The following is a 368667-nucleotide window of genomic DNA, read 5'->3' on the forward strand; positions in this document are numbered from 1 at the left end:
ACCTGAAGAGCCAACAGAACCTGAAGAGCCCAACAACCCAACTGACCCCAGTCAGCCTGAGCCAAGTAATCCAAACTTCAATCTGGGAGAGCGCTACCACACGGGCACTTCTGACGCTTCAGCAGCGATTGCCGTGGGTGAGGGTTTCATGCTGGTGGCGGATGACGAAGACCAAGTGTTACGCCTCTATGAGCGCGATACTGACGGCGCCCCTCTGGCGGAAATTAACCTAAATACTGCTCTGGGTTTGAATGACACCCAAGAGGTGGACTTGGAAGCGGTGGCGACTTATCAAGGCACCCACTACTGGCTAGGCTCCCACGAGAGCAGCCAGCGCTCGATGATTTTCGCCACTGAAGTGACGGGTGATAACGCTGAGAGTTTGAGCATCGAGGTGACGGGGCAGTTTACCGATTTAGCCAGCCAGCTTAACGACTGGGATGCCCAAAATGGCCATGGGCTTGGTGAAAATGCGCTGAGCCTCTCGTTAGGGATCAATATTGAAGGCGCTGTGTTTATCGGTGACTCCCTTTATCTCGGCCTACGCTCGCCGCAGGATGATGGCTTCGCACAATTAGTACCGGTAGAAAACGTGATTGACCTCGTCTCTGGTGAGGCTAACGAAGCTTCCTTTGGCGATCCCCTGCGTTTAGACCTGGATGGCCGCGCGGTGCGCTCTATTGAGCCTGCTGGCGATGAAGGTTATCTGATCCTGGCGGGCCCGGTTAACGATGACGACGACGTCGGTTTTGGTCTTTACCTATGGGATGGTGATTATGCCGTTCGTGAAATAGACGGCCCGGATCTCAATACCCTACCGGACGCACTGACGGCGAAGCCGGAATCACTTTTCGATGTTTCCATCACCGAGTCGGGCGTTACTGCGAGCGTGCTGTTTGATAGCGGCACGGTGGATTGGTTAGAGGATGGTCAAGAGTCTAAGGATCTACCCGCCGAACAGCAGCGCTTTGTAAGCACAGACATTGAATTCAACCTGCCTGATTTTGCACCTCAAGCCGGTGACATTGCGATTACTGCGGTCAGTGGCAGCGAAAAATCCTTCCAGTTCGTAGCATTGAAGGGTATCAGCGAAGGTGCGGAAATTACCTTTACTGACTCAGGCTGGGCAGGCGATGGCTTCCGTGCCAGCGAAGGCGCCGTTAAGTGGACGGCGCCTGAAGGCGGCGTACCTGCAGGCACGGTTGTTACTTACACTGCGGATTCTCCGCAATTCACTACTGCTAACAGCAGCGAGGTGGGTAATAACGGGTTTAATCTTTCGGTCAGCGGTGACCAAGTACTTGCTTTCGTCGGCGAGGCTAGCGACCCAACATTTATCTACGCGGCTCAAACCAACAGCGATGCGTGGCAGGAAACTGCAGACTCCTCTAATAATTCTGCCCTGCCGCCTGGCCTTGAAGAGGGTGTCACAGCGGTTGCCGTTGGCAGCGCACGCAACGCCGCCTTTACCGGTAATGGCTTCGGCACGGCGGAGGAGCTATTGAGCGCCGTTGGCAACCCTGACAATTGGTCATTTGAGTACGGTGAACTACCCACCAATGCCACCACTGACTTTCATGTGGGCACGATGGAAGCTCCTTATGTGCCGGGCGAGCGCGATATTGGTTTAGCCATCACTGAGATATGGTCGGGCCAAAGCGGTTCTGACGTCACCGCTGATTGGTTTGAAGTAACCAACCGTTCGTCTGAAGCGCTTGATTTCAGCACTATGCCGCTTTACTACGATGATGACAGTGCCGATCCCGTAGATGCTATAGAAATTAAGGGGCTAAGTTCGCTGGCTCCTGGTGAATCAGCGATTGTTATGGTCGATGGCGATGCCGAATCAGTTGCGGAATTCCGTTCAGCGTGGAGCAACCTGGATAATATCGATGCCTTGAAAATTGGTTATGCCGAAAATGCTTCTGGCCTGGGCGGTGGCGGCGATGCCGTAACGCTGTGGCAAGGCGACCCACGTGTTGATGGCAACCAGGTGGCAATGGAAGCCTACCCAGATACCGACGGGTTTGACGCCGCTTCCTGGGATGTGGATTTAGGCAAATTCACCACCACTGATACTGAGGGGGCGATTAGCTCTGATGCACTGGGCGGTGATGGTAGTGATGTACCCGCCGTAGCGTCACCTAGTCTTGCTAATCAGCCCCAGGTAGATATTACACTGATTTCTGCAGTACAGGGTGACTCAAGCAGCAGCACTTTAGAGGGTGAAAACGTTACGCTTGAAGCCATCGTCACTATGGTAGCGCCTGGCTTGGATGGCTTCTTCCTGCAAGAGGAAGATAGCGATAACGACAATAATGCCGAGACGTCAGAAGGTATTTTTGTGTACGCGGGTAGCGGTAGTGGCGATTGGCTGGAGCAGCTCACTGCCGGTGATCAAATTCGCATTAGCGGCGAGGTCTCAGAGTATTTCGAGAAAACGCAGTTAACTGCCGAACGCAACAGCCTTGAGGTGCTGGCTAACGATGTGCCTTTGCCTGAAAGCCAGCGAATCATCATGCCGTTTACCGACAAACAAGGCCTGGAAGCCTTTGAAGGTATGCGCGTAGCCATTGAAGCGCTGGACGGTGAGCCGTTGGTGGTCACTGAGCTTTACGAGCTGGGCCGTTACGGCGAAGTTACGCTTGCATCAGGAGGCCGCTTAGAGCAGTTCACGGAAGTCAACGAGCCTGATGTGGCAGGCTATAGCGCTTGGCTTGACGACGCCGAGGCACGCACCATTAAAATCGATGATGCGAATTCGACACAAAACGCTGATCCGATTATTTATGGTCGTAACGGTGAGGAGCTTTCTGGTTCTAACCCGCTGCGCGGTGGAGATGAGCTTCAGACTCTCGAAGGCGTGCTTGATTACAACTTCGAAGAGTGGAAAGTCCAAAACGTCGAAGGCCTGGACTTTACCGGCACTGAGCGTCCGGCAACACCTGATACAGATGCTCTGGGTGATGCCGATATTACAGTGGCCTCTTTCAATGTATTGAACTACTTCACTACACTGGATGAAAACGGCAACAAAACAGAGACCTTAAATGGCACTCTGCATGATCCACGCGGCGCCAATAATGCTGAAGAGTTTGCCCGTCAGGAAGCCAAAATCGTTGAGGCAATTAATACCAGCGGTGCTGATGTGGTGGGGCTCATGGAAATCGAGAACAACGGTTATGGTGACGATAGCGCCATTGCAACGTTGGTTGATGCGCTGAATGCAGATGTGCAGGATAAAAACATTCAGGACGTCACTTGGGCTTACAGCGTCCCCGAAGATGGGAATGGCAACACCACTAGCCCTGGGGATGATGCCATTGCGGTTGGGGTCATCTACAATAGTCAGGCGGTGACACCTACTGGCGCTGCAGCCACTAAAACCGATGGAGCTTTCGCCACTGCAAACCGTGCACCGGTGATGCAAACCTTTGAAGATAGTAATGGTGAAACCTTTTCGGTGGTGGTTAACCACTTTAAATCCAAAGGCAGTGTCGTCAATGGTGAAGACGCTATCGGCGACGGACAGGCCAACAACAACCCCACACGGGTCGAGGCCGCGGAGGAATTGCTTGAATGGCTATCCACCAACCCCACCGGTAGCAATGACAGCGACGTGCTGATTCTTGGTGACTTGAACTCTTATGCCATGGAAGACCCCATCATGACCCTGACCGATGCGGGCTATACCCTTCAGGACGATGATTACAGCTATGTCTTTGATGGATTCTGGGGTTCGTTGGATCATGCGTTAGCCAGTGAAACGCTCGCAACACAGGTCACGGGCACCACGACTTGGCATATCAATGCGGATGAAGCATCGGCATTGGATTACAACACCGACTTCACTAATGATCGTCAGGATGACAACCTATACGCCGATGATGCGTTCCGTAGTTCAGACCACGATCCTATCTTAGTAGGCCTGAACTTAGGCCTAGCTGAAGCTTAATTAAACGTACTACCTTTTGAGATGGCCTCCGCTTGCGGGGGCCATTTTTTGTCTTACTAGCCATTACCCCTGATCGCTTCAGCGCTCAAAGCGCCCCGTAGCGCTTCCCGCCTAGGGTGTTAAACTCACCGCAAGCACTTTTTTCAGGAGAAATACATTGAGTTCAGTACGTTCCACTACTGCTATTATTCATGACAGCGGCATTGCTTTTGGTACCAGCGGCGCACGAGGGCTGGTTGAACAGTTTACCGATGAAGTATGTGCAGCTTTCACCGTGGCATTTATTACCGCCATGCGGGACTCTTTTCCAGTAGAACGTATTGCGCTAGGTATGGATCGCCGCCCCAGCAGCCCGGCGATGGCAGCCGCCTGTACCAGTGCGGCCCATACGCTAGGAGTGAAGGTCAATGACTATGGCGTACTGCCTACGCCTGCCCTGGCGTTAAAGACAATGGCGGATGGCATACCTTGCATCATGATTACCGGCAGCCATATACCGTTTAACCGTAACGGTATCAAGTTTTACCGCCCTGATGGCGAGATTACCAAAGCTGATGAAACCGCTATTCTTAATGCTGAGGCGGCTATGCCTACCCTACCCGCGCCAGTGCGCGGGGAGGTTTCTGAAGCCGCTAATCAGGTCTACTCAGAGCGCTTCACCACCTGGTTTCCAGGTGAGCCATTGAAAGGTTGGCGGGTAGGCTTGTACCAACACTCGGCCGCAGGGCGCGATTTGAATGCGCATATTTTGAGCGAGTTAGGTGCGGATGTAGTGGTACTAGGCCGCAGCGAAGCCTTTGTGCCTGTAGATACCGAGGCCGTTAGCGACGAGGATCAGGCTCAAGGGCGTGCCTGGGCAAACCAACACCAACTACAAGCCCTGTTTTCTACCGATGGCGATGGAGATCGACCGTTGCTTGGAGATGAAACGGGTACGTGGCAGCGTGGTGATATTGTCGGGTTACTCTGCGCCCGTGCATTGGGAATCGAAGCGCTGGCTGTGCCGGTAAGCTGCAATACAGCGATAGAAGCCTGCGGTGCCTTCCAGCTAGTTGAGCGCACGCGCATTGGTTCACCGTATGTATTGGACAGTATGGCTAAGCTCAGTAAGCGGTTTACGCGAGTGGCTGGGTTTGAAGCCAACGGTGGTTTTCTATTGGGAAGCAGATTGGAGAGTGATGGCCGTCAATTAGCCGCCCTACCCACCCGAGATGCGCTGCTCCCCGCCCTTACTTTGATGGTGATGGCCGCCCAACGCGGGATTAACCTCTCGCAGCTAATCGCTGACTTACCTGCCCGCTATACGGCAAGCGACCGACTCAAGGATTTCGCCACGGAGAAAAGCCATGCGTTGCTGACCGAATGGCAAACCTCACCTGAACTGATGCAGCAAACATTAGGTTTACAAGCTGGCATTTCAGCAGTCAATAGCACTGATGGCTTGAGAGCCACGCTTGAAAATGGCGATATCGTGCACCTTCGCCCCTCTGGCAATGCACCGGAGCTGCGCTGCTATAGCGAATCTGCTTCACAAGCAGACGCATCGGCACTGGTAAAACAGAGCTTGGCCGCTCTCGAAAAGCTGAACTAGGGGCCTTACTCTTAGCAAAGAACAGAGCACTAACAAAGAACGGGCGACCCTAATGGGCCGCCCGTTCTTTGTGGCTATCCTTCGCCAAGGAGAATGGTTACAGCTGCTTATTTATAAACCGGAAGCCGCGCACAAACCTCGGCCACTTTATCCAGCACCTGGGCTTCGATGGCGCTGGTGTCATCGCCCTTGGCCAGTACGTCCAGAATATCGCAGATCCAGCCTGCCAACGTACTACACTCTTGTTCACTGAAACCGCGCGTGGTCACCGCTGGGGTGCCAATACGCAGGCCAGAGGTGACAAATGGGCTTTGCGGGTCGTTTGGAACGGCGTTCTTGTTCACAGTGATGTGGGCACGACCCAAAGCAGCATCGGCATCTTTGCCCGTTACGCCCTGCTTGATCAGCGAAAGCAGGAAGAGGTGGTCTTCGGTACCACCAGAGACGATGTCGTAACCGCGATCAATAAACACCTTGGCCATTGCCTGAGCGTTCTTAACTACCTGCTGCTGATAGGTTTTGAACTCGGGTTCCATAGCCTCTTTGAAACAGATCGCTTTGGCGGCGATTACGTGCATCAAGGGGCCACCCTGGCCGCCGGGGAAAACCGCTGATTGCAGCTTTTTCTCGATATCAGCGTCGTTTTCCGCTGAGAGAATCACGCCACTACGTGGGCCGCGTAGGGTTTTGTGGGTAGTGGAGGTGACCACGTGGGCATGGGGCAAGGGGCTAGGGTAAACGCCCGCCGCAACCAGACCAGAGACGTGGGCCATATCAACGAGTAAGTAAGCGCCTACTTCATCGGCGATTTCACGGAACTTGGCCCAATCAACAATTTGTGAATAGGCTGAGAAGCCGGCGATGATCATTTTGGGCTTGTGCTCGCGAGCAAGCTGGGCCACTTGAGCGTAATCAATTAACCCCTGCTCATCCAGACCGTACTGAATGGCGTTGTAGTGCTTGCCGGAAAAATTAGGCTTGGCACCATGGGTCAGGTGGCCGCCCGCATCCAGGCTCATGCCTAAAATGGTATCGCCTGGCTTAACCAGCGCTTGGAACACCGCGCTGTTGGCTTGCGAGCCTGAGTGGGGCTGAACATTAACGTAGGTGGCGCCGAACAGCTCTTTGGCGTAATCAATGGCCAGGTTTTCAGCGATATCGACGAACTCACAGCCGCCGTAGTAGCGCTTACCGGGGTAGCCCTCAGCGTATTTATTGGTCAGCTGGCTGCCCTGAGCTTCGAGTACGCGGGGGCTGGCGTAGTTTTCGGAAGCGATCAGTTCGATGTGGGCCTCTTGGCGCTCCACTTCTTTCTGCATGGCATCAAACAGCACATCATCAAATCCGGCAATTGTCATATCGCGGCTGAACATCGGCGGGAACCTCGTAACGAGAAAGGGTCATCATGGAAGAAGCGAGGGCGCTATCATAACGCAGCCTGACGCGACTTTCATCGCATCCTCGTCAGGTCTTGCATGAGCGTGATTCATGTAATGACAGAGGGAGTATCATCGCGAACACCGTGAAGCGATCTCAGGGGGCGTCAATTTGCGTTTTCCTTCTCCATGCAAAATACTGTATATTTATACAATATTTTAAGCACCAGGATGCCGACGATGCCGGGCCAGTCTTCTCACTTTACCCCTGCCTTGCCGTTAACCTCTCAGCCGCAGCCTTGTGGCCGCGCTGGTTTTAGTGGCTTTCCTTCGCCAGCCCAGGATTACGAGCCATGCACGCTGGATCTCAACACACGGCTGGTTAAAAACCCTACTGAGACGTTTTATGTCACCGCCACCGGCGACAGCATGGAGGGTTGGGGAATTTTTGAGGGTGATTTGCTGGTGGTTGATCGCAGTATTGAACCGCAACTGGGACATATTCTGGTCGCTATGCTAGAGGGCGAGGCCCTAATTAAACGCTATGCGCTCTATCGGGGAACGCCGCACCTGTGCTCAACACATCCTAACTATCCGCCACTGCCACTTGAAGGCAGCGACTGCCAGCTATGGGGGGTAGTGCGCGCCGTCGTGCACGAGTACTTGCGATGATCGGTCTAGTCGATGCCAACAACTTCTACGTCAGCTGCGAGCGGGTTTTTCAGCCCAAGCTGGAAGGTAGGCCCGTGGGGGTAATGTCGAACAACGACGGCTGTGTCATCGCCCGCTCCGCCGAGTTAAAAGCGCTGGGTATCCCTATGGGTGCGCCAGCCTTCAAGCTTGAAGAAATGCGTCAGCGCGGCGAGATCCACCTGCTGTCGTCTAACTATGAACTCTACGGAGATATGTCGGCACGGCTGACCCAACTACTACGCGATGCCTGCCCTGCAATTGCGCCCTACTCAATAGATGAAATGTTCGTCTACCTGGAAGGATTAACCACAGAGCAGTGTGAGAGGCTGGGGCGAGAATTGCACCATCGTATTCGCCGCCATTTAGGGTTACCGGTGTGTGTTGGGCTGGCACCCACCCACACGCTCGCCAAATTAGCCAATCACCTTGCCAAGCAAGACCCACATTACCAAGGCGTTTGCCTGCTTAATGGACAAGATCACACGACGCAGGCGCTGCTCAAACGTACGCCGGTGGGCAGCGTGTGGGGCGTCGGCCATCGGCTTGCCGGGCGCTTAGCGATTGGCGGCGTGACCACCGCTTGGGACTTGCGTCAAAGCGACGACAAGCAGTTGCGCAAGCGCTTCTCTGTGGTGCTGGCGCGCACCGCGCTCGAGCTGCGTGGCACGCCTTGTATGGAGATGAACGCCCTGGATCAACCGCGCCAACGCATTATGACCTCGCGCTCTTTCGGCCAGCCCACCGGCGTTTTTGCAGAAGTACATAATGCACTGCGGCGCCACGCCCAGCGCAGCGCTGAAAAACTTCGCGAGCAACGTAGCTTAGCTCGTGCGGTGATGGTATTTCTCAACACTAACCGTCATCGCCGCGATCAGTTGCAATACTTCCCGCAGGCGCTGATCGCCCTGCCCTCACCCAGCGACGATACCCGGGTGATCCTTGATGCCGTACGCCAAGGCCTTGAGCAGATTCATCGCCCCCGCTACCAGTTCATGAAAGCTGGCGTGATGCTGCTGGATTTAGTGGATGCAGAGCAGCACCAGCTTTCGCTGCTGCATCCGCCAGTCCGTGATCGCCATCCGTTTTTAATGGCAACCGTGGATCAGATCAACCAGCGCATGGGGCAAGGCACTATCAGCTTTGGTATGACGGATGCCCCTGCTGCTTGGCAACTGCGCTGCGCCCACCGCTCAGACCGCTATACCACGCGCTGGGACGAGTTGATGAAAGTGGGCACTCACCCCGGCGCAGTCGCCGCCGCCGAGGCAAAGCAGAAAGAGAAGCAGAAAAAACAGCAGGCGTTAACCAGCCCTAAGCGCAGTACGCAGCCGCGGGCTTAAGGTTTCTCCAAGCGCGACCATGGCAAACAGAATCCCCAGCAACCAGGGCCAGTGAGCCGCAAACGAGACCTGATAAACGCCCAGCGCGTCGACAAAAATCACCACAATGCCCAGCGGGCTAACGTAGCGCACCATGGTCAGCCACAGCGCATAAGGCAAGGGGGCAAGCCCCAACTCGTCGCGGAAAGTATCGTTTTTCAGCACAAACCCCGCTACCACTACCGTGCCCAGGCCACCCAACGGCATCATCCAGCGCGAGGTTAAATAATCCAGCCAGTCAAAGAAGTTCTTACCGGCCAGTGTCCAATCCGCGCCCAGGTTAAACGACAGCATCGCCAGTGTGCTAATCAACCACAGCACAATACCGGTGCCCCAGGCGGCTGCCGAACGCGAGATACCTTTGTTGTCGCACAGCCAGGAAACCGTGGCTTCGACCATAGAGATCGAAGAGGTCAGCGCTGCCATAGAGAGCATCAGGAAGAAGAGAATGCCAAACAGGGTGCCCAGCGGCATCGCCTGGAAGGCCAACGGCAGGCTCATAAAAATTAGCCCAGGGCCTTCGCCGGGGTTCATGCCATTGGCGAAAATAACCGGGAAGATCGCAAGCCCCGCCATCAAGGCAACAACGGTATCCGCCACCGCCACACTCACCGTGGTGCGGCCAATAGAAGCGTCTTTAGGCAAGTAGCTGCCATAGGTCAGAATCGCCCCAGAGGCCAGCGAGAGGGTGAAAAACGCATGACCCAGCGCTGCCAGAAGGCCTTCGCTAGAGAGGCTGCCCGCATTGAAGGAGAACAGAAAGTTAACCGCAGCGCCAAAGCCACCGGAAAACATACCAAAGCCAATCAACACCACCAGCATGATCACCAGCCCCGGCATCATCCAGCTAACGCTCTTCTCGATTCCCTGCTGCACGCCTTTACCCACGATCAACATGGTGGCCAGCGTAACCAGGGTGCTCCAGAAACCGAGGTTCAGCGGATTGGCGTTATTGGCCCCGAACACAGCGGCCATCTCATCAACGCTGCTGCCCGCGAGCCCCCCGGTCAGCATCTTCCACAGATACGAGAACGACCAGCCCGCCACCACCACGTAAAACGACAGGATCATAAAGCCGCAGAGCATGGCCATCCAACCAATCAACGACCAAGCCGATGAACGGCCAGACTCATTGACCACGCGCCGTATGGCATCCACCGGGCTACCACGCCCCCGCCGACCAAACGCGATTTCGACCATCATCACCGGCACACCCACGGCAAAGATGCACGTTAGATAGACCAGCACGAAGGCGCCGCCGCCAAACTCCCCAGTCATGTAGGGGAATTTCCAGATATTGCCTAGCCCCACCGCCGAACCGGTGGCCGCCAACATAAACCCCCAGCGGCCTAGCCATTGGGTGCGAGGTTGCCTAGAAGAGGTCATTTGCCCATATCCCGTAGAAAAAGGCGCTCATCCTAAAGGATTTCGAGGGTAATGCCCACTAGGCCCCAGTTCCTAGGCGTACACCATGGCTTTTGCGGCGGCATCCAGGCGTTGAGCGGTTTGATCGACCCGGCGCAAACAGGCCAGCAGCACCGCGCCAAGCGTTACAAAACCGCCCGCCAACCACAGCCCAACACCATAGTGGCCAGAGGTTTCAGCCAACATACCGGTTAATGCCGGGGCGCATATCTGGGCGGCGCCGTATGCCAGAGTCATCTGCCCCATTAGCCGCGCGGGGCTGGAAGGATAGAGCCTACCTGCCATGGTCAGCACAAGGCTGACGCAACCAAGGAAGGTACCGCCATAGAGCACCGCACTGAGCAGTACCACTGTTGAGTTCGCGGTAATCGCAGGCAGTACGATCCCCACTACCTGAATCCCCATGGCGAGAATCAGCGCCCCTAAATAGCCCACTCGACGGGCGACCAGATCCCACAGCATCACCGCTGGGGCGGCGGCTAAACCGGCCAGAGCGAACGTCCAGTTGCCCATCCCCGCCAGCAGCGGCTCACGCTCAACGATGGCAACTAAGAAGGTAGCGCTGATCACATAGCCATAACCGGCGCAAAAGTAGGCGGCGAGCATCCAGCGCATAAAAGTACGTGTTGGCGGCGTAGCGGTTCGGCTACTCGCCACGTGAGCCCCCTCTAGCGGCCTTTCCGGCCGCGGCAGCCAGCGCCAGGCAGGCACCAGCAGCACGGCACCCAGCAGGCTAAAGCCCCACCATTGGGTCTGCCAGCTAAAGGAAAACTGGAGCATCATCTCCACTGCCACCGCCGCGACAATCATGCCTAGCCCCAAACCGGCAAAATGAATTCCCAGCTCGCCGCGCTGGCGATGTTGGATTAACCAGTGAAGAATCAGCCCTGACGCTAATAGCATTGCAGCGCTGCTTGAAAGACCCGCCAGAAAACGCAACCCCGCCCAAACCCAGAAGTGATCGGTAAGCGCCATACCCGCAGTCGTGATTACCGCCAGGATTAACCCGCAGCGAAATAGCGTGTCTTTGATATAAATACTGTGAATAGAGGCGGCCAGCACGGCCCCCAGCATATAGCCCGCGTAGTTAACCGCAGCCAGCCAGCCGCCATCGGCATCACCCATCCAGGTCTGCTGCTGCATCACCGGTAGCAATGGGGTATAGGCAAAGCGCGCGATGCCAACACATAATATTTGGCTAAAAACGCCCGCCAACAGCACTTTGAAGCGCTGGGCACCTAGCGTTGCGACGGTCATGGGGCTACTCCTGAACGGCTCTTTAACGACGACTGAGCGGACGTTATGTTAATTAGCGTGCGTATTTTATCGTCATAGTAAGGCCTTTCAGGCAGCGGGTCATGACCACCTAAGTCGAGGAGCGAGGTTAAAAAGGCCTAGCTCGCGTCAACCTCCATGCTTAACAGCAAAAACGATAGCGTCTTGCCATGCCCATCCAAGTTGAGCGCGCCATTAACGCCGCCCTGCAGCACGTCATCGATCACGAAGTTCATGCCCGCCAAATTAGGCAAAGGGTAACGCCGCACTCGGCTGGCACCACGATGAGCAAACAGCGCCAGCACACGCTCCTCGGTTACCTGCTCCAGCAGGGTGGTGTAATGGTCTGGGTCATAGGCAAACAGTGCCACGTTTAGCCGTTCCCCCTTATCACCTGCGCGGGCATGGGCGAGTTGATGAAGAGCGACTGAGGTATCCGGGCGCACCGTTGTTTGCGTGTGGTCAGCTTGCAGCATAACGTTCACTCCTACGTTCGCCGAGCGGCGACGATTCAAACAGGCTGGCATGAGCATTAACGTCGCTACGTTTGACCAAATAAGAGGAGGTAAACACTCGCCTTTGAAATTGGCGCCGCACGCCACCGCCACCCGCGGGCCCGGCACAATAAAGCGCCAATAGCTCCTGGGTGGCGCGGGCTACCCAGCGCCGCTCGCTGTGCTCGGCCGCCAGTCGCAGCCGATAATCGCCGCTGGCAGACGCTGAAACGCTACGCTGCAGCTCACCGCTATCGCTATCGAATACGCTGGCCAAGCCAATGATATCCAAGCGGGTACGCAGCTCCGCAGGGGCTCGAAACACCAATCGTTCACGCAGTACCTGCGCTGCAAGCTGGGCTCGTGCCAAGGCGTTCGGGCCGGCATAGGAGATTTCCGCCTCGCCCTGCCAACCGCCTTCATAGCACACGGTGGTTTTTAGCCGCTCAGGCGCAGGCTTGCCGCGAATTCCTGTCACCGCCACGCGATTGGGTGACAACTGACGCACCTCTGCGTGGGAAAGATCCACCGTGACATCCGGAGTCAGATAATTCGCCGGGTCATGCACTTCGTAAAGCAGCTGTTCTTTCACCGTTTGCTCGGTAACACAGCCGCCGGTATTGGCAGGCTTGGAAATAATAAGGCTGCCATCCTGCTCCACTTCAATAATCGGATAGCCCACCGTGGCGAGCCCGGGCACGTCTTTAAAGCCAGGATCGGCAAAGTAGCCGCCGCTTACCTGGGCGCCACACTCAGCCAAATGCCCCGCCATCATGCCGCAAGCTAGGCGATCCCAGTCGTCCCAACGCCAATCGAAGTGGTGCATCAGCGGCGCTAAAAACAGCGCCGGGTCGGCAACACGGCCTGTAACCACCACATCCGCCTGCATGGCCAACGCCTCAGCCAGCGCCTTGGCTCCCAGGTAGACATTGGCTGAAATCAGGGCGTCATCGCCAGGCATATCCAGCCGCTCGGCCTCCCAGCGCTGTAAGTCCAAGCTATGCAACTGCTGGCGGATATCATCACCGTGCACCTGGGCAATGCGCACATCCCCGCGCCCAAGCTGTGTCGCCAAGTCAGCAATTACCTGACAAGCACCACGGGGGTTCGCCGCACCAAAGTTGCCTAAAATCTTAATGTCGTGATCCAGGCAGTCGCGCAGCACTGGCGCCAGCAGCTCGTCTAACAGCGGTTCAAACCCGCTTTCGGGATCATCACGCATCGCGCGGTGAGCTGCCGCTAATGTCCGTTCACCCAGGGTTTCAAATACTAAAGCGGAGGGCTGCTGTCGCTTGATCAACTCTGCCACCACCGCCACGGCCGCATCGGTACGGTCGCCAGAAAAACCCGCACCACTGCCTAATAAAAAGCTCATAGCTGTGTCTCCTTGGCCTGAAGAGAGTGGTGGTCGCCCGCGACGGCCCCCTGCTCGTCTCTCAGCAGCGAGCGGCGGCGTATAAATAGCCCAATGATCAGGGCTAGCGCCGCCAGCGTGGTCAGCCAGCCGGGTGTCAGCGCCAGTCCAATGACCGCGATCAGCCCCACGACATCGATCACGCGCTTACCCGTCATGGCTACCCGGGACATCAGCGCGGCGAAGGCCATCACAAACACGACCCCTTGGCAGCTGGCCAAGACGATCTCCAGGGCAGAACCAAACCCTGCCAGGGCTGGGTAGATCAGCAGCAGGAAGGGAATGACGTAGATAGCCGCCGCCAAGCGCACTGATTCAACCGCCGCAGGCAGCCAGTTGGTGTCGGCAATGCCTGAGGCCACAAAGACCGCAATACAGACAGGCGGTGTAATCACCGACAGGGTGGCGAAGTAGAAAACGAATAGGTGGGCAATCAGCGGCTCAACACCGATGGTGGTGAGCGCAGGCGCCAGCACTGATGCCACCAGAACATACGCTGCCGTGGTCGGGATCCCCATGCCCAAAATCAGACACACGCCGCCGACGATAAAGGCGACCAGGAACAGCGATTCGCCGCCTACCGTGACGATCAAGCTGGCTAATGTCACACCGATGCCGGTCATACCGATCATCGCCACCAGTATCTGCGCCCCGGCCAGCAGCACGCCAATAATGACCATGCCCTTGCCTGCATCGACTAAGCCTGCCACCAGCTTGCCGAGGATCTCGCGCAGCGGCATCTTAGCCATGAGCGCAAAAGGCACGAACGTTAGCACGGTCATCAAGATGCCATAGAACGCCGACATTTGGATCGAACGACCACTGAGCACGCCGTAAAACAGCCCGCCTAATGCAGCCAGAATGGGAATAATTCGTTCAGGGCGTATCACGTCTGACCAGCTTGGTAGCTCATCATCGGGCACTACCTGCAGTTGGCGGCGCTTGGCGACGAGGTGAATGGTGACAAACACCCCGAGATAGAAAAGAATCGCTGGCAACAAGGCCGCTAAGGCGATACGCAGGTAACTTTCGCCTAGAATTTCCGCCATGATAAATGCCGCAGCACCCAGGATTGGCGGTGCGATTTGGCCGCCGGTAGAGGCCACGGCCTCAACTCCAGCTGCGAACGGGCGTGGGTAGTTCAAGCGCTTCATCATGGGAATGGTGAAGTTGCCCGTGGTGGCCACATTGGCCACCGCACTGCCGCTGACCATGCCGAATAGCCCGGAGGCCACCGTGGCCACTTTGGCAGCACCGCCTGGCGAGCGGCCGCTAATACGCAGCGCCAGATCCATAAAGGTATTACCGCCTCCGGTATGTAGCAGCAAACAGCCGAACAACACGAAAGCAGCGATAGTGGTGGCGGCGACGCCCACCAGCATGCCCCACACGCCTAAATCGCCGAGGTAGATGGTTTCGGTCATGTAATACAGATCAAAACCACGGTGACCGAGCGGCCCTGGAATGGCTGCTCCAAACCACGCATAGGCCAATCCCACTAACACCAACAGTGGAAAGATCACGCCGATGGCACGGCGTGACAGTTCCAAAATAGCCACTAGCAGTACGCCGGTCAGCAACATATCCCGAGGCGTTGCCCAGGGTAGTTCGACCAGAATTTGTTCGTAGTTAAGCGCCACATAGCTGCAGGCAACTACCACACCCACTGCCAACACCACATCAATAGCGATACCCAGCGGGCGCCAGCGCTTGCCTGCGCCTAACGGATAAACGGCAAGCCCTAGCAAAATGACCAGCGCGAGAAAGATACTCCGCTGAATCAAACTCTCGAACGGCCCAGTGGCGGAGGTATACAGGATTAGCCCGCCCAGCAGGAGCGCCAAGCCTTTGGTGACTGTCTCGCGCATGATCATCTTCTCCGAATGGCCTTACTGGACTGGCTGCAAGGTATCGGGGATGTCATGCCCCTGCTCTTCGAAATAGCGCGCAGCACCGGCATGCAGTGGCACGGTGCCAACCTCCAGGGTCATCTTCGCCATATCCGCATCCTGCATGGCCGCAAAGGCGTTAACCTGCGGTTCTGGGTTTTCCATCACCGCTTTGACGATTTGATAAGCGGTTTCTTCATCCATATCCGGATGGGCGTGCACGGCAACCCCAAAGGCCCAAGTGGTGTAAGCGGGAATACCCTCTGCAGCCCCTTCAGGTACATCGACAATCGCCACGTCGGGCATTTCGTTGCGCAGTGCGTCGGCCTGCTCTTGGTCAAGCGACAGCACGCTTATCGGTGTGAAAGTGGCGATATCCATAGAGGAGCCATCCAGGCGTTCTCCGACACCCGACTTAACGGATCCCATCACCCGGCCATCTTTCATAGCGTCGACCATATCGGTCGTTGAACCACGCACATAGTCAGGCTCAATACCTAGCGTGCGCATTACCGCTTCGGTGGTTTTCTCGGTGGCTGACCCCGTAATGCCTGGATTGAAGCGCACACCGTTTAAATCAGCGAAGGTTTCCACCCCTGCATCCTGGCGCATCACGGCATTCTGCGGTGCCACGGTGTAGACCCAGAGCAGGCGGTTATCGACGGGGCGGCCTTCAAAATCCTCCTCACCGGCGTAGGCGTGATAACCCGTATTGGTGGTCACCAGGCCCATATCGATTTGGTTGCGGCCTAAACGGCGCAGGTTATCCACAGTGGCACCGGTTTCGGCAACCGAAGAACTGATCCCTTCGACTTGATTATTAATAATCTGATTGACTGCCACAAAGTAGCTGTAGTGGCTGGAGGAGCTTGAGGTAGAGCCAATCAACAGGCGCTCATCAGCGTGAGTAGCAGCAGCGGCCAGCACCGTGGCACTGGCCACCATGGCAGTAAGTAGCGTTTTCATTGTGTCTCCGAAGCTCGCAAAGCGAGCTATTGTTATTGTAGAGCGGCTTTTTATGTAAAACGGTGATCGCGACGCTGTTTGCATGCGATACAGCAAGCATGATCTGCCAGTTTAATTTTGTATATTGAATAGTTTTTAATTTATGTTTTACTTTCTAAATGAATCCAAGCATCCAGCAGTTGCGTGTTTTTGTTGCCGTCGCCCACTCGCGCAGCCTTGCAGAGGCCAGCGAGCGCGTGCACCTTTCCCAACCGGCGATTTCGATCGCCCTGCGTAAACTTGAGGAGAACGTCGGTGGTGCACTGTTTGCCCGTACCACGCGGCAGCTCGCGTTAACACCGGAAGGCGAAGCCTTTCTGCCCGTTGCCGTGCGGCTCCTGAATGATTGGAACGAAGCCTTTGAGGATCTCAACGACCAATTTTCCAAACAGCGCGGAAAGATAACCGTGGCCGCCCTGCCTACTCTGGCGGCAGGACTATTCCCGCGGGTCATTAAGCTTTTTCACGAGGCTTACCCACGTATTAACCTCAGCCTGCACGATGTGCTGGCCGATCAAATCAATCAAATGGTGCGCGAAGGTCGCGCCGACCTGGGTCTTTCCGTGCCGCCAAGCGACGCAGACGACTTGACGTTTGACCCCGTCCTCGAAGACAGCTATGTGGTCGTTTGCCCCTGCGGGCATCCATTGCTGGCGCAATCAGCCGTCGCCTGGAGCCAACTCGCGGCTTATCCGTTTATTGGTATCAATCGCCTTTCCAGCTCGCGCCAGGATATTGACCGCATTATGCAGAGCGTAGGAGAACGGCTGGATATCTTGTGCGATGCGCGCCAGATCGCCACGGTAGGCCGCATGGTAGCTGCGGGATTAGGTATTAGCGTGCTGCCCTCGCTCAGTTTTCGGCAAATTGCCGCCGATGGTATTGAGTACCGCCCGCTGGTGGAGCCGACCATTCGCCGTGAGCTGGGCATTATATTGAGCCGCCGTCACCCTCCATCCGCCGCCACCAGCGCCCTGCGCGAGCTAATTCATCACCATGAATAAGCGTCTTTCTCTACACACAGTGCGGGAATCTGGCAGACTAGAGGTGATTAACATCCACCTAAAAATGAGTGAGCGACAACGATGAGCGATAGTGCAAAACCCTGGACACAACCAATGCCCGACGCGCAGTTCAAACTAATGCGCGATATTCTTGCCGCCCCCAGCCCCGTAGGCCTGGAAGCTGCCATGACCTACGGCGTGCTCAAGCCGCATTTTGAGAGCTTCGCGCCTAAAAGCTGGCACCTTCACCAGTTTAAGGGCAACGCGGGCGTTGTGCTGGACACTCACCCCGGCCGCGACGACATGTTCAAGGTCATGCTGATCGGCCATGCGGATAAAATCCGCATGCAGGTGCGCTCGATTGGCGAAGACGGCAAGATCTGGATCAACACCGACTCCTTTCTGCCCACCGTGCTTATCGGCCATGAAGTGAAGTTGTTCAGCGAAGACCCCGACGCCCCCGGTAGCTACCGCTGCATTGAAGGTGGCACGGTCGAGGCACTGGGCGCGATTCACTTCTCCGATCCTGCTCAGCGCGATGGCAGCAAAGGCCTGAAAAAAGAGCAGATCTACCTGGATCTACAGATCCACGGCGAGAATAAAAAGCAACAGGTGCTGAACCTGGGCGTACGGCCCGGCGATTCGATTATTTTCGACCGCCCTATCCGCCCCGGCTTTAGTCCCAATACCTTCTACGGCGCTTACCTGGATAACGGCCTAGGCTGCTTTGTGACCGCCGAAGTGGCGCGTTTGATCGCCGAAGCAGGTGGCACCCAAAATGTGCGCGTGCTGTTTGCGATTGCCAGCTACGAAGAGATTGGCCGTTTCGGCAGCCGCGTGATGGCGGGCGAAATGAAGCCAGATGCCTTAATTGGCGTCGATGTAAACCACGACTATGTGGCTGCGCCCGGTATTGGCGACAAGCGCATGCAGCCACTGGAGATGGGCAAAGGCTTCACCATGGCGGTGGGCTCGATTGCCAGTGAACAGCTCAACCGCATTATCGCCACGGCCGCGAAAGAGCAGGACATTCCGCTGCAGCGCGATATTGTCGGTGTGGATACGGGTACCGATGGCATGGCAGGCGTATTGGCGTCTATCGATAGTGCCGCTACCTCAATTGGCTTCCCTATTCGCAACATGCACACCATCTCAGAAACAGGCCATACCCAGGACGTGCTGGCGGCCATCCATGCCCTCACCCATACCCTGCAAGCCCTGGATGCCATGCCTGACCTACAGCGTGAATTCCTGGATAACCACCCGCGCTTAGACCAAGCGAGCCCGCTCACCCATCAAGGCGGCGACAAGCCTGACAGTGAGAAGGGTGACAGCAAAGACGAGAGCAGCGAAGGCAAAACAGTTAGCCAAGGCAACGACAGTAAGAAAAGTAAGAAAAAAGCGAAGAAATAAAACAAGCGTATAAAAAAGAAGCCCCGGCCACTCCCTGGCTGGGGCTTTATCAAACCTTCCTTGATTCGTCTTCACAAACATCCTGTTTGTGCATCCATGAGCGTAAGCTTCCCTAGCTTTATCTTCCCTGTTGCCACTTCCTTATGCTGTGTACTCACAGTGAACCTTAAAACACTCTATTTATCTAACCTATGTTATTAAACCGGAAAAAATTTATCTTTTTTTATTCAGATTAACTGCACCTATTTAAAGCACGCTTTTTTATATGGCACATATGCCTTGCAGCGCTATACTATTAAAAGTATCGGCAACGATGCTACTCTACACGAACGTTACCACGCCTGAACCATCATCTAACCTAATGGTAGGAGGTCAGCGTGCGAGACATTATTATTAGCAGCAAAGTCAACGGGCTGGATGTCATCTGTCGCCATTGTGGCAACAATGAGTCACCCAAAAACCCGTTTTTGAACCGCTTCCGTTTAGAAGGCACCGGTAAAAACAGTACCACCGTACGCTGCCTGAACTGTCAAACAGCGGTTGAAATACCCTTGAGTGAATTAAGCTCGCTTTATTATCACTATGCTTGTTAAAACAATCGCTTACCAACTTAAGCGGTTATTATAAAAAAGGCTTATCTTTGTGACCGCTGCCTTTTTACTATCAATAGCAATACATTATTAACGAAAGCGTCATAAGAGCTTAATTAAATTTTTATTTATTTCAGGGTAAAAAAAACCCGGCCACTCCTTGGCCGGGTTTTCATCTGTTCTTCCCTGATCTTGCACCACAAACATCCTGTTTGTGCATCCTTGTGCTACACAAGCAATCCTTGCTTGTTCTTCCCTGTCGCGAGTTCCCTTCGCTGTGCACACACAGTGCGCTTTATAACAGCAGGTTTATCTAACCTGTGATATGTAGCGGCAAATAAATTGTTTTTTAACGGATTTTTGGATTTTAAACAGCATTTTAGCCAAGCAAGTTTTTGACGACGATTGTTATAGCAACATTTTCAGCGGCATCCATAGTCCCATCAGCACCATGGCGATATTTTCTGTCAGCGATACAAACCCTAGTGGCACATTGCTGCTTCCGCCAACGCAGGCGCATTTCAGCTCACGCTTATCCACATACACGGCTTTAAAGACCGACACCGCACCTACCGTGCCAATAAACAGTGCCAGCGGTGCTGCCAGCCAAAGCATGGCACCGGCCAGCATTAGTACCCCTGCCAGGGTCTCTGCGTAGGGGTACACATAACTGTAAGGGACATAGCGCTGAGCCAGTAAGTCGTAGTTAAGGAACATCGAGCTAAAGCTCTCTACATCCTGCAGCTTCTGCAAACCCAGCAGCACCATGGCCGTGGCCACCGCATATTCGGGCATTCGTGCCGCCACTAAGGTGCCATTGGCAACCCAGCTAATCGCCAGACCGATGAGCAAGGCGGTCACAAAAATCGCGATCACCGGCCGATAGGAAGTCTCTTTTGCACTCGGCACGCTCATGCCTAAATGCTCACGCACCTCTTCATAGCCGCCAATACGTTTATCACCTATATAGGTTTGCGGGGTGGTATCGACATTCTCCTGGGCCTTGAACTCTTCAATTTCATCTCGGGATGTAAGCGGATGGTCATCAACCTGATAGCCTTTCCGCTTTAACAAATCGACCGTTTTCATACCGAATGGGCAGAGATGTTCCGCGGTTTTCATCCGATAGACGCGTGCTGTCTCCATGTTAGTCGCCTCCTTGTTGCGCTGCTGAGAACTGCGCTGTTGAGAACATAGCTACTTAAAAATAAATAACCTATCTCCCTATAAGCATAGTCAGAATCTAATCGGCACCCAAAAATACAAACGGCGAGGAGAGCCTCGCCGTCGTCACCAAACCCGGTATTAATACCGGCGGGTTATTTCGTCAGCCACGCCATTAGCGTTTCAGCCGTGAGCGCTGAGGAAGGAGGGTTTTGCCCTGTGATTAGTTGGCCATCCTCACGTACGTAAGGAGTGAAATCATCCGCTTTGCTATAAATCCCGCCACACTTTTGCAAGGCATCTTCAACGAGATGCGGCACGATATTGGTCAAGCCAACGGCCTCTTCTTCGCCGTTAGTAAAGCCCGTTACTTGGCGGCCTTTTACTAGCGGTTCACCAGCGCTGTCTTTAGCATTTACCAACACTATCGGCGCGTGACAAACCGTGGCAACCGGCTTGCCTTGGGCGATAAAGGTTTCGATCAAGCGAATCGAGTCCGCGTTGTCAACGAGATCCCATAGCGGGCCATGGCCCCCAGGGTAGAATACCGCATCGAAATCATCAGCCTTCATGTCGCTCAAGCGATGGGTAGCGGCAAGTTCCGCGTTCGCTTTTTCATCTTGCTTAAAGCGGCGCGTTTCATCGGTTTGGCTATCGTCTGCGTCACTTTTTGGATCAAGCGGCGGCTGCCCACCCTTGGGCGATGCCAACGTTACTTCAGCACCCGCGTCTTTAAAGACATAATAAGGGGCTGCCAGCTCTTCGAGCCAAAAACCGGTTTTATTACCGGTATCACCCAACTGATCGTGAGACGTCAGTACCACTAAAATACGCTTGCTCATATCTCTCTCCTGGCGGTGGAAAATGAGGCAATTAAAATGCGTTACGGTTAGTTAGTGGGGGTCTGGATGGCGGAATGCAAGGAGAAACGACAAGTGAGCATCGAAGCGCGGGATTTTTATCGCAGTGGTCCTGACCATCGCCAGGGGCAAGCCAGCAGCTTTGCCCTGATCCGGCGTCAGTTTGATTTTCGCTCCATTGAGATTGGACGCTGGGTAACCAACGCTGAGCGCGACCGTGCCGCCGAGCTGTTTCATGATGCACTGTGCGATCTTATGTTGATTTTACAGGGAACAGAGGCGTTGATTTCCCTACGCGGCTCAATCGCGCTGCAGTACGGCAGCGGTGGTCGACCGGGTGTTTCTGCCCACTATGACCCCAGCCAACGCAGTTTTGCGCTGGCTAAAAACGCTGGCCCCGGCAGCATTGCCCACGAGTGGTTTCATGCTTTTGATCACTACATCGTCAGCAAGTGTTTTCGTGGCATCCCCAACGGCATGTTCGCCTCTACCGCGTGGCTGGCTGATGCGACGCCCATTCCCCACCCGCTTAATCAATTATTGATGGACTGTTTCAAAGCTATTCTGCTGCAGCCAGCAGGCGATCAGCCTAGCGAGCTGTTTCAGCATTCGGTGCAAGTGGATAAAAAACTTGGACAGCTCTATTACAGTAAACCCGAAGAGCTCTGCGCACGCGCCTTTGAAGGGTTTGTGCAAGATGCGGCCATCACCAATCACTTCCTGGTCAAAGGCACCAAGGCCTCTCCTGAAGCGGAAAGAGGTCTTTACCCACGGGGCGCACAGCGGGAACAGATCAATGCAGCGTTCAGCGACTACTTTGGCAGTCTGGGGAAAGCGTTGCGGAATGCAGAGTAAGCATGACGGCGCTCGACAGGCTCTGCTGCCGAACGCCGTGGGTGTATAAAACAGCTTCACCTAGGTAGAGCACTTCGTAATATCTGCGCGTTTCGTGGTGTGCAGCACCGCCATCAGATAGCACAATGCAAGCACTAGAAAGCCCAGCAGGTCACTGATCCATTCGGGGTAGATCATCAGCGCGGCAGGTATCAGCAGCGCACAACGCATGCGCACTCCCACCAAACCTATTCGATAAAGGTATCCTTCCATCGCCGCTGCCACCAACCAGATCGCGGTCATGGCTGTAAAAGCGGAGGCCATCACGCTCAACAGGGGGCCCTGCAAAATCAGCGATGGGTTGAGCACAAACAGGAACGGCAGTACGAACAGCACGGCTCCCAACCGCACGGCATGCAGGCTCGTTCGGGTACTGTTGGCGCCCGCAACACCGGCCGCAGTAATGGCGGCCAGCGCCACGGGTGGCGTGATATAGGAGAGCATTCCCCAGTAAAGAATGAACAGATGGCTGGCAAGAGGATTGAGACCAGCACCCACCAGCGCTGGCGCAAGCAGGATCGACAGGAATATGTAGCATGCGCTGACCGTCATTCCCATCCCGAGGATAAAGCTGGTAATCGCACCCGCCGCCAGCATCAGGGGAATGCTGTCACCTGCATACAACAGCAGTTCGCGAGAGAAAGCTCCTGCAACCCCCGTATAGGAAAGCCCACCGACCACCAAACCGATACCGGCCAAAACGGCGACCAGACTCCCCACCCCGTGTGCCAACTGATAGAAAAAATCCAGCAGTTGGCTGATACGCAGCCGCTGCTGACGGCGTACCAGTGCAATCGCCAGCAATATCAGGGTGGCATAGTAAGGCGCCTGGCTTTCCAGACGCATGACAAGCAGCATGTAGATCAGCACGCCCAAACTGAGTAGGTACGGCCATCCAGAGAGCAGCGTGTCACGCACCCTGGGAATATCCTTGGCGGGCATGCCCATGAGGCCTTTGCGGGCAGCATAGTTATCTACCTGAAGCAGCAGGGCCAGGTAGAAGAGCACCGCAGGCAGCAACGCCGCCAGCATTACCTCACCGTAACTGACGCCTAGGAAGGAAGCCATGATGAAGGCAACGGCCCCCATAACGGGCGGCATCAAGGTTCCGCCCGTGGAGGCGCACGCCTCTACGGCAGCGGCATATTCGCGTGAATAGCCACTGCGCTTCATGGCAGGAATGGTAATCGTCCCTGTGGTCAGGATATTGGATACCGCACTACCGGATAAGCTGCCCATGAAGGCACTGGAAACGACGGCCACCTTGGCGGGCCCGCCGCGGCTTCGGCCCATCAATGCAGTGGCGAAATTCATAAAGAACTCACCGCCACCGGTGATGGTTAGCGCAATCCCAAATACGACGAAGCCGATAATCAGGTTGGCGACGACCTGCATCGGCACGCCCACAATGCTTTCCGCCCCCATGACATGGGCTCGGATGGTTTCCCCCCATCCAAAACCATTACTCCACAGGAAACCAGGCATGTGGCCTGCATAGAGCGGATAGAGCCCAAATAGCAGTGCCACGGCAAAAATCGCCCAGCCACCACAGCGGCGAACGCCCTCCAGCACCAGTAGCAGCATCATCGTTGCCACCAGCGTGGCTTCGAGCGGGGCGAAATACTCCCACCCTTGCTGGGTCATGCGCAGGCCATTAAGGCCGAGGTAGATGGCGCCACCAAGAGCAGCCCCCGCCAGCACCCAGTCATACCAGGGAAGGCGTTCGGTATCAGCCTTGCGAGCCGGAAAGATCAGTAGTGCCGCCGATAGGAACAGCCCTATCAGATAGTAGATAAAGGCATTACCGATCGGATAGAACCCCAACAGATTGAGGGCAAAGGTTTGGTTGATCGTCATCAACAGACCGACGGCTCCCAGCCCCATCACTATCCACCTTGCCGAACCTTCCAATCGCTCTTGACTTGAATTGCTCATGATGTCGCTCCCAGTGACATATCCACCCGTGGTCAAAGCGCGCCAATCACTTCTTGCCGGCGAGCCTCCCAACGTTCGGCAAGCGCATCCCCTTCGAGGTCTGGCTCCTCGTTCAGCAGGCTATCCCAAGCTTGTTTCAGTGCTTCCAGGCGGGCGAGGCGGTTATCGTTCCATGTCTGCATCTCCTCGCTCCATAGCCCTTTCTCTTCCATATAGCGGATAGCCCCAGGGTGGAAAGGTATATCGATAGGTGGCACGCCGGAGTCCTCGATTGCCCAGCGGTGAATGGCAGCGGTCGCGTCACGATAAAGGTCATAACTCTCATCCAGGCTCTTGATGAACTGGTAGACCTCTTCTTCGTCACGATCAGCCATGGCTACGATGATCGGGTAACGGTAAGCAAGCATGTTGGCGGGAGATTCTTCGTTTAGCCCAGCGCCAATGGTTTCACGGAATGACTGGAAGACAGGGGCCACCTGGTTCATGCGCGCCCAGCCCTCTTCGTCATCGGCAGGAATATCTATCCAGCGAATACCACGAGAAGACTCCTCCAGCTCATAAAGCTGGCTGGCGGTGGTGGTCGTGCAGGTGGCATCGGCCCGATCCTCGACCAGCGAACTCATGGCGGCGCCGTGAGTCGGGAACATCACCGCCTCCACATCGTCGCGCCCCAGCCCTGCAAAGGCCAAGATCGCATCACATTTCACATTGACCGAAGGGTTGCCTGCCACGTAGGCAACCCGCTGCCCCCGCAAGTCTTCGAGCGTATGGATATTAGCGTCGGCTGCCGATGGCACACCAAAGGTAGATGGTCTTCCAGCAACGGCTCTGAGGTCTTGCGGCCCCCAGCGGCGCTCGCTGAAGTCGTAAACTCCTTCCGTTGCAAAGAAGGATTCCGTGGCTAGGAAGGCATAATCAGCTCGGCCGCTAACCAAAGGCTGCATTCGCCCAATGGCCGATCCCGCAGGCTGAATACGTATGCGGGTGTTGTAGCCCTTGCCAAAGGCATCGGCGATGGCGGAGGCCTCCGAGTGTCCTTGCGAGCCCACATCATAGGCGGTCCATGTCATGGTGCTGGGAAGCTCTGCGGCCGAGGCCGTATTGGCTAGAACGGCAAAAACGGTGGAGATAAGGCCAGTGGTCAGGTGCGTGCGTTTCATGGTTTTGCTCTCATGTTGTGTTGTTATTGGCGTAACGTTAATTGTGCTTATTTTTCAGCCCTTAGGATTGGGCAATGGAGTACATCGTGTTGTGCAAAAGGCTTCATGCCACCGGCACATCCGGCAGCACGCCTTTCGCTCTAAGGTGTTCTATTTGTTGCACGGTCAATCCTGCTTCATGAAGGATTGCGTCGGTATGTTCGGCAAAGCGTGGCGGTGGCGTTTCATAGCGTGAGGGCGTACGGGCTAGCTTGATCGGCGAGCCTGTGCCCTTGTAATGGCCGATATTGACGATCATATCGCGGTGCTGGGTATGCGGATGCGCCAGCGCTTGCGTGGTATCGAGTACGGGCCCGCAGGGAACGCCGATGCGCATCAACCGGTCGGCGAGCTTATCCCCTTCCCACCTGGCCATGGCACTCTCCAGCACATTACGCAGTGCATCGCGGTTACCCAGGCGGGCACCATTGGTTGCAAAGCGTTCATCCTGGCTAACGTCGTGGCATTCGAGCAACTCGCATAAGCGCGCGAACTGCACATTATTGCCAACCGCCAGAAAAATCGGCTGTGTCGCCGTCCGGTAGACCTCATAAGGGGCAATATTGGGATGTTCATTTCCCGTGCGGCGCGGCGGCGGCCCACCGTAGAATACGTTGGGAAAGTGGGGATGCATCAAGGAGAGCCCGGAGTCGAACAGTGCTGTTTCGACAAACTGTCCAAGCCCGCTGCGCGTACGCTCATGGAGAGCCAAGGTGATACCGATGACGGCATTCAGGCCGGTCACGATATCGACAATGGGTAGCCCCACTCGCAGTGGCTCCCCCTGTTTCTCACCGTTGACACTCATCAGTCCCGCCATTGCCTGGATGATGGCGTCATAGCCAGGCAAACCGCCCATCGGACCATCAGCACCAAACCCACTGATTCGGCATTGGATCAGACGAGGAAAGCGCGCGCTGAGAATGTCATAGCTCAGTCCCCACTTTTCCAGGGTTCCCGGCTTGAAGTTTTCCACCAGCACATCGGCGCCCTCCAGCAGTTGTAGTAGCAGAGCCTTGCCGTCAGGATGGCGAAGATCCAGCGCCATCCCGCGCTTGCTGCGGTTCAAGCCGTGGAAATAGGAAGCTGCATCACCTTCGAAAGGAGGCCCCCAGCCGCGGGTTTCATCCCCCCCGGGAGGCTCGATCTTGATCACATCCGCACCGTAGTCACCCAGCACCTGGGTACAGTACGGGCCTCCCAGCACACGGCTAAGATCAATCACCCTGATTCCGCTCAGTGCGCCATTGGGTTTAACCATGACCCACCTCCAGCCCGTGGGAACGCGCCAGTGCTTGAGTATTTACCACCGCAGAGACCTGTTCGTCGGTCATCGGCGTTTCGCTGAGCAGCATCGCCAGCGCTTCCGGCGACGCTCGACTGACCGATAGCGGATCGGGAGGGAGTAGCTTGTGGCGTACCACCAGCCAGGCGAGTGCCAATCGCCGCCTGTCTCCCGTGATCCGGGACGCCTCCCAGGCCATAAGAATGGCGGAGGTAATGTGGTAGAGACTGCTGGCGATCCGCCGCGCGTCGTGCTCGCAGGCAGGATCCTCTGCCAGTGCATTCGCGCTCTCTACTGCCTTGTCGAGGAGCACCTGCAACAGGTGGCGCTCGTGATTCTCAATGGCGGACGCATGCAACTGTTGGTGCAAGTAGTCAGCCAGTACCGGCAAGGTCTGTTCACGCCGAATCGCCCGAAAAACATCCAGGGCAACGATATTGCTGGTGCCTTCCCATATTGAGCCAAGGTGGGCATCACGCAGCACGCGGGCATCCGACCACTCCTCGATGTAGCCACATCCACCACGTACTTCCATGCCATCCCCAGCCACCTTGCGTGCATCCCGCGTGGTGCGGAACTTGATCATGGGTGTCAGGATGCGCAAGAGCTTGGCTGACTGGGTATCCCCCGCATCGGCACGCCGCAGGCACTCTGCCGTGTGGAAGACCATCGTGCGCCCCTGCTCGGCAGTGAGCATCATCTTGCTGAGCTGACGCTGCATAAGCGGCAGCTCGATGAGCTGGCTACCGAACGCCTGCCGATGGCGGGCAATGAAAAGCGCCTCGTTGAGTGAGCGACGCATTAGCCCCGCCGACCGCACCCCGTTCGAGAGACGAGACATGTTGATCATGTCCGTCATCTGCTTGAAGCCCTGCCCCGGCTCTCCCACCACATAAGCTTCGGCGCCTTCGAGCAGGATCTCACCGCTCGCCATGGAGCGAGTACCCAGCTTGTCTTTCAGGCGTACGATGCGGTAATGGTTAAGATCACCATTTTCCAGATACCGGGGCAGCAGGAACAGCGTGAGACCGCGAGTGCCCCGCTCCCCCTGCTCGGGGCGCGCCAATACCATCGCCAGCGCGGCATCAGGGTTAGAGCAAAACCATTTGTCGCCATAAAGGCGCCACTTGCCCTCTTCCTGCCTCGCTTCCGTGGTAATCGCTCCAACATCAGAGCCTGCATCCTGCTCGGTCATGAACATGGCTCCCTGATAGGCCAGATCCATATCCTGTGAGGTCAACGCTTCCAGGTAGCGGTTCACCAACGCTTCGTCGCCAAACTTGCGCAACGTGCGAGTCAGTGCATCGGTCATGCTAAGCGGGCAGCAAAGGCCAAACTCTGCCTGCACGAACAGGTACGTCAGCGCGTACTTCACTACCGGTGGCATGGGTTCCGACCAGTCAAGCACTCCACCGCGGTGCGACATGGCCGCCAGCCCGAACTGCCCATAGGCATACGCTTCCAGGCGTTGATAGGCTGGATGTTTGAGGATCTGCTGACGCTCGGTGCCATTTCGGCTGCGCAGGGCAAGTTCAGGCGGGTGCTTGTCAGCCTCGATGGCCAGCGCTTCCAGTTCACCGCCAGCAAGGGCTCCCATCTCGTTGAAGTGGTGTTCCAAGTGCTGACGTAGCGCCGTCGGCAAATAGATATCCAAAAGCTGGGAAAGGGTGGGATCGTTATGGTAACTGTTCTGCCCCCAGGAATCGGGGATATTGCGGTGTATCATTTCATTCACAACGGCGTACCTCTTGGACTTATTATATGTTTTATCGTCACATTAGGCGGGTACGGAGACCGTCTCCAATACTGTTTTAGGATCCATTGATTCAGTTTTATGTATGATTGAAGAACAAGAAACGATAAGGAACGAAGCCAATGGCGCTGACATTTCGACAGCTGCGTTACTTTCTGGTGCTCTCGGAGGAACTACATTTCGGCAAAGCAGCGCAGCGCCTGCATATTTCTCAACCACCACTAAGTGCCAGCCTGCGTCAACTGGAAGAGGAGCTAAAGGTCAAGCTGCTGCTGCGCAATAGCAAACGCGTTACCCTCACGCCCGCCGGAGAAGCCTTCCAGCGCCAGGCACGCCGGATTCTCGAGCAGCTAGAAGACTCGCAAACGCTGGTGCAGCGCATTGCCTCAAGCGCCACCGGCCTGGTGCGTGTTGGGTTTACGCCCGCCATGCTCTTTCGCGGCCTTCCGGAACTGCTCAAACGCCTGCAATCCCGCTATCCCGGCATCGAAATACAATTGATCGAACGCAACTCGGCAGATCAAGTAGAAGCAGTGATGCAGGAGCAGCTCGATATCGGCTTCATCCATTCGATGCCGTTACCCGAGGGAATCGAGTCGGTCATCCTGTCGGACGAACCCTTCCTGTGCTGCTTGCCAGCGCATCACCATCTGGCAGGCCGACGCGAGTTGGCAGTCAAGGAATTAGCCAATGAGCCTATCATCCTGTTTGGTCGCGACCTTGCCCCTCACTATTACGACAGGATCATCGGCCTGTTTCACCACGCAGATGTTAAACCCCATATCTGCCACGAAGTCTCCCACTGGTTGACCATTCTTGCTCTAGTAGCTAATGCGATGGGGGTTGCTTTAGTTCCCAAATCACTTGCCAAAGCCGGTTTTTCCAATGTGAGCTTTCTCCCTCTGACCGATTCAACGACACGACATCAGTCGCACTGCATATGGCGCAGCGATTCGGAGGAACATGAAGAAATCCGTCAGTTGCTGCTTAACTGCCTAAAAGAACAACAGCAAGTCAGGTAAGCACGGCGCCAAGCCCAGCAGCCCCCTACCTGCCCTACTCCCGCTGACGCATGCTGGTTCCCTCATTCCGTCGTGAGGAAACCGCAGTGCAGTCGTTGTCGCCTACGTGCGAAATAGCGCTTTCGCGACTACGCTATAGCAACGCTCACTACTCAAAGGAAGAGAATATGTCTACTACCACTATCGTCGTTATCGTTGTGGTTATCGTTGCCGTGCTGGGTATTGGCTTCGGAGGAGTGCTGCCTTTTTAAACAGCTTTCTTTATTTTTCCCAAGACAACCCCTGAGAGCCAAAAACAAAAAAGGCCGTCGAGCTAATTGCTTGACGGCCTTAAAAATTCTGTGGCGGTTAGGTAATATCTCTCAACTCCACATCCAACGCAGCCGCAATGCGGGTCAGCACACTCAACGAGCCGCTCTTTTTTCCTGACTCTATTTCGGAGAGGTACCCCTGGCTAATCCCTGCTTTTTCCGCCAGTTCACCTGCGCGTAGGCCACGGTATTCACGGTACACCTTCACGGGTGCCACGCCGTCCAGCAGCGCATCCACAACCGCCGCGGGAAATGACTCTTCACCACGCGCCACAACCGCGTTGGCAGCGTCGATATCGTCCTGGTCTTCCAACCGCGCAAGCAATGCGTGGTACTCCTGCTCGGGCAGTACCACCAGCCGCTCGCCAGTGGGCGTTTGAATAATCTGAGGTGCACTCATGCCGCCTCCTGTTAATTGCCGGGTGCATTATTGATGCTTTATTGATAAATAGCACCACGGGCACCGATGTTAATGATGTCCAACACATCGCCACGCTCGTCGATGATCACCCGCCAGTCGCCTACCCGCAGGCGAATATAATCGCTCCCCTTCAACGCCTTCACATTATTGCGTTGGCTTTCCGGGTCTTCCGCGTAGGCCTTGATTTTACCTTGTATGCGCTTCGACTCAGGCCGCGGCATTCGCTGCAGCACCTTTAGTGCACTTTTACGGTAAGTGATCGTCTTCATTACTAGCATTATAGCTAATAGAGAATAAATATAGAAATTTTTTAGCTGTAAGCTAACAAACACCACAGAAGGTCAATATCGCCATGGTGACCAGTTGGGCTAACTCACCCTTCTACGAGAACGCTATCCGTGAGCGCTTCTGGAAAACCCACCTAAAAAACGCCGGCGTTCGCTACCGCGGCCCCAACCAGTGCCGGCACACGTTCATAAGCCAGCTGCTCTCATTGGGAGTGGTGCCGCTGCACTGGATCTCCAACCACGTTGGCCACGCCACGATCACAATGATCCAGCGCCGCTACGGCAAGTGGATTCGCAGCGACGGCCCTGACATTCCAGCGCTCATCGAGAAGCAGTTAGACCTGTAGTATTCCCAGGATTGTTCCCAAAACCGCTCCCAAAGGCCAGAAACGAAAAAGGGAATCAAGCTAAATACTTGATTCCCTTTAAAATTCTGTGGCGGAGGGGGAGGGATTCGAACCCTCGAAGCCTTGCGGCTTACACACTTTCCAGGCGTGCTCCTTCGACCACTCGGACACCCCTCCGCGTTTTGGCGCTGTTGAAAGGCTGAACCTTTCGCGACAGAACGGCGCATATACTATTGGCTAAGCCTCGAAATAGCAAGCCTTTTCCGGCTGACGAACCTTTAGGTTAGTGGCATACCCCGGTTATCGTTCAGACAATACAGCGTAGCTGCCGTTGGCTTCCAGGCAGAGCGTCTCGCCACAATAGAGCTGCTGGGTTAGCGCTAAGCGGCCTTTTCCTCGCTCAGCGAGCTTGTTGGCAAGCTGAGTAGGGCCTTCTGGCACTGCTGGCGTGCATATCAGGCGGTAGTCACTGGTTACCGGCGCCAGAAAACGCTGGCTAGCCTCGGCAACCACGACATCCCGCGCAATGCCCCGCTCACGTAGCCATAGCGTTACCCAGCACCAGCCTTGTAGCGTCGTCTGCGCCGTCAGTGCGCCACCAAAGCCCGTGCCCTTATCGTTAAGGTTGGGCTCCAGCGCTAACTGCCAGGCTAGTGAATCACCCTGACGCGTCATTTCGCTAATACCTAACGCGCCCACCATGGGTATGGCATCGCTCAGCCACTGCTGAAAAACGGCCAGATTTTCCGGCTGGCCTTTTGGCAATGGCAATCGTGGATGAGGGATGCCTGGCTGACGAGGGAGACTCATCGCTAGTCCCAACGCTCCACGAAGTCAGCAACATCATGCTGTGGTACCGGTTTATGGCGCCCCCCCAGGGTGCCCAGGTAGATAAACGCGACGACTTCGTCATCTTCATCCAGATTCAGCCCTTTGCGAACTACGGGGTCGAAAGCGTACTTGCCGCTGCGCCACATTGCTCCCAACCCTAGGGCGTGGGCGGCTAGCAGTATGCCGTGGGCGGCGCACCCGGCGGAGATCACCTGCTCCATTTTGGGTACTTTTTCAAGTTTGGGCGTGACCTTGGCGATCACGGCGATAATCATCGGCGCCCGCAGCGGCTTTTTGCGCGCCGAGTTGAGCGTTTCGTCATCGGCGCTAGGATCTTCCTGAAACTCCGCCTCGGCGAATAGCTCGCCCAAGCGTTCTCGCCCTTCCCCGCTAAACTCGATAAAGCGCCAGGGGCGCAGCTCTTTATGATCCGGGGCACGTAGCGCGGCCTGATAAATGGCGCTGAGCTGTTCGCCGCTGGGCGCTGGCTCCATCAGCTTGCCCATTGAGCTACGCTCGTGAAGCAGCGTGAGTGCGTCCATTGATGACTCCAAGTCCAATTGTGTGAGGCTACTTTAGCACCGTCATTTATAGCATTGTCATTTATAACATTGCCGCTTACTGCCTTGCTAGGCGCAGTGGCGTGGGGGGCGTTAACCCTGGGGTTGCGCGCCAGGGACTGATATCCAACCCGCCGCGCCGCACATAGCGCGCCAGTACCAGCAGCTGCGTAGGCTTTGCCTGGGCCATTAAATCGCAGAAGATATGCTCAACGCAGTGCTCGTGAAAATCCTGGTGCTGGCGAAATCCAATCAGGTAACGCAGCAGCCCTTCGCGGTCTATTTTCGGGCCTTTATAACGAATCAGCACGCTGCCCCAGTCTGGCTGACCGGTAACGGGGCAGTTGGATTTCAGCAGATGGGAGTAGAGTGTCTCCTCGACAATCTCTTCCCCTACCGACAGGTGATCACTGCTAGGCGTATAGTCGCTTACTGCGATATCTAAATCGTCCAAGCATTCGCCCGGTAAGTGCTGTGGCGAAAGCTCTGGCGCATCCACATCAAACAGCTCGACACTCACTTCAGCCCCCGCCGCTAAGGAGAGGTCATTGGCCAGCGTTTCCATCACTTCCTGACGACTATAGAAACGGGTTTGGTTGAAGCTATTGAGGTAGAGCTTCCAGGATTTGGACTCAATCAGATTGGGTGAGGCTGCTGGCAAGCGAAAGCGCGCCACGGCCACAATAGGCTTACCGCGGCTGTTCAGCCAGGAGACTTCAAAGGCGTGCCACTCATCTTCCCCCACAAACGGCAGAGTTCCCTCTTCAATCCCCAGCGGCTCTCGATTAGCCACGCGGGGAATAGGATATAACAGCCCCGCGTCATACTGCTCAGGGTAAGCGGAATCGCGGCCTAACGGCGCGTGCGCTAAAGTGTCTGGGCGGTGTGCCATTGTATAAAAGCTCTCTCTTCTCAATCGGATTGATGCGTCTAGCTGCGAATACCTTTGCCGCGTTCCAGCATCGCCAGTGCAATGCCAAACAGCATAATGATAAAGGCAAAAATGGCAGCGAGCGCCCAGCCAACGGGAATATCCGAAACACCTAAGAAGCCATAACGGAAAACGTTGACCATGTACAAAATTGGATTGAGCATGGAAACGCCCTGCCAGAAGTCAGGCAACATTGAGATAGAGTAAAACACTCCGCCCAAATAGGTCAGCGGCGTAAGGATAAACGTCGGCACGATAGAAATATCGTCGAACTTATTGGCCAGTAACGCATTAATAAATCCGCCAATAGAGAACAGCGCAGACGTCAGCACTACGACCAATACCGTGAGCAGCGGATGCTCCATGGTTAGACGGGTAAAGAACAGCGAAACGATTGTGACAATTAACCCCACGCCCAGGCCTCGCGCCATTCCGCCTAAAATAAAGCCAGCCAGTATCACCCAATTGGGCATGGGCGAGACCATCATCTCTTCGATCGAACGCTGAAACTTATTGGAGAAAAAACTCGACGCCACGTTGGAGTAGCTGTTGGTAATCACCGACATCATGATCAGCCCCGGGACAATAAAGTCCATGTAGCTGAAGCCGTCCATGTCACCAATCCGCGAACCGATTAGGTTGCCGAAGATAATAAAGTACATCGCCATGGTGATAGAGGGAGGCAGCAGCGTTTGTGGCCAAATGCGGGTGAAACGTTTGATCTCTTTTAGCACCAGCGTCCACAGGGCAATCAATGTTTGCGTAGCATTCATACGCGTTCCTCCGTCTTCTCAACGCGCTGGTCTATCGCCCCTAGCCCACTGCCTTCCACCATCGACACAAACATCTCCTCTAAGCGGTTGGCACGATTACGCATGGAAACCACCTGGATGCCCTGCTCACTCAATGCCTTGAAGACATCGTTTAAACGTTGCCCGCGATGCACCACGAGTGATAGCTGAGTAGACTCCAGCTGTTTTATCTCAAACCCGTCTATCTTGGGTATGTCTGTAATGGCTTCGGAGGTATCAATTAGGAAGGTCTCGGTATTCAGCTCAGCCAGCAGGCCTCGCACGCTAGTGTTCCGCACAATGTCGCCATTATTGATAATCGCCACATTACGGCACAGGCTCTCAGCCTCTTCCAGGTAGTGCGTCGTCAGGATGATGGTGGTGCCTTCGTCTTGGTTAATTCGTCGCATGTACTCCCACATACTGCGCCGCAGTTCGATATCCACCCCGGCGGTTGGCTCATCCAGAATCAGCAGCTTGGGGCGATGCATCAGCGCTCGAGCGATCATCAGGCGGCGCTTCATGCCACCTGACAGCATGCGCGCGCTGCCGTTGCGCTTCTCCCATAGGCCCAGATCGGTCAGCAGCTGTTTAGCGCGGGGCAAAGCCTCGCGACTGGTCATGCCGTAGTAACCTGCCTGGGCCAGTACGATATCGAGCACTTTCTCAAATTGATTGAAGTTGAACTCTTGAGGCACTACGCCTAGCTGGTACTTGGCTTTAGCGAAGTCTTTATCCACATCAATGCCGAATATGGAGACCTTGCCCGCCGTCTTTTGCACCAGCGAGCAGACCACCCCCAAGGTGGTGGATTTACCGGCGCCATTGGGACCCAACAAAGCAAAAAAATCGCCCTGCTGGACGTCGAGATCAATACCTTTGAGCGCCTGAAAGCCGTTGCCATACACTTTGGTAAGGCCACGGATCGACAATGCCGGTTCGGCCATGAACATGTCCTGTCAGCAAAATAAGAAGAGAAGGAGAAACATTAGGGCGCAAACGACTTTTTTCAAGGTGATTAAGAACACCAACCGTCAGGCACGCAAAGAATGACGCCCAGCAAGTAGCTAGCGCATCAGGAATAAAGAGAGATAACCAAATGAAAACTAGGAAGCGCTTGGAGCGGGAAGGAGATTCGACCGGGCTGGCGTTCCAGCTCCCGACCCTTACCTACCGTCTTGTGACTGTCTACATGGAGCGGGAAAGGAGATTCGAACTCCCGACCCTCGCCTTGGCAAGGCGATGCTCTACCACTGAGCTATTCCCGCAACGCAAACAACATACTAGATGGCGTCCCATAGGGGGTTCGAACCCCTGTTACCGCCGTGAAAGGGCGGTGTCCTAGACCACTAGACGAATGGGACGTTGCATTGCCTCGTCGAGGTGGCGCGTATGTTACTCAGACCTTATTGAGCTGTCAAGCACCCTGCCTTCACCAAACTAACTGACCCGCTTTCAATCACCTACCCTCTACGTCCAACTTTTGCGAAGTCAGTATGCACACCGAGGGTGCCCTGGGCACTCATTAGGCGCCATAACGGTGCAAATGTTTATTTTTCTTATACTTAACCTTTTCATTAGAGACCGACAAAACCCTTAAAAATCTTTTATTTAAAATAAAATCGATTTTTATGGCACACCCCTTGCTACCTCATTGTGTTCCCAGGCTGACCAATTCCACCATTAATGAGGTGTGCTATGTCCTTATCCCGTCGCAAGTTTCTCACCACAGCTGCCGTCTCCTCCACGGCAGGCCTTGTATTGGGCGCCCCGTCTATCGCCCGTGCGCAGTCCGCTGAGAGCTTCAACTGGCGTATGACCAATGCTTACCCGCCCGGCTCGCCCTTTTACGTGGAAGGCCCTGGCAGCCCCACTGACGTGATCGCCAAAATCAACGCCATGTCCGGCGGACGACTCAATATTCAGCATTTTTCATCCGGCGAGCTGATCCCAGCCTTTGAAGGCTTTGAAGCCGTTCAAAGCGGCACCATCGAGATGAATGCCGCCAATAGTTACTTCTGGTCAGGCACCACCTTTGCCGCTCAGTACTTCACTACTGTTCCATTTGGTATGAGCTTTATGGGCCATATGGCGTGGCTTTACCACGGCGGCGGCTTGGAGCTTTGGCACGAAGTGTATGAGCCCTACGGCATGGTCGCCTTCCCGCTGAACAATACCGGCGTGCAAATGACCGGCTGGTTCCGCGAACCGATCGAGGATATTAGCCAGCTCAACGGGCTGCGCATGCGCGTTCCTGGCTTGGCGGGCCAGGTTTACTCTTCGCTTGGCGTGGATGCCCGTGTACTGCCCGGTGGTGAAATCTTCCCCGCGCTGGAGCGTGGCGTGATTGATGCAGCTGAATTCGTAGGCCCCTTCCAAGACCGTCGCATGGGCCTGCATAACGCCGCCAAGTTCTACCACACTACAGGCTGGCACGAACCCTCGACCACGGGCGAACTGCTTATCTCGAAAACCCACTGGGATAGTCTGCCAGAAGATCTGCAGATGATTGTCAAAACCGCCTGTATGGCCGCCTGCTTGGAGAGTGTGACTTGGTCTGAAGCGGTCAATGGCGAAGCCATGACAGATCTAGTGGAGAACGAGGGCGTCACTGCCAGCATGCTTCCCGCACCCGTTATCGATGCGCTGCACGAAGCCACTCAAGATACCCTGGCAACAGAGGCCAACGCCGACCCTCTGGTACGCAAAGTGCACGATAGCTACATGGCGTTTAAAGCCAATCATGACCGCTGGGCGGGCGCCAGTGAGCGTGCCTGGTTAAACGACATTATCGGAGTCTGATATGCGCGCCGTGGCATTTTTTGTCCACGGAGTTGAGGCGGTGGTTCGGCTATTTGGCTGGATCGCCGCCTGGACCTGCGTGGTTTTAGTCGGACTCGTCGCTGGCGACGTATTGATGCGCTATGTGTTCAGCATTGGCGCGATATGGCTGCAGGAGCTGCAGTGGCACTTGATCTCACCTATTGCACTGTTTGGCATGTCGTATTTGCTATTGATGGGCGAGCAGGTGCGCGTCGATGTTTTCTACGAGCGCTTCCCTGTAGGCCTGCAACGGGTGATTGAAGTGATCGGCGGACTCTTGCTGCTGGTGATGGGGCTGTATATCGCCTGGCTGACGCTGCCCTGGATCGCCCAGTCGTTCGCCCGCGGCGAGGCGTCGCCCAACCCCGGCGGCCTGCCTCTGCGCTGGCTTCTCAAATCTCTGATCCCATTCGGTTTTCTCCTTCTCGCGCTGCAAGGGCTGGCCCACGCGCTGCGTCAGGCTTTCGCCCTACCCACACGAGGTGAATAACGCATGTCTCCCAATGAATGGCTCGCGATCGGCATGATCGTGGCTTTTTTTGTGTTCCTGCTGATAGGTATTCCGGTAGGCATCAGTATCGCGGCGACGGCCTTTTTCTTTGGCTACGTTGGCTTTGGGCCAATGCTGTTTAATCTGCTGCCATCACGTATTTACGGCGTAGTGACCAATTACACCTTTATGGCCATACCGCTATTTGTGTTTATGGGGGTGATGCTGGAGAAGTCGAAGCTGGCAGAGGAGTTGATCGATGTCATCGGCCACTTGTTCGGCGGCATTTCAGGCGGCATGGGCGTGGCGATCATCCTCGTGGGCGTGCTGTTAGGCGCCGCCACCGGCATCGTGGGCGCCACTATCGTTACCCTTGGCCTGCTCACGCTACCGACGCTGCTACGCCGCGGCTACCCTAAAACCCTGGCCACCGGAATGATCTGCGCATCCGGCACCTTGGGGCAGATTATTCCGCCCAGCCTGGTGCTGATTCTGCTCGCGGAAATTCTGGGCGAATCGGTCGGTACGATGTTCGCCGCCGCCATGGTGCCGGGACTGACTCTCGCGGCGGTGTATATTATTGCCATTCTGGTGATCGCCAAGCTCTACCCCAACTTAATGCCGCCTATTCCTGCCAAGGAGCGAGCAGAAATGGGCCGGGGTCAGCTGATACGCAAGGTGATTACCGTGGTGGGCCCGCCAGTGGGGTTGGTGTTTGCGGTATTAGGGTCGATTATTGGCGGCATTGCCGCGCCTACTGAAGCAGCCTCAATGGGTGCGCTAGGAGCATTGCTAATTGTGACCTGCTCGGGGCGGTTAACCTTTGCGCTACTCAAAGAAGTTGCCAAGGCCACGCTGGTGATCTCAGCTATGGTGTTCTTTATTTTGATCAGCGCCCAGGTATTTGGCCTGGCATTTCGCGGATTGGGCGGCGAGCACTTGGTGGCCCGTATGTTCGACTGGGTGCCCGGTGGCGAATTAGGCGCGATGCTGTTTATGCTGCTGCTGATGTTTGTACTGGGTTTCTTCCTGGAGTGGATTGAGATCAGCTATATTGCCCTACCGCTATTTTTACCTTTCTTTGTGCAGATGGGCGTCGATATGGTGTGGCTGGGCATTCTGGTGGGGCTAGTGCTACAAACATCGTTTCTTACCCCACCCTTTGGCTGGTCGCTGTTTTTCCTCAAGGGTGTAGCGCCTAAAGAAGTCTCGACGCTGGATATTTATAAAGGCGCCCTACCGTTTATCGGCTTACAGTTTGTCGCCGTCGCGCTGGTATTTATCTTTCCCAGCATTGCTACCTGGTTGCCCGAAGCAATTGGCTGGTAACGTCTTGCTCTAGCATTTATTTAACAACTATTTACTTAATAATTATTTACTTAAAAACAAGGATTCAAAGATGCTCCACACCCAACGTGGTTACGGCGGCAGCTGCGTCGCTCCTCATCACCTAGCTGCCAGTGCCGGGCGCGATGTGCTTAAACAGGGTGGTAACGCGGTGGAAGCCATGGTCGCAGCCGCCGCTGCCATTGCGGTGGTCTACCCGCATATGAACGCCCTGGGTGGCGATGGCTTCTGGCTCATTCATGAGCCGGGCAAAGCGCCCATTGCCATTGACGCCTGCGGCCCTGCGGCGGGGCTTGCCAGCGCAGACTTCTACGCCGGTGAAACGCAGATTCCCGAGCGCGGCCCCAAAGCCGCCCTCACCATGGCCGGTACCATTGGCGGCTGGCATGAAGCGCTGAACGTGGCGTCAGCATGGGGTAAGCAGTTGCCTCTCACCACGCTACTGGCTGACGCCATTCATCATGCTGAGGGGGGTATTGCGGTCTCCCAGAGCCAGGAAGCGCTTACCGCCAAACACCTTGAGCGTTTAACCCAAAGCCCAGGCTTTAGTGACACCCTGCTGCTTAACGGTCAAGTACCGCGTGAGGGTGAGCGGCTGCGCCAGCCGCGCTTGGCTGCGACACTTAAGCGCTTGGCGGAAGCGGGGTTAGATGACTTCTACCGCGGCGATCTGGCCGCCAGCATGGCGCAAGATTTAGAGGCAGTGGGCAGCCCACTGCGCCTGACAGACTTTCACGCCTATCGCGCCCAGCAAGTCACGCCACTGGAAGTAACGCTCCAGGATGCCACGCTATATAACCTGCCTGCACCGACCCAAGGCATGGCCTCGTTAATGATTTTAGGTATCTACGAGCGCCTAAAAGCCGCCGAGCCCAATGGTTTTGGCCACCTGCATGGCCTGATTGAAGCCACCAAACGCGCCTTTATCCTGCGCGACCAAAACATCACTGACCCCGGCCGTGCGCCAACACCGCTGCAAGATTTGCTCAGTGAAGAGAACATTGGCTTAGAAGCGGCTCAGATCGACCCGCAGCACGCCCTACCCTGGCCCCACGAACCAGCGCCAGGCGATACCATTTGGATGGGCACCGTGGATAGCGAAGGACGTTCGGTGAGCTTTATTCAGAGCATCTACTGGGAGTTTGGTAGTGGCGTGGTGCTGCCAGAAAGCGGCGTGCTATGGCAAAACCGCGGTATCAGCTTTTCGCTTAATCCCGACGACCTGCGCGGCTTAGCCCCTGGACGTAAACCTTTCCACACTCTTAACCCGGCGCTTGCCAAGTTTAACGATGGCCGCACTATGGTTTACGGCACCATGGGCGGTGAAGGCCAGCCGCAAACCCAGGCAGCGGTATTTTCGCGCTATGCGCTGCACGGCATGCCGCTACAGCAGGCGATCACGGCTCCCCGCTGGCTGCTGGGGCGCACCTGGGGCGAAACCAGCACTAACTTGAAACTCGAAGCGCGTTTTGACGACACCCTAGTCACCGCTCTGGCAACGGCAGGCCACGATGTGGAAGTGCTGCCCGAGGCGTTCAGTGACACCATGGGCCATGCAGGCGGTATTGTGTACCACCCGGATGGGTTGATAGAGAGCGCCCACGACCCGCGCAGTAACGGCGGCGCGGCTAGCGTATAGCGCTTACACTGGCACAGCGATGTATAATCGCCCATGCTGAAACTCATGATGATCAAGTGGTGTCACTAGGCTAGTGAGTCCAAACAACACTTGGCCTCAGCGATGTAAGCGCAATGCATAAGGGAGAGGAACAGAGCATGGCGAAAATAGAAAAATCCCCTGACGAGTGGCAACAGCAGCTAACCCCAGAGCAGTACCGCGTAGCACGTGAGAAAGGCACAGAACGCCCATTCACTGGCGATTATCAGGTGCGTGATGCGCAGGGTATTTACCACTGCGTCTGCTGTCATGCGCCACTGTTTGAGAATGAGCACAAATTCGATGCTGGCTGCGGTTGGCCAAGCTTTGATCGGCCACTGGGTAGCCGCTGCGTTGAGGAGCATACGGATACCACTCACGGCATGCAGCGCACGGAGGTAGTTTGTTCCCACTGCGATGCTCATCTGGGCCATGTGTTCCCCGACGGCCCACCGGAGACTACTGGGTTGCGCTACTGCATTAACTCAGTGTCGTTGGAATTTCACCCCGACGAGTAATCGCTGATAAATCCTCTCAAGGAAACCCAGCAAGGCGGGCGCCATCTGCTAGAATGGCAGCCCGCTTTTTTGTGCCGCTATTTTGTACTTGCAGGAGAAACCCATGCTCGGCTGGTTCCCCGGACATATGAACAAGGCCCGCCGCCAGATTAAGGAGGTGCTGCCTGAAATTGACGTAGTCATCGAGGTACTCGATGCGCGTCTGCCCTACTCCAGCGCCAACCCAATGCTGGCCGAGCTAACCCGCCATAAGCCGGTGCTGAAAATTCTCTCCCGAGCAGATCTCGCTGACCCGGAGCGAACGGCCGAATGGGTGGCTTATTTCGATGCCCAAGAGAATATGCGTGCCTTGGCAGTCACGACGACCAACACCCGCGAGCTAAAGAAAATTCCCAAGCTGTGCCATGAGCTGGCCGGTGCCGTTCGTGCTGACCGGGATGTGCGCGTGATGGTGATGGGTATTCCCAACGTGGGAAAATCCACGCTGATTAACGGCCTGGCCGGGCGAAAAATCGCTAAAACCGGCAACGAGCCAGCAGTCACCAAGCGCCAGCAAAAGGTGCGTATCGATGGGCGTGTGGCACTCACCGACACCCCGGGAGTGCTGTGGCCGAAGATTGAGGACCAGGCCAGCGCCTATCGGCTTGCCGCCACCGGCGCCATTCGCGATACCGCTATCGAGTACGCCGATGTAGCCATTGTTACCAGCGCAGAGCTGGCCAAACGCTACCCCGAAGCGCTCACCGAGCGTTATAAGCTCAAAGAGCTGCCCTCTTACACCGCGCCGGATATCCCCCATGACATTGATGCGGATGGCCCGAAAAAGCCCGACTTTCTCGCTATTGCTGGCTTCGACGGTAACGCCATCTTAAAAGATATCGCTGCCCGCCGAGGCGGCCTGCGTCCCGGCGGCGCCGTTGATCTGCACCGCGGCGCGGAAGTGCTGCTTCACGAACTGCGTGATGGCAAGCTGGGCAGGCTAACGCTTGAAACCCCGGCAGACATTCCTCCGCCGCCCGTGCAAAACGACGAAGACAATCAAGCACTTTCCGACGCATAATGGCCTAATAGCTCTATAGCCGACGATGGCTTGTGGACGCTGTTTTTAGTCACTCATGCTTTTTGGACACTTTTGGGCCTCTAGCTACTTTTGGACAGACACCTCATGGATACCCCGCAGTCGCACGAATCACAACCGTTAAAGAAATCTCATAAGCTGCACAATGTCTGCTACGACATTCGCGGCCCGGTACTCGACCACGCCAAGCGCTTGGAAGAGGAAGGTCAACGAATTCTCAAACTAAACATTGGCAACCCTGCGCCCTTTGGTTTTGAGGCGCCGGAAGAGATTCTCCAGGATGTGATGCGCAACCTGCCCACGGCCCAGGGCTACTGCGACTCCAAAGGCCTCTACTCTGCCCGTAAAGCGATTATGCAGGAGTGCCAGCGCAAACAGATTCCCGGCGTAGGTATCGAAGATATCTTCATCGGCAACGGCGTCTCTGAGCTGATCGTGATGACCATGCAGGCACTGCTCAACGACGGCGATGAAGTACTCATTCCCGCGCCGGACTACCCGCTCTGGACCGCCGCCGCCCACCTTTCCGGTGGTCACGCGGTGCACTACCTATGCGACGAGCAGGCGGACTGGACGCCTGACACAGCGGATATTCGCGCCAAGATCACCAGCCACACACGTGCCATTGTGCTGATCAACCCCAACAACCCCACCGGCGCGGTGTATCCACCCGCCGTGGTGAAAGAGGTATTGGCGATCGCCAAACAGCACAACCTGGTGGTGTTCTCAGACGAAATCTACGACAAGATCCTTTATGACGGCGTCGAACATACTGCCACGGGCGCACTAGCGGACGATGACCAACTGGTCATCACCATGAACGGTCTCTCCAAAAGCTATCGCTGTGCAGGCTTTCGCTCGGGCTGGATGACTATCTCCGGCACCTTGGCCAAGCTAAACGCTCAGGACTATATCCAGGGGCTGAATATGCTGGCCTCTATGCGACTGTGTGCCAACGTACCCGCCCAGCACGCGATTCAAACCGCGCTGGGGGGCTACCAGTCGATCAATGATTTAATCCTGCCCGGCGGGCGGCTGTTGGCCCAGCGAGACATCACGGTGGAGAAACTGAACGCAATCCCCGGCGTCTCCTGCGTAAAACCTAAAGGCGCGCTGTACGCCTTTCCACGGCTCGACCCCAAGGTCTTCAATATCAAAGACGACCAGCAGATGGTGCTGGATCTGCTGCTACAGGAAAAAATCTTACTGGTACAAGGCACGGCCTTTAACTGGCCAGAGCCGGATCATGTGCGCATCGTCACGCTGCCCTGGGCCGACCAATTAGGCGATGCACTCGACCGTTTTGCCAACTTCTTGTCACGCTATCGGCAGTAGCTTTTATAGCCATGACTTGAAACTGCCATGAACAGCACGTATCTAAGCCATTAATCTAGTAATGCTTCGATGAACTTTAGGGGAGAACCTGCACCATGATGCGAATTCTGCTGTTTTTAGGCACCAATATAGCGGTCTTGCTGGTCGCCAGCATTACCCTGCGCCTGCTAGGCGTAGAGGGTTACCTGCGCGGCCAGGGCATCAACTTCACCAGCCTGCTGATTTTCTGCTTTATTTTCGGTATGGCGGGCTCCATTATCTCGCTGTTTATCTCCAAATGGATGGCTAAACGCAGCACCGGCACGGTGATTATCGAAACGCCCTCCAACTCTACCGAACAGTGGCTGTTGGACACAGTGGCTGAGCTCTCCCGCGAGGCGGGTATCAAAACCCCGGAAGTGGGTATTTTCCCGGCTCAGCAGTCAAACGCCTTTGCCACGGGTTGGAACAAAGACGATGCGCTGGTAGCCGTCTCGGCAGGCTTAATGAATCGCATGCGTCCAGAAGAGGTGCGTGCAGTACTGGCTCACGAAATTGGTCACGTCGCTAACGGCGATATGGTAACGCTGGCGCTGATTCAGGGCGTGGTGAACACCTTTGTGATGTTCTTTGCCCGGGTCGTGGCGCATCTAGTCGATAACTTCCTGCGCAGCCGCAGCGATGGCGAAGGCGGCCTGGGCTTTATGGGCTACTTTGCGGTGGTCATGGTCGCTGAAATTGTGTTTGGTATTCTGGCCTCGGCTATCGTCGCCTGGTTCTCGCGCTACCGCGAATACCGCGCCGACGAAGCCGGTGCGCGCTTAGCGGGCACCAACGCGATGGTCAGCGCCCTGGCACGCTTGAAAACCGAAACCGAACTGCCCGACCAAATGCCGGATACGCTGCGCGCCATGGCGATCACCAAAGGCCAAACACGCTCGCTGGTGGAAAAGCTATTTGCCAGCCACCCGCCGCTGGATGAGCGCATCCGGGCGTTAAAAGAAGCCGCTTATCGTCAGTAAGTTTTCTCTGCTGTTTATACATTTAAGGCCCGCATCTGCGGGCCTTACTGTTTTTCACTACTTTTTTTCACTACTTAGCTAGTGTTACTACAAACCCTGCCCCACGCAGCATGCCCTCTAGCGCTACCGCCTCCCCTGATAACTGCACATTGAGCGTGGCGAATTCACGCCGCAGCGGGTAGTTGGCGCGGCAGTCATCAAAGCCTTTACGCATTCCATAATTCAGCGTTTGGCGCTGGAGAGCATCGTGGTCACGACGCACGTCATATACCGCTCTCATACAGAGCCGCAGGGCGTCTTCCGGGGGAAGTGCGTGCTGCAGATGCAGGGACGCCAGCGCAGGCGGCGGGCAAATATCAGCAAACGTGAGATCGCTTGACTGGCCGCAGTAGCGGGCTAGCGCCTGCTCAATCATCCAGGTACCGCGCAGCTTGCCATCTAGGCTATGCCCGGCAATATGCGGCGTTGCCAGAGAGACCAAATCACGCAAGCCAGCGTCAATATCGGGCTCTTCCTCCCACACATCCAGTATGGCACTGATATCGCCCTTGCCCGCAAGACGACTACGCAGCGCTAAACCATCCACACAGTCCCCACGCCCCGCATTCAGCACTACGCTACCTGGCGCCAGCTCATCGATACGCTGGGCGTTGAGTAGCTGATAAGTCGCGTGCGGGCCTTCACGGGTTAGTGGTGTATGCAGGCAGAGCACGTCACAGCGCTCGATCAGGGCGCCCAAGGAGTGAAAGCCTTGCTCAGGCTCCTCTTCTGCCCTCTCTACAGCTGCCTTGGGCGGGTCACAGGCCAGTGTTGCCACGCCCATGGCGGTTAGCCGCGCCTGCAGCCGGCTGCCGACATTGCCCGCCCCCACAATACCCACGGTACGCTCGCTAAGTACCCAGCCATCGCGTTCCGCCAGCGTTAGCAGGCCGCTTAGTACGTAATCAACCACCGCTTCAGCGTTGCAGCCTGGCGCACTGGCGAAGGCAATATCGCGCTGAGCGAGCGCTGCCTGATCGATATGATCGGTGCCGATGGTGCAAGTACCAACAAAGCGCACGGGGCTATCGGCAAGCAACTGATCGTTGACCTGGGTAATGGAGCGCACGATGAGCGCATCGGCGTCCTGAAGGTGGGCGGCGTTTATCTCCCGCCCTGGCACGCGGATGAGCTTACCGAAATGGCCGAAACAGCGTTCGGCAGCGGGGATATTGGCGTCGACGACAAGTTTCATAGGCGTTTGGGTATCCGGGCTTTACAATACGCCCGCGACGGCTGGATGGGCAGGCGTGTTTAAAGGCTATCTTTTAAAGGCTAAGTAAGGAGAGTGTTGTGATCGTACGCTGGGAAACCAACCATGACTATGTGTTGGTTCATATTCACCAGGATATGTTTGGTGACTGGATTTTCAGCCGCGCCTGGGGCCAAATCGGCACTCAGTTTGGCGGTCTGAAACATCAGCTAGCCGATACGCTGGATCAAGCCCATATGTGGCTGGAGGACGAGACCACTATCCAGTCCTCACGAGGCTTTCGCAAGGTGCTGGAAGTGGCCGACCATACCCCCGAAGGCCAAGAAGCCATGCGTCAACTATCGCTACTGGACGTGATGTAAACCACTCGAACCCAGCCATGCACTTGTTAACCACGCACTTGTTAACCTAAGAAACGCCGCCCATGACGCTTATGGGCGCCTTTCGGCGGCGTAGTGTCTGGCGGTACTGTGAACCCCGCCAGCGCGTCTTCATCCAGCCAGCCGCGCTCGCGCAACCATGCACTTAATCGCTCCAGCTCAAAGCCACGATCCAGCTCATTGCCGTCACCATCCACCAGCACCGGTATCCGCAGGCCGTAGCGCTCAACCAGGGCGTCGTCGTCGCTAATCTCGATGTGGTGCAGCCACACCTTTTGATTCGCTAGTGCCGCCACCAAAGCCTCTAACTGGCTGCATAGGTGGCAGCCCATCGTTGTGTAAAGCGATAGCTGAATCATGCAAAAGCTCTCTTATGACGCCTTATGACGAAGTAAAAACACGTGGTGCAGGTTGGTGCGCCGCTGGAAATCGGGGTCGAAGCTACGCCCGGTGATATCCTCAACAGCGTAATGCTCGCTAAGCGCTTCATCGAGTTTAAAGCGCCGCTGGTTATTAGAAAACACCAAGGTTCCACCGGGTGCCAAGCGCGCCATGGCGAGCTCCACAAGCCGCGGATGATCACGCTGCACGTCGAGGGTATCACGCATTTTCTTCGAGTTAGAGAACGTCGGCGGATCCATAAAGATCAGGTCAAACTCAGCATTGGCGGTTTCCAGCCAGCGGAAACAGTCGTCGCGCACCACTCGGTGCAGTCGTGTATCGAGCTTATTCAGCGCAAAGTTGTCCTTGGCCCACTCCAGGTAGGTGTTGGACATATCCACGCTCACACTGTCGCTGGCGCCGCCTAAGGCGGCCTGCACCGTTGCTGTGGCGGTGTAACAGAACAGGTTTAAAAAGCGCTTGCCGCTGGCCATTTCGCCCAGCATCCGACGTACCGGGCGGTGGTCAAGGAATAACCCGGTATCCAGGTAGTCGCGCAGATTGATCCAGAGCCGTGCCTTGCCCTCTTGCACCTCAAAACGCTCGCCACTAGCGGCACGCTTCTGATACTGGGCGCTGCCGGTTTGGCGCTCGCGGCGCTTGATATAGATTTTACTGGCGTCAACGTTAAGCGCCTCGGGCATGACTTCCAAGGCATCGTACAAACGCTTCTGCGCTTGAGCCGGATTGATCGAACTGGGCGCCGCGTACTCTTGCACGTGCACGCGGTCACCGTAGCGATCTACCGCTAGTGCATACTCGGGCATATCGGCATCATACACACGATAGCTGGTCTCACCACTCTGCTTCAGCCATTTCTTCAAGCGCTTCTGATTTTTGATCAGCCGATTGGCAAACATCTGGGCATTGTCTTGGTTTTTGTGAACAGCTTGCTCTTCGCTAGCCTCTTCACTAGGCGTCGCTACTGCACTGTTCTCGTTCTGAACGGGCTTTGTATCGCTCGCGGCAGGCGGATGCTCGGCGCCACCAATCTCCATAAGCAACAGCTTGGCCTCCAGGGCACCGTTTTTGAGTGCGTACTGTTTGTGCGCACGCATACCCAGCCGGTGGCCTAAATCCGGGTTGCCAGTAAACACCGCCAGGGTCCAGCCGGGAAACAGCGCTTTGGCTTTATCACCTAGCTGGGCGTAGAGACGCACCAGTTCGGGCAGCTCGCCCAGCCGCTCGCCGTAAGGGGGATTGGTGATCAGCAGGCCGCTCTCAGCAGTCAGTGTTTCGGGACGCGTCAACTGGGCAAGGCTCTGCCCATGCAGGGTAATCAAGGCTGGGATGCCTGCCCGCATAGCATTGGACTTCGCCGCCGTAAGCGCCGCGGGACTCTGGTCGAAACCTAATAGCTGGGCTTTGCAGCGCTTGCGACCAATCGACGCGCGCGCTTCGGCTTCACGCTTCTGTTCCCGCCACGCTTCGTCATCGTGCCCTGCCCAGCCGTGAAAGCCGAACCGCTCGCGGTTCAGGTTAGGTGCTTGATCAGCGGCCATCATGGCGGCTTCGATCAGTAACGTGCCTGCACCACAAAGCGGATCAATCAGCGGTTCACCGGCTTTGAGGCGCTCAGGCCAGCCTGCGCGCACCAGCAGCGCGGCGGCCAGATTCTCTTTTAGCGGCGCATGGCCTACATCCCGGCGATAACCGCGACGGTGCAGGCTTTCACCAGAGAGATCCAACCCAATAGTCAGGTTCATCCGGTGGAGGTGGGCGTATATGCGCAAATGTGGGGTTTTAGTATCAACGTTGGGACGTTCCTGCCCTGCCAGTTGAAGGGCATCAACTACGCCGTCCTTAACGGTCTGGGCACCAAAACGGGTGTGGCGAATATGTTCGCTGCGGCCGTGGAAATCGACCGCCAAGGTGTTACCCGGCGCCAGGTGCTGCATCCAGGCAATACGGGCAACCACATCGCGCACTTGCTCAGCGGTATCGATCATCGATTCGCGTACCAGGGTCAAAATGACCCGGTTAGCTAACCGCGACCACAGGCAGACACGATAAGCGATCGCTTGGCTGGCAGTGAAATAGACGCCCGCCACAGTGGTTTTACCCGGCGTGGCGCCCAATGCCACTAGTTCATCGTGAAGCAAGCCTTCAATGCCTTTCGGGCAAGTGGCTAGCAGACTCAAGGGGGCGTTTTGATTCAACTCGGTCATGATAATAACGGCGCGTAAAGGCGCAATATTCCTGTATATAACAAATGAGTTTACGTTTTATGACAAATTGGTAGTCGACAGATGACCCCATCATGGTCTAACAATAAGAGAGTAGCTACTGAAAAACGCATGCGTTTCTTGTCAGGGTCGGTTCAAGACCAGACCTATGGCGTATAAGTGTTCTTTGTAAGAGATTGCCGCTCGGCTCGTTCCGCCCGTGAGTGCCAAACAACAGGGCTGAAGCGGCGTCTCGCTCTTGAAGCAAGCTCTCGGAATAGTGGTTGTTGTTGATAACATAAGTCGATAACACCCTATTTCTTATCAAAGGCTTTCGTGAAAAGAGGTTAGCCAATGAAACGGCAAAAACGTGATCGCTTCCAGCGGGCTTATGTCCACGGCTACAAAGCGGGTGTATCGGGTCGTTCTCGTGACGACTGCCCCAGTCAAGATATCAATTTACGCGAATACTGGATGAGCGGTTGGCGTGAAGGTCGCGGCGACCAGTGGGATGGGATGACCGGCATCTCGGGCATCCACAAAAATCCCTTAGTCATGGCCTAACGTTTTATTTTTCAAGGTTTTAAAAGAAAAATTTTAAGCGAGAGGTTTTCAATGAGCCCACTTTTTCAAGTGGGCTTTTTAGTGCCCCTTTATGCCCACACTGCTTCGCTAATCATCTTCGCGCTCAACCTTTAGCTTTCAGTGCCCTCGCGCATTCACCGACCAGTTTAGGACCTTGATAGATCAACCCCGAGTAGAGTTGCACTAAATCAGCTCCCGCCGCGATTTTGGCCTGAGCAGCAGCAGCACTATCGATCCCACCAACACCTATGATAGGTAACGATGGTAGATGCTCACGCAGTTGGCGAATGACGCGATTGGATGCCTCGAAGACCGGTTTCCCAGAGAGCCCTCCAGCCTCCTCCGCTTGTGAGTCACCCTCTACACCCGCGCGGGAAACCGTTGTATTGGTGGCAATCACGCCATCAAGTGCATTGCGCTGAATACTTTCTGCCATCAAGGCTACTTCTTCAGCGCTCATATCCGGGGCTATCTTAATCAGCAATGGTACGTTGCGGCCCGTTTGGTCATTGAGCTCTGAGGCTCGTGCTCGAATCGGCCCCAACAGCGCATCCAGCTGTTCGCCGAACTGTAGGCTGCGCAGCCCAGGGGTATTCGGTGAAGAGACGTTAACGGCAATGTAATCCGCATAAGAGTGCACCGCGTCTAAGCATACCAAGTAGTCATCCAGCGCGTGTTCTACTGACGTCGTCAGGTTTTTACCAATATTAATGCCCACAATGCCGCCGTAGTGGCGCTGTTTGACCTGCTGGATCAGGTGCTCAACCCCTTTGTTGTTAAAGCCAAAGCGGTTGATGATCGCCTCATGCTGCGCTAAGCGAAATAGCCGAGGCTTAGGATTGCCTGGCTGCGGCTTAGGCGTGACGGTACCCACTTCGACAAACCCAAACCCCAACGCGCCAAGGGCATCCAGGTGGTCGGCGTTCTTGTCCAACCCAGCGGCAAGACCCACCCGATTGGCAAATCGCAGCCCCATCAGCTCGATAGGATCATTCACCTGCTGACCAAACAGGCGTGCTACCCCACCCACCCGATGCAGTGCATCCAGAGCGCTCAAGGCCATCCCGTGAGAGGTCTCTGGGTCAACGCGAAAAAACAGCGAGCGAGCGAGGTTGTACATAGCGGATCTCTTGAAGCGGAGGCTGAAAACGGGCATCAGTATAACGCAATAAAGCGCGCCCTGGTGGAGAACCAGGGCGCGCTTTTTTAAGTGGATTAGGGTACGTCTACGCTTCGCTATCGCTCTCGGCAAGATCTACCAGCTCGCGTACCGCCACGGCGAAGAGCGCAAAGCCTCCTTCACTGCCACCGCGCACCTCTTCAATAAGGCGGCACCAGCGGCGATGCAGATCGGCGTGCTGATCCAACCACTGCGCAACCCGCTCTTGGGTATCGCGGCTGCCGGCGTCGAGCTTCAACACGCTGGTGGTCAGTGCCAGCTGCTGACGCTCAATGTCGTCGCGGAAAGTCTCACGAGCCTGAGCCTGCCAGGCGTCGCGCACTTCCAGCTGGGTTACCTGCTGAATCATCCACGGTAGCTCCAGGCGGCTGCCAATTTCGTACAGCACTTCCGCCACCCGCTGGGGTTTTTCATTGGTCAGGCGCGCCGCCTGGATAATACCCAGCCCCGCATAAAGGCTTGATGACGCCGCCACGCTGGATGCCAGTGCATCTGGCACACCCGCCTCCAACAACTCGTCACGACGCGAGTTCCAGGCGCCAAGCTCTTCACCACTGAGTAGCTCACCAATACCTTCCTGCAACTGCGCCAAGCGAGGAGCGAAGTACTCAATGGTATCTTGTGTCGAAAGCCCTAAGTGCTGACGCACAAACCAGCGCGTGGCACGGCGGATCAAGCGCATCAGGTCAAGCATCATCGAGTACTGAATGCGGTTGGGCACCTGATTATCGAGGGCTTCAATTTGCGCCCATAGACTGGGCAAGTTAAAGCTATCACGGGCCACGATGTAGGCTCGCGCAATATCGGCACGTCCCGCTCCAGTGGAGTCCATCAGGCGGCGTACAAAGACGACCCCCATATGATCGACCAAGTCGTTGGCGACCTGTGTCGCAACGATTTCACGCTTCAGACGGTGCTCGTACATTTCGTCTTTAAAGCGCTCGACCAGCACTGATGGGAACAGCCGCTCCAGGTGGCGGTGAATATATTGATCGTCCGGTACGTCAGAGGTGATCAAGTCGCCTTTCAGGGTGCTCTTGGCGTAGGAGATCAGTACCGACAGCTCCGGCAGGCGCATCCCTTGATTGTTGCTGGCCCGCTCTTTGAGCACATCATCGGTAGGCAGGAATTCCAGCTCGCGGTCAATCTGTCCGGCGGCCTCCAGCTCGCTGATAAAACGGCGGTAAGGGCCCATTGACTGGTCGGAAAGGGTAGCCGATAGATCCAGCGCCTGACTTTGGCGGTAATTATCCAGGATCACCAGATCCGCCACCTCATTGGTCATTTCCGCCAACAGCTGATTGCGCTGTTTCTCGGTCATGTCGCCGCGCTTGACCACTTCATCGATCAAAATCTTGATATTGACCTCGTGGTCGGAGCAGTTCACCCCACCGGCGTTGTCAATAAAGTCAGTGTAAACGCGCACGCCTTTGGCGGCGGCTTCCATTCGTCCGCGCTGGGTCAAGCCGAGATTACCGCCCTCGCCGACCACACGGCAATTCAGGTCATTGCCGTTGATGCGCAGGGTGTCGTTGGCTTTGTCGCCCACATCGGCATCGGTTTCGTCAGAACCCTTCACGTAGGTACCGATACCGCCGTTCCAGATCAAGTCCACCTTGGATTTGAGCATGGCGCGGATCAGTTCATTAGGCGACAGGCGCTCTTCCTTGATACCAAATACCTGCTGCATCTCCGGCGTGATGCTAATCGACTTGGCGCTACGGCTAAAGATGCCGCCCCCAGCGGAGATCAGCTCCTGGCTGTAGTCTTCCCAGCTGGAGCGTGGCAGAGCGAACAATCGCTTGCGCTCGGCAAAGGACGCCTCGGCGTCCGGGTTGGGGTCTACAAAGATATGCAGGTGGTTGAAGGCACCCACCAGTTGGATCTTGTCGGAAAGCAGCATGCCGTTGCCAAAGACATCTCCGGCCATATCGCCGATTCCCACCACGCTAAACAGGTCGCGCTGGGTGTCGAGATCCAGATTTTTGAAGTGGCGCTTAACTGATTCCCAGGCACCGCGAGCGGTGATGCCCATTTTCTTGTGGTCGTAGCCGTTAGCACCGCCAGAGGCAAAGGCATCACCCAGCCAGTGGCCATACTCAATGGAAATTTCGTTGGCGATATCTGAGAAGGTAGCGGTGCCTTTGTCGGCAGCTACCACGAGATAAGCGTCGTTCTCATCGTGGCGGACAACATTTTCCGGCGGCACAACATCGCCGCCCACCAGGTTATCAGTGACATCCAGCAGCGCACGGATAAAGATTTGGTAACAGGCAATGCCCTCTTTCTGGGCGACATCGCGACTGGCATTTTCCGGCATGCGTTTACAGACAAAACCGCCTTTAGCACCAACCGGTACGATAACGGCGTTCTTAACCTGCTGCGCTTTCACCAGCCCCAACACTTCGGTACGGTAATCTTCAAAGCGATCCGACCAGCGCAGGCCACCGCGGGCCACTTTGCCGCCACGCAGGTGAACACCTTCCACCCGCGGCGAGCAGACAAAAATTTCAAACATTGGTCGCGGCTTGGGCATGCCGGTAACCTTGGAAGGCTCCAACTTATAGGCGATGTAATCTTTAAAGCGCCCACCCTCAGCCAGTTGGTAGTAGTTGGTGCGTAGGGTGGCGAGGATCAGCTCCATAAAGCGGCGCAGTAGCTGGTCATCGTTAAGGCTGGCAACTCCTTCCAAGCGCTCATTTAAGCTCGCGATGCACTCGTCGGTGGCGTGGCTCTGCTGCTCAGGATCAAAACGCAGGCGGAATAATTCAACCAACTCACGGGTAATGGCAGGATAGTTGGCCAGCGTAGCAGCGATGTAATCCTGGGACATGCCGAAGCGGATCTGTTTGAGGTAGCGGGCGTAGCCGCGCAGCATGGCCACTTCGCGCCAATCCAGCCCAGCGCCGATAATCAGGCGGTTAAACGCATCGTTATCGGCCTCGCCGGTCCAGATGCGCTTGAAGGCTTCCGTGAATACATCACGCATATCGCCCAGGCTGACATCCGCACCGCTGTGCTCAAGCTCAAAATCGTGAATCCAGTAGCGCTGTTCAGGGGCGTTAATATCGTAGGGGCGTTCACCAATTACGCGCAGGCCAAGGTTTTCCATCATCGGCAGCACGTCAGAGAGCGGAATCTGCGATTCACGGTGGAACAGTTTCAGGTTAACGCCACCACCCTGCTCTTCTAGTGGCCGATAGAGCGACAGCGAGAGGTCGTTCTCGCTATCCAGTGTCAGCAGGTGCTGAACATCAAACACCGCGGTGCGCGCAGAGAAGTCTTCACGGTAGCTGGCCGAGAACGCCTCGCGGAACCGATCCATCAGGTTGTTGGCGCGCTCTTCACCGAAGCCTTCGATCATGGCGTTCTGCAGCTCGTCACGCCAGCTGCGCGCCAGCCGTGACACTTTGCTTTCCAAACGCTTGAGGTCATAGTCGCTGGGCGCGTCGCCATTAAAGCGTAAAATCAATTGAATACGCGCCAGCACCGACTCAGATAAATAGGTATTGAAGTCGCCAAAGTGGGCGTCTAACTCGTCGCACAACACGTTTTGAATCCGCTGACGCAGATCCGTGGAGAACACGTCCCGGGGGACAAACACCAGGCAAGAGTAGAACTTGCCGCTGATATCGGCGCGGATAAACAGCCGCACCTGGCGGCGCTCGCGAATATTGAGGATGCCCAGCGCAGTGCTGGCCAGTGACTCGGTATCGATCTGAAAAAGATCATCCCGGGGGTAAACTTCCAGCACCTGGAGCAATTGCTTGCCGTTGTGACCCTGGGGATTGAATCCGGCAATATCCATCACCGCTTTTAGCTTACGGCGCAGCAGCGGGATATTGCGTGGCGATTCGTTATACACCGTAGAGGTAAACAAACCAAAGAAGCGCCGCTCACCAATTACATTGCCGTCGTCGTCGTAGCGATCAACGGTAATGTAGTCAGGGTAGGTAGGACGGTGCACCCGAGAGTGATGGGCGCTTTTGGCAAACGATAGTAGCTGCGGCACCAGCACATAATCATTGTGCTCATCCACCCCCTCTTCGGTGCGAATACGCTCGCAGTAGCGCGGCTGATCCAGGCGGAAGACGCCCAGCACGCTATCTGCGTCGCGCTTTAACTCGCTGCCTTCCAGCAGGTACTCGTCGTAGCCCAGGAAAGTAAAGTTATCTTTGAGCATCCACTCTAAAAAGGCAATCGCCTCTTCGTGGTCGTCAGGATCGATCTGCGGCGGGCAGTTTTTCTCGAGTTCTTGAATCGAGGCGGTGATTTGCGAACACATGGCGTCGAAATCGCCCACAGCGGTACGTACATCGCGAAGCACGTCATTTAGGTTGCTTTCGATTTTCTCAAGCAACGCTACGTCGGTGTGCCGGTCTACTTCGATGACAATTAGCGACTCGCGCGCTTCTGGCGCGTTTTCTGCCCTGGGCGAGGCCAGCGCCTGCAACTGATGGCGCTCATCACGGGCGACCGCCAGCACGGCGTTTTGAATGGCGTGCACCGTCAAGCCGCGGCGGTTGAGCTCGATACGTACCGAGTCGACCAAAAACGGCATATCTTCATGGAGAACGGCGACAAAAGTATGCGTCGACTGCCATCCGTGCTCTTCAAAATCAGGGTTAAATACTCTTACCTTGGGACTTTGCGGGTCGTGATGCTGCAAAAACTGCCAGACCGACAGCGTTGCGCCATACAGATCGTCCAGGCGACGATCCACTAGGTCTTCCACCGGCACGGTGGCATAAAAGTGCCGAGCAAAAGCGTCCACAGTGGCGGCGCGAGCGGGGTCTAACCGCGCGTATAGCCGCTCCTGGAGCTGCTTCAAAAGATCTTGCCGACTCTCTTCAATCGCAACGTAGTGCATCCATCACCTCGACTGCCTAGGCCATTAAACGGCCAAAAAACGAAGGACAATAGGCCTTTAGGCCAACATAACGGCTAGCTTACGCTACCTATCGTCGCGTCCCTAATCACTTGACGTGTTGTTCATGGCACATACCGTTTACGCATTAGGTCGTATGCTTACTCGCCTGTCCGCCGCTTCAACAGCACTCCACACTCACAGTGGTCGGTAAACGGAAACTGGTCAAATAGCGCAAAGCGTTCTATCCGATGAGTGTTGGTCAGTATGGTCAAGTTTTCAGCTAACGTGGCTGGGTTGCATGAAATATAGACGATTTGAGCGTACTCGCTGAGTTGCTCACAGCTCTGCTCGTCTAAACCAGCACGGGGCGGGTCGACCAGCACGGTGGAAAAATCGTACTCTCCCAGCGCCATTTCCGCCACGCGACGCCCGGCTTTTTCGCCCTTCAGCGCCAGCGAAAACTCCTCCGCTGACATACGACCAATCTGCGCATTCGTTACCCCATTGGCTTCCAGGTTTACGTTGGCGCTAGCCACTGACGTGCGGGAAATCTCTGTGGCCAGCACGCGGCGGAAGTTATCCGCCAGGGCAATGGTAAAATTGCCGTTACCGCAATAGAGTTCGACCAGGTCTTTCTTCGCATTACTCTCCTGCTGGCCAGCGGTGACTTCTCGCGCCCAGCTAAGCATTTTCTGGCAGATATGCGCATTGGGTTGGGTAAAGCTGTTTTCGACCTGCTGGTAGTGCAGCGTGCGGCCATCCACCTCTAGCCGCTCCCATACGTGGTCTCGGGTAAGTACGATACGCTGCTTGCGGGAGCGGCCAATAATCATAATACCCAGCTCAGCCTCCAGAGCGCGGGCTTCGCGCTCCCACTCATCGCCTAACGGGCGGTGGTAAATCAGCGTTATCAGCGCCTCACCTGACAGCGTGGTTAGAAACTCTACCTGGAACAGCCGCCGACGCAGCTCATCACAGCGAAGGCAAGCTTCGCGTAGCTGCGGCATTAGCTGATTGATTCGCTCACTAGCGACTGCGTACTGATCTAACCGAATCACCCGCTTGTTCTTCGGATTCTCAGGGTCTACCTCGAACATGGCGTAGAAGAGGTCGTCCTCTTCGTGCCATATGCGAAACTCGCAGCGCTGACGGTAATAGCCTGGCGGCGATTCAAACACTTCTAATGCCGGTGGTTGAAAAGCGGCAAAGGTACTTTCCAGATAGTCGCGTTTGGCGGCTAGCTGCTCAGCGTAGCGTTCAGGTTCTACAACGGGGATAGCCAAGGCTGCTCCTTTGAATAATTCGATCAGCAATAGTAGTAAATAGTGCTCAGTCGCCCACATTAAGCAATTGGGACGCCTTAAACCCATAGCGGGCTAGACCAGCGGTCAGATTGGCAGCAGGGGCAGTGGTAAAGCAGCGGCCATCCTGCTGATCACTGTTTAGCTCAGAAACGACTTGCGAAACCCGTCGGGCTATCGCATCGCCGGAGTCGACCCAATGTAGCGGCACGGGGGCCAGCTGCGTCAGCCAGGGCTTTAGCAGCGGGAAATGAGTGCAGCCCAGTACCACTGTATCTAGCTCTGGGGTATCCAGCGCCTGATGAGCAGACGATAAACAATGCGCAGACGATGGAGGTGCAACGGCGTGCCATAACGGTGCCAGCGCCGCCTGCATGCGATCAATATTGGGGATGACACCAGCCAGGTATGCTTCCGCCTCGACCACCAAGGCATCGGCGGCGACGCGAGTAATCACACAGTCACTGGCAAAACTATTAATCAAGCGCTGGGTGTAGGGCCGCCCTACCGTGGCCTTGGTGGCTAACAGCCCAATATGGCGTGTCTGGCTAATCGCTGCGGCAGGTTTGATAGCAGGTACGGTGCCCACGACAGGGATCGCTAACTGCTCGCGCAAGTTTTCCAGCGCCAGAGTGCTCGCGGTATTGCAGGCGACAACCAAAACACTCGGCTGGCACGCTTCCACAGCGGAACGACATACCGCCACAATGCGGTCGGTCAGGGCTGCATCTTCGCGCAGCCCATAGGGCAACCAAGCGTTGTCGCAGGCATAGCACAGGGCAGCATCAGGGTAGTGTTGGCGCAGCGACTGCGCCACCGACAGGCCGCCGACACCGGAATCAAAAATTAACACGGGGCCTTTCCTGACTCTGCCTATCATGGCTCTGCCTAAAAAAAACGGAGCCGCTATTTTAGCATGCTCCGTCATTTTATTGATGCCCCGTAGCGGCCACTTGTCCGCTAGCGCTATACCACAGGCACGTCAGCACCACGCAGTTCAGCATAGAGCTCGGGATAAGCGTCCTGTAGGCGCTCTAGCTCTTTCTCTGCGCCTTCGGGGAGCGCCTGACGCAGCTCGTCCATATCTTCCTCGCTAAAGTGCTCGTCAATCAGCGGGAACAGCCCCTCGCGTTCGTGACGCAAATAGGCACGATGCGCTTCCAAATAATCTTTCAGGTCGTCGGCAAAACGATCCATCGGAATGATGTTATCCATTAACACCATGTCAATGTCGTTGGAGAGGCGCTGTAAGCGCGGCTTTAACTCACGATAGTCATTCGCCATCTGTTCGGTCAGGGCAACGTGCTCTGGGGCCTGGGTTTGCAATCGCTCCACGCAGACGCGTTCCAGAGGGGCTGCAAAACCATCCATATAGGACAAAATATAGTCGACGACCTCGCGCATAAGCTGGAAGTTGGGCCGCTCACCTTGGGCAAGGGTTTTCTGCTTAAGCTGCAGCACATGGAGTAATCTCGCCATGTTGGCATGATCTAGACGCAGTTGGTTTAACATCGAACTGTCTCCTTTATTGTGTCATGCCTACCGTCGAGCCTTCGTGATTGACGGCATGCGATAATAAGCGCGAGGTAACAAACATGTTGTGTCGCTAAAACATATCGTAACCTGAGCGTGTCGTAACTAACGGGGGTTATCAACAACAGTTATCATGAACAATGCCCCTCTCAAGCTATCCTCGCAAGTGTATCTTTCTGATAGGTTACGTCTAAGGTAGTTCTCTAAGACGCAGTTTACCACCTATACTTGTTGGCAATTTGTTGCTCAACGTACTGATTTATAACGGAAGCTTACATGGATCTTTTTGATAGCGCTCAGGCGACACCGGCTGACGATGCTCCGTTAGCCTTTCGTATGCGGCCACGCCAACTGGACGATTACGTGGGCCAGCAAGCGCTGGTGGGGCCAGATAAACCCCTACGTCGCATGGCGGAGTCAGGCATTGTGCGCTCAATGATTTTATGGGGGCCGCCAGGGGTTGGCAAAACCACGCTGGCAGAGCTGTTGGCCCGAGCCTCCCAGGCCCATCTGGAGCACCTCAGCGCGGTGATGGCCGGAGTAAAAGAGATTCGCGCTGTGGTGGAGCGGGCCCAACAGATGTCCTCCACGGTTATCCTCTTTTTAGATGAGATTCATCGCCTCAACAAGAGCCAGCAGGACGCATTATTGCCCCACGTGGAGTCGGGCCTGTTAACGTTGATTGGTGCCACCACCGAAAACCCCTCCTTCGAAGTCAACTCGGCGTTGCTATCCCGTGCGCGGGTATATGTGCTGAAATCGCTTACCCATGAGGAACTGATCACGGTGATGCGCCAGGCACTCAGCGACGTAGAGCGAGGGCTGGGCAAGCGTGACATTCAGGTTGATGACGAAGTATTAACTGCTCTGGCCCACGCTAGCGCTGGCGACGCACGACGGGCGCTGGGATTACTGGAAACCGCTTGCGATTTCGCTACTCAGGAAGCAAACGGCGAAGTACTGCATAAAGAGGTACTCGCCGATGTGATCGGCCATCAGGCCAGCGCCTTCGATAAGCAGGGGGACGCTTATTATGATCTACTTTCGGCCATTCATAAGTCGATACGCTCTTCACGCCCTAACGCAGCATTGCTGTATATGGCCCGCTTTATGCAGGGCGGCGGTGACCCGTTGGACGTAGTGCGCAGACTGACCGCGATTGCCTCAGAAGACGTCGGCAATGCTGACCCTCGCGCGCTACCGCTGGTGATTGCCGCCTGGGATGCTTATTTACGCCTGGGCGATTACGAAGGCCAGCGGGCAATTGCCCACGCGGCAATTCATTTAGCAGTGGCGCCCAAGAGTAACCGCATTGACCGCGCCTGGAGTGAAGCCAAGCAGTACGTACGCCAGCAGCCCCAGGTTGAGGTACCGACGTACCTGCGCAACGCGCCCACTAAGCTGATGGAGCAGTTGGGTCATGGCGAAGGCTATCGCTATGCGCATAACGAACCAGACGGCTACCCGGCGGGAAGCGCCCACGACTGCTGGCCTGAAGAGCTGCCTAAAGCCACCTTCTTCAAGCCAAGTGCCTTTGGTCAGGAGAAGCGCTTTGGGGAAATCATGGCATGGCGGGAAAATCTTGACCAGGAAACAGATCAGGCGCCCTAAGGCGCCTGATGGTTAAACCAGTGGCAGGTTTAACTGCCACTGGTTTAACTGCCACTCTCCAGCAATTACTTATCTTTAACGACTGACTCCTCACACCTTACCATTCACGCTTCACCCTTAAAGCTCTTCACGAATAACATCGGTGCCTTCGGGAATTTCGAAATCAAACATGTCCTCAGCAATCTCGCCATTGAGGGTAATATTGCTAAAGGTGATGGCGGTGCGCTGGCCGGTACTGTCCATCATCCACAGCTCGGTTAGCGTATCGGCATCGAACACCATGCTTAGCTCTTCGAACAGCGTATCGGCCGAGATAGGCACTAGGGTAAAGACATCTTCTCCCCCGTCCTGCTCGTAGAACACCTCATAGCTTTCGGTTAAATCGTCCACGCTTCCCGACAGCAGTAACGCAGGGGTATGGGTTACTCGATCGTCCATCTCTTGAACGGTGACTTGTTCAAGGTCGGGATCGTACATATACACATCATCGCCGTCAGAGACCACGGTTTGAGAGTAAGGCGCTTCCACTTCCCAACGCAGCATACCGGGGCGAGACAGCCACATCTCACCACGCGCGCTTTGGAGGCGTTCCCCGCTGCCATCAAGAATTTGCTGCTCAAAATCCGCTTGATAACGCTCAAGCGGATCCAGCCGTTCAGTCAAACGCTCGGCAGCATCGTCTGCCCAAGCGGGAGCACCAAAGGTTAAACCCAAGGCACTTGCCGCAAATGCCAGTGGCGAAGCGCCCATTGCTGAAGTGCGTTTTGTTTGCGTATCGCGCATATAATCTCCCTAGGCAACCGTTGCCCGGTAACTGTTGCTCAAAACTGTTGCTTAAAAATCAAGCAGTGAGGTCGGCTTAACCGGCCATGGCTAACTCAAAAACGTAACAATCAGACGAGAAAAACGCCGCAGGGTTTCACCCGCGGCGCTACTTTCACGCTTATTGCATAATTGTGGCTTTCATCAAGCGGTTAATGGCCCACCGGAGGCGGGGCAAGCACTTCCCGAGCACCGTTAGAGCCCATAGAGGTCACCACACCGGCGCCCTCCATTGCCTCAACTAAGCGAGCGGCCCGGTTATAGCCAATTTTAAAGCGACGCTGCACGGCGGAAATCGAGGCTTTGCGCGTTTCAGTGACAAACTGCACGGCTTCATCGTAGAGCGCATCCTGCTCCGCATCGTCGCCATCCCCCCCCTCAGCCTCAAGACCCGTTAAGGCATCGGCGGATACGCCACCAGAAAGGATCTCTTCGATATACTCGGGTGCTCCACGGCGCTTCCAGTCATCGACCACGCGGTGTACTTCGTCATCGTCCACAAAGGCACCGTGGATGCGGTTAGGTGGTCCGGAACCTGCAGGCAGATAGAGCATGTCACCATGCCCCAACAGACTTTCAGCGCCGCCCTGATCCAGAATGGTGCGCGAATCAATTCTGGATGAGACCTGAAACGCCATCCGCGAAGGAATGTTGGCTTTGATCAAGCCAGTCACAACATCCACCGAGGGGCGCTGGGTAGCCAGAATCAAATGGATACCTGCGGCGCGTGCCTTTTGCGCCAAGCGCGCAATCAGCTCTTCGACTTTTTTGCCGACGATCATAAACATATCGGCAAACTCGTCGATCACCACGACGATGTAGGGCAGTTTCTCCAGCACTGGATGCGGCTGATGCACTTCCCAGGGCTGCGGTTCCCAGAGCGGGTCTGCCACTTGGGCACCGGCGCGCTCCGCTTCATCCAAACGGCCATTGAAGCCCGCGATGTTGCGCACACCCATGGCCGCCATGAGCTTGTAGCGGCGCTCCATCTCGGCCACGCACCAGCGCAGGCTGTTGGCCGCTTCTTTCATATCGGTGACCACGGGCGCCAGCAGATGGGGAATGCCGTCATATACCGACAGCTCCAACATTTTCGGGTCGACCATGATCAGCTTTAGCTCACTAGGCTTCGCTTTAAGCAGCATTGAGATCAGCATGGCGTTAACGCCCACCGACTTACCCGACCCGGTGGTACCGGCTACTAGCAAGTGGGGCATCTTGCCCAGGTTGGCGACCACAGGGCTGCCACCAATATCTTGGCCTAACGCCATGGTGAGTGGTGACGTCTCCTGCTGGTAACGGTCGGAGTCGATAACTTCGCGCAGGCGGATCATGGCCCGGTTGGGATTAGGTATTTCAATCCCCACCGTGGGACGCCCTGGAATAACCTCGACCACTCGCACACTTTTCACCATCAGGGAGCGCGCCAGGTCTTTGGCAAGGTTACTGATTTTAGACACTTTGACGCCCGCGGCGGGCTTGATCTCAAAGCGGGTAATCACCGGCCCAGGCCAGGTATCCACCACTTCCGCTTTCACACCGTATTCGCGCAGCCGCACTTCAAGCAGCTCAGCCATATCAGCCAACTGCTCGTCACTATAATTGGGTTGATACGGCTCTGCAGGTGTCAACAGCTGCAAGCTCGGCACGTCGCCCTCAGGTTCGTCCAGAGTTTCAAAAGCAGGCCGCTGGCTCTGCAAATGCTCCACGGTCCACAGGGCGGGGCCTTCATCCGCCTCTGGCGTGCTCTCTTCGGGCGCGAAGCTGGGTTCTTGGCGAGCTGCTGGGGTGGGCGTGGACGGAGGAGTAGTCGTTGAGTGCGCTCCTCCATCGCGGCCTTGGGCATACAGCTCATCATCCATCTCTTCATCGTCCCACACCGGCTCAGGCACTACTTCCGCTACACGTTCAGGTTTACGTGCAGGCTCAGGCGCGGTGACGCGCTCAGGGCTCCAGGCAGCATCAGTGTCACCAATATGTGGCTCACCAACACGTGGTTCAGCTTGGCTGCTGCTGGGATCAGCGGTGAGTGATGGCTCACTGCGACGCTCAACGGGCGCGGCATGAACAGTCTCTTTCTCGGCGGGAGCCTCATCGCTGGCAAAGAAGTTACTCCTGGCAGGCGCCGGAGGCTCTTCTTGACGAGTAGCACGCAGCGGGAAGGAAGTCTCGGCTTCTTTGGGTTCATCACCGGGCGCAGGTGCTTGAGTCTCAGGCGCTGCTGACGTTACCTCAGCCTGGACAAAGGCATTTTCCCGCGGCGCTGAGGGTGCCGCTGCTCCCTCCTCTTCTGCCGTTTTAGTCGCTGGCGTCACTGACGGGGCTGCCCCAGGCGCTGAAACCGTCGGCTCCGCGGTAGGTGTCGAAGAGATAGGCGCGGGTGTTTTAGCAGGCACATGCTTATTACTTGAAAACGCTGCGGCCTCCCAGGGAATCGAAGTATCCGTGGTTTCGTTGCTATTTGAAGGACTCGCTTCTGACGCATTGCTCTCTGAAGAGCTGTTCGCCTCACGACTGGAAAGTGGTACAGAGAAGCCTGGCTCACGGCGTTCGCGGCCACTGGGGCTTTTGCCTACTGGCTCTGCCGCAGGCTTTATCTCAGCGGGTGCAGCTTCAGGTTTAGCTTCTTGAGACTGCGCTTCAGGCGCTGCTTGAGGCTTGGCCGCAGTTTTGGCAGTTTTAGCAGCCGCTCGCTGAGCAGCGCGCATACGACGCGCTTGGCGACGTGCCGATAACCAGCTACCCAGCCGACATATACGCTTGCCGAGCTCATCAGCCACTTGCAGCCACGACATACCACTAAACAGCGGAAAGCCGCTTAAAATTAACGCCGCAGCGATTAAACCAACGCCACCACTTCCCACTAAAGGCCTTAACGCACCGACCAAACCTTCGCCCAAAATACCGCCTGAGGCATAGGGCAGCATGCTATCAGGGTGATAAAAGTGCAGCGCCCCCAACATGGTAGTACCGAAAATAAGTAGCACTAAGCCACCCGCATGGACAGCAATTGCCACGGGGTCGAGTTCAAAACGTACCTGGCGTGAGCGAATCAGCCACCAAGCGGCAAAGCCGAACATACCCGGCCACCACAAAGCGCTGGCGCCAAGCAGTGAGTAGAGAACATCGGCCAGCCAAGCGCCAACCTGCCCCATCCAGTTACCCACATCTGTCTCAGGGCCCTGATAAGACCAGCCTGGGTCAGAGGGTTGGTAACTAAATAGCGCTAATAATAAGAAAACACACAGCGCCAGCAGGATCACCACTACGCCTTCGCGCACGGAGCCTTGTAAGCGCAGGCCAAAACGACGAGCCTTATCCTTTGCGGCGTTAACGCGCGCAGCTGAAGCCGATGATGGTGTTTGACGCGCGCTACGCTGCGTTCGCTTGTTTACTGCTTTATTCACTTTCAAGCGACTCTCCCTTTACACCTCAATGGCGTCTTTAATCCACTTGCGAGTTTGCATGATACCGAGCATCCTTCCGCCGTCACAGAGGCTATCGTAAAGCGCTCAGTACAAGAACGTCGTAACAGGAGCAAGTAATGCTACCTTGGCTTTCCTCGCCACATCCTAATTTTCCAACTACCTCCCAAGCGCTGGCCTCCCCCAATGGCCTGCTGGCCGCCGGAGGGGAGCTCTCGCCCGCTTGGCTGGTAGAAGCCTATCGGCAGGGCATATTTCCCTGGTTCAGCGACGACGACCCCATTTTGTGGTGGAGTCCAGACCCGCGCATGATACTCCTACCTGAGCAATTTAAGCAGCGTCGTAGCCTCACCAAACGATTACGCCATGGTGGCTTTCATATCACCCTGGATCAACACTTCGATCAGGTGATTCAGGCCTGCGCCGCCCCGCGTGGTGAAGAGGCGGGCACCTGGATTACAGACGAAATGCGCGAGGCCTACGGGCTGCTGCATGCTCTAGGTATTGCTCATAGCATCGAAGTCCATCAACACGGCCAATTGGTGGGCGGGCTGTATGGCATCGCCATGGGGCCGGTGTTTTTTGGCGAGTCGATGTTCTCCCACGCCCCGGATGCTTCGAAGGTAGCGCTGGCCCATCTCGCCAGGGCCATGCGCGAACATGGCGGAAAACTCATCGACTGCCAAATGCACACGCCTCATCTGGCAAGCCTGGGCGCTATTACAGTCGCTCGCGAGGCATTCATCAACTATCTTAAAAACTGGTTACCCGATAAGGCATTTACGTTTACCACGTCACCCACTGAAACACCCACTGTTCCTGCATCGCTCTGGCTTAAGGCGATTGCCACCGAGGGTAATGCGTAGTGATGAACCATCGTGACGAACTTATTCTGTTCCAACCATTTTTTTACAATGAGGAGGCAGGCCGTGAGTAGTAACACTCCGCGTCGGCCGGTGCGGGATTTGCGCTTTTTCCTTACCGTGCCGCATGCCTGTAGCTATTTACCCGGCAAGGAAGCGACAACGCTGTTTCTCGACCCGCAGGAATCGCCCGTTCCAGGTGTCTATGACTCGCTGGCGCTGCTAGGGTTTCGTCGCAGTGGGCGCCATCTTTACCGCCCTCACTGTGAGGGCTGCAACGCCTGCCGCTCGGTGCGTATTCCGGTTGACCAGTTTGCGGCTAACCGCACACAACGAAAAATTTGGCGCCGCAATGCCGATATAAACGTCCGCATTGTACCTGCTCACTTTGCGTCTACCCACTACTCGCTTTACGCGAATTACATTCGTCAGCGCCATGCTGACGGCGATATGTTCCCGCCCAGCCGCGAGCAGTACCGCACCTTCCTTACCCTTGATGAGTCCTATGCCCATCTGATGGAGATGTACCTCGACGAAGAGCTGGTTGGTGTGGCTGCATTCGACCAGTTGGAGCATGGGCTCTCGGCAATCTACACCTTCTTTGCCGTTAGCGAGACTCTGGATAAGCGCTCACTAGGCACTTTTGCCATTCTTCAGCTCATCGAGCTCAGCCGCGAAAAAGCGCTGCCGCACCTTTATTTAGGGTATTGGATCGAAGAGTGCCGTAAGATGCGCTACAAGCAGGCTTTCGCGCCATTGGAAATACTCGATGGACGCCATTGGCGGCCGCTGATTCGCTAAAAATGCCAGCTTTTTTGCCTTGACGACGGGCTTACGGCACAATATAGCGCTGTTTCTTGAGTGCCCACCTAGCGGCACTCAAATTCTGACCGATAATGACATTACTAACTCATCAGTGAGGACATGCCTATATGGCACGCGAAGATCATATTGAAATGGAAGGCGTTATCGTCGATACCCTTCCGAATACCATGTTTCGGGTTGAGCTGGAAAACGGTCACGTTGTTACCGCTCATATCTCCGGCAAAATGCGCAAAAACTATATCCGCATTCTGACCGGTGACAAGGTAAAAGTTGAGCTGACACCTTACGACCTGTCTAAAGGCCGTATCGTTTACCGCTCGCGCTAAGTCGTTACACCATTAACGCGCTCGGCTGACTTTAACTGTGCCAGCTAGACTGTCCTTTAACGACAGCGCCGATTAGCGTCAATGGCGGTTCACTAAAAACGACAACGCCCCGTCGATGACAGGGCGCTGCGTTTTTATGCATATAGCATGAGTATTAGAAAGATAGCTTTTAGCACGGCTTAGCGCCCTTTTCAGGGCGCATCTGCCATCTCAGTCTCTGTGGAAAGGTGTAACTCGCCCTCCTCCAGGCTAACGTGGACAATACCGCCCTGATCAGCCAGCTCTCCGAACAGAATCATTTCGGCTAATGGCTTCTTCAGCTTCTCTTGTATGAGGCGCGCCATTGGACGTGCACCCATGTCAGGATCGTAGCCTTTATCGGCCAGCCAATCCCGCGCCATGTCGTCTACATCCAACTGAACACGCTTCTCATCCAACTGCGCCTGTAGTTCGATCAAGAACTTGTCGACCACATTGCGCACCACCGAGACCGGCAGCGAGTGGAACTGAATAATACCGTCCAGGCGGTTGCGGAACTCCGGTGAGAAGGTACGGCGGATCACTTCCATGGCATCGGTGGAGTGATCCTGGTGCTGGAAGCCAATGGAGCGACGCGACGCCTGCTCCGCACCAGCGTTAGAGGTCATAATCACGATAACGTGACGGAAGTCCGCTTCACGCCCGTTGTTGTCCGTTAAGCGGCCATGATCCATGACCTGCAGCAGTAGGTTAAAGACTTCCGGGTGCGCTTTCTCAATCTCATCCAACAACAACACGCAGTGCGGCTGTTTGGTCACCGCTTCAGTCAGTAGACCACCCTGGTCGTAACCGACATAGCCTGGAGGCGCACCAATCAGGCGCGATACGGTATGGCGCTCCATATACTCGGACATATCAAAGCGCACCAGTTCAATGCCCATGATATGCGCCAGCTGTTTGGCCACTTCGGTTTTACCCACACCGGTGGGACCTGCAAACAGGAAGCTACCAACGGGCTTATCGGGAGATTTAAGCCCGGCCCGGGACAGCTTAATAGCCGCAGAGAGACTATCAATCGCCTCATCCTGACCGAACACCAGCATCTTCAGGTCACGATCCAGCTTCTCGAGCAGCTTGCGGTCGGAGCTTGAAACACTCTTCGGTGGGATACGTGCAATGGACGCTACCACGGCTTCCACTTGCTCGACATCGATCGTCTTGGCGCGCACTTCTGGCGGCAATAGACGCTGGTGAGCCCCTGCCTCGTCAATCACGTCAATCGCTTTGTCGGGCAGGAAGCGGTCATTGATGTAGCGATCCGCTAAGCGCGCTGCGCTTTCAAGCGCACCATCGGTGTACTTAAGTTCGTGGTGCTCTTCAAAACGTGAACGCAACCCTTTGAGGATTTTGATGGTGTCTTCCACCGACGGTGCCATCACATCCACCTTCTGGAAGCGCCGTGCCAGAGCACGATCTTTCTCAAAGATGCCGCGGAACTCCTGGAACGTAGTCGAACCAATGCAGCGCAATTCGCCCGAAGAGAGCAGCGGCTTGAGCAGATTGGACGCATCCATCACGCCACCAGAGGCGGCACCTGCACCAATCACCGTGTGAATCTCATCAATGAATAGCACAGCGTTAGGCTGCTTGCGTAGTTCGCTCAGCAGGCTTTTGAGGCGTTTTTCAAAATCACCACGGTACTTGGTACCGGCCAGTAGCGCGCCCATGTCCAGCGAGTAGACCACCGCATCGGCAATAACATCGGGAACGTCTTCTTCGACGATACGCTTGGCAAGGCCTTCGGCCACGGCGGTTTTACCTACACCCGCCTCACCGACTAACAACGGGTTGTTTTTGCGCCGACGGGCCAGAATTTGCACCACGCGCTCAAGCTCGTGGTCGCGGCCAATCAGCGGATCAATTTTACCCAGCCGTGCCTGTTCATTGAGATTGGTAGCGTAGCCAGTGAGCGGATGCGCAGCGCCCTCACTGCCACCCTCCTCCGCGTCTTCACTCTCAGGTGAAGAAGGCGAGGGAGACGGCCCGTGACCGGCCACTTTGGAGATACCATGGGCGATGTAGTTGACTGCATCGACCCGCGCAACGTTCTGCTGCTTAAGGAAGTATACCGCCTGACTCTCCTGCTCGGAAAAGATCGCCACCAACACATTGGCACCGGACACTTCGCTTTTGCCAGATGACTGAACGTGGAAGACCGCCCGTTGTAAAACACGCTGAAAACCAAGCGTGGGCTGGGTCTCACGATCACCCTGGCCTTCTGGAATCAGTGGCGTAGTCGAGTTAATAAAATCCTGCAGATCGGACCGCAGCTTGTCGAGGTTAGCCCCGCAGGCCTTCAGTACGTCTACCGCTGAGGCATTATCTAGCAACGCTAGCAGCAGGTGCTCAACGGTCATAAACTCATGGCGCTTTGAACGCGCCACGGTGAAGGCCGTGTTCAGGGTCATTTCAAGTTCTTTGCTCAGCATGGCAGTCCCCTTTTCGCTACTACCTAGGGCGTGTCGCCACCTAGGGCTTGCGTCGGATCAATTTAGTCGACCGGCACTCTCAACATCGGGTACAAATGGCACGGTTGCAAGCCTCACCACCAATTATTTCTCAACGCTTTTAATTGGCGGCCTCAATATCACTTATCAACGGGTGCTCACACTCACGGGCATATTCATTTACCTGATAGCTTTTTGTTTCGGCTATATCGCGCGTAAACACGCCACAAGTGCCCTTTCCTTGGGTATGTACGGCGAGCATGACCTGAACGGCCGTCTCGCTGTCCATGTTAAAAAAATCTTGCAGCACTTCAATGACAAATTCCATCGGCGTGTAATCGTCGTTGTGAAGCACTACCTTATAAAGCGGTGGTTGCGCCAGCGCCGGTTCTGCTGACTGTACCGCTATATCACCATCTTCATCGGGCATATCTGGCCGCGTCATCCCCGCTTTTACGGGTAACACGGTCAAGTATGAACTATCTTGGTTGGGCATAAGCTGCACGGTTGGTTGTCTCGACACTGACCGATGGAAGCGTTTATCAGACCTCACATCGCCAATTCACTAGTGTAGTTTCTTAACTGTAGCCTCTTAACTACTATAATTTCTTAACTACTATAGCTTATTAGCCTAAACGTAAGACGCTTTCGATCAGCAAGGGTTCATGGAAAACTTAAAATATTACAGAGCGCAATAGCGAGTGCAATGCAAAACCCCCGCCCGCCAAGCGGACGGGGGTCATTCAGCCTAATCACAGGCGGTCTCTATTAGCCTTTTGCGACCATGGCAAGCGTTTCGTTGAGAGTCTGGCTGGGGCGCATCACCTTAGCCGTCAGCTCGTGATCCGGGTGGAAGTAGCCACCAATATCCGCAGGCTGGCCCTGAACGCTGTTCAATTCATCGACAATGGTCGCTTCTTTGGCCGTTAGCGCGTCAGCCAGGCGTCCGAACAGCGTCTGCATTTCGCTATCTTCGCTCTGCTCTGCCAACGCTTCAGCCCAGTATAGCGCCAAATAAAAGTGGCTGCCGCGATTGTCCAGCTCACCCACTTTGCGCGACGGCGACTTGTTGCTATCCAGGAACTTGCCGTTCGCCTGATCGAGCGCTTTGGCCAGCATTTTTGCCCGAGCGTTATCGAAGGTGCTGCCCAGGTGTTCAAGGGATGCCGCCAGGGCCAAAAACTCGCCCAGCGAGTCCCAGCGCAGATGGTTCTCTTCCAGCAACTGCTGAACGTGCTTGGGAGCAGAGCCGCCAGCGCCGGTCTCAAACAAGCCACCGCCATTCATCAATGGTACGATTGAGAGCATCTTGGCGCTGGTGCCGAGCTCCATAATCGGGAACAGGTCAGTCAGATAGTCGCGCAGTACGTTACCAGTGACGGAGATAGTGTCTTCGCCCTTGCGGATACGCTCCAGAGAGAAGCGCATGGCCTCTTCTGGCGTCATGATACGAATATCCAGGCCAGTGGTATCGTGCTCTTTTAAGTAGCTCTCGACTTTCTTGATCAGTTGAGCATCGTGGGCGCGCTGGGCGTCCAGCCAGAAGATAGCCGGCGTTCCGCTTTCGCGGGCACGATTAACCGCCAACTTCACCCAATCGCGAACCGGGGCATCCTTGGTCTGGCACATCCGCCAAATGTCGCCCTGCTCAACGCTGTGCTCAAGCACTACATTGCCGCTGGCATCGGTGACGCGTACGGTACCGTCGGTAGGAATCTGGAAGGTCTTATCGTGGGAGCCGTATTCTTCGGCTTTCTGGGCCATCAAGCCTACGTTGGGTACGCTGCCCATAGTCGTCGGATCAAAGGCACCGTGCTGTTTGCAATCATCGATGACCGTTTGATAGATACCGGCGTAGCAACGATCAGGAATGACGGCTTTGACGTCGTGCAGTTGGTCGTCGGCGCCCCACATTTTACCGGAATCGCGGATCATCGCCGGCATGGAAGCATCGATAATCACATCGCTGGGCACGTGCAGGTTGGTGATCCCTTTATGGGAGTTCACCATCGCCAAACGCGGGCGCTCGGCATAAAGTGCTTGAATCTCATCCTCAATCTGGGTCTGACGCTCTTCCGGCAGTGACTTAATGGCCGAATAGAGATCGCCGATACCGTTATTGGGGTCGAAGCCCGCCTGCTGGAGGTCATCTGCGTGCTTACTCAGCACGTCCTGATAAAACTCGCTGACCACCATACCGAACATAATCGGGTCAGAGACCTTCATCATGGTCGCTTTAAGGTGCAGCGAGAACAGCACGTCTTTGGCTTTTGCGTCAGCGACTTCGTCGGCCACAAAACGACGCAGCGCGTTACGGCTCATGACCGCAGCGTCGACGACTTCGCCTTCCAGTACCGAGGTTTTCTGCTTGAGCACCGTGGTGCTGCCGTCTTTAGCGACCAGCTCGATCTTGAGATCGGTGGCTTTTTCAATCAGCGCGGACTTCTCGCTGCCGTAGAAATCGCCTCCACTCATATGCGCCACATGGGACTTGGAGTCGCTGCTCCACTCACCCATGCGGTGGGGATATTTACGGGCGTAATTCTTGACCGACAGCGGAGCGCGGCGATCCGAGTTACCTTCACGCAACACCGGGTTAACGGCGCTGCCTTTAGTTTTGTCGTAGCGCGCCTGAATGTCTTTCTCTTCATCGCTTTGGGGCGCTTCAGGGTAGTCAGGAAGTTTGTAACCCTGCTGCTGCAACTCTTTAATCACCGCCTTTAGCTGAGGCAGAGAGGCGCTAATGTTGGGCAATTTGATAATATTAGCTTCTGGGGTCTTGGTCAGTTCGCCAAGCTCCGCCAGGTGATCGCCGATCCGTTGCTCTTCGCTCAGATAGTCAGGGAACTGAGCAATGATGCGAGCGGCCAGGGAAATATCGCGGGTCTCTACCTGAATGCCGGCAGAATCGGTAAAGGCATCGATAATCGGCAGTAGGGAGTGCGTCGCGAGCGCGGGCGCTTCGTCAGTGAGCGTATAGATGATCTTCGGCGTTTTGGTCATTTTTGCGTTAACCTCTCTCTTTTCGCTGCGATGGCAAGAAATCTTGAGCGGAGCGCGAGCTCAACGATGGGCGCCCCATCAGGTAGCCGGAGTATACCAGCGCTGCCCGCCGTGCGCATTGTCGACATACCTATTCCTGAGAGCGAATAGAAAGTAAAAGGGGCAACGAGAAGTCATGAGCAACCTTTATTTACTGCATAAGCCTTTCCAGGTACTGAGCCAATTCAGCGACCGTGAGGGGCGGCAAACCCTGGCGCATTATGTCGATGTGAAAGATATTTACCCCGCAGGACGGCTTGACTACGACTCTGAAGGCCTACTGCTGCTCAGCGATGATGGCGAGCTGATTCACCGCATTTCTCATCCGCGCCATAAGCAGCCCAAAACCTACTGGGCCCAGGTGGAAGGGCAAATCGATGACACGGCATTGAAGGCATTGCGCCAAGGCATTGCGCTGAAGGATGGCCCAACGCAGCCAGCCAAGGCGCACAGAATAGATCCGCCTACGACCGCACCACGCCACCCTCCCATCGACCCCAAACGCCACCCCTCGACTAGCTGGCTGGAGCTAACCATAAGCGAAGGCCGTAACCGCCAGATTCGCCGTATGACGGCCCATGTCGGTTACCCCACCCTGCGCTTGATTCGCGTAGCGATCGGCCCCTGGCGGCTGGATGGTTTGGCGCCCGGCGAATGGCGCAAAGAAACCCTACACGCGCCCAGACCGACGAATACGCCTCCAAGTCAGCGACGAATAGCTCCGCGAAAAGATCAGCGTAGGCGGCCCACCACAAAACGCAGGAACCCCTGATGAGCCTTATTCGCAGCACGGCTGCCTGCGTCATCCAGCAGGGCGAGCGCTTTTTGATGGTAGAAGAGCAGCGTGGCGGCCCGCAGAGTGTGTTTAACCAGCCCGCTGGGCATATTGAACCCGGCGAAGGCCCCATAGCAGCCATTCTGCGCGAGGTACTGGAAGAGACTGCTTGGCAGGTATCGCTCACCGGATATCTGGGTTTATACGTATTTCATACCGACGAAGAGCAAACGTTTCACAGCCACGGCTTTATTGCCGCACCGCTTCATCAACTCGACCTCCCCCTCGACCCGGATATCTTCGCCACCCACTGGCTTACCATTGAGCAAATACGGTCGTTAGATCAGCAGGCGCGCCTACGCAGCCCGCTGGTACTCAAACGTATCGAGGATGCACTCAGCGAGCCTGGCTATCCCCTGTCGGTGATTCGCGAGTGAAGCACTCGAAGCCATTACCCCCCATCGTGTATAATCCTCGCCCAACTGCACACTGCTTATTTGCACCCTACTTCAACTGAGGATGCCCATGTCATCCACTGAACCAACTACGCCAGGCTCATCCACCACTGAGTCATCCGCCACAGCCGCTAATGGCAAAGTGATTGTCGGTATGTCCGGCGGCGTCGACTCGTCCGTTTCGGCCCTTCTCCTCATGCAACAAGGCTATGAGGTCGAAGGCCTGTTTATGAAAAACTGGGATGAAGACGACGGAACCGAATATTGCACGGCCAAAGAGGATCTCGCCGACGCCGAGGCGGTCTGCGCCAAACTGGGCATTAAACTGCACACCGCTAACTTTGCCGCCGAGTATTGGGATAATGTATTCGAGCACTTTTTAGCCGAATACAAAGCGGGCCGCACGCCCAACCCGGATATTCTGTGTAACCGGGAGATCAAATTTAAGGTCTTCCTTGAGTACGCTGAAATGCTCGGAGCCGACAAAATCGCCACCGGGCACTATGTTCGTAAAGGGCATGTTAGCCAAGGCGATGGCGATGTTCGCCCGCGCCTGCTGAAAGGCCTGGATAGCAATAAAGATCAAAGCTACTTCCTGCATGCAGTGCCAGAAGCCGCCATTGCCCGTACTCTGTTCCCCGTAGGTGAGCTGGAAAAGCCCGCCGTACGCGCGCTTGCAGAACAGCACGATTTGATCACCGCTAAGAAAAAAGACTCCACCGGCATCTGCTTTATCGGCGAGCGCCGGTTTCGCGATTTCCTCCAGCAGTACCTGCCCGCCCAGCCCGGTACCATTGAAACGCCGGATGGCGATGTCATCGGCAAACATATGGGGCTGATGTACTACACCCTGGGCCAGCGCCAGGGTCTAGGCATTGGCGGGCTTGCCAACTACTCCGAAGACCCTTGGTACGTGGCGGCAAAAGATCTTGATCGCAATGTACTGATCGCGGTGCAGGGTAAGCATGACCAGTTGCTCTACTCCGATACCTTGGTCACAGAGGCCATGGATTGGGTGGCGGGTGAGCCGCCGGTTCAGCAGGGGCGCTTTACCGCCAAGACGCGCTATCGGCAAAGCGACTGCGGCTGTGAAATGCGCGCGCTGCCCGACGGTGGCGTTGAGGTCACGTTTGACGACCCGCAGTGGGCGGTCACCCCTGGCCAGTCGTTGGTGCTTTACGATGGCGACATATGCTTGGGCGGCGGCGTTATTCGCGCTACCTGGAAGAAAGCCGCGGAGGCTGCTGCATGAATCCTACCCCGATTCATCGCGCCCCCGATTCTCCGGCAGTCCGCCAAGCACTTGCCCTTGCTGGCGTCTTTCAAGCCGCCAGCCTGGTCGATGAGCTGGCTCGCACCGGGCAGGTCGACACCCGCGCCTGGGAAACGCTGATTGAGGCCACTGTGGATACTAGCCCGGAAAGCTTCGAGGCGATTTATGGCGGGCACCCCAATAATCTGCGCCGCGGCCTGGATACCTTAGAAGCCCTGGTGGGGCGTAAGCAGGCGAACCCGGTGGTGTTGCGCTACGGTTTTTCGCTGCTGATGCTAATGAATAAGCTGCGTACCAATAACGACATGATGGATTCACTGGGCCAAAAATTAACCCGCATTCAGGGTCAAGCCGAGCACTTTGGCACTACCCATGAAAACGTGGTGGCCAGTCTTGGGGAAGCGTACCAAGAGACGATATCCACCTTTAAAACCCGCATTGTGGTGCAAGGGGATCCATCACTGCTGCAGAGCCGCATGATGCCTGAGCGTGTACGCGCTTGCTTAATGGCGGGGATTCGCTTTGGATTATTGTGGCACCAGCAAGGCGGGCGCCGCTGGAAACTGGTATTCCAGCGTAAAGCGCTACGCCGGGCACTGGATAGCCTCGACTAGACGGCTACTCTGTTCTCGATCGACGTCTTTTCAATTAACTTGCTCTCGACTAATTTTCTTTCGAACCTCCTGGAAACGATGCCATGCAACTCTCCGCTTTGACCGCCCTCTCCCCCGTCGACGGCCGCTACGCCTCTAAAGCCGCCGCCCTGCGCGAACACTTCAGTGAATTCGGCCTTATTCGCGCCCGTGTGATTGTGGAGGTTCGCTGGCTACAGCGCCTGGCTGAGCATGCTCAGATTACCGAGGTACCGCGCTTATCTGCTGAGGCTACCGCGTTCCTTGAGCAATTGATTCGTGAGTTTTCTATCGGGGATGCCGAACGCATCAAAGAGATCGAGCGCACCACCAATCACGACGTCAAAGCGGTTGAGTACTTCCTAAAAGAGAAGATTGCAGGCCAAACCGAGCTGCATGCGGTCACCGAATTTATTCACTTTGCCTGCACCAGCGAAGATATCAACAACCTCTCTTACGGCGTAATGCTCAGCGACGGCCTGAACGCCATGCTGCCCACCATGCACGAGGTTGCCGATGACATTGCCAAGCTAGCCATTGCCCACGCCGCCCAGCCGATGCTGTCGCGTACTCACGGTCAAACCGCCACCCCGACCACGCTGGGCAAAGAGATGGCCAACGTGGCGTACCGCCTTAAGCGTCAGCTGAAGCAGATCGAAGCGGTGGAAGTGCTCGGCAAAATCAATGGCGCTGTGGGCAACTATAACGCCCACCTGACCACCTACCCGGAGATCGATTGGGAAGCCAATGCCCGCACCTTTGTGGAAGGCTTAGGGCTGACTTTTAACCCTTACACTACCCAGATCGAGCCCCACGACTATATCGCCGAACTGTTTGACGCCATTTGCCGCTTCAATACGATCCTGATCGACTTCGATCGCGACGTTTGGGGCTATATCTCACTGGGCTACTTTAAGCAGCGCACGGTTGAGGGCGAAATTGGCTCCTCGACCATGCCACATAAAGTTAACCCGATTGATTTTGAAAACTCCGAGGGCAACCTGGGCCTGGCCAACGCTGTGCTTAGCCACCTTGCGCAAAAGCTGCCGATCTCCCGCTGGCAGCGCGACCTGACTGACTCCACCGTGCTGCGTAACCTTGGCGTAGGCTTGGCATATGGGTTGATTGCTTACCACGCCAGCCTCAAAGGCATCAGCAAGCTTGAAGCCAACCCTGAGCGTTTAGATGCTGATCTGGATAACAGCTGGGAAGTGCTCGCCGAGCCGATTCAAACGGTGATGCGCCGTTACGGTATTGAAAAGCCCTATGAAAAACTCAAGCAACTGACTCGTGGCAAACGTATTGACCAAGCAGGCTTTGCGGCGTTTATTGATACCCTTGAACTGCCCAGCGAGGTCAAAACCGAATTGAAGGCGCTCTCACCGGCCAACTATATTGGTAATGCCCAGGCGCAAGCCGAAGCACTGACACATCAGCTAAACTCTCTGTAACCCATTTGTTGTGACCAACTTGCTGTGACCAACGTTGCTGCGACCACTACACCAGGACACGCCATGAACCATCACGATAAGCCGCTAACACTGCTGGGCGATCTTACCGCTGCAGACTTTCTGGCCAATTATTGGCAGCAAAAGCCGCTGCTGATTCGTGGCGCCATGCCCGACTTCATCAGCCCGATTGAAGCCGATGAACTGGCTGGACTCGCCTGCGAGCCTGGCGTAGAAGCGCGTTTGGTTGAAGAGGAGGGCCCGGATGGCCCTTGGCAGGTCTCCCACGGCCCCTTCGATGAAGCCACTTTTGAACGGCTCCCGGAAAAAAACTGGAGCCTTCTGGTGCAAGCGGTTGACCACTATGTTCCATCGGTGGCTGCGCTAATGAATGAGTTTGACTTCCTACCTCGTTGGCGGCTCGATGACGTGATGATCAGCTACGCACCTCCTGGCGGAAATGTGGGTGCGCACATCGATCAGTACGATGTCTTTTTACTCCAGGCCAGCGGCCACCGCCGCTGGCAGCTGGGCGGCAAGCTCACGGAAGATGCGCCGATCATCCAAGGTATCGATCTCCGCATCCTGAAAGAATTCACCGTAGAGCCCGACTCCGACTGGGTGCTTGACCCCGGCGACATGCTTTATCTCCCTCCCGGCTGGGCGCATCACGGCGTTAGCCAAAGCGATGACTGCATGACCATTTCAGTTGGCTTTCGCGCTCCTTCGGCCGATGAGGCGATCACCTCCTACGCCGACTATTTGGGTGAGCAGTTGCCTGCCTCTCAGCGTTACAGCGATGCGGGCATGGCGCCTGCTCAGCAGGTCGGTGAACTGGACGACGCAGCCGTTGAGCGTATGCGTCAGCTGATTATGTCGACGCTGGATAACCCTACTCAGATTGCCCAGTGGTTTGGCCGGGTGATGACTCAGCCAAAATATGTCGATCAAGTGGTACCGCTTGAAACACCGTTGGACGAAGAGGCGCTTGTTGCTCAACTACAAGAGGGGGAGCCGCTCTACCATATGCCTGGCTCACGCTTTGCCTGGCGTCGCGATGCCAGCGGTACCACGCTATTTGTGGATGGTGACGGCCACGCCTGTTCAACTGAATTAGCCAAACGCCTAGCCGACACCACCCCTCTCTACGCCGAAGACCTTGAGCTTGACGGCGCAACTGCGCTCATCACCCAGTTGGTCAATACCGGCAGCCTCGGCTTTATGAGTGATGAAGGTGATGATGACGAGGAGTACTAAGGAACCTCTTATTAACGTGATGAGCGCAGGCCAGACAAGGCAAAAATCAACGAAAAAACGGAGTTTACGGGGTGTAAATGAGTATTTTGAGGCGATTTTTAACGCAGTATGGCCAAGCGCAATAGTTAATCGGAGGTTTCCTAATGGCGATTACCCACATTAGCACTGGCAGTTGGGAAACGCTGGGCCCAACGGCCAGCGAGATCCGCCGCAAGGTATTTATTGAAGAGCAGAGCGTGCCCCAGGATGAGGAGTGGGATGGCCTGGATCCGGCGTGCCAGCACTTTCTCGCCATGCTTGATCAGCAGCCGGTAGGCACCGCACGACTGCTGCCCGACGGGCATATAGGCCGCGTCGCCGTACTCGCTAATGCCCGCGGCACCGGTATTGGTGTACTGCTGATGCAGGCCGCGATTGAAGCGGCACGCCATGCGGGCCACGCCCAAGTGGCCCTGAGTGCCCAGGTACACGCACTGGCGTTCTATGAGCGTCTAGGCTTTATCGCCCATGGCGATGAGTTTCTGGATGCAGGCATCCCTCATCGAGAAATGACGCTTTCGCTCGATTAACAAGCCCTCTTGATTGATCTCTAGCACTGCCTCGGCAGTGCTTTTTTATGCGCTCTTGCCGCCATCTTGACGAAAAACGACTACACAAACCCTCCCTTCCTCTACCTCCCTGTCGTCGGGTTACAACGGCCTCTGCCCCCAAGTGTCAATTGTTGAAGGCGCCATCCTCGTGGATAGTTATTGCATTGCAGCGTTAAGCGGATTGGGTCAATCCATCAAGCTCAACGCTGTAGCTGAGGTCTCTAGCGTTACTGCTTCCAGCTTTCAAGACGTTTGCATGAGAGACGATTGACCTAGAGACACAATCACGAAAATCAATAATGCTAAATACAACTTCGCAGGTGCAGCATAAGCAAAAGCTGATTTGCGAAACACTATCCAGCCCGAAGAGGATAAGCTCATGACAGGACTGCTCGACGATATCAAAGCCATGGCCCAACTACGCGAAGCTCAAGGCGGCAAGTGGGAAACCATCAAACCTGAGTATGCCGCTCGCATGCGTGCACAGAACCGCTTTCACACTGGCCTGGATATTGCGCGTTACACCGCCAAGATCATGCGCGAAGATATGGCCGCCTATGATGCCGATACCGCCCAGTACACCCAGTCGCTAGGCTGCTGGCACGGCTTCATTGGTCAACAGAAGCTAATCTCGATCAAGAAGCACTTTGGCACCACCAAACGTAGCTACCTCTACCTTTCCGGCTGGATGGTTGCCGCGCTGCGCTCCGAGTTCGGCCCGCTGCCCGACCAGTCGATGCACGAAAAAACCTCCGTCGCGAACCTGATCGAAGAGCTCTATACCTTTCTAAAACAAGCCGATGCCTGGGAGCTTAACCACTTGTTCCGCGCCCTCGATGAAGCCAAAGAGGCTGGCGACAAATCAAAAGAGCAGGAACTGATCGGTAAAATCGATAACTACGAAACTCATATCGTACCGATTATTGCTGATATCGACGCTGGCTTTGGTAATGCAGAAGCCACCTACCTGTTAGCCAAAAAGTTTATTCAAGCGGGCGCCTGCTGCATCCAGTTGGAAAACCAGGTCTCTGATGAGAAGCAGTGTGGTCACCAGGACGGTAAAGTTACTGTGCCCCACGAGGACTTCCTGGCCAAAATCAACGCCGTGCGTTACGCCTTTTTGGAACTCGGCATTGAAGATGGCGTTATCGTTGCGCGTACCGACTCACTCGGCGCGGGCTTGACGCAGAAAATTGCCGTTACCAACGAGCCAGGCGATCTCGGCGACCAGTACAACAGCTTTTTGGACGGCGATGTGATTGAAAACGCCGCCGATATCAACAACGGCGATGTGGTCATCAAGCAGAACGGCAAACTGGTTAAACCCAAGCGCCTCGCTTCGGGCCTCTACCAGTTTAAACCCGGCACCGGCGAAGACCGCGTTATACTGGACTGCATCACCAGCTTGCAAAACGGCGCCGACCTACTGTGGATCGAAACCGAGAAGCCCCACGTTGGCCAGATCGCCAGCATGGTCAACCGCATTCGCCAGGTCGTGCCGGATGCCAAACTGGTCTATAACAACTCTCCGTCGTTCAACTGGACGCTGAACTTCCGCCAGCAGGTGTTCGATGCATGGCAGGAAGAGGGTAAAGACGTTTCGGCTTACCAGCGTGACAAGCTGATGAGCGCAGAGTACGACGATACCGAGCTTGGCCAGCTGGCCGATGAGTGGACACGCAATTTCCAGCGCGACTCGTCTCGCGAAGCGGGCATCTTCCACCACCTGATCACGCTGCCAACTTACCACACGGCTGCCCTGTCCACCGACAACTTAGCGAAAGGCTACTTCGGCGATGAAGGTATGCTGGCTTACGTGAAAGGCGTACAGCGTCAGGAAATTCGCCAAGGGATTGCAACCGTTCGCCACCAGGATATGGCAGGCTCCAATATCGGTGATGACCATAAAGAGTTCTTCCACGGCGATGCCGCGCTCAAAGCCGGTGGCAAAGACAACACCATGAACCAGTTTGGCTAATTTAGCAGGTTTCAACGCCATAGATCACTATGTACCCCTGCAACAGGAGGCCTTCGGGTCTCCTGTTTTTGCTTGGTTATACGTATTTGCACACTGTTTTCTTAATACACTGTTAAACTCTCGGTTAAGCTTTTTTTGGCGACTGCTCTACCAACTTTGATCTTTTTTCATGAACGCTGGTCAAAGCCGTTAGCATCGGCTATCTTTAACGAACACTGTTCTATAACTACATCTACTCTGTGCCTGCCCAGTTATGAGCGCTATATGGATAACAGGCCAATGGATGACAGTTATAAAAATAGACACTCTGGAGGTTTTAATGAAACGTCTTCTTCTACCTGTTGTCGCACTGAGCATTCTCACGCTGGCAGGCTGTGCCAATACGTCTGGTTACTCTGGTGATGTCTATCGCGGCAGCCAAGCCAAAACCGGTCAAAGTGTTACTTACGGCACTATCGTGGCGGTTCGCCCGGTGCAGATCCAAGCGGAAAGCCGTGCCGGCGGCCTTTTAGGTAGCGGCGGTGGCGCGGTTATCGGCGGTCTTCTGGGTAGCCAGGTCGGCGGTGGCTCTGGTCGTCAGTTGGCGACTGTGGCAGGCGCCCTGGGCGGCGCTGTGGCAGGTACGGCCGCTGAAGATGCGACTAACCGCGTTAATGCGCTGGAGATGGAAATTCGTCGCGATGACGGTACCGACGTGGTTGTCGTTCAGCGTGCGGATCGCCAGTTCCAAGCCGGCCAGCGTGTGCGTTTGATTGGCAATGGCGCCAACATGAGCGTGGCACCCTATTAATCGAGAGCGTTAATCTAGCGCTTAAGTATCAAAAAAGCCCGGCCATCAAATGAGAGGATCGGGCTTTTTAGTTTATCGCGAACAGCTTAGTGATGGGTTTTATTCCCAGCCCATTTAGCCAGCGCCATGATTGCCCAGCCAATCAGGGCAAGCAGGATAACGACCAGCAGCATTTCAACCGGTTGCACCAGGGTGGTGGCCCCCAACACTGCCAGCGTAATCACCCATAGATAGCGATTGTCGCCATGGCTTTTCAAAAAATCGGGCAACACCTTATCTAACCCCTCGCTAACGCCGCTATTCCAGCGCTGATAGACAAAATAAGCAATCAGGCAAAAAGCGATAAGCCAAATAATCAAGATCGTCATTACATGCTCCAAAAATGATAGGGCAAAGGAAAAAATGATGGTTGTAGGGTATCCCTGGTCACCCTGACGCGCAATACCGCCGAAAGTGGTGAGTAGGAAAAAGCGTCGCTACCCCCTGACAAGCCAGCGCACACGCGTTACCATATTGGGACATGCACTCACCGAAAGGTTATTCCATGCAAATTGCGCAAAACTCGGTTGTCGCTTTTCACTACACCCTGACCAACGATGCAGGTGAAGTGCTAGACAGTTCCGAAGGCCGTGAGCCGCTTACCTACCTCCACGGCGCTGGTAACATTATTCCGGGTCTTGAAAAAGAGCTGGAAGGTCGTGCAGCAGGCGAGAAGCTGAACGTTGCCGTATCCCCTGAAGAGGGTTATGGCGAGCTGCAAGAGCAGCTGATGCAAGAAGTACCCCGCGACGCGTTCCAGGGCGTTGAAAGCATTGAGCCGGGTATGCAGTTCCAAGCCCAGACTCAAGGCGGTCCTCTGATGGTGACCGTCAAGAAAGTCGAAGGCGATACGGTCGTTGTCGATGGCAACCACCCGCTGGCCGGCCAGCAGCTCAACTTTGATGTTGAGATCGCTGAAGTACGTGAAGCGAGTGCTGAAGAAGTTGAGCACGGCCACGTGCACGGCGAAGGCGGCGTTGAGCACTAAGACGCTCGCGTAACCGCTGCAAAAAGGGCGACCCTATCGGGTTGCCCTTTTTTTATGCTTAAAAAGAAGGTTCTTCGTCAGGTATTAGCACCAACTGGCCATGACGAACGCTGCGCGACGAAGTGACTTCAGCAGCAAATTGTTTGAGCGCCCGCCCCTGACCTTTGAGCAGCGCCACTTCCAGGCAACTGTCATGGTTGATATGTACATGCAGAGTCGAAAGCGTCAGGTCATGATGGTCATGGGAGTGACGCGTTAAACGCTTGGACAGCTCCCGAGCGGCATGATCATAGACATACACCAGCGCGCCCATGCAGGGCGAGTCAGGTGCAGCCTCTTCTCTCGCCTGTTTTAAGCCGCTGCGGGTCAAATCGCGAATCGCCTCTGAGCGGTTTTGATAGCCGCGCTCGCGCATCAACGCATCCACTTCTGCCACCAGCTCCTCATCAAGCGTTACCGTTACACGCTGCATTCACGCCCCCTGTACTGATTAACTTTGCATGCGCTGCCACCACCGGTAGTATGATGTTATTGTAAAAACATCATACTAGTGACGCTAACAGCATAAAGGATAAAGCGATGACTAAACCAACTCGGCCCATCTTACTGGGTATTGCGCTAAGTTGTTTAGTCGTAGCCTCCACTGTGCAGGCAAAAGAACAGCTGGTACTTGCCATTGGCGGCGAACCCGAACAGGGTTTCGACCCACTGCTGGGCTGGGGGCAGTATGGCAATCCACTGTTTCAGTCGACGCTACTTTCACGGGGCAAGGATCTTGCGCCGCAGCCAGAGCTGGCCACTGAGTGGCGGCTTTCTGAAGACCGCCTGACCTGGACACTCACACTCCGCGAGGACGCCCGCTTTGCCGACGGCACGCCGCTGACCGCTGAAGATGTGGCTTATACTTTTAATGCGGCGGCCCAGGCGGGCGGGCGAGCGGATCTTAGCGCGCTTGATGTAGCCACAGCGCTTGATGAGCACACTGTTTCGCTCCGCCTGAAAGCCCCGCGCATTACCTTTATCGACCAGTTGCTGACACTAGGCATTGTGCCCCACGCCGAACGTGACAACGGCTATAGCGAGCAGTATGGCCGCCATCCTCTAGGTTCTGGGCCCTATCAGTTGGTCGAGTGGCAGGAAGGCGAGCAGCTCATTGTGGAACGTAATCCTTACTTCTACGGCCCTACACCTGCTTTTGGACGGCTGGTATTTCTCTTTACCGGTGAAGACACCACACTAAGTGCCGCCCATGCCGGCCAAGTGGATATCGCATCAATTCCTCCTGCCCTGGCGGCCAATGTGCCAGCACATATGCAGCGGGTGATTATGGAGAGTGTCGATAATCGCGGCATTCTGTTTCCCATGCAGCCTGCCAATGGCGAACACGCCGCCTCCGGCGCGCCGATTGGTAACAATGTGACGGCAGATATTGCTATCCGTCAGGCGATCAACCTTGCGGTTGACCGCGATACGCTGGTGGAAGTGGCACTGCACGGTTATGGGCGCTCCGCCTTTGGCCCGGCGGACGGCCTCCCCTGGAGCGATAGCGATGAGCGCCTTGCCGCGCCCGACCTTGACCGGGCGGAGGAGATACTCGACGCCGCAGGCTGGCAGCTACGCGATGATGGCCTGCGCTATAAAGGTGGCCTGCCCGCTAGCTTTCGACTTACCTACCCTTCCAGCGATACCACCCGACAGCTGCTTGCGGAAGTCAGTGCCGAGATGGTTCGTCCACTGGGAATTGAGATACAACCCACCGGCCGTCACTGGGACGAAATCCAGCGCGAAGCACTGCACCAGGATGCCATTATGTTCGGTTTTGGCAGCCATAGCCCCCAGGAAGTTTACTACCTCTTCCACAGTCAGCATGCGGGCAACGGTTTCTACAACAGCGGTTTCTACGCTAATCCAGAGGTCGACGCTCACTTGGACGCCGCCCAGGCGGCGCCTAGCCTTGAGCAAGCCAACCGCGAGTGGCAGGCAGCGCAGTGGGACGGCACCACCGGCTACGGAGTACGCGGCGATAGTAGCTGGGCATGGCTGGTCAATCTTGAGCATGTCTATTTTACCAATACCTGCTTAGATGTCGGAGATCTAGGTGTAGCGCCCCACGGCCATGGCTGGCCGATCACCGCCAACCTGCTTGAGTGGCGCTGGACGTGCGACTAATTGCACCTATCGCCAAGCGCTTGGCTCGCCTGGCGCTGGTATTAATCTGCGTCGCCCTGGTGTCGTATGGGCTTATGATGGCCTCCCCCATTGACCCCGTTGATGCCTACCTAGGCCCACAAATGGCCCAAGTGAGCCCAGAGCAGCGCGCACTGATTGCCCAACGCTGGGGGTTTGATGAGTCAGCTGCCGTTCAGTTTGGCCACTGGCTGCGCCAGTTAGTAAGTGGTGACTTAGGCTGGAGCCACGTATACAACCAGCCGGTCAGTGAGGTAATCGCTCAGCGCTTTCAGCGCTCCATTGCGCTACTCGGCAGTGCCTGGCTGCTCTCTGCGCTGGTGGGGTTTAGCCTCGGTGTTGTGGCGGGTGCCAAAGAGGGCTCCAAGCTGGATAGCATCATCAGCACCTACGCCTTTATTACCGCCTCCACGCCCGCCTTTTGGCTGGCGATACTTGCGGTGCTGCTATTTTCGGTAACCCTGGGGTGGACACCCACCTGCTGCGCAGGCCCCGCCGGGGCGTTAAACCAGGAAGTCACCCTCGCCACACGGTTGCACCATTTACTGCTGCCAGTGGCTACCCTGGCACTGCTGGGCATCGCCAGTATCACCCTGCACACCCGCACCCGCATGCTTGAACTAATGCGCTCAGACGTTGCTACCCACGCCTTTGCTCAGGGCGCCAGCCGTCTTGATGTGGCTTGGCGCCACGGTCTTCGCCACGCCAGTGTACCGGCGATTACGCTAGCGTTTGCCTCACTGGGCGAACTGTTTGGCGGCTCCATTTTAATCGAGCAGGTATTTGCCTACCCCGGCTTAGGTCAAGCCACAGTGGCGGCGGGCCTGCGCAGTGACGTCCCACTGCTGCTGGGCATCGCACTCTTTACCGCCCTGTTTGTCAGCGTCGGCAATATGATCGCCGATAGCCTGTATGGCGTTATTGACCCGCGCATTAAGGCAAGTGGTTTATGAGTCAGGCTCAACCGCGCCTTCGTGCCGCCTTCAGCCTGGGTGTCACCGCCCTGCTGGTCATGGGACTAGTCGCTAGCCAGTGGCTGCTGGGTGATTCACCGCAACAGATGCAGTTTGACGCCCGCCTGGCACCGCCCAGCGTTGACCACTGGTTGGGCACCGACGCGCTGGGCCGTGAACTCTGGGCGCGCACTCTGGCGGGGCTGGCACTAAGCTTCTGGGTGGGCTGCTTGGCGGCGCTACTGAGCACGCTGATTGCCTTGAGCCTGGCAGCGATAGCCACGCTGTCAGCGCGGCTGGATGCGCTGGTGAGTCTGCTGATTGATACGCTGCTTAGCGTGCCTCATTTGATTTTATTAATGCTGATCGCTTTTGCCCTGGGTGGCGGTACCCAGGCAGTGATTATTGCCGTTGCGGTGACCCACTGGCCAAGCCTAGCCCGAGTGTTGCGCGCCGAACTATGGCAGTTACGGCAGGCGCCCTATGTGCGCATCTCCCGCGCTCTAGGTAAATCGCGCTGGTTTGTGCTCCACGGCCACCTGCTCCCCCATCTTATTCCCCACTGCCTGGTCGGCGCGTTACTGCTGTTTCCCCACGCCATTCTCCACGAAGCCGCATTGACCTTTTTGGGCTTTGGCTTAAGCCCCAGCCAGCCCGCTATTGGCGTGTTACTGGCCGACGCCATGCGCTACTTAAGCGGCGGTTACTGGTGGCTGGGAGTATTTCCCGGCTTGGGGCTGTTACTGATGGTACTGGGTTTCGAGCGCCTCTCAAGCCACCTACGCCGTGCGCTTTAGCGCTTTTCAGAAAAATTGGCTGTAAAAACCACTGGCTGTAAAACTATTGATGGGAGGCCTGCCGTGTTAACAATTGATCAATTATCGCTACAGCTACCTCTGTATGCCTCCTGGTGGAAGCGCGACTGGGCAACCTGCCTGGATGAATTTTCACTCACGGTGTTCCCTGGTGAGGTTCATGCGGTGGTAGGCGCCTCCGGTGCCGGAAAAAGCCTATTGGCTTATGCCATTATGGGTTTACTGCCAACACCTGCACGCTTAAACGGCCAGCTTTACTATCAAGGCAAACCGCTTAACGCGTCACGCCAACGCCAGCTTCGCGGCCGTGAGCTGGCACTGATCCCCCAATCGCTAAGCGCCTTAGATCCGCTGGTGCGTACTCAGCGCCAGGTGACCTGGGCAGCCCAGCGCGCAGGCCAGCCATCAGCACATGCTTGGCACGTCTCCCAACAAGCCCTTGATCACTATCAGCTAGATGCCCGTGCACAGCAGGCCTATGCCCATGAGCTATCCGGCGGCATGGCCCGGCGCGTGTTGACGGCCATGGCCCATGTCAGCCAAGCCAAGCTGGTGATTGCCGATGAACCCAGCGTAGGCCTTGACCCCCACCAGCGTCAGCGGGTGCTGGATGCGCTGCGCGAACTGGCCAACCAGGGCAAAAGCGTGATTCTGATTACCCACGACCTGCGCCATGCGCTGCCAATCGCCGACCGCGTCACCATTATGCGTGACGGCAAGCTGGTCGAAACTGCGCCCGCCTGCGCCTTTCAAGGCAGCGGCGCTTCGCTTACCAACGCTTATTCACAGGCATTGTGGCTGGCGCTGCCGGACAACGCTTTTGCAACGACTGCCATAAGCTGGCGTGAACAGGAGGCGCACGTTGCTTAAAGCACGCCAGCTGAGTTTTCACTTTGCCCCCAAGGTACCGCTACTTCAGGACATTTCGCTAACGCTGTGCGCGGGTCAGTGGCTAGGGTTAAGCGGCGACTCGGGGGCGGGTAAATCGACGCTAGGCCAACTGCTGGCGGGCTACTTAGCGCCCCAGGCAGGTGATATCACCCTGGATGGCGAGGCGCTACCGAAAAGCGGTGTGCAGCCTGTGCAATGGCTACCGCAATCGCCGGAGCTAGCGGTGAATCCACGCTGGCGGGTAGGTAAGATACTGCGCGAAGCCTGGACGCCTTCTGACACCCAGTGCCAAGCGTTTGGCGTGAAAGCAAAATGGCTGACGCGCTTCCCTCAGTCGTTATCGGGGGGAGAGCTGCAGCGGGTATGCGTGTTGCGAGCGCTCGCGCCGGGAGTACGCTTTCTCGTCGCCGATGAGATCTCCACCATGCTCGACCCCATTACCCAGGTTGAGCTTTGGCAGGCATTAAAACGAGAGGCCGAACAACGCCAGCTTGGCGTGCTGGTGATTAGCCACGACACCGCCCTACTGGAACGGCTTTGCCCACAGCGCTTGCACTTAAGCGAAGGGCAGCTGAAGCCATGGTAGTTGATGCCAGGGCAGGTTGAAGCGAGGGTCTTTCGACATGGCCGGAAAAATATTCCCGACCATTCCGGCATTTCCGCCATCCCTGGCGGTCAGATGTCGAAAGTAGCGCCCAGGGAGGGGTTCACAGCGCCCTCGCGGAAACCTGCGCTCGGCATCAATGCGTGCAACTGGTGAAGGTTAGCCAACCGCTTGGCGACGCTCAAAGCGCCATAGTCCGAAAGCAATTAGCAGCGTGATACTCAGCAGCAACCACGAACCGACGCTCACGCCCGACCACCCGGCCCAGCGCCAGAACGGCTCCAGCCAGAAGCCGCCCAAACTGGCTCCCACGTAATAAAACACCAGGTAGAGCGCCGAAGCGCTGCCCCGCGCGCCCTGGGCATAGCGCCCTACCCAGCTGGAGGCCAACGAATGGGCCAGGAAAAAGCCAAAGGCATTAACGGTTAAACCGACGATAATCAGCAGCAGCGAATCCGCTAAGGTAATCGCTGTGCCCAGCATTAAAATCATGACCCCCACCATCATGCATGCCGCGGGAGAAAACCGCCCGGCCAGATGCCCGGAAATCATCGAACCGAAGGTGCCGCCGAGATAGGTCAAAAAAATCAGCCCCAGACCACTGGCGGCTAATTGATACGGCGCTGCCGCCAACCGAAAGGTGATATAGCTGTATTGATTGATAAAAATCAGGAAGTTGATACCCCCCAGGCAATAAGCAGCGAGTAGCACCGGGTTACGCAAATGATTGACTAAATCGCTTGCCGCTTTGCGCAGCTCAAAGCGCTGGGGAGTAAAGGCGCGACTATTGGGCAACAGGCGCCAAAACACTCCACAGCCAATTAGCGTCATAATGCCGACCGCTAGAAATGCCGCCGTGGGGCCGCCAATTTCAGCGGCGCCGCCACCGACGATACGCCCACTGATTCCGCCAAGTGAATTAGCGCCAATATAGAGTCCTACAGCGCTTAACAGCGCAGGCTTCTCAAACTCATCGCCCATCCAGGCGATCGCCACCGCTGGCAGCCCGCCCAGCACAAAGCCCTGCACCAGGCGCAAAAACAGCAAGCTTTCAAAGGTGGGGGCGAATGCCAAGGCAATAGAACAGCCGCCTGCAAGCAGCAGAGTAATGCGCATTATGCCTTCGCGACCAATGGCATCCGAGAGTGGCCCAAAGACCAACAGCGCAATGGCTAAGGAGAGAGTTGACACCGACATGAGCAGGCTGACACCTAAGGTCGAGACCTGATAGGTCTCCTTTAACCCCGGCAGCAGCGGCTGTGGTGCGTATAAATTGATAAAAACAAGAAATGAGCCGAGGCAAAGCGCCAAGGTGGCGCGCCACCAGGCGCGCGATTTGGCTTCAATCATGCCGTTCCTAAAACGTGTTCGATCTGGCTACTGGAAAACGCTGCCACCCAGCTGGGCCAGATGCGTTGGCTCCAGCGCGCGACGTGACTGCCAGTAGTAGCGCTGCCAGTAACTATTATTCAGGCTGGAGATAATGACCCCTTTTGAGGTCGAGGCGTGGAGAAAATACCCATCGCCCACGTAGATACCCACATGGTTATAACGACCCGGCGGTCGGAAGAACACCAGATCGCCCGCCTGCAGCTCTTGGCGGTCGATCGGGCGTCCCTCGTGTACTTGACCACGGGTGGAGCGCGGAAGCTCTAAATTAAAGGTGTCACGGTAAACATTGCGAACCAAGGCCGAACAGTCGATGCCTCTTTCTGAGGTGCCGCCAATTCGGTAAGGCGTTCCTGCCCAGCGCTGGTGTTGCGCCATCAGCGCCTCGCGAACCACTGTTGGCGGCGGTACTTGCAAGCTGCGCAAATGCGCATCGATGGGATCAACCGGGGACATTTGCGGGTTCGCCCCCATTCCCGGCAACGTCATTGAAAAGTAATTCTCGGGGGCCTGAATATTGTTTTGTCGCGCTGAACCTGCACAGCCAGCGAACAATGTAACTAAAAAACAGACACTTACGACACGGACAGCGGTCACAGCGGGGCGTGGCGACGCAACCATGCGATTAACCTCGTGACATTAATAAGAGGGCGGTATGACAAAACTCATTTTTTCTAAGCACGACTATAAGCTAATTATCATATGTTTGGCGAGCATCAATGTAATGTGCGCTGATCGCCCGGTAAGGTATCAATATGCAGTGGCGCAAAATGGCGTGGTTTATTGCCTGGAAAATCCAAGCTCACCCATGGGCCAGCCAAAACCGGCGCACCGCATATCCAGGCCACCAGCGCCTGACGAAAACCAGCTAAAAAGCTTTCTCGCTCCGGGGTTTCGCCCATAAAAAACGAGAAGCCTGCGTACATCCCCATGGCGTACTCCTGCCATCCGGCATAGTGATCTGCCGCCAGTTGGTAAGCACGATCCAACACCTTAGCGAAAGCAGCGCTATCCAGCCAGTTTAACTGCCGCGCGGCAATGGCCAAATCGACCAGCTGGGCAATATCCCAGGCCGCCATATCCACCTCATTACAACCATCTTCGTTGTCGCGCACACGACGTAAGCGAAGCAGGTGGTGGCGTTCATCTTCAGCACAGTCGCCGGATTCAAGAATGGCGATCTCAGCGCTTAAGCGCTCAGTATTGAGGGTATAGGGCGCGTAGTTAATCTGATACTCCTGGCGATCCCCCGATTCGAGCATGTAGGTCAAAAACTCCTGCATATCGCCTGCGTTGCTCAAGTGGTAGTGGCTCTCCACCCACTCGCGAATCTCGGCACACTCACGGGCACTCTCAGGCTGGGGCTCACTCCATACCGCACTGTTCAACGGGCCCACCAGCGACATTGCGGTGAAGTGACTTAAGGTGGGGCGGCTACCCGGTTCGCGCCAGGCGTCGTGACGCCAATCCAACCAGTGAAACAGACTGCCAGGATCTTCAATGTGCCAAATAATTTCATTCACCAGCGAGGCGTGCTCAGGCTCGGGCAGACAGCTCTCCCAAGCGAACCAGGCTTCTAACAACCGTTTGGCATTGGGATAAAAACGGCACAGGCAGCTTCGCAGTGCGCTGGCATACTCCATTAACGGCGCGCGATCGAATAAGCCGCTGTCGAGGGACATATGCAGATAGAAGGCGAATTTTTCGGCCATATGGATCGTCGCCGCATGGCGGCTTACCCCTTTAACCGCGTTGCGCTGCTTAAGCTCTTCCGGGGTCGGCTGACCAAACCAGCTTTGCGAGGGGGGCAAAACGCCATGCACGGCGTCGGCCGCCAACTGATTAAGATGGTGCGCCTGAGCGGGTAACCAGTAGCGCGCCAGTGCATGAGCGCCTTCATCGGCATGTAAGCCAAGTGACTCCTGCAAATAGAGCGCCGCATCGGCACGCTGCTCTTCCGGCAGCGCCGCGGAGGGGGCTATCTGGCGCAGCATGGCATCCGGTTCGCGTACGCTGGCCAGCGCCAACAACCAGTGATGGGGCGTATTGCGCCACTGCCGAATGCGCGCTTGGGATGCCTTGCGCGTAGGTTCATCCAATAACTCCCCTGGGAGACATTTCCAGGGGCTATTCCAAGGGCTATGGGCGCTGTGCAGCAATAACTGATGCCGCTCGCTGGGTGTTTTACCCCGCCGGTCAATGCCGTCAAACAGGCTCTGCCCGCGCCCGTACGCATTCAGCACGGCATACCAGTCGTGGTAGCGCCGACTGAGTAAATCAGCGGCGTGCCCCGCTAAGTCATCAGCCTCTTCCTGGCTCAGCAAGCCACAGCAGGCGCCAGCCCAGGCAAGTTCCACAATCCGCAGCCAATCCCAAGCTGCCCACTCCAGGGGCTCGCCTTGAGTGACGAACTTATTCAGCACCGGCGCATAGGGCGAATCTTCCACAACGCTACGCTGCCACTCCATGCGTTGGGCGTTGTCCATACTGAGCAATTCGCGTGCTTCGATATCCCAGCGCTGGCGCTCGCCTTGAGCACCTAGCCAAAGCATCACGCCTATTAGCGCGTCACGGTCATGGACATCCCACACGTGGGCCAGCCACTCGGTGGCCTCGGGCCAGTCGGCTTGTCTGGCGGGATAGACAATAACCGGCCGGAACAGCGCGCATAGCCGCCAGCTCTGCGCTTCAGGTTGCTGGGGCCATAGCGAAGCGGGAGCCGGAAGTTCAGCCAGGGCATTTTCAAGCGTATCCCAGGTAACCCCTTCGCCATCGGTTTCAAGCTTGGCCAGCGCTTGGCAAGCGTCAATAAAACGGTCATCGGCCCCCACTTCCCAGCCCCGCGCGCCTAACGCACGGCGCAGGTCTGCCAGCCAGGCACGTAGGTCGCTGTAATCACTGGTGATGCGGCGAGTTAGGTGATGCGCCCAATGACGGGCTTGATCAGCCTCTAACCAGCCAGCCGCTCCCGCCAACGCGGCCCATTCCAAAGCGCCTAGCAAACGGTCAGCGCTACCTGCGGGAGCCCCCAGCCCGTGGAAGAGCTGTTCGGCCAGCTCGCCTCGATTGGTAATGCCCAGTTGTAGCAGGCGCTGCTCTGCCGCTCCTGCATCGACCGCCAGCGGATGAGGAGTAAACGCCCAATCACACAGCACCAGCTGTTGGGCCCACCAGGCATTTAACACGTCGATCAAGAGGCACCTCGAAAAAGCACAATAACACCAGCAAATAGCCGGAAGTAAAGCTGCCTAGTGTAACGGAAAGTGGTGCGAACACCGATAGCCTTAGGCCTCGGTATGCATAAAACGACACCGCCCGGCAAAAGGCCGGGCGGTGACATACAGGTAGCAACTCAATCGCTACGCTTTTTTAACCTTACTGATTACCCAAAGAAGCACCACGGCACCCACGATCGCGGTGACCAGCGAACCGATAAAGCCACCGGACGAGAGGCCCAGAAGGCTAAACAAAAAACCACCTATAACCGCACCAACGATACCGACACCGATGTTACCCAGGATGCCAAAACCGCCGCCGCGCATGATGTTGCCAGCAATCCAACCAGCCAGGCCACCAATGATTAACCATGCAATAAAGCCCATATAGTCTCCTTACTATCTCGATTACGGGTTGCAGTTACGCGTTTTACCTTAGAGTCACGCTTGTTCTACCATAGCACACAGCGTTAGTGTTCGGCGCCTATTCGGTATCGATGCTTGGCAACTCTTAAAGGAAAATTCATGATCCCCGACTCGCTCAATCAACTGATTAAAAGCACTCAAGGACAGCAAACGACACAGTGGGAAGGCCGCGACGTGGTGCTTTTCAATATGCCTTGGGGCGAGTTGGTGGTTAGTCTCCAGGGCGCTCAAGTGCTGCACTTCTGCCCTGCTGGTGATACCGGCTGGTTATGGCTGACGCCTACGCCCCAGGCGCTGCCAGGCGCTATCCGGGGTGGTATTCCGCTCTGCTGGCCGTGGTTTGCCGACGAGCGCTATTCCGATGAGAGCCCCAACCACAACGGCCCTTTCCATGGCCTTGCACGCCATGCTGAGTGGCGTCTAGACGCTGTTGATGAGCACGCCGAGGGAATTGAGCTCCACCTCTCTCCAGCACAGCCCCTACATACACTGCTTACCGCGCGCCTGGTGGTACAAGCCAACGCCCAGCGCTTGAACGTTGAGCTGATTAGCGAAAACATCGGCGAAACGCCGATTAAAACCAGCGGTGCGCTGCATACCTATTTAGCCGTTGCCGATACCCACCAGTGTCGTCTGGAAGGCCTTTCCGGCGCGCGCTATCTTGACAAACTGCGCGACTTTGCGGAGAGCGAACAGCAAGGCACGTTGGCCGTTCAAGGCGCCGTTGACCGCATTTATCACACCAATGAAGCTGTGCTGCTCAACGATGGTGAGCGCAGCCTGCGCATCGGCAAGCAGTCCAGCGACTCCACGGTAGTGTGGCACCCCAACAACGACCTTCCCAGCGACACGCCCGTCGACGTAGCACGACATTTTATCTGCGTTGAAGCCGCCAATACACGCCTAGACCCAGTCTGGCTAGTGCCTGGCGCCCAGCACCTGTTAGGCACCACCCTCAGCCGCAGTTAATCTTCGGTTCATCAATGCTTTGCTATCATGTGCTCAATGGCATTAGAGCTAGGGAGATCCAATGGATCCGCAACAATGGCTAGAAGCCGCCACGCTGGCGTTTAATTTAATCGGTATGGTGGTGTGCTTAGTGGGCCTAACCTTGGCGCAGAAGATGACCCGGCGCTGGCCAGGCTACACACTGGCGGGGGTTGGCTTTTTGATCGCCACCCTACCGATGCTTTCGCAACTGGTATTAATGTTTAGCCAGTAAAGGCTAAGAGAGCCTGCCTGGCTTGGCCGATCGTCGCGAGAAGCGCGGATTTTGAGCCAAATTTATCGATCGATTGAGGCGAATAGCGTGCTATTTAACGAAATCGATCGAATAAAGTTGGCCAAAATACCGGGATTCGCAGTAGATCAGTGTTAAGTCAGACAGGCTCCTACAAAGGGATCGAAAGGATGCGCCAGCCGTTAAGTCGCGAACTGAGCAATTTATTAGAGCGTGGGCGAGATCGCCAGCTGCGCTTGGCGGTCACCGGCCTTTCCCAAGCGGGGAAAACCGCGTTTTTGACGTCGTTGGTCAATCAACTGCGTCATGCGGGCGTTGAGGCGCAGCTCGATTTGCTACCCGCTGCCCGGGAAGGCCGCTTGCTGGGTGCCCAGCGGCTTAACCAGCCCGACTTAGGCGTGCCACGGTTTCCCTACGACCCCGGCATGGCTGCACTACGCGATACGCCGCCGCGCTGGCCGGAGCCCACCCGCGGCATCAGCGAGTTACGCTTACAGCTGCGCTACCGCCCTGCCCGCAGCGGCTGGCTAACCCCTGAAATCGCCCACCTTACCCTGGATCTATTCGACTACCCCGGCGAGTGGCTGCTCGATTTGCCGCTGCTGCAGCACGACTTTTATAGCTGGAGCCAGGCCCAGGCGTTACACGAGGGCGAACAGCGCCGCAGCCTGTTTAGCGAATGGCTTGCCGCAGTAGAACAGCTCGACCCCGCTGGCGAAGCGGATGAAGCCCAGCTTGCTGCTCTTGCCGAGGAGTACGCTCAAGGCCTTCGCCGCGCCAAAAAGGCCGGTTTTTCCGACCTGCAGCCAGGGCGTTTTTTACTGCCCGGCGAACTGGAAGGTGCGCCGGTGCTGCAGTTTTTTCCGCTACCGCAGCTCGACGCCTCTCAACTCAACACCTCTAGAGAAACGCTGGAGGCACTGCCTGCCAATAGCCTTTACGCTACCCTGGCGGCGCGCTTTCGCTACTACCAGCAGCAAGTGGTCAAGCCCTTTTATCGCGATCACTTCCGCCGCTTTGACCGCCAGATTGTACTGGTGGACGTGCTGGGCGCGCTCAATGCCGGGCCAGAACGCTTTGAAGACCTTTCCAGCGCGCTACGCCAGTTAATGCACAGCTTCGATTATGGCCAACGCAGCCTACTTACGCGCCTCTTCGCACCTAGAATTGACCGCCTGGCGATTGCCGCCACCAAAGCCGATCACGTCACTCCCGATCAACACGGCCACTTGGTACAGCTGTTGGAGGCCCTGCTGGCAGAGCCTCTCAAAGACCTTCGCTTTGCCAACGTGCCGGTTAAAGCGCTCTCGCTGGCGGCCATTCGTGCCACTGAAGCCCGTGAGGTAACCCATGAGGGTAAGCGTTCACCTGCACTGCGAGGCACCACACTAGAGGGCGAAGAGGTGCTGGTTTACCCCGGCGATGTGCCCGCCCGGCTGCCCGCTGCCAATTTCTGGCAGCAGCAGGGCTTCGACTTCCCCGCCTTTCGCCCGATGCCAACCAGCTCAGAAGCGTTGGATCATATCCGCATGGACGCCGCCATCGACTGGCTGATTGGAGATAAACTGACATGACCACCCCACAGCCACGCCGCCACTTCACGCTGGATGACCAGCCTGAAAAGGCCGCTGATGCAGATACAGTCCTACGTCAGCGCGAAGCCTTTGCTGGCGCCAGCGAGCATCATCCATTGGCGCCCTTGCCAGAAGATAAAGCGCTGCCTGCCGCCAGTTTAGGTGCGCCGCGTAAACGCCGCTGGGGGCTGCTATTTGCCCTGGTGGGTGGTGCCGGGCTAGGCACGGCAGAACTGGTCACCGGCATTCCTGATGCGATGGCTCAGTCGCAGTGGCTAGCCATGGCCTGGCAGCTGTTCGGGGTCAGCCTGATTGGCTTGGGCGGCTTCTCCCTGCTCAAAGAGGTGGGCCGTTTGCGCCGTCTCAAGCGCCACGACAAACTGCGCGGCGATCTGGCCGAGCTGCCGCTACGCTCGCCCAAGCAGGCCCGGGCGATGGCCGAGCAGTTGAGGCGCCAACTTAAGCTCGCCGACGATGACCCGCACTGGCTAGCCTTTCAGCGCGCCAGCCAACCCCACCATAGTGGTGAGGAGATCCAGACGCTGTTGCGTTACCACCTGCTAGCGCCGCGTGATCGCGAGGCCCAGCGCCTGATTACGCGTATGTCCGGCGAAACCGCCATCATGGTCGCCATCAGCCCCCTAACGCTGGTGGATATGGCGCTGGTGGCTTGGCGCAGCCTGGCGATGGTGGATCGACTCTGCCGCCTTTATGGGCTTGAGCTGGGCTACGCCAGCCGCCTGCGGCTGTTTCGTAACGTGCTGCACAACATGGCTTTTGCCGGTGCCAGCGAACTGGCCACCGACGCCAGTATGGATATGCTCTCGCTGGATTTAGCCAGCCGCCTTTCCGCCCGTGCGGGTCAAGGCCTCGCCACCGGGCTGCTTAGCGCGCGCCTTGGGTTACGCGCCCAGCGGCTCTGTCGTCCGGTGCCCTTCACTGCCGATGAGCAGCCCAAAATCGCCGATCTACGCCAAGACCTGTGGCGGCAAATCAAACGGCTCGATAAAGAAAAGGTGCCGCAGAATCGCTAAAGGGTTAAACGGCGGCACCCCTCCTTTTCGGCCACAAAATGGGATTCAACGCTGTTTATCCTCATGATGGGGGTTTGACATGGCATCTTCCACTGAGGAGACGTAGTGTATGAACCATCCCAATGATCCTGAGTCGCCTTCGGTAACGAGCGACATGCAGACCGACTATGTCGTCGGCCAGGACAATATCAAGGGGCAGCTTGGCCCCATCGGTTTCGACATCCACAACCGCGTTTTTGTGGTATCCGCGCTTGCTTCCGCTATCTTCATCGTCCTCACCCTGCTGTTTCCAGAGCGAGCGGGGAGCACTTTTCAGTCCATTGTTGCCTTCTCGACGGGAACGTTGGACTGGTATTTCATGATTCTGGTCGACTTCTTTATTCTGTTCTGCTTAGCGCTGGTGGTTCTGCCTTATGGCTCAGTCAGGCTGGGCGGGGCCGATGCGCGACCGGATCACAGCTATCTCTCCTGGTTCGCCATGCTGTTCACCGCGGGAATCGGCATCGGCCTGCTGTTCTTCGGCGTACTAGAACCGGTTTATCACGCCAATGTCTCGCTGCCTCTGGGCATCGCATCCCCCTTCGGCGCCGATGGGGCGCTGAATCCAGCCGCTGTTGATAACGCCAGCGCCATGGGCCTGGCGGGTACCTATCTCCATTGGGGTATCCATGGCTGGGCGGTGTATATAGTCATGGCGCTGGCGCTGGGTCTGTTTACCTATAACAAAGGCTTGCCGTTCTCGATTCGCTCGGCGTTTTTTCCCATTCTCGGTGAGCGCGTCTGGGGCTGGTGGGGCCATGTGATCGATATCCTGGCGGTGTTTTCCACCCTCTTCGGGCTGGCAACGTCCCTTGGGCTTGGGGCACAGCAGGCTAATGCGGGGATGAACTTTGTCTTCGGCCTGGAAGTAAGCACCTTGACCCAGGTCATCGTCATCATTCTGGTGACGGCGGTGGCGCTGGTGTCGGTTTGGCGCGGTCTTGAGGGCGGCTTGAAGAAGCTCTCAGAGATCAACATGATCCTGGCCGTTCTGTTCTTCTTTTTTGTGCTTTTCGCTGGCCCTACTCTGCTGGCCATGGCGGGTTTCTGGTCGGGACTTACCACCTATGTCACGGACTTTATTCCTCTGTCCGCGCCCTTTGGTCGTGAGGATGATGCCTACCGCCAGTCCTGGACGATTTTCTACTGGGCTTGGTGGATTAGCTGGGCACCTTTTGTGGGGATGTTTATCGCTCGGGTATCCCGGGGCCGCACGGTGCGTGAGTTTATACTCTGCGTGTTGCTGGTTCCCAGTCTGTTTATCTTTATCTGGATGGGCGTCTTTGGCTCAACCGCCCTTGAACAGCTCTATGCTGACCCGGTGGGCAGCCTGGTTAAAGAGTATGTAATCGACAACTACAGACCCGAGCTTTCGCTGTTCGGCATGCTGAACGAACTACCGTTGACGGGCCTGATGTCGACCCTGGGTATCGTCCTGGCGCTGATCTTCTTTGTCACCTCCTCGGATTCCGGCTCCCTGGTCATCGATACCATCACCGCCGGTGGTAAAATCGATGCTCCGCGGCCACAGCGTATGTTCTGGGCAGTCGTCGAGGGCCTCATCGCGATTGTGCTGCTTATCGGTGGTGGTCTGACCGCCCTTCAGGCCGGTGTTACCGCCACCGCTATTCCGTTCTCGATTGTGATGCTGCTGATGTGCTACTCGATCATCAAGGCGCTCAATGGCGAGCTACGGCTTATTCGTAAGTAATACCTGCAGTTGAAACCTTTAGGTAACTACAAAAGAGGCCCCCTGCTGAAACCAGCAGGGGGCCTACTATTTCACAACAGGTTCAAGTCAAACCGCTTACGCAATACGCTGCTCGGTCTCGGCATCAAATAGAATCGCTCTGCCCATATCAACACGTAGCGATAAGCGCTCCCCTGCAACCACTGCGCATTTAGGCCCAACACGGGCGGTAACTTCCTGTTCGCCCAGGGGTAAACGCAGCAAGATATCCGCCCCGGTAGGTTCTACCACCGCCACACTGGCGCTCAGCAGCGTTCCTTCGGCTTGGGACGTTAACCGCTCATCCTCTTCGCTGAAGTGCTCCGGACGCAGGCCAAGAATCACCGGCTGATTCAACCGCTCGGCCATATCTGGTGCGATGCGCTCCTCCGGCCAGGGTAGCACCAGCTCATCCTCACCTGGCGTGGCAATCCTCAGTTGATACCCACCGTTATCGTCCTCCAGTGTGGCGCGAATGAAGTTCATCGACGGCGAGCCCATAAAGCCAGCCACAAACATATCCACCGGGTTGTTGTAGACCTCATCCGGCGAGCCGAGCTGCAGAATATGGCCGTCGCGCATCACCGCAATGCAGTCGGCCAGGGTCATGGCTTCGACCTGGTCGTGGGTGACGTAAACAATGGTGGTGCCCAGGCGCTGGTGGAGCTTTTTGATCTCGGTGCGCATATCCACGCGCAGTTTGGCATCCAGATTAGAGAGCGGTTCGTCAAACAGGTACACCTTTGGCTCCCGAGCCAACGCACGTCCCATGGCTACACGCTGACGCTGCCCGCCGGAGAGCTGTGCAGGCTTGCGTTCCAGCAGGTGGGTAATTTGCAGTAGATCGGCTACCCGCTCCACCGCGGCTTCCCGCTCGGCTTTGGGCACCTTGCGCATCTCCAGCCCGAAGCTGATGTTCTGGCGTACAGTCATGCTGGGGTAAAGCGCGTAGGACTGAAATACCATGGCGATATCCCGATCCGCGGGGGTGCGCCAGGTTACGTCTTCACCATCGATATAAATATTGCCGGACGTCACTGGCTCAAGCCCGGCAATGGCGTTCATCAGCGTGGACTTACCGCAGCCTGACGGCCCAACCAGAATCAAAAACTCGCCGGAATCGATGGAGATACTAACGTCTTTGAGCACCCGCTCGCTGCCAAACTCTTTACGCACGTTGTGGATTTCTAACGCTGCCATAATGAAAATCCTATTCTAAAGCGACTGACAAACTCCATTCATCTGGGTTGGCCAGAAGCAGCCCTCCGCGGGGGCGCTGTGAACCCATCCCTGGGCGCTACTTTCGCCATCCCTGGCGAAAGACCCCCGCTACGGGCTGCTTCTGACCTTCTAGAAATGGTTGCCACTCACCTAGTTGTTATTAGCCTTTAACGGAACCGGCTGTCAGCCCGCGTACGAAGTATTTTCCCGCCAGCACGTACACCACCAGAGTGGGCAGCGCGGCAATCATCGCCGCCGCCATATCCACGTTGTACTCGCGAACGCCGGTGGAGGTATTCACTAGGTTGTTTAGCGCCACGGTAACGGGCTGGGTGTTGTGGGCTGAAAACGCCACGCCAAACAGGAAGTCGTTCCAGATTTGGGTGAACTGCCAAATCACTGAGACGACAATAATCGGAGCCGAAACCGGTAGTAGAATGCGCCAGAAGATGCGGAAAAAGCCCGCGCCATCCAACTTCGCCGCCGATACCAGCTCGTTGGGGATACCCACGTAGAAGTTGCGGAAAAACAGCGTGGTGAAAGCGATGCCAAAGACCACGTGAACCAGAATCAACCCGGCGCGGGAGCTGGAGATCCCCAGCCAGCCGAGGGTTTGCGCCATGGGCAACAGCACCACCTGGAAAGGAATAAAACAGCCAAACAGCATTAGCGCGAAGACTAATTCAGAGCCTTTGAAGCGCCATTTGGTCAGCGCATAGCCGTTAAGGGCTCCGATAGTGGTTGAGATCAGCACCGCTGGAATCACAATCGCAAAGGAGTTCCAGAAGTAGCCGCCAACGCCATCGCAGCGCATGCCGGTACAGGCTTCACCCCAGGCTTTTGTCCACGGCGCGAAAGTGGGATTTTGCGGAAACGAGAGCAGCGACCCGGCACTGATTTCGCTCAGCGGCTTCACCGAGGTCATCAGCATGACCACCAGCGGTAGAATATAGAACAGCGCGGCGAGTATCAGCACGCCATAGAGCAGGCCACGGCCCAGCCGCGCAGCGGGCGTCTGACGACGAATCACATTAGCCATGCTTGCGGCTCCTTAATTCGGAGTAGAGATAAGGAATCAAAATCGCCAACACGCCGCCCAACATCAGCATGGCGCTGGCAGAGCCCAAACCTATCTGCGCCCGGGTAAAGGCGTGGGCGTACATAAAGGTGGCGGGTAAATCGGTGGCATAGCCAGGCCCACCGCCGGTGAGCGCAACGACCAGGTCAAAGCTCTTAATGGCAATATGGGCCAAAATCATCACCGCGCTAAACACGACTGGGCGCAGGCAGGGCATCACTACGCGCCAATAAATGCGCGGCAGGCTAGCGCCATCTAGTTGCGCCGCTTTGATAATGCTGTCATCGATACCCCGTAAGCCAGCTAAAAACAGCGCCATCACAAAGCCTGACGCCTGCCATACGGCGGCAATCACCAGGGTATAAATCGCCATATCAGGATCGACAATCCAGTCAAAGCGAAACGACTCAAAGCCCCAGCCTTGAACCATCGCTTGAATGCCCAGCTGCGGGTTGAGTAGCCACTTCCACACTACCCCGGTAACAATAAATGACAGCGCCATGGGGTAAAGATAGATCGTACGCAGCGCGCCCTCTTGGCGAATTTTCTGATCAAGCAGTATCGCCAGCAGCGAGCCAATCGCCAGGCAAATCACCACGAACAGCACGCCAAAAATCATCAGGTTGGTCGAGGCGACCCACCAGCGCTCATTGGCCATCAGGCGTGCGTACTGACCAAAGCCGACAAAGTCATAGCTGGGCAGCATGCGCGAGCTGGTTAGCGAGAGTACGAACGTCCACAGCATGAAGCCGTAAACAAAGAACAGCGAAATTGCCACCGACGGTGCCAGCACCAGGCGAGGCAGCCACGCCTGCAAACCGCCGGATGGCGTCGACCGCTTAGCGCCAGCCCCTAAAGGCGTCGCAGAGGTATTTTTCATGGGGAGGGAATCTCTCATGGAGAAGTATCCTTGCCAAGCAACGAAGGCGCCGCCGTTGCAGCGGCGCCTGAAGAACGCTAACGCTAGAAAAGCCTAGAAAGAGGCCGCTTCGGCAGCGCTCACCATACGTTCTGCCGCTTCTTCAGCAGGCATATCGGCGTCGTTGAAGTAGTTGGTAACCACATCAAAAATGGCACCCTGTATATCCGCACGTACGGCCATACCGTGAGCCATACTGGGCACTAGGCCACCCTCTTCAGCGGTGCGCTGGAAATCAGCCAACGACTGCTGGGCACAGCTATCGAATTCGCTCATGTCCAGATCAGGCCGCGCAGGAATCGAGCCTTTGGCAAGGTTAAACGCTTCCTGGAAAGTAGGCTCAAGCACCAGGCGGGCTAACGCTTGCTGCGCTTCGCGCTCCTCGTCGTCGCTGACCCGGAACATGGCCAGACTATCGATATTGAAGGTGAACGCATCTTCGGTGCCCGGCGCTGCGGCACAGAGGTAATCTTCCCCGGCGGTCAGTCCGGCCGCAGTGAACTCCCCTTTGGCCCAATCGCCCATCAGCTGAAACCCAGCCACTCCTTCAATCACCATTGCCGTGGCAACATTCCAGTCACGCCCGGGCATGCCTTCATCCATCAGCTCGCGGGTACGCTTGAAGTCCTCAAGGGCATCGATCATTTGTTCGCCGCCCAGGGCTTCAGGGTCTAGTTCTACCAATGCCTGCTGATAAAACTCGCTACCCTGACCACCTAACAGTACGCTTTCGAAGACCGTAGCGTCCTGCCAGGATTGGCCGCCATGAGCCAGCGGTACGAAGCCCGCTTCTCGGATAGCCTCACCTGCCTCGAATAGTTCATCCAGCGTGGTGGGCATCTCTACCCCTGCCGCTTCGAGCACTTCGGGGTTGGCCCACAGCCAGTTTACCCGGTGCACGTTGACGGGTACCGCCACGTATTTGCCGTCGTGACGCATGATATCGGCCACGACTTCCGGCAGCAGTTCATCCCAACCTTCCGCATCGGCAACGCCGTTCAGGTCACCGAGCAAGCCAAGCTCACCCCACTCCTGAATTTCGGGGCCTTTGATTTGAGCTGCAGAGGGTGGGTTGCCCGACATGGCACGAGATTTAAGCACCGTCATGGCGGTTTCACCGCCGCCGCCTGCCACTGCAAAGTCCTGCCAACCGTAGCCTTCAGCTTCCATTAACTCTTTAAGCACGTTGGCAGCGCGAGCTTCACCACCGGAAGTCCACCAGTGCAGCACTTCAACTTCATTCGCTTGAGCGGTGGTGGCTAGCGTGGCACCTGCCAGAGCAAGCGCGAGGGTCGTCTTCTTAAGCGTCGACATGGAGTAACTCCTTATATTGTTATTGTCCTCTCGGACGTTCGACATCCAAGAGGTTACGCCAAGGCAAGCGTCAACGGGAGTTACCGAGTACTGCATAGTGTTGGGGTTTTATTACAAACCTGTAATAGTTTCCTGGCGGGGTAGCGAGAGAGTCACCACCAGCCCACCATCAGCATGGTTGGCGAGCGTGATATCGCCGCCATGGGCACGGGCAATATGCCGGGCAATGCCCAGCCCGAGGCCGCTACCACCCGTGTGTCGACTGCGTGAGGGCTCCAGGCGCACAAAGGGCGAAAACACCCGCCCCAATTGCTCTTCAGGTATACCTGGGCCGTGGTCACGAATACGCATGGTGACCGCGTTACCGTGATCTATTAGCTGCACATCGGCCTGCTTGCCATAGAACACCGCGTTCTCAAGCAGGTTTGCCAGGCAGCGTTTAAGCGCTACCGGTTTGACAATCAGCGGCGCGATAAGAGAACCACTTTTAATCTCGATAGTGACCTTACCACCCTGAAGGCTAAGCTCTTCGGCCAGCTCTTCGAGCAGGTGCGTTAGATCAACGGGCGCGGGTTCCTCATGCAGGTCTAAGCCTTTTACCGAGGCCAAGGCACCTTTAACCAAGCTATCCAGCTCATCCAATGAGGCGCAAAAACGCTCGCGCTGATAGTCGTCATCGAGCATCTCAGCGCGCAGGCGCATGCGGGTTAAGGGGGTCTTTAAATCATGGGAAATCGCTGAAAACAGCCGTTCGCGCTCCTCAATCTGCTCACGAATACGCCGCTGCATACGATTGAACGCCGCGGCGGTGGCGGCCACTTCTTTGGGGCCACTCTCCCGTAGTGGCGGCATATCCAAATCATCGCCCAACTGATTCGCTGCCCGTGAAAGCCGCGCCAGTGGCCGGGTCACGCTGGTAATACCCAATAGAGAAAGCGCCAGCACACTCAGCAGCACCAGTAACCCGACCAGCAAACGCTCTTCAGAAAGCCAGCGATAACCGCTGAAAATATCGGGTACGCCCAGCAGCGTGGCAACATAGAGCCAGGTGCCTGGGGCAAGCTCCAGTTGGACCACTAAAATCGGCGGCGAGAGTGGCTCCATCAGCAGGCTGTGCTGCCCCCAGCGGGGCGGTAGGTCGTAAAGCAGTACTTCGTTATTGAGCACACGCAGGTTTTCCGGGCGGGAGAACTCGACAATCACGTCGTCGATATTGAGCTGCTGGGTGAGCACCGAGCGCACATTGTTCACCACCACCTGTTTTTCCGGCCCGGAGCCGATATCGTCGATGGCCAGCCTGCGTTCGTTGACGCTAACAAAAAAGCGCGTGCCACCCATATTACGCAGCTGATCGAGCACAATATGGCGGTAATCAACGGGCAGTGAGCGGAAAAACTTCATGGTGGAGGCGATGCTAAACGCCATATTGGTGGACAGCTCATCAAGCTGTGCCAAGTGGCTGGAGCGCACCTGGGAAGTCCAGATGGCGTAGCTGGCCCCTTGGGCGACAAGCACTCCGGCGATCATGATGATCACGAAGCGCCCGCGCAGCGACGCCGGCAGCCAGCGGGCAGCTCGTCGGGATAAGCGTCGACGAATGGTTGCCCACTCCACGCGTCTCACGTTAATGCATCTACTTGGGCGGTTAACACATAGCCTGCCCCGCGCACCGTTCGAATCAACTGCGAGTGCTGGGCATCTTCACCCAGCCGTTGGCGCAGGCGGCAAACGTGGACATCAATGGAGCGATCAAGCGGCGGCGCGTCCCGCCCACGGGTAAGCGCGTATAGATCATCCCGAGTGAGCACCTTCGCCGGATGCTCTAAAAACACCTGCAATAGCTGAAAATCAGCCCCTGAAAGCGCGGCGCGCTCGCCCTGCAGGTCAATCAACTCGCGGGTCATGCGGTCGAGTTGCCAATTACCAAAACTGACCCAGCGCGCCTGCCCCGCAGGCAACTCTGGTGGAGCACTGCGGGTGCGTCGCAATACCGCTTTGACGCGCGCCAGCAATTCGCGGGGATTAAACGGCTTGCCCAAGTAGTCATCAGCACCCAGCTCCAGACCAAGAATGCGGTCGGTCTCATCGGCACTGGCGGTAAGCATGATTATCGGCACATCGCTGTGCTTTCGGACGTCACGGCAGATGGTAAAGCCGTCGTCACCGGGGAGCATTAAATCGACAATCAGCAAGTCGGGGGCGTGTTCTGCACGCAACGAATGCAGCGCTTGGGCACCGTCCGCTGTGAATACCCGATAGCCATGGCGCCCCAGGTAGTCCGCGAGCAGTTCACAAATCTCTGGGTCATCGTCGACCACAATCAAAGTAGCAGGGGTTGTCGTCATCTCAGCGGGTTCAGCCCTACGCTATTGTCGTTATTGGGCCTTGATGATGGTCGAGGAAACTGTGCACCTCAAGCCCCCTTCGACTAATGATGAAATCACCTGTGGCTACGCTATTTCTGTGTATTAATAAGAATGCTAACAAAAAAATACAATATTTACTTAATGCTTTTGTTTGCTTAGCCGATTAATAATGTAGATATAGAGCAATAACCAGCGCTTTCGTCACTATCATCGGCCACATATTGATAGCGATTAAGCAAAGCCACAAGGAGGTATTGCAATGACAATCGGTATCGGGCCATCCACTCCGGTAACCTCTCAATCTACATCGGGTAGCCGCACTCAGGGCGTATTAACAACAGGAACCGAAAAAGGCGAAAGCACGACATCGTCCTCTGGTTCATCGAAGCCATCAAGCCAACTTTCCACTTTGGCTCAGCAGTTAAGCGATAGTGCCCTGCGTGCCGAAGAGCGTGATGCCAGCCTGGATCGTAAAGCGTTAGGGCAAAAAGCCGATGCACTGCTCCAGCCAATAACTCGGGACTTTCATCTTCACCGTGCAAAATATGACGCTGAAGTACCTAACACCGATGATCCCGAGCTATTAGATAGAGCAAAACAAGCCACCTCCTTTGTCAGCGGAAGGGGCAGCAACCCCTTTAGCGGCCTGTCGCAAGATCAGCTTGCACTGATTATTTATGATGATAGCGGCACGTTTACGGCTAATGAGCGAAAAGCCGCCTGGAAAGAAGAGTATGACCAGGAAACAGCAAGGAGATTAGCGGTTATAGCTCGAGGTAAATTGGAGTATGAACAAACCGGCAAGATGACAGAATTCTTCAAAGAAGTGCTGGGTAATTACAACGAGCTGCCCCCTATCATGCAGGCACAATATCCCGACTTCTATGCCCCACGCCTTGAGCACCTGATCGAGATGGACTTCAACTTTATAACCCACCGCGCCGAAGGCAAAGGGGCACCTGAAGATATTTTTGACATACTGATGTCAAGTGACGACTTCGCCAACCTTGGTAAACGCTTTGCTAACTCAACGGTTAGTTGAAAAGAGATAATAGTAAATGCGAAGCAATTCTAGCGCTGAGGAAGATATTTCACGCGAAGCGCTCATGGCCGACGCCAAAGCTCTCCCTCAACAGCTTAATCAAAGTCTGCTTGAGGCTTTTATTGGCAAGAACGATGAAAAACCCACTGAACGTAGCTTTATAATGAAATTGTTTGATTGGCTGAAACCACCAGCGAATAAATAAAGCGTAACGTCAGTTTTTGAACAGCTCATCAAGGGAGTTGGCGGTCAAGATCGCTCCAGACCACTCATCCAACTGCGCAGGCGTTGCTTGCTCCAGCCGCTGTTCTGCCCAAACAGGCAGCTCGCCAAATTTTAGGCCAAGCTGTTGAGCTGCTTCAGATTGACCTCAGCCCCAAGTCGCTGCAAGTGACGAAATTAAGAGCCACTAATTAATACGTAACCCTACAGCCCAAAGCGCTTTTTCAGCCATTGGGCAACGGCGGCTTCGCCATGGTGACCGATACGCTCAGCCCCGGTGACACGGTCAAATAGTGCCGGGTGAGCATTGCCCATTACCTGGGCCTCCCCGGCTAAATCGAGCATTTCGGTGTCGTTAAGATTATCGCCAAACGCTAGGCAATCGGCGGGCGTTAATCCTAACCGTTCCAGCAGTGATGACAGCGCCACGCCTTTGTTGACCCCACCGGCCATGATTTCCAGAGAATCAATCGTGGAGTAGGTGATATGAAACCCGTCGCCGTGGGCGTCTTGCGCCTGGGCTTCTAGCTGTTTTAGCGCATTTGGGTCGCCTAGATAGAGCACTTTGCCTACACCGTTAGTGTCCATTTGCGCGGGCGGCACAACTTCATAGCCAAAACCGGTAGAAGCGTGAAGTGATAATAAGTGCGGGGCCTCTGAATCAATATGCCAGCCGCTTTCGCGATAAAGGTTAAGCCGTACTTGAGGCGGGCGCGGCAGATTGATCAGCGTCTTTGCATGTTCAGGCTCAAGGTGATTAGCCGCCAGCAGAGTATCTTCGGGGTCATGAACATAGGCGCCGTTGGTGCTGATCAAGTGCGCAGGAATGTCCAACTGATCACGAAAGACCTTCATATCGTGGTAGTGGCGACCCGAGGCGAGCGCGACATGATGACCTTGCTTCACCAATGCTCTTAGCACCTCGATGGTGCTCTCGTGCAGGGTGTGGTCGCTTCCTAATAGGGTTCCATCCAGGTCAGAAACAATTAAGCGAGGTGTCATAGCGCGCTCCGTGAGTATGAATATTCAGCTTAACCGATTCCCTTGAGCGCATGTAAGCCTTTGACTCGCCATTACCAAAGCCAACATCAGGGCCAACATCGCATAGCGACAATTGGCGCAGCCTGCGGGAATCCGTATAGTGGCACCCTAACTCTCGCCAACTGATTGAGCTCATGCTTCAGAACAACGCCATGCTTGCCCAGCTCAAGCAACAGATTCGTCAAACCACCCCCCGCGCTGAAGGGGTGATCAAAGCTACTGACAAAGGTTTCGGGTTTCTCGAAACCGACGACGGTGAATCCTATTTCGTGCCGCCGCCCGCCATGAAGCAGGTGATCCACGGTGATCGCGTGGAAGGCGTGATTCACGAGAACGGTGACAAAAAGTCCATTGAGCCGGAAAAGCTGATTGAAGCGGGTCTTGATCGGTTTGTCGCCCGCGTGCAGAAGCGCGAAGGCCGCCTGTCCGTCGTACCCGACCATCCGTCGATTAAAAATGTGATCAAGGCACGGATTAAGAACAGCCTTGATGAGGACACCATTGCTGACGGCGACTGGGTCGTTGCCCGCTTGGTACGCCATCCGCTAAAAGCCGATGACCGCGCTTTCTTTGCCCAGATTGATGAGCTGGTCGCCAAAAGCGACGACCCAGCGGTGCCGTGGCGCGTCACACTTGCACGCCATGCGTTGGAGCAAGAGTGCCCCGATGCGGGCACCGACTGGCCGCTGATCGATGAAGGCCTGACTCGCGAAGATTTAACGTCCACGCCCTTCTTCACCATTGATGGTGAGAAGACCCGCGATATGGATGATGCGCTGCACGTGGCTACCCGTGCGGAAGGCGGCTGGCGGTTGAGCGTAGCGATTGCCGACCCCACCGCTTATGTGGAAGAGGGCCATGCGGCTGATTTAGAAGCCCGCACTCGCGCCTTTACCGTTTACCTGCCCGGCCAAAACGTCACTATGCTGCCAGAGCAGCTAGCAGATGATCTCTGCTCGTTGTGGGAAGGCAAGGAGCGCCCCGCGCTGGCCTGTACGCTGGATATTAATGCTGACGGCAGCATGGGCGATTACCGCTTTTTTGCGGCGAACGTTAAATCTCACGCCAAGCTCGTTTACGACAACGTCTCCGACTGGATCGAAGGTCAAGGCGACTGGGCACCCGCGGATGAGATCGCCGAACAGCTTACTGCGCTGCGTGATTTGACCGAAGCGCGTACCGCTTGGCGCAATGAACACGCGCTGGTGTTTAAAGACCGCCCCGACTACGTGTTTGATCTCGATCCCGCCGGTAACGTATTGGCGGTGCGCACCGAAGAGCGCCGCATTGCCAACCGCATGATCGAAGAGTCGATGATTGTGGCCAACGCCTGCTGCGCGGACTTCCTGGCCCAGCATATCGGCCACGGTATCTTTAACGTGCACCGTGCTTTCGAGCCGGAAAAAGCCGAAGCCGCCCAGGAGTTCCTGGCAGGTCAGGAGATCGTGGTTGAGCGCGAAGCGCTCACCGAGCTTGCCCGCTACACCGAGCTTAAGCGTGCGCTGGAAAGCCGCGATGACGCCTGGCTGGATGCGCGCCTGCGGCGCTTCCAGGGTTTTACCAGCATGTCGGCCCAGCCCGGCCCTCACTTTGGCCTGGGCCTAGCCGCCTACGCTACCTGGACGTCGCCAATTCGTAAGTATGGCGATATGGTCAACCACCGCCTGATCAAACGCGTGTTGAAAGGCGAACAGGCCCCCGCCGAAGCGACCCAGCAGCTCACCGAGCAGTTGACGGAACGCCGCCGCTTGAACCGTATGGCCGAGCGCGACGTGAAAGACTGGCTCTACGTGCGTTACCTAACGCCCGCTGCGCAGAACCAGGATACGTTTGAGGCCGAAATCATGGCCATCAACCGTGGCGGCATGCGCGTTCGTCTGGTGGAAAACGGCGCAACGGCGTTTGTACCCGCGCCCTTGATGCACAGTGACCGTAGCAAAGTGGTCATTGACGATAAAGAGGGCCGTATCCAGATCGAGGGCGAAGAGCGTTACAAGCTTGGTGATCCGTTACGCGTAGTGCTCACCGAAGCGCGTGAAGAGACCCGCTCGCTGGTGGCAAAGCCCACTGATTGATGGGTCATCACTAGCTAGATATTACCTAAAGGGGCAGCAATCACGCTGCCCCTTTTTTAGTGTGTTTGATATCTGGATTCGCTACTAGCTATTGGCAAGTGGTCAAAAAAGCACTTCGTTTCGCTCACTGATTAAGGGCCAGCTAGCGTCTTTTTCAGACACCACCGTGGGTGGAATCGGCCACTCAATCGCGAGACGTTCATCGTTATAGCGCAAACCACTTTCAGCCTCGGGATGATAGGCAGCCGAGACCAGATAGCTGACTTCAACATCGTCGGTCAGCGTCTGAAAGGAGTGCGCAAAGCCTGGCGGTACATACAGCTGGTGCCGGTTTGCATCGGTTAATTCAAATAACTGATGGTGCAAGTAGGTTTCCGAGTTTTTACGGATATCCACGATAATATCGACAATCGCGCCTCGAATGCAGCGCACCAGTTTAGCTTCGGCATGGGGCTGCCGCTGATAATGCAACCCCCTTAAGGTGCCTCGCTGAGCAGAAAAGGAGGTATTCTGCTGCACAAAATCACTCAGCAGGCCATGGTGCTCAAACTCCGCATGGCACATGGTACGGGCAAAAAAACCGCGCTCATCACCATGTGGTTCAAGTTCTATCAGGCGGGCATCCTTGAGGTTCGTTTGATGAAAATGCATGTCTTACTCCGTGAAAGTAGCAGCGACACCAGACGTCAATTCCAGGGCAAACATGGCTTCCTGTTCGGCATAAAGACGGTCGATCAGCCGCCCTGGCGGTATACGCACATCATCAAAGGTCAGCGCCGCATCCTTTTCCACATGGCCCACCACCTGACAGCCCAGCGCTAGCCCGATAGGCAACAGCCGTTCCCTGCGTATTACCTCAATGTTTTCCGCCACACCATAGACTTCAAAACCGCCGAGTTCTTCTATTGTTCCCCCCTCTCGCAACGCTTTTTTGGCTATGGCGATAACGCCCACCCTCGGGCCCTCTAAGGGGGATAACACTGGATCACGGAAAAGCACGGCACGGGCAACGGACGTGGGCACTTCGAAATGGCAAAGGTGGTAGGGCGTTGTGAAGCAGTAATATGGCCCCTCGCCCAACTTGTAGAGTTCGAGATAGTGGCGCTGGCGGGGGCTATCAATCGTCCCGAGCACAAATACGCCCGGCCCTGGCTGCGCTCCAACAACATAATCAACCAAACCCGGTTCCTCTGGGTTCAAGTAGGGCTCAAATGCCGACACCGCCTGTTCGATGGGCAGTAAAGGGCCACCGGCTACGCCACCGGAGAAATCAGGGCCCAACATACCGCGTTGCGCCACTTGCATACCGGTGCCGTTGGCGACGATCGCCTGTTCGAACGATATCTTGGTGCCATCAGCAAAAGAGGCCACCATTGCCGGCTTTTGCCCCCAGCGTTTAGCAAAGCTCTCCTGGGTAGCCGGATTGCGATATGGGTCATGCAAGCCTTTAATGTTGCCACACAGTACCGGCTTAATGCCTAGCCCGGCGACGAACCGATAGAGATTCATCTGTACACCAGGCTGGTCGCCATCAGCAAAGCTGTAGACAACCCCTGCCGCATCGGCTTTCACTTTCAAGATGGGGCCGATCGTGCCGTCGAGTTCCGCGTTCATTTGAATGACGTCTTTACCACTTTCCAGCGCCGCCAGGACGGCATGCGCCGCGAACTCCAACGAGCCAGTGACTTCAATAATTGCATCCAATCCCTCTGCGCGTGCCAGTGCCACGGCATCCTCGATGACTGCCGGTCGCCCAGCCGCAATCGCCGCTTCAAGTTCCTGCTGAGTCTCGCAGGCGACTGGCTCAATCCCGGTTTGCTGGAAGACTTTGATCGCTGCATCCAAATGACGATTGGCAATCGCACAAAGGCGCATCCCGGGCGTAGCGGTCATAATCTGCAGACCGATACCGCCCGCTTGGAACCCCGCCCCGACCATCCCCACTCGAATGGGATTACCCTGCGCCTCTCGTTGGGCAAGCGCCGTATCAACAATAATCATTGATGGTTCATTCCTTCCAGAGCTTCCAGGGGGCGCCTTCTGCCCAGGCGGTCTCGAGTACCATTCTGTCTCTCAGCGTATCCATGCTTTGCCAGTACCCGTTATGATGGAAGTAGCCCAATTTCCCCAGCTCGATCATCCGGTTCATGGGCTCGTTTTCCCATACGGTCTGGCTATCGTCGATCGTCTCGAACACTTCTGGATTACAGACGAAGAAGCCGCCATTGATCAGCCCTCCATCTATTTCGCCCTTTTCACGAAAGCCCTCTACCTGGCTGTTGCCCTCTTTCAAACGCAGGGCACCGTAGCGGCCCGGCTGCGTTACTGCCGTCAGGGTGCACCAATTTTTCGAGGCCAGATGTGAGTCGATCAAGGCATTGATATTCAGATCACTCAACCCATCGCCATAGGTCAAACAGAAAGGCTCATCTGCCAGGAGGGACATTGCCTTCTTGAGACGCCCTCCGGTCATGGCATCGGCGCCTGTATCCAGCACAGTGATTTTCCAATCATCATTAACGCTCTGAAGCCAGTCGACGTTACCTGTCTTCAGATCGATGGTGTAATCGGTTCGATTGCCGCGATAATTGAGGAAATAGTCACGGATGTACTCCACCTTATAGCCACCCAGGACGATAAACTCCTTTAAGCCATGATGGGCGTACATCTTCATGATATGCCAAAGGATCGGCCGACCACCCACTTCCACCATGGGCTTGGGGCGAATGGCTGTTTCTTCACTTAAGCGCGTTCCGAACCCTCCCGCGAAAATTGCGACTTTCATAGTCTAGCCTCCGTTTCAGGCCTCAAGGTTAATGTGGGTAGCAGCAGACAAAGCACTCGGGGTGACTGCATCACACATTTGCCAGCGCAGGTTTTCAGATAGACGGTGCGCAGTGATATGTGCCTGCAGCGCATGCAGACGCATATAGCGCGAGGCTCGGAACTGGGTATCGGAAAACTCCATGCTTTTGAGCCCATTGATCAATCCCATGATCGAATCTATTAGCGTCATTTGTGGTTGGTGCTCAGGTGCCAACTTGGCAAACAGGCTGAAATCCACTTGGTAGGAGCGACTGTCCGCCGGGGCTTGGGTATTGATACTCAGCGTGGTGCCGGGAACGGCTTTGGCCACTGCAGTGGCTAAGTCTCGCACTTGATGATTGCGTTCGTTCGATCCGGTATTGATATTGAGTATGCGCCCGCCGTTTTCAGGCTTGCGCTGTACTGCCCAATCGACAGCTCTGGCCATATCGGAGACGTCGATCAAGGGCCGCCAGGGAGACCCATCGCTAAGCACGGTAATATGCTGCTGACTTAGGGCACAGGCAACGAAATCATTGAGCACCAGATCCAGCCGTAAACGCTCTGACATTCCGCAAGCAGTCGCAAAGCGTAAACTGGTAATCACCATGTCGCCCCCAATGCCGGCTAACGCTTCTTCAGCTGCTATTTTCGAGCAGGCATAGGCGGTAACGGGAGCCACGGGATCCAACTCACTGCGCGGAGCCCCTAAAGCGATGCCATAAATGCTGCAACTTGAGGCAAAAACGAAGTTTTCCACCCCCGCCTGAGCCGCTGCCTTGGCAATCTCAACCGTCGCCTGCTGATTGACCTCAGCTGTCACTGCGGCGAAACGGTCTCCCATGGGGTCATTGGAAATCGCCGCCAGTTGAACTACAGCCGTATAACCTTCAAAAAAATCAGCCGGAATATCTCGCACATCCCCCATAAACTGCTGGTCGAGATAGCGCTCAGGAAGAAGTTCGGCATTCGTCAAACAGTGTGCGAAGTAGGCAGTGTCATACCCATGAAGAGTGGCGGATGGGTGACGTAAGGCTAGCTCCCGCACCACAACGGAGCCAACATAGCCCATGTTCCCTATGACCAAGATTTTCAAAATACCACCTCGCCATTATCGTCAATTAAACGAGTTTCCCTACGCTCTTATTTTCAAGCTTATTTAATTCCGATGTTTTTATTCATGCCTACTTGTTGCATTGCATATTTCTGGACTAAAAAGTGTATAGCAGGTAACACAAGGATACTTTAAAGCAATAAAAAAATTGCCACTTCCCAATCAGAAACACTTAAGCCGGACAATGTGACTACTGCTTATATAAGTAAAAATCACATGTAAACTAACAACACTACACTCCAGCACTAGATTTTTAATGTATTAAAAAATCAATGTATTATGATCTTTATAATTAAATTTCTTCCGGTAGCCCTCATGAAAAGCCACACATCCACACATATTACAATAAGAAACATAAAAATTACCAAAGATTACATTTTAAAGATAAGTGACACCGCTTTTACTGTCAAGAATAGAGGCGGGTTAAAAATCTAGTCTGCAGTACTATTTTTTTTCATGTAATAAAGCAAAAAAAAGAGTGCTTTTTTCAAACATTGCTTTTTATTTCTCTATATACTTTTTATAAAATCTGCCATCAATCAGTCTTACTAGCAGCTCACCCAGCCTATGATAAAGCCTCGGCGTTGATGCCAGTGGTGTTTGTTCCCATTGACTACGGCAGAGGAGTGATTGATGACAAAAAAGAGCGTACCCAGACCGAAGAATTAGAGTGTTATACGCTTGTCAGTTCGCTGCGCGAAGAGGACCACTTCCTGATGGCACAACCTAGTGAAAAACTTTATTAGCCCATTAAAAAGCAGCAGCGCCTTTGAGGCGCCACTGTTGTTATCAGATTATTAGAACTCTGCTTGTCTTGCAGCCGAGGATAAGGCCATTGCAGGCTTGTACTCTGTTGCTTTTTTCACAACAGCTTCATCTATTTGAAAGGCAGCTACCAGCTCGCGAAGTCGCCCAGCCTGATCTTCCAGGGAAAATGCTGCATTAGTCGACTGCTGAACCAAGGTGCTGTTTTGCTGAGTGGTAGAATCCATTTCAGTAATAGCAGTATTGATCTGCTCAATACCACTGCTTTGCTCCCGAGTGGCAGAGGAGACCTCGACCATCAGCATAGCGAGGCGCTGGATCACCGCTTCCGTCTCACCTATGGTCGCAGCGCCTCGCTCCGCTTGGTCAGAACATAGCTTTATTTTGCTACGCGTATCGTCGAGCATACTACGAATCTCACCTGCTGAAGCGGCACTGCGGCTTGCTAGCGCACGAACTTCTGTAGCGACCACTGCAAATCCACGGCCTTTATCACCAGCACGCGCCGCTTCAACGGAGGCGTTTAAAGCCAGGATATTGGTTTGAAATGCAATCGTATCGATGGCCTCAACGATCTTATCCATGCTTAGCGATGCGGCTGTCACTTCGCGCATTAATTCCACACTTCGGGAAACTTCTTCACCACTGCTTTGCATCTGTTGCGAAGCATTATGGGCCAGCGTATCAGCCTCTTTGGTTGAATCACTATTCTGGCGAACCGTTGCCGTCATCTCCTCCATACTTGAAGCCGTCTCCTGCAAGGCAGCTGCTTGCTGCTCAGTACGAGCGGCGAGCTCCTGCCCACCTTGGGCAATCTCATTGGCTCCGTTCAAGACATTCTCGCTAGAGTCACGTAGTGATGCGACCAAGGTAGTGAGCTCTTTACTCATTTCGGCCATGGAGGTTAATAACTGAGCCGTTTCATCACGTCCTGTGGTTACGATATCGTGTCGCAAATCTCCTTCCGCAACGCGCCTAGCAACCTCAACCGCTCTCCGCAAAGGCAATACAATGCTACGCGTAATAGCAATTGCCAGCGCCAGCGCCATCAACAACGCCACCCCCGCGAAAATACAAAGCTGCCAAATAGCCAAACGATACTCGGCATTTATCGCCTCGTTAGCCGTCTTGACCCCTTCAGCAGCCACTAGGCTAATTTCATCAGCCAACTCCTCAAGCTGGTAGATACTCTCTTTATGCTCACCGAAAGCCAGATTGGCTTGAGAGGTTTCGGTAATACTGCCTAGTTCAATTTGGCGATAGACTGACAAAAAACCCTCTTCATACCCCTGGAGGGCTCTTCCTGCCTGTTGGTACAAAGCATCGAGGCTATCCTTATCGGCAATTTGGCTACCCGCCTGGAAGGCGGCCTGTATTGCTTCGATGGTCGCCGTCCAACTTTGCTGGTAAGCCGCTACCCGATCACTATTGTCGATATTGATGAAGATATCTTTTTCAAAACGCCGCGCTTGCAATGCCAGCCGCTGAATTTCTGCGGCATTGCTTGCGAGTGCTACGTCCGTGTCCAAGGTTTTTTGGGCAGTATCCTTGGTGAAGGTGATGCCCATAATTCCCGCTATTAAAGTGCCCAAAAGAAATAGCGAGACCAAGCCAAAAGCCAGTGCGAGCCGTGTACCGATCTTGAACCGTGAAAGCATTGCCAAATCCTAACAAGTGAAAGAGCTAGGATTTTAGGCAACAAGAATGAAAACTGTAACTCAACCTTTGCAAACTATTGTCAACTTTTATACATAATCAAAGAGTATCTACTATACCAGCGCGTCTCACCTGCGCTAACTTACTGACAGACTAGACATAACCTGAGCAGATATCGGCCAGTTCTATGACACTATCTGCCGATGCTGACAGAAGAACCGCAGCATTTCCCGGGCAGCGTCAGGGCCTTGAGGGTCGGTATAGCTGCCCTTTTTGCTACCTCCTGACCAAGCCATGCCCCCATGGATACGCCACTGCTCTAAGCATGGCTTACCCGAAGCATCACGGTGGGTGGTACAGGTGTAGCCGCGGCCCTTGGAACGTTGCCTTGCACTACCGTCGCTCCTGCTTGACGCGATGTGCTGTACTGGGCGGCCACGCGATCCGCGTTGCGGGGGAGCACGGTGGTGTCGCGGTCGCCATGAAACATAATCGCTGGCACATCCGACGCCCACCCGGCTCCTTTTGCTTTGTTACCGCCAGCGAGGGGCCCTGTGCCTCCCTGCATGACCCCCAAGGCATCGGGGAAACTCTTGACCACGCCGTGGAGCAGCCCAGAGTGCACGCCTACCGCCGCAAAGATATCGGGGTAGATCATCGCCAGAGTGGTCGCCATGGTGGCGCCTGCCGAGAGCCCTGCCACATAGACACAAACGGGCTCCGTTGTCTCTGAACTGACTTATTTCTCCTTTATGGTGAAACGATGACACTCTTTGGGGTTGGAGGTTAGCTTGCACATTGCCGATGTGACGATGTTTCATGCCCCCGCCAGCGGCGGTGTGCGTACCTATTTGCAGGCCAAACACCGTGTTTTCTCGCGTATTCCACAGCTGCGCACCAGCCTGCTGGTGCCGGGGGCGGAGCGGGATAGTCTTGGCGACCACCACACGCTACCGGCGTTACACCTTCCTTTGGGGCAAGGTTACCGCTTTCCGCTACGCGGTTCTCCGTGGCGTGATGCACTGATTGATCTGAAGCCCGATCTGATAGAGGCTGGCGACCCCTATGTAACGGCCTGGGCGGCGCTCGATGCGGGGCAACGCCTCGGCGTGCCTGTGGTGGGCTTTTATCACTCTGATCTTCCGCGCCTGATGGGTGATCGCTTTGGGCGCTACGTTGAGAAACGCTTAACCCACTATGTCACGACGCTTTATAGCCAGTTTGATAGCGTGCTGGCACCCTGTAACGCCATGGCGAATCGACTGAATGACTGGGGCGTCAATAACGTTCGCGTTCAGCCATTGGGCGTCGATTTGGCGCAATTCAATCCCCAGCAGTGTGACTCTGCGTTTCGCCAAACCATGGGTATACCCAGCGACAAAAAGCTGCTGATCTTTGTGGGCCGCAATTCCCGCGAGAAAAATATTGATGTGCTGCTTACGACGATGCGTCAGCTAGGCAGCGATTACCATTTGCTGCTGATGGGGCCCGGCATGCCACATCACGTACCCAGTAATGTCACCATCGTTGATCGCTGTTGTGGCGCCCACGAGGTCGCGAAGGCGCTAGCCAGTAGCGATGCGCTGTTACATGCGGGCACCCGAGAAACCTTCGGCTTAATTGCTCAGGAAGCGATGGCAAGCGGCATTCCAGTAATAGCAGCGAACGCAGGGGCGCTGGCAGAAAACGTGCCGCTGGGGGCGGGTATTTTATGCAAACCGCTCGACCCCGTTGCCATGGCGGAGGCGTGTGTGGCACTGTTCAGTAATGATGTCGCCGCCAGTGGGCGCTATGCGCGCCGCCATGTAGAGCGCCATTTCAACTGGGATGGTGTCATGCATTCCCTGCTGGAGCACTATCAGCAGCTTTGCCACGGCAGCCAACCGTATGCACTCCACCAACACCACTAGTCGCCGTCAGCTACTGAAGTGGCGACCCATCCATGGTGTGATGATTGCCTTAGCGCTGATTGCACCGCTAGTGCTCACTGCTTGGTTGGGTGGCGCTGAAGCACTGCAGCGCGTCAAACACTTCCCACTTGGGCTGCTGTTATTGATGCTGGTGATGGCCTTTCTGTGCTGGAACCTGAATGCAGCAAGGCTACGTTTGATGCTGGGTGGCCGTGCGGGCAGGCTCGGCCAGCGCGGCGCGCTGGGTATCGAGCTGGCGTCCAAGTTTGCCCTGTGCGCCACCCCAGGCGGCAGCGGTGGCCCAGCAACCCTGTTGTTGTTGCTTGCGCGGCGCGGTTTCCCGCCTGCCAAGGGCGCGGCGGTGTTCCTGATTGATCAAGGCTGCGATTTACTGTTCTTCCTGGCCATGCTGAGCGGCCTGGTGCTCTTTTCAATGCTAAGCGACACCCAATGGCCACATCAGTCGCTCGTGCAGTGGGCACTGGTAGGATTAGCGTTCATGGCAGCGCTGGTGATTGTCGTAATGCGTTATCTACCCAGCCTATTGCGTTCACCCGGCGTGAACACGCCATGGCCAAGCCGATATCAGCGACGCTGGCTCGTACGGCGCCTCTTGCGCTGTCGGCATGCGTTAAAGGTCACCCTTAAGCTCCCGCGCAGTATATTGATCACCATGCTAGCGCTGACGACGGCGCACTGGCTCATGCGCTACAGCTTGCTCTATTTGGCAGTACTGGGAGTAGGTGGCCATGCGGACTGGATGTGGACATTCTTGACCCAGATGCTGGCGATGGCAGCCAGCCAATTTAGTTTTCTGCCCGGCGGCGCGGGTGCTGCGGAGGTGGGCGTAGGAAGCCTGTTGTTACCGTTGATGGAGCGCGAGCAGGCCGCAGCAGCGGTACTGGTGTGGCGGTTGGTCAGCTACCATTTATATTTGGCGGCAGGCGCGCCGCTCTTTGTACTGTATAGCTATCGCATGCTGCGTCGCTCACCGACGCCATAGCAACATTAGCCAGAACAACATTAAATGTGCAGAAATGAATAAGGGCGCCCCGAGGGGCGCCCTTATAACGTGCAGCTAAACGTCAATGGCTTACCAGCCAGTCACTTCTTTCAGCGCATCACCGATTTCAGCCAAAGAGCGCACGGTTTTAACACCAGCGTCTTCTAGAGCAGCAAACTTCTCGTCAGCGGTGCCTTTACCGCCAGAGATGATCGCGCCCGCGTGGCCCATACGCTTGCCAGGAGGTGCAGTAACACCGGCAATGTAGGAAACCACGGGCTTGGAAACGTTAGCTTTGATGTAAGCCGCCGCTTCTTCTTCAGCCGTGCCACCGATTTCGCCGATCATGACGATAGCTTCGGTTTTCGGGTCTTTCTCGAACATCTCAAGAATGTCGATGAAGTTAGAGCCCGGAATCGGGTCGCCGCCGATGCCCACACAGGTAGACTGACCAAAACCGTGATCAGTGGTCTGCTTGACGGCTTCATAGGTCAAGGTACCAGAACGAGATACGATACCTACGCGGCCCGGCTGGTGAATGTGACCCGGCATGATGCCGATTTTGCATTCGCCGGGGGTGATAACACCTGGGCAGTTCGGGCCAATCAGACGTACACCCAGCTCGTCGCACTTCACTTTGGCTTCGAGCATGTCTAGCGTGGCGATGCCTTCAGTGATGCACACAATCAGCTTGATACCAGCATTCGCCGCTTCAAGGATCGAGTCTTTACAGAACGGCGCCGGTACGTAGATAACGCTGGCTTCCGCGCCGGTTTTCGCTACCGCTTCTTTCACGGTGTTGAAAACGGGCAGACCGAGGTGCTCCTGGCCGCCTTTACCCGGCGTAACACCACCGACCATTTGCGTACCGTAGGCAATCGCCTGCTCGGAGTGGAACGTGCCTTGGCCACCGGTAAAGCCCTGGCAGATGACCTTGGTGTTCTTATCGATCAGGATGCTCATTACTTGCCCTCCGCCGCTTTAACGACCTGCTGAGCCGCGTCGGTCAGACTGGTAGCCGCGATGATGTTCAAACCGCTAGATGCTAGTTTTTCAGCACCCAGCTCGGCGTTGTTACCTTCCAGACGTACGACAACCGGTACGTTGACACCCACTTGCTCAACGGCACCGATAATGCCTTCAGCAATCATGTCACAACGAACGATACCGCCGAAAATGTTAACCAGTACGGCTTTAACATTGTCGTCAGAGAGGATGATTTTGAACGCTTCTGCCACGCGCTCCTTGGTGGCGCCGCCACCAACGTCCAAGAAGTTAGCGGGCTTGCCGCCGCTCAGGTTGACGATGTCCATGGTGCCCATGGCCAAACCTGCGCCGTTAACCATGCAGCCGATGTTGCCATCAAGCGCGACATAGTTAAGTTCCCACTTCGCCGCATCGGCTTCACGCTGATCTTCTTGCGAAGGGTCACGCATGGCCTGCAGGTCAGGGTGACGGTATAGAGCGTTGCTATCCAGACCCAGTTTGGCGTCGAGGCAGTGCAGATTGCCTTCTTCAGTGACGACCAGCGGGTTAATTTCCAACAGCGCCAGGTCTTTGTCGTGGAACAACTGAGACAGACCCAGGAAAATCTTGGTGAACTGCTTGATCTGGTCGCCCTTCAGGCCCAGCTCAAAGGCTAGCTCACGCGCTTGGTACGGCTGCGCGCCGACCAGCGGATCGATTTCGGCTTTGAGAATCTTTTCCGGCGTCTCTTCTGCAACCGTCTCGATCTCGACACCACCTTCGGTGGAGGCCATGAAGACCACACGACGGGTAGTACGGTCAACCACGGCACCGAGATACAGCTCATCGGCGATGTCAGTGCAGGTCTCAACCAAAATCTTGGCAACAGGCTGACCTTTTTCGTCAGTCTGGAAGGTTACCAGGTTTTTACCCAGCCACTGCTCTGCAAATGTTTTGGCTTCAGCCGGGTCTTTAATCAGCTTAACGCCACCCGCTTTACCACGGCCACCGGCGTGAACCTGGGCTTTAACCACCCACATGTCACCACCGATTTTTTTGCAAGCCTCTTCCGCTTCTTCGGGCGTGTCGACTGCAAAGCCTTTAGACACTGGTAGACCATAGTCGGCAAACAGCTGTTTACCTTGATACTCGTGAAGATTCATCGATTCATGCCATTGGTTGCATGTGACTCGAACGATGATCAGTTTCTAAAAAACTGGCCATCCCCGTTCTTTCGATCTTTGTAGATTAAGACAAAGCCGAAAGTTTGCGCCACCCTTAAAAGGTGGCGCTTCGTTGTTTAACTAAATTACTTACGCTTCTTGCGATTGGCCATATGAATCGCGTGACCATCTACCGCAAGCGCTGCTTCATGAATTGCTTCAGCAGTCGTTGGGTGCGCATAACACGTCAATGCCAAATCCTCAGCGCTGGAGCCGAACTCCATGGCAATCACACCCTGGGCAATCAATTCGCCAGCGTGTTGACCCACAATGTGCATACCGAGAATGCGGTCAGTTTCCGCATCAGCGATGATCTTAGCCATGCCATCTGAAGCGTTGTTGGCGAGCGCCCTACCGTTAGCTGCAAACGGGAAAGAACCCGTTTTAATCTCAATTCCAGCAGCCTTGGCTTCCTGCTCGTTAATACCGACCCAAGCCACTTCTGGTGCGGTATAGATCACGCTAGGAATAGCGTCATAATTCATCTCAGCCTTATGGCCAGCGATAATATCGGCCACCATAACGCCTTCTTCAGAGGCTTTATGCGCCAGCATCGGGCCGCGTACACAGTCGCCGATAGCATAAATGCCCGGGACGTTGGTACGGCACTGGTCATCGACAAAGATAAAGCCACGCTCATCCAACTCAACGCTAACGCCTTCGTCAATTACGCCTTTGGTGTAGGGGCGACGGCCAACACAAACGATGAGCTTGTCAAAGGTCATCTCTTGTTCGCCGTTGGCATCGCTGTACTTCACAACGACTTCTTCGCCTTTGACTTCCGAACCGGTCACACGAGCGCCGAGTTTGATATCCAGGCCCTGCTTCTTGAGTAGCTTCTGGGTCTCCTTGGCGATGGCGGTATCCACCATCGGCAGGAAGGTGTCCATGGCTTCAAGCATAGTGACTTCACTGCCCAGGCGACTCCACACACTGCCCAGTTCGAGACCGATGACGCCAGCCCCAATCACACCCAGACGCTTAGGTGCCTCGGTAAATTCAAGTGCACCACTAGAGTCAACGATCAAGCCTTCGGTCATCGGGGTCGGTGGAATCTCAACCGGCACAGAGCCCGCTGCGATAACAATGTTGTCAGCGTCATAGGTGGCTTTTTCACCATCATGGCCAGTAACTTCGACCTGCTTAGACGCGACTACTTTGCCGGTGCCTTCAAGGGCGGTAACACCATTGGCTTTGAACAACGCGCTAATACCGCCGACGTTCTTGGCGATGACCTGATCCTTGAACTCAAGCATCTTGGCAATGTTCGTTGACACATCGCTGATTTCAATACCAATCTCGGCGTAATGGTCACGGGCCTCAACAAACTTGTGCGAGGTTTCCAGCAAGGCCTTCGAGGGAATACAGCCCACGTTTAGGCAAGTGCCGCCGTGAACTGTTTTACCTTCCTTGTTAACCCATTTTTCGACACAGGCCGTTTTTAGGCCCATCTGTGCGGCACGAATGGCGGCGACGTAACCGCCAGGGCCGGCACCAATAACGATCACATCAAACTTATCAGCCATGTTGGCTCCTCTAGCTTGCTGGCCTTCCGCCCGCTTTAACTCGAACCGGGCGGAAGGCTGTGTACGATTGCAGATATATCCTGGTTAAGCAGAAGCGTACTAAATCAATATGACGCTTATGCTTTTTTAGATATCCAGCAGTAGACGTGCCGGGTCTTCCAGCAATTCTTTCAAGGTGACCAAGAATTGAACGGCGTCTTTGCCGTCGATCATACGGTGGTCATAAGAGAGCGCCAGATACATCATCGGGCGAATCTCGACCTTGCCGTTGATGGCCATCGGACGATCCTGGATTTTGTGCATGCCCAGAATGGCAGTTTGCGGCGGGTTGATGATCGGGGTGGACATCAACGAGCCAAAGGTACCGCCGTTGGTGATGGTAAAGGTGCCGCCGATCATGTCGTCCATGCCCAGCTTACCGTCACGACCACGCTTGCCGAAGTCGACAATCTTGCGCTCGACGTCAGCGATTTTCATGCTGTCGGTGTCACGCAGTACCGGTACAACCAAACCACGGTCAGTGGATACCGCAACGCCGATATCCTGATAACCGTGATAAACGATGTCGGTGCCGTCGATAGAGGCGTTAACGTCCGGGAACCGCTTGAGCGCTTCTGAAGCCGCTTTTACAAAGAAGCCCATAAAGCCTAGCTTAATGTCGTGAGCTTTTAAGAACGTCTCTTTGTACTGCGCACGGAGGGCCATGATCTCGGTCATGTCCACTTCGTTGTAGGTAGTCAGCATCGCCGCGGTTTGCTGCGCCTGAACCAGGCGCTTGGCGATGGTCTGACGCAGACGGCTCATCGGTACGCGCTTCTCGATGCGCTCACCTTCGGCAGTTGGTGCCGCGGCAGCTTTCGCTGGTGCAGACGATTTTGCTGCTTTCTTGGCAGAACCGTCTTTGACCGCTTTCTGAACGTCTTCTTTCAAGATGCGGCCACCTTTGCCGGTGCCTTCAATCTTGGCAACGTCCAGGTCATGCTCGGCAACCATTTTACGTGCGGCCGGAGCGAGGATTTTGTCACCGACTTTCTCGTCGGCGCCATCGCCATCGCTGCTGTCTGCTTTAGCGGACGCTGAATCGCCACCGCTTTCGCTTCCACTGTCGCCACCGGCCCCTTCGGTGAAGGTCGCAAGAATCGCTTCAGATTCAACCTGGCTACCCTCTTCGGCTTTAATTTCAGCCAGGGCGCCATCGGCCGGAGCGACCACCTCCAGAACAACCTTATCGGTTTCGATGTCGGCCAGCACGTCATCGCGCTTGACCGCTTCACCGACCTTTTTGTGCCAGGTCGCCACGGTGCCTTCCTGGATCGACTCAGGGAAGCTGGGGGCTTTTACGTCGTGTTGCTTGCCGCCACCGCTGGCTTTTTTCTCTTCTTTCTTACCTTCAGATTTCTCTTCGGATTTTTCAGCGCTGTCATCGCCAGAAGATTTCTCTTCTTTTTGGCTGCCAGACGCGCTGCCTTCACCGATTTTGCCTAGCACCTGCTCTGACTGAACGGTATCGCCCTCTTCGGCCATTACGTCCGTCAGGGTACCCGCTTCCGGTGCGACGACTTCCAGCACCACTTTGTCGGTTTCGATCTCAACAATCAGCTCGTCACGCTCAACGCTGTCACCCGGCTTTTTATGCCACGCCGCCACTGTGCCTTCGGCAACGGATTCCGGAAAGGTTGGCGCTTTGATCTCAGTAGCCATGTCGTTTCCCTTATATGTTCTCTAAATCCGGTGGTCGCTTATAAATTAAAAGCGTCTTCCACCAGCTGGCGCTGCTGTTCAGTGTGGACGGACATATAGCCAGCTGCTGGAGCAGCAGAGGCAGGACGTCCTGCAAATTTCAACTCGCGACCAAGGCCATCTTTCAGCATGTCGGCCACTGCACGCATATTGTGCTGGCTGGAGTACCAAGCGCCCTGATTAAGCGGCTCTTCCTGGCACCACACAATATCTTCTACGTTGGTATAGTCTTGCAGCGCTTCCAGAAGCTCTTCTTTCGGGAAGGGGTATAGCTGCTCAATACGCACAACTGCCGTGTCATGACGCTCATTCTCAGCGCGCCAAGCGGCTAAGTCGTAGTAGACCTTGCCAGCACATAGCACAACGCGTGTGACCTTCTTCGGCGCCAGATCTGCCTGGTCGGCGAGTACCATGTGGAACTTACCGTGAGCGAGATCTTCAAGGCTCGAAATCGCTTCTTTATGACGCAGCAGCGATTTAGGTGTCATCACCACCAGCGGTTTGCGCAGCGGACGAATCACCTGACGACGCAGTAGATGATAAATCTGTGCGGGCGTGGTGGGTACGCAGACCTGCATATTGTGCTCAGCACACATTTGCAGGAAGCGCTCCAAACGCGCCGAAGAGTGCTCCGGGCCCTGGCCTTCGTAGCCGTGTGGCAACAGCATGGTTAAACCACACACCCGGCCCCACTTCGTTTCACCCGACGAGATGAACTGATCCACGACCACCTGGGCGCCGTTAAAGAAGTCACCAAACTGAGCTTCCCAGATCACCAAGTCATTCGGCGCAGTGGTTGAGTAGCCGTACTCAAATGCCAACACCGCTTCTTCCGAAAGGAAGGAGTCATGAATGGTGAAACGCGGCTGACCATCGGCCATATTCTGCAGCGGAACATAGGTAGTGCCATCTTTCTGATTATGCACCACCGCATGACGGTGGGAGAAAGTACCGCGCCCAACGTCTTGCCCGGTAATCCGGATCGGATGCCCCTGCTCTAGCAACGTGGCGTAGGCTAGTGTTTCCGCAAAACCCCAGTTAAGTGCCAAACCACCAGCCTGCATTTTACGCCGGTCTTCATAAATCTTGGCCACCTGACGCTGCACTTCGACGCCGTCCGGCACTTCACACATGCGAGCCGCTAACTGCTGCAGACGCTTCATATCAAACGTCGTGTCGGCATCACCAGACCATTCGTGACCCAGGTAAGGCGCCCAGTCAACGAATAGAGAAGCGTTGGGCTCTTGCACCAGTGCATTGGCAACGTGGTTGCCTGCCACGAGGTCATCACGATAGGTTTCGATCATCGCTTTAGCGGACTCTTCAGAGAGCACGCCCTGATCAACCAAGCGCTTGGCGTACAGCGAGCGCGCAGAAGGGTGATCTTTGATCTTGGAATACATCATCGGCTGCGTGCCTGACGGCTCGTCAGCTTCGTTGTGGCCACGGCGACGGTAGCAAACGAGATCGATCACCACATCTTTTTTGAACTGCTGGCGATAGTCGAGAGCGACTTGGGTGGCGTGCAGCACTGCGTCCGGGTCATCGCCATTGACATGAAAAATAGGCGCTTGAACCATCTTGGCAATATCAGTGCAGTATTCGGTAGAGCGTGCATCCAGCGGATGCGAGGTGGTGAAGCCCACTTGGTTGTTAATCACAATATGGACGGTGCCACCGGTTTTATAAGCACGGGTCTGAGACATCTGGAATGTCTCCATCACCACGCCTTGACCGGCAAACGCCGCATCACCGTGGACGTTGATCGGCAGTACTTTACTGCCCTCTTCGTCGTTACGGCGATCTTGGCGGGCACGCACCGAACCCTCTACGACAGGCGCGACAATTTCCAGGTGCGACGGGTTAAACGACATCGCCAAATGGACTTCGCCGCCCGGGGACATGACGTTCGAACTGAAACCCTGGTGGTACTTCACATCACCTGAGCCACGTTCGATGACTTTCTTGCCGTCGAACTCATCAATCAAGTCAGCAGGGTTTTTACCCAGAATATTGACTAGCAGATTGAGTCGACCACGGTGCGCCATACCGATGACCACTTCCTTGGTGCCATAACCGCCAGCACGCTGGATAAGCTCGTCCATCATCGGCACAAACGATTCGCCGCCTTCAAGACCGAAACGCTTGGTACCTGGATACTTGGATGCCAGGTAATTCTCCAAGCCTTCGGCGGCCGTCAAACGCTCCAGCACGTGCTTGCGCACGTCGGCACTGAAATCAGGCGCACTGCGTACCGACTCAAAACGCCGTTGTAGCCAGCGTTTCTCTTCCGTATCGACGATATGCATGATCTCGCAGCCGATGGAGCGGCAGTAAGTACGCTCCAACGCATCTACGATGTCACGCAGTGGCGCTTTGTCGATACCTAAAAAGAAAGAACCGGTTTGGAACTCGGTATCCAGATCAGCTTTTGAAAGCTGATGAAAGGACAGATCGAGATCGGGGACGGGGGTGGGATTACGCAGCCCTAGCGGGTCGATATTGGCCTTTTGATGGCCACGGAAGCGGTAAGCGTTGATCAGTTGCAGGACTTTTACCTGCTTTTTGTTTTCACCGCTATCGGCAGCGGCGACTACCCGGCCCGGGCGACTTTCGCGCCCCAACTGGTAGAACTGATCACGCACGGGGCTAAGTGGAACATCGTGGGAGGCACTGCCCTCGGGGCGCGGCAACTCATCAAAATAGCTGCGCCATTCGTCAGGGACAGACTCAGGATCGGCGAGGTACTGCTCGTAAAGCGCTTCCACGTAGTGAACATTGCCGCCACTAACGTGAGAGGAACGCCACATCAACTCCATTATGCCTTGTTGCATCTCTCGGTCACCCTGCACTGATGGGGTGGTATCGGTATCGTCGCAAACATGCGGCGACATCGCTATTGCCCTGCCGGCGGGGCGGGACATTTGCCGGCGGCGCCGGCCAACGGCCGGAAACCCTGTTCGTCTAGCTATTCTTCATCTCACACTTTATGTCGCATCTAGCGGTCATACTGTGTTTCTAGCGGTCATACGATGTTTCGTCTTCAGTTCATGCTCGAAAGCCGGTACCCCAGGCACCGGCTTTCAAACTTGTCTGATCAGCAGTGCGACGTGACGCCGCACCGCCTGACAAACCCTATGATAACAAGCGAAGCGCCATGATTTAAGTGGCATTATCACCCAACTTAAGTGGCAGGCGCTTTTTTACTAAGATGTCATAGGCTTAGGTAGCATCAGCGAGTAACATTTCGCGAATTTTACCAATTGCCCGGGTAGGGTTGAGCCCTTTTGGGCACACCGCTACACAGTTCATGATGCCACGGCAACGGAACACCGAGAACGGATCTTCCAGGTTGCTCAACCGTTCGCTGGTAGCCGTGTCACGTGAATCGGCCAGGAAGCGGTAAGACTGCAGCAAACCGGCCGGGCCGACAAACTTCTCGGGGTTCCACCAGAACGACGGGCAAGACGTTGAACAGCATGCACATAGAATACACTCATACAAGCCATCTAGCTTGTCGCGCTCTTCTGGCGACTGCAGACGCTCAATGGCCGGTGCAGGCGTATCGTTCTGCAGGTACGGCTGAATACGCTCGTACTGCTTATAGAACAGCCCCATATCCACGACCATATCGCGAATAACCGGCAGGCCCGGCAGCGGGCGCAGGGTCAGCTTGTTGTTTTTGACAACGTCTGACAGCGGCGTGATACATGCCAAGCCGTTTTTGCCGTTCATGTTCATGCCGTCTGAACCGCAGACGCCTTCACGGCAGCTGCGACGAAACGCCAAACCGCTGTCTTGCTCCTTCATCATATGAAGAACATCCAGCACCATCACATCGCGGCCTTTAGTATCGACCTGAAACTCCTGCATGTAAGGTGCGGAGTCGGTTTCCGGATTGTAGCGGTATACGGATACCTGAAGATTGGACATAGTGACTCCCTCTCGTCTATGCGGCGTTTAGTAGGTACGAACCTTAGGCTCGAACGTATCAACGGTTTTCGGCTTGAAGTTAACGTCGCGTTTTTTCAGCTCTTTCGTCGCTGGGAAGAAGAGCGAGTGCTTCAGCCAGTTGACGTCATCACGGTCTGGATAGTCGTAACGCGAGTGGGCGCCGCGGCTCTCTTTACGCTCTAGGGCAGCGATCGCCGTCGCTTCAGCCACTTCCATCAAGTTATCAAGTTCCAGTGCTTCTACACGAGCAGTGTTGAAGGCATTGGACTTGTCAGGCAAGTAGGCATTGGCGATGCGCTCGCGCAGTAGCGCTAGCTTGTCGACGCCTTCCAGCATGTTTTTCTCTTCGCGGAATACGCCGAAGGAGGTCTGCATGATTTCCTGAAGCTCAGCTTTCAGCTCAGGAATACTTTCACCACCCTCAGACTCATTCCAGCGCGTGATCCGCTTCATGGCCGACTCAATGTCAGACTCGGAAGCGTCCAGGTACTCAATGCCTTCGTTCAGCGCGCCTTCAATAAACATGCCTGCAGCACGACCGAAGACCACTAGATCAAGTAGCGAGTTACCGCCCAAGCGGTTAGCACCGTGAACAGAAACACACGCTGCTTCACCACAGGCAAACAGGCCGTTAACGATATGATCGTTACCGCTTTCGTCCATGGTAATCGCCTGACCATGAATATTGGTCGGAATACCGCCCATCATGTAATGGCAGGTCGGTACGACCGGGATCGGGTCTTTTGCCGGATCGATGTGAGCAAACGTCTTGGAGAGCTCAACGATACCGGGTAGGCGCTTACCAAGTACTTCTTCACCCAGGTGATCAAGCTTCAAGAAGACGTGATCGCCCTTCTCGCCACAGCCACGACCTTCCAGAATTTCCATGACCATCGAACGGGCTACAACGTCACGGCCCGCCAAATCTTTGGCATTCGGTGCATAACGCTCCATAAAGCGCTCGCCGTCTTTGTTGATCAGGTAGCCACCCTCACCGCGGCAGCCTTCTGTGACCAGCGTGCCCGCACCGTAAATACCGGTCGGGTGGAACTGCCACATTTCCATGTCCTGCATCGGGAAGCCCGCACGCAGCGCCATGCCAATGCCGTCACCGGTGTTGATCAACGCATTGGTTGTGGAAGCATAAATACGGCCTGCACCACCAGTGGCTAATACCGTGGCCTTGGACTTAATGTGAACCACTTCGCCCGTCTCAATACACATGGCGATACAGCCGACCACATCACCGCTGGCATTCTTGACCAAATCCACCGCGTACCACTCATTGAGGAACACGGTATTGTTCTTCAAATTATTCTGGTAAAGGGTGTGCAACAGCGCGTGGCCGGTACGGTCAGCAGCGGCACAGGTACGAGCCGCCTGGCCACCTTCACCGAAGTTCTTCGACTGACCGCCAAACGGGCGCTGATAAATGCGACCGTTATCTAAGCGCGAGAACGGCAGGCCCATATGCTCGAGCTCGAATACCGCTTTCGGACCTTCAGAACACATATACTCCGCCGCGTCCTGGTCAGCGATATAATCGCCGCCTTTAACGGTGTCGTACATATGCCAGCGCCAGTCATCATTCGGGTCATCGGACGCAATCGCGCAGGTAATACCACCCTGGGCAGAAACGGTGTGAGAACGGGTCGGGAAAACTTTCGATAACACGGCCGTCTTTTTGCCGGACTTCGCCAGCTCTAGAGCGGCTCGCAGGCCAGAGCCACCGCCACCAATGATAATGGCGTCAAACGTCAGGCTACGCAGATTAGACATGTAATCAAGCTCCCCACAGAATTTGAATGCCCCACACCAAGTACACGAAAATGCCCAAGATGATGACAGCTTGGACACCCACGCGCAGGCGAGTGGACTTGAGATAGTCGGTGGTGACGGTCCACAGACCAATCCAGGCGTGTGCGGCTAAGGCGACAAACGCCAGTAGCGAGAAAATCCGCATCCACGTCTGGCTGAACAGACCGCTCCACGTGTAGTAATCAAGGTTCGGATTAAACAGCAGAAAGGCAACGATAAAGACCGTGTAGAGGGCCAAAATAACAGCAGAAACGCGCTGCATCAGCCAGTCAGAAAGCCCACTACGGCCAAAACTTGTAATGTTAGTTACCATACCCAAACTCCTGCCAGAATAATCAGAACAGCGCTGACCACGACGGTGATCTGCGCTTTTTTAACGCCACCCTCAAGGGTTACCCCAATATCGGCATCCATCAGCAGGTGCTTGATACCTGCTACAAAGTGGAATGCCAGTGCGGATAACAACCCCCAAGCAATCAACTTAGCCAAAAAATTATTGGCCAGTGCATCGCTAACGGCGTCGAAACCCGCAGGAGATGACAAGGACTTGCCCAGCGCCCAAAAAGCGAAAATCAGGCCAACGAACAGGATGACACCCGTGATGCGGTGTGTGATCGACGTCAGCGCCGGCAGTGGGAAATGTATCGTAGTAAGGTCTAGGTTTACGGGTCGTTTGCTATTCACGGCTTTGTACACACTCTCTTGGCCCGCTCTGCGACAGGTCGGGCATGGCCCGAGCGGGCGGTGGTTGCTGGAAGGGGCTCGGCCGTTGCCAAGTCGGGCACGACCACCTACCTGCCGGTCGCGCGCCGTGGATTATAAGAACCTTCGCCCTCGCTTACAAACCGAACTCAGCCCTAACTCGACTATGGTGCAAGAAAATTGTCCGCATCCTGAGTCGATTTTGCGCTGCAGCATGGTTATAGTGACAGTAGATTAGCAATTTGATAAGCCTGTTAACATATCATGTTAGCCTATCGTCAATCTTCTGACGCTTCGCCATAATGTAGGCTTTTTCATCGTATACAAAAACTATTCAAAGCAACAACATTTGTACAACCTGCAGCTAGCGCTTAGGCTAATTGACAAAATGTCGCACACTTCTATAGTGGGCAAGCCTTTTCGCCGGCGCGGTATGCGCAGCAATGACTTTACGTCCCAACCCGAATTCGAAAGGAGGCCAGCATGGCTGACAGGAAAGCGACATTGACGGTAGACGGTCTGGATAAACCGATCGAGCTACCCATGTATTCCGGCACACTTGGCCCCGACGTCATCGACGTACGCGGTTTAGGCGCTGAAGGCCTGTTCACCTACGACCCCGGCTTTATGGCCACCTCTTCCTGCCAGTCTGCCATCACTTATATTGATGGCGGCAAGGGCGTGCTGCTACACCGCGGCTACCCGATTGATCAACTGGCCAAAGAGTCCAATTTCGTAGAAGTGTGCTACACCCTGCTGTTTGGTGAGTTACCCAACGACGAGCAGTACGCGGATTTTGAATCGCGCATTCGTAACCACACCATGGTTCACGATCAGATCAACAACTTCTTTAAAGGGTTCCGCCGCGATGCCCACCCGATGTCTATTTTGTGCGGTGTAGTGGGCGGCTTAGCGGCCTTCTACCACGACCACATGGACATCACTCAAGAGGAAGATCGCGTGATCAGCGCGATCCGCCTGATCGCCAAGATGCCTACCCTGGCGGCAATGTCCCATAAGTATAATGTGGGTCAGCCCTTTAACTACCCGCGCAACGATCTGACCTATGCAGAGAACTTCCTCTACATGATGTTCAGCAACCCTTGCGAAGAGTACAAAATCAACCCGGTATACGCGAAAGCCATGGATCGCATCTTCATGCTGCATGCGGATCACGAGCAGAACGCCTCTACCTCGACTGTACGCTTGGCAGGCTCCACGGGGGCCAACCCATTCGCTTGTATTAGCGCAGGTATCGCGGCACTTTGGGGCCCCGCTCACGGCGGCGCCAACGAAGCCGTGCTGGCTATGCTCGACGAAATCGGTGAAGACTCCGAAGAGAACATCCAGCGCTTTGTTGATAAAGCCAAGGATAAGGACGACCCGTTCAAGCTAATGGGCTTTGGTCACCGCGTGTATCGCAACTTTGACCCGCGCGCCAAGGTAATGAAAGAGACCTGCGACGAAGTACTTGCAGAGCTCGGCATGGCCGACGACCCTCAGCTTAAAATCGCCAAGCGTCTTGAGCAAATTGCCCTAGAAGACGAGTACTTCATCGAGCGGAAGCTGTACCCGAACGTTGATTTCTACTCAGGCATCATTTTGAAAGCCATGGGTATCCCCACCAATATGTTCACCGTGATCTTCGCGGTATCGCGCACTATTGGCTGGATCTCGCATTGGCACGAAATGCTCAGCGAAAGCTACAAAATCGGTCGTCCGCGCCAGCTCTATATTGGCCACGACCAGCGTGACTATCCGAAAAAATAAACCATCCCCGCTTGACAGTACGATCAAAGGCCACCTTCGGGTGGCCTTTTGCGTATGGGCTGATTAACGCTCTGGTTCATAGACCACCAACGCACCACCACATGCGCTCGCGACCATTCACTAACCTACCAGGTGCCTTAAGCAAGCTCTCCCCTTAGAGACCCCCCTTGCCCCTTCTGAGCCTAGGACGCTGCGATAGCCGGATGCAACATTGAAGGACTTCAAAAACGCCTAATTCGACTCCATTATCGCTTGACTTTTTTGCTTCTGGATCCTGCTCAAGGTTTTCCACACTATCTGTGGATAACCCTGTTCACAACCACTTCAAAACGTCCCGAAATCGCCATGGGCAGTGGGCCAGCCTTAAATTGGTTATTTTTTAACCTCCTTTAAGTCATTGTTTTTTAAAGACTTAAGTTCTGTTAAAGATTTTTTGCGTCAACAACAAGGGGTTGTGCACAACCTTTAAGCCAGAATCGCAAAAGTGGACAAGTCAAGCACAAAATCGTCCAAAAATTGTCGATTTGTAGCTCTTTTGTGAACAGCGGGAATACAAAAAGCCAGCAAATGAGAAGACTCATTGCCAGAGAAATAAACGATTAGGAGGGATACTGAATTAGTGGCGTCCCATAGGGGGTTCGAACCCCTGTTACCGCCGTGAAAGGGCGGTGTCCTAGACCACTAGACGAATGGGACGTATATCGAGCTGCTTCGCGAAAGGTACTGATAACAAGTACTACTAATTGGTGGAGCCTAGCGGGATCGAACCGCTGACCTCAACACTGCCAGTGTTGCGCTCTCCCAGCTGAGCTAAGGCCCCACATGTCGCGAAGACGGAGCGTATAATACTGATTCCGCTGGCCTTCGTCAACAGAAAAAACGCCAATTTCCTAAGGATGAGAAATTGGCGCTAGCGCTATCTCATGCGCGGTTAGCTGATTTTACTAAACTATTTCACGAAGCGATCTCACGAAATTCTTTTTCAAAGCGCTTGGCCTGCTTTTTCGAGACGCCGCCCAATACCTCTATCGCACTACGCAGGCGTGCCCGGGTAACGTCTGAACCCAGAATCGCCATGGCGTCCATCACTGAGGTGCTGGACGCGCTGCCGGTAATGGCAATAAACACCGGCGCCAGAAAGGCTTTCATTTTCAAGTCAAAGTGCTCAGCCAGCGTTTTCACCTCGTTCAACAGCGCCTCTTTATGCCAAGCCGAAACGCCCTCGAATCGCCAAACAAGGAACTGAAGCAGTTTGACCAGCTCCTCTTCCTCGAGCTTCACGCTATCAAACGACGCTTTTGTTAGCGCCGGAAGACCAGAGAAGAAGTGCCCTGCCAACGGCATTACCTGGGAGAGCGTCTCTACCCGTGGTCGCACCTGCGGCAGTATCTGCTTAACGTAAGCTTCATTGAAAGCCCAGTCACGCAGTGCGCTCAACAGTGCATCATCATCCAGGTCTTCACGGATATACACACCGTTTAACCAGGTCAGTTTCTCCAGATCAAATACAGGGCCACCTAACGAGACACGCTGAACGTCAAACTCCGCCATCATCTCTTGTAGACTGAATTTCTCGCGCTCATCAGGCATCGACCACCCCATCCGCCCCAAGTAGTTGGTAACGGCCTGGGGTAAAAAACCCATCCGACGATAATAATTGATGGAGGTCGGGTTTTTGCGCTTAGAGAGTTTGGATTTATCGGGGTTGCGCAGCAACGGCATGTGACAAAGTTGCGGCATTTGCCAACCAAAATACTCATACAGCAGTTGGTGCTTTGGTGCGGAGTTAATCCACTCTTCCCCACGCAGCACATGGGTGATCGCCATTAGATGATCGTCGACCACATTGGCGAGGTGATAAGTGGGCATGCCGTCTGATTTAAGCAGAATTTGCGCGTCCACCTGCGCCCACTCCACTTCAATCGTACCGCGCAGCATATCGTTGACCACACAAACGCCTTCGGCAGGCACCTTCATGCGCACTACATAAGGCCAGCCTTCCTGTTCACGGCGTGCTTGCTCCTGGCTCTCCAATGCTAAGTCAGCAGGCTTCAATGCCAGGTGCAAGCCCGCTGCCTTGCGGGTTTCACGCAGTTCATCAAGCTCTTCACTGGTGCGGTAACACTTAAATGCATGCCCGGCATCCAACAACTGCTGGGCGTATTGAGCATATATATCGCCACGCTCGCTTTGCCGATAAGGGCCGTGGGGGCCGCCAACATCCGGGCCTTCATCCCACTCAAGACCCAGCCAGCGCAGTGAATCGAGAATCATCTGCTCCGACTCAGGAGTAGAGCGCACCCGATCAGTGTCTTCAATACGAAGAATGAATTGGCCGCCGTGCTGACGCGCAAAACATAGGTTAAAAAGCGCGATGTAGGCCGTGCCAACGTGGGGGTCTCCTGTGGGAGAAGGTGCAATGCGAGTACGTACGGTCATGAAAACGTCCTATTGGCAAAAATGCATGGCGATATTATACGCACCTTAGGCGCAACCAACAGCGTCGCGCAGGGAACGACTAGCGCAAGAAAGCGTCAGAGAAATTAACTCAACGTTATTTGTCCACTAATGCGCGCTAAAGCACAATCGCTTAGTATGGCACTGCAGCAACATCTTGGGTGCATACCCCAAGCTTGAGATAGACCAATAAAGTATGTTCATAGCTCCACTATCTATATTAGAGAAATTTATAGTGGAAGACATTCAACGAGCTTGTTAGCTCATCATCAGGAAGACGAAATGGAATCGCTAGGCTCACGTATCAAGCAACTGCGGCTTAGGGCCAAGCTCAACAAAGCTGCTCTCGCACGCAAAGTTGGCGTGTCAGATGTCACCATTTCTTATTGGGAATCTGGGGCGATCAAACAGATCGGTCACGAACGCCTTGTGGCGCTCGCTGATGCACTCGACTGCTCCCTGGCAACTCTATTGGAAGGTGATAGCGCCCCCGAGCTATTAACGTTGACCCATACTGGTCCCCTCCCCTGGGAACAGGTACAGGCAACGACCATTAAAGTGCCCAGTCATCTGCCGCTGCACATCGACTGGAAAGCACCGTGCGTGATGGCAACACCCGGCCAAGATACAGATTTTTCACCCGTTAATGCTGGTGACCTTCTGCTGCTTGGGCCAACACATGTGTTTCACAAAGCGGGCCACTATGTAGTGCAACGCGACGATCGTTTCGTCATTGAGCACTTCGCCAAAGCCCCAAGCGACACATCGATTCATGCAGTACTGTTAGCCCATTGGCATCCTGCCTAAAGCGTCTACCTCCCCGGACTCTCTAGCACCTCCACCTGGTCACGCGTTTGTCTTGGCTCACTCCCCACCAAGAAGCGACGTGAGTAGGTGGCCACTTGGCCCAGCCCATGGCGGGATTGGCTTACCAGCTCTCCCGCCAGGTGCTGGCCCTCGTGGCCTATACGTGCCTGAACGGCCTCCGGCTGCACACTGCCTTCGGAAACCTCAACCCGTACTATATAGCCACCGTCAGGTAAGCCGCTGCCAGGGCCAAATGGCCCCGCTGCAAACACGCCATCCTCTATACGTGTCCGCTCGCGCCAACGCACGCTGCTAATCTCTCGCTCGACAATAATCTGCACCAGCGTTTCGTCAGGTAAGTTGCTTTCACCTTCCACCATTAAACGCCGATCGCTGCGCAGCGATACATGCGCAGACATCTCGACGACAAGTGGCGCCACTTCTTCCGCTTCAACAACTTCTATCTCGGCAACTGTCGGTTCAGGAACTGACGTTTGCTCTACGGTTGACGCTGACTCACTCGGCTCGTCTGTTCCGCCACAGCCTGCCAGTAGCGCAGCGGATATCATCAACACGCCAACACTGCTTAATACATTGCGCATACGCACTCCAAAATATTGCCCTGGAGCCTGTCAGGCTTGACCGATCATTGCGAAAAGCACGGACTTGCAGTAGATCAACGTTAAGTCTGACAGGCTCCTAGCAGCTTACCACTGCATAGCCGCTACCACAGTGGAATAGTTGTTTTTGGCCCCGCTACAGGCACCGCTTCCGGTACAATGTGCTTATCATGCTAACAAGACACTTTTAGGAGCAGCGGCTTTGGACATCATTTGGTGGTTGGCCTATGTAGCACTGGGCGGTTTTGTAGGTTTGATGGCAGGTTTATTGGGGATTGGCGGCGGCGGCATTATGGTGCCGATTCTAACGTCTCTTTTTGTACTCCAAGGCGTACCCCACGAGCACCTTGCCCACTTGGCCTTAGGCACCGCCATGGCGGCCATTATTCCCGCCTCTACCGCTAGCTTGCTCTCCCACCATCGGCACGGGGCCGTTCGCTGGGACATCGTGCGCTTTATTACCCCAGGCATATTAGTCGGCACCTTTTTGGCGACCTTTATAGCTGCGCTGCTCCCCACCCGCGGCCTTGCCATCTTTTTCGCCTGTTTTATGGTGCTAATGTCGCTCCAGATGCTAGCAAACATCAAGCCCAAACCGAGCCGCAGCTTACCCGGCCCTATCGGCGTAAGCGGTGTGGGCCTAGGCATCGGCGGTATTTCAGCGCTCGTCGCCATTGGCGGTGGCTCACTAACAGTGCCCTTCCTCACCTGGTGCAACGTCAAACTACCCCGCGCAATTGGCACCTCCGCAGCCGTAGGACTACCGATTGCCGTTGCCGGGGCACTGGGCTACATCATCAATGGCTGGTCTACTCAAGGCCTGCCCAGTGCGGCGCTCGGCTATGTTTATCTGCCCGCGCTACTGCTAATGGCACCCTTCAGTATCTTAACGGCTCCCATCGGGGCAAAGTTAGCTCATAGGCTACCCGTCAAACTCCTCAAACGAGTATTCGCTTTTATGCTGATGGGGCTGGCACTGCAGATGGTGTATGCGGTGTTTACTGCTTAAACCCAGGCTTTAGCGTATGGCCCTTTTTCGGAATGCTAAAATGGGCAGTATATGAGAAACTGCCGCCCCTTTTTGGACGCTTCACGATCGTCGCCATCACTGCCTCGAAATGTGATAAATGAAAGTGCCACGAAGTGCCAAATTTGTGACACCAATTAGCTAAAAACGTGGCTAAACCACTGTAAATATGAACAGTTATGAATGATACCACAACCGCGCAAACCCGCATGAAGTCTGGCATTGCCCGCCCGGAGCTGGATAGAACTTTCTCCGTCGCGCCTATGATGGACTGGACGACCCGCGATTACAGAGCATTTGCACGCACGTTAACTAGGCGTGCACTGCTGTATACCGAGATGGTCACTACCGGTGCTATTTTGCACGGGACGCCTCGTGAGCGCTTTTTGGGCTATAGCGAGGTGGAGCACCCGCTTGCGTTGCAGTTAGGCGGTAGCGATGCCGGTGAGCTGGCGGAGTGCGCGGCTATTGCAGAGGCGTGGGGCTATGATGAGGTCAACCTGAACGTAGGCTGTCCGAGCGACCGCGTGCAGAACAATATGATTGGCGCGTGCTTGATGGGTTACCCCGAAAAGGTAGCCGAGGCAGTGCGGGCGATGCAGGCAGAGGTTTCTATTCCGGTCACGGTGAAGTGCCGTATTGGTATCGATGACCAGGATGAAGATGCCGACCTTGAGCGGTTTATCTCTATCGTTGCTGACGCAGGCTGCGAGGTGTTTACCGTTCACGCCCGTAAGGCGTGGCTGCAGGGGCTGTCGCCTAAGCAGAATCGCGATGTGCCGCCGCTTAACTACCCCCGCGTTCATCGTTTAAAGCAGAGCCGACCTGAATTGCATATTGGCATTAACGGTGGAATTAAAACGCTGGCGGAGTGCCAAGCGCAGCTTACCCATGTGGATAGCGTGATGGTGGGGCGTGAGGCGTATCAAAACCCGTGGCTGCTCGCGGGCGTCGATGAGCAGCTGTTTGGAGAGCAAGGCCCGGCGGCAAGCCGCTTGGATGCCGCAATTGCATTCCGGCCGTATATTCAGCAGCGCCTGGATGAAGGCGCGAAGCTGAATCATATTACCCGCCACCTGCTTGGCTTGTTTCAGGGTTGCCCTGGTGGCAGGCGTTTTCGGCGTCATTTGTCAGAACATGCGCATAAAGAAGGCGCAGGATTGCGCCTATTTGATGACGCGCTTAGCTTGGTGAACGAACCCGAGTGCGTTGTATAAAAAAACCCGCTACGCAAGCGTAGCGGGTTCGTTTTTCTAATAGCGTAAGCTTACTGACCGTTTTCCCGACGGTTCGCCATTACGCCCTGCTCGACACGCTCGCCGATCGTTTGGTCGACGTTCTTCCAGTACTCAAATACCCGTGATAGCACCGGCTCTTCAACACCGTCGGAAACGTGGCCAACAATGTTGTTTACCAATCTGTCGCGGGCAGCATCATCCATTACCTTATTGACCAGGTCATTGGCTTGGTTAAAGTCGCCATCACCCGGGCGCAGCGTGTAGGCGGCGCGAACCAACTCGCCGTCAGTCTCCCATACCGCATCCTCAGGGTACTTTTCAGGGTTGGCGTGCGCGCCCCCTTTGCTATTAGGTGCGTACACCGGGTCGGTGGAGTGGTTAATACGCATCTGACCACCCTGACTGTAGCTGTTAACCGGGACCTTGGGCGCGTTAACGGGGATATGTTGGTAGTTCACCCCTAAACGCGCGCGGTGCGCATCAGCGTAGGATATGACCCGCGCCAACAGCATTTTATCTGGCGAGAAACCTGTGCCCGGTACAGAGTTGCTGGGCTGAAACGCTGCCTGTTCGATTTGGCTGTGGAAATCGACGGGGTTACGATCCAACGTCATCTTACCGACTTCTTGCAGCGGGTAGTCGCCGTGCGGCCACACCTTGGTCAAATCGAAGGGGTTGATGTGGTAGGTCTTGGCATCTTCAAACGGCATGATCTGAACTTGCAGCGTCCAGGTTGGATAATCTCCACGTTTGATAGCATCGAACAGGTCGCGGCGATGGTAGTCGGCATCCGCGCCCGCCATCTTATCAGCCTGTTCCTGGGTCATGCACTTAATGCCCTGATCAGTCTTGAAGTGGTACTTCACCCAGAAGCGCTCGCCTGCAGCGTTGACCCACATATAGGTATGGCTTGAATAGCCATTCATGTGGCGCCAACTGGCAGGGATGCCACGATCGCCCATTAGCCAGGTTACCTGGTGGGCAGATTGCGGAGAAAGCGTCCAGAAGTCCCACTGCATATCGTGGTCACGCAAGCCGTTATCCGCTCGACGCTTTTGTGAGTGGATAAAGTGCTGGAATTTAAGCGGATCGCGAACGAAGAACACAGGGGTATTATTACCCACCATGTCGAAGTTGCCCTCTTCGGTGTAGAACTTTAGCGAGAAGCCACGAGGATCGCGCCAAGTGTCCGGACTACCCGCCTCACCGGCCACCGTCGAGAAACGAGCCAACATCTCGGTTTTCTTGCCCGGCTGGAGAAAGTCAGCTTTGGTGTATTGGCTAACATCGTGAGTTACTTGGAAGTGACCAAAGGCGCCACTCCCTTTTGCGTGGGGCTGACGATTCGGAATCATTTCCCGGTTAAAGGCAGCCATCTGCTCCATCAAATAGTGATCATGCAGAACAATCGGCCCATCAGGGCCTACTGAGAGTGAGTGCTCATCACTGGTAACCGGTATACCCGCATCCGTTGTGGTGTGTTTTGGTTTATCGCTCGTCATCGCTTTTCCTCCATGTCACGGCAGACGTGGCGTATGATCGCCACTCGTTCTAGTACGATGAAAGCTTGGCTATTTATCCTCATTGTTGTCATTTTCATAGCCGCTAACAAAGCCCATAATAGGTATAGTCAACGAGTCACTAACTTGCCATTCGTGAAGGCTATCGCTTGCCTATCAGCTCAATAGTTTTTATTTATGAATAAGCACTTAAGAGAACGAATCAGTGGGCGGCACTAAGCTGGAATTAAAGCTTTCAACGGCGGTTTCGGCCTCTTCAATTTCATCAAAACGGGCAATATGAAACAGCGCTTCGCCTTCGTTGGCCAATGGCAAGCGGCTCATCCCAATCACGATGCCATCCGCCACAGCACGCACTTCGCCCTCGTCGTTACCAAAGGGGTCAGCCACTTTGCCCAGCACTTCGCCTTTGGCAACGCGGGCGCCCAGGCGCACCTTGGGGCGCAAAATGCCGTCAATCGGCGCGCGCGCCCAGCTTGACCCATTGGCCAATTCAGCGGGTGCTGGCGTGCGGCGGCGCTGCTCGCCGGTCAGCATGCCTAGGCGCCGCATTACCCGCAGCACACCGCGCACGCCGGGGGCAATCGCCCACTCGTCAAAACGCAGCGCTTCACCTGCTTCATAGGTCAATACCGGAATGCCGCGAGTCTGGGCGTAATGGCGAAGGCTGCCTTCACGCAGTTCCGCATTGAGTACCACGGGCGCACCGAAGGCATCGGCCATACGCTCGGTTTCACTGCCTGGGCGCAATTGAGCGCGGATTTGTGGCAGGTTAGTGCGATGAATGGCGCCTGTGTGTAGATCAATAATATGGGTGGCGTGATCGACGATTTGTTCGCGGAACAGCGCGGCAATGCGCCCGCCTAGCGAACCCGATTCACTGCCTGGAAAGCAGCGATTAAGATCGCGCCGATCAGGCAGGTAACGTGTTTGCTGTAAGAAACCAAACACATTCACCACCGGCACAGCGATTAAAGTGCCGCGAATGCTATTGATCGCTTTTGCGCGTAGCACCCGGCGAACAATTTCCACCCCGTTGATTTCATCACCGTGAATACCACCACACACCAACAGCACGGGGCCATCCTTACGGCCGTGAACCACTTCCACAGGGATATGCAGCGGCGTATGGGTATATAAACGCGCCACCGGCACATCCACTTGTAAGCGTTGGCCGGGCATAATGGTATGTTCGCCCAACTGAAAAGGAGCTCGCGCCATGCTTTATGTCCTGTTTTTAATCGGTTATTTTCGCGATGTTAGTAAGATTCAAAGCTAGTAACATTGCCTGTTTATACGCTTTCACTGGCAAAATGACGAATTTGTTAACTTACGTTATGCGTTGAGTCAATTATCCATACAGTTTTGAATGTAAAAACTCACTCGCTTAGGTTAAAATATGACCATACAGAGTTGATAACGAGGTTCCGTTTCCATGGCAAGAAAGACCAAAGCTGAAGCTGCTGCTACTCGCGAAGCGCTGCTTGAAGCTGCAGAAGAGGTATTTTTTGCCAAAGGCGTGGCACGCACATCGCTTGAGCAAATTGCTCGCCATGCGGGCCTCACCCGCGGTGCCGTCTATTGGCATTTCAAGAATAAAGGCGACCTGTTCATGGCATTGGTTGAACAGGTACGCATGCCCTTCCAGTCGTTAATGGATGAAGTCGACAAAACGGACACTGCCCTATCACCGTTAGAAGCGATACGTCTTGCCTGCCATGCGGGCTTAGTGCGCCTCGAACAACCGTCGTACCAACGGATACTGTCGATTTTACTGCACCGCTGCGAGTTCTTCAGCGATATTAACCCGCTTGATATGCAAGAAGAGATCGGTAACGAGTGTTATCAGGAAATGCTGGCGGTATTTGTACAGGCTAAAGAGCAGCAACTACTGCGCGAAGATTTAAGCCCGGAAATAGCAACACGGCTAATGCAATCCATGTTGGGTGGTCTTTTCCATGACTGGTTGCGTAATCCTGACGCTTTTGCAATACGTGAACGCGGCGGCGAGCTGATCGATACCTCTATTCGTATGATGCAGCGTTAAACACCTCCCCCATCCCTCGCTGCAATGCAGCAAATATGCTACTACTGGCGCTATGTCTAGCCGTGTGAGCATTCTATGGATACCCTGGAGTTTGTTCGCGTACGCGAATTAGAAGTTGCCGTACGCATTTGGAACCCTTCCGCCCCCCGCACGCTTATCGCCTGGCATGGACTTGCTCGCCACGGCGGTGACTTTAGTGCACTGGCGCGTGAGCTGGGCAGCGAATGGCGTATTCTTGCACCCGATACACCAGGCCGTGGGTTATCAAGCTGGTCGTTATTTCCGGCTCACGACTACCTTTATAGCCATTACGTGACGGTCGCCATCGCTCTATTAGATCACTTTAAACTTGATCACGTTGATTGGCTGGGCACATCGATGGGTGGCCTGTTAGGCATGCTGATCGCTGCTGATTCAGAACACAGCGCACGTATTTCTCGGCTAATCCTGAACGATGTAGGGCCTGAACTGAACAAACAGGGGCTGATTGCCCTTTCCAGCTACTTTGGCGTTACCCACCGTTTTTCTAGCTTTAGCGAGCTCCATCAAGAACTCACCCAGCACTACGCAAGTTTCGGTATCACTAAGGAGTCTGCTTGGCGTGAACTAGCGCTTAACAGTGCCCGTCGGTTGCCAGATGGTAGCTGGACGTATCACTTTGACCCACGCATCGGCGAGCAGTTTGTGCACGATACACCGCGCGACACCTGGGCCGACTGGGCGAGTATTCGCTGCCCGGTGATGGTTATTCGCGGCGAAGAATCAACCTTGTTAGATGCCGAAACGCTGCCCCGCATGGCCGAAGCACAGCCCACACTTGTCACCCTGACCGTACCGAACTGCGGCCACGCCCCCATGTTGGATCAATCTGCACAGGTCGATCCCATTCGCCGCTTTTTAAACCACCCCGTACCACACCCAATTCCAGGCAAGTCATCGCAACCCGGCACTGGCTGGCATTACATCTGGCAGCACCCAGTGCAGTGGTTGGCGCATCAGTGGCGGCGGTGGTGGAAATAAACCGGGATGCCCAAGCCTTGGGCATCCCGGCGGCGACCCTCAATGCGCGTGATAACTCAGTGAGAGGCCGAGTAATGGCTAGCAGGGTGATGTTTTTTGCTTAACCGCAGTTTATTCAAACGAACACGTGTCTCCAGATACTCTTGCTCAGTGACACTGCGGTAAGCCCCCTCTTTAGGCAGGTACTTCACCAATACCCGGCGCTCGCCCTGTACAGGTAAGGCGTCGCGTTTGCTGAGCAGCTTTACTGTGCTGTTAGGCTCATCATCAATTACCGCAAACGCCTGTTCGCCCTCCCCCTGGCGCTCGGTCACCACTACCGTTTGGCCAAGCAAACACCGCCGGGTAAAGGGGCGGTAGCGATGCAGCACGCGGTGTAACGCATTACAAAGCGCAGCCGCCACGGGCGAGGCAACCACCAACGTGGCCCAGAGCACCACCACGCCGACCGGAATACGTATTAAACCGAGCGGCAGCCAGCGCAACACTAGTAGCTCGATCGCGACGGTGAGTGCCGCCGCAATGGTTAGAATGACCGTTAATGCCAGCGTCGCTGGTACGCCCGCAAAGCCTAAAGAGACTAACGTGCTAGCCAAATGATCCTCTTTTAAGCTATCGCGCTCAAAGAGATCTAAGGGGGCTAAACGGATAATCACTAATAGCCAGTAGAGCGCTAATAACCCAAGTAGAAACGTAAATACAATGCTCGGGAATTGCGTCGCTGCGTGCAGTAGCTCGTTCATGGCGTCCTCCTCCCCCGGTACTTAGCCAGGGATGTATTGTACTTTCAGCTTAGTCGACATTAGCTTTCCAGCGCCACTTTTACTTTGACTTAGGTCATCACGACAAAAAAAGGGTGCCACCCGAAGGTGGCACCCATCTCTTTACACATTGGTTTATCCGCTAGGGGCTAAAACTTAGTGGTCATGCTCCAGCGCTGGCTGATTGGAAGCATGCTTTTTCCCCTTCATTTTGCGACCCAACCAATCAGAGGCTGTCGCAATCATGGCGTAGAAAGTGGGGATAAACAGGCTACCCAGAGTAGCAACGGCAAGCATGCCCACAGCGACCGTGGTACCGATATGGTGGCTGCTCACATCGCTGGCACCAGTGGCTAACGCCAGCGGCAAGGTACCGAAGATAAATGCTAACGACGTCATCACAATCGGGCGGAAACGCAGCTCAGCCGACGAAATCGCCGCCTCACGGATGGTTTTACCCTGCTCTTTGCGCTGCAGTTCGGCGAATTCAACAATCAGAATAGCGTTCTTCGCCGCAAGGCCAATGACCACCAACATACCGATCTGCACATACACGCTGGTGTCCAAGCCGCGCAATGCAATCCCGCCGATAGCACCCAGGAAAGCAAAGGGTGTCGCGGTCAATACCGCCAGCGGTAACGACCAACTTTCATACTGAGCAGCCAGAATCAAGAAGACCATTAACAACCCGAAGACGATAGCCAACGTTGCCGCATTGCCCTGGTTTGCTTCCTGGTAAGCCGTCCCGGTCCAGCCCATACCCCAATTAGCGCCTAGTGTCTCTTGAACGATTTCCTCCATCGCCTCAATCGCCTGAACAGAGCTATAGCCGGTGGCAGGACCACCCTGGAACTGGGCACCAGCATACACGCCGAAACGCGATACCACGGCTGCTCCCGTTTGACGCTCAAGCTCGACAAACTCCGACAGCGGGATGCGCTCACCATTACCGCCGCGCACATAAACACTGCTGAGATCCTCGGGCGTTTTGCGGAACTCATCTTCGTTTTGCAGATAGACCTGGAAGTTACGGTTTTGGTAGCTGAAGTAGTTCACAAAGCCGTTACCAAAGGTATTAGCAAGCGTCGACGTAATGTTCTCCAGCGCCACGCCGTAACTTAATGCTTTCTGCTGATCAATGTTCGCGCGGTAAGACGGCACGTTAACGTTGAAGGTTGAAAATACTTGGTTCAAGGCAGGATGCTGATTAGCCTTCTGCATAATTTGCAGCGAAGCCTCGTACAGCTCACGTGTGGTTGCGCCATCAAAGGACTGCAAGTAGCCGGTAAAGCCGCCTGTCGTCGAAAGCCCCATAATGGGCGGCACGTTAAACGCCATCGCTGAGCCACCATCAATGCTGGCGCCCAGCCCCATAATCTGCCTAACAAGACCATCCGCCGTCAGGTCACGCTCCTCCCAAGGGCGCATGTTGATAAACATAACACCACGCGCCGTATTCACAGCCCCCGAAAGAATGTCGTAACCCGCCACAGCAGAGGAGTATTCGACACCGGGGATTTTTTCAACCTCAGCACTGAGTTTCGCCATGTAGCGCTGGGTGCGGTCAAGCGATGCGGCGTCTGGCAGCGATACGCTCACCAACACGACACCCTGGTCGGTTTCCGGCACCAGCGTTGAAGGCGTATTGGCATACAGCCAGTAGGAGCCAACGCCTGTCGCCACCGTCAGCGCAAGCGCCAGCACCCAAAAACGCACCAGACCTTTTACCAGCCACATATAAACGGCGGTAATACCGGCAAACATACGATCAAATAGGCGCAGCGGCGTATTCACCGCACGCTTGAACTTAGATTGACCGGCACCGGCAATTTTATGTTTAATAAAAATAGCTGACAGGGCTGGCGTAAAGGTCAACGCCATTACCGCCGAAAGCCCAACAGAGAGTGCTATGGTAAGTGCAAACTGCTGGTAAATTTGCCCTGTAAAACCACCCAAAAAGGCCACGGGTACAAACACGGCCGCCATGATTAACGACGTTGCGATAACCGGTCCGCCAACTTCCTTCATTGCCCGGATGGTGGCATCGCGTACGCTGATATCATCTTCTTCACTCAGCACGCGTTCGACGTTCTCCACCACCAGAATGGCATCGTCGACCACTATCCCTATCGATAGCACCAGCGCAAACAGCGTTAACAGGTTGATCGAGAAACCGAACAGATAGAAAAATGCGAACGTACCTATGACCGATACCGGCACCACTGACATGGCAATCACGGTAAAGCGCCAGTTCTGTAGGAAAATAAACAGAATGACGATAACAATCAGGAAGGCTTCGACAAACACTTTTACGACGGTACTAACTGAGGCATCAATGAATAGCGTCGTGTCGTAGGGGGTAACATATTCAAGCCCGGGTGGGAATCGCCCCTGCAGTTCATCCATGGTCGCGCGCACGGCATCTGCGGTGGCTAAAGCGTTTGCACCAGGCTGCTGATTGATAATAATCGGCGTCATGGTCGAGCCGTTCAAACGCGCGTCGATACCATAAAAAGAAGCGCCAAGTTCAATGCGTGCCACATCTTCTAAGCGCAGCGATGACCCATCAGGATTAGTGCGTAGGTAAATGTTGCGGAAGTCGTCGACATTATTCAGACGCCCGCCAGCGGTAATCGTATAGGTGTAAGCCCGTGGATCGCTCTGGGGTGTAGCAGCCAGACTACCCGCAGGGATTTCAGTATTTTGCACTCTAATCGCACTCGCCACTTCGCTAGGCGTCAAGTCGTACTGGGCCAATTTATCGGGGTCCATCCAGACCCGCATGGCAAATTCACCACCGCCCAACACTTCTGCGTTACCCACCCCAGGCACCTGACGCAGTTCGTCAAGAATATTCAAAGTGGCGTAGTTCTGCATATAGACGTTATTGTAGTCACCGTTAGGTGAGGTTAACGCTAACAGCATCAAAATAGAGTCTGAACGCAGTTCAACGGTCACACCTTGAGACTGCACGGCCTCAGGGAGCTGTGAAAGCGCTCCTTGAACACGGTTGTTAACGTTGATGGTATTAATATCGCCATCGGTGCCGATGTTGAAGGCCACGCTCAGGCTCATAACGCCGTTATCAGAACTGTTGGAGGTCATGTAGAGCATGTCCTCAACGCCGTTAATGGCTTCTGCAAGCGGTGCCGCGACCGTTTGCGCCACGGTTTCAGCATCCGCGCCGGGGAACTGCGCTTGAACGGATACCGTTGGGGGAACCACGCTGGGATACTGTTCAATGGGCAGTATGCGCATCGACATAACGCCCACCAACGTCACGATAATGGCCAGCACCGTGGCAAATATCGGGCGGCTGATGAAGAAGTTAGAGAAGTTCATTATTGCGCACCCTCTTCTCCTTCAGCGGGCTGACCATCGGCTGCCCCCGCTTCCATCTCTTGCGCCGCTTCGGCCTGTTGCTGCGCCTCTTCTTGCTCGGCTTCTTCGACCACTGCCTCCGCATCACCACTAAACGGTTGAGGGTCAATCGCCATGCCTGGCTCTAAACCAGCAGGGTCGCCGACCACCACACGATCCCCCGGCTCTAGACCCTCACGAATCAACTGCCACGGGCCAGCCACTTCACCCAATGAAACAGTCCTTTCACGGGCTTTGTCCTCGTCATCCAGTACAAACACCTGCGGGCCCATTAGCCCTTGGGTAACGGCTATCTCTGGCACTGCCATCACGTCAAAACGCTTCAAGCCCTCAATACGTACACGTACAAACTGGCCGGGCAATATGGTCGCATCGGGGTTTTCAAACGTTGCGGACGCTTGCACGGTGCTAGTGCCGCTATCCACCCGTGACCCCAGGAAGTCTAAATGACCTTCCAGTTCAGAATCGCTACCCCCACTCACGCCTGGGATGCTTAAACGAGCACGAATATCAGACGTATCACCACCCTCACTCAATTGGCGGCGAAGCTCAAAGGCGTCACGCTGAGGAAGCTGAAAACGCACTTCTAGTGGATCCAGAGGGGTGATTGTCGCCAGTTCGGTACCGGAGGTAACCAGATTGCCCACGTTAATTTGGCTCAAACCAATCATACCCGAGACAGGGGCCGTCACCCGGGAATAGCCTAAATCCAGATTGGCGCTGGTCAAGGCAGCCTCTGCTTGCGCAACACTCGCCTGGGCGACCCGCTGGTCAGCCAATGCCTGGTCATACTGCTGACGACTCACCGAGTTTTGGCTTAACAGCTGCTCGAAGCGCTGGGCATCACGCTGAGCGCGGGCAAGCTCCGCCCGGGCGCTCTGTAAATCGGCCTCACGCTGATTGACCGTTGCCTGGTAAAGATCCGGCTCGATGGTGTAAAGACGATCGCCCTCTTCCACCAACTGGCCGGGTTCAAAGTGGCGCTCCTCCAGAAACCCATTTACACGGGCAACCAAAGTGACTTCATCATCACTGCGCAGCAGTGAGGGATAAGACTTATCCAGCGGTATATCTTGACGCGCCATTTCGGCCACTTCGACCTTATGGGGCGGGGCTTCTTGCTGGGCACCCTGTTGAGGTGCCTCGGTTTGTTCTTGACCACAGGCTGAAAGTGCCAGCGCAGCTACTAGCGTCACCAGACTCGCTCGGCGTGAGTGAATCATCTTCTTCATACGTTAAATTCCCATATATCTTTTTAAGGTGACCGATAGCACGTGCACACCTGAATCACTTCCAACCGACGGGCAATTACATGCCAGGCTGGGGCGGTGCACCGATGTTGAGCGCGGGCTCATAGCGGTCGTTGCCGCCGCTCTCTGGCAAGGTAAAGTTCACCTCATCACCGGTTAACCAAGCATTGACTTCCTCAATGGCATCCACATCCAGGCGCCCAGCCTGCTGACGCAGCGAAAGCAGATTGACGACATAGTCGTAGCGAGCCTCGGCGTAGTTGGCGATGGCGTTATACAGATTTTGCTCGGCGTTCAAAACATCCACGATGTTACGGGTGCCCACCTCATACCCGGCGCGAGTGGCTTCAAGTGCGCTGCGGTTAGAGACGATCGCCTGCTCGCGGGCTTCGACAGTCTCCACATCATTACTGACTTGGGTATATAGCGAGCGAACCTGCTGGATCGACGAACGACGCTGGGACTCGAAATCATACTGGCTACTTTCCAGTTGATAAGTCCCCTGGCGGATGCTGGCGCTGGTACTGCCGCCGGTGTAGACGGGTAAATTAGCGCGTATGCCCACCTGGCTAGAGGAGTCATTCCCGGTGGTGTTATCAATATCACTGTCGCCATACTGATAGTTGCCAAAGGCTTGAAGGGTGGGCAACCGTCCCGCACGGGCAATTTCCACACCGCTACGTGATACCTCAATACCTGCCTGTTGCGCCAAGACTTGAGGGTTAAGCTCAAGGGCTTGCTCTACCCAGTAGTCACGACTGCTGGGCTCAGGAAGTGCAATCGGCATGCTGTCGCCCAGCGCTTCAATGCTGGCGTAACGCTGGCCAGTTAACTGCTCTAATGCCTCAAAAGCCACCTGCAGGTTGCTCTCTGCGGCAATGCGATCAGCCCGGGACTGGTCGAAGGTGGCGCGGGCTTCCTCAACTTCGGTAATCGCAATCAAACCGACCTCAAACTGCTCACCCGCCTGCTCAAGCTGACGGCCAATGGCCCGCTCTTGGGCAAAACGCGCTTCTAGGACTTCGTAAGCACGCAGAATGTCGAAATAGGCGCTAGCTGTATCGATTAGCAACTGCTGTTCAGTGGCTGCCAGCAGGTATACCTGCTGGTCAATCTGGCGCTCGGCCTGGGTGACTTGTCGGCGGGTCACTTCATCATAGAGCGCTTGGGTGGCTTCCAGGGTGAGCGATACGGTGTTGTAACGGTCATCACCGGCACTCGCGCCCCCCGTGCCAGTACCTATTCCTGTTCCCGCTTGGGTCGAACCCTGGCTTTCATACTGCTCATTATGCGCCACAGTGCCCGACGCGTTGATTTGGGGAAGTAAGCCACCTCGAGCAATATCTCTACCTGCTTCAACGCCCAAATATTCTGAGCGTGCCGAGGCAAGTGCAGCGTTATTGTCTAACGCATCACGGGTAATCGTGATGAGGTCGGCAGCTTGAGCAGGCAATACAAAAGAAGCGGTGAATACCGCTAATAGTAAGGGTCGTAAAGGGGCATTGACTGCCCAGTGTGCCAGTCGCATGGGATTGCCTCTAGATATCAGCGTCAGGTTGGCGAACGCACTAAATCACTCAGCGCACTTATTCAATCAAAGCACGGTGCCACTCAAAGTACGGTGCCACTCAGAAAGATGAGCATTATAGTTACATTCATGTATGTATGCTAGCCTTGAACAATCGAAAAATGTGTGAACAGCCTATTGTCAAGTCGCTTCCAGCTTACCTTAGTCCAAAGCATGATGCGTTGGCGATTAATGCGGCGCTCTTTTACGAAATTCCCGTGTGTCGATGCCCCATTTATTTAGCCGTGAAGCAAGCGTCGTGGGCTTTATGCCAAGCAGTTCCGCCGCTCCACCTGCCCCTGAAACTTTACCTCCCGCCTGCTCCAGAGCGGCAATCGTGCTCTCCCGCTGGCGCTGACTCAGCGCATGTTCGGTAAGCAGCGCTACTTCACGTCGCTCCCCGCTGGCTTGGGTCGCCGTAGACATCAGGTTAGTAAGGCCTGTCGTAGGCAGCGGCTCCCCTAGCAACAGGTCGTCAAACATCAAACGTCGATCCTGGGTCACGATGACCTGGCGCTCGATGATGTTCTCCAGTTCACGAATATTGCCCGGCCAGGGGTAGCGCTGCAGAATTTCCAACTGGGCCGGGGGAATGCGCACTCCCGGCTTATTAAATTTCAGGCAGGCACGCTGTAAAAAGTGCCGTGCCAGTAGTGGCACATCTTCTATTCGTTTGCGTAACGGTACCGAATCGATTGGGAACACGTTGAGGCGAAAATAGAGATCTTCGCGAAAATGGCCAGCGTCAATCATGTCACGCAGCTCGCGGTTGGTGGCGGCAATCACTCGCACATCGACTTCTCGGGTACGGTTGTCGCCGACGCGCTCAAACTGCTGATCCTGCAACACCCGCAGCAGCTTACTCTGTAGCTCCAGGGGTATTTCACCGACCTCATCCAAAAACAGCGTGCCGCCGTGGGCAAGCTCAAAACGCCCTGGACGATCCTGTACCGCGCCAGTGAACGCCCCTTTTACATGACCAAAAAACTCGCTCTCAAACAGGTCTCTCGGAATAGCCGCACAGTTGACGCGGATCAACGGCCGATCACTGCGCGTGCTACCCGCATGAATGGCGCGGGCAATCAGTTCTTTGCCGGTGCCCGACTCGCCGCTGATAAGTACGTTGGCACTTGTGGGGGCAACCAGCTCAATCTGCTGGATCAGCTTTGCCACCGCCGGGCTGTTGCCGACAATATCGCGGTGGTTAAGCTCCGCTTTTATCTCTTCTTGAAGGTACTCATTCTCTAGCTCCAAACGCTGCTTGAGTGACTCTACCTCAGCGAGGGCATCACGCAGCTGCTGCTCAGCGCGCTTGCGCTCGCGAATATCGCGAAATAGCACCACCGCCCCGACCAAACGACCCATCTCGAAAATCGGCGTGCTGGTGTACTCAACAGGAATCGCTTCACCATTTTTATGCCAGAACACTTCGTTATCAACGTGATGCACCTGGCCGTCGCTAAACGAAGCATGAATAGGGCACTGCTGCACTGGAAAGTGGCTGCCGTCAGCGTGGGTATGGTGGAACATGAGGTGCGCGTCATGACCCACCATATCCTCAGTACTCCAGCCCAGAATGCGCTCAGCGGCGGGGTTAACAAAGGTGGTTTTGCCCTCGGCATCCAAACCGTAAATGCCCTCGCCTGCTGCGCCCAGAATTAGCTGGTTCTGCTTCTCAATCTGCTCGAAAACTTGCTCGACACGCTGCCAGCCCACCTCGCCCTGGCGGTGCTGGCGTCCTAACTCTGCTTTTGCACGCCGCTGCTCGGCTTTATTGCGATCAATCAGTGTAAATAACAGCTGCGAAGAGCCTTCGATATGCTGGGCGTAGACTTCTACCCGGTAAGGCTGGCGCAGCATGTCTAGCATCACCAGGTCATCCGACCAGGCCGTTTTTTGCACCAGTGTCTCATCGGTAAAACTCACCCATAGCGGCAGTGAAGCACTCAAACGATGGCTAAACGGTGACGTTAAGGAAAGTGCACTTTCAATACACAACAATTCGCAGGCAGCGGGATTAGCCGCTAGCAGCTGATCTGCAATCGGGTCGACAACAATCATTGCAAGCGGTGAATACTCACCCATAAGTGCTGAAGCTTCGGTCTGCGCAGCCACTCGCCCTACCATTGGCTATTACCTCAATGTTTAGAGATGATCCTTCTCTTTAGCTTTCAATTCCCGCGCCACTTACGAGTTTTCGTTAAATAAACAACGAAATATCGTTATTTACGATTTTTCGTGCCTTTTAAAGGCCCCCTCTCAAAGTTTTAAAAATTAAAATAATAAATTAATAAACAAACACTTAAAGATAATAAGCCCTAACTGGCACGCAATTCGCAATGCCTTTGTTAGCGCCGCATGCTTAAACCATTACGCACCAAGACGGCGCAGCCATCTGTTTTTTTGCTCCTGTGAGGTGAACGTCCATGAAAGACAACAACGACCACAGCAGTCTCGGCAACCCGTTCGACCACCGTCAATCTCTCATTCATGGGCGGCACTGTGATTGTCACGACTGCCAGCCTTCAGGTAACACCACCATTACGCCTGTCCAGGCAGGTCCCTCTTCAGCGCCCACCGATACTGAAGCAATGATGGATCGTATGGTGGAGAGTGCCTTGGTTCGCGGTATGTTCGGCCACAGCGACATGCATCGTCGTCAATTTATGAAGTTGATTGGCGGCGGCACGGCCGCAGCAGCATTAGCAAGTTTGCTTCCCATGGATGCCATTAAAGCAGCGATTAAAGAAAATTTAGGCCCCCTGGAGAAAACCCAGCTTAATATCGGATTTGTCCCCATCACCTGCGCCACACCAATCATCATGGCGCACCCCATGGGCTTCTACGAGCGCTATGGCTTGGATGTATCCGTTATCAAGACCGCTGGCTGGGCCGTGGCTCGAGACAAGTCGCTGAACCGCGAATACGATGCGGCGCACATGCTTACCCCAATGCCACTGGCTATGACCCTTGGTGCTGGCTCCAACCCCGAACACTTCATCATGCCTGCCGTTGAGAACATCAATGGGCAAGCCATCGTGCTGCACAACGACCATCAAGATAAACGCGACCCTCAGCAATGGAAAGGCTTTACCTTCGGCGTACCTTTTGAGTACTCCATGCATAATTTCTTACTACGCTACTACGTGGCTGAGCATGGCCTTGACCCTGATCAGGACATTCAAATCCGAGTCATTCCACCGCCGGAGATGGTGGCCAACCTTCGGGCGGGCAATATCGACGGCTTCTTGTCACCTGACCCCTTTAATCAGCGGGCGGTATTTGAACGCATCGGCTTTATCCATCTTCTGACCAAGGATATTTGGGACGGACACCCCTGCTGCGCCTTTGCCACTAGCGCACAATTTGCGCGTGAAAACCCTAATACCTACGGCGCCCTCTTGAGGGCGATTATCGACGCTACCCAGTACTCATCAGACCCAGCCAACCGTTCTGAGATCGCCGAGGCGATTGCGCCCACTAACTACCTCAACCAACCGGTAACCGTTATCGAACAGGTGCTGACCGGCACCTTTGCCGATGGCCTGGGTGAGGTTCAACGAGTGCCTGACCGCATCGATTTCGACCCCTTCCCCTGGGAGTCAATGGCGGTATGGATCCTTACCCAAATGAAGCGCTGGGGCTACATCGAAGGGGACGTGGATTATCAGCAGGTAGCAAGAGACGTCTACCTCGCCACTGATGCCCGAGAAGTAATGCGCGAGCTGGGCTACGACGCCCCCGAACAGAACGCGCGTAATTACCAAATCATGGGTAAAACCTTTGACTACACGCAACCCGAAGCCTACCTCGAGAGCTTTGCAATCGGGAGGAGCTAACATGGATCGCACAACTACTGAGTGGAATTTCAGTCTCAACGTACGCGCCAGTGTGCTCGCTGTGGTGCTTTTGGTTCTAGGCCTGGGTATATGGGAAGGCCTTAATCATGTTCCCCTTCTGACCGGTGGAGCTGGTGAGCTAAGCGAGTACGAACAGCTAATGGCCGGTGCTAATGAAACCGCCAAGGTTCCCCCTCCTTCTGAAGTTTTGGTTCGTGCCTGGGAAGAGTTATCCAACCCTTTTTATGATGCGGGCCCTAACGATAAGGGGATTGGTATTCAGCTTGGCTACTCTCTGTATCGTGTGCTTACGGGGTACCTGCTGGCAGCAGCCATTGCGATTCCACTCGGCTTTCTGATTGGCATGTCGCCACTGATGTATAAGGCGCTCAATCCCTATATTCAGGTATTGCGCCCTATTTCGCCGCTGGCATGGATGCCATTGGCGTTATTCATCATCCAGGATTCCGAAGCCTCAGCGATTTTCGTCATCTTCATTTGCTCTATATGGCCCATGCTTCTCAATACGGCATTCGGGGTCGCCGGGGTGAGAGAAGATTGGGTCAACGTCGCCCGTACCCATGAACTCTCGTCGCTGAAAACCGCGTTCAAAGTCATTCTGCCCGCCGCGGCGCCAACCATTCTAACCGGTATGCGGATCTCCATCGGTATTGCTTGGCTGGTGATAGTGGCCGCTGAAATGCTCGTTGGCGGCACCGGCATTGGCTACTACGTGTGGAATGAGTGGAACAACTTGGATCTCACCAGTGTGATCTTCTCCATCTTAATGATCGGTGTCGTCGGCATGCTGCTGGACATGTCCCTGGCCTATGTGACGCGCTTTGTGACCTACGCCGAATAGAGTAAGAGAGCGAACACAAAGAGCAACCGAGAGGAGTTAACTATGAGTCACGCTTTTGTTGAAGTGCAGCAGGCCGCCAAGCGCTTTCCTGGCGCTACAAAAACAGCACCACCACTAACGGTATTTGAGAACGTTAGCTTTCAACTGCAAAAGGGTGAGTTCGTCTGCATCATTGGCCACTCAGGCTGCGGTAAGTCGACCATTATGAATGCCCTGGCAGGCCTGGATCAGTTCTCCGATGGCTCCATGGTAATGGAAGGCAAAGAGATTAATGGCCCAGGACTTGAGCGCGGCGTGGTATTCCAGAACTACAGCCTGCTGCCCTGGCTCACCACCTTGGAAAACGTGCGCTTTGGGGTTCGTGCCCGCTGGAAAAACTGGAGCGAGCGCGAAGTCACCGAGCACAGCATGAAGTACCTGGAGCTGGTGGGGTTGAAAGAAGTCGTTGATCGCAAGCCTTCCCAGCTTTCCGGCGGCATGCGCCAGCGGGTGAGTATTGCCCGCGCCTTTGCCACCAAGCCAAAGCTGCTGCTACTGGATGAACCGTTTGGGGCGTTAGACGCGCTCACCCGAGGCGTTATTCAGGACGAGCTGGTCAAAATCTGGACTCAAGACCAGCAAACGGTGTTCATGATTACCCACGATGTGGATGAAGCGATCCTGTTGGCAGACCGTATCTTCTTAATGACCAACGGCCCAGAGGCACGTATTGCAGAGGCGGTGGAGATCGACCTGCCTCGGCCGCGTAACCGCGCCGAGATCATTAAGCATCCCCACTTCTATACCATCCGCAATTATTTGGTCGACTTTCTGGTTAACCGATCAGGCGACCTTCGCGTTCAGGAAAATGAACCCCAAGGCATGCGGTACCCACCATCGATTAACCCAGTCAACCTGGACGCAGCGGTTGATGCGCCCACTCACCCACCAGAGGCAACCCCAGCCGCTGGTCATGAAGAAAAACTAGTGAAGTTTACCCCTAAGGAGATTCGTCATGGATAAGCTCGAAATGCGTCATACCCTGCTCGCCGCTAAAGCGCGTAAAAAAATGAGCTGGGACGATATTGGTAAAGCCGTGGGTATGTCACCGGTTTGGGTGGCCTCCGCCTGCTACGGCATGAACAGCGCCAGCCCAGATGTAGCACATAAACTCTGCGATACCTTGGGCGTAGAGAGCAATGTCGCCGATGCTTTGGTAGCTTTCCCCACCAAAGCCTGGGATGAAGCGATTCCCCAAGACCCGTTCATCTACCGCCTGTATGAAGTCGTTGGTGTTTACGGCGAGACCCTGAAAGACGTAGTGCAAGAAAAATTTGGTGACGGCATCATGAGCGCCATCGACTTCACTATGGAGGTCGACAAAATCGAAGACCCCAAAGGCGACCGGGTACTGCTCACCATGAACGGCAAGTTTTTGCCCTATAAGTCTTGGTAAGACTCAAGTGAAAGACTCGACCCTCGCTACGCTGCGCTCAACCGCCGAACGGTAACCGGCACCGAACAGCAGCAGGTGGTTTAATAGCGGGTAAAGCTGAAACAACGCTTCACGCCTCGGCCAGTCGGCCGGGGCGTCGCCGTTCCAGTAGGCGTTAAAAAAGGCCTCCCCTGGAGAGCCAAATAGCGTCAGCATCGCCACATCCACTTCCGGGTAGTGGCGATATACTGCTGGGTCGATAATTGCCGGCCCTTTGGAAGTGAAAAGCACATTCCCTGACCACAAATCTCCGTGCAGCAAGCTGGGCGGTGCATCGGGCAACCAACTCTCCAAATCGTGGGCCAAGCGCTCGATACGACTGCGCAGCTCGCCGTTCAATAGCCCCCGCTGGAGGCACGCTTCACAAAGGGGGAGTAAGCGGCGCTCGCGCTGAAAGGCTCGGCCATCGCTGAGCGAGGCGTTCGGCTGGGGCGTAAGCCCGCAGGCGTTATCCTGATGCCAGCCGTGGGCATCACCAATTACGCTATGCAAACCGCGCAGCCCTTCGCCAAGCGCGGCTTCGCTCTTCGGCCCACCGGGCACGGTGTCCAATGACTCAATGACCAGCCAGCCTTCTGCCAAACCTAACACCTCTGGCACTACCAGCGATGAACAGGCGCCACGCAACGCACGCAGGCCTGCGGCTTCACCGCGCAACCGCGCTGCGTCGTCGTGCTTAATCACCACCGGCCCCTGCCGGGTCTCCAGGCGATAAACGGCAGCAATGTCACCCCCACTAAGCGACTGCAAATCGCCGACGGGGGTTAATTCGATAGATTCCAACAGTTGGCTCAGGGTGGCATCCATACGACTTTCTCCCTGTACCCGATTGTGTCACGGCGTCAGGGTTAGGGCGCACCCTAACCCTGACGCGCTTAAGCTATGAACTCGCTTATTTCTCAGCCTAACCGCTTATCGATCAGGCTTTCCAGCTCCAGCTGGTCATCATGGAAGCGGCGGATGCCATCGGCCAGCTTGTCGTTGGCCATGGCGTCTTGATTATGGCCCCAGCGGAAGGCGGCTTCGCTGAGCGGCTCGGTAGGCTTGCCGCTGCCTTCGCCGGCTTGAATTTGCGCAGCAACGCTGCCTTCAGTGGCATCCAGCTCTTCCAGTAATGCAGGCGAAATGGTCAACCGCGGGCAGCCTGCCAGGGCAAGTACCTGCCCGGTATTACGGAAGCTTGCGCCCATTACCACAGTGTTGTAACCGCCCTGATTGGCACGCTGGCAAACGCCTTGCACAAACTTAACGCCAGGGTCATTTTCCGGCGTGTAATCGTTGCCGGTCTCTTTTTTGTACCAATCGGTCACGCGGCCTACGAAGGGTGAGATCAGAAACACCCCGGCATCAAAGCACGCCTGGGCCTGGGCATCGCTGAACAGCAGCGTCAGGTTGCACTGAATACCTTCGCGTTCGAGCACCTCGGCGGCACGAATGCCTTCCCAGGTAGACGCCAGTTTGATCAGCACGCGGTCGCGGGACACGCCGCGGGCATCGTACAGCTCGATTAACTCGTGGGCCTTGGCAATGCTGGCCTGGGTATCAAACGACAAACGAGCCGCCACTTCGGTGGAAACACGCCCCGGCACAACGGCGGAAATCTCGCTGCCCATGGCCACCGCCAGGCGGTCAACGGCATGTTTGACCTGCTCTTCACGGTTGCCGCCAGAGGCTTTTACGCTGCTCAGCTCTTCGTCGATTAGCGCTTGGTAACCGGACAAGCTAAACGCCTTGAGCAACAGTGAGGGGTTGGTCGTGGCATCCTGCGGCTGATAGCGACGGATAGCCTCAAGATCACCGGTATCGGCGACGACAAGCGAATGTTGCTTTAACTGTTGCAGCTGGCTGGTCATAAAATCTCCTTGATATGCTTTTAAGCGCCGCCATGGCGTTGTTCAAGTGCTGCGCAATATCGCGCATAAATCGGTTGGTAGGCGGCCACATTTTCTGGTTGTGGGTTGGCCAACGACTTGGCATCCAAATGGACGAGCCGCTCACACAGAGCCTCCAGAGTTACGCCCTCTGAACGCTGGTCACACCAAGCCGCTTGTATGGCCGCGCCAAGCGCCGCTGCATCGGTTATCTCGGGGCAAATCACTTGGGTACCGGTAATATCCGCTACCATCTGCCGCCATACGGGGCTGTTAGCGCCGCCACCGATCAAACGAATCTGGCTGGCTCCAGCGGTTAAATCACCCAACAATTCCAGCCCATAGCGTAGCCCGAAAGTGGCCCCCTCCACCACGGCCCGACACAAATTAGCCTGGGTGGTATTCAGGCTGGTCAGGCCAAGGAAGTCCGCGGAGGCGTCGGGCAGCATCGGCACCCGCTCGCCGTTGAAGAACGGTAATACGGTAACGCCTTCGGCGCCTATCGGCGCACTGGCCACTTTCTCGCCAAACGCGGCCAGATCCAAGCCAAACAGCTCGCGTACCCGCGTGGTGGCCGAAGTGACGTTCATAGTGCAGATCAGCGGCAGCCAGCCGCCAGTGCTGGAACAGAAGTTGGCGACCATGGCGCTATCGCACTCAACAGGCATCGCCGAGTAAGCACAAACGGTGCCGGAGGTGCCTAAACTCAGCGTGATGAGCCCCGGGGTAATATTGCCGGTGCCAATGGCGCCCAACATATTGTCACCACCGCCGGAGGAGACAACCACTTGATCACCCAACCCAAGTTCGCGGGCCACCGCCGGGCGCACAACGCCTACTGACTCATGGGCTTCCAGCACGCGAGGAAGTACCCGATGAGGGTCTAACTCAGGAGCAATTTCAGCAAAAACATCGAGCTGCCAGCAACGCTTGCGGGTATCGAAATAGCCAGTACCGGAGGCGTCACCCGCCTCGGTGAGGCGCTCGCCAGTAAGCCAGAAGTTGAGGTAGTCGTGTGGCAGTAGCAGGCTCTCGATGCGCCGATACGCATCCGGCTGATGCTCGCGCAGCCAAGCGACTTTAGACGCGGTATAGCCGGTTTGCAGCACCAACCCCAGCTTCTCTAAGCAGCCTGCCTCGCCACCCAGTCGAGCAACTAAATCAGCGTTCTGGGCGCTGGTCTCGGTATCGCACCACAGCTTTGCGGGATAGACCGGCACGCCTTCGCCATCGAGCGCGACCATGCCATGCTGCTGACCAGAGACACCAATGCCGCGCACTTGGCTAGCCGATACAGCAGCTTTATCCAACGCGGCAAAAAACGCCGCCTTCAAGGCAGCTAACCACTCTGCGGGTGCCTGCTCTCGGCGACCATTTTCGCCCTCGTCCAGGTGATGAGGGCGGCTTGCTTCAGCCAGAATCTTGCCCCGCTCAACGTCTACCACCACTACCTTGGTACTCTGGGTACCGCAATCTACCCCGATATACATCACACTGTTCCTTTGGACGACGCCAGACCCTCTAGCGTAGCGCGTGCGCCACGTTCGTGCAGTGAACTTAGCGCAGTTAAATAGGCTTCCACAAAACGGGTGCTGTCGATTAAGTCGCCAAACAGCTCGCGGTTTTCGATAAAAGCCGCTGGCCGCTGGCGGTTCTCCGCAGCAATCGCCATGAGCGGCGCTTTCAAGCGATCAACAATTTCGATGGGCTCGCCCTGCTCGTCCACCCCTTCAGCGTAGCGTGCCCAGCTGGCCACTACGGCGGCGCTGCGCTCTATTTCACCACCTTGTGCTAACTGTTGGCGAATCACCGGCACTAGCCATTTAGGAATGCGGTCAGAGCTCTCGGCGCAGAGCCGTGCCAGGGTATCTTTGATTTGTGGGTTGGCGAAGCGCTCAATCAGCGTTAGGCGGTAGGTTTCCAAATCAACCCCCGGCACCGGCGCCAGGGTCGGCGTGCCCTCTTCGCGCATATAGCCCAATAAAAAATCAACGAATAGCGGATCTTGGCACACCTCATGGGCGTAGCGGTATCCGGCTAAATAGCCAAAATAGGTCAGCGCCTGGTGGCTGGCATTGAGCAGCCGCAGCTTCATCAATTCGTAAGGTTCAACGTCCTCGACGACCTGAACGCCTACCTTTTCAAACGCCGGGCGGCCAAGGGGGAAGTGGTCTTCCAATACCCACTGAGTGAAGGGTTCGCAGACTACCGGCCAGGCGTCCTCTACTCCAAAGCGCTGACTCAGTTCATCAATATCCGTGGTCGACGTTACCGGGGTAATACGATCCACCATGGCGTTGGGAAACGCCACTTCGCTTGCAACCCAGGCGCCTAGCTCGGCGTCCCGCGCCTGGGCATAGGCGCCGAACATACGTTTAGCGACATCGCCGTTACCTTGAATATTATCACAGGACATCACGGTGAACGGCGCAATGCCCCGCGCACGGCGGCGGACAAGCGCTTCCACTACCAGCCCGAAGCTGGTAGTGGGCTGGGTGGGGTTAGCAAGATCGGCGCGCACCTGGGGATTATTGAGATCGAACTCGCCGCTCACCGGGTGAAAATTGTAGCCGCCTTCGGTCACCGTCAGCGAAACAATGCGAATCGCCGGATCAGCCATCTGCTCAATCACTGCCTCGGTATCTTCCGGTGCAAACAGGTAATTCACCATGCTGCCAATGACCCGCGGCTCATACTGGCCATCAGGGTGTTTCACCACCAGGGTGTAGAGGTAATCCTGCGCTGCCAGCGCCTGCTGCATGCGTTTGTCGCCAGGCATCACTCCTACGCCGACAATGCCCCAATTCAGCGCCTCGCCCTGGTTCATCAGTGCATCCAAATACATTGCTTGATGGGCGCGGTGAAAGCCCCCAACCCCAATATGTACGATACCGGGTGTGAGCGTTTGGCGGTCATACTGAGGTTTGGCAACATCGTCGGTTAGCTTGCCCAGGTTGTGATTATTAAGACGGGTCATGGGACTCTCCAGCCAAGGCCTTCTTGGCGCGATGGGGTGAATAAAGGCAGGTAACAAATGACGCTATCAATGGGCTAAAACAAATGTTCTAAAACAAAGGGGCTAACACAAAGTACTAGCGCCAGCGCTGATCAGGCGGCAAACAGCAACTCTTCACTAATTGAGCGTTAAGCATGTCTTTGTGGTGGGTGCGCTGCAGCGCACCAGTGCGATCCTGGCCCATCTCAAGCCAGCGATTGATCAATCGATCGACTAGCACGACATCATCGACGTCTAGAAATAGCGTCCAATCGAACAGCGGTCGCAGTTCGCGCCAGGGGGAGCGGTCAAGCAGCAGGTAGTTGCCCTCGACAATGACGATACGCTGTTCAAGGGTGATCAGTCGTCCACCGGCACGGGCGAGATCCAACGGGCGGTCAAAAACCGGTACCGCTACCGGATGAGCCGCTTGGCGGATGCGTTCAAGGTCGCAGCGCAGCCCCTCTATATCGAAGGTATGGGGCGCGCCTTTTACCGGCACCTGCTGCTCGCCCAGCACAGCGTTATCGAAGTGGTAGCCGTCCATGGGCACCAGTCCGGCCTGGCCCGGCAGGTGCTGATTAATCGCATCGCAGAGCTGGGCGCTGCGATAGGATTTCCCCGCACCCGGCGGCCCTGCCAGCGCGACCAGGTAGCGCGTGGCACCTTCGGCGGCATGAATAATCTGTTGTGCTAAGGCATCAAGATCAGGGGTCATGGCCACCTCAGCTCATCCAGTTGCCGCCATCGACATTGAGTGTCTGGGCGACCACGTAATCACTGTCGTGACTGGCCAAAAACACCGCCGCGCCGGTGTGATCTTCCGGCAGGCCCATTCGCCCAAACGGCACCGCCTCGCCCACTAAGCGCTTCTTCTCGCCAAGCGGGCGATTTTCAAAACGGGCAAACAGCGCGTCGACCTCTTCCCACATTGGCGTATCCACCACGCCAGGGGCGATGCCGTTAACGTTGATGCGGTGTTTGATGAGATCCAAACCACTGGATTGGGTAAGGCTGATGACAGCCGCTTTGCTGGCGCAGTAAACGCTTACCAGGGCTTCACCGCGGCGACCTGCCTGGGAGGCCATATTGATAATTTTGCCCCCCTGACCACGGGCCACCATCGAACGGGCAACCGCCTGCAGGGTAAAAAACATGCCTTTGGTATTGACCGCAAACTGCTTATCGAAGCTCTCCTCGGTCACCTCAAGCACCGGCGCCATATCAAAGATGGCAGCGTTATTGACCAAAATATCGATGCCGCCAAAACGCTCTATTACCGCTTTAACCATGGCATCAATCGAGGCCTGATCGCAGACATTCAGCTCGACCCCCATCACTTTTTCGGCAGGCGCCTGCTGCTGCAGCGTCGCTAAAGCATCATCAATAGCGGCCCGATCAATATCGGCCACTACTACGCTGGCGCCTTCACTTAAATAACGCTGAGCAATAGCCAAGCCGATACCCCGCGCGCCGCCGGTAATCACCGCGATTTTGTTGTTTAGTTTCATCGTCATGCTCTCGTTAAGGCGAAAAGCTGGAAGCCTTGGCTTGCCACTCGTTCACCAGGGCTTCCAGGCCGTGCATATGCTCTAAAATACGCCAGGCGCCGACTTGAGTAAGGCGCGCCGCTTGATCAACATCCACATGACTGGCGCCGACAAACCCAATCACGCACATTCCCGCGGCACGGGCGGCCGTCACCCCGGCCACGCTATCTTCTACCACTAGACAGTCCCGCGGCATTTGGCCTAAGTGAGAGGCCGCCAATCGGTAGAGTGCGGGGTCGGGCTTGGGGTGTGCTACCTGATCAGCGGTAAAAATGGGCACCTCGCCAAACGCATCGGCCAACCCTGTGCTTGCCAGTGATGCCAATACGCGACTGCGTCGACTGTTGGAAACCACCGCCTTTTCCAAGGTAATGCCACGAACCGCCTTGTCGGCGCCGTCTATAGCTTTAAGCTCCTGCGCCAAACGGGCCTCGATAGCAGTATCCACCTGCTCGGTGGCATCAGACGGCAGCGTGTGGGCGCTTAACGCTTCAAGATGAGCAAGAATAGCCGCCGTGGTCATCCCCAGCGCTTGGCCTAGTTCCTGGTCGATATTCAGATCGGGCAGCCAGCGGGAGAGGTACTCCACCAGCGTACCTTCAGCCAGCGCCTCGCTGTCGACCAGCACGCCATCGCAGTCAAAGATGAGTGTCCTCATGCAGGCTCCTCAGAAGGCGAACCGGGCGCGCGGTTATCGTGTCGGGTTAGCCCTGCCAAGGGATGCTGTTGCAAGCTGGGCAAGGCCAGGCCGCCAGCGTCAAACAGGTGGGCGCGCTCAGGGGCAAAGCCGAAATGCACCGTATCGTTGACCCGATAGGCCACGTCGCCATCGGCCATAATCGTGATGAGTTCGTCGTCCATCTGGACATAAAGCGAGGTTTGGCCACCTAGCCGCTCCAGCACTTTGATCTCGCCACTCAGGGGCCCCTGCTCTTCGAGCACTAAGTGTTCCGGGCGAACACCCAGCTCAAGGGGGGCGTTGGCCTCCAGGTGCTGACCGTCCACCGGCACGCTGCGTTCACCGCCGCCGGGCATACGAATCCCTACGCCTTCAGGCGAAACGCTGGTCAGCGTTACCGGCAGAAAGTTCATTTTCGGCGAGCCGATAAAACCTGCTACAAAGCGATTGCGCGGATGATGGTAGAGCGCCATGGGCGAGCCCACCTGCTCGACCACGCCGTCGTGGAGCACAACGATTTTATCCGCCATGGTCATCGCTTCGATCTGGTCGTGGGTGACGTAGATCATGGTGGCGTCCAGCTCATCGTGCAGACGCGCCAGCTCAATACGCATCTGCACTCGCAGCGCGGCATCCAGGTTGGAGAGCGGCTCGTCAAACAGGAAGATGCTGGGGTTACGCACAATCGCACGGCCAATAGCCACCCGCTGGCGCTGACCGCCGGAGAGCGCTTTGGGCTTGCGGTCTAACAGCGGCTCTAGCTGTAGAATCTTGGCCGCCTCCAGCACCTTGGCGCGACGCTCCTCCTTGGGCACTCCGGCCAAGCGCATGCTGAAGCCCATATTGCCCTCTACCGTCATGTGCGGGTAAAGCGCATAGCTTTGAAACACCATGGCGAGGCCACGGTCTGCAGGGCCAACGTCATTGATACGCTGACCGTCGATCAAGATATCGCCATCCGTCGCGCTTTCCAGCCCGGCGATCATGCGCATCAGGGTCGATTTACCGCAGCCGGAGGGGCCAACGAAGACCACAAATTCTCGGTCATTAACCTCAAGGTCGATACCCTTGATGACCTCGGTGTCGCCGAAACGCTTGGTAATATTGTTCAGTTGTAGTGTTGCCATGAGGAAGATCCTTTACTTGACGGCACCAAAGGTCAGGCCACGCACCATCTGTTTTTGTGTCATCCAACCGAGTATCAAAATCGGCGCAATGGCCATGGTGGAAGCGGCAGACAGCTTGGCCCAGAACAGCCCCTCAGGGCTTGAGAATGAGGCGATATAGGCGGTTAACGGCGCAGCACTTGAGGTCGTTAGGTTGAGACTCCAGAACGCTTCGTTCCAACTCAAAATGACCGATAGCAGGCCCGTTGAGGCGATACCCGGCAGCGTGAGTGGCAGCAGCAGAAAGAACACTTCCTGGAGGGTGGAGGCGCCGTCCATACGCCCTGCTTCAAGAATGTCTTTGGGCATATCTTTGAAGAAGGTGTAGAGCATCCACACCACAATCGGCAGGTTCATCAGGGTATAGATGATGATTAGCCCGGTGCGGGTGTCGAGCAGACCAACGTCGCGGAAAATGAGATAAATCGGCACCAGCACGCCCACTGAGGGCAGCATTTTGGTTGAGAGCATCCACAGCAGCGTGCCTTTGGTGCGTTTAGTGGGCAAAAAGGCCATGGCATAGGCTGAAGGAATCGCAATCAGCAGCGCGAAGAACGTTGAGCCAAATGCCACCGCAACGCTGTTGAGCGCAAAGCGTGCATAGCCGGAACGCGCGTGCACATCCTGGTAGCTCTCTAAGGTGGGCGAAAAAATCAGCGAGGGGTCGGCAATCGCCGCTGTTTCTGTTTTAAAGCCAGTCAGGATCATCCAGAAAATCGGAAAGAAGATCACCAGCGCCACCGACCACCCCAAAAGTGTCAGCAAGATGCGCTTGCTTTGCGCCGACCGCCACCCTGACACCGAGCGTGGCGCTGCGGTTTTGGAACTTAATGTTGTCATCGAAGTACTCCCAAGACACAAGTGCCGGTCTAATCTTCCAGGTTCTTGGCTACCATACGAACCAGGAAGATCGCCACGATATTGGCGAGAATGATCGCAATCACCCCACCGGCGGAGGCAGTGCCTACGTCAAAATCCAGCAACGCACGAATGTAAATCAGGTAAGCCAGATTGGTCGTCGCCAAGCCAGGCCCACCGGAGGTGGTGACGAAAATTTCGGCAAAGATGGTCAGCAGGAAGATCATCTCAATCATGATCACCACGCTGATGGCACGCTTTAGATGCGGCAGAGTGATAAAGAAGAAAATCGCCACCGGCCCTGCGCCGTCCATCCGCGCCGCTTCCACCTGATCCTCATCCAGCGATTGCATGGCAGTAAGCAGAATCAGCAGTGCAAATGGCAGCCACTGCCATGCAACGATGATCACAATCGACGTCAGCGGTAGCGAGGAGAACCAATCGACAGCGGGCAGGCCAATGGACTCAGACAACCACGCCAGCACCCCGTTAGAGGGATGCATCATCATGTTTTTCCACACTAGGGCACTCACGGTGGGCATTACAAAAAACGGTGAGATCGCCAGCACACGAGCGATCCCGCGTCCCGCAAACTCCTGCTGAAACAGCACCGCCAGCAGGGTACCGCCCACCACGGTAATCGCCAGTACCCATCCCACCAGCAACAGCGTGTTGCCCATAGCGGCCCATAGGGCAGGGTCGGTGAGAAGGTATTCATAGTTTTCCAACCCGGCAAAGCCAGTCATACCGGGCATTAGCAGGTTATAACGCTGGAAGGAGAACCATAGCGTCATACCCAGTGGCACAATCATCCAAAGCAATAGCAACGTTACAGCAGGCGCTTGAAGCGAAAGCGTCCGTAGCCCGCCGACCGTCCGGCCAGAAGCACGTGTTTTATTCATGGAAATACCTGCAGAAACAGTGTGGGGGCAATGCCTGCCGGGTTAGCCAAGGCAGGCACTGCGGGTCACATCAGTCTAGATAACCGGCACGCTGCATGGTGCGTTCGGTGGCACGCTGAGCACTGTCTAGCGCCTGCTCCACCGTGGTGTCACCGGTCAACGCCGCGGCAATGGTTTGGCCTACCTGAGTGCCGATCGACTGGAACTCTGGAATGCCCACAAACTGCACGCCCACATAGGGATTGGGCTCCAGGGTGGAGTCGGTAGGATCGGCGTCTTGAATAGCCTTCAGCACGAAGTCTGCAAAGGGGGCTGCTTCGGTGTACTGCTCATTGGCGTAGGTCGACTCACGGGTGCCTGGGGGTACGCTGGTCCAGCCTTCGGTTTCACCGACCAGCTCAATGTACTCTTGTGAGGTCGCCCAGGTAATAAACTCAAGCGCCGCTTCCTGATTCTCTGAAGAGGCTGGGATAGCTAGCGCCCAGGACCACAACCAGTGTGAGCCTTTGGGTGTTTCTGCCACGGGTGCTGGGGCAAAGCCTAAGCTGTCCGCCACATCGGACTCATTGCCGTCATACAGCTTGCCCGCTGCCGAGGTGGCATCTACCCACATCGCGCAATTACCGCGGGAGAACAGCGCCAGGTTTTCGTTAAAGCCGTTGGAACTAGCGCCTGGCGGGCCATAGTCGTTGAGCAGATCGACATAAAACTGGATAGCGTTGACCCAGGCTTCAGAGTTGAGTTCAGGGTTCCACTCTTCGTCAAACCAGCGACCGCCGTAGGTATTCACCAGTGTGGAAACAAAGGCCATGTTTTCGCCCCAACCTGGTTTACCACGCAGGCAGATCCCTGCTACACCCTCTTCACTGCCGTGCAGCTCGCCCGCCCACTCACGCACCTCTTCCCAGGTGGGCTGATCGCTCATTTCAATACCCGCTTTCTCAAACAGATCCTGACGGTAGTACATCATTGAGCTTTCGGCGTAGAAAGGCAGCGCATGCAACGTGCCATCCAAGCTCAAACCATCGCGCACTGAGGTCAGTAGATCGTCTTCGTTATAGTCGTCGGGCAGATTATCCAGGGGGGACAGCCAGCCGCGCTCTGCCCAGATAGGCACTTCGTAAGTGCCGATGGTCATCACGTCGAACTGGCCGCCATCGGTGGCAATATCGGTGGTCATCCGCTGACGTAGCACGTTCTCCTCGAGCACCACCCAGTCCAGGGTGATATCGGGGTGAGCTTCTTCGAAAGCCTCGGTGAGGCTCTGCATGATCACCATATCGTTATTATTGACCGTAGCCACGGTAATTTCGGTTTGCGCCTGGGCATGGCCCGACATGGCAATGGCGGCCGCTAGCGTGGTAACGGGCAAGTGACGTGCGAGTCGCATAAAGCACTCCTATGGGCTGGTATTGGCATTGTTGTCGCCTTGATCTTATTGATCATCTATCGAACAAATGATCGTACGTAAGCCCAAAAAAAGCAAAGCCGATTAGCTTAGACTTTACGCTAATTCATTACCCCTAGCGCATGTTGCAGTGCACCCACTTAGGTTTTAAAGACCTAGAGCGGTTTGAAAGCCCTAGAGTGCTTCAACGATCTGCCGAGCAGCCACTTCGTCAGTCACCAAGCCCTTCAGCCAGCCGCCGCGCAACGCGGCGTGAATCGCCGGGGCTTTTTCGCGGCCACCGGCAATCGCCACCATATGATGCTTACCAAAACGTTCCAGGGGAAGGCTGGTAACTCGCCGCGTAATCGAACAGTCGATCACCTCGCCGTCACGGTTCAGCGGCCAGCCTAGCAACTCCCCTACCGCTTTCAGTCCCAGCAGTTCATCCAGCTCGCTTTCGCTAATAAAATGGTCTTGAAACAGCGTGGCCTGGCGGTCGATGCGCCCAACGCCGATAAAGGCAGCTTCTGACTGCCGCGCCACATCGGCAATCGCCGTAAAGAGACGCTGGGCCAGCATTGCCTCTTTTTCAGCCAGCGACTCTGCCACCACCGGCGCGGGCAGTAAAAAGCGCTCACCACCGGTTTTATCCGCCATCACCATTACTGCATCGTAGCGGTTGGCCGAACCATCTCGGGCGACATTACCCACCAGCGACACAAAGCGATGCTGGGGCCGCTCAACACGACTAAGTGCTTCCACCGCTGCCCGCACCGAACGCCCGGTGCCTAGCGACAGAGTCAACGGTTCGCTGCGTTCAACCAGCTGCGCAATGCGCTCGGCAGCGGCGACTGCCAGGTAGGAGGCGGCGCCGTCGGCTGCGTGACTATCGGCAGGTACCACTTCACAGAAGGTCAAGCCAAAGTGATCACGCAGCGTGCTGCCCAGCGCCATACAGTTAGAGATAGGATGATCAATATGTACTTTGACTAACCCCTCCTGGCGAGCCAACGCCAATAAACGCTGCACACCGGGTCTTGAGACACCCAGTTGGCTGGCGATCTCATCCTGAGTCATTCCACCTACATAGGACATCCACGCGGCTCTGGCCGCCTGATCCAGCTTTACCTCAAATTTATCCATAGGATGGCTCATCTAACAGTCGTGGGTAAACGTCATAAAAGCATCATCATACAAAGCCAAGCCCGCGACCAGTAGTCGCCTATCCGCTAACATAGCCAGAGTTCAACGTTTCACACTGGATTGATCGTTTGGAGGTACAGTATGTATAAGCTCGCATTTTTTGTCCCCGTAGAAGATGCCGAAAGCGTTAAGCAGGCGGTATTCGAAGCCGGAGCCGGGCGTATAGGGGCGTACGAACACGCCTGTTTTCAAACCCGAGGCACGGGGCAGTTTCGCCCAACGGAAGGCGCCCACCCGCACATCGGCTCGGTGGGCAGTTTGGAAAAGGTCGAAGAGTTCAAAGTCGAACTGCTCTGCGATGAAGCGCACATTCACGGCGCCATCGCGGCCTTGAAGCTTGCCCACCCCTACGAAGAAGTCGCTTATGATGTGTGGCAACTCGCCGACCTATAACCAGACTTTTAAATAAAGTATTACGCACTGCCAAAGTAACGCTCACGATCTTCTGGCGTTACCATGCTGATATGCAGCGGAAATTCATTGCGGGGGCGGTCGGCGTAAAAATGCTTGAGGGTGCGTTCAATCGTCATGAAGGCCAGCTCATCCCAAGGGATTTCATGCTCTTCGAACAGCGCGACTTCAAGGCTTTCCGGCCCGGCGCTGAAGCCGCCGACTAGCTCGGCACGAAAAATCATATAAACCTGATTGATATGCGGCAGGTCAATCAGGGTGTAGAGGTTGGCCAGTTCGACCTCGGCACAGGCCTCTTCACGGGTCTCTCTGGAAGCTGCCTGCTGGGTTGATTCGGCATTTTCCATATAGCCGGCGGGCAGTGTCCAGTAGCCTTTGCGCGGTGAAATCGCCCGCTTACAGAGCAGTACTTTACTACCGCTGACGGGCAGCGTGCCGGCCACGATGCGAGGGTTCTGGTAGTGAATCGTGCCGCAGGCATCGCACAAGTAGCGAGGCCGGTCATCGCCTTCCGGGACGGCAAAACGTACTTTATCACCACACTGGCTGCAAAAGTTCATCGCGTATTCTCAACGGCTAGTGAATAGAAGCCTCGACGCGCTTGACGCCAATGACCGCTGCTGGGTAAAAGAGAACAAAGTAACGGGATACCCCATGTTAGAGAAACTGCGTAAACAGCTGCAACAGCTGACTCCTCAACGCTTGGATCACATCGTGATGCCCGAGGCCGCCGTCCTGTTGCCGATTGTCGAGCGCCCAGCGCCTACCTTGCTGTTTACCCGGCGGGCCAGCCATTTGAGCACCCATAGCGGCCAAGTGGCGTTCCCAGGCGGCAAGCGCGAGCCCTTTGATAGCGACCTTTACGCCACGGCACTGCGCGAGGCAGAAGAGGAGATTGCCCTCGACCCCGCTCTGGTGCAACCCCTGGGGCGGCTGTCGGACGTTATTTCGCTGCACGGTATTCGCGTTACCCCCTGGGTGGGCATTATTCCGCCGGATTTACCGCTGATTGCCGACCCCGGCGAGCTAGACGCTATTTTTGAAGTGCCGCTAAGTCACTTTCTAGACGATCACCGCACCCATACCGACGTGATTACCGTGGATGGCGTTGCCCACTACGTGCCCAGCTATCATGTGGACGGCCATGTGATCTGGGGATTATCTGCCATGATGCTGGTCGAGTTACTGGCCGAGGGCTTCGGTATGCCAATTGATTTATATCAGCGCCCCCAGGGGCCGCTGCGCCACCACCCTGAGCGCAAAAACCGCCTATCGACACCCTCGACAACCGTTTCCAGTTCGGCGCCATCGAGATCCAACCAATGACACCCAGTGTTGCTACATCTTCACCTGCGCTTCAGCCCACGACGCAGGTCGCTCTTGTGGATGCGCTGGTTGAACAGGGCTGGTATGTGGGCCGCGGGGTTATTGACCTGGAGCTATGCGGCGCGCTGAATAATGAGCTTCTACACCGGGCGGCCTATAACGGACTGGATGAAGCGGGCATTGGCCGCGGTCAACAGCACCTGCTGCGTAAAGATATCCGCGGTGACGCTATTCACTGGCTTGATCGAGAAAGCGCTGCCCAGCGGCGTTACTTAGACGCCATGAGCGAGCTACAGCAGGCGCTTAACCACGCGCTGTTTTTGGGCTTATTTGAGTACGAAGCCCACTTTGCCCACTACCCGCCGGGGGCTTTTTATCAGCGCCACCTGGATAGCTTTCGTGGTCGCGCTAACCGCGTGATATCCACGGTCGGCTATTTGACGCCGGACTGGCCCAGCGACGGTGGCGGTGAGATGGTGATCTACCATCCGGACGACCCCAGCCAAGAGGTCGCCCGGGTGGTACCCGAAGCGGGTACCTTCGCCTGCTTCTTGTCTGAGACCATTCCCCACGAAGTACTGCCTACTCGCTGCCCGCGTACCAGCATCGCGGGCTGGTTTCGGCGCAATGCATCGCTGGGTGGGGTGTTGGATCCAGCACGCTAGCGCTGCACGATCGTTTAGCTAATCGGCACAATCTGGCCATTCGCTCGCTCTAATATTTCACTTACCTGCTCGTAGTTGGCGCTGGAGGCACCAATACCGTCATGCTTTTCAATTAAGCCAACAACGTTTAACAGCGTTTCCATACCAAATACTTGCTCATCCGTCGCAGTGAAGGCTTGTATGTAACGCTTCCCCCCTTCACCCCAGCCGACTTTGATTGGTGAATCGATAATATTGACCTGGGTGCCTACCGGTACCCGCCAGAAGACCGACTCAATATCTTCCGGGTGCATTCGTATACAGCCACGGCTGGCACGCATACCAATGCCATCTGGCTGGTTAGTGCCATGGATCAGGTAACCGGGAATATCCAGCAAAATAGCGTATTCACCCAAGGGATTATCGGCGCCAGGGGGAACCACCGCTGGGGCTGGCTCGCCCCGCTCGGCGGCTTCACGACGAATCGACTCAGGTGGATACCAGGCCGGGTTTTCAAGCCGCATGGTGGTTTCGGTAATTCCCAGCGGGGTGTTATAAGCATCCCGCCCGATACCAATAGGGTATGTTTCGACCCGCGGCGTCTCGCCCTCTGCTACCTCGGGGTAGTAGTAAAGGCGTAGCTCTGCCACGTTAATCACAATGCCGCTACGCGTCTCATCGGGAAGAATATACTGCCCGGGGATCGTCACCTCGGTGCCTTCTCCCGGTACCCATAGGCTGGTATCCGGGTTGGCCATACGAATTTCTTCGTAGCCCACGTTGTGTGCCCGGGCAATATCCAGCAGCGTATCCTCTTCGGTCGCCGTGACGGTATACACCTGGCCCACCATATTGCCCTCTACAGGCAGCAGAAAATGCCCTTTAGGCAGCTCGCTGCTATCGGCCACTGCGCTTGAGGCTAATAGCCAAGCGCCTAGCGCAACGCTACTGACGCAGAGCTGCTTAATAATCTGCAAAGGGTGGGAAGTCATGGTCAGGATTCTCCTTTTTATGTGACCTCACTTTTATCAAACCAAGGATAAAAAGCGAGCCATTTGGAGACGAATATGAACACTGAGCGAAGGCGGGTCAACTCGACAGACTGCCGCACGAGGCGCGGTGTAGGCCCATGAGGGCGGAACAGCAGCGGTTATGTTACTTAAAAGTTTCACTTGAAAGGTTGTATTTTTGAACACAGCGACTAACCTGATAGTCGTCTTGGCGCAGTGAAGCGCAAGATAGCGTCAATTATCCTAGTGCATTAAATAACCAGGGTAATTAACACACTTAGGAATAATAGTATCGGCGTTGCTATCGCTTATTTTAGACGAAGCCAATACCGCCACTATTGATTTATTCGGGTTGTTACGCGGAGTCGTTAAGCCCAATAAAATCGCAAGGAGCAAGCAAAATGAAAACGATCAAACCCGCTATTCTAGGTACACTCATGGTTCCGGCCTTTATGTTTGCCGCTGGCAGTGTAAATGCTGAAGAGAGTACCACCACCATGGAAGCAACTTACCTGACGGAAACGCCAGAAAACACTTTCCATGCTGACGCTTTAACCGGCAACCAAGTCAAAAGCAGCGTCGAAGATGACGAAGATATCGGCACCATCACTGATCTGGTAATCGGTGAAGACGGCCAGATCAATGCTGTTGTTGTTGGCGTTGGTGGCTTCTTAGGTATGGGCGAGAAAAACGTCGCTATTAAATGGGACTCGCTTGAGCTGACCAAAAACGAAGATGACGATGATTATGTCATCACCGTTAATGCGTCAGAAGATGCGCTAGAAGCAGCTGAAGAGTACAATCGCAACGAAGACGAAGACAACAAATAAGCACCAGTCAGTAAATAAAAGCCTTGGCAATTGCCAAGGCTTTTTTAATGCCTATAACTTAAAAAAACACCTAAGAGGCTAAAATTAGTTTAGTCAACAAAATGGCTCGCGCACACTGTTTATACGCGAGCCATCTCTATTAAAAAACTATCTTCTTATAAGCAAATCACAGTCTAAAAAATTTAGGACTTCAGTTTAGCCGTCATGCTAATATCCGCATTAAGTACTTTGGAAACTGGGCAATTCGCTTTAGCCGTTTCCGCTGCTTCCTGGAATGCGGCGTCGTCAGCGCCACTGATCTCAGCCTCCACGTCCAGGTGAATTTTCGAGATACTGAACCCAGCATCGCTTTGGGAAAGAGTCACTTTGGCGCTGGTTTCGATGGCGTCAGCGGTATAGCCTTTCTCGCCCAAAATCATTGAGAGCGCCATTGAGAAACAGCTGGCGTGCGCTGCGCCAATCAGCTCTTCGGGGTTGGTACCTTTTTCATCTTCAAAGCGCTTGCTGAAGGAGTACTTGGCATCTAAAACGCCACTTTCGGTTGAAACGGTGCCTTTACCATCCTTGAGACCACCTTCCCAACGTGCGCTAGCTTTACGATCCATGAACAACTCCTTGTGTGTGCGATTATGCATAGACATGTTATCAGACAAGGCCTAACGGCAGTTGCCGCTCGACCACCTAACCAGCGTAGCTGATTTTCTCCTGTTCTGCCGAACCCGTGCTTCAATCACTTCCATCCCCTTCTATTCGGCCTTAAGCTAGTTAGCTACCTAACTGGATCACCTCTTGAACGTTAAGGACTTGCCATGTCGTCGGCTGATGCGCTGCGCTTGATACTGCTCTCTTCGCTATGGGGCCTGTCATTTATCTTTATGCGCGTGGCCGCCCCCGAATTCGGTGCAGTGCCTTTAGTGCTGGTGCGCATGGGCATTGGCGCGCTGCTATTGATGCCGCTGCTGATCAGCCTGCACTACCTGAGACTCATCTGGCAGCATAAGGGGCCGCTGCTGTTTTTAGGGGTAGTCAATCACGTACTGCCTTTTTCACTGCTGGCACTTGCCACCACGCGCCTTGAAGCGGGCTTTACCTCGCTGATTAATGCCACCACGCCGATTTTCACTGCACTAATTGGTGCGCTATTCTTCGCTACCGCGATACAGCGCCAGCAGTACCTAGGACTTGCCTTGGCACTCCTGGGTGTTTATGTGCTCTCTGCCGATCGGCTCGATTTTGCCCTGGGCGGCGACGGCTGGTTCATTTTGGCCGTTTTAGGCGCCACGTTTTGCTACGGTATTGCGGGCAACTACTCAAAAACACGCCTTGGCCATCTACCAACCCGTGTGCTGGCCGCAGGCAGCAGCGCCATGTCGGCGCTGGTGCTGATGATTCCCGGCATATTGCTGTGGCCAAGCGAACCCATTAGCCCACTGGCGTGGGGCAATGCCTTGGCCTTGGCTGCGCTTAGCACCACGCTGGCTTTTCTGCTCTACTTTGGCTTACTCGCCAGCGCGGGCGCTACTGCCACCTCAACGGTCACTTTTCTGGTGCCGGTGAGCGCGCTGATATGGGGCTATCTGCTGCTTGGCGAAACGCTCAACCTTCAGATTATCGCCGGTATGGTGATAACCCTTATCGGCACGGCGATTGCCACTAAGCTGCTGCGCATTAAGCGTCGCGAGTCGCCGCCGCCAGTCTATCCCCCACACGAATAACGCTGCCTGCGCCTTCAAGCAGCGTGGCATTTTGGCCAAAATGCGCGCCTTTAAGGTTGGGTTGCGTATTGAGTTCAATCAAGGTTTTTAGCGGTTCAGCAGGGGCAGGCACTGCCGCCGTATGCTGATCGATGGTGGTGATTTTGCAGCGCTTACAGGGCTTACGTAACGCTAGCTGAAAGGTGCCATTTTGCTCAGTCAACGTTGCCCAGCGATCTTCCGCCCACGCCTCGTCACTCTCTACGACGATATTGGGCCGAAAGCGGTTCATGGGCACAGGAGCATGCCCGCCTGCCACTAACGCTTGATTTAGAGCGTCTAACGACCCCGTAGTGGCAACCAAAAAAGGGTAACCGTCGGAAAAGTAGGTATGCGCCGCCCCGCCATCAAGGAAATCCTCTTCAACGGCACGGGTAAACTCGGTAGCAAAGCGCACCATGCTAAACCCCTGAACCTGCTCGCCTAGGGCGGCGACCAACCAGCGCGATACTTCATCGCTCTCCGGCAGAGCTTTGCAGTGGTCATTCCACACGCTGACCAGGCGCAAATTTCCCTCTGGCTCGGCCAGCGGTACGCTCATAGGCTCGACGTTAGGATGCGACAGCACCAAGTGCTCATCGGTCAGCGCGACCTCAACGGTGGCAAGCGCCGGGAGTTGGCGCTGGGTCACAAAACGCTGCTGCGCGTCTACCAGCATCCAGCGGCGATCCCAGGCTAGCCCGTGCTCTTGCAGCTCGCTTTGAGTCACGCTGATGCCTTTTAGCGATTTGACGGGGTAAATATTGAGTTGAGTAATCTGCACGACGGCCTCGCGACAAAAGTAAAAGGCTACTTTAGTCATTTACGCCGCTAACGGCTACTTGATAACGCGCTTTATAAGGTCATCCCCACTTCAATACGATAGCCCAAATCAACCACTTTTTGGGTCTGCTTCTCACCGCGAAGCCGCGCTAATAGCTCCCCCGCAGCCGCTTCACCGATGGCCTGACGGGGGGTGACCACACTGGCTAGGCGTGGTGTCATTACATGGCCTACATCGTGGCCGTGGAAGCCCGCCAGCGCCATCTGCCCTGGTACGTCAATGCCCCGCCGCTGACACTCGAAATAGGCCCCAACCGCGACGTCATCGTTGGTGCAGAACAGACCATCCGCCGTGGAGTAGTCAGTGATCACCTGTTGCAGCAGCGCCGCTCCCACACTGTAAGAGGAGCGCTGGGCGCTCTGCAGGGTAACGGGCGTCAAGCCGTGCTCTTCCATGGCGCGGCGATAGCCCTGTTCGCGCTGGCGAGTACGCTCATCCAAGCGTACCGCCAGATATATCACCTGGCGTCGACCCCGTAAGATCATCTCGCTGACCATGTCGTAGGCAGCTTGAACGTTGTCGTAGCCCACCGCCTGCTGTAGCGGAGGGCGGTGGGTGTCCATGATTTCTACAATCGGAATACCGGCGGTTTCCAGCATTCGCAGGCTGCGCGAAGTGTGGTCACGATCTGACAGAATGATGCCGTCGACATTATAGGAGAGCAGCGATGCCAGGCTGCGCTCTTCAAGCTCTGGGCTATAGCCATAGTGAGAAAGCATCAGGTGATACCCCGCCGGCTCCGTCAGCGTTTCGATACCGAGGATAACATCGGCGAATACCTGGTTGGTAAGCGATGGTACCAGCACCCCGATAGAGTGGCTGGTCGATCTGGAAAGCAGATCCGGCGCACGGTTGGGAATATAACCAATCTGTTCGGCAATCGAGAAGATGCGTTCGCGCAGGCCTTCCGAGACCGTTTCAGGGTCACGCAGGCAGCGGCTTACCGTCATTTTGGTAGCCCCTACGTGGTCGGCAATATCCTGCAGGGTGGGACGTTTTTTCTTCAAAAAGTAACTGCCTTATTCAAGGTGTAAGCATTGAGGTCTTCCCTAAAGCTGACCCCAATGCTTATTTTTCCTTTAACTTACTTCCTTTAAATGGGCGAGCGGCTGGGCGTCGGTAGCGTGGCAGCAAATTGCGTAATGATCGCTTGGGGCGATAAGGCAATCGAGGCATTGAAGGCCTCCTCTTCACTGGGCGGTTCCAGGTCGGCCAGTTGACTGGCCAACATGGTATCGCCTTTGAAGAAGTGTCCAGCCCGGGTTTCAAGCCGTTCAAGCAGTAGCTCCCGGCTGCCCTCTAAATAGAGAATCTGCAGCGCTGGGTCGCCTTGCCGCAGCCGATCACGGTAGCGCTTTTTTAATCCGGAGCAGGCAATCACCAGTGACTCCCCCCTTGCCCGATACTCGGCAAACAGCGCCGCCAAGGTGTCCAACCACTCACTCCGATCATCGTCGTTGAGCGGCTTGCCACTGGCCATTTTGGCCACATTGGCGGGTGAGTGATAGTCATCGCCATCGATAAACGTGGCACCCAGAGTCAACGCCAACTGGTGACCAATGTGCGACTTTCCGGAGCCGGACACGCCCATCACCAAAATACGATGCGAGTGGGTCTTCACTGCGGCTCTCCTATTCATTACCAAGAACCTTAATTGCCGCGCACGGCGGTAAGATCAGGCAGCCAAGTCACGATGCCAGGGAAAGCGATCAGAATTACCAGCACGACTAAGAGCGCCACATAGTAAGGCAGCATGGCTTTGACTAACGACTCCATGGAGACTTTACCCACACCACAACCTACGTAAAGGCAGGTACCTACCGGCGGGGTTAGCAGCCCAATGCCCAATACAAACGCCATCAGTACGCCAAAGTAAGCGGCATCAACACCTACCGAAGTCACGATCGGTGCCAGCATGGGCGCCATGATGACCATGGCCGGCGTTAAGTCCATTACGAAACCTACCAACAGCAGCAAAGTCGCCACAATCAGCAGCAGCATAAACGGATCTTGAGTTATCGCTTGCACTTGGCTGACCAGGGTTTGTGGCACCATATTGATGGTAAGGAACCAAGCAATAACCGTCGCAAACGCTAGCAGCATCATCACCATGCCGGTCAAACGAGCAGTGCGAATCAGCATACCGCCGAGCTCTTTGATCTTGAACTCACGGTAAACCACCAGCGAAATAGCCAGCGCATAAAGCAGTGCCGCCACGGCCGCTTCGGTGGCGGTAAATACGCCGCCAATAATACCGCCAATCACGATGACCGGCAGAACAAGTGCAAGCCAAGCATCTTTGAAGGCTTTCCAGAGACGATCCCAGCGGAACTGCTGCACGCCGCCGCCATCCTTTTTGGCAAGAATATAGGTGGTCACCATCAGCGCAAAGCCAATCAACAGCCCTGGAATGATACCGGCTATAAACAGGCGGCTAATCGAGGTTTCAGTGACGATGCCGTACAGAATCAGCGGGATGGAGGGCGGAATAATAATTCCGATCACCGACGACACGGTATTGATTGCGGTAGCATTAGCTGCGGTGTAGCCCTGCTCTTTCATAGAGGGAATCATCATCGCACCAGTAGCGGCCGTATCGGCCACCGCTGACCCACTGATGCCGCCAAAGAACATCGAACCGGTAATGGCAACCTGCCCTAGCCCGCCGCGCATAAAGCCGACCATAGCGCCAGCCAGTTCCATCAAGCGACGAGCAATACCGCCATTACTCATCACCTCACCGACTAAAATAAAGAACGGAATGGCGAGCAGCGGAAAGCTGTTCACCCCACGAATCGACTGCTCGATCATAATCGACAGCGGAATATCTGAGAGTACCGCCATGACCAGCGCCGCCACGCCTAAACCAAAGGCAATGGGCAGCCCAATAACGATAGAGACCAATAAAATGGCCAGGAAAATCCATAGCATGATTAGCGCTCCCGCTCAGAGTGGCGAATAACGTTAAGGCTGACCCACATTCGCCACACCGCTACCACCGCAATAAAGATGACACACAGCACCAGAGAAAGGCTGATAAAACTCAATGGCACATCCATAATCGCTGAGCGCCCGCTTGAACGCGACAGCACTTGGTAGCCACCCCAAATCATTACCACCATTAGGCCGGTAATAATTAGGTGCTGCAGTAAATAGAGCATGTGTGCCAAGCGCAGCGGCAAGCGCCGTACTAAGGCATCAACGGCAATGTGCTCGTAACGGGAAAACGCCGCAGCGGCCCCGATAAACACCAGCCATATAAACAGCATGCGCGCCAGCTCATCGGCCCAGGGCAGTGAGTAATTAAACAGCGCGCGCCCTACCACGTTGCAAGAAACGGACACAATCAACGCCACTAAAATAACGCCGATAAGATACTCCATACCTAAGGTTAGCCAGCGGAACAGTGCAGGGCCTTGGCGGGTATCGGTATCGATTTCCAGCAACTTGCGATTGGGGTCATCCAGATACACCGATGGATCTTCAATCGGCGTGGGGGTATTTGGGGGTGTAGAGGAGAGTGACATAGGAGCTCCAGAAGCACTGACACGTTGGGCAGGCTCGATGGCCTGCCCAACGGTGCGCTAAACGTAAGGTTTAGTTGCTGCTCTCTTCAACGATCTTTTGAATGTCGGCGATCAGGTCTTCGCCAATACGCGGCGCCCACTCTTCATAAACCGGTTGAACGGCATCTTGGAACGCGGCTAACTGCTCGTCGTCCAGGCGAGTAATTTCCATTCCTCGCTCTGCTAGCTGATCCCGAGACCAGTCATCATACTCAGCAGACAGCTGAATTTCATATTCAGCGGACTGGCGAGCGGCTTCCAGCACCAACTCTTGATACTCAGGCGCCATGCGATCCCAAGTACGCTCGGAAAGCATCATGATAAAGGGAGTATAGACGTGGCGTGTTTCAGTGCCATAGTCCTGCACTTCGTTGAAGTTAGAGGTCAGGATGGTGCTCCAGGGGTTTTCCTGACCATCAACCACGCCCTGTTCCATGGCGGAGAACAGCTCACCAAAGGCCATTGGCGTGGGGTTGGCACCTAAGGCTTCCCAAATCGCTAGGTGTACCGGGTTTTCCATGGTACGAACGCTTAAACCGCGCACATCTAGACCTGCAACGTCATCAGGACTAGCCACCGGTCGAGCGCTGTTCGAAAGCTGACGATAGCCATTTTCAGAGAAAGCGAGTGCTTTCAGACCGGTGCCTTCAAAGGCGTCCAGCATGTCCTGGGCAACATCGCTCTGCATGACCGCTACAGCGGCTTCACGACTAGGTAGCAGGAAGGGCAGATCAAAAGCGGCCAGTTCTTCAACGTAACCAGTGGTCGCCGAGCTAGAGGGATAGGTCATATCCAGCGTACCGGTTTGCAGCATTTCCATCATTTGAACGTCGTCGCCTAACTGACTGTTAGGGAAAACGTTAACCGTAATGCGGCCGTCGGTGCGCTGCTCCAGAATCTCACCAAAGTATTGGCTGGATAGGTACTGCGGAGAGCTTTCCGCCAGGCCGATCCCCATGCGCAAAGTATGCGAGCCGTGGTCGCCGACTACCTCGCCTTCAATTTCAGGCGGATCAGAGAGCTCCGGGCTTTGGGCATGGGCCATACCAAATGTCAGGGTGGTCGCGCCGACTAAGGTCAGCGTGTTGCGCCAAATAGAGGTCATAGCGTTGTCTCCAAATACTCATTGTTGTTAATGACTGGGTTGTTAATAGCTGAGTCGTTAATAGCGATGTTGTTAATGGCCGATTCAATGAACGGCAATTTGTTACCGGTAACATTGAGTATGCGAAGGCTAGCTACCCGCCTTGTGCGTGTCAAAACAAAACTGCCAACTTACGACCAACGTCTAGGGATAGCCACTAACTGCTTCCCGCGCTACATTAGGCGATGTATTTCGGATCGGAACCATACTTGTGCAACCATCTTGTAGCGAATTAGAGCTCGATCACCAACTTTGCTTTGCGCTCTATTCAACCTCGTTGATGATGACCAAAGTTTATAAACCCTTGCTCAAAAAGCTGGGACTTACTTACCCGCAATACCTGGCGATGCTAGTGCTGTGGCAAAACGATGGCATCACGGTAGGCACAATGAGTAAGCGCCTACTAACCGATCCTGGCTCACTGACGCCACTGCTCAAGCGCCTTGAAGCCGATCAGTTGTTGAATCGCAAACGCAGCCACGAAGACGAACGCGTGGTCGAGCTTTATCTCACTGAAAAAGGCAAAGCGTTGCGCGAACAGGCGTGCCATATTCCAAGCTGTGTGGTGCATGCCAGCGAGCAATCGATCGAGGCACTGACCACGCTGAAAGAGGACTTAGTGCGGCTGCGTGATAGCCTGCAAAAGAACCAATAGCCTTCGCTTTCTAGCGCAGGGCATAGAGATTTATTTACCATTTATATTGCGCGCAAAATAAAGCTGCGCTAAGTTAATAGCGCAGATTCATAATGAAAACACCGACAGGAGATACAGAATGACGACCACTATTGAAAACGTTGTTTATCGTGCCCACGCCACTGCTACTGGCGGCCGTGAAGGCCAGGCCAAATCGTCCGATGGCGCGCTGGATGTTAAACTCAGCACGCCCAAAGAGCTGGGCGGCGCAGGCGGTGATGGCACCAATCCTGAGCAGCTATTTGCTGCTGGCTACTCGGCCTGCTTTTTAGGTGCGCTTAAGCATGTCGCTGGCCAGGAGAAAGTAAAGCTTCCTCAGGATACGAAAATTGATGGCCACGTAGGTATCGGCGCCATTCCTACCGGCTTTGGCATCGAAGTCGAGCTAAAAATCAGTCTGCCCGGCCTTGAGCAAGACGTTGCCCAGCAGTTGGTCGAGAAAGCCCATGTTGTCTGCCCCTATTCCAATGCCACCCGTGGCAATATTAATGTCACCCTGACACTGGTCTAAGCGTCGTTACCTAGATTAATCATTTAGTGCCCACGCCACCGCTCTCTGGGCATGCAGAGCGGTGGTGTCGTAAAGAGGTACTGTGGTATCACGCTGGTTCACCAGCATAGCGATTTCAGTACAGCCTAAAATCACCGCCTGGGCTCCTTGGGCATGCAGGGAATCAATGATGGCCAGGTAGCGCTGCCGCGATACATCTTCTACTCGACCCTGGCAGAGTTCATCAAAGATCACCCGATGAATAGTGTCGCGCTCAGACTGATCGGGCACCACGACCTCAATACCGAACTGCTTTTCCAAGCGGCCGATATAAAAGTCCTGCTCCATGGTAAAGCGCGTTCCCAATAGGCCGACACGAGTGATTCCGTCAGCGGTAAGCTGTTCAGCGGTGGCATCAGCAATATGCAGTAGCGGAATCGTAATCGCCTGCTCAATAGCGGGCGCCACTTTATGCATGGTATTGGTGGCAATCAGCAGGCAGTCGGCGCCCGCGCGCTCAACACTTTGGGCAGCGTTGCCCAGTTGTTCACCAGCGGCGTGCCAATCGCCCTGCTGTTGCAGCGCTTCAATGTCGGCAAAGTCGACGCTAACCAGCACGATCTTAGCCGAATGAAATCCGCCCAGCGCTGCTTTTACGCCCTCGTTTAGGGCTCGGTAATAGCCTTGGGTCGACTCCCAGCTCATACCGCCCAACACACCAATAACACGCATCCGTCACCTCTGAAGAAAATGAGCTACTTTATTATCAGGCTAATCACCCTCTGCCACGAATAATAGCCGCAGCATTATCGATAAACCATTTATAGCGAGGAAACGAATGAGCGACAATACCTATACACCCCCGCGTGTTTGGAAGTGGGAACCTGGCAACGGCGGTAAATTTGCCAATATCAATCGCCCAATTGCAGGCCCTACCCATGACAAAGCGCTGCCGGTAGGCAAACACCCTCTTCAGCTCTACTCCCTGGCCACGCCTAACGGTGTCAAAGTCACCGTGATGCTTGAAGAGCTGTTGGAGAAAGGCGTAGCTGGTGCCGAATACGACGCTTACCTGATCCAAATTGGCGAAGGCGATCAGTTCAGCAGTGGCTTCGTCGAGGTGAATCCCAACTCCAAAATTCCCGCCCTAATGGATCACTCTACCAATCCCCCCCAGCGGGTGTTTGAGTCTGGCGCAATCCTGCTCTATTTGGCTGAAAAATTTGGCGAGTTCTTACCCAGCGACCCGGCGAAACGCACCGAGTGTCTCTCCTGGCTGTTCTGGCAAATGGGCAGCGCACCGATGTTAGGCGGTGGCTTTGGCCACTTTTACGCTTACGCACCGGAAAAGTATCAGTACCCGATTGACCGCTACACCATGGAAGTAAAACGCCAGCTTGATGTGCTTGACCGCCACTTGGCGGAAAACCGCTTTATGGCGGGTGATGAGTACACCATTGCCGATATGGCGATTCACCCTTGGTATGGCGCACTAGTGAAAAATCGCGTTTACGAAGCGGCTGAATTCTTGGAAGCCCATACCTACAAGAACGTTCTGCGCTGGACTGAAGAGATTGATGAACGTCCCGCCGTTAAACGTGGCCGTATGGTCAACCGCTCTTTTGGCGAGCCGCACGAGCAGTTGCATGAACGTCATGATGCCAGCGACTTTGAGCTTCGCACACAAGATAAGCTGGCTGATAGCGAGTAATTAGTCACCCAAAAAAGGGCCTACGCTTGAACTCTCAGCGTAGGCCCCGGTGCAGCATCAATACTCCAAGCCGAGTTCTGTTTAACGAGAAAAACTAAACTGACTCAATCCGCGAGTTATTCAACGCGTAATTCCAAACTCGATAGAAGTAGAAAATATACCCTAAACCAAAGGTGACCAGCGAAATCAACATCCATAGGATGATATGGCCGATATTGCTGAACAGGTTGATATCGCAAACCATTTTTCGCTCGACGCCAGTGCTGGCATCAACTAGCGATGTGCGATTGATGACAAACCGCGCAAACGAATAGGGAAAGAAAAATAACGCTATGCCAAACGTGATAATACTCAACACCACCCAGACAAGTAGATGGCCAATGATATCTAAAATGGAGAGGTCTGCTTTGATCTTCACAGGTTGCCCTTAGTATGCGTGGAAAGCGGCAGAGCGTAACACCGCAAGCCCCAACCGTGAATTATAAATTAATATAAATTAGGGGAGCTGCCGTTTACTCTCCCACCACTCGGCATAGGAACTGTTATGGGGCGCCAAACCGCCTTCATCGGGGGCGTCATCATCCCACCATACCGGGCCACGCTCGCCGAGGGCTTCTTTAGCGCTTTGCACCGCGTTGCGGGCTTGGCGCAGCGCGTCTTCATCGTCTTGCTGCTGGGCTGTTCTGACCGCCCTGCGGGCTTTCATCAATGCTTTGATATGGGTTCGCTTTTCGTCTTCATCTAAACGCGGGTCAGTGCAGCGCCAAAGCCGATTTTTGGCGACAAAATAGCGTCCATCGGGAGTGTGAGGATACTTGTTAGCCATAAGCAATACTCCTTTCCCGTTGGGCGCTTCTACTCACCTCATTTCACCTAACCGTTTAGAAGCGCTTAGATAGCGTGATAGAGCCGAATTTATCCTGCTCTTCCTGGCCGTCAAATTCACGTGAGCGCTGAACTGCCGCGTAAGTGACTTGCCAATCTTCCCAGGCCAGCGCCAGCCCTGCTGATACGTCGCCTACCCACTCTTTGCGATCAACCGAGTGGCTATTTCTAAACGTATTGCCGTCAAGCGTCAGGTTTTGCGCCATGTAGTAACCGTCTACGCTGGCAAACAGGTACCACTGCCACCCCTCTTTACCGGTCATGTGGTAGCGGCTACCAGGGCTTGGCGTTAGCGTAGGAATGCTAGGCGCCTCATCACCCCAGCGAACGCTATACCCGGCGCTTGCATAGGTGTAAAGGTTGCCCAAAGCGGCGCTAACGCTGGGGCCATGGGCAAACTGCTTACCCATCAAAGGGGAGCTATACCACCACTGGCGACGCATGGCGACGTTGACGATGGCTTCATCGCCAAGCTGGTTATCCCAACCGCTGGGGCGGTCGCTTTCGGTGATGCGGTGCACTTCGCGTTGAATGCTATCGGCAAGCGACGAAGGCCCTACCAAACCAATATCCAGGTGCAGGTCAGTCGCTTGGCGCCAATTGCCCATGGGCACGTCTTCGTAAAGTGAGATACCGCCGTAAACAATCCCGGCGTAGGGGCGATCATCTTCAATCAGTCCACGCTGCTCAATATTGTTTGGCGTATAAATCTGATGCACCAAACGAAAAGCTGCCATATCAGCGCTGCCAATAAGGCTATCGGGTAAAGCGGTGGCCAAGCGTTGCGTCCAGCTTTGTGCTTCAGGCTGAAACGTCCAATTAATCTCAAAGCCACTGGTAAAGTGGCCATCATCGCTGCTGGCCATGCCATCATTTGCGTGCTTAATCGAGAGGACACTATCGTCGGCTTGTGCCAGCGTTGACAGCAGGGTTACTACAGCCACTAGCGGTAGCAGCTGCCATCGTAGAGGGGAGGTACCTTTCATTGCTCGTTCCTTGAGATTGTCCTGGGGAGTGTTTTTTTGAGGCCACTTTTGAAGAACATCAACAAACATTGTTGATTGTATGTAATTGTGCAAAAAGATAGCAAGCATACTTTTACAGTCTTCTACAGAAAAGAGCTAAGTCACTAACATCAAAGGGTGGCTCGTAGGCCACCCCTTCTGCTGTCATTTGTTTAGATTTATTAGCGTAGTCGACTAGACGAAAGTTGGTAGGCCAATGACTTAGTTGAATCACTATCTGTCGCGCAGCAGCCACTGCGGAGTGATTTCATGTTGGCCGTTTTCATCAGTAATAAACAACGATCCTTCGCTGATCATTACTGCCCAGTTAATCGCCCGAGGCAGGTCTTTAGCGATAATCGCTAGGGCCTCTTGTGGCAGCCCCGCCACATGCACATTTTTCAGTGATGCCACGCTGGGCAACACTTTACTCTCCCATTGCTCTACCCGGCCGTAAGCAAGTAGCGACACGCGCTCTGCCCTACGTGAGCACCAGGTAATCCGCTCGGCATCGGGCAAACCCACTTCGATCCAGTGCAGTAGGCGACCGTCTAGGCTTTTCTCCCACAGTGCCGGTTCATCTACATCTGAAAGCCCACGCCCGAAGGCCAGCGTCTCGCTGTACCACAACACATAAGCAAGCAAGCGCGCGGTCATGCGCTCTTCGGTCTCTGACGGATGGCGAGCCACGGTAAAGCGCAGCGTTTCATACACCCCGCGATCCAGATCGGTCAGATTGATATCAACTTTGTAGGGCGTTGCACTAAGAGCCATGAAAATGTCCAAACGAAATTTGCGTCAGTGTACCCGATGCCGGGTGTCTCTGGTGAATAGTCTGACAGGTTAAGCTTTGCGGTGATCGTCCGTGACTGTGCCATTTTTCAGCGTATCGGCCTCGTGCATGGGCTCATGCCATGGCTCTTCGAGCGCGGCTTGATACCAAGTTTGCATTGCTGGCAGCGCTAGCAAGCGCTCGACATATGCCTGGGATTTCTCATGGATCGGCAGGTTGAATGTCTGCACGCGAAACGCCACAGGCGCATAAAACGCATCTACTGCTGAGAAGTGCTCACCCGCTAAAAACGGCCCGCCAAAGCGCTCAATCCCCTGCTGCCATAGCGCATCCAAGCGTGCCACATCGGCCTTAAGATTGGCCGATAAGCTATTCAATTCCACCCGCATACCGCAGTTCATTGGACACTCGTCGCGCAGGGCGCTAAAGCCGCTGTGCATCTCTGCTGTGGCTGAGCGCGCCCAGGCGCGGGCGGTTTTATCACTCGGCCAAACATTAGCGTGCTGCTCGGCCAGATACTCGATAATCGCCAGGGAGTCCCACACCGCCAGCTCGCCTTCATCCGTCACATCCACCAAGCAGGGCACCAAACCTGAAGGTGAGAAGCGAATGAAGGTGGCATGGCTTGCACCCAAACCACCCTCGAACGGCATCAGGTGTTCGTTAAACGGAATCTCCAGCGCTTTCATCAGCACCCAAGGGCGCAGCGACCAAGAAGAGTAATTCTTGTTGGCAATATAGAGATCAAACATGCAGCGCTCCTTATGTGGGAAATCGAATTAGCCGATCAATTAGGCAGCCACCTTAACGTGCTGCCTGAGCCAGTGTATTACCGCCTAATCCCATTAATACGCCACCGCCAATGCGCTGAATGAGCCGAGAGGAGCCATGGGATTTTTGTAACCACTCACGCAACGGGCTGGCCAGCAGCACCACCACAACATCCGCTGATGAGAACAGCACATTAGTGGCGATACCTAGCCAGAGCAGTTGCCACGCTACCGGCATAGCGCTCTCGGGCTGCACGAATTGAGGCAGAAACGCGACAAAGAAAAGCGCGGTTTTAGGGTTGAGCACCTCCACCAAAAAACTGTCGCGAAGCACGCGTTTAGTGGTTGCCAGCGGCACCTCATCATTATGGGCACGAATGCCCTGCTGCCATAGCCTCAGTCCCATCCAGAGTAAATAAAGCCCACCGATGATTTTCATGGCGATATAAGCAGGCGGAATCGCTGCAAACAGCAGCGCCAAGCCCAATGCGGCCGCCACCACATGAACGTAGCAGCCCATATGCACACCCATGACCGCTAACCATCCTGCTCGTCGGCCACGCCCCAGGGTTTGCGCTGCGGTATACAGCATTGCAGGCCCAGGAAGATAGGCAAAACCTAGTGCGGCGAGGATGAATGCGGCCCATTGCATATTGGCGATTCTCTTGAAGGTAATGGTTAGGTTTCGAGAATAAAACGGGGGTGACGTAAGCGCCACCCCCTAAATAAGTAAAGCTGGAATGAGGCGTGGTTTAGAAGTTAGGTTTACGCTTTTCAACAAAGGCTGACATGCCCTCTTTCTGCTCGTCACCGGCAAAGCAGAAGGCGAACAAGCTGGTTTCCAGTGCCAGTGCACTATCCAGATCCTGATCCATACCATCGTGAACGGCCTGCTTGGCACCACGCACTGATTGCGGGCCGTTGCCTTTCAGTTGCTTGGTGAGCTCTTCAGCGTAGCTTTCCAGCTCCGCTTGCGGCATCACGCGATTGACTAGGCCGATACGTAGCGCCTCTTGGGCATCGATTTTGCGCCCGGTAGTCACCAAGTCAATCGCCATTGCAGGGCCAACACGACGCGGTAACCGTTGGGTGCCGCCAAAGCCGGGGATGACGCCCAGCAGTACTTCCGGCTGGCCGAATACGGCGTTGTCACTGGCTACGGCCCAGTCGCAGGCCAGCGCCAATTCGCAGCCGCCGCCAAGGCAAAACCCGTTCACCAGCGCGACCACCGGCACGGGGAGAGTCTCTAGGCGTTTAATAGTACGCAGCGCTTGGCTGGCGAAAGCTCGCGCTTCTTCGGGCGTTTTTTCACGCATTTCAGTGATATCAGCACCCGCGACGAAAGACTTCTCGCCCGCACCGGTAATCAGCACGGCGCGTAGGTTCGGGTGAGCCTCAAGCTCTACTAAGTGCGCTTCCAGTGCGGAAAGCACTTCGCTGTTTAACGCATTCAGTGCTTTGGGACGATTGATGGTCAGACGCACCATCCCGTCGTTATCAACCTTCTCGATGACTGCTTCGCTCATGGCGGACTCCTTATTTGATTTGTTATGGAACATTAAAGTGAACACCACTCAACCCTAGCGAACGCTTGGTTGAGTGGCAATCACTTCTTTACGCCGCACTCTTCCCTTCAGTACAAGCTAATCGTAAGAGTAGAAGCCGCGCCCACTTTTACGGCCTAGGTAGCCCGCTGCGACCATGCGCTTAAGCAGTGGACAGGGGCGATATTTGGGGTCGCCAAAGCCCTCTTGCAGCACGTCCATAATCGCCAGGCACACATCCAGCCCGATTAAATCCGCCAGTGCCAGCGGCCCCATGGGGTGAGCCGCTCCTAGTTTCATAGCGTTATCAACCGCTTCCGGCGTTGCGGTGCCCTCCTGCACGATAAACGCTGCCTCATTGATCATGGGCACCAGCAGGCGATTTACCGCAAAGCCCGGCGCGTCGCCTACCGGCACAGCAGTTTTACCCAACGCTTTAGCTAGGGTTTCAATCTCGGCCACGGTAGCGTCCGAGGTTTGTTCGGCACGAATCACTTCCACCAGTTTGAGCACTGGCACTGGGTTAAAGAAGTGCATGCCCACTACGCGCTCGGGGTGATCGCACACCGCTGCCAAGCGAGTGAGCGACAGCGACGAGGTGTTGGAGGCCAGAATAGCGGTGCTGCTCAAGCGGCTTAGATCGCGAAACAACTTCTCTTTGAGTTCAGGCTGTTCGGGTGCGGCCTCGATAATAATTGCGCAGTCGCCTAGGGCACTCAGCGTGGTTGTGGTAGATAGACGGGCTAGAGCGGCGCTTTTATCCGATTCGCTGATTTTCTCCTTAGCGACCAACTTACCCAAGCCTTTATCGATGTTCGTTTTGGCACGGCCAAGCTGCTCTTCGGCCACATCGTAAAGGCACACGTTAAAGCCACTAGCAGCCACTACCTGAGCGATCCCCTGCCCCATGGTACCGGCTCCTACAACGCCAACAAGTTGGTCACTCATGCACTCTCTCCTCTATCGATTATCGCTACACTAGGGTTATCAATGGTTTTTAGCTTCTTCACGCAGTACGAACTTTTGGATCTTGCCTGTCGAGGTTTTGGGTAGCTCGCTGAAAATAACCGTTTTGGGGACTTTGTAGCCCGCCAAATGTTCGCGGCAGTGAGCGATAATGTCAGCTTCGGTGACTTCGCCGTAACCGACTTTGAGCTTCACAAAGGCACAGGGCGTTTCACCCCACTTCTCGTCGGGCTTAGCGACCACCGCGGCCTCTTCAACGGCGGGATGGCCATAAATAGCGTCCTCCACCTCGATGGTGGAGATATTTTCACCGCCAGAAATAATGATGTCCTTGGAGCGGTCTTTAATCTCGATATAGCCATCCGGATGCCAAACCGCCAGGTCGCCGGTGTGGTACCAGCCGCCCTCCAGCGCCTGCTCGGTGGCTTCCGGGTTCTTTAAATAGCCCTTCATAACGTTATTGCCGCGCATGAGTATCTCACCCATGGTTTGGCCATCCTTGGGCACTGTCTCCATGGTGAGCGGATCAGCCACGCACAGCGCTTCGAGCATGTGGTAGCGCACCCCCTGGCGGGCTTTAATTTTGGCTCGTGCTTCCAGCGGCAATTCATCCCACGCTTCCCGCCATGCGCAGACGGTTACCGGCCCGTAGACTTCCGTCAGGCCATAAACGTGGGTTACCTCAATGCCCAGCTTCTCCACCCCGGCGATCACCGAGGCAGGCGGCGCGGCACCGGCGGTGGTGACTTTGACCGGATGATCGAACTGATGCTTATCTTCCGCAGGCAGGTTCACGAGGCCATTAAGAATAATCGGCGCCCCGCTGAAGTGGGTGACCTTCTCTTCGGCAATGAGCTGCATGATCTTTTTAGGATCGACGCGGCGCAGACACACGTTTACCCCGGCGTTGGCGGCAATCGTCCATGGGAAGCACCAGCCGTTGCAGTGGAACATCGGCAGCGTCCACAGGTAGATCGGGTGGTGGGGCATCGCCCACTCCATGATATTGCTCACCGCATTGAGGTAAGCGCCGCGGTGGTGGTAGACCACGCCCTTGGGTTTGCCGGTGGTGCCAGAGGTATAGTTGAGCGAGATCGCATCCCACTCATCGGCAGGAAGCTGGTAGGCAAAGTCAGCGTCGCCCTCTTGAAGCAGCGCTTCGTACTCCACTTCCCCAATGCTCGGGGTCTCACCAAGAAACTCCACATCGGTCACATCGATGATAAGCGGCTTGTGGGGTAGCTTGGCAACCGCTTGCTGGATGACCTCAGCAAACTCGGGGTCGACCAGAATGGCTTTGGCCTCGCCATGTTCCAGCATATAGCTGATCGCCTCAGCATCCAGGCGAATATTCAGCGTATTAAGCACGCAGCCGGCCAGCGGCACGCCAAAGTGTGCTTCAAACATGGCGGGGATATTGGGCAGCATCGCCGCCACTGTCTGGCCCGGCTGAATGCCCCGCTTTTCGAGCGCCGAGGCAAGCTGGCGGCAGCGCGACCAAGTTTCGCTCCAGGTGCGTCGCGTACTGCCATGTACCACCGCCGGGTAATCGGGATAGATCGACGCCGAGCGCTCGATAAAGGTCAGCGGTGAAAGCGGCACGTGGTTGGCAACAGTTTTGGGCAAGCCTTGCTCAAAGATAGCGGTCATGGTCGGCTCCTGACTTTTGTTGATGTTTTTGAAAGCGTTCGTTTTAAGAGTTTGTTTAAAATGGTTGTTTTGATCGCTTAGAAACAGCGCCGCCGCCTCAAGAGGCGGCGGCGTGAAGCTGCAAATTAGCGTTAGTGAACCTCAAAATCGCTTAAGCACTGCATACCCGCCTCAATCACCGTGCGCTGGGCGCGGCCTACCGGCAGCCATTGAGTGATGGCAAATTCGGCGCTGCGCATCTTGGCAGTATAGAAGGGATCATCACTGCCGTTGTTAAGGGCAGCATGGGCGCTGAGAGCCGCCAGCCCCATCTGCCAAGCACACAGCACGTGGCCCGCCAAGTTCAGGAACGGCGTTGCGTAAGCCTGCACCGCATCTGCGCCGATTTCAGGGTCACTGCCTTGTTCCTGCACAATTGTCTGGGCAGCTTTCAAATCCTCAAGCCCTGCGGCCAAACTACTGCCCAACGCTGACAAAGCGGGGTCGGCATTGAGTTGCTCCACGGTGGCGGAAACGTCGTGAAGCAGCGCAGCGAGCGCTTCGCCATTGTCACGCTGGAGTTTACGTCCCGCCAAGTCGAGTGCCTGAATACCGTTGGTGCCTTCGTAAATAGGCGCAATGCGAGCATCGCGCAGTAGCTGCGCTGCTCCGGTCTCTTCCACATAGCCCATCCCACCGTGCACCTGAATCCCCATGGAGGCGATATCCACTGCCTGATCGGTAGAGAAGCTTTTGATCACTGGAATCAAAATATCCGCGCGGGCCTGGGCGGTTTGGCGGGCTTCGTTACTTTCAGCGTGGCGGGCAGTATCCAACTCGGCAGCGCAGTAGAGCGCCAGCGCACGCAGTGCATCGGTACGTGAGCGCATGGAGAGCAGCATGCGGCGCACGTCTAAATGATCGCTGATACTGCATTCAGCGCCGCCACGGGTTTTGGGAGAGCGCCCTTGGTGACGCTCCAACGCATAGGCAAAGGCGTGCTGGCAGGCACGTTCGGCCACGCCAATACCCTGAATACCGACTTTGTGACGCGCCTCGTTCATCATGGTAAACATATGATTAAGGCCACGCCCTTCTTCGCCAACAAGGTAGCCAATCGCCCCGCCGTTTTCACCAAAGCTCAGGGTGCAGGTGGGCGAGCCATGAATGCCCAGTTTGTGCTCGATAGAGGCGCAGGTGACGTCGTTGCGCTCGCCCAAGGAGCCGTCTTCATTGATCAGGAACTTGGGTACCAGAAACAGGGAAATACCTTTGTTGCCTTCCGGCGCATCGGGTTTGCGGGCTAGCACAAGATGGATAATATTTTCGGCGGCATCGTGTTCGCCCCAGGTGATATAGATCTTCTGGCCGCTGATGCGGTAATGGTCGTTTTCAGGTACCGCGCGAGTGCGTACTTGGGAGAGATCCGAGCCCGCTTGGGATTCGGTCAGGTTCATAGTGCCCGTCCAGGTGCCTTCCACCAGTTTGGGCAAGTAGGTCGCTTTGAGCGCATCGCTACCGTGATGGGCCAGCGCTTCGATAGCGCCAGCGGTCAGCATGGGGCAGAGCCCCAGCGCCATATTGGCACCGTGAAGCATCTCCTGCACCGCACTGGCAACCACTTCTGGCAGGTTCTGACCACCTAGTGCTTCTGATACACCAATACCGTTCCAGCCACCCTCGACATAAGCCTGGTAAGCCGTCGCGAAGCCTTCTGGCGTCGTCACACTGCCATCGGAGTGGCGCTTGGCCCCTTGCTGATCACCAATCTTATTAAGCGGGCCCCAAATGTCACCGGCCAGTTTTGCGGCCTCTTCGAGTACCGCCTCGACCAAGTCTGGCGTGGCCTCTTCAAAGCCCGGCAGGCTAAGCGAACGGTGCGCTAGCAGCTCTTCAAGCACAAAGCGCAAATCGCGTACCGGTGCGGCGTAAACATTCATAGCGAACCTCGGGCTGAAAATTAAACAATTGTTTGAAAGTGTACCCTTGATAGTAGTAACACTCTCTTGCCCACACCATTAGCCCAAGGTATCACCCGCTATGATTAGCGTCCTCACCCGTCTTTACTTTCGCTCACTTGCTTGCTCCACATCATCATAATAAGTGATATGGCTCTCATCTTCCGCAGGCGGCCCTACCACCGGTTCAGCGGCGTCGACGTCCCATACGGCATCTGAGAGATCCTCCAAGTGCTCGTGCTCCAGTGCCCCCTGCATCAACTCCTCGGTGACCACCAGCTCAGCACCAGCAGCGGTCATTGGCGTAGTCGGCGTAAAGGGTGCCACAGGCACAGGCGCCGGGCGCACGCTACGCCGCCAGGAGAAGAACATAACAAAGAACAGACTTAGTGAGCCGAAGGCCCAAAACAGACCCGCATCGCCCATCGCGGTCATCACCGGAGAAATCATTAGCGGGCTGATCGTGGCGCCAATGGAGTTGATCAGCAACAGGCCCTGGCTCATACGCACCAGCGCCCCTGCGGGGGCGCGGTCGGCGGCGTGGCTCACCGCCACCGGGTAGAGCGCAAATACCCCACCGCCAAGCAAGAATAGCAGTACCGCCAACAGCGGCGTAGAGAGCGGCAGCCAAAGCATCGCCGCCGAGATCAGCACGCAGAAACCGCTAATGCCAATCAGTACCATTTGTCGGTCATGGCGATCCGACCAACGGCCAATCGGGTACTGCAGCAGCATCGCGCCCATAATCACCACCGCCATCATCTGCCCCACCTGACTGACACTCATGCCAATACGCTGTAAATAGAGCGGGAGCAGTGTGTACGCTGCGGCTACCACCATCCCAGAGCCTAAACTACCCATCACACCGGTGGGCGTCAGGGTGATCAAACGGTGCGGGGGAAGCGGTTCGGCGTGCTCCATAATCGGTGACACGCGAGGAATCATCGCCATAGGTAGCACAGAGAGCGAGGCCAGTAGCCCAATCACCATAAAGGGCGCAGTGACGCCCATGGCGTTGGTAACACCCAGCAGCAGTTGGCCCAATACACCGGCGGCGTAAAGTGAAATCATATAAAGCGCCAGCAGGCGGCCGCGAACCTTCTGGTCGCCTGACGTGAGCAGCCAGCTTTCGATAACCAGATAAACCCCAACCGTGGCCCAGCCGCCGATAAGGCGCAGTACAAACCAGGCCCAGGGGTCGAAGAACAAGCCTTGCAGCAGCACCGTGACGGCCACTAATGAGGCAAAACTGCCGTAAGCGCGAATATGGCCAATGCGCAGCAACAGGCGGTCATTCACCATTGCGCCCAACGCTAAACCGATAAAGTAAGCCGACGAGACAATACCGATGACCGTGGCCGACTCACCGGCAGCATCCAAGCGCACGGTAATTAAGGTGGCAAGAAAACCGTTGCCAATCCCGAGAATGAAGAGCCCTAACAGGGGCGCCAGCGCCATGGCTAGCAGTTGCCGCGACATGAAAACCTCGTCTTGCCTAAAAGTGGTGAAACAAAGGACTGAAAACAGGCGTAAAAACGCTACTAAGCGTGTTCACAGGAACCGTCATCTCACCTGGCACATCGAGTCAGGCCGGGATAGCGGCGCGCAATTATTACCCCAAAGGGGGCAAAGTCAATGCTTTTCTAACGTTATAATTATTCACGTTAGCGTTTTGTGTAGAATAACCGTGTCTGGCCCAGGAAATTCCACTACTAAACTATTCTTTTGTGCCCACCAACGGAAGGTCTCCTCACTAAAAAAGCTGATATGGGTGGGGTCGCTAATATAGTGCCAGCGGGCAAAAGCCTCCGGCGAAGTGACGCGCTTGGTCATTAAGCCCAGATAGCCACCTGGCGAGAGCTGATCCGCCAACTGCGTAAGCACCTTGCCGGGCTGCGCCAAGTGCTCAACAACTTCTGTGGCGGTGATAAAATCATATATTTGTGTCAAAACTGAGGCATCGGGGGCGTAAAAAAGGTCGTAAATAGCCATCGGGTGCCCCTGCTCTGCGAACATAACCGACAGCGTCGGCCCTGGCCCTGAACCAAAATCAAGACCGCGGGCGTTGGGTTCGAGCTTAGCTAACAGCGGGGTAAATAAACGCCCTAAAAAGCGCCGGTATCCCGTATCATGCGGCGAGTTTTGATGTTTATCGTATTCGGCCTTTTCTGCAGCGGCGCTTAAATGCTGCTCGGGGGGGACAAATACCAGCTTGCACGTGGCACACTGGTAGTAGTCACGACGCCGATCCCGGTGGTAGGGCGCAGTAGTGGGCTCCACACAGAGCGGACAGCAGCGCATCATCGTATTCTCTGGCTTATCGTTACGTATTAAGGAAGGTGGCATGCTATCAGGTCTGGATCATCTTGTTGTAACCGTGACCGATATGGGTCGCGCAGTCGATTTTTACTCACGTGTTTTGGGCCTAGACGTGCGCTATCGCGATGCCCAACGGGTCGATTTAATGCTCGGTGATACGGCACTTCGCCTACATCAAACCGACACCGATATTGCCCCCATTTCAGCCACACCCACCCCTGGCAGCCTGGACTTATGCCTGCGCTGCCAGCTGCCGCTGGATGAGTTCAAGCAGCATTTAGATGCGCTGGCGATAGACGTAGAGCTAGGCCCCGTCGCCCGCCAAGGCGCCACAGGCCCGATTGAGTCGATTTATCTGCGTGACCCGGACGGTAACCTGCTAGAGATTTGCCGCCCCTCTTCGCGTTAATGCTAAGTCTAATGAATCAAGGTATTATATATCGCGCTTAAATAGCGCGCACTGATGTGCCAAGCACCATCACCCACTTCAGCATCTATACAATTGAATGAAAGGAAACGTTATGCTTGATAACGAAAGTGAATCCCCACTCGACGGCCAAGTCGTAAGCGAAGAGCAGAGCTCCCAGCCCGACACAACCATGGCAATGGTTATTTATGCGCTCTATCTGGCCAGTTTTATCCTTGGTTTTACGTCGATTATTGGTGTGGTCATTGCCTATGTCTATAAGGGCAAAGGCCCTACGTGGCTGGACGAGCACTACCGCTACCAGATCCGCACCTTCTGGATAGGATTGGTGTACGGCATTATTTTCTCGATATTGCTCTTTGCAGTGATCGGTTTCCCACTTTTGCTGGCGCTAGCCGTGTGGTTCATTATTCGCTGTGTTAAAGGTTTCAAAGGGCTGCAAGAGAAGCGCGCACCTTCCAATGTAGATACTTGGTTGATTTAACGATGACACCACAGGGGGCTAATAACGCTAGGCGTTTTTCCAAAGCCAGTGCGATCAGTTGGCTGTGGCGTCAACTGTCACGCTGGCCGCTTGCGCGCCTGTGGCGTATTTCTTCGGCGCTCGGCCCCCTGGTTTACCGCTTTAATAAGCGTGAGCGTTGGGTAACCGATCGCAACTTAGCGATCGTTTACCCAGACCTCTCCATTGCTGAACGTAAAACCCTTGGTCAGCACAGTTTACGCCACTCAACGGCTACGATGTTGGAGCTGGGCCACGCCTGGATGGCGGAACCAAACAAGGTAGAGACCAGCATTTTAGCGGTGCACGGTCGCGACAAGCTCGATAACGCCCGCACCGAAGGCCGCGGCGTGATTGTGCTTGCCCCGCACTTCGGCAACTGGGAGGTGCTTAACTTTTGGCTCTCGAGCCATTTCCCTTTCACCGCCATGTACGAGCCACCCAAAATCACCGCCCTCGATCCCGTCATTCGTCATGGCCGCGAGCGTATGGGGGCAAGTTTGGTTCCCACCAACCCCCGCGGCGTTGCGGCACTACTTAAAGCGCTTAAACGCAGCGAAGCGATTGGCATACTACCTGACCAGGAGCCCGACTGGGGCAGCGGCGTTTTTGCACCCTTCTTTGGTCGCGAGGCTTACACCGCCACCCTGCTGCCGAAATTGGTCGCCCGCACCCAGGCACGGGTAGTCACCGGCGTCGCGCTACGTATTCCTGGTAAAGGGTTTGAGATCCATTTTCTGGATGCCGACGAGCGGGTCTATAGCGACGATGATGTGCAGTCTGCCACAGGCGTCAATGCCAGCGTCGAGAGTGCGATTGCCTTGGAGCCTGCACAGTATCAATGGGAGTACAAGCGCTACCGTAAAGTAGTGCAGGAGCAGCAAAATCTAGCCAACTTCCGCGACTATCGTCTTTATTAGGCTGAAAAAGAGAGAACTGATGGCACAACCCCCTATACCCCGCGATGAGATACGCGCTCCGCAGATTATCTACGCGCTTTACTTAGCGGGTATTGTCACTGCCAATATCACCCTGCTGATTGGCGTAATCATCGCCTATGTTTATCGTAAAGAAGCGGCGCCCTGGCTGCAGCAGCACTACCGGTATCTGATCCGCACCTTCTGGATCGGCACGCTCTATGCCGGCATCGCCTTTTTACTCAGCATTGTGATAGTCGGCACCCTGCTCTGGCCGCTGCTAGCGGTATGGCTAGGCGTGCGCTGCGTACTCGGCTGGGTCGATGTTCGCAAAGGGCTAACACCGGCACGCCCTAATAGCTGGCTTTGGTAAGCCGCAAGTCATTCCGCCCTTCACTCATCACCATCCTCGGTGTAAACATCATTTAACTCTCCAAAATCGGCTTGTAGCCAGTGGCGTAATTGGCTCATTCTAGGTGCGTCGCGCGACTCTTCGAGCGTAGGCAACGTGCCGGGAACAAAGCCACGCTTTATAAAGGGCGCCAATAGCTCAGGGTTGCCACTAATAATATGCACCGGTACTGCCGCGCTGGCATCGTCACCGGTAATCAACGGCGCGGCTTGATGATCCCCCAGCACTATCATCAAGGTATTATCATCCACTACACGTTCAGCCCAGCGGCCGGTGACTTTCACAGCGTAGTCCACCGACCAGGCGTAGTGGTCACGAATGCGCTCAATGTCCTGCCACAGCACTTCTGGTGGGTCACCGGCATCCTCCCAGGGGGCAAAAATACGCCCATCGCCAATGGATGACCAATTGTCCAGTACCGGCAGAATCGGCGTCCATGGGGCATGGCTGGAGATCAGTGCCAATTGGGCAAACACCGGTGTCTCACCTAGCAAGTAGCGCTGGGTGTAATCGAGAGTGAATTGATCCGGCATGGTTACCCAGTTGAGAGCAGGCCCGGCGTAAGCGATATCTTTCGCTGCGGCAATTTCATCGAAACCGTAGGCCTCCCCTTCCGGCCACGCCAGGGTAATGGCGGGCATCACACTGAGGGTTCGCTGACCAGTGGCACGAAAATCATCGATCAAAGTGGAGTGGCCGCTGTCCAACATCAGCTGATACCACAGCTGGTTGTCGATCCAGCGGCCGCTGAGGGCTGTCGCGTGGGCTAGCCATGACTGCCCACCACGAATGGGTGAGGCCAACATGCCAGAGACCACGTGAAGGTTATGCTCCCCCAGGCGCTGTTGCATCTCGGCTAGAGTAGGCAGTAGAACGTCGGAGTAACGTGGGTTTTCCAGCGCCGAGATACCGTAGGACTCAATAAAGGTGAGCAGTACATTGCGCCCCGCCAATCCCGGCAGTGGTCGCGCCTCCATGGGTGCGGCCTCCAGCTGTGCAGTAAAGGCGAGGCGGGCGGCGTGGGTATCGGTAATTTGCTGCCACTGAAAACGCGTGGTGTCCACAGCTGGCAAGCGCGCGCTTTCTATCAGCCGTACTCCATTGAGTTCAAGCGCCGCGCCGGTAGTGGCAGTGACCAGCAGCGTTAACGCGACCACGCCAGGCAGGCGCTTAACAGAGTAGGCAACGGGTGGCATCATCAGGCGTGCCAAAACCAGAGTGATGGCTATCAGCAGGGCAACCCCCAGCAGCATTGCGCAAACTGCCAACAGTTGACCTACATTACCTACTAGCAGGTGATAAATTGAGCGCAGCAAAGGTATATCAAGATAAAGATTAAGTGGCCGGGCAAAGGCCATTTGGGTGGCGGCTGCGCCTAGATTCGCGGCGGTTGCCAACATCACCCAACTAACGAGTCCGATGGACACTATGCGGCGCGCTTGGCCGACGGGAAGTAGCAACATGAGCGGCGCAATGATAAGCGCCTCCCAAGCGAGCAAATATGAGCTGATCTCGCCAAAACGCCACCAGAGCGGCGCGATGAGTAAGAAATTCAGCGTTAGAAGCATTAGTAATAATCGACTCATCGCATCCCCATAGGTGCCTACTTTAGCTTACAGTGTCAAAGGTACAGTCTGTCAGCGCTTGGTCTCGTTGAGTAGCTGTACCCAATCGCAAGATAAGAGAGCAAGGAATAAGGCTGCTGAAAAGCGCAATAATCATGTACTGTAATATTTTATCGTATAGTTGTTGTGTAAAAATTTCACGCTTTGCTTGGCTTTAGGCCATGCGCTTTGCAGGCCCTCACCGGAAAGGATTTCGCCCATGCGTTGTAATCAAGTTGGTAGGAAGCCGGTTGCCAAGTGGCGGCCTGGCAAATGGATAGTGTTAATTGGCTGCGCGCTGACCTTGCCAGCGTTGGCCGCAGACGATGCGCACTTCAGGCAGGTTATTGAACGCGCCAAACAGCTTGCTCAAGAAACCTACCAAGCCCCGGAAGAGACCTTACCAGAGGTATTGCGTGAGCTTGATTACGATACCTACCGGCAAATTCGCTTTGATCCCGAACACGCCTACTGGAAAGACGAGAGCCCTTTTAACCTACAGTTATTTCATAGCGGCTTTCTGTTTCAAACCCCGATTGCCTTGAACGTTATCGAAAACGACACGGTAACGCCCCTGCCCTTTTCAGCAGAGGACTACACCTACGATGGCAATGCCGCCGCACTGAAAGAGCAAGACTTAGTCGGCAGCGGCCATGCGGGGTTTCGCCTCCACTACCCTCTTAACAGCGATGACTACGCCGACGAATTTGGTGTATTTCTCGGTGCCAGCTACTTCCGCATTGTCGGGCGTGACCAGGCTTACGGACTATCTACTCGCGGGCTGGCGATCGATACCGCCTCGCCAGATGGCGAAGAGTTCCCGGCATTTCGCGAGTTTTGGCTCTATAAACCCGAGGCTGATGCCGAACAGATTGAACTGCTGGCGTTAATGGATAGCCCCTCGGTCAGCGGCGCCTATCGCTTTGTTATCCAACCCGGTGAGAATACTCAGGTCGAGGTCGAAGCGGAGCTGTTTGCCCGGCAAGATATTGCCAAGCTGGGCGTTGCACCGCTCACCAGTATGTTCACTTATGGTGAGGCAAGCCGCGAGCGGCCGGACGATTTTCGTCCACAGGTGCACGACTCCGATGGCCTACTGATACATGCCGGTAGCGGCGAGTGGATCTGGCGCCCGCTGAGTAACCCATCTCACCTGCATACATCCGCCTTTGTAGACGACTCCCCTCAAGGCTTTGGATTAATGCAACGGGAACGGGATTTTAACCGCTATTTGGATACCGAAGCCCAGTATCACCGTCGCCCCAGCCAATGGATTGTGCCGCTGGATGATTGGGGCCCGGGCCACGTGGAACTTGTCGAAATCCCTACCCCCGATGAGACTCACGACAATATAGTCGCCTACTGGGTGGCGGACGACACCCTGGATGCCGGCGAATCGCGCCGCCTGCACTATCTCACTCACACGCTGAACACTCAGCCTGATGCGCACAATCTTGGCCGCGCCATTCGCACTCGTCATGGCAATGCGGCGGTGCCGGGGCAAGCGGACTCTGCCTCACAAGGCCAGCGCCAGTTTATTGTCGACTTTCAGGGAGGTGCCTTAGAGGAACTCACCGCTGACCAGCCCGTCGAGTTAGACATTAGCGCCCAACACGGCGAGGTACTGCTCCCCCAGGTCACCGCGCTGCCCAACAATGGCTGGCGAGCCAGCTTCCGGCTACCCGCCAGCGATCAACCCAGCGATGTTCGACTAAGGCTCACCTTAAACGGCGAACCAGTTAGCGAAACCTGGAATTACGTGTGGTATCCCGATGACGAATAGCACTTATCAAGCAAACCTTATCTCGCCAGCGCCTGTGTGGATCAAGGCACGTCCATTCAGAGAGCCCAACTAATGCGGCGCATGGCGCTACGACGACTGCGCAGCGCGGGTGGGCTAGCCCGCTCGCTGTTTATTTATTGGCGGCCTGGGCGTCAGCGTGGCCTGCAGCGCCTCTATCAGCCTTTCATACAACCCGGCACCGTTGCCTTTGATATTGGCGCGCATCTAGGCGACCGTAGCGCGGCTTTTCATGCGCTCGGCGCCAAGGTGGTGGCGCTGGAGCCCCAGCCCGACCTCGCCAAATGGTTTAAACGCCTGGTAAAGCCGCCGACCATTACCCTGCTGCCGATGGCGGCGGGCCCTACGGTGGGCTTTGCTGAGATAGCGATCAGCCCCAGCAACCCGACCCTGTCTACCTTGGCCACCGAGTGGCGGGAGCAGATCGGCGAACGCAACGCAGGCTTTAGTCAGGTACGGTGGGAGCAGCGTTTACGGGTGCCGGTGACCACGCTGGATGCGTTAATTGACGAGTATGGCGAGCCCAGCTTTATAAAAATCGACGTTGAAGGTTTTGAGGCGGAGGTTTTGGCGGGGCTAAGTTGCCCGGTGGCCGCGCTGTCGGTGGAGTTTGTGGCAGGCGCCCTGGAAATAAACAACGCCTGCGTGAACCACTTAAGCCGCCTTGGCGAGTACCGCTACAACGTGGTGGCCGGTGAACAACGCCACTTTCGCTGGACCGAGTGGCAAACACCACAAGCGGTTAGCGAGTGGCTAAGCACAGGGGCCGAAGGATTGCCTTCCGGTGACCTGTACGCCTGCCGCTCGGATCATCGATTACTTCTGAATGATGCTTAATACCTAAAGGCTTCTCATTTTATGATTCACCACTGGCAAACCCTCACCGCTCCACAGTTAGCCGAGTTCGCCCAATGCGACCCTGTAGCGGTACTGGTGCTCGGGGCCATTGAACAGCACGGCACTCACCTCCCTTTAGCCACCGACTTGACCATTGGCGAGGGGCTGCAAACCGCTATGTTGGAGAAGCTGGATACCCACCTGAACGTAATCTGCCTACCGCCGATTGCGGTGGGCGCCAGCGACGAGCACGCCAATTTTCCCGGCACGCTCAGCCTACCCGCGCCGCTGGCCATTGCTACTCTTGAAGCCTACGGCGACAGCTTAGCCCACGCCGGCATTCGCCGCCTGGTGCTGATTAACAGCCATGGTGGTAATAAGGCAGTGATGGATTTGGCAGGGTTAACCCTGCGTCGGCGGCATGGTATGCGCGTGGTCAAAGCGACTTACACACGGCTACCACCGCTAGAGGGCGCGATTGCCTTTGAAGAGTTGCGCTACGGCTTACACGGCGGACTGCTCGAAACCGCTATGATGCTCTATTTAGCGCCAACGCTGGTGCAGTTGGACGGCTATCAGGCCACCCCGCCTGCAGCGCCCCAAGGCGATGCATTAGTGAGCGCAGAAGGTGCTGCGGCTTTTGCCTGGCTGGCGGAAGACTTAAGCACCCAAGGTGTCGCGGGCGATGCCAGCCAAGCCAGCGCTGAACTAGGCGAGCAACTGGTTCAACACTACGCAAGACAGTTAGCAGCAGTGGTAAAAGAAACCGCCCAACTACCACCGCTAACCAACTAATGACAGCCCCGTCACTAGGTTCGTGTTGGTTCATGTTTAGCGCTTAGTACGGTTTAACGCTGGCTACTGAGCACATCTTCCAACAAGTGCCCGCCTCGGGTGGCTTTGGCATTTAGATAGCGCTGGTTGTGGTCGGTAACGCTGCCGTACAGCGCCTGGCGTGATACCACTTCAATACCACCCTGACGCAACGCTTCCATCTTCAAGGGGTTGTTGGTCAGCAGTTGAACTTGGTCGATATTGAGCGCATTGAGCATATCCACAGCCACCGCATACTGGCGCTCATCGTCACCAAAACCGAGTACTTGATCCGCATCCACGGTATCCAGGCCACCATCCTGTAAGGTGTAGGCGCGTAGTTTATTGGCTAAGCCAATGCCCCGGCCCTCTTGAGCCAAATAGAGCAGCACACCGCCACCCATGGCTTGAATATCCGCCACGGCGTTGCGTAGCTGCTCGCCGCAATCGCAACGCAGACTGCCGAACAGGTCACCGGTTAAACACGCCGAGTGCAGGCGTAGCGGCACCGCGCCTTCCCAGCGCTCCGGTTTACCGATCACCACAGCAACGTGCTCACGCAGGCCGTCCGGCTCACGGAAAAGCACAAAGCGGCTGTCGGCAGCATCCTCGAGGGGGATATTCGCTTCGCTCACCCGCTTGAGCATGCCCGGCGCCCCAGCAAGGCATTGTGTAGCGTCTTCAGCGCTGACTTGCAGCAGGCGTCCTTCTGCCAACTGCTGCTCAATGGTCGCTGTAGCCTCTTGGCTAACAAAAGCGCAGAGCGCTGCGGGAATCAGCAGGGCTCTGCGCATCAGCGTCACGGCGCCTAGTTCGGCTATTCCGGCGGGCTTTAACCCGCTCAGTAACCCACCCGCAGGTTGTGAAAGCGTTTCCGCCGTGGCCAAGCCATTCAGCTCATTGGTGCTAATGTGAGCTACCAGCGGTAGGCTGGCGGCCTCGGCGGACAAGTTCATGCCCATCGCCGTCAGGCGGTGACGAGTAAGCACCAGCGAAGGCCGCTCGCCTGCTAGCAAAGCCAGCGCTTCGACCGATTCACTGCCTTCCAGCGCCTGCACGAGCAAACGCTGCCCACTGGCATTCACCACCACTGGCAATCCACGGCGGATGTCGAAAATAGCGCGTTCAATCTGGTACATGTAGGCCTCCTGGCTTCCTTACGAGGGGGATGGCGCACGCTCGCGCTGAGCTATTTGCTCTGAACTGAATGAATGGCTGCCCCGAACGGCTTGCTCTTAACCAAGAAGCGCCCGCATGATGAAGCGAATCTTTAAGCGCGGAGGCGTCATGCCCGAATCTCATGTCAACACGATTACACTGGCCGACGCCTGGAATTGGCTGTTGGCACTGCGTCATCGGCGTCCTAGCGATGTGGCGATTAAGGTGTCGCCAACCGGCGAGTGGCAAACGGCTAAAGCGATCACCGCTGAGGCGCGAGAGCTGCTCGATTGCCTGACCCCGCTGGCCAGTCGACCGGCGTGGGTGGTGGCGCAGCTGGGACAGAGTATGGATGGCCGCATTGCCACGGAAAGTGGCCACTCCCACTACATCAACGGCCATGAAAGTTTGGTTCACCTGCATCGTCTGCGCGCTTTGGTCGACGCAGTGGTGGTCGGCGCGGGTACCGCCAGCGCCGATAACCCGCAGCTGACCGTGCGCCATGTTAGCGGCACTAACCCGATGCGGGTGGTGCTGGATCCACGCGGCCGCATTCCCAGCGACTTGGCACTGCTGAACACCAATAACGCCCCGACGCTGCATATCATGGGGTCTGAGCTGCAGGCAACGGCGAGCGTGGCCCACGTTGAACGTTGCGTACTGCCGCTGAATGCCAGCGGTCAGTTCAATCCCAAAGATGTTGTCACCCTGCTGGCCAAAAAGGGCTTGCCGCGGGTACTGATAGAGGGTGGCGGCATTACGGTGTCTCAGTTTATCGAAGCGGGTGCCGTTGACCGTCTGCATCTGTTGGTCGCCCCGCTGCTGATCGGCTCCGGTAGGCCAGGGCTGCAAATGACGCCTATTGAGACCCTTGAGAGTGCGCTGCGCCCGCCCATGCGGACTTTCCGCTGCGGTGACGACACGCTGTTCGATCTGCGACTGCGGGATACTACCGCCTGAAGGTTGCGCTTTTTCACGACGACTCAGCGCCACCCAGATACCCGGTAGGCTCGCCAGCAACACCAGCACCCCGTAAGCCAATGACACCGCCACGCCTTGAGCGGGTGGCAGGCCGACCAGCGCCCAGACCCCGGCAGCGGCGCCTTCACGCAATCCCCATCCGGCTACCGAAAACGGGATCAGCATGGCCAGTAGCAGTACCGGTGTCAGCGCCAGCACTTGCAGCGACGGTAGCTCAACGCCAATCGCCCGAGCCGCACAGACCATTACCAGACCATAGCTCAACACAATCACCAGAGACGAAAGCAACTGCTGGGGCCACACGCCGTGCCGCAACAAACCACGCCTTACATCGCGCGCCAGGGCTTGACACCAGCTCGGCAGCCTTGTCAGCCCATGGCTAAAACGTTGGCGCAGCAGCAGGCCGCTGGCGATGAGCGCCGCAAGAGCGGCGAATGCGCTTAACCCCACCGCTGTGATCACTGACTCACCCAGCGCGGCATGCCAGAGCGGTGAGAAAAGCAGCGCGGTTAGCGTTAGCATCACCACGGCGACCTGCCCCGAGGCGCGCTCAATAATCACCGCTCGCCAGGCGCGCCCCCTAGACTGCGCTTGAGTGGCATGGCGGTGCGCCCGCCCGGCGTCGCCTAATACACCGCCGGGCAACAGCTGATTGACCAGTAGGGCCAGGTAGTACTCCCGTAGCGCGTAAGCAAACCGCAGCGGTACATCAATAAGACCCGCGGTAAACTGCCAGCGCCAGGCGCAAAGCATGATCTGTAGCGTGCTGATGGCTAACGCCAGCACGACCCACTCCGCGGAGAAACGTTGCACCTCCGCCACAATCGCCTGGGGCTCCACCCACAACGCCACCGCACCCAGCAACGCTATGCTGACCACCATGCGGCGTAGCCATGGGCTTCTCCGCGCCAGCTTTTTATAACAAGCCCCCAGTCGAGTGAACATACCTTGATCAGGCCCCATAGGATTAGGCCTCTTCCCTGGGGTTGGCAAACAGAGGCGTAGCAAACAGGTCGCGGTGCCCCACCCAAATACCCCGTTCGCCATTGGCCACCGCCTGCTGGCGCTGCTGTAACCAGGTGGCAATACGCGCCGCCGCTTCCGGGGCTTGCTCGGTGGCAGCTTCGGCCCAGCCTTCGAGTAGCGCCATCATTAACGGCTGCTGTTCTTGACTGCCAGCAGCGAGCTGCCACGGTGTTTCAGCTTGTTCAATGCGATAATCAGCCCTCTCTAACGCGGCAACTAATGCCCCGTGCGCCTGCCCGCCTAGTGCATCACCTAAACCTTTATCGCGCTGCTGGTGAGCCATAAACATCGCCTGCAGCCAGCGGTCTTCGTCATCCAGCACCGGCGCGCCTTGAGGGTCAATAAAGTGCCACTCACCGGTCACGCTTAGCGCTATCAGCAGCGCCTGCTGCTGCCCAGCGATGCGGGTCACCAAGGCATCGATCCATTGTTGGGAGACCAGATCTAGCAGCGCCGATGCGGTGACGAGGTACGCGTCGTCAAGTGGCACCTCGGCAAGCGCCTCCAGCGATATGCAGTACGTCTCAATGGCCACGGGCTGCCCTTGGCTATTGCTTAATCCGGCAGCACACTGGCGCGCCTGGGCTAACAAAATGGCGTCGTGATCGATCAGCTTCCAGCGCTGGTGGCCATTCAGGCGCGGCGCCAGAAAGCGCATGTTACTGCCCCGGCCGCAGCCAAGATCCGCTATCAGCGGCGCCGGAGTACGCGCGCTCAGCCACTTCGCGGCAAGCTCAGCCAAGGGCTGGCTACGGGAATCGACATCAGCCGCCTCCCGCAGCGTCAGCCAGTCGGACGCAAACTGGCTGCCTGGGCGCAAATTTGGAGAATCGGCGGGCGCAGTTAACGCCGTGGCAAACTTAGCCCCCGCTTCTTGCCAGTCGCTTAACGCATCCAGGGCCTGGGCCGCTCCCTGGCGCAGTTGGTGGCGTAGTTTGTCGTCATGGCAAAAACGGCTGAGGGCATCTTGAAGCGCGTCGACGTCACCCGGTTCAACGCTCAAACCAGCGCCTGCAGGCAAGGTATCGCGAAGCGCACCACCGGTAGTGGTAATCACTGGCAGGCCGTGGGCCAGGGCTTCGGTGACCACCATACCGTAGCCTTCATACCAAGAGGGCAGTACCAGCGCATGGGCGCTGCGATAGGCCGCTTCCAGCGTAGCGCCATCGCACTCGCCGTGAAGCCGTACGCTGTCTTGCAAGCCGTTCTGATCAATCAGTTGCTGTACACGCTGGGTAAAAGTGGCATCCCGGGCGCCACCGTAGCAGTCGCATTGCCAGTGATCGCCGCTAACGCCCGCCAATGCCTTTACCAGAATATCCTGCCCTTTGCGCGGCGTTAACGTTGCCACACATAGCAAACGTAGTAGCTCACCCGGTTCTGCTGCGGAGCTGATCGGCGCCTGGGCAACACCCGGCTCAACCACAGTGACACTGGGATTGAGTGGCATTTCATAGTGAGCCGCCAGCTCAGGTAAGCGCCGGGCGGTAAAGTGACTGGTGACGATAATCCGCGCCACGTGGGCAAGCGCGTTTAACTCGCTGCGATGAAAGCGCTGCTGATCAGCCTCATCAAGGCCCAATTCATCGCCTAAGGGGTGGTGCAGCAACGCTGTGATTTCCAGCCGCTGGGCATGTTGGGCAACCACCTCCGGCAGCGCTCCCATGGCCAGGCCATCAATCACCACCGCCGCCTGATCGGGAAGCGACGCTAGGGCCTGAGTGAGCGCTTCTGCTGCCTCGGCATCCGCATCAGGAAACGTGCCAGCCAAGCCGACGACGTCAATTTCCCATCCCTGGTCACGCAGGGCCGAGACAATTTGGGCGTCGTAAATATAGCCGCCGGTACGCTGAGCAGGGTCACCGGCAACGATAAGGTTAAACCGCTTACTCATAGAGCGCCTTCATAGCTTGCCCAGGCTACATGGGATTCATGTAGCTTGATCTCCATATGGGTAATCCCTTTGGCGGTGATGCCCATTTTGCCCTCACCAATCGCCTTGGCGAGCTGGTCAAAGATCACCTTGGCCATGAACTCGGTGGTGGTATTTTTACCCGCGAACTCGGGCACTTCATCCAAATTACAGAAGTTGTAACCTACCAGTACTGATTTTACCGTTTCGCTGGCAAGGCCGATATCGATCACCAGGCCGTCCTCATCCAGCTCGGGGCGCTGAAAAACCACATCGACAACATAGGTAGCGCCGTGGGTACGCTGGGCAGGGCCAAAGATCTCACCATTGAAACTGTGGGCGATCATAAAGTGGTCACGGACACATAAACGAAACATAGAGACTCCAAATGATAAGAAACCTCTGATTAACTATTGCGCTCGACCATACGGCGTTAAAAATCGCCTCAAAATGCTCATTTACAACCCGTAAACTCCGCTTTTTCGTTGATTTTTGCCTTGTCTGGCCTTCGCTCATTACGTTAATCAGAGGCTCCATAAGTAAATAGGTTATGAGGGGTAGCGCAGGCGGTGACAGAGCTCAACGCTACCACGGCCAAACAACTGAGGAGCAAGCGTGGGCAGTTGTGCAAAGTCGCTTTCACCGCTGATTAGCGCATCCAACCGCTCGTCTACCAGCAGGCTCAGCGCTAATTGAAGGCGGCGCTGGTAGTCCCAGCGGGGACGTAGTTTGGGTGGCAGCTGGCCTACCTGGCTGGCCTTGAGCGTCAGTCGCTGGGAGTGAAAAGCTCCGCCCAATGGGATCGCAATATCCCCCTGGCCAAACCAGCTCATTTCGATAATGCGCCCTTCGCTGCCCGCTAACGCCAGTGCTTGGCGCAAGCCGGCGGACTGGCCGCTGGCGTGGATCACGCAATCTTGGTCATGAAGGGCTTGTTCGGGAGTGCAGAAGATCACGCCCAACTGCTCGGCAAGCTGGCGACGCTCAGGGTTAATATCGACTAACTGAACGGTAACACCAGGCACCTGAGCGCACAGGTACGCTACCAGCGCACCGACGACACCGGCGCCCATAATAGTGATTCGCTCACCCAGCATCGGCTCGGCGTCCCACACGCCATTGATGGCGGTTTCCATATTGGCCGCCAAGACGGCACGTTTAGCAGGCACATTGGTGGGTACTTCCAGCACTGCCGAAGCAGGCACAATGTAGTGATCCTGGTGGGGAAACAGGCAAAAAACGGTTTTATCCAGGAGAACGCTTGGCCCCTGCTCAACGCGGCCAACGCTGCAGTAGCCATATTTGACCGGGGCAGGAAACTCACCCGACTGGAAGGGAGCCCGCATGCGCGAGAATTCGCTTTCAGGCACACGACCATTGAACACCAACGATTCGGTGCCGCGGCTGATACCACTGTATAAGGTACGTATACGCACCTCATCCTGGGCGGGAGGACTTAGTTGTTCACGCCTCATCTCGCCTTGTGCTGGGTTGGTCACCCAAAAGGCGGTGGCCCAGGTTTTTTTAGCGGCATTGGGAGCTTTGCCAACATCGTCAAGCGCCGACATGAGCGTTCCTTTTCGTTACGAGCCCACTTGATTCGGGCTCTCTTTCATTCCGTTGAATGTGGCGTGGCACCATTGCGCTGCAAGTTAGGGATAAGAGACACGCCGTGTGTCTCAGCCCCCGAGTATAATGTGTGGCCATGCATTGCATGGCCTTAGGCAGAACAGTTTTCAATGGTTCACCATCTTCAGCGTAGCGGGTGAAAAGAATATATTCGATTAACCATTTGGAACAATTGAAACTAACCCGTCTATTTCTTGATCTTATGGACAACACTACCTTCTTCTACAAGAATGGTACATATAAAAATAGTTGCATCATTTATTTCAACTGCGGATAGCGACGCCGCTTCGTGAGCCACCATGCCGCTTTTTTCCAACGCTTCTTCTTACACCCTGCCTAAGCGTCTCTATGGCGCTGCAGAACTACTGCTGGGCAGCTTGCTGCTAATTGCTGTAGGCAAAGGCTTACCACTTTTAATGGCTACTCCGGCCAATTGGTGGGTGGCCTTTGCCTTCTACACGTTTATTTCCGCTCTGGTCATCATCTTCTGGCCCCACGGCGCACTGGGTTGGGCTAACCGGGTCACGTTGGTGCGTGCGATTGTGGTTTCATTAGTGGCAGGTGCGCTCGCCGCCAATGCCTTTGTAGGGGCAATCTGGCAATGGCTGGCGATCGCGGTGATCGCCCTACTGCTGGATGGCGTTGACGGCTGGATAGCCAGACGCACCAAAAGCCACACCCGATTCGGGGCGCGCTTTGATATGGAGTTGGATGCCCTGTTGATTTTGCTACTGTGCGCAGGTTTGTTGCGGCTGGAATCACTGGGGTTTTGGGTGCTGTTGATAGGCGCAATGCGCTACCTGTTTATCGCCGCCAGTTGGCAGTTCCCGTGGCTTTCAAAGCCGCTGTTTGCAAGTTTTCGCCGTAAGGCCGTTTGTGTCTGGCAGGCGGTGGCGCTACTGCTAGCATTAACGCCACTAACCTCCCACCTTGTTGCCAGCCTGCTGGCCATTAGTGCATTGATCTCATTGCTCTATTCGTTTGGTGTTGACGTGTGGTGGCTGTATCGAAAAACACAGCGCTCCTAGCCCACTGCATCTTGTTAGCGAGCCGCTTGGCGACTCAGGGAAATAACGGTTTGGATAAGCTGTTTCCTCCTGACTATAGTCATTGTTAGGCTATCTTTTCGCCTTTCGTGTACTGGGAGACTCTTATGGATCACTCAGCAACAGTTCCCCACGGCCCTTCTGAATTCCGCCGCGCACGTGCCCTCATCACGCGATGACTTTGCTACTGTCGAGCGCTCCCCAGGGAGAGCTAGGCACTTATCCTTTTGGAGTTTAGGCTGTTTTGGGGTTGAGAAGCCACACATGCACAAGCATCAAGAGCTTTTTGATGATCGACGCGCAGCAGGGCGAAAGCTTGCTTATGTATTATCCGACGCGCGTTATGACCTAGTGCTGGCATTACCTCGTGGGGGTGTACCAGTTGCTTACGAGGTAGCGGCAGCACTTAAACTTCCGCTTGATGTGGTCATCGTGCGTAAGATTGGTGCGCCTGGGCAACCCGAGATTGGGCTAGGCGCTGTCGTCGATGGCGACCCACCTCAAGTGCTGTGGACACCGGATTTGCTGCAGATTTTTCAGCCTTCTGAAAGTTATCTGGAAGCTGAAGTACAGCGCCAACTAAGCGAGATAACCCGCCGTCGTCAGACTTATATTGGTAATCAGGCGCCCATTAACGTTAGCGAACGTCACATATTATTGGTGGATGATGGTATCGCCACCGGTGGAACAGCTAAAGCAGCCGCCAGAGCACTACGCCAAGCAGGAGCCGCTTCCGTTACCTTGGCAGTGCCTGTCGCCCCGCAGTCCACGCTGGATGAGTTGGCTACCGAGGTCGACGATTTGATCTGTTTAGCTACTCCCGAGCCATTTATTGCCGTTGGCCTTCACTATCAAGATTTTACCCAAACCAGCGATGACGAAGTGATCTCCCTATTGCAGAAGGCTCACTCTCTTTAACGCATTCTTTGATATAGATTAAAGTACAAAAAAGCCAGCTTTCATACGCAGTGAAAGCTGACTTGTTTAATTGTTGAGGATTTTATGCGGCCTTAGGCAGCCATCGCAGCACACTCATTGGCGCAATGTTGGCACGCTTTGGCGCACTCCTGACAATGCTTAGCATCGTGTTTGGCACACTCATTTCCACACGCTTTACAAATATCAGCACATATCCGACAGATTTCCTTGGCGTATTCACTCCCCTGGGCCATGAAGGAGGCTGCCAAGCGGCATATCTGTGCACATTGACGATCTAAACGGATGCACTCAGCCATCATTTTTACATCATCTTCTTGCAAGCAGGCAGTGGCACAAGAATCACAGTAGATCGCGCAGATATTGCACGCTTCAATACATGGCTTATATTTTTCAAATTCCATCTTTCTACCCTCCTTGTCATCAAACGAGCACTCGGCCTACTCCTGCACAGGCGTGACAAGCCGTATGTTGAGTTCCTGAAGAACTCGTCTAATAGAGTATAACAGAGAGCTTGCAACACAAGCGCAGCAAGCGGCGTCACTTAACTCTAACACTCCAACCTCAGGCGCTGGTGCCACTCAGCAAGGCTTTCATCGGGGTATTCGTCGAAGCATTTATCTTGGAACTGCCCATTGACCTCGACCCAGTCGGCCCGACTTCCCAGCATCATGTGCGTTTTCCGGGGAGGGGTCGGCAAGTCCGTATCAATCGCCGAAGCGAAAGGGTGTACCAGCTCGGGCCATTCGGGGTCATAAACCCACAGCGACGATGCACAGTGCTTGCAGAAATGCCGCTCTCCCGTGCTCTGCTCCCCCTTAATGAAGGCGCGGTAGACAGTAATATGCTCTTCGCCGCTAACGTTGAGCGTTTTGCTGTCGCCGCTGAGATTGATGGCATAGCCACCACCGCCCGCCGTTTTACGGCAGATTGAGCAGTAACAGCGATTAAAAGGATAGGGGTGGTTTGACTTCACACTGAACGTCACTGCCTGGCAGTGGCATGATCCTTTGAGCAGCATAGTTACCTCCGTTTGCAGCGGTTACCCAAGACAAATATCAAGGTGCGACTGCATGAACCGAGTGCGATCTTAAGTACTCTCTTAAGTTCTCTCTCAAGCTCTATCTTAATATCTTAGCTTAGCGCATAGGATCTACGTCGCTTTCAACGGGGATAATTGACGCTGTTTGTGAGTCAATGCATCAGCGTTCAGACTTTAAGGCTTGGAGCAATTCAGCCACGGCCATCTCCCCTTCGGGCTCGTCAAACGCTTGTGCCAGCGAAGCTTGTACATAGCTCAAAAAACGAATGGCGGCGGGGGGTAAGCGGCGTTGCCGTCTGACCACAAAGTGCCAACGACTTTTCAGCGGAAAGCCCTGCAACGGCAGCTCTTGGACGCCGTTGGGCGAATCTGCAACAACGTGGCGAGACAGCACCGCTAGACCCATGTTTGACGCCACCGCTAGCCGAATAGCCTCGTTACTGGCGACCTGCTGGGTAGAGCGTAGCTCAATACCCGCACTGTACAGCCAGGCTTCAAAGGTATGCCGAGTCGCAGAGCCCGGTTCGCGCAGCAGAAATCGCTCCTCTTTGAGTGCGTCCATGCTGAGACCTTCTACGCCTGCCCAGCGGCAATGCTGCGGCCCCACCACTACCAATGGATTGCTCAGAAAAGGCGCGGCTAACACATCGTCATCAATGGGCGGGTGGCTAAATACGTAGATATCATCCTCATGGCGCTCAAAACGATTGAGCATCTGCTGGCGATTACCTATCTCCACCGTGACATCTACCTGGGGGTTAGCCTGACCAAACGGCCCTAACAGCCGTGGCAGTACATATTGCGCGGTGTTCACCAAGCCGATACTGAAGTGTCCGCGCCCTCCGCTGTTGTACTCCTCCAGGTACTGACTAAACACATCAGCACGGCTAAGCAAGTCCTGGCTGAGTTGATAAAGCGCCTGACCAACCTCAGTGGGCACCAGGCGCCCTTCCTCGTGGCGCACAATCGGTTCACCGACAATTTCTCTCAGCCGCTTTAGCTGCTGAGACACCGTGGGTTGGGTCAGGTGGAGCCGATTTGCCGTGGCCGTCAGTGAGCCTGTGCGAACCACGTCGGCATAGACCTGTAGCAAGCGAAAAGTGAGTTGTCGTACTTTCATAGCCAGCCCCATAGATAATCATCTATGACTATATAAATCTTATTTGTTTTCATCAATCTCTTTGGATCGCTAAAGTAACTGCTTTAAAACCCATCAAGGAGATTGTCCGTGCCGGATATTGTGGTGATGTTTTTTGTGCTAGGTGTGGTTGCCGGTGTGGTGCGCTCCGATCTCAGTATTCCCAAAGCCGCTTATGACATATTGAGCCTACTGCTGATGCTGACCATTGGCCTTAAAGGCGGCATGGCGCTGCATGGCAGTTTGAGCATATCGCTGCTGGTCGAGTTATCTGGCGTCACTCTGCTGGGGATCATCATTCCACTGCTTATCTTTCCGGTGGTTCACTATTTAGTACGGCTATCCATCGCCGACAGCGCCAGCCTTGCAGCCCACTATGGCTCCGTTAGCGCCGGTACGTTCGCCGTGGCCCTGGCGTATACTGAAGCGCATAGCCTAATAACAGGTGGGCAGGTGACGCTTTACCTGGTACTGCTCGAACTACCGGCCATCATGCTGGGCCTGTTGCTCTACCGGCGCTTCAGCCGTAAAAAGGCCGCTGACACAACGTCAGAGCCGATCAAAACTTCCGGGCTGTGGCACGAGACTCTGACCAATCGCGGTGTAATCCTGTTGGTGGGCGGTGTGCTTATTGGCTGGCTATACGGCCCAAATGCAGGTGAGTCAGTCACCGGGCTGTATACCAAAGCCTTCCATGGCATTCTGGCGCTGTTCCTGTTGGAGATGGGCTTGGTCGCGGCAGAAACACTGCGCAGCCTGCGGTGGGGGCACAGCCGTCTGATTATATTCGCGCTCGCGGCACCTATCGTGCTTTCCTGCTTTGGCCTGCTAATGGCGTACTGGCTAGGGCTATCCGCTGGATCAGCGGTTATTCTAGCCAGTCTCTCCGCCAGTGCCTCTTACATTGCCGCCCCCGTTGCTATTCGCGCCGCCATTCCAGATGCCAACATTGGCCTTGCCATGCTGGCATCTTTGGGGCTCACCTTCCCTTTTAACGTGTTAATGGGCATACCTCTCTATCATCAACTTTGGGCATGGCTGGTAGGGTGAGGTGAAGTGTCCAATGTAGCGCTATGATGGCTGACCAATGGGCCAGACAGTTTACGCAGCGCCACGTAGAACACCGGCGTGAGGAACAAGCCAAACAGGGTGACGCCGATCATGCCGGCAAACACCGCAGTTCCCAGCGCCGCCCGTACCTCGGCGCCTGCGCCGGTGGCAACTACCGAAGGCAACACCGCCGCGGTGAAAGCGATCGAGGTCATGATGATCGGCCGCAGGCGCAACCGGCAAGCTTCCAGGGCCGCTTCCACTACGCCCTTGCCCTGCAGTTCCAGCTCCCGGGCGAACTCCACGATCAGGATGGCGTTCTTACAGGCCAGGCCAATCAGCACCACCAGCCCCACCTGCACGAAGATGTTGTTGTCACCTCCGCCAAACCAGACACCAATCAGCGCCGCGAGCATCGACATGGGCACGATCAGAATCACCGCCAGCGGTAGCGTCCAGCTCTCGTAGAGGGCCGCCAACACCAGGAATACCAGCAGGATCGACAGCGGGAAGACCACTAGAGCCGCATTACCCTGGGTGGATTGCTGGTAGCTCAGGTCGGTCCACTCCAGCGCCATGCCCGGGGGCAGCACCTCTTCCGCCAGGGCGTTGATGGCATCCATCGCCTGGGCGGAAGAAAGCACGCGGGGGTCAAATTCGCCGGCCAGGTCTGCTGCTGGGTAGCCGTTGTAGCGCAGCACCGGGTCGGGCCCGAAGGTTTGCGTGATGTTCACCATCGTGCCGATAGGCACCATTTCTCCCTGGTCGTTGCGGGTGCGCAGGCGGGCGATGTCCTCCACGCTGGCCCGGAAGGGGGCGTCCGCCTGGGCGATCACCTGCCAAGTGCGGCCAAAGCGATTGAAGTCATTCACATAGGTCGATCCAAGATAGGTCTGCAGGGTGTCGAACAGCTCGGTCAAGGGCACGCCCTGGGCCTTGGCCCTCAGCCGGTCCACTTCGGCATCCAGTTGCGGCACGTTGGATTGATAACTGCTGATCGGAAAGCCCATTCCCGGCGTTTGCGAAATAGCCCCCTGGAGCTGGTTCACCGCCTGCTGCAGCGCCCCATAGCCAAGATTGCCACGATCCTCGATAAACAGCTGGAAGCCCGACCCATTGCCTAGCCCCAGAATCGGTGGCGGCATGAAGGAGAACGCAAAGCCTTCTTTCAGGCCGCCAATGCCCTGATTAATGCGGGCGTTTATCTCCGCGGCGCTAAGGCTGCGCTCACCAAAGGAACTGAGGGTAAGAAACGCCACACCGGTGTTGGAGGTGTTGGTGAACTGCAGCGCGTTCAGGCCGGGAAAGGCAATGGCGTGCTCCACGCCCTCGGTCTCCATGGCAATATCCACAACATCCTGAAGCATCTGGTCGGTTCTCTCCAGAGACGCGCCTTCCGGCAGGATGACGCCCGCAATCAGGTACAGCTTGTCCTGCACCGGGATAAACCCGGGCGGCACTGCCTTGAACATCACGCCGGTACCAAGCAGCAACAGCGCGTAGACCACAAACACCGCGCCACGATGCTTCAGGGAACGAGCCACGCCGCCCTGGTACTTGTTGGAGCTGGCGTTAAAGAAACGGTTGAAGGGTCGGAAAATCCAGCCGAACAGCGTATCGATCACGCGGGTGAGCCGATCCTTGGGCGCGTCATGGGGCTTGAGCAGCATCGCTGCCAGCGCGGGCGACAGGGTCAGGGAGTTGATGGTGGAGATCACCGTGGAGATGGCAATCGTCACCGCGAACTGGCTATAGAATTGACCGGTCACCCCCGACAGGAAGGCCATGGGAATAAACACCGCGCACAGCACCAGCCCCACGGCAATGATAGGCCCGGAGACTTCTTTCATGGCCTGATGAGCGGCGGCCTGGGGCTTCAGGCCCTCTTCGATGTTACGCTCCACGTTTTCCACCACCACGATGGCGTCGTCCACCACGATACCGATGGCCAGCACCAGCCCAAACAGGGTCAGCGTGTTGATGGAGTAGCCCAGCAGGTAAAGCGCCCCGAAGGTGCCGATCACCGAGACCGGCACCGCCAGCAGCGGGATAATGGACGCACGCCAGGTCTGCAGGAATAGCGTGACCACCAGCACTACCAGCAGCACGGCTTCCAGCAGGGTGGCGATCACTGACTTTATAGAGTCATTAACAAAGATCGTAGTGTCGTAGACCGCTTCGTACTCAACACCTTCAGGGAACTGCTCGGACAGCTCCTCCATGGTAGCGATCACCTGCTCTCGGATATCCAGCGCATTGGCACCCGGTGCCTGGAATATTCCCACACCCACCGCGTTGTTGCCGTCCAACTGCGAGCGCAGCGTATAGTCCCCGGCGCCCATTTCCAGCCGGGCCACATCCGAAAGCCTGAGTATCTCGCCGCCCTCGCCGCGCTTCAGCACGATGTCGCCAAACTCCTCTACTGTTTCCAGCCGCCCTTGGGCGTTGATCAGGGTAAGAAAGTCACTATCTTCAATGGGCTCAGCTCCCAACTGCCCGGCGGAGACCTGTACATTTTGTTCACGCATGGCCCCCACCACATCACTGGCCGTCAGGCCACGGGCAGCTATTCGATCAGGATCGAGCCACGCCCGCATGGCGTAGTCCCCACCGCCGAAGATTTGCGCGTCCCCGATCCCTTCGATCCGGGCCAGCCGGTCACGGACATTCAGTCGCACATAGTTGCGCAGGTAGAGGGTGTCGTATTCACCGCTGGGCGAGGTCAGGTGAACGACCATCAGAAACGTTGGCGACTGCTTCTGGGTGGTGACGCCTTGCCGACGCACGGCTTCCGGCAGTCGGGCTTCCGCTTGGCTGACGCGGTTCTGCACCCGAACGGCGGCCTGCTCAGCATCGGTACCAGGGCGGAAGGTGACGGTCATTTGCAGCACACCGTCAGAGCCCGCCACGGACTTGAGGTACATCATATCCTCAACGCCGTTGATGGCTTCTTCCAGTGGCGTGGCGACCGTTTCGGCGATCTCCTTCGGGTTAGCGCCGGGGTAGACCGTGCGAACGACCACTGATGGCGGCACCACGTCGGGGTACTCGCTAATGGGCAGGTTGGGTATGGAGATCAGCCCCACCGCTAGAATAATGATCGACAGCACCGCTGCAAAAATCGGTCGATCCACAAAGAAACGCGAGAAATTCATGGCGGTCTAGTCCTCCCTGGCAGCAATGGCGGGTTGGGCGTCAGCAGCCGGGGCGGCGGGCACCGTTTGGGGGCTCACTTCCATACCCGGCATGAAGACTTTTTGCACCCCGTTGACGATCACCCGGTCGCCGGCAGCAAGCCCTTCGCTGATGACCGTGCGTTCATCCACCCGGCGCCCTGTGTCGACCTAGCGACGCTGGGCGAGGTTGTTCTCATCCACCACGTAGACGTAGCGGCGATCCTGGTCGGTCAGGACCGCCTTGCCATCCACCAGCAACGCTTGGTCCAACCGCGCGACCGGCATTTCGACCCGCGCAAACTCCCCGGGCCGAATGCGGCCATCCGGGTTGTCCAGCACTGCCCTGAATTGCAGGGTACCGGTGTTGGGGTTCAAGCGGTTGTCAATAAAGTCCAGGGTGCCTTTGTACTGGCGCTGAGGGTCGCCGCCCAGCTCGATATTCAGGCTGTTCGACGCGTCACCGGTGAGAAGTGTCTGGCTGGCAAACGCGGCCTGCTCGTCGGCCTCAAAGTAGACGTGGATCGGATCAATGGTGACCAGCGTGGTCAACAGACTCTGGTCGGCGTTGGCTAAGTTACCGCGAGTGACCATCGCCCGACCGACGCGGCCACTGACCGGTGCTGTAATGCGGGTGTATTCAAGGTCAAGCTCGGCGGTCTGCAACGCTGCCTCAGCAGCATCGACCATGGCACGCGAATTACTCAGGGCCGATTGACGCTGGTCATGCACTTCCTGGGAAATGGCCTGACGCCCTAGCAACACCCGGGCACGTTCAGCTTCACTGCCAGCCTGAGCCTGCTGGCTCCTGGCCTGGGCAAGATCCGCTTGGGCGGCGTTAACACGGGCCTGGTATGGGCGTGGATCGATCAAGAACAGCAAATCTCCCTGCTCTACCAGCTCTCCCTCCTCGAAAGCGACTTCCTGGATATAGCCGCTGACTCGCGACCTTAATTCAACCGTTTCAGCCGCTTCCACCCGCCCGGTGAATGACTCACTCAACACCACTGGCTGAGCGGTCACTTCTGCCACCTCGACTTCTGGGGGTGGCGGGGGCGATGCAGAAGCCGCCTCCTCACTCTTGGCTTCGCAGCCGGTAAGCAAGGCCATCAGCAGCAGGAACAGGAATATCGCCCGGCTGCTTGCAAAGCGGGTTCTTAGAGACAGACTTCCCATGATTACTTGCTCCAGTGGCTATCGGACGCCGATAGCAGCATTCGTTATATAACGCCTCACCGCGTTGGCGGTTGGCATTTAATTAGTCGGTTCAGCAAGATCCATTTCGACATTGCCCTACGGCTTCCACCGTGAGGGGGAGTCTCAGACCGGTAGCGTTCTTGAAAGACGCTCTGGTCATACGGAGGGCAGGCAAGCCCGCAGCACCAGGCTGCGGGCTTAGCGCCCATCAGAGGCTACCTACAATAGGCGGTACGAGCGCGAGGGAGGTATCGTGTTCCTGCGGAAAGCTTGCCTGTTTCTGTCACGGGCAGAGAGCGGCCCAATAAGCAGGCCCAATCAAACAAACGAACGATTTTCGGACTTGCACAGCATGACGGTCAGGTGACAGCTGATGCGGGTTGTCGATTTCTACGGGGTACTTGCCTGATCCTGCAGAATCAAATGAAAAAGCCTACGATTTATAAATCGAAGGCATATACTGCGAACTAATAGGGAGGAAAGCCATTGACCACTATCTTGCCTGAGCAGATTGTCCAGCTCAGCGACAACCTATCGCAACAGTTAATCAGCGTTGCCCGTCGCTGGAGCCCACTTGAAGAGCTTCAGGATACGGCGATTGCCGAAGTGCAACTGGTGCGCGCTGACGCCCCTACCAGCTTTCACTGTGCGGTATACGAGCCGTGCCTGTGTTTTGTCATTCAAGGCAGCAAGACCGTGCTACTAGGTGACAAGGAGATCGTCTACACCGGGCCCAGCTACATGGGTAGCGCCGTTTACCTACCGGTGGTAGGCAGGATTGACCATGCCACCCCGGAAAAGCCCTACTTGGCGGTAAAAGTCTCAGTGGATCCCCAGGAGGTAGCAGGACTGATACTGGAACTGGGCGACACAGCGCCGCCCGCGGGAAATGATACTATCTGCTCCGAGACGGACTGCGGATTAAAATCGGCCCCCATGGATGCACGCATGCAGGGTGCACTTTATCGATTGTTGAGCCTGCTCGACTCCCCGGAAGACATCAAGGTGCTTTCCCCCTTGGCCCGTCGGGAGTTGATCTATCGGGCACTCATGGGTGCCATGGGGCCTCACATGCGCCGGTTTGCCGCCTCCGACTCCCAGGCTAACCGGATTGCGCGGGTCATCTATGCGCTTAAAGAGCGCTACACGCAACCGCTCAAGATCCGTGAACTGGCAGCAACCGCCAACATGAGTGAATCGACGCTTTACCATAGCTTCCGGCAAGTCACACGCATGTCGCCCCTGCAGTACCAGAAGAAACTTCGCCTGCACGAGGCCCGACGACTCATGCTGGCCGAGGGGCTCGAGGCGGCCACCGCCAGCTACCGGGTAGGTTATGAAAGCCCTTCCCACTTTAGCCGCGAATACAGCCGCATGTTCGGCGCGCCACCCCGAGCTGATGTTATTCAACTGCGGGCAGCGGGAACAGCACCGCAGACTGCATGACTTCCAGTGTAATCGGCTTCTGGTTTTCCCGATGATTCTGATAACGGCTATTTAGTCTTTTATAACTTCAAGCCACTTAATATTGAATTATTGCAACTAAATCACCAACAACAATAACGCTATAGATAACTATAAACCTTTAACCTTAAAAGCACATCACAACGTCATTAAACATGACGAACACAATAGATTCACATCTTTATCACAAGTCACACAAGTATATTAAAAGCAAACAAAATCAGCTAACACACACATTGTTAGCCAAGGCTATGTTAGTTCACTATTACAAACTTTATTTTTAAAGCTCTGTCTTGTTTGTTTAATAAATCGTGGTAGGATTCATCGCTATTGAATACCCGACTTTTACACTCAAGCATAGTATTACTACTCTGCCACTGGGTACATGTGCACGGTACTTTTCCAGCGAGCGAGTTCACACTCCATGACACCAATTACCCTGCTGTTTCTAGCCGTATCCATGTCGGCAGATGCCTTCGCCGCCTCCATCAGCAAAGGCGCCGAGCTGCAAAAGCCACGGTATCGTCACGCCATCGGGATTGGCCTGGTCTTTGGTGTGATCGAAGCCATTACCCCGGTACTCGGCTGGGTAGCGGGCAAGGCATCTCAGCAGTATGTGCAAGCCTGGGATCACTGGGTGGCCTTTACCCTGCTGACGCTTATCGGCCTTCACATGATGCATACCGGGCTCAAAAAGGAAGACAAGATAGAGCACCGCAAACAGACGCTCTGGTTATTGGTGTTGACCGCCACTGCTACCAGCATTGATGCCATGGCTGTGGGCGCCAGCCTCGCCTTTATCGATGCCAATATCATCGCCACCAGCCTAGCTATCGGCCTCGCTACTACGGTAATGGCCTCTATAGGCACTTTTCTGGGCAATAAGCTTGGCAAGTTCGTCGGTCACTGGGCAGAACTTATCAGCGGTATTGTGCTAATCGGAATTGGCTTAGCAGTATTGGCCGAGCACACAGCTTTTTTTAATGCTTAACCAGCAATTTATAACCTTGATCTCTTTTAAACCTGAAAGTCCTTCTTAAGCGATTGAGCTTTTACACATGAAGCTGCCGTAAAAGAAAAGCTTGAGAAAAATCTATTTACTTAACTAAAGACTAAAGCTGCGGTAGCTGGTCAGCCAAGTGGCGTAATTTATCCGGATTACGCACAACGTAAAGTGCCTGGATACGACTATCCACGACCTCCAGAGTCATAACCTGAGGTAGCCCATCGTGTTCGATCGTTAACCACCCCGGAAGCCCATTGACAATTACATGACTTACCCAGCAAGGGTTGGATGACGTCGACTTGTGGGCCAAGCCTGCAAAGAACCGGCTTATTTTATCTGCGCCGATAATGAGTCTGCGTACAGCAACTCTCTTGCCGCCTCCATCGGCATGCAGCGTCGCGCTGCCGCTCAACAAAGCCTTCAATTCGGTGACGTCGCCACTGCGTGCTGCTTCAAAGAAGCGTTGGGTCAGTTGGCTGTGCTCTCCAGCCGCCACCTGATAGCGCGGGCGTGCGGCCCGCACCTTTTTTCGAGCCCGGCTGGCAAGTTGGCGACAGCTTGTTTCACTACGTTCGAGGCTGATGGCGACCTGACCAAAATCCAGCCCGAACACATCGTGCAGTAGGAAAGCAGCCCGTTCCAAAGGCGACAGCCGCTCCAGCGCCAGCATCAGGGCGAAAGAGACATCGCTGGCTAGCGCCTCGGGGTCCACCGGAGTATCCAACGTTTCCACCAGCGGTTCAGGCAACCAGGGGCCCACATAAACCTCACGTTGTCGATGAGCGACCCTAAGGCGATCAAGACAAAGCCGGCTGGTGACAGTGGTCAGGTAGGCACGCACATCGTTCACCGAAAGGTGGTCAGTATCATGCCAGCGCAGGTAGGCATCCTGTACCACATCTTCCGCTTCGCTCACCGACCCCAGCATTCGATAGGCGATACCGGTCAGATAACGGCGCCAGTGATTAAACTGGCGCGCAGACTGTTCCGTCATGGTGATTGGCTCCCGCTACTCAAGCACGGCGGTCGCGTCCACTTCAAACAGCATGCCATCCAGCGCTAACCGCGGTACCGGCACAAGTGTTTGCGCAGGCAGCGCATCGCCAAAGGTCTCCTTCACATAGCGGGTCATAACCTCCAACATCGAAGGATCATAATTGACGACATAGGTGTTAATACGAGTAACCTGTTGCGGGCTCGCATCAAGTTCTTGCAACACAGTTCTAAGGTTGCGATAAGCTTGGGCAACTTGATCCGCAAACGACTCAGGCAGTACTCCCTGGGCATTTTCGCCTCCCTGACCGGCAATGTAGGCAACCCGGCTGCCTCCGCTGGCAACCACCGCGTGGCTATAGCCGTTAGGTGCAGGATCATAAAGTTCATCAGAATTGACGATGGTTGTTGTCACTCCACCTGCGTGAGCTGTGTTCAGCGCCATAGCGATAATTCCCCATTTAAAGCGTTTGATGATGCAACAAAACATATCACTACCCCTCAGCTCTGATCACTGACGGCTTTGGGTTTCATTCGGATGAAGCGAACGAAACCCCACACTAATGCGGTTCCAGACGTTAATCGCTCCAATCAGTAAGGTAAGGTCAACGAACTCTTTCTCGGTAAAATTCGCCACGCCCTGCTCGTAATCCTTCGTAGGAGCGCCTGTGTCGGGTAGCTTTGTCAATGCCTCGGTCCAGGCCAACGCCGCCCGTTCCCGTGGCGTATAGAGAGTGGACTCGCGCCAGGCAGACAGCAGGTAAAGGCGTGCCTCGCTCTCACCCGCTGCGCGGGCATCGCTGGTGTGCATATGCAGGCAAAATGCACAGCCATTGATCTGAGAGGCGCGTGTTTTAACTAGCTCAATCAGACTAAACTCCAGTCCACAGTGGCGAACGTACTCCTCTAGCTTAGTCATCGCGGTAATGCCCTCTGGAGAGGCTTTAAAGGCGTTCAGGCGTGTTTCCATTGTCTTGCTCCTCTGTTTTATATGGAGTGGAAAGCTATCCACCGGTCGTTCTACAGAGATAGACGGAACAGCCTTAATGTTTGTGACATGGTGAGAAATAATTTAGAAAATAAAACGCCTGGGAGACGAGGAGTACGCCAAAGCATTGGCTAGTGGCCAGGGCATTTCGGATACTTATCGCTATCTCCCCTACCCTGTGGGCCACTCAATCACTCTCTTTTCCAACGGCTTTCACATGCCGTAGAGTAACGGCTGATATCAACGCAAGCGCCAAAAGGGTGGCGCCACTTACTGCGGCGGCCATATTCATACCTTGCGTAAACGCAGACTGGGCTTGCTCAAGTATCCCATCGGGAAGTCGTTCAGCAACTGACGTTGTTGCCCACAAGCTTTCTCCAAGGGCACGGGAGATATCGTCTGGCATCCCGTTAGGAATCGCACTGGCAATCTGCACGCGATACAACAGGGTCGCCATGCTGCCGAGAAGTGCTACGCCTAGTGCCACCCCCAACTCTTGAACCATCTCGGACATCGACGATGCAGACCCGGTTTTTTCCGGAGGCGCAGACCCTACCACCAAGTCTGTGCCCAGCGCGGCGATGGTACCCAGCCCCAGGTATACCAGTGAAAATCCGATTACGACCTGGAGTACCTGAACGGAGAGTGGGTCTACTTGAGCCAGAAAACCACAACCGATGCTTGAAAGCATAAGCGCTAAAGCAATAACAAACGCTGGCCGAATTCGGCGCGCAAAGATAGGGGCAAGGATACCGGCTAGTACCATCATCAGCGCTGGCGGCCCCATCCACAACCCAGCAATCAGCGGCGTGTAGCCCGCCACTAGCTGAAGATATTGGGTAACTAAGAGCATCATTCCCGCCACGCCCACCAGCCCTATCAGGAGTATAAAAAGGGCGGCAGTGAAGGTTTTACTGGCAAACAGTTTGAGATCAAGCAGTGGATCGAGAAGCTGCTTTTGGCGACGCACAAAGAACAGTGTTCCCACTACGCCTAGTGCGAGAGTAACCAATACCAGTGGCGTCAATCCTGCTTTAGAGAACTCCTTTATGGCATAGATACTTGGCAAAATTGCTATCAACAGCAACAGGACACTCAAAAGATCCAGACGGCCTGCCTGTGGGTTACGGTACTCCGGCAGGAGTAATGGGGCAGTTAACAACAGTATGATGACGATGGGCACGGCAATTAGGAAAGCGGCTCCCCACCAAAAGGGTGCTAACAGCAACCCACCGACCACCGGGCCTAACGCCATACCCAGTGCGAACATGGTTGCCCATATACCGATCGCCAGTGCCCGCTGGTGCAAATCAAAAAACATATTGCTAATCAGGGCCAACGTAGAAGGCATCAGGGTTGCTCCGGCAATACCCAATGCTGCCCGCGCCACAATGAGCCACTCGGCATTGGGTGCATAAGCTGCAAACACCGACGCGACCGCAAACGCAGAGGCTCCCATCATCAGTAGCCGACGTCGGCCAATCCGATCCCCTAGCGTGCCCATAGTGATCAGAAAACCGGCGATCATGAAGCCATAGGCGTCCATAATCCACAGCGCCTGGGTACTGCTTGGCTGTAGCTCTACCGCCAGGGCTGGAAGCGCCAAGTAGAGAATAGTTACATCGAGCCCAAGCAGCATGGTGGGCAGTGCCAATACCGCAAGCCCCGCCCACTCTTTAAGGCCAGCCTTGTTATAAGGCCGTCCTCCTGCAACCGTATAGAGAGGGGTGTGAACATCACAATTGAATGACATGTAGCCTCCGACTTCATCATGGAAGCAGGCATTCTCAGACACTCAATATGGGGTTACAATATAGCCAATTATCCTATTACCAAAGGTAATAGCATGTCGAATCATAGGCTTGAACGAACACAGAGTGATCTCACCGAATTCATGCTGCGGCATCGTCGCAAATTGACGCCCGCGGACGTTGGACTTCCCACCAGCGGGCGAAGGCGTACACCGGGCTTAAGGCGAGAAGAGGTTGCGGCGCTTGCTGGGGTAGGACTGACTTGGTACACGTGGTTTGAGCAGGGCCGTGACATTAAGGTCTCCGAACGCTTCCTGCTCAATATCTCCCGTGCCCTGAAACTGGATGACGCCGAGTGCTGTCATCTTTTTCTGTTGGCACACCGCCGAGCGCCGCCAGCAGAAGCGTATCAAGAGCAGAGCATATCTCCCCGGATACGATCGCTGATGGATGATCTCTCTCGCCCTAGCTACGTCATGAATCTGCGCTGGGATGTTATTGGCTGGAATGCGCAGGCCGATAAGCTACTTCAGTTCAGCAGCCGAGAGGCGTCTGAACGCAACCTGCTAAGGATGGTATTTACCGCCCCCGATCTACGCCGACGACTTCCTGACTGGCAACTGGATGCCTCGCATATGCTGGCGCAGTTTCGTTGTGACTTAGCTGTCGCCCCTGAAGACCCGATCATGCAAACGCTGATCGACGAGCTTTGTCAGTTATCTCCAGACTTTCGGCGCTGGTGGGAAGCTTCGAGTATGGAAGGCTACCATCGAGGAATCAGCAGCCTCCTCGATACAGAGGGCGGGCATCATACTTATACCCATGAGACGCTAATCGTTGATGAGCACCGTCATCTCAAGATGGTTGTTTACTTCGACAGCTAAATCGTTCCTATGCCATCTTCTTTCACGGAATATTGAAGAGAAGACTCAACCGTCACACGGTCTCTGCTTCACGTGCCTCACTCGGCGGGTGGCCAATAATGCGTTTGAACGCGCGACTGAATGAGGCTTCGGAGTCATAGCCAAGCCGGTTCGCGGCCACGGCGATGCGCATATTGTCCCGCGCTATCCACTGTCGAGCCTGAAACATCTTTACCCGCGCCACATACTTGGCGGGAGTCACCCCTAACATCCGGCTGAACTTATCGTTAAAGCTTGAGCGCGAAGCTCCCATGACATCCGCTAACTCGGCGACTGACCAATCGCGCTCCGGCTGCGTATGGATGGCTACCAGCACCTTGCCGAGTTGTGGGCAGCGCACGGCTGCAATCCAGCCGCTAGAGTCGCTGCAGGCACACTCAATCCAAGCACGAATAATAGTGGCGGCCAGCACATCGGCCAAACGGGCAAGTATGCCGCAGGCACCGATTCGATCCAGGCTAATTTCTCGCTCCATTGCCTCCAATAAGGCAGGTACCGAGGGATCACGTTTAGCCAAATCGCTAGCGCGCATCATGTCAGGCATTATCGCAATCAGAGGGTGTAGCGGGTCGAGATTGAAGTGCATGGCGCCACAAAAAAGCACATCCGGCTCAATATCACTCTCTTTTGACTCACTGTTCACCAGATAAATATTCTCGGAGACCGGCCTACGAGCCAACGTAGCCTTATCCACTGCAGGCACGTCCTGCGAGCTGGCCATTACGTAGGACGCTCCACGCGGAAAGAGCACCGCATCGCCAGCGTTCAGGTATGTCCACTCGGTTGTCTCGGTACGCAACCAACACCCGCCTTGAGCCACAAAAAGAAAAAGTGCTGCTGGCTGGGCAGAGGTTGCGACGGCCCAAGGGGCGCGCAGCAGGCAGCGCCCATACTCCACGCCCTCAAGGCGCAGGCCGAGCAGAATTTCAGTTAAGGTGTCGCGCATATTAATGAACCCGGTTTGGACAAATAGTCATGCTTTACGGATTTTATATCATAGAAAAGCCAAACCCTTAATTTTACACTGCAGCTTCAACTAACACTTTAGTAGGCCTGCAATGAACGACACTACTTGCTCCGCCAGCCCGTCATTACTAACGGCAACACCCACCGCTGAACCTACCTCAGCCAATTGGATGGGCATTGTCAGCCTCGCGCTGGGGGTTTTTGGTTTAGTGACTGCCGAATTTTTACCGGCCAGCCTGCTGACGGCCATGGCAGCGGATCTCAACATCTCCGTTGGCGCCACGGGCCAAGCGGTCACGGCTACTGCTGCAGTAGCTGCGCTTGCCGCGCTAACAATCCCACTTCTGACCCGCAATTTTGATCGTAGGTTTGTGCTGCTTGGTTTATCGCTGCTGCTCGTCGTTTCCAACGTCTTGGCGGCAACGGCGAATAGCTTTTTTGTTTTAATTTTTGCTCGAGTACTGCTGGGAATTGCCTTGGGAGGGTTCTGGTCGATGGCCGCTGCCCTGGCAATGCGCATGGTGCCCGACAATCTGTTTGCACGCGCCATGTCTATTGTTTTGACCGGCGTGTCTGTCGCTACCGTTTGCGCAGCCCCTCTGGGCGCCTATATTGGTGGTCTCTGGGGGTGGCGCAGTGCGTTTATTGCCGCTAGTTGCCTTAGTCTAGTGACGCTCGTGACTCAGCTTTTCGTCATTCCTGCCATGCCGCCAAAAGACAACCCAAGCCTGCGCACTCTCTTCCAACTGCTCACACGCACGCAGGTTCGCGTTGTGCTGTTAGCCGTAGTGCTGATGATTTCAGGCCATTTTGCCGGATTTACCTACATACGACCGCTCCTTGAAGAGGTGGCGCAGCTATCCGTCAGTGCAATCTCTGCGGTACTACTCGGCTTTGGCATTGGTGGTTTTTTTGGCAATTTCGCCGGTGCATTTATCGCAGAACGTAGCGAGCGCAACGCCATTATGTTTGGTGGGGCACTCATTATTGCGATCACCATTACGCTACTGTTCGCGGGTAGTTTGGCCAGCGTTACTGCCGTGTCTATCGCACTGTGGGGGTTTGCTTTCGGCGCTTTTCCCATCGGATTTCAAACCTGGATAGTTCGTGCCGCGCCGGATCAAGTTGAAGCTGCAGGGGGCTTGATAGTTGCCGCCTTTCAGGTTGCTATCGCCAGCGGTGCTATAGGCGGCGGCATACTAGTGGATTACCTCGGCGCGCTGGGTGGGCCCCTATTAGCCCTGATCACTACCAGCCTGGGAACCCTGCTTGTGCTGTCATTTGGGCCACGCTCACAAAGCCCGGCCTGATAGCAAGAGAGCCGGGAGTAGTGAGACTTCCCGGCTCCTCAGTTGACTAGACCACCCAGCGGAAATGCGGTGATTCAAGCGTTACATGCCTCCTGCAGTTCCCGTTACCCACTGTTCATCACCGTTCAATATCGCACAGGAAACTCTCCAGAATGGCACGGCTTTGGGCCAGTTTGGCTGCTTTCTGGTCGGCAAACTCAATTTGTTCGTGCAAGACATTGCGTAGTTCGTCACAGGGCTCGAAAACTGGGCCCTCCCCTCTCACACACGGTAGGAATTGCTTGATGGTTGCCAGAGTCATGCCTGCTGAACCGAGCAGTTTGATCCGCTCGACAGTGCGAATCTCACCCTGCCCGTAATGACGGTACCCATTGGTGGCGCGCGTTGGCTTAAGCAAACCTTCCGCTTCATAGTAGCGCAGCATGCGAATGCTTACTCCGGTGCGTTTTGCCAGCTCGCCTATTTTCATTTCACTCTATTGACTCTTACAGCGCTGTTAGGGTTTAGGGTAGTGACTCCTCACTGCAAGTTCAATCAGGAGTTAATGCCATGTTCACTAACACCAGCACTTTTCAGGCCCATATTAATGGGCAACCAGCCACTCTTTCAGAGCTGATACCCCTGGCCTTTGCAGGGTTTGCCCATTTCACGGCCATGCAGGTACGAGATCGAGAGGTCAAAGGGCTAGATCTTCATCTTGCCCGCCTGCAGAAAGCGTCAAAAGAGTTTTTTGGAAAGATGCTTCCCGAGGAGCAACTGGTCTCCTACATCAAAACAGCTATTGATAAAGGCCCGAAAGACCAGTCATTAACGGTTACTCTCTTCTCCCGCCATGGCGAATTCACCGCGGCCAGCATGGATGCGGAGCCAGACGTGCTCGTCCGTAGCAGCGCACCGGCTAATGGCCCTAAAGGGCCGTTGAGGCTGAGTAGGGTAGATCACGAGCGACCTCTAGCTTCTATCAAGCACGTTGGTGAGGCGGGCAAAACCTACTATCTACATCAAGCTCTGCGCCAGGGTTTCGACGATGCAGCCTTTGTCGACCGCCATGGGCGATTGAGCGAGGCAACCATCTGGAACCTTGCCTTCTGGGACGGTGAGACGGTGATCTGGCCACAGGCAACGATATTGCAGGGCACCATGATGGGTATTGTTCAACGCCAACTGAACCGCCTCGGTATTGCCCAGCGCCACGAGGAGATCACCATTGAGCGTCTTCAGGAACTGCCCGGTGCCGCGGTGATGAATTCATGGACACCTGGGATCGCAGTCACTGCCATTGCTACCACTGCTTTTGCAGAAATAACCCCGTTCATCAGTCTGCTTCATAAAGCCTACCAAGCTGAGCCCAACAGTGTGTTGTAGGGGGTCTTTCCATATAGCGCGGAATCTGAGACAACACCATCGATTTTCCAGCGTTGTCTCAGCAAGCTCTTCGGCAAAGTGCATTGCACATTGCCCCCCGCCACCACAAGAGTGAACACGGCCTTTCCGTTCAAACGTTGCAATCAACAGACCAGTTGCTCGCTCAATGCTGGTAAGCGCACCTTTATTTAACAAAAGGCTTTCAAGGGCCTGCATGTAGGCTCGCTTGTATGTGTTGAATTGCCATGCCTTACTCACTCTTATAAGGGTAGATTTAGCAAACACAATGTGAAATTTAATTAACTTTAGACTTAAGCCAATCGACAAAGGCCTGCATTTTGGCGCTATGCTGCCAACTTTGGGTCGGGATGTAGTAACACAGTATTGAATCAACGCCTTGATACGACATTGGCTGTAATGTGTTAGCTTTCACAAAGTCAGAAACCAGAGTCTCTGAACAAAACACCAGCCCTTTCCCAGCAATAGCTTCATACACGCCATAGAGCTCCTGATCAAAATATCTTATTTCAAAGTTTGGAAGAGACTCCCCATTTTCCATTAACCAGCTTTCCCAAGGTGAATCCGGTAATTTACTATTCTTCCATTTAGTCAGGTAGACAATAGGAGGCTTATCCGCTGTGATAGAGTTGATAAAAGAAGAGCCTCCATACACGTTAAAACGTTCTTTTTTCAATAAGCTTGACTCATCAACACGGGTTACGTCTCCCAAACGGATAGAGAGGGCATTAATTTTAGATGCCACCACTTCACCTGTTGATATTTCAACATCAATATTTTGATAGATTTTATTGAAATCATGTAATAACGGAATTAACACCAGGGCAGCAAAGGATGAAGTGGTATCAACATTCAGTCGTGATGCCCCTGACTTTATATTATCTAGCGCAGTCTGAATTTTCTGCAGACCTGCTGTTGTTGCCTCAGCGAGCTGGTGCCCCTCTGAAGTTAATATCACTTTTCGGTTTTTTCGGTTAAACAGCCGCACTCCCAACCTACTCTCAAGGTTGCTGATGTGGTGCGACACACCTGCTGGCGTTATCGACAGCTCCTCAGCGGCATCTTTAAAGCTCCCCAGTCGAGCTGCTGCTTCAAACACCTTAATCGCTTGCAATGAAGCCTTCACCGCCAGCCCCCCATTTTGGACTCAAACCCGTTTCTCAATAGGTAAGTTTTACTCATCTATCGAGCCAGTTTATTCATTTGTCGCAGTATTGGCAAAAAGGCAGCATAGCCACTCCACATCACTATCAGTCGAGCCCACTATGCACACATTACTTCATATAGACGCCAGCGTACGCAAGACGTCCAACCCCAACCCCGACCACAACTCAATATCAAAGCGCATTGCTATGCAGTTTGTTGATAAATGGAGGTCTGCTAAAAGTACAGATAATTACATTTATCGTGATATTGGCTTAAATCCACCAGCTTTCATTGACCAAGACTGGATAGGCGCTGTGTTTACTCCGGATGACCGAAAAAGTTCTGAGCAACTCGAAAAACTGGCTTTATCAGATCAGCTATTTAACGAGTTATCTCAAGCGGATGTCATTTTAATATCTTCACCTATGTACAACTACGGCATGCCCGCCCCTCTTAAAGCATGGTTCGATCAGGTAATGCGTATAAATAAAACATTTAGCTTTGACTTGGCTCGTGGCGACCATCCTATAGAGCCACTTTTGTCTGGAAAAACACTTATTTTAGTGACCTCATGCGGAGAATTTGGGTTTGGGCCAGGAGGTGAACGTGAGCATATGAATCACCTCGGGCCACACATTAAAACATTGGGCAGATACTTGGGTGTCGAGTCATTTTATGAAATAACGTCAGAGTACCAAGAATTTGGGGACGAAAGGCATCAGGAATCAGTTGCTAATGCGCTTAAAAATGCAGGATTACTAGCGACTGATTTGGCTAGCAAAGCATAAATCCTTAAGCAGTAGTAGGGCAGTGCAATATGCGCTGCCCTGCTTAAAAGCTATTAATCTTGAACAGTAATACAGAAACTGCAACGCTAACCTGCCGTTTTAGGTGGGCTAAACGCTTTACTGTAATAGCCAGATGGATCGAAGCAGCAAACGCGGCGCTTTCCAGAAGCAAGCATGTCGCAAGCATCTAGAATCCGCTTCGCTCGGGTCTTGGACTGCTTGGCGGATGTAATCCAATGAATCCAGTCCAGGCGAGCAATCGTCGTGGTATCGCTCCAAACAGTTTGAGCTTCTGGAGACGCTGCAAGGGCGTCCTGCAAATCAGCGGGCACCTCGGGTTCAGGCTCCTGCTCTACGGGCGTAATCTCAAAGGTGACATCGTCGCCACTGTTAACGCCTGCCGATTCAAGCAGCTCTTTACTTACCCGCAACCAATGGCTCAATTGGCCGTCCGGTTCAAGAGTAGCCTGGAAGGCATAAGTATTGAGGGTGCCCTCTACCGTTGTCCTGCCTCGCCGTGGGAGCTTCTCACTCACGCTTTTGGGCAGCACGACAAAAGCCCATGAATTATCGCTATCCTGCTTGGCGGGCCGAAGAAGCGTTGCTTTAAACTGAGATGTCATAGCTCTTTGTATCCTATTTTTAGTGTGGCAATTAACAGTACTCCAATCAAAAGGGGCAGCCCCTCCTTCAGAACGGGCTGCCTGTGGCATGCTGCTGCATAGCTCAAGGCCCCTAATCCTGATTATAGTCAGAGTGAGGCCCTATATTCAGACGCGATTTATTGATACTCCACCATCTGCCAATAGTGCCGTTCCGGTCGTAAAGCTGGATGCATCTGAAGCCAGGTAGAGTGCGGATTGAGCAATCTCTTCAGGCTTTGCCGTCCGCTTCATTGCATGTAGGTTGGCTACGAACGCTAACGCTTCGGGAGTGTTGGCAAACTCCCTGGCTGCAGCAGTATCCGTGCCTCCCGGTAGTAGCGCATTCACTCGAATGTTATCAGAGCCATATTCACAAGCGAGTACTTGCGTCAGCCCGATTAATCCCGCTTTACTGGCCGCATAAGCAGCCATGCCTGGCATTCCAGCGCTATAGCCAACAAATGTTGAAGTGAAAATTAACGAACCACCGCCACTCGTTAGCATGGCCGGCAGTTGATACTTAGCTGCCAGAAAAGCGCTCGTTAAATTGGTCGTGATCACCTGATTCCAATCGGCCAACGACATCTCGGGCACCGGCCCCATCGCACCTAAAATGCCTGCGTTGTTAAATGCCGCGTCCAATTGACCAAACCTCGCGAGCGTCTCGTCAACGAGCTTTCTGGCGAAATCCTCATCACCTACGTCGCCAGCAACCGCTAACGCTTGGCCACCCTCCTCTTTTATTGCGCTGACCAGCACCTCCAGCTCTGACTCTCTTCTGGCCGCTACCACGACAGTAGCTCCCTCCCTAGCGAAAAGCCGGGCAGTCGCTCTACCAATACCTGCGCTGGCACCAGTAACAATGGCAACTTTATTTTCGAGTGCACCCATCTTTATGACCTCCATCACTGTTCAGAAAAAGGGGAAATTCCCCCACCAACAGCGAAGATCATAAGAAGCCTTTTACCTGGCGCCGACCCGAAACTTGCTACATTGCGCAGGTACTAAAATGCTGAGCATACCTGTGGCCTTTTCAGGGCACGGCGTAGCTGACCCGCCTGCTGATTCCCGACGAGCCGGGCTTCAACCTGTACTGTTCGAGCTTAAGGGAGTAGGGTAGCCCTCCGGATCGACTCCCCCAGCGCTTTGTTGCGATTCACTGTGGAAGTCCATCTGCCTCCCTATTTAAGGCGTTTCCAGCGCCTGACACTTGCACGACCTGATCGCCAACCGCGATATCATCTCGCTACAGACATACCTAGAAAGATGTTCTGTTTTTTGCTTACGTCCTGTCGCGGCCACTCCTTCAAGGGAACTGTGGTTGCTATTTAGGATGCTAGGGCTGCAAAGCCTATGGGTATTCAATGAACGAAGAAAGTTTCTATCAATTCTCGACCGTGACTGTGCTCGCCTTGTTGGCGTTTTTTTACGGCGGCACTTACCTGCTGACCTTGCTGATCAAGAAGAAAAAGGAAAATACTGACGCCTTTATGGTGTCTAATCACCAGATCGGCTTTGGCCTTGGCGCTGCCAGCATGACCGCCACCTGGATCTGGGCAGCCTCGTTCTACGGCGCCGCCACCTCGGGTTATACCTATGGCATTTCCGGCCCTTTACATTACGGGCTGTGGGGCGCGCTGATGATTCTGTTTATCTACCCCTTTGGCCGACGTTTTCGCAAACTGGCGCCCAATGCGCACACCCTGGGTGAGCTTATCCATGCCCGCCATGGTTCTTCCAGCCAGCTGATTCTTGCCTCCTCCAACATCCTGGGCAGCATCATCAGCCTGATGGTCAACTTCACCGCTTCCGGCGCGCTGGTTTCGGTGCTTTCGCCCCTCTCTTTCCAGGCCGGTGTGGTTATTGCTGGGGTCGGGGTGCTCTCCTATACGCTGTGGTCAGGCTTCCGCGCCTCAGTGCTGACGGACTTTGCCCAACTGATGGCGATGATGGCCGTGGCCATCCTGATTATTCCAGCGGTAATGTTTGCTCTCGGCGGCCCGGAAACGCTGTCAGACGGCATGAGTCTTCTTACGCCAGAACAAGCCAACCTGTTCTCGATGGACGCGATCCTCAATCAAGGTGCGCCCTTCTTTGTAGCGGTGCTGGCATACGCCATTGGCAACCAGACCATTTCCCAGCGCCTATTCGCCGTGCGTGAAGATCATATCAAACCGACCTTTATCACCGCGACCATTGGTTATGGTGCCATTGTCATTGGTCTTGGCATGATCGGCTTGATGGCATTGATGACCGGCATGGAGCCGATCGATGGCGACATGAACAATCTGATTCCGCAGATGGTTTCAATGTACCTCTCACCGGTGTTTATCGGGTTGTTCTTTATTCTGGTGATCGGTTCGCTCTCCTCCACTGCTGACTCGGATCTTTCCGCCATGTCGGCGATTTTGATGGCCGATGTCTACGGTAAAAACATTGCCAAAAACAAGCCCGACCCGACCAAGATGCTGTTTATTGGCCGGTTAACCATGATCGTCGCGACGCTGATCGGGGTGGTTCTTGCCAGCTTCTCGATGGACATTCTGATCATGCTGGTCTTCGTTGGTGCGCTGTGGGGTGCAATTGTGTTCCCGGTCATCGCCAGTTGCTTCTGGGATCGAGTCACCAACAAGGCCTTCACCTCCGCTGTCATCGCGGGCTTGGTGATGTTCTGTGTCGCACGATTCGAGCTAGTACCGATGATTGGCGTCACTGCGGGGCTGTTTGAACTACTCGCCGCCGTCGGCGGTGGTGTGGTGCTCGGTCTGATGGCCTTCGGCTTCTGTGGGCGCAGAATTGGTTTGGTTTTCGGCACACTCTGCGCCATTGTGCTGGCCTACTTCTGCGTCGGATTCCTGCGGGACTACACCGTGCTGCTGGCTTCCTTAATGGCTTACGGCGTCAGCACCATCTTCTGCATCGCGGTCAGCCTGATGAGTTCCAGTAAGTTCGACTTCTCGCAGATCGATCAGAAAGTGATCAACTACGACCCGACCAAACCTGCGACGCAAGGCTAAGTCCAGCGCCACGCTAGATTCATCACTTCATCCGCTGGTGCGCCAAGCGCACCAGCCAGACAATAGGAAAGCGCATGCAAACCTTTATCTTGGCGTTATATGTACTGATCTGGCCGTTGATCTCACTTGTCATCTTCGCGGTGATTGGCATCGCCACCGTCAAAGACATTCGCATTGCACGACGTGATAAGCGTGAACTGGTGTGATGTAGCTCTTCATCGATGAACAGTAACAGTGGTTAAGGAAAATAGAGGCAAGGAAAAGAGATGCGGCAAAGGATTGCCGTGGTTTGTAACCCTACATCAAGCTCCAAAATGCATCGACCAGCGGGTTTTTTAAGTTTTTCTTTAACGTAAACAAGCCAATATCGTAGGGTTCCAGCTCAGGCTTCACATCAAGCACCCGAATACGATCCTTCAATGGGCTGTTATCGAGCACAATTTTTGGCACTACGCCAATGCCGAAGCCCAAGCTCACCATACTTACAATCGCCTCATTGCCCGTGACCTGTGCATAAATGCGCGGGGCAATATCGCGTTGGCGAAACCATTCGTCCACACGAGTTCTTGAGACACCGCTTTCAGATAAAATCATCGGGATATTCGCCCACTCTCCGGGTGCGGTTGGCGAGGTCGTGGGAATATTTGGCACTTGCTGCTCAAGTGGTGCGATAAATAACAAAGGCGATGTGGCAATGGGCTTGAATGCTAACCCGCGAGGTAAGTTTGCGGGGCGTGCCGCGATGCTGAGGTCTTCTTTACCGTCCAGAACATGCGCAATCGCGTGTTCTGGATCCCCCGTGCGCAGCTTTATTTCAATCGCAGGATAGGCGATACGAAAGCGACGCAGCAGCTCGTACAGAAAACTGTAGCTCGCGGTGACTGAACCGTACAAGCTGATTTCACCGCTTAATTGATCAGAGTTGTCAGTTAACTCATGGCGGATCAAGTTCCACTGGCTGCTGGTATCGCGCGCGTATTTAAGAAATTTCTGGCCTTCCTGAGTCAATGCCACGGTTCGATTGTCGCGATTAAACAGCGGTACACCCAGCTCGTCTTCTAAATGACGAATGTTGCGCGACAGCGCAGAAATGCTGATATGACACTCATCGCTGGCGCGTCCAAAATGCAGCGTTTCTGCCAGGGCAAGGAATTGTTTTAAAAGTTTAATATTCATAATAAGACCGACGCTCCGCGACTGCGCTTGTGGCGATGTCCGAATACTAACCGACAGTTGCGAAAAATGGGACGTGTTATTGCAAATATATCAATTTAAGAAAGAGTCACTCTTCTATACATTACCTCTCATCACATGCTCTTACCGACATGGCGCTAGCGTTTCCCCCTAGCGACGGTGTCACCTTTTTAATATCGGTGTACCTTACACCGACACATTGATCATAAAATTAGGATGCTAACGATGGCTAACTATTTCAATACGTTACCGCTACGCGAGCAATTGGCTCAGCTAGCGCAATGCCGCTTCATGCACACCGCTGAGTTTGCTGATGGCGTCGAAGCGCTAAAAGGCAAAAAAATGGTGGTTATCGGCTGTGGCGCACAAGGCCTTAACCAAGGTTTGAACCTACGTGACAGCGGCCTAGATGTTTCTTATGCACTGCGTCCTGAAGCCATTGAGCAAAAGCGCCAGTCCTGGAAAAACGCCACTGAAAACGGTTTTGTGGTAGGAACTTACGAAGAGTTGATCCCCACCGCAGACGTTGTTTTGAACCTCACCCCTGATAAGCAGCACACTTCAGTAGTGAACACAGTGATGCCGCTGATGAAGGAAGGCGCCTGCCTGTCTTACTCTCACGGTTTCAACATCGTAGAAGAAGGCATGAAAATTCGCGACGACTTAACCGTCATCATGGTGGCACCGAAGTGCCCTGGCTCTGAAGTTCGCGCTGAATACGTGCGTGGTTTCGGTGTTCCCACCTTGATCGCTGTTCACGAAGACAATGACCCCAAAGGCGAAGGCCTTGCGCTCGCCAAAGCTTACGCTGTAGGTACTGGCGGCCATAAAGCGGGCGTGCTGATGTCCTCTTTCATCGCGGAAGTGAAATCCGATCTGATGGGCGAGCAAACGATCCTTTGCGGCATGCTGCAAACGGGCTCCCTGCTTTGCTTCGACAAGATGGTCGAAGAAGGTATCGACCCGGGTTACGCCTCTAAGCTGATCCAGTACGGCTGGGAAACAGTCACCGAAGCGCTGAAGTACGGCGGTGTGACAAATATGCTAGATCGTCTTTCTAACCCAGCGAAGATCAAAGCGTTCGATCTTTCTGAAGAGTTAAAAGACATCATGCGTCCGCTGTACAACAAGCACCAAGACGACATCATGAGTGGCCACTTCTCTAAAACGATGATGGAAGACTGGGCGAACGATGATGCGAACCTTCTAAAATGGCGTGCAGAAACGGCTGAGACGAATTTCGAGAAAACACCCGCTGGCGATGTAGAAATCTCTGAGCAAGAGTTCTTCGACAACGGCATTTTGATGGTCGCTATGGTGAAAGCCGGTGTTGAGCTTGCTTTCGAAACCATGACAGCGGCGGGCATCATCGCTGAATCGGCTTACTACGAGTCGCTACACGAAACGCCGCTCATCGCGAACACCATCGCGCGTAAGAAATTGTACGAAATGAACGCGACTATCTCTGATACGGCGGAATACGGTTGCTACCTCTACAACCACGCCTGTGTGCCGCTGTTGGCAGACTTTATGAAAGGCATCAAATCCGACGTGATCGGTAAAGGGCTTTCGCTAGACGACAACGGCGTTGATAACGCACGCCTGATCGAAGTTAACACTGCCCTTCGTTCACACCCCGTAGAAGCCGTTGGCTCGGTTCTTCGTGGCTACATGGCTGACATGAAAAAAATCGTTTAATCGCCTGATTAAACGATAGACGTTCAGGTCATCAAAACCTAAGCCGTCAAAAAAAGCCGAGATATCATCACGATATGCTCGGCTTTTTTGGTTCCCCGAACAGCGTAAGGAAGAGAGTAATGGATTCGTTAACCCGCCTAGACGATATTCACCAAAACCATATCCGCCTAACAAAAGCGACGGTTAGCTTTGATGATCGTTTCACACTAAGCGAGATTGATTGGACCATTACGCCAGAACAGCATTGGGTTATCACTGGCCCCAATGGCGCAGGTAAATCCGCCCTTGCTGCTGCGCTCGCGGGCATTGGTGACATCCAGAGCGGAAGCATTCAAGGCCTTCCCAACAACGTGGAAATCGTCTCTTTTGAAGCCCAGGCAGAGCTCATCGCCCAAGAGTTGAAAAAAGACGACGCCGACATTATGGACGTCATTTCACTCGGTACTCCCGTCAGTGAAATGATTTTCGACCACTGCCAAGACACTGAACTTGCCCAATCCTTGGTCGAGAAATTTGGCCTAGGGAAACTGCTCGATCGCGCGTTTCGTAAACTTTCCACCGGTGAAACCCGCAAAGTCATGCTGATTCGCGCGCTGGCCAACAAGCCTGATTTACTTATTTTAGACGAGCCCTTCGATGGCTTGGATGTCGATACCCTCGCCATGCTGCAAGCACATCTAGCCTCTATCATCGACACCGTTCCCATGGTCATGGTATTGAATCGCTTTGATGAAATGCCGGACTTCATCACCCATGTGGCCTATCTAGACAAAGAGCGTGGGGATAAACAGAGTGGCGACAAAGGCCGCTTGAAGCTCACGGTAGACCGTCAAGATGACGCCGCCTTTAATGAGCTCTACCAATTACTGCATTTGAAAACCACCGACCTAAGCGTGCCGGAGGCCGACCCCACCAATAAGCTACCCGCTCTCGACCCGAGCCAGCCATTAGTAAAACTAACGCAAGCGACCATCCAATACGGCGACACCGTGATTGTCGATAAGCTCGATTGGACGATAGAACGGGGCCAGCATTGGCAACTGAGCGGCCCTAACGGTAGCGGCAAAACCTGCGTTTTATCGTTGATCACCGGCGATCATCCGCAGTGCTATACCAACGATATTTTCGTGTTTGGTTTCCAGCGCGGTAACGGCGAAAGCATCTGGCAGATTAAACAGTTTATCGGCTATGTATCCACTAACCTGCAGTGGGAATACCGGGTTAGCACCAGCTGCAAAAACGTGATTATTTCCGGTTTCTACGACAGCATCGGCATGTACACCAAGCCCACTGACAGCCAGAAAAAAATTGCCGACCAATGGCTCGAACTACTCGGCATGCAAGACCGCGCCGACCAGCCGTTTAACAAACTCTCGTACGGCGACCAGCGCCTGCTACTCATTGCCCGCGCCATGGTCAAACATCCGCCCCTGTTGATTCTAGATGAACCTTGCCTTGGCCTGGACGACATAAACCGCCAGCTCGTCCTCGCCCTGATCGAAAAAATCTGCCAAGGCTCAGAAACCACCGTGCTCTACGTTAACCACCACGCGGAAGACCAGATAACAGGCATAGAGCATTATTTAGGGCTGGAGAAAAATAACTAATTTTTCAAATAGTTAAGATCAGTAACTATACTGAAAAATGGCCAGCCAGCTAGTCTTTTTTGTCTATCGTTACCTCAATCGATTTGCTATCGCCAGCAAACCATTTCTGAACATACAGAGTGCCCACGATAGGCGCCGTTCCTTCATCAGGCACTTCTTTATAGCGAACGCTGTTTTTGGTTTCTTTCTCGTATTCAAACATAACTACTTTCTTCGCCATGAAACATATCCAGTAAGTAATAATTAGGACTTGGGCGACTAATGCCGCTCAACAGGCTTGTTAGGTTTTGGAGTTAATCAGTCTCAAAGCGAACAGTTACTTTCGATCCGCACGCCTGAGCGACGCAACGCGCATAGCCTTCAAGAGATCATCGACCTTGTGATGATATAGATCAAGGTCTACGTTGGATGCAGGCGCAGCCTGTTGCCGTGCCTTCACGCATCACACGGAGGTGAATATTGTTAGCAAGCTCAGGATCCACGCCCAGTCGCAGACACTGCCCGGTAGCAAGGCCGCCTTCGTCAGCGGCCAAACGATCCACCCCAACGGTGGCACCATCGTCAATGGCTGAGGCGAGCGCCCTCTTGATCACATAAAGATATGGATGCAATGAACCACGGCACAAAGCCCCATGACACCGATCAAAAGCCCCGGCGCTGGCTCGATAGCGCCACCCACCCTTCTGGCTGACCCGCGAAGGGCTCGCGCTGTTTGAGTTCCACCGCCAGGAGCGTCTGGACTCCGGCGGCTTCGCACCGCTCGATGGTGACGGGCGCATACCCGACGACGCCGTGGCCGACACCATGCTTACCGCGCGCATGGCACATAGTTGTGCCTTAGCAGCGCTACAGGGCGTGCCGGGCGCTGCCGCGCTGGCCGAGCATGCTATTCGCGCGTTGGAAGGTAAGCTGCACGACGAGCAACACGGCGGCTGGTTCGGCGCCGACCCCGCCACCAGCGACGACCGCACCAAGCAGTGCTATATCCATCACTTCGTCGCCCTCGGCGCTGCCACTGCGACCCACGCCGATATTCCCGGCGCGGCTGCTCTGCTCGAAGAGGCCATTGGGGTGATCGACACCCGCTTCTGGTCGATGGATGAGCAAGCTTTCGTCGAGAGTTTCAGTCAGGACTGGAGCGAACTGAGCGACTACCGCGGCGGTAACAGCAACATGCACGGCGTAGAGCTGTGCTTGGCGCTAGCCGATGTGCGCGACGAACCGCTGTGGCTTGATCGGGCGCTGGCCATCGTCGAACGACTGATTCACCGCCACGCGGCTCCCCGGGAATACCGCATCATCGAGCATTTTCACGGCGACTGGTCGGAGTGGCCGGAACACAACGCCGACTGCCCCGACGACGGCTTCTCCCCCTATGGCGCTACGCCGGGGCACGGCTTTGAGTGGTCGCGTTTGATGCTGCACCTGGAAGCATCGCTGCAATCCCGCGGCCGAACGGTTCCTGCCTAGCTGTTCACCGACGCTGCGGCGCTATTTGACGCCAGCCTGCGCGACGGCTGGAATACCGACGGCGCCCCGGGGCTGGTATATACCGTCGATTGGGAGGGTAACCCGCACTCCCTGCGGCGACGCCACTGGACCCACGCCGAGGCGGCGGGCGCGGCGGCCGCGTTCCTACAGCGCACCGGCGAGGCCCACTACGAGCACTGGTATCGGCAACTCTGGGATGCGATCGACACCCTCTTTATCGATCGTAAACGGGGCGGCTGGTACCAGGAGCTCAGCGGTGAGTTGCAGATCGACCCCGCCGAAGGCGACGTCAAACCCGATCTCTACCATGCCTACCAGTCCACCTTGCTGCCACGGTTGCCCTTAGCCCCCAACCTAGCGTTAACCGTCCACCGGTTGTAGCTGGTTGTAATAAATAGTGCAACGTTCACCCGAGGTGGTCCCCCCTCAGTCGCCGTGCCTGTCGTGGGCCCGGCTTTTTCAGTTTATTTCAGTCATACCAGGGGTGGATTACGCTCGGTAAACTGGCCGTTCCAATAGGGATAATAGGGGTAAGGTGGCGTTACCGCGCTCGCCGCGTCTAATCGTGCAACTTGAGATTCATCAAGGCGCCAGCCAACCGCACCGAGATTCTGCCGTAACTGGGTTTCGTCCCGGGCACCCATCAAAACCGATGACACCGTCGGACGGCGCAGCAACCAGTTAATCGCCACCTGGGGCACGCTCTTGCCGACTTCGTCAGCGATCTCGAATAGCACGTCCAGTACCCGGTACAGTCTTTCGTTCGGCACCGGCGGCGCGAACCCTTCGGTCTCGTGAAGACGGCTCCCGGCGGGCAGTGGTTGGCCGCGACGAATCTTACCGGTCAGACGCCCCCAGCCCAGCGGGCTCCACACCAGAGCGCCCAGGCCTTGATCCTGCCCCAACGGCATCAGCTCCCACTCGTAATCTCTGCCCACCAGGGAGTAATACGTCTGGTTCGCCACGAAGCGCGCATAGCCATAACGCTCGGCAACGCTCTGGGACTTCATCAACTGCCAACCAGAGAAATTGGAGGCCCCGAGATAGCGCACCTTGCCAGCCCGTACTAGGTCATCCAGTGCGGACATCACGTCCTCCACCGGAGTCATGGCATCGAAGTGATGTAGTTGCAGCACATCGATATAATCGGTTCCCAGCCTTTTTAGTGCGCGCTCGGTGGCGCGGATCAAGTGGTGTCGAGAGCTGCCCACGTCATTGGCGTCCTCCCCGCTGCGTAGTGACAGCTTCGTGGACACGATCACCCGGTCACGACGGCCTTTGATCGCCGCACCAAGGATCGCTTCCGAAGCACCGTCGGAATAAACATCAGCGGAGTCGAACAGATTGACCCCAGCGTCCAGACATATATCGATCAGCCGCTTCGCTTGCTCAACGTCGGTATTACCCCAGGCACTGAACAGCGGTCCCTTGCCACCAAAGGTGCCAGCTCCAAACCCCAATGCAGGCACCTTGAAACCAGATCGCCCTAGATAACGATATTCCATCACACTCACTCCTGTTCGCAGTAAATTGCCGGGGCGGGCCCAATGGACTCGCCATGCTCACGCTTGATTGCCCAGACGGCCACCGCCAGTCCGGTAAGAGCAACCAGTGCGGCGGCGCCAGGCACGGCGGTAAAGCTGCCGCTGCGCTCGATCACCACACCGCCCAAGCCCGCACCAATGGCATTACCCAGATTGAACGCACCGATATTGAAGCTGGACGCCAGGCTGGCCGCGCCTTCCGCCCGGTTAAGTACCCACAGTTGCAAGGGCGCCACCGTAGCGAAACCGGCCATGCCCAGCAGGCCGACGAAGACCACCGTTGTCCACTGATAGCCGAGCGCAAAAGGAAACAGGCCCAGCACCGCCGCCAGCACTGCCAATGTGATAATCAGGGCCGGTGCCAGCCCCCGATCCGCGAGACGCCCGCCGAGCAGGTTACCGACGATCATGCCAACGCCGAATACCAGCAGAATCAGCGACACCGCATCCTGGGAGAAACCGGCGATGCCGGTCAGCATCGGCTGGATGTAGGTAAACACGGTGAACACCCCGGCGATGCCAAGCGCTGTCATCAGCAACCCCAGCAACACCGTGGGTCGACCGATCGACGCCAGACTCTTTTGCCAACCCAATACCTCTCCGTCACCGCTGTCGCGAGGCACCATGAGGGCGATCACCAGGGTCGCCAGTACGCCCACACCGGTGATTGCCCAGAAGGTGGTGCGCCAGCCATATTCGTGCCCCAGCCAAGCGCCAGCGGGCACGCCCAGCAGCGTCGCCACGGTCAAGCCGGTGAACATCGTGGCGATGGCACTGGCCCGTTTGTCCGGCGCCACCAGGCCAGTGGCGACCACCGAACCGACGCCGAAAAAAGTGCCGTGTGCTAGGGAGGTCACCACCCGGGCAACCATCAGCATCGAGTAGTTCGGAGCCAGCGCACAGGCCAGGTTGCCGAGGGTAAAAATAACCATCAACGCCACCAGCACCTTCTTGCGAGGCCAGCGGGCACTGGCAATGGTGAGCAACGGCGCGCCCACGAACACACCCAAGGCATATCCGGAGATCAGCAGGCCCGCTTGGCGGATACTTACATCCAGATCGGCGGCCACTTGCTCCAGCACCCCCATGATCACGAACTCGGTGGTGCCGATGCCGAAGGCACCAATGGTCAAAGCGTAGAGCGCCCAGGGGATCGGGCGCGAAGAGGTTGAAGCCATCATCAAAACGTCCATCAGGGAATGATGAGACGAATGCTAGACCTGCATCACCCTCCTTGATACCTTTAGGATCTTTAATGACTTTCAATATTTTATTGACAATGAGGCCATCATGGATCGTCTAAGCGACATCGCTCTCTTTCTGCGCGTGGTGGATCTGGGTACGATCAGCGCCGCCGCCCGCAGCCTTGACCTCTCGGTGGCCGTGGCCAGCCAACGTCTGCAGCGGTTGGAAAAGGGCCTCAATGTCCGGCTGTTGCACCGCACAACCCGTCGCCTCCACCCCACCCCAGAGGGGCTCGCGCTGGCGGAACAAGGCCGCGAGTTGGTGGAGGGGCTGGAAGCACTCACCCAGGATCTACGCGGCAGCGCCGACAACGTCACCGGCACCCTGCGCGTCACCCTGCCCCACTCCTTCGGGCGTCAGTACATTTCACCGCTGTTGCCCGAGTTCCTTAACCGTTATCCCCGGCTGGATCTGTGTGTCGGCCTGACTGACCAGGTAGTGGATCTGGTGGGCGAGGGCTACGATCTGGGCATTCGCATCGGCATTCTGGAAGATTCCAGTTTGGTGGCGCGACGCCTGGCCGACGACGAGCGGGTACTGTGCGCCTCTCCCGACTACCTGAAACGCCACGGCACCCCGCAACGCCCCGGCGAACTGGCTGATCACCAATGCCTGGTACTTTCCAGCAGTCGGCGTCGGCAGGATATCTGGCACCTCACCGACAACCAGGGGCAAAGCGAGGCGATACAAATAGGCGGCCGCATACGCAGCAATCAGGGTGAAATGCTCACCGAGGCGGTACTCGGCGGCCTGGGCATCGCACAGCACTCGGTGTGGCACATCCACGAATACCTGCACAGCGGTCAATTGAGCGTGGTATTGCCGGATTACCGGTTAACGGAAACCAGCATCTACGCGGTGATGCCCCAGCGCCAGTTGGTGCCACCTCGGGTGCGGGCGTTTGTGGCGTTTCTGGGAGAGCGGCTCGCTGAACATCCTGTCTGGGCGTTGCGGCGGGAAGATCAGTAAGTGTCAATTGCATCTAGATCGAGATGGATCCATCGATGTGAGCCGACCAGTGCTTTTCACCAATCTTGCCTATCAAAAAGTTTTCACCCAGCGGTCGTCCTGTTTAACGCTACGAAACTGGAAAACCATGCTTTCGAGCGGCCCAGACAGCCAACAGAGTTGCCGTCAGTAACACCAAGAGCGCGGGCGGGAAAGCACCAGCACCAAAGCGATCCAAAAGCACGCCGCCGATGACACCACCGCCAGCGATAGCCAAGTTCCAGACAGTAACCAGCATCGATTGCGCAACGTCTGCCGCTTCTCCAGCCGCCTTGGCGAGAGCTGTTTGGAACAGCGTGGCAGCTCCCCCAAATGCGAGTCCCCAGGCGCCGACAGCTACATAAATGGCAACAGGCATATCACCTGCGATACCAAGCATCAGTGCCGCTACCCCGAACAGGGAGGTGCTGGCGAGCGTCATTACACGAAGATAGCGATCAATCAACACGCCAATGACCCAAATGCCGACCAACGCAGCAATACCGAATACCAGCAAGACCAGATCGGTTCGCTCAGCCAGATTAGCATCAGCCAAAAAAGGAGCGATATAGGTGTAAAGGATGTTATGCGCGAGCACGAAGGCCAGTACTACAAATAGCACCGGACGAATACCTGGAAGGGTGAATACCTGCCTAAGCGTTAGCCGCTTACCAACGGATTGACCCGCGAAGTCAGGCACCTTTATATGAACCCACACGATCAGGATCAGCGCCATAAGCGTCATTATTCCAAAGCAAGCGCGCCACCCCATCAGTGTGCCTAGAAACGTGCCAGCCGGGACACCCAAAGAGAGTGCCAATGGTGTTCCCACCATCGCAATAGCAATAGCGCGCCCTTTTAAATGCTCTGGCACCATTCGAGCGGCATAGCCTGCCAATAGAGCCCACAATAGGCCTGCTGCTACACCAGCGAGAAATCGGGCCATCATCGTCAAGATATAGCTCGTTGAAAGCGTCGTGATCGTATTGGCGATAGCAAAGCCCACGATAGCGGCCAGCAATAAGGGCCTACGCCGCACCCCCTGCGTGGCTGCCATCAATGGAATAGCGGCTACTAAGGAGCCGATGGCATAGAGGGTAACAAGTTGTCCCGCAAGAGATTCTGAAACCTCCAGTCCTGCTCCGATCTGGGGCAACAGGCCCGCTGGCAAAGCCTCGGTCAAGATAGTCACGAAACCCGCTAATGCAAGTGCGAGCAAAGCCGTAATGGGCAGTCGATCCGATTGTTCGGTTTCGCTTCTCTCCCGATCTAAGTTACTCATTTCCGATGTAGACATCATTATTGCCCCGTCTAAAGCGAAGGTTCAGGTGCTAAAGCACGCTTACCTGCCGCATGTGAGAATAGGCACTCACATTAGGCATATTGAGCAATTAGGAGAATAATGCTAATTTTCCGAATATATCGGAACAAAATTCCTTAATGGAAAAATATGGATGTATTAAGCGGCATTGAGTACTTCGTACAGGCGGCTGAAACCCGTAGCTTCTCTGCAGCTGGGCGAAACCTGGGCGTGTCTTCTTCAGCAGTAGGAAAAAGCGTAGCCCGACTGGAAGCTCGCCTGGGTGTTCGTTTACTTCATCGAAGCACTCGCAGTATCACGTTGACGGCGGAGGGAGTACTCTTTCTTGAGCGCTGCCGTCGTATATTAAGCGAGGTGGAAGCAGCAGAACTGGAGTTGTCAGAGATACATACGGAGCCCAAGGGCAAACTTCGGGTGAGTTTTCCACTCGTTGGGCAGCTTGTGATGCCAGTGCTGACTTCCTTTATGCATCGTTATCCTTTGATCGAGCTAGATGTGGATTTTTCAGACCGGATGGTAGATGTAATCGAGGAAGGGTTCGATGCCGTTATTCGCACCGGAGAGCCAGCAGATTCTCGTTTGATGTCACGCCCACTTGGGAACTATAGCCTGGTGCTTGTGGCCTCACCGGAGTATCTATCCAAGCACGGTCACCCACAAACACCCGCTGACTTGGTCGATCATGCTTGTTTGCAGCACAAGTTTCCCAGTACCGGTAAATATGAGGCTTGGCCGCTTCGGGCAGTTGGCAACGAAACAACTCCCACGCTAAATACAGCCATGGTGTGCAACACCTCTGAAGCGTTAATCGCAGTGGCCCGTGCAGGACTGGGCATCGCGTGCCTACCGGACTTTATGGTGAGAGAAGCTATCAGCAAGGGAGAGCTGGTTACTGTCCTGAATGAGCATATCGAGCATCAAGGAACATTTCGCATGCTATGGCCCTCCAGCAAACACTTGGCCCCCAAGCTACGGGTATTTATTGATTTTATGGTTGAAGAGCTTTTTAAGGCTTAGCTTTTTCGGTTCCTTATAAGATTGCAAACCGAGGTGATCAGACTGAAGCAGAACGGCCTTTGAAACGCATGCACAATCTGCAAAAAAACGCCTCACTTCAATGGTTGTTTAGCTCACATATGAGTTTCAGCCGTCATACTCGTCGTGGCGGCGGTTCCACACATACGGCTTCGTCTGTGGCCAACCTTCCGGTGAGTCCTCCCAGGTTTCCTGGCGACCAAACGGCGTCAAATCCAGGTATGTCCAGTGGCTACCTAAATATTCGACGCCACGGGCACCGGTAAAGTAGGTACGATAAATGTCGTTTCCATCGCGGAGGAAGACACTCGCGCCATGCCTTTCGCCCTCCTCTGTCGTTGCGCCGACATCCTCGTTGAAGTCGCTTCCGTAAGAGGAGTACCAGGGAATCGTCCAGCCCATGCGCGTCTTATATTGATTGATTTTCTCTAGCGGAGCGCGTGACACCATGACCAGCGAAGTGTCACGTGCATGGAGGTGGGCCGGGTGCGTCATGGCATCGGCCACCCACGAGCACCCATCACACCCCGCCTTCCAATCGGGGGCAAACATGAAATGGTAAACAATCAGTTGACGTTGCCCAGCGAACAAGTCGCGGAATGACACGCTGCCCTCATCACCCTGGAAGACATAAGGCTTTTCCATTTTCACCATGGGTAGCTTGCGCCGCTCAGCGCTCAAGGCATCGCGTGCCCGAGTGTGTTCTTTTTCTTTAATGAGCAATCGGTTGAGTGCCGCCTCCCACTCTTCAGGTGAGACAACTTGCGGTAAAGGGTGTTTAGTTGTTGGCATATTTGGCCCTTCTTCTTTAAAGCCTGTTTGTTCTCGCTCCGCAGAAAGATCTAACTCATGGGTTGATACTAATAGCCGAGTCAGTGCTTGAGTAGCACCATAGCCGCCGCCTCCCTTTCGGTAAGGGTCAGCGCTTCTATCAACGCGGGGTGGCAAGGCACGTTTCAATAGATTTCCGCATGGAACAAATTAGCGCCTGGAACTCCCCCTGCTTCCCCTGCCATTGGTCGTCGACCTTTCCGAGATAGCCTTGCTTAGCGTAGTCCAATAAAGCCGCATCTTCCTTTGCCAGCTGTTCCTTTGCCCACTCTGCTGCCACATCTTTTGAAGCAATATCACCCGTTGCTACAGTCAGCCACATGCGAGACAAGGTTAAGAGCACATTGCGTTCATCGCCTGCTGTCTCTGCCAGCAGAGTAGGCAAGGAATCACGAATCGCTCTTTGGACATCAGCCATTGGCACTGGCCCAAACACCTCAGCGGCGTTGACTCCATATAGCGGCAGGCTGTTATCGATCACCTTTTTCAGCACAATCGCCAGATCAGGATCACAGGCTGGTTTCGGGATGTGCCCTGCCTCGAACTCATCCCGCAACCACTCACCGTATATAAGTTCCGCCCGCGGCGGGAACCGCCAGGGCACAACATCAGAGATCGTGATGACCGTCAGCTCTACTGGCCTGGTAGCTTGTGCATTGCCAATCGTGCCAGAGACCTTCATCAGCTGCGCAACCAGAGCCTCCCTCTGCTTACAGGTTGGTGAGTCGCTCACTGCCACCAGAACATCAACATCGCTGTTACGCTGCAAGCCCCCAGCAACAGCAGAACCAAAAAGATAAATACCCACAATCGACTCACCAAGCACGTCTTCCGCGATGGATTGCGCTTGTTGTGCTTCATATGGAATCACGGGTCACACCACTTTTGCTGGAATGTAGTTTCCTACACTGACGAAATGCGGCGATGGTAAAAATCGAACCAGATAGAGAGTGTTTTTGAGTTTTTAGGTGGCCCAATATCTTCATCAAACATAAGCTTATGACCTCGGGTGTTACTATCCCAAACTCATGCAGGCCCCACGGTCACGGTTTATCAGTGATTCTCTAAAAGATATTAACTCCACGACGCTGATAGTCGTGAACAATCTCGGCGAAACCTTCACAATCTACATAGTCAAAGTAGGAATGTTCTCACGCATCACGAGCAGATAATTCATCAGGACAGTGGCCTAATGAAAAACAAGCTGGACAAGTTCATCGGCCACGGGACTGAGCTTATAGGCGGCTTTGTGATGACCAGCACTGGCTGCTTGATGCGGCAGCACACACGACTTTTCAAACAGCTTTAGCTTTTAAGATGGCTATCGGCTTGCTGGAACAATGCATTGGCAGCTTTAACATATTGGCTAAAACAGATGCAAGTAGCCTCGCCATGGGCTATTACTGGCTCACTGACCGCCTCCATCTCCTCCGCCGCCAGAGCAATCGATGCTAGACGCGTCACCTCCAAAACTCGCTGACGCTGCTATTACGCTTGAACAGTTGAACTCAGTACTACCCGAAAAGTAGACACCGTCGACCTCTTCACGCAGCTTTTCATAGCTGAAATTTTCATGTAGCTCGCTCTGATAAACGACAAATTCTGGATGATTGGTATACATCGCCAGCGCGTAGTGCTGATACTGGCTATTTAGCCCCGCACGCTCAATACTCCGCCTTACCTGCAGCTGTGTGTAATATTCCTGGCGGCCATAATCGTTGACCAAAACGTTAGGCAATTTCTCTATGTAGCTTTTAATAGCACGCTTCTTCTTAAAGTTATCGAGTAGCCCCACCCTTAACCTCCGTTCTTTAATAAATACCAGGAAACCTCTGGTTAACTATTACGCTTGGCCATACTCTATTAAGAATCGGCTCGTGCACGAGTCCAATCAAAGTACTCATTTACAACCCGTAACTTCGCACGCGAATCCGATTCTTTTTAATAGGCTGTGGCCTTACCTGGCCTGCGCACGCCGACTTTTCAGAAAAAGCCTAGGCATTAGTCTGACTCTATAGGCAACAGATTTTAAACGTCCCCTGTGCGCTCGTTAAGACGCTCTGTTTACTCATGGCCCAAGCAAACCCTGTGACACCGCAAAGAGTGCGAAGAGAGGAATCGCCACGACCGTTGCGGCCGCATCAAATGTAATGGCAACAGGCGTTGCGATAACACGCCCGGCTGTATCGATGGGGCCCCTGGGCATGCTCATACTGACTTGATACTCCTTTTCGAGCTTTTCAAGCGGCAAACTTCCTTCAATGGTATATCGCTCGCCTCTAATCTCCCGTATCAAGTGGAAGCTATCGGTGACGGGGTTTTTCGTAAAGCCCAATGCGGTTAATTGACTGACAAGTTCGGCTGAAGGGTTCTGTTCATGCAGTGTGAGCTTAATGCTGCCGGTCACCACATTGGAGCTAGAGAGCGAGAAGCCGCTAAATTCGGGAAGAAACTCAACTTCTCGGCTAAGCACCAGCACCTGGCCAAGTTGCTGCTGAGAGGGAAACAAAAAAGCTTCACGCCGCGTAGTGACCACTAAGTCGTTCGTTTCTTTATTAACGTAGAAGCCGTTAACGGCCATCAATCTCTCTAGCTTGGGCTCCCACAGTTTTGTGGTGCAGCCCGCTAAAAAAATACATAGAACGATCACTACTCGATACATGCTTCCCTCCTGGTTATGGTCTATGGCAGTCCAAGTAAACTTTACCTGACCAGAGCTTTAAAAAACCAGGGTTTTTTATAAGTATAATTTCATATAAACCTGAAATGGGAGGAGAACGACTCGTCAGCGCTATTATCAATCCTACGGCGCACCAGCTCCTCGCTATGTTTCGACTGCCGACAACCGCACATACTCAGGAACCCTTTCCTTGAGCAAGGTGATGAGTTCAGGCTGCATTAGCTCGTAGTGGTCGGGAATATCCAGGCAGACTAATCTCTTCCCCTTGAGTAACTCCCCGTACTTCTTAGCGACTTCATCCCGGTGACTCTTTTCCATCACCAGGACGATGTCAGCCCACTCAATTAAGCGCCAAGAAACGGGCGTTTTAGCACTCGAACTTGTCCCAGCTCCGACTGCTTGAATACCGGGGTAAGCTGAAAAGATATGTTCAGCCGTCGGACTGCGGAGTCTATTTGCGCTGCATATAAACAGAAGATTCAAAGCTCCTCTCTGGCCCGGCTTTACGACGCGCCTAAAGCACAGCATAATTAATTAGCAGTATTTCGAGCCATCTATCTTTGCACTTTGCAACCTTTGTAACTTTCTCACGTTATTATAGTTGCTTAGTGCTAGTTAATTACTTAGAGCCCGTTAGCTACTTAGAAGAATTACGGGCCCCACGCCGCCACTCAACCGTAGAAGAGCTGTCATGGACGATAATCGCCTAAATACCCTGGACCGGGCCACCAGCCTGGGCTTGATTTTTCTCGCCTTTGTACAGGGTTGTGCGCTCTATGCGCTGCATTTGGCTATCGACCATGAGTACTGGCTGGTCGCCGACCAGCGCTGGCTTAAGGCGCTCTACACCGTCGCAGTCGCCTTGCCAGCGTTTTATCTGATCAGCATCGTGCGACTGCGTGATCGCATCAACTTCCTACCGCTGCTGCTGGCTCCCCTACTGTTTTGGCTGGGCTGGCACCTTGGCTGGGTTGAGCAGGTGCCCGAGCCGCAGCAGTGGAGAGGCCACCCGTTTACCTTTGCCTTTTGCATGGCCGTAGGAACTGCCTTGTTTATTCTTGCGCTGTTCTTTCGTAGCAGCGCCACCAGTGGCACTTGGCCAAAAACCTATCAGCCCATGCTGAATTACTCATGGGAGCATGCCCTGACAATCGCCCAACTAGGCCTATTCATTGGAGTTTTTTGGAGCTTGCTATCTTTGTGGGCAGCGCTCTTTTCAGCCATTGGCTTAGACTTTTTCAAAACATTGTTCCAAACACCCGCTTTTTTCTATCCAGTCACCTGGCTGGTGATTGGCATGGGGCTGGTGATGGTCCGCAATCGCTTTCGTTTTATCGCGAGCGTAAGACTGATGTGCGAAGCGCTTATCAAGGCGCTACTGCCGCTGGTTGCTTTAATATTATTGATGTTCTTTGCCGTGCTGCCCTGGACCGGCCTGCAGCCGATATGGGATACCGGCAGAGCCGCGCAAATACTTATGGCGCTGATGTTGACCCTGCTGCTGTTCTTCAACGCCGTTTTCTATCAAACCGATAACAAGCTGCCCTATCCTATATGGTTACGCAGCGCCGTTATGCTCGCCGTCGTATTGCTGCCGATAGGTAGCCTGCTGGCCGCCTGGGCGCTCTGGCTACGAATCGACCAATATGGTCTCAGCTTGGATAGGCTCTGGGCGGCACTGCTGCAGGCACTGACGGCAGCGTTTACCTTCAGCTACAGCCTGCTTCTGCTCTGGCGAAGACAGGCGGCGCTCCCCAGTATGCAGCGCGCCAATATTGGCCTTGCCCTGCTGGTGGCCGGGGCGCTGATCGTGGTTAATACGCCGCTGGCGGATATGCGCCGCTGGGTGGCCCAGCATCAGGTCAAGCGGTTGATAGACGGACGCACCACCGTGGATGCTTTCGACTACCGCTATCTACGCTTTCACCTCGGCCAGCCGGGCAGTTTGGCATTACAAGCACTCGCTGACAGCGAGTTTGCCCAATCGCGACCTGAGCTGATACGGCGTATTGATCTCTCGCTAAAGCAAACCAATCGCTGGAACCAGGATCCACTAGTGGATACCCACAACCTGGATGATGTCGCCCAGCAGTTTAGCGTGACCCCTGAAGACGCCACGCTACCCGAGCCACTGCTCGCCTTGTTAATTGAGCAGGGCTCAGCCTGTCTGAGCCAAGTTGAACCCTGCCAAGCGTTGCAGGTAAGCAATGGATCAGGGTTCCAATGGCTTATCTACGCGTCCTACAGCTCGCATGGACAGGTCTATACCGAGCACAATGCAGGCTGGCAGCATCTAGGCACGCTGACTGAGTTAGGCGCAGCGCAGGATGAAAATGCTGACGACTGTCGACATACCAAACCGTCAACCGATTTACAGCCCATACCAGGGTCGTTAAACGCCTATCAGAGTGGTATCTGCCTATATAGCTTGCAGCCCAGCCTCGAAAGCGTCAGGCAACAAATACAAGCCCGCGCAGAGGCAAGCGATGTTCGGATTGATTAAGGTGGCTGCTCCCCGCATTGACTACGGTTTACGCGGGGGCTAAAGCCTTACCTCCACGGCTGGATCAGTGCCGGGCTCTAACTGCTCACCGACCCAGAGCCGATGCAATCGGGTTTTGAGAATATCGCCAGGTCCAGAGATGAATTTAGGTTGTCCGAAGTGAGTCATCACTTCGTGTTGGCGCTCTAGTGCACGACGATCCTGCGAGACCACTGGGGCCAGGAACAATCGTATGGCTGCTTGTTTGAGCCAGCTTGGCGCCAACCCCTTGGGTGTTGAAAAGCGCGCGAAAGGCGTGAAACTACTTCCTGTCGCTGGCGTGAAAATGGCGGTGACACATAGGGTTAGCTTGGTCTCACCTTCCCACCGCGCTTGAACCGTGGTGGGCGGATAATAGCGCGAGACGCTGCGCGAGCGATCACGCTCCAAAAAGCGCGACATCAGGCCATAATCGGGCTGGGTTTGCTCGATGGCCATATCGATCCCGTCGCCGTGACTGGTAACAATCAGCTCCACTGGCAAGCGTCGATCCCGGCGACGAATAAAACCATGATGGAGATGATTGGTGTGGAACGGATCCATCACGTTTTCAACCGCATCGTAAGCACGCCCCACCCAGGTGCCTTGTTGCCACCAGAAATGATCAAGTTCAGGATTGCCGAAATCAGGTGGTAACACGGGCTCGGGCGGGGCCGCGTCAGAAAGCGCCACAAAGATCCCTCCGTGCCGCTCGACCACGCGCAGTGCATCAGCCTTCAGCCGTTGATCATGGGTCGTATCAACCAGACAGCCTGGCACTTCGATACAGGTTCCATCGCTTGCGAAGCGCCAGCCGTGGTAAGGGCACTCAAGTGCCCCTTTGTGCACACGCCCTTCAGAAAGTGGGTAATTGCGGTGCGGACAGCGATCGACCAAGGCGCCAATCCCCTCTTCGCTGCGGAAGAGTGCAATCGGTGTATCGCAGCATATGACTTTTTGCGCTTTACCGCGTTTCAGATCTTTCGATAAGGCAACCAGGTGCCAGGCATCACGGACTGACTGGGGGAATGTCATTAAGGCAACTCCTCACCATTCCACTCGAGATCGTAAGTGGCGGCGGCATTTGTCGAGATATTGTGTTTGAACCCCGTCAGGGCGAAAGAGGCGGCATCGCAAAGCGCACCAAGCAAAGGCCCACGATCGCCAGGCCGAGACACCACGTCGTGCCCGGTAGCAACGCAGCGCCACCAATCGCGCATACGCGCACCACGCACCGCCTGCGGCAGGCCAAATACGACCATTGCCGGGCCAAGATAAAGAGTGCGTGGCGCGGCCTCAGGTGCGGCGATCCCGTCACCGATTGCATGGGCAAGATGACCGGCACCAGTGAGCAAATGCACACCGCTGGTCGCGCGCGGATTGCACTCAAGCAAGTAAGCAACGCCAGCTTCATCGAACATTGCATCGCAGGCGAACTGCCCATGAATGGCGGCACACTGCGCTAGGCGAGAAGCTATTTTGCGCAGCGTTTCGCGATGGTGGTCAGCGACAGGTTCGAAAGCATAGCCAGCCCCTCCGCCCAGGCGCCAGCTGGAATGGTAGGCAGCAAAGGCAACCAGCTCTCCCCGATGCGCCACGCCGTGAAAGCAGACTTCTTCGCCGTAAATACGCGCTTGTGCCATCCAGGGGTTGTCGGGGCTGGGTGTAATAGCGGACAACGCACGCCGGCCTGGGGCGATCAGTGCGCTATCACCAAATCGGCTAAAGCGCGGTTTGAACACCCACTCGCGACTTCTGCTAGCGAAGCGAGTCAAGTCTTCTACGGAGTCTATCGGATGGCTTTCCGGCACGGGCAGGCCCCATTCGCCACAGTGGCGCGCAAAGGCGAGCTTGTCGTGTAGTTGGCGTAACGTGGCAAGGTTAGGCACAAACAGGCGCTCACCCCATCGGCACTGAAGGGCAGGCGCCGCAAGATGGAAAACCTCCTCGCAGGTCGGCACCACCCGCTCGAAACCGAAGGTATCGACTAGCTCGACAATACGCGCGCGGAAGGCTGCGCCCTGCTGCCGGGGCGCAGGATAGCGGTGAACCCGCGCAGAGGCTTTCGACCAGCGCGCCATACGCACCGGTACGCTGTCAGCCAGATGCGGCTCCCATCCGGCGGCGGCGAAATCCCGGGCAATATCCAGCGCGGCAACCGCCCGGGCGCCGGTAATAAGCACGCGTCTAGCCATCACGCCACACCACTTTACGGCGCTTGGGGCCGCTCCACGCGCTTAGATCATGAACGACCTCAACCGGCACCGGCAAATCCCATGCCTGGCTCAGCGCCTGTGCAGCCGTGGTTGAAATCGTGGCTGGGCAAAGCGGTGACAGATGCAGCACGACGCGCTCAGGCCCCGCTTCGGCCTGCCAGATCTTGTCGCCCCCCAGCACCGCCTCAAGCGCGGCTACCACTTGGGGTGGCGTAACGCTGCGATCTGCAAAGCGCCAGATATCATTCATCCTACCTTGTGGCGCATGGATGACGCGACCCGCAAAACCACACGAGCAGGGACAAGCGTCGAGCTCAAGATAATCGTCACCGCGAATACGGACTATTGGTTGGCTGGTGCGGCGAAGATCGGTAATGATCGGTCGATAGCCGGGCGTGCCGGGAACCGGCTCAAGCTCGATAGCCAGCGCATGGTCGTTGAGATGCAGTCGGCCGTTCGCACACTCCGCGGCAATAAACCCTTCGGTCGCTTGGTATATTTGACGTGGCCTTACCCCCAGCCGCTCGGTAAAGAAGTGGCACTCAGCTTCACCGGCCGGTTCGCTGCCGCAAAACAGATGCTGCAGCGAGGGGAAATGCGCCCCTGCTTGGGCAAAGGCTGCCAGCCGATGGGGAGGTGCGATCAGGATCGTCGGCTCGAATTGCGCCAATTCCTCAATGCTCTGTTCAATCGACGCTTCGAGGGGGAAATGGGCAAACGTAAACCGTCCTCGCCCAACATCGCTGTAGAGCGCATTACTGGCGCGCAAATGCAGGGCAAGCCGTTGGCGCTTGAGTAAAGCACGCGCGGGGAGCAGCCGAGCCAGGCTCTGGCCAATGTAGTCGGCACGCTCTGCGGGGCTGGCGAGAAAGAGCCCTCGCGCACCGCCTCCCGTTCCGGTCGACCAGCCTGCCGACAATTCGCCAACGGCTGTGCCTTGCTCTGAGGCGGCGGCCAACCCGCGCAGTTCCTCATCGCTCATGCCTAGGCTATTCCAAGCGCCGTAATCAGCACGAAGATCCTCGATGTCAGTGACCGGAAACTCCGCCAGATCACGACCAGCATAGTGTGCTAGTGCGGGCGTACGGGCAATGACAGGCTGCAGCTTGCGCCACATATTGGCTCGTCGCACAGCCAGTTGCCCCGGCGACATGCTCAGCGCACGCCGCGTTCGTAACCATGCGGCTACGACCCGGTCAGTTCGCATCATGGCCGCCAAAGCGCTTGGCACTGGCAGCGCAATGTGAAGGCAGGATGACCAAGTCGCCATTGCAGCACGCCGCCTCACTCAACATGTTTAGCGTAGCGCGATAACGCCGGGTATCGCCTAGAAGTGCGGTGGTCAGACGCGGCGGTGGCCGGCGCTGCGTGATTGATTTGCCAAGCCACACCGCATCGGCAGCCAGCAAGACCTGGCGATCCTCGGTGGTGCGTAGTGCCAGCCCCCAGTGGCCAACGCAATGACCGGGCAGTTCGACGGCGACCAAGCTGCCGTCACCCAGGATGTCACGGCCTTCGCTAAAGGGCGCGAACCCGCTGGGTAGTGACACTGCTGGCGCATCTTCAAAAAAGCGAGCATTGGCATCGGCTGTCTGGGGAACCAGTGCAGGCAGCAGGCCCTGGCGCACGCGGCCAAAGCGACCCGGCCGGCGCAATCCGGAAAGGCCCGCACGGGCGCAATAGACTGGCCGCTGGGCAAGGTGGCACATCCCGGCGACATGGTCGCCATGAAAATGCGAGATAATGGTGCCAACAATCGCGCTGTCTTCAATCCCATGGGTCGCGAGCCAGGCGCTCCACGCCTGCTGTGCATCAATTTTGACCGGCGTTGTCCAGCGATAGAACCGCTCGGGAAACGTCTCGGTTGCATCGATAAAAGCAGGATCATAGCCGGTATCAAACAACAAAATACCCCGCGCCGGGTGCTCAATCACCCCCACCATGGCGGGAAAATCAACCGCACACAGGCTTCCACCTGAGAGAGTGGCGATCTCTGGATGGCGGCATAAACCGCGTTCAAGCCAACGGAATCCGACGCGGATCATGGCTGCTTTTCCTGCGTGGCAAGCTGCCGCGCTTCGGCCAGCAGGGTCGCCAGTGCATCATGCTGGGGTCGGTAGCCGAGTAGTCGCTGAGCAGGCTCAAGATCAAAGGTCTGAGAGTAGGCCAGCGTCGCCAGCTTGTAACGGGTCAGCATCGGCTCGCGAGCAGAGCGCATCAGCAGCGCAGCGTTTTCACTGAGCATAGCGATAGCACGCGCCAAGCCAACCGGCAGCGAGACAAGCTGCGGTGTTTTTCCCAACGCATCGGCGAGCTTACCAGCCACCTCTCGTACCGCAATGGGGCTACCTCCCGATATGTTGATTGCCTTTCCGGCAAGCCCGACTGCCTGCTCCTCAGCGGCGCAGATAGCCCATGCGGCGTCGCGCAGATCGGTCAACTCAATCAGCGCCCGGCCGCCACGCGGAAGCGGCATCCGCTCGCGCCCCGCCAGTTCGGCCAACTTGGGCAGGATCACCCGATCGCCCGGCCCGACCAGTGCGCGCGGGCGAATGGCGCAGCAGGCCATGGCGTCTTCCCGCGGCGCAAGCACGCTGCGTTCCGCCGCGTGCTTGGTACGTGCGTAATGATTAAGTGGCTGAAGCGCGGGGCCGTCATGTTCGCCGATGGCTATCCGGTCACGGTACGCAGCAAAAATTGACGGCGAAGAAACAAACACGAAACGCTCTACGCCCGAGCAGCTGGCCGCCTCAAGCAGTTGTTCGGTCAGTTGAAGGTTGTGGCTCTCAAATGCTCGCCGGGGGCCCCAGCTGGCCGATAAAGCGGCGGCATGAATCACGCTATCGACATCCTTTAAGAGCCCGCGAAAAACAACTTCTGGCTGGGTAAGATCCGCCCTAACAAACTGCGCGCCGAGTGACGTAAGCGCCTCGCCCGCCGCCTGCAAACGCCCTGTGGCTCGCACAGCATGCCCGCGTTTTAGCGCCTCGCGCACCAGCGCCATGCCCAGCCCGCCGGTCGCCCCGGTGATAAGGATACGCCGTTGACTCATAGCTTGAGCACCATTGCACTGGCACTGATCCCCGCGGCAGTGCCCAACAGCAGGATATAGTCACCCGGCTTGGCGACCCCCGTCGTGAGTGCGTGGGCGAGCACGCTCGGGATTGAGGCGGCGATCTGGTTACCGGTCGTTGGGAAGATATTGACCACGCGGTCACTGTTGGGCGCGAAAAGCCGCTTGATATGCTCGCCCCCTGGTGCACTCGCCTGGTGGGAAATCACGCAGGCAAGATCATCCTTGCTTATTTCCGCCTGCTCGAGCGCACGCTCAATGACGCCAGGCAACGCTTTGGCAGCGGCCTTGAAGATGCCAAAGGCGTCCATCTCGAAATAGGAACCGGCGACCAGCGCCTGGTAACCTTCAGCGATGCGCAACTTTGTGCCGCCCGCGCGAAGCTGCGCTAGCGCGTGGTGAGCACCATGGGTAACCGAAACGCTTGAACGCATTCCACAGGTTGGGTCTGACGTCGCCTCAATCGCCAGTGCCGCCGCACCATCGCCAAAGATGGAGCGCGTTTTCGGCTCCTCAGGATTAAGCCCAGCCGACGCAATATCGCTCGCAAATACAAGCGCGCGCCGCCAGCGCCCGCAGGCAATGCCCATGGCGGCGATATCCAGTGCCACCATAAAGGATAAACAGGTCTGGTTAACATCAAAGCTAGGCACGCCGGACTGGCCAAAGCCGAGACGGTTCTGGACTAAAGCGGCTGTAGACGGAATCGGTTGCTCCATAACGCCACAACCGCCAATGATGACGTCGGGCGGTGTACTGCCCCAGCCTGCGCGGTTCAGCGCCTCACGGGCTGCCTCAGTCGCCATCATCGAGGTGGTCTCCTCCTCGCTCGCGACATGGCGCGCGGCAATGCCAAACTGACGTTCAGTCCAGCCGGGCGATTGACCTTGACGCTCGTCCAGGGCGCGCGAAGTTAACAGGGTGCGAGGGCGATAGCTGCCCCACCCGGCAATCGTAAAGTTGCTAATCATATGTCCAATTCTAATCGATTCGCTCTCATACTCTAATAAAGCTTAATATCAATCAATTAGAAATTAGACGGCGCGCAATTTATGGTTAACTTGGCGGATTGCGTAAAGGAGAGCCAATCACACGCTAAATATAGCCTTCCAGCTGTCAGACCGGCGGCACCATCGTCAATGGCTGAGGTAAGATCCCACTCGATCACATAAGGCATGGCTGCGATGAACCACGACACCGATCAAAAACCCCGGCGCTGGCTCAATAGTGCCACCCATCACCACTGGCTGACCCGCGAAGGGCTCGCATTGTTCGAATTTCATCGCCAGGCGCGTCTGGCCTCTGGCGGTTTCGCAGTACTCAATGGTGACGGGCGCATTCCCGACGGCGCCAGCGCCGACACCATGCTCACCGCACGCATGGCGCACAGCTGTGCCCTAGCGGCGCTACAAGGTCTACCAGGCGCTGCAGCACTGACCGAGCACGCCATTCGCGCTTTGTCTGGCAAGCTGCGCGACGAGCAACACGGCGGCTGGTTCGGGGCCGACCCCGCCACCAGCGACGACCGCACTAAGCAGTGCTATACCCATCACTTCGTCGCCCTCGGTGCCGCCACTGCGACCCACGCCGATATTCCCGGCGCGGCTGCTCTGCTCGAAGAGGCCATTGAGGTGATCGACACCCGCTTCTGGTCGATGGATGAGCAAGCTTTCGTCGAGAGTTTCAGTCAGGACTGGAGCGAACTGAGCGACTACCGCGGCGGTAACAGCAACATGCACGGCGTAGAGCTGTGCTTGGCCCTAGCCGATGTGCGCGACGAACCGCTATGGCTTGACCGGGCGCTAGCCATCGTTGAACGGCTGATTCACCACCACGCGGCTCCCCAGGATTACCGCATCCTCGAGCATTTTCATGGCGACTGGTCAGAATGGCCGGAGCACAACGCCGACTGCCCCGACGACGGGTTCTATCCCTATGGCGCCACGCCGGGTCACGGTTTCGAGTGGTCGCGGCTGATGCTGCAACTGGAGGCGGCGCTTGAATCTCGCGGCCGCGCAGCTCCTTCTTGGCTATTCGCTGACGCTGCGGCGCTATTTGACGCCAGCCTGCGTGATGGCTGGGCCACCGACGGCACCCCAGGGCTAGTGTATACCGTGGATTGGGAGGGTCGCCCAAACTCCCTGCGGCGTCGCCACTGGACTCACGCCGAAGCACTGGCCGCCGCTGCCGCGTTTCTACAACGCACCGATCAGACCCACTACGAGCGCTGGTATCGGCGGCTTTGGGATTTCATCGACACCACCTTTATTGATCGCGCGCGGGGCGGCTGGTATCAGGAGCTCGACGGTAAGCTGCAGATCGACACTGCCGAAGGTGACATCAAGCCCGATCTCTACCACGCTTACCAGGCCACACTGATACCGCGGCTACCCTTGGCACTCAACTTGGCGTTGGCTGTCGAGAGGCTGTAGTAGCTCAACCTTTACCCGAACTGATCGTATTATGACCACCTGAGGTTAGCTGCCAGGGTAGTGGTCACTGTGGCTAACCTAGCTATTTTTCGACTGTCGCTAATCGTACATACTCTGGAACTCTTTCCTTGAATAATTTAATGAGTTCAAGCTGCATTAACTCATAGTGATCCGGAATAGATTCAAAGCTCCCCCTAGGCCCGGCTATACGGCCTGCCTGAAGCGCAGCGATGACTTTGACGTATCGAAGCGGAGGCATTCGAGTGACGCGCCTGGCTAGCTGCTCCTAAGCATGTACGCCCGATGCTTCCGCTCTTCTCGCATGATATAGAGGACGAGAACCCACCTCTCATCCATTTACCCAACAACCAGGAGGAGAACATGCAGACAATCAAACTAGGCGGAGAAAGCGTACCCCGTATAGGCCAGGGCACCTGGCATATGGGCGAGAATGCCGGACAACGGCAGGCTGAGGTCAGGGCGCTGCGTGAAGGTCTGGATCTGGGCATGATGCTGATCGATACCGCAGAGATGTATGCCGAGGGCGGTGCTGAAGAAGTCGTTGGCCAAGCGATCCGTGGCCGGCGCGATGAAGTGTATCTGGTCAGCAAGGTCTACCCGCACAACGCCAGCACCAAGGGTGTTCAGGCTGCCTGCGAGCGCAGCCTGCGCCGATTGGGCACCGACACTATCGATCTATACCTGCTGCACTGGCGCGGCCAGTACCCGCTGAGCGAAACAGTGGAAGCCTTCGAACGGCTGCGTGAGCAGGGCAAGATCCTGCGCTGGGGTGTATCGAACTTCGACATTGACGACTTAGCAGAGCTCAACGAGCCAGCTTGCGCCACCAATCAGGTGCTCTACAATCCCGAAGCACGGGGCATTGAATACGACCTGCTGCCTTGGCAAGCACAACAAAACATGCCGCTCATGGCTTATTGCCCGATCGGGCAAGGCGGCGCGCTACTGCATGATGCCGCCCTGCAACGCATCGCCGGCAAACACAGCGCCACCACCGCGCAAGTCGCCCTCGCCTGGGCTCTGCGCCACCCTGGTGTGATTGCTATTCCTAAAGCCGTGAAACTGGATCACCTCAGACAGAACTTTGATGCAGATAACGTCAGACTCGACGAAGATGATCTGGCACAGATCGATGCCGCCTATCCTCGCCCAATGCGCAAGCAGTCTCTGAAGATGGTTTGAAGAAGAGTCATTAACGGCCCAGCACTGGAGTGATGTCATGTCACTGCCCGCCCCACAACCAAACGCCTGGATTCGCTTTCTCGCCCACCTGCTGTTTATTCTGGCGGCGTGGACGCTGTTCATTAAATACCTGTTTCCCATTGGGTACGGGCTGGCATACGGCGAGCCCTGGGCAAGGCATATCTATTGGGATCTATGGCCACTGGCGCACGTTTGGCTAGGTTGGGCGCTGCTCGAACGGCCTAGCTATACGCGTGCATTGGCGGTGGGCATGTCCGTCATTGAAATCCTCATCATCTGTACCCTGTTCGTCCGTTTTCTCGCCGCCCCTGAGTGGTCGATCTGGCGTACCAACTGGTTTGTGAATAAGGTATTTGTGCTGACATGCTTTGTGCTGGTGTTGGCTGCCACGGTGCCGGTTCAAAAAAACCTGAAGGAGCGACCGCTATGAAGCATCACATCAAGCATCGCATCACGCGCAGACAAAGCCTTACGCTCATCGGCACCACGCTCACCGCCATGACGCTCCCAACCGTATCACTTCTTGCCAACACGGGCGGGATGCAACAGAAGACCTTTGCGGGCACGGACAAAACGCTGCCATTATCGGCATGGGCACTTGGCGAACATTCAACGTTGGCAGTGATCCGAAGCTGCTCGATGTGCGTACCGAAGTAGTTAAGGCATTCTTCGAGCATGACGGCGGACTGATCGACTCTTCGCCCATGTATGGCTCGGCACCTCCAATCACCGCAACTGAAATGCAGTGCCCTCTTTATTAGCTACTAAACAGGCTGCCGCCACCGCCAAACCAAACGATGGGCATTAAACATCAGCAGGTTGCCACTCACAATCATTGCTAACCCTATAAGTGCATCCGCATGCCACTGGTAACCCTCGAACACCGTTGACAGCGCCAGCGCAACCAAAGGAAACAATACCGTCGCATAAGCCGCCTTACCGGCACCAATACGGCCGACCAGCATAAAGTAGGCACCAAAGCCTCCCACCGATCCTATTACCGCCAAATAAACCAGGGCACCTAGATATCTCGGTTCCGCTGGCAGGCTGAAACTGGCTCCCTGAGCCCAGGCAATCAGCCCCATCAACATCCCCCCATACAGCATAGCAAAGGCGTTGGTGGTGTTGATTTTCAAGCCGCATCGCTGGTGCCTGACCGACACCATGTTACCCAGCGAAAACCCGTAGGTACCCAGCAACGTCAAACCAATGGCGCCCAGCAGTTCCCACGTAGCCTCAACTGTGACCAGATCCTGCCAGAAAATCAGCGCCATGCCCGGCAGACCAAGGGCCAAAGCCAGGTAAAATACCCGCGGAACCGGTGTGCGAAAGAACAGGTAGCCATTGGCCGCATTAAACAGTATCGACATAGAAAACAGGATGGCAATTAGGCCGCTGGGCAGATAACCCGCAGCGGTATAGAAGCAGTAGAAATTCAAACCAAAGACACAGCCCCCCTGCAACAGGCAGAAAAGATGGTCCCTGGTATGCAGAGCCTGGCGTCGGCGCAACAATGTAAGCCCAGCCAACAGCACCAGCGCGGCGATGAGAAAACGATAGAATACCGAGACCGGCACCGCCACCTCGCCCACTTGCCAAGCGATAGCCAGCCAGGTCGAGCCCCAGATAAGAACTGTTGAGATATACAGAAGGCTATTCATGGCTTGCCATTCCCAGAGTGGTTAGTGTCAGCCATAGTATCGGCTCACCCCGGCTGGCTGGCTTGCCTGCGTTTGCGCCAGTTTGTCTATTCTTGCGGTTGAATGGTTCGCTGAATTGAGTTTCGTGCTGAGCCTGAGTACTGTTAACGCAGTTCCCAGGAGCCGCCCATGTTCACCGACACTTTGAGCCACTATCCCAGGATGAAACAGACGCAGGCGCGTCTAGTGAGTAGCACCCAGCTAAAAAATGGCATGGCGCTGGCCCGTTGGAGTAACCAAGAAGACCGTATTGAGAAAATTCACTCAAACCACCACACTCTGAGCGTTTATCTGAACGGCGCGGAGAACTCCCTACGCAGGCAGGGATCACAAACCATTGCCAGCGAGACCAGCAATAGCGTGTGTTTAATGCCCGCCAATCTGATCACAAGTTGGGACGTGCATGGGCCTATCTCACTACTGCATTTCTATTTCAGCGACACTCACCTGAGTCAGTTGATCGAACAGGTATGGGATAAAGATGGCCGAAGCGTGCAACTGGACGAAATCGACTTCGCCCAGGATGCCCTGCTCACTCAGCTGTTTTGCACCACCCTTGGCCAGAGCAACTGGCAAGACCCGCTGGATCAATTAGCGCTGGATTCCGCCACCCAAACGGCATTGATACACACCCTACGCCACTATAGCCAGCGCCGACTGCCAACTCTGCGCCCAACCGGTGGACTACCTGCGTGGCAATTAAAACGAGTGGTGGAGTTCATTGAGCATCACCTGAACCAACCCCTTACGCTGGCATGCATGGCGGGTATCACTGGCTTAAGTGACTACCACTTCGCCCGCATGTTCAAACAAGCCACTGGTTACCCACCACATCGCTATGTGCTGCACCGTCGTCTTATCCGGGCGCAATACTTGTTGGCGGAAACATCGCTAAATATGACTGAGATCGCACTACGCTGCGGTTTTGGCTCCAGCAGTCATTTCAGCAACCGCTTTCGCGCAGAGACAGGTGTCAGTCCTACTGAGTATCGGACGCAACAACGTAGCTAGGATTCTTACGAAGACTGCCTGCTACCCGCCCCGCTTTAGGACTTTGTCGCCGTCGCGTTTTTCTTTCAGCGCTATGCAGCGCTCAACTGGGCCGGGGGCTATATTGGAGACGCTTTCATTGCCCAGGCCATGCTGCTGGTATTGATGGCGTTAACGGGATGGGGAATTGATAACGCGCCACGCGCAACAAACTCACCAGTTGCTATAGGTATAGCCATCAGCCTCTTCGGCCTGATCATAATGCCGCTGATGGCGCCGCTAAGCGGCGGCACCTGGCGGAAGTGTTCGGCATTCATGCCGCCCCCACAGCAGTTACCACGCTGGGCCTAGTCCTTATCATATTCCAGGGTTTCGCCCTATGGAGTGGCGACGAAGAAGCCAAGGAAAGGGCGGCCACCAGACGCGAACTGCTGCGACTTGTTATATCTTGTTAACTAACTGCAAAGTCTTCAAGCGCTTTTCCTGTCAAACGGTAGCCTATCCATTCATTTTGCGGTTTTGCGCCTATTGACTCATAGAACTGGATCGCAGGTTCATTCCAGTCAAGTACGTTCCACTCGAAACGGCCGCATTTTTTCGATATTGCAATGTTAGCAAGATACTTCAAAAGTGCTTTGCCAGCCCCGACGCCACGATATTTTTGAGTAACGTACAAATCTTCAAGATATAGCCCATGCTTACCGAGCCATGTTGAGAAATTGAAGAAATAGACCGCTAAGCCAATAGGTTCGTTATTGAAATAACAGATAACGGCCTTAGTCGTCGTATTATCGCCAAACAAAGCGTTTTCTATATCCGCGACTGTCGCTAGCACTTCATGCTCTGCTTTTTCATAAATCGCAAGTTCTATGACAAATTTATGGATTAAAGCCGAGTCTTCAATGGTAGCTTGCCGGATTTCCACTTCTGACATTACCTACCTCCGTATCTTGTAATAATGTTTGTGTTCCGCTTGCTGCGTCACCAATTCGCACGCAACCGCTCTCGCGCTACTCTACGCTGGCGTTATATAAGATCACCTCATCTCCAGCCCCATAGCCGCTAATCACGGCCGCGCGGGAGACTCCCAGCGTGGATTGATACAGCTTCTCTGCGAAGTTGCCTTCCGAAGTGGTCACCATCACCGCCCCCACATCGCAGCCCTGGCGACGCACGTGGGCCTTGAACGGCGCTAGCGACTCCACAATGAGCTGCTTACCCAGCCCCCTACCTGCTGCTTCCGGGTGAATGCCGATTTGCTCCAGCTCGATGATGCTTTTTTCCCGAAAGCCGTTCTTAACGCACCAAAGGATATAGCCACGCACCAGACCGTCCACCTCCACCACGTAGTAAACGCCCCGTGGATAGGTGTTAAACGACGACTCAATCCACAGCGCGTGATTTTTCTCACGGGGGAAACACGCTTGGTACACCTCGGCGATGGCGGCAATATCGTTTTTTTCTGCTGCTCTTACGGTCATTCTAAAGTCCTTTTTTCTTTGAGAGCCCGTTGCTATCGGCTCATACCCGCCCTTTCTGGGGCTTACATCATGACTTTTTCGAATCCAAAAAACTCTAGCTTATGTACCTTACTGCCTACCCGCACCCCGATGCTTCGCGCGACCTGCGATCACAGAACCAATGACGATGAGCACGCTGGCACTCAATACGGCCACCGTGGCCTCGCCGTATCCTGCCAGGATCAGTAACACCACCGAAATGAGTGGCGCGCTGTAGGCTAGGGTGCCAAGTAGCTGGATGTTCCCGTGTTTGACGCCATAGTCCCAGGTAAAAAATGCGATTCCAACCGGCCCGAGTCCCAGCCCAACCACGCCTACCCATTGCATCAAGCCATCCGGCCACACCGTCTCTTCCCACAGCATATGGCACCCTAAAGCCAGCAGTGCCGTCACACCGCAGAACCAACCGACGGCATCGGTTGGCACTGAACGTACCAATCTGCTGAGCACGGAGTAAGAAGACCAAATCAATGCACACGCCAGCGCTACCAGATAACCGGGCAGGTTCTCCCAAGCAAATCCGCCTGCATTTCGGCTGATCAACAACCAACAACCCACCAGCGCCACCAAGGCGCCAACGATAGACTGAGCTCGCATCCTCTCGTCCGGTAACAGGGCAGACAGCAGAACGATCAGTAGCGGCCAGAGGTAAGCCAACAGGCTGACTTCCACCGCCGGTGCTAGCGTCATCGCCTTGAAATATGCAAAGTGATAACCGAATAACCCGACGATACCGATACACCAGGCAAACGGCGACTGGCGTATATACCGAACGCCCGTATGGCCAGCCAAGATCCAACGCCCACCCATCAACAGAAACGCAATGCCGAAAGTCATGGCCATCAGCTGGAACTCTGGAATATCTCCACCGGATAGCTTGGTCAGCAAAGCCAAAGTACCCCAAAGCAGAACGGAAATGGATCCGATCCAGGTAGCGGCATTCACGGTTGCCATGTCACTCTCCCCCGAGATTCTCATGCGTTAGCGGTTGCGGGAGAGCGTATCCATGGCATCAATGAGGATCTTTTGAATCCTGGCGGAATTATGTCGAGAGACGGCGGAAGTGGCTAGGCGGTTTGCCAAAGTGACGTCTGAAGCGGTCGCTGAAGGCCGATAACGACGAGTAGCCTACCGCATCAGCCACCCGCTGAACGCTGAGGCCTGACTGTTCCAGAAGCCGAAACGCCTCTTTCATTCGCACTTCGGTGAGGTATTGATGAGGCGTCATGCCCACCTGATGGCGAAAAAGATCGTTCAACTGCCGAATACTCAAATGGGCCACGTTAGCAGCCTCAGCCATGGAAATAGGTTGGTGGAAGTGATCATCCAGAAACTGTTTTGCCGCGTGAACCCTGCGATCCAGTTTCAATTGACTTCCATGGCGCTCCTGCAGCAGTTGTAACAGCAATAGCAGCATGTGATGCTGGGTAGCATCCGCTCCAGCCCCGCTCATGACCTGAGCATGTAGGAACTGGACGTAATGGCGCAAAGCCGAATCAAGCTCCACGAAACAAGGCAGCTTATCTAGCGCAGGAGCCAGCCCCTCAGGCAAATCAGCCACCAAAAACCGATTATCTTCTGTTGCAGCAAACCCATGGCCGCTTCCTGAAGGGATGATGGCCGCACGGTGCTGTACCACCTCCCCCGCCATGGAATCTACTGACAGAAACAGCGTGCCGACCAGGGGCAATACCAGTTGATGATGGTCATGGGAGTGACTTTTCACTTCATCATCATAGGTACGTATGTGCAGGCCGATCTCTGGATATTTCATGACCTTACTCAGCAGTCGTGGGCATATTCACTTCCTTGACCTGATTCCTCCAGCCTTAGGCTGTGCGTTTTTAGGCAACGCTCGCTTGGTGGATGGAGGTGGCATCCAGCGAGAGGATTCTCTTGGCTCGGCGCATATCGATAGTGATGATGCTGTAGTTCAGCAGTCTTGGTAAAGCGTGGGGAAGAAAACCGTCAACAACAATGACAATTTAAAGGCTATTTACATGCTGTAAAACGAACTTCACGCGCTCATCAATAGTGTCACGCGGCACTTCCAGCGTTTTGTAACCCCATTGCGAATACCAGCTTTTCATCCCCTCGAATACCTTGAGGGACTCCTCGAACGTTTGATCACGCTCTGAATCTGTACCGTAAATGTCTTCCCATGGCGGCAGAAGAAAAACAACGGGATTATAGGGGAACAGTTGAACATAGTTGGCGATGCCCGCCCGTGACAACGCGCTCTCCGCATCAAGCATGTACAGCGCATCCAGCACCCCACGATCAAAGAACGTGGCCTGCTCGCCAACAGCGACACGCCGGTACTTTTCAATATCGGATTTCAGAATATCCTGAGCGAAAGAGACCGGGTCTGGCCGAGGTGATAGCTCCGCCGCCAACCGCTCTTTGATGATGCTACGGGCAGACTCAGGTACAACGCGATAGCCCCGTTTCTCTATGGCATCAAGGAGCGTGGTTTTGCCACCACCGGGGCCGCCGGTGAGTACGAATCGATGGTTCATATTATTAACGCCCTACAGCAGACAAGGAAAACGCTATTGAGTGAGATGCTGTCTCCCCCAACACAATAAAAGCTCAGGCTCCCCCATGATCTCATCTAGCTGCTCGCCCATTCGCACAAGACACCATGTTTCATAGGTGTACTCTGTTGGCGTAGATGTTAGATATTTATATCAACGCAGTGCTCCTTTTTAAAGACTTTTCTAGCCCACTTAACTAAAAAAAGCGTTAGCAAAAATGCTAACGCTTAAAACAACCTTACGATGAAGCAAGGTTCAGATCACTATCCGCACAACTAGCCATAGACATATAATCAATTACAACTTTTTATTCAGGCCGAAGCCGCAGGTTAAAACCGATAGATAACACTCCCTTGTAGGCGATCGACACTTCCACTACGGCCATCCACAGTATGCCGTGCAGCATGAGCCAACTCAATTCCGTAGGTTACGTTATGACCAGGACTCCATTGGTAATTAATATGCACAAGTTCACGCTCTTCGTCATAAGCGCTTATAAACTCACTTGAGCTACCAGTATTAACAAGAGAAACGCCATCGCGCTTGGCATTATCCCAATCTGCATTAACAAATGAGTATGAAACGTTGAAAGCACCGGGGCCTATATCGTGGCTAATACCAATCGTTCCCCCCCATGCAAAGATGGTTTCTAGCTCGTTGCCTGCTCGATAAGCTGAGGGTGCCGGGTTTACTTTCATGTAAGCCCCAATACCCTCACCGCCGGTTACCTGACCACGCAAAGTCGTATTTGGCGTAAGAGCGTAACTAGTCGCGACAAAAGCTCCCCACCCGATCTCTGAGTCTTTTGCTGCACCATCGTCAAAGGCCACTTCTCGAATCATGGCAGCTGATGCCCAACGTAATGCACCAGCCAATGATTCGTACCGAAGCGTAATGTCTGGCAAGCCATCTTTACGATCAACATCAGTACCAGCAATGGATCTACCACCGGTTACTGCATCGTAGCCTCCGTCAAAAGAGTTGCCAGACATGGCACCGCTCGGATCCTCAATAGCAACATGAAAATCACCTACTGAATACCGCAGTTGTGCTTGTCGAAGGAATGCATCGCGCCCTGCGGGACCAGTAAAATCAAGCGTAGGAGTAGTGCTTAGAAAGGTGTGAAAATTGCTCCACGTTTGCCCTGCAGTAATACCGTTCCATGAACCATAGGCCTGACGCATTCGGAGATTACCGAAGAAAAAATCGCCTTCGATATTGGTAATCAAGTCACCTTTCTCTGTCGGCGTTGTAGTGCGGATACCCAGGCGTGACTCATTAGCATGCAGATTCGAATGCCCACTTGTGCTTGGTTGGCCATCCACAGCAATTTTAGAGAAGTTCACACTATCGCCCATGCCACTGCTATTTCCAGCCTTAATGTCGCCACTGTCATACATCACATCAAGCTTAGCATAACCGTATAAAGAAACGTTGGTTCCATTCACATCATAATCAATTGCAAATACAGAAGGAGTAACGAATAGAAAAGAATATCCTAAGAAAGGAAGCACTCTGCGCCACGACAGACACTTATTCATATCTTTATTCTCCATGTTTATAAATTTTTATTTTCAACTTAACCCAGGAGCCTAAAAACAAGCTGAGAAGACATTGCGAAAATGGTCACCAACCCCACTAGAGCAAGCGTGGTTTGTAGAGGGCCATTTTTTAGATCCCCCATCACATCTTCACGTCTTGTCAAAAGAAAGAGAATAATTCCCAAAAAAGGTGCTACTAGGACGGTTAAGGCTTGAGCGATAATAATTAGCTCAATGGGAGAACCCTTCGCCACCACAGCAACCGTAGCTCCCCAAGCCAACACCCCGTATACAAGCAGCTTGACTCTCCATCCGGATAAACTGCTGTTCCAGCCCAACGCATCCGCTAATAGCGTTCCTCCCGCAGAAGCATTTGCCGCCATTGATGAAAAGGCGGCTGCGAAGAACCCAAGGCTGAACAGTACCGCCCCTACCTTTCCAGCCAGCGGCTCCAATACGCTTGCCAACTGTGGAAAAGTCGTTGCTACAGTACCAGTGGAGTGAAGTACCGCTGAGGCTACAATGATGATGAGCATCGCCATAAATGCGGTTGCCACATTCCCCGGGAGAGTATCCATTAACGTAATAGCTCGGTACTGCTGCCTATTCAGCTTTCTTTCATGGATGGCATAGCCAGTATAAAAAGCTGAGTTAATGGAGAAATTTGTACCGATCAAAGCAATTAAAAGAACGCTGGCCTCAGCAGGAAATTTGGGAATAAGACCTTGCGCAGCAGCCGCCCAATCTGGGTCACTCAGTATGGTTGATGCTAAAAAACCTACGGACATAAGCCCAATCAAAGCGACCAACAAGCGCTCCATCGCCTTATAAGTATTCCGCATGGCTATTAATAAGCCGACCGCTACTGTACTAGCGAGCGTCCAGCCTACTACCGAACCTCCTAAAAGCAGGCTTAGCGCTAAACCAGAGCCAACGGCATTGCCTACAGCAAACATCAAAGTGATAGAGAAAACACCGAAGCCAGCCATGACACCAATTGGCCGACCAAGTTTTTGCTTGGTGACTTTGACCACAGAGTCACCAGATGCAAGGCCCAACCGAACAGCCATATCATTAAACACAAACATTAGCACTGCAGACACAAGGATTACCCAAAGCAGCATGTAGCCATATTGGCTGCCTGCCTGCACAGCGGATGTCAGCGCACCGGGTCCGAAACGCCAAGCGCCAGCGACAAATGCAGGCCCCATTAACGCAAGCATTTGTGGCAACGTCAGAGAAAACCGAGATCGATGGTGGTTTGTCGCAGGGGGAAATGGCCCTGAATCATGTTTGGTATTCATACTCATCCTACGCTCCTATTAAATTTGTTATTTAGGATGCATTACGGTGATGCCTCATTGGCATCACCGTTCGGGGACGCCCAGCGTCTAAGGATTCGTCAATCCCGGTTAGGCTAAACCGGCTTGTTTCATAGCAGCAGCAATTTCACGATCTGCGCCTTCGGCAAGCGGACGAAGCGGAGAGCGCACAGTAGCGTGATCAAGAATACCCCGGGCTACCAGGGCCCATTTTAGAGCCACAGTCCCTTCCATATGCGAACCACGGTGATAGACATTCTTGGTGACTGGAAGGAGGCGATCATGCAATTCGCGCGCCTTGGCATAATCCTTGGCTTTTCCTGCTTTGATCAGTTCGATCAGAGGCTCCGGTGCAATACTGCCATAGCCAACTAGCGCACCATCGACATCAAACATGGTGTGAAGCAGGTACTCATCATGACAAGTCAGAATTTGTAGATCCGGGTGCTCAGCGCGAATGACAGGAATTTCAGTATCCCAGCGCTTCATATTTCGAACACCATTTTTCATCGCAAACACACCAGGTTGAGCCGCAATATCAAGCTGCGTCTGGAGGTTGTAAGTGGCTTTCGTATTGTCCGGATACTGGAAAAGAATCAGCGGTAGCTCACTTTCCTCATGAATGCGGCGATAGCGCTCTTGAGGCGCTCCCTCCTGATAACCAAACCTTAGCCAGCCATGAGATGGGTAGACTAGACCAGCAGATGCGCCCGCCTCGACAGCACGTTTTGCTTCTTCGGCTGCAACATGGTCACCTTCGCGAGTGATGCCCGCGATAATGGGTATCTCACCTTTTACCGATTCAACAAATGCCTCAATAACGCGCGTCTGCTCGTCAGAGGTCATGAATGTACCCTCACCAGCATGGCCAAGAACAACGAGACCTTTAACGCCGTCGATGCCGCCCAACCAAGAGCCAAGCTTCTTGATTGCAGCAAAATCAACCTCGCCATCGCGAGTGAAAGGAGTAACCGGTGCGGGGGTCAAACCTCGGAGATCGAGAGACATAATGATTCCTCTTATATGATTGTGTTATCGTTCCTGGGAACGATTGCAATCGTTTCACCAAATACACCACATCGAAAATTAGACGTTAGTCTACGACTCACAAATGATGTGTGGATACGGAAAGCAAACTAATAGTAAATCAGTGGGGTTAGCGTCATATCGCTTATAAGATCGCTGTAAAACCGATAGAATGGTTCGCCTAAATGCCTGTTTATGCGAGCCAACACAGAGGTTCAGTAATCCACCTCACGTCATGGAATAATATATTCATGCACGGTAAGCCTATAACTATGCAAGACGTTGCCAAAGCCGCGGGCGTCAGCACGTCTACAGTCTCTCGCGTTCTTGATGAGCGCCTTCCGCCTTCCAATAGCCCAGCCGCTCAACGGGTTAAAAAAACGGCGGAAGAACTCGGCTATAAGCGTGACATTCTTGCCTCCAGCTTGAGGCGAGGTGGTACAGGCACTATCGGTGTACTGGTGCCCCGACTGAGCGATACCGTCATGGCTCTTATCTACGAAGCGATCTCTAAAGTTGCTCAAGAACGTCACTATTTCGCTATCGTAGCAACCAGTGGTGACGATCCTGAAAGCGAGCGTCAAGCGGTTGAATTGCTTCTCAATCGACGTGTGGACGGCCTAATTTTGGCTACCAGCCGACTTGATGACCAATTACCATCTCAACTGCGTGACCGGGGAGTTCCGCACTCATTGGTGCTTCGTACCGATGGTAAAAGTCCTTCTGCCTTGGGTGACGATATTCAAGGTGGATACCTTGCTACTCGGCACCTCATCGACCTGGGGCACCGTGACATTGGCCTTGTTGCAGGCCCTAGCTTTACCTCTAGCGCTCGCGACCGACAAAAAGGCTTTCGCAAAGCCATGAGCGAATCAGGGATTCCTGTGCGTGAGCCATGGATTATCGAGTCAGGCTATGGAATCGAAGCTGGCGAGGAAGCAGGGCTGGCTCTGCTCTCACAGAATGAGAAACCAACAGCCATTTTTGCAGTCAACGATAACCTCGCTATTGGCGTGATGGCTGCTGCACATAGACTTGGCATTGAGGTGGGCAAAACGCTTTCATTAGTCGGATATAACGATATCCCTCTTGCCAGTCGTCTACCTGTGCCGCTCACGTCTGTATACATACCTTTTGACTATATTGCACAACAGGCTGTCGACTTACTGCTAAGCGATAAACACTCTGGCTCGCCGATCAATAGAGTGGCTATGCCTAGTTTGATCCCAAGATCATCATCAGTCCGACATATATAAAAAATCATGAGTACGCAGTATTAAGCTATTACTCTGAGAGCCCTCCTAATGCTAATCTAAATTATGGCAGAGGGCTATTCACTAGATACTCATTAGCAAATAGTATACGCCCTACATTTATAAAAATATTTACTTTTTCATTAACTGCTTATCATCAGAGAAGAACTTGATAGAATCCAGCGCTACTCAGCATCCTAACCTTACACTTAAGTAAGTTATTTTACGCACCTAGTTTAATCAAACGAGCTTTCCTACCATAACGTGTATTGCCCTGCATTCCATCACTGGCCTAGACGCCGTGAACATAGACACCAGCCTCGTATTCATTGATGTGAACATCATCACCGTCAGCCTCACCATTGGCTTAGCCATCACAGTGATGGCCTCCATAGGAGCGCTACTAGACCACAAACTCGGTAAATATGTTGGGCCATTGGGCAAAACTCATTGGCGGCGTAGTGTTGATTGGGATGGCACTCAGTTTTAGTAATGCTGCCGTTTCTTGAGCTGTAGCCAAAGTTGCAATAGGCATTGCAACGACAGTTTTGCTTGGCGTGAATCAGCCCCACTGTTTCAGAGTATTTATAGATTCCCTTGGTCAGAAAGTTTTTCCCTACTATGGATGGAGACTAGCAGGTATCCATCCGCTCGAACTGGAATTTGGTTTTGCACCAGACCGCAGGACTATTGGCACTGTAGCGGCAAATTCCCAGGGTAGCTGTGCGTGGCTCGGATCGCTGACGCAAAGGAACGGAGAACGACAATCCTGGTGAGCTTTCGGCCAGCAGCCGCCGTCAAAATGGCGCTCACCGAAACGACACAAAGCTGTTCAAAGTCGTTCGATCAACATATCGATAAAGGCGCGTACAGCGGGGTTGGTGCTACGACTCTGTGGCCATAGCGCAATGATATTATGCCGCTCTACATCGAAGTCGGGCAGGATTGGTACCAGTTCCTCTCGCCTAACCCGCTGGGCAGCCATGAAACTTGCAACCATCCCGATACCTGCACCCGTGGCCATAGCAGCTATGACGGCTTCGCTTGAATCAACGATAACAGGGGAAGATGGCACTATTTCGATCTCCTTCTCGCCGATCCGGAACGGCCAGCGAAACATTTGCCCCGTACTTTGGTAGCGCAAATTGATCGTTTCGTGCCCCACCAGTTCATCTGGATGCTCGGGAGCACCATACCTAGCCAGGTAGTCTGGCGAAGCGTAGCAAGAGAGCCTGTAAGGCGAGAGTCGCCTGGACAACAGTGACGAATCCGCAAGGTCACCGATCCGCACTGCAAGATCAATGCTCTCTTCAACCATACCGACGATGTGGTCGCTCAGCCGCAGGTCGATCGTTACCTTCGGGTAGCGCGTTCGAAAATCCGTAATAGCAGGAGCAATCAGATGCAGACCCAATGGGAGTGATGCCGCAATTCGTAACGTGCCTGCGGGCTCGGAACGAGCAGACTTCACTACCTGCTCTATCTCTTCTGCCTGGCGCAACAGCTCTAGCACACGTCCATGCAAGTCGCGGCCCTCGGCCGTGAAAGACAGCGAGCGTGTCGTACGAGTGAAAAGAGAGACGCCGAAGTGACGCTCCAACCGCTGGATGCTTTTGCTTATCGCAGAGGGCGAAACAGACAGCGAGCGCGCCGCAGCGGTGTAGCTGCCTAAGGAGCCGGCGCGTGCAAATGCGATAAGCCCCGTGAGGCGTTCCAATCCGATTTGTTCCTTCATGGAATTATTAAAACGAATCTACGCACCATTATCAATGACAAGGAACTTCCTTACTATTTGCCATGTGACTATTCTTGAGTGAGGTTGTGATGAACGACATGATGAAAGCAGTGCAGCTGCATAGTTTCGGTGGCCCAGAGGTCTTGCTTTACGAAGATACGCCCCGACCCGAAGTACAAACCGGTGAAGTGCTTATCCAAGTTAATGCGGCAAGTCTTAACCCACCAGACCTTTACCTGCGCGACGGCTATCGGGCGCTACCTCCAGAATGGCAGCCTAGCCCACATTTCCCGTTGATATTGGGCACTGATGTGTCAGGGGTCGTTGCTGCCATTGGCGACGAGGTTTCCAAAGTCAGCGTAGGTGACCACGTCTTTGCAATGGTGCGTTTTCCCGAAGACCTGATGACGGGCAGCAGCACCTATGCCGAATATGTCAGCGTTCCTGAAAGCCACCTAGCGTTGAAGCCAAAGGGCATTTCTCATGTCGAGGCAGCAGGTGCCCCAATGTCACTGCTTACTGTCTGGCAGTTTCTGGTTGATCCTGGTAATGACCTACCCAATCCATTCCAGGCATTTCGGCATGTGCCTGTACCGCTCGAAGGCAAGACCGTCTTGATCAATGGAGCTGGCGGTGGCGTGGGGCATCTAGCGGTTCAAGTCGCCAAATGGAAAGGGGCGCGTGTAATCGCGGTTGCTTCGGGTAAGCATGAAGAGCTTCTTCGCGAGCTGGGTGCTGACGACTTCATTGATTACACCAAGGCAGCCGCCGAAACGGTCGCACATGATGTGGATCTGGTGCTTGACGCTGTGGGTGGCCCGAACATGGAGCGCTTCCTCAGCATTATTAAACCAGGCGGTTCGCTCTTTCTGGTCAACCCCTTGGGCTTTTCTGCCAGGGATGAAGCCAACAGGCTAGGGGTTACGGTTTCCTCACTACAGGTGCACTCAAACGGAATGCTGCTGGCGCAGGCCAGTCGCTTGCTCGACGACCGTACCATTCGGATCGTGATCGACAGTACCTATTCGTTGGCAGAAGCATCGGCTGCGCACCAGAGAGCTATGCAAGGCGGCATTCAAGGTAAGGTCGTGCTTGTCGTTAAACAGTAACCGGCCAAGCGTTGTTTCTGAGCGCGAACCACTTCTGTCAGAAAATCCATCAAGGCATGAATCCTCACTACGCCTCGTAGATCCGGGTGCATCAGAAACCACAAGCCGTATTCCAGCTCCGGGATAGGATCAGTGAGCTGGATAATGTCCGGATCTTCGTCCGCCAAATAACAGGGCAGCACACCCAGCCCCATACCGGAGCTAATAGCGCTGAGTATATTGACCAGCGTATCGACACGGTAGACACAGGCCGCTTTCAGCGCGTTGTTGTCCATCCACTGATCCAGTGCTGAGTCCTGCAATCGCGGGCCAGCACCAATCCAGGGCTGGCTAGCAAGGGTCTTGATAGAAGCTCCTGGTGACAGATTGAGGCTTCGGTGTCCGTAGACCGCCTGCCCTATGGCCGTCAGCGGTCGCCCAATCAGATTTTCAGGAGGAGCATTGGACGGGCGGATGGCGACGTCAGCTTCTCTGCGTGTCAGATTGAATAGCTGGTTGGATACGGCGACGTCCAACACGATGCCTGGATATTTATGCTGAAACTGCGTGAACAGAGGAGAGAGCAGCCCCATCAACAAAGAGTCCGTTGTGGTGAGCCAGATTTCCCCTCTCGGCTCCAAGTCGCGCCCAGCGACTTTACGTTCGGCGGCCAAGGCTACTTCATCCATGATTCTGGCGGTTTCAGCGAGCTCTTCTCCAGCAAGCGTTGGCCGGTAACCGGTTCGGCTTCTTTCAAAAAGAGCAACACCAAGGCGCTGTTCGATATCACCCAGCCGTCGGAAAATCGTAGCGTGACTGACGCCCAAGACGCGTGAGGCACCCGACAGCGAACCTGCAGTTGCGATTGCCAGGACGACCTCAAAGTCGTTCCACGCTAGGTGACTCCTGGTTTTCTGTGTCATGGCAGAAGGTTGCCTGAGATTTTTACCTGTTCGTTTTTGCAAAGTTAATTCTCACTTTCATGGAATACCTTGCAGCTTAGAACAAGATTAGCATGCACCTGAACCCATGAGATAACCCAATCGCCCCGGGAACAGGGACGATATGATGGAGGTCAGGCGCATGATGAACTCAACAAAAGTGCAGAACTTTCACCACCACGGCTCGTTAGCCCCCTGCTATAACGATGCCGTGCCAGAAGGAAGTGCCGGCAATTTGCTCAAGGGAAGCATCCCTTCCAGATACCGCGATGGGCGGGGAGGCGTTGATCTTGAGCGTGTGCGGCTGGATCAGCAAGAAGCTCGACGACAGGTAATCCAGGCGATGGTACGACGTATCGAAAAGCTATGGCGTCTGCGTTGAGACAACGCATTAGCAAACAAGCTGCCAACACGCGTAACTTTCCAATGGATTCGAATCCGCAAAGCGGCGGAAAACCGAGCGCTGTGCAGTTGATTGTCAAACCTCACTACGTACTATATCCTGTACATTAACAACATCCTGTACAGGAGCAACCTTATGGATGCTATCAGCTACACAGCCGCTAGAACCAATCTAGCAAAAACCATGGAGCAGGTCTGTGAAGACCATTCACCTATGATCATCACCCGAAGCAAGGCGCAATCCGTGGTAATGATCTCTCTCGAAGACTATGAGGCGCTGCAAGAGACAGCCTATCTTCTGCGCGCACCTAAGAACGCCCGCCGTTTGCTGGAATCCGTTGCCGAATTGGAACAAGGTGGTGGTCAGGAGAAGGAACTTCTTGAATGAAACTAATCTTCTCCGAGAGCGCCTGGGAAGACTATCTGTACTGGCAGAAAACCGACAAGAAGATTCTTAACCGAATTAACAAGTTAATCAAAGAGACCAAACGAGAGCCATTTGAAGGGGTCGGCAAACCAGAGCCTCTCAAACACAGTCTCGCCGGTTATTGGTCTCGGCGAATCAACGAAGAACACCGAATGGTTTACAAAGTCACGGATGACGCTTTGCTAATTGCCCAACTCCGGTATCACTACTGATTTAACGCCGCATTAAGGTGTGAGTAACGCTGTCACCTAACCTAAACTATTGCGCCGTAAACACGAAACCCAACCTTGAACTGAGAATGCCAAGCGTTGCGATTCACTCTTAAACGCTTTGTTATGACGCTGAGCTTTGAGTCAGTTAATTTAATCGTGTGCCATAACGTTTTGTTAAGGGGTGGGCTTTAGCCCGTCCCAGCGAGCACAGCGAACGGTTTGAACCACTTGTTGGATGGTACCAATATGACCTCACTATTTATTAGGGAAGTATTCAAGTATCTCATCTTCCGCATCATCAAATAGACCAGTTGAACGCCAGCCTAGGTGTCGATAAAAGCCATATGACCGAGCTTTCGCATCGGATGAACACCCGAGGAAAAGTCGTTCAAACCCTAAAGAGTTGAAAGACTCAATCATTTGATTTAATAGTGCTTTGCCAACACCTTTACTTTCATATTCTGGCAATAGTGCCAAAACAACAATTTCTCCGGTTTCGCTATCACCGAAGCAATAGCCAATAATCTTCCCTTCACTAACACCAACGTAACCAGGTAAGGAGCCATCGCTAATTCCTGCTTTCCAGCTCTCTAAAGTAATACCGAGTTCTTCCAATTGTTCGACAGAGAAAGCGTTTTCTCTCGCCTTTCCTCTCAAGGCAATGCATTCGGCCACATCGTCAGGTGTTGCCATCCTGTATGCAACTTTCATTAGGAGCTCCATTTTAGTGCTTGGTTGTAGATCTAACGCCGTTCAGCACGCGCGGCTACGAAATGAAGGCGTCGCCGTGACGGACCTGGTTAGGAGTTCTTTAGCCAGCCTTGATCCACGGCGTACTCAACCTTTGAAATAAACCAGTCGTATATTTCTGAGTTTTCCTGCTCTATGAACCCATGCATTTTCAGCACTTGGCTCTTCCGTATGCCATGGTCTCTCCAGGCACGGCCCTCGCTCGTTACATTGTGCAGAAAGGGTAATAGACGGTCGATGACTTTGAGAAGCCTTGCTTCCTTAGTTTCCCCAGACTCTTGCTCTTCCCAGAGCTCCGGAAGATCTCCGATTGGGTTACCGGGATGAGAAGCCAGTTTCTCGATATACTTACGCTCTTCAATGTGGGCATCATTGCGGTTTGCGCTATAGAGAAATGTATCTCCTGCACCAATCTCACCAAGATCATGCACCAGGGCCAGTTTGAGTAATTTTAAGAGGTCAAAGTCTTCCTGTGACTGCTCTGCAAAAGCCCAGCAAGCCATCGCCAGGTGCCACGAATGTTCTGCTGAGTTCTCAACTCGCTCTCCACCGTTGATGTAGGTTTTGCGGTTTACCGATTTTAACGCATCAAACTGAAGTAAAAATTCCGATATCTGAGTGACTTTTTTGGTCACGTACTTCTCCTAACTCCGTGCACAGCGGCGACCTTGAAATGGTGACGAAGGAGCCCTGGAAAGGGTATCCGGCGGCCGCAGGCCGCGTACTGATGCGAATTGTTATGGCGAACCTGCACTTAATGATTAGCGAAAAGAACTAAAAGCAAGCCAATTGCTCCTGGCAACGCCTGCACAAATAGAATTTTCCGGTTTGCTGTTGCTGCACCGTAGATTCCGGCCACAACAACGCACGCCAAGAAATATAACTTGAAATCGTATCCTGCCGCACCTTGAAAGATACCAACCAAAAGACCGACTGCAATAAAACCGTTATAAAGACCTTGATTCGATGCCAAAACCTTTGTCGTTGCGGCTTGCTCTTTGGAATGACCAAAGACTTTAAGGCCCATCGGCTTATCCCAAAGAAACATCTCCAATATCAAGAAATATCCGTGGAGCAAAGCTACCAATAACACTACCAAATCAGTAATCATTGCCATGTGCACCTACCTACTTTTGAGACATAACACCACAATCACGCGCTTGTCGCGTGCATTGCATTGTTAAACCGTTCGTTGGCATGACGTATCGCCAGAAAATTCGAGAGTGAGTCTCAGCATATCTTTATGCTGAACTCCATTTTCAAAGATTGGCTCAGGATAGTTCTTCAAAAAGAAACCCTTATCAATACAGTCCACTCTAAAACCCTGCCTTTGGTAGAAGGTCAGTTGGTAACCGAAAGTACCGGTTCCGACCTCTAGGCCCTTTGCACCTGACTCCTGCATTTTATCGATAACTGTTTCCAAAAGTCGCGTTCCGATGCCACGCTGTTGATGCGATGGAGAAACAGCAATATTCATCAATTCCAATATTCCTGCTCCGATTGGCTTGAGAACACAAGATCCGATCACCTCGTCGTTGGTATATGCAACAAAACACCTTGCCTGATCCAGGTACTCTTTGATGGCCTTTTCAGATGGATCTGCCAAAAGAAGTAGATCTATCGGAACCTCTGAAGGTGGAACTTCGTCTATTCGCAACGGTATTTACACCCCCGAAACTCGGCATTAGGTTTAACTGTGATTATACACCCCGCTGCATAAGCTCAATAAACGTTTCGGCGCGTTCATTGAGCTTATGTAGCCACCAAAATTAACTCTACCCCATTGATTCTTCAGGTAGCAAAGAAAATTTCGGCAGTACACCCAAGATTCGGGTGCTTGCGCGTTTTGGTTAACTCGACAACGCTGTATATAAGCACACATTTTGTAGGGAGCGGCCCCTATGAAACTGATGGAGCGGGTGAAGGCTACCCTCAGAGTCAAACGCTATACGGATTCAATATCTCGACCTGCCCCACTGATCACCATTGTCCATTCGGGAAAGCTGCTCAGGAACGATCAGAATGTAGCTTCCCACCTTTGGCCCAATGCTCATCATCAAAATTTTGAAGGAAGATTGTTACTGCCTCAGGGCTGGTTCCATATGCTTCTGAAAATGCTTCGGTTATACGCTTAACTAAGAGCTCACGTTGCTCTTTAGTCCTGCCTGGAGACTGCTGAACGGTTACGATTGGCATATAGATCTCCTAATAAAATCAAAGATATATATAGGTTTAAATGAGGCACCCTGAGCAACCTTATTCAACCTGACGGCTCTTCCATTGAAGTTCTATCAACTATATCTTGACTCTACTCCACTCTTTCACAACCAAGCAAAGCCTAATTCGGCAGTATCAACCTTCCCCTTGCATTTCCCCCACCCGCCTCCTGCACTCCACCAACAAAAAGCTTGACGGGGTGCCAGTGATATCAGGCTGGGATCGCGCAAGGTGAGCACTTTGCTGCCAAGCGCTGATCCTGCTAAACCTGATCCGGATAATGCACTGCCTGTGCAGGCACCGGAGTAGGGGGTTAAATATCACAGTCAACGCATTCTTATATCTTGTCTGTTACGCCTCAAGGTGATGCCCTTCCAGGCTTCGACAAAGCGCTGCCAACCTGTCGACCGCCTGCATCAACACTTCATCCGGCACTGTCAGCGCCAGCCGAATTAGAGATGTAGCACTCTCGCCAAAGGAAGCGCCCGGCATCACCGCCACACCCTGCTCTTCGAGAAGGCGCCAAGCGAAGGCCTCGCCGTCCATACCTGTTTTGGAGATATCGATCATCAGGAACATGCCGCCCTGGGGCAGGCTTGAAGACAGCATGGGGATTTGGCTGATAGCTTTGTGCAGTAGTTTGGCGCGACGTCCCAGCGCTTCGCGCAGACGCTCGGCGGTATCGAAATGCTGGCGCAGAGCTACCTCGGTCATGTCAGCGATAAATGGCTGGTTGCCAAACAACATGGTTTCAGAGATGGGCAGCAAGCGGCGCGAGAACTCCACCGGCCCAATTGACCAACCACTACGGAAACCAGTTGCCGCATGGCTCTTGGAGATCGATGACACCACCACGGTTCGCTCTCTTAGGCTGTCGATTTCCAGCGGTGAGACAAAATCACCGTCGAAAATCAACGCTTCATAAACCTCATCACAGAGAATCCACAAATCGTGCTTGATACACAGCTCGCCCAGCTGCACCAAGGTCTTACGATCCAACACCGCGCCGGTAGGATTGTGCGGAGTATTGAGCATTAGCACCCGACTTTCCGGAGTAATAGCATCGGCCAGATCATCGGGCTGCATGATAAAACTATTCGCCATACGCAGCGGTACCGGTTGTAAATGCGCACCTGCCGCGCGAATAACCCCTTCATAGGTTGCATAATACGGGTCGCCACTCAACACACCATCGCCTTCACCGACCAGTGCCAGAATGACAGCGAACAATGCAGTTTGGGTGCCGGGAAAACACAGCACGTTCTCTTCGCTGATAGAAGGAAGGCGTGGTGCATAGGTGTCGATAAGCGCATCGACCAATCCCGGTTCACCACGCCCGTTAGAATAGCGCGTTCGCCCCGCCCGCAAAGCATTGATGCAGTGTTCGACAAGAGCCGGGTCTGTGGTGATATCCGGCTCACCGATGCTCAGTTCAATGACCTCTTTGCCTTTGGCTTGATGCGCTCTGGCGGCATTGTGCACCGCCCATTTGTCACCGCCAAGTTCATAAAGACGGTCGGTAATCGCTGCGTAGCGCATGAATAAATCCCTATTGTGTTGCGGGTTGAGAAGACGATTTGTCGACAGCGACATACTGCATCAGTGTGTTATTGGGCAGCGCTAGAATGCCTTCGGCGGCGCTCAACGCGATCTTAGGTAGCAACGCTGTGTCATATAGGCCGTGACCCAGCCCCCCTTCAAGCCACAGGCCATCAATCAGCGCATTCAGCGCAATAGCGTAGTGTTTACAGGTAACGGGGTCTGCCGGACGCTCCAGCGCTAAAAGTACCGGATGGATCAATGTTTCCAGCAAAGCCAGGAATTCTCGATAGCTTTCGCGGTGGATATCGGAATATTCCGGCTCGGTTCGCACGCGACCAATGAAGGTTGCCCACAGTGCGACCTTTCGAGACGACAGGTTCGGCGAGGTTACGTTAGCGACGATAAAGCGTGCCAAGCGCCGCTCTGGCACTTCGCCCGCTTGCTCAGAAGATTCCTCGGCTTCACCCGTCAGTTGGCCAATCAGGTAGGCATAAGCAGCACTCACCATGGCATCTTTAGAGCCGAAGTAATGCCTAATCAGCCCAGCCGTTACCCCTGCACGTTCGGCCACACGACGCGCGCTGGCACCATTCATTCCGTGCTCAGCAATACAGTGCAGCGTGGCTTCGAGTAAGCTGCGCCGCCGTGCATCCATAGACCAGCGCTGAAATGATTTCCTACTCATAATTCCCTTCGTTTCCGCTAAGAAACATCCGCCTAGGCATTTAATGCCACGTAAATTACTTCACAGGATCTACTTCGCATTGTTTCCAGCACATAAGTTAAGCAACTGAATAACCTTGTGAGATCGATACAAAACCTGCCTCAACAGTCGATCACCAACAGCAACCGACTCACCTTTCGTTGAACATTGATGCTTTGAATCTGACCGTACTTGGCTTACAGTTATACTGTCGTATAACAAGGAACTAATTGCAAGCGCCTGCTAAATGATGAAGATGTTTCCCCTCCGGGAGGCAGATGGGCGCCCCCAGAGACGAGACAATCAATGGCAAACGTACCTGCAATAGAGATCCGTGATCTTCACAAACAATTTGGCTCTCTCAAGGTCCTCAAGGGCATCTCCCTGACCGCACGCCAAGGCGATATCGTCGCCATCATTGGTGGATCAGGCTCGGGAAAGTCCACACTACTTCGCTGCATTAATCTGCTGGAGCACCCTACCTCGGGCGAGATAGCTATCCAGGGTGAACCCTATCGCATGAAGGACGCCCGCCATGGCGGTCTTGAAATCGCAGACCGTCGCCAGGTTCAGCGTATTCGCGCTCACCTCGGCATGGTTTTCCAGAACTTCAACCTGTGGCCACACCGTACGGTTCTGGAAAACGTGATCGAGGTGCCTATTCATGTGTTGGGCATGAAGCGCGACGAGGCCATTCATCGCGCTGAGGAACTACTCAACCGAGTGGGACTTGGCAGCAAGAAAGACATATATCCGGCCGTCATGTCCGGCGGGCAACAGCAGCGCGCAGCGATTGCTCGCGTGTTGGCCGTCGACCCGCTGGCCATGCTGTTCGATGAGCCCACATCAGCACTCGACCCGGAGCTGGTCGGCGAAGTGCTATCCGTGATTCGTGACCTAGCAGCCGAGCATCGCACCATGCTGCTGGTGACTCACGAGATGGCGTTTGCGCGTGATGTGGCCACACATGTGGTGTTCCTGCGAGAGGGCATAATCGAAGAACAGGGCCCTCCTGATCAGATTTTTGGTGACCCTCGCTCACCACATTTGAAGCAATTCATCAGTTCGGTGGCCTGACCGCCACCGATATCCCACCACTCCTGCAGACAATCTGGAAGACAACCCCGAAAACAACAGAGGTAATCCCCATGTTCAAGACATTCACTGCTACCGCCGGCCTTATCGGCCTGAGCATTTTCGCTGCCCCTGTGTTGGCAGATAGCTACAAGATCGGGCTATCCGCAGAGCCTTACCCTCCCTTTTATGCACCAGATGCCAGTGGCAACTGGTCAGGCTGGGAAATCGATTTCATCGAGGAGCTGTGTGACCGCCTGGATGCCAAGTGCGAGATCAAGCCAGTGGCCTGGGAAGGCATCATTCCGGCCCTGAAAACCGGCAAGATTGACATGATCATCGGTTCAATGTCGATCACCCCTGAACGTGCCGAACAAATCGCCTTCTCGAATAAGTATTACTCCAGCCCCACCGGCATCCTGGCGCGCAAGTCCACTGACATAGAGCCTACTCCCGAAGGCCTGGAAGGCGCCTACCTGGGCATTCAGTCGGGCACCAACCAAGAGCAGTATGCACGCAAGCATTTCGCAGATAGCGCCAACCTGAATGTCTATCAAACCCTCAACGAAGAGCTACAGGATCTGGTCGCTGGCCGTATTGATGCCATCGTCGCCGACACCCTGGCGGTACAGACCTTTATCAACTCTGAGACCGGCCAATCCTGCTGCGAATACCGCGGCGAGGTGGCCAGCGACCCTGAACTCATGAGTGAAGGCATGGGAGTAGGCCTGCGCCAGAGTGATACCGAACTTCGCGAACGGGTCAATTCAGCCATCGACGCGATGCGCGCCGATAGCACCTATGAAGAAATTAGCGCCCCTTACTTCGACTTTGATATCTACGGCAGCTAATCCCCATCAGCAAAGGCCGCCCACCCAGGCGGCCTTTGCTTTCCAATTTCACAAGGACAAGCCACTATGACGACTGTCTTCGATTTAAGCTTGTTGGCCTATGAGCCTCCCGGCTGGGGCAAGGTGCTGCTCGTCGGGTTCATGCGCTCGATCCAGCTGGCGGCGGGTGGCTATTTGCTGGGTATCCTGATCGGCATCGCAGGTGCCGCTGGCAAACTGTACGGCAATAAGGTCGTTCGCGACCTGTTTGAAATCTACACTGTGGTCATTCGTGCCGTGCCCGAATTGGTGCTGATGCTGCTGTTCTACTATGTTGGCACCGATCTTTTAAGCCGTGCTTCAACCGCCATGGGGTTTGGCAGCGTCGATATCGACGGCCTGACCGCCGGGATTCTGGTAATAGGCCTGGTACAGGGCGGCTATGCGACCGAAGTCTTTCGCGGGGCCATTCTCGCCGTCCCCCGCGGGCAGACCGAGGCGGCCCACGCCTTTGGCATGTCGCCCGCCCAGGTGCTGCGTCGGGTCACGCTGCCAGCAATGACGCCACATGCCCTACCCGGCATGGCCAACCTGTGGATGATTGCCACTAAAGACACCGCCCTGCTTGCCGTCATCGGCTTCAGCGAGCTCACACTGGTCACCCGGCAGGCCGCTGGCGCTACGCAGCATTACATTATGTTCTTTCTGGCCGCGGGCGTGCTGTATCTGGCGCTAACGCTAGTATCAAACGTGGCCTTGCGCCGCTTCGAACGCTATGCACGGCGTGGTCTTGTCTCTACACGCTGAACTCAAGGAATGCCTGTGTCTGACCCTCAAACTCTGGCGTCGCTTACCCGCCCGTCGCGAACGCCCACGTTAACCAAACTGCCGGGCCTACTTGAGCCTCACCGTATTATCCTGCTTTTGATATTCATCGTCGGTCTGGTGGCCGCGATTCAACTGATGGACTGGAGCTGGCTACCCCGCTACTTGCCCAAGCTCTGGGAAGGCCTGCAGATGACTTTGATCATGCTGGTATCCAGCGTGGTGGTGGGCTTTCTGATTGCTTTGCCTTTAGGGCTTGCGCAAGTCAAAGGAGCGTGGCCGCTGCGATGGCTAGCCACCGGCTTCTGCACCGTCATCCGTGGCACGCCACTGCTACTGCAGCTATGGCTGTTCTATTTCGGGCTAGGAGCGCTGTTCGGCCAGTTCCCGGAAATTCGCGACTCCTGGGCCTGGGACTACCTGCGCCAGGCCTGGCCCTATGGTTTCATTGCCCTCACGGTGTCATTTGCCGCCTATCAGGGTGAGGTTATGCGCGGTGCCTTTGCCGGTGTACCGCATGGCGAGCTGGAAGCCGCCAAGGCTTTCGGCATGTCGCGTCGCAAGGTTTTTAGCCGTGTCTGGTTTCCGCGTGCTGTTCATCGTGCTCTACCAACGCTGACGGGCGAGATCATCCTGCAACTGAAATCCACACCGCTGGTTGCCACCATCACCGTGATGGACTTGTATGCCGTCATCACCCAGGTACGCCAGACCACTTACCTGACTTACGAACCGTTACTCTTCCTGGTCGCCGTCTACCTCTGCCTGAGCGGCGTCTTGATCGTTGGGCTGCGCTGGCTGGAAAACCGCGTACCACAACACTAATGGTCACGGGCCTGTGCGAGCATCACGTTTATCAACGCTAATTCAGGACGTGGCACAACCAAAAAGGGGCCGTCCAGTGGCCCCCTTTTGCTTGTGTAGATATTCGTATAGTTCTGATACTGGCTTGCTTGCCGTGCTGGCAACCGCGCCAATTTAGTCTTTGTAGCTTGGATCCAGCGCCTCAAGCGTGCGCAGGTGCGCGGCCCATTCGAGTTCAAGATCGCCGTCTTCATGAATAGTCTGGTCGTATTGGCGCGCCACGTGCCGCGCCACCTCTTCTGGCACCAGCCGTAAGGGCTGGCCAGTAGACTGCGCCGCCACCTGTAGCTCACAGGCACGCTCAAGATAAAACATATTGTTGAACATCTCTGCAGCCGACGCACCGGTCGTCAGCAGGCCATGGTTACGCAACACCAGCGCCGGGTTGTCGCCAAGGCTTGCCACTATTCGCTCACGCTCAGCCAGATCCAGGGCAATGCCTTCATAATCGTGGTAAGACACCCGTTCGTGAAACTGCAGCGCAATCTGGTTAAGCCGTGTTTCAAGGCCCGACTCCAGCGACGACACCGCCACGCCAGCGCGCGTGTGGGTATGCATCACCCAGGCCGCATGGTGGCTAGCAGTATGAATCGCGGAATGGATGGTGAAACCAGCCGGATTCACTTGTTCTGGGCTGTTATCAATCTTATGGCCATCAACGTCAATCTTCACCAGCGAAGAAGCCGTAATCTCCTCCCAACGCCAACCGTAAGGGTTGATCAGGAAACGTCCCTTCTCACCAGGCACCCGCGCGGTAATATGAGTGTAGATCAGATCCGTCATGCGATAGTGGGCGGCCAGACGATAGCAGGCTGCCAGCGCGATGCGGGTTTCTTGTTCGGCGTTGCTCGTCGTGGTGCGTTGAGACTTATCGAGACTCATCAGGTGTTCCTTTGCAGCAAAGTGATTGTCATGCAACGTGGTTAGCGTTTACGTTAGTAACCGCGCGCCCGATCAACGCCCATGGCAAGCGGCTGCCCATCGCGAAGGGCGCGGGCGGTGTCGACAACCTGCCCTGCGACCACCTCTGGCAACGAATCACTGGCAATGTGTGGTGTGATGCGCAGGCACTCATGCTGCCAGAAGGGATGATCCGCAGGCAGCGGCTCGGCACGGAACACATCCAGGCTCGCCCCACCCAAATGGCCGTGTTCGAGCGCTAGGAGAAGATCGTCCTCGACCAAGTGCTCACCCCGACCGATCTGCACCAACCAAGCGTCTTTGGCGAGCTTCGCGAACAGCGCCTTGTTAAGCACGTTTTCAGTGGTAGCCGTCAGTGGCAGCACATTGATCAGATAATCGGCGCCATCCGCTGCCGCCATGACAGCCCCGTCACCTGTCAGATAGGTCACGCCTTCAACCGGCGCTTGTGGCTCGCTGCGGCAGGCTACGTGTACAGAAAAGCCAAGCGCGGCCACCGCTTTCACCACGGCGCGCCCCATGGTGCCGTGTCCCAGCACCGCCACCTTTCTTGATGCTGGCGCGCGCATCGTCAATGGCGCCCAATGCGCCTTGGCAGCATTTTGCTCCAGGGTGGTGAACTCACGCTCACGATGGAGCACCTCATGCGCGGCAAAACCCGCCATCAAGTCGGCCTGATGTGGATCCCGCACCCGGGCGATGTGTACTTCATCTTTCAGGCCAGGATGCGCCAGCAGGGCATCAACACCGGCACCGATAGACATCGCCAGCTCAAGATTAGGATAGCTCTCGAAAGCCTTGTCATTGGGCAACCAGCAGATCGCAAAACGCACATCTTCGGGGTTATCGATCTCATGGGGATGGCGCAGGACGACATCACTCGCTTCATCGCGCAAGGCGTTACCATAAATGGCATCAAGGTCGAGCGAATCACTGAGATAGACGCCTAAAATCGAGTTCGTGTTGGTCATGCAACTCCCTACGGTTCACATTCGAAATAGAAGTGGCTGTAAAACAGCCACTTGTTACTCAACTGTATAATAATTCACGTACCGATGCCATGAAACGCCATTACAGCACCTAAACTCTCATCGCTGTAATGATGCTAATAAATTGTTTCCCGATAACTTTCCATGTCATACACCCTTGCATCTCCCTCACCCGCCTCCTACACTCCACCAACGAACAGCTTGACGGGGTGCCGGTGAAATCCGGCTGAGATGGCGCAGGGCGTAGCAATTAATGCTGCCGAGCGCTGATCCCGCAGAACCTGATCCGGCTAATGCGCTGCTACTTACACAAGTTCGCAGCGAGGGTACCGGCGTAGGGATCAAGCGATGGCCACGGCTGCTCTCTCACGATCGCACGCCGCCCTTCTGCGCCACTCCCTCGATCTTTTTCGCCCGCCCTCCGGATCATTACCACCGGAGGAGTCATGGGCTACCGCTTTACTGATCTCACTACCGCTTGCCAGAAAGATTGGCGCGCCTATATTGAGCACGATTTTGTGCGCCAGCTAGGCACCGCCACGCTGCCCGGGGCGTCGTTTCGCCACTATTTAAAGCAGGACTACCTGTTTTTGATTCACTTCGCCCGCGCCTATGCGCTGGCTGCCTACAAAAGCCCCACCCTCGCCGATCTTCGCCAAGCCCATGAAGGCTTGAAAGCCATTGTGGATGTGGAGCTGGGCCTGCACGTGGGCTTTTGTCAGGAGTGGGGGATTTCCGAGCAAGAACTGGAGGAGCTTCCCGAAGCCAGAGCGACGCTTGCCTACACCCGCTATGTGTTAGATACCGGCAACCGCGGCGACCTGCTGGATTTGCACGTGGCGTTGGCCCCCTGCCTGGTGGGCTACGGCGAAATCGCCAACTGGCTAAACGCCCAGCCTTCCACCCTGCGCGGCGCGCAAAACCCTTACGACGCCTGGATAGCCATGTACGAAGGCGAGGAGTTTCAGGCCGCCATGCAGGCGGAGCTTGAATGGCTGAATATCCGCCTTGCCGACATTACCCCCGCCCGCTTTGCCGAACTGAGCAAGATCTTCCGCGACGCCACCCGCCTGGAAATCGACTTCTGGCAGATGGGCCTAGAGCTGATAGACCAAGACCTCACCCACTAATTCAGCAAAACAACACAAGGAAACGACAGTAATGACTAAGACCGTAACAAGCAAAACCAGCCACTTTTTAGCCGAAACCGCCCAGGTCGATGCCGCCGCCATTGCGCCGCTGCCCGGCTCACGTAAGGTATATATCGAAGGTTCGCGCCCGGATATCCGTGTGCCGTTCCGGGAAATTTCACTGTCGCCGACCAAAACCACCGGCATTGATGAAGAGAACCCGCCACTGCTGGTGTACGACACTTCAGGCCCCTATAGCGATCCGGATGCTAACAATGACCTGCGCCGCGGTCTGCCGGAACTACGCCGAGCCTGGATTGAAGAGCGTGACGATACCGAATTTCTATCAGGCCCCACGTCTGATTACGGCAACCGCCGCGCCAACGACCCGACGCTTGCCCAGCTGCGCTTTGATCTAACCCGCACACCACGCCGAGCAAAACCGGGCAAGAACGTGACCCAGCTGCACTACGCCCGCCAGGGCATTATCACCCCGGAAATGGAGTTTATCGCCTTGCGCGAAAACCAGCGCCGTCAAGCGCTAGGTACCGCTGAAGTAGAGCGCATTCTGGGCCATCAGCACAAAGGCCAGAGCTTTGGCGCCAGCCTGCCGGAAGAAATCACCCCTGAGTTTGTGCGTGATGAAGTCGCCAGAGGGCGGGCGATTATTCCCAATAACATCAACCACCCAGAAAGCGAGCCGATGATTATTGGCCGTAATTTCCTGGTCAAAATTAACGGTAATCTGGGTAACTCAGCGGTGACTTCTTCTATCGAAGAAGAGGTAGATAAGATGACCTGGGGCATCCGCTGGGGCGCGGACACCATTATGGATCTCTCCACTGGGCAGAACATCCACGAAACCCGCGAGTGGATTTTGCGCAACTCGCCGGTGCCGATTGGCACAGTGCCTATCTATCAGGCGCTGGAAAAGGTCAAAGGCGTGGCCGAAGACCTCACCTGGGAAGTCTTCCGCGATACGCTGATCGAGCAGGCCGAACAGGGCGTGGACTACTTCACCATTCACGCGGGCGTACTGCTGCGCTATGTGCCGCTCACCGCCAAGCGGGTCACCGGCATTGTCAGCCGCGGCGGCTCGATCATGGCCAAATGGTGTTTGTACCATCACCAGGAGAGCTTCTTGTACACCCACTTCGAGGAGATCTGCGAGATCTGCAAGCAGTACGATGTGGCGTTCTCCCTCGGTGATGGCCTGCGTCCTGGCTCAGTGGCCGATGCCAATGACGAAGCACAGATGGCGGAGCTAAAAACCTTGGGCGAGCTGACCCATATTGCCTGGAAGCACGATGTGCAGGTGATGATCGAAGGCCCCGGCCACGTGCCCATGCACCTGGTGAAAGAGAACATGGATAAGCAGTTGGAATACTGCGACGAAGCGCCCTTCTATACCTTAGGCCCGCTGGTAACCGATATAGCCCCCGGCTACGACCACATTACCTCGGGCATTGGGGCGGCGATGATCGGCTGGTTTGGCTGCGCCATGCTCTGCTACGTCACCCCCAAAGAGCACCTGGGCCTGCCCAATAAAGACGACGTCAAAACCGGCATCATTACCTACAAGATTGCTGCCCACGCGGCGGATCTCGCCAAGGGCCACCCGGCAGCGCAGCGGCGGGATAATGCACTCTCTAAGGCACGCTTCGAGTTCCGCTGGGAAGACCAGTTCAACCTGGGGCTAGACCCGGATACTGCTCGGGAGTACCACGACGAAACCCTGCCCAAAGACTCCGCCAAGGTGGCACATTTCTGCTCCATGTGCGGACCAAAGTTCTGCTCCATGAAGATCAGCCAGGAAGTACGTGACTATGCCAACGAACATGGTCTAAACGGCGATCAGGAAGCGGTGATGAAAGGCATGGAAGAGCAGGCAGAGAAGTTTCGCAACAAAGGCAGTGAGCTGTATCAGGAAGTTTAAAATAGCGACTTACTGAACAGCATTGTGACTATACGTGGCCCTTGAGTCTTAGCAAAACTCAAGGGTCACATTAATATCTAATCGCCACAGGCCAGCCACTGAATTTGCTCTAAGAGTATTTAAAAGTAATTACCGTCCAAGTAGATTAATTATACATTGCTCGTGTATGATTCTCATTTGCGCAGCGCTCTGTTCATAGCGTTTTATTTAAAACCAACACCATTCAAAGAACCGATTCCAGATGAAAACCAAACTTTACTTGGCGGTAACCGTTGCTCTGCTTAGTGCAGGCATGTTAACTGGCTGCAGCGATGATAACGAACCAACAGCCGCAGGCACACAGGAGGAAGCGCCGAAAAATAATGCAGCTCTCATGCTGAAATATATTCCGGCTGACTCTCCCTACTTCATGGCAACACGTGAAGCAATGCCTGAACAAGATGCTTTTGATCGTTATCAACGCATGCAGCCCAAGGCTAGCATTGAGTCTAGTCTGGATGAGCTACGCGAGACACTGCCCGAGATAGACGATGAAGTGATGCATTCGTTGATGACGGTATTGATCGCCATGAGTGAAGAGCTGGTCGATGTTGAAACGCTGGACGATGTCCATGCGCTGGGCCTGAAAATGAACCCTCAGGCCGCCCTCTATGGGTTGGGTATCTTGCCTGTTTTACGTATGCAACTGCAGGATGAAGATGCCTTCCGCGAAACGCTGCAACGCATTTTGACCAAAGCAGACATTAACCTGAGTACGGCCACCACCAACGACACCGAATACTGGGTGCTGACGCCTGAGGGGCCCGTCAAGGCGATTCTAGCCATTGACGACCAGCAACTGCTGGTGTCTGTGGTACCACAGAATGCTAGTGACGAGCTGCTAGCACAAGTGCTGGGTAACACTCTGCCCGACAGCAGCATCGGTGATACCGATGCACTGGCAGAGCTTGAAAAGCGCCATGGCTTTACACCTTACGGCGCAGGGAAAATCGACTCCTCACGCCTACTTAATGAGCTGAGCACCCCCACTCACTCAGGTACTCAGGCACTGATGGAAGCGGTTGATGCCGAGCAATTGGATTTATCCGCCTGCCAGGCAGATATCGACCGTATCACGAACCGCTTCCCTGGCCTTGTAATGGGCTCGCGCGAGAACGATCTTGACCGCATGGAAATGAACCTGATTCTAGAAACCGATGAGGATATTGTCAGCGACCTGCGCACTCTGACGACTCAGGTGCCGGGCCTAGGTAGCACAGAAGGTATGGCCAGCTATGGCTTAGGTCTGAACATGCCGCTGTTGGTTCAGACCGTTCAGAAATATGCTCAGGAAGTGCGCCAGAACCCCTTCAGCTGTGATGAACTACAAGATCTGAACAGCTCCTGGAATGAGATCAACATGGCGATTAATAACCCGATCACCATGATGATTGGTCAGTCACTATCTGGCTTCAGAGCTCGTATCAACAGTCTGACAATGACAGACGGCGAACCTACCATGACGGGGCTCCTGACGCTTGCTTCACAAAATCCTCTTTCCCTGCTTTCTGCCGCAAGCTCTTTCGCGCCGGAGTTAGGGACTCTAGGGCTTGAACCCGGTGGGGAAGCCAAGCAAGTCGAGAGCATGATGCTGCCCCCTGAGGCACCGGAACTCTACGCCGCCATGTCTGACACGGCTATTGTACTGGGCGCTGGTATCAGTGATTCGGCGACACTGCAGAAAGAGCTGGAAGCCCCTGCCTCAGAGCGCAATCTGCTTGTTCATGGACACATAACAGGCGAGTTCTACCACTCACTGGCCGACTTTGTGGAACAGATACCATCAGATGATTTGTCAGCGTCCGATATTGATATGCTCAAGCAATATGGTGACATCTACAAAAACATGGAGTACTGGTTCAGAGTAGATGACGCTGGCGTGGAAATGAGTTTATCGCTGGAATTAAACTAAGATCAGGCCGCTTCAATAATGCGAAAAACCTGCTAGTGGGTTAGCGGTTTTTTCGTTTGAGCAAGACAACTGTTTAAAACCACTTAAACGCCAACAGGGGGCCGAAGCCCCCTGTTGGTATCAGTGTTACATAACTAGCGCTGTTTTTTCTGGCTCTCCTTGGCGTCGCCTTTGCCTTTTTGCAGTTCGCCTTTAGCCTGCTGGGCCTTACCTTTGGCTTCAGTTTTAGCGCTTCCTGTTGCCTTGCCCGCGGCTTCTTTCACTTTTCCCGCTGCTTTGTTGGCCGTTCCTTTCGCTTTATCTTCTTTACCAGTTGCCATGACGAACACCTCTAATCCGTTAGTAGGGAAACACATCAAATCACACGTCGACACATTCATCAGAGTAGCCTTTATTAAAAAAGTTGCGCTAATTAATTTAGGCCGGGTTGTTGGCGGGTAACCGCGTTGGTGCCCAGCGGTTCAACACGAAGTGCAGGGAAGCCATAGCCAGAAGCGTAAGAACCAGTGCCACACTCATGGAAGAGAAGCGATAGAGCGCGCTATACACCAGATCCTGCTGCGGGCCTAACGACTGGCCAAACAGAATCCCCAGAGTGGTCAGTCCACCAAAGCCAATCCCTGAACCGCCCCCTTCATGGATATGCTCCCGAGCGAAAAGCATTAACCCCAGCCAGTAGAGCAACACCACCAGCAGGAAATGGTGGCTCTGGGTATATAAGAATAACTGCATTAATAGAGCCAAGTTGCACCCTAGTAGGGTTCCTATGGCTCGCTTACCGGCTGATACTTTCGCTCCAGAGTACCCCAGCGTAAACAGCACCAGGATGGTCGCCATCTGCGCAGAGAGCGACCCTTGCAAGTCGAACATCTGAAACACTACAAATGAGAGCGTGGCGGTTAATCCACCGATTAAAGTTTCATGGCGAATTTGCGAGGGTGTTTTGGTAACCCTGGGCGGCGGTTTGCGGGCTTCCACGTCGGGAAACAGCGTATGCATCAGCATGGCAATAAACACCGCCAAGCCACTGGCGACGAGATTACAGGCCAGTAAATCGCTCAAGTCCACATTGGGGTAGCTGGCGAAGTGAAGCAGAATGCTGAGCGTCAGCACACCGTTGGCGCCAAACAGAAACAGCGGCCCTTTCGCCATCAGGTTAAAGCGAAACAGAAAAATGCCCATCACCACCAGGGTCATCACCACCGGTATATGTTTGAGTAACCCCACCACCAGGCTGACTTCAAGCACGTTAAGCGATACGTTGGCTAAAAACTGGCGAATAATATGGCCATTCAGAATCGGCACCATGCCCAGCAAGAACATCGGGAAAACAGTAAAAAACACCCCGTAGTTCCAGCCCATTAGCTGGCTGACCACAAACCCCAGCGTGCCACCACCGGCCACCCGCAAGCACTGACGCAGGCCGTTTTGGGTTAACACCGGGCGAGCAGTTCGCTGGGCATTAGCCCCGCCGCGCCTCCCCCACCAACCTTTAAACGGGGTCAACAACAGGCGCTTAATATACGGGCTCTTAATAAACATAGTGCAACCAGCTGATCAGATGTGCCTGTAACCACACAAATGGTTTGGCCAAAGCAGCATCTCCTGGCTGAAGCTGCACCGTGGCGCGGGCTCCGCTGGGTAATAAATTCGCGATTGGCTGAGTTAGCACCAGGTGTACACGCATCCGCTGGGCATCGCGTATCCAGCGATCGGTGGTGGGAATATCAGCCAGTTGACCATCGGCAGCCAACTGTCCTTCACGAACACCGGCATCCATGGCGAGCACTTGCGCATCAAATACCTGGCCTGGCCAAGCATCAAACACTACTTGCGCTGCGTCACCAGGTGCCGCATGGCGCAGGCTCTTTTCGCGAAAATCGGCAATGACATCTATCGCATCCGCCACTACTGCTACCGCTGGCTGCCCCGCCTGAACGTAGTCGCCTACATCTAGCTGCAGGTTGGAAACACTTCCGGCTTGCGCAGCGCGCACCTGGGTATGAGCAAGATCCAACTGCGCCTTGGAAAGCGCATTGTCTGCTTGGCGCAAACGCAGATTCGTCTCTCCGGCCTCGCCCAGTTGCACTTCCAGGCTGACGATTTTAGCCCTGGCTGCCGCCACACTGGCCTGTGCGGTACGCTCAGCAGCCACCTGCTGTTCGTACTGTTGGCGCGATACGCTCTGCTGCGCCACAAGGGTTTCAGCACGCTGAAGTTCTCCCCGACGCTCGGCAGCCGTTGCCTCAGCGGACGCCAGCTCCGCTTGGGCAGAGGTAAGCTCTGCTTCCAACCGGGCATTCTCCCGCTCGGCCTGTTCGCGATTAAGCTGCGCCTGCTCAACGGCTAATCGAAACGGCGCCGGGTCAATCTGAAACAGCACATCGCCTTTTGCTACATGCTGGTGATTACTGACCAGCACCTCACTCACTGGGCCGCTGAGTTCGGGCGCTATTCGCGTGACCGGCCGCATCACCCTCGCCTCCGGCGTCATAGGCATAAAGCTATCGGCCACCAGAAAATAGATAAAAAGCAGTACAAAGGTAGCAAGGGCTACCCTCACCCATCGGGCAAATATTTGATCGGGGGTCATGCAGAGCTCACTTGTTAGCCACCAGGAAACCACCTGGCCAGCGCCTCTCAACGGGCGCGCATCGTGTAGGGAATCACATAGGGGACTTTAGTCTAACAATCAATTAGCGCGCTAACAATATATCTATGTCTATCTACTGCTACATAAACGCTCTCTACAAGCCTATAAACAAAAACCCCATGGCATAAAGGCCATGGGGTTTAGTCATTCGCTACGCTGTTACGCTAAGGATTTAGAACCGGTAGCGTAAACCTACGCTTGCAGCATCAAAGGAGTAAGCTGATTTATCCAGGTAGCGCATATAGTCCGCGCTGAGGGAGAGGTTTCTGGCCACATCCATCTCAGCGCCTGCGCCGTAGGAGAAGTCGCTTTCGCTGTCGCCGCGGTCAAACTCTACTTCCGTAAAACCCGCCAGGCCATAAAGACGCACTTCAGGTGCTATGGGAATAATCCCTTTAGCATAAGCACCCGCTACATAGTCTAATTCGGCACCACCGTCGGAACCGCCCGTACCTAAATGACCTTCAATGCCAAAGTAGTCATTGAACTGGGCACCGCCGCGCAGGCGTAAGCCTACGTCATCACGGGACGAGCCTCTGTCTGGATCCAGACTCCAGAACATGGCATCAGCGCCCAGGTAAGCTTGCGGATAACCGGTAGACTGTTGTGCTTGAGCAATGGTTGCAAATGCGCCTGCACCCACCAGGAGTACCGCCGATGTAAGTGACAACATGGACATCTTCATAGCTTGCACCTCAGTTAAAAAACAGTGTTTCCTTACACATTTGTATTGTGATTCATAACTATGAAGAACGCAAACATTTACCGCCCCTTGGATAAGCTCAGCACGACAATACCGCCAACGACGACTGCCCCACCTACCAACTGGCCGGGGCTAAGCATTTGCCCCAACACGAAGTAACCCAGCACCAGGGAGGCAACCGGCTCGATATTCATCACCGGTGCGTTGCGTGCCATATCGAGTCGCGGCACAAAAATAAACAGCGTCGAAAATGCCGAACCATACAGCAGACCAAGCAGCGTCAGCCCTAGCCAGCCGGTACTGTTATCCGGCAGGCTCATACCCCCTGGCACGACACCGGCGATGCCGCCAATGATCATGACAATAAACACGGTCTGCATGGTCAACAGGCTGCGCAGGGTGCTGCCCACTCCTGCAAGGCGGTGCTCGGTAACCCACAGCGCGCAGGCAAATACGAAGGCCGCCATTAATCCAAAACCAATGCCTGCTATCCACCCCGGCCCCATGCCATCGGCGCTGGCAATCCATGAGGGAATATCCAGCACCACCAGTAAGCCGATTAAAATCGTGCCCATGATCAGACAGCTACGCAGAGTAGGACGCGGGCCGCCCAACGCCCAACTGAGCAGCGCCAGCTGAATAGGAAAGGTATTGACCAATAGCAGTGCGATCACCACAGGCAGCCTGGCCACCGCCGAGTAGAGGCTAACGCTTTGGATCGCAATCAGTAGCCCCACGGTCAGTTGCCACGGCCAAGATCCCGCGGGCAGCCACAAGCGCTTTTTCTGCACGATGACTAGCGCCACTAAAATCAGGCAGGCAACCCCCGAGCGGGTTAATACCGCCAGTAACAGACCGGTGCCATTATCAAACGCCAGCCGAGCTGAAACGTGATTGGCGGCAAACATGGTGGCCACGGTCATCATTAACAGAATGGCCAAATGGCGCGGCAGTAGTTTCGGCAAAGAGGACGCTGACATAAGAACGGTACGGCTCGTTATAGGGGTGAAGGTGTAAGATGGCAAGTAGCCAGGTAGGCAAAGATCCCAGCATGCCAAGCTTTTGCCTAGAAGGCTAACGAAAGCCTGACGCTGCTTTTGCGCGCTGCAACATGTTAAACTAAAGTCTACCCCTTTGCTCAATAACCTCCTAGCGAAAAGGTTTTTATGAACGCACCGGTGCTGGTCATTAACTGCGGTTCCTCCTCTATTAAATACGCGTTGATTGATTCCGACCCTCAGGCACCGCGACTTGAGGGCATAGCGGAACGCTTGGGTAGCGAGGATGCACGCCTCAAGGGCAAAAACAGCGCCGGTGATCGTTTCAACCAACCACTTCCTGGCGCTGACCACACCCAAGCACTTAACGCGATCCTTGAGCGTATGGAGGGCCGATTACCAGCGGCGGTGGGCCATCGCATCGTGCATGGCGGCGAGCACTTCACCCAGGCCGCACTCATCGACGCTAGTGTCATTGCGGCTATCCAAACCACCGCAGCACTTGCCCCCCTTCATAACCCAGCAAATTTAGCAGGTATTGCGGCGACCCAGAACGTCTTTCCTGAGCTGCCCCAAGTGGCAGTGTTCGATACCGCTTTCCACCAAACCATGCCGCCGCGTGCTTACCGGTACGCACTACCAGAAAGCCTCTACGCTGAGCATGGCATTCGCCGCTACGGCTTTCATGGCACCAGCCATGCTTATGTTAGCCAGCGGGCGGGCGAACTGAGTAGCCGTGGCACAGGCGGCTGGCTGACTGCCCACCTGGGCAATGGCTGCTCCACCAGCGCGGTGTGGAACAATCAAAGCCAGGATACCAGCATGGGCCTTACCCCACTGGAAGGCTTGGTGATGGGCACCCGCAGTGGCGACGTTGACCCTGGCCTGCACGCCCACCTGCACCGCCAACTGGGCTGGTCGCTAGACAAAATCGACGACGTGCTCAATAAAGAGAGCGGCCTACTGGGCCTTTCAGGCTTAACCAACGACATGCGCGAAATTGAGGAGGCTGCTGAACAAGGGCACGCCACCGCACAGCTGGCGGTAGAGGTATTCTGCTACCGGATCGCTAAATCTCTGGCGGGGCTCTCCTGCGCCCTGCCCCAGCTTGATGGGGTTATTTTCACCGGCGGTATCGGCGAAAACTCGCCGATTGTACGTCGCCGTGTGCTCGCCCTATTGCCCCACTTCGGCTTTGCGCTGGATAACGACGCTAACGAAGCGACTATCCGCGGCAAAGAGGGCAAGCTGGATAGCGCCAGCCATGAAGGCCCCCAGGTGTGGGTGATCCCTACCGATGAAGAAGGCCGCATTGCCATGGAAACCCGCCACTGCCTAGAGACACGTGTATGACTCACCCCGACCAGCCACAAGCGATTCTGTTAGTGCCTACCAGCCAGGGCGTCGGGCTTACCTCCGCCTGTCTGGGGTTAATTCAAGCGCTGGATACCATCGGTCTGAAAGCCGGGTTTTTAAAGCCGTTTATGCAGAACGAGCTGAACGGCCCAGGCCTGGATCGATCCACCGCATTGGTTTCCCGGGCACTCAATCAGCGCCCGCCTTCGCCGATTTCCCAGGCTCGCCTTGAGCGCTTGCTGCGCGACGACCAAATCGATGAGCTGATGGAAAATGCCGTCGAACTCTATGAACAGGTTGTTCAACAGGCCCACCGCGATGGCAGCACCCTAGACCTAGTCGTGGTAGAGGGCGTAGTGCCCACTCAGCACACCACCTACGCCACCCAAACCAACGCCCAGCTCGCCAACGCGCTTAATGCGCGAATTATTCTTGTCGGATCCGGTGATTTAAACGAGCCCCAGGCGCTGGCCGAGCAGCTTGATATGCACGCCCGCAGCTTTGGCGGGGTTAGCTCCAGCCGCACGCTGGGCGGCATTTTGATGCGCATGAAAAATCTGCCCTACGCGCAGGAAGATGATCTTTCTGCAGCACCGGGCACCTTCAAACCGCAGTTGGAAGAGTCAGTGCTCGCTGAGCTGCGCCAGTACTCCCCCGCCCTGGCGACCGATAAATTCCACCTGATTGGTGTGGTGCCTTACAGCAAAACACTTAGCGCCCCGCGCACTCTGGATGTGGCCCGAGCGCTTAATGCCAAGTTGTTGAACGAAGGCGAGGCAGCCAGCCGTCGGGTACTCTCCACCAGCCTCTGCGCCCGCAGTGCTGCCAACGCACTGCATATTTTCACCCCGGGTAGCCTGGTAGTGGCCTCCGGTGACCGCGACGATGTGGTGCTGGCCTCAGCGCTGGCGACCATGAACGGTATTCAGCTAGCGGGCGTACTGTTGACCAACGGCTTTATGCCCAACGACAGCATGATCGAGATGTGCCGCCCCGCGCTCAAAACGGGTCTACCGGTCTTGGCAGTAGAAACCGACAGCCTGACCACAGCACAGCACCTCAGCCAGCTAAGCAGCGAAATCCCTATGGACGACTTCGAACGCGCCGAACAGGTGGCCCGTTACGTCGCAGCCCATATGGATCTTGAGTGGTTGAAAGCCCACCTGAGCAGCGGTTATACCCGCCGCCTTTCACCTTCAGCGTTTCGCCACCAACTGGTTAAACTTGCCCAGTTGGCTAAAAAGCGCGTAGTGCTGCCGGAAGGAGATGAACCGCGCACCGTAGAAGCGGCAATAATCTGCCAGCGCCGCGGCATTGCCGACTGCGTACTGCTGGGTAAGCGCGACGATATCGAAAATGTAGCGCGCAACCGCGGTCTGACACTGCCAGAATCGCTGACGATTGTTGACCCTGAAAGCACCCGTGCGAACTATATTGGCCCGATGGTCGAGCGTCGTCGTGGCAAACTCAACGAGCTAACCGCCGAAGCGCAGTTGCAAGATAACGTGGTGCTCGGCACCATGATGCTGCAGTTAGATGAAGTCGACGGACTAGTTTCCGGCGCCGTACACACCACCGCCAACACCGTGCGGCCCGCCTTCCAGTTGATTAAAACCGCGCCGGAGTATAATCAAGTCTCGTCGATTTTCTTTATGCTGCTGCCCGAGCAGGTGGTGGTCTACGGCGACTGCGCGGTGAATCCCGACCCAGACGCTGAAACCCTGGCCGAAATCGCCCTACAAAGTGCCCGCTCCGCTGAAGCCTTCGGTATCGAGCCACGTGTCGCCATGATCAGCTACTCCACCGGCGACTCCGGCACCGGCGCGGATGTGGATAAAGTCCGCGAAGCCACCCGGATTGCTAAAGAACGCGCGCCGCACCTGGCCATCGACGGCCCGCTACAGTACGACGCCGCCGCTATCGAGAGCGTGGGCAAACAGAAAGCCCCCGACTCGCCAGTGGCAGGTAAAGCCACCGTGTTTGTGTTCCCCGACCTCAACACCGGCAATACCACCTACAAAGCAGTGCAGCGTAGCGCCCGCGTCGTGAGCGTTGGCCCCATGCTGCAAGGGTTGAACAAGCCAGTGAATGACCTTTCCCGGGGCGCACTGGTCGACGATATCGTTTACACCATTGCGCTAACCGCCATTCAGGCCAGTCAGCGGGAAAGCTGAGTTACAGAAACTTTCCCTAGCCAATAAAAACGCCCCAAGCAGATAACTGCTTGGGGCGTTTTATTAACGACTTAACGGTATGTGAAGGCTAGACCAACATCGGCACCATCGATTCCAACACCATGACTAAACTCATCGCGGTGATGGTAAGAATAGAGACGCCAAACACCTTTTTGGCCCAGCGCACATCGTCATCTAAACGGTAGCCGCGCAGTGCCAAGTAGAGCCAGTAGCCGCCCATGGTCAGCGCCACGCACAGATACCCAGCGCCCGCTTGGCTGGCCAGCCCTAGCGCCAGCGAGGCGGGAATAAACGCCACAATGTAGCCAAGGATATGGTGTTTGGCCATTTTCACCCCGCGCACCACCGGCAGTACCGGAATCGATGCCCGTTGATAATCGGCGTAGCGGAAGATCGCAATCGCATAGGAGTGCGGCATCTGCCACAGGCAGAAAATCACCAGCAGCATAATGGCACCGCTGTCGAACTGACCGGTCACGGCGCAGTAGCCTACCACCGGCGGCATGGCGCCGGAGAGGCTGCCTACCAAGGTACCGTACTCCGAGCGGCGCTTCATATAGAGGCTATAAAGCCCCACATAAACGCCCCAGCCAATGACCGCCAAGGCAACGGTTAACCCGTTGGTGCCCAGCGCCAGACACACCACCCCCGACACACCCAGCAGCGCCGAAACGCCCAGTGCCTGGGTAATAGAGATGCTGCCTCTTACCAGGGGGCGATGGCGCGTACGCGCCATCAATGCATCAATATCGCGGTCAATAACGTTGTTACACGCACAGCCTGACGCGATGATTAATGCAATCCCCACCATGACCGAGACAAAGCTGAGCCACTCGAACTGCCCCTGGGCGGCGAGAAAATAGCCCCCCAGGGTGGCAATCAGGTTGCCGCCGATAATGCCCGGCTTGGTCAGCTCGAGCAGATCCCGCCAGCGGCTGGGCGCTGAGATTAGCCGATCATCATGTTGAGATGCAGATGCTGCATGATCCACAGCGAGCCTCCTACCACTAGGACGAGAATCGTCAGTGTGAAGACGAAGGACATCAGATTCCAGCCTTCGTCGGCTTTGGTACTCATGTGCATAAACATGACCAGTTGCACCAGTATCTGCAACACTGCGGTCACGGCTATCACAATCACGGTAGCCAATACGCTAAAAGCGCCACTCATCACCACCGCAAAAGGGATAATGGTCAGTATCAGCGACAACACCAGTCCTGTCACATACGACTTAACGCTGCCATGGGCATTGGTTGAACTTGCACTCATCTCACAACACTCCCATCAGATAGACGAATGAGAAGACACAGATCCAGACAATATCGAGGAAGTGCCAGAACAGGCTTAGGCACAAAATCCTCGGCCGAGTCATATCGTTCAACCCTTTGGTGTAAAGCTGTACCAGCATCACCAAAATCCAGATCATGCCAAACGTAACGTGCAACCCGTGAGTACCGACTAGGGTAAAGAAGGCCGATAAAAAGCCGCTACGGTCCGGACCGTACCCTTCATGGATCAGATGCTGGAATTCATAGACTTCCATCCCCAGGAAGCACAAGCCCAGTAGAAAGGTAATAATCAGCCACACTTTCACTTGGCCAACACGGTTGGCATGCATTGCCAAAACGCCCATACCGAAAGTGAAACTACTGATCAGCAGTGCAAAGGTTCCGAAAAGGATCAAAGGTAATTCAAAGATATCAGCGCCAGTTGGCCCACCCGCCGTGCCCTTCATCAGCACGGCGTAAGTGGCGAACAGTGACCCGAAGATCACCAAATCGCTCATTAAGTAGACCCAGAAACCAAACAATTTCGTGCCCGAGGCATCGTGATGCTCTTCTTCGTGCTCTACCGGGTGGTGCGAGCTATGATTTAGCGTATCTGTCGACATTACGCTTGCGCCTCCACGCCTAGTTTTTGTTCACATTTGAGTTGATGCTCACGTTCGATTCGCTCAACTTCAGCAGCGGGAACGTAGTAGTCGATATCGTCGTTAAATACCCGTGCCATAAAGCTGATGAATACACCCACGGCGCCGACGCCGGCTAACCACCAGATATGCCACACCAGCGCAAAGCCGATGACCAGCGCAAAGAAGCTGATAACTGGCCCGGCCACGGTATTACGAGGCATATGAATATCGGTATAGGGGGCTTCTTCAAGCTGCTCTTCGCTACGCTGCTTTTGCGACCAGAAGCTGTCGATATCGCCCACTTCCGGCAGACGTGCAAAGTTGTAGAACGGCGCTGGAGAAGAGGTTGACCACTCCAAGGTGCGGCCATTCCAGGGGTCGCCGGTGACATCAGCGTTCTGTTTGCGGTCACGAATACTCACCCAGAACTGGATGATGGTGCAGACAATGCCCAGCATAATGATTACCGCGCCTACCCAAGCCAGAATCATCCACGGCTGCCATTCGGGGTTGGCGTAGGACTGCATGCGGCGCACGGCACCAAAGAAGGCCAGTACGTAAAGCGGCATAAAGGCGACGTAGAAGCCGATAAACCAGCACCAGAACGACCGCTTTCCCCACTTTTCGTTCAAAGTGAAACCGAACGCTTTGGGGAACCAATAGGTAAGCCCCGCCATCATGCCGAACACCACGCCGCCGATAATAACGTTGTGGAAGTGCGCAATAACGAACAGGCTGTTATGCAACACAAAGTTAGCTGCGGGCACCGCCAGCATAACGCCGGTCATACCGCCTAGGGTAAAGGTGATAATAAAGCCCAGCGTCCATAGCACCGGCGAAGTGAGTTCCAGGCTGCCGCGGAACATGGTGAACAGCCAGTTGAACACTTTCACCCCGGTAGGAATGGCGATGATCATTGTCATAATGCCGAAGAAGGCGTTGACGTTGGCGCCCGCCCCCATGGTGAAAAAGTGGTGCAACCAAACCACAAACGAGAGCAAGGTGATCGAAATGGTCGCCCACACCATGGTGGCGTAGCCGAACAGCCGCTTACGGGCAAAGGTCGCAATCACTTCAGAGAACACGCCGAAGGCTGGCAGAATCAGGATATAAACTTCCGGGTGGCCCCAGGCCCAGATGAGATTGACGTACATCATCATGTTGCCGCCAAAATCATTGGTAAAGAAGTGCATACCCAAATAGCGATCCAGCGTTAGCAGCGCGATGGTCGCGGTCAAAATTGGGAAGGAAGCAATGATCAGCACGTTGGCGCACAGCGAGGTCCAGGTGAAGATCGGCATGCGGAACATCGTCATGCCTTTGGTGCGCATTTTAATGATGGTCACGAAAAAGTTAATACCGGTCAGCGTGGTGCCTATACCGGATATCTGCAACGCCCATATCCAGTAGTCGACCCCCACCCCGGGACTAAACTCGATCCCCGATAACGGCGCGTAAGCTAGCCAGCCGGTTTTGGCGAATTCGCCCACCACCAGCGAGATATTGACCAGTATCGCGGAGACCGCAAACAGCCAAAAGCTTAAGTTATTCAGGAAAGGGAAAGCAACGTCGCGGGCACCAATTTGCAGCGGCACCACCAGGTTCATCAAGCCGATGACCATGGGCATGGCGACAAAGAAGATCATAATCACGCCGTGGGCGGTAAAGATCTGGTCGTAGTGTTCGGGGGGTAAATAGCCCGCTGCATCCCCGGCGGCCATCGCCAGCTGGGTGCGCATCATTATCGCATCCGAGAAGCCGCGCAGCAGCATCACCAGAGCGACGATGAAATACATAATGCCGAGCTTTTTATGGTCAACGGAGGTAAACCACTCGTTCCACAGCCAGCCCCACTTACGGTAATAGGTGATTAAACCAAACAGTGCGATCCCACCAATGGCCATAAAGGCCGCGACGACCATGATGATCGGCTCGTGGTAGGGAATTGACTCTAACGTGAGTTTTCCAAACACGGCTTAACCTCCCACTTCTACGCTAGAGGAGTGGCTGCGCATGGCATTATCCTGACTAGCATGGTTGTTAGTGACATGACCTGATTCGGCCGCGTGATCGGCAGTCTTCTCATTTTCGCCATCGTGGGAGTCAGCATGATCGCCGCCCATCTGATGCTCGCCGCCGGTATGGAAGCTTCGTAAGATGCTTTCATACAGCGATGGTGAAATGGCTGAGAAGTACTCAACCGGATTCGATTCGCTAGGTTCCGCCAACGCTTCATAACCTTCTGGGTAGGTCAGCGTTTGTGGAGCAGCGCGTACCGTTTCCACCCAGGCGTCAAAATCCTCGGGGTTGGTCACCTTGGCTTCAAAGGTCATGCCAGAGAAGCCCGCGCCACTGTAGTTGGTGGAACGACCAGGGTAGCTACCAATTTCATCGGCGATGAGATGGACATCGTTATCCATGCCCGCCATGGCATAAATCTGGCTGCCAAGATGGGGGATAAAGAAAGCGTTCATCACTGAGCCTGAGCTGACCCGAAAGCGCACCGGTGTATCTACCGGAAAGGCCACTTCGTTAACACTGGCAATACCCTGCTCGGGGTAGATAAACAGCCACTTCCAATCAAGCGCCACCGCCTGTATTTCGATCGGCGCCACATCGCTTTCCAGCGGTTTGTGGGGATCAAGGCTATGGGAGGTCTTCCAGGTCAACAGGGCGAGCACCGCGATAATCGCACAGGGCACGATCCACACCACCGCTTCAATCACGTTGGAGTGCGCCCAATCAGGCGTGTATTTAGCCAGGCTATTACTACGCCGGTAACGCCAGCCAAACAGCAGCGTCATGACAATCACAGGAATAACTACAATCAACATTAGGCCAAAGGCGGTCAGAATCAGTGTGCGCTGCTCAGCGCCAATCTGGCCTTTTGGGTCTAGCAGCGCTGAACTACAGCCTGCTAGAAACAGACACAGCGCAAGGAGCACTAGAGTGCCTCGCCTGCGCCAAAGTGAGCGTCGTTGCATGGTGTGATCTCGTCAGAGGTTGTTTAAAACACTAGCTAGCCATGTCGCCCTTCTACATAGCAGGCTAACTACCACCCCATACTCTTCCCAAAACATGCTCTGCATGGCGCTCTTGAAAACGTGCTAGGAAAACGCTCTCAAGGACAGTGCACACGTGACGCTGGGCGCCATTGCTCCGGGAAAAATATGCGTCGCCGGATGGGAATTGGCGACGAGCCTCGCTGGCCTAAGCACTAAAGGCTTAAGCAGTTAAGACTAAAGTATTTTCTATTGATCGAGATCATGAAAGAAGTGGCGCATTGCCGCACCCAAGGTATTGACTGGGATGAGCAAGGGGGAAATCGCTTACGCCACTGTGACGGTGGGAACCACTATCTCAGGTACAACGCGGCCATTTTTTTTAAGCAACTGCGGGGCGCCCTCTTCGTCGGTAACCACCACATCAAAATCGTCCAGAGCAGCGAAATAGGCCGGGCGAACTACGCTGAACTTACTGGCATCTACCACCAACAGGCGCTGCATAGCGGTGGCAATGGCAGCCTGTTTAGGAGCCACTTCGTGAAAGTGAAAGCAGCTAACACCACGCTCTAAATCCACCCCTGCAGCGGAGATCAGCGCCTTATTAATGCCTAACCGCTCGATAGCAGCAGTCATATTGTCGCTACCGAATGACTGCGAGGTGGCATAAAACAGCCCGCCTAGTAGCACCAAGCGCACGTTGGGCAGGGCGGCAACGGCATTGGCAACATTAAGCGCATAGGTCACTACCGTCAGCTCTCGGAAATGACTTAACTGGCTCAGCAGCGGCATTAGCGTTGAGCCGCAGTCGATAAACAGCGTATCGCCCTCTTCTATGTAAGCTAACGCCCGCTGACAAAGCCGATACTTGGCCTGGTAGTGGCTAGCCTGCTGTTCGGTCAAGTCATAAATAGGCGTTACGCCAGGGTAGTTTGCCATCACTAGGCGTCCACCCAGCAGGCTAATGGCAGTATCCTGAGTCGTCAGATCGCGACGGATGGTCATTTCGGAAACATCGCATAGCTCTGCGGCATCGCGCAGATGAAGAGTACCGCCACTGGCAAGCGCTTCCTGAAGCTTGGCAAGGCGCAGCGCACTACGGCCATTCATGGTGGGCATCTCCTGGCAAACCCCTCTTGTTGTGATTTTCGCAACGAGAGCATCGGTGTTGCGTCCATTTTCATTTCTATGCTGAGCGAGCGGCGGCGTAATTTCCACTGCTACGACGGCTATTGGTGCTATTAGTGCCACAATGAGAGCCATATGACATTTAAATAGCGTTGATGTGACAACTCTTGCAAATCAACGTTAGATAAATAACACTAAATGTTATAATTTTAACATTAACGCCAGCCCGCACGACTACAACCTCGGATAGCCACACCCAAGTGGCTCCGCGACAACCAATGTTGAGGCTCTCATGACTGCTCGTACACACTCTCGCCCCCCTTCGTCTAAGATCGCGCTTGGCGCTGGCGTATTAGGGGCCATACTCACTACGCCGCTAATGGCAGACGAGGCTGCTCAGTCGCATCCTCTAGATCGACTGTGGTCATTCGCCAACGTTTCGGTTAACTACCTGGACTGGTCAAACGGCACCGAGGCGCGCACCGCTTCCAACGCGGCGAAAAGCGACTTTATGTTTCTCGAAATCGAAGGCGGCGCTGGCTTTAGCTGGGGCGAGTTCTACGGCTTCTTTGATTTCGAGAACCCCACCAACGACCAGTTCGATGAGTCCAGCGGTGGTAAAGACAACTTCCGCACCGCGGGTAAAGTGACCTCACACATTTACCTGGGTGACAGCTCGCTGTCGATTTACGCCCACCTGTATGACTTCCGTGATTACGGTTATGACAGCCGCGAGCAGGATCAGATTCTTGGTTTGGGTTACCGCACTACCTTCGACAATGGCCTGTGGTTCAAGCCCTTTATCGGTGCTGCGCGGGTACAAAGTAACAGCTATACCGGCATGAACGGCTATATGGCAGGCTGGGTCGCGGGTTATGATTTCACTGCACTCAACCAGGACTTCAGCGTCACCAACTGGCACGAACAGACCTTTGGTCGCGACGATGAGTATCTGGAGCAGAACTACGTGGGCGATACAGCGGGCAGTGTAGGCACCAACGGTGCACTGAGCCTATGGTGGCATCCGAGTGATTTGATCACCACTGGCATTCAGTATCGCTACTCTGACAATAAGTTGGGCACCCCCAACAATTATCAGAATGCGATGATCTACTCCGTCAAGCTCAACTTACTATAAACGCGCTTCTTACTCGCGGACTCGAAGGATCTCCTTATGACACTCCTTATGAGCTTGGTAGGCATGGTCACTCTGGTGGCCATTGCCCTGATCTTCTCCTACGACCGTAAATCGATCCGGCTGCGTACCGTGCTGGGCGCCTTTGCTATCCAGGCGGGTATCGGTGCCTTTGTACTTTACGTGCCGTTTGGCCAAGCGGTGCTGCAGGCCATTTCGTCCGGTGTTAGCCAAATATTGGTGTATGCCAACGACGGTATCGGCTTTCTGTTCGGTGGCTTAGCCGATGTGGATAATGTCGGCTTTGTATTCGCCATCAAAGTACTCCCCGTCATTATCTTCTTCTCCTCGCTAATCGCCGTGCTCTACTACATCGGCATTATGCAGTGGGTGATTCGCATCTTAGGTGGTGCCCTGCAAAAAGCCCTGGGCACCTCACGGACTGAATCACTTTCCGCAACGGCAAATATTTTCGTCGGCCAGACCGAAGCGCCGCTGGTGGTGCGCCCGTTTATCGCCCGCATGACGCCTTCGCAGCTGTTTGCCGTTATGTGTGGTGGTCTGGCGTCGGTCGCCGGTTCAGTATTGGCGGGCTACGCCGCGCTGGGTATTCCCATGGAGTACTTGGTAGCGGCCTCCTTTATGGCGGCGCCGGGCGGGTTGCTGTTCGCCAAGCTGATCATGCCGGAAACCCAAGACGTTACCGACAGCGACAGCGTTACCAAGGCGGAAGAAGAGATTGAAGCCCTGGAAGATAAACCTGCCAACGTACTGGATGCTGCTGCATCGGGCGCTACCTCGGGTTTAATGCTGGCCGCCAACGTGGGCGCGATGCTGCTGGCATTTATCGCCCTGATTGCCCTGATCAACGGCATCCTGGGTGGCATTGGCGGCTGGGTGGGCTTTGAATCGCTGAGCCTGGAGCTGATCCTGGGCTGGCTGTTTGCCCCGCTTGCCTTCCTGTTGGGTGTACCCTGGGAAGAAGCGACGCTGGCTGGCTCATTCATTGGCCAAAAATTAGTGGTCAACGAGTTTGTCGCCTACATCAACCTAGCGCCTTACATTGATGGGGAACAGGTGGTGGCTGCGACGGGTCAGATGATGACACCGCACACCATGGCGATCCTCTCTTTTGCGCTGTGTGGCTTTGCGAACCTCTCCTCCATTGCGATTCTGCTGGGTGGCCTGGGTAGCATTGCCCCTACCCGCCGCAAAGAGATTGCTCGTTTTGGCGTCAAAGCCGTATTGGCCGGTACACTGTCCAACTTGATGTCGGCCTCGATTGCTGGCTTCTTTATCGCCCTAAGTAACGTCACTGCTTAACGCAGCGGGTTTTACTGAAGGTGGCGGGCACTGCGGCTTTATCCGCAGTGCCCGTTTTTATCTTTTACTGATTTGTGAGAATTCCATGACTGCGACCGCCTCCCCCCATATCGTCCAAGCCGCCCGCCAAGCACTCACCCTCATGGATCTGACGAGCCTGAACGACAACGACACGGACAGCACCATTGAAGCGCTCTGCCAGCAGGTGAAAACGCCCTTTGGCACCCCTGCCGCGGTCTGCGTATACCCACAGTTTATTGTCACCGCCCAGCGTGCCCTTACGGCTCACAAGCTAAACGAGCAGGTGAAGATCGCCACGGTCACCAATTTCCCTAATGGCGACGACGACATTATGGCCGCCGCCCGTGAAACCCGCGATGCGGTTGCCTCCGGCGCCCATGAAGTTGATGTGGTATTTCCCTACCGCGCGTTGATGGCAGGCGACGAAGAGACCGGCCTTGAGCTGGTAGAAATGTGCAAAGCCGCCTGCGCTGGTCAAGCACTGCTCAAAGTGATCATTGAGTCCGGCGAGCTCAAAGAACCTGCGCTGATCAAACGCGCCAGCGAACTGGCCATTGAAGGCGGTGCGGATTTCATTAAAACCTCGACCGGCAAAGTAGCTGTTAACGCTACACTGGAAGCCGCAGAAATTATGCTCAAAGCCATCAAGGCCAGTGGCCAAGACGTTGGTTTTAAAGCAGCAGGTGGCGTCAAAACCGCCGAAGACGCAGCAGAATATTTGGCTCTTGCTAACGATATTATGGGCTCAGGCTGGGCGACGCCCGCTCACTTCCGCTTTGGTGCCTCTAGCCTGCTGAGCAATCTGCTGGCTACGTTGACCGGCAACACCAACGCGGCCACCACTGACGGAGGTTACTAATGTCTGCCAACGCGACTAAACACACCCTGCTTCCCCAGGAGCTGATTCGCCTAAAGCGTGATAACCAGCCGCTGCCCGCGGAAGAGATTAAAGCCTTTGTGCAGGGCATTGCTGATGATCGCATCAGCGACGCCCAGATAGGCGCCTTCACCATGGCAGTATTTCTCAACGGCATGAGCCGTGAAGAAGTCGTTGCGCTGACCACCGCTACCCGCGACTCCGGCCACGTGATGCAGTGGAGCGACCTCAACCTGCCCGGCCCGATTGTCGATAAGCACTCCACCGGCGGCGTAGGCGATTTGGTTTCGTTGGTGCTCGGCCCCTGGGTGGCCGCCTGTGGTGCCTTTGTACCGATGATTTCCGGTCGCGGCTTAGGTCACACTGGCGGCACCCTGGATAAACTCGAATCAATCCCCGGCTACGACCCCTACCCCGCACCAGAGCGTTTCCGCGAGGTGGTTAAATCCACTGGCGTAGCGATTATTGGCCAAACGGGTGATCTCGCCCCCGCCGACAAGCGCATCTACGGCGTGCGTGATGTGACCGCCACGGTGGAATCGATTCCGCTGATTACCGCCTCTATTCTAGGCAAGAAGCTAGCCTCCGGACTGGATGCGCTGGTGATGGACGTTAAAGTCGGCAGCGGCGCTTTTATGCCCACGCCAGAAAAATCCCGCGAACTGGCCAAAAGCATCGCCAATGTGGCCACCCAGGCAGGCACGCCCACCACCGCCCTGCTCACCGATATGAGTCAGCCGCTGGCGCCCTGCGCCGGTAACGCCGTAGAGATCGTTGAGACTCTGGCCCTGCTGCGTGGCGACCGCCCCAACAGCCGCGTGATGCAAGTCACCCGTGAACTGGCCGTAGAAATGCTGATCGCCGGCAGGCTCGCAGGCTCACGTGAAGAAGCGCTTACTCAGCTTGAGAAGGCGCTAACCTCTGGCGCAGCTGCTGAAGTATTCGCCCGCATGGTGCACGAACTCGGTGGCCCCAGCGACTTTATGGAACGCTCAGAGCACTACCTGGCCAAGGCCGACGTTATTAAACCCGTGTATGCCGAGCAAGCCGGTGTGGTCCAATGTATTGATACCCGCGCTGTAGGTATGAGCGTGGTGGAGCTGGGCGGTGGTCGCCTGCGCAACGACGCCAGCGTCGATCACAGTGTCGGCTTTACGGATATCGTCGAAATCGGCGAAAGCGTGGATAGCCAGCGCCCCATTGCGACGGTTCACGCCCGCAGTGAAGCCGCCGCTGAACGTGCCGCCGAACAGCTGCGCGCGGCGTTTTCGATTGGCGAAGGTACGGCCAGCGCCGACACCCTGCTACAAGACACTTTCCGTGGAGAAACCTTATGAGCCGCGCGATTGTACTGGTACTTGACTCCTTTGGGATTGGCGCCGCCCCGGATGCCGCGACCTTCGGTGATGAAGGGTCCGATACTCTGGGCCATATCGCCGCTGCCTGCGCCCGTGGCGAAGCGGATAACGCCAACCGTTCAGGGCCGCTGAAACTGCCCAATATGGCCAAGCTGGGGCTATTTCACGCCCACCGCGATGCCACGGGCAGCGTTGCCGAAGGCGTCACGCTGCCGGATAGTCTGGAAGGTGCTTACGCCCACGCCAAAGAAATTTCCAGCGGCAAAGATACCCCCTCCGGCCATTGGGAAATTGCCGGTGTCCCGGTACGCTTTGAGTGGGGCTACTTTCTGGATAAAACCGACAGTTTCCCCCTTGAGCTGCTCGACGCCATCGTGCAAGAAGCCGATCTCACTGGGGTGATTGGCAACTGCCACGCCTCTGGCACCGAGATCATCGCCCGCCTGGGTGAAGAGCATATAGCCACCGGCAAGCCCATCGTTTATACCTCGGCGGATTCGGTGTTTCAGATCGCCGCTCACGAAGAGCATTTCGGCCTTGAACGGCTTTATAAGCTGTGCGAAACCGTCCGCGAGCTGCTGGAGCCTTATAACATTGGCCGCGTCATTGCGCGTCCGTTTATTGGCGAAGACAGCACCACTTTCGCCCGCACCGGCAACCGCCGCGACTACAGCGTTGAGCCGCCCTCGCCCACCGTACTGCAAAAGCTCGCCGATGCCGGTGGCGAAGTGGTCTCGATTGGTAAAATCGCCGATATCTACGCCCACTGCGGCATTACCCACAAGGTAAAAGCCAGCGGCCATGACGCACTCATGGACGCCACCCTCAGAGAGATCGAGCGCACCAACCAACGCGGCTTTGACAAGAAAAATCAGGGCGAGCACGCCATGATCATGACCAACTTTGTCGATTTTGACTCGGTCTATGGTCACCGCCGGGACGTGCCGGGCTACGCCGCCGCGCTGGAAGATTTCGACGCCAAGCTACCTAAGCTCCTGGCTGCGCTAAGCGAAGATGATCTGCTGATTCTCACCGCCGATCACGGCTGCGACCCCAGTTGGCACGGCACCGAGCACACCCGCGAGTACATCCCCATTCTGGTACACGGCCCCGGCTTTACCCCCGGCCAGCTGGGCGAGCGCGGCACCTTTGCCGATATTGGCCAAACCCTGGCCGACTTTTTCCTGCTACCGGCCATGGCCGATGGCAAAAGCTTTCTACCCGACGCCGCTTAACGACTAGCGCCGCTTAAAGGAGACCTTTGATGGCAACCCCACATATTAACGCTGCTCCCGGTGATTTTGCCGATACCGTACTGATGCCCGGCGACCCGCTGCGCGCCAAATACATCGCCGATACTTACCTGGAGAATGTGCGTCAGGTCAACGACGTGCGCAACATGTTTGGTTATACCGGCACCTATAAAGGCCGCGAGATTTCCGTGATGGGCCACGGCATGGGCATTCCGTCGGTCTCCATCTATGCCAAAGAGCTGATCACCGACTACGGCGTTAAATCGCTGATTCGTGTGGGCTCCTGCGGCGCGGTGCGCGACGATGTCAACGTCCGCGATGTGGTCATCGGCATGGGCGCCAGCACCGACTCCAAGGTCAACCGCATGCGCTTTAACGACCACGACTTTGCTGCTATTGCCGACTTCGAACTGACTCAGCACGCGGTGGCTGCCGCCAAGGCCAAAAACGTGCCGGTCAAAGTGGGCAACATCTTCTCTGCAGACTTGTTCTACAACCCGCAAACCGAAATGGCTGAAATGCTCAAGCGCTACGGCATTGTCGGCGTCGAGATGGAAGCCGCAGGTCTTTACGGCGTCGCCGCTGAGTTTGGCGCCCGCGCCATGACCATCTGCACCGTATCGGATCACATCCTGAAAGGCGATTCGCTCTCCAGCGCAGACCGTCAAACTACCTTTGACGACATGATGCTGATTGCTTTGGACACCGTGTTACGCGACGACGCAGCCCGCGCTTAAGAGGAAGTTGTGATGAGTCAGCAAACGGATGAAGTATCAGAAGAGATCGTTGAGAAGTTATTCAGCGCGCGGGCTAACGCCTATGTGCCCTACTCAGCACACCCGGTGGCATCAGTAATGGTGACGCCGGATGGCCAGCAGTTTGCGGGCGCTAATGTGGAAGTGGCGCACTACAAAGGCCTGTGTGCTGAAGCCTCGGCCATTTCCGCCATGGTGACCGCAGGCCAACGCCAGCTGGCGACCGTCTACGTCATGGGCCCCGCTGATCACCTCTGTACGCCCTGCGGCGATTGTCGTCAGCGCATTCGCGAGTTCGCCACGCCAGAGACTCAGATCAAGGTGCTATCCGGCAGCGGCGAACTGCTCAAAACCTACACCATGGAAGCACTGCTCCCCGACGCCTTCGGGCCGGAGCAGTTGCCGCCGCGCTAACTCGTTTCCCGTAGCACCAGCGCCACCGGCAGCGATACGTGCCGGGGCGCTTCTCCCGTCCTCGCTTCTGCCAGTAGTGCCATGCTCGTCGCCGCTATCTCGGCAATATCCTGCCGTACGGTGGTGAGACCAGTGGCGAGGGTGGGCAGGTCATCAAAGCCTGTCACCGCGACCTGAAAAGGCACTTCAATCCCGCGGTCTTCCAGCGCGGCCACACAGCCCAACGCTAGTTCGTCGGTGGCGCATACCAGTGCATCAAAAGGCAGTGGTTGAGTGCCCTCTTCGTCTAAATAGCGATTTAGATAGCGATAGCTGTTAAGGGAGTCTGACGCGAAGCGGTGCGGTAGGCTGATCAAGCGTTCGGCAAACCCAGCCTCTGCCAACGCCCGCCGGTAGCCCTCCAAACGGCTATGCGGGCGCGGCACCTCTAGCTCACCACCCATAAAAGCCAACCGCTTGCGGCCCTGGCTAATAAGATAGCGGGTGACTTCATACAGCCCCTGCCTATCATCCGGGGCGACGGAAAAGCCCACCCCCGCCTCCCCTATACGCACAAAGGGAATCGCTGCAGCCTTTAGCAGAGCAGGGCGTTCATCATCGGGGGCTTCTCCAAGCAAAATGGCCGCCCCCGCGCGTTCGGGTAATTCAGCGGTTTGCTGGTGATTAAAGAACACCGGCACCATACCCTGCTGATGAAGGGCCACGGTAAGGTGCTGGTAGAGCAAGATATAGTAAGGGCGCAGCTCGATATCCTGACGGCCAAGAGAGATGCCTACCACCGCCGTTTTACCGCTTATTAGCTGACGAGCCGCGGCGCTGGGTTGGTAGGCCACTTCATGGCTAATCGCCAAAATCTTCTCACGCAGGGCGTCACTGAGCCCTGGCTTGCCGTTCAGGGCCCGGCTGACCGAGGCAATCGATACTTCGGCCCGCCGGGCAATTTCTCGAATGGTGGCCGTTTGGGCGCTTTGTTTGCTCTTTATCACCGAATCTCTCAACGACTATTTCCCGCCCTATCACTCATCTGGAAGGCTGTCAGTGTGCCGAAAAACGCCCTGTGTTGCGACGCTGATTACACTGCAATTTCCAGGCTGCGATCTTCCTGACTAGAGATAACACAGGCATCAAGAACGGTTTGAATCGCCGCCCCGCGGGCAAAGTCCGGCTGGTCGTTTTGACCACTGCGGATGCTTTCCACAAAACGCTGATAGATACTGGGTGTTGGTGGTGCCTTCACTGTGCTCCAGCGCGCCGGGTGAACGTCATCGTCCAAACACACCTGCACGTCGTCTTTTGAGGCGTCTAAATCGACGCGAATAGCACCTTTATCGCCGTGTACACTCAGGGTTAACGAGTTGTGATGCCCGGTCGCCCAGCGGGTGGCTTGAATGGTGCCCTTGGCCCCATTGGCAAAAGTCACTCGCATTAGCGCGGTGTCGTTGGCATCCAACAAATAGTCACCAACCCGGTTGTCTGGAGCTTTTTCAAAACAGGTCAGTTCGCAGTTAACGCGAGTAATATCGCCGATCGGAAAGCTGGCAAAATCAACAATGTGAACGCCCACATCGCCCAGTACACCTTTGCTGCCATGGGCTTCCGAGAGCCGCCATAGCCACTGGCTCTCCTGATCCCAGCGCCCCCACTCATTGCTGACCAGCCAACTTTGCCGATAGCTGGCATCTACGTGGCGAACTTGACCAATCGACCCAGCGGTAATCAGCGCGCGAGCGTGTTGAATGGCCGGGGCATCGCGATAGCTAAAATTGACCATATTGATGACCTTAGCGGCCTGCGCCGCTTGGGCCATTTCATGCGCATCATCCGCATTCGTCGCCAGCGGCTTTTCGCACAGGATATGCTTACCTGCGGTGATCGCGGCCAATGACGTGCGCTTATGAACACCATCTGGCGTGACGTTGCTAACGGCTTGGATATCCTCCCGCGCCAGCATAGCTTCCAGGTCGTCATACGCACCGGCGATACCAAAACGGCCAGCAAAGTCGCGGGCCTTGGCCAGCTCCATATCGCACACCGTCACCACTTCCACTCCCTCGATCCGGCTAAAGTGCTTGGCGTGTTCACCCGCCATACTGCCAGCGCCAATAATCGCTAAACGGATCATTTGAAGCCCTCCTCGCCAGGTTTATGCAGCCCTTCGCCTTTGACTTCCACCGGGTTGGGGGCCTGGTCGGCAGGAACATTGGGGCAGCTATCGATCCAGCGGGAGCCTTCCGGGCGCGCCCATTTCACAGCGTTCTTCAGCACGGTTTTTACCTGTTCGTTGTAATAGATCGGATAGGTTTCGTGACCTGGGCGGAAGTAGAAAATCTTGCCGTTGCCGCGCTTGTAGGTCAGCCCTGAACGGAATACCTCACCACCCTCAAAGGCGCTGATAAAGATCACTTCATCGGGGTTGGGCACCGCAAACGGCTCGCCGTACATTTCAGTATGCGGCAGCTCGATATAGTCGCCCAGGCCCTGAACGATAGGGTGACCAGGGTTAACGACCCACAGCCGCTCGCGCTCTCCCGCTTCCCGCCACTTGAGTGAGCAGGTCGTGCCCATCAGGCGTTTGAAGATTTTTGCGTAGTGCCCAGAATGCAGCACAATTAGCCCCATCCCCTGCAACACGCGCGCCTGCACGCGGTCGACGGTTTCCTCCAACACATCGCCATGGGCAGCGTGGCCCCACCACAGCAGCACATCGGTATTCTCGAGAGTCTCTTCACTTAAACCCTGTTCGGGATCTTGCAAGGTAACCGCGTTGGCGTGGATACCCTCCGCTTCGTTTAAACCTTCCGCGATGCAGTGATGCATACCTTCTGGATAAATTCGCGCCACGACCTCATTGGTTTGTTCGTGGACGTTTTCACCCCAAACGGTAACGTTAATGGTCATCTATTCTCCTTAGCCGTAGCCGGTTAACAGCACAAAAGCAGCTTAAAAGTGCTGCATAACCCACAAAGTAAACGCTTACCCTGTCGACGTAAACGTTTACTCATTTGCAACTTTAGTCGCTAACCCGTTTATAGTGTCTAGACCATCACCATTGGCATCGCGACGAAGTTATCCGTATTCTAAAACGCAACCTCGCGCTTTAGCGTGACTCACGATGCGTGTTTAATTATTTGCTTCTAACAACAGGCTGTTTCTAAAAACAGGAGAACGCCATGGCTGGTTTACTACCCAACGTCGACCCCGACGGCTTGCTTGAATACTCGGTGGTCTACACAGACCGTTCGCTGAATCACATGTCACAGCAATTTCAAGGTGTGATGCGGGATATTTCAGCCACGCTGAAAGAGGTGTACAACGCCCAAGCGGCCGTTATCGTGCCCGGTAGCGGCACCTTTGGCATGGAAGCGGTGGCGCGCCAGTTTGCCGTTGACCAGAAAACCTTGGTTATTCGCAACGGCTGGTTCAGCTACCGCTGGACGCAAATTATTGAGATGGGTCGCTTAACCGACCAGCACACGGTGCTTAAAGCACGGCGTCTAAAGGCCGATGACCCGCGCTCGCCTTTTCAGCCAGTGCCCATTGAGGAGGCCGTCGCGCAGATTCGTAGCGAAAAACCTGCCGTTGTGTTCGCCCCGCAAGTCGAAACCTCTGCGGGCTTGCTACTTCCGGATGACTATATTCAAGCGCTCGCCGAAGCAACTCACGAGGTAGGTGGCCTGTTTGTACTGGATGCCATTGCCGCGGGCACTCTGTGGGTGGATATGCAGGCACTCGGCATTGATGTGGTGGTAAGCGCGCCGCAAAAAGGCTGGAGCGGTTCGCCCTGCTGCGCCATGGTAATGCTCTCGGAACGTGCCACGCAGCGCTTGAGTGAGACCCAGAGCAACAGCTTTGCCTGCGATTTGGGCAAGTGGCACAGCATTATGCAGGCCTATGAAAATGGCGGGCACGGCTACCACGCCACCATGCCTACCGATGCACTGCGGCAATTACGGGACATTATGCAGGAAACCCGCGCTTACGGCTTTGCCAAGGTAAAAGAGGAGCAGCAGGCGATTGGCCGGGAAGTCCGCGCCATGCTTAAACGCCACGGTTTTGTGAGCGTTGCTGCGGAAGGTTTTGAAGCCCCAGGCGTAGTGGTGTGCTATAGCGACGATAGTGGCTTAGTGGGCAAACTTGCCCAGGCGGGCGTGCAAGTGGCGGGCGGCGTACCGCTAATGTGCGATGAAGGTGATAACTTCCAAACCTTCCGCATCGGTCTATTTGGCCTCGATAAGCTGCACCACACAGAGCGCAGCGTGAACAGCTTAGAGCAGGCGATTAAAGCAGTGGTGTAAGGTAAAGAAAGCAGAGCCCGCTATTTTAATAGCGGGCTTTAGGTCACATATAGCCCACGCCCCGCGGCATCATGCCCAGATGATTTTCGACTTGGGTAACCCCTGGCACGTTTTCCGCAGCAACGGTTACCGCCTGCTTCTGTTCAAGGGATTCGACCAGCCCCCATACCTCCACAGCGCCGCCATCCACAATCACGCTAATGCCTTCAACTTGTACGCCGGTATTATTCTCAACTTCTTTGAGAATAGCCTCACGAATTTGGCGATCATCCGTGGGCGACTGGGTTGGCGCCACTGCGGCATTGGCGATACCCTGGAGCAAGTTAGCACGGCTAACAATACCCACTAACTTGCCATCACGTAGCACAGGCACCCGCTTGATATGATGTTTTTCCAGCATTCGCGCAATGGTATGCAGCGGCGTGTTCTCTTCGACGGTCATTGGATTCGGGGTCATGACCTCGTGGGCTTTACGACCATGGGACTTAACATAGTCGCCAGCATCCTTGCCGCCGGTAAACAGCGATAACCACCAGGAGTGCCCGTGGTCACTGTCACTTTTTACCCGGCGCATTAAATCACCTTCGCTGACAATGCCGATCACCCGGTGCTCACCATCTACGACAGGCACCGCACTAATACGGTGATTGAGCAGCAGTTGCGCAACTTCACGTACTTCAGCGTCAGGCCCCACACTCACCACTTTGGGCGTCATAATATCGATAGCTTGCATTGTACTCCTCCTTGCGCTCAACCTTTAAAGACCGAACCGCAGATGCAGGTTCCCCTGCCTGTTCTTTGAGCCTAGTTCGCTGCTGGATATTTGCCCATGCTGGCAGCGATCTCAAAGAACGCATTGAGGCTGAGTTGACCTAGCGCAGTTTATTGGCACTTTAGTTATTTACTTTCCTTCACCACGCTGCTCTCTTCGACTTTCTCGACATCGACAATGCCCGAGCGGCTAACGACAACCTTCCAGCGGGCCAAGTAAGGAGTATCTTCGCTGCCCGTCTCCCGAATCACTAAGTTAAACAGATGACGGCGCTCGACGCCCTCGCGAACCGCTTGGCCATCTTTTAAACGATAGATGTGATGCTTGCCCTTACTCATTAGTCGGGTAAGCATCGAGATATCCAGATTGAGCGTTTCACGGGTATGCTCGTAGCCGCTCAAAAAGCGCGTAGGCGACATACGTGAGCTTGAACGATAGTGCAGCACCACTTCTTCACGCTGGGCTACCGTACGGCGGCGCATCTGCTTGATATCATCGCCCAGCGATGCGTAGCGCTTGTAGTCAAACCACTCCAACTGGCGGCCCACCACGGCGTTGCGCGTGGGGTCTAAATACTGGCGCCGCCACTTGGGACGGCCTTTACGCAGCCAGCGCCACAGGGTATTGCGCAAATCATCCTTAAACACTTCGCGCAGGGCGTAGAGCAGCGCCATGGCTAATACGAACAGCGCGGTGATATCTCCCAGAGCATTACGCAACTGCAGCACGCCTAACGATACAAAGGCCATTACCACGGCGGTGGCAAGCGCTTTGACCGCTTTTTGCTCGCCGCCACCCAGCTCCAATGCCTCTTGTTTCAGGGTAATCGGGTGCTCAATCAGGCGCCGCAACAAGCGCATTTTATTCGACATCCGCGTGGGATCAGCCATCACGCGCTCGGCGTTGTACTGCTGTTCGCGGCGATACTCGCCCTCCCGGTGACACACGCTAATAAAACGTCGGCGAATATCGGTAAACTCTCCGCCGCGGGGCATGTGTGCCACCAGCGCCAGCAGCTGTTGCTCGGTAAACCAGGAGAGGTAGTTATCGATATTGGCAAAGTACTTATATAGACTTTCGTCATCAGGCTGGTGGCGACGTAGCCGCTTGAGAATACCATCGCTCAAGTCGATCATCTCATGCAGTTGGTCACGTAGGGCAACGGCACTCTCTTGCACCTCACTGTTCTCTTCGCGCTCCTCTTGGCGAGCATGGCGCAGCTTATTGGCATTCACCAACATTGCTCGAGTAGTGCGCTCCATCGCTTCCACGTATTGATAGGCGTAGAGACTCAAGCTCAACCGATACGAGTCGCTGCCGAGCCGATTACGGCTGGCCAGCCGACTGTGCACCAGCGGTAAGAGATACTCGTCACTGTAGTAGGTGCGCGAGACATTGATAGCGGCATGATAAAAGGCTTCTTCTGAGATAAGCTGGGTGCTTAATCCCAAATCGCCAGGCACAAAAAGATAGACGTCGAGGTTATGCGATGTCTCTTCCTTGAGCCGCCGGGTAAGACGCAGCTGAAAGCTGTTTTTACGCTCAACGTTGATCAACTCATCAATCTCCTACTCCTTTGCCTAACGCGATGATATACCATGGCTAACTTGATCATGGCGCTACCTAAAGCCACCCCTCTGCTCACCTCTTCACCTATGGAGCTAGGAAATGTCCATTGCCCGTTTTTCACCCTTTGAGCTGCTGCTATTAAAGAGCCGCAGCCAAGTGGATACGGCAACCCTGCTGCTGTTGGCCTGGGTGCTGGTGCACCGTCAACATGTTTCAGAGGGGCAGCGGCGCCGCCGCCTGGCTCAGGTGACCGCACAGTTTCGCCACGGGCATGAGCTGGGGCCAGTAATGAGTATTGCCCGTAGCCAAGACTTGCAAGCGATCCAACTAGCTGCCGAGGTGGTTCGCAAAGAATGCGGCACAGAACGCAGCCTGAGCGTTATTCATCAAGCGATTACCGTCGCCACTGACGACGGCGAGCTGTCCCTGGCCAACCACTATATTTTGCGTTTTTTGGCCGACCTGCTAAGTATCGCACCAATGACCTTGAATACTCTGTTTAAAGAGCTCACCGGCACACCCCTTGCCACACCCGAAGACCCCAGCCGTGATGCTTACTGGCAGGCACACGACCCAGATTATCATGCCCGAAAAGCACGCGAAGCCGAGGCCGCTGAGCAGTACCACCAACAGGCCAATGCTCGGGCCAAACAGCAGCAGCAACAGAAAGAGCGACGCCACCAGCAGAAGCAACAAAAACAGCAGGAGAAACAGCAACGCCAGGAGCAGGCTCGCCAAGCCCGCGAACAGGAACAGCAGCGCCAGCGTGAACAGACGCGCCAACAGGAGCAGGAACGGCAACGGCAACAACAGCAGCGCGAACAGGCCGAGCGCGAACGGCGCCGCTCTCGCCAGCAAGATTCTCGTCACCAGCATCGCCAACAAGAGCATCGCCAGCAGCGCGCCTCACCGCCGCCCGATCGCACCACTCGGGCGCTTTCGGTGCTAGGACTTACCCCAGGTGCCACCCGGGTAGAGGTTCGCCACGCCTATCGGCGGATGGCGCAGCTCCACCATCCAGACCGCTTCTATTCGGAAAGTGAACAACAGGTCGCCTTGGCCTCAGCGCGGTTTCAGCGTATTAAAAACGCCTATGATTATTTGATGCAAACTTACTAAGACCATGTAACGCTAGACGTTTCGCAGGATGCACTGGCCCATGAGAATAAATTGACCCTATGCGCGATTTGTACCAGCGCCTCGCGGTTTCCCCCGAGGCCAACGAACAAGAAATCAGCCAAGCCGTGGCTAGCTGCCAGCATAGCGCGCTACGCCAGGATGCCGAGGCGGTGTTCGCGGTTGCCGAACGCCGCGAAACCTACGATACGCTGCACGACACCGTCAGCGATATCGGTAAGCTACGAGCGCGCCTGGGGCTCAGCCACGGCGCCCACTGGCAGGGCGATGTCGCCAACGACTTTTCGCTGCCGCCGGATCACGCCATTTCCCGTCACGACGAACTGGTCGACCGCGTTAGCCACGCGGTCTCGTTGTACAACCGTTGGCGCCGCTGGCGGGGCCCGTGGTTACTCATCGCCGTGTTCGCCACCGGGGCTGGCATAGGAATCGCTCTGGGGCTTGCCCTGTGCCTGGGGCTTTTGCCGATGTGACGCAGCACGATTATTCGTATTATCGTGCCTGCGTGCCTGTTCATCCTGGCGAATCTCAGCTTTTGTCGGACGCGGCGCGGGCTTCGGAGGTGTTGGTTTCTTATGCTCCTGTGGGTTGAAGTCACTTGCTTGCGTCGCGCTATGCTTGCCTTGTTCACTCTCAGGCGAAGTGTTTTCTTGCCCAGCTTGTTCTTGCGAGCCCTCTTCTAAAGAGAATGAAGTACCCGCGGTCGCCTCCATGCGGTCTTCAGCGCGTGCTTCCATACTGACACTAAGACGCGGCACGCCCAGGTCAATCTCTTGAGCTTCCATACGCTGCTTCAGCAACAGGTTAAACGCCCGCGAGACATCCCACTGCATCTCCGGCGCGGTGCGAAAGCGCATGCGTAAAATGGGGCAGCCATCTTCAAAACCCTGAACGCCCTGCATCTCCAGCGGCGACCAGATGTAGTGGCGCATCATCGGATCACGGCGCAGCTCCTGGGCAGTCTCCTGCATCAGCGTAATCGCATCGTCGATTTTCATATCAAACGGAATGCGTATTCGCATCAGCGCGATGCCGAACTGGCGGGACATGTTATGAATCGACTCAATGCGGCTAAAGGTGATGATGTGCACAATGCCATCCAAATCGCGTAGCCGCACAGTGCGCAGCGTCAGCCCCTCGACCGTGCCCATATGGTTATTGATCTGCACGAAGTCATCGACCGCTAACGAATCTTCGATCAAGATAAAAATACCGGTAATCAAATCCTGCACTAACGTTTGCGCACCAAAACCGATCGCCAGACCGATCACACCAGCACCCGCCAGCAGCGGTGTGACGTTGACACCCAAATTAGCCAACCCGGCGATAACGGCAATAATCAGAATTGTTACAAAGATGACGTTGCGGATCATCGGCGTGATGGTTTGCGCCCGGGCCTGATTGACCCGCCGCCCACGTGAACGGGCTGACGATGTTAGCGCTCGCTGAATGGCGGTATCGGCAAATATCCATACCAGCCATGCAAGCAACACCGTGGCCCCCAAGCTAACCAGCGCTTGGCCAATCCGCGCGCTGGCCACGGCTTGTTGGCCCAAACCGAAGAACGAACTGCCCCACACCTGCATTGAGAGTTCGGCAAACACCATCCACGAGCAGATGTGCGCCAACACGAAGCCGAAGCGCTCTAAACGTTTGCGATATTGGCTATAACGGCGGCGGTGGCGACGCTTGCCCATCCGTTCCGCTTGGCGGCGCAGCAACCCGGTGACTACCAGTGTCAGTACCAGCAGGCTGGCGGAAATAATCGAGCGCGCCAGAGCAGTGCCCACATCGCCCACGGTGATAAAAATCGCCAGCAGCGAACCGCTCACCAACAGCAGCGCGGGTATGTGCCATAGCCCCCCCAGGGAGCGAATCATTTCGACCGCGGTGCTGGCGTCACGCCGCTGCTTGAAGGGCCGGTTGCAAATCAGGTGGCGCACGGGGCGCTTAAACTTGAGAATAAACCGCGCTGCAAGCAACGCCGCGAGCATATTGGAAAGCACAGAGGCTAGGCTCGACAGCTCGCTACCCAGCATTTCAACGAGACGAGTGGAGTTGACCGCGTCGCCAAGCGCAATCAAAGCACCAATCACAAACAGCCCGCGCAGCGCACGCTGTTGAAGCAGTTGAACCGCAGTAAAACGATGGCCACGGCTAAAGAACGCGATGACTGTTTCAAACACCACCGATAGCGCCCTGCCACACAGGCAGATATAGGCCACTACCAATACCAGCGTACGCCCAGGGCTATCGGGCAGCACCTGGCCAATCCCCAAGGTAATGGCAAACGACAGTGCCCAGGGCAGCATCCGGCGCAAAAAGTGCACTGCCATCAGCCAGCCCTTGGGATCCCGAGGCAGATCCAACGGCCACTCACGCCGGGTAGCGATCATGCGCCCAAAGGCAATCATCAGCACCAACAGTACGCCCCAAACCAAGGCCAGCACCGCCCCTTCGGCAACCGCTCGAATCGCCTCCCCCTGGTCGGCATCATCGTTAAGCGCGCGCAAATCATCTACGCCCTGAACCAGCTGGCGTGACCACTGATCAACCGGCGAATCCCCCGCCTGGGCCTGATCACCCAGGTCACTTAAGGTATCGGCGAGAGCACCCAGTAATCCCTGGCGTACTACGCCCTCATCTGCGCTGGCAGCGTCTGCGGTTACTTGCAATTCGCGTAGCGATTTAAGCAACTCTGTGCGCCGCTCTTCGTTTTCAAGCATGGTGATGACGTCAGTGAGCGACTTCTGAAACTCTTCACCGCTAACGTCAGCGCTTTCCTCTTCGGAACCGCTGCTCAGGCCGGGCAGCGACACCGTTTGCGCCTGGGCTTGAGTGATTGCCATGCTCGTCATTGCTAGGCTTGCCAATACAAACAAGACAAAACCTATTAACGAATTGATTAACCAGTGCTGTCGCACGCCTTACTCCTGAAAATTAGCTTAGATGGCGTCCTGCTTATCATTTGCCGCCGCTATTAATACGCTCAGTCTCAACGCGTGACTATGATAGGCTGAAGACTTAAACGTTCACCTCAAGGACGCCGAGATGACGCTACAAGCTCCACCTAACCGCTTAAACAGCCAGGGGAAAATCCGGCACGTTGGCATTGAAATCGAGTTCGCTGGCCTGCCGCCCCGAGACACGGCGATGATCGTACGTGAACTGTTTGGCGGGGAGCTTAACGTGGTAAGCCCCCATCGGCTACTCGTTGAGGATACCCGCTGGGGAGAATTTGGTATCGAGCTCGACACCCAATACGCGCATCCCGACAAATCGCTGGCCGACGACCCTCACCCAGAAGATAGCGAGTGGGCGCGCCATCAGCATCAACGCCGGGTCGAGTTCCATCACAAAACCCGCGAGCTGATTGGCGACATGGTCACAGGCCTGGTGCCTACCGAAATCGTTTGCCCACCGATACCTTGGAATGAGCTGGAAGATTTAGACGCGCTGTTCGAGACACTACGAGAGCATGGCGCTAAGGGCACCGATGCCAGCCTGCTGTATGGGTTCGGCTTACACCTAAACCCTGAAGCGGAGCGTTTCGATGTTGACTATTTGCTAGCCATGCTGCGTGCGTACCTGCTGCTAGCTGGCTGGCTGCGCGACGAAATTAAAGTCGATATTACCCGTGAGATGCTGCCCCACGCGAATCCATTTCACAAAGCCTATGCGTTAAAAATACTGGATAGCCACTATTCGCCTGATCTCGACACGTTAATTGACGACTACTTGCACCATAATCCCACGCGCAATCGCGAGCTGGATATGCTGCCGCTATTTGCCTATCTACGCCCCGACCACTCTCATGAATTGCTGCATACGCAGCTTACCAAGCCGCGCCCCACCTTTCACTACCGCTTACCCAACGCTCAGCTTTCCCAGCCGGGGTGGGGCTCAGTGACCGAGTGGAATCGCTGGGTGGAAGTCGAGAAACTTGCCGCTAATTCTGAGGTGTTACTCGCTCGCTGCGCTGAATATATCGCCGACCATAACCGACCGATGCTGACCCGCGTAAAAGAAAAACTAGTTCGTTTGCTTCGCCGCGAACACTGATTGTGTTGTAGAGCCCAGCTATATAAAACCCGTTTAGCATTCTTCATTTCCTGTCACAGTGAGTAACTATCCACATGACTCGGCCGCTTATCGGAATTACTACCTCTGACCAAAAAAGCCACTTAGCGTGGTGGTTTGATTGGTTCGCCGTCTGGCGGCATGGCGGCAAACCGTTGCGGTTATCGCCTTCGCGCCCGCAGCCGGAAAGCCTGGACGGCTTGATCATTGGCGGCGGCGACGATATTCAGGCCCACCTCTACGGTGGCGAAGTACAATTAGATGTTCGTTTAGACCCTGCAAGGGATGAGCTGGAGCTAGCCCTGCTTGAACGTTTTATTCCGCTGCATACACCAGTGCTGGGTATTTGCCGAGGGGCACAATTAATCAACGTGCACCTTGGTGGCACACTGGATCCCGATATCTACACCACCCACGAAGGGTTAAAACGGCGACGCACCGTTCTGCCGCGAAAAACCGTTGATATCGTGGGGGCAAGTAAGTTGCATCGCCTGCTAGGAGTTACCTGGTGTCGGGTTAACAGCCTGCATCATCAAGCCGTTTATCAGGCAGGCAGAGGGATTGAAATCGTTGCACGCGACCGGGATGGCCTAGTGCAGGGCATTGAGTCACCGGAGCACGACTTCTTGATTGGCGTGCAGTGGCACCCGGAGTGGCTGATTTTCAATCGCCCCCAGCAGCGCTTGATTCGCGCGCTGGTGAGGGCGTCAGAGCGGTATGCTACACGGCATACGAGCTAGCTCAGCACCGCCAAAGCAGCATCATAATCAGGCTCGTTCTTCAACTCGCTCACCAGCTCGCTGTGCAGCACCCGGTTATCGGTATCCAGTACGACGACTGCACGGGCGCAAAGACCTTCCATGGAGTTGTTGCACAGCGCTACGCCCCAGGCTTCGCGAAACTCGGGGTGGCGAAAAGTAGACAGTGTTTCGACGTTATCCAACCCTTCCGCGCCACAAAAGCGTTTGGCCGCAAAGGGTAAGTCCGCGGAGACGACCAATACCACGGTGTCGGCAAGGTTAGACGCCAGCTCGTTAAAGTGACGCGTGGACATGGCACAAGTGGGCGTATCCACACTGGGGATGATATTGAGCACTTTACGCTTTCCTGCGTACGTATCGAGCGTAACGTCTTGCAGATCGGTGTTGGTCAGCGTCATCGCCGGTGCCGCCTGCCCTTTTGCTGGCAATGTGCCAGCCACATCCAGCGGTTCGCCTGCGCGGGTAACCTGTTGCATTATTGTCTCCTTATGATGTTCATAATTAATGCGTTCTTACCATTTAAGCAGCCATGGTAGGCTATCTTCACGCCTTTGCGCTCTTCCTGAAAGGCCTTTGTTCAATGTTTGCGTTTCATCATACTGAGGGAGTGATATGGCCTGTGTATTGATCGTTAAAACCGGCGACGCTTTTCCGGAAGTCGTCGACCAGCACGGTGATTTTGAAACGCTATTTATAAAGCAGCTTAGCACCGCGCTGCCCGCGCATTTAGAACTACAGGTGTGGGATGCAACCCGCCAACCCAGCGCTCCTGAACTTAATACACTCGCGGGTATTGTGATTACAGGTTCGCACAGTATGGTCAGTGAGGCGGAACCCTGGAGCGAAGCACTGAAGCCGTGGCTGAAGGAGGTGCTGGCAAACGACATTCCCATGCTAGGCGTTTGCTATGGCCACCAGTTAATGGCCGCCGCTTTTGGTGGCATGAGTGACTACCACCCGGCTGGCCGCGAATCGGGCACGCGCTCCGTGCGACTCACCCAAGCGGGCCAGCAAGACCCGCTGTTTAGCCAACTACCGGAAAGCTTTGCCGCCCACCTGACCCATGCCCAGTCGGTGATGCAGACGCCCCAAGGTTGCACGGTGCTGGCCCATAACAGCCACGACGCCCATCAGGCGCTGCGCTACGGCCCGCGCCAGTGGAGCGTGCAGTTTCACCCGGAATTTACGGCGCCGGTGATGCGTGCCTACCTTGAACGCCAACGCGCCGCCCTACGCGACCAAGGCGAAGAGCCCGACACCCTGCTGGCGAATATTACTGACTGCCAAGAGGCCTCCAGCCTACTGCGACGTTTTTTGGCGTTTGTATAGCCCTTAGCCATCGGCAATCGAAAGCTACTTACGCAGATCACGCCGTGAGGCCAGCCGATCTGCCAGCCGCGTTGGCTCAGGTAGCTTGGTACGCCCCAAGCAGCGCAACACCCAGGCCAGCGAGGTTTCTAAAGTGATCCGGTGGCCAGGTGATACGTACACGGGCTTGACCTTGGTGCGGGAACGCAAAACGGCACCAATGGTTTCCTGCCCCGCGGAGAGTGGCACCCAGTCGCCGCGCTGCTCGCCCACCTCGGCGTGTTGGCCATATAGGCGTGACTTGGCAATACCGATGGTAGGTAGATCGAGCCATAGCCCTAGGTGAGCCGCCACGCCTAACCGGCGTGGGTGTGCAATCCCCTGGCCGTCGACCATCACCAGTTCAGGCATCACGCTGAGTTTTTCAAACGCGCCTAGCGCGGCGGGGATTTCTCGAAACGAAAGCAAGCCGGGGATATACGGCATTCGGGTGGGCTCGCGATGAACGACCTGTTCCACCACGCTTAAATCGGGTGCGGTGGCAGGATCCCATTTCAATACCACCACCGCTGCCCGAGTGATTTCGCCGCCCTCTTCGAAGCCAATATCCACCCCGGCGATATGCGTTATCGGCGCTAGGCGATCAGTAAGTTCCAATCGCCTCGCCAACTGCAACTGCAGCGCCATCGCTTCCTTGGGTGCCAGATTCCATTCGTGTAGTGGTGCGGACATGGTTTCCTCCTTGAAACGGTTAATGGTGAATAAGGTAGCAAAAAAACGCCCTCGCACCAGTAACGGTACGAGGGCGTCGAGATCTTCTCAGTTGCCGCTTGGCGGCAGCTGATTAATCCTTATAGTGGTGAAGACTTAGGCGCGTTCGCGACGACGAACCGGCGCATCGCCTTCGTCGCGACGGCGGCGCGGTGCACGCTCTGCCGGTGCGCTGTCTTCGCTGATTTCCAACGGACGACCGGCCACACGGGCACGGGCCATCTTGGTCAGAATCGTCGAGGGCAAGCCGCTCGGCAGTTCGACCACAGAGAAAGCGTTGCGAATATCGATACGACCGATACGCGCGCCTTCAATGCCGCCTTCGTTGGCGAGGGCACCAACTAGTTGGCCAGGCTTGACGCCATCTTTATGACCAACCGATACGCGGTAGCGCGTCATACCTTCAGTTGGTGCACCAGTGCGTTCGCGGCGTGCTCCCGGCTTACCGCCAGACGCTCCATCACGCGAGGGCTTCTCTTTGCGCGGCGCCTGAAGGCGACCGATCGGCGCTTCGTCAGCACGCGCCATAGCGGCAAACGCACAAGTCAGCTCGATCGGGTCATGGCCTTCTTCGATCAGACGCTCAATCAGCGCACGCTGCTCTTCGGCGCCCTTCGTTAAGGAGGCGATAACACGCTGATAGAAGACGTCATCGCGATGGGCACGAATAGCGGCTTCATCAGGTAGCGGCATTTCGGTCATTTTCTGACCGGTTGCCTGCTCCATCCAGCCCACTTTGCGGCCTTCACGGAAGCCAGCAAAGGTAATCGCGATACCGCTACGGCCCGCACGACCGGTACGGCCAATACGGTGCGTATAAGCCTCTGCATCTTGAGGCAGATCGTAGTTGATAACGTGAGTGATACGCGACACGTCAAGACCACGGGCAGCTACATCGGTAGCGATCAGTACGTCGACTTTGCCACGCTTCAAGCGCGTAATAGTACGCTCACGCAGGCTCTGATCGAGATCACCGGACAGGCCAGCAGCGTTAACGCCACGAGCAGTCAACTGCTCAACGAGCGTGGTACAAGCGGCACGGGTACGTACAAAGACGATGGCCCCATCGACCGGCTCGACTTCAAGAATACGCGAAAGAGCTTCAAGCTTAGCGCCACCATCAACACGCACAATGCGCTGTTCGATGTTTTCGCCGGTCGTGGTGCCCGACTCAATCGCGACTTTCACTGGGTTAACCAAGTAACGGTTAACGATGCGCTCGATTTCAGTGGGCAGTGTCGCTGAGAAGAACACACGCTGAGCATCTTTCGGGGTATCGGCAACCACGCGTTTTACGTCGTCGATAAAGCCCATGCGCAACATTTCATCAGCTTCGTCCAGCACTAGGGCGGAGAGGCCATCAAGCTTCAGGCTACCGCGATCCAGGTGGTCGATAATCCGGCCGGGGGTACCGACAACCACTTGCGCGCCACGCTTAAGGGCGCCCAGCTGTTCACGGTACTCTTGGCCACCACATAGGGTCGCAACTTCGAGACCTTTCAGGTTTTGGCCATATTTACTAAACGAGGCAGCTACTTGCTGAGCCAATTCGCGGGTTGGCGCCATAACCAACACTTGAGGCTCACGGCGAGTCAGCTCTAAACGTGACAGTAACGGTAATGCAAACGCTGCGGTTTTGCCGGTACCCGTCTGGGCCTGGCCCAGCATATCGCGGCCTTCAAGCAACGCAGGAATAGTTTGTGCCTGAATCGGCGAGGGAACGAGGTAGCCCTGTGATTCAACAGCAGACAGAACGGCAGGCAAAAGAGCCAGATCGCCGAAGCTCGGCGAGGCGACAGAAGTCGAGGTCATTAATCACACCTTGGTAGGCCGGCAAGTACCGGCAAAAAACATCATAAGCGTCTCTGACTCAGTCATCGCACAACGACATGAAGAATGGTCATTATCGATAACAGGCACCGCCGTAGCGGTCAAAGCCATCAGTGGAGTCGGAGACGCCGGTCGCACCTAGCATCCGGTTGGCAAACAACGCATTAGCGGGCCAACCGTTGTGGCGACCTTCTGCGCCGATTTCACCCGTTTGGTGAAATACTGGAGGCGCGCCATCTACACAGCAATGAACATCTAGCAATTGGCGAGATGTTCCCGCAAGCGACACTACAAATAACTATTAACATCTACTCATTAATAACTATACAGTTAAACGCTTACCGTCGTGATGGAGGGGTCAACACATGCGAGGAGCGCGCATCCTACCATTGCATTTGGCGTCTGACCAGTACTTTTAACTTACACCACAGTGAAACAAGGACTTGCGCTCATGCACATATGGTCTAACCTGAAAAAGTGCCTAATCAAGTTCACTATTCTCAAGGAGCGATGCAATGAACTCGGATCAAATTGAAGGCAAATGGAAAGAGATGAAGGGTAAGGCACGCTCAAGCTGGGGCGAGCTCACCGACGATGAGTTGGATCAGATCGGTGGTAAAAAGGATCAATTGATAGGCAAGCTTCAGCAGAAGTACGGCCTAGAGCGCGAAGAAGCAGAGCGTCAAGCCGATGACTGGGCTGATAAGCAGTAATAGCCTTATAAGCCCCCTTTAATTACACCATTTCCGTTTTGGTAGGTCGGTTTTTTAGCAACACAATGTGCTAGTGGTTCTGGTTATGTTATCCCCTCCAGTACCTGCAGCCACACAGATCTATTATCTATCGTAGCCACATGGAGAGATGCTATGCGTAAGACAATCCTCACAACCGTTATCGGTACCGCCCTTATGGGCAGCGTTGCCATGAATGCTCACGCGCAGGATGAGCCCCAGGGCATGTATTCTGCCGACGACATTCTTGATGCAGAGGTCTATTTTGCCGGCGGTTCCGGTGAAGAGATTGGTGACGTCGATGACATCCTGTTTGATGAAGAGATGCGCATTACCGCGATTGTGATCGAAAGCGGTTCAGTACTGGGCCTCGGCGGCCGCGAGATCGTTGTTGATACCGACTACTTCACCCTCGAAACCGAAACGGACGCCGATGGTGATACAGAACATCGCATTATGGTCGAAGCCAGCCAGGAAGAAGTCGAAGCCTTCCCGGCTTACAATAACGAGTGGTGGGAGCAGACTAAAGCCAACGCTCGCGATGCCTGGCAAACTACCCAAGAGGGCGCTGAAAGCGCTTGGCAGCGTACCCGTGAAGCGTTAGATATCGATGATAATGGCTAACGGTTCCCCATTGTTTTTAATAGCAACGTTTTTAATAGCAACGTTTTTAATAGCAACGAAACGCTAGCAGTAGAATCTCAGCATTAGAAAAAGGGCTGCCCAACTGGGCGGCCCTTTTTGCTAGCTAGCGATACGCATCTATTTACGCCGCACGCCCTGCCCCGGTAAACGCTCCCGGTCGTGAGACCGTTCAAGGTCGAGTAGGGGCCCAGCAGGTACGATTCGCGTTGGGTTAATCGTGTCGTGACTATAATAGTAGTGGCGTTTGATGTGATCCATATTGACGGTCTCCGCCACTCCCGGCCACTGATAGATTTCCCTCACGTAATTGGAAAGATTGGGATAATCTTCAATGCGCTTAAAATTGCATTTGAAGTGGCCATAGTAAACCGCGTCAAACCGGATCAGCGTGGTAAAGAGACGAATATCCGCCTCGGTTAACCACTCCCCCGCCAAGTAACGATGCTCGGCCAAGCGTGCTTCCATACGCTCTAGACCGTCAAACAACGCCTTCACGTGCTTCTCATAAACCGCCTGTTCGGTGGCAAAGCCTGATTTATAAACGCCGTTATTGATGTGGTCGTAAACATCGGCGTTTACGTCATCAATGACACCGCGCAGATCTTCTGGGTAAAAATCTAGGTCGTTGCCGGTCAATTCATCGAACGCACGGTTAAAAATACGTAGCAAGTCTGCAGACTCATTATTAACGATGGCGCTGCGCTGTTTGTCCCATAGCACGGGCACGGTGACACGCCCAGTATAGTGGGGGTCGGTCATGGTATACAGCTGGTGATGGTAGTCGACGCCGTTAACGGGGTCGCCACTGGCACCTTCGTCCTGACGGTACGTCCAGCCTTGGTCGAGCATCAAGGGGCTAACATGGGACGTGCCGATCAACGGCTCTAGCCCTTTCAACTTACGCATAATCAGCGTGCGATGCGCCCAGGGGCAGGCTAGCGAGACATATAAATGATAACGCTCTTTTTCCGCTGGGTAGCAGTCACCGTCAGTCTCCGGATGGCTGCCCACCCAGTCGCGAAGCTGAGCGGACTCACGAACAAATTCGCCGCCGTGTTTTTTAGTGTCATACCACTGGTCTTGCCACTTGCCATTTACCAGTAATCCCATTGGGCGTCTCCTGAAAGTCATTAGAGGTGCTAACAATTACGTTCTTTTCTTCAGCATACGCCCGCTTCAGGAACGCTCAAGCGGATGTTTTACGGCCTTTCATTCGAGTCAGTCGAATCATTCAGCGCGCATTCGCTCACCACGGCCTGTTTCAGTGCGGCGGCCATCGCATGAGCCGCTGGCCCTGCCCGGTCTCGGTCGCGAAAAATCATCTGAATCGGCACTTCACGAATACCGCCCGCGGGTAGTGGCAGCGGCTTTAATTGCCCGCTGTTTAACTCCTCCGCAATTCGTGTTTCCGGCATCCAGGCAAACCCCAAGCCACGCCTTAGCATATCCAGTGAGGTATTGAGGTGGCTGACGGTCCAACGCTGCTCGGCTTTCAACCAGCCAGCATTGGTTGATTGGCGCAGCGCTGAATCACGCACCACCAACTGCCGATACTGGGCTAGATCGCGCAAATCCAACGAGCGGCCCAATTTATGTAGCGCATGCTGGGGATGCGCCACGGCAACAAAGCGCACCGTGACCAACGGCTCGCCCAAGAAGCCCTGCGCCTCAATGCCGGAGACTACCAAGTCTGCGCGGCCATCATAGAGCATCTCAATGCCGCCATTGAGAACACTCTCGTGCAACTGCACGCGCACCTGCGGGTACGTTTCAGAGAATCGCTCTAGCGCTTTAGCTTGAGCAGCAGCGGGAAACACCTGATCGATTGCCACTACCACTTCCGCTTCTAAACCAGCGGCTAGCCGGGTGGCGACATCTTCAAGTGACGCTGCGCTCTCTATTAATTGACGCGCGCGCCGAAGCAGCAGCTCGCCCGCTTCGGTTAACCGTACTTGTCGGCCAATAGGCTCCAGCACCTGCACGCCTAGCTGCTCTTCTAATTTATGAACGGCATGGTTCAGCGTGGAGGGGCTTTTATGTACCGCCTCTGCCGCACGCGCAAATCCACCGTGGTCAACCACGGCGGCCAACATTTGCCATTGTGAAAGTGTTACCCGGGACATTTCGATTTCCTCAACGCAATACAGCGAAACAATGCGCTTAATGTTCGAAAAAACATGGCTAGAATGCCAGGAAACAGCTAACACTTCCGCCCATGCTTACAAAATGCTTGAGATTAACTGCTGGTCGCAGGTAAAAGAGCACGTCATTTCTATCCAGCGGGAAAATATTTGACACAGATTATTTAGTTAGCACGCCTCACTGGTTACATTTGTTAGCAAACGCTGTTTATAAATAGTAATCTCTGTCTGTTAGTGCTATTTTTGTATTTAATTACGCTTTATGTATAGATATACAGTCTATGCACCCCTGCCTCCATGGGGTATGGTTTCCGGGTTTATTCGCTTAATAGTTACTTTTAATCACGAACTCGGCGGTCCATTTACCCATGTTGCGAATCCTCCATTCGCTGCCCCGTACGCACAAATTATTACTGTTACCCGTGGCCACAATGGTCACCGTGCTGGGCACACAAAAGTTATTGACGACATACCAAGATTTAACTCAACTAAACACACCGCTTGAAAGCGTGCTAGTACCGCTCCCAAGCGACTCTACTCCGGGCGTCCCTTCCCTGCATCAAGAACGCACCCCGGTAGCAGATGCGATCGATCGCGCCTCGCGCGCCCTCGACGCGACCCGCGAAAATATCCCCCTCAGTGAACTCACCGCAACCGAGATCGTTGATCTTGACGTCATTGCCAGCGCAGAGGCCGACATGGCGAACCAGCCGGCTTTGGGCGGCGACGTCACGGTACCGAATACCGCAGCACTGGAAAGCGGTGGTCTCGATGACGGTGCGCTGCATATGGCAATTGTGCTAGGCACATTGGCTAGCGGCATGCTGGATAATAATGTAGACAACAGCTCTTCCGTCGAAATTGCCGACGCTACCTCTTATGAGGATTATGGCGTTGAGCTATTCGATGATATCTCCTTTCTGGATTTAGAGCTGGCAGCTGAAGAGCCCTTTGTACCTGAGTGGGAAACCCACATTGTTGAATCCGGCGAAACTTTTGCCGTACTGGCACAAAACGAATTAGGCCTAGGCTATAGCGAAGTGATGGCTCTGCTGGAGGATTTACCTGACCCGCGCATGCTAACCAATTGGCGCGCCGGGCACAGCTTTGATTATCAGCTGGATGAAGATGGGCGTTTATTGTCGCTACGCATGATGAAAAACACCCGTGACGGCATACTGCTGGAGAAGGACGCAGACCACTTCGCCATCACCACGATTGAACGCCAAGGAGAACCTGTTCAGCGCCTCTATGCCGGTAGCGTCAGCGGTAGCTTTGCGCGCTCCGCCCAGGCGACAGGTTTGAACAGCGGCTCGGTAACAGAACTGACGAAACTACTCGAAAAGAAACTCGATTTTCGGCGTGACAGCCGCCGCGGCGATCGTTTTCAGGTACTGGTCGAGTCAGACATGATCGATGGTGAAACTTTAGATTCCCGTGTATTGGCTGTTCATTACAACGGCGAACGCATGGACTTAACCGTTGTGCGTAATGCCAGCGACGATAACTTCTATACACCTGAGGGTGGTAGCCTGGATCCTGCCTTTGCGCGCCACCCGTTTGAAGGCAACTACCGTTTAAGCTCCAGCTTCAATCCTCGCCGTAAGCATCCAGTAACCGGCCGCACTAGCCCGCATAACGGTACCGATTTTGCTATGCCGATTGGCACGCCGGTAACGGCTCCCGCTAACGGTGTTGTGGAACGAGTGAGCAACCATCGCGCCGCAGGACGCTATGTCGTCATCCGTCATGACAATGGCTACCGGACGCGCTACCTGCACCTCTCCCGGCCGCTGGTGAAGCAAGGTGAACGTGTAACAATGGGCGAGCGTATCGCGCTATCAGGCAATACAGGCCGCAGCACCGGCCCTCACCTGCACTACGAAGTCATCGTCAACAACTCACCGGTCAATGCGATGACGGTTCCCCTGCCCGAAAACACCAGCTTGAGCGGCGATACGCTTATTGCGTTCCAGAATCAGGCAGCACCCATATTGGCGGCGCTGGAAAGCGGCGAAACAGGCCCGGTTAGCGTGGCTAATTATCGGCAGGAGAGCGACGACTAGCGACCGCTATATAGCTACCGTGTACTCAAACGCAAAACACCGCCACTGGGCGGTGTTTTGCGTTGGCTTACGTATTTTCAACTGTCTAGACTGACCGCTGCAGCGCGACCAGTAGCGTTGCATCCCGGCGGTAGATATCAGGTCTAAACTCCACCTCGCCTTCGGCATTTGGCCACGCGGTCAAATAATGCAGCGCAATGGGAATACGCTGAGATAAGCTCACATTGCGATCACTCCCTCCTTTTAACAGCGTACTCATTTGATAACGACTGCCGGTGTCTTGCAGCAGCATTTGCGCCAGCTCAGTCACACCTTCAACCCGAATACAGCCTGAACTAAGTGCACGCTGATCACGCCGGAACAATCCACGCGCGGGGGTATCGTGCAAATAGATCATGTCATCGTTGGGAAACCGTACCACGACGCGACCTAGCGGGTTACCTGTACCCGCTACCTGACGCAACATAACGCCGCCAGGACGCTGCCAGTCGATCTCCTCCGCAGCAAGCGGTTCGCCCATGGGGCTAATCACCTGGATGTTTTTACGCGCCAAGTAGTCGATATCGGCACGCACCTGGGGCAACACATCCTCGCGCATGATCGTCGGCGGGATTGTCCAGGAAGGATTAATGGTTAAATGGCTGATCGTAGAGTGGATAATCGGCGTCTCGCGCCGCGGGGTTCCTACCACCACACGGGCGTCCCAGTGCTGGCCGTTAGGGCGCACGTAGTGCATCCGGTAGCCTGCAATATCAACCCATACTCGTGGCTCAGCAGATTGCATCGGACGGATCCACCGCGCGCGCTCTAAATTGACCCGCAGCTGGTCGATTCGCGACGCCACTGAGGTGTTCAACGCCAAGCGAGTTTGTTCGCCCACTACACCATCTTCCTGCAGCAAATGACGGCGCTGGAAACGCCTCACAGCGGCTTCCAGCGGTGCATCAAAGGCACGCCGATTCGACCCGGCTTGTACACCGATTAATGGATAGGCGCTGCTATCCGCCACCTGTAACTCAGCCTCTCCCCATAGTGCCAGGCGCTGGCGCAGCACGCTCACATCGTCGGCTTCATCGCCTGGCCGCAACGACTCTTCTCGCGCAGCCAAGTAGGGCACGCTGCCCAGGTTAGCCAACTGATAATGCTGCTTCAAGGCATCGCGCAGTTGCTGATATTCAGCAGACGAGGGCCGAGCCAGCGCGATCGCGTTATCAAGCGAGCGGTCATCGACGGCATGCACCACACGCAGCAGTGAGTAGCGACGTTCAGGGCGCGGCGCATCCCACTGGGGTTCGACATCGCGCGGGTTCACCTTACCGCGTTCTAAATGATCCAGCGCCAGCAGCAACGCTCGAGTTGCTTTAATATCAAACGACGCCTGAGCGGCTTGACTGCTTGCCTGACTGCGCTGGAACTCATCAATCAGTGTATCAGCGTGGTAATCCTCGGGTGTTAGACCATCGGTTTCCAAGCTATTCAACGCAGCAACCAGAGACTCAACCGCCACGGCTGCCTGCCAGGCGGGCTGCCCATCGCGCAGTTGATAAAACTCAGTAACGGGTAGCCGCTGCGCCTCAACCGCGCTTAATTGCTGGGCTAACGCCTGTTGTAACGGCGCTGAATCCGCATTCGCATAGCTAATGCCTAAAGGGCTGTGGGTAAGCGTGAGACAAAGAGCGACCCCTATCGCCCATTGTCTTAGTGGCTGTATCTCGTTCATCGCCCTCTCCTTGCGTTACTATAGTCTTCCACATCGCCGACCCTGTTTTTTATATTAGTCGGCTAATCTTTATAATGACTTATATTGCTCGTAGGATCGACTTTTATGGCTCTTCGTTTAAATGTTGCCACGTTATTATTTTCTCTCCCTTTTACATTATTTACATTACCGCTCCACGCTGCCAGTTTCTTCGCCCAAGTTGATTCAACGCCACCTCGCGGCATACTGCCTTTACACCATCAGTTGCTGCAGCTCGCCCCCCAGGCCTCGCCCGATGCGCTGCGTTTAGCCGCCCAAGCGCTTAACTGCGCCGAGCCTAATGCCGAGCGCTTGGCAGTGATCGATTACTCGCTGCCATCTACCGAGCCGCGCTTGTGGGTATTTGATTTGCGCCAGCATAAGCTACTCTTCGAAGAGCTGGTCTCCCACGGCCAGGGGTCTGGCGACGCCCAAGCAGAGACGTTTTCCAATACCCCCGATAGCCATCAATCCAGCATTGGCCTATTTCGCACTATGAACAGCTACTATGGGCGCAACGGCTATTCACTGCGCCTGGAGGGTCTGGAACCCAACGTCAATGACTTGGCGTTTGAGCGCGCTATTGTGATCCACGGCGCGGACTATGTAAGCGACGCCTTTATCAACCAAACGGGGCGGCTCGGGCGCAGCCATGGCTGCCCGGCGGTACGCGAAGACGTCACTTACCCGCTGATCGACAGTCTAAAAGAGGATCAGTATGTGTTCGCTTATTATCCCGATGCCGAGTGGCTGGCCACCTCCGCGTTTTTAGGCTGCACGGCCACCGCCGCACAGCTAGCCCGGCGCTAATGTTACCCAGACTCTTAATGAGGGGAACGTTAACAACCTCAGTCTTACGGACAATCAGTAGCTGAATTTTATCATTTTCGGTCGCTAAATCAGGCGCACAGGGGAACCCTCTGCAATACTTTGTGACAAATTAACACAAAATATTGCTATCTGCCGTAGGTGTCTCTGCCATGTTCACCTTTATGCACCCGTACCAAAAAATTCGCCGCCTGGAACAGGAAGTTGCCGAGTTACGCACTCAGCTTGACGCTGCTACCCCCTCCCCCAGTTGTCGATTATTGAGCCTGATGAAACCGGCACAATCCATCGGCATGCTGCAGGCAAGAGGCGCGGATATGCTGGCTTCTCTCAATAGTGGCATACAGGAGTACGCGGATCAGCTTGCCGGCGAGCGGGCCACCCTAACGGAAACGGTTAATTTAATTGCCACCGCTGAACAGGCGGTCAGTAGCCTTGACCAACGCTGCCACGACACTGAACGTACCGAAGCGTTACCCCCATTAGTGTTAGCTAAAACTCTGCACGCCTTAAGCCAGCTACAGGTCGCTCTCGCCCGTAGTGCAGGCCACGCCCAGGCGTTAGCGGTCAGTACGGCCCTCGAAACGGCCCATAGCCAAGGTCTGCTTGGCAGCACCGATGCCGCTAGCCAGCAATCTCCAGGATTGGCAGCCATTGCAGACGATGTCCACCGCTTAGCGTTGACTATGCACAGCTTGAGCCATCAGCTCAGCCTACTGATGGAGCAAATTAATAGCCAGGTAAGAGAACACTCGCAGGCCGTAGTGAAAAAACGTCTGGCCGACGAGGAGATTACCCATTCCGCGCAAGCAGCCAAGCAGGCAGTGCATCAGCTTGCTGACCAAGCTCAGCATATGCACAAGGTGATTCATCACAATGCCACCGCTGCGTTTTTACACTCCGCGAAGCTTGATCATGCGGTGTGGAAGTGTCGGCTTTATAAGCAGCTCCTCTCTGCCAACACAGACACTCCCCTAGAAGACCATCACCAATGCCGTTTAGGGCGCTGGCATCAACATGGAGAAGGTCACCAACGTTACGCCCGCACTGAGGCCTATCGAGCGCTGGCGGCACCCCATCGCCGTATGCATGACAGTGGCGCGGAAGCACTTAAGTTTGCCCGCCTGGGCGACCGCAATGGTCAACTGGCCGCCTTGGGAGTCATGGAAGAAGCCAGCCAGCAGCTCGCCCTGCAGTTGGACAACCTCATGGAGCACGCCATGTATGAGGCGCCCTATTCAACCAATCATCACTCACCGCTTGCGGGCGCACCTTAAATAGCCGTTGTACGCTAAATAGCCTTTCGTCTTATCTAGCCGCCTATGCCATGCTGGTTGCAATAAAACCACTTTCCTCACCAGCAGCAATGGGAAAAAGCATATGGCACAGGTCAAAAAGCTAGATCTCGCGTTACAAGGCGGTGGCGCCCACGGGGCTTATACCTGGGGTGTCATTGATCGCCTACTGGCAGATGACCGCATTGAGATTGAGGGCATCAGCGGCACCAGCGCCGGGGCAATGAATGGCGTGGTAATGGCCGATGCGCTCACAAGAGGCGATAAAGAGACCGCTCGGCAAGCACTGCACGACTTTTGGCAAGCGGTGAGTCGCGCGGGTATGGCCAGCCCCATCCGCCGCTCTCCCTTGGACATATTGACCGGCAACTGGAGCCTGGATCACTCGCCCGGTTTTATTGCGATGGACCTATTAAGCCGTGTGGCCTCCCCCTACCAACTCAACCCACTCAATATAAATCCGCTGCGCGATATCGTGGCCGAACATATTGATTTCGAGCGGGTTAGGCAATGCCAACAGCTTAAGCTGTTTGTCGCGGCCACTAATGTACGCACGGGTAAACAGCGGGTGTTCCGCCGTGAAGAGATGAGCGTTGACGCGGTGATGGCCTCCGCTTGCTTGCCCTTTATATTCCAAGCAGTGGAGATCGACGGCGAAGCGTATTGGGATGGTGGCTACATGGGTAACCCCGCCCTGTTTCCTCTCATGGAGGAGTGCAGCGCACGGGATATTCTGCTGATACAAATCAACCCAATCAGCCGTAACGAAGTCCCCACCTCGGCATCGGCCATTATGAATCGCCTCAACGAGATCACCTTTAACTCAGCACTGATTAAAGAGATCCGTATGATTGCGCTGCTTAAGCATACCCTCGATGAGCAAGGCATTGAAAACTGCTACCAGCAGGCGTTGTTCCACCGCATTAGCGGCGAGCAGGCACTTGAGGGCCTCTCTGTCTCCAGCAAATCCAATTCTGAGTGGCCTTTTCTATGCCATCTTTTCGAGCAGGGACAAGCTGCCGCTGAACGTTGGTTAAGCGAACACTTTGAAGCGATTGGTAGCCACTCCACACTGGATATTGATGCCGTCTATTTACATGAATAATGGCTGCACGTTCAGTCCGCCCATTGCACCCTTCTAGCACCAAGATGCCGCAAAATCGGCGTTGCATGCCCAATAATGCAGCATAGACTTGATCACTCATCTCTAACACGCACAACAAAAAATAAATTAAGATATTGATTTTTAGCAATAAATATTCAACTGGCAAACTACCTGCATAACTCCTACCAGTGGTGGTAGGCGTGGACCAGGCCCAACTGGGTACGAGTGCGTCGAGCCTGACCTTCAACGATGAAGGCATGTTCTCGTCAATTGTTTGCGTAACGCGCTAACTTGTTTGCGTTGCGTAGCGACTAACTCGTTTTATGCCCCGTGAGGCCATCCCATGGACATACGCAACAAAGCCAACCGTATTCGGCTGCTTAACTTCTCGACTCCTCAGATGCGCGCTTTCCACTTTTCATGGTTCGCGTTTCATATCTGTTTCTTCGGCTGGTTCGGCATCGCCCCTCTTATGGCGATTGTTCGAGAAGACCTTTCACTGACTCAAACACAAATCGGCAATACGATTATCGCTTCGGTAGCGATTACGGTCATTGTGCGCCTTGCGATTGGCGTACTGTGTGACCGCATCGGTCCGCGTAAAACCTATACCGGGCTACTGATATTAGGCGCTATTCCGGTGATGGGCATTGGCTTGGCCGATAGCTTTGAAACCTTTCTATTGGCGCGCTTAGCCATTGGGGCCATTGGCGCCTCCTTCGTGATTACCCAGTACCACACCTCGATGATGTTCGCCCCCAATGTGGTCGGCACTGCCAACGCTACTAGCGCAGGTTGGGGAAACCTGGGTGGTGGCACCACGCAGATACTGATGCCACTAATCTTCTCGGGCATGCTGATGCTGGGCGTTAACGAAGCCTTTGGCTGGCGTTTAGCGATGATGGTGCCTGGTGTAGTGATGTTCTTTACCGGCATTGGCTACTGGTTCTTTACCCAGGATGCCCCCAACGGCAACTTCAGTGACCTGCGCGCACGCGGCGAATTGCCTGAAGCTTCAGGAGAAAATGGTGCCGCGCAAAGCTTTCTAGCCGCCGCCAAGGATATTCGTGTTTGGGCGCTGTTCGTTGTCTATGGCCTCTGCTTTGGCGTGGAACTGACGATCAACAATATTGCCGCCATCTACTTCTTTGATAAGTTTGATCTTACCCTGGCCACCGCGGGTCTGATTGCCGGTCTGTTTGGTTTAATGAATATTTTTGCGCGTACTTTAGGCGGCGTCTTCTCGGATCTTTTCGCTAAGCAAGGGGGCTTGAAAGGACGCGTTCGCTGGCTGTTTATTGCCTTGGTTTGCGAAGGTATTGCGTTGGTAGCGTTTTCGCAGATGCACGTATTAAGTCTAGCGATAGGTATAATGCTGGTGTTCAGCCTGTTTGTGCAGATGGCGGAAGGCGCTACTTTTGGCGTGGTGCCGTTTATCAACAAAAAGGCGCTGGGTGCCGTGGCGGGCATAGTCGGCGCTGGCGGTAATGTGGGCGCGGTAGGCGCTGCCTTTCTGTTCCGCAGCGAAAGCCTGACCTATCAGCAAGGTCTGTTCTATTTAGGCCTCACTGTACTGATCCTGGCTTCATGTGTGTTGGTGGTACGCTTTAGCGATGCTACCGAAGCAGAAGAGGCCAAAGCGTATAGCGACGCAGTAGGTAATGATGTAGGCGCGGGCGCTCTGTCGTTACGCTAAGCGCTTTCCAGTACACTCATACTTCCATAACGTTCCTGTTCACTCCCATACGCTTCGGCATGGTATGGGAGAATAACGGTATGGGAGTGTTCACATTTAGGCGGCGAGTCACTAAGGAAATTTCTATGTCTTCAGCGCAGCAACTGCTCTTAACCGCCATCCGTTGCGATATCGACAACCTTACCCACCTTGCCACCACCGCCGATATTGTCGGCGACATCAGCCGCTTTATTCATATGCTCCAGCGTGAACGGGGCGCATCGACGATTTACCTTGTTTCCCAGGGGCAGCGCTTCAAAACCCGCCGCGACACCTACCGGCAACACAGTCAGCAGGCCGAAACACTAATGCGCCAACGGCTGGAAGCGCTCAGTGAGGAGGCCCGCCCCCAGGCCGCCGCGCGCTTACTGCGCCGGATTGCCGCCGTCTGGTACGCGCTTGACGAACTTGGCGCGCTTCGCCAGGCCATTGATACCTTTGCTATCACCCCCGATGCAGCGACCCAGGCGTTTAACCAGTTGACCAGTGGCCTACTAGCCATTGTGTTTGAGGCCGCAGATACCTCTATCGATCCCGATATTACCCGCACGCTAGTAGCGATTTTCCACTTAATGCAAGGCAAAGAGCTGGCGGGCCAGGAGCGCGCCTGCGGCGCCTTTGGCTTTACCCATGGCCACTTCGACGAGCCTCACCGTGCCCTGCTAAACCAACTAATGTCGGATCAACAGCGCTGCTTCGACACCTTTGTAGAGTTTGCGACACCCGAAGCGCAGCAGGCATGGCAGAAGGAGCTTTCACCGCGCACGCTGTCGGGTATTTGCCATCTGCGCGATATCGCCTGCCAGCGCTCGTCGGCAAAACAATCACCACCCAAAGAGACACCCGATAAGCTGGGTGAAACCTGGTATGAACTCACCACGCTGCGCATCGACTCAATGAAAACGGTTGAAGATGCGCTGATTGAACAACTGAGCATGCTCTGCCACCGCAAAATCGGCCAGGCTGAGGAGGCTTTAGAAAAAGCCAAGGCACAGCCCTGCCACCCTACACCCGCCCCCTGCGAGCAGCTGTTGGCGCTGAATGGAGCGCAACCATTAGGTGACCTGACCGCCAACGCTCTCACCTCCCCCCTGGGCCGCTCGCTGATCGAGCTCACCCAAGCCCAGGCCAGCCGCTTACAAGGGCTCAGCGATGAGCTTGAAAATACCCGCAAAGCGCTACGAGAACGCAAACTGATTGAACGCGCCAAAGGTCTCATCATGGCCCACCAGGAGATGAACGAAGAGGAGGCCTACCGCTTTCTGCGGAAAACCTCAATGGATCAAAGCAAAAGCATGGCAGATATGGCTCAAGCGATACTGGATCTCTCAGCGATGCTAAAACGCAACGATGCTAAAACATAAAGTAGATGGGCTCCTCGTTAGCAGTCAGTTAGCAGCACAATACCAAGCTGCTTAAGCCTATATTTGCAGGATGCTGTCACCTTAGCCATGCTAAAAGCTCACTTGACTGACCAAGCAAGGAGCGCACCCCATGCAACACCGCGTGCTATTAATTACCGGCGCATCTAGCGGCATCGGTGCGGCCACCGCTCGCGCAGCTGCACGTGAAGGCTATAAGTTAGTACTCGCTGCACGTTCTAGCGACAAGCTCACCGCACTGGCGCAAGAGCTGGGGCCGGAAAACGTACTGACCTGTGAGCTGGACGTGATTAACATGGAACAGCAGCAGGCCATGGTTGAGCAGGCGCTGGAAACCTTTGGCCGCCTGGATGGCGTCTTTGCCAACGCTGGCCGTGGCGGTTCACCCGGCGGCTTTAGTGAAGCCGACCACGACGCATGGCGTGAGATGATTCTCACCAATATCTATGGAGTGGGCCTCACTATTCAAGCCTGTTTGCCCGCCCTTAAACGCAGCAAAGGCCATGTATTGCTCACCGGCTCAGCCGCAGGCCGCACGACTATTCCAGGCTCGATGTATAGCGCGACCAAGTGGGCGGTCACCGGAATTGGCTACAACTTACGTGAAGAGTTACGTGGCACCGGCATGCGTGTGACGCTAATTGAACCTGGAATGGTCGACACCCCCTTTTTTGATGAGCCGCCAACTCATGCCTTAGAAGATCGCGATATCGCCAATGCGGTAATTTACGCACTAGCGCAACCTGCCCATGTAGATGTGAATGAAATTCTTATTCGCCCCACTCCACCTTTAAGTGAGGAGTGAGGAGCCAACGAACCTGTATATCCGCCACCTGGATAGTCGACACCTTGCAATTCATCTGCAATGGCCGCATAACGTGTAATTACCAAGCGCGCTAAGTAATTTTTCACCCGACGCGCCCACGAATTAATTTGCAGGTGATCCATGAGCCAACTCGCTTCCACGGCACTTTCCGTTCTTGATCTGGCACCTATTCGCCAGGGCGGCAGTGCCGCAGAGACCTTTCGTGATAGTGTTGCCCTGGCGCAATTAACCGAGCGGCTAGGCTATACCCGTTACTGGCTTGCCGAGCACCACAATATTGCCGGTATCGCCAGTGCCGCAACCGCCGTGTTGATTGGTCATATAGCCGGGCAAACGTCCACCATCCGCGTGGGTAGCGGCGGCATTATGCTGCCTAACCATCCACCGCTGGTGATTGCCGAGCAGTTCGGCACACTGGAAACGCTCTACCCTGGCCGTATTGATCTGGGATTAGGCCGTGCGCCTGGCTCGGATGGTGCCACCATGCAGGCTATGCGCCGCAACGCCCACGCCGGGGTCGATGATTTTCCACAACTGCTGAATGAGCTGCGCAGCTACTTAGCCGATGCAGAGCCCCAGCAGCGAGTGAAAGCGGTGCCTGGCCAAGGTACCCATGTGCCTATTTGGTTGCTGGGTTCCAGCGGTTACAGCGCGCAGCTGGCAGCCAAACTGGGCTTACCCTTCGCGTTTGCGGCTCAGTTCGCGCCGGGCTATTTATTTGAAGCGCTGCGTTTGTACCGTGATAACTTCCGCCCTTCGGAGCACCTGGATAAGCCCCATGCGATGGTCGGCCTTCCCGTGATGGCCGCAGAGAGTGACGCGATGGCTCACTACTTGGCCACGACAGCGCAGCAGAAGTTTTTAAACCTTATTCGCGGCAAGCCGACTCAGTCACAACCGCCGGTTGAGCAGTTGGATTGGTCGCCGATGGAACAGGCCCAAGTCAGCCAATTTTTAGGCGCGGCGATTATTGGTGGGCCCGAGACAGTTAAAGCCGAGCTTGAGGAATTCCAAACACGCACTGGTGCCGATGAACTGATGATTAATAGCGATTTTTACAGCCACGCCGACCGTCTACGCAGCTACGAAATTGTGGCTGAGGTCGCTCGATAAGCGCTTAGCTGAACAGGATAGTTATGACCACACTCGCTTTCTCTCCAATAACGGATGACGATTTTGCTGCTTTCTGGCCCACCTTCCAAGCCATTGTTGCAGCGCAAGAGACCTATGCGTTTGATCCCGATATCAGTTTTGAAGCTGCCCGTCAGTTATGGTGTAAAACGCCTAATGCCAGTGTGGTTGCCAAAGATGAAAACGGACAAGTGCTGGGCGCTTACTACTTAAAAACCAACGCGGCTGGCCCCGGCGATCATATATGTAACTGTGGTTATATGGTGACCCCCGCCGCACGGGGCAAAGGCGTAGCGCGAGCCATGTGTGAGCACTCCCAGCAACAGGCCCGGGAACTAGGGTTTCTGGCCATGCAGTACAACGCCGTGGTGGCCACCAATGAGGTGGCTGTCGCGTTATGGCAGAAGCTTGGGTTTAGTATTGTGGGTACCGTTCCTAACGCCTACCGCCATGCGCGCTTCGGTTTTGTCGATACGCATGTGATGCATAAGACGCTTTAACAATCATCCATTTACCAAAGGGTTCTTTACCAGACGACTATTTACTAAGCAACTCTTTATCAAACAATTATTTTCCAAACAACTCTCAAACAAGTTTAAAAAAACATTTAATTATACGGCTTTATTATGATTTAGCATTTAACAATCTAACAAACTAAAGACAACTTAATCAAATCATTATATTAACGAGAAATTGATACCTTTTAAAACTCCCCTATGCACCAATTCAGGTGCGGGGAGTATTAGGAGAAGTATCAATGCAAAACATATCAGTTAAGAGAGTGATTGCTGGCGCACTGATTGTGCTTTTAGCCATGCTTATCATTTTGGGTAGCATGGGTGCTATGGCAGAACGCGAAGGTGCACAGCTGCTGGCAGAAATTAATGAAATCAGCGCTCAACAAGCGAGTGCTGCTAACCGTGCAGAAACAAATCTAATGGAAGTGCGGGTCAGGCTAGAGCGCATGTCACAGCACTACCGCAATGGCAACGAAAATTACGCTGAGCGGGCGCTGGGAGAAGCATTGGAGAGTTTGGAGAAATCTGACCAGCGTATTGCGGAACTCACTCGCCTTGAACTCCCGGTTGATTCCGAGCGTCGCCCACTAGTCGATGCAATTGTCGATAGTTACCACCTTATTGTCACTGACGCCTTAAGAAGTGATTTAGCCAACGAGCGCTATGAGGCATTGGACGAATACCGTGATCCCATTAATCAGAAGTTCGCCGGCTTTAGCACTGCGATCAGTAATTTTAATGATTATGCACTGAGCAGAGGCAGCCAAGTTCTCTCGGAAGCACAGCGCGACAGCGTCATTTTTGGTATTACCGTAGGTGTTCTCATTTTAACCGCGATTGTACTCTATATTGTGGTACAAATAATGATTAACCGGCTCATCATCAGCCCTCTACAGCGGGCAGTCAGCATTTGCGAAAACATTGCAAAGGGGGATTTGACCAGCCATATCGACGCCCTAGGGCGTAACGAGATCGGCCGCCTTTATAGTGCCATGGAGGATATGCAGGAGCGCCTGGAAGAGATGATCGGTACGCCCAATCAAAGTAGCGAGGCCGTCGCCTCTAGTTCTACGCAAATCGCTAGCGGCAGCCAAGACCTCGCTTCACGTACAGAGCAACAAGCCGCAGCTTTGCAGCAAACCGCCGCGAGTATGGATGAAATTTCATCGATTGTGCGGCAAAACGCAGATACTGCCGGTCAAGCACAGCAATTGACCCAGGACGCCGCGCAACAGGCGAATAGTGGTAAGCAGGCATCTGAACGCACCAGCCTACTGATGCGGGAATTAGAAGAGACCTCGCACAAAGTCCATGACATTATCCAGGTGATTGACTCAATCGCCTTTCAAACCAATATCCTGGCGTTGAATGCATCGGTAGAAGCTGCCCGGGCTGGCGAGCACGGTAGAGGCTTTGCGGTGGTGGCCAGCGAAGTTCGTTCCTTAGCCACCAAGACCTCCACCTCATCGAAAGAAATACGCACCATGATTGAAGATATCTCACAGCGTATTGTTGTCGGTGCGGAACAAGCAGCGAAAAATGGCCATGATATGGCGGAGATCAACGAAGCTATTCGTAAAGTGACGGAAATGATGCAAGAGCTTGCTCTCGCCGCAAAGGAGCAGGAGTCGGGCATTAGCCAAGTCAGCACAGCGGTATCCCAGATGGACTCGGCGACCCAGGAAAATGTATCGCTGGTTGAAGAGACCAGCACCGCGTCAGCCTCACTCCAGGATGAAGCGACTCGTTTGGCCGAATTAGTCACGACCTTCAAACTTAAGCGCGTAACGCACGGTGGCTCGGAATCCCCCACCGCCTCTTCATCACCGCAGGCACTTGCAGCGTCTAACGCTTACTCAACTAGAAAACTGCCCAATGCCACACCTGATTGGGAAGAGTTTTAATTCATGTTTTTGGGCCAGCTTGACTGGCCCTTTTTCCATTGGTCTTCCGCTTCAGGTCATAAAAATTAGCGGCTCGTTAAATGCGAATATCGACAGAATAAGGTACGTTTCCCCACCTAATGACAATGCAATTAAGCATCTCCCCTTCTCTGTGATGGCAAATTATGTTTTTTCATGCCAGGTTATTCTCTCGCTTCTCACTGCACTCGCGGTTTATCGCCCTGATTGCTGCCTTGGTGTTTGCCACTACCCTGCTGCTTGGCTGGGTGGCTTCCCGTGAGTCGGCGCAGCAAATGGAGGCTACGATTGGCGAGGCTGCCTCTGAAGCCGCTTATCAAATGGTGGATAAGCTGGATCGCAGCATGGATGCTCGTATCAAAGAAGTTAAGTTGCTGCTAGGTATCCAAGCCTTCACTAACGATAGTGATACTCGCCTGCTGCGTGAACAGTTAGAGCTACTCCAGAGCACTCATAACGTTGTATCGTGGATCGGCTTCACCGATAGGCAAGGTACTGTTCAAGCAGCGACCGGGGGAATTTTAGAAGGGGTTTCAATAGCACAACGCCCCGTCTTTATTGAAGGGCGTGAGTCGCTCTGGGTGGGGGACGTGCATGAAGCAGTGCTCCTCGCACAACTGCTGCCTAACCCAAGTGGTGAAGAGTTGAAATTTGTCGATATTGCCACCCCGGTGTTTGACCGCTACGAACAGCTTCAAGGCATTTTGGCAGTACATTTAAGCTGGGAGTGGGCCGAATATATTCAGCAATCCATGTTTTCTCCTACCAAGCAACGGCAAGATACCGAGATGCTACTGCTTGCAGCTGACGGTACCGTGCTGCTGGGCCCAGAGACGCTTATTGGTCAATCACTAGCCAGTCTGGATCACCTACCCGGCCCTACCACGACATCACCTCAATGGGCCATTGAAACCTGGCCAAGCGGTGAGCAATATATGACCGGCTATGCGCGCAGCAACGGTTTTGAAGACTTTCCTGGCTTGGGTTGGATTGCGGTTAGCCGTAAGCCCGTGGCTAGCGCCTTTGCCGCGGTTGAGCAGCTCCAGGCGGCCATTATGGGTATAGGCATACTTCTGGCGCTGCTCTTTGCGATGATTGGGTGGACGATTGCATCACGCATGGTGGCTCCTCTTTCCCGCTTAGCAAAAGCCGCCGATCAAATGCAACACGGTGAGCATAATGACGTCATGCCATTGGAACAGGGCTCTCCAGAGCTTAAGCGCCTATCAACCTCAATGCGCAATATGGTTAGCCGCTTGCTGGATCAGCGGCAAACTATTAATCGCTTAGAGGATTTAGCCAATACCGACCCATTAACAGGCTTACCTAATCGCGCATTTCTTAATCAATACCTTCAGCTTGCTATCCCAGAAGCGGAAAGAAACCAGCAAAGTATGGTGGTCATGTATATCGATCTGGATGGTTTCAAACAGGTCAACGATGAACTGGGCCACCATGCGGGTGATCTGCTACTTATTGAGATCACCCAGCGCCTGAAAAACGCCCTGCGCAGTGGTGACGTGGTCGCACGTTTAGGGGGTGATGAGTTCATTATGGTGCTTAAAACCAAGCAGGAGTACCTGGAAATGCTTACCCACGAAGTGAGCAGGCGTTTACTTACTGCTATAGCCCAACCCATTTTACTACCGGAAAATAAGCGCGCTCATGTGGGCTGTAGTTTGGGCGCTGCTTGGTGGCCGCACCACGGCCTGCATATTGAAACGGTGCTACAACTTGCGGATAGCGCCCTGTATGCGGCTAAAAGTAAAGGCAAGCATCAGCTAGTGATTCACAAGCCTGACCGTTAATTTTAAAGCTTGGCCATTAGTTCAAACCCGAGCCGTGCACGTCAAAACAGTGCTGTAACTGTTGCTCAGCGGCGTCGCTGCCCATCGCCGTTAACTTAGCGATATTGCGCTCAGGAATCGCGTCGGTATCGCCGTAAAACTCGATCGCCTTTTCGACGCTCTCTTCGCGCAACAAATGCACCATGGCATAGGGAGAGCGGTTGGTATAGTTGGCAGCGTCATCGGGCTCAGCCCCGTCGAAGCAGTAATCGGGATGAAAAGTAGCGAGCTGATAGACTCCTTCATATCCCTGATCGACAAGGATGCTTTCGGCCAGCTCAACAAAATCCAGGTAGTGATCAAAGCTTTTAAAAAGCGTAGGAAATACCAGCAGCGTCGTTTCAGTTTCAGGGTGTTCGTCCAGCCACGCTACCTCGACCATCAGCTCTTCAAGCGCCACTTCAATTTTTTTAGAGCGCACAACCTCAACGCGGATGGCTTCACGCGCTAGCTCCCGCTGAGCGAACGGGCAAATATCGTGGGCGACAATGAAGGTGCGCACCCAGTTCAGCGTTTGCGCGGCTACTTGGTCATCTGCGTGTTGGTTATCTGTGTGCATAGCACCCTCATGACCATGGTTAGGTCGGCGATGGCCGACGCTTTATGCGCAGCAGTTTACCAACTGTTCATGATCAACTACACGTGCTCTTGGTAGCGCTTCAGGGCGACTTCATAGGATTTATGGATATGGTCGTCCATTAATTCACGCGCTGCTTTAGCATCCCGCTGTAGCGCCAGCTCCACCAGCTGATGATGCTGCTCGTCCAGCTCTTGACGTATCGTCGGCATTTTGGGCCCCAAACGACGGTAGCGATCAAACTGGTCGTGTAACTGCTCAATAAAACGCAATAACCAGACTGACCCACACGGCGCCACCAGGGTGCGGTGAAACTGTGTATGCAGATGCTCCCACTCTTCGCCTTTATCCAGGGTTATATCGGCCCGTTTCAGGCGATGTGCGGCGGCAAGCAAATCGGCCTCCCAAAGCGAGTCACCGTTAGCAATAGCTCGCTCTAGCGCCATCCCCTCCATTTCCAGGCGCATTTGGGCAATATCGTCCAGCTCATCCCGCGATAGCTTCGGCACCCGAAAGCCGCGCTGGTTTTCCTGCACCAGCAACCCATAAGCCGCCAATCTATTGAGCGCTTCTCGCAGCGGGCTCAAACCGACTTGATAGCGCTCTTTGAGGGCATTGATAGCGAGCTTTTCACCGGCCACAAAACGCCCACCCACCAAATCCTTGCGTAAATGATCAAACACGCGACTTGATGCGGTACCTGCTGGCCCCACTGGCCCTACTGACTTGGCTGACGTAGGTAGAGAATTATTCATCACGATGTCCTTTGTTCATCTCAGTTCCCGCTGTCCATTCTGTTTTGACTGTTGACGTTGGGTCGGGCACTACCTATATTCTATTTTAGACAAGATAATCGATTTTTTAACCTACAAACGATAAATAAGGTCTAGGTATGCTTCTGATCTCCTCTTTGGCTTCGCGGGATATGCATCAATGACACCACCCGCCGTCTCCTGGCAACTTTTCTGGGCCTTTTTCCGCATCGGCATCTTTGGTTTCGGTGGCGGCCCCGCCATGATCCCATTAGTGCGCGCCGAAGTCGTCACCCGCCACCATTGGTTAACCGATGAAGAGTTTGCCGATGTACTGGCGATTGGTAATACCTTACCCGGCCCCATTGCCACCAAGATGCCCGGCTATATTGGCTATCGTGTAGGGGGAGTCGTCGGCTGTATTGCGTCCGTCATTGCTATTATCGTCCCGATGATTGTGGCGATGATCGTCATGTTAGGCATTTTCAGCCGTTACCGTGATGTGGCTTGGATTCGCGGCATGGGCCAAGCCGTGGTGCCGGTGGTCATGGTGATGATGGCGCAGCTCACATGGGACTTTTTTGATAAATCCCAGGCCGCTCTTGGCTGGCTGGTCAGCATTGCCATGGCCATCATTGCCGCCGGGCTGATCTACTGGCTTGGCATTCACCCAGGCTGGGTGATTGGCGCCATTCTACTTGCTGCCCTCCTGCGCCCTGCCGGTAAGAAAAAAGCGGAGGGAGCGGCATGATTTATTGGGATCTCTTCTTAGCCTTTTTTATCCCAAACATTATCGGCTATGGCGGCGGCCCGGCCATTATTCCACTGATCGAAGCCGAAGTGGTTGGCCGCTATGGCTGGATGACCGCACAAACCTTCGCGGAAACATTAGCCCTCGGCAATGCATTACCTAGCCCTATCGCGACCAAAATGGCCGGCTATGTGGGCTATGAAGTAGCAGGTATTGGCGGTGCCTTCATTGCCGTAGCTGCCACAGTGATCCCTACGCTGCTACTCATGTTAGGCGCGTTAGGGTTGCTCTACCGTCATCGTGATTCCCCCCGGGTTAAGCGCATGAGCCAATGGGTGCGCCCTGTCATCGCCATGATGATGGCCTGGCTGACCTTGGGGTTTCTGCTCGAAAGCCTTAATACCAGCGGGACGATTCATACCCTGATCATTGGCATAGTCGCCGCTATAGCACTGATTCGTTTTAACACGCACCCCGCCTTTGTGGTTATGGGCGCCCTGGTTTATGGAGGTTTCTTTCTAGGCTAACGCTTATTGGCAGATGTATTTATTAGATAACAAAAACCCGATAACGGGATCACGCGCTCACCACGTCGCTGCAGTCAGGGCGGCATCCCACAACACCAACCTCAATCTATAAAGGTGTATAAGAATGACGCGTTCAACATTTACTCTAAGCACTACCCTCGCAGCCATCGGACTTGCGTCTAGTTTGGCAATTGCCACCACCGCACAAGCTGACTATCCCGAGCAGGATATTCGCTTAATTATCCCTTATGGGCCTGGGGGAGCAACGGATATCCTCTTCCGGTTGATTTCTCAGGAAGCTGAAAAGAACCTTGGAGAATCCATCGTTCCGGTCAATATGGCAGGAGCAGGCGCTACCCTGGGGTCTCGCAATGTAAAAGACGCAGAACCCGATGGCTATACACTGCTTGGCAGCCACGACACCATTGCACTTTCAAAGCTAGCGGGCACCGTCGACTACTCGTTTGATGCCTTCGAACCTATCGCGCTACTTACCCAAACCATCAATATCCCAACCGCCCATGCGAATCACCCTGTCCAGAGCGCTGATGAAATCGCTGACTATGTTAGCGAAAACCCAGGCCAAGTGCGCTTCAGTATGATTCCTAGCTCCACTGACCACTTCTTCTGGGCACAGTTCTTCCAGGAGGCTGGCATTGATATGGCCGACGTGCGTCTAGTCGGCTATCCAGATACGGGTGAACAGGTATCGGCTTTGATGGCGGAAGAAGTTGATTTCGCAATGTTCAACCTGCCCTCTGGCGGTGCGTTTTTTGAAGATGGCACCTTCCGCGCGCTCGGCATCGCTCATCCAGAGCGCCTTGATAGCATGCCAGATGTAGCCACCCTGCGAGAGCAAGGCATCGAGATGGATCACTCCACCAGCAGAGGTATTTTTGCTCCCAAAGGCACTCCGCAAGAAGTCCTCGATACCATCGCTGACGCTTACGAGCAGGCCTTGGAAAATGAAGAAGTACAGAGCCGCATTGAAAATGAATTTGGCTCTGTTGTTCGCTTTCTGGCCGGTGATGATTATCAAACGTTTCTGGATGAAAACGAAGCTGCACTATCCGCCGCTGCTGAGAACATCGATTTCCAGAACTGAGGGCGCACCCTCTAGCCCTCGTGAGTACGGGGGCTAGAACTACCGGAGGCATCGCTAATGCTTACGCTAACGAAAGACCGCGCCTTGGCGCTGGCTCTGCTATTAATTGTGGCTGTCATGTGGATGGAGTCAGGAAGCATTGCTCCACCGACCAGTTGGCAACCGTATGGGTCAGCTCTTTTCCCACGTATTTTGTTGGTAGTGATTGGTTCGTTCTCACTGCTGATCCTAGTGCGCTCCTTATTAGTAAAAGTACCTGAGCGGGCGGGCGCAAAGCAGCTTGTTGCTGGGTGGTTTAAAAGCCGGCGCACCATACTCGCTCTGTTTCTACTGTTTGGGCTTTATGCAGCACTTCTCCCAGCAGTTGGGTATATCGCAACCACTATGGGCTTCTTAGTCGCCTCGCTTGCTTTACTTATGGGTATAGATACGCGGCGAAAATGGATCATTAATCTCACGTTGAGTTTCACTCTGACGCTCGTGATATTTGTGGTTTTCCGCTATGGCTTAAATGTCTGGCTGCCCTAATCTGCGGAGTAAATAATGACCAATTTTTTTCTCCAAGCTCTCGCTGAGGTCGGTACTCCCTCGGTGCTGGGCCTAATTGTAATCGGTGTTTTGTTTGGCATTATTGGCGGTAGCATCCCTGGCTTTACCGTCACCATGGCCATCCTGGTGGTCTTCCCTTTTACCTTTGCTATGGATCCGGTCAGCGGCGTCTCACTGATGGTTGGTGTATTTGTGGGGGGATACTCGGGCGGCATTGTGTCTGGCGTCATGTTGGGGATACCCGGCACACCCTCGTCTATTACTACTGTTTATGACGGCTACCCGATGGCACAGAAAGGCGAACCGGGCCGCGCCCTAGGCATTGGCGTCGCTTCATCGTTTTTAGGCACCATTATCAGCGTGGCGGTGCTGGTGTTCTTCGGACCGCTAATTGCAAGCTTCAGCATGCACTTCCGTCCTTGGGAAATCACTGCATTAATCGTTTTCGCTCTGACACTTGTGGCAGGCCTTTCCAGTGGCGCTCTGCTCAAAGGCCTGATGGCCGCCGCTTTGGGGCTTTTGATTACCACCGTTGGCTATGACCGCAACAGCAATCTTCGCTTTGACTTCGGCCTGCCGGCGATGGGATCTGGGTTCGAAATTCTCCCCGTGATGATCGGTATATTTGCTTTTTCGCAGCTACTTGGAAATATAGAGAAGCTCAAAGATGAGAAAAGCGAAGCCAAAAACATCGATACCAATGTAACGATTCCCTACGGCCAAATACTCAAAGATATGGCGGGACAAAAGCTTAACACGCTGCGCTCTTCACTCATTGGTAGCTTGGTGGGAGCGCTACCTGGCACGGGTGGCACCGTGGCTAATTTCTTAAGCTACGACCAAGCCAAGAAATTCTCAAAACATCCAGAGAAGTTTGGCACTGGCACACCCAGCGGCATCGTGGCGTCTGAAGCCTCCAATAGCGCGGTGGCAGGCGGCGCGTTTGTACCTACGCTCGCGTTGGGAATACCGGGCGATTTGCCCATGGCGATCATGATGGGGGTTCTGATCCTGCACGGCATTACGCCGGGGCCAATGATGTTTGAACAGAACCCGGTGCTGGTGGGTGCTATTTATGCCAGCTTACTGATCGGTGCGGTGGTCATGGTGCTTTGCAATCTGCTGCTAGTACGCTGGTTCGCCAAAATATCGTTGATCCCCCAACAGATCCTCGTTCCTGTCGTATTAATGCTGTGTGCCATTGGTGCTTATGCACTGAACAACAACCTGTTTGATATTTGGGTGCTGTTTATCTTTGGCATTATCGGCTACCTGCTGTGGAAAGCTGAAGTACCGCTAACGCCTCTGATACTCGGCGTAGTACTTGGCGATAACCTTGAGCGCCAGCTCTTCCGCGCCCTTGAGCTTAATGAAAGCTGGCTGACTTTTTTGACTCGACCACTCTCTGCGCTTTTTCTGGCACTCGCTGTCGCTTCGATACTGTTTTCGCTCTATCAAGATCGCAAAATTCAGCACTTAAAAAATGCCGCACAGCAAGAGAATGTTTAATACCTCTACGTTATTTCAAAAAACTGTTGTTTCAAAACAACATTCAAAAGGACACTGGTATGCAACATGATGCTCTCTATTACCCCAGCGCCTCGCGCCGGATGGCAACGTTCGGTAAACGTGGCATGGTCGCCACCTCACAACCGCTAGCAGCGCAGGTAGGTATTAGCATTTTGCAGCAAGGTGGTAATGCGATTGATGCAGCCATTGCCACGGCAGCCGCATTAACGGTGGTGGAACCCACCTCGAATGGAATCGGCAGCGATGCCTTTGCCATTGTCTGGGTCGACGGCAAACTGCATGGCCTCAACGCCAGTGGCCCTGCTCCACAAGCGGCAACCATTGAAGCGCTAAAGGCCCTCGGACACGATACGATGCCCAACCATGGCATGCTACCTGTCACCGTGCCCGGGGCCCCGGCTGCCTGGGCGGCACTTTCAGAGCGTTTTGGCAAACTGCCTTTCGCAGAGTTGCTGGCGCCTGCGATTTCACTGGCCGATGAAGGATTCCCGGTTTCTCCCGTCATTCATCAAATGTGGAAAGAAGCTTTCAACACCTACTCGGCTTACGATGAGGCCTCCTTCAAACCATGGTTTGATACGTTTGCTCCCAAAGGGCATGCGCCGAAGCCCGGTGAACTGTGGCGCTCTGAAGGCCATGCTAAAAGCCTAAAAGCGATTGCTGACACCCGCGCCAAAGCATTCTATGAGGGCGACCTGTCCGAGGCCATTGATGCCTTTTCCCGCGAACATGGTGGCTTATTACGCAAAGAAGACCTAGCGGCTTACCAGCCAGAGTGGGTAGACCCTATTAGCGTGCGCTACAAAGGCCACGATATTTGGGAAATACCCCCTAACGGCAGCGGCATAATTGTCCTGCAAGCGCTGGGTATGCTTGAGCGGTTGGGCGAAGAAGGGCGAGATCCGGTCGAAACACTGCACCGTCGTATTGAAGCCACCAAACTGGCTTACGTCGATGGCTTCGCGCATGTTACCGACCTTGATGCTATGCGACCTACCATTGATCAGATGCTGGACGACGACTATTTGAAGTCGCGAGCAGCAATGATTGGCGAGCAAGCCGTCGACCCTATACACGGCAATCCGATCAAGGGCGGAACAGTGTATCTCGCCACGGCTGATAACGATGGCAATATGGTGTCGCTGATTCAAAGCAACTTCAAAGGCTTTGGTTCTGGCATGGTGGTACCGGGCACCGGCATTAGCCTGCAAAACCGTGGCTGGTCGTTCTCCCTCGACCCGCAGCACCCTAATGCACTAGCCCCCGGCAAGCGCACCTACCACACCATCATCCCAGGCTTTATCACCAAAGATAACCAAGCCGTTGGGCCGTTCGGTGTGATGGGTGGCTATATGCAGCCCCAGGGCCATGTGCAGGTGGTAACGGCGATGCTTGAGGATCAACTGAATCCTCAGGCAGCGCTCGATATGCCACGTTGGAAATGGACCAAAGGCAAAACCATCGAAGTTGAAGCCGACTTCCCCAATCACTTAGCGCTTGCCCTGGCACGCCGCGGCCACGACATCGTTAAAGTCGCCGATTCAATCAGCTTTGGCCGTGGCCAAATCATTCTGCGCGATCCTGACACCGGCGTACTCCAAGGGGGTACCGAGCCACGCACCGATGGGGCTGTGCTCCCCTGGTAACATCTCACCACTAAACTGGGTCTCCGCCGTGTTGCCGTTGAAGGCAACCGGCGGCTGAGCTGGCTATCCACGCTCAACCACCGCATCATGGCACTCTTTTTTTCGTCGGTACTTTTTGCCAGCCTAACTATGTCTCCACCACCTTCTGAATCGACTTCCTCACCACTAAGCGGCTTTTTTGGCGTATTTCGCTATAGCCGACGTGCACTTGGCTTAGTCTGGGAAACCTCTCGCTGGATGATGCTTGGGCTGGCGCTGTGCACGCTGGTCGCAGGGGTTCTGCCTGCCGTGGCGGCCTGGGTGGGTCAATTGATTGTGGATGGGGTGGTAAGTGCCATGGAGGCCCATCAAGCAGCCACTGACCCCAATCTACTAGCGTCCATCACACCGGTGCTAACGCTGGTGGGGATCGAAGCCGTGATTATTGCGCTCATTGCCCTGGCCCAGCGCGGCCTCTCAGCCCAACAGTCACTGCTGCGTGCGCTGCTGGGGCAGAAGGTCAATGTGATGATTCTGGAGAAAGCGGGACAACTGTCACTTAGCCAGTTTGAAGATTCAGAGCTTTACGACCAGCTCACGCGAGCGCGCCGTGAAGCATCTACGCGCCCGCTTGCACTGGTGAATAAAACCTTTGGGCTGCTGCAAAACGCTATCTCGCTGGGTAGCTTCGGCGTGCTACTGGTGCAGTTCTCCCCTTGGGCGCTGCTGATTTTGGTAGCAGGCGCCTTGCCGGTATTTATCTCAGAGGCCAAATTCTCGGGCGATGCTTTCAGGCTGTTTCGCTGGCGCTCGCCGCAAACCCGTATGCAGATCTATTTAGAGACGGTGCTGGCAAGGGAAGACAGCATTAAAGAGGTCAAACTGTTTGGCCTTGAAGGGCTGTTTCTCAAGCGCTATCGCGACATTTTTACCAAATTGTTTGCAGAGGATCGCCGCCTAACTTTGCGTCGTGAAAGCTGGGGGTTTCTGCTCGGCCTGCTTGGCACCTTAACCTTTTACGCCGCCTACGCCTGGGTGGTGATTGAAACGATTGCCGGGGCGCTGACCCTGGGTCAGATGACCATGTACCTGATGGTCTTCAAGCAGGGTCAGGCCGCGCTCTCCGCAAGCCTCACCGCGATCAGCGGCATGTACGAGGATAACCTCTACCTCTCCAATCTTTATGAGTATCTTGAGCAGCCAGTGGAGGGAGAGAGCGGTACACTCACTCAGGGAGCACTGCCCGGTGACGGGCTGCGCTTTGAGCACGTTAGCTTCTCCTACCCTGGCGGCGACTCTGTTCTCCAAGATCCGGTTCTTCACGATATCTCACTGCACCTCTGCCCTGGGCAGAGCCTGGCTTTGGTAGGCGAAAACGGCTCGGGTAAGACGACCCTTATCAAGCTGCTCACGCGGCTCTACCACCCAACCCAAGGCCGAATTCTGTTAGATGGTAGCGACCTGCGGGATTGGAGTACCCAAGCACTACGTGAACGCACCGGGGTGATTTTTCAGGACTTCGTGCGCTATCAGTTGCAGGTGGGCGAAAACCTTGGTGTCGGCGATACGCATGCCTTTAACGACCAAGAAAGGTGGCAGAACGCCGCTCGTCACGGTATGGCGGATGAGTTTATTACCCGCATGGCCAACGGCTACAAAACCCAGCTGGGTCGCTGGTTTAAAAATGGCCAAGAGCTCTCTGGTGGCCAGTGGCAGAAAATTGCCCTCTCCCGAGCGTATATGCGCGAAAACGCGGACATTTTGGTACTGGATGAACCTACCGCTGCCATGGATGCTGCCGCAGAAGCCGAAATATTTGCCCGCTTTCGCGAGCACAGCCGCGATAAAATGGCGATATTGATCTCTCATCGTTTTTCCACAGTACGCAGCGCTGATCTCATTCTGGTTATTGATCAAGGGCATATCGTTGAACGCGGCACCCATGAAGAACTCCTGGCCACTGCAGGCCGCTATGCGAAACTGTTTCAACTCCAGGCAGCGGGTTATAAATAGCCACTAAAATATTAATAATTCTTATTATAATTATGTTTAAACTCTTACCACGCTAATTAAAACCTCGAACGTGAACAAACGTCACAAGCGTTACAAAGCTATCGACCTTTCTAATACTTTAAAGGTAATGTGCTCTCATGGTTTGACACTACAGGAGTGGCACATATGAACCGTCTTCATCAGATAAAAGTTAAGTATGCTCTTGCCTTTATCAGCGTTGCGTTAGCATTACTGGTTATTGTGGTAGCCGATGCACTGCTGGTTAATATGGTAAAAAGCCGTTTAGATACGTTTATCACCAACTATATTCCGGCGACTTCAGCCACACTCAACGGCGACCGTGACCTTTATCAAGCACGCGTTGCTGAGATTGAGTATCTGTTATCTGACCCCAGCTCCGAGCGAGCAACAGCGTTAATCGCCGAGTTTGAAGAGAATGCTCAGCAGGCTTATGACCGCATGGGGCTCTACGCCGAACTAATGCAGAACTACCCAGAGCTAACCAAGCAACTAGCTAACTTTGAAACGCTGTATAGCGATTGGAAACAAGAGGCAACACGTGTTTTTGAGCTGCACCAAAACGGCAATACTGCAGCAGCATTAACGATGCTATCCGGCTCATCATTAGACGACTTTAATGCACTACGTGACATATATGATGTATCGGGAATAAATATTGAGACAGCCACTTATCAAGCAGAAGCAGCGGTGGTAGATAGAATCCAAGTGCAGCAAACATCCACTATTATTGTTGCTTTAATCATCTTTATTGCGGCAACGCTTATTGCGCTACTAGGGCCGCTAATGATGTCTCGGGCTATCCGCCAAATCAGTGGACGTATTAAGGAGATCACCGAAGGAGATGGCGATTTAACCGCGCGGATTGAGAGCCAACGCCGTGATGAAATTGGTGAATTGGCACAACAGTTCAATGCCTTTATTAAACGCATTGACGATACGCTTCAGTCAGTTAGCAGCAGTACCGTTAGCCTGCAGCATGCATCTACTGAAATTGCCAAAGGCAGTCAGGAGCTTGCGGCACGTACTGAGCAAGCAGCTGCGAATTTACAGCAAACCTCTGCTTCGATGGAGCAAATCGCAGCAGTGGTCAACAACGCCTCTGATTCTGCCCAGCAAGCTGACCAGCTGGCACTTTCAACCCGGGATCTCGCTCAACAGGGTTTGCACTCCATGCACAGTGTTGAGCAGACAATGGATACGATTAACGACTCTTCCTCTGAAATCAGCAGCATCGTCAACCTTATTGATAGCATCGCTTTTCAAACCAATATCCTGGCGCTGAATGCGTCTGTAGAGGCCGCCCGCGCAGGTGAGCATGGCCGTGGCTTTGCGGTAGTTGCCCAAGAGGTACGTATATTGGCCAGCCGTTCAAGTGATGCCTCCAAAAACATTGCCACTCTGATCAATACCTCGTTAAGCCGCACAAAATCGGGCGTTGACCAAGTGAAACAAACTGGCGCCACCATGCAGGAGATGGTAAAAAGCATCGAGCGTGTGGCGGACGTGATTGCTGAGATCAGTGCTGGTGCTAAAGAACAGAGTGTAGGTATCGGTCAAGTAAATGACGCAGTCAACGAGCTGGATAGCATGACCCAGCACAATGCCTCCATGGTAGAAGAGTCCAGCGCTGCGGCGGCGGAGCTAAGGGAGCAAGCTGACCGGTTAGGCGTGCTAGTGGGCGCCTTCAAGCTCAGTAATGCTAGTGAGCAACCTGCCCTTGTCAAACCAGCCCTTGCCACTACGACGAATAAGCCTTCGCCTTCGCCTGCTGCCCCGCGTAGTATGCCGAGCTCACAGCAACCTGAGTGGGAGTCGTTCTAAGCAGACTGTCTCTATGCTTCCTTGGGCTTATATAAGCCCAAGGAATTTAACCACTTAGATTTAAAGCAATATCCTTTCAAACTATCGCACAAATCGATAAGTGATCGTTAAGAGTATGGGTCATCAAAGGAACCTCTATGCTGTCGAATGCTTTAATTATTGATGATGATCTTGATGTGCAATTGCTGGGTAAGATGTTATTGCGTCAGCAGGGATATGAGGTTGTTACAGCGGGAAGCCTGGGACAACTCGCACGGCAGCCAGCCTTACTGAATGCCGAGCTCATCCTGCTTGATTTTGGGCTTGGCGAGTTTACGGGCCTGGATATTCTCGATTATCTACACGATTTGCACCTAAAAGCATCAATTCTATTGATCAGCAGTTGCTCGCAAGAAACCGCGGAAAGTGCCATTGCAGCAGGTAAGGCAATGGGCTTCCATATGCTTGGTTTTCTGCCCAAAGCCAAGCTACTCACTGATCTTGCGCTCTTCCTTGAACCCTTAAAAACAGCCCACAGAACACCTACAAGCGATGACTTGGCAAAGGCCATACGTGAAAAACAGCTGTTTCTCGCCTTTCAACCACAAGTCGATCTTCAGCACGCCCTTCAACAAGACCAGATAATTGGCGTTGAAGCGCTGGCTCGCTGGCAAAACCCTGAGCGAGGAGTGCTTTACCCGGATAGCTTTATCTCCTTGGCAGAGCAGAGTGGACTAATGATCCCGCTCACTTGGTATGTCATAGAGCTTGCCCTACAGCAACAAGCCCAATGGCTATTCCAAGGGTGGAACTTAAACCTCTCAATCAATATAACGGCGGCCTTTATTCAAGAAGAAGGCATGCTTGAAGTGTTCGATAAGCTCACCCAGCAGCACCAAGCTGTACTTAACCGGCTCACTTTAGAACTCACCGAAACAGTTGGCGTGGAGTGCTTGAGCTACGCAAGCCATGTGCTTAATGCGTTGCGAGACAGGGGATGCAAAATAGCTTCTGATGATTTTGGCACCGGCCACTCTTCACTTACGCAGCTCTATCGGCTGCCTTTCAACGAGCTTAAAATTGATCGTAGCTTTGTCTCACTGATCGACCAGGATCAGGATGCATTGGTGATTACAGAATCGATTATCGACTTAGGGAAGCGCCTTGGACTGACGGTAGTCGCCGAAGGGATCGAAACAGCAGCACAACACGCTATGTTGGTCGAAGCGGGTTGCGCGGTGGGCCAGGGGTACTTCATTTCTCGGCCACTCACCGCGGGTGCCTTTAGCGCCTGGATGTGTGAGCGTTCACAATCTGCAATAACGGCTCAGAATGAGAGCATGCTTGCTCGCCGTAACGCCCGCTGTGTCGAGGCTTGCAGTACCGTTAATCGTTCCACATAGATGCCCAGCTCATCCATAGACGCTGCTAACGCTGTTTGTTCCAACTGGCTCGCTTGCTCAGCAATGGCAGAGCAGCCGAGAGAAGCTGCAGCCCCTTTCAATGAATGCGCCTCATGCTCCAAGGCTTGGCGGTTCTCAGACTGCCAATAAGCGTTAAGACGAGCGATACGCTCATCAAGCCGTGTTAAAAACGTAGTTAGCAGCGCATCCAGTGCCTTGGGTTCAAAGGTACTTTTCAGCTCTTCGCAAAGACGCTTATCGAGCACTTGCACTGCCCCGGCGCTATCGCCCAGCAATTCAGGTTTTTTTACAGGAGCAGCAGCGCGAATGCTGACAGAATCAACGCTTTCGTCGTTTGAGAGATAGCGGCAGATCACCTGATGCAACTCATCACGGGTAAAAGGCTTATGGATCATATCGTCCATGCCGCTTTGAATGCAGCGCTCACGATGCTCAGGCATCACATTGGCGGTCATCGCCACTATGGGCAACTTAGGCAGTTGATGCACAGCTTCATAATCGCGCCAGCGTTGGGTGGTTTCCGTGCCATCCAGCTTAGGCATCTGCATATCCATTAACACCAAATCAAATCGACCATGGTCTGCTTTCAACTGATCGAGCGCTTCCTGGCCGTTCTCTGCAACCGATACCTGCTGGCCAAGGCGCTCAAGCATGACGCGTGCCACCGTTTGATTTAGCGGATTATCTTCTACCACCAAGATATGGTGATGGGAGGGCACTGCTGGCGGGTGTTCACCGCTTTGATAAATGGCCAAAGGTTCGGTTTCCGGTAGACTGACGGTGAACCAGAATCGACTGCCGAGCCCCTGCTGGCTGCTAACACCTATCTCACCCTGCATAGCATCGACCAACTGCTTACAGATTGCGAGCCCAAGCCCTGTGCCTTCGTGACGACGCGCCATTGAGGTATCCACTTGCGAGAACGCCGAGAACAGCTGTGCTTGATCCGCTTCCGCGATACCACAGCCAGTATCGTGTACCTCCATAAGAATATTTTCGTCCCCAAGAGGTTTTATCTGGCATTTGACGAACCCCTCTTCCGTGAACTTCAAAGCATTATTGATTAAGTTCATCATGACTTGGCGCAGCCGCGCGATGTCTCCCATCACATAACGGGGCAGCGCCGGGTCAATAGCGTAACTAAAGGTGACCTTCGCCTTTGGTTCGCGGAGGGTGTAGCTTTCACAGAGCTGGTCGATGCATTGGTGAAGATCAAACGGCTGGATATCCAGGTCTAGGCGTCCTGATTCAATTTTGGTGTAGTCGAGAATATCGTTGATCACCGCACGTAGACTCTCTGCACTGCGCTTAAGCGCCGCTAGGTAAGTCTTCGCACTTGTTGTTTTAACCTCCTCGCTTAACAAATCCGCCATACCCACGACACCATTTAATGGAGTTCTAATTTCATGGCTCATCACCGCCATAAACTCAGATTTTGCCAGGCTCGCTTTCTCTGCTTGCTTGGCGGCCTCGTTCAGTTCTTTACTCTTGGCTTCTAATGCCTGTGCCTTGTGATCACTTGAACGGCTTTCCAGAATCAGAGCGCGAACCAGCATGCCCCCAGACAACATGAGCAGCGTAATGAGCAGTAATACTAGACCATATAGCTGCGTCAATATCCGACGCTCATCGCTGCGCATACGGGAGACATGCGCGTTGGTTTCAATAAGGATAGTGCCAGTGAACTGCTGGAGGCTTTCCGATCTCTCCAAGAGAGTAGCGATTAGGGCGCTAGTTAATTCAGAAGGGTCATCCCAAAGCGGTTCAAGCAGCGTTTCCATCTCTAGAACCAGCTCTTCAGTATGGCGAGTTACCCCCTCAACGCCTTCCAGTTTAGCCACGACTTTACCGATTTCACCTTGAAAAAAAAGTGACTGTCGACTAAATAGAATTTCATATCGAAGCAGCACGTCATCAACGCTGGCATTATCAGATCTTGCTTCCAATAGCGTTAACCGAAACTCGCGCACCTCTCGATCAAACTGATATCCGGCCCAAAGCAAGTTTTCGAGCAGACGATTTTCCAACGCATGCTGACGGTTATAAATAACCCCACCGGTGGTTAGTGCGGAAAGAAAAAAAAGGATCGCTGTAAAAGTAGCGATCCTGGTGCTGCGGGAAAAATAGAACTTCAGAAAGGCCAGCATGGCAATTACCCGGTTGTTTTATTCAACGTCGATGCGCGCCACCTGCCACACCGAGCGCATAAGAATTTCTTCGTTCAAAAGTTCAGGGTGCTGGTCAAAGGGGTAAATAACAAATAGCGGCCCCTGATCGCGAACACGGAGTGCTTGGCCGTTCGCCTGCATAGCAAAAATCACATCATAATTCTCAAAATCGCTGACGGGTATCGTCGACGCATACTCATTGAGTGCCACTACACGCATGCTTCTGCCCTCAGCACCGGCGGCTTCCAATATAGCTCGCCCCAATGGGCCAGAGAAGCTTACTGCGCCATCGTACCAGGGCGTATGAGTAATTGTTTCGTGCTGCGCCAAGGCTTCTAGCATCGCTTTGTCAAAATGAGCCTCATCCCCCACGTTTGCCTGGCCCACATTACCGCTGACCACCAATATCACAGCGCCTTTAGGTGGTTCCAGGGCGATAGCATGGGCCGATAGCGAGGCAAGTCCCGCCACGACGATGAAAACCGCGAATTTAACCAACATAGGACGACGTATCATGCTGCACCTCAATGGGAATCGATTACAGTGCAAGCATTGTATATCGGCCGTGAAAGGTTAACTGTGAACCTTTGTGTCAACGCATCATCCTCAACTAAGCTTAATGTATGAGTTTGTAGCTATTACGCATATGGCGCTTATAAGACGATAATGCGGGGAATCACTATGCATATTGGCGTACTTGAAGATGACCTGGATCAGCAGGCCTTTATTGAGCAGTGTCTACTAACGGCAGAACACCAAGTCTCGCTGTTTAGCCGCTCCAGCGAGCTTCGCCGTGCGACGCAGCAGCACACCTTTGACCTGCTCATTATCGATTGGCGCCTGCCCGACAGCGACGGCATGGATGTGGTTGCTCATCTTCGCCAGCACGACAGCTGGCGTGGGCCAATCCTGTTTATTACCGCCAGCCAGGGCGAAGACGATGTTGTAAAAGCCCTGGAGCGAGGCGCCGATGATTTTCTCGCCAAGCCCCTTCGCCCCAGTGAGCTGATTGCCAGAGTGAGCGCGTTAGGTAGACGCTCTGGCTATGCCACACCGCGCCCTGCACCGGCCTGTCCCGAGATATTTACCCTGCATACCGATGAGCACTACATCAGCGTGGCGGGCGACGCCATTGATTTAACCGAACGTGAATATCGGTTAGCCACGCTGTTTTTCTCTAAAATGGGTGAGCTAATTACCCGTGCGCACTTACTAGAACTGGTGTGGGGCATTAAAGGGGATATTTCGACGCGTACCGTTGACACCCACGTAAGCCGCCTACGCCGCAAGCTGGAACTGGATGGTCGGCATGGCCTGCGTCTACGTAGCGTTTACCAATCGGGGTATCGCATGGAAACTTGCCAGCCCCCCACCTTGAACAAGTCGCTAAATAGATTGACGCTCATATAAGCATCGGTTAAAACATAAGAGCTCCCCTTTAAGGGGCAGTTCTTTTTTATTAACGAAACTTTTTCAGAGACCTTCTCATGCGCTGGCAAATCCCCGCGACACGAATGAATAAGCTGCATCGCATTATTAATAATGCGGTATCAGCTTATTATTGTCGCGCGCCAGAGATGTAAAGAGGAAATTGGCCGCGGCAAGTGTCGCGGCCATGTTGTTTTATCGTTACCTTTGAGACTCCCTGATCGCGATGTTGCCCGGCCTCCTAACCCAGGAGACCGACCCCATGGCAATCGCAACCATTACCCGCAAACTACTCAGCGCTTTCACCCACTATCGTACCCAGCGGCGCTTTTACGAAGACCCGCGCTTTCATGACCCGCACCTGTTAAAAGATATCGGTTTACGCTGGGAGCAGGGCCAGCTGGTATCCATTCATGGTGTAGAGGAACCAAGTCAGCGCAACCAACGCCATCAGGCTGAAACCCGCGATGCCTACGAAAAATGTCCACACTGTGGGAGTAGGTTGGCATAGCCAACGCCCCGGTCGCAGGAAGTGGCCGGGGCGTTTTCAGTGGCGTGCCACGCCTGGCGCGCAATATCGGCATAGGGGCGGTCAGCATGGCTGACCGGTCCCCTGCCAC

The 368667-nt window shown here is 55.0% G+C and carries 337 protein-coding genes, 5 tRNA genes, 3 pseudogenes and 1 riboswitch; of the genes and pseudogenes, 151 read left to right on the forward strand and 194 right to left on the reverse strand.

Features of this window, described 5'->3' with window-relative positions; genetic code table 11:
- Window positions 1-3955, forward strand: a 3955-nt coding sequence (locus HALA3H3_RS00195; RefSeq protein ID WP_053857107.1) for an ExeM/NucH family extracellular endonuclease, incomplete at its 5' end; no start/stop codon positions are given.
- 157 nt (window positions 3956-4112) lie between these two features.
- Window positions 4113-5546, forward strand: a complete 1434-nt coding sequence (locus HALA3H3_RS00200; protein WP_022520375.1) for a phosphomannomutase — start codon at window positions 4113-4115, stop codon at window positions 5544-5546.
- Window positions 5547-5653: 107 nt separating this feature from the next.
- Here the strand turns inward: HALA3H3_RS00200 and glyA are convergent, their stop codons facing one another.
- On the reverse strand, window positions 5654-6919 hold the full coding sequence (gene glyA, locus HALA3H3_RS00205) for a serine hydroxymethyltransferase (protein WP_022520376.1): 1266 nt from the start codon (window positions 6917-6919) through the stop codon (window positions 5654-5656).
- Window positions 6920-7162: 243 nt separating this feature from the next.
- On the opposite strand from glyA, the gene HALA3H3_RS00210 reads away from it, so the two are divergent.
- Together HALA3H3_RS00210 and HALA3H3_RS00215 are read left to right on the forward strand one after the other, a co-directional pair.
- Window positions 7163-7594 carry a LexA family protein gene (locus tag HALA3H3_RS00210; RefSeq protein WP_022520377.1) on the forward strand — a complete coding sequence of 144 codons (432 nt, stop codon included), beginning with the start codon at window positions 7163-7165 and terminating at the stop codon, window positions 7592-7594.
- Window positions 7591-8955 carry a Y-family DNA polymerase gene (locus tag HALA3H3_RS00215; protein WP_022520378.1) on the forward strand — a complete coding sequence of 455 codons (1365 nt, stop codon included), beginning with the start codon at window positions 7591-7593 and terminating at the stop codon, window positions 8953-8955. Before HALA3H3_RS00210 ends, HALA3H3_RS00215 begins: the two co-directional genes overlap by 4 nt.
- Here HALA3H3_RS00215 and HALA3H3_RS00220 read toward each other — a convergent pair.
- From HALA3H3_RS00220 to HALA3H3_RS00245, 6 genes are all read right to left on the reverse strand, one after another.
- On the reverse strand, window positions 8917-10380 hold the full coding sequence (locus tag HALA3H3_RS00220; RefSeq protein WP_022520379.1) for a sodium-dependent transporter: 1464 nt from the start codon (window positions 10378-10380) through the stop codon (window positions 8917-8919). The two genes, HALA3H3_RS00215 and HALA3H3_RS00220, sit on opposite strands and share 39 nt — an antisense overlap.
- A gap of 72 nt (window positions 10381-10452) precedes the next feature.
- Window positions 10453-11676 carry a YbfB/YjiJ family MFS transporter gene (locus tag HALA3H3_RS00225; protein WP_022520380.1) on the reverse strand — a complete coding sequence of 408 codons (1224 nt, stop codon included), beginning with the start codon at window positions 11674-11676 and terminating at the stop codon, window positions 10453-10455.
- Between the two features lie 137 nt (window positions 11677-11813).
- Window positions 11814-12170 (reverse strand): AtuA-related protein, encoded by a 357-nt coding sequence (locus HALA3H3_RS00230; protein WP_022520381.1) that lies wholly within the window; start codon window positions 12168-12170, stop codon window positions 11814-11816.
- Window positions 12157-13563: an acyclic terpene utilization AtuA family protein gene (locus HALA3H3_RS00235; protein WP_022520382.1), complete on the reverse strand. Its 1407-nt coding sequence runs from the start codon at window positions 13561-13563 to the stop codon at window positions 12157-12159. Before HALA3H3_RS00235 ends, HALA3H3_RS00230 begins: the two co-directional genes overlap by 14 nt.
- Window positions 13560-15470 (reverse strand): TRAP transporter permease, encoded by a 1911-nt coding sequence (locus HALA3H3_RS00240; protein WP_022520383.1) that lies wholly within the window; start codon window positions 15468-15470, stop codon window positions 13560-13562. Before HALA3H3_RS00240 ends, HALA3H3_RS00235 begins: the two co-directional genes overlap by 4 nt.
- A 21-nt stretch (window positions 15471-15491) precedes the next feature.
- Window positions 15492-16457: a TAXI family TRAP transporter solute-binding subunit gene (locus HALA3H3_RS00245; RefSeq protein ID WP_022520384.1), complete on the reverse strand. Its 966-nt coding sequence runs from the start codon at window positions 16455-16457 to the stop codon at window positions 15492-15494.
- A 158-nt stretch (window positions 16458-16615) separates the two neighbouring features.
- Here HALA3H3_RS00245 and HALA3H3_RS00250 point away from each other — a divergent pair, with 158 nt between their 5' ends.
- The 3 genes from HALA3H3_RS00250 to HALA3H3_RS00260 all read left to right on the forward strand — a co-directional run bounded on the left by HALA3H3_RS00250 (window position 16616) and on the right by HALA3H3_RS00260 (window position 19506).
- Window positions 16616-17500, forward strand: coding sequence for a LysR family transcriptional regulator (locus HALA3H3_RS00250; protein ID WP_022520385.1), 885 nt, complete (start codon window positions 16616-16618; stop codon window positions 17498-17500).
- An 81-nt stretch (window positions 17501-17581) separates the two neighbouring features.
- Window positions 17582-18913: a M20/M25/M40 family metallo-hydrolase gene (locus HALA3H3_RS00255; protein WP_022520386.1), complete on the forward strand. Its 1332-nt coding sequence runs from the start codon at window positions 17582-17584 to the stop codon at window positions 18911-18913.
- A gap of 377 nt (window positions 18914-19290) precedes the next feature.
- The gene (locus HALA3H3_RS00260; protein ID WP_022520387.1) at window positions 19291-19506 is read left to right on the forward strand and encodes a hypothetical protein; all 216 of its coding nucleotides are present in this window, start codon (window positions 19291-19293) and stop codon (window positions 19504-19506) included.
- Between the two features lie 405 nt (window positions 19507-19911).
- On the opposite strand, the gene HALA3H3_RS00265 is transcribed toward HALA3H3_RS00260, so the two are convergent.
- The gene (locus tag HALA3H3_RS00265) at window positions 19912-20649 is read right to left on the reverse strand and encodes a glutaredoxin (RefSeq protein WP_022520388.1); all 738 of its coding nucleotides are present in this window, start codon (window positions 20647-20649) and stop codon (window positions 19912-19914) included.
- 173 nt (window positions 20650-20822) lie between these two features.
- Entirely contained in the window at window positions 20823-21509 is a 687-nt protein-coding gene (locus tag HALA3H3_RS00270; protein WP_022520389.1) for a type 1 glutamine amidotransferase domain-containing protein, read from the reverse strand.
- A gap of 93 nt (window positions 21510-21602) precedes the next feature.
- On the opposite strand from HALA3H3_RS00270, the gene HALA3H3_RS00275 reads away from it, so the two are divergent.
- A complete protein-coding gene (locus tag HALA3H3_RS00275) occupies window positions 21603-22382 on the forward strand; it encodes a CLCA_X family protein (RefSeq protein ID WP_022520390.1) in 780 nt (259 codons plus the stop codon).
- A 60-nt stretch (window positions 22383-22442) separates the two neighbouring features.
- Here the strand turns inward: HALA3H3_RS00275 and HALA3H3_RS00280 are convergent, their stop codons facing one another.
- The 4 genes from HALA3H3_RS00280 to HALA3H3_RS00295 form a co-directional block, all read right to left on the reverse strand.
- Entirely contained in the window at window positions 22443-24356 is a 1914-nt protein-coding gene (locus HALA3H3_RS00280) for a TRAP transporter permease (RefSeq protein ID WP_022520391.1), read from the reverse strand.
- A gap of 32 nt (window positions 24357-24388) precedes the next feature.
- Window positions 24389-25516, reverse strand: a complete 1128-nt coding sequence (locus HALA3H3_RS00285) for a TAXI family TRAP transporter solute-binding subunit (RefSeq protein WP_022520392.1) — start codon at window positions 25514-25516, stop codon at window positions 24389-24391.
- 103 nt (window positions 25517-25619) lie between these two features.
- On the reverse strand, window positions 25620-26816 hold the full coding sequence (locus HALA3H3_RS00290) for a CaiB/BaiF CoA transferase family protein (protein ID WP_022520393.1): 1197 nt from the start codon (window positions 26814-26816) through the stop codon (window positions 25620-25622).
- Complete coding sequence (locus tag HALA3H3_RS00295) at window positions 26809-28566, reverse strand: acyl-CoA dehydrogenase family protein (protein WP_082116904.1); 1758 nt, start codon at window positions 28564-28566, stop codon at window positions 26809-26811. The genes HALA3H3_RS00290 and HALA3H3_RS00295 overlap by 8 nt, the downstream gene beginning before the upstream one ends.
- A 149-nt stretch (window positions 28567-28715) precedes the next feature.
- Here HALA3H3_RS00295 and HALA3H3_RS00300 point away from each other — a divergent pair, with 149 nt between their 5' ends.
- The gene (locus HALA3H3_RS00300; protein ID WP_022520395.1) at window positions 28716-29615 is read left to right on the forward strand and encodes a LysR family transcriptional regulator; all 900 of its coding nucleotides are present in this window, start codon (window positions 28716-28718) and stop codon (window positions 29613-29615) included.
- A gap of 86 nt (window positions 29616-29701) precedes the next feature.
- Window positions 29702-29866 carry a hypothetical protein gene (locus tag HALA3H3_RS26865; RefSeq protein ID WP_158414232.1) on the forward strand — a complete coding sequence of 55 codons (165 nt, stop codon included), beginning with the start codon at window positions 29702-29704 and terminating at the stop codon, window positions 29864-29866.
- A 97-nt stretch (window positions 29867-29963) separates the two neighbouring features.
- Here HALA3H3_RS26865 and HALA3H3_RS00305 read toward each other — a convergent pair whose 3' ends face one another.
- Together HALA3H3_RS00305 and HALA3H3_RS00310 are read right to left on the reverse strand one after the other, a co-directional pair.
- Window positions 29964-30326, reverse strand: coding sequence for a helix-turn-helix domain-containing protein (locus HALA3H3_RS00305; protein ID WP_022520397.1), 363 nt, complete (start codon window positions 30324-30326; stop codon window positions 29964-29966).
- 38 nt (window positions 30327-30364) lie between these two features.
- Window positions 30365-30616 carry a type II toxin-antitoxin system RelE family toxin gene (locus HALA3H3_RS00310; protein ID WP_027959641.1) on the reverse strand — a complete coding sequence of 84 codons (252 nt, stop codon included), beginning with the start codon at window positions 30614-30616 and terminating at the stop codon, window positions 30365-30367.
- A gap of 83 nt (window positions 30617-30699) precedes the next feature.
- Here HALA3H3_RS00310 and HALA3H3_RS00315 point away from each other — a divergent pair, with 83 nt between their 5' ends.
- On the forward strand, window positions 30700-30981 hold the full coding sequence (locus tag HALA3H3_RS00315) for a site-specific integrase (RefSeq protein WP_022520399.1): 282 nt from the start codon (window positions 30700-30702) through the stop codon (window positions 30979-30981).
- Window positions 30982-31070: 89 nt separating this feature from the next.
- On the opposite strand, the gene HALA3H3_RS00320 is transcribed toward HALA3H3_RS00315, so the two are convergent.
- The 8 genes from HALA3H3_RS00320 to HALA3H3_RS00355 form a co-directional block, all read right to left on the reverse strand.
- Window positions 31071-31158 (reverse strand) — tRNA-Ser (locus tag HALA3H3_RS00320).
- Between the two features lie 123 nt (window positions 31159-31281).
- Complete coding sequence (locus HALA3H3_RS00325; RefSeq protein ID WP_022520400.1) at window positions 31282-31791, reverse strand: YiiD C-terminal domain-containing protein; 510 nt, start codon at window positions 31789-31791, stop codon at window positions 31282-31284.
- 2 nt (window positions 31792-31793) lie between these two features.
- Complete coding sequence (locus tag HALA3H3_RS00330; protein ID WP_022520401.1) at window positions 31794-32354, reverse strand: nitroreductase family protein; 561 nt, start codon at window positions 32352-32354, stop codon at window positions 31794-31796.
- A gap of 76 nt (window positions 32355-32430) precedes the next feature.
- Entirely contained in the window at window positions 32431-33264 is an 834-nt protein-coding gene (gene queF, locus HALA3H3_RS00335) for an NADPH-dependent 7-cyano-7-deazaguanine reductase QueF (protein WP_022520402.1), read from the reverse strand.
- Between the two features lie 38 nt (window positions 33265-33302).
- On the reverse strand, window positions 33303-34076 hold the full coding sequence (locus tag HALA3H3_RS00340) for an ABC transporter permease (RefSeq protein WP_022520403.1): 774 nt from the start codon (window positions 34074-34076) through the stop codon (window positions 33303-33305).
- The gene (locus HALA3H3_RS00345; protein WP_022520404.1) at window positions 34073-35041 is read right to left on the reverse strand and encodes an ABC transporter ATP-binding protein; all 969 of its coding nucleotides are present in this window, start codon (window positions 35039-35041) and stop codon (window positions 34073-34075) included. Before HALA3H3_RS00345 ends, HALA3H3_RS00340 begins: the two co-directional genes overlap by 4 nt.
- A 246-nt stretch (window positions 35042-35287) precedes the next feature.
- Window positions 35288-35362: transfer RNA gene (locus HALA3H3_RS00350), tRNA-Gly, on the reverse strand.
- A 20-nt stretch (window positions 35363-35382) separates the two neighbouring features.
- Window positions 35383-35458, reverse strand: a tRNA-Glu gene (locus HALA3H3_RS00355).
- Window positions 35459-35792: 334 nt separating this feature from the next.
- Here HALA3H3_RS00355 and HALA3H3_RS00360 point away from each other — a divergent pair.
- The 8 genes from HALA3H3_RS00360 (at window position 35793) to htpX (ending at window position 44343) form a co-directional block, all read left to right on the forward strand.
- A complete protein-coding gene (locus tag HALA3H3_RS00360; protein ID WP_022520405.1) occupies window positions 35793-36896 on the forward strand; it encodes a TRAP transporter substrate-binding protein in 1104 nt (367 codons plus the stop codon).
- Window position 36897: 1 nt separating this feature from the next.
- Window positions 36898-37407 (forward strand): TRAP transporter small permease subunit, encoded by a 510-nt coding sequence (locus HALA3H3_RS00365; protein ID WP_009288055.1) that lies wholly within the window; start codon window positions 36898-36900, stop codon window positions 37405-37407.
- Between the two features lie 3 nt (window positions 37408-37410).
- Complete coding sequence (locus HALA3H3_RS00370; protein ID WP_022520406.1) at window positions 37411-38736, forward strand: TRAP transporter large permease; 1326 nt, start codon at window positions 37411-37413, stop codon at window positions 38734-38736.
- A gap of 70 nt (window positions 38737-38806) precedes the next feature.
- Window positions 38807-40393, forward strand: coding sequence for a gamma-glutamyltransferase family protein (locus tag HALA3H3_RS00375; RefSeq protein WP_022520407.1), 1587 nt, complete (start codon window positions 38807-38809; stop codon window positions 40391-40393).
- A 137-nt stretch (window positions 40394-40530) separates the two neighbouring features.
- Window positions 40531-40929 (forward strand): peptide-methionine (R)-S-oxide reductase MsrB, encoded by a 399-nt coding sequence (gene msrB / locus HALA3H3_RS00380; protein WP_022520408.1) that lies wholly within the window; start codon window positions 40531-40533, stop codon window positions 40927-40929.
- A gap of 103 nt (window positions 40930-41032) precedes the next feature.
- Entirely contained in the window at window positions 41033-41989 is a 957-nt protein-coding gene (gene ylqF, locus HALA3H3_RS00385; protein WP_022520409.1) for a ribosome biogenesis GTPase YlqF, read from the forward strand.
- A gap of 105 nt (window positions 41990-42094) precedes the next feature.
- Window positions 42095-43342, forward strand: a complete 1248-nt coding sequence (locus tag HALA3H3_RS00390; RefSeq protein WP_022520410.1) for a pyridoxal phosphate-dependent aminotransferase — start codon at window positions 42095-42097, stop codon at window positions 43340-43342.
- A gap of 95 nt (window positions 43343-43437) precedes the next feature.
- The gene (htpX, locus tag HALA3H3_RS00395) at window positions 43438-44343 is read left to right on the forward strand and encodes a protease HtpX (protein WP_022520411.1); all 906 of its coding nucleotides are present in this window, start codon (window positions 43438-43440) and stop codon (window positions 44341-44343) included.
- Between the two features lie 70 nt (window positions 44344-44413).
- Here the strand turns inward: htpX and pdxB are convergent, their stop codons facing one another.
- Window positions 44414-45577: a 4-phosphoerythronate dehydrogenase PdxB gene (gene pdxB, locus HALA3H3_RS00400; protein ID WP_022520412.1), complete on the reverse strand. Its 1164-nt coding sequence runs from the start codon at window positions 45575-45577 to the stop codon at window positions 44414-44416.
- A gap of 98 nt (window positions 45578-45675) precedes the next feature.
- Here pdxB and HALA3H3_RS00405 point away from each other — a divergent pair, with 98 nt between their 5' ends.
- The gene (locus HALA3H3_RS00405; RefSeq protein ID WP_022520413.1) at window positions 45676-45957 is read left to right on the forward strand and encodes a hypothetical protein; all 282 of its coding nucleotides are present in this window, start codon (window positions 45676-45678) and stop codon (window positions 45955-45957) included.
- A gap of 41 nt (window positions 45958-45998) precedes the next feature.
- On the opposite strand, the gene HALA3H3_RS00410 is transcribed toward HALA3H3_RS00405, so the two are convergent.
- Window positions 45999-46334: a glutaredoxin family protein gene (locus HALA3H3_RS00410; protein ID WP_022520414.1), complete on the reverse strand. Its 336-nt coding sequence runs from the start codon at window positions 46332-46334 to the stop codon at window positions 45999-46001.
- Window positions 46335-46346: 12 nt separating this feature from the next.
- Window positions 46347-48584 (reverse strand): bifunctional 23S rRNA (guanine(2069)-N(7))-methyltransferase RlmK/23S rRNA (guanine(2445)-N(2))-methyltransferase RlmL, encoded by a 2238-nt coding sequence (gene rlmKL, locus HALA3H3_RS00415; RefSeq protein ID WP_022520415.1) that lies wholly within the window; start codon window positions 48582-48584, stop codon window positions 46347-46349.
- Between the two features lie 351 nt (window positions 48585-48935).
- Between rlmKL and rmf the strand changes: the two genes are divergently transcribed.
- A complete protein-coding gene (gene rmf, locus HALA3H3_RS00420; RefSeq protein ID WP_007111057.1) occupies window positions 48936-49145 on the forward strand; it encodes a ribosome modulation factor in 210 nt (69 codons plus the stop codon).
- A gap of 124 nt (window positions 49146-49269) precedes the next feature.
- On the opposite strand, the gene HALA3H3_RS00425 is transcribed toward rmf, so the two are convergent.
- The 5 genes from HALA3H3_RS00425 to HALA3H3_RS00445 form a co-directional block, all read right to left on the reverse strand.
- Complete coding sequence (locus tag HALA3H3_RS00425) at window positions 49270-50286, reverse strand: quinone-dependent dihydroorotate dehydrogenase (RefSeq protein ID WP_022520416.1); 1017 nt, start codon at window positions 50284-50286, stop codon at window positions 49270-49272.
- 106 nt (window positions 50287-50392) lie between these two features.
- Window positions 50393-55216 carry an NAD-glutamate dehydrogenase gene (locus tag HALA3H3_RS00430; protein WP_009288046.1) on the reverse strand — a complete coding sequence of 1608 codons (4824 nt, stop codon included), beginning with the start codon at window positions 55214-55216 and terminating at the stop codon, window positions 50393-50395.
- 158 nt (window positions 55217-55374) lie between these two features.
- A complete protein-coding gene (trmA, locus tag HALA3H3_RS00435) occupies window positions 55375-56499 on the reverse strand; it encodes a tRNA (uridine(54)-C5)-methyltransferase TrmA (protein ID WP_027959675.1) in 1125 nt (374 codons plus the stop codon).
- Window positions 56500-56545: 46 nt separating this feature from the next.
- On the reverse strand, window positions 56546-57397 hold the full coding sequence (murI, locus tag HALA3H3_RS00440) for a glutamate racemase (RefSeq protein WP_053856842.1): 852 nt from the start codon (window positions 57395-57397) through the stop codon (window positions 56546-56548).
- A gap of 86 nt (window positions 57398-57483) precedes the next feature.
- Window positions 57484-58029 (reverse strand): hemerythrin domain-containing protein, encoded by a 546-nt coding sequence (locus tag HALA3H3_RS00445; protein ID WP_009288045.1) that lies wholly within the window; start codon window positions 58027-58029, stop codon window positions 57484-57486.
- A gap of 297 nt (window positions 58030-58326) precedes the next feature.
- Between HALA3H3_RS00445 and HALA3H3_RS00450 the strand changes: the two genes are divergently transcribed.
- Entirely contained in the window at window positions 58327-59661 is a 1335-nt protein-coding gene (locus HALA3H3_RS00450) for a replication-associated recombination protein A (protein WP_022520419.1), read from the forward strand.
- 117 nt (window positions 59662-59778) lie between these two features.
- On the opposite strand, the gene lolA is transcribed toward HALA3H3_RS00450, so the two are convergent.
- Both lolA and HALA3H3_RS00460 read right to left on the reverse strand, forming a co-directional pair.
- Window positions 59779-60444 (reverse strand): outer membrane lipoprotein chaperone LolA, encoded by a 666-nt coding sequence (gene lolA / locus HALA3H3_RS00455; protein ID WP_009288044.1) that lies wholly within the window; start codon window positions 60442-60444, stop codon window positions 59779-59781.
- Window positions 60445-60635: 191 nt separating this feature from the next.
- Window positions 60636-63896, reverse strand: a complete 3261-nt coding sequence (locus HALA3H3_RS00460) for a DNA translocase FtsK (RefSeq protein WP_022520420.1) — start codon at window positions 63894-63896, stop codon at window positions 60636-60638.
- Window positions 63897-64027: 131 nt separating this feature from the next.
- Here HALA3H3_RS00460 and aat point away from each other — a divergent pair, with 131 nt between their 5' ends.
- The 3 genes from aat to infA all read left to right on the forward strand — a co-directional run bounded on the left by aat (window position 64028) and on the right by infA (window position 65922).
- Entirely contained in the window at window positions 64028-64774 is a 747-nt protein-coding gene (aat, locus tag HALA3H3_RS00465) for a leucyl/phenylalanyl-tRNA--protein transferase (RefSeq protein WP_009288042.1), read from the forward strand.
- A gap of 63 nt (window positions 64775-64837) precedes the next feature.
- Window positions 64838-65572 carry an arginyltransferase gene (locus HALA3H3_RS00470; RefSeq protein WP_022520421.1) on the forward strand — a complete coding sequence of 245 codons (735 nt, stop codon included), beginning with the start codon at window positions 64838-64840 and terminating at the stop codon, window positions 65570-65572.
- 131 nt (window positions 65573-65703) lie between these two features.
- A complete protein-coding gene (gene infA, locus HALA3H3_RS00475) occupies window positions 65704-65922 on the forward strand; it encodes a translation initiation factor IF-1 (RefSeq protein ID WP_007111068.1) in 219 nt (72 codons plus the stop codon).
- A gap of 191 nt (window positions 65923-66113) precedes the next feature.
- On the opposite strand, the gene clpA is transcribed toward infA, so the two are convergent.
- The 3 genes from clpA to HALA3H3_RS00490 all read right to left on the reverse strand — a co-directional run bounded on the left by clpA (window position 66114) and on the right by HALA3H3_RS00490 (window position 71411).
- On the reverse strand, window positions 66114-68390 hold the full coding sequence (gene clpA / locus HALA3H3_RS00480) for an ATP-dependent Clp protease ATP-binding subunit ClpA (protein WP_022520422.1): 2277 nt from the start codon (window positions 68388-68390) through the stop codon (window positions 66114-66116).
- 139 nt (window positions 68391-68529) lie between these two features.
- A complete protein-coding gene (gene clpS, locus HALA3H3_RS00485; RefSeq protein WP_035538640.1) occupies window positions 68530-68838 on the reverse strand; it encodes an ATP-dependent Clp protease adapter ClpS in 309 nt (102 codons plus the stop codon).
- Between the two features lie 338 nt (window positions 68839-69176).
- Window positions 69177-71411, reverse strand: a complete 2235-nt coding sequence (locus tag HALA3H3_RS00490) for an NADP-dependent isocitrate dehydrogenase (protein WP_022520424.1) — start codon at window positions 71409-71411, stop codon at window positions 69177-69179.
- 175 nt (window positions 71412-71586) lie between these two features.
- Here HALA3H3_RS00490 and HALA3H3_RS00495 point away from each other — a divergent pair, with 175 nt between their 5' ends.
- The 9 genes from HALA3H3_RS00495 (at window position 71587) to HALA3H3_RS00535 (ending at window position 80648) form a co-directional block, all read left to right on the forward strand.
- On the forward strand, window positions 71587-72222 hold the full coding sequence (locus HALA3H3_RS00495; RefSeq protein WP_022520425.1) for a pseudouridine synthase: 636 nt from the start codon (window positions 71587-71589) through the stop codon (window positions 72220-72222).
- On the forward strand, window positions 72222-72662 hold the full coding sequence (locus HALA3H3_RS00500) for an NUDIX domain-containing protein (RefSeq protein WP_022520426.1): 441 nt from the start codon (window positions 72222-72224) through the stop codon (window positions 72660-72662). Before HALA3H3_RS00495 ends, HALA3H3_RS00500 begins: the two co-directional genes overlap by 1 nt.
- 82 nt (window positions 72663-72744) lie before the next feature.
- Window positions 72745-73932: a tRNA 2-thiouridine(34) synthase MnmA gene (mnmA, locus tag HALA3H3_RS00505; protein ID WP_027959683.1), complete on the forward strand. Its 1188-nt coding sequence runs from the start codon at window positions 72745-72747 to the stop codon at window positions 73930-73932.
- Window positions 73929-74567: a high frequency lysogenization protein HflD gene (gene hflD / locus HALA3H3_RS00510; protein ID WP_022520428.1), complete on the forward strand. Its 639-nt coding sequence runs from the start codon at window positions 73929-73931 to the stop codon at window positions 74565-74567. The genes mnmA and hflD overlap by 4 nt, the downstream gene beginning before the upstream one ends.
- An 83-nt stretch (window positions 74568-74650) precedes the next feature.
- On the forward strand, window positions 74651-76036 hold the full coding sequence (gene purB, locus HALA3H3_RS00515) for an adenylosuccinate lyase (RefSeq protein WP_022520429.1): 1386 nt from the start codon (window positions 74651-74653) through the stop codon (window positions 76034-76036).
- A 63-nt stretch (window positions 76037-76099) separates the two neighbouring features.
- Entirely contained in the window at window positions 76100-77290 is a 1191-nt protein-coding gene (locus tag HALA3H3_RS00520) for a cupin domain-containing protein (protein ID WP_022520430.1), read from the forward strand.
- Between the two features lie 143 nt (window positions 77291-77433).
- Window positions 77434-77859, forward strand: coding sequence for a GNAT family N-acetyltransferase (locus HALA3H3_RS00525; protein WP_022520431.1), 426 nt, complete (start codon window positions 77434-77436; stop codon window positions 77857-77859).
- A 400-nt stretch (window positions 77860-78259) separates the two neighbouring features.
- Window positions 78260-79858, forward strand: coding sequence for an isocitrate lyase (locus HALA3H3_RS00530; RefSeq protein WP_022520433.1), 1599 nt, complete (start codon window positions 78260-78262; stop codon window positions 79856-79858).
- A gap of 319 nt (window positions 79859-80177) precedes the next feature.
- Window positions 80178-80648: an outer membrane lipoprotein gene (locus HALA3H3_RS00535; protein WP_022520434.1), complete on the forward strand. Its 471-nt coding sequence runs from the start codon at window positions 80178-80180 to the stop codon at window positions 80646-80648.
- Window positions 80649-80734: 86 nt separating this feature from the next.
- Here the strand turns inward: HALA3H3_RS00535 and HALA3H3_RS00540 are convergent, their stop codons facing one another.
- On the reverse strand, window positions 80735-81016 hold the full coding sequence (locus HALA3H3_RS00540) for a hypothetical protein (RefSeq protein WP_022520435.1): 282 nt from the start codon (window positions 81014-81016) through the stop codon (window positions 80735-80737).
- A gap of 176 nt (window positions 81017-81192) precedes the next feature.
- Here HALA3H3_RS00540 and HALA3H3_RS00545 point away from each other — a divergent pair, with 176 nt between their 5' ends.
- Entirely contained in the window at window positions 81193-81675 is a 483-nt protein-coding gene (locus HALA3H3_RS00545; RefSeq protein ID WP_022520436.1) for an FKBP-type peptidyl-prolyl cis-trans isomerase, read from the forward strand.
- Between the two features lie 58 nt (window positions 81676-81733).
- On the opposite strand, the gene nikR is transcribed toward HALA3H3_RS00545, so the two are convergent.
- On the reverse strand, window positions 81734-82147 hold the full coding sequence (nikR, locus tag HALA3H3_RS00550; protein WP_022520437.1) for a nickel-responsive transcriptional regulator NikR: 414 nt from the start codon (window positions 82145-82147) through the stop codon (window positions 81734-81736).
- Between the two features lie 107 nt (window positions 82148-82254).
- Between nikR and HALA3H3_RS00555 the strand changes: the two genes are divergently transcribed.
- The 5 genes from HALA3H3_RS00555 to HALA3H3_RS00575 all read left to right on the forward strand — a co-directional run bounded on the left by HALA3H3_RS00555 (window position 82255) and on the right by HALA3H3_RS00575 (window position 87107).
- The gene (locus HALA3H3_RS00555) at window positions 82255-83844 is read left to right on the forward strand and encodes an ABC transporter substrate-binding protein (protein ID WP_022520438.1); all 1590 of its coding nucleotides are present in this window, start codon (window positions 82255-82257) and stop codon (window positions 83842-83844) included.
- Entirely contained in the window at window positions 83835-84815 is a 981-nt protein-coding gene (locus HALA3H3_RS00560; protein ID WP_022520439.1) for an ABC transporter permease, read from the forward strand. The genes HALA3H3_RS00555 and HALA3H3_RS00560 overlap by 10 nt, the downstream gene beginning before the upstream one ends.
- A complete protein-coding gene (locus HALA3H3_RS00565) occupies window positions 84812-85612 on the forward strand; it encodes an ABC transporter permease (RefSeq protein ID WP_009287317.1) in 801 nt (266 codons plus the stop codon). Before HALA3H3_RS00560 ends, HALA3H3_RS00565 begins: the two co-directional genes overlap by 4 nt.
- Before the next feature lie 63 nt (window positions 85613-85675).
- Window positions 85676-86500, forward strand: a complete 825-nt coding sequence (locus HALA3H3_RS00570) for an ATP-binding cassette domain-containing protein (protein ID WP_022520440.1) — start codon at window positions 85676-85678, stop codon at window positions 86498-86500.
- A complete protein-coding gene (locus HALA3H3_RS00575; RefSeq protein ID WP_022520441.1) occupies window positions 86493-87107 on the forward strand; it encodes an ABC transporter ATP-binding protein in 615 nt (204 codons plus the stop codon). Before HALA3H3_RS00570 ends, HALA3H3_RS00575 begins: the two co-directional genes overlap by 8 nt.
- 177 nt (window positions 87108-87284) lie before the next feature.
- On the opposite strand, the gene HALA3H3_RS00580 is transcribed toward HALA3H3_RS00575, so the two are convergent.
- From HALA3H3_RS00580 to HALA3H3_RS00595, 4 genes are all read right to left on the reverse strand, one after another.
- Window positions 87285-88475 carry an MFS transporter gene (locus tag HALA3H3_RS00580; RefSeq protein ID WP_022520442.1) on the reverse strand — a complete coding sequence of 397 codons (1191 nt, stop codon included), beginning with the start codon at window positions 88473-88475 and terminating at the stop codon, window positions 87285-87287.
- A 27-nt stretch (window positions 88476-88502) separates the two neighbouring features.
- On the reverse strand, window positions 88503-89135 hold the full coding sequence (locus HALA3H3_RS00585) for a C40 family peptidase (protein WP_009287315.1): 633 nt from the start codon (window positions 89133-89135) through the stop codon (window positions 88503-88505).
- Between the two features lie 95 nt (window positions 89136-89230).
- A complete protein-coding gene (locus HALA3H3_RS00590) occupies window positions 89231-91708 on the reverse strand; it encodes a DUF1266 domain-containing protein (RefSeq protein ID WP_022520443.1) in 2478 nt (825 codons plus the stop codon).
- Window positions 91709-91873: 165 nt separating this feature from the next.
- A complete protein-coding gene (locus tag HALA3H3_RS00595; protein ID WP_008958536.1) occupies window positions 91874-92116 on the reverse strand; it encodes a GlsB/YeaQ/YmgE family stress response membrane protein in 243 nt (80 codons plus the stop codon).
- Between the two features lie 138 nt (window positions 92117-92254).
- Between HALA3H3_RS00595 and HALA3H3_RS00600 the strand changes: the two genes are divergently transcribed.
- The 5 genes from HALA3H3_RS00600 to HALA3H3_RS00620 all read left to right on the forward strand — a co-directional run bounded on the left by HALA3H3_RS00600 (window position 92255) and on the right by HALA3H3_RS00620 (window position 97753).
- Window positions 92255-93124, forward strand: coding sequence for a D-hexose-6-phosphate mutarotase (locus tag HALA3H3_RS00600; protein WP_022520444.1), 870 nt, complete (start codon window positions 92255-92257; stop codon window positions 93122-93124).
- A gap of 61 nt (window positions 93125-93185) precedes the next feature.
- Window positions 93186-93377: a hypothetical protein gene (locus tag HALA3H3_RS00605; protein ID WP_022520445.1), complete on the forward strand. Its 192-nt coding sequence runs from the start codon at window positions 93186-93188 to the stop codon at window positions 93375-93377.
- A 188-nt stretch (window positions 93378-93565) separates the two neighbouring features.
- Window positions 93566-94969 carry a YcjX family GTP-binding protein gene (locus HALA3H3_RS00610; protein WP_022520446.1) on the forward strand — a complete coding sequence of 468 codons (1404 nt, stop codon included), beginning with the start codon at window positions 93566-93568 and terminating at the stop codon, window positions 94967-94969.
- A complete protein-coding gene (locus HALA3H3_RS00615; RefSeq protein WP_022520447.1) occupies window positions 94966-96003 on the forward strand; it encodes a YcjF family protein in 1038 nt (345 codons plus the stop codon). Before HALA3H3_RS00610 ends, HALA3H3_RS00615 begins: the two co-directional genes overlap by 4 nt.
- 109 nt (window positions 96004-96112) lie before the next feature.
- The gene (locus HALA3H3_RS00620; protein WP_022520448.1) at window positions 96113-97753 is read left to right on the forward strand and encodes a BCCT family transporter; all 1641 of its coding nucleotides are present in this window, start codon (window positions 96113-96115) and stop codon (window positions 97751-97753) included.
- 96 nt (window positions 97754-97849) lie between these two features.
- On the opposite strand, the gene HALA3H3_RS00625 is transcribed toward HALA3H3_RS00620, so the two are convergent.
- From HALA3H3_RS00625 to HALA3H3_RS00650, 6 genes are all read right to left on the reverse strand, one after another.
- Window positions 97850-98971 carry an ABC transporter ATP-binding protein gene (locus tag HALA3H3_RS00625; protein WP_022520449.1) on the reverse strand — a complete coding sequence of 374 codons (1122 nt, stop codon included), beginning with the start codon at window positions 98969-98971 and terminating at the stop codon, window positions 97850-97852.
- 181 nt (window positions 98972-99152) lie between these two features.
- On the reverse strand, window positions 99153-100031 hold the full coding sequence (locus HALA3H3_RS00630) for a carbohydrate ABC transporter permease (RefSeq protein WP_009287309.1): 879 nt from the start codon (window positions 100029-100031) through the stop codon (window positions 99153-99155).
- A complete protein-coding gene (locus HALA3H3_RS00635; protein WP_041157867.1) occupies window positions 100024-100950 on the reverse strand; it encodes a carbohydrate ABC transporter permease in 927 nt (308 codons plus the stop codon). The genes HALA3H3_RS00630 and HALA3H3_RS00635 overlap by 8 nt, the downstream gene beginning before the upstream one ends.
- Window positions 100951-101043: 93 nt before the next feature.
- On the reverse strand, window positions 101044-102303 hold the full coding sequence (locus HALA3H3_RS00640) for an ABC transporter substrate-binding protein (protein ID WP_022520451.1): 1260 nt from the start codon (window positions 102301-102303) through the stop codon (window positions 101044-101046).
- Window positions 102304-102414: 111 nt separating this feature from the next.
- Window positions 102415-103926: an ATP-binding protein gene (locus HALA3H3_RS00645; protein ID WP_022520452.1), complete on the reverse strand. Its 1512-nt coding sequence runs from the start codon at window positions 103924-103926 to the stop codon at window positions 102415-102417.
- The gene (locus HALA3H3_RS00650) at window positions 103923-104648 is read right to left on the reverse strand and encodes a response regulator (protein ID WP_009287305.1); all 726 of its coding nucleotides are present in this window, start codon (window positions 104646-104648) and stop codon (window positions 103923-103925) included. The genes HALA3H3_RS00645 and HALA3H3_RS00650 overlap by 4 nt, the downstream gene beginning before the upstream one ends.
- Before the next feature lie 280 nt (window positions 104649-104928).
- Here HALA3H3_RS00650 and HALA3H3_RS00655 point away from each other — a divergent pair, with 280 nt between their 5' ends.
- Window positions 104929-105711 (forward strand): hypothetical protein, encoded by a 783-nt coding sequence (locus HALA3H3_RS00655; protein WP_022520453.1) that lies wholly within the window; start codon window positions 104929-104931, stop codon window positions 105709-105711.
- A gap of 64 nt (window positions 105712-105775) precedes the next feature.
- Window positions 105776-105916 carry a hypothetical protein gene (locus HALA3H3_RS26870; protein ID WP_158414233.1) on the forward strand — a complete coding sequence of 47 codons (141 nt, stop codon included), beginning with the start codon at window positions 105776-105778 and terminating at the stop codon, window positions 105914-105916.
- A 221-nt stretch (window positions 105917-106137) separates the two neighbouring features.
- Here the strand turns inward: HALA3H3_RS26870 and HALA3H3_RS00665 are convergent, their stop codons facing one another.
- Entirely contained in the window at window positions 106138-106935 is a 798-nt protein-coding gene (locus HALA3H3_RS00665) for a Cof-type HAD-IIB family hydrolase (protein WP_022520455.1), read from the reverse strand.
- 173 nt (window positions 106936-107108) lie between these two features.
- Here HALA3H3_RS00665 and HALA3H3_RS00670 point away from each other — a divergent pair, with 173 nt between their 5' ends.
- Entirely contained in the window at window positions 107109-109049 is a 1941-nt protein-coding gene (locus tag HALA3H3_RS00670; protein ID WP_022520456.1) for an exoribonuclease II, read from the forward strand.
- A gap of 102 nt (window positions 109050-109151) precedes the next feature.
- Here HALA3H3_RS00670 and rfbC read toward each other — a convergent pair whose 3' ends face one another.
- The 6 genes from rfbC to HALA3H3_RS00705 all read right to left on the reverse strand — a co-directional run bounded on the left by rfbC (window position 109152) and on the right by HALA3H3_RS00705 (window position 116065).
- Entirely contained in the window at window positions 109152-109700 is a 549-nt protein-coding gene (rfbC, locus tag HALA3H3_RS00675) for a dTDP-4-dehydrorhamnose 3,5-epimerase (protein ID WP_022520457.1), read from the reverse strand.
- A 3-nt stretch (window positions 109701-109703) separates the two neighbouring features.
- Complete coding sequence (locus HALA3H3_RS00680; protein ID WP_022520458.1) at window positions 109704-111050, reverse strand: NAD(P)H-dependent oxidoreductase; 1347 nt, start codon at window positions 111048-111050, stop codon at window positions 109704-109706.
- Window positions 111051-111057: 7 nt separating this feature from the next.
- Window positions 111058-111834 (reverse strand): glucose-1-phosphate cytidylyltransferase, encoded by a 777-nt coding sequence (gene rfbF, locus HALA3H3_RS00685; RefSeq protein WP_009287302.1) that lies wholly within the window; start codon window positions 111832-111834, stop codon window positions 111058-111060.
- Between the two features lie 15 nt (window positions 111835-111849).
- On the reverse strand, window positions 111850-112950 hold the full coding sequence (locus tag HALA3H3_RS00690; protein WP_022520459.1) for an NAD-dependent epimerase/dehydratase family protein: 1101 nt from the start codon (window positions 112948-112950) through the stop codon (window positions 111850-111852).
- Between the two features lie 815 nt (window positions 112951-113765).
- Window positions 113766-115391 (reverse strand): methyl-accepting chemotaxis protein, encoded by a 1626-nt coding sequence (locus HALA3H3_RS00700; protein WP_022520461.1) that lies wholly within the window; start codon window positions 115389-115391, stop codon window positions 113766-113768.
- Between the two features lie 317 nt (window positions 115392-115708).
- On the reverse strand, window positions 115709-116065 hold the full coding sequence (locus HALA3H3_RS00705) for a PHB depolymerase family esterase (protein ID WP_027959714.1): 357 nt from the start codon (window positions 116063-116065) through the stop codon (window positions 115709-115711).
- Between the two features lie 115 nt (window positions 116066-116180).
- Here HALA3H3_RS00705 and HALA3H3_RS00710 point away from each other — a divergent pair, with 115 nt between their 5' ends.
- Window positions 116181-117299, forward strand: coding sequence for a glycosyltransferase (locus HALA3H3_RS00710; protein WP_035538532.1), 1119 nt, complete (start codon window positions 116181-116183; stop codon window positions 117297-117299).
- Complete coding sequence (locus HALA3H3_RS00715) at window positions 117277-118302, forward strand: lysylphosphatidylglycerol synthase transmembrane domain-containing protein (RefSeq protein WP_022520464.1); 1026 nt, start codon at window positions 117277-117279, stop codon at window positions 118300-118302. The genes HALA3H3_RS00710 and HALA3H3_RS00715 overlap by 23 nt, the downstream gene beginning before the upstream one ends.
- Window positions 118303-118392: 90 nt before the next feature.
- Here HALA3H3_RS00715 and sucD read toward each other — a convergent pair whose 3' ends face one another.
- The 9 genes from sucD to sdhC all read right to left on the reverse strand — a co-directional run bounded on the left by sucD (window position 118393) and on the right by sdhC (window position 130213).
- A complete protein-coding gene (gene sucD, locus HALA3H3_RS00720) occupies window positions 118393-119265 on the reverse strand; it encodes a succinate--CoA ligase subunit alpha (RefSeq protein ID WP_009287300.1) in 873 nt (290 codons plus the stop codon).
- A complete protein-coding gene (gene sucC, locus HALA3H3_RS00725; protein ID WP_009287299.1) occupies window positions 119265-120431 on the reverse strand; it encodes an ADP-forming succinate--CoA ligase subunit beta in 1167 nt (388 codons plus the stop codon). The genes sucD and sucC overlap by 1 nt, the downstream gene beginning before the upstream one ends.
- 146 nt (window positions 120432-120577) lie before the next feature.
- Entirely contained in the window at window positions 120578-122017 is a 1440-nt protein-coding gene (gene lpdA, locus HALA3H3_RS00730) for a dihydrolipoyl dehydrogenase (protein ID WP_022520465.1), read from the reverse strand.
- A gap of 126 nt (window positions 122018-122143) precedes the next feature.
- Window positions 122144-123718 (reverse strand): 2-oxoglutarate dehydrogenase complex dihydrolipoyllysine-residue succinyltransferase, encoded by a 1575-nt coding sequence (odhB, locus tag HALA3H3_RS00735; protein ID WP_022520466.1) that lies wholly within the window; start codon window positions 123716-123718, stop codon window positions 122144-122146.
- 38 nt (window positions 123719-123756) lie between these two features.
- Entirely contained in the window at window positions 123757-126591 is a 2835-nt protein-coding gene (locus tag HALA3H3_RS00740) for a 2-oxoglutarate dehydrogenase E1 component (protein WP_027959716.1), read from the reverse strand.
- Between the two features lie 388 nt (window positions 126592-126979).
- The gene (locus HALA3H3_RS00745) at window positions 126980-127690 is read right to left on the reverse strand and encodes a succinate dehydrogenase iron-sulfur subunit (RefSeq protein WP_009287296.1); all 711 of its coding nucleotides are present in this window, start codon (window positions 127688-127690) and stop codon (window positions 126980-126982) included.
- Window positions 127691-127717: 27 nt separating this feature from the next.
- On the reverse strand, window positions 127718-129490 hold the full coding sequence (sdhA, locus tag HALA3H3_RS00750) for a succinate dehydrogenase flavoprotein subunit (protein WP_022520468.1): 1773 nt from the start codon (window positions 129488-129490) through the stop codon (window positions 127718-127720).
- A gap of 4 nt (window positions 129491-129494) precedes the next feature.
- A complete protein-coding gene (gene sdhD / locus HALA3H3_RS00755; RefSeq protein ID WP_022520469.1) occupies window positions 129495-129842 on the reverse strand; it encodes a succinate dehydrogenase, hydrophobic membrane anchor protein in 348 nt (115 codons plus the stop codon).
- On the reverse strand, window positions 129836-130213 hold the full coding sequence (sdhC, locus tag HALA3H3_RS00760) for a succinate dehydrogenase, cytochrome b556 subunit (RefSeq protein WP_196518187.1): 378 nt from the start codon (window positions 130211-130213) through the stop codon (window positions 129836-129838). Before sdhC ends, sdhD begins: the two co-directional genes overlap by 7 nt.
- Window positions 130214-130714: 501 nt before the next feature.
- Here sdhC and gltA point away from each other — a divergent pair.
- Window positions 130715-132001, forward strand: a complete 1287-nt coding sequence (gene gltA / locus HALA3H3_RS00765) for a citrate synthase (protein WP_009287293.1) — start codon at window positions 130715-130717, stop codon at window positions 131999-132001.
- A gap of 620 nt (window positions 132002-132621) precedes the next feature.
- On the opposite strand, the gene HALA3H3_RS00770 is transcribed toward gltA, so the two are convergent.
- From HALA3H3_RS00770 to gltX, 3 genes are all read right to left on the reverse strand, one after another.
- Window positions 132622-132697, reverse strand: a tRNA-Glu gene (locus tag HALA3H3_RS00770).
- A gap of 48 nt (window positions 132698-132745) precedes the next feature.
- Window positions 132746-132821: transfer RNA gene (locus HALA3H3_RS00775), tRNA-Ala, on the reverse strand.
- Window positions 132822-132955: 134 nt separating this feature from the next.
- Window positions 132956-134440: a glutamate--tRNA ligase gene (gltX, locus tag HALA3H3_RS00780; RefSeq protein WP_022520472.1), complete on the reverse strand. Its 1485-nt coding sequence runs from the start codon at window positions 134438-134440 to the stop codon at window positions 132956-132958.
- Between the two features lie 300 nt (window positions 134441-134740).
- On the opposite strand from gltX, the gene HALA3H3_RS00785 reads away from it, so the two are divergent.
- Window positions 134741-135265 carry a helix-turn-helix domain-containing protein gene (locus HALA3H3_RS00785; protein ID WP_022520473.1) on the forward strand — a complete coding sequence of 175 codons (525 nt, stop codon included), beginning with the start codon at window positions 134741-134743 and terminating at the stop codon, window positions 135263-135265.
- A 5-nt stretch (window positions 135266-135270) separates the two neighbouring features.
- On the opposite strand, the gene HALA3H3_RS00790 is transcribed toward HALA3H3_RS00785, so the two are convergent.
- Window positions 135271-135867 carry a hypothetical protein gene (locus HALA3H3_RS00790; protein WP_022520474.1) on the reverse strand — a complete coding sequence of 199 codons (597 nt, stop codon included), beginning with the start codon at window positions 135865-135867 and terminating at the stop codon, window positions 135271-135273.
- 220 nt (window positions 135868-136087) lie between these two features.
- Between HALA3H3_RS00790 and HALA3H3_RS00795 the strand changes: the two genes are divergently transcribed.
- Window positions 136088-136894, forward strand: coding sequence for a sulfite exporter TauE/SafE family protein (locus HALA3H3_RS00795; RefSeq protein WP_022520475.1), 807 nt, complete (start codon window positions 136088-136090; stop codon window positions 136892-136894).
- Between the two features lie 197 nt (window positions 136895-137091).
- Entirely contained in the window at window positions 137092-138129 is a 1038-nt protein-coding gene (gene dusA, locus HALA3H3_RS00800) for a tRNA dihydrouridine(20/20a) synthase DusA (protein WP_022520476.1), read from the forward strand.
- Between the two features lie 50 nt (window positions 138130-138179).
- Here the strand turns inward: dusA and HALA3H3_RS00805 are convergent, their stop codons facing one another.
- Window positions 138180-139652: a catalase gene (locus tag HALA3H3_RS00805; RefSeq protein WP_022520477.1), complete on the reverse strand. Its 1473-nt coding sequence runs from the start codon at window positions 139650-139652 to the stop codon at window positions 138180-138182.
- Window positions 139653-139859: 207 nt separating this feature from the next.
- Window positions 139860-140891 carry a succinylglutamate desuccinylase/aspartoacylase family protein gene (locus tag HALA3H3_RS00810; protein WP_022520478.1) on the reverse strand — a complete coding sequence of 344 codons (1032 nt, stop codon included), beginning with the start codon at window positions 140889-140891 and terminating at the stop codon, window positions 139860-139862.
- Window positions 140892-141105: 214 nt separating this feature from the next.
- Here HALA3H3_RS00810 and HALA3H3_RS00815 point away from each other — a divergent pair, with 214 nt between their 5' ends.
- Window positions 141106-141717, forward strand: a complete 612-nt coding sequence (locus HALA3H3_RS00815; protein ID WP_022520479.1) for a TetR family transcriptional regulator — start codon at window positions 141106-141108, stop codon at window positions 141715-141717.
- 75 nt (window positions 141718-141792) lie between these two features.
- Entirely contained in the window at window positions 141793-142737 is a 945-nt protein-coding gene (locus HALA3H3_RS00820; RefSeq protein ID WP_022520480.1) for an alpha/beta fold hydrolase, read from the forward strand.
- Window positions 142738-142793: 56 nt separating this feature from the next.
- Here the strand turns inward: HALA3H3_RS00820 and HALA3H3_RS00825 are convergent, their stop codons facing one another.
- The 5 genes from HALA3H3_RS00825 to HALA3H3_RS00845 all read right to left on the reverse strand — a co-directional run bounded on the left by HALA3H3_RS00825 (window position 142794) and on the right by HALA3H3_RS00845 (window position 151823).
- Window positions 142794-143480, reverse strand: coding sequence for a hypothetical protein (locus tag HALA3H3_RS00825; protein WP_022520481.1), 687 nt, complete (start codon window positions 143478-143480; stop codon window positions 142794-142796).
- 174 nt (window positions 143481-143654) lie between these two features.
- The gene (locus HALA3H3_RS00830) at window positions 143655-146840 is read right to left on the reverse strand and encodes an efflux RND transporter permease subunit (RefSeq protein WP_022520482.1); all 3186 of its coding nucleotides are present in this window, start codon (window positions 146838-146840) and stop codon (window positions 143655-143657) included.
- Window positions 146840-148111, reverse strand: coding sequence for an efflux RND transporter periplasmic adaptor subunit (locus HALA3H3_RS00835; RefSeq protein ID WP_022520483.1), 1272 nt, complete (start codon window positions 148109-148111; stop codon window positions 146840-146842). The genes HALA3H3_RS00830 and HALA3H3_RS00835 overlap by 1 nt, the downstream gene beginning before the upstream one ends.
- A gap of 76 nt (window positions 148112-148187) precedes the next feature.
- The gene (locus tag HALA3H3_RS00840; RefSeq protein ID WP_022520484.1) at window positions 148188-149657 is read right to left on the reverse strand and encodes a TolC family outer membrane protein; all 1470 of its coding nucleotides are present in this window, start codon (window positions 149655-149657) and stop codon (window positions 148188-148190) included.
- A 228-nt stretch (window positions 149658-149885) separates the two neighbouring features.
- Entirely contained in the window at window positions 149886-151823 is a 1938-nt protein-coding gene (locus HALA3H3_RS00845) for a sigma-54 interaction domain-containing protein (RefSeq protein WP_022520485.1), read from the reverse strand.
- A 299-nt stretch (window positions 151824-152122) separates the two neighbouring features.
- Between HALA3H3_RS00845 and HALA3H3_RS00850 the strand changes: the two genes are divergently transcribed.
- Genes HALA3H3_RS00850 through cynS form a run of 4 tightly spaced genes read left to right on the forward strand, consistent with a single transcriptional unit; the run spans window position 152123 to window position 155832 of the window.
- Window positions 152123-153535, forward strand: coding sequence for a CmpA/NrtA family ABC transporter substrate-binding protein (locus HALA3H3_RS00850; protein ID WP_022520486.1), 1413 nt, complete (start codon window positions 152123-152125; stop codon window positions 153533-153535).
- A gap of 1 nt (window position 153536) precedes the next feature.
- Window positions 153537-154397: a nitrate ABC transporter permease gene (gene ntrB / locus HALA3H3_RS00855; RefSeq protein ID WP_022520487.1), complete on the forward strand. Its 861-nt coding sequence runs from the start codon at window positions 153537-153539 to the stop codon at window positions 154395-154397.
- A 42-nt stretch (window positions 154398-154439) separates the two neighbouring features.
- The gene (locus HALA3H3_RS00860; RefSeq protein ID WP_022520488.1) at window positions 154440-155399 is read left to right on the forward strand and encodes an ABC transporter ATP-binding protein; all 960 of its coding nucleotides are present in this window, start codon (window positions 154440-154442) and stop codon (window positions 155397-155399) included.
- Entirely contained in the window at window positions 155392-155832 is a 441-nt protein-coding gene (cynS, locus tag HALA3H3_RS00865; protein WP_022520489.1) for a cyanase, read from the forward strand. The genes HALA3H3_RS00860 and cynS overlap by 8 nt, the downstream gene beginning before the upstream one ends.
- Before the next feature lie 3 nt (window positions 155833-155835).
- Here the strand turns inward: cynS and HALA3H3_RS00870 are convergent, their stop codons facing one another.
- The 12 genes from HALA3H3_RS00870 to HALA3H3_RS00925 all read right to left on the reverse strand — a co-directional run bounded on the left by HALA3H3_RS00870 (window position 155836) and on the right by HALA3H3_RS00925 (window position 168425).
- Complete coding sequence (locus HALA3H3_RS00870) at window positions 155836-156678, reverse strand: fructosamine kinase family protein (protein ID WP_022520490.1); 843 nt, start codon at window positions 156676-156678, stop codon at window positions 155836-155838.
- A gap of 92 nt (window positions 156679-156770) precedes the next feature.
- Window positions 156771-157724 carry a transaldolase gene (gene tal, locus HALA3H3_RS00875; protein ID WP_022520491.1) on the reverse strand — a complete coding sequence of 318 codons (954 nt, stop codon included), beginning with the start codon at window positions 157722-157724 and terminating at the stop codon, window positions 156771-156773.
- Between the two features lie 20 nt (window positions 157725-157744).
- Window positions 157745-159232, reverse strand: a complete 1488-nt coding sequence (gene xylB, locus HALA3H3_RS00880) for a xylulokinase (RefSeq protein WP_022520492.1) — start codon at window positions 159230-159232, stop codon at window positions 157745-157747.
- Window positions 159232-160719 carry a mannitol dehydrogenase family protein gene (locus HALA3H3_RS00885; RefSeq protein ID WP_022520493.1) on the reverse strand — a complete coding sequence of 496 codons (1488 nt, stop codon included), beginning with the start codon at window positions 160717-160719 and terminating at the stop codon, window positions 159232-159234. The genes xylB and HALA3H3_RS00885 overlap by 1 nt, the downstream gene beginning before the upstream one ends.
- Before the next feature lie 115 nt (window positions 160720-160834).
- Entirely contained in the window at window positions 160835-161455 is a 621-nt protein-coding gene (locus tag HALA3H3_RS00890) for a nucleoside/nucleotide kinase family protein (RefSeq protein ID WP_022520494.1), read from the reverse strand.
- A gap of 7 nt (window positions 161456-161462) precedes the next feature.
- Window positions 161463-162248: an L-iditol 2-dehydrogenase gene (locus HALA3H3_RS00895; protein ID WP_053856844.1), complete on the reverse strand. Its 786-nt coding sequence runs from the start codon at window positions 162246-162248 to the stop codon at window positions 161463-161465.
- Window positions 162249-162261: 13 nt separating this feature from the next.
- Window positions 162262-162945 (reverse strand): HAD family hydrolase, encoded by a 684-nt coding sequence (locus HALA3H3_RS00900; RefSeq protein ID WP_022520496.1) that lies wholly within the window; start codon window positions 162943-162945, stop codon window positions 162262-162264.
- Window positions 162942-164093 (reverse strand): ABC transporter ATP-binding protein, encoded by a 1152-nt coding sequence (locus HALA3H3_RS00905; RefSeq protein ID WP_022520497.1) that lies wholly within the window; start codon window positions 164091-164093, stop codon window positions 162942-162944. Before HALA3H3_RS00905 ends, HALA3H3_RS00900 begins: the two co-directional genes overlap by 4 nt.
- 12 nt (window positions 164094-164105) lie before the next feature.
- Window positions 164106-164972: a carbohydrate ABC transporter permease gene (locus HALA3H3_RS00910; protein ID WP_022520498.1), complete on the reverse strand. Its 867-nt coding sequence runs from the start codon at window positions 164970-164972 to the stop codon at window positions 164106-164108.
- Window positions 164973-165001: 29 nt separating this feature from the next.
- Window positions 165002-165892, reverse strand: coding sequence for a carbohydrate ABC transporter permease (locus tag HALA3H3_RS00915; RefSeq protein WP_009287276.1), 891 nt, complete (start codon window positions 165890-165892; stop codon window positions 165002-165004).
- Between the two features lie 70 nt (window positions 165893-165962).
- The gene (locus HALA3H3_RS00920) at window positions 165963-167282 is read right to left on the reverse strand and encodes an ABC transporter substrate-binding protein (protein WP_022520499.1); all 1320 of its coding nucleotides are present in this window, start codon (window positions 167280-167282) and stop codon (window positions 165963-165965) included.
- Window positions 167283-167474: 192 nt separating this feature from the next.
- Window positions 167475-168425, reverse strand: a complete 951-nt coding sequence (locus HALA3H3_RS00925; RefSeq protein WP_022520500.1) for a sugar-binding transcriptional regulator — start codon at window positions 168423-168425, stop codon at window positions 167475-167477.
- A 141-nt stretch (window positions 168426-168566) separates the two neighbouring features.
- Here HALA3H3_RS00925 and HALA3H3_RS00930 point away from each other — a divergent pair, with 141 nt between their 5' ends.
- Window positions 168567-168878 (forward strand): YqfO family protein, encoded by a 312-nt coding sequence (locus tag HALA3H3_RS00930; RefSeq protein WP_022520501.1) that lies wholly within the window; start codon window positions 168567-168569, stop codon window positions 168876-168878.
- A 20-nt stretch (window positions 168879-168898) separates the two neighbouring features.
- Here the strand turns inward: HALA3H3_RS00930 and HALA3H3_RS00935 are convergent, their stop codons facing one another.
- Window positions 168899-169456 carry an NUDIX hydrolase gene (locus tag HALA3H3_RS00935; RefSeq protein ID WP_022520502.1) on the reverse strand — a complete coding sequence of 186 codons (558 nt, stop codon included), beginning with the start codon at window positions 169454-169456 and terminating at the stop codon, window positions 168899-168901.
- Between the two features lie 94 nt (window positions 169457-169550).
- On the opposite strand from HALA3H3_RS00935, the gene HALA3H3_RS00940 reads away from it, so the two are divergent.
- Window positions 169551-170222, forward strand: a complete 672-nt coding sequence (locus HALA3H3_RS00940; RefSeq protein WP_022520503.1) for a CoA pyrophosphatase — start codon at window positions 169551-169553, stop codon at window positions 170220-170222.
- Window positions 170219-170887, forward strand: coding sequence for a 2OG-Fe(II) oxygenase (locus tag HALA3H3_RS00945; protein ID WP_022520504.1), 669 nt, complete (start codon window positions 170219-170221; stop codon window positions 170885-170887). Before HALA3H3_RS00940 ends, HALA3H3_RS00945 begins: the two co-directional genes overlap by 4 nt.
- Window positions 170888-170901: 14 nt before the next feature.
- Here HALA3H3_RS00945 and HALA3H3_RS00950 read toward each other — a convergent pair whose 3' ends face one another.
- Complete coding sequence (locus HALA3H3_RS00950; RefSeq protein ID WP_022520505.1) at window positions 170902-171858, reverse strand: L,D-transpeptidase family protein; 957 nt, start codon at window positions 171856-171858, stop codon at window positions 170902-170904.
- A 419-nt stretch (window positions 171859-172277) separates the two neighbouring features.
- Here HALA3H3_RS00950 and HALA3H3_RS00955 point away from each other — a divergent pair, with 419 nt between their 5' ends.
- Window positions 172278-172706: a PRC-barrel domain-containing protein gene (locus HALA3H3_RS00955; RefSeq protein WP_022520507.1), complete on the forward strand. Its 429-nt coding sequence runs from the start codon at window positions 172278-172280 to the stop codon at window positions 172704-172706.
- A gap of 182 nt (window positions 172707-172888) precedes the next feature.
- Here the strand turns inward: HALA3H3_RS00955 and HALA3H3_RS00960 are convergent, their stop codons facing one another.
- Window positions 172889-173311: an OsmC family protein gene (locus HALA3H3_RS00960; RefSeq protein ID WP_022520508.1), complete on the reverse strand. Its 423-nt coding sequence runs from the start codon at window positions 173309-173311 to the stop codon at window positions 172889-172891.
- A gap of 204 nt (window positions 173312-173515) precedes the next feature.
- Here HALA3H3_RS00960 and HALA3H3_RS00965 point away from each other — a divergent pair, with 204 nt between their 5' ends.
- Complete coding sequence (locus tag HALA3H3_RS00965; RefSeq protein ID WP_022520509.1) at window positions 173516-174421, forward strand: DMT family transporter; 906 nt, start codon at window positions 173516-173518, stop codon at window positions 174419-174421.
- Here HALA3H3_RS00965 and HALA3H3_RS00970 read toward each other — a convergent pair.
- From HALA3H3_RS00970 to HALA3H3_RS00995, 6 genes are all read right to left on the reverse strand, one after another.
- Window positions 174375-175223: an MOSC domain-containing protein gene (locus tag HALA3H3_RS00970; protein ID WP_041158127.1), complete on the reverse strand. Its 849-nt coding sequence runs from the start codon at window positions 175221-175223 to the stop codon at window positions 174375-174377. The genes HALA3H3_RS00965 and HALA3H3_RS00970 overlap by 47 nt on opposite strands.
- A gap of 71 nt (window positions 175224-175294) precedes the next feature.
- Window positions 175295-176290 (reverse strand): gluconate operon transcriptional repressor GntR, encoded by a 996-nt coding sequence (gntR, locus tag HALA3H3_RS00975; protein WP_022520511.1) that lies wholly within the window; start codon window positions 176288-176290, stop codon window positions 175295-175297.
- Window positions 176291-176376: 86 nt separating this feature from the next.
- A complete protein-coding gene (locus HALA3H3_RS00980; RefSeq protein ID WP_022520512.1) occupies window positions 176377-176904 on the reverse strand; it encodes a gluconokinase in 528 nt (175 codons plus the stop codon).
- A 29-nt stretch (window positions 176905-176933) separates the two neighbouring features.
- Entirely contained in the window at window positions 176934-178214 is a 1281-nt protein-coding gene (locus HALA3H3_RS00985) for a TRAP transporter large permease (RefSeq protein WP_009287268.1), read from the reverse strand.
- Window positions 178215-178216: 2 nt separating this feature from the next.
- Window positions 178217-178810, reverse strand: a complete 594-nt coding sequence (locus HALA3H3_RS00990) for a TRAP transporter small permease (RefSeq protein ID WP_009287267.1) — start codon at window positions 178808-178810, stop codon at window positions 178217-178219.
- A gap of 70 nt (window positions 178811-178880) precedes the next feature.
- On the reverse strand, window positions 178881-179954 hold the full coding sequence (locus HALA3H3_RS00995) for a TRAP transporter substrate-binding protein (protein WP_009287266.1): 1074 nt from the start codon (window positions 179952-179954) through the stop codon (window positions 178881-178883).
- 250 nt (window positions 179955-180204) lie between these two features.
- Here HALA3H3_RS00995 and HALA3H3_RS01000 point away from each other — a divergent pair, with 250 nt between their 5' ends.
- Both HALA3H3_RS01000 and HALA3H3_RS01005 read left to right on the forward strand, forming a co-directional pair.
- Window positions 180205-180648 carry a MarR family winged helix-turn-helix transcriptional regulator gene (locus HALA3H3_RS01000; RefSeq protein WP_022520513.1) on the forward strand — a complete coding sequence of 148 codons (444 nt, stop codon included), beginning with the start codon at window positions 180205-180207 and terminating at the stop codon, window positions 180646-180648.
- Between the two features lie 118 nt (window positions 180649-180766).
- Window positions 180767-181198 carry an organic hydroperoxide resistance protein gene (locus HALA3H3_RS01005; protein WP_022520514.1) on the forward strand — a complete coding sequence of 144 codons (432 nt, stop codon included), beginning with the start codon at window positions 180767-180769 and terminating at the stop codon, window positions 181196-181198.
- A 15-nt stretch (window positions 181199-181213) separates the two neighbouring features.
- Here the strand turns inward: HALA3H3_RS01005 and HALA3H3_RS01010 are convergent, their stop codons facing one another.
- The gene (locus HALA3H3_RS01010) at window positions 181214-181909 is read right to left on the reverse strand and encodes an aspartate/glutamate racemase family protein (RefSeq protein WP_022520515.1); all 696 of its coding nucleotides are present in this window, start codon (window positions 181907-181909) and stop codon (window positions 181214-181216) included.
- A 106-nt stretch (window positions 181910-182015) separates the two neighbouring features.
- Between HALA3H3_RS01010 and yghU the strand changes: the two genes are divergently transcribed.
- Window positions 182016-182888 carry a glutathione-dependent disulfide-bond oxidoreductase gene (yghU, locus tag HALA3H3_RS01015; RefSeq protein WP_022520516.1) on the forward strand — a complete coding sequence of 291 codons (873 nt, stop codon included), beginning with the start codon at window positions 182016-182018 and terminating at the stop codon, window positions 182886-182888.
- Between the two features lie 94 nt (window positions 182889-182982).
- On the opposite strand, the gene HALA3H3_RS01020 is transcribed toward yghU, so the two are convergent.
- The 12 genes from HALA3H3_RS01020 to HALA3H3_RS01075 form a co-directional block, all read right to left on the reverse strand.
- Window positions 182983-183306, reverse strand: coding sequence for a DUF6693 family protein (locus HALA3H3_RS01020; RefSeq protein WP_022520517.1), 324 nt, complete (start codon window positions 183304-183306; stop codon window positions 182983-182985).
- A gap of 78 nt (window positions 183307-183384) precedes the next feature.
- On the reverse strand, window positions 183385-183714 hold the full coding sequence (locus HALA3H3_RS01025; RefSeq protein WP_022520518.1) for a hypothetical protein: 330 nt from the start codon (window positions 183712-183714) through the stop codon (window positions 183385-183387).
- Window positions 183715-183769: 55 nt separating this feature from the next.
- Window positions 183770-184759: a lipid A deacylase LpxR family protein gene (locus HALA3H3_RS01030; RefSeq protein ID WP_022520519.1), complete on the reverse strand. Its 990-nt coding sequence runs from the start codon at window positions 184757-184759 to the stop codon at window positions 183770-183772.
- 252 nt (window positions 184760-185011) lie between these two features.
- On the reverse strand, window positions 185012-185551 hold the full coding sequence (locus tag HALA3H3_RS01035) for a YaeQ family protein (protein ID WP_022520521.1): 540 nt from the start codon (window positions 185549-185551) through the stop codon (window positions 185012-185014).
- 69 nt (window positions 185552-185620) lie between these two features.
- Entirely contained in the window at window positions 185621-186322 is a 702-nt protein-coding gene (locus HALA3H3_RS01040) for a glutathione S-transferase family protein (RefSeq protein WP_022520522.1), read from the reverse strand.
- Between the two features lie 52 nt (window positions 186323-186374).
- Complete coding sequence (locus tag HALA3H3_RS01045; RefSeq protein WP_022520523.1) at window positions 186375-186992, reverse strand: LysE family translocator; 618 nt, start codon at window positions 186990-186992, stop codon at window positions 186375-186377.
- A gap of 100 nt (window positions 186993-187092) precedes the next feature.
- A complete protein-coding gene (locus tag HALA3H3_RS01050) occupies window positions 187093-187866 on the reverse strand; it encodes an enoyl-CoA hydratase-related protein (protein ID WP_022520524.1) in 774 nt (257 codons plus the stop codon).
- A 117-nt stretch (window positions 187867-187983) separates the two neighbouring features.
- The gene (locus tag HALA3H3_RS01055; protein WP_022520525.1) at window positions 187984-188832 is read right to left on the reverse strand and encodes a 3-hydroxybutyryl-CoA dehydrogenase; all 849 of its coding nucleotides are present in this window, start codon (window positions 188830-188832) and stop codon (window positions 187984-187986) included.
- Between the two features lie 39 nt (window positions 188833-188871).
- Window positions 188872-190500, reverse strand: a complete 1629-nt coding sequence (locus HALA3H3_RS01060; protein ID WP_022520526.1) for an acyl-CoA synthetase — start codon at window positions 190498-190500, stop codon at window positions 188872-188874.
- A gap of 131 nt (window positions 190501-190631) precedes the next feature.
- A complete protein-coding gene (locus HALA3H3_RS01065) occupies window positions 190632-192419 on the reverse strand; it encodes an acyl-CoA dehydrogenase (RefSeq protein WP_022520527.1) in 1788 nt (595 codons plus the stop codon).
- Between the two features lie 123 nt (window positions 192420-192542).
- Window positions 192543-193916: an MFS transporter gene (locus tag HALA3H3_RS01070; protein ID WP_009287257.1), complete on the reverse strand. Its 1374-nt coding sequence runs from the start codon at window positions 193914-193916 to the stop codon at window positions 192543-192545.
- Between the two features lie 180 nt (window positions 193917-194096).
- A complete protein-coding gene (locus tag HALA3H3_RS01075) occupies window positions 194097-194741 on the reverse strand; it encodes a class I SAM-dependent methyltransferase (protein ID WP_022520528.1) in 645 nt (214 codons plus the stop codon).
- 40 nt (window positions 194742-194781) lie between these two features.
- Between HALA3H3_RS01075 and HALA3H3_RS01080 the strand changes: the two genes are divergently transcribed.
- From HALA3H3_RS01080 to HALA3H3_RS01095, 4 genes are all read left to right on the forward strand, one after another.
- On the forward strand, window positions 194782-195165 hold the full coding sequence (locus HALA3H3_RS01080) for a VOC family protein (protein WP_022520529.1): 384 nt from the start codon (window positions 194782-194784) through the stop codon (window positions 195163-195165).
- A 112-nt stretch (window positions 195166-195277) separates the two neighbouring features.
- The gene (locus HALA3H3_RS01085) at window positions 195278-195667 is read left to right on the forward strand and encodes a DUF4870 family protein (RefSeq protein ID WP_022520530.1); all 390 of its coding nucleotides are present in this window, start codon (window positions 195278-195280) and stop codon (window positions 195665-195667) included.
- Between the two features lie 2 nt (window positions 195668-195669).
- Window positions 195670-196605, forward strand: coding sequence for a lysophospholipid acyltransferase family protein (locus HALA3H3_RS01090; protein ID WP_022520531.1), 936 nt, complete (start codon window positions 195670-195672; stop codon window positions 196603-196605).
- A 19-nt stretch (window positions 196606-196624) separates the two neighbouring features.
- Window positions 196625-196975: a DUF4870 family protein gene (locus HALA3H3_RS01095; protein ID WP_022520532.1), complete on the forward strand. Its 351-nt coding sequence runs from the start codon at window positions 196625-196627 to the stop codon at window positions 196973-196975.
- A 20-nt stretch (window positions 196976-196995) separates the two neighbouring features.
- Here HALA3H3_RS01095 and HALA3H3_RS01100 read toward each other — a convergent pair whose 3' ends face one another.
- Window positions 196996-198600, reverse strand: coding sequence for an alkaline phosphatase family protein (locus HALA3H3_RS01100; RefSeq protein WP_022520533.1), 1605 nt, complete (start codon window positions 198598-198600; stop codon window positions 196996-196998).
- Window positions 198601-198838: 238 nt separating this feature from the next.
- On the opposite strand from HALA3H3_RS01100, the gene HALA3H3_RS01105 reads away from it, so the two are divergent.
- From HALA3H3_RS01105 to HALA3H3_RS01115, 3 genes are all read left to right on the forward strand, one after another.
- Window positions 198839-200401 carry a glucan biosynthesis protein gene (locus HALA3H3_RS01105; protein WP_022520534.1) on the forward strand — a complete coding sequence of 521 codons (1563 nt, stop codon included), beginning with the start codon at window positions 198839-198841 and terminating at the stop codon, window positions 200399-200401.
- Between the two features lie 72 nt (window positions 200402-200473).
- The gene (locus HALA3H3_RS01110) at window positions 200474-201256 is read left to right on the forward strand and encodes an FkbM family methyltransferase (RefSeq protein ID WP_022520535.1); all 783 of its coding nucleotides are present in this window, start codon (window positions 200474-200476) and stop codon (window positions 201254-201256) included.
- A gap of 21 nt (window positions 201257-201277) precedes the next feature.
- On the forward strand, window positions 201278-202051 hold the full coding sequence (locus tag HALA3H3_RS01115) for a creatininase family protein (RefSeq protein WP_022520536.1): 774 nt from the start codon (window positions 201278-201280) through the stop codon (window positions 202049-202051).
- A gap of 53 nt (window positions 202052-202104) precedes the next feature.
- On the opposite strand, the gene ribA is transcribed toward HALA3H3_RS01115, so the two are convergent.
- Window positions 202105-203208, reverse strand: coding sequence for a GTP cyclohydrolase II RibA (ribA, locus tag HALA3H3_RS01120; protein WP_022520537.1), 1104 nt, complete (start codon window positions 203206-203208; stop codon window positions 202105-202107).
- A 367-nt stretch (window positions 203209-203575) separates the two neighbouring features.
- Between ribA and HALA3H3_RS27210 the strand changes: the two genes are divergently transcribed.
- Window positions 203576-204187 carry a RibD family protein gene (locus HALA3H3_RS27210; RefSeq protein WP_238326115.1) on the forward strand — a complete coding sequence of 204 codons (612 nt, stop codon included), beginning with the start codon at window positions 203576-203578 and terminating at the stop codon, window positions 204185-204187.
- A 57-nt stretch (window positions 204188-204244) separates the two neighbouring features.
- Here HALA3H3_RS27210 and HALA3H3_RS27215 read toward each other — a convergent pair.
- From HALA3H3_RS27215 to HALA3H3_RS01140, 4 genes and pseudogenes are all read right to left on the reverse strand, one after another.
- Window positions 204245-205255 (reverse strand): annotated as a pseudogene (locus tag HALA3H3_RS27215) (lysylphosphatidylglycerol synthase transmembrane domain-containing protein); the annotation flags it as partial.
- Window positions 205176-207128, reverse strand: coding sequence for a glycosyltransferase (locus HALA3H3_RS01130; RefSeq protein ID WP_022520540.1), 1953 nt, complete (start codon window positions 207126-207128; stop codon window positions 205176-205178). The gene HALA3H3_RS01130 and the pseudogene HALA3H3_RS27215, both read right to left, overlap by 80 nt.
- Window positions 207125-207523: a 6-pyruvoyl trahydropterin synthase family protein gene (locus HALA3H3_RS01135; protein ID WP_022520541.1), complete on the reverse strand. Its 399-nt coding sequence runs from the start codon at window positions 207521-207523 to the stop codon at window positions 207125-207127. Before HALA3H3_RS01135 ends, HALA3H3_RS01130 begins: the two co-directional genes overlap by 4 nt.
- A gap of 171 nt (window positions 207524-207694) precedes the next feature.
- On the reverse strand, window positions 207695-208714 hold the full coding sequence (locus HALA3H3_RS01140; protein ID WP_022520542.1) for a zinc-dependent alcohol dehydrogenase: 1020 nt from the start codon (window positions 208712-208714) through the stop codon (window positions 207695-207697).
- A 360-nt stretch (window positions 208715-209074) separates the two neighbouring features.
- On the opposite strand from HALA3H3_RS01140, the gene HALA3H3_RS01145 reads away from it, so the two are divergent.
- Both HALA3H3_RS01145 and HALA3H3_RS01150 read left to right on the forward strand, forming a co-directional pair.
- A complete protein-coding gene (locus tag HALA3H3_RS01145) occupies window positions 209075-209803 on the forward strand; it encodes a CDP-alcohol phosphatidyltransferase family protein (protein ID WP_022520543.1) in 729 nt (242 codons plus the stop codon).
- 282 nt (window positions 209804-210085) lie between these two features.
- A complete protein-coding gene (locus HALA3H3_RS01150; protein ID WP_022520544.1) occupies window positions 210086-210739 on the forward strand; it encodes a phosphoribosyltransferase in 654 nt (217 codons plus the stop codon).
- Window positions 210740-210831: 92 nt separating this feature from the next.
- On the opposite strand, the gene HALA3H3_RS01155 is transcribed toward HALA3H3_RS01150, so the two are convergent.
- The 3 genes from HALA3H3_RS01155 to HALA3H3_RS01165 all read right to left on the reverse strand — a co-directional run bounded on the left by HALA3H3_RS01155 (window position 210832) and on the right by HALA3H3_RS01165 (window position 212919).
- The gene (locus HALA3H3_RS01155; RefSeq protein WP_041157838.1) at window positions 210832-211161 is read right to left on the reverse strand and encodes a four-helix bundle copper-binding protein; all 330 of its coding nucleotides are present in this window, start codon (window positions 211159-211161) and stop codon (window positions 210832-210834) included.
- A 146-nt stretch (window positions 211162-211307) separates the two neighbouring features.
- On the reverse strand, window positions 211308-211778 hold the full coding sequence (locus HALA3H3_RS01160; protein WP_022520546.1) for a GFA family protein: 471 nt from the start codon (window positions 211776-211778) through the stop codon (window positions 211308-211310).
- Between the two features lie 181 nt (window positions 211779-211959).
- On the reverse strand, window positions 211960-212919 hold the full coding sequence (locus HALA3H3_RS01165; protein ID WP_236557260.1) for a LysR family transcriptional regulator: 960 nt from the start codon (window positions 212917-212919) through the stop codon (window positions 211960-211962).
- Window positions 212920-213027: 108 nt separating this feature from the next.
- On the opposite strand from HALA3H3_RS01165, the gene HALA3H3_RS01170 reads away from it, so the two are divergent.
- A complete protein-coding gene (locus HALA3H3_RS01170) occupies window positions 213028-213987 on the forward strand; it encodes a sodium-dependent bicarbonate transport family permease (protein ID WP_022520548.1) in 960 nt (319 codons plus the stop codon).
- On the opposite strand, the gene HALA3H3_RS01175 is transcribed toward HALA3H3_RS01170, so the two are convergent.
- Together HALA3H3_RS01175 and HALA3H3_RS01180 are read right to left on the reverse strand one after the other, a co-directional pair.
- Entirely contained in the window at window positions 213960-217142 is a 3183-nt protein-coding gene (locus HALA3H3_RS01175) for an efflux RND transporter permease subunit (protein WP_022520549.1), read from the reverse strand. The genes HALA3H3_RS01170 and HALA3H3_RS01175 overlap by 28 nt on opposite strands.
- A 6-nt stretch (window positions 217143-217148) precedes the next feature.
- Window positions 217149-218336 (reverse strand): annotated as a pseudogene (locus HALA3H3_RS01180) (efflux RND transporter periplasmic adaptor subunit).
- Window positions 218337-218843: 507 nt separating this feature from the next.
- Here HALA3H3_RS01180 and HALA3H3_RS01185 point away from each other — a divergent pair.
- Both HALA3H3_RS01185 and HALA3H3_RS01190 read left to right on the forward strand, forming a co-directional pair.
- Window positions 218844-219803 (forward strand): AraC family transcriptional regulator, encoded by a 960-nt coding sequence (locus HALA3H3_RS01185; RefSeq protein ID WP_022520552.1) that lies wholly within the window; start codon window positions 218844-218846, stop codon window positions 219801-219803.
- A gap of 442 nt (window positions 219804-220245) precedes the next feature.
- Window positions 220246-220812: a manganese efflux pump MntP gene (locus HALA3H3_RS01190; protein ID WP_022520553.1), complete on the forward strand. Its 567-nt coding sequence runs from the start codon at window positions 220246-220248 to the stop codon at window positions 220810-220812.
- A gap of 121 nt (window positions 220813-220933) precedes the next feature.
- Here HALA3H3_RS01190 and HALA3H3_RS01195 read toward each other — a convergent pair whose 3' ends face one another.
- The 4 genes from HALA3H3_RS01195 to HALA3H3_RS01210 form a co-directional block, all read right to left on the reverse strand.
- A complete protein-coding gene (locus HALA3H3_RS01195) occupies window positions 220934-221821 on the reverse strand; it encodes a sigma-70 family RNA polymerase sigma factor (RefSeq protein ID WP_022520554.1) in 888 nt (295 codons plus the stop codon).
- Between the two features lie 15 nt (window positions 221822-221836).
- Complete coding sequence (locus HALA3H3_RS01200) at window positions 221837-222265, reverse strand: RidA family protein (RefSeq protein WP_039859290.1); 429 nt, start codon at window positions 222263-222265, stop codon at window positions 221837-221839.
- 66 nt (window positions 222266-222331) lie between these two features.
- Window positions 222332-222790: a carboxymuconolactone decarboxylase family protein gene (locus tag HALA3H3_RS01205; protein WP_022520556.1), complete on the reverse strand. Its 459-nt coding sequence runs from the start codon at window positions 222788-222790 to the stop codon at window positions 222332-222334.
- A 205-nt stretch (window positions 222791-222995) separates the two neighbouring features.
- Window positions 222996-224561 (reverse strand): MFS transporter, encoded by a 1566-nt coding sequence (locus HALA3H3_RS01210; RefSeq protein ID WP_022520557.1) that lies wholly within the window; start codon window positions 224559-224561, stop codon window positions 222996-222998.
- 93 nt (window positions 224562-224654) lie between these two features.
- On the opposite strand from HALA3H3_RS01210, the gene HALA3H3_RS01215 reads away from it, so the two are divergent.
- Entirely contained in the window at window positions 224655-225443 is a 789-nt protein-coding gene (locus HALA3H3_RS01215; protein ID WP_022520558.1) for a helix-turn-helix transcriptional regulator, read from the forward strand.
- Between the two features lie 52 nt (window positions 225444-225495).
- On the opposite strand, the gene HALA3H3_RS01220 is transcribed toward HALA3H3_RS01215, so the two are convergent.
- Window positions 225496-226428 carry an AraC family transcriptional regulator gene (locus HALA3H3_RS01220; protein WP_022520559.1) on the reverse strand — a complete coding sequence of 311 codons (933 nt, stop codon included), beginning with the start codon at window positions 226426-226428 and terminating at the stop codon, window positions 225496-225498.
- Between the two features lie 112 nt (window positions 226429-226540).
- On the opposite strand from HALA3H3_RS01220, the gene HALA3H3_RS01225 reads away from it, so the two are divergent.
- Complete coding sequence (locus HALA3H3_RS01225) at window positions 226541-227758, forward strand: MFS transporter (RefSeq protein WP_022520561.1); 1218 nt, start codon at window positions 226541-226543, stop codon at window positions 227756-227758.
- Window positions 227759-227876: 118 nt separating this feature from the next.
- On the opposite strand, the gene HALA3H3_RS01230 is transcribed toward HALA3H3_RS01225, so the two are convergent.
- The gene (locus tag HALA3H3_RS01230; RefSeq protein ID WP_022520562.1) at window positions 227877-228227 is read right to left on the reverse strand and encodes a MerR family transcriptional regulator; all 351 of its coding nucleotides are present in this window, start codon (window positions 228225-228227) and stop codon (window positions 227877-227879) included.
- An 80-nt stretch (window positions 228228-228307) separates the two neighbouring features.
- Between HALA3H3_RS01230 and HALA3H3_RS01235 the strand changes: the two genes are divergently transcribed.
- On the forward strand, window positions 228308-229123 hold the full coding sequence (locus HALA3H3_RS01235) for an aminotransferase class IV family protein (RefSeq protein WP_022520563.1): 816 nt from the start codon (window positions 228308-228310) through the stop codon (window positions 229121-229123).
- A gap of 295 nt (window positions 229124-229418) precedes the next feature.
- On the opposite strand, the gene HALA3H3_RS01240 is transcribed toward HALA3H3_RS01235, so the two are convergent.
- Window positions 229419-230267: a LysR family transcriptional regulator gene (locus HALA3H3_RS01240; RefSeq protein WP_053856845.1), complete on the reverse strand. Its 849-nt coding sequence runs from the start codon at window positions 230265-230267 to the stop codon at window positions 229419-229421.
- A 139-nt stretch (window positions 230268-230406) separates the two neighbouring features.
- Here HALA3H3_RS01240 and HALA3H3_RS01245 point away from each other — a divergent pair, with 139 nt between their 5' ends.
- Window positions 230407-231075 (forward strand): FMN-dependent NADH-azoreductase, encoded by a 669-nt coding sequence (locus HALA3H3_RS01245; RefSeq protein WP_022520565.1) that lies wholly within the window; start codon window positions 230407-230409, stop codon window positions 231073-231075.
- A gap of 86 nt (window positions 231076-231161) precedes the next feature.
- Here HALA3H3_RS01245 and HALA3H3_RS01250 read toward each other — a convergent pair whose 3' ends face one another.
- Both HALA3H3_RS01250 and HALA3H3_RS01255 read right to left on the reverse strand, forming a co-directional pair.
- Window positions 231162-231698: a YdeI/OmpD-associated family protein gene (locus tag HALA3H3_RS01250; protein ID WP_022520566.1), complete on the reverse strand. Its 537-nt coding sequence runs from the start codon at window positions 231696-231698 to the stop codon at window positions 231162-231164.
- Window positions 231699-231845: 147 nt separating this feature from the next.
- Window positions 231846-232610: an SDR family oxidoreductase gene (locus tag HALA3H3_RS01255; RefSeq protein WP_022520567.1), complete on the reverse strand. Its 765-nt coding sequence runs from the start codon at window positions 232608-232610 to the stop codon at window positions 231846-231848.
- Window positions 232611-233083: 473 nt separating this feature from the next.
- On the opposite strand from HALA3H3_RS01255, the gene HALA3H3_RS01260 reads away from it, so the two are divergent.
- On the forward strand, window positions 233084-234736 hold the full coding sequence (locus tag HALA3H3_RS01260; RefSeq protein ID WP_022520568.1) for a sodium:solute symporter family protein: 1653 nt from the start codon (window positions 233084-233086) through the stop codon (window positions 234734-234736).
- A 74-nt stretch (window positions 234737-234810) separates the two neighbouring features.
- The gene (locus HALA3H3_RS27220) at window positions 234811-234942 is read left to right on the forward strand and encodes a putative transporter small subunit (protein WP_022520569.1); all 132 of its coding nucleotides are present in this window, start codon (window positions 234811-234813) and stop codon (window positions 234940-234942) included.
- Between the two features lie 91 nt (window positions 234943-235033).
- Here HALA3H3_RS27220 and ilvY read toward each other — a convergent pair whose 3' ends face one another.
- Window positions 235034-235912: an HTH-type transcriptional activator IlvY gene (gene ilvY, locus HALA3H3_RS01265; RefSeq protein ID WP_009287237.1), complete on the reverse strand. Its 879-nt coding sequence runs from the start codon at window positions 235910-235912 to the stop codon at window positions 235034-235036.
- Window positions 235913-236155: 243 nt separating this feature from the next.
- Here ilvY and ilvC point away from each other — a divergent pair, with 243 nt between their 5' ends.
- Window positions 236156-237628, forward strand: a complete 1473-nt coding sequence (gene ilvC / locus HALA3H3_RS01270; RefSeq protein ID WP_022520570.1) for a ketol-acid reductoisomerase — start codon at window positions 236156-236158, stop codon at window positions 237626-237628.
- A 119-nt stretch (window positions 237629-237747) separates the two neighbouring features.
- On the forward strand, window positions 237748-239235 hold the full coding sequence (gene modF, locus HALA3H3_RS01275) for a molybdate ABC transporter ATP-binding protein ModF (RefSeq protein WP_022520571.1): 1488 nt from the start codon (window positions 237748-237750) through the stop codon (window positions 239233-239235).
- Between the two features lie 49 nt (window positions 239236-239284).
- Here modF and HALA3H3_RS27030 read toward each other — a convergent pair whose 3' ends face one another.
- Together HALA3H3_RS27030 and HALA3H3_RS26510 are read right to left on the reverse strand one after the other, a co-directional pair.
- Window positions 239285-239455, reverse strand: a complete 171-nt coding sequence (locus HALA3H3_RS27030) for a hypothetical protein (RefSeq protein WP_022520572.1) — start codon at window positions 239453-239455, stop codon at window positions 239285-239287.
- A 172-nt stretch (window positions 239456-239627) separates the two neighbouring features.
- Complete coding sequence (locus tag HALA3H3_RS26510; RefSeq protein ID WP_141224352.1) at window positions 239628-239846, reverse strand: hypothetical protein; 219 nt, start codon at window positions 239844-239846, stop codon at window positions 239628-239630.
- Window positions 239847-240039: 193 nt separating this feature from the next.
- Here HALA3H3_RS26510 and HALA3H3_RS27225 point away from each other — a divergent pair.
- A pseudogene (locus HALA3H3_RS27225) lies at window positions 240040-241107 on the forward strand (AGE family epimerase/isomerase).
- A gap of 92 nt (window positions 241108-241199) precedes the next feature.
- Here HALA3H3_RS27225 and HALA3H3_RS01285 read toward each other — a convergent pair.
- Entirely contained in the window at window positions 241200-242231 is a 1032-nt protein-coding gene (locus HALA3H3_RS01285; RefSeq protein WP_053856846.1) for an aldo/keto reductase, read from the reverse strand.
- A 5-nt stretch (window positions 242232-242236) separates the two neighbouring features.
- Window positions 242237-243451: an MFS transporter gene (locus HALA3H3_RS01290; RefSeq protein ID WP_022520576.1), complete on the reverse strand. Its 1215-nt coding sequence runs from the start codon at window positions 243449-243451 to the stop codon at window positions 242237-242239.
- Window positions 243452-243560: 109 nt separating this feature from the next.
- Here HALA3H3_RS01290 and HALA3H3_RS01295 point away from each other — a divergent pair, with 109 nt between their 5' ends.
- Window positions 243561-244484, forward strand: coding sequence for a LysR family transcriptional regulator (locus HALA3H3_RS01295; protein WP_022520577.1), 924 nt, complete (start codon window positions 243561-243563; stop codon window positions 244482-244484).
- Window positions 244485-244593: 109 nt separating this feature from the next.
- Here the strand turns inward: HALA3H3_RS01295 and HALA3H3_RS01300 are convergent, their stop codons facing one another.
- Window positions 244594-245802 carry an MFS transporter gene (locus tag HALA3H3_RS01300; RefSeq protein WP_022520578.1) on the reverse strand — a complete coding sequence of 403 codons (1209 nt, stop codon included), beginning with the start codon at window positions 245800-245802 and terminating at the stop codon, window positions 244594-244596.
- Between the two features lie 150 nt (window positions 245803-245952).
- Between HALA3H3_RS01300 and HALA3H3_RS01305 the strand changes: the two genes are divergently transcribed.
- Window positions 245953-246840 (forward strand): LysR family transcriptional regulator, encoded by an 888-nt coding sequence (locus tag HALA3H3_RS01305; protein ID WP_022520579.1) that lies wholly within the window; start codon window positions 245953-245955, stop codon window positions 246838-246840.
- Window positions 246841-246966: 126 nt separating this feature from the next.
- Here HALA3H3_RS01305 and HALA3H3_RS01310 read toward each other — a convergent pair whose 3' ends face one another.
- From HALA3H3_RS01310 to HALA3H3_RS01325, 4 genes are all read right to left on the reverse strand, one after another.
- A complete protein-coding gene (locus tag HALA3H3_RS01310) occupies window positions 246967-247650 on the reverse strand; it encodes a DUF899 domain-containing protein (RefSeq protein WP_053856848.1) in 684 nt (227 codons plus the stop codon).
- Window positions 247651-247789: 139 nt separating this feature from the next.
- Window positions 247790-248560, reverse strand: a complete 771-nt coding sequence (locus HALA3H3_RS01315; RefSeq protein WP_022520581.1) for an aminoglycoside nucleotidyltransferase ANT9 — start codon at window positions 248558-248560, stop codon at window positions 247790-247792.
- A gap of 537 nt (window positions 248561-249097) precedes the next feature.
- Complete coding sequence (locus HALA3H3_RS01320; protein WP_022520582.1) at window positions 249098-249484, reverse strand: DUF6559 family protein; 387 nt, start codon at window positions 249482-249484, stop codon at window positions 249098-249100.
- A 273-nt stretch (window positions 249485-249757) separates the two neighbouring features.
- Window positions 249758-250351 (reverse strand): hypothetical protein, encoded by a 594-nt coding sequence (locus HALA3H3_RS01325; protein ID WP_022520583.1) that lies wholly within the window; start codon window positions 250349-250351, stop codon window positions 249758-249760.
- A gap of 709 nt (window positions 250352-251060) precedes the next feature.
- On the opposite strand from HALA3H3_RS01325, the gene HALA3H3_RS01335 reads away from it, so the two are divergent.
- Window positions 251061-252872 (forward strand): DUF4153 domain-containing protein, encoded by a 1812-nt coding sequence (locus HALA3H3_RS01335; protein WP_022520586.1) that lies wholly within the window; start codon window positions 251061-251063, stop codon window positions 252870-252872.
- Window positions 252873-252911: 39 nt separating this feature from the next.
- Here the strand turns inward: HALA3H3_RS01335 and HALA3H3_RS01340 are convergent, their stop codons facing one another.
- The 6 genes from HALA3H3_RS01340 to HALA3H3_RS01365 form a co-directional block, all read right to left on the reverse strand.
- Complete coding sequence (locus HALA3H3_RS01340) at window positions 252912-253925, reverse strand: aromatic ring-hydroxylating oxygenase subunit alpha (protein WP_022520587.1); 1014 nt, start codon at window positions 253923-253925, stop codon at window positions 252912-252914.
- Window positions 253925-255085, reverse strand: a complete 1161-nt coding sequence (locus tag HALA3H3_RS01345) for an ATP-grasp domain-containing protein (protein WP_022520588.1) — start codon at window positions 255083-255085, stop codon at window positions 253925-253927. The genes HALA3H3_RS01340 and HALA3H3_RS01345 overlap by 1 nt, the downstream gene beginning before the upstream one ends.
- The gene (locus HALA3H3_RS01350; RefSeq protein WP_053856849.1) at window positions 255078-256223 is read right to left on the reverse strand and encodes a hypothetical protein; all 1146 of its coding nucleotides are present in this window, start codon (window positions 256221-256223) and stop codon (window positions 255078-255080) included. The genes HALA3H3_RS01345 and HALA3H3_RS01350 overlap by 8 nt, the downstream gene beginning before the upstream one ends.
- Window positions 256224-256302: 79 nt before the next feature.
- Window positions 256303-257151, reverse strand: a complete 849-nt coding sequence (locus HALA3H3_RS01355) for an MBL fold metallo-hydrolase (protein ID WP_022520590.1) — start codon at window positions 257149-257151, stop codon at window positions 256303-256305.
- Window positions 257148-258158, reverse strand: a complete 1011-nt coding sequence (locus HALA3H3_RS01360) for an NAD-dependent epimerase/dehydratase family protein (RefSeq protein ID WP_022520591.1) — start codon at window positions 258156-258158, stop codon at window positions 257148-257150. Before HALA3H3_RS01360 ends, HALA3H3_RS01355 begins: the two co-directional genes overlap by 4 nt.
- Entirely contained in the window at window positions 258155-259150 is a 996-nt protein-coding gene (locus tag HALA3H3_RS01365) for a 3-oxoacyl-[acyl-carrier-protein] synthase III C-terminal domain-containing protein (protein WP_022520592.1), read from the reverse strand. Before HALA3H3_RS01365 ends, HALA3H3_RS01360 begins: the two co-directional genes overlap by 4 nt.
- Before the next feature lie 213 nt (window positions 259151-259363).
- Here HALA3H3_RS01365 and HALA3H3_RS01370 point away from each other — a divergent pair, with 213 nt between their 5' ends.
- The 4 genes from HALA3H3_RS01370 (at window position 259364) to HALA3H3_RS26875 (ending at window position 262492) form a co-directional block, all read left to right on the forward strand.
- Window positions 259364-260611: an AGE family epimerase/isomerase gene (locus tag HALA3H3_RS01370; protein WP_022520593.1), complete on the forward strand. Its 1248-nt coding sequence runs from the start codon at window positions 259364-259366 to the stop codon at window positions 260609-260611.
- A gap of 381 nt (window positions 260612-260992) precedes the next feature.
- Window positions 260993-261814, forward strand: coding sequence for an aldo/keto reductase (locus HALA3H3_RS01375; RefSeq protein ID WP_022520595.1), 822 nt, complete (start codon window positions 260993-260995; stop codon window positions 261812-261814).
- A 37-nt stretch (window positions 261815-261851) separates the two neighbouring features.
- Window positions 261852-262265: a hypothetical protein gene (locus tag HALA3H3_RS01380; protein WP_022520596.1), complete on the forward strand. Its 414-nt coding sequence runs from the start codon at window positions 261852-261854 to the stop codon at window positions 262263-262265.
- Window positions 262262-262492, forward strand: coding sequence for a hypothetical protein (locus tag HALA3H3_RS26875; RefSeq protein ID WP_039859276.1), 231 nt, complete (start codon window positions 262262-262264; stop codon window positions 262490-262492). Before HALA3H3_RS01380 ends, HALA3H3_RS26875 begins: the two co-directional genes overlap by 4 nt.
- A 107-nt stretch (window positions 262493-262599) precedes the next feature.
- Here HALA3H3_RS26875 and HALA3H3_RS01390 read toward each other — a convergent pair whose 3' ends face one another.
- Complete coding sequence (locus HALA3H3_RS01390) at window positions 262600-263496, reverse strand: DMT family transporter (protein ID WP_009287227.1); 897 nt, start codon at window positions 263494-263496, stop codon at window positions 262600-262602.
- A 168-nt stretch (window positions 263497-263664) separates the two neighbouring features.
- On the opposite strand from HALA3H3_RS01390, the gene HALA3H3_RS01395 reads away from it, so the two are divergent.
- Complete coding sequence (locus HALA3H3_RS01395) at window positions 263665-264546, forward strand: helix-turn-helix domain-containing protein (protein ID WP_022520598.1); 882 nt, start codon at window positions 263665-263667, stop codon at window positions 264544-264546.
- Window positions 264547-264644: 98 nt separating this feature from the next.
- Here the strand turns inward: HALA3H3_RS01395 and HALA3H3_RS27230 are convergent, their stop codons facing one another.
- The 5 genes from HALA3H3_RS27230 to HALA3H3_RS01420 all read right to left on the reverse strand — a co-directional run bounded on the left by HALA3H3_RS27230 (window position 264645) and on the right by HALA3H3_RS01420 (window position 267819).
- Window positions 264645-264842 carry a hypothetical protein gene (locus HALA3H3_RS27230; protein ID WP_238326058.1) on the reverse strand — a complete coding sequence of 66 codons (198 nt, stop codon included), beginning with the start codon at window positions 264840-264842 and terminating at the stop codon, window positions 264645-264647.
- Window positions 264843-264976: 134 nt separating this feature from the next.
- The gene (locus tag HALA3H3_RS01405; RefSeq protein WP_022520599.1) at window positions 264977-265459 is read right to left on the reverse strand and encodes a GNAT family N-acetyltransferase; all 483 of its coding nucleotides are present in this window, start codon (window positions 265457-265459) and stop codon (window positions 264977-264979) included.
- Window positions 265460-265535: 76 nt separating this feature from the next.
- On the reverse strand, window positions 265536-266006 hold the full coding sequence (locus HALA3H3_RS01410; protein WP_022520600.1) for a GNAT family N-acetyltransferase: 471 nt from the start codon (window positions 266004-266006) through the stop codon (window positions 265536-265538).
- A gap of 108 nt (window positions 266007-266114) precedes the next feature.
- Entirely contained in the window at window positions 266115-266999 is an 885-nt protein-coding gene (gene yddG / locus HALA3H3_RS01415) for an aromatic amino acid exporter YddG (RefSeq protein ID WP_022520601.1), read from the reverse strand.
- An 88-nt stretch (window positions 267000-267087) separates the two neighbouring features.
- The gene (locus tag HALA3H3_RS01420) at window positions 267088-267819 is read right to left on the reverse strand and encodes an AraC family transcriptional regulator (protein ID WP_022520602.1); all 732 of its coding nucleotides are present in this window, start codon (window positions 267817-267819) and stop codon (window positions 267088-267090) included.
- On the opposite strand from HALA3H3_RS01420, the gene HALA3H3_RS26880 reads away from it, so the two are divergent.
- A complete protein-coding gene (locus HALA3H3_RS26880; RefSeq protein WP_155705713.1) occupies window positions 267818-267994 on the forward strand; it encodes a hypothetical protein in 177 nt (58 codons plus the stop codon). The genes HALA3H3_RS01420 and HALA3H3_RS26880 overlap by 2 nt on opposite strands.
- 36 nt (window positions 267995-268030) lie before the next feature.
- On the opposite strand, the gene HALA3H3_RS01425 is transcribed toward HALA3H3_RS26880, so the two are convergent.
- The 4 genes from HALA3H3_RS01425 to HALA3H3_RS01440 form a co-directional block, all read right to left on the reverse strand.
- A complete protein-coding gene (locus tag HALA3H3_RS01425) occupies window positions 268031-268564 on the reverse strand; it encodes an AAA family ATPase (protein ID WP_022520603.1) in 534 nt (177 codons plus the stop codon).
- A gap of 347 nt (window positions 268565-268911) precedes the next feature.
- Entirely contained in the window at window positions 268912-270123 is a 1212-nt protein-coding gene (locus tag HALA3H3_RS01430) for a DcaP family trimeric outer membrane transporter (protein ID WP_022520604.1), read from the reverse strand.
- A gap of 38 nt (window positions 270124-270161) precedes the next feature.
- Complete coding sequence (locus tag HALA3H3_RS01435; protein WP_022520605.1) at window positions 270162-271433, reverse strand: Nramp family divalent metal transporter; 1272 nt, start codon at window positions 271431-271433, stop codon at window positions 270162-270164.
- A gap of 102 nt (window positions 271434-271535) precedes the next feature.
- A complete protein-coding gene (locus tag HALA3H3_RS01440) occupies window positions 271536-272453 on the reverse strand; it encodes a dihydrodipicolinate synthase family protein (RefSeq protein ID WP_022520606.1) in 918 nt (305 codons plus the stop codon).
- Window positions 272454-272722: 269 nt separating this feature from the next.
- On the opposite strand from HALA3H3_RS01440, the gene HALA3H3_RS01445 reads away from it, so the two are divergent.
- Together HALA3H3_RS01445 and HALA3H3_RS25895 are read left to right on the forward strand one after the other, a co-directional pair.
- A complete protein-coding gene (locus tag HALA3H3_RS01445; protein WP_022520607.1) occupies window positions 272723-273727 on the forward strand; it encodes a LacI family DNA-binding transcriptional regulator in 1005 nt (334 codons plus the stop codon).
- Window positions 273728-274025: 298 nt separating this feature from the next.
- Entirely contained in the window at window positions 274026-274214 is a 189-nt protein-coding gene (locus tag HALA3H3_RS25895; RefSeq protein ID WP_022520608.1) for an MntP/YtaF family protein, read from the forward strand.
- A gap of 342 nt (window positions 274215-274556) precedes the next feature.
- On the opposite strand, the gene HALA3H3_RS01450 is transcribed toward HALA3H3_RS25895, so the two are convergent.
- Window positions 274557-275441 carry a LysR family transcriptional regulator gene (locus tag HALA3H3_RS01450; RefSeq protein WP_022520609.1) on the reverse strand — a complete coding sequence of 295 codons (885 nt, stop codon included), beginning with the start codon at window positions 275439-275441 and terminating at the stop codon, window positions 274557-274559.
- Between the two features lie 107 nt (window positions 275442-275548).
- On the opposite strand from HALA3H3_RS01450, the gene HALA3H3_RS01455 reads away from it, so the two are divergent.
- Window positions 275549-276568, forward strand: coding sequence for an NADP-dependent oxidoreductase (locus tag HALA3H3_RS01455; RefSeq protein WP_022520610.1), 1020 nt, complete (start codon window positions 275549-275551; stop codon window positions 276566-276568).
- Here the strand turns inward: HALA3H3_RS01455 and HALA3H3_RS01460 are convergent.
- Window positions 276535-277470, reverse strand: a complete 936-nt coding sequence (locus HALA3H3_RS01460; RefSeq protein ID WP_022520611.1) for a LysR family transcriptional regulator — start codon at window positions 277468-277470, stop codon at window positions 276535-276537. The two genes, HALA3H3_RS01455 and HALA3H3_RS01460, sit on opposite strands and share 34 nt — an antisense overlap.
- Window positions 277471-277630: 160 nt before the next feature.
- On the opposite strand from HALA3H3_RS01460, the gene HALA3H3_RS01465 reads away from it, so the two are divergent.
- The 3 genes from HALA3H3_RS01465 to HALA3H3_RS01475 all read left to right on the forward strand — a co-directional run bounded on the left by HALA3H3_RS01465 (window position 277631) and on the right by HALA3H3_RS01475 (window position 278529).
- The gene (locus HALA3H3_RS01465; RefSeq protein ID WP_053856851.1) at window positions 277631-277870 is read left to right on the forward strand and encodes a hypothetical protein; all 240 of its coding nucleotides are present in this window, start codon (window positions 277631-277633) and stop codon (window positions 277868-277870) included.
- Window positions 277871-278026: 156 nt separating this feature from the next.
- Window positions 278027-278278, forward strand: a complete 252-nt coding sequence (locus HALA3H3_RS01470; RefSeq protein WP_022520613.1) for a type II toxin-antitoxin system Phd/YefM family antitoxin — start codon at window positions 278027-278029, stop codon at window positions 278276-278278.
- On the forward strand, window positions 278275-278529 hold the full coding sequence (locus HALA3H3_RS01475) for a Txe/YoeB family addiction module toxin (protein ID WP_022520614.1): 255 nt from the start codon (window positions 278275-278277) through the stop codon (window positions 278527-278529). Before HALA3H3_RS01470 ends, HALA3H3_RS01475 begins: the two co-directional genes overlap by 4 nt.
- Window positions 278530-278784: 255 nt before the next feature.
- On the opposite strand, the gene HALA3H3_RS01480 is transcribed toward HALA3H3_RS01475, so the two are convergent.
- The 7 genes from HALA3H3_RS01480 to HALA3H3_RS01510 form a co-directional block, all read right to left on the reverse strand.
- On the reverse strand, window positions 278785-279240 hold the full coding sequence (locus HALA3H3_RS01480; protein WP_022520615.1) for a GNAT family N-acetyltransferase: 456 nt from the start codon (window positions 279238-279240) through the stop codon (window positions 278785-278787).
- An 89-nt stretch (window positions 279241-279329) separates the two neighbouring features.
- Entirely contained in the window at window positions 279330-279914 is a 585-nt protein-coding gene (locus HALA3H3_RS01485) for an HD domain-containing protein (protein WP_022520616.1), read from the reverse strand.
- Between the two features lie 119 nt (window positions 279915-280033).
- On the reverse strand, window positions 280034-280396 hold the full coding sequence (locus HALA3H3_RS01490; RefSeq protein WP_027959862.1) for a DUF1304 domain-containing protein: 363 nt from the start codon (window positions 280394-280396) through the stop codon (window positions 280034-280036).
- A gap of 63 nt (window positions 280397-280459) precedes the next feature.
- Window positions 280460-280885, reverse strand: coding sequence for a GNAT family N-acetyltransferase (locus tag HALA3H3_RS01495; protein WP_236557256.1), 426 nt, complete (start codon window positions 280883-280885; stop codon window positions 280460-280462).
- Between the two features lie 401 nt (window positions 280886-281286).
- Window positions 281287-281475 (reverse strand): 2-hydroxymuconate tautomerase, encoded by a 189-nt coding sequence (locus HALA3H3_RS25900; protein ID WP_022520619.1) that lies wholly within the window; start codon window positions 281473-281475, stop codon window positions 281287-281289.
- Window positions 281476-281847: 372 nt separating this feature from the next.
- Window positions 281848-283035 carry a pyridoxal phosphate-dependent aminotransferase gene (locus tag HALA3H3_RS01505; RefSeq protein WP_053856853.1) on the reverse strand — a complete coding sequence of 396 codons (1188 nt, stop codon included), beginning with the start codon at window positions 283033-283035 and terminating at the stop codon, window positions 281848-281850.
- Between the two features lie 10 nt (window positions 283036-283045).
- On the reverse strand, window positions 283046-283723 hold the full coding sequence (locus HALA3H3_RS01510; RefSeq protein ID WP_022520621.1) for a TetR family transcriptional regulator C-terminal domain-containing protein: 678 nt from the start codon (window positions 283721-283723) through the stop codon (window positions 283046-283048).
- Between the two features lie 324 nt (window positions 283724-284047).
- Between HALA3H3_RS01510 and HALA3H3_RS01515 the strand changes: the two genes are divergently transcribed.
- From HALA3H3_RS01515 to HALA3H3_RS01530, 4 genes are all read left to right on the forward strand, one after another.
- Complete coding sequence (locus HALA3H3_RS01515; RefSeq protein WP_022520622.1) at window positions 284048-284818, forward strand: ABC transporter ATP-binding protein; 771 nt, start codon at window positions 284048-284050, stop codon at window positions 284816-284818.
- A gap of 71 nt (window positions 284819-284889) precedes the next feature.
- Window positions 284890-285666 (forward strand): transporter substrate-binding domain-containing protein, encoded by a 777-nt coding sequence (locus tag HALA3H3_RS01520; protein ID WP_022520623.1) that lies wholly within the window; start codon window positions 284890-284892, stop codon window positions 285664-285666.
- A gap of 66 nt (window positions 285667-285732) precedes the next feature.
- Window positions 285733-286452, forward strand: coding sequence for an ABC transporter permease (locus HALA3H3_RS01525; protein WP_022520624.1), 720 nt, complete (start codon window positions 285733-285735; stop codon window positions 286450-286452).
- A gap of 9 nt (window positions 286453-286461) precedes the next feature.
- Window positions 286462-287295, forward strand: a complete 834-nt coding sequence (locus HALA3H3_RS01530) for an ABC transporter permease (RefSeq protein WP_022520625.1) — start codon at window positions 286462-286464, stop codon at window positions 287293-287295.
- 153 nt (window positions 287296-287448) lie between these two features.
- On the opposite strand, the gene HALA3H3_RS01535 is transcribed toward HALA3H3_RS01530, so the two are convergent.
- Window positions 287449-288216, reverse strand: a complete 768-nt coding sequence (locus tag HALA3H3_RS01535) for a class II aldolase/adducin family protein (RefSeq protein ID WP_022520626.1) — start codon at window positions 288214-288216, stop codon at window positions 287449-287451.
- A gap of 53 nt (window positions 288217-288269) precedes the next feature.
- Window positions 288270-289226 carry an NAD(P)-dependent oxidoreductase gene (locus tag HALA3H3_RS01540; RefSeq protein ID WP_022520627.1) on the reverse strand — a complete coding sequence of 319 codons (957 nt, stop codon included), beginning with the start codon at window positions 289224-289226 and terminating at the stop codon, window positions 288270-288272.
- A gap of 213 nt (window positions 289227-289439) precedes the next feature.
- A riboswitch (TPP riboswitch) is annotated at window positions 289440-289602 on the forward strand.
- An 88-nt stretch (window positions 289603-289690) separates the two neighbouring features.
- Between HALA3H3_RS01540 and tenA the strand changes: the two genes are divergently transcribed.
- The 3 genes from tenA to HALA3H3_RS01555 all read left to right on the forward strand — a co-directional run bounded on the left by tenA (window position 289691) and on the right by HALA3H3_RS01555 (window position 294261).
- The gene (tenA, locus tag HALA3H3_RS01545; protein ID WP_009287211.1) at window positions 289691-290374 is read left to right on the forward strand and encodes a thiaminase II; all 684 of its coding nucleotides are present in this window, start codon (window positions 289691-289693) and stop codon (window positions 290372-290374) included.
- Window positions 290375-290405: 31 nt separating this feature from the next.
- The gene (thiC, locus tag HALA3H3_RS01550; protein WP_009287210.1) at window positions 290406-292310 is read left to right on the forward strand and encodes a phosphomethylpyrimidine synthase ThiC; all 1905 of its coding nucleotides are present in this window, start codon (window positions 290406-290408) and stop codon (window positions 292308-292310) included.
- A gap of 241 nt (window positions 292311-292551) precedes the next feature.
- Window positions 292552-294261 carry a hypothetical protein gene (locus HALA3H3_RS01555; RefSeq protein ID WP_022520628.1) on the forward strand — a complete coding sequence of 570 codons (1710 nt, stop codon included), beginning with the start codon at window positions 292552-292554 and terminating at the stop codon, window positions 294259-294261.
- 134 nt (window positions 294262-294395) lie between these two features.
- Here the strand turns inward: HALA3H3_RS01555 and HALA3H3_RS01560 are convergent, their stop codons facing one another.
- From HALA3H3_RS01560 to HALA3H3_RS01580, 5 genes are all read right to left on the reverse strand, one after another.
- Window positions 294396-294581, reverse strand: coding sequence for a CsbD family protein (locus tag HALA3H3_RS01560; protein WP_039859265.1), 186 nt, complete (start codon window positions 294579-294581; stop codon window positions 294396-294398).
- Window positions 294582-294678: 97 nt separating this feature from the next.
- The gene (locus HALA3H3_RS01565) at window positions 294679-295803 is read right to left on the reverse strand and encodes a DUF2955 domain-containing protein (protein ID WP_022520630.1); all 1125 of its coding nucleotides are present in this window, start codon (window positions 295801-295803) and stop codon (window positions 294679-294681) included.
- Entirely contained in the window at window positions 295793-296854 is a 1062-nt protein-coding gene (locus tag HALA3H3_RS01570; RefSeq protein WP_022520631.1) for an HlyD family secretion protein, read from the reverse strand. Before HALA3H3_RS01570 ends, HALA3H3_RS01565 begins: the two co-directional genes overlap by 11 nt.
- Window positions 296855-297086: 232 nt before the next feature.
- Complete coding sequence (locus HALA3H3_RS01575; RefSeq protein WP_022520632.1) at window positions 297087-297599, reverse strand: porin family protein; 513 nt, start codon at window positions 297597-297599, stop codon at window positions 297087-297089.
- 77 nt (window positions 297600-297676) lie between these two features.
- Window positions 297677-298597: an EamA family transporter gene (locus HALA3H3_RS01580; RefSeq protein ID WP_027959875.1), complete on the reverse strand. Its 921-nt coding sequence runs from the start codon at window positions 298595-298597 to the stop codon at window positions 297677-297679.
- A 186-nt stretch (window positions 298598-298783) separates the two neighbouring features.
- Here HALA3H3_RS01580 and HALA3H3_RS01585 point away from each other — a divergent pair, with 186 nt between their 5' ends.
- Both HALA3H3_RS01585 and pta read left to right on the forward strand, forming a co-directional pair.
- Window positions 298784-299968, forward strand: coding sequence for an acetate/propionate family kinase (locus HALA3H3_RS01585; protein WP_022520634.1), 1185 nt, complete (start codon window positions 298784-298786; stop codon window positions 299966-299968).
- Window positions 299965-302145, forward strand: coding sequence for a phosphate acetyltransferase (gene pta, locus HALA3H3_RS01590; RefSeq protein ID WP_009287205.1), 2181 nt, complete (start codon window positions 299965-299967; stop codon window positions 302143-302145). The genes HALA3H3_RS01585 and pta overlap by 4 nt, the downstream gene beginning before the upstream one ends.
- Window positions 302146-302233: 88 nt before the next feature.
- Here the strand turns inward: pta and cyoE are convergent, their stop codons facing one another.
- The 6 genes from cyoE to HALA3H3_RS01620 form a co-directional block, all read right to left on the reverse strand.
- On the reverse strand, window positions 302234-303157 hold the full coding sequence (cyoE, locus tag HALA3H3_RS01595) for a heme o synthase (protein ID WP_022520635.1): 924 nt from the start codon (window positions 303155-303157) through the stop codon (window positions 302234-302236).
- Window positions 303115-303435 carry a cytochrome o ubiquinol oxidase subunit IV gene (gene cyoD, locus HALA3H3_RS01600; protein WP_022520636.1) on the reverse strand — a complete coding sequence of 107 codons (321 nt, stop codon included), beginning with the start codon at window positions 303433-303435 and terminating at the stop codon, window positions 303115-303117. Before cyoD ends, cyoE begins: the two co-directional genes overlap by 43 nt.
- A gap of 1 nt (window position 303436) precedes the next feature.
- Complete coding sequence (gene cyoC, locus HALA3H3_RS01605; protein ID WP_009287203.1) at window positions 303437-304057, reverse strand: cytochrome o ubiquinol oxidase subunit III; 621 nt, start codon at window positions 304055-304057, stop codon at window positions 303437-303439.
- A complete protein-coding gene (cyoB, locus tag HALA3H3_RS01610) occupies window positions 304057-306051 on the reverse strand; it encodes a cytochrome o ubiquinol oxidase subunit I (RefSeq protein ID WP_022520637.1) in 1995 nt (664 codons plus the stop codon). Before cyoB ends, cyoC begins: the two co-directional genes overlap by 1 nt.
- Window positions 306052-306054: 3 nt before the next feature.
- Window positions 306055-307062, reverse strand: coding sequence for a ubiquinol oxidase subunit II (cyoA, locus tag HALA3H3_RS01615; RefSeq protein WP_009287201.1), 1008 nt, complete (start codon window positions 307060-307062; stop codon window positions 306055-306057).
- Window positions 307063-307407: 345 nt separating this feature from the next.
- Complete coding sequence (locus tag HALA3H3_RS01620; protein ID WP_022520638.1) at window positions 307408-308190, reverse strand: DeoR/GlpR family DNA-binding transcription regulator; 783 nt, start codon at window positions 308188-308190, stop codon at window positions 307408-307410.
- A gap of 310 nt (window positions 308191-308500) precedes the next feature.
- On the opposite strand from HALA3H3_RS01620, the gene HALA3H3_RS01625 reads away from it, so the two are divergent.
- From HALA3H3_RS01625 to cdd, 7 genes are all read left to right on the forward strand, one after another.
- Entirely contained in the window at window positions 308501-309346 is an 846-nt protein-coding gene (locus HALA3H3_RS01625) for an outer membrane protein OmpK (protein ID WP_022520639.1), read from the forward strand.
- Between the two features lie 36 nt (window positions 309347-309382).
- Window positions 309383-310666, forward strand: a complete 1284-nt coding sequence (locus tag HALA3H3_RS01630) for a NupC/NupG family nucleoside CNT transporter (RefSeq protein ID WP_022520640.1) — start codon at window positions 309383-309385, stop codon at window positions 310664-310666.
- Between the two features lie 85 nt (window positions 310667-310751).
- Window positions 310752-311546, forward strand: coding sequence for a deoxyribose-phosphate aldolase (gene deoC, locus HALA3H3_RS01635; protein WP_022520641.1), 795 nt, complete (start codon window positions 310752-310754; stop codon window positions 311544-311546).
- The gene (gene deoA, locus HALA3H3_RS01640; RefSeq protein ID WP_022520642.1) at window positions 311546-312901 is read left to right on the forward strand and encodes a thymidine phosphorylase; all 1356 of its coding nucleotides are present in this window, start codon (window positions 311546-311548) and stop codon (window positions 312899-312901) included. The genes deoC and deoA overlap by 1 nt, the downstream gene beginning before the upstream one ends.
- Window positions 312898-314157: a phosphopentomutase gene (locus tag HALA3H3_RS01645; protein ID WP_022520643.1), complete on the forward strand. Its 1260-nt coding sequence runs from the start codon at window positions 312898-312900 to the stop codon at window positions 314155-314157. The genes deoA and HALA3H3_RS01645 overlap by 4 nt, the downstream gene beginning before the upstream one ends.
- Before the next feature lie 29 nt (window positions 314158-314186).
- Entirely contained in the window at window positions 314187-314912 is a 726-nt protein-coding gene (gene deoD / locus HALA3H3_RS01650) for a purine-nucleoside phosphorylase (protein ID WP_008957683.1), read from the forward strand.
- Between the two features lie 12 nt (window positions 314913-314924).
- Window positions 314925-315344 carry a cytidine deaminase gene (gene cdd, locus HALA3H3_RS01655; RefSeq protein WP_022520644.1) on the forward strand — a complete coding sequence of 140 codons (420 nt, stop codon included), beginning with the start codon at window positions 314925-314927 and terminating at the stop codon, window positions 315342-315344.
- Here the strand turns inward: cdd and HALA3H3_RS01660 are convergent.
- The 3 genes from HALA3H3_RS01660 to HALA3H3_RS01670 form a co-directional block, all read right to left on the reverse strand.
- A complete protein-coding gene (locus HALA3H3_RS01660) occupies window positions 315341-316330 on the reverse strand; it encodes a LacI family DNA-binding transcriptional regulator (RefSeq protein WP_022520645.1) in 990 nt (329 codons plus the stop codon). The genes cdd and HALA3H3_RS01660 overlap by 4 nt on opposite strands.
- Before the next feature lie 86 nt (window positions 316331-316416).
- Window positions 316417-317466, reverse strand: coding sequence for a Gfo/Idh/MocA family protein (locus tag HALA3H3_RS01665; RefSeq protein ID WP_022520646.1), 1050 nt, complete (start codon window positions 317464-317466; stop codon window positions 316417-316419).
- Window positions 317463-318242, reverse strand: a complete 780-nt coding sequence (locus HALA3H3_RS01670; protein ID WP_022520647.1) for a ThuA domain-containing protein — start codon at window positions 318240-318242, stop codon at window positions 317463-317465. Before HALA3H3_RS01670 ends, HALA3H3_RS01665 begins: the two co-directional genes overlap by 4 nt.
- A gap of 272 nt (window positions 318243-318514) precedes the next feature.
- On the opposite strand from HALA3H3_RS01670, the gene HALA3H3_RS01675 reads away from it, so the two are divergent.
- Window positions 318515-319639, forward strand: coding sequence for an aminotransferase class V-fold PLP-dependent enzyme (locus HALA3H3_RS01675; RefSeq protein WP_022520648.1), 1125 nt, complete (start codon window positions 318515-318517; stop codon window positions 319637-319639).
- 43 nt (window positions 319640-319682) lie between these two features.
- Here HALA3H3_RS01675 and HALA3H3_RS01680 read toward each other — a convergent pair whose 3' ends face one another.
- Both HALA3H3_RS01680 and HALA3H3_RS01685 read right to left on the reverse strand, forming a co-directional pair.
- Window positions 319683-320372, reverse strand: coding sequence for a CBS domain-containing protein (locus tag HALA3H3_RS01680; protein WP_022520649.1), 690 nt, complete (start codon window positions 320370-320372; stop codon window positions 319683-319685).
- 164 nt (window positions 320373-320536) lie between these two features.
- A complete protein-coding gene (locus HALA3H3_RS01685) occupies window positions 320537-321967 on the reverse strand; it encodes a hypothetical protein (protein WP_009287189.1) in 1431 nt (476 codons plus the stop codon).
- A gap of 112 nt (window positions 321968-322079) precedes the next feature.
- Here HALA3H3_RS01685 and HALA3H3_RS01690 point away from each other — a divergent pair, with 112 nt between their 5' ends.
- Window positions 322080-323099: a J domain-containing protein gene (locus tag HALA3H3_RS01690; RefSeq protein WP_022520650.1), complete on the forward strand. Its 1020-nt coding sequence runs from the start codon at window positions 322080-322082 to the stop codon at window positions 323097-323099.
- Between the two features lie 59 nt (window positions 323100-323158).
- Entirely contained in the window at window positions 323159-323590 is a 432-nt protein-coding gene (locus HALA3H3_RS01695) for a hypothetical protein (protein ID WP_022520651.1), read from the forward strand.
- Here HALA3H3_RS01695 and HALA3H3_RS01700 read toward each other — a convergent pair.
- Complete coding sequence (locus HALA3H3_RS01700; protein WP_022520652.1) at window positions 323507-326041, reverse strand: mechanosensitive ion channel family protein; 2535 nt, start codon at window positions 326039-326041, stop codon at window positions 323507-323509. The genes HALA3H3_RS01695 and HALA3H3_RS01700 overlap by 84 nt on opposite strands.
- 127 nt (window positions 326042-326168) lie before the next feature.
- On the opposite strand from HALA3H3_RS01700, the gene HALA3H3_RS01705 reads away from it, so the two are divergent.
- Window positions 326169-327179 (forward strand): amidoligase family protein, encoded by a 1011-nt coding sequence (locus HALA3H3_RS01705; protein ID WP_009287187.1) that lies wholly within the window; start codon window positions 326169-326171, stop codon window positions 327177-327179.
- 74 nt (window positions 327180-327253) lie between these two features.
- The gene (locus tag HALA3H3_RS01710) at window positions 327254-327937 is read left to right on the forward strand and encodes a gamma-glutamyl-gamma-aminobutyrate hydrolase family protein (RefSeq protein ID WP_022520653.1); all 684 of its coding nucleotides are present in this window, start codon (window positions 327254-327256) and stop codon (window positions 327935-327937) included.
- Here the strand turns inward: HALA3H3_RS01710 and tpx are convergent.
- Complete coding sequence (gene tpx / locus HALA3H3_RS01715; RefSeq protein ID WP_022520654.1) at window positions 327934-328434, reverse strand: thiol peroxidase; 501 nt, start codon at window positions 328432-328434, stop codon at window positions 327934-327936. The two genes, HALA3H3_RS01710 and tpx, sit on opposite strands and share 4 nt — an antisense overlap.
- Window positions 328435-328570: 136 nt before the next feature.
- Here tpx and HALA3H3_RS01720 point away from each other — a divergent pair, with 136 nt between their 5' ends.
- The gene (locus tag HALA3H3_RS01720; RefSeq protein ID WP_022520655.1) at window positions 328571-329287 is read left to right on the forward strand and encodes a glutamine amidotransferase; all 717 of its coding nucleotides are present in this window, start codon (window positions 328571-328573) and stop codon (window positions 329285-329287) included.
- A 24-nt stretch (window positions 329288-329311) separates the two neighbouring features.
- Here HALA3H3_RS01720 and nfi read toward each other — a convergent pair whose 3' ends face one another.
- The 3 genes from nfi to HALA3H3_RS25905 form a co-directional block, all read right to left on the reverse strand.
- Complete coding sequence (nfi, locus tag HALA3H3_RS01725; RefSeq protein ID WP_022520656.1) at window positions 329312-329998, reverse strand: deoxyribonuclease V; 687 nt, start codon at window positions 329996-329998, stop codon at window positions 329312-329314.
- A 135-nt stretch (window positions 329999-330133) separates the two neighbouring features.
- On the reverse strand, window positions 330134-331849 hold the full coding sequence (locus tag HALA3H3_RS01730) for a DEAD/DEAH box helicase (RefSeq protein WP_009287184.1): 1716 nt from the start codon (window positions 331847-331849) through the stop codon (window positions 330134-330136).
- A gap of 91 nt (window positions 331850-331940) precedes the next feature.
- Window positions 331941-332129: a hypothetical protein gene (locus tag HALA3H3_RS25905; protein ID WP_039859330.1), complete on the reverse strand. Its 189-nt coding sequence runs from the start codon at window positions 332127-332129 to the stop codon at window positions 331941-331943.
- A 253-nt stretch (window positions 332130-332382) separates the two neighbouring features.
- Between HALA3H3_RS25905 and HALA3H3_RS01735 the strand changes: the two genes are divergently transcribed.
- Both HALA3H3_RS01735 and HALA3H3_RS01740 read left to right on the forward strand, forming a co-directional pair.
- The gene (locus tag HALA3H3_RS01735) at window positions 332383-332580 is read left to right on the forward strand and encodes a CsbD family protein (RefSeq protein ID WP_022520658.1); all 198 of its coding nucleotides are present in this window, start codon (window positions 332383-332385) and stop codon (window positions 332578-332580) included.
- Window positions 332581-332733: 153 nt separating this feature from the next.
- Complete coding sequence (locus tag HALA3H3_RS01740; protein WP_022520659.1) at window positions 332734-333222, forward strand: PRC-barrel domain-containing protein; 489 nt, start codon at window positions 332734-332736, stop codon at window positions 333220-333222.
- A gap of 138 nt (window positions 333223-333360) precedes the next feature.
- Here HALA3H3_RS01740 and HALA3H3_RS01745 read toward each other — a convergent pair whose 3' ends face one another.
- Entirely contained in the window at window positions 333361-334353 is a 993-nt protein-coding gene (locus tag HALA3H3_RS01745; RefSeq protein WP_022520660.1) for a glutathione S-transferase family protein, read from the reverse strand.
- An 89-nt stretch (window positions 334354-334442) separates the two neighbouring features.
- Window positions 334443-335366 carry a LysR family transcriptional regulator gene (locus tag HALA3H3_RS01750; RefSeq protein WP_022520661.1) on the reverse strand — a complete coding sequence of 308 codons (924 nt, stop codon included), beginning with the start codon at window positions 335364-335366 and terminating at the stop codon, window positions 334443-334445.
- A 386-nt stretch (window positions 335367-335752) separates the two neighbouring features.
- Between HALA3H3_RS01750 and HALA3H3_RS01755 the strand changes: the two genes are divergently transcribed.
- A complete protein-coding gene (locus tag HALA3H3_RS01755; protein ID WP_022520662.1) occupies window positions 335753-337450 on the forward strand; it encodes a peptidoglycan DD-metalloendopeptidase family protein in 1698 nt (565 codons plus the stop codon).
- 85 nt (window positions 337451-337535) lie between these two features.
- On the opposite strand, the gene HALA3H3_RS01760 is transcribed toward HALA3H3_RS01755, so the two are convergent.
- Window positions 337536-339170 (reverse strand): L,D-transpeptidase family protein, encoded by a 1635-nt coding sequence (locus HALA3H3_RS01760; protein WP_022520663.1) that lies wholly within the window; start codon window positions 339168-339170, stop codon window positions 337536-337538.
- 105 nt (window positions 339171-339275) lie between these two features.
- Here HALA3H3_RS01760 and HALA3H3_RS01765 point away from each other — a divergent pair, with 105 nt between their 5' ends.
- The 10 genes from HALA3H3_RS01765 to HALA3H3_RS01810 all read left to right on the forward strand — a co-directional run bounded on the left by HALA3H3_RS01765 (window position 339276) and on the right by HALA3H3_RS01810 (window position 351738).
- Window positions 339276-339998, forward strand: coding sequence for a murein L,D-transpeptidase catalytic domain family protein (locus tag HALA3H3_RS01765; RefSeq protein ID WP_022520664.1), 723 nt, complete (start codon window positions 339276-339278; stop codon window positions 339996-339998).
- Window positions 339999-340168: 170 nt separating this feature from the next.
- Complete coding sequence (locus HALA3H3_RS01770; RefSeq protein WP_022520665.1) at window positions 340169-341293, forward strand: CZB domain-containing protein; 1125 nt, start codon at window positions 340169-340171, stop codon at window positions 341291-341293.
- A 103-nt stretch (window positions 341294-341396) separates the two neighbouring features.
- On the forward strand, window positions 341397-342416 hold the full coding sequence (locus HALA3H3_RS01775; protein ID WP_009287178.1) for a patatin-like phospholipase family protein: 1020 nt from the start codon (window positions 341397-341399) through the stop codon (window positions 342414-342416).
- Window positions 342417-342759: 343 nt separating this feature from the next.
- Window positions 342760-344112, forward strand: a complete 1353-nt coding sequence (locus HALA3H3_RS01780; protein WP_022520666.1) for a NarK family nitrate/nitrite MFS transporter — start codon at window positions 342760-342762, stop codon at window positions 344110-344112.
- Window positions 344113-344237: 125 nt separating this feature from the next.
- On the forward strand, window positions 344238-345515 hold the full coding sequence (locus tag HALA3H3_RS01785; protein WP_022520667.1) for a nitrate regulatory protein: 1278 nt from the start codon (window positions 344238-344240) through the stop codon (window positions 345513-345515).
- A 130-nt stretch (window positions 345516-345645) separates the two neighbouring features.
- A complete protein-coding gene (locus tag HALA3H3_RS01790; protein WP_022520668.1) occupies window positions 345646-346338 on the forward strand; it encodes an SDR family oxidoreductase in 693 nt (230 codons plus the stop codon).
- A gap of 141 nt (window positions 346339-346479) precedes the next feature.
- Window positions 346480-347472, forward strand: a complete 993-nt coding sequence (locus HALA3H3_RS01795) for an LLM class flavin-dependent oxidoreductase (RefSeq protein WP_009287176.1) — start codon at window positions 346480-346482, stop codon at window positions 347470-347472.
- 23 nt (window positions 347473-347495) lie between these two features.
- Entirely contained in the window at window positions 347496-347990 is a 495-nt protein-coding gene (locus HALA3H3_RS01800) for a GNAT family N-acetyltransferase (RefSeq protein WP_022520669.1), read from the forward strand.
- Between the two features lie 257 nt (window positions 347991-348247).
- Window positions 348248-349912, forward strand: a complete 1665-nt coding sequence (locus HALA3H3_RS01805; protein WP_022520670.1) for a methyl-accepting chemotaxis protein — start codon at window positions 348248-348250, stop codon at window positions 349910-349912.
- Between the two features lie 164 nt (window positions 349913-350076).
- The gene (locus HALA3H3_RS01810; protein WP_022520671.1) at window positions 350077-351738 is read left to right on the forward strand and encodes a sensor domain-containing diguanylate cyclase; all 1662 of its coding nucleotides are present in this window, start codon (window positions 350077-350079) and stop codon (window positions 351736-351738) included.
- A gap of 16 nt (window positions 351739-351754) precedes the next feature.
- Here HALA3H3_RS01810 and HALA3H3_RS01815 read toward each other — a convergent pair whose 3' ends face one another.
- On the reverse strand, window positions 351755-352336 hold the full coding sequence (locus HALA3H3_RS01815; protein ID WP_022520672.1) for a DUF1415 domain-containing protein: 582 nt from the start codon (window positions 352334-352336) through the stop codon (window positions 351755-351757).
- Window positions 352337-352413: 77 nt separating this feature from the next.
- The gene (locus HALA3H3_RS01820; RefSeq protein ID WP_022520673.1) at window positions 352414-353109 is read right to left on the reverse strand and encodes a GntR family transcriptional regulator; all 696 of its coding nucleotides are present in this window, start codon (window positions 353107-353109) and stop codon (window positions 352414-352416) included.
- A 178-nt stretch (window positions 353110-353287) separates the two neighbouring features.
- On the opposite strand from HALA3H3_RS01820, the gene HALA3H3_RS01825 reads away from it, so the two are divergent.
- The 9 genes from HALA3H3_RS01825 (at window position 353288) to HALA3H3_RS01865 (ending at window position 364430) form a co-directional block, all read left to right on the forward strand.
- A complete protein-coding gene (locus HALA3H3_RS01825; protein WP_022520674.1) occupies window positions 353288-353857 on the forward strand; it encodes a chromate transporter in 570 nt (189 codons plus the stop codon).
- Window positions 353854-354384, forward strand: coding sequence for a chromate transporter (locus tag HALA3H3_RS01830; RefSeq protein WP_009287173.1), 531 nt, complete (start codon window positions 353854-353856; stop codon window positions 354382-354384). The genes HALA3H3_RS01825 and HALA3H3_RS01830 overlap by 4 nt, the downstream gene beginning before the upstream one ends.
- 124 nt (window positions 354385-354508) lie before the next feature.
- Window positions 354509-355489: a Bug family tripartite tricarboxylate transporter substrate binding protein gene (locus HALA3H3_RS01835; RefSeq protein ID WP_022520675.1), complete on the forward strand. Its 981-nt coding sequence runs from the start codon at window positions 354509-354511 to the stop codon at window positions 355487-355489.
- Between the two features lie 84 nt (window positions 355490-355573).
- Window positions 355574-356017 (forward strand): tripartite tricarboxylate transporter TctB family protein, encoded by a 444-nt coding sequence (locus HALA3H3_RS01840; RefSeq protein ID WP_236557252.1) that lies wholly within the window; start codon window positions 355574-355576, stop codon window positions 356015-356017.
- A gap of 15 nt (window positions 356018-356032) precedes the next feature.
- Window positions 356033-357547 (forward strand): tripartite tricarboxylate transporter permease, encoded by a 1515-nt coding sequence (locus HALA3H3_RS01845; RefSeq protein ID WP_022520677.1) that lies wholly within the window; start codon window positions 356033-356035, stop codon window positions 357545-357547.
- 59 nt (window positions 357548-357606) lie between these two features.
- Window positions 357607-359214, forward strand: coding sequence for a gamma-glutamyltransferase family protein (locus HALA3H3_RS01850; protein WP_022520678.1), 1608 nt, complete (start codon window positions 357607-357609; stop codon window positions 359212-359214).
- Window positions 359215-359343: 129 nt separating this feature from the next.
- Window positions 359344-361206, forward strand: a complete 1863-nt coding sequence (locus HALA3H3_RS01855; protein WP_039859327.1) for an ABC transporter ATP-binding protein — start codon at window positions 359344-359346, stop codon at window positions 361204-361206.
- Between the two features lie 165 nt (window positions 361207-361371).
- Entirely contained in the window at window positions 361372-363048 is a 1677-nt protein-coding gene (locus tag HALA3H3_RS01860) for a methyl-accepting chemotaxis protein (RefSeq protein ID WP_022520679.1), read from the forward strand.
- Window positions 363049-363185: 137 nt separating this feature from the next.
- Window positions 363186-364430: an EAL domain-containing response regulator gene (locus HALA3H3_RS01865; RefSeq protein ID WP_022520680.1), complete on the forward strand. Its 1245-nt coding sequence runs from the start codon at window positions 363186-363188 to the stop codon at window positions 364428-364430.
- On the opposite strand, the gene HALA3H3_RS01870 is transcribed toward HALA3H3_RS01865, so the two are convergent.
- Both HALA3H3_RS01870 and HALA3H3_RS01875 read right to left on the reverse strand, forming a co-directional pair.
- The gene (locus HALA3H3_RS01870) at window positions 364355-366598 is read right to left on the reverse strand and encodes an ATP-binding protein (protein ID WP_022520681.1); all 2244 of its coding nucleotides are present in this window, start codon (window positions 366596-366598) and stop codon (window positions 364355-364357) included. The two genes, HALA3H3_RS01865 and HALA3H3_RS01870, sit on opposite strands and share 76 nt — an antisense overlap.
- Before the next feature lie 18 nt (window positions 366599-366616).
- Entirely contained in the window at window positions 366617-367135 is a 519-nt protein-coding gene (locus tag HALA3H3_RS01875) for a putative pterin-binding protein (RefSeq protein WP_022520682.1), read from the reverse strand.
- Window positions 367136-367300: 165 nt separating this feature from the next.
- On the opposite strand from HALA3H3_RS01875, the gene HALA3H3_RS01880 reads away from it, so the two are divergent.
- Both HALA3H3_RS01880 and HALA3H3_RS01885 read left to right on the forward strand, forming a co-directional pair.
- Complete coding sequence (locus HALA3H3_RS01880; protein ID WP_022520683.1) at window positions 367301-368029, forward strand: response regulator transcription factor; 729 nt, start codon at window positions 367301-367303, stop codon at window positions 368027-368029.
- A gap of 280 nt (window positions 368030-368309) precedes the next feature.
- Entirely contained in the window at window positions 368310-368558 is a 249-nt protein-coding gene (locus HALA3H3_RS01885) for a hypothetical protein (protein ID WP_008957723.1), read from the forward strand.
- Window positions 368559-368667 lie beyond the last annotated feature (109 nt).

This window comes from Halomonas sp. A3H3 (assembly GCF_000982975.1).
Taxonomy (GTDB): domain Bacteria; phylum Pseudomonadota; class Gammaproteobacteria; order Pseudomonadales; family Halomonadaceae; genus Vreelandella; species Vreelandella titanicae.

What these genes read in the sequence shown, in the direction of transcription:
- glyA (WP_022520376.1), bottom strand. Translation starts at nt 6,919, where the DNA reads ATGTTCAGCCGCGATATGACAATTGCCGGATTTGATGATGTGCTGTTT.
- HALA3H3_RS00210 (WP_022520377.1), top strand. Translation starts at nt 7,163, where the DNA reads ATGCCGGGCCAGTCTTCTCACTTTACCCCTGCCTTGCCGTTAACCTCT.
- HALA3H3_RS00215 (WP_022520378.1), top strand. Translation starts at nt 7,591, where the DNA reads ATGATCGGTCTAGTCGATGCCAACAACTTCTACGTCAGCTGCGAGCGG.
- HALA3H3_RS00220 (WP_022520379.1), bottom strand. Translation starts at nt 10,380, where the DNA reads ATGACCTCTTCTAGGCAACCTCGCACCCAATGGCTAGGCCGCTGGGGG.
- HALA3H3_RS00225 (WP_022520380.1), bottom strand. Translation starts at nt 11,676, where the DNA reads ATGACCGTCGCAACGCTAGGTGCCCAGCGCTTCAAAGTGCTGTTGGCG.
- HALA3H3_RS00230 (WP_022520381.1), bottom strand. Translation starts at nt 12,170, where the DNA reads ATGCTGCAAGCTGACCACACGCAAACAACGGTGCGCCCGGATACCTCA.
- HALA3H3_RS00235 (WP_022520382.1), bottom strand. Translation starts at nt 13,563, where the DNA reads ATGAGCTTTTTATTAGGCAGTGGTGCGGGTTTTTCTGGCGACCGTACC.
- HALA3H3_RS00240 (WP_022520383.1), bottom strand. Translation starts at nt 15,470, where the DNA reads ATGCGCGAGACAGTCACCAAAGGCTTGGCGCTCCTGCTGGGCGGGCTA.
- HALA3H3_RS00245 (WP_022520384.1), bottom strand. Translation starts at nt 16,457, where the DNA reads ATGAAAACGCTACTTACTGCCATGGTGGCCAGTGCCACGGTGCTGGCC.
- HALA3H3_RS00250 (WP_022520385.1), top strand. Translation starts at nt 16,616, where the DNA reads ATGAATCCAAGCATCCAGCAGTTGCGTGTTTTTGTTGCCGTCGCCCAC.
- HALA3H3_RS00255 (WP_022520386.1), top strand. Translation starts at nt 17,582, where the DNA reads ATGAGCGATAGTGCAAAACCCTGGACACAACCAATGCCCGACGCGCAG.
- HALA3H3_RS00265 (WP_022520388.1), bottom strand. Translation starts at nt 20,649, where the DNA reads ATGGAGACAGCACGCGTCTATCGGATGAAAACCGCGGAACATCTCTGC.
- HALA3H3_RS00270 (WP_022520389.1), bottom strand. Translation starts at nt 21,509, where the DNA reads ATGAGCAAGCGTATTTTAGTGGTACTGACGTCTCACGATCAGTTGGGT.
- HALA3H3_RS00280 (WP_022520391.1), bottom strand. Translation starts at nt 24,356, where the DNA reads ATGAGCAATTCAAGTCAAGAGCGATTGGAAGGTTCGGCAAGGTGGATA.
- HALA3H3_RS00285 (WP_022520392.1), bottom strand. Translation starts at nt 25,516, where the DNA reads ATGAAACGCACGCACCTGACCACTGGCCTTATCTCCACCGTTTTTGCC.
- HALA3H3_RS00290 (WP_022520393.1), bottom strand. Translation starts at nt 26,816, where the DNA reads ATGGTTAAACCCAATGGCGCACTGAGCGGAATCAGGGTGATTGATCTT.
- HALA3H3_RS00295 (WP_082116904.1), bottom strand. Translation starts at nt 28,566, where the DNA reads ATGATACACCGCAATATCCCCGATTCCTGGGGGCAGAACAGTTACCAT.
- HALA3H3_RS00300 (WP_022520395.1), top strand. Translation starts at nt 28,716, where the DNA reads ATGGCGCTGACATTTCGACAGCTGCGTTACTTTCTGGTGCTCTCGGAG.
- HALA3H3_RS00305 (WP_022520397.1), bottom strand. Translation starts at nt 30,326, where the DNA reads ATGAGTGCACCTCAGATTATTCAAACGCCCACTGGCGAGCGGCTGGTG.
- HALA3H3_RS00310 (WP_027959641.1), bottom strand. Translation starts at nt 30,616, where the DNA reads ATGAAGACGATCACTTACCGTAAAAGTGCACTAAAGGTGCTGCAGCGA.
- HALA3H3_RS00315 (WP_022520399.1), top strand. Translation starts at nt 30,700, where the DNA reads ATGGTGACCAGTTGGGCTAACTCACCCTTCTACGAGAACGCTATCCGT.
- HALA3H3_RS00325 (WP_022520400.1), bottom strand. Translation starts at nt 31,791, where the DNA reads ATGAGTCTCCCTCGTCAGCCAGGCATCCCTCATCCACGATTGCCATTG.
- HALA3H3_RS00330 (WP_022520401.1), bottom strand. Translation starts at nt 32,354, where the DNA reads ATGGACGCACTCACGCTGCTTCACGAGCGTAGCTCAATGGGCAAGCTG.
- queF (WP_022520402.1), bottom strand. Translation starts at nt 33,264, where the DNA reads ATGGCACACCGCCCAGACACTTTAGCGCACGCGCCGTTAGGCCGCGAT.
- HALA3H3_RS00340 (WP_022520403.1), bottom strand. Translation starts at nt 34,076, where the DNA reads ATGAATGCTACGCAAACATTGATTGCCCTGTGGACGCTGGTGCTAAAA.
- HALA3H3_RS00345 (WP_022520404.1), bottom strand. Translation starts at nt 35,041, where the DNA reads ATGGCCGAACCGGCATTGTCGATCCGTGGCCTTACCAAAGTGTATGGC.
- HALA3H3_RS00360 (WP_022520405.1), top strand. Translation starts at nt 35,793, where the DNA reads ATGTCCTTATCCCGTCGCAAGTTTCTCACCACAGCTGCCGTCTCCTCC.
- HALA3H3_RS00365 (WP_009288055.1), top strand. Translation starts at nt 36,898, where the DNA reads ATGCGCGCCGTGGCATTTTTTGTCCACGGAGTTGAGGCGGTGGTTCGG.
- HALA3H3_RS00370 (WP_022520406.1), top strand. Translation starts at nt 37,411, where the DNA reads ATGTCTCCCAATGAATGGCTCGCGATCGGCATGATCGTGGCTTTTTTT.
- HALA3H3_RS00375 (WP_022520407.1), top strand. Translation starts at nt 38,807, where the DNA reads ATGCTCCACACCCAACGTGGTTACGGCGGCAGCTGCGTCGCTCCTCAT.
- msrB (WP_022520408.1), top strand. Translation starts at nt 40,531, where the DNA reads ATGGCGAAAATAGAAAAATCCCCTGACGAGTGGCAACAGCAGCTAACC.
- ylqF (WP_022520409.1), top strand. Translation starts at nt 41,033, where the DNA reads ATGCTCGGCTGGTTCCCCGGACATATGAACAAGGCCCGCCGCCAGATT.
- HALA3H3_RS00390 (WP_022520410.1), top strand. Translation starts at nt 42,095, where the DNA reads ATGGATACCCCGCAGTCGCACGAATCACAACCGTTAAAGAAATCTCAT.
- htpX (WP_022520411.1), top strand. Translation starts at nt 43,438, where the DNA reads ATGATGCGAATTCTGCTGTTTTTAGGCACCAATATAGCGGTCTTGCTG.
- pdxB (WP_022520412.1), bottom strand. Translation starts at nt 45,577, where the DNA reads ATGAAACTTGTCGTCGACGCCAATATCCCCGCTGCCGAACGCTGTTTC.
- HALA3H3_RS00410 (WP_022520414.1), bottom strand. Translation starts at nt 46,334, where the DNA reads ATGATTCAGCTATCGCTTTACACAACGATGGGCTGCCACCTATGCAGC.
- rlmKL (WP_022520415.1), bottom strand. Translation starts at nt 48,584, where the DNA reads ATGACCGAGTTGAATCAAAACGCCCCCTTGAGTCTGCTAGCCACTTGC.
- rmf (WP_007111057.1), top strand. Translation starts at nt 48,936, where the DNA reads ATGAAACGGCAAAAACGTGATCGCTTCCAGCGGGCTTATGTCCACGGC.
- HALA3H3_RS00425 (WP_022520416.1), bottom strand. Translation starts at nt 50,286, where the DNA reads ATGTACAACCTCGCTCGCTCGCTGTTTTTTCGCGTTGACCCAGAGACC.
- HALA3H3_RS00430 (WP_009288046.1), bottom strand. Translation starts at nt 55,216, where the DNA reads ATGCACTACGTTGCGATTGAAGAGAGTCGGCAAGATCTTTTGAAGCAG.
- murI (WP_053856842.1), bottom strand. Translation starts at nt 57,397, where the DNA reads ATGATAGGCAGAGTCAGGAAAGGCCCCGTGTTAATTTTTGATTCCGGT.
- HALA3H3_RS00445 (WP_009288045.1), bottom strand. Translation starts at nt 58,029, where the DNA reads ATGTTAAACCAACTGCGTCTAGATCATGCCAACATGGCGAGATTACTC.
- HALA3H3_RS00450 (WP_022520419.1), top strand. Translation starts at nt 58,327, where the DNA reads ATGGATCTTTTTGATAGCGCTCAGGCGACACCGGCTGACGATGCTCCG.
- lolA (WP_009288044.1), bottom strand. Translation starts at nt 60,444, where the DNA reads ATGCGCGATACGCAAACAAAACGCACTTCAGCAATGGGCGCTTCGCCA.
- aat (WP_009288042.1), top strand. Translation starts at nt 64,028, where the DNA reads ATGCTACCTTGGCTTTCCTCGCCACATCCTAATTTTCCAACTACCTCC.
- infA (WP_007111068.1), top strand. Translation starts at nt 65,704, where the DNA reads ATGGCACGCGAAGATCATATTGAAATGGAAGGCGTTATCGTCGATACC.
- clpA (WP_022520422.1), bottom strand. Translation starts at nt 68,390, where the DNA reads ATGCTGAGCAAAGAACTTGAAATGACCCTGAACACGGCCTTCACCGTG.
- clpS (WP_035538640.1), bottom strand. Translation starts at nt 68,838, where the DNA reads ATGCCCGATGAAGATGGTGATATAGCGGTACAGTCAGCAGAACCGGCG.
- HALA3H3_RS00490 (WP_022520424.1), bottom strand. Translation starts at nt 71,411, where the DNA reads ATGACCAAAACGCCGAAGATCATCTATACGCTCACTGACGAAGCGCCC.
- HALA3H3_RS00495 (WP_022520425.1), top strand. Translation starts at nt 71,587, where the DNA reads ATGAGCAACCTTTATTTACTGCATAAGCCTTTCCAGGTACTGAGCCAA.
- HALA3H3_RS00500 (WP_022520426.1), top strand. Translation starts at nt 72,222, where the DNA reads ATGAGCCTTATTCGCAGCACGGCTGCCTGCGTCATCCAGCAGGGCGAG.
- mnmA (WP_027959683.1), top strand. Translation starts at nt 72,745, where the DNA reads ATGCCCATGTCATCCACTGAACCAACTACGCCAGGCTCATCCACCACT.
- hflD (WP_022520428.1), top strand. Translation starts at nt 73,929, where the DNA reads ATGAATCCTACCCCGATTCATCGCGCCCCCGATTCTCCGGCAGTCCGC.
- purB (WP_022520429.1), top strand. Translation starts at nt 74,651, where the DNA reads ATGCAACTCTCCGCTTTGACCGCCCTCTCCCCCGTCGACGGCCGCTAC.
- HALA3H3_RS00520 (WP_022520430.1), top strand. Translation starts at nt 76,100, where the DNA reads ATGAACCATCACGATAAGCCGCTAACACTGCTGGGCGATCTTACCGCT.
- HALA3H3_RS00525 (WP_022520431.1), top strand. Translation starts at nt 77,434, where the DNA reads ATGGCGATTACCCACATTAGCACTGGCAGTTGGGAAACGCTGGGCCCA.
- HALA3H3_RS00530 (WP_022520433.1), top strand. Translation starts at nt 78,260, where the DNA reads ATGACAGGACTGCTCGACGATATCAAAGCCATGGCCCAACTACGCGAA.
- HALA3H3_RS00535 (WP_022520434.1), top strand. Translation starts at nt 80,178, where the DNA reads ATGAAACGTCTTCTTCTACCTGTTGTCGCACTGAGCATTCTCACGCTG.
- HALA3H3_RS00540 (WP_022520435.1), bottom strand. Translation starts at nt 81,016, where the DNA reads ATGACGATCTTGATTATTTGGCTTATCGCTTTTTGCCTGATTGCTTAT.
- HALA3H3_RS00545 (WP_022520436.1), top strand. Translation starts at nt 81,193, where the DNA reads ATGCAAATTGCGCAAAACTCGGTTGTCGCTTTTCACTACACCCTGACC.
- nikR (WP_022520437.1), bottom strand. Translation starts at nt 82,147, where the DNA reads ATGCAGCGTGTAACGGTAACGCTTGATGAGGAGCTGGTGGCAGAAGTG.
- HALA3H3_RS00555 (WP_022520438.1), top strand. Translation starts at nt 82,255, where the DNA reads ATGACTAAACCAACTCGGCCCATCTTACTGGGTATTGCGCTAAGTTGT.
- HALA3H3_RS00565 (WP_009287317.1), top strand. Translation starts at nt 84,812, where the DNA reads ATGAGTCAGGCTCAACCGCGCCTTCGTGCCGCCTTCAGCCTGGGTGTC.
- HALA3H3_RS00580 (WP_022520442.1), bottom strand. Translation starts at nt 88,475, where the DNA reads ATGATTGAAGCCAAATCGCGCGCCTGGTGGCGCGCCACCTTGGCGCTT.
- HALA3H3_RS00585 (WP_009287315.1), bottom strand. Translation starts at nt 89,135, where the DNA reads ATGGTTGCGTCGCCACGCCCCGCTGTGACCGCTGTCCGTGTCGTAAGT.
- HALA3H3_RS00595 (WP_008958536.1), bottom strand. Translation starts at nt 92,116, where the DNA reads ATGGGCTTTATTGCATGGTTAATCATTGGTGGCCTGGCTGGTTGGATT.
- HALA3H3_RS00600 (WP_022520444.1), top strand. Translation starts at nt 92,255, where the DNA reads ATGATCCCCGACTCGCTCAATCAACTGATTAAAAGCACTCAAGGACAG.
- HALA3H3_RS00605 (WP_022520445.1), top strand. Translation starts at nt 93,186, where the DNA reads ATGGATCCGCAACAATGGCTAGAAGCCGCCACGCTGGCGTTTAATTTA.
- HALA3H3_RS00610 (WP_022520446.1), top strand. Translation starts at nt 93,566, where the DNA reads ATGCGCCAGCCGTTAAGTCGCGAACTGAGCAATTTATTAGAGCGTGGG.
- HALA3H3_RS00615 (WP_022520447.1), top strand. Translation starts at nt 94,966, where the DNA reads ATGACCACCCCACAGCCACGCCGCCACTTCACGCTGGATGACCAGCCT.
- HALA3H3_RS00620 (WP_022520448.1), top strand. Translation starts at nt 96,113, where the DNA reads ATGAACCATCCCAATGATCCTGAGTCGCCTTCGGTAACGAGCGACATG.
- HALA3H3_RS00625 (WP_022520449.1), bottom strand. Translation starts at nt 98,971, where the DNA reads ATGGCAGCGTTAGAAATCCACAACGTGCGTAAAGAGTTTGGCAGCGAG.
- HALA3H3_RS00630 (WP_009287309.1), bottom strand. Translation starts at nt 100,031, where the DNA reads ATGGCTAATGTGATTCGTCGTCAGACGCCCGCTGCGCGGCTGGGCCGT.
- HALA3H3_RS00635 (WP_041157867.1), bottom strand. Translation starts at nt 100,950, where the DNA reads ATGAAAAATACCTCTGCGACGCCTTTAGGGGCTGGCGCTAAGCGGTCG.
- HALA3H3_RS00640 (WP_022520451.1), bottom strand. Translation starts at nt 102,303, where the DNA reads ATGTCGACGCTTAAGAAGACGACCCTCGCGCTTGCTCTGGCAGGTGCC.
- HALA3H3_RS00650 (WP_009287305.1), bottom strand. Translation starts at nt 104,648, where the DNA reads ATGACGACAACCCCTGCTACTTTGATTGTGGTCGACGATGACCCAGAG.
- HALA3H3_RS00655 (WP_022520453.1), top strand. Translation starts at nt 104,929, where the DNA reads ATGACAATCGGTATCGGGCCATCCACTCCGGTAACCTCTCAATCTACA.
- HALA3H3_RS26870 (WP_158414233.1), top strand. Translation starts at nt 105,776, where the DNA reads ATGGCCGACGCCAAAGCTCTCCCTCAACAGCTTAATCAAAGTCTGCTT.
- HALA3H3_RS00665 (WP_022520455.1), bottom strand. Translation starts at nt 106,935, where the DNA reads ATGACACCTCGCTTAATTGTTTCTGACCTGGATGGAACCCTATTAGGA.
- HALA3H3_RS00670 (WP_022520456.1), top strand. Translation starts at nt 107,109, where the DNA reads ATGCTTCAGAACAACGCCATGCTTGCCCAGCTCAAGCAACAGATTCGT.
- rfbC (WP_022520457.1), bottom strand. Translation starts at nt 109,700, where the DNA reads ATGCATTTTCATCAAACGAACCTCAAGGATGCCCGCCTGATAGAACTT.
- HALA3H3_RS00680 (WP_022520458.1), bottom strand. Translation starts at nt 111,050, where the DNA reads ATGATTATTGTTGATACGGCGCTTGCCCAACGAGAGGCGCAGGGTAAT.
- rfbF (WP_009287302.1), bottom strand. Translation starts at nt 111,834, where the DNA reads ATGAAAGTCGCAATTTTCGCGGGAGGGTTCGGAACGCGCTTAAGTGAA.
- HALA3H3_RS00700 (WP_022520461.1), bottom strand. Translation starts at nt 115,391, where the DNA reads ATGCTTTCACGGTTCAAGATCGGTACACGGCTCGCACTGGCTTTTGGC.
- HALA3H3_RS00705 (WP_027959714.1), bottom strand. Translation starts at nt 116,065, where the DNA reads ATGGCGACCACTCTGGCGATGATCTACCCCGATATCTTTGCGGCGGTA.
- HALA3H3_RS00715 (WP_022520464.1), top strand. Translation starts at nt 117,277, where the DNA reads ATGCACTCCACCAACACCACTAGTCGCCGTCAGCTACTGAAGTGGCGA.
- sucD (WP_009287300.1), bottom strand. Translation starts at nt 119,265, where the DNA reads ATGAGCATCCTGATCGATAAGAACACCAAGGTCATCTGCCAGGGCTTT.
- sucC (WP_009287299.1), bottom strand. Translation starts at nt 120,431, where the DNA reads ATGAATCTTCACGAGTATCAAGGTAAACAGCTGTTTGCCGACTATGGT.
- lpdA (WP_022520465.1), bottom strand. Translation starts at nt 122,017, where the DNA reads ATGGCTGATAAGTTTGATGTGATCGTTATTGGTGCCGGCCCTGGCGGT.
- odhB (WP_022520466.1), bottom strand. Translation starts at nt 123,718, where the DNA reads ATGGCTACTGAGATCAAAGCGCCAACCTTTCCGGAATCCGTTGCCGAA.
- HALA3H3_RS00740 (WP_027959716.1), bottom strand. Translation starts at nt 126,591, where the DNA reads ATGCAACAAGGCATAATGGAGTTGATGTGGCGTTCCTCTCACGTTAGT.
- HALA3H3_RS00745 (WP_009287296.1), bottom strand. Translation starts at nt 127,690, where the DNA reads ATGTCCAATCTTCAGGTATCCGTATACCGCTACAATCCGGAAACCGAC.
- sdhA (WP_022520468.1), bottom strand. Translation starts at nt 129,490, where the DNA reads ATGTCTAATCTGCGTAGCCTGACGTTTGACGCCATTATCATTGGTGGC.
- sdhD (WP_022520469.1), bottom strand. Translation starts at nt 129,842, where the DNA reads ATGGTAACTAACATTACAAGTTTTGGCCGTAGTGGGCTTTCTGACTGG.
- gltA (WP_009287293.1), top strand. Translation starts at nt 130,715, where the DNA reads ATGGCTGACAGGAAAGCGACATTGACGGTAGACGGTCTGGATAAACCG.
- gltX (WP_022520472.1), bottom strand. Translation starts at nt 134,440, where the DNA reads ATGACCGTACGTACTCGCATTGCACCTTCTCCCACAGGAGACCCCCAC.
- HALA3H3_RS00785 (WP_022520473.1), top strand. Translation starts at nt 134,741, where the DNA reads ATGGAATCGCTAGGCTCACGTATCAAGCAACTGCGGCTTAGGGCCAAG.
- HALA3H3_RS00790 (WP_022520474.1), bottom strand. Translation starts at nt 135,867, where the DNA reads ATGCGCAATGTATTAAGCAGTGTTGGCGTGTTGATGATATCCGCTGCG.
- dusA (WP_022520476.1), top strand. Translation starts at nt 137,092, where the DNA reads ATGAATGATACCACAACCGCGCAAACCCGCATGAAGTCTGGCATTGCC.
- HALA3H3_RS00805 (WP_022520477.1), bottom strand. Translation starts at nt 139,652, where the DNA reads ATGACGAGCGATAAACCAAAACACACCACAACGGATGCGGGTATACCG.
- HALA3H3_RS00810 (WP_022520478.1), bottom strand. Translation starts at nt 140,891, where the DNA reads ATGGCGCGAGCTCCTTTTCAGTTGGGCGAACATACCATTATGCCCGGC.
- HALA3H3_RS00815 (WP_022520479.1), top strand. Translation starts at nt 141,106, where the DNA reads ATGGCAAGAAAGACCAAAGCTGAAGCTGCTGCTACTCGCGAAGCGCTG.
- HALA3H3_RS00820 (WP_022520480.1), top strand. Translation starts at nt 141,793, where the DNA reads ATGGATACCCTGGAGTTTGTTCGCGTACGCGAATTAGAAGTTGCCGTA.
- HALA3H3_RS00825 (WP_022520481.1), bottom strand. Translation starts at nt 143,480, where the DNA reads ATGAACGAGCTACTGCACGCAGCGACGCAATTCCCGAGCATTGTATTT.
- HALA3H3_RS00830 (WP_022520482.1), bottom strand. Translation starts at nt 146,840, where the DNA reads ATGAACTTCTCTAACTTCTTCATCAGCCGCCCGATATTTGCCACGGTG.
- HALA3H3_RS00835 (WP_022520483.1), bottom strand. Translation starts at nt 148,111, where the DNA reads ATGAAGAAGATGATTCACTCACGCCGAGCGAGTCTGGTGACGCTAGTA.
- HALA3H3_RS00840 (WP_022520484.1), bottom strand. Translation starts at nt 149,657, where the DNA reads ATGCGACTGGCACACTGGGCAGTCAATGCCCCTTTACGACCCTTACTA.
- HALA3H3_RS00845 (WP_022520485.1), bottom strand. Translation starts at nt 151,823, where the DNA reads ATGGTAGGGCGAGTGGCTGCGCAGACCGAAGCTTCAGCACTTATGGGT.
- HALA3H3_RS00850 (WP_022520486.1), top strand. Translation starts at nt 152,123, where the DNA reads ATGAAAGACAACAACGACCACAGCAGTCTCGGCAACCCGTTCGACCAC.
- ntrB (WP_022520487.1), top strand. Translation starts at nt 153,537, where the DNA reads ATGGATCGCACAACTACTGAGTGGAATTTCAGTCTCAACGTACGCGCC.
- HALA3H3_RS00860 (WP_022520488.1), top strand. Translation starts at nt 154,440, where the DNA reads ATGAGTCACGCTTTTGTTGAAGTGCAGCAGGCCGCCAAGCGCTTTCCT.
- cynS (WP_022520489.1), top strand. Translation starts at nt 155,392, where the DNA reads ATGGATAAGCTCGAAATGCGTCATACCCTGCTCGCCGCTAAAGCGCGT.
- HALA3H3_RS00870 (WP_022520490.1), bottom strand. Translation starts at nt 156,678, where the DNA reads ATGGATGCCACCCTGAGCCAACTGTTGGAATCTATCGAATTAACCCCC.
- tal (WP_022520491.1), bottom strand. Translation starts at nt 157,724, where the DNA reads ATGACCAGCCAGCTGCAACAGTTAAAGCAACATTCGCTTGTCGTCGCC.
- xylB (WP_022520492.1), bottom strand. Translation starts at nt 159,232, where the DNA reads ATGTATATCGGGGTAGATTGCGGTACCCAGAGTACCAAGGTAGTGGTG.
- HALA3H3_RS00885 (WP_022520493.1), bottom strand. Translation starts at nt 160,719, where the DNA reads ATGACCCGTCTTAATAATCACAACCTGGGCAAGCTAACCGACGATGTT.
- HALA3H3_RS00890 (WP_022520494.1), bottom strand. Translation starts at nt 161,455, where the DNA reads ATGACCCCTGATCTTGATGCCTTAGCACAACAGATTATTCATGCCGCC.
- HALA3H3_RS00895 (WP_053856844.1), bottom strand. Translation starts at nt 162,248, where the DNA reads ATGAAACTAAACAACAAAATCGCGGTGATTACCGGCGGCGCGCGGGGT.
- HALA3H3_RS00900 (WP_022520496.1), bottom strand. Translation starts at nt 162,945, where the DNA reads ATGAGGACACTCATCTTTGACTGCGATGGCGTGCTGGTCGACAGCGAG.
- HALA3H3_RS00905 (WP_022520497.1), bottom strand. Translation starts at nt 164,093, where the DNA reads ATGGCAACACTACAACTGAACAATATTACCAAGCGTTTCGGCGACACC.
- HALA3H3_RS00910 (WP_022520498.1), bottom strand. Translation starts at nt 164,972, where the DNA reads ATGACAACATTAAGTTCCAAAACCGCAGCGCCACGCTCGGTGTCAGGG.
- HALA3H3_RS00915 (WP_009287276.1), bottom strand. Translation starts at nt 165,892, where the DNA reads ATGAATAAAACACGTGCTTCTGGCCGGACGGTCGGCGGGCTACGGACG.
- HALA3H3_RS00920 (WP_022520499.1), bottom strand. Translation starts at nt 167,282, where the DNA reads ATGCGACTCGCACGTCACTTGCCCGTTACCACGCTAGCGGCCGCCATT.
- HALA3H3_RS00925 (WP_022520500.1), bottom strand. Translation starts at nt 168,425, where the DNA reads ATGGATAAATTTGAGGTAAAGCTGGATCAGGCGGCCAGAGCCGCGTGG.
- HALA3H3_RS00930 (WP_022520501.1), top strand. Translation starts at nt 168,567, where the DNA reads ATGTATAAGCTCGCATTTTTTGTCCCCGTAGAAGATGCCGAAAGCGTT.
- HALA3H3_RS00935 (WP_022520502.1), bottom strand. Translation starts at nt 169,456, where the DNA reads ATGAACTTTTGCAGCCAGTGTGGTGATAAAGTACGTTTTGCCGTCCCG.
- HALA3H3_RS00940 (WP_022520503.1), top strand. Translation starts at nt 169,551, where the DNA reads ATGTTAGAGAAACTGCGTAAACAGCTGCAACAGCTGACTCCTCAACGC.
- HALA3H3_RS00945 (WP_022520504.1), top strand. Translation starts at nt 170,219, where the DNA reads ATGACACCCAGTGTTGCTACATCTTCACCTGCGCTTCAGCCCACGACG.
- HALA3H3_RS00950 (WP_022520505.1), bottom strand. Translation starts at nt 171,858, where the DNA reads ATGACTTCCCACCCTTTGCAGATTATTAAGCAGCTCTGCGTCAGTAGC.
- HALA3H3_RS00955 (WP_022520507.1), top strand. Translation starts at nt 172,278, where the DNA reads ATGAAAACGATCAAACCCGCTATTCTAGGTACACTCATGGTTCCGGCC.
- HALA3H3_RS00960 (WP_022520508.1), bottom strand. Translation starts at nt 173,311, where the DNA reads ATGGATCGTAAAGCTAGCGCACGTTGGGAAGGTGGTCTCAAGGATGGT.
- HALA3H3_RS00965 (WP_022520509.1), top strand. Translation starts at nt 173,516, where the DNA reads ATGTCGTCGGCTGATGCGCTGCGCTTGATACTGCTCTCTTCGCTATGG.
- HALA3H3_RS00985 (WP_009287268.1), bottom strand. Translation starts at nt 178,214, where the DNA reads ATGCTATGGATTTTCCTGGCCATTTTATTGGTCTCTATCGTTATTGGG.
- HALA3H3_RS00990 (WP_009287267.1), bottom strand. Translation starts at nt 178,810, where the DNA reads ATGTCACTCTCCTCTACACCCCCAAATACCCCCACGCCGATTGAAGAT.
- HALA3H3_RS00995 (WP_009287266.1), bottom strand. Translation starts at nt 179,954, where the DNA reads ATGACCTCTATTTGGCGCAACACGCTGACCTTAGTCGGCGCGACCACC.
- HALA3H3_RS01005 (WP_022520514.1), top strand. Translation starts at nt 180,767, where the DNA reads ATGACGACCACTATTGAAAACGTTGTTTATCGTGCCCACGCCACTGCT.
- HALA3H3_RS01010 (WP_022520515.1), bottom strand. Translation starts at nt 181,909, where the DNA reads ATGCGTGTTATTGGTGTGTTGGGCGGTATGAGCTGGGAGTCGACCCAA.
- yghU (WP_022520516.1), top strand. Translation starts at nt 182,016, where the DNA reads ATGAGCGACAATACCTATACACCCCCGCGTGTTTGGAAGTGGGAACCT.
- HALA3H3_RS01025 (WP_022520518.1), bottom strand. Translation starts at nt 183,714, where the DNA reads ATGGCTAACAAGTATCCTCACACTCCCGATGGACGCTATTTTGTCGCC.
- HALA3H3_RS01030 (WP_022520519.1), bottom strand. Translation starts at nt 184,759, where the DNA reads ATGAAAGGTACCTCCCCTCTACGATGGCAGCTGCTACCGCTAGTGGCT.
- HALA3H3_RS01035 (WP_022520521.1), bottom strand. Translation starts at nt 185,551, where the DNA reads ATGGCTCTTAGTGCAACGCCCTACAAAGTTGATATCAATCTGACCGAT.
- HALA3H3_RS01040 (WP_022520522.1), bottom strand. Translation starts at nt 186,322, where the DNA reads ATGTTTGATCTCTATATTGCCAACAAGAATTACTCTTCTTGGTCGCTG.
- HALA3H3_RS01045 (WP_022520523.1), bottom strand. Translation starts at nt 186,992, where the DNA reads ATGCAATGGGCCGCATTCATCCTCGCCGCACTAGGTTTTGCCTATCTT.
- HALA3H3_RS01050 (WP_022520524.1), bottom strand. Translation starts at nt 187,866, where the DNA reads ATGAGCGAAGCAGTCATCGAGAAGGTTGATAACGACGGGATGGTGCGT.
- HALA3H3_RS01055 (WP_022520525.1), bottom strand. Translation starts at nt 188,832, where the DNA reads ATGAGTGACCAACTTGTTGGCGTTGTAGGAGCCGGTACCATGGGGCAG.
- HALA3H3_RS01060 (WP_022520526.1), bottom strand. Translation starts at nt 190,500, where the DNA reads ATGACCGCTATCTTTGAGCAAGGCTTGCCCAAAACTGTTGCCAACCAC.
- HALA3H3_RS01065 (WP_022520527.1), bottom strand. Translation starts at nt 192,419, where the DNA reads ATGAATGTTTACGCCGCACCGGTACGCGATTTGCGCTTTGTGCTTGAA.
- HALA3H3_RS01070 (WP_009287257.1), bottom strand. Translation starts at nt 193,916, where the DNA reads ATGTCGCGGCAACTGCTAGCCATGGCGCTGGCGCCCCTGTTAGGGCTC.
- HALA3H3_RS01075 (WP_022520528.1), bottom strand. Translation starts at nt 194,741, where the DNA reads ATGATGCGCTGCTGTCCGCTCTGTGTGGAGCCCACTACTGCGCCCTAC.
- HALA3H3_RS01080 (WP_022520529.1), top strand. Translation starts at nt 194,782, where the DNA reads ATGCTATCAGGTCTGGATCATCTTGTTGTAACCGTGACCGATATGGGT.
- HALA3H3_RS01085 (WP_022520530.1), top strand. Translation starts at nt 195,278, where the DNA reads ATGCTTGATAACGAAAGTGAATCCCCACTCGACGGCCAAGTCGTAAGC.
- HALA3H3_RS01090 (WP_022520531.1), top strand. Translation starts at nt 195,670, where the DNA reads ATGACACCACAGGGGGCTAATAACGCTAGGCGTTTTTCCAAAGCCAGT.
- HALA3H3_RS01095 (WP_022520532.1), top strand. Translation starts at nt 196,625, where the DNA reads ATGGCACAACCCCCTATACCCCGCGATGAGATACGCGCTCCGCAGATT.
- HALA3H3_RS01100 (WP_022520533.1), bottom strand. Translation starts at nt 198,600, where the DNA reads ATGAGTCGATTATTACTAATGCTTCTAACGCTGAATTTCTTACTCATC.
- HALA3H3_RS01105 (WP_022520534.1), top strand. Translation starts at nt 198,839, where the DNA reads ATGCGTTGTAATCAAGTTGGTAGGAAGCCGGTTGCCAAGTGGCGGCCT.
- HALA3H3_RS01110 (WP_022520535.1), top strand. Translation starts at nt 200,474, where the DNA reads ATGCGGCGCATGGCGCTACGACGACTGCGCAGCGCGGGTGGGCTAGCC.
- HALA3H3_RS01115 (WP_022520536.1), top strand. Translation starts at nt 201,278, where the DNA reads ATGATTCACCACTGGCAAACCCTCACCGCTCCACAGTTAGCCGAGTTC.
- ribA (WP_022520537.1), bottom strand. Translation starts at nt 203,208, where the DNA reads ATGTACCAGATTGAACGCGCTATTTTCGACATCCGCCGTGGATTGCCA.
- HALA3H3_RS27210 (WP_238326115.1), top strand. Translation starts at nt 203,576, where the DNA reads ATGGATGGCCGCATTGCCACGGAAAGTGGCCACTCCCACTACATCAAC.
- HALA3H3_RS01130 (WP_022520540.1), bottom strand. Translation starts at nt 207,128, where the DNA reads ATGAGTAAGCGGTTTAACCTTATCGTTGCCGGTGACCCTGCTCAGCGT.
- HALA3H3_RS01135 (WP_022520541.1), bottom strand. Translation starts at nt 207,523, where the DNA reads ATGTTTCGTTTATGTGTCCGTGACCACTTTATGATCGCCCACAGTTTC.
- HALA3H3_RS01140 (WP_022520542.1), bottom strand. Translation starts at nt 208,714, where the DNA reads ATGTCGGCGCTTGACGATGTTGGCAAAGCTCCCAATGCCGCTAAAAAA.
- HALA3H3_RS01145 (WP_022520543.1), top strand. Translation starts at nt 209,075, where the DNA reads ATGCCGCTTTTTTCCAACGCTTCTTCTTACACCCTGCCTAAGCGTCTC.
- HALA3H3_RS01150 (WP_022520544.1), top strand. Translation starts at nt 210,086, where the DNA reads ATGCACAAGCATCAAGAGCTTTTTGATGATCGACGCGCAGCAGGGCGA.
- HALA3H3_RS01155 (WP_041157838.1), bottom strand. Translation starts at nt 211,161, where the DNA reads ATGGAATTTGAAAAATATAAGCCATGTATTGAAGCGTGCAATATCTGC.
- HALA3H3_RS01160 (WP_022520546.1), bottom strand. Translation starts at nt 211,778, where the DNA reads ATGCTGCTCAAAGGATCATGCCACTGCCAGGCAGTGACGTTCAGTGTG.
- HALA3H3_RS01165 (WP_236557260.1), bottom strand. Translation starts at nt 212,919, where the DNA reads ATGAAAGTACGACAACTCACTTTTCGCTTGCTACAGGTCTATGCCGAC.
- HALA3H3_RS01175 (WP_022520549.1), bottom strand. Translation starts at nt 217,142, where the DNA reads ATGAATTTCTCGCGTTTCTTTGTGGATCGACCGATTTTTGCAGCGGTG.
- HALA3H3_RS01190 (WP_022520553.1), top strand. Translation starts at nt 220,246, where the DNA reads ATGACACCAATTACCCTGCTGTTTCTAGCCGTATCCATGTCGGCAGAT.
- HALA3H3_RS01195 (WP_022520554.1), bottom strand. Translation starts at nt 221,821, where the DNA reads ATGACGGAACAGTCTGCGCGCCAGTTTAATCACTGGCGCCGTTATCTG.
- HALA3H3_RS01200 (WP_039859290.1), bottom strand. Translation starts at nt 222,265, where the DNA reads ATGGCGCTGAACACAGCTCACGCAGGTGGAGTGACAACAACCATCGTC.
- HALA3H3_RS01205 (WP_022520556.1), bottom strand. Translation starts at nt 222,790, where the DNA reads ATGGAAACACGCCTGAACGCCTTTAAAGCCTCTCCAGAGGGCATTACC.
- HALA3H3_RS01210 (WP_022520557.1), bottom strand. Translation starts at nt 224,561, where the DNA reads ATGTCATTCAATTGTGATGTTCACACCCCTCTCTATACGGTTGCAGGA.
- HALA3H3_RS01215 (WP_022520558.1), top strand. Translation starts at nt 224,655, where the DNA reads ATGTCGAATCATAGGCTTGAACGAACACAGAGTGATCTCACCGAATTC.
- HALA3H3_RS01220 (WP_022520559.1), bottom strand. Translation starts at nt 226,428, where the DNA reads ATGCGCGACACCTTAACTGAAATTCTGCTCGGCCTGCGCCTTGAGGGC.
- HALA3H3_RS01225 (WP_022520561.1), top strand. Translation starts at nt 226,541, where the DNA reads ATGAACGACACTACTTGCTCCGCCAGCCCGTCATTACTAACGGCAACA.
- HALA3H3_RS01230 (WP_022520562.1), bottom strand. Translation starts at nt 228,227, where the DNA reads ATGAAAATAGGCGAGCTGGCAAAACGCACCGGAGTAAGCATTCGCATG.
- HALA3H3_RS01235 (WP_022520563.1), top strand. Translation starts at nt 228,308, where the DNA reads ATGTTCACTAACACCAGCACTTTTCAGGCCCATATTAATGGGCAACCA.
- HALA3H3_RS01245 (WP_022520565.1), top strand. Translation starts at nt 230,407, where the DNA reads ATGCACACATTACTTCATATAGACGCCAGCGTACGCAAGACGTCCAAC.
- HALA3H3_RS01250 (WP_022520566.1), bottom strand. Translation starts at nt 231,698, where the DNA reads ATGACATCTCAGTTTAAAGCAACGCTTCTTCGGCCCGCCAAGCAGGAT.
- HALA3H3_RS01255 (WP_022520567.1), bottom strand. Translation starts at nt 232,610, where the DNA reads ATGGGTGCACTCGAAAATAAAGTTGCCATTGTTACTGGTGCCAGCGCA.
- HALA3H3_RS01260 (WP_022520568.1), top strand. Translation starts at nt 233,084, where the DNA reads ATGAACGAAGAAAGTTTCTATCAATTCTCGACCGTGACTGTGCTCGCC.
- HALA3H3_RS27220 (WP_022520569.1), top strand. Translation starts at nt 234,811, where the DNA reads ATGCAAACCTTTATCTTGGCGTTATATGTACTGATCTGGCCGTTGATC.
- ilvY (WP_009287237.1), bottom strand. Translation starts at nt 235,912, where the DNA reads ATGAATATTAAACTTTTAAAACAATTCCTTGCCCTGGCAGAAACGCTG.
- ilvC (WP_022520570.1), top strand. Translation starts at nt 236,156, where the DNA reads ATGGCTAACTATTTCAATACGTTACCGCTACGCGAGCAATTGGCTCAG.
- modF (WP_022520571.1), top strand. Translation starts at nt 237,748, where the DNA reads ATGGATTCGTTAACCCGCCTAGACGATATTCACCAAAACCATATCCGC.
- HALA3H3_RS27030 (WP_022520572.1), bottom strand. Translation starts at nt 239,455, where the DNA reads ATGGCGAAGAAAGTAGTTATGTTTGAATACGAGAAAGAAACCAAAAAC.
- HALA3H3_RS01285 (WP_053856846.1), bottom strand. Translation starts at nt 242,231, where the DNA reads ATGGAATATCGTTATCTAGGGCGATCTGGTTTCAAGGTGCCTGCATTG.
- HALA3H3_RS01290 (WP_022520576.1), bottom strand. Translation starts at nt 243,451, where the DNA reads ATGATGGCTTCAACCTCTTCGCGCCCGATCCCCTGGGCGCTCTACGCT.
- HALA3H3_RS01295 (WP_022520577.1), top strand. Translation starts at nt 243,561, where the DNA reads ATGGATCGTCTAAGCGACATCGCTCTCTTTCTGCGCGTGGTGGATCTG.
- HALA3H3_RS01300 (WP_022520578.1), bottom strand. Translation starts at nt 245,802, where the DNA reads ATGATGTCTACATCGGAAATGAGTAACTTAGATCGGGAGAGAAGCGAA.
- HALA3H3_RS01305 (WP_022520579.1), top strand. Translation starts at nt 245,953, where the DNA reads ATGGATGTATTAAGCGGCATTGAGTACTTCGTACAGGCGGCTGAAACC.
- HALA3H3_RS01310 (WP_053856848.1), bottom strand. Translation starts at nt 247,650, where the DNA reads ATGCCAACAACTAAACACCCTTTACCGCAAGTTGTCTCACCTGAAGAG.
- HALA3H3_RS01325 (WP_022520583.1), bottom strand. Translation starts at nt 250,351, where the DNA reads ATGTATCGAGTAGTGATCGTTCTATGTATTTTTTTAGCGGGCTGCACC.
- HALA3H3_RS01335 (WP_022520586.1), top strand. Translation starts at nt 251,061, where the DNA reads ATGGACGATAATCGCCTAAATACCCTGGACCGGGCCACCAGCCTGGGC.
- HALA3H3_RS01340 (WP_022520587.1), bottom strand. Translation starts at nt 253,925, where the DNA reads ATGACATTCCCCCAGTCAGTCCGTGATGCCTGGCACCTGGTTGCCTTA.
- HALA3H3_RS01345 (WP_022520588.1), bottom strand. Translation starts at nt 255,085, where the DNA reads ATGGCTAGACGCGTGCTTATTACCGGCGCCCGGGCGGTTGCCGCGCTG.
- HALA3H3_RS01350 (WP_053856849.1), bottom strand. Translation starts at nt 256,223, where the DNA reads ATGTGGCGCAAGCTGCAGCCTGTCATTGCCCGTACGCCCGCACTAGCA.
- HALA3H3_RS01355 (WP_022520590.1), bottom strand. Translation starts at nt 257,151, where the DNA reads ATGATCCGCGTCGGATTCCGTTGGCTTGAACGCGGTTTATGCCGCCAT.
- HALA3H3_RS01360 (WP_022520591.1), bottom strand. Translation starts at nt 258,158, where the DNA reads ATGAGTCAACGGCGTATCCTTATCACCGGGGCGACCGGCGGGCTGGGC.
- HALA3H3_RS01365 (WP_022520592.1), bottom strand. Translation starts at nt 259,150, where the DNA reads ATGATTAGCAACTTTACGATTGCCGGGTGGGGCAGCTATCGCCCTCGC.
- HALA3H3_RS01370 (WP_022520593.1), top strand. Translation starts at nt 259,364, where the DNA reads ATGAACCACGACACCGATCAAAAACCCCGGCGCTGGCTCAATAGTGCC.
- HALA3H3_RS01375 (WP_022520595.1), top strand. Translation starts at nt 260,993, where the DNA reads ATGCAGACAATCAAACTAGGCGGAGAAAGCGTACCCCGTATAGGCCAG.
- HALA3H3_RS01380 (WP_022520596.1), top strand. Translation starts at nt 261,852, where the DNA reads ATGTCACTGCCCGCCCCACAACCAAACGCCTGGATTCGCTTTCTCGCC.
- HALA3H3_RS26875 (WP_039859276.1), top strand. Translation starts at nt 262,262, where the DNA reads ATGAAGCATCACATCAAGCATCGCATCACGCGCAGACAAAGCCTTACG.
- HALA3H3_RS01390 (WP_009287227.1), bottom strand. Translation starts at nt 263,496, where the DNA reads ATGAATAGCCTTCTGTATATCTCAACAGTTCTTATCTGGGGCTCGACC.
- HALA3H3_RS01395 (WP_022520598.1), top strand. Translation starts at nt 263,665, where the DNA reads ATGTTCACCGACACTTTGAGCCACTATCCCAGGATGAAACAGACGCAG.
- HALA3H3_RS27230 (WP_238326058.1), bottom strand. Translation starts at nt 264,842, where the DNA reads ATGAATGCCGAACACTTCCGCCAGGTGCCGCCGCTTAGCGGCGCCATC.
- HALA3H3_RS01405 (WP_022520599.1), bottom strand. Translation starts at nt 265,459, where the DNA reads ATGTCAGAAGTGGAAATCCGGCAAGCTACCATTGAAGACTCGGCTTTA.
- HALA3H3_RS01410 (WP_022520600.1), bottom strand. Translation starts at nt 266,006, where the DNA reads ATGACCGTAAGAGCAGCAGAAAAAAACGATATTGCCGCCATCGCCGAG.
- yddG (WP_022520601.1), bottom strand. Translation starts at nt 266,999, where the DNA reads ATGGCAACCGTGAATGCCGCTACCTGGATCGGATCCATTTCCGTTCTG.
- HALA3H3_RS26880 (WP_155705713.1), top strand. Translation starts at nt 267,818, where the DNA reads ATGACCTTACTCAGCAGTCGTGGGCATATTCACTTCCTTGACCTGATT.
- HALA3H3_RS01420 (WP_022520602.1), bottom strand. Translation starts at nt 267,819, where the DNA reads ATGAAATATCCAGAGATCGGCCTGCACATACGTACCTATGATGATGAA.
- HALA3H3_RS01425 (WP_022520603.1), bottom strand. Translation starts at nt 268,564, where the DNA reads ATGAACCATCGATTCGTACTCACCGGCGGCCCCGGTGGTGGCAAAACC.
- HALA3H3_RS01430 (WP_022520604.1), bottom strand. Translation starts at nt 270,123, where the DNA reads ATGAATAAGTGTCTGTCGTGGCGCAGAGTGCTTCCTTTCTTAGGATAT.
- HALA3H3_RS01435 (WP_022520605.1), bottom strand. Translation starts at nt 271,433, where the DNA reads ATGAGTATGAATACCAAACATGATTCAGGGCCATTTCCCCCTGCGACA.
- HALA3H3_RS01440 (WP_022520606.1), bottom strand. Translation starts at nt 272,453, where the DNA reads ATGTCTCTCGATCTCCGAGGTTTGACCCCCGCACCGGTTACTCCTTTC.
- HALA3H3_RS01445 (WP_022520607.1), top strand. Translation starts at nt 272,723, where the DNA reads ATGCACGGTAAGCCTATAACTATGCAAGACGTTGCCAAAGCCGCGGGC.
- HALA3H3_RS01455 (WP_022520610.1), top strand. Translation starts at nt 275,549, where the DNA reads ATGAACGACATGATGAAAGCAGTGCAGCTGCATAGTTTCGGTGGCCCA.
- HALA3H3_RS01460 (WP_022520611.1), bottom strand. Translation starts at nt 277,470, where the DNA reads ATGACACAGAAAACCAGGAGTCACCTAGCGTGGAACGACTTTGAGGTC.
- HALA3H3_RS01465 (WP_053856851.1), top strand. Translation starts at nt 277,631, where the DNA reads ATGATGAACTCAACAAAAGTGCAGAACTTTCACCACCACGGCTCGTTA.
- HALA3H3_RS01470 (WP_022520613.1), top strand. Translation starts at nt 278,027, where the DNA reads ATGGATGCTATCAGCTACACAGCCGCTAGAACCAATCTAGCAAAAACC.
- HALA3H3_RS01475 (WP_022520614.1), top strand. Translation starts at nt 278,275, where the DNA reads ATGAAACTAATCTTCTCCGAGAGCGCCTGGGAAGACTATCTGTACTGG.
- HALA3H3_RS01480 (WP_022520615.1), bottom strand. Translation starts at nt 279,240, where the DNA reads ATGAAAGTTGCATACAGGATGGCAACACCTGACGATGTGGCCGAATGC.
- HALA3H3_RS01490 (WP_027959862.1), bottom strand. Translation starts at nt 280,396, where the DNA reads ATGGCAATGATTACTGATTTGGTAGTGTTATTGGTAGCTTTGCTCCAC.
- HALA3H3_RS25900 (WP_022520619.1), bottom strand. Translation starts at nt 281,475, where the DNA reads ATGCCAATCGTAACCGTTCAGCAGTCTCCAGGCAGGACTAAAGAGCAA.
- HALA3H3_RS01505 (WP_053856853.1), bottom strand. Translation starts at nt 283,035, where the DNA reads ATGCGCTACGCAGCGATTACCGACCGTCTTTATGAACTTGGCGGTGAC.
- HALA3H3_RS01510 (WP_022520621.1), bottom strand. Translation starts at nt 283,723, where the DNA reads ATGAGTAGGAAATCATTTCAGCGCTGGTCTATGGATGCACGGCGGCGC.
- HALA3H3_RS01515 (WP_022520622.1), top strand. Translation starts at nt 284,048, where the DNA reads ATGGCAAACGTACCTGCAATAGAGATCCGTGATCTTCACAAACAATTT.
- HALA3H3_RS01520 (WP_022520623.1), top strand. Translation starts at nt 284,890, where the DNA reads ATGTTCAAGACATTCACTGCTACCGCCGGCCTTATCGGCCTGAGCATT.
- HALA3H3_RS01525 (WP_022520624.1), top strand. Translation starts at nt 285,733, where the DNA reads ATGACGACTGTCTTCGATTTAAGCTTGTTGGCCTATGAGCCTCCCGGC.
- HALA3H3_RS01530 (WP_022520625.1), top strand. Translation starts at nt 286,462, where the DNA reads ATGCCTGTGTCTGACCCTCAAACTCTGGCGTCGCTTACCCGCCCGTCG.
- HALA3H3_RS01535 (WP_022520626.1), bottom strand. Translation starts at nt 288,216, where the DNA reads ATGAGTCTCGATAAGTCTCAACGCACCACGACGAGCAACGCCGAACAA.
- HALA3H3_RS01540 (WP_022520627.1), bottom strand. Translation starts at nt 289,226, where the DNA reads ATGACCAACACGAACTCGATTTTAGGCGTCTATCTCAGTGATTCGCTC.
- tenA (WP_009287211.1), top strand. Translation starts at nt 289,691, where the DNA reads ATGGGCTACCGCTTTACTGATCTCACTACCGCTTGCCAGAAAGATTGG.
- thiC (WP_009287210.1), top strand. Translation starts at nt 290,406, where the DNA reads ATGACTAAGACCGTAACAAGCAAAACCAGCCACTTTTTAGCCGAAACC.
- HALA3H3_RS01555 (WP_022520628.1), top strand. Translation starts at nt 292,552, where the DNA reads ATGAAAACCAAACTTTACTTGGCGGTAACCGTTGCTCTGCTTAGTGCA.
- HALA3H3_RS01560 (WP_039859265.1), bottom strand. Translation starts at nt 294,581, where the DNA reads ATGGCAACTGGTAAAGAAGATAAAGCGAAAGGAACGGCCAACAAAGCA.
- HALA3H3_RS01565 (WP_022520630.1), bottom strand. Translation starts at nt 295,803, where the DNA reads ATGTTTATTAAGAGCCCGTATATTAAGCGCCTGTTGTTGACCCCGTTT.
- HALA3H3_RS01570 (WP_022520631.1), bottom strand. Translation starts at nt 296,854, where the DNA reads ATGACCCCCGATCAAATATTTGCCCGATGGGTGAGGGTAGCCCTTGCT.
- HALA3H3_RS01575 (WP_022520632.1), bottom strand. Translation starts at nt 297,599, where the DNA reads ATGAAGATGTCCATGTTGTCACTTACATCGGCGGTACTCCTGGTGGGT.
- HALA3H3_RS01580 (WP_027959875.1), bottom strand. Translation starts at nt 298,597, where the DNA reads ATGTCAGCGTCCTCTTTGCCGAAACTACTGCCGCGCCATTTGGCCATT.
- HALA3H3_RS01585 (WP_022520634.1), top strand. Translation starts at nt 298,784, where the DNA reads ATGAACGCACCGGTGCTGGTCATTAACTGCGGTTCCTCCTCTATTAAA.
- pta (WP_009287205.1), top strand. Translation starts at nt 299,965, where the DNA reads ATGACTCACCCCGACCAGCCACAAGCGATTCTGTTAGTGCCTACCAGC.
- cyoD (WP_022520636.1), bottom strand. Translation starts at nt 303,435, where the DNA reads ATGAGTGCAAGTTCAACCAATGCCCATGGCAGCGTTAAGTCGTATGTG.
- cyoC (WP_009287203.1), bottom strand. Translation starts at nt 304,057, where the DNA reads ATGTCGACAGATACGCTAAATCATAGCTCGCACCACCCGGTAGAGCAC.
- cyoA (WP_009287201.1), bottom strand. Translation starts at nt 307,062, where the DNA reads ATGCAACGACGCTCACTTTGGCGCAGGCGAGGCACTCTAGTGCTCCTT.
- HALA3H3_RS01620 (WP_022520638.1), bottom strand. Translation starts at nt 308,190, where the DNA reads ATGAATGGCCGTAGTGCGCTGCGCCTTGCCAAGCTTCAGGAAGCGCTT.
- HALA3H3_RS01625 (WP_022520639.1), top strand. Translation starts at nt 308,501, where the DNA reads ATGACTGCTCGTACACACTCTCGCCCCCCTTCGTCTAAGATCGCGCTT.
- HALA3H3_RS01630 (WP_022520640.1), top strand. Translation starts at nt 309,383, where the DNA reads ATGACACTCCTTATGAGCTTGGTAGGCATGGTCACTCTGGTGGCCATT.
- deoC (WP_022520641.1), top strand. Translation starts at nt 310,752, where the DNA reads ATGACTGCGACCGCCTCCCCCCATATCGTCCAAGCCGCCCGCCAAGCA.
- deoA (WP_022520642.1), top strand. Translation starts at nt 311,546, where the DNA reads ATGTCTGCCAACGCGACTAAACACACCCTGCTTCCCCAGGAGCTGATT.
- HALA3H3_RS01645 (WP_022520643.1), top strand. Translation starts at nt 312,898, where the DNA reads ATGAGCCGCGCGATTGTACTGGTACTTGACTCCTTTGGGATTGGCGCC.
- deoD (WP_008957683.1), top strand. Translation starts at nt 314,187, where the DNA reads ATGGCAACCCCACATATTAACGCTGCTCCCGGTGATTTTGCCGATACC.
- cdd (WP_022520644.1), top strand. Translation starts at nt 314,925, where the DNA reads ATGAGTCAGCAAACGGATGAAGTATCAGAAGAGATCGTTGAGAAGTTA.
- HALA3H3_RS01665 (WP_022520646.1), bottom strand. Translation starts at nt 317,466, where the DNA reads ATGATCCGTTTAGCGATTATTGGCGCTGGCAGTATGGCGGGTGAACAC.
- HALA3H3_RS01670 (WP_022520647.1), bottom strand. Translation starts at nt 318,242, where the DNA reads ATGACCATTAACGTTACCGTTTGGGGTGAAAACGTCCACGAACAAACC.
- HALA3H3_RS01675 (WP_022520648.1), top strand. Translation starts at nt 318,515, where the DNA reads ATGGCTGGTTTACTACCCAACGTCGACCCCGACGGCTTGCTTGAATAC.
- HALA3H3_RS01680 (WP_022520649.1), bottom strand. Translation starts at nt 320,372, where the DNA reads ATGCAAGCTATCGATATTATGACGCCCAAAGTGGTGAGTGTGGGGCCT.
- HALA3H3_RS01690 (WP_022520650.1), top strand. Translation starts at nt 322,080, where the DNA reads ATGTCCATTGCCCGTTTTTCACCCTTTGAGCTGCTGCTATTAAAGAGC.
- HALA3H3_RS01695 (WP_022520651.1), top strand. Translation starts at nt 323,159, where the DNA reads ATGCGCGATTTGTACCAGCGCCTCGCGGTTTCCCCCGAGGCCAACGAA.
- HALA3H3_RS01705 (WP_009287187.1), top strand. Translation starts at nt 326,169, where the DNA reads ATGACGCTACAAGCTCCACCTAACCGCTTAAACAGCCAGGGGAAAATC.
- HALA3H3_RS01710 (WP_022520653.1), top strand. Translation starts at nt 327,254, where the DNA reads ATGACTCGGCCGCTTATCGGAATTACTACCTCTGACCAAAAAAGCCAC.
- tpx (WP_022520654.1), bottom strand. Translation starts at nt 328,434, where the DNA reads ATGCAACAGGTTACCCGCGCAGGCGAACCGCTGGATGTGGCTGGCACA.
- HALA3H3_RS01720 (WP_022520655.1), top strand. Translation starts at nt 328,571, where the DNA reads ATGGCCTGTGTATTGATCGTTAAAACCGGCGACGCTTTTCCGGAAGTC.
- nfi (WP_022520656.1), bottom strand. Translation starts at nt 329,998, where the DNA reads ATGTCCGCACCACTACACGAATGGAATCTGGCACCCAAGGAAGCGATG.
- HALA3H3_RS01730 (WP_009287184.1), bottom strand. Translation starts at nt 331,849, where the DNA reads ATGACCTCGACTTCTGTCGCCTCGCCGAGCTTCGGCGATCTGGCTCTT.
- HALA3H3_RS01735 (WP_022520658.1), top strand. Translation starts at nt 332,383, where the DNA reads ATGAACTCGGATCAAATTGAAGGCAAATGGAAAGAGATGAAGGGTAAG.
- HALA3H3_RS01740 (WP_022520659.1), top strand. Translation starts at nt 332,734, where the DNA reads ATGCGTAAGACAATCCTCACAACCGTTATCGGTACCGCCCTTATGGGC.
- HALA3H3_RS01745 (WP_022520660.1), bottom strand. Translation starts at nt 334,353, where the DNA reads ATGGGATTACTGGTAAATGGCAAGTGGCAAGACCAGTGGTATGACACT.
- HALA3H3_RS01750 (WP_022520661.1), bottom strand. Translation starts at nt 335,366, where the DNA reads ATGTCCCGGGTAACACTTTCACAATGGCAAATGTTGGCCGCCGTGGTT.
- HALA3H3_RS01755 (WP_022520662.1), top strand. Translation starts at nt 335,753, where the DNA reads ATGTTGCGAATCCTCCATTCGCTGCCCCGTACGCACAAATTATTACTG.
- HALA3H3_RS01760 (WP_022520663.1), bottom strand. Translation starts at nt 339,170, where the DNA reads ATGAACGAGATACAGCCACTAAGACAATGGGCGATAGGGGTCGCTCTT.
- HALA3H3_RS01765 (WP_022520664.1), top strand. Translation starts at nt 339,276, where the DNA reads ATGGCTCTTCGTTTAAATGTTGCCACGTTATTATTTTCTCTCCCTTTT.
- HALA3H3_RS01770 (WP_022520665.1), top strand. Translation starts at nt 340,169, where the DNA reads ATGTTCACCTTTATGCACCCGTACCAAAAAATTCGCCGCCTGGAACAG.
- HALA3H3_RS01775 (WP_009287178.1), top strand. Translation starts at nt 341,397, where the DNA reads ATGGCACAGGTCAAAAAGCTAGATCTCGCGTTACAAGGCGGTGGCGCC.
- HALA3H3_RS01780 (WP_022520666.1), top strand. Translation starts at nt 342,760, where the DNA reads ATGGACATACGCAACAAAGCCAACCGTATTCGGCTGCTTAACTTCTCG.
- HALA3H3_RS01785 (WP_022520667.1), top strand. Translation starts at nt 344,238, where the DNA reads ATGTCTTCAGCGCAGCAACTGCTCTTAACCGCCATCCGTTGCGATATC.
- HALA3H3_RS01790 (WP_022520668.1), top strand. Translation starts at nt 345,646, where the DNA reads ATGCAACACCGCGTGCTATTAATTACCGGCGCATCTAGCGGCATCGGT.
- HALA3H3_RS01795 (WP_009287176.1), top strand. Translation starts at nt 346,480, where the DNA reads ATGAGCCAACTCGCTTCCACGGCACTTTCCGTTCTTGATCTGGCACCT.
- HALA3H3_RS01800 (WP_022520669.1), top strand. Translation starts at nt 347,496, where the DNA reads ATGACCACACTCGCTTTCTCTCCAATAACGGATGACGATTTTGCTGCT.
- HALA3H3_RS01805 (WP_022520670.1), top strand. Translation starts at nt 348,248, where the DNA reads ATGCAAAACATATCAGTTAAGAGAGTGATTGCTGGCGCACTGATTGTG.
- HALA3H3_RS01810 (WP_022520671.1), top strand. Translation starts at nt 350,077, where the DNA reads ATGTTTTTTCATGCCAGGTTATTCTCTCGCTTCTCACTGCACTCGCGG.
- HALA3H3_RS01815 (WP_022520672.1), bottom strand. Translation starts at nt 352,336, where the DNA reads ATGCACACAGATAACCAACACGCAGATGACCAAGTAGCCGCGCAAACG.
- HALA3H3_RS01820 (WP_022520673.1), bottom strand. Translation starts at nt 353,109, where the DNA reads ATGAATAATTCTCTACCTACGTCAGCCAAGTCAGTAGGGCCAGTGGGG.
- HALA3H3_RS01825 (WP_022520674.1), top strand. Translation starts at nt 353,288, where the DNA reads ATGACACCACCCGCCGTCTCCTGGCAACTTTTCTGGGCCTTTTTCCGC.
- HALA3H3_RS01830 (WP_009287173.1), top strand. Translation starts at nt 353,854, where the DNA reads ATGATTTATTGGGATCTCTTCTTAGCCTTTTTTATCCCAAACATTATC.
- HALA3H3_RS01835 (WP_022520675.1), top strand. Translation starts at nt 354,509, where the DNA reads ATGACGCGTTCAACATTTACTCTAAGCACTACCCTCGCAGCCATCGGA.
- HALA3H3_RS01845 (WP_022520677.1), top strand. Translation starts at nt 356,033, where the DNA reads ATGACCAATTTTTTTCTCCAAGCTCTCGCTGAGGTCGGTACTCCCTCG.
- HALA3H3_RS01850 (WP_022520678.1), top strand. Translation starts at nt 357,607, where the DNA reads ATGCAACATGATGCTCTCTATTACCCCAGCGCCTCGCGCCGGATGGCA.
- HALA3H3_RS01855 (WP_039859327.1), top strand. Translation starts at nt 359,344, where the DNA reads ATGTCTCCACCACCTTCTGAATCGACTTCCTCACCACTAAGCGGCTTT.
- HALA3H3_RS01860 (WP_022520679.1), top strand. Translation starts at nt 361,372, where the DNA reads ATGAACCGTCTTCATCAGATAAAAGTTAAGTATGCTCTTGCCTTTATC.
- HALA3H3_RS01865 (WP_022520680.1), top strand. Translation starts at nt 363,186, where the DNA reads ATGCTGTCGAATGCTTTAATTATTGATGATGATCTTGATGTGCAATTG.
- HALA3H3_RS01870 (WP_022520681.1), bottom strand. Translation starts at nt 366,598, where the DNA reads ATGCTGGCCTTTCTGAAGTTCTATTTTTCCCGCAGCACCAGGATCGCT.
- HALA3H3_RS01875 (WP_022520682.1), bottom strand. Translation starts at nt 367,135, where the DNA reads ATGATACGTCGTCCTATGTTGGTTAAATTCGCGGTTTTCATCGTCGTG.
- HALA3H3_RS01880 (WP_022520683.1), top strand. Translation starts at nt 367,301, where the DNA reads ATGCATATTGGCGTACTTGAAGATGACCTGGATCAGCAGGCCTTTATT.
- HALA3H3_RS01885 (WP_008957723.1), top strand. Translation starts at nt 368,310, where the DNA reads ATGGCAATCGCAACCATTACCCGCAAACTACTCAGCGCTTTCACCCAC.